We start from the raw sequence: 461,373 nt of genomic DNA, 5'->3' as shown, positions 1-461,373 counted from the left end.
ATGTATGGCGCGGATTCCATGCCTCAAACGGCTGAAAACGTCGCCCTGCGTTTTTCGGTTTCAAGGGAGGACCAAGATCAATTCGCGTATCAAAGCCAGCAAAGAGCGAAAAAAGCAGTGGAAAATGAGCGTTTCATTAATGAAATCGTACCTGTTCGATATACGGATCGTAAAGGGAATGAGGTCATTATCGAGAAGGATGAACACCCTCGTCCTGACACGACCATCGAAAAGTTGGAAAAACTCAAACCGATCTTTAAAGGCGGCACCGTAACGGCCGGTAATGCTTCAGGTGTAAATGATGGAGCCTCGGCATTACTTTTGATGAGTGCAGAAAAAGCACGGCAGCTTGGATTGAAGCCTCTGGCCAAATATGTTGTAGGGGCGGTAGCGGGCTTAGAACCGTCCATTATGGGCCTTGGTCCGATTCATGCCACTAAAAAGGCATTGGAGCGGGCAAGTTTGACGATTGAAGATATCGGGCTAGTGGAATTGAATGAAGCATTCGCTTCCCAATCCTTGGAGTGCATACGCCAGTTGAAATTGGATCAGGAGAAAGTGAATGTCAACGGCGGGGCAATAGCGTTTGGCCATCCCCTCGGTGCAAGCGGGGCGCGTATTTTAACAACACTTGTCCACGAAATGAAAAAGCGGAAAGTACGCTATGGTCTTGCGACGATGTGTGTAGGCGTTGGTCAAGGCATATCGGCCATTATAGAAAATATTGAAACAAATTAAGGGGAGGAGACTCATGTCCAAGGTTATTTATGAAGTGATAAATCAAATCGGCTATGTAACAGTGAATCGGCCTGACGTATTGAACTGCTTCGACTATGAGACACTTTGTGAACTTCAGGAAGTCATCGATGCAGTTTATTATGACGGCGATATCCGTGTCGTCATTTTCACCGGTGCTGGGGAAAAAGCATTCAGCGCGGGAGCGGATTTGAAAGAAAGAAAGTCTTTGAATGATGCGGAAGTAAGAAGGAACGTTAAAGCGATTCGCGATGTTTTTAATAGTATCGCAGGGCTTCCGCAGCCGACAATAGCTGCCGTCAATGGTTATGCATTGGGGGGAGGATTTGAATGGCTGCTTTCATGTGACTTTGCAATAGCTGCCGAAGGTGTTTCTTTGGGGCTCACTGAAACTAGCTGGGCCATTATTCCTGGGGCAGGCGGGACACAGCGGCTGCCGAGATTGATTGGAGAAATGAAAGCGAAGGAATTGATCTTCACCGCTAAAAAATTGACTGCAGAAGAGGCATATCAATTAGGGATCCTTTTGAAGGTCGTGCCAAGGGATCAACTAATGTCAGCTTGTGGAGAATTGGCAGCCAATATCATGAAAAACGGGCCGATTGCAGTCAAACAAGCCAAATATGCGATTGACCAAGGAATGAATACGGACTTGCAAACCGGAATGGCAATAGAAGGAAAAGCCTATGAATTGACCATCCCGACTCAAGACAGATTGGAAGCGCTCCTGGCATTTAGTGAACGGAGAAAAGCGCGATTTACTGGTGAATAATATTGCGCTTTCATTTAAAAAAGATATAATAATTATTATGTCTTCCGTGTGAAAATAGTAACAATGTTAGGACGAGGTGAGAAAGATAGGTACTAATACACAATCCATGATTTTTACGATATACGGCGATTATATCCGTAACTATGGAAGTAAAATTTGGATAGGCAGTTTAATTCGTTTGTTAAAGGAATTCGGCCATAATGAGCAGGGCGTTCGTGTAGCCGTTTCACGAATGGTCAAGCAAGGTTGGATTCAATCAGAGAAGCAGGGAAATAAAAGCTATTACTTTTTGACTGATCGCGGTGTGCAGAGAATGGATGAAGCGGCCAATCGCATATATAAGATGAAACCAAATGAATGGGACGGTAAATGGCGTATCTTAATGTACACGATCCCTGAAGATAAGCGGCAATTACGGGATGATCTCCGTAAAGAATTATTATGGAGCGGGTTTGGCAGTTTTTCAAGTGGTTGCTGGATTTCCCCTAATGATTTGGAGAAACAAATCAATCGTTTGATCGAGAAATATGACATAGATGAATATGTTGATTTTTTCATTTCGGAGTACAAAGGTCCAAAGGAAAACCAATCGATTGTCGAGAAGAGCTGGCATTTAGAAGAGATTGAAAAAAAATATGAAGAATTCATCGAGAAATACAGCAAACAATTCATCGTTCATCAAAGCATCATTAGCAGGGGCGAAATGTCCGATGCTGATTGTTTTGTGGAACGAACGAACTTGGTGCATGAATACCGTAAATTTTTATTTATCGATCCGGGCCTGCCAAAGGAACTTCTGCCTTTAAAGTGGAATGGCAATCATGCTGCTCTTTTATTTAGCCAGTATTATCAAGTCTTGGCTGAACCGGCAAGCCGTTTCTTTGAAAGCGTATTTCAGGAAAACAATGATTTATGCCGGAAAGACGAAACCTATGATGCCAAGGACCATCCACTGATCATTAAGTGAAAAAGGGCCTCGGCCAGTCGCTAATGTCGACTTGCCGAGGCTCTTTTCACATTATCATTTTCGACTCTTGCTTTTAATTAATCAAGTATCCCTTTGAAGTCTTTTCCTTTTTGAACATATGTATCGATTGAAAGTTGGATCAATTCAAGATCTTTATCATTCAATCTGCGAACCACTTTCCCAGGGGAACCAATAACCAGTGAACGTGGAGGTATGATTTTGCCAGAGGAAATCAATGTGTTCGCTCCGACGATGCATTCTTCGCCGATCTCTACATTATCCAATATCGTTGATCCCATACCGATAATGGAGCGTTTGCCTATTTTACAGCCATGCAGGATGACATTGTGACCAACCGTCACTTCGTCTTCAATGACAACTGGGCATCCTTCAAATAAATGAATGGTGGAATTATCTTGTATACTGCATTTTTCACCTATTGTAATTGAATCTTCATCACCGCGCAGTACGGAATTAAACCAAATGGTCGAGTCTTTCCCAATCGAAATATCACCGATTAAATGAGCGCCGGGTGCCACGAAAACAGTATCATCAATGGATGGTTTTTTATTATTGTAAGGAATAATCATAGTCTCGCTCCTTTTTGAAAAGTCAGAATTGTTTTTCTAATGAATATAGTATAACATTAAATTGACAGGGAGGGATGAAAGTGAAATATATTTGTGAACTTTTTGCGATAAAATATCCCATTATACAAGGCGGAATGGGGAATATAAGCAATGCAAGTCTTGCGGCTGCAGTTTCCAATGCAGGAGGACTGGGGACAATAGGGTGCGGTACCATGAATCCTGAACAGGTGGAAGCCATCATTCTCGAGACCAAAGATAAAACCAATAACAATCTCGCGTTGAACATTCCAATAAATGTTAGTCCATATACAGATGAGTTAGTGAGTCTTGTCCTGAAGCATGAAATACCTGTAGTTTCCTTATCAGCAGGAAATCCTGCCCCTTTCATTCCGCTTTTGCAAAAAAAGAATATAAAAGTGATTGCCATCGTTGCGTCGGTCAAGCACGCGCAAAAAGCGCAAGCGGCAGGGGCTGATGTGTTGGTCGCAGAAGGGTTTGAAGCTGCCGGCATCAATTCGAACCTGGAAATGACGACCTTTACACTCATTCCGCAAATCAGCAAGCATGTGACGCTTCCAGTTTTGGCAGCTGGCGGAATAGGCAATGGACAGGGTTTGGCAGCGGCATTGATGCTGGGGGCTTCAGGAGTCCAATTGGGAACCAGGCTGATCGCTACACAAGAGGCACCGTTCCATCCGTCATATAAACAGAAACTGATCGAAGCTATGGGCAATGATACAGTAATTTTGGGCAGAACGTTTGGCCAGGTCAGAAGGGTATTGAAGGACCCATATACCGAGAAAGTCCTGGATTTGGAAAAACAGGGTCTGTCTCCTGTGAATTATCGTGAAATGACCTCTGAAGTCCATCATATTAATGGGGCGATGAACGGGGATGTTAACAATGGTTTTATGAACAGCGGCCAGGTTGCCGGATTGATTGACGATATACCCACGGTAAAGGAATTACTTGATGGCATGATGAAAGATGCAAAAAAACATATGGAAGATGGATTGAGTAGACTCTCTGCCCCTTTTATGATTTGAGAACTAAGGGTACCGATCTTGTCATGTGTACATCTCTACCCATTTAGGGGCTATTCACTTGGTTAACTATATCGAATGCTTGAGGTCAATTCGTCCTCAAGTTTTTTTCGTTTCGGGACCATCTGATATTCTATTATCGTTCTTCTTACAAGCATAGTTCTATAGTAAATAGCCCGATAACAAAACATGGACTCCATAAGAACATTGTTTTAGGATAACATTATGGAAAAATGCGGATTAACTTGTGATACAATGGAATATGTCCTTTTTGACATCATGGGTGCCCGGATTCATCTTGGAGCACCCCTTTTTATATGTAATAAAAGTTAGAAAAGGGGAAACCTCATTGGAAACTTTAATAATGGATATGATTGAAGCGTTTAAATCTTTATCTTATTTCGGTGTTTTACTAGCTTTGACTTTTGAATTCATTCCTGCTGAAATAGTTTTGCCACTGGCAGGATACTGGGTTTATCAAGGTGATATGAATTTATACTTGACTATCCTTGCCGGTTCGCTTGGTGGGGTAACGGGACCATTGACGCTTTATGCCTTAGGCAAGTATGGCGGGAGACCGCTTGTATTAAAGTTCGGAAAATACTTTTTGATCAAAGATGAGCAGTTGAACAAAGCTGACCGCTTCTTTGAAATGTATGGTGGGGGAATTGCCTTCTTTGGACGGTTTGTACCAGGTATTCGTACCGCCGTGTCGCTGCCATGCGGAATATTGAAAATGAATATTTGGAAATTCATATTATATACCTATATGGCGATGCTTCCTGTTACAAGCGTTTATGTTTATTTAGGGTTTAAGTTAGGACCTAGATGGGAGCAGGCGGGAGCCATCTTTTCACAATATGCGAATTTCTTGCTTATCCCCATTGCACTTATAGTCATTTGGTTCATTATGAAGACTCGAAAACAAAAGCAAAGAGAAAAAATAAATTTCAATTCATAACAAAGAAGGCGCCATGATCAGGCGCCTTTTTGATTTATGTCATTATTAGCAGCATCCACCGAAGCCGCCGCCGAATCCCCAACTGCATCCAATGATGATCAACAAGATGAATAATACGATCAGCAATGCGAATCCGTTATCGAAACCGCCGTGGCTGCCACAACATTCGTTACCATTTCCACCCATTTGATTTCCTCCTCATACATATTATGAATTACATACCTAGCAAAACATCTTTACCGGGAATACTTCATACTATGTATTCTAGGCCGAAGTGTTTGCTTATTCATAAAAAATGGGCGTGGGCAAAATCAAGGAAATAAGCCCGAATATTTTTTTGATTTTGTTTTAAATGTTATAATATACCATGTGGATTGTGGGGGAAGGGAGCTGAACTAACTCATGAAAGTTGCCATTATAACGGATGTGCATGGTAATTCTTCAGCGTTGAAAGCCGTTCTTAGGGATGTTGATCAAAGGGAAGATATAGATCGACTCTATTGTTTGGGAGATATGGTCGGGATTGGCCCGGATACTAATGAAGTCCTTGAACTGTTATTTTCAAGAAATGATGTATCGATGATAACTGGAAATCATGATGAAGCTGTCCTGGCCATCGTTAACGGGGAGCCGCATCCGGACGGTCATATTCATGTTAAGGAGCATCATGAATGGATAGCCGAAAGGATGCATTGGAAATTCATAAATGAATTGGAAAAATTGCCTCGAACCATACATCATATCATTAATGATCACTCCGTTTACTTCACCCATTATCACATGGAATCGAAGAAATTGGATGAGCACATAAGCCAAAATCCATTTAGTAAAATCGTTGAACCGAGTTTAAATAACTTAGAAACGCTTTTCAAAGATCAGCATCACGATTTAATAGGATTTGGACATCATCATCCTATCCACCTTTTTAAAAATGACCGAACGATATTCCTGAATCCTGGTTCTCTTGGCTGTAATGGTGAACCAGTTGCTCCTTATGCGATTGTTGCAATTGAAAATACCGGTATTCAGGTAAAGCTTGAAAAAGTCGCCTATGATAATACATCGTTCCTGTCATCGTATCAAAGCTTACAAGTCCCAGAGCATGAATTCATTATACGTGCCTTCCATGGCGGCCAGCAGGTCTAGCATGTTTAAAAAAGATGAAGAATGGGGAAATGTTGAGCATAAAGGTACATGCCTGTGGATACGATAATAGGCAAACTCAACGAAGCTGGAGGTAGGTCATGAAGGAAAAGGAACAGGTAGTAAATCAAGAGCAGGAAGAGCTGGAACGGCACAGTCTTGTCTGTAATGATGAATTGTTTAATAAGGATCTGTACGCCATTGTCGATGATACGATGCAAGAGGAATGATAAACGGGAAAAACGCTGCAGGTAATGTCTGTAGCGTTTATTTTTACTTTGAAATGGCTGAAGCCAGAATTTTGGATTTTCGTAAAAGGTCACGTCCTGCCTGATTCCATCACTCTTTTTACAGCCAGTGAATCCCGGAAGTGAATCATTTGAAACCATTCTGGATTTATCCCATACTATATATAAGTTTCAAATCCGAGAGGAGGGATGGCATGGGACATCATCACGGTCACTCCCATGATCATGGGCACGGACACCATCACCATTCTAATAATAAAAAAGCCTTGTTGGCATCTTTCTTATTAATCTCCACATTCATGATCGTCGAGGTCATTGGCGGATTCTTGACAAATAGTCTGGCTTTACTGTCGGATGCAGGTCACATGCTGAGCGATGCGGCAGCTTTAGGGCTTAGTTATACAGCGATAAGGTTGGGGGAAAGGAAAGCGACATCGTCCAAATCGTTTGGATATAAACGGTTTGAAATCATTGCTGCTTGTTTGAATGGATTGACCTTGATCGTCATATCGGTATTCATTTTCGTAGAGGCAATTAAGAGGTTCCTGGATCCCCCTGAGGTGCAAAGCTTGGGAATGCTAATGATCTCAATCATCGGCTTACTTGTTAATATCATTGCGGCCTGGATTTTAATGAGCGGAGATAAGGAAGACAATCTGAATGTACGGAGTGCTTTTTTACATGTTATTGGTGATATGCTTGGATCTGTGGGTGCCATTGCGGCCGCACTTTTGATTTATTTTTTCGATTGGGGAATTGCAGATCCGATTGCGAGCGTCATAGTCGCGATTTTAATCATTATCAGCGGTTTTAGGGTAGTGAGGGATTCTTTCCATATCTTGATGGAGGGCACACCAGACCAAGTCGATATGGATGAAGTGAAAGCATCCTTGATGGAATTGGATGGTGTATCCGATGTCCATGATCTCCATATCTGGACGATCACCTCTGGTTTTTTGACAATGAGCTGCCATGTTGTCATAGATGAGAGCGGTAATCACGATTCAGTCTTAGCAGAAGCGCAAAAACTACTTCATGATCAGTTTGGAATTGAACATAGCACGATCCAAGTGGAAAGACAGGAAGCGGGCTGTCCGAATCCACACGAGACATGTAATTGAAAAGGGCTGGCTCAGTTTAGAGCCAGCCTCTTAAGAGTGTATGAGGAGATCATTGTTTTTTTCTGGATGATTATTACGACCATGCAGAAGCATTCCTGTTAAAATGAATCGAGATCACTTATACAAGGTTACTATGTGAAAACATCGGTTAATTTTACTGCGAACATAATCCTGACACATTAAAATGGTAAGATTGAGGGAAAATGCTTGGTCTTTTTAATAGTTAGCATATATAAAATAATTCCACTATAATTCAGGAAGGAGGAATCCGTCAATGAAGAAAATTCTTGTAGTAGAAGATGAAATCGCCATTTCGATGGTATTGAAAGCATATTTGGAGCGGGAAGGTTTTGATGTAGTCCAAGTTTACGATGGGCTAAAGGCCATTCCGGTGTTTGAAGAAACGAAGCCAGACCTTGTCCTGCTTGATGTCATGCTGCCTGGTAAGGAAGGCTGGGATATACTGAAGGAAATTCGGGAGGACGATACATGTCCGGTTATCATGTTGACTGCACTGACAGATGTCGATTACAGATTATCGGGATTTAAGTCAGGTGCGGATGATTACATCTCCAAACCCTTTGTTGCCGAAGAAGTCGTGGCCCGGGTGCATGCCGTTTTAAGAAGATCATCATCGGTTGTTACGGAAGATGGTCATGTACATCAATTTGGGAGTTTAACCATCGATGATCTGTCTTATATGGTGCATTTAAATGGGGAAGAGATAAACTTGACGCCGCGTGATTTGTCGCTGCTCGTTTTTTTCGCTAAGCACCCTAATCAAATTTTCACGAGAGAACAGCTGCTTGACCAAGTGTGGGGCATAGATTATGACGGCAGTGACCGTGCGGTGGACCTGGCGATCAAACGAATCAGGAAGGCGATAGATGCATGGCCTGTAACTGAGGGGGAAATAAAAACATTGCGTGGATTGGGGTATCAATTGAGTGTCTATGAAAACTAAAAAAAGAACCACTTTACAACGCTATTGGACAAAGAGGTACGTATTGACCTTGATTTCCGGTTTGATATTATTGTCTGTTTTTTCCTTATGGTGGATGGAAAAAACGGCTTTGGAATATAGGCTCAGCCTTCTTAAATACTTAGCTGATGAAACATCCGATCGCGCGATTAAGGAAAATGGCCAGATTGTCGTTGGCCCGATCCTTTCGGAAATTGTTGAGGAAAGGGAGAAAATACTCCATCTGAACCAACAGCCAATCATCTATATCGTCGATCCCGATGCCACCATCATATATACGATGCCACAGTTGTATATCGATCCGGATGAAAATAAACTCCCGGACGTCATCATGAAAAATACGGAGTTAGTCCAGAAGGTCAAGATTTCCGACAATAAAGTATATGTCGTCAAATCCCCCATTACGTTTAACGATGAGACGAGAGGCTGGGTGGTCATTGCCCAGGAAGAAGGGGCATTGAAGGAAATCAACCAAGATCATGGCTTGTTGGCGATCATGATTGGAGGCCTTCTGATTCTGGGAACGGGAGTCATTTATTTTCTTTCCAGGCAGATTTCGCGCCCCATCCAAGACGTAGCTAACGCCGCTGTCCAGGTTCGTGAAGGCAACTATGATATCCATTTCAAAGAGGAAGAGGAAATCAAGGAAGAAGAAATTTATGAACTGATAGAATCATTTAAGGAAATGACCAATCGATTGAAGGTCATGGAGAAGTTGCGGGCGGAATTGCTTGCAGGCGTAACCCATGATTTAAAAACGCCAGTCACTTCCATTAGCGGACTGATACAAGCGGTTAAGGATGATGTCGTTAAGGGAGAGCAAAGTAAGGAATTCCTCGATATTTCCTTAAAGGAAACTCAGCGTTTACAAGGTATGATAGAGGATTTACTCAATTATAATGCCATATCGGCAGGCGCTTTTAAAATCCGGGTGCAAAAAGAGAATATCAATATATTCATCAAGGAAATCGCTTATCGCTGGCAGGTGACCCAGGATGATGATCAAGCGTTCGCTTTTGAGATAAAAGTTCCTGATGAACCGGTCTTTGGTCAAATTGATTCATTGCGGATGCAGCAAATCGTCATTAACCTTTTGAATAATGCCAGACATGCACTTGACGGCAAAGGGAAAATAGCGATTCACCTTTATGAAAAGGATGATGAACGGATCTGCATTGATGTACTGGACAGCGGGCGGGGGATTCCGAAACATGAACAGCAATATGTGTTCGAACCATTTTATCGAGGTGAAAACAAAAAGCTGAAGGTACGTGGGTTAGGTTTGGGACTGCCATTCAGTAAGATGCTCGCAAAAGCGCAAAAGGGAGACCTTGTGCTTAAGGATAGCGATGAACAAGGCACCACCTTCACGATTGTCATAGAGAAAGCGGATAAGATATAAAAAAGGGTTGTCCGATGTAATGGACAACCCTCTTATTATGCAGAATGTTAACTGATTAAGCCAATTGGCTGATTGCACGCCATAATTGTACATGACGGACCTTCCTTGGAAGGAAGCGTCCCATTTCTTCTTCATTATATCCTGCATGCAAGTTCTTATGGTCGAAAATGATTGGCCGGCGAAGTAAATCCGGGTTATCTTGAATAAGCTTGCAAAGATCATTAAGTGGTGTATTATTTATATCGATATTCAGGCTTTTGAATTTTTTGGAACGTGTTGAGATGATTTCATCTGTCCCGCCTTCCGTTTTACGTAAAATCTCTTTTATTTCTTCTATAGAAAGTGGTTGGGAATATAGGTTACGTTCATTAAAGGAAATTTCGTTCTTCTTAAGCCAAGCTTTTGCTTTACGACAGGCTAAACTGCTTGGGGTTGTATAAATTGTTACCATTAAAATCGACTCCTTCAAAGTTTTCAAGTTTATTGGAATGAAATTATTTTTATATTTGTGATACTCTTACTTTAACGTTCCTTTGTGTCAGCAAGATGTCAAGAAAAATAAACTTAAATGTTATTTTAAAAAGAAAGGGAGAAAATGAAATGGAATCTGCCTTTAATGAAAAAGAAACGGTTTTGGTAATGATGCCGAAAAAGGACCTGCATAGGCCGTTATTTAACAGTGATGTGCGGATGGCATCATGACAGGGGATTTTTGGTCACCAGTCAGGCTATCGATACAAGTAGCGGGACTATCGGGTATCCTTGTTTTCATTTTAGGAATTATCCTAGCGCGAATGATGGCTAAAAAGAAATTCAGGGGAAGAGTCCTGTTGGAAACAGCGTTTTTATTGCCGCTTGTTTTGCCGCCTTCCGTCGTGGGGTTTTTATTGATTGTGATTTTTGGCAAGAGTGGAATGCCGGGACAATTCATTGAAAGGGTTTTTAATCAGCCCCTGATGTTCACGTGGTGGGCGGCGGTCATTGCATCTACCGTGGTAGCGTTTCCGCTTATGTACCAATCCGCTAAAACGGGCTTTGAAGGTATAGATGAAGAAATCGAAAATGCAGCAAGGGTTGACGGGGCCGGCGAGTGGAGATTATTCCTGAATGTATCCCTTCCATTGGCGGTCAAATCCATCGTCACAGGTGCCATCTTGAGTTCTGCTCGAGCATTGGGGGAATTCGGGGCCACACTCATGTTTGCCGGAAACATTCCCGGACAGACACAAACCATACCGACCGCGATTTATATCGCCATGGACTCCGGGAATATGACATTAGCCTGGCTATGGGTTGCCGTAATCATTGTCATTTCATTCATTATGCTTTTTATCGTGACATACATAAAATGAATGCTGTTTCTCGAATATGCTTATGAAAAAGAGAGGTGCGGCTTCTATGTCCTCTTTATGGGTGAATCCGTTTTTTTCGTAAAGGTTCCGTGCAGGCAGGCTCATTTTACCGGTCGAAACGGATATCTTTTCCCAGTTGCCGTGTAATTGAAGAGCATGCAGCAGTGCATCCGCGATACCCTACCGGAAATAATCAGGATGGACGAACATCCGGCAAATCAGTATTTGGCCATTTTCTTTTGTATAAGATATTGCACCCGCTAAGGCATCACCCTTTAAAAAGCTTAAGAACGTTTCATTACAATGAATGAATTGTTCATATGTTTCCAATAATGGAGGGATATCGGCAAAGCCAATCATATCCGCTTCCACCTTATAGGCATCTTTCTGAAGTTTAAAAAGCTGCCGGCCATAATCGGAGTCCAGGTCCCGAATTGTCATGATCAATCAAATCACTCCCTTTCATTACATTATAATGGAAGAGGAGATTATTGTTTCTAATCAGTCTATGTTATAATCGACAAACAATATGAACTAATGAAATGAGGAAGAAATTTGTTAACATTTGAAGAAAAATTGAGCATCATTGAAACTTTTCCGGAATTACAGCGAAAAGACGTTTCATTGGGACGTGTGAACTTCCATTATCCAGAAAGCGTCCAGGAGAAAAAAATCGTCGTTCAGCACTTGCACCCCAATGGAAATGGATTCGTTTACGCTGGGCATATGAGAAAAAAAGACACTGACCGTAAAGGGTTTATCAATATACGTGACTATAATGAAGCGGATTTGAAAGAATTGATCCAAAAAAGCGTGGATTACCTATCAAAACCTCCGGTTGAATTCGAAGAAGAGGAAAACGAGTTCGCTAGGTTGGAAGGGGCATGGATTGGCCCTGAAAAGCAAGAGCTTACACTTGAAAGGGAAGACCTGCTTTGGAATGTTTATTCAGGGTCGAATCTTGAGGAATGTTTCGAGAGTCCGGTAGAGGCGGAGCGCTACTTATTGGACGAAGGCTTCCGACAAAGCAAGAAGAGGAATATGTAGAATTTTAGGATAATTTGTCGGTTGATTTACTGCGATAATCTTGTTTTTTTAGGATTTCCCATGATATAATATGAGTAATTATTTTTGTTCGGAAAAGTTTGATAGAAGGATTTACTGTAATAGGATTCCTCTTGAAACATTATCCAGAACCAAAAATAGTAATAAAATGGATTTTTCCAAACACAGGAGGAACTATCATGGTACAAGGTAAAGTAAAATGGTTTAACGCAGAAAAAGGTTTCGGTTTCATCGAAGTTGAAGGCCAAGACGATGTATTCGTACATTTCTCAGCTATCCAAGGAGAAGGCTTCAAAACGCTTGAAGAAGGCCAAGAAGTTTCTTTCGAAATCGAGCAAGGCGCTCGTGGACCACAAGCAGCTAACGTTCAAAAATAATTGAACGCATATAAAAAAAAGACTCCGATTTTGGAGTCTTTTTATTTTTCTTTTTTTTGGCGATTTCCTTTAATGCTTTGTCCAATTTTTCTTCGATCCGTTTAGAACGATTAAAATGCCCTGACAGGAAAAACACGATAATATAATGAATACGACAAGCACTAGCATAAAAAGGATAGGCAGGAACTGGGTTACATTTCCGGTCATTGCATATTATCTCCCTTTTTATTCCATTATACTTCATGCTTACCGCTGCTATGATAGAGGGAGCCAAGTTTTTTAAAAAACTCTGAAAGGTGATATGCGTACATGCATATCACCTTTCAGTCAGTTCTGGAATCGCGAGGCGAACTTTTGAAGTCTGGGCAAGTCTGATTCTTGATACATCTGTTCTATCTTCAATGTCACCAATAACTGGCTCTTGGCAAATAACATGTCCCGGAAATGATCGACCGCCCCGCAAAAATGATTATAGTTGGTTTCACCAGTGCCGAAGACTCCCGTTTTCAGATGAGCAATAGGCAACTGTTCCAGATCTTTATAAAGGGCTGCTGATTTAGCGGGAAGCTCCCCATTGCCCCATGTATAGGTGCCGACGATCAATGCATCGTAATCCGGCAATGTACGTAAATCGAATTCATTCATTCGATATAGGAAAGCTTCAGGTAAAAGGGAAGCGAGGGCTTCAGCAAGCGCTTTTGTATTGCCGCCGGCAGAATGATAGACAATGGCAACTTTATAGCTCATCGAACCCATTGCTGGCATTTACTTGACTGTATGTCCTTGACTTCTGTTCGAAGAAATCGGTTTTGGTAAGTCCGATGGATTCATCATCGAACGTTTTGATCCATGGCATCGGGTTCTCGCCATATTCTTTATACAAATTTTCAAGGCCTAGCATACGTAACCGTTTGTTGGCGATATATTCGATGTACTCATTGAATTCTTCCAAATCAAGATCGGCTTTGGTTTGGATATCTTCGAGCATATATTCAGACCATTCCTTTTCGAGTTCGACTGCTTTTTCAATCGTTGTATAGATGAACTTCGTGTTTTCTTTATTATTTAACTCAGGATATTCATACATCAGTATTTGAATGAGCATTCCAATGAAATCGAAATGGACCATTTCATCGCGATGAATATAGGATATCATCGTAGCGGAACCGGTCATTAGATTTTGGCGTCCTAAATTATAATAAAAGGCGAAAGCCAGATAGAAGTAAATCCCTTCAAGGTTTGTTGAATGGATCAGTGCCTCAAATAAATGCTGTGGGCTGGGATCGTCCACGAACGTTTGATAAGCATCAACGATCGGTTGGTTACGCTTAATCACTTCAGGATGTTCTTTGATGCGGTCGAAAAGCTGTTTTTGCTTGCCTACCGGAATCAACGAAGCAAGGATATAGGAATAAGATTCATTATGGATCGATTCCTGCTGGGCCATGTTGGCCAGGATAGCTTTTGCCGCCGGATCTTTGATGTACCGAAGGATTTCTACTAAAGTGGGCGTTTGGAGACTGTCCATTCCAGCAATCATCGTAAGGATATCGAGAAAAGCGTCCTGGATATCTTCATCCAATTCGCCCCACTGCTTTTTATCCTGAATCATGTTCACGCTCGAAGGCTTCCAAAAGTTATTGATGAGCTGTGTATAGGTATCATAGAATTTTTCATACTGAATATCGTTCCAAAGGAGGAAGCCTGAAGCTTCTCCTTTGAAAACACCGGTTGCCTTGGTTGGATGCGTCGGTTCGAGCATCCGAATTTTTTTGATATGATTGGTCATTCGTTAAAACTCCTTTAAGAATAGATTACTGGGTCAAGATTGTCGTTAACTTGAACAGCTTTCGCAGGCATTGTCATATTCGGAAGAAGTCGAACGAACATAATACGTTGATTTCAATCCGCTTTCCCATGCCGTTAAATGGATATCCAACAGGACCTTCGCTTTGATTGTATTGTGTACATACAGATTAAAGCTGATTGCTTGGTCAATATGGCGTTGTCGGGCTGCATTTTGCCTGATGCTTTCCAGTTGGTCCAAATTGAATCGCGTCTTTTTATAATATTCATACGTATTTGGCGTCAAGCCTGGTGCGGTCACCTTGAATTTGAAGTTTTTCTTTTCTTCGTAAAATTCAATTTCATATAATGGGTCGATTCCATCCGTGGAATTACCGATCTTGGCTGTCGATGAATTGGGGGCAATCGCCATTAAATATCCATTACGGGTCCCATGCTCCTGCACGTCTGTTTTTAAATCCATCCACTTTTGATCTGTATAGTCACGCAGTTCGAAATAGTCCCCTGTATGCCAATCAGATCCTTCAAAATATGGGTATGATCCTTTTTCCTTGGCCAATTCGTTGGATGCCTTGATTGTTAAGTAAGCGATCTTTTCGTATAAAGCATCGGCATATTGAACAGCCTCATCGGATTCCCAATAAATATTCTGTGTGGCAAGTAAATGATGCCATCCAAACGTTCCTAAACCAATTGCCCGGTAACGTTTGTTCGAGATGGATGCTTGTTTGACAGGAAGATTATTCACATCAATGACATTGTCCAGCATACGGATCTGAATGGGAATCAATCTTTCCAAAACATCGCTGCCCACCGCTCGTGGCAAGTTAATGGATGAAAGGTTGCAGACAACGAAATCGCCGCTTTTACGAACCACAACAACATCTCCATCTTCTGTTTCATATTCATCCGTGATCGTCGAAGGGCTTAGGTTTTGGGCAATCTCCGTGCAAAGGTTAGAACAATAGATCATACCTTTATGTTTATTGGGATTCTTCCGATTCACTTCATCGCGGTAGAACATATACGGTACGCCTTCTTCTAATTGAGAAATCATGATGCTTTTCATGATGTCCATCGCATTGATTTTTTCAAAGCTATAGTTTGGAAGCGTGCCATTTTCTGCGGCCTCGACAGCAAGTGCATAATGATTCCTGAAGCTTCCTTCGCCTTTCTTCTCGTCATAAAGATCTTCAAGTGAAAATCCAAGGGTTTGCTTAACGGTATGCGGATCGAAAAGATACCATTCTTTTCTGTCGCGTACAGCTTCCATGAATAAATCCGGTATGCATACGCCTGTAAAAATATCATGGGCTTTTAATCTGTCATCCCCGTTTTGTGTCTTCAAATCAAGGAAGCTCATGATATCTTTATGCCAGGCATCCAAGTAAATCGCTATGGCACCTTTACGTTGCCCCAATTGATCGACACTTACAGCTGTCTGGTTGAATAGTCGAATCCAGGGCGTTGTGCCGGAACTGTTTCCAGAGAAACCCCGGATATCAGAACCAAGCGAGCGAACCTTACCAACGTAAAGGCCGACACCGCCGCCGAATTTAGATACTTTTGCTGCATCGTAGTTTGATAGATAGATGCCATCAATGGAATCTTCAATTGCGTCGATAAAGCAAGAGCTTAACTGTCCATGTGTTTTACCTGCATTGGAGAGTGTAGGAGTCGCAACGGTCATATAAAGGTTGGACATGGCCCAGTATGCTTCTTTTATAAGTTGCAGGCGGTGCTCCGTTTTTTCCATTCGCATGATTTCCATCGCGATGATCATGAAACGTTCTTGCGGCAGTTCGTAGACCTTGTCCTTTTTTGGGCGGGCCAGATAGCGGTCGTTCAATAAGTAGATGCCTATGTAAGAGAATAATTTATCTTTTTCCGGGTCGATCACCGAACCCAATTCCTCAATTTCCGCTTTTGTATATGAAGATAGCAGTTCTGGTTTATAAATTGGATAACGCTGACCTTCCGAAAGCTGGGAGAGTTCTGTGATCAGCTCATAGAATGGGCCATAACTCTTGCCTGCATAACCTCGATTGGCTTGTGCATCCCTATACATTGTATTCAACAGTTCTGCTGCAGCAACGAATGTCCAATCCGGAGCATCGATATCCACACCTTCAAGAGCGAGCTGAATCAGTTTTTTTGATGCCTGTTCTTCGGTTGAGTCACTTTTGCGATCAAGCCATTTTGTAAAACGCTTTTTGAACTTTTCCATATCGAGACGGCCTTCGAATTCCTTCGATAACATCTCAAGCTGGATGGATTTCGTTTCTGTGTCATTTTCACTTATGGTAGAGTTATATGTTTGAGTCATTAATAATCCTCCTTGTTAACTTCCGCTAAAATAAAAAAAACCGCCCAAAGAATTGAGCGGATCAAACGATAGAATAAAAGAGCCATGAAAAAATAGCCGTTATACTATCGTTTCATCATCTCAATCCCCGAAGAATAAGAAACGTGAAAAATTCAAGGCAGGTCTCCTGACTCATGATCATCCTACTTTGAGTCCTTCCCGTATAGAGAGCTATACAGTGGGTTTCTCATTTCGTCACATTTACAGTTGCGGGGACAGTTCCGGGTTTACACCGGATTCCCTTTTCAGCCATCACTGGCACCTTGGATTATAAAAAATTCTATATATAGTTATTGGTATTGTTTGTGTAATCAATATCTAGTATTTCTGCTTATATTATCGTAAGCCATATACGATGATAATTCAACTAATATATTTGAAAAAAACCAACCCTTATCTATTGACAAAGTGATGGCAGAGGGTGAAGGAATGAAAGATTTTATTGAGGAATGGATAATTCAAGCGCTGATTTTACGGGATTTTGTGTTAAAATAAAGTGTCTAGTAAAGGTGGCTCTCCCTTATTGCGGTGAGGGGATTCGCGGAAAAATATTTATGAAAAAGGGGATAAAATCTTGGAAAAAGTATTAGTTTTTGGACATAAAAACCCGGATACAGACACAATCTGTTCAGCAATCGCTTATGCAGATCTGAAAAAGCAGTTAGGTATCAACGCTGAACCAGTTCGTCTGGGTGAAGTGAATGGTGAAACTCAATATGCATTGGACCAATTCAAATTCGAAGCTCCCCGTCTTGTGGAAAAAGTTGCAGGGGAAGCTGATGGAGTAATCCTGGTCGATCATAACGAACGCCAGCAAAGTGCTGAAGATATTGACCAAGTCCGTGTGTTGGAAGTTATCGACCATCACCGTATCGCTAACTTCGAAACGAGCGATCCTTTATATTACCGTGCGGAACCAGTTGGCTGTACGGCAACCATTTTAAATAAAATTTATAAAGAAAACGGCATTGAAGTTCCTAAAGCAATCGCAGGTCTTATGCTGTCTGCCATCATTTCCGATTCTTTATTGTTCAAATCACCTACATGCACGGAGCAAGACGTTGCAGCAGCTATGGAATTGGCTGCCATTGCGGGAGTCGACGCTGAAACATATGGTTTGGAAATGTTGAAGGCGGGAGCTGACTTGAGCGACAAAACGATTGCCCAGCTTATCACTCTTGATGCAAAGGAATTCTCCATGGGAATGGCTAAAGTGGAGATAGCACAGGTCAATGCTGTTGATCCGAACGAAGTCCTTGCAAAGCAAGCTGAATTGGAAGCGGCGATTGAAGCGGTAATCGCTGTGAAGGAATTGGACTTATTCCTATTCGTCGTAACGGATATCTTGACTAATGATTCTGTTGCCTTGGCTCTTGGTAAAGCAGCTTATGCAGTGGAAAAAGCATACGACGTGTCATTAAACAACAACATCGCCGTCTTAGAAGGCGTTGTATCGCGTAAAAAACAAATCGTGCCGGTCTTAACGGACGTATTCAGCAAGTAATAAATGAAAAGGGATGCTCATTAAAAATTTGGGCATCCTTTTTCTTTACATGCAAAAAAAAGACTCAACCATCCATTAAGGGTGTTTGAGTCTTTTTTCTTAATTCAGGCTTCCTTTTCTTTTTCATAGGCGATGACAATCAATTCTTTATTGGCTTCCTCGCCTAGTTTGCTTTCAAAGCTTTTCAGTTCATTCAATAAATCCGGTGACAGATTTGCTGCTGTATAATCCTGCTCGGGTGTCATGCTTTTCGCTCCTTTCAAAAGGAAATGATTCATGTTATCTATTTTGTCGGTTTGAAAAGTTTCTATTCAGCAGAATGTTACTTCTTCAAGATATTTTACTTTCTGAGGTGGCGAGTTTTTCAAGCAATGAAGAACTTTCTTCATCGAGTCCTTGCACTTGGACAGGTATTCCCAGAAGCTGATATTTAAGGATAACCGTATCAACAGCACCGACTGCTGAATCATCCCAAATTTTGGAATGGGTGAAGTCGATGACGATTGCATCGGCTTTTTCCATGAAGTCGAACTTCGAAACAAAGTCCTGGACAGAAGCAAAAAATATTTGTCCGCTGATACGATAAGTGATTTTCTTAGCCTGGATGTCTCCCGTTTTCTCTACTGCCACTTTAGAAATTTTAGCCGAGAAGAAAATCATGCTCAAAAGCACTCCGGCAAATACCCCTTTTGATAAGTCATGTGTATAAAGAACAATGAGGACCGTTACGATCATCACGGCTGCATCCGACTTAGGAGCTTTAGTGAGCCTCTTTAGGGAAGACCAGTCAAAGGTCCCGATTGAAACCATGATCATGACTGCGACAAGTGCAGCCATCGGTATTTTAATTAGGACATCATTCAATACCACGATTAATACCATAAGGAATGCGCCCGCTACAAATGTCGAGAGCCGGCCCCTTCCACCTGATTTAATGTTGATACCGGATTGGCCGATCATCGCACATCCTGCCATGCCTCCAAAACATCCGGCGATGATATTCGAAATCCCCTGGCCTTTGGCTTCCTTATTTTTATTACTGTCCGTGTCAGTCATCTCATCGACAATTTGAGCTGTCAATAACGATTCAAGCAGCCCAACAAACGCAAGGGCAATGGAATAAGGGAAAATGATCGCCAAAGTTTCGAAGGTCAAAGGGATGTCTGGAAGCATGAACATCGGAAGAGCTTCGGTCAATTGCCCCATATCCCCAACCGTCCGCACCGTAGCCCCCGTGGTAACTGCAACGATCGTCATGAATATGATGGCGACAAGTGGTGAAGGTATGACTTTCGTGATCAGCGGAAAAAGATAAATGATAGCTAATGAAACGGCTGTCATGACATACATGATCCATGTTTCGCCCACGAAATGGGTGAGCTGTGCCGTGAAAATCAAGATGGCTAAAGAATTCACAAAGCCAGTCATGACCGGCTTCGGGATGAACTTCATTAATTTCCCGATTTTTAAGACCCCTAGTAAAATTTGCAGCAAACCAGTCAATATTGTTGCAGCAAGTAAATAGTTCAAGCCATGATCTTTAACAAGGTCGACCATGACGAGTGCCATTGCGCCAGTGGCAGCCGATATCATTCCCGGCCTCCCGCCGAGGAAAGAGATGACAATGGCAATGCAGAATGAGGCATATAGACCAACCATTGGGTCAACGCCAGCAATGATCGAAAAGGCAATCGCCTCCGGAATCAATGCCAAGGCAACGACAATTCCCGATAGAACATCACCTCTAACGTTGCCGAACCATTCCTTTTTGTATGCAGATGTATTCAAAGAAACACTCCTTCTTCCTTATATATATGTGTGTTAATTTCCTTTTTAGCGCACTAAATTATAGCATGAGTCCTTCTTTCTATCTATATGGATAATTTAAACGACAAATCGAGGGCTATTCATTTCTTATCGAATGAAGGTAAAATGCCTAAAGAGGGAAGAACTGATACAAAAGGTGCTTGAGCCATCATGGGAGGGAACCAAGGCTGAAGAAGCCTCGATTCATCTATACGATGAATCGGAAAACTGTTTATTGACCTTCGGTAGGGTCTCCAAACTGAAAAAAATCAATGACTAAAAGGAATGATATGAAGATTACCGGTTGAAAGGGAAAATAAACTCGTACCTTCGTATTGCGAGGAGAGATATCATAATCTTAGTAAACAGCCGATTATCATATGGAGGTAGGCGGTACCACTAGTAAGCTGATCATTTATTATGTCTGTATACAGGCCATGCATATAATAATGTCAGTCGAAATGGATTGCCGAAAAAGCTTTTGTAAAATTCACGCTAAAGTAGTGGAGTAAAACGGTAGGGATCTATTTCATAACTACTCGCTTTGAGCCACCGATTGGAACCGATTCATGACATTCCAGACATGGGTTTTAGAAGGTAGTGAACGCGATAGAATCTAATGATTACTTATAAACCACATGATGATTTATATCAATCGCGAAAATTTTAGGGCCGACCGTACATTTACTATTCATATAATTAAAAAAGATAGTGCTTTAACTGTGTCAGTATAAGTGGCCATGAGGTAAGAGAGTCTTTTACCAAAACTATATTTTCCTTTTTTCCATTCAAGGAAGTGGTGAGGGTGAAAAGGCCAGCTCTTTCAAAGTTTTGGGAGTAGGAACCCTCCGGAGTTAAGAGGCTATTCCTGATCAATGATACTGGATTTACATTTAGGACATGTCACTTCTTTATAATGCTTGAACCTGATCTTTCGAAGGTCGCTTCTGGACAACATTGCGAATACATTATATCTTGTGCCGCATGCACAAGTATTTTTATCTTTAACTATGTGTCTCTCATCCGTAGTAGCTGAATAAATGGTTGGAAAGAACATATATAACCCTCCTTGTTTTAATTTTAGGCAAATTAAAAAGGGGCAATAAATTGATAATAAAGTGATCCATTCAAGAAAAATCTTGGCAGCCCGGCTGCCATGACAACTAGTTGTTGGTTTAGGCCCGTGGCTTTGCGTCTTTTACTTTCATAAAATTTGCCTAAAATAATCTTAACATAAAATCTAATGTGTGATGAAGTGTAGAAAAAATACTTATCAGTTTATGGGTGGGACCTAAGTGTTGATGGGAATTTACGGATATGCATGAACGTGACCGTTTCAAATCTTTTTCTCGATTTCCCTTCAATAATCCCCCATTTACAATAACCCTGATTCTTGATTTAAATGTATAGGTAGACTATAAGCTTTCAATCCTGTATCGGAATACGACCGAAACGATGAGCATTAAACATGAGAAAGCCTGCTTCCAGATGGAAGCAGGCTTTCTTGCCAAAGTGTGTTTAATGTGATCTGGCCAACTCCGGATTGCGGTGCATCGCGAAATAGAGGACAAGGCCGGCAATGAGGAGTAACGTGCTGGTCGTTATGAAAACGGCGGAGAATCCGTAGAAACCAGCAACCATACCGCCCATTGCGGGTCCGATGATATTGCCTAAAAAGCGCAGGCTTGTATTGTACCCAAGAACTTCCCCCTGCATTGTGACGGGCGCTTCTTGGCGAATGTAGGCAATCCTTACAGGGATGATGCCGCCTATTGCCATGCCTAGTATGAAACGTACAAAAACAAGCTGCCAAAAATGATTGATGAAGGCACCGGGCAAGTAGACAAGAGCTGTCAGAAAAAGAAGCAGCACAAGAATCTTCACATGACCATGCCGATCACCTATCTTGCCCCAGTGACGCGCCATCAATAAATTCCCCAGGCCTGCTGCAGAAAAGGCGATTCCTGAATAAAATCCAAGATTGGAAGTTCCATGAAGCTCACCGACGTATAAAGAAAGGATGGGCTGGATGCTGAAGTGGGCAACTTGGACAAGTGTCGAAATGAGCATGACATTCACTAAGATGGGGTTCCTTAAGATATGTGAGAGAACCTCCCTGCTTGTATAGCTCGATTTCGTTCCCTTCTGCCGTTCCATTCGGTACTCCTTGGTTGCAAAAACAAGAAGTCCAGAGATGAAAATGGTGATGGAGGTGAATTTAAAGGCGGTTGAATAGCCGAGTGTGTCTGCAAGCACTCCGCCAAGCAATGGTCCGAAAAGGGAACCGGTTATATTTCCCGTTTGTAAGGTTCCGAGTACACGTCCGGCAATTTCTTTTGGTGTCTGCGTTGATATGAAGGCCTGTGACATGGAAATGAAGCCAGTGAATATTCCTGTGAACATCCTTAAGACGAATAGCTGCCAAACATTTTCGACGAATCCCATCAGGAAGATGGACAGACCCATCCCAAAGGCGCAGGCAATCAAGATTTTCTTTCTGCCATACCGGTCACCAATCCGTCCCCAAATGGGGGAAAATAAAAAGGCTGTCACGAAAGTGATTCCAAAAGTCCATCCGGACCAATGCTGGATATATTGAGTCGAATAATCTCCGAATGTACCAATGTATAAGGATATGAATGGAAGAACCATCGTCATGCTCCCGCCTATGAAGAAATTGGCGAACCACATGATGAAAAGATTCCGTTTAGCTATTTTATGAGCGTTCATTTTACATACAACACTTCTTTCCTTCGAAAAAAACTTCGGGTTCCTAAATAATAGTATACAGAATTTAACTAATTTATTAAACGAATTTGTTTTACTGGTTTTTTAATGAATGTGCAAATGGTATAATGTGAAAATATTGATTTTTCAGAAAATTAGAAATCGAAAGGTTTTCATTTTTTCAATTAAAGGAGTTTTTAACATGTTAACGATTTTAGGATTTTGCATGATTTTAACGTTTCTGGTCTTAGTCATCACAAAGCGCTTATCAGTGGTTGTCGCTTTTATCTTCACGGCGATTGCCTTTGGTCTGATTGGTGGGTTTGCTTCGGAAATGGGAGATATGATGGTTGCGGGTATTTTAAAAGTGACACCAACAGCAGTCATGATCGTTTTTGCTATTCTATACTTTGGTTTAATGATTGACGTTGGTTTATTCGAGCCCATGATCGCTAAAATACTGAGTTTTGTAAAAGGAGACCCGCTAAAGGTTGTCATGGCAACCGCCATAATAACCATTTTGGTAGGTTTGGACGGAGACGGATCTTCTACATTCATGATCACGGTTTCAGCCATGCTGCCGCTATATATCAAATTAGGGATGAACAGGCTTGTATTGGCCTGTGTCGTTGGTTTAGCCGCTGGCGTCATGAATATGATTCCTTGGGGAGGTCCTTTGGTCAGGGCGGCAGCGAGCCTTCAGGTTGAAGTATCGGAGTTATTCATTCCTCTTATTCCAGTCATGATCTGCGGTCTTTTATGGACGCTTTTTTCGGCATATGTACTTGGCAAAAAGGAAAGGGAGAGATTGGGAATCAGCTCCCAGGAGACGAACATGCAACCTGGTATGAGCGAACAGGCTGCAGCTGTTGAAACCGCAACTCAAGGAACAACCAAGCTTTTTTGGTTTAATTGGTTCTTGACGATTTTACTGATGGTTTTGCTGGTGATGGAAGTGCTGCCGATCCAAATCTTATTTGCTTCCGCTTTTGCGATTGCACTATTCGTTAACTTTCCGAACCCAAAAGAACAGCAGGAAAGGATTTTAAGTCATGCCAATAGTTTTGTGATGATCTGTACACTCATTTTCGCAGCAGGGATTTTTACGGGTGTATTCACAGAAACAAAGATGATGGACTCGATGGCTGCTTCAATCGTAACCGTCATCCCGGAGTGGCTCGGGGCACATTTGCCACTGGTGGTGGCGCTGACAAGCATTCCGATGGGGTTCATTTTTTCACCTGATGCCTATTACTTTGGCATTCTGCCAATAATAAGTGAAACGGCATCGAACTTCGGTATTGCTCCTGTAGAAATCGGAAGGGCGGCTTTATTAGGTCATTCGACCGCAGGGTTCCCCTTATCGCCATTGGTGCCTGCAACATTCATATTGATTGGCCTTGTAGGCGTGGATTTTGGGGATCATCAAAAATTCCTGTTTAAATGGGCGTTTGGGACAACCATCATCATGACGATTGCAGCCATTACTTTCGGGGTCATCACTTTGTAAAATGTGAGCCCATTAAGCTATATTGTAAAATCCTTGTCTGTGAATTTAGTAAGGTGTTCACTCTCACGGGTGTAATCTATTTTCCTATTTATCCCGCTTTCTGTTTATTCTTCCATAATAGTGGAAAGTAATAAGAGGAAATACATATAAGAGAGTGAGGGAATTTATCATGAACTATAAACAAAAACTTATACTGCCTATGTGTACTGCCTTTTTACTGTATGGATGTAATTCAGCGGATGATTCAAATCAGGCCGACAATAATGCAGAGGACATGACTACAGTGGGACAAGGAACAGATACAGAGGTTGATCCGCAGGTGAAAGCGGAAGTTAAAGATGTAGAAGGTAATACACTTGGGACGGTGAACTTTACCGCTGAAGAGAATTCTGTAGTGATCGAGACCGCTTTGGAAGGCCTTGAGCCAGGCTATCATGGATTCCATGTTCACGAAAACGCAGCATGTGAGGCGGATGCCAAGGATGGCCCTTTCACTACAGCGGGAGGACACTTCAATCCAACTGACGAAACGCATTCTAAGCACGCAGGTGATATGCCTCCTTTATATGTAAAAGAAGATGGGACAGCAAAATATACGGCAACATTGGATAACATGACAATAGACCAACTGAAGAAAGAAGAACTGGCTGTAATCGTTCATGCGAATCCAGACAACTTTGCCAATATTCCTGACCGCTATGAAGCCAATGGAGAAAAAGGACCGGATGCAGATACTTTGAAAACTGGTGATGCAGGCGATAGGCAAGCTTGCGGTATTGTTGTAAGTGCAGAGGCAAAATAACATTAATGAAGTAAGAGCGATTCCTCTAAAGAGGAATCGCTTTTTCATTGAAGGTAGGACTGCTGACAGCTAAAACCTTAAAGCTGAAACCATTCTTTTTACGATTTAAGAAGGTTTTTTCTATTGTGATATAGAAGTAAGAATGTAAGTAATATTGCAGTAGTATTAAAAAGATCATAATTAATTCTTGCAGTGGAATGAAGTCCAAGGCATAGGTTTAATATAGGAAAATAAGATTTGGTTTGAATCGATAAAAAAACCCGAATAGGGATCATGTCCGCTGATTCGGGTTTGCTAAAATCATTTTGCCGTAATGGAATCTTCGATTAGCTGTAATCTCTCAGCCACTTCTTCTTCAGAAAGGTTATGCTCGACTACATAGCGATTACGCGGATGCACCCGGCATTCATGAGTACAGCTGCGCATATGTTTGTGTTCGTTCTCTTCGCTGCAAAGGATTTTCTTGTTGCATTCAGGATTAGCGCAATTGACATAGCGTTCACAAGGTTCGCCGGAGTAAATATCGCGTCCGACAATGACATGTTCCTTTTGATTGATAGGTACGGCAATCCTTTCATCGAAAACATACATTTGGCCATCCCATAGCTCACCTTGGACTTCGGGATCCTTCCCGTATGTTGCGATGCCGCCATGCAGCTGGCTTACATCTTCAAAGCCTTCTTCGACAAGCCAGCCGGAGAATTTCTCACAGCGGATACCTCCGGTGCAATACGTTAGGATTTTTTTGCCTTCGAACATTTCTTTATTTTCCCGGACCCATTCGGGAAGTTCACGGAAATTCGTGATTTCTGGCTTGATTGCACCCCTGAAATGTCCTAAATCAAATTCATAGTCATTTCTGGCATCAAGGACGATGGTGTTTTCATCTTGCATTTGCTCGAAGAACTCCTTCGGGCTCAAGTATTTGCCTGTCGTCTGGTTCGGGTTGATGTCATCTTCCAAGCGAAGCGTTACAAGCTCATTGCGTGGGCGAACATGCATTTTTTTGAAAGCATGGCCTTCAGCTTCATCTATTTTAAACACGATATCGGCAAAGCGGGGATCGCTTTTCATCATGTCCATATATTTGCCGGTTTGTTCGATCGTACCTGAAACTGTTCCGTTGATACCTTCTGAAGCCACCAAGATACGGCCTTTCAATTCAAGGGCTTTACATGCAGCAAGATGCTCGGCTGCGAATTCTTCGTGATTCTCGATGGGTACATACAAATAATAAAGTAATACTCTATATGGTTTTGTTTCCATTTTTTATTTACCACCTATGTTTTATATTTGCAAGATATAAAGGGTGATCATTTAGACACTTTTCTCTTACAGATAATCATTATACCAAGAAAACGTAAAAATGATAAGGGCATGAAGAAAATCAAGAGGAGTTGTATGGAATGTTGAAAGAGTTATTGAGATATCCAATCATTCAGGCACCGATGGCAGGAGGAGCTTCCACTCCGAAGCTTGCGGCCTCAGTATCCAATGCAGGAGGATTAGGCTTTCTCGCAGCTGGCTATAAGACTGCGGAAGAGATGAAGGACGAGATAGAGCAGACCCGTCAGTTGACTGAGCACCCTTTTGGGGTGAATGTATTTGTGCCAGGCAACGAGGCGGTGGATGAAAATATATTATCTGGCTATCGTGAAAAGATCGAAAAAGAGGCCGAGAGCGTTGGGGCTGAGATTGGAAAAGCCGATAGTGATGACGATGATTGGGGAAATAAACTACTTGTATTGAAGGAGGCTGGGGTCGCTGCCATCAGTTTTACGTTTGGATGTCCCACGGAAGATGTAATAAGGGGGCTCCAAGATGTCGGTTCCCTTATAGCCGTGACAGTAACCAACCTTCAGGAAGCAAAAAAGGCGGCGGGAGCAGGCGCCGATGTTCTGTGTGTACAGGGGTTTGAAGCAGGGGGGCACCGGGCCAGCTTTGATAACCGCACAGAAGATGATTACGGTCTTTTAGTATTGATACGGATGATAAAAGATGAACTGGACTTACCGATCATTGCCGCGGGCGGACTGATGCATGGAAAGGATATCGCGGCCGTGCTCGAAGCGGGAGCAACAGCGGCGCAATTGGGAACCGCTTTCCTTCGCTGTCCCGAAAGCGGGGCAAGTCCGGTCCATAAGGCGGCGCTGGGAAATCCCCGATTTACCCAGACCTCTATTACCCGAGCCTTCAGCGGCCGGAGGGCACGTGGGTTGGTGAATCACTTTTTAACGGAATATGATAGCGTTGCACCAGTCGCCTATCCTTATGTCCATCACATGACAAAACAAATGCGAAAAGCGGCTGGACAAAAAAACAATCCTGAATTGATGGCTTTGTGGGCAGGACAGGGATATAAGTTGAGCAGGGAACTTCCTGCATCGGAATTGGTTGAACTTCTTGTAGAAGAATTAAACTGAGAAGGGTTTGGATGCTGATGGAGATAAGGGAATTATTCAAGGATGAGCCGCCCCCGATGCATTTATTGCTTTTGGCAGATCCTTCAAGGGAACTGGTCGAGGAATATTTGGGGAGCGGAACGTGCTTTGTTGCCGAGAGTGATAAGCGAATGATCGGTGTTTATGTTTTACTGCAAAAAGGCCCGGAACTGATAGAGATAATGAACATCGCAGTGGATGAACGGCACCATGGAAGGGGAATCGGCAGGCAATTGATTGAACACGCCAAAGGCCATGCAAGGGAACAGGGATATAAAATGATTGAAATCGGAACGGGGAATTCGGGGATAGGGCAGCTTGCCCTTTACCAAAAATGCGGTTTTAGAATAACTGGGGTCGATCGGGATTTTTTTAATAGAAACTATTCCGAGGCCATTTATGAAAATAGGATTCAGTGCCAGGATATGATTCGCTTGTCACAAAGCTTAGACTAAGCAATGATCATCCAAGTTTGACGGAAAAGCTATACAGACAAAAGTGCGCGTCGCATTGCTTAGGGGGTAATGAACTTGTTCTTTGGTGATATGATTTATCTTCTTTTTGCTTTACTAATGCCGTTTTTATTTGCGATTGGCGTTTTCATATTCATTCGATCAACGAAAAGGCAAAAGGATTCTTTATCGAAAATTCGTAAAGACTCACATGAAAAATAGCAGCAAGAGAAAAGAGTGCAAAACAACGGCACTCTTTTTCTCATTTTCACCTTTCCAAAAAGGCTTCCAAATTCCTTTTCACACTGGGCCATTCATGCTCGAGAATACTATAGACCACCGTGTTCCTGATCGTCCCATCTTGCAGTTTTTTCTCCATCCTCAAAATGCCTTCTTCAAGGGCGCCGAGCCTGGTTATTGCTGCACGCGATCTTTTGTTGCATTCGTCAGTCCTGAATTCAACCCGTTTCATTTGCCACTTTTCAAAAGCATGTTGCAATAGCAGGTACTTACATTCTGTGTTAATGGCTGTTCGCCATTTGTCGGGGTGATACCAAGTCGCGCCGATTTCCAGGGATTGATTATGAAATTGAATATTTCTTAAGCTCGTGCTGCCGACTATCGAATCATCAGTCCGATCGATAACGACAAATGGATGATGAAGTTCCTGTTCCCTTGCTCGAATGCCTTCCTTTACATAGGAAATCGCCTCTTCATATGACAAAATTTTTGTTGCACTCCATTCCCATATTTCAGATGGCAGGGAAGCGGCGTAAAGCGGTTCGATATGATGTTCCATCATCGGGGTGAGTATCACGTGTTTCCCGTATAATTCGATATGCTCCATAGTTTCCTCCTCTTGATTGATATCTTCATTATAAAAATATTCTGGTTCTGCAATAAGGACCAATGCTGATATAATTTATGGAACCAGTTTGAAGGAGGACCAAATGTTTGAAATCACTCTAACCTTAGATAAAACGAATAAAGAAGCTTTATATGTCCAATTGTATAAATACTTTATGAAGGAAATCCAGAATGGGCAAATAAAGTCCGGAATGAAACTGCCTTCTAAACGAAAACTGGCCTTGCATTTAGGGATAGGCCTGAATACAGTGGATACGGCTTATCAGCAGTTGATGGCAGAAGGATATGTGGAAAGTCAATTAAGGAAAGGTTATTACGTAGCCGATTTAGAACCGATCTCAGCTTTGAATGAGCCGTTGCCTGTAACAGAAGGGATGATGTGTCCTCCGAATGAAAGAAATGAGATAGATTACAATCATGGCCGTTTGGACGTGGATTCTTTCCCGCATGCCGTGTGGAAAAAATGCTTGAACAATACGTTGTATCTTCAGGAAAGGGAAATGTTCATGAGCGGTGATCCTCAAGGGGAATGGGGGCTCAGGGCTGAGATTTCATCCTATCTATTTCAATCGAGAGGAGTTCGCTGCGGGGCTGATCAAATCATCATTGGGGCAGGTACCCAGTATTTCATCCATCTGCTGCGGTTACTTCTTGGAAATGAACGGATATTCGGGTTGGAAGATCCTGGATTTCATCGGGTGAGGGAGGTACTGAGGCTGGAGGGAGCGGATATGGCATACATACCCTTGGATGAAAGTGGAATGAGTGTGGACTCCTTGAAAGAGAGTGCAGCGAATGTTGCCTATGTCACACCTTCCCATCAATTTCCTTCCGGTATGATCATGCCGATAACTAGACGGGTGGAATTGCTCAATTGGGCAATGGAAAAAAAGGGTTATATTATTGAAGATGATTATGACGGGGAATTCCGACATGCTGGTAAACCGATTCCGTCCTTGCAGGGGTTGGACACCAATGGAAGGGTCATCTACCTAGGCACGTTTTCAAAGTCGCTCATCCCATCAATCAGGGTGGGATTTATGGTGTTACCCATGGAGTTGGCTAGCCGCTATCAGCAGAAGTTAATAGGATACAAACAGACCGTTTCCAGACTGGTTCAGGAAACGCTCTGTCTTTTTATGAAAAATGGACATTGGGAACGCCATCTGAATAAAATGCGAACGATTTATCGTAAAAAGAATAAGGTGCTGCTGAATGCCATTGAAGAGAGCTTCCATGATCGTGTAGCCGTAATCGGTGAAAAGTCAGGCTTGCACGTTCTGTTAAAAGTAAAAAACGGCAGCAGTGAGGCAGAGCTCATCCAGAAGGCTGCCAGTGTGGGGGTTAAAGTCCACCCAACATCGGTTTATCATTCAAAGAATGTGAAAGATCCGACTATTTTGATTGGGTACGGTGGTTTAACCGAAAGGGAAATCGAAGCAGGAATCCGGCTTTTAAAAAAGGCATGGCTATAGCTTGGTGCGAAAGTAAGGAAAGGCCTTGCTTCCATTCAACAATGATATAAGATACCCATTTTAGTTTCTTATATTATTGAGGATTTTAAGGACCGTCTGGAAAAATACTTCCTGTTCTTCTTCAGTAATGCCTTCCAGGGCTTTCCCTTCGATTTTTTCGGCAATCTTAAGACATTTTGTATGTACCTCTTTGCCCCGGGGGGTCAGTTCGATTCGTTTTTCCTGTTCATCTTTTCCAGGAACTTGTTTAATCATATTATTCTGTTCCATACTGTTGACCGAACGTGTGATGATAACACTATCTACATCCAAGTAACTGCAAATATCGGGGATTGTGGAATAGCCACAGTTCTTTAAGTAATTCAGGATTGTCCATTGATTATGGTAAATTTCAAGTGCTGTAATTTGTTCATTCATTTTGCTTACTAATGATCTCGATACTTGTAAATATTGATGAAATAATTGAGTAGGGTTCGTCATATGATTCTCCTTTATAATGGTCGACCAGTCCATTATATTCTTTAATTCTTAAAAGTCTATTGTAAAGAATCATTTATTTCAGTCAATGTTTATTTTTGGAAGCAATGCGGGAAAGGGAAAAATACTGGCAATATGAATGAATTGATGGAAAGCTCAGTCTTCCCAAATCATCAAATAACAACGGGGAAGCATAAGCACAATCACAAGAAGAACCCTAATATATGATGGGAGATATTTCAGACTATAGAAAATTCGAGTTTGCCTACAGTTTTTTATGGGGTGTCCATTTGGGCGTTTATTTCCGCTCCAGGCACTCGCTTTCCGCGGGCGATCCGGGAGCCTCCTCGGCTTGCACCTGCGGGGTCTCCCTTGGACGCGCTTTTCCCGCAGGAGTCTCGTACACCCGCTCCAATCAACTTTGTTATAACATTTAGTTAGAAACCATACTTGAGGAGTTGAAGGTGTTGCTTTGGGGGCAGCTGGTGCCGGTACATCATTTAATGAAAAATACGTTTTCCGAACCCCTTTTGTCTACTAACTGTAATATTTGAAGGAAAAAAATATTTTTTTCCTTCAAATATTCTATTAGCAAGTACTAAAGTGCCGCAGAGAAAAATCAATACGACACCTCACCTTGAAACTGAATGCAGTCTATCCTGCAAACAAAAACCAGCCTTTAAAGTGGCTGGTTTTTGTTTAAAATTTCTCGCTGGTGGAGCGGTGCTTTGTTTCTTTTTTATTTCGTTCTTCTTGTTGTTCATATTTAATTTCATCAATTGGTAAATCATCAATGGGCATGACCACTTGATCACGTTCCAGCTGTTTTTCCTGATCTTTCTTGAAGGCCTTGGATTTATCATTACGCTCCTCAAGATACTTTTCTTTATCTTTATTATCCAATGTCAATCCCTCCATCTCTTTGTATCTCTTTTTCCCCTTATTGAGAAAATAAAACGTATAAGCGAAATATATGTAATCCCATTTCATAAATATAAGGAGAACAGGAAAGTGCAAGGAGGGTTTGTTCAGTGAATTTCGCCGTCTTTTTTCGCTGGTTTTGGAGGGGGATTCTCCTTTTAGTCATAGTAATCGTCATTCCCTATTCATGGGCTTTGATTTTAGCGTTGCTCACCGCCATTCTTTTGGATGGATTGGTCCGTATGATTGGTGAAACGGCAAAGCTGCATCGTTTTTGGGCAGTATTGATTTCATTTGTTTTATATGTAGGCGGGCTTATGAGCATCACTTATTTTTCCTTTTCGGTATTAATCAAGAAGGTCATTGTCTATTCGGAAGAATTTCCCGGTTTCATACGTGAAGTGTATTTGACGGCTATATTGCCAGTCATTAGGCAATGGGAAAGGTATTCCCAAACTTTACCGCCAAATCTCATTCAATCAATAGAACAAACGATGGAAAAGGGAGTCATGGCTCTGGAAGGGTTCACAGAGGGCTTTGTTCAGGATATGGTTCAATTCGTTACACTCATTCCGGGATTTTTCATTGACTTTTTAATTTACTTAATCGCTTTATTCTTATTTAGTCTTGAATTGCCAAAGTTAAGAAAAAAGGCAGTCCTTTATTTGAAGACATCCACCTATCAAAAGATTTCGCTAGTTTATCAAGATTTAAGTATGGCAGCCGTAGGCTTCATCAAGGCACAAATCACGTTGAGTTTAATAACGTTCATCATGGCATATGGAGGGCTATGGTTGTTAAAAGTGAAGTATACGATTCCATTGGCACTCTTAATAGTAGTTGTGGACATTCTTCCTATCTTGGGGACGGGATCTGTGCTGGTTCCTTGGGCAGTAATCGTTTGGGCTCAAGGAAACCATCATCTAGGTATTGGCCTCATCATCCTTTTCCTGGTCATTACCATCATAAGAAGGACAATCGAACCAAAAATCTATTCAGCAAATATGGGGTTGAGCCCATTGGCATCGTTGATCAGTCTTTACTTAGGGTTTAAGATGCTTGGCTTCATTGGGCTTTTCCTTGGACCTTCGATACTGATTGTTTATGATACGTTAAAGAGGGCAGGTGTCATCAAAACCAATTTCAAAATATGAAAGATTATTAGATGTTTTTTGCCTGATTTCTTAAATTTGACATATCTTTTACCGCTTTACCTTGACCGTTGCAATGATTGCAGTCCCGGGAAAAGAATTGCAGATAACGGGTTTTCCCTTTCCCTTTGCAGTGCTGGCAAATGGTTATGAGTTTCAAGATTCCTCACTCCTTCAAAAAGTATCGCTTTTTTAACAGTATGAAACAATTAAGGTAGAACTATACTTCATGTAATCATTCAATGTTAAAAGCAGCAGGTTTTATATAATATGTATTTCTTTTATTTCATGTACCAGTTGAAAAAAATAACCCCCGATCCTATTGTCTTTTAGGAACGGGGGTTATTATCATGAAACGATTTCGGTTTGTGATATGATCGGGAATTCTTTTACTTCACTTACGACTTTTACTTGTTTATATATTTCAATATAACGAATATGGTGATCTTCCATTTCCTTTATCCTAAAGTTATAAGGACCGTAAGTCAGGATATCACCTTGTTTGGCATCGTAATTCTCGGTAAGGATCCATCCGCCCATCGTATCAATATCTTCATCATTGATATCCAATCCAAGTAAGTCATTCACTTCACTGACTAATACCTTGGCATCGATGATGTAGTGATCTTCTTTTAATTTACGGACATCCGGCACTTCATCCAGGTCGAACTCATCGCGGATATCGCCAACGATTTCTTCAAGGATATCTTCAACGGTCACCAACCCTGACGTACCGCCGTATTCGTCCATGAGGATAGCCATGTGGATCCGTTCCTTTTGCATTTTTAAAAGTAAATCGTGAATGGGGATACTGTCAATGACACGGATGATCGGACGAACATATCGCTCGATCGTTGACGCTGCCTGATTGTTCTTGTCTATCATTTCAGTGAATAGCTCTTTGATATTGACCATTCCGATAACATGATCCTTATCACCGTCAATGACAGGATATCGTGTAAAGTTCTCTTCCGCCATAACGGTGAAAAACTGCTGGATCGTATCATCTTTGGATACCGTTGCAATTTCTGTACGTGGAACCATGATTTCTTTTGCGATCCGATCATCGAATTCAAAAATTTTATTCACATATTTAAACTCTGATTGGTTAATTTCGCCACTTTTGTAGCTTTCGGAAACAATGATACGCAGCTCTTCTTCTGTATGAGCCAGATCATGTTCGGAAACTGCTTTTAATCCTAGCATTCTTGTAAGCGATCTTGCAGAGCCATTCAGTACCCAAATGAAAGGATACATGACTTTGTTAAAGGCAATTAAAGGTTTCGAAACCAATAATGTTACTTGCTCCGCTTTTTGAATCGCCAATGTTTTCGGTGCCAATTCTCCAACAACGACATGTATGAACGTAATGAAAGAAAAGGCAATTGCAACTGAGAGTACATGTGAAGCTGACTCCGGAAGATTTAATTGATTTAAAAGTGGTCTCAAAATGTTTTCAACTGTCGGTTCTCCAAGGAATCCAAGCCCTAAAGCAGTAATGGTAATTCCTAGCTGACAAGTTGAGAGGTATTCATCCAGGTTGGAGATGACCTTCTTTGCTGAAATAGCATTCCTCGTTCCTTTTTCAATTAATTGATCGACCCTCGTGCTTCTCACTTTAACAATCGCAAACTCCGTAGCTACAAAAAATGCTGTTAAAGCAATTAAAATGGCAATAAGAACCAAGTTTATTATGTCCAAATAGTCTCCCTTAACTCGCCTTCGAGACGAATAAGGAGTACACCTCCTACATTTTTAAAATATACTAGTATATTTTTTTTGCCGTGCTGAATATTTTTGGGATTACTTCAAAATGGCTGTGGTAATAGATGTGCAGCCGCTTGAACTCCCATTTCTTTTAGTGATGAAGAGAATAATAGTATATGCCGATTAGCGATGCGTAGACGGGAAACAGAAGAATTTCTGTCTGAAGGAGTGCAGCCATTTTCCAAAAGGATGCACATATCCGTTACGCAAAGCAGCGTCCGTCCGTCAAAACGAACATTCTTTAATGCCCCATCAAATCACCTCAATCTAATTAATTTAAATACTTTCATTATAGAAAGAGTTAATCATTCAGTCAAACAGCTTACGGCACCTTAAATCCGGTAAATTGCTTGTAAAGGATCAGTTTGAGCTAATAATTAGCTGTTTTTGACTGTTTTCTCTACTTTATTGTAACATATTATAGAATATTCAGAAAACTAAGGACCGTTTCATAAAAAATTGATCAGTTTCATTATTTTTTGAATGGTCCAAACATATTCTATAGAAACCAAGACAAGTTTTAAATTGCAGATTAAAGGGGGTGGCAGCCATGAAAATCATGGAAAGGATGGCAGCGATCATTGCCGGCAGCATGCTAGTAGGTGTGGGAATCAATTTTTTTCTGATACCTTATCATTTATTGGATGGTGGCATGATAGGGATTGGGCTGATTTTTCATTACTATATAGGACTTCCGACTGGACTGGGTGTGATTTTGAGCAGCATTCCATTATATATATATGCTTGGCATTTTGAAAAAAAATTATTTCTGAACAGCTTGCATGGCTTGCTTTTTTCCTCTTTATGCATCGACATTTTTTCCGACGCTGTCACAGGATGGAATCTTCCCATTTATGTAAGTGCGATAATCGGGGGAGGGTTAATTGGGCTTGGAATCGGCTTGATGCTTCGGTATGGGACCTCTACAGGCGGAACGGATATGCTGGCACAGATCCTTTCCAGGAAAAGTGGACTCAATGTAGGTCTGTTGATTTTTTTCATTGATGGATGCGTATTGCTTTGCGGATTGAGCGTTGTGGGGACTTCAATCTTTTTATATTCATTTTTAACGATCATCGCGGTAGCCATGCTGACTTCAGTCACCGTGATGCGAACCATTTAGTGTTGAATTATGTATAAAAATCTGAAAAATGGAAAGGATGGGCAATATGAAAAGGACAGATTTATAGTCTAATAAATAGTAAAGGGACGTTCATATGAAAAAACTCTATATGTGTACTGCATTGTTAATTATGCTGGCTGGGTGTCAAGAGGCTGAATTGCCAGAGGATAAAGAAGTGAACAGTGCTGTTCCAGAATCGATGGATGCATCAATTGTCATTAAAGGGAAAGTGGAACCTGGAAAAGAAGTCATTCTTGAAACGACAGTGAAACAGGGAAGCCAATTGGTGAATGAAGCTGATGAGGTACTGTTTGAAGTGAGAAAGTCCGGACAGGATAAACGGGAAATGCTTGAAGCGAAGAATACTGGAAGTGGCATGTATCAAGTGATGCATACTTTTGAAGAACAAGGCAAATATATTGTAGTCTCCCATGTAACGGCCAAAGGCCTTCATGTAATGCCTGAAAAAGAAGTTGTCGTTCCTGAACATGAAAGTGAAGGTGCATCGGTTCATCCTAGTACGGATGTATCCATCGAGTTTCAAAGTAATCCTGTAAAGGCAGGAAACAGTTCGAACTTTGAAGCGACCGTTGAATTGAATGGGAAACCACTGACAAATGCAGATGTGAATTTCGAGGTCTGGAAGGAAGGCAGCGAAGAGAGTCATTTTACCAAAGCTGAAGAAGATGGAAATGGAACATATCTAAAAAAGGTATCTTTCGAAGAATCGGGAACCTATAAGGTGCAGGTACATGTTGAAAAAGACGAAGTGCACGAACACCAACTGCAAACGATTCAAGTCAATTGATTGTTTTTTGAATGAATCGTTTAAACAGGTTTCATCTCTTCGTTAAATGGGAAGTTAAAGGATAACGGTACAGCAGAAAGGGAGGGTAAGCATGAATAATCAAAAAATCAACAAGTATAAAAATCTCGGGATTCATATTGAAAAAACGAAATCACGCCAGGAGATTTTCACTAATGTTTCACAAAATGATTCATCCTTACTCACCACAGCTGTTTTTTCTCAATTTTCCCCAAAACGGGAGCTAAAAGAATATTGATGCAATGAGACCGGAGTACATATCAGCTGGTCTTTTTTTGTGCATTCTAAATGTGATGCATTGTGAAGCTGAATATGAAAAATCGAATAGAACCTCATGAGCTGAAATAGGATAGAAGGACAAACAATTTGAAATTAGCGGTAAGGGGAGTCCGATGGCATGATATCACAGCTTATTATGACGATATTGAATTGGTTTGCGGAAATGGGGTATATGGGGATTTTATTGGGGCTGATGGTTGAAATCATCCCGAGTGAGCTTGTTCTCGGATACGGTGGTTATGTGGTCGGCCTGGGGAAAATGAATTTTTGGGGAGCTGTTCTTGCAGGAGTGGCAGGCGGGACGATGGCACAGCTATTTCTCTATTGGGCTGGTTATTATGGAGGGCGGCCCTTTCTCTTGAAGTATGGAAAATATATTTTAATTAAAGAAAATCATATTGAACATGCTGATGAGTGGTTTCAAAGGTATGGTGTAGGCGTGATTTTTACGGCTCGATTCATTCCAGTGGTTCGCCATGCCATTTCCATCCCTGCCGGAATTGCGAGGATGTCCGTATGGAAGTTTATATTTTATACGGTTGCGGCTGTCATACCTTGGACCATCTTGTTCCTGACCTTAGGAAGGATCCTCGGTGAGAATTGGAAGCAAATCCGGGAAATAACGGAACCTTATCTCATTCCGGCTGTTGGTTTTTCCTTTATCATTATCATGCTGTATATTTTATGGAAAAAAAAGAGTACACCTCCAATCGTAACGGTCAAAAAAATGGGACGGTTTCCCGATAAATGAACAATCGAAAAAACAGCCACGTAAAATCACCTTTTACGTGGCTGTTTTTAATCATTATCCTTGGGTAAGGTCTTCTTCCAGAGGAAGCTGTACGACCTTTTTTGTCACCTCGATAGAACGAATGGCGTGATCTTCCATTTCAATCACTTTAAAGCAGAAGCCGTCTTTTTCCATGATGTCCCCTACCTTCACATCATAATTTTCAGTAAGGACCCATCCGCCTATCGTATCGACATCATCTTCTTCTAAGTGAATGCCAAGTAAATCATTCACTTCCTTTACAAGAAGTTTAGAATCTAATATATAATGTCCATCTTTAATTTTCCTGATCGAGGCAACTTCATCGATATCGAATTCATCACGAATTTCGCCAACGATTTCCTCGAGGATATCCTCGACTGTGACAAGTCCGGAAGTTCCGCCGTATTCATCCATCAAAATAGCCATATGAATGCGTTCTTTTTGCATTTTTAACAGCAAATCGTGAATCGGTATATTTTCCATTACCCGAATGATCGGACGAGCGTAATTTTCTATCGCTTTGATATGGATTTCCCGATTCTTAATAAGATCCGAGAAAACTTCCTTTAAGTTCACTAAGCCGATGACATGGTCTTTATCACCTTCGACAACAGGATATCGAGTGTATTTTTCCAATTTGGCGACATCGACGAATTCCTGTACCGTATCATCTTTGGATATGGTCATGATTTCCGTCCTTGGAACCATGATTTCTTTGGCAACACGATCATCGAATTCAAAGATGTTGTTTACATATTTAAATTCCGACTGGTTAATCTCTCCGCTTTTATAGCTATCTGATAGGATGAAGCGCAATTCTTCTTCCGTATGGGCTATTTCGCTTTCGGATGCTGGCTTGAAGCCAAATAAGCCGACAACCAATCGGGAAGAATGATTCAAGGCCCAGATGAAGGGAAAGGCTATCTTATGGAAAAATATCAGCGGACTGGCAATTGCCAAGGCCACTTGCTCAGCCTTTTGGATGGCAACCGTCTTTGGAGCCAATTCACCTACAACCACATTCAGGAACGTAATCAGTGAAAATGAAATGACGAATGTCAGAATGCTTGTGACTTCTTGAGGGATATTCAAGGCATTGAATAATGGCCCAACCAATTTGAGGACGGTCGGTTGTCCTAGCCACCCCAATCCAAGGGCAGTAACGGTAATACCAAGCTGTGTCGCGGATAAGTACTCATCAAGATCGGATGTAACCTTCTTAGCCGCAATGGCTTTTTTATTTCCCTCTTCAATCAATTGATCGATCCTGGAGCTGCGAACCCTTATGATCGAAAATTCAGAAGCTACAAAAAAGGCCGTTAAAGCGATTAAAATAATGACGAATAAAAAACTTAATATGTCCAATTAGTGTGGGACTTAATTGAATCGCAAAATGTGCCGAACGATTTAATTATCCCAGTCACCTCCCAAAACCAATAATGAATGAAATGATATTTAGTGTATAAAATGTTAGATGAAAAATAAGTCTTGTCTATCTTGTATGAAAATTATGCTGGTTTATATTTTCAATCTATAGGATCATTCACCTCGATTAGTAGTGGAACCTACCTATTAGTATAAGTAACTGGACGTCAATCAGTCAAAAATTTCACACTAAAAACCTAAGTAAAAAAGGTTATTTATCCATTATTTAGTTTTCAATTGTATGGAAAAGGTCGTTAGGAAATCGGTAGAGTGGCAGGTTAAGGTTCCTTGATGCTTTAAAACGATTTCTTTACAGACGAATAATCCCAATCCCGTTCCCCTTTTTTTGGTGGTGATGAATGGTTCAAAAATATTCGGCAAAACGTCGTCAGGTATCTTCGGCCCGTTGTTCGAAATATTTAAAGTAAGAATGCCGGGTGGTGATTCAGAGCCTGAAATGTAAATGGATGGGGAAGGCATCCCTGCAACCACATCAAGAGCATTTAAAATAATATTAAGTAAAACTTGACGGAATTCTTCTTTAGAACCGGAGATTACGGCATCCTCGGCAATATTACATGTAATGGAAGCATTTACTTCCAAGATGCTCGGATATAAAAATTCGATTACCTCATTTACAAGCTGAGCAATGGAAAATAGATCAGGTGGTGATGCTGAAGTTTCCTTTTTGGAAATATTAAGGAATTGTGTGATCCGGTAATTGAGCTGATCCAATTCCTTTGAAATGATATCAAGGTATTTTATCTCAGGCTGTTCTGCCTGTAACAATTGTATGAATCCCATGATGGAAGTCAGTGGATTTCTGAATTCATGGACAAAGCTTGAGGTCATTTGGCCAAGTAGCGTCAAACGGTCTTTATGGTTAGGGCTTATGAATTGATAGCGTTCTTCAAGTTCCATCGTTTTCAATTCGGTATAATGGGATAATGCAAAATGAATGAGTTTATCGAAGTAAACGTTTATTTGCTTAATTTGATCCGATATTTCTTCTTTGGATGCTTCGGAATTCAATACGTACTCAATGATGATGGATCTCCCGATGGTTGCAGTGGAAAAGAAATTTTCCATATCCAATTGCTTATTAACTCGATCAGACGCAATTTTTTCCCCTACGACCTTCAGTACATCGCCTATTTCAGTATCCGATTTTCCAAGCTGATCCATTAGCAGATTAAAAATATTTTCCACTTCTCCTTTAAAATACCCCAGATATCCGTCAGGTAAATGCAGCAACTCATCTTTCCATTTGGAAATGATGCTGGTTTTTTGAGAAGATAAAAAGTGAATGGTCATTTCTCGATTAGATACCATTTTGCCCTCCATACTGTAGGAAAATGAATTTACTTTTGACCCAGAAAGTGCTTTATTAGAATAAAATTACAAAATATCAAAATAATTACATACTGTTTTCATGATAACAGATTACTGTTCTTTTAACATGTGTCAATTGGATAAATATTCGGCAATCAATCAATAAATACCTTTTTTTGACACCGTTTTATTGCAGTAATTAAAGGAATAAATAGAAAAAAAAGGTATCCGCAAAGTTAATGACGGTTACCTTTTTTATGAAATGCATATGGTTCGATGTGAACGATCACATGCTGGATATTATATTCCTTCAAAAGATTCTCTTCAATTTTAACCGTAATATCATGACCTTGAATGACGGTCAAAAGAGGGTTAACATGAACGGTAGTTTCGAGCAGGATTTCACTTCCGTGCATCCGGGCTTTAATTTCACTCATTTCTTTAACACCTTCTGTCAATATAATGGTTTGTCCGATCTTTTGCAGGAGCTGCTCGTCGAAACCATCGGTTAAAGAGATGGAGGCATCACGAAAGATATCCCAGGCTGTTTTGCAGATGATGACCCCCACGACTGCTGCAGCTATCGCATCCAGCCAAGGGATCCCCATCTTGGTGCCGATGATTCCAATGAAAGCACCAACACTGACAAGGGCATCGGATCGATTATCCTGTGCTACGGCATAGATGGAAGAGCTGTTGATCTTTTTACTTAGAGATAAGTTATAACGGTAGATTCCGTACATGAAGATTGCAGAAAATAGAGCGACATAACCGGTCAGCATACTCGGAACGGTTGTTGAATCTTGGTGAATGAAGGATTCAATGGCACTGAATACAACCTGGAGGCCCACGGTGATCATGATGAAGGCAGCTACCAACGAGGCTACGGTTTCCGCCCGTAAATGACCATATGAATGATTATCATCAGGAGGTCTCTTTGAAATTTTTAAACCGATCAATACGGCTATGGAAGCGATGATGTCGGTCGTATTATTTAAACCATCAGCCCAAAGCCCTTTGGAATCACCGAAATAACCAATTGACAATTTAAGAGCAGACAAGAATATGTAAGCGGCGATGCTTATGTAAGCGCCTTTTTCAGCTGAAATCGAATGTTTATCCATGTCCACATTCCCTCCCCAATGTAAATTAGGCTTAATAAAGATACCAAATCAAACCTTAGTGAGTCTATAGAAAAATTGTCGTATTTAGCCATCTAACTTGGTTAATAGCAGGTGTATTGAAGGTCTGTAAAGAAGTTGGATAAATGAAAGATTATCGCCATAAAATGGGAATGGCAAGTGTTGATGACATGTGCATTTTCTTTAATTGTAATATTCTAACCGATGATCGAAAATTAAATACTTCCAAAGGGGAGCCAAAAAGGCTGAGAGTGAACAGTTCGAACTGTGCAGGGATGTGGTTTTGGATACAAGCAATGCTGGGCAGCAATGTATTACTGAAAAATCCCAACAAAAAGGCCGGACTCTAAAAGAATCCGGCCTCTTTCAACTAGTGTGAACCGGCTCAATTTTCATTTTGCAATGAATACTGAACAGGGTGCGTTTTTCGCAATGGAACTACTTGTACTGCCAAGGAAGAACTTTTCCAAACCGCTTTTAGCGCTATTGCCGACAACGATAAGATCAGCTGAAGTTCTTGCTGCAAAGTCACATACGCTATCTGGCGCATATCCCTCCAATAGTTCGAATTTTCCCTTGACTTGACATTCACTTAACAATCTCAACGTATTACTTTCTGCGTTCTGAATACTATTCTCGACGGCGGAAGGGGTGTCAATTACCTTTTGATTTCGTGGCTGATCAACTTCAACAACAGGATGTGTCTGGACTGGATCTACATAAAATCCGGCAGCAGGTACGAACCCTGGAGCAGAGGCGTCTCCCATGATACGTTGTTCAACCTTATCATTTAGGACATGAACTACGGTCAACTCGGCTTTTGGAAAGGCCTTTTTCAATGTGGCTCCATATTCGACGGCCCGTTTACTCTCTTCATTTCCATCAAAAGCGACGACAATATGTTTTAAGTCCCTCATTAATATCATCTCTCCCCTTTTTAAGACCTTAAAGGTGTTATACCCACTTTTAAATGGCTTCACGCCTTTATCTGTATATAGACTGCCATTTACGGGTAAAGGATAGATACGAGCATAATTAAAATGGTAGGATGAAATCTGGTCCTTCAATTAGTTGTCATGCTCAGACGATGAAGAAATATCATCAAGGGTGCCGATATCCGAGTAAGTACTACAAGAAAAGGGCGCCTAGCTTCGGCCTTTTATTCAATCGACGAGTTTTCTTTAATAAAAAGGGTAAAATATTTTTAATGAAACATGTCGCAGATGGGAAAATGGGGGTACAAATGAGAGGGTTAGTGAAATTAGGTCTAATTATAATATTGGCGATAGTGGTTTTAGGCGCCGGTTCACTATTTTATTTCAAGCAGGGTGCTGATATAAGTCATCTTGAAAATAAGCTTCAGCAACCGACAGGAATCTATGATCTGGATGGGAATCTTGCCAGTACGATTACGGCAAATAAATCCGAAGGTGTTGCTATAGATGAAATACCGGAACATATGAAACAAGCGGTGGTTTCCATTGAGGATCACCGTTTTTATGAACATCACGGAATAGATTATCAAGGGATTATGCGGGCTTTGGTTAAAAATGCGAAGGCTGGAAGTGTTGTTGAAGGCGGAAGCACACTTACCCAGCAGCTTGTGAAAATCACGATGCTGGAATCGGATCGAACACTGAAGAGGAAGATAGAAGAGTTTTTTCTCGCCCAGGAAGTTGAAAATCAATATACAAAAGATGAAATCCTGGAAATGTATTTGAATCAAGTCTATTTTGGCCATGGAGCATGGGGAATCAAAAAGGCAGCAAATATTTATTTTTCCAAAGAGGTCTCTGAATTGACCGTTGCCGAGGGAGCATTGCTGGCGGGAGTCATTAACTTGCCTTCCAAACTTGATCCATACAAGAATTTAGACGGGGCAGTGAAGCGGCGTGATTTGGTTCTTTCGAGAATGGCGGAACATGGTTATTTAACGAAAGATGAAGAAGCAGCTGCAAAAAAAGATTCGGTGACACTTATTATGGGGGAGAAGGAAACCGATCCATTAAGAGGTAAGTATCCTTATTATGTCGATCATGTTTTATCGGAAGCATCGAGTAAATATGGAATTGAGCTTGAGGAGCTGCTTTCAAAGGGCTATAAAATTTACACGACTCTGGACCAATCCATGCAGCAGGCTACAGAAACCGTGTATGAGAATGCAGCTAATTTTCCAGTTGGAACGAGTACAGAAGAACTGGTTCAAAGCGGGTCTGTCCTCCTTGATCCTGAAACCGGCGGCATAAAAGCACTTGTCGGCGGGAGAGGTGAACATCAATTCATGGGATATAATCGGGCAACCCAGCTGACAAGGTCTCCTGGTTCATCCATTAAACCGCTTGTCGTTTACACGCCAGCTGTTGAAGAGGGATATGATATCACTGACCCTTTAAAGGATGAAAAAATGAGCTTCGGTGAATATGAGCCAACAAACTTGAGTGGTGAATATAAAGGAGAAGTCCCCATGTATGAAGCGGTGATGAATTCCTTGAATGTACCAACGGTTTGGCTATTGAATGAGATTGGCATCGATAAGGGGCTTGATTCACTTAAGCGGTTTGGGATTCCATATGACAAGGATGATCGAAACCTGTCGATCGCTTTAGGAGGGATGGAAAAAGGTGTGTCCCCGCTGCAGATGGCAGGAGCCTTTTCAGCTTTCGCAAACAAAGGTGAACGGATGGAAACCCATGCCATTGTAAGAATAGAAAATGCCGATGGAAAAGAAGTTGCCGCCTGGAAAGAGAAGAGCACCAAAGTGACCTCTGTAGGCGTCGTCGATAAAATGAATGCCATGCTGCTTGGAACAGTGGAATATGGCACAGCGAAAAACGCCGCAGTTTCCGGTTATGAAATAGCAGGTAAAACAGGCTCCACACAAGTTCCCATCGAAGGAATATCAGGGGTTAAAGATCAATGGTTCATCGGTTATTCACCTTCGCTGGTCGGTGCTGTATGGGCTGGATATGATAAGACGGATGAAAATCATTATCTAACGACACACAGCAGTCAGGGAAGTGCACTCATCTTCCAAAAGATAATGGCGCAAGCTTTACAGAATCAAGCGGCTCAATCTTTTAAAGCTCAGGATATCGGACCGCTAATAGCTGAACAGCAGGCACTTATAGCTGAGCAACAGGCAAAGGAAGAAGAGGAGAAAAGGAGACAATATTGGATTGATAAAGGAAATGAGATTAGGGACGGTTTGAATAAATGGAGGGACTGGGAGGTTCCGTGGTGATTCTCAGGTAAGGGAAGCATGGCACACCTCTTTAAATAAAATTAACAAACTGAGACTGTCAATCATTTGACAGTCTCAGTTTGTCGGCGAAAGGGAGCGGATTTAATACGTGGACCTTAAAATAAATGCTCTGGAGTCTGAATAATGAGGTAAGGTCGAATAAAGAGCGGGTAAGGACGAAAAAATCCGTGAACGGCCGGATAAAGAGCGGGTAAGGACGAATAAATTCGTGAACGGCCGGATAAAGAGCGGGTAAGGTCGAATAAATCCGTGAACGGCCGGATAAAGAGCGGGTAAGGTCGAATAAATTTGTAAATCTCCAAAAAAGCTCAGGATGAAATCAAATGGAATTTTTTAAAAGAAAAAAACTGCAGGCAAACTCGCGTTTGGCTACAGTTTTTCATTTATTTTAAAAAATTAGATTTGCTATTATGCCAATCACGACGATTGCGCCTATCACCATTAAAATGGTTCTCATTTCTATACACCCTCTTCATAACGTAGTCGGAATCATTTAAATATGAACGGTTTGGTTCGATTGGAAAGCGAATGCACTTTCATCATTTTCTTTACAAATAGCCTGTACTTTTTCTAGCATGGCATGTACATTCTCGCCTTCAAGGATGACTTTCATTGTTGCACACTCTTGAAGAATGAGCACAAAGGATACGAAAGTCGAAAGTTTCTTGGCATCGACCAATTTATGGTTGCAGATAAAATATATATTCCCTTTAAATTCTTTTGTAACTTGATATAGGTTCATGATTTGTCGCATGGATAATCTTTTATTTGTTTTAATGTCAGAAGAAATCACTTTATTCATGTCGTTTGCTCCTTTTGTTTTTATACTTTTGGAAAAGCATAATCAAGATGTCAATTCGGCTACAACTTTAAAAAAATGAACAAGTATGTTTGGTACTTTTTATGTAATTGTTAGCGGGTCATGTTGTATATTTACCCGAGTGAAAGATTTTGAAACCTATTTGAAAATTTCTATTTTTGAAGGGAGAAGGAGAATGCTCACACTTATTAAAAATGGGGAGCTATATGGTCCCGAATATATGGGCCAAAAAGATATCCTCTTGGTTGGAAAGCAAATTGGCTTCATCGAGGACAAGATTGAGGTACCTGCCAATTTCGTTGAATTGGAGGTGATTGATGCGAGTGGCCAAATCGTGGCTCCGGGTTTTATAGATGGTCATGTACATATTATCGGCGGAGGCGGGGAAGGGGGCTTTAAAACGAGGACTCCTGAAATCCACTTAACAGATGCCACTTTAGCGGGTATAACGACATTGGTAGGGGTCATCGGAACAGATGGAACGACAAGGACGATGCCTGCACTGCTTGCTAAAGCGAGGGCGCTTGAAGAAGAAGGAATTAGCTGCTTCGTTCAGACTGGTTCCTATCAAGTTCCAGTCAAGACGTTAACCGGTAAGATCGAAGATGATTTGATTCTTGTGGATAAAATTATCGGTGTTGGCGAGATAGCCATTGCCGATCACCGTTCCTCGCAGCCGACTGCAGCTGAGCTGGCTAAACTGGCCTCTCAGGCGCGTAATGGAGGTCTGCTGTCCGGGAAAAGCGGTATCGTCAACATTCATGTCGGGGACAGTCTTGATCATTTGCATGTAATTGAAGAAGTTGTCGAGACAACGGAAATACCGATTACTCAGTTCTATCCTACACATATAAACCGAAATCCGCATTTATTCAATGCAGGGGTGGAATATGCAAAAAAAGGGGGGTATATCGATTTTACGACAAGTACGATCGAGAAGTTCCTTGAAGAAGGGGAGGTCAAAGCAAGTACAGCAATAAAAAGGGCACTGGAAGAAGGGGTTGAAATCGGGCACATCACCATAACTTCAGATGGACAAGCCAGCCTGCCTGACTTCGATGGAAGCGGCAACCTGCGGGGTTTGAACATTGGTACATGCATGTCCTTATATGATTGTGTTGTCGATGCGGTCCTTGAGGATGGAGTGACAATTGCCGATGCCATACGAGTTGCGACGGCCAACCCGGCAAACATTTTAAAACTTTCTGCAAAGGGACAGCTTGCGGCAGGTAAGGACGCCGATATCATCATAATGAAGAAACAAACTTTAGAAATAAATAGTGTTATAGCGATGGGGCAGATCATGGTCAAGGATGGTGAAGCAGTCGTGAAAGGAACATTTGAAAAATAGAGCTCTCATTTTTGTTTGTAGGGTATCCGTGAATGGAATGCTTTTATCGCATGAGATATTCCCGATGCGTGTAATACCCCCATCAATTAGAAATGCAAAAAGACCCATAATTATATAATGGGTCTTTTTTGTGCTGGATACTTTTTGGATGAGGTCGTGAATCGATCAAGCATATCAATAATTGTAGGCAATAAATGGAAATACCCCTATTAAAGGTTCTCATTTTCAAAATGAAGGTGAAGTCTCAGAAAACATATTCTAAATAAAGGTAATATACAAAAAATTCATTCTATTTAACATATTATTAAAAACTTGGATGTATTATCCTTTTATATAAGGAAATGTATTTTATGAAACAGCATTTAATCACAGACATAGAGACCAATAAAACATTTTGGGCTGTTATTTCATGACTGTTCAAAACCTTGGTAAGTTTGCGAATCAAATCTATCTTAAGGGGAGAAATGAAATGGAAAAGACGGGAAACCCAATAATGAAAGCGCATTCAGATGGAACTGAGCCGGAAATGTTTCGCGTATTGACTCCTGAAGGGGAAATCATTGAAACGATTGATGGAAAAATCGATAAATCACTTATGTTAAAGATGTATGAGAGCATGCTCCTGCTCAGAACATTTGACCGAAAATCAATTAATCTCCAGCGCCAAGGCAGGATTGGAACATATGCACCATTCGAAGGACAGGAAGCATCACAGGTAGGAAGCGCTTTAGCATTGTCGGCAGGGGATTGGATGTTTCCCACATACCGTGATCATGGAGCGGCAATCATTCATGGGCAGGAATTATACCGTGTCTTCCTATACTGGATGGCACATTTTGACGGCTCAATTTGTCCAGAAGGAAAAAGGATTATGCCTCCAAGTGTTCCCATTGCCACTCAAATGGTTCATGCGGTTGGCACGGCTTGGGCAAGTAAGCTTAAAGGCGAAAAGAATATTAGCATTGCTTATTTTGGTGATGGAGCCACTTCTGAAGGGGACTTTCATGAGGCACTGAATTTTGCTGGCGTTTATAAAACCCCGACAATCTTTTTCTGCCAAAATAATGGCTACGCAATCAGTGTGCCTTTTGAAAAGCAATCGGCTTCCAAAACGATATCCCAGCGGGCTGCTGCTTATGACATCCATGGAGTGAGGGTGGATGGAAATGATATTTTTGCAGTATGGCTGACTGTAAAGGAGGCTGTCGAAAGAGCGCTTAAAGGGGAAGGGCCTACATTGATCGAAGCCATTACCTTTCGCTATGGCGCCCATACTACTGCAGACAATCCGAACATATATCGCGATCAGGACGAAATTTCAACGTTCTGGAGGGAAAACCGCGATCCCATAACACGTCTTAGAAAGTATTTGAATAAAGAGGGTTACTGGAATGAAGAGCAGGAGGAATTGGTGATAAAACAATTCAACGAACTGATCGATGCTCACCTTCAAAGAGCCGAAGGGTATCCAAAGTCCGACCCGCTCGAAATGTTTAACCATGTATATGCAAAGGAGTCATGGCATCTAAAGGAACAGAAGCAGGAATTGAACCAAATCTTAAGGAAAGGCGGGAAGAAATAATGGGCAAAAATTTAACGATGCTCCAGGCTATTACGGAAGCGCTGGACCAAATGCTGGGTCATGATGATCGCGTAATGATCTTGGGTGAGGATATTGGAGTGAATGGCGGGGTTTTTCGATCGACGGAAGGGCTTTATGAGAAGTATGGAAAAGATCGAGTTGTCGATACGCCATTAGCTGAATCCGGAATCATCGGCTCTGCCATTGGTTTAGCCCTTAACGGAATGCTGCCCATAGTGGAGATCCAGTTTCTCGCCTTTATTTATCCGGGATTCGAGCAACTCGTTTCCCATGCTGCCCGTATGAGATATCGTACTCGTGGGCAATTTGGGGTGCCCCTCGTAATCCGTACTCCATATGGTGCCGGAATCAGGGGTCCTGAACTTCATTCCGAAAGTGTCGAAACCTTCTTTGCCCATACTCCGGGTTTAAAGGTGATTGCACCCAGTAATCCATATGACGCAAAAGGGCTGCTCATTTCAGCGCTCGAAGATCCAGATCCAGTGATTTTTTTGGAACCGACTAAATTGTATCGGGCCTTTAAGGAAGAAGTTCCCGACGAAATGTACCGAATACCCATCGGTCAAGCAAAAGTGGTCCAGGAGGGAAGCGACCTGACTATTTTTGCATGGGGGGCCATGCTAAGGGAGGCATTGAATGCCGCGAAAAAGATTGAAGCGGAAAAAGGTTGGAAGTGTGAAGTGGTCGATTTACGAACATTATACCCTCTGGATAGGGATACGATCGTGCAATCCATTAAAAAGACAGGTCGTGCATTAATCGTCCATGAAGCCCATAAGACTGCCGGATTAGGTGCGGAAATCATCTCCATCATTAATGATGAAGCTCTTATTTACCTGAAAGCGCCGATTAAGCGTGTAACAGGATTTGATGTTCCGGTTCCACCATTTACAATAGAAGACCATTATTTACCGACCGTTGACCGTGTAAAACAAGGAATAGTCGAAACGATATCTTTTTAATTGTGATTAAGGGAGAAGGAGGATGACGCATGATGGAATTTAAACTTCCTGATGTAGGGGAAGGGATGCATGAAGGGGAAATTATCCAATGGCTCATCAAAGAAGGGGATGCGGTAAAACAGGATCAACCCATTGTTGAGGTGCAAACGGATAAAGTCAATGCAGAATTGACTGCTCCTGCAGCGGGAGTGGTCAAGAAGATATTTTTTTCCGAAGGGGATATCGTGGAAGTGGGAACCACAATTTTCACAATTCAGGAAGAGAACGATATGTCAGTTCCGGATAGAGGCATTATTGAAGAAGAAAACCAAGTCGTGCAATCTGGCGATGTAAAAGTGAATGCAGAGCATATTACGACTAAACAGCATCATGAGGCAGTGCGTGCGCTGGCAACACCATTCGTGCGTCAATTGGCGAGGGAAATGAAGATTGATATCGAGAAGGTTAAAGGCTCAGGTCCAGCTGGGCGAATTACCGAAAGTGACCTGAAGCAGTTTAAAGAAAATAATTCGTTTACACGGGAAAATGCCAAACAGCTTGATGACAGGATTGTTCAAGATATGGCCCCGATGAAGGATGCCATCCAGGCAAAAGGTTTGGAAAATGAGCGGGAAGAGCGGATTCCGCTTAAAGGCATTCGTAAGAAAATCGCTGAGCATATGGTAAAGTCGGTTTCGACCATTCCTCATGTAACCCATGTAGATGAATTGGAAATGGACCAATTGAAGGAATTTAAAAATCAATTAAAGGAGTACTCCGATGATAAGGATATTAAATTGACTTTTTTGCCATTTTTCGTTAAAGCCATTGTCATCGCCTTAAAGGAGTTCAAAACATTAAACGCTTCAATTGATGAAAGAACCAATGAAATCATCCTGAAAAATTATTATCACATTGGGATTGCGACGAATACAAACGAGGGTCTCATTGTTCCAGTCATAAAAAATGCCGATCAAAAAACCATTTTCCAACTGGCTGATGAAATCAGGCGATTGGCAGCCCAAGCCCGTGAAGGGAAGTTGAACATAGATCAAATCACAGGCAGTACATTTACCATCAGCAATGTAGGACCGATCGGAGGGATGCACGCAACCCCGATCATTAACTATCCGGAAGCGGCCATATTGGCTTTGCATAAAATGGAACATCGCATGGTCGTTCGCGATTTGGAAGGTGTTATCCGTTTAATGATGAATATGTCACTTTCTTTCGACCATCGTTTGATTGATGGGGTAACAGCGGTGCATTTTACCAATAGAATCAAGGAATTGCTGGAAAATCCAATTCGTTTAGTTGTGGAGATGAGATAAATGGTAGTTGGGGAAGTTGCTGTAGAGACGGATGTTGTCATCATGGGGGGAGGTCCGGGAGGATATGCTGCGGCTATCCGTCTCGGCCAGTTAGGAAAATCGGTCGTGCTTGTTGAAAAGGATAAGCTGGGCGGGGTATGCCTTAATCGGGGCTGTATACCATCAAAGGCATTAATTCACGCAGCAGATCAATACCAAAGTCTTAACGATTTAGGGAAAATGGGAATCCGGCTGCCCCAGGAAAGAACGACTATGGACTTGGGAGTTTGGCAGGATTGGAAAGCGGGCATCACATCTCAATTGAGGCAAGGTATTGCCCATTTGTGTAAGGAAAATGGAGTAACGGTGGTAAAAGGTCAAGCAATCTTTTTATCTGATGACCGCATTGGAGTCGAAACCGATGGTGATTTTGAAACCTTTAAGTTTGAGCAGGCAATTATTGCGACGGGGTCCAGGCCTTTCATTCCATCCTTCATTAAAGTCGATGGAGAATATATATTGGATTCGACATCATCTTTGCAGCTGCAGGAAGTTCCTTCAAGCCTGTCAATCATTGGCGGAGGATATATCGGAATCGAATTGGGTATGGCATTTGCAAAGCTAGGTACTAAAGTGACCATCATTGAAATGGCCAATCGCATACTCCCCCAAGTTGCTGAAAACCTGGTAAAGGAAGTCACAAGGAATGCCAAGAAGCTTGGGATGAATCTCAAAACCTCCTCGAGGGTAGAAAAGGCGACTGTAGTGGATGGCCAAGTACATCTTCATGTGTCCTCGGAAGAACAGGGGACGGAAGTGGTCGTGAGCGAAAAGACCATGGTTACAATTGGCAGGATGCCTAACACTGAAGAAATTGGCCTGAATCGGGCTGGAGTTACGGTTGGCGAGAAAGGCCATATAGCAGTCGATATGGAATGCCGTACAAATGTGCCGCACATCTTTGCCATCGGTGACACTACACCTGGTCCGGCTCTTGCCCATCGAGCGTCCAAACAGGGAATCGTGGCAGCTGAAGTGATAGGGGGGCTGCCAAGTGCCGTTGACTCACCATATGTTCCCTATGTAATCTTTTCGGAACCACAAATAGCTGGTGTTGGTTTAAGCCGTGAAGAAGCTGAACAACAGGGATACAGCGTCAAGGTCGGCAAATTTCCGTTCAGTGCCAACGGAAGGGCGCTTGCAACGAATGAAACGGAGGGATTTGCTGAAGTGATCGTGGATGCTAATAGCCACATATTGCTCGGAATGCATATGGTAGGTGCTGATGCTTCCAACCTTATAGGTGAAGGGGTTCTTGCCCTTGAGCTGGCGGCTCGGGTCGAGGATATAGCCCTCAGCATGCATCCTCATCCTACTTTGACCGAGGGGTGGATGGAAGCGGCTGAGGCAGTTTTGGGACATGCGATTCACATCGTAAATAAATAACATAATTGGAATATGTATCATGGGGATTACCAATGTAGTCCCCGATTAGAATGTTTCATTTTAATAGAGTCAGAAACCCGGTCATTGGTCCCCGTAAGGCAAGGCTATCAGCAAGTCACTCCATTTCGAAAATCTGACCCGGCGTTTGACCAAACGGGAGCAGTATTAGCTTGCAATGATTCCTCTTGTAAAACTAACGGCTTATTGATATCATTTTTACTTTGGGGAAGTATGAGAAGAGTTTTCAAGAAGGCTTTGCATCCTTCCACTCCTAAACCATAAAGGTTGATGAGATAACTGATTTATTCGCCATTCAACGATTAAAATGGGTTTAATTTTTTATATGGGAAAATTATGGAATGAAGGAGGCATATGTAATGGAGTCAAATGGTGGGTCACTGCAAAAGAAATTATTGCCGCGGCATATTAGCATGATGGCAATGGGAGGGGCAATAGGTACTGGGATTTTTAAAGGAAGTGCCGAAACCATATCGTTAGCAGGGCCAGGAGTCATATTCACTTATATTTTTGCAGGATTATTACTGCTTGTAGTCATGGGTGCTATAGCAGAAATGGCAATTGTCTATCCAAATACGAATATGAAGGGTTTCGTTCAGAAAGCATTCGGCAAGCGCTTTTCCTTCATCGTAGGCTGGATGTATTGTTTCATGTGGCTGTCCGTATGTGTCATTGAGGTAGTGGTGGCAGGAAGCTTCTTGCAGTATTGGCTACCGGCAATCCCGCTATGGGTATTAAGTTTAGGGTGTGCGGCTTTCATCATTGGGATTAACATGATGAATGTCAAAAATTATGGTGAATTCGAATTTTGGTTTGCTGGCATCAAAATTACAATGATCATCTTATTCATCATATTGGGAGCCTGTATTTTATTTGGAGTCATCCCAAGCGGCGGAGATAATTATCTGCAAAACTTCACAGGGCATGGAGGGTTTTTCCCAAATGGGTGGATGTCCATCTTTTCGGCATTACTGATCGTCATGTTCTCGTATGGCGGTTCCGAGTTAATAGGGGTGACGGTAACGGAAGCAAAGGATGCGGAACGCATTTTACCGAAGGTCATTAAAAACTATATTTGGAGAGTCGTATTATTTTTCACCTTACCGATACTTGTAATCTGCGGTTTGATTCCGTGGAACGAAATTAGCGACCAGGCAAGTCCGTTTGTACAAGTTTTGTCAATGTCAGGTTTTCAGGGATCCGCACATATCATGAATTTCATTTTGATTACGGCCGTCTTATCAGCCGCTAACTCTGGAATATATGGGTGTACCCGAATGCTGCATTCTTTAGCTGCAGAAGGGGAAGCTCCCAAGTCGTTCTCTTATGTATCAAAAAATGGCGTTCCATTGTATAGTTTGATATTAAGTGCAGTTGTATTGGTCGTCGGCTCCATGATTACTTTCGTTGCACAGGACCAGGCATTTACTCTATTAATGGCGTTTCCGGGTTTTGTAGTATCACTTGTATGGATCAGCATCTGTTTAGCGCAGCTAAAACTTCGCAATTCATATCCCAAGGCTCCGAGTTTTAAATTGTGGGGCTTTCCATATGTAACCTTGTTTACCGTAATCACCTTAAGCATCATTTGTGTCACGTTCGTGTTCAGTGAACAGAATCGGATCAGTATCATTGCTTGCCTGATTGTGTTGGCTGTATTAATCTCGATTTCGATTTTTAAATTTAAAAGTGTGGATGCACAGGAAGCACCTATAATTGAAAAGGATATTGCTAAATAAATCCACGTAAAAGATACGGCATGGGCAAAGGCGTCCATGTCGTATCTTCCATTAATGATCATTGATATACAGCAACTTCATTTCAATCGGTCATGCACCAGACGTTTTATTGATTATATGTTGTAAGGATGCTATGAATCTCTCGTTTTCAAGCGGAGTGCCTATGGTCACGCGGATAGTATTTTCATAGCCCAGCAAATGACCTGAACGGATGATGACACCCTGAATTAATAACTTCTCAAAAATTTCCCTGCCAGGCTGGTTCAATTTGACCATCAAGAAGTTGGCATGTGAAGGGAAGAATGTTAATCCCATCTTGCTTAGTTCGTTTTCTAAATATCTTCTTCCTTCCTCATTCTTACGAACACATTTCTCAACGAATGGATGGTCGTCGAGGGAAGCGAATGCCGCAGCCTGTGCTAAACGGTTGGTATTGAAGGGTTCCTTCACTTTAACTAGCTCTTGTATGATGGATGCATCCATTAAACCGTATCCAATCCTTAATGCAGCCAGGCCATAAATCTTAGAAAAAGTGCGTAAGATAACCAGATTTGAATGCATATTTAGAAGTGGCAAGGTTTCTAAATATTCTCCATCTTCGACATATTCATAGTATGCTTCATCAACGATCAGCAAAATATGTTTTGGCACCTTCTCGATAAAAGAGCGCAACTTTTCTTGTTGAACGATCGTTCCTGTTGGATTATTGGGATTACAGACAAATATCATTCTTGTTTTTTCTGTTATGGCCTCATGCATACCCTGCAGGTCATGTACACCATTAATAAGAGGTATCTTTACAGGTGTGCCGCCGTCAATCAATACATTCGTTTCATACCGTGGAAATGTCACATCAGCCATGATGACTTCATCACTTTGTTGAATATAGGTTCTTGTTAACAAACGTATCACTTCATCAGAACCATTTCCCAAAATGATATGATCTTTATTGATATTCAATTTCCTTGCCAGCTTTTCAGCTAATGCCGGTGCCATACCTTCAGGATAAAAGGAGGTTTGCTCCATTTCGGTAAGCATGGCTTCTTTTGCTAGAGTTGAGCAACCGTATGGATTCTCATTGGATGCCAATTTAACGACCGTTTCAAGACCAAGTTCACGTTGCACTTCTTCAATTGGCTTGCCGGAAACATATGGGCTAATGCTTTCGATGTTTTGTCGAACCGGGATTTTCGTAAAGGTCAATGCAGGTTCCTCCCTTTGATAAATTCTGAATTTTCTTTTTCTATTTGATTATTTTAATGATAGAATATTAACTGGTAAAATTACATACAAAAAAGAATGTATTTATTGCTATCCATACAACATTTTAAAGAAATATATGCTTATATTCCTTCATTATGAAAGGCGGTTGCTTCATGGATGAAATAGATGTCAGGTTACTGGAACTTTTACAAAGAGATGGACGCATTACGATTAGTGAACTATCGAAGAAATTGGCTCTCAGTCGACCTAGCATCTCTGAACGTATGTATCGCCTGCAAGAAAAGGGGATCATTGAGGGGTTCAGCGCAAGAGTTTCACCTCTGGCAATAGGAAGGGGTGTACTTGTGTTCATTCAGGTGAGTGAACTTAAGGTCGCTGTTTCCGATTTTGAGACATTGGTGAAAAACGATTTAGACATTATCGAATGCCATCGTGTAACAGGAACAGTTGGATATTTTTTGAAAGCGGCTTTAGCTGATATGGACAGCATGAGATTACTGATAGATCGATTGATACCCTATGGACATCTGAATACATCCGTGGTTTTGACATCCCCGGTACCTTCCCGCTCCATTCTTCCAAGGCTCAATGAAATGGAGGATCATGGGGCGAAATCCTAGATAAATCGATTCGATCGATTCGTTCAATTTACTGAAGTGTTTTGAACTTGGTCTTTTTCAGAAAGGAACGAGCAAGATGCTCGTTCCTTTTTGGTGTTACTTTAAATCCATCAAAGCTCCGAAATATTGCTGGGCCGTTGTAAAACAAATGAATGCCAATAGTTCAGAAATCTCTTCATCACTGAATGCCTCCTTCAACACTTGGAAAAACTTTTCCTCCGTTTTTTCACGTTGCAAGAGGAATACTTCCGCAAAGGCGATTGCATAGCTTTCTTTCATATCTTCCGGCTTTAGTGGAGTCCCTTTTGCTTGACAGTACGTGCAGCCGTTACCGTAGGCCAGCACCCTTCTGACGTTTTCCTTTAACTTATTCGAAAGTTTCCCTTCTGCAGATATGCAATCTGAAAGCTCCGACCATTTATGCGAAATCTCTTCAGAATGAAATAATCTTTGAAATGGACTGGATCCCTGTGATGATTTTTTAATTCTTGTCATGAACATCTCTCCTTTGAGATAATCCTAATATAAAAATCCAGGAATTTTAATTCCGTTTGTAAAGTATTACGGTTGAATAATGAATGAATGTAAAGAGAAGAAGGGGAATAATTTTAAAATGAAAATAGATGAAAAAGACCAGGGCATCCTTGCCGAATTAACGTTGAATAGCCGAATTTCCATGAGGGAATTGGCAAAGAAAGTAAACCTCTCCGCCCCCACAGTTGGCGAACGGGTACGGCAAATGGAGTCGTTCGGGATCATTAAAGGGTATGTTGCCGAGATTGATCATAAAAAGATCGGCTTTCCGATTGAGTGTATCGTGGAAGCAACGATAAAAAATGGCGAATATGAGAAATTCAAAAAGTATATTGCCAAGGAGCCGAATGTTGACTTTTGTTATCGAATTGCCGGTCACGCTTGCTTTATGCTTAAAATACACAGTGAGAGCCTTGAAGAAGTGGAGGAATTCATCAATCGGACCATTCCTTTTGCGGCAACCGTTACCCATGTTATTCTTTCTGAGGTAAGGCTAAGTCAGGAATAAGAAATTTATTATTTCCCGTGAACGATTTCATCATCTGAAACGTCAAATAAGTATAAAGGTTACGGATATGAGAGTGGTGACGATAAATGGACGAAAAAGATCTGGTTAAAGCAGCAAAAAAGGGAGATGATCAAGCGTTAGCTGAATTGTTTCAAGGTTCTTATCCTTTTCTGCTTAAATATATACTGAAGTTGACCTTTGATCTCGAAAATGCTGAAGATTTAGCTCAGGAGACTTATTCGAAAGCAATTGAGAATCTCTCAAGGTTCAAGGGTGCGTCGAAGTTTTCCACATGGCTGATTTCCATTGCAACCCGTTTATTTTTGGATCAGAAACGGAAACAGAAGCGAGAATTCACCTGGTTAAAACAAGAGAAGACAGTACGAAAACTGAAATGGGAAACACAAAACAATAACCAGGCTTGGGATGATGTCATGGAAGCGTTGGGTCACCTACCGGATGAGTTACGTGTGCCAATCATTTTGAAGCATTACTATGGTTTTTCTTACGATGAAATAGCAAAGATAGTCAAAGTTCCAGAGGGTACCGTGAAATCACGTGTCCATAAAGGTATAAAAACAGTAAGAAAGGAGTTGAACCCGGTTGATGAAGAACCATCCAATATATCCAAACCACTCAGGCAAGGATGATCAAGAAACAATCAGCCAAATAAATAGGAGCCTAGAAAATTTTGATGAAGCTTTTACAATTGATATCCCTCAAGCAGCTTATTTTGAACAAAAAGTTAAGATACAGCGTGAAAAACTCGAAAAAAAATGGTGGAAAGAGCTGTTTATATTTACTCTAACCGCTGCAGTCATTCTAAGTTTTCTGGTTATTGCCCTATTCCATCAACCAGAAGTGTTTCTGACGCTCCAAGTGATGACCGTGATTTTCATTGGTCTATATACGTTTTACGTGAAAAGGAAGGTGAAGGTGAGTCATGAGCAGCCTTGAAATATATGCATTAATCGTGTGCGGGTTGATTTTATTGACTCAAAGCATTTATTTATTTATCGATGCCAGGAAGAATGGCTTCAACCAATGGATGTGGGGTATTTTAGGTTTGATTCAAGCTCCTGTTCCATTAATTTTTTATTTGATAATAAAAAGAATAAGAAAAAAGGAAGAGGATGAGCTGTATGATTATCGTGACTACTAATACCGTCCCTGGTAAAGAAATTAAAGAACTGAAGGGACTTGTTAAGGGAAACTGTGTTCAATCGAAGCATATTGGGAAAGATATTCTCGCAGGATTACGGACAATAGTCGGTGGTGAAATTACTGAGTATACAGAAATGATGATGGAAGCCAGACAAAAAGCAATTGGCAGGATGGTGGATGAAGCAAAAGGAAAAGGGGCGAACGCAATTGTCGCAATGCGTCTGGAAACCTCTGCGATCATGCAAAACGCTTGTGAAATCATTGCTTACGGCACGGCGGTTCATGTAGAGTGACTAAAGGTTTAATTCATATCCTTTTTTAGTCCTTATTTTATTGAATCAACTTCAAGCTATCCAGTAAAGTTGTTGAAATGGGCAGTAGCTCCCTGGAATTTTTAATAAACTTAAGCGGGACAATGCTACAGGCAATTTGAATGGGAGCATTCGGAATTTAATGGAGATTATTATTTACCATAAGATTATCGTCCATTGAACTTTTTTAAAACCGATTCGAAGCTATCGGACTTCGGTTTAATCGGGGGAATAATTAAAAAGGATAAAGCGCCTGGATTTTTCCAGGCGTTTTATCCTTTTTGTAAAAAGTTCAGTCATGAGAAATGTGATAGAGCATAAGGAAGTACATTAATGGGTAGAGGTAATAACAAGTGAAAATGATTTTTTGACATTGAAAAATGGGGTGTGTGTTATGGAGGAAAATGATAATTTGAAAACTGAACTAGCCAGGGAAGCAGTTAATGTGATTGAAGATGTAGCTGGAAAACATCCTGGTTATCGGCGTGCACATGCAAGGGGATATGTTTATGAGGGGGTTTTTACCCCAAACGGAAAAGCGTCCCCATTAACGGTGGCTTCGCATCTTCAGGATGAAGCCGTGCCGGCGATCATTCGGTTTTCAAATAGCTCGCCGATTCCAAGCCATCCTGATGCCATTTCCCCTGTAAAGGGCATGGCAGTCAAGTTTCAATTGCCGAATGGAGAGGTGTCAGATCTTATTACTGTGACCATTCCGTTATTCTTTGCGAAAACACCGGAAGCGTTTGTTGATATTGCTGGTTTTTTCAAATCTGCCAAAGAAGGTTTCCCCAATCTGAAAGAGCTTGCAAAAATCCTGTGGAAGTACCCTGAAAGCAAGGCAAGCCTGCAAATGCTTAAAGAAATGCGTTCTCCAGCCAGTTTCTCAACGTGTCAATATTACTCCATTCATGCATTCTATTTCATTAACGCGGAAGGAAGGCGGCAGGCCATCAAGTACGAGTGGGTACCTGATGCCGGCCTTAGTATGCTAGAAAAAAAAGATTTGGCCAAGCATTCGCCAGAGTATCTGAATGAAGAAATGGAAGAGAGGCTTAAAGAAGGTCCGGTGGGCTTTAAATTGAACATACAAATAGGAGGGGAAAGTGACCCGACTGACGATCCAACCACAGCTTGGCCGGAAGATAAACAGGTAATCACGATTGGGCATTTAATGATCTCCAAAAAATCGGAAGTGTGTAAAGATACTTTATTGTTTGATCCAACCAATATTTCTGAAGGAATCGAGTGCTCGGAAGACCGGATCTTGCATTTTCGCCATAGTGCGTATTCCGTTTCATATGAACGACGGATAAATAACCAATGAATGAAATCACAAAAGGGAACCCTGTATTAAAGGGGTTCCCTTCAGACTGCTGGAAAACCTGCTTTCAGAAATCCACTCCCTTTCCCACTGTAGACAAGCCTCATCGAAGCAAGCGTCTGTGGGGTTTCGGCTAGCCAGTTATTCGGCAGGAGTGTCGCAAATTTCTTCAATCCAGTGGGAATTGCAGTAAAAAAACTTAAAGCATAAGGACTTGTTTTAAATTCGGCTTACATTTTTCCGGATCTGAAAATGGTGTAGAGCATAAGTAAGAACATCAGGGTTGCAACGACAAATCCAATCTCGATAACCGGTATTTTCCATAGGATCAAGGTTTCCCCGCCTATTGCAGAGCCGATAATGAGACCGACCATGATTATGCTGAATGCAAGCAGGATAATACTGAACGACAGCCGGTTCGAGATTTGATCAAGCTTATGTAAAAATACTTGAAGTTCGGGAATGTTGATATCGAGCCGCAATTTCCCTTTTTTAATGATACCTGTCACTTCCTTGATATCCTTGGGCAGTTCAGCAATGGCTTCAGCAGACTCGATGAATTGATTCCAGGCGTTTTTCGCAATGTTTTTTGGATTGTAGCGTTCCTTAAAAAGCCTCTCCCCAAAAGGTTCAGCTGCCTTCATGATGCTGAAATTCGGATCTAACCCTTCAACAATGGCCTCCATGGTAAGCAGAGCCTTGCCGAGCATCGTGAATTCGGGAGGGATTTGGACTTGATGCCGATTGGCAACAGTGAACAGGTCATTGACTGCTCCGCCTAAACTGATTTGGCTCAATGGGATATCATAATATTTATTTCGCAGTTCATCAATATCCCCCCTTAATGGGACCATATCGATTTCGTCCGTCAGGAGACCCATATCTGAAAGCGTCTTGATCAATCCATTGGTACTTCCGCGTTTCAGGTTGATGACTAGCGAGGCAAATTGATACTTCGTTTCCTCCTCCAGACGTCCCACCATTCCGAAATCCATGAGTGCGACGACATTTCCCGGCAAAATGATGATATTGCCAGGATGGGGATCGCCGTGGTAAAAGCCATCGATCAATATTTGCTGAAGCATGGAGTTCGCTAATCTTTCCGCGATTTGCCGGCGATCATAACCTTCATCATCAAGCTGTTTATAATGATTGATCTTAATTCCTTGAATGAAATCCATCGTCAGGACCCTTTTTGTGGAATACTCCCAATGGATCCTTGGTACCTTAAACCCTTGATCATTGATGAACTGCTTGGCAATTCTTTCCCCGTTTCGACCCTCGGAGTTATAATCGAGTTCTGCGCGAAGTGATTTAGCGAATTCATCAATCATTTTTCTGATTTGGTAGCGTCTTGCCCAAGATATGCGAGCTTCCATAAGTCTTGCCAAATCATCGAGAATTTCCAAATCCGTTTCCACTGTCGGCAGAATATCGGGCCGCTGCACTTTGATTGCTACAACTTCCTGTGAAGGAAGCCGTGCCGTATGGACCTGTCCAATTGAAGCGGTTGCCAGAGGGGTTTCATTAAATTCAAGAAAAATGTTTTCCAAAGAATCACCCAATTCGGCTTCGACAATTTTGCGAACCCTATCAAATGGAAAGGGGGTCACTTGGTCCTGTAGCTTTTCAAGTTCGCGGACGATCTCGTCGGGAACGAAATCACGCCTCGTGCTTGCAATCTGACCAAGTTTAATGAATGTTGGTCCCAAGCTTTGTAATATCTTATGCAGCCGCTCTCCGATTGAGCGGAGGTTCAGGTTTTCATCGGGTTGGAGTTTCGATCCCGCTTTGCTCTCGGATAATCCCAGGCGATAGATGAAGTAACCGAAACCATTTTTCAAGAAGGCATTAATGATTTCCTGGTAACGATGCGCGTGTTTCAGTCGCTTGCGAAACATTCAAGTACCTCCTGTCACGATTGTAAGTTTTGGTTCTGTTTCTCCAAAATTACGATACGGCGCTCCAATTCCTGAACTTCTTCTTTAGTTGCCAAGTTTAGGCCATTGAGCGCTTGATTGACTTTGGCCTTGACGGAATCATCCAGCTGCTTTTGGGCTTGTTCCCCTTTTTCGACCCATTGCTTCAAAAGGACCTTGGAGTCTTCTTTGCTGATATCGCCTTTTTTGACAAGAGAGTCCACTGCTTTTTCAATTTGCTCTTTTGTAGCAGCGGCAGCACCTAATCCTAAAGAAAACACATTTTTTAATAAGTCCATTTTTACATTCCTCCAATATAAGTTTTTTACACCGTAAGAAAGATAATAGCGGATGAAGTTCACTCTGGTTCATTCTTGCTGTTACTATCTATCATACATCACTTTAGGGCAGCTAGAAAAATATAAGGGTCCTGCAGGTTATTGATGATAGGAAATTGTTTGAAGTGAAGCGAATTGGATATTATGATAGGGACAAATCTGTGAAAGTGAGGATGGAATAATGGGTTTCAAAAATAAAACGGTAATTGTAACAGGCGCTTCGAATGGGATAGGGAGAGGCGTGGCAAAGGGATATGCAGAAAGCGGCGCTTCAGTCGTTCTCGCAGATTTGGACGAGCGGGAAGGTCTTCGGTATGTGGAAGAGCTCAAAAGTAACGGTCATGAAGCCATGTTCGTCAAAACGGATGTACGCAAGGAAGCTGACATCCATCATTTGATGGATGTAACTCTAAAAACATATAAGACCATTGATATATTAATCAATAATGCAGGAAAGGCATTATTCAAATCGCTTTATGACCTGACGATTGAGGAATGGGACGATATGATGAATACGAATTTGCGCAGTGTTTTCCTTTGTTCCCGGGCTGCGGCAGAATCGATGCGGAAAAATGAAAAGGGAGGTGCAATCATCAATTTGGCATCAACCAGAGCGATGATGTCTGAGCCTGATTCGGAATCCTATGCAGCGACAAAAGGGGGGATCAAAGCACTGACACATGCACTTGCCGCTTCTTTAGGCAAACAGAACATTACGGTCAATTCGATTTCTCCGGGATGGATTGAAACGCGAGATTATGAATCGCTGAGGGATAAAGATCACCAGCAGCATTTTTCCAATCGGGTTGGCAAACCTGAAGATATTGCTAGGGCCTGTCTTTATTTGACGGCATCGGAAAATGATTTCGTTACGGGTGCGGATCTTATCGTCGATGGAGGCATGACAAGAAAAATGATGTACGAGGAGTAATGTCATTTTTTTCGATAAAGATATTGCAGTTCAGTCCCGAGTTCACGGTTGAGCAGCTGTTCCATTTCTTCAAGCTCTTTTATGCCGATAGGGCCATCGGCAGCTGTCCAGTGAATGGTATAAACAAAATAGTAATCTCTTATTTTTCGGAAAATAACAGGCGAATTCGGGAATTGATCAAAAATTGCCTTGATATTATAGCGTCTCATGTAGGACCACTTAACAAGCTGCATGTAGCTACCCGTCCTTTTCAAAAGAGATCAATGACTGCCATGATGGCAGCCATTGGTCCAGTTCTTATTTATCGTTGAATAAATTGAATAAGCCTCTAGCTACGCTGCCTTCTTCGGAGGATCCTCCATTTTGCGGCGCTGCAGCAAATACACGGCTTGCAAGCCGGCTGAATGGCAAAGATTGCACCCAGACGGTTCCGGGTCCTTTTAATGTTGCAAAGAATAAACCTTCGCCTCCGAATAAAGCGGTTTTCACGCCTTTTACAGTTTCAATATTATAATCTACCCCGCTAGTCATTGCTACTAAACATCCTGTATCGACGCGTAAGATCTCTCCTGCAGCCAATTCCTTTTTATGGATCGTGCCGCCAGCATGAACGAAGGTCATTCCATCTCCTTCAAGTTTTTGCATGATGAAGCCTTCACCGCCAAAGAAGCCTGCCCCTATCTTTCTTTGAAACTCGATTCCGACTGAAACGCCTTTTGCTGCCGCCAGGAATGCGTCTTTTTGACAAATGATTTTCCCGCCCAGCTCGCTTAAATCCATCGGAATGATTTTACCCGGATAAGGCGAGGCGAATGAAACATGTTTTTTATCTCGTCCTTCATTCGTAAAAGCCGTCATGAAAAGACTCTCACCAGTAAGGAGCCGTTTCCCGGCACCGAATAGCTTACCCATCATTCCGCTGTCACCATTCGAAGACCCATCGCCAAAGATGGTTTCCATCTTGATTTGATCTTCCATCATCATCAAACTTCCAGCTTCGGCAATCACCGTTTCCTGAGGATCCAATTCCACTTCAACAAACTGCATGTCATCTCCATATAATTTAAAATCTATTTCATGGTTATTCATTTTCCATTCCTCCTATCAATCTTATTTTCATTGTAAAAGATAAACTCTTAACCTGCCAATATTTTTCAATTTTTAGCCGTGATTTATATATTTTTTGTTTTCACGGGTATATCTAGTAAAATGTAGGAAGAAAAACAGCATGACACTTAAGCGGGAATGAACCTTTTCTTAAGTGCAGGAGGAGACAGCCATGGAGACTTACATATTATCATTGGACCAGGGAACGACAAGTTCCCGGGCCATTTTATTTAATAAAAGCGGGGAAGTTTTGCATATTGCCCAAAAGGAATTCACCCAATATTTCCCGAATCCTGGATGGGTGGAGCATAACGCCAATGAAATTTGGGGTTCCATCCTATCGGTAATCGCTTCCTGTCTATCGGAAATGAATGTAAAGCCAGAACAGATCGCTGGAATTGGCATAACGAATCAACGGGAGACGACCGTGGTATGGGATAAGGAAACAGGTCAGCCGATCCATCACGCCATCGTCTGGCAATCCCGGCAGACAAGCGAAATTTGCACGCAATTGAAGGATGGAGGTCTCGATGACTTATTTTTGCAAAAAACCGGTTTGTTGATTGATGCTTATTTTTCCGGTACAAAGGTGAAATGGATTCTCGACCATGTAGATGGGGCACGGGAAAAGGCTGAAAACGGAGACTTATTGTTTGGTACGATCGATACGTGGCTGATATGGAAACTTTCGGGTGGTAAAGCACATGTAACCGATTATTCGAATGCTTCAAGGACGCTGATGTATAACATTCATGACCTGAAGTGGGACGAAGAGCTGCTGGAAATCCTGCAAGTGCCTCGATCGATGCTCCCGGATGTTCGCTCATCATCGGAGATATACGGGAAAACAGCGCCACACCATTTCTTTGGGCACGAAATCCCGATTGCCGGAGCAGCGGGAGATCAACAGGCCGCTTTGTTCGGCCAAGAATGCTTTGAAAAAGGAATGGCTAAGAATACGTATGGCACTGGATGCTTCATGCTGATGAATACAGGAGAAAAGGCAGTGAAATCAGAGCATGGCCTGTTGACCACGATTGCATGGGGGCTGAATGGAAAAGTCCAATATGCCTTGGAAGGCAGTATTTTTGTCGCAGGTTCGGCCATACAATGGTTAAGGGATGGGCTGAAACTCTTGCATGATCCGAAAGACAGTGAAAAGTATGCTTTACGGGTCACTTCAGCCGATGGTGTCTATGTAGTTCCCGCATTTGTTGGATTAGGTACCCCTTATTGGGATAGTGATGTCAGGGGAGCTGTATTCGGACTGACAAGGGGGACATCGAAGGAGCATTTCGTCCGGGCAACATTGGAAGCGCTGGCCTACCAGACAAAAGATGTCCTTAAGGCCATGGAAGTCGATTCAGGGATTAACCTAAAGGCATTGAGGGTCGATGGCGGCGTTGTCAAAAACAATTTCTTGATGGAATTTCAAAGCTGCCTCTTGAATGTACCAGTTGAAAGGCCGGTCATTAGTGAAACGACAGCGTTAGGGGCAGCGTATTTAGCTGGGCTTGCTGTCGGGTATTGGGAAAGTCAGGAAGAGATTTCAAAGCTATGGGCAGTCGATAAGAAATTCGAACCCGAGATGGAAGAACAGGAACGGAAGGATTTATATAATGGCTGGAAAAAGGCAGTTCAGGCGGCAAGGGTTTTTAAATAGAGTAAGTAAGGGTATTAATAGAGGAGAGATGAATACAGAACGTACAAATTTAAAAAAGGGGTGGTAATATGTTAGTTAAGGATTTCATGATAAGGGAAGTCTACGTAGCCCGTCCTGATTTTACATTAAAGGAAATTCTGCGGATCTTAATCGAAAATAAAGTGGGCGGGGTACCCGTTGTGGATGAACATGATAAGCTATTGGGAATGGTGACGGACGGGGATATCCTCCGTTATTTGACACCTGCTGAGGAAGCCATCATGGGATATTTCACCTACATTACGGTTCTTCCCGGTGAAGAGTTGGATGAAAAGGTTACATCCAAAATGAATGATAAAGTCTCACAAATCATTAAAAATAAAAGGATTACAAAGCTATCCCCCGAAGATCCGTTAGATGAATTGATAAAGGTCCTTTCCAAGCATCATTTCAAGAAAATCCCCGTCGTGGACAAAAATGATAAAGTTGTCGGCATCATCAGCAGGGGAGATGCACTTAGGGCCCTTTATAAGGAATTCGTTCAAAAGCTGGAATAAATGGGCATCATAAAAAGGCCTGCTCGATTACGAGCAGGCCTTTTTTGTAATCATCATTGAGTGCTTTCTACTGCTTTATCTGCATCAGATTCACCTTTTGCTCTTTTTTCCTTCAATTTAAAGTAGGCGTCCATTACGTCCCGCCCGATCCGTTTGTTAATATCATCAGAGGGCTTGCCTTGATACACCCATGGCACGACGACAGAAAATGCCACTTCCGGTTTATTGTGAGGTGCATAACCTACAAGCGTCAGATTGATAGTCGGGACTGGCTCGCTATATTGATTTCTCCGCGGTCCGTCGTAAAAGGCCTCGGCAGTACCCGTTTTTGCTGCCGCACGGTAGGATTTACCGCCGAAATATTTATATGCCGTCCCGCCTGGCTCCTGTGCGACCTGTCTGAATCCTTCCTGGACACGTTGCACCCAAACGTCTTTCCCGCCTAAATCGTTTAATACTTTAGGACTCATTGTTTTAAAAACGCTGCCCAATTCTTGGTGTTCGTTGGAAGGATTCCTGATTTCCCTGACCATATGGGGCTCAAGCCTTTTTCCGCCATTTGCAATCGTCGAAACATACTGTGCCAATTGCATAGGGGTATATGTATCATACTGCCCAATCGATAAATCCAGCAGCAATCCGTCTGTTGACATATCGACTCCTTTAAACCCTACGGATTCATTTGGCAGGTCGATGCCTGTGCGGACACCCAATCCAAATTGGGCATAATGATTCCGCATGATTGAATAAGCTTCCCGGTTGATTCCTAACGGCTGGTGAGGGATATAATGACCGCCGGCAATTTTGATTGCCGTCATGAACATATAGACATTCGACGATTTCTTTAACGCAGAGACATCGGTTACATAACCCAAATCACTATAAGATCCTTTGGGCTTAGCCCCTGCTAAAAGGAGTTTTCTGTCAAAAAAAGCTGACCCTGGTGCGATGGCTCCTGTCTGAAAGCCCGTGTAGACAGTGGCTCCTTTAACAGATGACCCCATCGTATAGGATGTCGTAATGTTTCCAAGGGCGAAATCATTCATTTCGGTCAAACCGGTTTTACTGTTGCGGCCGTATTGCCTGCCGGCCATCGTGAGCACCTCGCCTGTATTCGGGTCCATTAAAACGACAAAGGCACGATCCAATAAGTAGGTATTTCCTTTAGCTTTCGATTTCCACAATTCTCTCTCGATGATTTTTTCAACCTGCTGCTGCAGCTCCATATCAATTGTAAGGACCAAGTCTTTTCCGCTTTGCCCTTCAGTGAGGGTATTCGTTTTGATTACTTCCCCTTTGCTCAGCACATTTTCAATCCGCGTCTTTTGACCGCGGAGGACATCTTCATATTGTTTTTCGATATAACTTTTTCCGACCCGGTCATTCCTGGTATAGTCTCGTGCCAGATAATAGTCGATATTTTCACTGGGAATTCCTTCTTCGGAAGAAGAGACCTTGCCAAGAACCGAGCGGAGGGTCTCGTCATACTTATAGGTCCTTTCCCAATCAGTCGTTACATCCACACCTGGCATTTCTTCCAAATGTTCGCTGACCCTGGCGAATTCCTTAGTGGTGACATCTTTATTCTTCACGATCGACGGTGCAAGGGCATAGCCGCTATTGAATTCCCGGAAGATGGCAATCACTTCCAATTCATCCTTGGTGAATTCCTTGATATCCTCATCGGTTACCCGTTCCATTTGAAGTTTGTATAAATCTTTTTGCTCCAGTTTCTTTTCGACTACTTTCTTCCTCTCGGCCTTGGTAATCAAGGCTTCTGCTTCTTTCGGATGTTTTAAAATCCAAAAATCCTTTTTATCCGGCAAGGTTACCTTTTTGGTATCCTTTTCTATCAAGGTGGCAAGGACCTCTGCCGTCTTCACCATATCGGCCGTTTTTGTATTCGGGTATTTCGTATAGGTAATGGCATTGCGTGGCTCATTATCAACGACCGGATTCAAGTTGCGGTCATACATCTTGCCACGGGGAACGGGGGTATTGGCCACATCGTTTTCCGTTCGGTCGACTTCGCGGAGGTAATCATCCCCATACACGATTTGGACGATGCCAAGCCGGATTATTAAGCTTGAAAATAAAATGAATATTAAAAAGAACATAAAGTTCAGTCGGAAAGGAATTGGGGTTTTTTTCTTTTTTTCTTTGGCCATCATTAACATTCCTTTCTAGTAAAAGTAAAAAATAAGAAAATTCCTATCTCCAATGATATATAAAATTAACTTATTTTTCTATGCTTTATCCGTAAATTTATCTATATTTCCAAAAGATTGTTCTGAAGTTATATAATCCCTAGTAATCTTATAATTGGGAAAATTGATATAAATATAAAGGTCAATGGTGGTTTTTAATAGATAAAGAGAGGGCGAAGCGGCAAAGCGACAATCATGAGCAGAGCTGCATATATGAGTCGCTCTTGTGGCCAAAGCGTTTGGAAGGAAATTTTGTAAATGAATGAAAAATGTCTTTAAACCTTAGAATCCATTCACAATGACTTAAGTACCATGATAAGCATTAATTTGCTTCATATTTCCTAACGGGAGTTTGAGTAGTGACACTGATAATCTCTTTGAAATATCCGCATAGCTCAAGCCATTTTTCAGGGTAAATATAGTTGAAGCGTTCGATCGTTTCTAGGGAGTGAAGCACAAGGGAATCGATTTGACCCGTTTTTTTACTTTGTAAATTGAATAGAAGCTCATGCGGGATTGTGTAATAAGGGTGTATTTGATACGGATTGAGTATGACCGGGGAAATATTCTTCTCTTCCATATACTTGTCCGTCACGATCTTTTGGATTGCAAAGCTTTCATCCGTATGTAAATCCCCGATTTTGTAATTTGGATTCAATAGTACAATGCCTCTCATTTGCTTCACCCATTCTTTTTGCTAACCATTCTTGCCAAATGGGGGAAGGGATATTCAAAGTAAGAGGCTTGATGCTAGAAAATGGCTTTCATTCCGTTAAGGGTTTTGAGATGCTTGACATTTTCGAGCACCTCGTTGGTCAGGTCCGCCTTTTTAATGATCGGTAAGCTTCGTAAATCTTCTATGAAGCTTTCATTCGTGAACCAATCAAAGGAATGGGGAGGAAAGAATAGTTGATCTTCCCATGCATCATGAAGAGTGGGGCTGTAGACTTTATCATCTTTTGACGTGGATGCATCAGAGGTATATATGCTTGCCCAGTAATCCTCTCTGGAACCCGTGTGGGGAATCTCTTTTGTAAATTGGCCAACACCGCGAAAAACCACCGGATGCTGAAAAAGAAGCTCATATAATGATTTCCCCGTTTCAATACGCTGTTTCGGGTCGGCAAAGCGTTCAATGGTAAGACCTGTCAAGGAATGAAGTCCTTTTTGCTTGTTTGCATAAGGAAAGATCACTTTCATGAAGCCTAAGTATTCCTGCAGCTGAAAATCAAGCCTGCGGAGGATTTCACCATGACGGGTGCGTTTTAATATCCTTTCCTGAAGCATTCTTTGCTCATTAATGATAAGGGCCGTTGTCAAAAGGGGTGAATGGGGCTCTTCAATGAAAGATTCCCAAATCGGGGCCATGAATCTTGAAATGCGGAATACCGGTAAATACCTTCTTAGGGGAAGTTCTTTTTGTTTAGAATGTTCATATAAAAGAAGCTGGGGGAAGGCATCAGCAAATATGGCTGAATTGGCGCGCTCAAGGAACAGGAAGAATTTCTGCCGTTCCGCTCGGTCAAAGAGGTGGGTCATGGCTGAACTTTTCAAGTCAGTCATATGGTATCCTCCATTCCTCGAAACCATATGTGCTAAAAAGGCCCAATGGACCTCTGGATTACGATTGTAAAAGGCAAGATATGCTTGTGTTCTTGTGATATTGTTCCGGTTCAAGGCAGCAGTCTCGGTTCGAATGCTTTTTATAAGAGCGGTTTCCTCAGGGAAAAAAGCTTTTGACTCATCAAAAGGCTGAAAGAGCTCTTTTTGTAAAAGGGATTTTAGCGTGCCATATCTTTCAGCATCGATGATTGGTTTTGTTTTGGCAGGGTGTTTACCCAACAGCTTTTGCAAATATTGGGAGAGCATACAATCACCACGAATGTTTTTCGATCATTATATGCAGGGCCGTCAAGAATGGGGCGTTGCATTTGCAACGCCCCCAAGGTGATGTCATCTTTTCTTCTTCTTTTCCCGGTACAATAATATATAATAGACTATCCAGAAAAGAAACACAGGAATGAAGGATAAAAATCTATATTGGACCGGTACGGCAAATAAGATGAAAATGGCTGATAATAAAAAGGGAACCGCCAGGAGTATATATTTTCTCCATTGCATATGCTGAACCTCCTTAGGTTACGTCATTCTTATAAGAATAAAGGAATATCCATCAATAATCTAGAAAAGTCGCAATTGACAAAAATATACAAACGTAGTAATCTTTAATCATAAGTTAAAAATTACCATTAATTAATGAAAAAGGAGGCGAACGTCATGACTAAATCAGTTAAGCACAGTGATGTCATAATCGAATATCATACGTCCGCCTGCCCTGAGACCTTGTCTTTCTAGCCAAGGGATCCGACGTGTTCATTGATTATTTTAAAGCGCAGGTTGTGGAATTTTCGCGGCCTGCGCTTTTATATGTGTTATTACGCATCTAAAAAAGCTTCCGCTAATTGGCGGGGGCTTTTTGGCATTTGGGATACAGGTGCATTAGCATCCTTTCCATATAAAAGATAGGAGGAATTTAAATGAGACAAAAGACATTGGAAATTTTATTGCAGCCGGGAGATCCAGAAAGCGGTTAGCGAGTGAAAGGTTTGACCAAAAGGGAGGGGAATTCATGTTTGCGATTTTTAAAAAGCTGTCCTGGTTCTTTAAAGAACAGTGGCAGCGTTACACCTTGGCGATTTTATTTCTATGTCTAGTGAATATCTTGGAGGTTATCCCGCCAAAACTTGTCGGGAATGCCATCGATGATATGAACAATGGCAGCATGACGCAGGAAGGGGTCATGAAATACGTTATTTTTTTGCTCGTGGTACTGATCGGCAGTTACCTATTTGGTTACTTATGGAGTTATCTGTTATTCGGGGGCGGGAACTTGGTCGAACGAAAACTAAGGTCCGGATTTATGGGCCATTTGCTGAAAATGACGCCGAGCTTTTATGAAAAAAACCGTACAGGGGATTTAATGGCAAGGGCAACCAATGATTTAAAGGCAATATCCCTCACAGCTGGTTTCGGGATATTGACCCTCGTTGACGCGGTCCTGTTCACCATTACGGTAGTGGTCATGATGGGAGCCACGATCAGCTGGCAGTTGACGATTGCGGCGGTGCTGCCGCTTCCGATCATGGCAGTCATGATGCAAATTTACGTGAAGAAAATTTACAAACGTTTTACGGATGCACAAGCAGCCTTTGGTACTTTAAATGACAAGGTCCTGGAATCCATTTCAGGTGTCCGTGTTATCCGGGCCTATGTCCAGGAACGGGAAGATGAAAAGCGGTTTGATGAAATGACCGAGGATGTATATCGCAAAAATCTAGCCGTGGCAAGAATCGACGCCCTCTTTGATCCGACGATCAGCATTATCATTGGCATCAGTTATTTAATCGGGTTGGGCTATGGGGCTTATCTTGTGTTTCAACAGGCCATAACGCTTGGCGGACTTGTCTCGTTCAATGTGTACCTAGGCATGTTAATCTGGCCGATGATTGCGGTGGGTGAACTGATCAATGTCATGCAAAGGGGAAATGCTTCGCTAGATCGTGTTCAGGATACCCTTTCCCATGAAGCGGATGTGAAGAATTCATTGGGGCTGGAGAGTATTGCGAATCCGGGAAATATCCAATTCAATTCAGTGTATTTTACATACCCTTCCTCAACGGTTGTGAATCTATCCAATATTTCCGTTCAGCTTGAGCGCGGTCAAACATTGGGGATAGTGGGGAAAACAGGTAGTGGAAAAACGACATTCGTGAAGCAATTGCTGCGGGAATACCCTTTAGGAAAAGGTGAAATCGCTTTTGCAGGCATGCCGCTGGAGCAACTGACCCTTGAAGATATTCGTAAATGGATCGGCTACGTTCCACAGGACCATTTTTTATTCTCGAAGTCTGTTAGGGAAAATATCTTATTCGGTAAAATGGATGCTACGGAAGATGAACTGGCTGAAGCTATCCGGCTTGCGGATTTTGAGAAGGACTTAATGATGCTGCCAAACCGTCTTGAGACACTCGTCGGTGAGAAGGGTGTCGCACTATCCGGAGGGCAAAAGCAGAGGATCTCGATTGCCAGGGCACTGATCAAAAATCCGGAAATCCTTATATTGGATGATTCCTTATCCGCTGTAGATGCAAAAACGGAAACGACGATCATCGAAAATATCCAAAATGAACGAGCAGGGAAAACGACCATCATCACAACCCATCGCTTATCAGCCGTTCAGCACGCGGACAGGATTATCGTGTTGGACAGCGGAGAGATCATCGAAGAGGGGACTCATGCGGATTTGCTGCTTAAAGATGGCTGGTATAAGGAGCAATATGAGCGACAGCAGGTTGACGAAGGGACGGAGGTGAAGGCATGAAGGTCGTAAAGAAACTTTTTAATTATGCTGCCCTTTATAAAAAATTGATCATTGGCGCCCTGATTATGCTGGCACTTTCGGTAGCCGCCGATTTAACGGGTCCTTTCGTTGCCAAGAAAATCATCGATTCACATATACTTGGCATTGAATCTTCCTGGTATGAAGCGGGTAAAGGAAAAGATGCTGTCAAGTATGATGGAAATTGGTATAAACGGGCTGATTACTTTGCAAAAGGTGAGAATAAAGGCAGGGAAGTCCATGTTCTGCAGGTTGGCAATCAATTTGTCTTCGTAAATGAAGCTGTCCCTATCGATGGGCGCAGAACCTTGGAGGACCAATCATTGATCATCAGGAAGGACGGGAAAGAGCAACGTGCGCAAGCAGTGAAATTGACTAGTCAGGAAGTGATGGGATTTTACCAACCGGAAATCCCCCGGATCATTAAGCTTGTGGCTTTTTATTTTAGCCTTGTCATCCTTTCCTCCATTTTTCAATATGGGCAGAGTTTTTATTTACAGAAAGCGGCGAACCGAATCATACAGAAGATGCGAAATGATATTTTTACGCATATTTCCCGTCTGCCGATACGTTATTTCGATAATATGCCAGCGGGTAAAGTTGTAGCCAGGGTCACTAATGATACGGAAGCGATCCGGGAATTATATGTAACCGTGCTCGCCAACTTCTTCTCGAGTACAATTAATATTTTCGGCGTTCTAATTGCTTTGTTTATTCTGGATCCACGAGTCGGCACCATTGGCACTTTACTTATTCCGATCATCGTTATCTGGACGATGGTATACCGTAAATTCGCCTCGAAATATAATCACATCATTCGGGAACGGGTCAGCGATATTAATGGGATGATCAATGAATCCATTTCTGGAATGAGTATCATTCAGGCATTTGGACGTGAAAAGGAGACGAAGCAATCTTTTGAAAATCTGAACCGGGAGCATTATTCCTATCAAAATAAAATGCTCCATTTGAATTCGTTGACGGGTGGAAACTTGATTGGCGTCATTAAGGTTTTGGCGCTAATGGCATTCGTCTGGTATTTCGGCGGGATTTCCCTTACAGCGAGTTCGGCCATTTCCTTAGGGATGATGTATGCAATTGTTGATTTGATCAGCCGCCTGCTTCATCCGCTTCATGGAATCGTCAATCAGTTCGCTAATCTTGAACAGGCGCTTGTTGCAGGGGAGCGGGCATTCAGTTTATTGGATGAGCAGGGATTGGCAGTCAGTGATGAAAACATATCCAGATACAAAGGAAACGTGCAATTCGAAAATGTTTCTTTTGGTTATAAGGATAATGAATATGTGCTAAGGGACATTTCCTTCTCCGCTAAACAAGGGGAAACGGTCGCTTTAGTTGGCCGTACTGGGTCAGGAAAAAGTTCCATAATGAATTTATTGTTCCGCTTTTATGACAGCAGTGAAGGCCAAATTAAAATCGATGGCACGAATATATTGGATATCCCTCATCAGACGCTTCGTGAGCATATGGGAATCGTCCTTCAGGATCCCTATTTATTTACTGGCACCATCGCCTCCAATATCAGTCTGAATCATAAAGGCATTACAAGGGAAATGGTTGAAAAATCATTAAGGGATGTCGGGGGGGACAAAGTGCTGAAGCATCTTCCTTTAGGGCTGGATGAACCCGTGATTGAAAAAGGCGGAACACTGTCTTCCGGGCAGCGGCAGCTAATCTCTTTTGCCCGAGCTCTTGCATTCAATCCGGCCATATTGATTTTGGATGAAGCGACAGCAAGCATCGACACCGAAACCGAGGCGATTATCCAGGAGGGAATGGAAGTGCTGAAAAAAGGGAGAACGACCTTCATCATTGCACATAGACTTTCCACGATAAAAAATGCCGACCAAATTCTTGTACTGGATAAAGGGCAGATTGCTGAGCAAGGTACACATGAGGAATTAATGGAACTAAAAGGGAAGTACTATCAAATGTATGAACTGCAGGCTGGTCCGCATAAAGGCATGGCTGGCTGACAATTGAATAAGGTTGGATCATCAAGATTAAACTATAATGAGGGTGCCGACTTTTGGTACCTTCAAGCATAATGATTGATAATAGTAATCATTACGTTTAAGATATACCTATACTGACGATGAGGTGATAATAGTGAAACAAGAAATTCATCCCGATTATCAACAAGTGGTATTCATGGATACCAACAGTGGGTATAAATTTTTGACAGGTTCCACAAAGACGTCCAATGAAACAATCGATTGGGAAGACGGCCAAACATATCCATTATTAAAAGTGGAAATCAGCTCGGATACGCACCCTTTTTATACCGGAAAGCAGAAGTTTGCTGAAAAAGGCGGACGGGTGGATCGCTTCCTGGATAAATATAATATGAAGAAATGAGAGTCAGGCCATCGGGAAATCGATGGCCTTTTTTTATGACTGGGTAGAAAAGATTTAATAATGATGCAAAGAAAAAGGGTGCCCATAATATATGAGGCACCCATTCTTTGATCATTTTGCAGCAATTGCTTCCCCTTTGGCAATATTGACGAGGGCAGCATCGAAGTCCTTGATTATATCGTCCGGATTTTCAAGTCCGACAGAGAGGCGGAGCAAGCTGTTCGTGATGCCGCGCTTTTCCCTTTCATCAGCAGGCATGGCAGCATGGGACATTTTGGCCGGATAGGATAATATAGATTCGACCGCTCCTAGGCTTACGGCAAAAACAGGGAGCTCGACAGTGTTCACGAAAGAACGGAAGATTTCCTCACTTTCCAATTCAAATGATAGGACCGCTCCTGCTCCAAGTGACTGGCCTTTCTGGATGGCGTGTTGTGGATGATCGGCTAGGCCGGGATAATACACTTTTTTCACCAAGGGCTGCTCCTTTAAGTAGGCTGCAATCTTTTCTGCCCCTTTTTGTGAATGTTCCATTCTAACTGACAAGGTTTTCAAACCTCTCATTACAAGCCAGGCATCTTGGACACCAAGGACCGCTCCAAAGGAGTTTTGGAGCGAACCGAGTCTTGCCGCCAATTCCGGATCTTTCACTACCGCAAGCCCAGCTACCACATCACTATGTCCGGATAAAAACTTCGTCGCGCTATGAAGTACAACATCAGCGCCCAGATTCAGCGGTTTTTGCAATGCCGGCGTCAAGAATGTATTATCAACAAAACTTAAGGCACCGGCTTTTTTTGCGATATCACATACAGCTTGAATATCGGTCACTTTAAGTAACGGATTTGAAGGGGTTTCGATGTATATGGCCCTGGTATTTGGCTGAACGGCCGCTTTGACGCTTTCAAGGTCCGTCATGTCAACGAAGGTATGCTCAATATTGAAACGGGTCAATACGCTTGTGACCATCCTGAACGTTCCGCCGTACACATCTTCGGAAATGACGATATGGTCCCCGGCAGACAATAGCAGGAAGGCTGTTGAAATGGCAGCCATACCTGATGAAAAGGCAAAGCCGTGAGTGCCTTCCTCAAGAACGGCAATGATATCTTCAAGTGCCTCGCGAGTTGGGTTCCCGCTTCTGCTGTAGTCATATTTGCCGAATTGATCGATATCGGATTGATGGAAAGTCGATGCATGCTGAATGGGGACGCTCACACCGCCCGTTGCCGGATCGAATTTATGTTGATTATGAAGTAATTTCGTTTCAAAGCTAAAATCATGATCTGTCATCGTAGTGCCTCCCTTTTTACATGTGCGAATGCTTGCTGCAGGTCACCAATCAAATCATCGCTATCCTCGATGCCAACGGAGAAGCGGAGCAGGCGATTACAAACCCCATTTGCCGTTCTGACTTCAAGCGGTATATCGGCATGTGTTTGTGTGGCAGGATAGGTGATAAAGCTTTCAACCCCTCCAAGACTTTCTGCAAAGGAAATTAATGAGAGCGATTGTAAAAATGGGTTGACCGCCGCTTCATCAATGATGCGGAAAGAAATCATGCCGCCTCTGCCGGGATACAATACATCAGTGACACAATCATGTTCCGATAAGTAATCTACAAGTATCTTGGCATTCTTTTCATGACGCTCCATCCGCAATGCCAGGGTTTTCATTCCGCGCATCAACAGCCAAGAATCAAATGGGCTCAAGACAGCTCCAGTACCATTATGATGGAAGGCAAGAGCATCACATAATTCAGCGCCGCTAGCAACGATCAGTCCGGCGAGCACATCATTATGACCACCGAGATACTTGGTTGCACTGTGAATCACAATATCCGCTCCAAGCAGGATGGGTTGTTGAATAAGAGGCGTGTAAAAAGTATTATCAACGATTAACAATAAATTATATTGTTTGGCCAATGCGGCAACGGCGCTAATATCCGTTTGCTGCATAAGAGGGTTAGTGGGAGTTTCGATGAAGATGGCTTTCGTGTGAGGAGTGATGGCTTTTTCGATATCCTCCAAACAACAAGTGTTTACATAGTCACACTGCAATCCCCATTTTTTAAAACCTTGTTCTAACAGACGATATGTACCGCCATAAAGATCTTCGCTGACAATCCATGCATCCCCGGATTTAAAAAGGGCGAGAATAGTGGAGATGGCGGCCATTCCTGAACTGCAGGCATAACCTTGGTCTCCTTTTTCCAGATCGGCGATGGATCGCTCCAATAGCTGGCGTGTAGGGTTACCTGTCCTTGTGTAGTCGAATCCCGTCGATTGGCCAATTCCTTCGTGACGAAAAGCTGTTGAAAAGTATACCGGCGGATTGACTGTTCCTGTCGCCGTTTCGCTGCGATTTCCTAATTGAGCAAGATATGTTTCAGTTTTGTACATGGTTTTCACTGCTCCTTTGAGTTATATAAAATAAAAAAAAGTCTTCTTTAAGAAGAAGACTTTGATTAAGTAGTGACGAGTCATTCTTCTTATCTTCCAAGTTCACAAACTTGTGGAATTAGCACCTTTTCATTGGTTTGAAACAAATGAAGGTTGCTGAGGTGTCATCGGGCCATTCCCTCTACCTCTCTCGATAAGAGTTTAGATTATTCAATTTCTTTTGAATTTACTATATATACAAAATACTGTCAAGGACATTTTTGTAGTGATAATGCTCTGATGTTCATGACCAGGTCAATTGGAGCCTAGTGGTGTCTACACTTTATGTGTCTATAAAGAATAATCGGATTTTCATATAAACATGAAGGAAACATGGATTTTTCAGAAAAAATGGAAAGGGCCAGCGGGATATTTTTGCTTTAAAATAATAAAGTTTGTACAATGTATGGAGAGAAAGAATAATCCGACATTATTCATTTCATATGCAAAACGTCTTCAATGAATAGTGCAAACATAGGAGGAGAACACATGGAATACAGAATCGAACGAGATACGATGGGTGAAGTGAAAGTTCCTGCTGATAAATATTGGGGGGCACAAACTGAGAGAAGCCGTAACAATTTCAAAATCGGTAACGAAAAAATGCCGATTGAATTAGTTCGTGCATTTGCATACGTTAAACAAGCTGCGGCAAAGGTGAACTATGATCTTGGTGATCTTTCCGAAGTTAAAAAGAATGCCATCGTCAAGATTTGCGGGGAAATCCTTGAAGGTACACTTGATGAACATTTCCCGCTTGTAGTTTGGCAAACTGGAAGCGGCACGCAAAGTAATATGAACGTGAATGAAGTGGTCGCTAACAAAGGGAATGAATGGTTAAAAGAAAATGGTGAATCCGAAACCCTTCACCCGAATGATGATGTTAACAAGGCACAAAGCTCAAATGATACTTTCCCGACCGCCATGCATATTGCAGCCTTTATGGAAGTCGCTGAAAAATTGGTTCCTGCCATCAAAGCCCTTCGTGATACATTCGATACAAAAGAAAAAGAATTTTGGGATGTCGTGAAAATTGGCCGGACACATCTTCAAGATGCTACACCATTAACATTAGGACAAGAAGTTTCCGGTTGGAAAGCGATGCTCGATAAAGATCTAGCGATGATTGAAGAAAGCAGCCAAAAATTATTGAACCTTGCTCTAGGCGGAACGGCTGTAGGAACCGGAATCAATACAAAAAAAGAATTCCCGGGACTTTCTGCCAAACAAATTGCAGCGGATACAGGATATCCTTTTGTCACATCTGACAATAAGTTCCATGCATTGACTAGCCATAACGAAATCGTTTACGCACACGGTGCTTTGAAAGCATTGGCGGCGGATTTAATGAAAATTGCGAACGATGTCAGATGGCTGGCAAGTGGTCCAAGAAGCGGAATCGGCGAAATAGCCATTCCGGAAAACGAGCCGGGCAGCTCCATCATGCCAGGTAAAGTCAATCCAACACAAAGTGAAGCGCTTACCATGATTGCAACACAAATCGTGGGTAACGATGCTACAATTGGCTTTGCAGCAAGCCAAGGTAACTTTGAATTGAATGTATTCAAACCAGTCATCATCTATAACTTCCTGCAAACGGTCAAATTATTGACGGAAGGCATTCATTCATTCAACGATAATTGTGCGGTGGGCATCACTGCAAATGAAGATAAAATCAAAGAAAATGTAGAACGTTCCCTTATGTTGGTAACAGCATTGAACCCTCATATCGGTTATGAAAAAGCAGCCAAGATTGCCAAAACGGCATTCAAGGACAACTCTACGTTAAAAGAAGCGGCGTTGAAATTGGAGTTCCTGACGGAAGATGAATTCAAAGCATGGGTTGATCCTGCTAACATGGTTAATAAATAATTAGTAGTGCCCTCCCTCTGGTATTAGGGAGGGTGTTTCCATGTGTTAAAATAATGGAATCGACAAATACTGAAATCATAAGTATCGGGAACAGGAGGAAAAACAATGTCTATATGCCCGCTTTGCAACGGTCTGAGAAAAATTCATGTGAAATGCCCTGAATGCGGCAGTGATCTCGAGGATAAAGGGAAATTCATGGACTACGCTGATGATTACAGTGCTTATATGGATATCGACATACTTAAAGAAAACGACGGATACCCTCAATCCCTTCAAAAAGGCCAATGCCCGCATCTCATGAAATGCCCTGAATGCGGACATGATGAAGTGGTATTGGTCCAGGAATGAATCTATACCTTTATTTGAATAAACGTAAAAAGACATGGGTCTCAGTTTGTATACAAAAGGGGTTCGATTTAAAAAAATTCCGACCCCTTTGAAATTCCATTTGAATTATAGCCTAAAGTTAAGTGATCAGACGGGTCTGTATCTTTAAAGCGACGTTCATAATTTTTCCCGAATGTTGAGAAATGATTGCACTTATCATGGATACCAAAGCCTAAGAATCAACGGTAAGCCATATTTTTTCAACTTCTTCAATTGAATGAATACCTAGGGTATATTGAATGAAAGTCAGTTTGACTAATATAACTGGATCAATACTTGGGCGTCCTATTTCTGAATTTTACGAACCAAATGGTTCGCAGGCACCAGTTGATCTAAAGTAGTCATTTCAAGTTGATCATAAAGGGTTCATCCAAAGTAAATTGGAATAGGTGTGCGAGACTCCTGCGGGAAAAGCGAGTGCTTACGTTCCAATTAACGTTTAAATTGCACAAACCCCCTAAAAAAACTGTAGACAAACTCGATTTTCATCGTCTGTCTACAGTCTGAGACCCACTATGAATGGGTCTTTTTTAATTGGCGGATAACTTCATGCTTTCCTGCATCTGTTCATCTTCTTCAACTAAAATTCGATGTTCAGTCCCTTTATCAAAAAAGTGTGCTTTATTCATGTCGAGGGCAAGATCGATCTTTTCCCCTGCCTGAATAATATTCTTGGCATCGACCCGTGCAACGAAATCCTGCCCCTCTAATGTGGAGTAGAGCATAATCTCCGCGCCCATGAGTTCGGCTACATCAATTTGGGTCGTGAATGTAGTTTTAGGGGACTTCGTGAAGTAAGCTCCTTCATTATGAAAATCCTCCGGACGGATGCCAAGGATTACATCTTTTCCGACATATCCTTGATCACGCAGCATTTTCATTTTAAATTCAGGTATTTCTAGCGTTTGTTCGCCTATTTTAATTGTGCCTTCTTTTAATGTTCCGGTAAAGAAGTTCATGGCAGGCGATCCGATAAAGCCGCCGACGAAAACATTTATTGGTTTCTCATAAACGTCCTTTGGGGCACCGACCTGTTGGATGATACCATCTTTCATTACAACAAGACGTGTCGCCATGGTCATTGCCTCTGTTTGGTCATGCGTGACATATATCGTTGTGGTGTCGAGCCGTTTATGCAGTTTAGCAATTTCGGCACGCATTTGAACCCGCAGCTTTGCGTCGAGATTGGATAATGGCTCATCCATCAAGAAAACTTTTGCGTCCCTTACAATTGCACGGCCGAGAGCCACACGCTGGCGCTGACCACCTGAAAGCGCTTTAGGTTTCCTGTTTAGCAGATCTTCAAGTCCGAGAATCCTTGCCGCTTCATTGACCCTTTGCTTGATTTCCGCTTTTGGCGTTTTCCTGAGCTTTAATCCGAATGCCATATTGTCAAATACGGTCATATGAGGATATAAGGCATAGTTCTGGAAAACCATCGCAATATCACGATCTTTAGGAGGGACATCATTGACTCGCTTGCCGTCTATGTATAAATCCCCTTGGGAAATGTCCTCCAGTCCGGCAATCATCCTTAATGTCGTTGATTTGCCGCAACCCGAAGGTCCCACAAAAACGATGAATTCCTTATCGGCAACACGAAGGTTGAAGTCTTTAACAGCCGTCACCTTTTTATCATAAATCTTGAATATATGATCTAACACTAACTCTGCCATGAGAAATCCCCCTTTTAAACTCCTGATTACTTGTAACAATTAGCTATAGTCTAAGCTATCGGTTTAGAAAAAAGTATGGGCACATTGCACAAAAAAGGTTGATATTACCTCTTTGTAATGGAAATTAATCAATCAGCAGAAATATCAAGTACGCAGTAAGGGCATGACGGAAGTTTCTAATATCGAGACCAGTTCTTTCAGAGAATTTATCGATTCGGTATTGTAAGCTGTTCCGATGTATATAAAGCTGTTTGGCGGCATAGGTGGCATTGGAATTACATTCGATATACGTTTTAACTGTTTTGATAAGCTCAGTATCCTGCTTGGTCTTGCCAAGAATTTCATTGATATACCACTTTGCATTCTTAAAGGATGGATCATTTATTAATGAATGAGGGATGATGTCTGCCAAATCAGTCACCTTTAGATCCGGCAGATGCACCTGTGCCAAATCAAAACACCTTTTCTCCTGGGCCCAGTGATGGTAAAGGTCTTGATTTACAGTGTGAAAGCGCCCCGTGAACATACGGGTCTTTACATAAAAATCACTTTCAAGCGTGGAAGAAATGGCGATTAGTTCTTTATTTGATAATGGTTCATCCTTGTCCGTTTCAATTAAGACTCCTGCCGTTTCATTTTCCCAGATTATAGCTGCGTCAGATGGAACGAAAGCGAGGAAGGCCTCTTCAAAATCGGAGTTGGAAAAATCAGCATGAGTCAGCTTGAAATGAAGGAATCGTACATTCTCCCAGCTCGTTAAAGGCAATGGTGCATCCGGTTCGGATAAAAAATTTTTCCATGATGAGTCTGGATGTGCATTGAGGCTATTGGGGTTTATGGAAGGAACAAAAAGCAGTTCCAATAAACGGATTTCCTCGGCTGTGATTTCTGAATGGGGAATGCCAAGTATACTTCTGGAGTCTTCGAACCAAACATATTCAGAAATATCATCAGTATCCTTTTTATTGGTAAGAGCGTTCGGGAATTTTTGTTTAAGATTTTCAAGCATCGGTTCCACCTTCTTTCTCCCTTTCCATATCATTATAGCGAAAAAGAATAAAGTTCAAAAGATTAGGATATTGCTAGTTTTTCCGAAAGGGAAAATAAAAGAAAAGTTGCAAGTATTATTAATGTTAGGAAAGGGTATTGCGTATGCTTTATGGAATATCGTTAAAGAGGAGGAGATCTTATGAACATTTTAATATTGGGCGGTACACGCTTTTTAGGCCGGTATTTAGCAAAAGCTGCGATAGGGAAAGGGCATGATGTCACACTTTTTAATCGTGGAAGCGATCCTTATGTCTTTCCCGAAATAGAACAGTTAAAAGGGGACCGCGACGGGGATCTGGAAATGTTGAAAGGAAGGCAGTGGGATGCAGTCATTGACACATCAGGATTTATCCCTCGAACTGTATCGAAATCCTGCAGATTGCTTAATCAAGTTAAACATTATACATATATTTCAAGCATCTCAGTTTACAGTGATCCGACCGAGCCAGGAATTGATGAAAATGGAGAAGTTCATACACTAAATGAAGATAAAGCAGAAGAGATCTCCCGCGGAACTGCTGGACCGATATACGGTGAATATTATGGACCGTTAAAATCATTAAGCGAAAAAGCAGCTGAAAAAGAACTGCCGGGGAAAGTCCTGTCAATTCGCGCCGGGCAAATAGTGGGTCCATATGATTACACTGACCGATTGCCGTACTGGCTTAAAAGGATAGCGGAAGGGGGAGAAATTTTATCTCCTGGACGCCCTGGACGTCCAATCCAAGTTATCGATGCAAGGGACTTGGCCCAATGGATCATCCAAATGATAGAAAAAAGCATGACAGGTACGTATAATGCCGTTGGCCCAGATTACACACTGACTATGGGGCAATTACTTGAAGGCTGCAAAAAGGTAACAAGAAGTAATGCTGATTTTACATGGGTATCTGAAGAATTTTTAAAAGACAATAAAGTAGAGCCGTGGGGAGAGATGCCTTTATGGATACCAGAAGAATTCCCTTTACCTGGAGGAAAGGAACCTTTGAATGGGTTTTTGGCTGTCGATAACGATAAAGCCATAAATAATGGACTAACATTCCGTCCCCTATCAGAAACTCTTGAAGATATATGGAATTGGGAAAAGTGCCGTCCGGAATCTGCCGATAGAAAAGCAGGCATTCACAGACAACATGAAAGTGATCTCCTTGGATTATGGAAACAGACAGTAGGTTGAAACCTTCTTTTATTATTTTTAAATAAACAATGTGAAGGAAATAAAAAAAACGATGGGGTAAAAACCCCATCGTTTTTTAGTCCATGGATCTGCTTGCATGTTTTGTGAGGATTTCAAGGTTTTCCATGGCGGCTGCCACTTTTTCCTTGTTGATATCAGGGAAAAGGAGATGGATGTCTTCACCTTTTTTGACAGAGTGGGCTGCAATCTGTTGAAGTTCCGCCTTATGTTCAATCGTCAGGCCAATATCAAGCAATGTCATCGGCAGTTTAAGCACCTGGTAGATTGGCAGCAATTGTTTGATTTCCGAGAATTTCCCTTCTAGCACAAGCTGGACTAAAATGCCATATGCCACTTTTTCCCCGTGAAGTAAATGATTCGCTTGCTTGATGGAAGTCATGCCATTATGAATGGAGTGGGCACCGGCAACGCGCAGGTACTGGTCGCCAAAGCCGCCAACTAGACCGCTGGTGATGATGTTCGTTTCAATGACACGCTGCAGCGCGTCTGACCATTTACCCTTTTCCAAATCAGCTAGGGCTTCCTCGCCATATGTCAATAAAACTTCCTGGCATTGCCTTGCGGCTATATGGGCCAATTCAATACAAACGGACTTCGTGGCAAGCTTTTCGGCGAGTGCATTGCCCTCGTACCATTTCGCCAATGTATCGCCGATTCCAGCACGTAAATAGTTAATGGGCGAATTAAGAAGAATTCCTGGTTCAATAAATAACATCCAAGCGCTTTTTTCATGAATATCATAGCGGACATATGAACCATTATCATCATAAATGACACTCAACGGTGTCCAGGCAGCGCAGGTGGAAGCCAGGGTCGGAATGAGGATGATTTCCTTTTGAAGCAAGTTTCCGGCCGATTTGGCGAGGTCGAGCAGCTTACCGCCGCCAATGCCGATCAATGCATCCGCACCGTGTTCAAGAGCGGAATTCTTGACGCGTTCAATTTCCGCATCACTGCATTCCCCGCCGTATGTGAAAAAGATCGTCTCAATATTTGCTAAGGAAGGAAAAAATGGTTCAGCAGCTTCCCATGATTTTCTCCCATGAATAACTAGCACTTTACGAATGTTTCCTTTACTCAGTTTTGCTTCCAGTGTTTCAAGGACATTAGCTTTACAGGCATAATAAGCGGGGCCGCTGCGGACCTCCAGGAAGGTATTCATATTCTTTTCTCCTTAATGAAAGGCCTGTACCCGGTAAAGGGGAAGCAGGCCTCGATTATTTGATCAATTCATCCAGTCTGGATTTCCGAATCCGGGAAATTTGTCATCGATCACTTTTTCAAACTGGTCGGATTCCACTACTGATATAATATCCATGCGAATTTGAGTGTCTACATCTTTTGTATTCACTGCATCAACGTTTAGATACATATACGGCACTTTTTCTGGAATAAGGGCATCCTTGTGGTCCATTTTCGCTGCAAGAGCGAAGTTGCCAAGGACCGCCCGTTAGGTCAACACTGTCTGTTGCCAGGTGGCAATTGAGCGTATTCCAATGGTTTGAGTTGGATGTAGGCCGGGATATTATACAATAATCCAGCATTTACATCCAGGTTAATTATTCCAATATTTCCTTGTCAAAAAGGTAAAGTGGTACTACATTTATTATAGTAAAGTTAAAAAAAGGAAGATAAAACTATTTTTGTACAATGATGGGGAGGCAATTGAATGATAGAAATTAAGACGATAAATGGTGTGGTTTGTGTGAACGGGACTCCTGGCGGGAACAAGTCGGGGATGAGCGTTAATGTTTTTTTAACGGATGGACTATTGATAGATACTGGCGCACAGATTTTATTGGAAGAGCTTATTCCGTTCTATGAGTCCGCAGACTTCGACTCAGTGGCCCTGACTCACTATCATGAAGACCATACGGGGGGCGCTGCCTGGATACAGGAACATAAAAAGGTGCCGCTTTTCATTCACCCGATGTCGGTTGAGGTTTGTGCAAAGGATGCTGTATATCCTGAATATCGCAAAATTTTCTGGGGGAAGAGAGACGCCTTTAAAGCTGAGCCGCTAGGGGAGGCCATTCATTCACGCACCCAAACGTGGGAGCCGATTTTTACCCCCGGCCATGCGAAGGACCATATGGTGTATTTGAATCACAGTAATGGCATGCTCTTTTCAGGAGACCTTTTCGTAACACCAAAGACAAAGCTTGTCTTACGGGAAGAGTCTGTCCCGGTCATCATCGATTCCATAAAAAGATTACTTCAATATGATTTCGGGGAAGTGTTTTGCTGCCATGCTGGGCATGTCCCTGATGGAAAGGAAATGTTTGGGAAAAAGCTGGATTATTTGGAAAACCTCCAAGGTGAAATTTTACGCCTGCATTCTCAAGGGCTGACCGTTCAAGAAATCCAGCAGGTCGTTTTACCGAATCGCTATCCCCTTATCGAGATATCTGGGCATGAATGGGATTCAGAGCATATCATTACATCGATATTAAACGAAAATATTTTGAGTGCCAGGGAGAATGGAACTATTTGAATGTTAACGGTCTGACTGATATAAAGGAGAGCTCTCCATAAGAGAGCCCACATAATTCATTTATTGATATTGGGATCTGTTTCATCATAAAAATCATGTGCTTCTTCGATGTTCTGAAGGTCAGCGACTTCATACACATTTCCGCCCGCCATTCCTTCATTGATGATACGGTCGATATCAAGGTAAACGGAGTCCTTGCCATCATATTCGGTATCCTTCAAAAATGTCATTTTTTCTCTATCCAAAATAAATCCCTCCTAGCCTTTTCTTTAGTTTAGGCAAAGGAGCTTTTTTTATTCTGTTTAGGGATTTCATGAATGTAAAGGCGGTTCATTCATATACATGGAAGATCATTAAATCATGTATCATGCTTTTGAGTTTGGCTTCATCTGTTTCGGAAGGCGGATTGGCTGTCCACTCGATGGATCCATCTTTATGATACAAGGCTTGGATTGCCTGCTTGTTGAAATAAAAGGAAATTTTCCATCCTGGCAAATTCTTATGCAGTGGTGCCCATTGAAAATGAGTAATCATATGTATTACCTCCATATATACAGCTTCTCATTTAATTATAATGGAAAACGGCAGCTGGAGGTGTTATTTAATTGTCAGGCTAGGAAAAGTTAATTCAATAAAAAGATTTTTTAAATGCAAAAGCCTGTTTGTTTCAATTTCCTCCTCATCGAATTGCATGGGCTTTGAGTTCACTTCGTATATGAAGAGCGAGCCTGATTCGTCTTCCCCTATATCCATGGAAAACTCTCCGAGAAATCCGATTTTTTTTGAAAGTATCTCTCCGCTTTTTTGGGCGATTTTCGCTAATTTTCGATTCAGGCTTCTTGATTGCAGGTCTTGATAAGGAAAGATCTTACCCCCTTGGGGAGTGTGGGTGGTGATTTCCTGAGTTTGTGACATCCTTACCGCTTTGCCGGTCACTTTATAAAAACCTTTTTCATAATGGACCAGAATCCGGTAATCATAACGATGTCCAAAAAGTTTCTTTGGTATGATCGCCTGTTGAGCAAGGTAGCTCCTTTTTAATAGCTCCCTTTTTTTTGTTTCCCAGAATGACGCGAAATCCGGGAAGGATTCACTATGCTTTAAGCTATTGAACAATAGTGTATCATCATCATTTTTGATTATGGTATAAATGCCTTTACCTTGGCTTCCTTTGCAGGGTTTAAGGTATATATGCCTGTAGGTCTCAAGGAAAGCATCAAGGCAGCCGCTGTTTCGCAAGACCATGGTGGGCGGAAGGTGATTGGTGAGGGATCCTTCTTCCATCAATGCTTCGAACATCACATATTTATCTATGAAGCAGGGGTTGAAAAGATTCATTCGGTATTCTTTTAAAAATTTGATGAGCTGTTGGAATTCCCCTGACGCCTCATAGCTCCTCGAGGGGATTCGGTTATAGACGATGTCAGGGAAGGGCACTTTACATTCGATCCACTTGTTTGAAATGGAGGAAAAAACATACCCTCTCATCGATTCGGAATGAAGGGCCTTTTCTGTGAATACATACGCTAATATTCCATGTTTCAATAAATATAGTGATAGGTCCCGAAAAAGGGTCAGGTTTCCACCCAAACCTGATTCCTTTTTGGGATTGGAAACAGTCAGTATGCCGACGGCAAGCATCCGGTTACCTGGAAATATGGTGATTGGAATTAGGGGTTGATTCGTATGCTCCTTATTATAGCTGATTACCTCTTCGGCAGAGCCGGCGAAAAGTTCCGCATTCTCTTGATTGTGGTACCAATTTTCAGTCGGGATATCGTAAAAAATGTTCATCGCGGCACACTGATTGATTTCGTAATCGTCTGTTCCGTAAGATAAATGGCGTAATCAAGGCTAAGCTTTCTGGTCAGCAATTCGAAATCCTTGAGTTTTGGATGGGAGAAGATGGAACGTCCCGGTTTGGAATTGGCTTCAAACATCCAAACCTGCCCTTTTTTATCCAATCCAAAATCAAATCCTATTTCTGCAACGATTCCGTCCAAGTTCTTTTCTATACTGTCACTTAAAATCAGTGCGGCTTCCGATAGCTTTCGTTCGACTTCTTTCGCCTCATCGTCATCTCCAAACAGTTCGGCAACCGTTTTGATCACACCCCCGCTTTTAATATGGGTGGTGACGCTGCCGGCACCGGCGATTTTTGCGGCAATCGCGGTTACCTGCCATTTTCCATTACTGTCCTTGTTCGTATGGACCCGGAAATCCACTGGACGTTTTTCAGATCGAATTAATGCGATGCCCTGCTGCACGATAAGATTCTCAAGCGGCCGGTCGTGAAAAATATGTTTAACGATGGATTCCAGTGTGGAAAACTTTTGCAGTTTATTTTCTTTTGCTTCATTTGTATAGCGGCAATAGTAAACATTCTCATGCTTATCATAAAGAATTTGGTGAATCCCTAGGCCGAGGCTGCCGTGAATGGGCTTTATATAAACTTGCCGGTAATGGGAAAGAAGGGTTTCCACCACGGACATGGATTGAAATGGATACGTTTCCGGCAAATATGGCAGTGCCCGCTCATCTGCGCATAACCTTTCATTTACATCCCATTTATTGAAAAAACCAGGATTATACCATGGAATGGTATATTCTTTTTGGAATTTCTGCTTCACTTCTTTAGGTCCATCGCGGTTTTCCGTCAACCGATTTGGGAGACGGTCATAGATGACATTAGGAAAAGGAAATTCATTAATGTGCCAGTCATCGTTATCAAACACATAACCTTTGATTGTCTCCTCATCCCAATTGATTACATTCTCCCCAAATACAAAGGGGATACAGCCTGTGGTCCTGCTAAGCGAAAGGAGCTTTGCGAAAAATTCCGATCTCTCCCCCAATGGTTTGTTTGAAATGCCGGTGAAGCCTGATGAAAAGATTCCGACCAGCGGTCCGATATGAATGCTCTTGCCATATATGAATAAATGAAGGGGAATATCGGTATGATCGAATATTAGAGATTCCGCAAGACTTTCCGAAAGGACGATTGATTGATTGACGGCCGGGTTTTGTTTGACGATGGCAGGACATGAATGTCGTCCGAAATAAATTAATTCAATCTCTGCCAAATCTCCAAGCTCTGAAGGGTAGTAGAGAACATTGCCGGGGATAGCGGCAATTTCGGCAGGATAAGTCTTTCTCACTTTCTATTCACCTGCTTTCTGAAGATGTTCGGCTAAATACTGGCTATATTGAAACGGTGCGCGATGAATATCTTTCATGGTCTCCGGCTGTAGTGCCTGAATGATTTTCCTTCCGGGCTTCGAGTTTATGTCCATTATCCATATTTGGCCTTTTTTATCGATGCCTATATCAATCCCCAACTCGAATAACCTTTCAAAGACAGCTTCGGCTTCTGCTGGCAGGGTGCGAAGGATATGCTGAATCTTTTGTTCGACGGCAATCGAAATCGTTTCAGGGTTTCTTTTGATGAAAGTATCCAATGGAATGGCTTCCCCGCCTGTGGCAAGATTTGAGGTGATTCCGTCCTTTTGTCCCGTACGAATTCCGCGGCCCCGTTCCATCCATTGATTCTTCTCGTTTTTTTGAAGTAAAATCCGTAAATCGAATGGCTCGTTATTTTGGCTGCAAAGTTCCAAATATGGCTGGCAGAGGTAACGGTATCGATTTAATAAATGCTGCAGCCATTTGTTAAGCTGAGATTTGGAGGAGAATTGGCGGTCATATTTGGTGCCCTTTTTCGTCATGGATACCAAGGTTCCGTCTTCGTTTTTTGAAAGAAGATAGATTCCTGTACCGCCTGCACCGAATTCAGGTTTGATGATGATTTTATCCAGGCGTTCCAAATGACCGGTAATATCTTCCGGTGTCGTCACTTGTACGGTCTCTGGAAAAAATGCCTGTAGGTGTGGATGGTTTTTTAGGATTTGATACACTTCCCACTTACCAGGAAGGCCCAGCCCCAAGAAATTCGAGTTATCTTTTAACCAATCGATTTTGTGCCGCGTTTCCGTTGACTCCCGGACTAATCCGTGAAAACAGCGATCATAAACAAAATCAGGTATATCAAAAGATGCGGCGATCCAAGTTTCGTTCTCGTCATCAAACCGCTCGCCGCGGACTTTTTTCAGATCCATATCAATATTTTCCGGTGAGAATTTACAAACTTTCATATTAAATGATTTTGCGGTTTTGGCTATTTCGGTGAAGTAGTTGTTTTCATGTGTATCCGACGCGGCCATTAATCCTATTAACACGTGCTAGCAACTCCTTTTATGGATGGTTTTCGCGGTTAAGGGCAAGCATGAAATCTATGATGGATTTTACTGATGGACGAAAGGTTTCATAGTTGCCTTGAAATTTTTTCGAAGGTTTTGAATTCACTTCGATGATCCATGGATGGGTATCGGTATCCAGTGCTAAATCGATCCCTAGCTCACCGAATGGATCGTCATGGTTTTCGACCAAGGACTGGGCAGTGTTTTTAGCCAGCCGTACGAGCTTTTGATATATGCGGCTGGCGTCCTGAAGGTCAAATGCTTCCTTTAGAAAATCCGGCCCATTTTTCATCAAGCCGCCTTGTGCAAGATTGGAAACGATAGTGCCAGGGTCCCCAATCCGGGCAACCATTGATGAAACTTTCCATTCAAGCAGATCGTTCCGGTGAAGAAGTATGCGGAAATCAACTTTTCTCTGATCGGTTTCGAATAGGGAAATCCCTTTTTGAAGAATGAAGGATTGTTTTCTGGAAAACCTTTTTAAGGTTTCGTACAACTTTTCATCCGTATCAGCAAAATGCACATCCTGGAGATTTCCGGATTGCTCGATTTTCCATTTTCCAGCTACTTGCGTTAATCTGCAAATATTCCTGCCTTGGCTGCCTGATGCGGGTTTAAAGTAGATTACCGAATGCTTTTCTATAAACCTCAAGAAAGATTCCTTTTCGTTAAAAAGTATCGTCTCCGGCAAATTTGGCAGCAGCTCATCTTCTAAGATTAGCAGCTCATGTACATCATGTTTGGAGAGGAACCTTCCATTGAACATCGGTATCGACCGTTCCTCCAGTTCAGTTTTAAACAGCTTGAAAGAATGCGACTCCTCAAGTTTGCGCGAATGTATCCGGTTATAAAATACATCAGGAATGGGGAGGCGCAAGGTTTGCCAGCCATCTTGCCCAGGCAGGTAGCCTTCCACAATTCCTTCTTGAAGAGACTGCAATTTTACTAAATAGAAGGGGATGCCCTGCTGATTACAATATGATTTCATTTCCTGATAAAATTTTTCCATCTCACCGAATGTCCCGTCTTGCAAGGGAGTCTGGTTCATGAGTGAAGCGAAGAACGGGCCTATTTTAATTGACCTTCCTTCCGCATTGTATGAGACGGAGATTGGATCGGAAAAAATGGGTAAGGATAAAGTTTGGTTCATATCATATGAAAGTTTCAATGTAGGCTGGGATGACGGGAATGGCTGGACAAGTACCGGGACCGAACGGCATCCAGCCATGATCGTTACGGGTTCTCCAAATTGAAGGCCCCATTCCTCAAATAGTTTTTCTTCGATAAACAGTAGCGCCTTCTTTCGCGTCTCTGCGGGATTTACCGTAATGAAAACTTTCTGATGGTTAAGGTTCATAATAATTCCCCGTTTGCAATAAGTTTAATATCCTTTAATAATTAAATGATGGGCAAATGTGGATAACACATTCTATGTTCTTTTAATTAGAAGGTGTCATCAAGCCTCTATTTAAAGCAATAAAAGGAGAAATTTCATGGAGTTTTGGTTAAGGATACTGTATGGTCGTCTTAGGTGCTGTAATAGGTGGCTACACTAAATTATTAGCTATCACAATGCTGTTCAGACTTTATAAACCAATCTATATTTTCGGGAAACAGATGCCGTTGACACCAGGGTTGATTCCGAAGCGGCAGGATGAGTTAGCCAAACAGTTAGGTAAATTGGTGTTGATCATTTAATCACGCCCGAGAGCATTCAAAGTAAAGTCATCAGATGCCTCTATACAGAATATGAATATTTTCGTGAAGGCAGAAGTAAAGAAAGCATTGTCCACGGAAAAAAGTACTGCTCAAATGCATGATCACTGGGAATGAAGAATTCTTCATTTACGTTAGAACAGAGATTACAAACATTCTTTCTTGGTAAATATGAAACATGATCGGAAGAGAAACGATATAACAATTGATTAACGAAAAAACGGCTGAAATGCTGCCTGTCGCTTCGATCATGAATAAGCCGGTTCGAGAATTGACTGCCAATTTCTCGGACACCATTTCCCGGCTTTGAGGAAATGTCGCTTCCATCACTAAGAAGGAATTGTCGATGATCACCTACCTTCGGGCTTTGCTTGGTGGAATCATCGGTTTATTTCAAGGTTTTGTAACTGTTTTAATAGGATGACGTGTAATTCGCAATCGGATTTGTTATAGTGGAAAAGGTGTAGGAATACAATGATTACCGGGAGGGGAAATAAATGAGTAACGTATATGATGCAGCGTATGAAATGGAAAAGGCAATTAGGGCAAGTAATGAATATGCCGATTTGCAACGCTTATATGATCTTGTCAATTCTGATGAAGCAACAAAAGGGATGTTTGAAAACTTCCGTAATCTGCAGATGTCATTGCAGCAAAAGCAAATGATGGGACAGGAGATTGCACCGGAAGAGGTTGAGCAAGCACAAAAGACGGTACAGCTTGTCCAACAAAACCCAACCATTTCTCAATTGATGGAAGCTGAACAACGGATGAGCATGGTCATCGCAGACCTCAATAAAATTATCATGAAGCCGCTTGAAGATTTATATGGCTTGCCTGAACAACAGCAATAAGCAGTTAAAGACTCCCTTCCATAATGGTTGGGGGTTTTTTTGTTTCCTGAAAGCACCGTTGCAAGGGGCGTGAACCACTATTTGTTCTATTCCCGAAATTTTAGTCATAAATTTGGAAAGAGGATACTACAGATGGGGGAGATCAGCATGGTATATCGACTACTTGCGGTCAATATCGACGGGACATTGCTCCAGTCGAATGGCCGTTTAAATAAATCGACTAAAGAAGCAATAGATTATGTTCACCAAAAAGGTGTCCATGTTGCACTTGTGACGTCAAGAAACTATCACTCAGCAAAAAAAGTGGCCAAAGCCCTAAAAATAAATCCGATGATCGTTGCTCAGCAAGGAGCCTTTGTCGGAGCTTCCATAGAAAAGCCGATAATGGTAAAAAGAATATCAGAAGAACTGACTGCAGAGCTCGTGCAAATGCTTGAAAAGACCACGTGCCAAATATTGCTCATTCATGAAAAATTCTCGCTGGGCAATCGGGTGAACCTTCCGGAGAATTTGCTTGGTAAATCGGTTATGTATTTGAATGATCAAAATATTTATGCTCAAAATTATGTGGATGATATCAGTGAAGAACTTATTGACCAGCCGATGGCCCCGACGAAGATGGACATTATATTTCCAGAAAAAAGTGCTCGAAATGATATGTTGAAATTGATAAAGGAAATGTTCCCGGAGGTGGATGCAATCTTACATCCAGGACATAAGCTGACAATCGTTCCGAAGGGTGTTTCTAAATGGAGCGGTGTATTGTATTTAGCTGACCATTTAGAGGTGAAAAGAACGGAAATCGTCTCGATTGGAGATGGATTGGATGATATTGAGATGATTGCCGGTTCTGGTCTGGGAGTTGCCATGGGCAATGCGGATGAGGAAGTAAGGAAGGTGGCAAAATGGGTGACGCGCTCCAATGATCAAGATGGTGTTGCCTATATGCTGAGGGAATTCTTCCGGAAACAGCATCCAATCGATTTTTTACAAAAGATGAATATGCTTAAGTGAATGGCGGGGCTCCTTCATATAGAAGGGGCCCCATTCAGATAATGCCGCTTTTTAGGCCTGTTATATTTCATAAATAATTATAAGCTTCTTTCCATAAGCTAAGGGAAAATCAGTAATGGAAAGGAAGAATTCAATGGGTGTAATCAATGCAAAAGAAGTGCAAGTCGGTGACGAGGTGTTTGTGATTTATAATAATCCCCACGTTCCTACCGTTTCGAATATAAGGGCGGCTGAAATCGTTCCGCATCCCAAAGATCCCAATGCAGTAGCCTTGTTCCTGAACGATACATTTCATACGATTGAGGACGATGATGCTTTGTTCACTTCGGAAGCCGCAGCGGAAAAAGCATACAGTGATTATATGGATAACCAAATGACTTAAAGAGACGTTCACTTTGCATGAACAGATGAAAGCCCTCGCTTATAGAGCGGGGGCTCCTTTTGATTATATTTACGAGTAAAAGTTCGAAATTCCCGAGTATTTGCTGCAAACTCACGAGTAAACGCTCAAAATTCACAAGTAAAAGCTCCGAATTCACGAGTAAACGCGTCAAACTCACGAGTAACGCTCCGAATTCACGAGTAAACGCGCCAAACTCACAAGTAAACGCTCCGAATCACGAGTGGATGCTCGAACTCACGATAAAAGTTCGAAACTCACGAGTATTTGCTGCAAACTCACGAGTAAACGCGCCAAACTCACGAGTATTTGCTCCGAACTCACGAGTAAACGCGTCAAACTCACGAGTAAAGCTCCGAATTCACGAGTAAACGCACCCATACTCACATGTCAGAGCCATTAGTGGTTAAAACAGCATATTTGACTGTGAAAAATAAAAAAATGCCACTCCTATTTCAAGAAATACAGAGTGACAGTTATGGTCTAATCTCAGTTATTGGATTGTATTAAGAGTTTCATTGCGTGAATTTGTCCAATATGATTGGCTTCATGGAGCACTACAAAATTAATGAATTCCCCCACTGTTTCCATTCCGTTGAAAGGCTGTGCTGTTTTTTCATTCAATCGTTCTTCCGGAATTTCAAGAAGTCGATCAAGTTGTTCATGCAGTTGTTGCTTTAATACTTCAACGGTAGGTACGTCCCCAGTCCAGTCCGCTGGTTTTGAACCATATCCGAATAGTTGGCCGTAATTCGCTGGCAATTCACTATTGGAGTCCAATAAAAATTTTTCGGCTGCAGTAAGGACATGTCCAAGGTGCCAATGGATTGTATTATTAAAACCTTCAGGCTGTACATCCATAAATTCTGGTTTGATTCCATCGATTTCTTTTAAAAGATTGCCGCGCATGACCGTTAGCTGATTTTTTACATAATTCATTTTACATTCCCCTTTCAATCTTGTTTTTTTCTAAACGCTATCCCATGAAATTATAGCAAGGATAATTCAATATTATCAAATTTTAGCTAAGCCATTTCAAAAGTGGGAGTCTTATCAATTTACAATTTATTTCATTTTAAAGGTTGTAATTGTCAGAAAATTTATTATAATTAAAATAATGTTAGGAAAACTCACATATTAATGTAAAGTTAAGGTGCATAAAGAGAAATAAGATGATGGTAATTGAAGTAAGTTTATGCATTTATTACAAGGGAAGAGTGCATCCGAATTTAATGGGATACTTGGAATAATTGGCGGTATAGTTTGGCAAAAGGAGAGAGGGTATGCGTTTAACAACAAGGGAACAGGAAAAGTTAATGGTTGTAGTGGCGGCAGATTTGGCAAAAAGGCGAAAAGATCGCGGCTTGAAGTTGAACTATCCGGAATCCATTGCCTTGATTACCTATGAAATAGTCGAAGGGGCCAGGGATGGGAAATCAGTATCGGAACTGATGCAATTTGGCAGGACGATTCTTTCAAGTGAAGATGTTATGGATGGGATTCCTGAGATTATTCATGATATTCAAGTTGAGGCAACATTTCCGGATGGTACAAAGCTTGTGACTGTTCATAATCCGATTCAGTAAGGAGGAGGAGGCCATGATACCAGGTGAATATATCTTGAAAAAAGAACCGGTCGTATGTAACGAGGGAAAGATTTCAACGGTCATAACAGTCATCAACAGGGGAGACCGTCCGATACAGATTGGCTCACACTTTCACTTTTATGAAGTGAATATTGGACTGGAGTTCATTCGTGAGAATGCTTTTGGGAAAAGGCTTAACATTCCTGCCGGTACAGCTGTCCGTTTTGAGCCGGGCGATGCGAAGGAAATCGAACTGGTCCCATTCAGCGGCAAAAGGGAAGTTTATGGATTAAGTAATAAAACGAATGGTCCGCTTGATAAGGAGTGAAAATATGAGTCATGAAATGTCACGTAAGCAATATGCCGACATGTTTGGTCCGACAACAGGGGATTTAATCAGATTGGCAGATACCGAGCTTTTCATAGAAGTGGAAAAGGATTTTACAAAGTACGGGGATGAAGTGAAATTTGGCGGGGGTAAAGTGATCCGTGATGGTATGGGGCAACATCCAACCGCTTCAAGAGATGAGGTGATGGATCTTGTTTTCACCAACGCGATCATCATCGATTATACAGGCATTTATAAAGCGGACGTTGGCGTGAAGGATGGAAATATTGCAGCTATAGGAAAAGCGGGAAATCCCCTATTGATGGATGGGGTGACAATGGTGATAGGAGCAGCTACAGAAATAATTGCAGCTGAAGGAAAGATCGTTACAGCTGGTGGTATTGATGCCCACATCCATTTCATTGCCCCGCAGCAAATAGAGACTGCACTGTCAAGCGGGATCACGACAATGATCGGTGGGGGAACCGGACCTGCAACGGGAACGAACGCCACGACGTGTACTCCGGGAGCTTGGAATATACATAAAATGCTCGAAGCAGCAGATCATTTCCCCATGAATCTCGGTTTTTTGGGTAAAGGCAATTCCTCTGCCAAAGAACCGCTTGCTGAGCAAATAGAGGCTGGTGCGATCGGGCTGAAGTTACATGAAGATTGGGGCACGACGGCTGCAGCCATCGATACAAGTTTAATGGTGGCTGACGAATACGATATTCAAGTGGCGATTCATTCCGATACGCTTAATGAAGGTGGTTTCGTCGAGGATACGATCAGAGCGATCGACGGCCGTGTCATTCATACATATCATACCGAAGGAGCGGGTGGGGGGCATGCCCCTGATATCATCAAGGCGGCAAGTTATCCGAATATTCTCCCGTCCTCGACGAACCCCACCCGTCCATACACCATCAATACGTTGGAAGAGCATTTGGATATGCTGATGGTATGCCATCATTTGGATCCATCCGTTCCGGAAGATATCGCTTTTGCCGATTCCCGGATAAGAAAAGAGACTATTGCAGCTGAAGACATTCTTCATGACCTGGGCGTCTTTAGCATGATCAGTTCCGATTCCCAAGCGATGGGGCGTGTAGGAGAAGTTATTCTGCGAACATGGCAGACGGCCGATAAGATGAAAAAGCAGCGTGGCAAAATGCTGGAGGATACAGGGGAAGGAGACAATTTCCGCGTTAAGCGTTATATTGCCAAATATACGATAAATCCTGCAATTACACATGGGATTTCTGATGTCGTCGGATCTGTGGAAGAAGGGAAATTCGCAGACTTGGTGCTATGGGATCCTGCCTTTTTCGGGGTTAAACCGGACATGATTCTAAAAGGAGGCATGATCGCGCACAGTATGATGGGCGATCCGAATGCTTCGATTCCAACTCCTCAACCGGTGTTATACCGCCCGATGTTTGCAAGTTTTGGACAGGCCGTTGAGAGTACGTCGATTACGTTCCTATCAAAAGCGTCATATGAAGCGGGAATTCATGATGACCTGGGTTTGAAAAAAATAGTGAAGACTGTCTCGAACATTCGCAATCTTACAAAAAAAGATATGAAGTTAAACGGGGAGACCCCCGTTATAGAAGTTGATCCGCAAACATATGAAGTGACGGTGGATGGTGATTTAATTACGTGTGAGCCAGCGGAAATCCTGCCGATGGCGCAACGATACTTTTTATTCTGAGGTGATGACATGATAGTTGAAGAAGTATTGGGAAATATAGAGTTTATTGAAAAAAAAGCGAAACATATGGAAAAGATTTATCTGGAAAGCGATGCATTAAGAAAACGGATACTAAGGGTTAAAACGGATCATGGAAATGAAATTGGGATACGCCTTAAAGAAAACAAGGATTTGATGGATGGCGACATCCTTTATATGGATGAAAATAATATGATTGTGATCCATACGATAGATGACGATATTTTGACGATCTTGCCTACAACTCTAGGGCAGATGGGCGATATTGCGCATCAATTGGGAAATCGCCACTTACCTGCCCAGTTTGATGGGGATGAAATGCTTGTTCAATATGATTACCTGGTGGAAGAGCTTTTAATGGAACTTGATATACCGTTTCGTCGTGAAAAGAGGAAGGTGAAGCAGGCATTCCGTCATATCGGACATTCACATGATTGAACGTTTGTTTCCGTTGATCCAGCTTTGTGATTCCAATTTTCCTTCTGGGTCGTTCTCCCATTCATTCGGGATGGAGACTTACATTCAAGAAGGGAAGGTCCATGATGCAACTTCTTTAAAGGCGTTTTTGAAGGTATACATTTCTAAATCTTTAACCTATACAGATGGACTGGGGTGCCGGCTTGCATATGAATTCGTAAGTAGTCAAAGGGCTGAAAAAATATGGGATCTGGATGAGTTGCTTTATGCCGCATGTTCCGCCCGGGAATCCAGGGAAGCCTCGAAAAGAATTGGACAGCAGATGGCTAAACTATGCTCGAACTTATACCCATCCGAAGAGTTATTGGCATACTTGAAGAAAATCCAAGGAAAACAATGCTATGGACATCCGGCCATTGTATTTGCGCTTGTGTGTACTGAATTGAACCTTACCGTAGAAATGGCCATTCATGCCTGTTTATATGCAGCTGTGTCCTCGCTTATCCAAAATGCAGTAAGAGGAATCCCTTTGGGTCAGACAGCTGGACAATCCTTGTTATTATGGTCACATGAGGTCATCCAGACAGCCGTTGCATTCATTAAAGGACTTCCGGAGGATGAACTCGGACGGACACTGCCGGGATTGGAAATAGCCCAAATGAGGCATGAGGATTTACATGTAAGACTATTTATGAGTTAACCAGAAAAGAGGTGACAGATTTGCCTTATAGAGGTAAATCGATAATAGATGAAACAAGTAGTCAAAATAGGTGTAGGTGGCCCGGTTGGTGCCGGAAAAACGATGCTTGTCGAGAAGTTGACACGGGTAATGGAAAGTGATTTCAGCATGGCAGTCGTAACGAATGATATATATACAAAAGAAGATGCGCTGTTTTTAATGAAAAATGGTGTACTTCCTGAAAATCGGATCATTGGTGTGGAAACCGGCGGCTGTCCACATACAGCGATACGTGAGGACGCCTCGATGAATTTTGCAGCCATTGATGAGTTGATGGAACTCCATCCGGAACTGGATTTGATTTTTGTGGAGAGCGGCGGTGATAATTTAGCGGCGACCTTCAGCCCTGAACTCGTTGATTTTTCAATCTATATCATTGATGTCGCACAAGGGGAGAAAATCCCCCGGAAAGGTGGCCAGGGAATGATTAAATCGGATTTATTCATCATTAATAAAACGGACTTGGCCCCGTATGTAGGAGCAAGCCTGGAAGTGATGGAGAGGGATACATTAACGACCCGAGGGGATAAACCTTTCTTTTTTACTAACTTAAAAGACGAAAAGGGTTTGACTGATGTCGTAAACTGGATAAAGTCAGAGGCGTTTCTAGTAGGTCTTGAGCAGTGAGTTGGACAGGCAGCATTCGCTTAAAGGCGGAACTGAAAAATGCTCGAACGATAGTGAGTGATACTTATTATGACGGGGCATTCAAATTGTCCCGTCCGGTGTTTTTTGATGAACTTTCACCTACCTATTTTCTCATTCATGTTGGAGGGGGCTATGTAGGTGGTGACAAGTACCATCAGCTTTTTTGTTTGGAAGAAGGGGCTACAATGACATTGACGACGCAGTCTGCGACAAAGATATATAAAACGATGGATGAGCCGGCAGTGCAGAAAACCGAGTTAGTTTTAAAAAAGGAAAGTTTCCTTACCTATGTGCAGGACCCTGTAATTGCCTATGAATCTGCTCGATATATTCAGGATACGACGATACATATGGAAAGCGGAGCGGGATTGTTGATGACTGATATATTTACACCAGGATGGTCAGAGAGTAGGGGGGCATTCACATATGATTGGATCCGCTCCAAAACGAACGTGTTTCAAGATGGTAAAAGGCTGTTAATGGACCACTTGTTTCTGAATCCTTCAGACGAGATGGACTCTGTACTATTATTGGAAGGATATAGTCATTTTGGCTCGCTATTATTGATATATCAAGAGGTGGATGGGGAATTCATTACCGAACTCGATGAAATGCTTTCCCTGTTAGGAAGCAAAGTTAGAATAGGTTTTTCCCGGCTGCCAATACGTGGTTTGATGCTGCGGGTATTGGCAAATCAAACTCAACAGATAGAAAAGGTATTTTCAGTTTGTGAGGATCTCTTCCGAAGGAGGATACTTCGGGAGGATCCAATTTTTTATCGTAAATATTAGTAAAGGGAAAGGCGGTGTATTATGGAAATGAGTTTATTGCTTGTTTTAGCGATTGGATTTGTATTAGGCATCAAGCATGCTCTGGAACCCGATCATATCATTGCCGTTTCCACGATTGCGAGCCAAAGCAAGAAAATATGGAAATCTTCACTTGCAGGCGTATTTTGGGGAATCGGGCATACACTTACTCTTTTGGTGTTCGGTGTCATCCTGATCCTTTTGAAAAACGAAATTCCGGAGGCTTGGGCAATGTCATTGGAATTTCTTGTGGGAATCATGCTGGTATATTTAGGTATCACGACGATTTTTTCTTGGAAGCAAACGAAGCGGCATGACCATACAGGCCGGACTACATATCTGAAATCGATGTTAGTGGGAATTGTCCACGGACTTGCAGGCAGTGCTGCAATGGTCCTTCTTACTTTAAGTACGATAGATGCAGCGTGGCAGGGGGCAATCTACATTATCATATTTGGTGTAGGTACTTGTATAGGCATGCTTCTGTTCACTACGATTTTAAGCATCCCCTTTGTCACAAGCTCTTCCTCCAAAAAAGTCAATCGCTTACTCATCCGATTGACAGGTGTGATAAGCACGCTTTTCGGAATCTATTATATGTACAATCTGGGCATCAACGAGGAACTATTTTCTGTATGGTTTGGTTGAATGCAGGACATATGCCCAAAGGATATAGGCAAGAACCCTCAAGTCATAAACTTGAGGGTTTTTTACTGTTAATAAATCGAAAAACAATCCTATTACTCTTTTGCGTGGACTAGTATAATGAAAAAAATTGGATAATTAATCCATTGGGGTGTTAGGAGATGACATGTAATGAAAAGGAAACCGATGCTTGTTGCACTTAGCCTATTATCAATAACGTTAGCTTCAGGCTGTACAACACAGCAAGAACATATTTCCGTTCAAAAATATGAAGGTAAACACTACAAATTCGAAGCATATAAAGAAAAGATAGAAATGGGGAAAACAGAAAAAACAAAAGAAATAGTACAGAATGCAGATTGGGAAGAATTCGCGTTGGAGAAGGATCATCCTAAGGCGGACTTCATCTTTTATTTTAATGATGAGAAAAACGAAGGTAGACTAACCGTATATTATGTTTGGGTAAATCCTGATGGAAAGATTGTAGAATTGACGAAGGATGAACATAGTCAGTATGTACAGTTAAATAGAAAGGATTCAAAAATCATATTAAGACTGCTGCATAAATGAAAAGGCCTCCAGACATGCATTAACATTAGAACTCTCATGTGCCTCAATATCAACAGAGTTATTTAAAAAGTGTAATGGTTGGAATCGAGGCATTAAAAAAGAACTAAACCCTTAATCTCTTCCTGTTTTATACAAATATCTATACATGTTTGACAAAAAGGCGAAAGAACCCGGATTTCCAAACAAGTCCGGGTTCTTTCATTCTGCTCAGGCTGAATCAGTCTTCTTATTCGTTGTCCTCAATATTGGCATGGTGCAGCAACGAAAAGAGCCGCCGGACTTAATGATTTCGCTTATATCAACTTCAATGACTTCGTATCCACGTTTACGAAGCTCACTATTTACCTGTTTATTACACGGAAGACTGAATAATTTTTTATTCCCAATCGAAAGCACATTGGTTCCTAATGTGAATTGTTCTTCTTTAGTCACTTCGATCATGTCATAACGTGAAGCTAATAAATCCATTTCTTTTTTTGTAAAGGACTCTGGAAAAATAAGCGCCTCTGTCGGTGATATGATATTGAAAACACAATCTAAATGAAGGAATGTTTCAATGAAAGGAATCGCGATGACATCGTAATCCGGTAATAGGGTTTGAAGATGCTTGACGGATGTTTCATCCGTTCTTTCACTGATTCCAATATAGATGGTCTTTCCGTCAATAAGGACATCCCCGCCCTCAATATGATTTTTGAGGAGGTTGAAATATGAGATGCGATTCGTTTCGAGCCAGGATTTCAATATTTGTTCTTCACCCTGCCTGATACCTGTTGCCAACTCAGCTACATAAACGGTATTGCCAAGAGTGAAACCGATGTCCCTCGTGAAAACTTGTTCTGGATATGTAAATTGTGGCGGAAGTTTTATGACTTCAATCCCTTCATGTTCAAGAGCCTTTATAAATTGGGCATGCTGCTTAAAGGCAAGTGCCTGATCGATATTTTCTTCTTGAAATTCTTTTTGTGTTTCGTTAATGATCTCCCGGATTTCCATATAACGTGGTTCACAGACAATCACACGTGATAGCTTTGAATATTCACTCGCGCAATAAGCTTCCAGTTCTTCGTTTATTTTGTTTACCATAAATGAGCTCCCTCTAAAAATAATTGTATCTTTACTATTTCCTCTTTTTTCTAGAAAGAAACATAAAAAATATGTCAGGGAACTGCACCGCTAAATTTGGATGGTTTAAAAATAACATTTCAGATTAAGCTCCTAATAAATGAATCCGATATATACCGGATTCATTTATCAATTCGAAGAAAACGAATTTGCCTGCAGTTATTTGTTTTTTATAAAAATTCCCGTTGATTCCAGAAATCCGCTCCCTTTCCGAATCCCGTTTTTGTCGTCAAACTCATAGAATCTGGTTTAGCCTTTTTTTGAAATATCATCAAGATAAACCCAAATTCAAAATAATCGTAAAAGGTAACTAGGGATAAAGGATTATTTTTTTTCTGGTCGAATATATAATGAGGATGCTTTTAATATAAGGGGGAGATTGTAATGATGGATACTCCATTGATCATGACTCAAATCGTTGAGAGAGCTGAAAAATATTTTCCGAAGAAAGAGGTAGTTTCGCGTACGGATGGTGGTATTCACACATTTACATATGCAGAGATTGCTGAGCGTACAAGAAGGCTGACCAGTAACCTTGAAAAATTCGGCATTCAAACAGGTGACCGTATTGGAACACTTGCCTGGAACCATCATCGGCATTTAGAAGCATATTTTGCGATTCCTTGTCATGGTGCTGTCCTTCATACAATCAATATGCGTCTGTCTCCTCAACATGTTTCTTATATCGTCAATAGTGCGGAGGATCGATTACTATTGATAGACCCTGATGTCATTCCCCTCTTGGAAGCAATTAAAGATGAGTTAACGACAGTGGAAGGGTATATCATTATGACGGATAAAGAGGAGCTGCCTGATACGACCCTTTCACCCATTTATCATTATGAAAGATTATTAGCCGAAGGGAATCCGAAACAGCCATTCATTCAAACCTTGGATGAAAATGCGCCTGCCGGCATATGTTATACTTCCGCCACGACCGGGAATCCGAAAGGTGTGGTTTATTCACATCGCGGAATTTTGCTGCATGCGATTGCACTGGGGCTTGCCGATTCCACAGCATTAAGCGAACGTGATGTCGCCCTTCCTGTCGTGCCCATGTTTCATGTAAATGCCTGGGGGATGCCTTTTGCCAGTGTTTGGTTTGGAACGAAGATGGTTTTGCCGGGACCCTATTTCACCCCAAAGATTTTGGCTGAGCTTATAGAAACGGAGAAGGTTACAATCGCAGCAGGGGTTCCGACGATATGGCTGGGCTTATTGAAGGAGCTGGAAGAAGGCGGCCATGATACGAGCAGCATTCGCACTGTTCTATGCGGCGGGTCGGCTGCTCCAAAAAGCATGATTAAAACCTTTGAACAAAAGTATGGGATACCATTCCTGCATGCCTATGGAATGACTGAAACGAGCCCGCTTGTTTTTGTTTCGAAACCAAAAAGCTATCAGGAAGACCTCCCTGAAGAAGAACTTTATGAGTTGAAGGCCAAGCAGGGCCTTGTTTCCCCAATGATAGAAATTAAAGTGATCGGTCAGGACGGCGAAGTGAAACCAGATGGAAAAGAAATGGGCGAATTGCTGATCAGGGGTCCTTGGATAGCGAATGAGTATTTTAAGGATGAGCGGTCAGAGGATACCTTTAAGGATGGCTGGCTGTATACGGGGGATGTTGTCACGATTGATGAAGAGGGGTTCGTCAAAATCGTTGACCGGACGAAAGATTTGATAAAAAGCGGCGGTGAGTGGATTTCTTCCGTAGATATAGAGAATGCATTAATGGCCCATGAAGGAATCTTTGAGGCGGCGGTAATTGCAGTGCCTCACGAAAAATGGCAGGAACGGCCGATCGCCTGTGTTGTCTTGAAGGAGGCATACAAGGGGAAAGTGTCCCAGGAAGACATCATCGAATTTTTAATGCCGCAGTTTGCAAAATGGTGGCTGCCGGATGAAGTGGTCTTTTTGGATGAAATCCCGAAAACGGGTGTTGGGAAGTTCTTGAAAAGGGCATTGCGTGATCAGCTTCAGGATAAATATATCAATAAATAATGATAGATTTGTATAAATGTAACTTTTCCCCCTATTCTGATAATAGGTAAGGAATATATAATAAAGTCATAGAACGAAAGAGGAGGAAATAAATTGAGTATTGAATCGACATCACCTGCAGGCACTGTTTTAGTCACATATTCGGACAGGACGGCCACTGTTGCAATGAACCGTCCAGAGGCCATGAATGCTTTAAATCCGAAAATGCTGCATGATTTTATTCATGCCCTGAAGGAAGTAAGTGAGAATGATGATGTGGATGTCGTCATTTTAAAAGGGAATGGGAAAGCATTTTCCGCAGGTGGTGACATTAAGATGATGCTCTCGCCTGGAAAAGAAAACGCTTTCGATGAACTGATGGATGGAATCAGTGAATTGGTGACCACTCTATACTTCATGCCTAAATTGACCATCAGTGCCATTCATGGTGCAGCTGCAGGGCTTGGGTTAAGTATAGCTCTTGCAACCGATCATCTTATTGCCGATTCGGAAAGTAAGGTTGCGATGAATTTTATCGGGATTGGATTAATCCCCGATGGCGGCGGACACTTCTTCCTTGAACGTCGTCTTGGTGAAGTGGGTGCAAAAGAACTAATCTGGGAAGGTAAAGTGCTTACTGCGCTTGAAGCAAAAGAAAAGGGCCTCATTCATGAAGTGGCTGACGGAACCCTGGAACATGCGGTAGAGAAGAAAGTTCAATCATGGCTGCAAAGCCCGGTTCAGGCCATGATTAAAACGAAAAAAATTCTTAGTGAAAAAAATCGCCCGCTATTGATTAAGATCCTTGAGATTGAAAAAGCTGCCCAGATGAAAATGCGGCAAACAGCGGACCACCAAGAGGGAATAAAAGCATTCGTGGAAAAAAGGAAACCGAACTTCATCGGAAAATGAATAAAAAAGGCCGTCACGTCATTGTGACGGCCTTTTTTATATAAGGAATGTGTCTAAAACTTAATCATATTTTTAGTGATTGCGCTTCCATTTTCAATCAGCGATGAAAAAGCAATAAAGCGCCTGAAGGTGATGTACAGCGATGTGTTTGATCTTGATAGTTTTTTTCCTTCAATAGATTTTGTCCCAATTCTTTAGCTTGTTCATCATTCTCGGCTGTAAATGATTCATCCAATAGTTTTTCCCCTGACGGTTCAAAAACGGTTAATTTGTATATTCTGCTCATTTCAAAAACTCCCTTATCAAAAATGTTATTGTCTTAGGAACTGTTATAAAAATTTTATCATTATCTATCAATTTTGACTATTATTATGTGAGGGAAATGTATTAAGACAGGGAATATTGATATGTAGCTGAATATCTTGAAAAACGATGGAAAATAACTATACCGAACTAACTTCAAAACAAAACCTATTTATACTAGAGGAATTCTCTCTTTAAAATGAAAAATCATAAATGATATAATAAACCTGAGTAAAAGTGCATCTAGGAAGTGTATGGATCGAAGGGGGATTTTTTGAATGACGGTAAAAATCGTTAATAATATCACTGAATTGATAGGAGATACACCTGTTGTAAGGATTAATCATTTAACAGCGGAGGGTGATGCTGAAGTATTTGTGAAACTTGAATATTTCAATCCGAGCCGCAGTGTAAAGGATCGGGCAGCCTTCAACTTAATTAGGCAGGCTGAACTGGACGGCATCATTCAATCCGGGGCTACGATCATAGAACCAACATCAGGGAATACAGGTATTGGGCTTGCTATGAATGCCGCTGCAAAGGGGTATCGGGCCATTATGGTCATGCCGGATAATATGTCGAAAGAAAGAATCAATATCTTAAAGGCATACGGAGCGGAAGTTGTCCTCACCCCTGCATCAGAGCGGATGCCGGGAGCCATTCGTAAAGCTGAGGAACTAGCCGCAGAAATTCCTAATAGCTTTATTCCGCAGCAATTCGAAAACCAAGCCAATCCTGATATTCACAGAGTGACGACAGCAGTCGAGATTCTAGATCAGATGGATGGCAACCTGGATGTGTTTGTCGCTACTGCTGGAACGGGAGGAACAATAACCGGTACAGGTGAAGCCTTAAAGGAACATCTGCCGAATTTAAGGGTTGTAGTTGTCGAGCCTAAGGGTTCCCCAGTTCTTTCCGGCGGAAAGCCTGGTCCTCATAAGTTAGTGGGTACGAGCCCTGGATTTATCCCCACCATCTTAAATACAAAGGTATTTGATGAAATCGTTCAAGCGGCTGATGAAGATGCGATATCCACCATGAAGGATCTGGCTTCGAAGGAAGGTATATTGATTGGACCTTCAGGAGGTGCCTCTGTCTGGACTGCCCTGCAGGAAGCCCGTCGTCTTGGAAGTGGAAAACGAGTATTATGCATTGCACCGGATAATGGTGAACGCTATTTAAGTATGGATATTTTTGAATGATGAAAAAGACCGAATGCCGTGCATGAAACAATGTTCACGCCATTCGGTCTTTTTCCTGTTGAATTTGCCCATACTGGATGATGACATATTAAAATAATAATGTATGGGAAAGTATGTTCTGTTCATGTTAAAATTAAATGTGAAATGTTGATAGAAATCGAGGTGACACTTTTGAGCGGTGTGAGGTTCATTCATGCGGCGGATCTCCATCTGGATAGTCCCTTTTCAGGGTTGAAGGATATGCCGTCATCTATATTAAAGGAATTAAGGGAAAGCCCGTTTAAAGCTTTTCAAACTATCATTAATGAAGCAATTTCCCTTCAGGTTGACTTTATCGTGTTATCGGGGGATCTATTTGACGGGGAGAATCGGAGTCTCCGGACACAGGTCCGCTTTCGGACCGAGATGGAAAAACTCCAGCAGCATCAGATCCCTGCCTATATCATTCATGGTAACCATGATCATCTCAGCGGCTCATGGATTACTGTGGAGCTGCCGGATAATGTCCACGTATTTTCAGGGCAAACCGAAGTGAAACGGTTTGAAAAAATCGATGGGACGACTGTCCATCTTTATGGGTTCAGTTATCCGCGCCGTCACGTAAGTGAGAGAATGATCGAAACCTACATAAAAGCTGAAGGGGCCGATTATCATATAGGTCTGCTTCATGGGAATTTGGAAGGCAATTCCGAACATAGCCCATACGCCCCTTTTTCATTGAAGGAACTAGCTGCCAAAGATTTCGATTACTGGGCATTAGGCCATATTCATAAGCATCAGGTGGTTTCAGAAGATCCGCTAGTGATATACCCAGGAAATATTCAAGGCAGGAACAGAAAGGAGTCTGGCGTTAAAGGGTGCCTGCTCGTCGAATTCGACGGGGACATGAAGCGTCATTCCTTTATTGAAACTTCTGAAGTGATATGGGAAAGCGAAACAATTGAAATAACCGCGGATGGTGGATTTGATGCCCTGTTCAAGCAATGCAGGGAAGTAATTGAACGGAAGGCCTTCGATGGGAGAAGCTTTCTTTTGGAATTGAAGCTGGATACAGGTGACGCAGCAGGGGCTTCCAGGGAATATCTTGAAGAATTGACCCGGATCTTGCAGGAAGAGGACCAAGGGGAATCGTTTGTCTGGGTGTATAAAATCAAGGTCATCCAGTCGATGCCGATGATTAGGTCAAATGAAACATTATTGCCATTTATGGCTGAGGTATCAATGCTTGCATCTGAATTTGATGATACGGATGCTGCTCTGGCCCCGCTTTATATTCATCCGGGTGCAAGAAGGTTTCTTGATACAATAGAGCCAAAAGAGCAGAGGGAACTTGTGGATGAAGCGGAAAGATGGCTTTTGCAGGTTTTTGATGTGAATAAATGAGTGTAGGGAGGAGGAACGGATTTGATTATTAAAGACCTCCATGTTTATGGTTACGGCAAACTGGAAAATCAGCGTTTTCCTGAATTGGGACAGCTGCAGATTTTCTTTGGGGAAAATGAATCGGGCAAGTCAACCATCATGTCCTTCATTCATAGTATGCTGTTTGGTTTTCCGACAAAGGTTCAAAACGAACCGCGTTACGAGCCCAAAATGCATGCCAAATATGGGGGAAGGCTCAGTCTCATAACAAAAAAAGATGGGGAAATCATTATTGAGCGTGTGAAGGGAAAAGCTACAGGCGATGTAAAATTGACCTTCGAGGATGGAAGGGTCGGCGGCGAGGAAGAATTGAATGAGATTCTCCATGGCGTTGATAAAAACTATTACCAAGCCATTTTTTCTTTCGACCTTCAAGGGCTGCAGGGATTACATACACTAAGTGAAGGGACCATGAGTAAATATCTGCTTTCAGCTGGGCTGATCGGGAATGATAAACTTCTTGAAGCCGAAACGAAATTGCAAAAAGAGCTCGATTCAAGGTTCAAGCCATCAGGCCAAAAACCTCTACTGAATGTGAGATTGAAAGAACTTAAGGAATTGCAGAAAAAGGTGAAAGCATCAGAAGAAGAACAGCAGTCGTATACGGCATTACTTCAGGAAGAAGCAAAACTTAAGGAGGAGCTCTACAAAGTCACGGAAGATATTCAAGAGATTGAAGAAAACCTTGTTAACGTGAGTACTTTTTTGAGAATTAAACCCTTGGTTGAAGAACAGGGGGAACTTGAGGCCGAAATGAGTAAAATTCCGGAAGTGAGTTTTCCTGTTGATGGCTTAAAAAGACTTGAACAGCTACAGGCAGTTGGAATGCCCATGAAAGCCCAACTTGCGGCATTGATTGAGAAAAAGGACAAACTTGAGGGAAAACTCACGGAAATCGAAATCAATCCGTTCATCAAGGAGCATAAAGAGCAAATTGAACATGCAATCGATCAAGGAACATTGCTGGAGAAGCTCGAGCTGGATATGAGAAAAGCGGAACACGAAAGGCTGTTGGAAGAAAAGAATATCGAAAAGGTGAAGCAGGAATTATTCTTGGATGTTTCTGATGATGAAATAAGAAAACTGGATATCAGTACATTCATGAAGGAAAAGGTGAAAAGGGCCGAGAGGGAAAAGCATCAACTCCAAAATGATAAAAAGCAGCTTGATGAGAAATATGAATTGCAAAAGGGAAGTCTGGAAACGACAGAAATCCGCTTGAAGGAGATAAAGGCCCAGTTAATGCCAGATGAAAAAAGAATCGAGCTGGAGTCCTTATACAACAAACAGAATAACATCGAATTTCAAGCAGCACAATCGCTTATTCTTGATGAACAAATACTTGAACTTGAAAAGCAATTGGCCTTACAGAGGAAGAAGGAAGCGGATAATCGCAAACGTTCACATATCATGAATGGCAGTTTAATAGTACTTCTTTGTTTAGGTGCTATCGGAAGTTATTTCAGTGAACAGATTTTGTTGGGGATGATACTTCTGGCAGTGGCTGTTCTGTTTGCGGTATCCAGGTATCTTTTTAAAGGTGATGATATATTGTCCGGGTATATCAGGCAATTGGATGAGATGAAAAGGAAAAGGGCAGCAATTGGGACTGAGACCAATAGGGGGAGTGAAGGAGAGTCGATGGGTCGGCTGCTTGAACTGGACCAACGTCTCCAAAGGCGTTTTGAAAGTGAATGTTTCAAATATGAAGAAAGGGAGGAAGCGTTTGAATCGACCATTCAGGAATATGCCGATTGGGAAGCTAGAAGGGACCGGTTGGATAAAGAATTGAGGAGCATCTTAAGCGGTTGGGGTCTGTCTTATTCCGGAATGGAAATCAATCTTGAATCAATATTTGAACTTCTTGAGAAATGGAAGGAAGCCGTTGATAGGAAATATGAAACAATCAAGAGGCATAATTTTCTGCAGGCAGAATTTGAGGGTATATCAAAGGCTTTATTTCATTTTGCACACAGCCTTGATTTTGAACCATGCACATGGCGGGAAGCGATTGGCCTATTGAAGCGGGAATTGAATAAAGCTGTTGAATTCTCCGTTCAACTAACGCAATGGATGCAGGAACGAAGTCGTTTGACGAACGAAATCGAGCAGCTGACGATGGAAAATGGCTATCTTGATGCAGAAATGGAAATGCTTTTTAAGTTAGCGAAGGTCAAGGACGAGGAAGAATTCAGGCATGACGCTGCATTGTCCGAAAAGAAAATCACTTTACAAAAACAGCTTGATTTGATTACCATTCAAATTGGGCAATCCAGAATGCTGCCTGATCAAATCCATACTTACTTAAAACAGGGGATCAATACTTATACATTAGAAAATATAGAACGGAAACGGAAGGATTCTGTAAAGGTGAAATCCCTTTTATTAGAGAAGCAGGCGGATGCGAAGCATAAGATAAAACAGCTTGAAGTTTCAGGAATTTATGATGATTTACTTCATCGTTTTTATGAAGAAAAAGCTGCTTTTAACGAAGAGGCGAAGGAATGGGCGAAATTGGCAATAGCCAAAAGCTTATTGAATAAAACATTGGACCGATATAAAAGGGAACGCCTACCTAAGGTCATCGCTGATGCCGAGCGGCACTTTTCCTTTTTAACGAATGGGAGTTATCGTAAAATCATCCTTGATCAGTCGGGAGAAGGAATTTGGGTACAGCGCAATGATGGTTTGAGTTTCAGGGTTGAGGAGGTCAGCCGCGGGACAGCAGAGCAAATTTATGTTTCCCTAAGGCTCGCACTTGCTGATCATACTTTTGAAAATGATTCATTCCCTCTCATCATTGATGATAGTTTCGTCAATTTTGATGCGGAAAGGACAAAACGGATGCTCGAGTTATTGAAAAAAGTTTCGGAAAAGCGGCAAATTTTATTTTTTACTTGTCACCGATATATAATGGAATACTTTAGCGAAAATCAAGTGATTCGTCTATCCAGCACCGTATTGCGCCAGGATATGAATGATTTGATCATCCCTGAAATATAATGGGTTTTAAACTATAGATAAAGAGAGTGAAGTCATTGAATATGGATGAGTTTGTAAGCCACCATGATTCTTCTTTGAAGTTAATCATCGAAAAGGAGTTTCCTGGTAAACGATGTGTTGGGGGGAAATATTCTGCCAAAGGACATAGCATCACTTTATATGAGAGAGATATCGAAATTCAGTGTGAACGCTCCCTAGGCTCGCTTGCAAGGCTTGAGGAATATACATGGGTGGTCCTCACGCATGAGATGGGCCACGCATCAGACCCCGATCTTGCTGTGCTTAGTGAGGAGCTACACAGTACAGGAAAATCAGAAATCCTTTATCAAATAGAGGTCAATGCATGGAATATTGCAGAAGGATTAATTCCTTTTATCGATCAGGATTTATTTACCTTCATTAGGGATGAATCCTTGGCACATTGTACAAATCGCCTGCTGGTCGGTTAAAAAGCTCTCCATATGGAGGGCTTTTTTTTTCCATAAATGGAGAAGAGGCTAGCCCGGCGGGGAAGCACGCACTGATGAATCGGGGAAAATGGTATTAATGTTTCCAAAGGAAGCTTCATATCTTTAAAGGAGCAAGAATCATTTAAGAGGGATGGTACATGGAGTTTTTGGTTTAAATTCTTTTTTAAGATTGACAGTGAGAATCATTTTCATTAAACTGGTATTATTAGACTAAAAGGGGAGTATTTTAATGCGACCAGCTATTAACACACAGTCTTTATCGCTCGGTTATGGTGATAAATTAATTATAAATGATATGAATATAGAAATACCCAAAGGGGAGATCACCGTATTCATCGGTGCTAATGGATGTGGAAAATCAACACTTCTAAGGTCCGTTGCCCGATTGTTAAAACCTCAATCCGGCTCTGTTTTGCTCGAAGGCAAAGCGATTTCAACCATGTCATCGAAGGATGTAGCAAGAAAGATGGCGATTCTTCCACAATCCCCGGTTGCCCCTGAAGGGCTTACAGTATATCAACTTGTTAAACAAGGAAGATATCCTTATCAAAGTTGGTTGAAACAGTGGAGTTCCGTGGATGAAGAAAAAGTTCAAAAGGCGATTGAAGCAACGAACCTGACCGATTTAAAGGATCAGGCAGTCGATGAATTATCGGGTGGCCAGAAACAAAGGGCATGGATAGCCATGACGCTGGCTCAGGATACAGACATCATTTTGTTGGATGAACCGACTACATATCTTGATATGACCCATCAAATCGAGATTTTGGACTTATTGTTCGACTTGAATGAGTTTGAGAACCGAACGATCGTGATGGTGCTTCATGATTTGAATTTAGCTTGCCGTTATGCGGATAATCTGGTGGCACTTAAAGATGGGGCGATACATGCTCAAGGCCGGCCAGAGGATATCATCACGCCTGAATTGGTACAGCATGTATTCAGCATGGAGTGTCAGGTTTCCTTTGATCCAATTTTCGGCAGTCCCATGTGCATCCCGTTTGGTAAAGGCCGCTATGCCCGAAGTCAGGTAAAAGCGCTGGCCAATGCATAACCTCACACCATCCATGGAAAAAGAGCTGAAAGGATATCGCATATCCTTTCGAGATGAAGCCAAAGTTTCCAAGTCCTTCAATCATGCTGATGAGCTTATTCAGTATGCACAAGCCCGGACTGGGGCAGAAACGTCAGGGATAGCAATTTCAATGTGGTTCAGACGCTATGCTTTTTTTGTCACGGCACAATTTTACATGTTCAGCAAACATCGGCTTATCTGGGAAGGCACGCTTCAGGACATTGGCGTTTTGGATGATCCGGAAGATGAACATTGGCTCCCGAATTTTTTGCTGAAAACTAACAGGTGGAGCAATGTCACGGAAAAGGAAAGCCCTTCTGCCCTCCATTCCATATTAAGCAGCTTTGGTGCTGATGCCATACGCTTCTTTTCCGGAACTGCTAAAATATCGAAACTAGTACTCTGGGAAAATATTTGGAGTTATACGGTATGGATGTATAGTGAGTTATTGAAGCAGACAGATATAAAGACGAGAGTTGAAAAGGACATTGAAATGCTGCTTGAAGATGAAGTATGGCTGAATATTGAAACGCATTCCCCCTTTAAACGATTCATTGGGGAAAAAAGTGTTCCGGCGTCCATGAATCCTTATAAACGGGTGACATGCTGTTTATATTACCGAATTGAGGGCCATGAAAAATGCGCGTATTGTCCGAACAAAAACTGTTGAAATAGATTTGATTGGAGTGCCAGGCTTGGGTCAAGCCTGGTTTTCTTATGGAGTGATAAGAGACGGTCAGCTTAGGCTTTTCTTGTCCATTGTCCATCACTTATTAACGAAAACTAAACGCACTAACGAGATTGGTATGTTATAATGTTGATATTTAATTGAACGGAGGCAGTCGCATGGGAAATGGGATCATACACTACGGAATTGGTGAAGTAGTAGATATATATATGTACATTAAAACGAGTACAAAAGCGGTGGCAAGTAATGGAAAGCCGTTTTTAACATTGATTTTGTGTGATAAAACCGGGGAGATCGAGGCAAAGCTATGGGATGTTTCCGAGGCTGATGAGAAAACATACTGTGCGGAAGCTACGGTGAAGGTTCAAGGGGAAGTCCAGAATTATCGAGGGCGCAGCCAATTGAAAATCCGTAATATAAGAATTACTTCAGATACTGATGGGGTCACGAAAGCCGATTTAATCCAAACGGCCCCTTTAAGTCAGGAAGAAATGATGGAAACCATCACTCAATTCATTTTTGAAATGAGGAATCCGAATATCCAAAGGGTGACTAGGCATCTCATTAAAAAATATCAGAATGAATTCCTGACGTTTCCTGCTGCCACCAAGAACCATCATGAGTATATGTCGGGTCTGGCCTATCACGTTGTATCCATGCTAGGGCTGGCTAAGGCCATTTCAACCCTATATCCTTCGCTTAATAAGGATCTTTTGTATGCAGGAGTCATTCTGCATGACCTTGGAAAGGTACATGAGCTATCTGGACCTGTTTCGACTGTTTATACAGTGGAAGGGAACTTGTTGGGGCATATCACCATCATGGTAAATGAAGTCGGAAAAGCTGCAGAGGAATTAGGCATTGAAGCGGAAGAAATCATGATTCTCAAGCACTTGATATTAAGCCACCATGGTAAAGCTGAGTGGGGCAGTCCCAAACCGCCAATGGTTAGGGAAGCGGAAGTGCTGCATTATATTGATAATATGGATGCCAAGATAAATATGATGGACCGGGCATTGGAAAAAGTGAAACCGGGTGAATTTACGGAAAGAGTCTTCGCGCTGGATAATCGTTCATTCTATAAACCAACATTTTAATGTAATATGCTTCTTTCTCGATGGAGAAAGAAGCATATTTTTTTTGTTCGCGCATATTCTCTAGTAAATGAATAGTAGATTTTTTGGGAGGGAATGGACATGCCAATTTGGATCTGGTTCGTGTTTATTGGGATAATTGTCAGTGCAGTCATGTCGATTTGGACAGCTAGGCAGGAACGCCTCATAGATGATGCTTGGATAGAGAAGGAAGGTCAGAAGTACATTGAACGCATGGAAGAAGAACGCGAGAGGCGTAAAAAGGATATAAACCAGGGAGCATAGCTCGAGTGATGAAAAAAAGCGACAGGAAACCCTGTCGCTTTTTACTATTCAATTATTTTTCAGCCTTGGCTGCGTCACCGGAAGTGATGGCATCTTTTAGATCTTTATCATTAATCTTCACGTCCGCTTTTTTGACTTCTGAATTCAAAATGTCCTGAACTTTAGTTTGGTCAATTTGAGCGACTTTCAAATCATATTCAAGATCTTTTTTCATATCTTTGTATGATTCTTTTTCTTTTGTATCAAGAAGTTGGATGATGTGGTAGCCATAATCGGATTTAATCGGCTTGCTGATTTCATCTTTCTTCATTTTGTAAGCTTGTTCTTCAAATGCAGGAACCATTTCACCTTGTCCAAACCAGCCAAGCTCTCCGCCTTTTTCAGCAGTGCCTGTGTCTGTTGAATATTCTTTTGCAAGTTTAGCGAAGTCTTCGCCTTTGTCCAATTTAGCTTTAACTTCGTTGGCTGTTTTTTGGTCTTCCACTAGAATATGTCTCGCTTTGATTTGTGGTTTATAGTCTTCATAAGCTTTTTTCACATCAGCTTCTTTAACTTTTATATCGGCAACGGCTGCTTTTTCTTGAAGCATGCCGATTTTAAGTGCACGTTTAAGATCATCTTCGCTCTTATATCCGGAAGAGGCAAGTGCCGTTTCGAAATTTTCACCCATTTGCGCTTTAAGTTCGTCCGTTTTAGCTTTAACTTCTTTATCCGTTACTGTATATTTTTCAGAAAGAACTTTTTCATAAACAAGTTCTTGAAGAACGGTTTCACCATAACGGTCTTTCATTACATTGTAAAATTCTTCTTTAGTTATATCTCCCGCTTTAGTTTCCACGACTGCTTCCTTGTCGCTGTTGCATGCTGTAAGTCCGATCAGCCCTGCAGTAACAGCAATCGATAATGCCCACTTCTTCATAAAAACAACTCCTAGTTATAAGTTTCTTGTTTGCTATTTTTTCGTATTTCCACAAAATTAACTATAACATATTCTGGTTACATTACAAAAAATAATATATTGGTGCATGAATAAGAATTTTTTAAAAAATGGGTGTACGCCTACCCGGATATTAATCCATTACATATGATAAATCGAGGACAACAAAAGGGGGTAGCATAATGGGTAATGGATTTAACGGAGGCTTCGCTTTGTTAGTGGTGTTATTCATTTTATTAATAATTGTAGGAGCAGCCTTTTGCTAATCGGCTGCAAAATTAATAATGGAAAGAGCCCACTCCTTTTGCCATGGAGTTGAATAGGATAGGGTAGCCGCTCAACAAAAAAGATTGAAGTGATTCTCAAGCTAAGAAAGGAATGGATTCCTTTTGGCGGATATAAGAGTGTGCATGAAGATACTATTACTTAAGAATGGAAAGGAGGAAGATCAATGTCTGGAGGAATAGGTGGAGGCTTTGCTCTAATTGTCGTTCTTTTCATCCTGTTAGTCATCATTGGAGCTTCTTGGTTATAAGCCCATAAACAAAAGGCGAAGCTGTTGCTTCGCCCTTTTTCTTTATGTGGATAATGCTCCGGGTATCACCAATGTATGTAACAAATGATGGCCATCATTTGTTGCTCATCTCTACGTATACAAAATTTCAATATAGGAGGATAATAACATAATAGTAATTAATACATTAATGGTCCTGAATACTTTTGGCTGCCGGTCTTCAGCAATTTCCTTTTGAATGCATAAAGAGTTTGTCATTCTATTAATATTATAAAGGATCAAAATAGCAAAAATAATAAACCAGAACGAGATCAAAACCTAAAATCCCTCCTTGCAAAACATCATGTATAAATACGATACCAAATTATAATGAAAAAAGATACCTAAAAATCTTATCAGGTATCTTTATGGATAAATAAGAAAATCACTTTTGAATAAGTATTTCGTATCCTTCGAGATGTTCCTCTATAAAAGAATGCCTTGGGGAACCAACCAGATTTTTTATATAAATAAAATCCGATACGCATAATCCAGTGTGCAGAGATAATAAAATAGTGAAATAATGGATGTAATGCGGAAAACTAAGGGCACAACCAATCAATATGACAGACATAATGAAGAAAGGCAACACAAGGGTCAAGAGATAAAGATGCTTTCGAATCGGATCATGCACATTGACTCTGCATGTAAGCACAACGTTCCACTTCAACGACCAAGAAGTTTTTACTTTTTTACATAATAATCGTAAAGGTAAATAGTGTAATAGTTTGTGAACAGGATATAATAAGAGCAATAGGCTAAAAAATACCATTGTTTGATCGCCATACAAAATAACATGGGTTGAAAAGACACTTAATAATGTATAGATCAGAACAAAAGACATCAATATAGTAAAAACTGAAAAAAAGAGCAGACGGCAATTCCCATATTGTTTTGCCACGTCAATTGTTTTCCACGAATTCATTTCGAAATCAGCCCTCCAAAGCTGTTGAATTTACTTACATTACGATGAATGGGTGGAAAAAGCAATGAAATTCTTGGATTAAATTTAAGGTAAAAATCACTATAGTGTGTAAGCATGGCTAAGGGCGATTAAGGCCAGATTTGAACCAGGGATAAGAAGGATTACTGAGTGTGAAAAATCAAAAATTGGTTATAAGCCTTTTATGTTAAATTGAATGATCGATTGGGGATTAGTGATGTATGAAAAATATAAATGAAGAAATAGAAATACTCCGTTTTCATCAACGGCTTTTATTAAACCTTATAAGCAATCCGGAGGCCAAGTTGGACTATCTATTTGTGGAAAAAAATTTCACGAAGAAGGAAGCGGAAGAATTATTGGAAACATGTGATATCTTGAGCAAACGCTATGAAATAGAAAAAGCGGAAGGGTATATGAACTTTCGACCGCTTTTTAATCAATTTGAAAGAAAGGTTAATCCAAAAATAACCACAAAGGAATGCATTGATGCATGCCTCGCACAGGGGTTATATGTATCATTCATGAAGGAAATGGATAGAGTATGAGATTAAACTGGCTCAGTTTCTTTCTCTATCTTTTTTTTTGTGATTTTACCCTCCACGTCAGTAAATTCCTGATCAATGTTATCGAAGGATCGTTCAAAGATTTGCATGAAGTCTTCACCGTATATATTTCGGATGATGGCCATCATTTCAATCATATCCGGAAACTTCCCATAAAGCTCACGCAGTGGAAGTGCACCCGAGAAAGCAGAGTTCTTACTTGGGTCATAGGTCTCCATTAAATCAAGTAGGATTTTTTCACCTTCCGCTGTGATCTCTATATAGGTATTCCTTTTGTCATTTTCTTTTTTTGAAAATGTTAAGTACCCGCGTTCCTCTAATTTTTTTGAAAAGTTAAATGCCGTAGAAACATGCATGACCCCAAATTTTGCAACATCTGAAATGGAAGAGCCATTAAGATGGTAGGCAATCCAAAGGATATGGTGTTCATTGATATTTAAATCATAGGGCTTAATCCATTGCTGCCAATCTTTTTCAATTGATTTCCATAATGCTTTGCTTAATTGTGCAATTCGTTGACTAAAAATCATTGCTTCTTTCATAGAATAATTTTTATTCTGCATATTATGGGCTCACCTACTTATAAGATTCTATATATTTATTATGACAATAAAATAAAAATTAATAAAGATAAATATTTGCAAAATTTTTAGAAAATTTTAGTTTTTTTAATGAATTCTCCATTCTTCTCCAATAAACCATGTAATTTATTGGGAAAAATGGAGAATCAAGCTTGTGTGACGATATCAGCTATTTTTAGAAGTAGGGGCGGCCGCTTCCAATTCTTTCAATGAATTTTCAATTTCCTGAACGTTCTTCAATAATTCATTCTTATTGGGCTCGATTTCCCGCTTCCAGTTCTCGATGACGACCTGAACATCCGAAATGAACGTTTTTACCGTTTCTTTGCTGATTTGTGAAGCTTCCATCGTGTCATCTTTAATATTTAGCATTTTTACCTTTAACTCATCAATTGTATTCCTAATTTCGTCGGTATTCGTTTTGATGCGGGTCCGTAGGTCTTTACCTGAACTTGGTGTTGAAAGTAAGGTTGCCGCACCTGCTACTACTGTTCCGGTCAAAAAGCCAATTAGTAATGATTTTGCTTTCATTAGGATCACCTCATTTTATAATATGTTTTCGCTTTCCATGGTCTGAATCCCTGCTGCATCAATTGGAAATTATGATAAATAGGGAGAGAAATACTATTGATATCAAAATACCATAATTTTCATCCTTATGGAAGAGAATCGACCATTTTATCTTTATATCACAAAAATATTTTTTTAAACTTAGAGAGTAAATATATAATATTTAAAAATAACTTGAAGCTTTATTAATAATGCTACATATAAAGGGAAGAGCAGCATATAGATAATAAAAACAAGCTGTCGGAACATGGATGGCACTGGTGGGTTAATAATGAAAATCATTTTTTTATTAGGCCTGGTAGGCCTGTGCGGAATGGGGTATTTTTTAAGGCAAGCAAAAACTCCTGGTATCTATCCGCCCAAGAGGGTGCTCCAGGCTAGAGCCTTCGCTATGGGGCTCCCTGGGGTTTTACTGCTTTTCATTTGGTTTATGTGGATATTGATTCATTGATCATTGGAGGATGATTGTGACTAGAATTCCAGATTCATAAGATTGGAAAAAAAGCACCGGACATTCCGGTGCTTTTTAAGGTATGATAATCCCGCTTTATGCATTAATGGGTATATTTGATTTTCTAACGATGCCGTTCACAATTGGATAAATGATGACCATCGCAACTGTATTTAACAGTACGGCAGGAAGTACAACAGCGCCGAAAAGTGCAACGAAAGGCCCTGGAAGGGAAACGATATAATAAGCCGAACCAAGAAAGACAGCGCCGGAAATCATTGTTCCTACGGCAGTCAAGATACTAACGGTGACAACGGATGTTGAAAACTTCTTAAGACTGATGAATAAAAGGTAAAACAGAAAGGCTGTTGCCAATTTGTCTATGATATTTGGAATCTGTCCTCCAGGAAAAGTAGTTGTCATGGCAGAGATGGCTCCAGCTGCCAGGGCGACAATGAATACATTCTTCTTCGCGGGAAACAGGGTAATCGCCAAAAACATCATCAACAGCATCATATCCGGTTTCATTCCAAGGAAGAATCCAGGTACGATAAAATGCAGGGCAGCCCCAATCCCGATTAATAGGGACAGTGACACAAGGGTTTTCGTTTTCATTTACTCATCTCTCCTATTCTCATCTCAACTAACATTTTTTCTTCAACAATGCACTATTGCCTGTTGCAAGAAGTTTAAAATAGTATATCATAAGACCTATTTTTTTAGAAGTCATATTTGTTTGAATTAAAGGGTTTGAGCTTCCTTCGCTTTATACGATTCCTGGAACTTCTTCATGAAATCAGCAAGGTCCTGGCAATGGGATAGAGGGACCGCATTATAGATGGAAGCTCTGCAGCCGCCGATGGAACGGTGACCGTTCAGTCCTACGAATCCGGCTTGCTTCACTTCTTTAAGGAATTGTACTTCAGCTTCTTCTGACGGAAGCGTAAACGTTACATTCATCAATGAACGGCTGTCCGGTAGGGCATGGCCTTTATAAAAACCATCACTGCCGTCAATGGCATCGTAAATGACTTTTGCTTTTTCTTCATTGATCTCAGCAATCTTTTCCACGCCGCCCTGTTCTTTTGCCCAATCCAACACAAGTGACAATAAGTAAATGGCCAATGTCGGAGGAGTGTTGTATAAAGAATTATTTTTTGAATGGATAGAATAGTTCATCATGGATGGGATTTTGTCATTATCCGTTATTAAATCTTTACGGATGATAACGACTGTGATTCCAGACGGACCTAGATTCTTTTGTGCACCTGCATAAATGATGCCGAATTTACTAATATCAATCTTTTTGCTGAGAATATCACTTGACATATCGGCTACTAAAGGAATGTTGCCTGTTTCCGGGAAATCCTTCCACTGTGTTCCGTAAATCGTATTATTGCTTGTGATATGAAGATATGCAGCATCATCATTCAATTTGATATCTTCGACTTTAGGGATGAACGTATATTTTTCATCTTTGGATGAAGCGACTACGGCCGTTTCACCAACCTTTTTGGCTTCTTTTAATGCTTTTTCCGACCAAGAACCAGTGAGGACATAATCTGCCCTTTTTCCATCATTCAAAATGTTCATGGGAATCATGGAGAATTGCAGACTTGCTCCTCCTTGCAGCAGGAGAACTTCATAATTCTCAGGAATTCCCATAAGGTCTTTTAATGATTGAATGGCATGGTTATGAATTTTTTCGAATTCCGAACTTCTATGGCTTAATTCCATGACGGACATACCGGAATCCTCAATATTCAACCATTCGTTTTGGGCTCTTTGTAAAACTTCTAAGGGAAGGGCGGCTGGCCCAGCGTTAAAATTACGTGCACGTTTCAATTTTTTTCCTCCTATGCGACTATGTGATAAAGTATTTGATACTATTCATATATCCTACCAGAAAACTAAATTCAATAGGAGGAAAATTTAGAATTTTAAGTGACAATCCATTTTAATGATAGGCCAAAGTAAAATGGTCCTGCACTTTAAAGTGAGGACCAAATTGGGATCATTGTTTTTTCATGCAACAAGCGTGCTTAAGTTCGATTCTTTTAAAAAGATATTAAGAAAAGAGAAAGAAACCTTCATGTGCCAGCAGTTCATTTTAAATGCTGTGCAATGGAGTCAGCGATTTGTTTCAGGTCATCTGGTGTATAGTCGCTGGTATTCGTTTTCCAAACTGCCCCAAAGCCGTCTCCTTCTCCATGCCGTGGAATTAAATGCATGTGAAAATGGAAAACGGACTGTCCTGCAGCTTCCCCGTTATTATTTAAAAGGTTCAGGCCTACAGGTTGGAATTCCTGTTTCATGGCGCGGGCAATTTCCGGTACAACTTCAAAAAGATTCTTGGCAATCTCAGGTGTCAACTCATAAAGATTTTCCTTATGTACTTTAGGTATTACCAGCGTATGGCCTTTTGTTACTTGACTGATATCGAGAAAGGCCAATACATGTTCATTTTCGAAAACTTTACTGCTTGGAATTTCCCCGTCGATTATTTTGCAAAAAATGCAATCACTCATTAAAAACGCTCCTTTAAAAGTTAATGTATTTGGTTAATCGTACCATAGCTTGAATCCTTGAGAAAAGGAAAAATCATAAAAACAGGATGCAACATTAAGTTGCACCCTGCCTGTCGAAAAAGGGGGTTTTGCTTCAAAATCGCATTAGCATAAATTCTCTGCGACAAACACCTCATCTACATTTTAGTAAAATACGGTTATTATCTGATTAGAGATTTTCCATTCAAAGCAACCATCTCCTATATCTTTAAAGTTTCATCAACTTTCAAAGCATAATTGATAATTATTGAATGATTTTTCTGCTTTTACGTGCAAGCGAACCATCTCCTTGCTCGAAACGATTTTTTTTATGAAGCTTCTGGTTTAATTCAGTAATACGTCTTTAACTGACACCTCATTTACAATATGATGTGAATCATTTGTAATAAATCTTATGGGTATTTCAGTGTAATACGTCTTTAACTGACACCTCATTTACAATATGATGTGAATCACACGTAATGACTAACCCCTTCTTCCTTAATTATGATGACCACCAAGGAGGGAAAATATAATTAGTTATTTATGGAAATTTAGTTCGAGGAACACTCGACTATATAAAAGCAGGAGAATTTGATAAAATGGAAATAAGAACCTCTATATAGAAAGGATCGTTTATATGTCCTTATTGGAAATAAAGCAATTAGTGGGCGGATACACGAAAACGCCCGTTTTAAAAGGAATAAGTTTTGACATTCAGCCAAATGAGTTAGTAGGGTTAATTGGGCTCAACGGGGCCGGGAAAAGTACGACAATTAAACATATCATCGGACTCATGGAGCCGAAAGGCGGAAGTGTCTCGATTCATGGTAAAACACTTGCCCAGGACCCGGATACATATCGTAAACAATTCACTTATGTTCCAGAAACTCCAATCTTGTATGATGAGCTTACACTTGAGGAGCATTTAAAGCTTACGGCCATGGCACATGGTTTGGCGGAAGCCACATATAAAGAAAGGATGGACGTTCTGTTAAAGGAATTCCATATGGAGAAAAGGCTTAAATGGTTCCCGGCACATTTTTCAAAGGGAATGAAGCAAAAGGTCATGATCATGTGCGCCTTTTTAGTGCAGCCGTCTTTATATATCGTCGACGAACCATTCGTGGGTCTTGATCCATTAGGCATTCAATCCCTGCTTGACTTGATGAGGAAGATGAAAGAGAGCGGTGCGGGAATTTTAATGTCTACACATATACTGGCGACAGCCGAGAGGTATTGTGATTCTTTCATCATATTGCATAATGGAGAAATTCGGGCAAAAGGCAATCTTGAGCAGCTTCGTGAACAATTTTCCATGCCAGGGGCAACTCTTGACGATTTATATATCCAATTGACGAAAGAAGAAATCGGTCATGAATAGTCAAAATCTCTGGAAGGAAAGATATTTAGGCTATATAAATGAAACGCAGAAATATCTTCGTTATATTTTTAATGGCCATCTTGTTTTTGTCATGGTATTGGTTCTTGGTGGTTTGGCTTATTATTACAGTGATTGGGTGAAGACGTTAAACAGTGATTTCCCTGCTGAATTGATCATGGCCTTAGTTTTATCGAGCATTGTGACCAGAAGCCCGATAAATACTTTCTTGAAAGAACCCGATACGGTATTCCTGCTTCCCCTTGAAACGAAGTTGAGAAGCTATTTCAAGAATTCACTGATATTAAGCTGGGTCATGCAAGGCTTTATTCTTCTGGTTGTCCTGATTGCATCAATACCGATGTATTCGAAAGTTACGGGTGCAGGAGGTAAGGACCTTGGAATCATCCTGGTCGTTTTGCTTATTTTGAAGTTTTTGAATTTAACCATGCGCTGGCTGGTATTGAAATATCAGGATACATCAGTGAGCCATTGGGACTCTCTCATCCGCTTTTTACTTAATGGAGTGATTCTTTATTTCATCTGTTCAAGGGCAAATATACTGTTTGCACTTATAACCTTCTTATTATTGTTAGGACTTTACATGTATTACCGAAGCGCAACTAAAGGTTTAGTGCTGAAGTGGGAACGGCTGGTGGAACTGGAAAACAAACGGATGAATTCTTTCTATCGAATAGCGAACATGTTTACTGATGTTCCTCATTTGAAAGGGAAGGTAGCGAGAAGGAAATGGATGGACTGGCTATTATCACTCATTCCGTATGGTGATAAATCAACTTATACCTATCTTTACGCCCGTACTCTGCTGCGATCCAATGATTATGTGGGCCTTTGTTTTCGTTTAACTATCATTGGATCCGTGATTTTAAGTGTATTCACTAACATATGGGCACATTTGATTGTAACGTTCTTGTTCCTATTCATGACAGCCCTGCAACTGCTGCCTGTTTGGAAGGCACATGAATGGAAAGTATGGGTCTCACTATATCCATTGCCAGCAAAAATGAGAGAATCTGCGGTCATAAAGCTAATTTCCTATTTCCTATTATTTGAGGACCTTGTCTTCAGTTTGGTCCTGCTAGTGAAAGGGGAATGGATGTCCGCTTTAGCCGCCCTGGCAATGGGGCTTGTTTTCATATTCGGTTTTAAAATCTATGCAGCAAAGAAAATTAAAAACTTTTAAGCAGAAGCTGATTTTCAAAAAATCAGCTTTTAGATTGAAGAAATTTGCGAGACTCCTGCCGGAAAACTGGCTAGCCGAGACCCCACAGGCGCTTGCGCCGAGGAGGCTTGGCAGACAGTCGGCGGAAAGGAAGCGGATTTTCTGAAATCAACTGAAACGTCTTTATTAAGAAAAAACTGTAAGCAGCTGGGTTCGGAAAGATTTCACATTAACCATGATTTTAAAACAAGACTAGATTATCCTTAAACTGATTTATAACTGTTTTATGAAACCCTTCAATGGATTGAAGAAATTTGCGAGACTCCTGCCGAAAAACTGGCTAGCCGAGACCCCACAGGCGCTTGCGCCGAGGAGGCTTGGCAGACAGTCGGCGGAAAGGGAGCGGATTTCTGAAATCAACTGAAACATTAATAAAGAAAAAGCTGATTTTTCATAAAATCAGCTTTTTCTGTTAAGAAATGAAAATTGAAAATAAAAGCCTCGTAGGGGGTATATACATATTTAACGGAGGTGTTAAATGATGGATGAATATGAACAAAAGGCATTTTCGGAACTAATATCATGGAAAAAGAAAGTAGCCAAGAAATCCGGCAGGCTTGAGCGGATGTCCAAAAAGGCGCAAATCAAATTGAATAGTTATATTCCAGACCGAGTGCACAAAATGATCACTGATAGTATTAAAGGGATGATAGAGGCCGTATTATCAGGTTCTAAATATATGTCTAAAGAAAAAAATGTAGTGCTACTATCCTTGCAGCAAAAAGAAGAGTGGGTTGCGGAGACTGTAACGGCATATCGGAAAACGGCCGTTATAGAAGGTGTGGGAACCGGAGCGGCAGGGCTTTTAATTGGATTGGCTGATTTCCCATTACTGCTTAGCATCAAGATGAAATTATTATTCGAACTATCCCGTATATACGGTTTGGATCCAAATAAATATGAGGAACGATTATTCATTCTCCATATCTTCCAGATGGCATTTTCAAGCGAGGAGAAGAAATTGGAAACATTACAGGTAATAGAGGAATGGGATTCAGGGAAATGGCCGGAAATAGACTGGCAAGAATTTCAGCAGGAATATCGCGATCACATCGATGTCATCAAAATGTTCCAGCTCGTTCCAGGTATTGGGGCAGCTGTCGGTGGATATGCCAATCATCATTTGTTGGAACATCTTGGGGAAACGGCTGTCAATTGTTACCGAATCAGACTTCTTAAAGAGTAATGGACGGGGATAACCCGTCCCTTTACCATTACCGCAATAAAGATTCATTCACCATTTGGGATGATTGTTTCTTATTGTGATAGGTTACCGCTGCAGTGCCTAATATTTTGGCTGCAATGAGCATCGCATTTTCATCAATATCAAACAAAGGATGATGATGCGGATATGTATGTTCATTTTTTGGCCTGGCTCCTGTAAAGAAGAATGTACCTTTTACATTTTGTAAATAATAAGAAAAATCTTCACCTGTCATATCCGGGTCAATTTCCTCTGTAATCAAAACTTCCTTGACTGACTCAGTGCTTTCGATGAGGAATTTAGTTTCCTCGACATGTGGAATAACAGCTGGATAACCTTGAAAGTATTGATATTCATAGGTGCAGTCCGCAGCTATGCAGGTTCCTTTAACAATCCGCTCTATTTCTTCGCTAATGAATGAACGGACATCTTCCTTGAATGTGCGGACGGTCCCGATTATTTTAGCCTTATCTGCAATGACGTTAAAGGCATTATCTGCTACAAAGGATCCGACGGTAATGACTGCAGAATCTATTGGGTTTAGGCGGCGGCTTACGATTTGCTGCAGTGCCATGACGAGCTGAGAGCCGACTACGATTGCATCACGGGTTTTATGCGGCTGGGCTCCATGCCCGCCCTGCCCTTGAATGGTGATTTCAAAACGGTCAGCAGCGGCCATAAGGGGTCCATAAGCGTATTGGACTGTTCCGGTTGGGGCCGTTGCCCATAAATGGGTGCCAAAAATTACATCCACTCCATCAAGGCAGCCAGCCTCAATCATCGGTTTGGCACCACCTGGAGCATATTCTTCAGCATGCTGGTGGATAAATATATATTCACCTTCGAGCTCATCCTTCAGTTCATTCAGATTTTTTGCAAGGACAAGGAGTGTCGCTGTATGGCCATCGTGTCCACACGCATGCATTACCCCGGGTACGGAAGATTTATAGGGAACTTCTTTTTCATCTTGAATGGGTAAGGCGTCGAAATCAGCGCGCAATGCTACGGTTTTTCCAGGCTTACTGCCTGTGACCTTGGCAATAACACCATTACCGCCTACATTTGTTCGGTGTTCGATTCCAAGTTTTTCATAATATCCAGCGATGAAGGCCGCCGTTTGGGTTTCTTGAAAAGAAAGCTCGGGGTGTTGATGAAGATAACGCCGGATGGAAACCATTTCTTCATATGAACCGTCTAGAAGATCGTGTAATCGCTGTATCATTTTGCACCTCCCAATGATTGGATTAATTGTAAATAGTATATCATATTCTGAATAATCCAAAGTGTATTAAATACCTCGAGGAGAGATATATAATGATTAAATATTTGGATTGCTTTGGTTTCACTTTGCATGTTGCTATTCTTTTTTTTGATGCATGAAGTCCAAAGTTGGGAGGCTTTAGCGTTCGATACATATATTGCGGAACTTTTTTCCGTAGGAGAGAAAACTTTTTCGTTCACTTTCTTCAAGTCCATTACCTATCTTGGGAAATCCAAGTTCATTGGTTTTGGAAGCTTATTATGTGTTCTATATTTGTGGATAATAAAGAAGGATTATTGGGACCATGGCCGTCTTCTCTATCGGAATTGCTGGGGGTGATGTGTTAAACGGGTGGATAAAAAATCATGTTAAAAGAGTGCGCCCTGAAAATCATTTGATGGAGACCGCTGGCTTCAGTTTTCCAAGTGGCCACGCAATGATGGGCCTTATTTTCTTCATTATGGTTGCTTATTTAATCATGAAAGAAATGAAAGGAAACTCATTGAAATGGGCAGTGGGAATCGGTTTCGTTTGTCTCATTCTGCTAATTGGTGTCAGCAGGATCGTTATGAAAGTTCATTTTCCAACTGATATCTTTGCAGGTTTTGCATTAGGAGCGGCATATAGTTTAACCTTGTTTAAATTGTATAAATTCCTGGGGCCTAGAGTACTTTGAAAAAAGGATTCAGATAAAATATATGTAAATATCCGTTGCATTTCCCCGGAAATAAAGAAGTAATTTGTCGGATTGTTATAGGTCTTTATGATTTTTTAGCGTCCAAATAACAATCTGCATTACTATGAAAAGGCCCATCCTTAAGGGGATGGGCCTTTTATTGAGCAAGAATGGATTATTCTTCGGAATCCTTCACCAATGTATATTGAGTTACATAGGCTTCACCCGAAAACATCTTCTGGCTGGAATTCGTAACGGGAGCTTTGGAGTCGCTGTTATGCGCCATCTTAAAGGAACCGGAATTCTTCCAGTTCAGGAAATCAGCTTGTTTCTCCCAAATCGTTAGAATTACATAAGTTTCAGAGTTGATTGGCCGCAGTACACGAAGTGCGACGAAACCTGGTTCATTTTCAATGAATCCGGCCCTGTTTTTAAAACGATGTTCGAATACCGGCCTTCCTTCTTCACTTACAGGGATATTGTTCATGACTACATACCCATGATCCTGAAGGTTTCCTTTCCCATCAACCACTTCATACTTACGTGGAGAGCTGAAGATCGTTTTACCTGTTGTTTCATGTAAAAGTACTGCAGTGTCAGGATTTTGCATAAGTAATATTTTTTCATTCGGGTGCTTATCTTTTTTGATTTTTAAAAAATCGTATGTGCCTGATGTGATGAATACATTCATAAATTCCCCTCCAATTTCTATATAGTACCTGTATACCCATTTTACCCAATGAATAGTGCTTTTACCATTTCCAAACTAACCATTAGGCCTGTAAACCGGTAAGGTACTTATAAAAACGTCGATTTTCTGACAAATATATAGGTTGGCTATACTTCTATTATAGAAAAAGCTATAGTTTAAGGAGATTCGATTTGAAATTCAACATCCTTCTGATATTCTATGTAGGTAATGAATAAAAATAGAAACGTGATTGCTTGAAAGGTGGATATTAATGTCTAAGGAAATTACGAATGATACATTCTTAAAAGCTGCGAGAGGAGAGAAAACGGATCATGTGCCTGTTTGGTATATGCGTCAGGCCGGCCGTTCACAGCCGGAATACCGTAAATTGAAAGAGAAGTACTCCCTTTTTGAAATTACTCATCAGCCGGAATTATGCGCTTATGTAACTAGATTGCCAGTCGAGCAATATGATGTAGACGCTGCGATTTTATATAAAGATATAATGACACCGCTACCAGCCATTGGTGTCGATGTTGAGATTAAGTCCGGAATCGGTCCGGTCATATCCAATCCGATCCAATCGGTGACAGATGTTGAAAAATTAGGTGAATTGAACCCAGAGAAAGACATCCCATATGTGTTGGACACGATTAAATTATTGACCACGGAGCAATTGTCCGTTCCTTTGATCGGTTTCTCCGGGGCACCGTTCACCATTGCTTCATACATGATTGAAGGCGGCCCCTCCAAAAACTACAATAAGACGAAAGCTTTCATGTATACAGAGCCAAAGGCATGGTTTGCATTAATGGATAAGCTGGCGGATATGATCATCATCTATGTCAAGTCGCAAATCAAAGCCGGCGTTAAAGCCATCCAGATCTTTGATTCCTGGGTGGGTGCTTTGAATGTTGAAGATTACCGCGTATTCATCAAGCCGATCATGACTCGTATCTTTTCATCATTGCGTGAAGAAAATGTACCGCTAATCATGTTCGGGGTCGGCGCAAGTCACTTGGCACTTGAGTGGAATGATCTTCCGATTGATGTAGTCGGGCTCGATTGGAGACTGCCAATTACAGAAGCGAGACAAATGGGAATCCAGAAAACGGTACAAGGTAATCTTGATCCTGCCCTGCTATTATCATCATGGGATGTTATAGAAGAACGGACGAAAAGGATCCTGGATCAGGGCATGGAACAGGACGGATACATCTTTAATCTTGGTCATGGGGTTTTCCCTTCCGTAAACCCGGAAACACTGAAGAGGCTTACCGCTTTCATTCATGAATATTCATCAAAAATGAAGTAAGGTGAGCGAACCATTTGCTAAAACTCCTTAATTGGATGCACAATAAAAGAACGAAATCTTTAAAAGAGGTGTAACTTCATGTCAAGAAAAAAAATGGGCCTTTTAGTCATGGCTTATGGTACTCCATACACTGAAGAGGATATTGAAAGGTATTATACACATATTCGTCATGGGAGACGGCCAAGCGATGAATTGATTGCCGACCTAAAAGGCAGATATGAAGCGATCGGTGGATTATCCCCGCTTGCAAAAATAACGGCAGGACAAGCTGAAGCGCTTGAAAAGAAATTGAATTCCGTTCAGGAGGAAGTTGAATTCAAGGCATATCTTGGACTGAAACATATTGAACCTTTTGTTGAAGACGCAGTGAAACAAATGCATGAAGATGGAATCAAAGAAGCGGTCAGTATAGTATTGGCACCGCATTTTTCCACATTCAGCGTGAAGTCTTATAATGGACGTGCCCAGGATGAAGCCGCTAAATTGGGGGACATGACCATCACTTCCGTTGAAAGCTGGTATGATGAGCCAAAATTCATCCAATATTGGGTAGACCAGGTAAAAGAAGTAATCGGGAAAATGACATCGGAAGAACGCGATAATTTCGCTTTGATTGTGTCGGCACATAGCCTCCCTGAAAAAATCCTGCAATCGGGAGATCCGTACCCAAATCAACTGAAAGAAACGGCAGACATGATAGCTGAAGGCGCAGGGGTTAGCAATTATGCAGTAGGCTGGCAAAGCGCTGGACAAACACCTGAACCATGGTTGGGACCTGATGTACAGGATTTAACTAGAGATCTTCATCAAGCAAAAGGTTATAAAGCTTTCATTTATATTCCTGTCGGCTTTGTTGCCGAGCACCTTGAAGTCCTTTATGATAACGATTATGAGTGTAAGGTTGTGACGGAAGAAATTGGTGCAGGCTACTATAGGCCGGATATGCCCAATGTTAAACCTGAATTCATCGATGCTTTGGCCACAATCATTTTAAACAGATTACAAGAAAAGTAATCAGTCAATAGGAGAAAGTAGTTTAACCATGCTTGCAATGTGCTCTACATATTTTCATGTGAAGTTGAAAGATGTTGTACACCTGGAAAAGCGACGCTTTCTTTTTACTTGACTTTGGTGATTTAAATGAATACTCGAAAAAGTGGCTGTCCAGTAATGAGGATGGCCATTGTTTCTATAAGAAATTGAAATATAATTGAAAAGACTGAAAATTTTTGGTATAATATCGTTGAACATAATGACTGTTTTGTCCGTTTGGTCAGGATTGAGGTGGGAAATGTCTGTTGATCGTAAAAAATTAATTTTAGAAGCTGCGACCAAGTCGTTTTCACTTTTTGGATATAAGGCAACGACGATGGATCAAGTCGCTAAAATTGCCAATGTGGGAAAAGGGACCATTTATACCTTTTATAAAAATAAAGAAGAGCTGTTTAAAGAAATCGTTCAGCGGTTGATAGAGGAAATGAAATATGAGGCGGAACAATCTTTGGATGACCAACTCTCCTTTTTTGAAAACCTGCATCGTGCAGTTTATCGAATTCTGGAGTTCAGGCAGCAACATCAATTATCTTTGAAACTTCTTCAGGAAGAGCGTGAAATTGGTACTCCGGCCGTTCAGGAAATGGTTAATGAAATGGAAGAGGCCATTGTCTCCTACATAAAGGAAAAACTAAAAATAGCGATTGATAAGGGCTATATACAGCCTTGCGATCCAGAGATAACAGCTTTCCTGATGCTAAAGATGTACCTTGCCCTGATTTTTGATTGGGAAAGGAACCATGCCCCATTAGATAAAGAGGAAATTGCTGAACTATTTAAAATATATTTATTCAAAGGATTATCCGTTACGTGATAATTCTATTTTTTTGCTCAAATGCAATGAATTCCAATAAAAAGAAGAGATACCGTTAGGTACCTCTTCTTTTTATTTGGGGTTTTCAGCTGCGAAACCGAACCATATATGAATTCATCCTGCTATTTGGGAAGCGGATGGTGAAACACAGGACAACTACTCTCCAGAAAGGCAATGATCACAGTGGTTTCCATAACATTCGTGCTGTTCTTCAATTTTTTTTCCGCATTCCGTGCATTGTTTCGGTGGCAGGTTTTTAAAGAACTCAACGCTACTTTGAAGCATGAACATCATCTCCTGAATTTTTTTATTATTCGCTTTTCTATGGTTTTATTGTATTATAACAGATTTCGAATGTCAACGAATGTTTTATAACATAAGTAAAAAAGGTGAAATAAGGGCAAGAATAGTTTATATTTATGGGGAAGTCATTGAGAGAAAAAAAGGAGTGCCTAAGCATGAAAATCACCGTAATTGGCTGCTGGGGCGGTTATCCAGCTAAAAATGAGGCAAGTTCCGGCTATTTGCTTGAATATGAAGATTTTCGCATTCTGCTTGATTGTGGCAGCGGTGTTCTATCACAGCTGCAAAACCATATGAAGCCGGAGGATCTTGGTGCAGTTGTATTATCCCACTATCATCCGGATCATGTAGCGGATATTGGTGTCCTGCAGCACGCTGCGTTCATACAGCAGATATTGGGCAGCGAAAAAAGGACCATTCCTATATATGGTCATGATTTAGACGAGGTCGAATTTGGTAAGTTAACTTATAAAGACGTGACAAAGGGGATAGCCTTCTCTGCTGATCAACCCTTAACCATTGGACCGTGTAAATTTACGTTCATGAAAACAAAACATCCAGTCCCTTGTTTTGCAATGAGGATTGAAGCTGAAAATCATTCGATAGTTTACACAGGTGACAGTTCATATATGGATGAGCTTGCAGATTTCGCTAAAGACGCAAATGTTTTATTATGTGAAAGTAACTTTTACAGTGATATGGATGGTTCAAAGGCGGGGCATATGACGGCAAGGGAAGCGGGCATGCTGGCAGAAAAGGCTGACGTCCAGCTTTTGCTGTTAACTCACCTCCCGCATTATGGGAATCTCGATCAACTGAAAAAAGAAGCATCCGAGGTATTCAAAAGGGAAATAGCTGTAGCCAAAACCAATCTCGAATTCCAACTATAAATGAAACAACAGGGATATGAAGTCTACAAGGAGGAACAACTGTGCTTTTTATTGATAATAAGGGAATTACAGATCCAAGAATTAACCTGGCCATCGAAGAATATGCGCTTAAACATTTAAATATAGATGAAACCTATCTTCTATTTTACATTAATCGTCCTTCAATCATCATAGGAAGGAATCAAAATACGATTGAAGAGATCAATTCCGATTATGTAGATGGAAATGGCATTACAGTTGTTCGCCGCCTTTCCGGGGGTGGAGCGGTTTATCATGACCTAGGGAATCTCAATTTCAGTTTCATTACGAGAGATGATGGGGATAGTTTCCATAACTTCAAGAAATTCACCCAGCCTGTCGTGGAAACGCTCGAGAAACTAGGAATACATGCTGAATTGAGCGGTCGTAACGATATTCTGGCTGAAGGAAAGAAGATTTCGGGAAACGCGATGTTCTCAACGAAGGGCAGGATGTTCAGTCATGGGACATTGCTGTTTCAATCAGAAATGGATCACATTGTATCCGCTTTAAAAGTGAAAAAAGATAAAATCGAGTCCAAAGGGATTAAATCGATAAGAAGCCGTGTCGGTAATATTGCCGATTTCCTAAAAGAACCGATGTCTGTTGAAGAATTCCGTTCATTCCTTCTGCAAAATATTTTCAAAGATAGCGGAAAGGTTACAGAGTATGTTTTAACCGAGACGGATTGGGAGAAAATTCACGAAATCTCGGAAGAAAGATATCAAAACTGGGAGTGGAATTACGGAAAATCACCTAAATTCAACTTGCAAAACTCACATAGATTCCCTGTGGGATCTGTTGATATCCGCCTTGAAGTGAACAGGGGAATCATTGAAAATTGTAAAATCTACGGCGATTTCTTCGGGGTCGGGGAGGTTGCGGATATTGAACAAAAGCTTACTGGAATACGCTATGAAAAGGAAGCAATCAGCAAGGTACTAGATGAGATTGATGTTCGTCATTATTTTGGCAATGTAACGAAAGAAGAAATATTGGCTTTAATATATTAAGCCTGAAAAGCCGTCCCGACTTAATAGGACGGCTTTTGTTCCTGATAATGACAGTAATTGCTTGAATATGGATAAAATTGTTGCTGTGATCGCATTCTTTTAATATAATAAAAATGTATTTAGTTCACCATAAAAATGAATGACTATTCATTCATGCTATTTGCAGGGGAGGGAGAAAGATGAATTTATCTGAACAGCTTCATCAAATGGCTTTAAAAAAGGCGGATAAGCCAGCATATTACTTTATGGATCAATCCACTTCATATGGGGAATTGGATAAAGCCGTTACGAAATTCGCAGACGAATTACATAGGCTTGGTGTTTCAAAAGGTGATAACATTGCGCTGCTATTAGGAAACTCTCCACATTTCATCATTTCGTTGTATGGAGCTATGCGGGCAGGGGCGACCGTAATTCCCGTCAATCCAATTTACACACCTGACGAGATTGGTTATATCCTGAATAATGGCGATGTAAAGGTTGTTGTGGCATTAGATAAGCTTTTACCCTTACTTGAGAAAATGAACCCGATCCTCTCAAGCGTTGAACAATATGTGATTTGTGAAACGGAGCCTGATAATGGGGATATTAGCAAATTTAACATCTACCCAAAAATGAAATCGTTTACAAAAATGATCGAATCGGGGGATGAAGGCTTTGAAGGTCCAGAACTGGATCCTGAAGATACGGCAATCATACTCTATACTTCGGGAACAACGGGGAAACCAAAGGGGGCCATGCTCACACATACCAATATCTACTCCAATGCACATGATATTGGTGAATATTTAAGAATCACGGAAAGTGACCGGGTCATTACGACATTGCCAATGTTCCATGTTTTCAGTTTAACGGTAGTTGTGAATGCCCCATTGATAAGCGGAGGTACGCTTTTAATTGTCCCGCAATTCAGTCCAAAGGAAATATTCAGGCAAATCAAAAAATATGATGCAACCGTTTTTGCTGGAGTGCCTACGATGTATAACTTTCTTTTCCAATATCCAGATGTGAAAGAAGATGCTTTAAAGTCGTTACGCATATGCATATCGGGCGGATCCGCCATGCCAGTGTCCTTGCTTGAATCATTCGAGCGGAAATTCAATGTCAGGGTTTCAGAAGGATATGGCCTATCCGAAGCTTCTCCTGTTACCTGCTTCAATCCTTTGGATCGTCCAAGGAAGGCGGGATCCATCGGAACCTCCATCCTTAGGGTGGAAAACAAAGTGGTCAATGAGCTTGGAGAAGAAGTGCCGATCAATGGGGTAGGGGAATTGATTGTCAGAGGTCCGAATGTAATGAAGGGGTATTATAAAATGCCTGAAGAATCAGCCGCTGTCTTGAAAAATGGCTGGTTATATACAGGCGATTTAGCCAGGATGGATGATGAAGGCTATTTTTTCATTGTAGATCGTAAAAAGGAGCTTATTATCGTCGGTGGCTATAATGTCTATCCACGTGAAGTGGAGGAGGTTCTGTATGCCCACCCTGAAGTAGTTGAGGCGGCAGCCATAGGCGTTCCCGATCCCAATCAGGGGGAAGTGGTTAAATGCTTTGTGGTAAAGAAAAACAATGCATTGACCGAGGAAGAACTGCATTCCTATTGCATGGAACACTTGGCCAAATATAAGGTACCGGCAAAAATTGAGTTTTTGGATGAACTTCCAAAAAACGCGACAGGTAAAATTTTACGCCGCTCCTTGAAAAACCATGTACTGCAAAACTGAATTTCATTGATCATAAGGAGATCATTGCCTATAACCGGCAATGGTCCTTTTTTGTACAACCAAAGTGTATCAGGCTGCATAAAATATATCGGAGAAACTTAAAACCTTGATTCTTGTTTCGAAAAGAGTTATGATAGTCATTAAAAATTTCCACATAATTGTAAGGAGGGGTTAGATGAGAGATGTAAAGCTTTTGGATATTTTTACACATCCCATTGCTCAAAAATACTTGAACCGTTCAGGTCTGGCACATGCGATTGCGGTAGCATACCATGCGTTTCACTTAGCAAACGAATATAATGTCGACCCTGATATTGCTGCTAAAGCTGGACTTTTGCATGATATGGGTCATTTCACCTGGTATCGCAATGGTAAATGGGATTATGATCTGTATAAACAAAATGATATTCACCCCATCAAAGGTGCAGAACGAGCACATAAACTGTTAATCCGCTTGGGAGAAAACCCGATAAAGGCAAAGACCATTTCCCTCGCCATTTTATTTCACACCGATTCGTTCTTACCTTCAAATGATATTATTCGTACACCGCTTCAGCAAGTCGTCAAATGGGCCGACGAAAAAGATGAAGAAGAAGGTGGAAAACACCATTATCGCAAAATTGATTTTCCACGGGCAAAGGAGAGCATCATGAAACTTGATACGCTCATAGATGAGGAACAAAGAAAAAGGCTATCATCCTGAAGGCAAACGGGGTGATAGCCTTTTTACTGTCAGGAGGAGCACATTTATTTAAAGTATTTTTACAGTTTAAATTTGTTATCAGGTGAATTAATGATGTAAAATATAGACCATTAGAACTATTTATCGGCGGGAAATTATAAAAACTATCGGATTAATAACAAATAATGAAAAAGAACAGGTGAAGTTATGAAGTCGATTAAGCTAATGATATATGGTGGTCAGGGAGGACTTGAGGGAATCATTGAAAAAGAAGCTGACATTAAGGTCATAGGGATAACTGGAAATGAAATGGACCTTCTTGATTCTGATTATAGACCATCAGTCATGCCGGATGCCATTCTTATTGATGCCCGGTCATCAGGGAGGTATGGACAGGAAGTCATGCCAATTCTAAAGGAAAAACACCCATTTACTCCTTTCGTCATTTTTACTGCCTATTCAGAAGATCATTATCTTATCGAAGCGATATGCCATGGTGCAGCAGGTTATGTGTTACAGGGTTGTGGAATGAAACAAGTGCTGTCGGCAATCCGTCAATGTGCCAATGGACAGATAGTCTATCCTGCCTCAATAAAATCAATATTAATGAAGAAGCTGCAGCAGGATGTTGAAAGATCACCAGTAACTTTGGATAAGGCAATCGAAAAATTGGGGGCCTTTTCCAAACGCGAGTATGAACTGCTTATCCTGCTAACCCAAGGGGAAACGAATCAGCAAATTTCAAAAAAAATTTTTCTATCCATCGGCACGGTAAAAAACTATATAAGCCGGATTTACAGAAAACTGAATGTTAATAATCGACCGGAGCTTATGGCACTATTGTATAGCTTTCAAAATAGCGGGATGAAGGGATGACTACTCATGCCCGTCCCCCCGTAAATCGCTACACGGATTCTTTATCGGATTCACATTCCAAAGCAATTAGGTAGCGGCAGAGAGACAAAATCGTTTAACCTCCCAGCCCTCCATTTATTAACGCCTCTGCGTTGCATCATTCCGCCTCCTCGTATGTCAATGATCCTGTCACCGGCGTAAAGGTGTATTCTGTGAAATTTCAAGGTGGATAAAAAAGAATAAAGAATCAAGAAAATGATGGAGATTGAAAGGAATAAATAATATAGAAGGGAAATGCGGTTCTAACCTGTCCATTTTGGATTAAACTATTAAGAGGGAGATTCGTTTAAGGAGGGGCATCATGGTCAGAAAATGGGCTGGCAGAGCGATTCTATTATATATCCTTTATGCAGCAGCGATGTATTGGTATATTTTTTATGGAGCTGATACCTCCATTCCCGAAGCTTTGCGTGGAACTGCAGCAGATCCTGCAACATTCCTGAATGCAAGGGAACTAAAGCTTAGCGAAGAATATTCAGGATTGCGGAATTTCATTTTTTTCGTATCCACGCCATATGAATGGCTGCTGTATTTCTTCATTTTACTATTTGGTTTATCAAAAGCATTTGAAAAGTCGTCAATGGCAGTCTCGAGGTGGAAAGCGATCAGAACGGGCATTTACTTATTCTGGCTTTCCGTTATTTCTTACCTGGCACTGTTTCCAATCAGTTTCATTGGATATCGAATGAGCAAAAGTTACCATATAAGTACACAAAGTTTCACCTCGTGGATGAAGGATGGAGTCATCGAATTCTGGGTGAATTTTGGGATGATGTTCATCATCGTTTCCGTTTTATATTGGTTAATGAAGAAAAGTGTGAAGAAGTGGTGGCTCTATGCCTGGATGTTGTCCATTCCATTTACCTTGTTCCTGATGTTTGTTCAGCCTGTAGTGATTGATCCGCTGTACAATGAATTCTATCCGCTCAAAAATAAAGAGCTGGAAACGGAAATATTGGCACTTGCCTCACAGGCTGAAATTCCGGCTGAACACGTGTATGAAGTAAATATGGCGGAAAAGACAAATGCTTTGAATGCATACGTGACCGGCATAGGTTCCAACTCAAGAATAGTTCTTTGGGATACGACCCTGAACAAACTGAAGGAAGATGAAATCCTTTTTATCATGGCACATGAAATGGCTCATTATGTGGAAAAGCACATTTATATAGGGATTGCAGGTTATTTAGGACTGACTTTAATCGGTTTGTGGCTGACATCGAAAATCATGCATTTTATCATTAGACGCTGGGGCCACCTGTTAAAGGTTCGTTCGGTTGACAGCATATCATCTCTTCCATTATTTCTCTTAATAACGTCTGTGCTGCTCTTTGCTTCGAGTCCGCTGTCCAATTATGTTTCCAGATATCAAGAAACAAGGGCTGACCGATATGCCATTGAAATGACCGGGGATAAAGAATCAGCAATCACGACTTTCCAGGAACTCACGAGGTCGGGTTTGAGTCAGGTCAACCCGCCATTCCTGGTTAAATGGCTGCGGTATTCCCATCCAACCATGCTCGAACGGATTTCAACGGTTGAAAATGCAGATACAAAGGGTGATTGAAAGCCAGCTGAAAACCAGCTGGCTTTTTTTCTTCGGAAAATGGAAGTTTGTAGTTGTTTTCAGAAAAAACTATTATTTTTAAAAATCTTAGGTTCTCTACTATAATAAATTAAATTCCCAGTTCGTTTTAAGGAGATCGGATATGTATAATGTACTTTTCATCACTATAGGCTCAGTGCTTGTGGCAGTGGCCTACAACTTATTTTTGATACCACATTTAATTTTAAGCAGCGGACTTAGTGGGCTTGCGATCATGTTCGGAATCATCACCCCAGTCAACACAGGGATATTGAATTTTCTGATGAACCTGCCATTGCTGATTCTTGGATACCTGAAATTAGGGAGACGCTTTATCACCTATACGATATTATCAGTTGTCTTGATTTCCGTCAGTTTATATCTCATTCCAGTTCACGGAATTTCCACTGAACCGATTTTGTCTTCTTTATTTGGCGGAATCATATCGGGAATCGGTATAGGCATCGTCTTTCGCGCTTCGGGGTCTTCGGGCGGCTTTGACATCATTGCCATGCTATTGGCTAAGAAGAGCGACTTTCCGCTTGGTACATTGCTTTCGGTGATGAATGCAGTTGTGGTGGTTATCTCAGGCTTCATCTTCGGTTGGGATGCCGCATTATATACGCTGATTTCCATTTATGCAGCAGGAAAGGTAATCGATACGATCCATTCCAATCACATTAAATTAACATTGATGATCGTGACCAAAAAGAGTGACGAAATGAAAACGAAGCTTCTGACCAACCTATATCGCGGTATTACAGTCATGGATGGTGAAGGTGCATATTCAGGCGAAAAGAGTAAAGTAATGATGACAGTCATTACACGTTATCAGTTAACCGATGTAAAAAGGATGATAAAAGAAGTTGATCCGAATGCTTTTGTCAATATAACCGAAACATCCGAGGTCATGGGGATGTTTCATAAAGAGTGATGATAATCAGAAAAGCCTCCCAACATTATGGGAGGCTTTTTTGATCATTAGGCTGTTTTTAAATCATGCATTTTAATTTCCAAACTGTTTTAGTAAAACGTTCATTTCAGAACTTAGTTTTAAGAATAAAGGTTTGTTTTTCTTATCCAAGGCTTCATCGATCTGTTTTGCAAGGATATTCTTTTTGGTAGTAAGGACGGCTTCCTGAATAATCATATCAATTAACATTTCCTGAACCACGGCATCGTTTTTCATTTCGCTCATTGATAAGGACTTCACTGACTCTGAATAAGATTTTTCATTTTTCAAAGTTACCACCCCTGACCCTTTTTATTATTATATGGATTTGAGCGGATAAAATCAACTGAAAATTTAAAAAATTTAAATATTAATAGAGAATGTGTCGTTTAGATGAAGAAAAAGCCAATAAATAAAAGAAGTTTTAATTTTTTGTGAACTTACTTTTTATGTTCAAGGGTTGTGCTATTATAGTGAGTAATTTAACAAACATTTACTATCTCCATTCACTTTTCTTCGGCAATGGGGAAAGGAAGGGTACAAGCAATCAAGGGAATAAGCTTTGGTAAAGTAAAAGCGGTGTTTAGCAATGAGGAAGAGGTGGATTAAAAATGAAGGAAAACAATCAGGGAATCATAGAGGAATATGAAATCACGCCACATACATTAATGGTTTCGCCAATCAATTACGGCAGTAAAATATATGCCCGTATCGTTGAAATGGAGGACGAGTTCATATCCCCGTTTAAACCTTTGGAAATAATAAAGAAAAGCTGTGAGTTCTTCGGATCAAGTTATGAAGGGCGCAAGCAAGGCACAAAACAGCTTATAAACATCACACATAAAGCGCCTATTGCGATCGATCCGACCAGTTCGATTTTCTTCTTTCCCACTACATCTCCGTTGCGTCCTCAATGCATCTGGTTATCACATGAGCATGTGGTATCCTATGATCGCCTGGATTCCAAACATACTACTATCACATTCAGGAATAGACAATCCATCGATATAGCAGTATCATGCAGTTCTTTCGAAAACCAGCTGCACCGAACTTCTTTTTTAAAAACGAAATTGATCCAGAGGATTGAGGAAACAAAGAGGAAATCATTCTATCTGTTCAGCGAAGCAAATGGGGTCAAGGCTTCAGAGGTAATGTCAAAGTATATACCGCGTTAGACATTCAAAATTAAAGCAAGCCCTTCTTTTTAAAGAAGGGCTCAGGAATCAATCTTCAAATAATTCATCCATTAGATCGTCAATTTCTTTTCTTAACTTCTCAGTGCCCTCTTTGGAAATGGTGATGGTATCACCATCGATAATCAGCATATCTCCTACTTTTGCTCCCTTGGGGAGAGCGCTTTTAGGAAAATCCTTCATGTCACCACCATCGATTTCAACGACAGCGATCTTTCCTTCGAAGCGGTCAATAATTCCTTGTACCATTTATTTCACCGTCTTTACAGTAATTTTCTGACCTGTAGAAGTAAAAATAATGTTACCTGATTTATCTGTGCGATAAGTTTTGGCCTTCACTGAATTCAACCGTTTTATAACAGTGGAAGTAGGATGCCCATAGCCATTTTTTCCTACACTGATTACAGCGTATTTCGGTTTTGTTTTGTTAATGAATGCTGAACTAGTTGATGTTTTTGCACCATGATGGCCGACTTTAAGTACATCAACACTTGGTAATAGTTTTTTAGCCAGCATATCTGTCTCTGATTTTTCTTCAGCATCACCTGTGAACAAGAATGTTTTTTTGTCGTGTTTAAGTAAAAGGACTGCACTCCAATTATTTAAGTCAGACTTGGCATATTCTTTAACAGGTGCAATGAATTTAAGGGAATTATCCTTAGCTTTAGTGTTGATTTCCACGCCAGTCTGCGCTTTTTTTATTGTAAGCTTCTTCTGCTTAACAGCCGTTAAAAAGTCTTTATATGCCTGGGTAGTATGAGAAACTTTAGGGGCATACACAGATTTTACATTAAGCGATTTAATCACATAAGCCAGACCGCCCACATGATCCGCATCTGGGTGAGTGGATACTAATGCATTAAGTGTTTTCACCTTTTGTTTTTTTAGGTAGGCTACAACTTCGTCGCCCTTTCCTTTACCGCCGCCATCAATTAAAACGTTTTCGTTACCGGTTTGAATAAGGATGGCATCCCCTTGTACAACATTGATGAAATGTACCTTCACATTTGAGGCTGCCTCAGTTGTTTTAAGTCCAGTGAATAAAGACAAAACAAGAACAGCAACCAGTAGAATATTTATTTTCTTCATTTTTCCCCTCCAAATAATAATTTACCATGTGTAATTCGAAAAATGGGGATTTGGACATGATTTTCTTTGTGATAAAAAAAGGAAGCGGGCGTCAGAATCCGTGGTTAGGTAAAATGATCCTGGGTATTTATGATGGATTGTCGCTGGTGAAGAAGGGGAATGTACCTGAGTTTTTAATATGGAGAAGATGATATTCTACAGGCGGATAATGGAATGATTCTTTCATACGATCATTCATATCAATGTTTGCTTTAGCAAAAGCCACAACCAAAAGCCCTTCTCATATGAGAAGGGCTTTTAGAATTAATCTTCAAATAACTCATCCATTAAAACTTAAATTTCTTTTTTTATGTTTCAGAGCCTTCTTTGAAAAACATCGATATACAAACATTTCCTCTTTTGCTTCCTTAGGATAGAGCATTTTTACAGTAATTTTCTAATTTGTAGAAGTTAGCTGCACACAGTTTAAGTATAGGTATCATAAAATGTATAGTTACTGGAAATGTGTGAAGCCTTCTTCTCTCAAATGGTTCAGAAATAGAGGGGAGAGAATGCTGAATTTCAAATCACTTCTAAAATGAAACTACCTATTAAAGTGATAAAAAAACATGCTCTCCCAATAAAAAGAGCCTTTTGGGGGACCTTTAATTGCTTCTCAAGGTAATATATATATCCAAAAATGAAAGACGTTCCTAATGTAATCTACTTCAAAACCTAGAATTGTATAGTTATATACCGGTATACTTCTAATATAACCAATAACGAATACTCCTATTGCAATATATCCAAGTATAGAATTTATTATAAGGCTACTCTTTTTCATAATTTCGTCCATATTTATTTGGACTGCACTTCATAGCACCCGTATATCATTATTTAAAGCGACATGCCGTAAATCAATATAAGGGTATAAAGATTTATATGTATTTTCTGTCTCTATGTAACCCTTATTATCTCTTTCCGCTAACTCTTCGGGAGTTATGTACTTTCCGTCTTCTTTTTTATGTGTTTCTTCTGGATAATTTATAAAAGTTTTCAAAATGAAAATTGGTGCAATATACTGTGTTTAGACAAAATACTTTCTGCTATTTCAATTAGACTAATAGATTGTACACCATATATTAGTAAAATGTTGCTATGACTGGATATAATTAAATACGTTTAGCAATTTATCAAGAAGCATTTACAGAGTGTAGTTCAATCAGAAAACAAATTCACTCGATGGAATATCATTTGCTGATAAAGTTTTAAATAAAAGACATTATAAGCTTATTCTTAACCGAAACATTCCGTTACGATAATTCCTATATTGACTGATTAAGCTTAACCTTCTCATATAAGATATTGGATGATCTAAGGCTCCAAACATCCACATTCACGGACACAAACATTTACGGAGGTTGCCTGTACCCGCTAATTCCTTGATCGGTGGTTTTTTTCAAAAAAATAATAACATAACAAGTCTTCGGTTTTGTTGCGAAGGCGGGGGTTGAAATAATTATGATGTTCCTCGTATCCTTTATATAAAAAACAATACATCGTGAAGGATTCATCGCGTTTGATTTCACTAACCTTAATATTCTCCTTGCGCAAATAGCGCCGTACCTCGGCAAGTTCGTCTTGAACCACTTTTAAAATATGTTCGACTAGCTCCGAATAGGGCCTTTTTAATTTAAACGGACTAATTTCGATGACCTTGAGATCCCGGTTTAAGACTGTAATAACCATAGGGAGGTAGATGGCTTTTTCAATCATATTTCGGTCACCTTCTGGAATGCGGGTCATCATGACCGCCCCTTTCTAAAATAGCGCGTTTTTAATAATAGTATGTATATTCTACAAAATAAGAACGTGTGTTCCGTTTTTTATCCTAATGTATTTTCAGTGTATATGCAAGCAGTTTTGATAAATCAAGAAATATTCGTTAACAAGATTATGTTTTCCGGAGATAGGGAAAGTATGAAGATATATGGATAATAATTCTTGCAATTTCAGGGGAAAGTGATATATCTAAAATAAACAGTTTTTAATAAGTTTATGCTGCAATGATGGCAGCATGTCGAGGGAGATAATTATGGATTTGGATACTATACGTGAGTGGTTTACACTTGATCATATATCGGCACTTATTCAGCAATATCGCTCATTCGGTCCAATTCCTGGGATCTTGCTGCCGATGCTGGAAGCTTTTTTGCCTTTTTTGCCCTTAGTGGTGTTCGTGCTTGCTAATGCAACGGCTTTTGGTCTCTGGTGGGGATTTTTATTTTCTTGGATTGGTGCGGTAGCGGGGTCTTTTTTGATCTTTTGGATTATTAGAAGATATGGTCAAATGAGGTTTTTCCGATTTTTGCAAAAACATAAGCAGGTGCAGAGGTTGATGGTTTGGGTTGAGAGCCATGGATTCGGTCCTTTGTTCATATTACTCTGCTTCCCTTTTACACCTTCGGCTATCGTTAATATCGTGGCAGGACTTTCAAAAGTCAGTACCCTGCAATATGGACTTGCAGTAGTGGGTGGGAAAGCGGTGATGATTTTTACGATCAGCTTCGTAGGTTACGATTTAGTATCCTTAATTCATAAACCTGTGCGAACGATCATTATCGGAATCGTCATCTTTATCCTATGGTATGTGGGGAAAAGACTGGAAGTCAGGTTAAATAAAAGCATGAAGAGAGAAGAAGGACAATAAATTAATATATAAATGCAGTAGGGGTTGAACTAGATGGAAAAAACAAATAAGAATTCTTTATCCGATTGGATAAAACCAGCGATGATAGCTTTTGTTATTTACATCTTAATCCGTACATTTCTCTTTTCAAGCTATGATGTTGAAGGGAAGTCGATGCAGCCGACCCTTGAAGATGGAAATAAACTTGTCGTGAATAAAATCAATTACCAGATTCATGATATCAACCGTTTTGACATTATTGTTTTTCATGCGAATTCACAAGAAGATTATGTTAAGCGGGTTATAGGGATTGCAGGTGACCGAATTCGTTATAAAGATGATCGGCTTTACGTAAATGGTGAGAAAGTGGATGAGCCTTATCTTGAGAAATTCAAGGAAGGTTTCCCGGAACAGGATTTTACGGGTGATTTTACATTAAAAGAATTGACGGACATGACCAAAGTTCCGGAGGGCAAGCTTTTTGTCATGGGTGATAACCGTCTTGAAAGTGCTGACAGCCGTCATTTTGGTTATATACCGGTTGAAAATGTTGTCGGTAAAGTGGATGTTCGATATTGGCCGGTCAATGATTTCAATTTTAAATTTACAGGTGAATGATTGTGGAAGCCCCAAAATTATGCGGGCTTTTTCTTTTGGGGGAAAACGCGAACGTACGATTGGTGTTTTTTTAAGGGAAACGGTAAAATAATAGAAAGTAAATCTAATTGGAAACAGAAACCTAGTCATAAAGACGAAAGTATTTCTGGTATGATGGGTCTAGATATTATGTTGTAAGGGGGAAAAAGAGATGTCACTCCGTTTTTTACTGGGAAGATCGGGTGCAGGGAAAACTTCGAATATATTGGACGAAATTCGCTCCAAATTGGCAGAAGATCCCGAAGGAAATCCAATTATCTACCTCGTTCCTGATCAGATGACGTTTCTATCTGAATATAAATTAATTAAAACACCAGGCCTTGCCGGAATGATCCGGACACAGGTTTTCAGTTTTAGCAGGCTTGCATGGCGCGTCCTTCAGGAAACCGGGGGGATGAGCCGGCTGCATTTGGACAGTGTCGGCGTCAATATGTTGATACGGAAGATCATGGATGATAAAAAGGAAGAGTTAAAGATGTTTCGTCGATCTGCTGATAAGCAGGGGTTCATTGCACAGATGGAGCTAATGCTGGCTGAGTTCAAGCAGTATTGCATCCAACCTGATGACATTCAAAACTATTTGGCAGAAACCTCACAGACCGGCAGCGGCATTCAGGATAAACTGCATGATCTTGAATTGGTCTATCAGGCTTTTGAGGATGAAATGGTTAACAAATATTTAGATTCCGAAGACTATTTCACTTTGCTGATCGAGAAAATGCCAGAGTCTTCATATATAAGGAATGCGGATATATACATCGATGGTTTTTATAGCTTGACTCCACAGGAATTATTGATTGTGGAAGAAATGATGAAGCTGTGCAGGAGTGTAACGGTCTCACTGACGTTAGATCAGCCCTACAGGCAATATGCCCCGGATGATTTGCAGCTGTTCAGGCAAACCGGAAATCTTTATCATCACATTTATCAAGCTGGATTGAGGAATGGCATACCGATTTCAGAAGATCGAATCTTAAAAGGGACGGAAAGGTTTGGAAAGAGTCCGGGTCTGAATCATCTGGAAACTTATTTTGCCATTCGTCCTGCACAAACGTTTGAGCAGTCACCTGATGTAACGATCGCACAGGCAGTTAACCGCAGAGCTGAGATTGAAGGAGTTGCCCGGGACATCTTGTCGCTGGTCAGACAAAAACAGCACCGTTTCCGTGATATTGCGATTTTAGTCCGTAATGGGGAAGCATACTCAGATATTTTACAAACCGTTTTTCGGGATTATCAAATTCCCTTGTTCGTCGATTCCAAACGGACGATGCTGAATCATCCTCTGATTGAACTGATTCGTTCCACTTTGGAGATCATCAATGGTTATTGGCGTTATGAGCCGGTATTTCGTGCAATCAAGACGGAGCTTCTATTTCCGCTGCAAAAAAACCACGATAGGATGCGCGAACAGGTAGATAAGCTGGAGAACTATGTGCTGGCCCGCGGCATTAAAGGAAGCAGGTGGACGTCCAAAGATCGTTGGACCTACAGGCGCTTCCGCGGCCTGGAACTCGAGGACCGGAACCAAACGGATAAGGAAATGAAGCTTGAGCAAGAGTTGAATGAGATGAAGCAATTATTTACCGAGCCCATCTTGAAGCTCTCAAAACGTGTTAAAAAGGCTGCTAATGGCAGGGAATTGTGTGAAGCACTTTATCTATATCTTGAAGAATTGCATGTACCGGAAAAATTGGAAAAGCTGAAACTAGAGGCAGAAGAAGCAGGTGATTTGGTATCGGCAAGAGAGCATGAGCAAACTTGGAATGCGGTCGTCGACCTATTGGACCAATTCGTTGAACTGCTGAGCGGGGAAGAGCTCTCCATGAAACAGTTTGCGGTAATCATTGAAGCTGGTCTGGAATCTCTTGAATTTTCTTTGGTACCGCCGGCAATTGACCAAGTATTAGTCGCTAATCTAGATTTATCCCGCCTGGATGATGTGAAGACAGCTTTTGTTATCGGCCTGAACGAAGGGGTTCTGCCAGGAAAAGCTGTATCTGACGGGATATTTTCAGATAGTGATCGTGATGTGCTGCTGGCTGGTGGACTTGATGTTGCCCCAAGTTCAAAAGTGCGCCTGCTGGATGAGGAGTTTACAGCGTACAAAGCATTCACTACGCCTGCTGAGGCCCTTTATCTATCATATCCGCTTGCCGATGAGGAAGGAAAGGCACTTTTACCCTCATCCTATTTAAAACGGGTAAGGGACGTATTGCCTAACGTTTCCGAAGTGTATTATATGAACGATCCGTCCGATCTGCCTGCTGAGGAACAGGTGAAATATGCTGCGAATCATGATGTGGCCCTATCGTACCTGGCTGCCCAATTGCAGCTGAAAAAAAGGAACTATCCAATCCATTCACTATGGTGGGATGTATATAATGCCATTATTGATGATGAAATGGCCGGTCCTTCAGCAACTAAGGTTTTATCGAGCCTTTTTTATCAAAATAGGACAAAGAAATTATCTGAGGAAACAAGTAAGCAATTATACGGTGAAAGCATTCTTACAAGTGTATCCAGGATGGAAATGTTCAATAGCTGCCCGTTTTCCCATTATGCCGCTCATGGCTTGAAATTGAGGGAACGGCAAATTTTCCGTTTGGATGCACCGGATATAGGCGAAATGTTCCATGGAGCGTTGAAAATGATTTCCGATTACTTGAAGGAACATGATATTCCTTGGTCTACATTGACTTCGGAACAATGCTTGGAGCTGGCCAGAATTGCCGTGGAGAGACTTGCTCCTAAACTCCAAAATCAAATTTTGTTAAGTACGAATCGCCATCACTATTTACGCAGGAAACTGGAACATGTGATTGGACGGGCCTCGATCGTATTAAGTGAACATGCAAAGGTGAGCGGTTTTGCTCCAATCGGATTAGAACTCGGATTCGGAAAAAATGGCGAGCTGCCGCCACTTACTTTCACATTGAAAAACGGTACGAAGATGGAATTGATCGGGCGGATCGACCGCGTGGATAAAGCGGAAGAAGATGAGGGTGTCTATTTGCGTGTGCTCGATTATAAGTCGAGTGAAAAGGAACTGAACATGAGTGAAGTATATTATGGACTCGCGCTGCAGATGTTGACATACCTTGATATCGTCGTCACCCATTCCAAGTCGCTTATTGGAAAAGAAGCGATCCCTGCCGGGGTTTTATATTTTCATGTGCATAATCCCGTTGTCAAATCAAAGGGAATGCTCAGCTTGGATAGAATTGAAGAAGAAATTTATAAAAGTTTTAAAATGAATGGACTTGTACTGGATCATTCAAATGTCATTCAAATGATGGATACCTCACTTGATATTGAAAATCCTGGTAAGTCGGATATCATTCCAGCTGGGTTTAAAAAGGACGGATCGCTCCTTGCGGCTTCCAAAGTTGCCAGCAGGGAAGAGTTTTCGCTTCTGAATCATCATGTGCGCCGTATTTATCAGGAGGCTGGTGATCGAATGGTCGATGGTGATGTGGATATAACGCCATACAAATTAAAGGAAAAAACGCCGTGTACCTTCTGTTCCTTTAAATCTGTTTGCCAATTCGACCAGTCACTGGAGGAGAACCAATTCAGGAATTTGGCACAGAAAAAACAAAATGACGTTCTTGAGCTATTAAGGGGGGAGGGGGAGAGCGATGAGTAAAACGAAAATTCCTGCTCTGCCAGGAGACGTGACTTGGACGGAAGATCAATGGAAGGCGATATGGGCTAAAGATCAGGACATTCTGGTTGCGGCCGCAGCAGGCTCAGGGAAAACAGCGGTGCTGGTCAACCGGATCATTCAAAAAGTCATTTCAGAAGAAGATCCAATCGATGTTGATGAACTGCTCGTCGTTACATTCACCAATGCCTCGGCTGCCGAGATGCGTCATCGGATAAGTGAGGCATTAGAAAAAGCGATCAATGATAATCCGCATTCACAGCATTTGCGTAAGCAGTTGAGCTTGATTAATCGTGCTTCAATTTCCACACTTCATTCCTTTTGTTTAGAGGTGATCAGGAAGTATTATTATCTGACGGATATCGACCCGGGCTTCCGGATTGCAGATTCTACGGAGATCCAGCTGCTTCGTGATGAAGTGATGGAAGAGCTTTTCGAGGAGCAGTATGGGCAAAGTGATAATGAAGAGTTCTTTAATTTGGTTGATGCTTTCACTAGCGATCGAAACGATGATGCACTTCAGAATATCGTTCGATCGCTGCATGATTTTTCGCAATCGAATCCAGACCCGGACCGATGGCTTGGTGGTGCCGCCAGCATGTATGAGCTGGCAGATGATGATGGGATTGATGATCTTTCGTTTATCGATTCATTGAAGTTCGATATTGGTTTACAATTGGACACCTCCAGAGATTTATTGGAACGCTCGCTTGCGTTGACAAAAATCCCTGGGGGGCCGGCACCAAGGGCTGAAAACTATATAGCCGATCTTGCCATGGTTGCTAAACTTTCGGAGGTGAAGGACCAATCCTGGAATGCTCTTTATGAAGAAATCCAAAACGTGAAATTTGGGACGGCAAAACGCCTTTCTGGTGCGGAGTTCATCAAAGAAATTACGGATGAGGCTACCAAGTACCGGGATAAGGCGAAGAAGATCATCAAATCGTTACAGGAAGAGTTATTTTCCCGTAAACCGGAAAGCTACTTGAGGGATATAAGGGAGCTCAAGGGATATGTCGATACACTTGTAATGCTTGTTAAACGGTTTGACGAAAGATTTTTTGCTGCAAAAGCAGAAAAGAACTTGGTGGATTTCGCCGATTTGGAACATTATTGTCTTCAAATTTTGACAGGGGAAACGGTGGATGGTGAACGAAAACCTTCAGCGGCAGCCATTGAATACAGGAACCAGTTCAAAGAGGTGCTAGTGGATGAGTATCAGGATACTAACCTGGTTCAGGAATCCATTTTAAAACTTGTGACGGCTGACGGCGAATATGACGGGAATCTTTTCATGGTAGGCGATGTCAAGCAGTCCATTTATCGGTTCAGGCTTGCGGAACCGAATCTCTTCCTTGGAAAATACACACGTTTTACCCATGATGGTGTTGATTCCGGACTGAAAATTGATTTAAACCGCAATTTCCGGAGCCGGAAGGAAGTTCTCGATGGGACCAATTTCTTGTTTCAACAGTTGATGGGCATTACTGTCGGTGAGATTGATTATGATGAAGATGCCCAATTGAAAAAAGGCGCCCCATATCCCGAAGACGATCCAAACCCGATCGAACTCCATTTAATTGACGGAACAGCCGATCCGGAAGCTCATTCGGAAATGGAAGGATCGGATGGCGGGTTTGAGGCCGAGGAGCTTGAAAAAGCGCAGCTCGAAGCAAGGCAGATGGCAAAGCTCATTAAAAAGGCTATAAGCGAAAAGCATCGGATATATGATACGAAAACCAAAAAGTACCGATCTGCCACCTATCGGGACATGGTCATTCTTCTTCGTTCGATGCCATGGGCACCGCAAATCATGGAGGAATTTAAAAAACAAGGGATTCCAGTCTATGCCAATTTATCGACAGGGTATTTTGAAGCGACCGAAGTGGCCATCATGATTTCCTTATTGAAGGTGATTGATAATCCGCAACAGGATATCCCATTGGCATCCGTTCTCCGTTCACCCATCGTCGGACTGGATGAAGAAGAGATGTCACAGGTGCGTTTATTCCATACAGGGAGCTACTACGAAGCGCTAGCTGATTTTTACAGAAAAAGTGACCCGGAAGAACATCCGGGGCTTTATGAAAAGGCTACTGCTTTTTATAAAAAACTAGTGAAGTGGAGGAAGCTTGCCAGGCAGGAGGCATTATCAGATTTGATCTGGCTGCTATACCGCGAAACACAGTTTTATGATTTTGCAGGTGGGATGCCGGGCGGCAAACAGCGTCAGGCCAATTTAAGAGCGCTGTATGACAGGGCAAGGCAATATGAAGCGAGTTCTTTCCGCGGTCTGTTCCGTTTCTTGCGTTTCATAGAAAGGATGCAAGAACGTGGAGATGATTTAGGGGCAGCTCGTGCTTTAGGGGAACAGGAAGATGTAGTCCGGCTGATGACGATTCACTCGTCAAAGGGGCTTGAGTTCCCGATCGTGTTCATTGCCGGTCTTTCCAAGCAATTCAATATGATGGATTTACGCAAGCCTTATTTACTGGATAAGGATTATGGCTTTGCGGCAAAGTATGTGAATTCCGAATTACGGATAACTTATCCATCCCTCCCTCAATTGGCTTTTAAGAAAAAAAAGCAGCTTGAATTAATTGCCGAGGAGATGCGTGTCCTCTACGTGGCTCTAACGAGGGCTAAGGAAAAGCTTTATTTGATTGCCAGTATCAATGATGCAGAAAAAACGCAGCAGAACTGGGAAAGTAATGCGGCACATGGAGATTGGCTATTGAAGGACTATGTACGGGCAGGTGCAAAAAGTTATCTTGATTGGATTGGTCCATCCCTTGTCCGGCATCGGGATTCTCTTGGGGCTGCAGGTCTTGGCTTGGAAATGGAGTCGCACCCATCGAATTGGTCCATTTCCGTCATTCCAAGTGAAGAGCTTGCTGTTCTGGATGAGGAAGAGGCACTGGTTCAAGAGCAAATGCTTGAACATGTCCAGAAATCGGAGAAGGTCGGTATCGTTTCCGAGTTTTATGGTGATATCAAGGAACAGCTCGAGTGGGAGTACCCCGAGCATGAGGCGACGGTGTATCGTTCCAAGCAATCCGTTTCTGAACTAAAACGTCAATATGAACTCAAGGACGAGCAAAGCTCCACAGAGCTGTTGCGTAAATTTAAGCGGCCTATTACGAAGCGGCCGACTTTCATGCAAGAAAAGTCACTGACTCCTGCTGAAAGGGGTACGATTACACATTTAGTCATGCAGCATATTGATCTATCTAAAGAGATTACCATTCAGTCGATTCAGGAACTGATGGTTGACTTGATTCAACGTGAGCTGTTGACGGAGGAACAGAAAGAAGCTGTGGACCCTGAGACGATCGTCGATTTCTTTGATAGTGAAATCGGGCAAAGAATGCAGAAGGCCGTGAATATTCGCCGTGAAGTGCCATTTACGATGTCGCTGCCTGCAAAGGAAGCTTACAGCGATTGGGCAGCTGGAGATGAAGAGATCCTAATCCAAGGTGTAATTGATTGTATCTTTGAGGATGAACAAGGCCTTGTGCTTCTCGATTATAAAACGGATACAATCACCGGCCGTTTTGCCAGCGGGTATGAAGGAGCTAAAGAGATTCTTGCCGATCGATACCGGATGCAGCTTCAGCTTTATACGCGGGCTGTTGAAGGGATAATGAATAAGAAGGTAACCGGCCGTTACTTGTTTTTCTTTGACGGCTCGCATTTATTGGAAGTATAAAAGAGAAGGAGTGTCCCATTGATGTGGGTCGCTTCTTTTTGGTTCAATAAACAGAATAGTTTGAAAAGATATAAATGCTTACTATATACTAGTGGAGAAAAATACCTTTTTAAAGGAGTAGAGAAGAGTATGACGAGTGAGATCAAGAGCAAGGGATACTTTGGTGAGTTCGGCGGAAGCTTTGTCCCGGGTGAACTTCAGGAAGTAATGGATATTTTAGAAACGGAATTCCTGAAATATAAGGATGACCCGGAATTCATTGAGGAGTTTCAATATTATCTGAAAGAATATGTCGGACGCGAAAACCCGTTAACACTTGCAAAGAATTTAACGAAAAAGGTTGGCGGGGCTAAAATATACTTGAAGCGTGAAGACCTGAATCATACAGGTGCTCACAAAATTAATAATGCGATCGGCCAAATCCTGCTCGCTAAACGGATGGGTTCTAAACGAATCATCGCAGAAACTGGCGCTGGACAGCATGGTGTGGCGACTGCGACTGCATGTGCGATGTTTGGCATGGAGTGTGTGATTTATATGGGCAAGCTGGATACGGAGAGGCAGGCATTGAATGTCTTTCGGATGGAATTGCTGGGGGCAAAAGTCGTAGCGGTCGAAAAGGGACAGGGTCGATTGAAGGATGCAGTTGATGAGGCTTTGAATGATTTGGTGCAAAACTATGAAAATACTTTTTACTTGCTTGGTTCAGCAGTGGGACCACACCCATATCCAACGATCGTTAAACATTTCCAATCAATCATAAGTGAAGAATCAAAGCGCCAGATCCTTGAAAAGGAAGGAAAACTGCCAACTGCCATCATTGCTTGTGCAGGAGGGGGAAGTAATGCGATCGGTGCTTTTGCTCATTATATTGATGAAGACAATGTCCGTTTAATTGGTGTAGAGCCAATTGAAGCCCCAAGTATTTCGCAAGGTGTCCCTGCAGTATTACACGGATTCAAAAGTTTGACGTTAGTGGACGAACAAGGAGAACCAAAACCGACATTCTCCATAGCCGCCGGTTTGGATTACCCGAGCGTGGGACCCGAGCATAGTTTTTTGAAAGAAAGCGGACGAGCGGAGTATGTGACGGTAAGAGGGGAAGAAGCACTTGAGGCTTTTCAGGTATTATCCAAAACAGAGGGGATCATTCCGGCTCTCGAAAGCTCGCATGCTCTGGCTCACGCCATGAAGCTCGCAAAAGAGTTAACAAGAGATGATATACTGATCGTTAATTTATCAGGCAGGGGAGGCAAAGATGTCGAGCAAGTATTTAACATGTTAGAAAAATAGGCCGAATTTAAAAGCCTCCCTGGAAATGGAGGCTTTTTCTTTGACTAATTATTCCCCGTAATGGGCTGGTCGACCCCATTGACATCAAGGACATTGCTACCGTTCAGGCCATTAGCCGTGAAGGTGATTGCAGCTGTGTTCCCTGATCCGGATCCGTAAACGGATTTGGAGGAAGACTTAGGGGAAATGACGGCGCAATCACCGAATAACAGGTTTCCTTGCGCAACATTAAATACTTGAACTGGGCCGATAATGGCGGGCATATGAACCCCTCCTTTAAAAGTTTAAGTGTTGTTGGTTGAATCCTCGATTGGCGTTTCTTCGGTTTTTTTAGGAACCTCCCGAATATGTTTAACTCTTGATTCCATACGCGCATGGCCTACGTTCCCCACACCCACCACAGATGAGGATGATATCCCGATTATATTGATATTGCCGACCCGTATGAAGGGATTCGGATTTGAAAAACTCGATATTACGGGTTCATTCAATCTCGGGATATAAAGTGGTTTCTTAAAAATGTCATAGTCATTGAAATGAATATCGACTGAAGCAAAAGTTTCACTTTTCTTCTGAACGGCTATAGCCAGGGCATTTCCATCTATATATGAAGTATCCCCGATTTGCAGGGCGGAGCTGAATGATACCGTGTCGGATACTATAGATTTTACTTTTGATATTCTAGAAAACATGTTATTTATCCTTCTGGAGAAAGCGGCACGAATGGCCCGATGATCAGGGATTCCGGCGGGGTATCGAATGCAGAAGAAAGTTGGACCGTTTGGACATCCCCAATTAGAAATAAAGCAGAGCTTGCTACACCGGTAATTTTAATATCACCTACACAAAGCTGGTGATTGATTACATTAAACTCCATTTGGATTTCCTCCTGTCTCGGCTTGTGAATGGGTAATGAATTGGAATAATGCAGTTTGAATATCGGATTTTACCTTCTCCCTGATCTTCTCCTTGACATTATCCCGTTGCTGCGGTGCACGTTCCGCATAAGAGAGATTATCGAAATACATATTGATACGTTGATGAAGCTGGCGTTCGACGTCCTGTTTAATGAAGTCATGATAAGAGGGTTCCAATGATATTTTCAGCTGGGTTTCCGCATCGTTGATCATATTTTCCAAGTCTGAAAGTATATCATTGTGAATTTCCTGGACGACGATTTCCCTGCCTGGAAATAGGTTTGGTGCAGGTTGAACGGGTTGGTTGTTGACGGCAAATTCATCAATGTTGTTAAGGTCATTGGGATTTAAACCGATATTCAATGTTCCATCTAAAGATTCGACCTTTAACTGATCGAATTTATATTCAATTTTATCTACATGGATTGGCGGTTTATTTTTCAGCTCAGCAAGTTCATCTGTCAGGCGTTTGAGTTCGTGTTCAAGTTTCATGATCCGCTTATCCTGGGCTTCAAGGAAACGCTGCATTTGTATGGAATACGAATATAAATCCTGATTCACGATTCAACACCTCACCTTCATAAAAAGATAAATTCATATATGACAGTATATGAAAAAGTTGGATATAGGTGAATGCCTAAGAAGGTGTAAATGGGACGGAACTGGTTAATGGGACTACTTCGATTTCAGGAGCAGGCTCAGTGAATCCACCGGTATTGGCTAATGTGGAATATGGTTTAATCACCCCGGCACTTCCTATTTGAAAAACGGATGAATTGGAGATGCTTTCAATTTTTATCATATTGATTTGTATGGTCTGGTGAATATTGAAGATCATACTGACTCCTTTCTTAAAAACATTAGAGATTTAAGACCAGTGGCTGATCAACACCATCTGTATCATTTGTATTTGTGGTGCTATAGGCATTATAAAGGGATATGGATTCACCCGTATTAAACGAGCCAGCACCTGCAAACGTTTTTGAAGTGGCATATGGACTAATTTTAAAGACGTCACCAATATGGACAATTCCACTGCTACCGACGTTGATGACTTGAACGATTCCTACGATGGCCGGCAAGAAAATCACCCTTTTTTTATTCTGGTTTTCCCCTTGAATTTCAGGCCATGAGCCTATCACTGAAGGGAAGTTTCAATGTATTGTATGTTGACTCATGATTGATGTGATTCATCTGCCTATCAATATATTGTTATATAACAATTGTAGATATTATTGAAAGTTTGATAACAGATATGGTAATATAATGCTAATTCAGAATTTTCAAATAAAATTTGAGGTGAGGAAATGAATGTACCATTAGTATTATCGCATTTCTTGGATCGAGCAGCCTTACTATATGGCGATAAGAAAGCCATCATTGGAGAAGACAAGGTTTTAACATACTTAGAGCTGAACGGCCGTGTAAACCAGCTTTCCAATGGTTTAAGAGATATTGGAGTCAAAAAGGGTGATAAGGTGGCATATTTGGCACCTAACTCAATCGAAATGCTTGAAGGCTTTTATGGAGTCTTTCAGCTTGGGGCAGTAATCGTTCCATTGAATATCCGCTTGAAGCCTGCCGATTATGTATTCATTTTAAACCATAGCGAGTCAAAGGTCCTTTTCGTGGATCGGGAATTGTATCATCTGATTTCCCCTGTCAAAGATGAACTTGAATCGGTGGAGCACATAATCGTTCACTATAAAGATGAAGAGATAAATGAAACCGATTACAACCATTGGCTGGAACGTTATGATGACAAATGCTTTAACCGGGAGTCCGTGGACGAAAATGATGTTTCTAGCCTCCTTTATACTAGCGGGACCACAGGGAATCCTAAAGGGGTGATGCTGACTCACCGTAACAACTATTTGCATGCCCTGGGTGCGATGCATCATTTCAGGGTCAATGACCGCGATACATATTTGCATGTACTGCCGATGTTCCACGTGAATGGGTGGGGTGCCCCATTTTATTATACGGCAAATGGTGCCACTCAAGTTTGTTTGAGGAAAACCAGCCCCGAAACGATATTTGAAGCACTGCAAAAGCATAAGGTTTCCATCATGCATATGGCACCAACGGTTCTGAATTCACTGTTTCAATATTATGAACGGACTGTTCCGAATATCGAGCAGGATATCCGAATCGTTGTTGCTGGTTCCGCTCCGCCTCCTGCATTCGTTACAAGGGTGGAAAAAGAGTTAGGCTGGGAATTCATTCAAATTTACGGAATGACTGAATCGACACCGGTTAGTCTGATATCGCTGATTCGTTCTGAATTCGATGATCTTTCGGAAAAAGAAAAATACAGAATGAAGGCGAAAGCCGGATATCCCATCATAGGCAGTGAGGTAAAGGTCATCCATGAAAATGGTGAGGAAGTGGCCCGTGATGGCGTGGATATTGGGGAGCTCATTGTCCGCAGTCATGGAGTGATGTTAGGTTATTGGAAAAATGAAGAAGCGACCAGCCAGACATTGAGAAATGGATGGCTGCATACAGGGGATATGGCCACGATTGATGAAAATGGCAATGTGGATATCGTTGACCGCAAAAAGGATATCATCATTAGTGGCGGAGAAAATATCTCTTCCATAGAAGTGGAAGGAGTGCTCTACGAACATCCGGACATTCTTGAAGCGGCAGTCATTGCCGTTCCCCATGAAAAGTGGGGGGAGACGCCGCATGCCTTCATTGTGCCAAAAAGGGGCGTGGAATTAACGGAGGATGATATAAGGACCTTCACACGGGAAAAACTAGCTCACTTCAAATCAGTTACCAGTGTGTCGTTCGTCGATGAGCTTCCGAAAACGGCATCGGGGAAAATACAAAAAATCCATCTCCGTAATGATTACTGGGAATCTAAGGGGAAAACAGGCAGATTCGTCAATTGAAGCTCGCTAACGCTGTTCAGAAATGATCAGCGTTTTTTTCTGTTTACCGGTTCGATGGATTTCATATTAAGCTATGAAGATATCGGACATGATGAAATGAAGATTGAGAGGGCGATATGTTTCCATTCGTAAATAAGCCGCAGTGACTCATGCCATTGTTGGAGAAGGATGCTCATTCAAGAGCATTGGAATTTGTTTCGATAAAAAGCTTCCTGTTTAACGAGAAAGTGTTACCATTATAAAATATTTCAAATTATTATAATTTTCATTTTTTCATCATGTTTATTGAAAGAGTCTTGGATTGTGGGGGGAGAGCATTGAAACGTATTCATTATAGCTGGGTTATTTTAATCATAACATTCTTCTCGATTATTGTAGCCGGAATCGTTAGGTCATCATCGGGAGTATTCATCGTACCATTTGAAAATGAGTTCGGGTGGGACCGGTCCGTCATTTCTTTAGCCTTCGCCATAAGTTTGTTTCTGTATGGATTATCGGGTCCATTCATGGCCGCTCTAATTGAAGTGCTTGGATTGAAGAAAATGATGGTATTGGCCATGTCGACTTTATTGGCAGGGATTTTCCTCACTTTTTTCATGGAGCATGAGTGGCAGCTCATTCTTATTTGGGGAATTATCATTGGATTGGGTTCTGGAGTGTTTTTAACGGTATTGAGCCCATATGTGGCAAATCGTTGGTTCGAGAAGAGGCGGGGACTGGCGGTCGGGATACTCACGGCAAGCACGGCCACAGGTCAGCTCATTTTACTTCCGGTTTTAGCCATCATCATTGAGAATTACTCGTGGAGATGGGCGATTGGATTAATTTTGGTCCTTAGCTTGATCATGCTGGCAATCATCCTTTTGTTCATGAAAAACAATCCGAAGGAAGTGGGCACTCTTCCATATGGATTAGAAGAGGAAAATCAGGAGGCTGTTACAGTCCAAAAGAAGAACCCCATCGCCATGGCCTTTCAGTCGTTGATTGAAGCAGTGAGAGTGAAGGAATTCTGGTTATTGGCAGGAAGCTTTTTTATATGCGGACTTTCAACGAGCGGGTTGATCGGCACACATTTCATTTCTTACTGCATTAGTTTTGGTTTACCGGTTGTGACGGCAGCATCACTGCTATCTTTCATGGGAATCTTTGATTTGATTGGTACGACTGTATCCGGGTGGTTATCAGATCGTTTTGATAACCGTTGGCTGTTGTTTTGGTATTACGCTCTAAGGGGCGCTTCCCTCGTATTACTTCCTTTTGCGCTAAATGAAGGCTCAATCGGCCTATTGATCATCTTTTCCGTTTTTTATGGCTTGGATTGGATTGCCACCGTTCCTCCGACCATAAGCATTTCAAGGCAAGTCTTTGGCATGGAGAAAAGCGGGATCGTATACGGGTGGATATTCGCGGCCCATCAGGTCGGTGCAGCAGTGGCGGCGTACGGTGGAGGGCTTATCTTCAAAATATTCAACTCCTATACATGGGCATTCTTCCTTGCAGGAATCTTTTGCTTATTGGGCAGCTTGTTTGTCATACTGATAAAAAAGCAAAAAGCGGTCACGAAAGTTAAAGATGGTGCAATGGAGTTATAGGAAAAAATCTGTATGGATGAAAGAGGGTGTACCTATGAAGGGCACGATGGTACCAATGCAGGAAAGTAAAAGGATCGTAAGCATCGATATTTTGCGTGGATTAGCCATTTTAGGGATTTTTTTAGTGAATATGCCTTCTTTCCACTCGCCGCTCTTGTACATAGATGGTGCCGAGCGGTGGGCCGGAGGATGGGACAGAATTTTGTATGTACTCAGTGATATTGTCGCACAGGCCAGCTTTTATCCGTTATTTGCCTTTCTGTTCGGTTTCGGGGCGATCATACTGGCTGTAAGGAGTGAAGAAAAGGGCACTTCATTTCCTTTGCTATATATGAAAAGGCTAAGTTTCCTGCTGACACTTGGATGCATTCATGCTTTTTTCATCTGGCATGGGGACATCCTCATTAATTATGCTGTATTTGGGTTTGCCTTTTTGTTTTTTTATAAGATGAAGGGCAGGAATTTAATTCTGCTAGGCTCGGTTTGTTATGTCCTGCCTTTTGCGATATTGGGTTCCCTATTTCTTATAATGGGCATTTTTGAAGGGGATGCGATGGCAATCCCGACTGATTCGGAGATGATGAAACAGTCTTTGGAAGTTTATCAATCTGGTACAATTACGGAAATAATGAGTCAAAGGGCTCTGGATTGGTATATGGTGAACAACCCCTTTAATGCCATTATCCTTTTTTTATCGATTTTTCCGTTTTTTTTAATGGGAGCAGGCGTTGCAAAACAAGGCTTTCTCCAAAATCCAACCCAATATAAACGACAATTGAAAACGATATCGATTGTAAGTTTGCTATTGGGCATGTCAATTAAGATTCTGCCATATGTGACGGTATACCATTTTGGTACGATATTCGTGCAGGATTATTTGGGAGGACCGTTACTTACGATTTTTTATATCACAGCAATCACGCTTTTGGCGGAGCGGGCAGGGGCTTCCCGCCTATTACAACCGTTTTCGTATATCGGAAGGATGTCTATGAGCAATTACCTGTTCCAATCGATGGTATGTACGGCCATTTTTTATTCATATGGGCTTGGTTTATATGGATCAGTCTCTTATACGACAGGATTCGTTTTCCTAATAGCCCTGTTTTGCCTGCAAATTCTGCTTTCCTTATTGTGGATGGGTTTGTTTAATTACGGACCGGTTGAATATATATGGCGTTCTTTTACATATGGTAAAAAGCCGGTTATGCGCAAGTAGGGACCAGTTAAGAAGAAATGTAAATGATGTTCATTAAATTGTTGGTTTTACGCATTCAGGTGGATCCTTAGTTTTGTTTTTTTGTAAAAGCCTATGATATGATGAAATGGAAACTGAACGAGGGGGCAAAAAAATGACACATATGCATATTACAGCTTGGGTTATCGGAATCATTCTTTTCTTTGTCACATATTCGATGCTTAAAGGTGAAAACCCGAAAGCGAAAATGCTACATATGATAACACGGTTGTTCTATCTATTGATTTTCCTTACTGGCGGCATGCTGATCACTGATTTTGGTGCTTACGCAGTTAAAATGATTGTCGGAATCATCGTGATTGCGGCGATGGAAATGGTGCTGGTCCGTACGAAAAAAGGAAAAAGCACAAGTGCCATGTGGACATTGTTCATCGTAGCGCTTGTATTCGTCCTTTATTTAGGACTTTCGCTGCCACAAGGAATGGACTTTTTTTAATACAGAATTAAAAACGGGTAAATGAGGAAATCTCATTTACCCGTTTTCTTTTACCCGTTATTGTGAATTCACTTTCTCAATGACGATCCTTTTTCCGGTGTTCAGGGTGAATTCAAAACGATCATGATCCTTTTTTCCGTAAGAAAAGTGGTGCTGAACGAGACAAATTTGGCTCTCGTTATCAAAGGTGAAGAAATTCACGCCGGACTGGTTTGGGACGGCCCTTAAAAAGGTGAGCTGGTTATAGCTATATATACAATCATAAATAGAAAAATCAAGTGAATTCAATGTCGTTACAAATTGGAAAAAAGAATCGTCGTTCAATTCTTCCAATAAACGTTCAAAAGAGTAGAGCAGTTTTTTGCGTATCCGAATGGGCTCATTTTCCCTTAAGAAGGTGATTTCCCGATGAAGCAGGATTTTTCCCTCTTCTTCAATTACTCCTTGCTGCCAGCGCCCACCCCTGTACACTTCGATGATGCTGTCAACGTGGTCTTCAATGGAGCAGGCCTCATCTGTTTCATCATCGAAAAAAATCCATTGTTGATTGATATTTTCCACTGTTCCTTCGGTAAAAGCTCTTGTTTGCCTGTTCATTAACTTAGTTCGTTGTTGCTGACTCATACATATACCTCCAATAGTGGAATCCTCACCTACTTTTTAGTCAAAATCCAATGAAAATATAACTGTATATTTTAAAATATTATGGACAAATAACCATCTTTCCGTCTTTGCATAGGCTATGTTTAAACACGGGATGCTTTGCTCAACAATTCATTAACGACGCCGGGCGTTGTGGGCAGGGGGTCCTTCGGAATGATGCTAAAGCGATACTTAGGGACTGTAAATCTTTTTAAGACAGGGAGCCAATATATTTTTGATAGTCCGGATAGAAAGGATGAAGTGTAAAATGTGTGGGATAACAGGCTGGGTGCATTTTCAAAAAGATTTACGGACAAAAACGAAAACGCTGGAAAACATGACGAAAACGTTGGCAAAGCGGGGGCCAGACGAAGAAAATGTTTGGTGCGAAGCCCATGTTGCCTTTGGTCATAAACGGTTAACGGTTGTCGATGCGGAAGGCGGAAAACAGCCGATGACGAAAAATCACGAAAACGGCAGATATACGCTTTGTTATAATGGTGAGCTATATAACACCGAGGATATTCGTAAACAGCTATTATTAAAAGGATATTCCTTTAACGGTCATTCTGATACAGAAGTTTTGCTAACTTCTTATATAGAATGGAAAGAAAAATGCATTGACTTGTTCAATGGGATTTTTGCGTTTGCGATTTGGGATGAAAAGGAACAGAAATTATTCGTTGGAAGAGATCGCATGGGGGTAAAACCATTCTTTTACGCGGAAAGGGACGGCGGGTTCATTTTCGGATCGGAGCTGAAGGCGATTCTGGCCCATCCGGATGTTAAAACGGAGATTGACCGCGAAGGGCTGTCTGAGGTTTTTGGTGTTGGTCCATCCCGAAAGCCAGGTTCAGGCGTATTTCATAATATCCAGGAATTAAGGCCTGCCCATGCGCTTACTGTATCAAGGAAAGGCCTCCGGATTTGGAGATACTGGAATGTGAAAAGCGAAGAACACCGGGATACTCTTGATGAGACGGCCGAGAAGGTTCGCTTCCTTGTCGAAGATGCAGTGACACGGCAACTTGTATCAGATGTTCCGCTTTGTACCTTCTTATCAGGAGGGCTTGACTCAAGCGCGATAACGGCCATTGCTGCAAACGCCTATCAAAAAGAAGGGAAAGGACCGCTTCATACGTATTCCATTGATTATGAGGATAATGAGCGCTATTTTAAAGCAAATGATTTTCAGCCTAACTCTGATGGGTATTGGATTAAAAAGATGTCGGATAGTTTTAACACGGTTCACCATTCATCGATCATCACTCAAGAGCAGTTGACAAATTATTTAACGGAAGCTGTCCTTGTAAGGGACCTCCCAGGCATGGCGGATGTCGATTCTTCTTTACTTTGGTTTTGTAAGGAAATCAAGCGGGATTTTGTTGTAGGCCTGTCCGGTGAATGTGCGGACGAAATTTTTGGCGGTTATCCTTGGTTTCATCGTGAGGATGATTTGAATCGTGCTGGTTTTCCATGGATGAGATCGACCGGGGAGCGGGTATCTTTATTGAAAAAGGGATGGCGCGAGAAATTGAAGCTCGAGGAATATGCTCAGGAAGCTTATTTGACCACCCTTGCCGAAACGCCTAAATTGGAAGGCGAAAGCGGTGTAGCAGCGAAGCGGAGAGAGCTTTTCTATGTGAATTTATTATGGTTCATGACGACTCTCCTTGACCGGAAGGACCGGATGAGTATGGGTGCAAGTCTAGAGGTGCGCGTGCCATTTGCGGATCATCGCCTTGTTGAATATGCATGGAACATTCCTTGGGAAATGAAAATGGAAGGCAACCGTGAAAAGGGTATTCTAAGGAAGGCTTTGGAGGGGCTGTTACCGGATGAAGTATTATATCGTAAAAAAAGCCCATATCCAAAAACCCATAACCCTATATATACAGACCGTGTGCAGGCGTGGTTGAAAGACTTACTGATGGATAAAAATTCGGTCCTGCATGAGTTTTTCGATAAGCAGAAGCTAACCGATATAGTAGATTCCAGGGGTGCCGCTTTTAAAGTGCCGTGGTTCGGGCAATTGATGTCAGGTCCACAGCTGCTCGCTCACTTGGCACAAACCCATGTATGGTTCAAAGAATATGATATCCAAATAATCGAATGAAAAAAAAACGGGGCGGATGATTTTCATTGCCCCGTTTTTTTCATTGCCTCAATGATTGATTGCGAGAATTTTATATTGATAACCGCTCATTTCAATTTTGCCAACTTGTGTGGTTACTTTTGTTCTTAAATCCGTTAGTGTACGTCCTTCCAAATCGAAAGGGAGGGTAAAGGATTGCTGAACATCCGTCGGATTGATGAGGATCACGACAGAACGTTTTTCATTATACTTTTGGTAGGCCACGATATTTTCGTTTCCGGCTGTATCAAGGAATTGGAACTTCCCGTCATTGGCAAGTAATCGTTCTTCTTTTCGCAAGGAGATCAATGCCTTAATTTCATTGAGTAGCTCGGTGTTTTGTTTTTCTTCTTCCCAGACCATGCATTTTCGGCACCCTGGATCCATGTCACCGGTTAAGCCGATTTCATCGCCATAGTATATACAAGGGCTGCCATTGAATGTCAGCAGGATTGCGTGGATGAGCTTGGCTCGAGCTAGATCTTCCCCGCAATCCGTGAAAATCCGCGGTGTATCATGACTTCCAAGAAGATTGAATGTCACGTCAAAAACATTGGTCGGATAACTGTGATAGATAGCTGTCATTTCTTCTGTGAACTCGCGTGCATTGATGGTTTGTGAGGCGACCAGGCGAAAAACTTGGTTGGTGAAAGGGTAATTCATGACGGCATCGAACTGATCGCCGCGAAGCCATGGCATTGAGTCATGCCAAATTTCCCCAAGAATATAAAGGTCAGGCTTTATTTTTTTCACCGTTGTTCGAAATTCACGCCAGAATGGCTGGTCGACTTCATTTGCCACATCGAGCCGCCAGGCGTCTATATCGAACTCCTTGATCCAATAAGCCGAGACTTCGAGCAGATATTCTTTCACCTCCGGATTTTTCGTATTCAATTTTGGCATCGATTCAAAAAAACCGAATGTTTCATAATTGGGCCTTTCCCCTCCCTTAAGTGGGAAGCTGTGTGGGTGGAACCAATCCTTATATTTCGATTTCTCTCCTTTTTCGAGTAAATCCTGAAAAGGGGGGAAATAGTAGCCGCTATGGTTAAATACGGCATCCAGCATGACCCGGATATTCCGTTTGTGGCATTCGGTTATGAGCGTTTTCAATGTTTCCTTCGTTCCGAATTGCGGATCGATACTCCGATAATCAATCGTATCGTATTTATGATTGGAGTGGGCATGGAAGATTGGCGTGAAATAGATTCCGTTGATGCCGAGATTCTCTAGGTAATCCAAATGTTCAATGATTCCTTCAAAGTCCCCGCCAAAAAAATTATCCACCGCCGGGTCTTCACTTCCCCACGGTTTCACACCTTCCGGATCGTTGTCGGGGTTTCCGTTCGCAAACCGTTCAGGGAAAATTTGGTACCAAATTGTATCCTTGACCCATTCAGGTGCCTTGAAAACTTCATTTTGATGTAGATAGGGAATCGCAAAATAGCATCCGGGATCTCGGGGGGCTTCTTTAAAGAAGCCCTTTTCCGTGTAAAATGCACTTTCTTCTTCTGAGGTTACCTTGAACCCATATCGAATTCTTCGGTAAGGAGGTTTCACATAAATATGCCAATAATCATAACGGTTATCACTGCCTGACAAACTCATGGGAAGTTCTTCGTACTGCCATTGACCATTATCTGATATGTATGGATCACCAAAAATCAATCCAACTGAGGAGATATCTTGTTTTTTCGTACGTAGGCGGATATGTAAGGTTTCAGTGTTGATGGGATAGCTGTAATTGTCATTAGGTCTATGGTGTATGGATGAATATTCCATTTTAAACCACTCCAATTCTATAAGTATTTGAGGATGTGAAAAAGGAAACTTCCAGCTGTTTATGAGGGGGATCTCTATGAAGCTGCACTAGCCAGGTTAAGTGCTTTTTCAATATGGTTATATACCCTATTTCAATTGAAAGAAGCACTCATTAACTAAAAAATAACAAAAAGTGTTCATCACTACAAGGAAATAAATACGTCAAGGAAAATGTTGTAAAAACCAAAGCCGTTCATATAATGATAACAATAGCTTTGGCACCGCTTTCATTAAGTGGCTTTATTTGAAGTACTGAACTGAAAAAACAGTATTATTCGGTGCTTTTGGACATGATAGAATAAACATTTTAAAAAGGAGAATCAAAGTGAAGAAGCTGATTTTTCATTTGTTCATGTCCATGTTTTTGATCGTTAGTGTAAGTGCTTGTGGTTCCAGTTCAGATTTGGAAAATGAAGCAGTGAAAGAAAATAAGGAAAAGGAAGACGAGGCCAGCAATGAAGCGAAGCCGGAAAAATTGATCATTTGGGAGGAAAAAGGTAGAGCGGAGGCCCTAAAGCCGGTGATTGAAGCTTTTGAAAAAGAATATGGAATCAACGTTGAGCATGAAGAGCTTGAAATAGCTACCGAGATGTATGAGCGGCTTCGTCGTGATGGGCCAATCGGAAACGGAAAGGCCCCGGATGTCGTAACTTTTTCTCATGAAAGAGTCGGGCAAATCGTGAAGGAAGGCTTAATTCAGGAAGTGAAGGTGAAAGATGAAGTATTGAATGCCTTCATTGAACCTTCAATTAGGGGGGAAATGTATCAAGATAAGGTATTTGGATTGCCGAAATCCGTAAACACATCCGTTTTCTTTTATAATAAAAAATTGATGGCTAAGGCTCCTGAGACGATGAATGGCCTTTATAAAATGGCGAAGGATTTAAGAAAGGGTAAAGTTCATGGTTACTACGCCAAATGGAATGATTTCCAAGATTCGTATGGAGTAATCGCTGGAATGGGAGGTTATATATTTAAAGATAAGAATGGAAAACTAGACCCTTCCGACATTGGTTTGAATAATAAGGGTGCCATAAAAGGGGCTGCATACATCCAAAAATGGTATAGGGCGGGTTTGATTCCCAAAGGCGACAAGGCAGCGATCGAAAAGTTGTTCATACAAGGGAATTTGGCTTCTATCATGAGTGACGGGAACTCATTTACCGAGCGGAAGGATATAGGAATTGCCCCCATGCCTGAATTGCCCAATGGCCAGCCAATGAAAACGTTCATGGAAATCAAAGGCTGGCATGTAACAGCATTCACAAAACATCCTTATTGGTCTACGAAGTTAGTTGAATATTTGACTAATGATGATAATGCAATGCAGCGTTATGATTTAATAGGGGAAATCCCTCCGAATAAATCAATCAAACACAATGCCGCAATCAATGAAAATGAAAGGGCACAAGCCTTAAGCATACAATTACAATACGCTGAACCAGTACCGAATATTCCGGAAATGAATAAGGTATGGGGACCGATGAATTCAGCCATGGATGAAATGACCACTCAAAAAGCAAAACCAAAAAGGGCCTTGGATAAAGCGGTCAAGACGATAAAAAAAGAACGTTAATCATGTTCTGCCTTTTTCCGATTCAGAAACCATAACCAGTATCCCCAATTTGTCCCTTTAGTGTAAAGTTTTTTATAAATTGGATTTGACGTTAAGGGGTCAAAAGGCTAATCTTAAAGGCGTAAAGAGATAGCTAGGAGGAGAGCGGATATGAGAAAAAGAGTGTTATCACTCGCTTTAATTCCGTTGCTTCTTTTTTACGCCATTCCAGTAGGAGCAGCTGAAAAAGAACAACGAACTTGGAAGGATGAAATCGTATATTCATTATTGGTCGACAGATTTTTCGATGGGAATACTCAAAATAATGGAGATGCGAACGTGAATGACCCTTCCGCGTTTAATGGTGGGGATTTCGAAGGTGTCACGAAGAAACTTAATTATTTAAAAGATATGGGTTATACCGCTATCATCCTTTCACCGATTTTCGCAAATGATGAAAATGGCTATCATGGCGATTGGGTGGCCGATTTTTATAAAACGGATAAACACTATGGGACAATGAAAGAGTTTAAAAAACTCGTGAATGAGGCACATAAACGCGATATGAAGGTGATCATTGATTTTCAAGCAAATAATGTGGGTCCTGACTCCACTTGGCTGACCGATCCCAAAAAACAAGGTTGGTTCCATGAAGAAAAAAAGATTTCCAAGGACGGTAGCCAAGCGGATTTGGAAACAGGCTGGGTCGATGGACTTCCTGATTTGAATCAAGATAATGTGGAAACAAGAAAATATTTACTGGATGCTGCCAAATGGTGGATAACGGAAACCGATATTGATGGATACCGTATAAATAAAGTCCAATACGTAGCGAAGGATTTTTGGAAGGAATTTGTGGATGCAGTTAAATCTGAAAAATCAAATTTCTATACAATCGGCGATGTACAAGGTGATGCCGAATTGATTTCAAGCTACAAGGAGACGGGTATTGATGCTTTTATGGCTTATCCGCAAAATTCAGAGCTACGGGAAGCATTTGCTGCACCCGATAAAGAATTGAAACCTGTTTTTGATGCGTTTGCGAAAAGCGAAGATGAATTAGGGGGCAATGCCCATCAGGCTTTGTTCATGGATACGCAGGGAATGCCCCGGTTTACAAAGGATGCAGCCGACCATAACGAAAATCCAGGTTCCAGATGGAGAATGGCGCTGTCGTATCTATATACGATGCCAGGGGTGCCAATCGTATTTTATGGATCGGAAATTGCCTTGAACGGCGATATTGCCCCGGATAATCATAAATTGATGAATTTTAAGACAGAACAGGAATTAGTGGAATATATAACAAAGCTTTCTGACCTCAGAGACATGTACCCAGCATTGAAAAAAGGGGATATGGAGCTTTTATATGAAAAAGGTGGAGCTTCGGTATTCAAGCGTGTATATGGTGAAGAAACGATTGTCGTCGCCATGAACAATACGACTGAAACTCAAACGATAAACCTTACTGATAAGGAACTTGAAAGCAATAAAGAGTTGAGAGGTATGCTGAATGGGGATCTGGTCCGCAGTAAGGACAACAGTTACTCTATCGTAATCGACAGGGAGACGACGGAAGTCTACACGCTGTCACCTAAGTCGATTATCAATATTCCTTACCTGTTAGTTATAGGATTGGTTCTTCTTATTTTTGGTATATTCATTGCTTTGGTTATTAAGCGTTCAAAACGGAACCAACCAAAATAATCATATGCCTCTCGATTGTCGGTAGCCGCCAAACATTGTCCCTAAGGCTTTGTGGAAAACAGGATCGGGAGGTTACAGCATGAATAAGACCTGGTGGAAAGAAGCGGTTTGCTATCAAATATACCCGCGCAGTTTCATGGATAGTAATGGTGATGGAATCGGGGATATAAAAGGATTGATATCAAAGCTTGACTACCTGCAGGATTTGGGTATAGATGTTATTTGGATTTGTCCATTTTATAAATCGCCCAATGCGGATAATGGCTATGATATTAGTGACTATCAGGCAGTTTCCGATGAATTCGGTTCAATCGAAGATATTGATCTGTTATTGAAAGATGTTCACGGCCGTGGGATGAAGGTAATACTCGATCTTGTTTTGAATCATACAAGTGATGAGCACCCTTGGTTCGTCGAGTCACGTTCTTCCCGCGATAATCCGAAACGGGATTGGTATATATGGAGGGATGGGCAGGACGGCCGTGAGCCTAATAATTGGGAAAGCATCTTTTCCGGAAGTGCCTGGAAATTCGATGAAAGGACCAATCAATACTATTTACATTTATTTGCCGAAAAGCAGCCAGACTTAAACTGGAAAAATCCTGATGTGCGAAAGGCATTATATGAAATGGTCAATTGGTGGCTCGATAAGGGAATCGATGGCTTCCGGATTGATGCGATCACGCATATTCATAAGCGTGAAGGCCTTCCGGATATGCCCAATCCTTATTGGCATCAGTATGTGCCTGCGTTTGAAATGCATACCAATCAGGACGGGATTCTGGATTACCTTCAGGAGTTGAAAGAAGAGACTTTCTCTAAGTATGATATCATGACGGTCGGTGAGGCCAATGGCGTCAGGATTGAGCAGGCGGAAGAATGGGTCGGGGAATCGAATGGGAAGTTCAATATGATTTTTCAATTTGAACATCTTGGACTTTGGAATAGGGGACAGAATCACGATGTTGATGTTCAAGGGTTAAAGCGCACAATGACCAAATGGCAAAAGGGGCTGAAAAACAAAGGATGGAATGCTTTGTTTTTTGAAAATCATGACCAGCCGAGAAGTGTATCCACCTGGGGAAATGATCATCAATATTGGTTGGAAAGCGCAAAAATGATAGGGGCCCTATACTTTTTCATGCAAGGGACACCTTTTATTTATCAAGGTCAGGAAATTGGCATGACGAATGTCCAATTTGATTCGATTGATGATTATGATGATGTCGGAATGAAAAACTTTTACCGGATAGAGACCTCGAAAGGTCGTCCTCATGATGAAATCATGAACATTATATGGCATAGCGGCCGTGATAATTCACGAACACCGATGCAATGGAACGATATTGAAAATGGCGGATTCACCCATGGAACACCTTGGATGAGGGTTAATCCAAATTATCGCGCCATTAATGTAGAACAGCAGAAAAATGACCCGTCATCCATTTATCATTTTTATAAAAAGATGATTGAACTTCGAAAAAAACATAAGGTCCTCGTTTATGGGGAATATGAATTGTTATGGGAAGATCACCCTGAACTTTATATTTATACAAGAAGTATGAATGATAATTCAGTCATGGTAGTATGTAACTTTAGTATGAATCACCATCAAATCGACCTTTCTTATTGGGGAAAAATGGAACTCTTACTAGCTAATTATGATGATTGCCCTGAGGTGTCCCTTATTGATTTACGTCCATATGAAACGAGGATTTATCGTTATTGATTGCTATGGACTTGATTGGAAATTAGCTTAAAACCTATGTAGTTAGTCGTCTGACTTCTTATTTTCCAATACACCTGTCGTTTTTTAAGAAGCTGATCATACATCAGCTTCTTTTTGAATTTTAAAACATAGATGAAAAAACGGAAAAGTGAGTATTTTCTGATAAATTGAACAAACATTAAAAAAAGTATGGATATAACTATTGAACTGAGTGTATTATGAATACATACAAAATGTATAAATATAAAACAAATATTAAAGAAGTGTTTATTGGTATTCACCTTTTTAAAAAATGAAATCAATAAAGGCTAAGAGGGGAGAGGGGAAATGCATGGCCATCACAATAAAAGATGTGGCACAGCTAGCGAATGTTGCTCCTTCAACAGTTTCTCGAGTGATTGCAAACAATCCTCGGATAAGTGAAAAAACAAAGGTACGGGTACGTAAGGCGATGAATAAATTAGGATACCATCCAAACTTCATTGCACGTAGTCTTGCCAATCAATCGACCAGGATCATTGGTTTGGTAATGCCAAGTTCGTCAAATGATTATTATCAAAATCCCTTTTTTCCGACGATCCTCCAGGGTCTAAGTGAGGGAGCCCAGGAAAACCACTATTCCCTGTTGCTAAGCACGGGAAAAACCGAAGATGAAATCTACGAAGGAGTAGTGAATATGGTGCAGGGGGGGATGGTGGATGGAATAATCCTGATGTATTCAAGGATGAACGATCACATTCTGACCTATTTGAGAGAAAGGGCTTTTCCATTTGTAATCATTGGGAAGCCCTATGATTACATCGAGGAGATAACATATGTTGATAATGATAATGTCTTGGCAGCCGAACAGGCAACGGATTACCTCATACAGCTAGGGCATGAAAGGGTTGGATTCATCGGAGGTGATGTAACCCTTGTGATGACCCTTGATCGCTTATCAGGATATGAACGGGCATTGGAGAGGGCTGGAATCGATCGAAGGATGGAATATACCCTGCATGAAGATTTTTTGCATGAAGGGGGACAAGCCGCTGCAAAAAGTTTACTATCCATCGATGAACCACCTACCGCTTTGGTGGTCAGTGATGATCTCATGGCACTTGGCATCGTGCATTCACTTCGCGAGATGGGCGTGCGCACTCCTGAAGAAATGTCAATCGTCAGCTTCAATAACGTTCTTTTCTCTGAACTGTCATTACCGGCCCTGACTTCCGTAGATATTAATATTTTTGATTTGGGATATCAGGCCGCTAAGGGCATCATTCACATGCTGCAGACTGGGGATGCTCCTGCCGCCGGGACCATCATTCCACATCATTTCGTGGAAAGGCATTCCTGCAGATCGATCAAGCAAGGTGCAATGGCCATGACTTATTGACGAAAAGGGCATTGCAAGAGCAATGCCTTTTTTTGCTAGAAATGTACGCTGAAACTTTTGAATGCATGTACACCCGTTCCGTGTCTGACTAATTTATTCTCTTTAAGATATTGAATGGCTGCAAGAACTTCCTCAAGAATCCTTGGTTCGAGGCCGAGTTGGTTGTGTCCGCCATAGATTTTGGAGACTGCCTTGATCTTTGCGATTTTTTCTAACGAATTAACAAGGTCTTCAGGGCTCGTCGAGGGATAAAATGCATAAACGGGAGTATCTGAATAAAGCAGGTCGCCAGTGAATAAATAACCTGTTTCATTATCCATAATTGAGATGTGGCCAGGTGAATGCCCAGGCGTGTGATAAATGATTAAACTACGGTTCCCAAGATCGATCGTGTCCCCATCCGATAAGAGCCTATCAGGGTACCCCTGGTATGGCTTGTATGTAAAAGGATCGAATGATTCCGGTACGGGTATAGTGATATCCCGGGCCATGTTCTTTCTTATTTGTTCCAAGGACAAACCTTCAATGCCGTTGATCAGCCAATTGGCATCATCACCATGAACATAAATGGTATCATAATCACCGTGACCGCCAATATGATCCGCATGAACATGTGTGGTCAGGACGATAATCGGAAGATCGGTAAGCTGGTCTGTAATCCCCTTAATCGAACCGATGCCTAACCCTGTGTCGATTAACGCAGCCAGGGTCTCCCCAAGTAATAAAAAGGAATGAACTTTCTCCCAATGACCATATTCACTGATTGCAAACGTTTTTGAGTCCAATTCCTGAACGGTGAACCATGAATCTACAATTTTTTTCATAAATGACTCCACTCCTTCCATTCATATATTCCGCGTTAACCGGTAATATCCTCTCTTGAAAGTGTAAAAGCAGTGGATTTGTGAAATCCACTGCTTTTGAAAAGGTAAGGCCTTATCCGTTTACTACGGTCCCGCCGTTTACATGGATGACTTGTCCGCTGACATAGGATGAATCATCACTTGCCAAATATACATAGGCTGGTGCCAATTCCTCTGGCTGCCCTGCACGGCCCATTGGAGTATCCTGTCCAAATTTGGCAACATCCTCTTCTCCGAATGAGGCAGGAATCAGCGGTGTCCAGATCGGGCCTGGAGCCACACCGTTCACTCTGATGCCATCTTTTGAGATGGAGTTCGACAGGGCTCTTGTAAATGCCAGTATTGCACCTTTTGTTGAAGAGTAATCGATTAGTTTTGGGTTGCCTTGATAGGCTGTGATAGAGGTTGTATTAATGATGCTGCTTCCTTTTTTCAGGTGCTTCAATGCAGCTTTAGTTAAGTGGAACATCGAGAAAATATTCGTGCGGAATGTTTTTTCCAATTGTTCAGCTGAAATGTCCAGGATACTTGTCTGCACATGCTGCTCTCCGGCATTGTTGACTAGAATGTCCAAACCGCCAAATTCATCAACCGTTTTTTTGACGACATCCTGGCAGAAGGATTCATCACCGATATCACCGGAAATGAGTAAACATTTCTGGCCTTCTTTTTCGATCAATTCTTTTGTCGCTTTGGCATCCTCGTGTTCATCCAAATATGCAACTGTCACATTCGCTCCTTCTTTAGCGTAGTAAATGGCAACTGATTTACCGATTCCGCTGTCTCCTCCTGTAATGATTGCCGTTTTACCTTTCAATTTGCCGCTTCCTTTGTAGGCAGCTTTAACTGAATCAGGGTTCGGTTCCATTTTTGTTTCCAATCCAGGTTGATGCTGCTGATGTTGAGGTGGAAATCCTTGTTTGTTCTGATTTTGGTTTTGAGTAGTCAAGATATAAACGCCTCCCATTTAATTATCTACGCTTTTTCTATTCCTTCTTTTAGGAAAAAGAAAACATGGAAAAAATACCCAAATCAATTCATGTTTAATGTTTTAACTGAAGGGAACATGACTAGTCTTTCCATGTTTCATGAAGGCGATTCATTTGAAGAAAAGGGGGGATGAACGATGATGGAGGCAGTTGCAACAAATAAAAAAAGACCCACCCAAAGCAGGTGAGGCCTTCATACTTAGCGGTAATTTAGGAATTGTACATCAATGGACAGATCAGCGCCCCGGATCGCGGAAATGATTCCTTGTAAATCATCCCGGTTCTTACCGGTAACCCGGATTTGATCATCCTGGATTTGGCTTTTCACTTTAAGACCGCTATTTTTAATGATGGTATTGATTTTTTTTGCTTGCTCCTTATCGATGCCTTGAATTAACTTGGCCCGTTGGCGAACGGTTCCGCCAGAAGCTCCTTCTAATTTGCCATAATCCAGGTTCTTGACGGGTACGTCACGTTTAATGAGCTTACTGATGAGAACATCCTTCAGCTGTTCAAGCTTATATTCATCGTCGGATACTAGAACCAGGTCTTCTTTTTCAATGGTGATGCTGCTAATGCTCCCTTTAAAATCATAGCGAGTCTGTATTTCCTTCATAGCCATGGTAACTGCATTCGTTACCTCTGAAAAGTCTACTTTCGAAACAATATCAAATGAATTTTCCTTTGCCATCACTTACCTCCAGCAGGGTTTATTTCCTTTATTATAGAGAAAGTGTGATAGGAAGACAACTATATAAACGATATTAAAAAAGCGAGGGGACAAGCCCCGCGCTTCATTTATGGTCCGTTTTCTTCGAATAGGAGTGCTTACCTGCAGTAAGGTTTTCCTGATAAGCGATATTTTTTTCAGCATTTCTCGCTTGGTTATCTTTTGGCCTTTTATTGTCATCGGTTGTTTTGGACATAGTGAAAACTCCCTTCCATTATCTGATCAATATATATTGTTCACAATTATGGAAGGGAGTATGTATGTTTATGATTTCTCAGGGGTATCGTTTAAGAAGAAGAGGGCAATTGTGCCAGGACCGGCATGTGCACCGATGACGGAGCCAATTGTATGGATCATGAAGTCGGTTGTCCCGAATTCATTTTGGATGGCTTCCTTCCATTCCAGGGCCGTTGCTTCATCATCACCATGACTGATGGCAATCGTTTGGGTTGTTAAGTTTTTGCCTCTTTCGTGCATTAATTCGATTACACGTTTAATCAATTTCTTTTTGCCGCGTATCTTTTCAAGCGGAACAAGCTTTCCATCTTCAACATGCAATAACGGTTTAATGTTTAATAAACCGCCAACAAGGGCAGATGTCTTGGAGATGCGGCCGCCACGGGCCAGGTATTCTAGGTTATCTACAGTGAATAGATGCTCCATATGCCGGGTTTGGAATTCGATGGCAGCCAGGATTTCTTCTTTAGTGGCACCGTTTGCTGCCAGATCGGCTGCTTTCTTTACAATTAAACCGACGCCCATCGAAGCGCATTTCGTATTGACGATCTCAATGTCAAGGTCAGGGTACTCTTCCTTCACTTGATTAAGGATCATCACTGCCGTTTGATATGTTCCTGATAACTCAGAGGAAAAGGCAATATATATCCCTTGTTTTTTCTCCTTGGCAAACTGTGTGAAAAGTTCTATAAAGCATTCTGGGGAAGCTTGCGATGTTTTCGGGGCTTTTCCTTCAAGCATCGCCTGATAGACTTCGTGAGAATTAATAGTAAGTAAATCTTCATAATTTTCCCCGTCAAGATGGACTTGTAAAGGGATTAATGAAACATTGTTTTCCTTATAGAAAGACAACGGCAAATCACATGCACTATCTGCAAGAATTGTGATAGCCATAATACACCTGCTTTCTTTTTACAATTTTTAGAAAATGAGTGGTCACTCTCCTTTTTAGTGTAGCACGTAACGGTGAAAATTCAATCTCTACGTAAATAGAATAAATAATTAAGGGTAAAAAGATAATAGAATAAGGGTGAAATGGAGGTTTTTAGGATGTACAGTGGTGAAATGAAGAAAATTATCATAGTTGTGGTCGGAGCATTGCTGAATGCCGTCGCAATGAACTTTTTTCTAATACCGGCAAACGTATATGCAAGCGGCTTTACGGGAGTGGCTCAGCTTCTATCGAGGATGGTTGGTTCTTTTGCTCCTTTTAATGTATCGACAGGTATTCTATTGCTTTTATTGAACATTCCAGTAACGATCATTGCTTGGCGTAAGGTTGGAAAGTCTTTCACGTTTTATAGTTTCCTGAGTGTTGCCTTGATGTCCTTCTTTATGGAAATCATTCCGATTACACGTTGGTCACCTGACATATTATTGAATGCGGTATTTGGCGGAGTCATTGCTGCAGTAGGTGTGGGGATCACCTTGAAATACGGTGCATCGACTGGAGGAATGGATATTATCGCCATGCTTCTGTCACGGAAGAAAGATAAACCTGTAGGTACTTATTTATTTCTGCTGAATGGCGTGATCATTGTAACGGCAGGTGCTGTTTATGGACCGGAAAAAGCTTTGTACACACTTGTTACCCTTTATACATCGACCCGTGTCGTGGACGCGATACATACGCGTCATGAAAAGCTTACGGCCATGATCATTACAAAGAAAAGCGAAGAGCTTAAACAGGCAATCCATGCTAAGTTAGTTCGCGGAATAACAAGGGTTCCCGCAAAAGGTGCATTCACTAACGAAACTAAGGAAATGTTATTGATTGTCATTACAAGGTATGAACTGTATGACCTTGAACGGATCATCAAGGAAGTGGATCCACACGCTTTCACAAACATCATAGAAACATCAGGCATTGTTGGGACTTTCCGCAGGGAATGATATTAAGGAAAAATCAAGGCCATTACACTTCTATTACAAAAGGAAGTATTTGGGCGTTTTAAGTTTATTGCCTGTACAAAACGGCTAATTCTTATATTGTAGCGCCAATTTAAAATCTTATGAAGGAGTGATGAAAATGGCTAACGACGAAAAAATGAGCAGACAGGAAGCAGGCCGTAAAGGCGGGGAAGCCACTTCTAAAAATCACGACAAGGATTTTTACCGGGAAATTGGGCAAAAGGGCGGAGAAGCCACATCGGATAATCATGATAAGGAATTCTATCAAGAAATTGGGCAAAAGGGCGGAGAAGCCACTGCTGATTCCCATGGTAAAGACTTTTATAAAGAAATCGGTGAAAAAGGCGGTAAGGCACGAAATAACAATTGATGAAAACAAAGCGAAAGCCTCCAGGAACCCTGGAGGCTTTCACGTTATTTAGAGTGGTTTTCCAGCTCTTCCTGGAGTTCCCGCAGTTGTTCTTTTTCGGCCTCGGACGTATTGGCAAAGGCTGATGAAAGAGCGTTTTTAGCGATTTCCTCTGTCTTTTGCTGGTCACCGTCATGCTCAGAGTGGAGAGCTTCTTCAACAAATTCCCTAGCCTTCTGGAATAATTTGTTTCCCATTAGAAGCCACCATAGCTTTGTTCAGACATAATTCTTAACCTGTCTTTTTCAGCCTCTTCAAACGTAGTGTGATAAGGGATTTTTTCGGCATGCCTGGCAACACTATCTTTGCCCTGCTGTACAAATCGTTTAGATTTACTGCTTTTACCCATTCTTATCTCCTCCGATTCTGAGCGTTGTCGACAACGGGATGATCTGTTGTCCATATTAGTTTGGCTTGAAAGATCGATATTATGAAGGTAAAAAATGACGTTTTAGGCTTTTATATTGAATTTTTCTTCGAGGAAGACGGCTATACCATCTTCTTCATTCGTCAATGTAGTCGTATTTGCTACCGTTTTTACTGGTGAGATTGCATTTCCCATGGCCACCCCGGTTCCAGCGTATTCGAGCATTTCCAAATCATTATCTTCATCACCGAAAGCGATTATCCTGTTTTGAGGAATTTCCAGATAGTTGGAAACACGTTTAAGCCCTACGGCTTTACTTAACCCGCTTTTTATTATTTCAATGATATGAAAAGGCTCTGCCCAGCGGCGATGATCGACCAATTCTGCATGAACATCGGATAGATGCTGGCGAATCTGTCCAACGAATTCACTATCTGTGTGAATTAGCATCGAAGTTGGGGAATCCTGAAGGTAATTGCGCAAGTCACCTGTCTTCATGATCGGATTTCCTACATTGAACATGTTCATTAACTTTTCATCATGATAATGGACATAAACTTCATCCCGGACTTCTGCGATGATGTTGTGATATTTAAACTGATCACAAGCTTCGACAATATCTTTCGCAACATTTATATCCAGTGGAGAGTGGTATACCCCCCAATTTGTATGTAATGGGTGATGGACGAAAGCGCCATTGAAATTAACAATTGGTGTAGTCAACCCCAATTCCCGGTAATAAAGTTCACTTGAGCGAAAGGGGCGCCCGGTGGCGATCATAACTTCGTGTCCATCTTCTTTTAGTTTCAGGAGTGTTTTTTTAGTCCTTGAAGAAATTGTTTTGTTATCTGTAAGTAAAGTACCATCAAGATCCAATACGATCAAATGTTTCTCAGCCATGTACACACCTTCTGTTCTTTTTGATTTCATTATATGCGAATATTGTTAAGCCTATTTTAAAGTAAATGTAAATCTTTTTCATTCTTTATGCATTCCTGTATGATATTACTATATCCAGGATTATGATAATTAAAGCGAAGCTCAGGTTTAAAGGAATGAAATGATGGATGCCAATGCCATTATCGTATTGGAAAGACCGGAACAAATTATTCGGAGGGGTTAACTTGATAATAATTGAAAAAGAACTAATTGGACATATTCCTGTATTGCACCTAGGTGAAGAAACCACATTCAAACAGGAATTGCCGCTTATTATTTTTATACATGGTTTTCAAAGTGCAAAAGAACACAATCTACACTATGCTTATTTATTGGCTGAAAAGGGGTTTCGTGTGCTTCTACCCGATGTGATTCATCATGGGGAAAGGGAAGCCGGTTTAAGTGATTCTCAAATGATGCCCCGTTTTTGGGAAATGGTTTTACAGACAATCCACGATTTATCTTTGCTGAAGGATGATTTATTATCCCGAAAATTAATTGATCCCGACAGAATTGGCGTAGCGGGCACTTCCATGGGGGGAATAGTAACTAATGGGGCCCTGGCTGCTTATGAATGGATTTCCGCCGGAGTCAGTTTAATGGGTAACCCATCATATGTCGCGTATGCAGAGCTCCAAATGGCGGAGATTAAGAAAAGGAAAGTTAATTTCCCAGCTACTGATGAGGAAGTTGCCAAGGCGATTGAACAGCTCAAGCCATTTGATTTGAGTCTTAATCAGGATAAGCTTTCCGACCGTCCGCTTCTTTTTTGGCATGGTGCCAAAGATCCGGTTGTGCCTTATCAACATGCATACCGTTTTTATGAAGGGGTCAAAGCAGGGTATGATGAGGCAGATGAAAAAATTGATTTTATCCTTGACCCTAAGGCTGGACATAAGGTCAGTAGAGAAGGAGTGCTTAAGACAGCAGACTGGTTCGCGAAACATTTACTGTCAGCTGTGCAAAATGCTTAAGTACTCACACAAAATCTGTTATGATGCTTATACGGACATAATGATGAAACCGATAATCTAAAACGAAGAGATTATCCATAAAAGGAGTGATCGAAGTGGATCAAGATACAAAAGACATTATTTTTGGAGCTTTGGAGCAGGTCATTGACCCTGAGCTTGGTATAGATATCGTTAATTTAGGCTTGGTATATGATGTGGATATGGATGAGGAAGGTCTGACAACGGTGACGATGACATTGACAGCAATGGGCTGTCCGATGGCTGGGACGATCGTAGATCAAGTTAAATTGGTTCTGGAAGATATCCCCGAGGTCAAGGAAACGGATGTGAAGATTGTCTGGAGTCCGCCATGGACGAAAGACAAAATGTCCAGATATGCTAAAATTGCATTAGGTATCAAATAATAACTCTGTAATAGAAATAAAAAGCCAGTCAAAAAAAGTGAATCCATTCAAGGAGCCACTTTTTATGGTCTGGTTTTTTCTAATACTTTCGGCTAGGAGTGGTTAATTGAACAGTCAAATTAAAGATTCATTGGACAGGCCACTAAGGGATTTAAGGATTTCAGTCATAGATCGCTGTAACTTTCGCTGCCAGTATTGCATGCCTGCTGAAATTTTTCACGAGAATTTTCAGTTCCTGCCTAAAAGTGAGCTATTATCTTATGAGGAAATTGTAAGGCTTTCTAAAATATTCGCAGGCTTAGGGGTAAAAAAACTAAGGTTGACTGGCGGGGAACCATTACTACGGAGAGATCTTACCACTCTGATTTCAAATCTCGTTAAAATTGAAGGTATTGAAGATATTGGATTGACCACGAATGGGGTCTTCTTGAAAAAACATGCCGTAAATTTGAGGGAAGCTGGCTTGCAAAGGGTGAATATCAGCTTGGACAGCCTCGATGACGACCTTTTCAAGAAGATGAACGGCAGGGATATCGGCATAAAGCCAGTTATTGAAGGCATAGCTGCTGCCAAGGAAGCAGGGCTTGGCGTTAAAGTGAATATGGTTGTGAAAAAAGAAACCAATGAATCTCAAATCCTGCCGATGGCCCGATTTTGTAAAGATGAGGGCATTCAATTACGCTATATAGAATTCATGGATGTCGGACATACAAATGGCTGGCAGTTGAAGAATGTCATTACGAAAAAAGAACTGCTTGCGATGCTCCAAACCGAATTCGATCTTGAACCGGTTGAAGAAGATTATTTTGGAGAGGTGGCAAAACGCTTCCGTTATAAGGGCACTAATGCAGAAGTGGGCTTCATAACCTCTGTATCCGAGTCTTTTTGTTCAAGTTGTACACGTGCACGTCTTTCTGCTAATGGAAGTTTATATACATGCCTGTTTAATGGAAAGGGACATGACTTGAAGTCATTACTCCGTTCCGACATGACAGATGAAGAATTAACCGGGTTCATCATTTCACTTTGGAACCGTAGGGACGACCGCTATTCGGATGAGCGGGCAGCGGGAACGGTGAAGAAACAGGGGAAAATCGAAATGTCATTCATTGGCGGGTAATCCGTCCGAATGAGTAAAAAATTAAGGGATGGCAGCTATGCCATCCCTTTTTTTGTTTAGTTGTCAGGAACTGATGTCAGTCATGGACGAAATCGATTTTTATACTTTTTTTATGCATTTTTATATAGGACACAAGGCAATGAAAATAATTCAATGGTCCTAGGGATGGATTTAGCCTGAAATAAACTCCAATCATTTTAAAATCAGTAAAGCATTATGTATTGCTGCTTTTTATGGGAGGGATTCAATCGATGGTACAGATTTCTATTGGACAGTTTTCACAGTCGATTTCCTGTTTCAAATAGTCAAAGTCAAGAATAGTAATGCGTCCCTTTTTAATGGAGATGACATTGTTTTTCCTTAATTGAGCAAGCATTCGATTGACCACCTCGCGGGATGTGCCGCAAAAATTGGCGAGTTCTTGGTTTGTAAAGGGAAGATTGATAACTTTACCATCTTCTGCTTCAGTGCCATAGCTATTTGATAAACGGATGAGGGTGGAGTAAAATGCACCTTTCTTACCGTGCAGGAGCATATCGCGGAATTTAGCCTGATTTTTACGGTTTTGAGCGGATAACCATGTCATCATCTCGACTGCAAGATGGCTATCGGAGGCGATTTTTTCTTCTAATGCTTCTTTGGAGATAACCGCAACAGTTCCATCTTCCATCATTTTTGCATTCATCATATATTTAGGATTTTGAGAAAACAAGACGGTTTCCCCAACCAAATCATTCTCTGAACTAATGCGTATAGTTAATTCCCGACCGTCGGGAACAACCTTGCTCACTTCCACTTTCCCTTTAATAATGTAATACAAATCACTTGCTGGGGTGCTCTCCTGAAAAAGGTAGCGCCCTTTTTCCATATGTTTAACTTGTTGTTTATTATCTAAAATTGCATGCATCCGATTAGATAACGATAATTCATTCATGCATATGACCACCTTTCAGATAGCGTCATTACTCAATTACTACCTTTGATTTAAACGGAAAAAACCCTAGTAGTCAACAAGTTTGGATAATTCTAGGATTTTTGGTGGATAATTTCTCATGTAAAATTTATGTTTTAAATTTTATAAAAATACATTTGATTTTATTTTTATTCAGTCATATAATAATAGAATCAAAGAATGACAGGGACCTGAAATTATAGGAGATGGTTTTATGAACGTATCAATAGTAGGTGCAACGGGTTATGGAGGAATGGAACTAATAAGATTTTTGAATAATCATCCGCAATTTAAAATAAAATCATTGCATACTTCATCCCAATTTGGTCGAAGTTTATATGAAGATAATGCACATTTAATGCATATGAAAGGTACATTAGAAAAAATTGATCCGGAAGCGATTGCAAAAAAATCCGATATTGTATTTCTTGCAACTCCTTCCGGTGTTTCTTCGCAATTGATTTCGGAATTTTCTAACCTTGACATTAAAGTGATCGACCTATCAGGAGACCTCAGGCTTCAAACTCCAGGTGAATACGAGCACTGGTATAAAAAGCCGGCCGCGCCTCAGCATATTATTGAAGAGGCCGTATACGGATTGGCTGAATGGAATGCCGAAGCAATAAAAAAAGCGACGATTATTGCAAATCCTGGGTGCTACCCAACCGCTTCACTATTAGGTCTTGCCCCTTTATTCACTGAAGGATTGGCGGGAGCAGCTGCCGATGTGATCATCGATGCAAAATCCGGGGTTTCAGGGGCGGGTAAATCACTTTCGGCAGTTACCCATTATAGTGAAATGAATGAGAACTTTAAGATATATAAGGTAAATCAACATCAACACATACCGGAAATCGAACAACAGCTTGGGCGATGGTCATCAGGTTTACAGCCTATTACCTTTAATACACATCTTGTTCCAATGACGAGAGGGATTATGGCTACGATGTATATTAAGGTAAATCGGGAAACCTCAAATGTTGAATTAAAGGATTTATACGAAACCGTATACGAGAACCACCCATTTGTCCGGGTACAGCCCCTTGATCGCTTTCCATCCACGAAACAGGTATATGGATCGAACTTTTGCGACATTGGCGTCGGTTATGATGAAAGGACAGGTAAGGTAACGGTGGTTTCGGTAATTGATAATTTAGTGAAGGGTGCTGCAGGGCAGGCCATTCAAAATGCAAATATATTAATGGGACTAGAAGAAACGGCAGGACTATGGAACAGTCCGCTATATCCGTAAACTTTGGAGGGAAACAATGAATACACTACAGCAAGTTGAAAAAATCAAACATATTCAAGAAGGAAACATTTTAATGCCCCAAGGGTTCAAAGCGTCAGGTGTCCATGCAGGATTACGCTATTCTAAAAAGGACGTTGGCATCATTTTTACCGATGTCCCAGCATCAGCCGCGGCCGTTTATACACAAAATATAGTTCAGGCAGCTCCAATCAATGTAACGAAAGATAGCATTGCCGTTACTGGGAAACTACACGGCATTGTAGTGAATAGTGCTTGTGCGAATGCTTGTACAGGTGAACAGGGTTTAATAGATGCAAAGGAAATGAGGAAGCTTGCTGCTCAAAAGTTCGGTTTGGAGGACCATTCATTTGCAGTGGCTTCAACGGGAGTCATAGGGGAATTCATGGAAATGGAAAAGGTAAGGAAAGGCATAGAGTCATTGCAGCCAGAAAATACACCTGAAGCTGCTGAAGCTTTTGGTACAGCCATTTTAACAACGGATATCGTAACGAAGAGCTGTGGTTATGAAACAATCATTGACGGTAAAACCGTGAAAATGGGCGGTGCTGCAAAGGGCTCGGGAATGATTCATCCAAACATGGCCACAATGCTCGGCTTCATTACGACGGATGCTGTAATTGAACCGGCTGATTTACAGCAAGCACTATCCTCGATTACAAATGATACATTCAATCAAATCACGGTTGATGGCGACTGTTCAACGAACGACATGGTGTTGGTGCTCGCGAATGGAGAAGCGAACAATGAACCTTTGACACCTGACCATCCGGAATGGTCCATCTTCCTGGAATTATTAAAGCAAACTTCGGAAAATCTCGCCAAACAAATTGCGAAAGACGGAGAAGGTGCCACAAAACTGATAGAAGTGAATGTTCATGGCATGAATACGAAGCAAGATTCACAGATGATGGCGAAGACGATCGTTGGGTCCAATCTAGTGAAAACGGCAGCTTTTGGAGCGGATGCAAACTGGGGACGAATCATTGCTGCGATGGGAAGAAGCGGAGTCGTATTCAATCCGGATCAAACAACGATCGTTTTTGGTGACATTGTCGTACTTAAAGATGGTGAGCCAATCATGTTTTCTGAGGAAGATGCCAAAGCATACTTGGAAAATGAAAGTATCATCATTCATGTTTATTTGAAAGATGGTAATGAATCAGGCACGGCATGGGGCTGCGATTTAACCTATGATTATGTGAAAATAAACGGAAGCTATCGTTCGTAAGAGGTGAAAAGTATGAACATATTAGTCATTAAGTGCGGCGGCAGCATCATTAACGAGTTATCGGAGTCGTTTTTCAATAGTGTTAAAGAGTTACAAAACCGCGGCTACCATATCGTATTTGTGCATGGAGGCGGCCCTGATATAAATTCAATGCTTGAAAAATTTAAAATTGAACCTGTATTTGAAGATGGGTTAAGAAAAACGACCACTGAAGTGTTGGAAATTGTGGAACTTATGCTGGCAGGCAAATCGAACCGCAGCCTTGTTCATAAATTGGAAGCACATGGCATCAAGGCAGTCGGTTTAAATGGCTCTGACGGCGGAATTCTCACAGGTGATTATATCGATGAACAGAAACTTGGAGCTGTTGGTGAAATACAACAAGTCAATACGGAATTATTCGGACTTTTATTCGAAAAAGGTTATTGTCCGGTATTGACGCCCATTTCAACTACCGAAGAAGGCACTAAATTAAATGTGAATGCCGATATGGCTGCAGGATCTGTAGCGAAGGCACTATCGGCCGATATGTGTTTATTTGTGACCGATGTTAAAGGGGTCTTGAAGAACGGGCAGATCATTGAGAAATTGAATGAAACGGAAACGAAGAATATGATCATGGATGGAAGTATCCATGGGGGAATGATTCCGAAGGTCAATACAGCGTTGTCGGTGCTGAATAAAGGGATTGAAGAAGTGATGATCGTTAGTGGGAAAGATCATTTTTATCAAGGCGGTCAATTCATCGGTACGAAATTTCTTCAGGAGGAAGGGGTATTACAATGAGTTCTTTATTTCCAACATATGCAAGGTGGAACATTGAGCCAAGAAAAGCGTCAGGATTGAAGATTACGAGTGTAACAGGTAAAGAGTATTTGGATTTCACATCCGGAATCGGGGTACTGAATCTTGGACATTGTCATGAGAAGGTAAAAATGGCCGTCACGGAACAGCTTGATAAATATTGGCATGTATCGAATATGTTTCAATGTTCCATACAGGAACGGACAGCAAAAATGCTGGCTGATGCCTCTGGTTTAAGTCAGGTGTTCTTTGCCAACAGCGGTGCCGAGGCAAATGAGGCAGCTATAAAATTAGCACGTAAAGCTACCGGGAAAAGCAAAATTGTCACATGTCAGCAGTCTTTCCATGGCCGTACGTTTGCAACGATGGCTGCAACGGGGCAGGAAAAAATCAAGATTGGTTTCGGATCGATGCTAGCTTCGTTCGAATATGTTCCATTTAATGATAATGAAGCCATGACAGCAGCCATTGATGAAAATACGGCAGCTGTAATGATTGAAATCGTTCAGGGAGAAGGCGGCATCCATGTTGTACAGCAATCATATCTGGACGCGATTCAAACTAAATGCCAAGAACACGGAGTTCTCCTTATCATAGATGAAATTCAAACTGGGATAGGGCGTACAGGGAAACCATTCGCATTCCAGCATTTCAATATCCAACCGGACATCATCACTTCTGCAAAAGGGCTGGGAAATGGCCTGCCAATCGGGGCGATGATTGGGAAGGAAACGCTGTCTGAGTTCTTTAACCCTGGTAGTCATGGATCCACTTTTGGAGGTAATCCCGTCAGTGTCTCAGCAGCCGAAGCCGTGTTAAAGGAAATTTTCCATTCAGGGTTTTTAAAAGAAACAGTTAAAAAGGCTGAATACCTTAAAAGCGAATTGACAAAAGCATTGAAGGGCATGGAAGAAGTGAAAGAGATTCGCGGTCTGGGAATGATGGTCGGAATTGAGTGTAAACAAGATGTTCAGGTGTTTTTAATGGAACTGCAAGAAGAGGGCTTACTTGTATTGAGTGCAGGTCCTAAAGTACTTCGTTTACTCCCATCCCTGACAGTTACCGAATCGGAGATCGATAAGGCGATAAATAAAATTAAAAAAGTATTGGCAATAAAACAAATTGTCTAAATTTAATGAATTTTTATAGAATAAAATGAATAATTATGCTATTGTATATATAAATATACATCATCTAAAGAGGTGAAGATCATGAAAAGCTATCTATATTTAGAGAATGGTTCCGTCTTTGAAGGGGAACTGCTGACTAAATCGACTGAAAAAACAATCACTGGAGAGATTGTATTTTTCACAGGAATGACCGGATATCAAGAAGTGTTGACAGATCCTTCATATAAGGACCAGATTGTCATCTTCACATACCCGCTAATCGGAAATTATGGAATCAATGAACATGATTTTGAAAGTAAGAAGCCGCATGTTGCCGGTGTTATTGTATATGAAGGAAATATGAGCCATTCCCATTATCAAGCTGAATATTCACTTGGTGAATATTTAGACAAGTGGAACATCCCTCTTTTAAGCCATGTTGACACAAGAGCGGTCGTTAAGAATATAAGACAGGAAGGTTCCATGCAGGCAGTCATCACAGCAGAAGAAAAATACACAGTCGTACCCGGCCTGAATGGTTTATCAGCCCATGTAGCTGAGGTATCCACAAAGGTTGTCGAGAGCTTTGGGGAAGGCGACAAGCACGTTGTGATGATGGATTTCGGCTATAAAAAATCCATATTGGATTCATTGGTCGAGCAAGGCTGCCGAGTCTCTGTCGTACCATTCGATACGGAATTCGAGCAAATCAAGGACTTGAAGCCAGATGGTATTTTGCTTTCAAATGGGCCTGGGGATCCAAAACAGCTTGAATACCTCTTAGGAAACATTAAAAAGATCATTACGAATTTTCCAACGATGGGCATCTGCCTCGGTCATCAATTAACGGCCCTTGCCTTCGGCGGAAATACAAAAAAAATGCTGTTTGGACATCGCGGTGCGAATCAGCCCGTGGTCGATTTGAAAACGAAAAAGGTGTATATGAGTTCGCAGAATCATAGTTATGAGGTTGATGAACCGAGCCTGCAAGGAACATCACTGCAAGTGAGATTCAGAAACGTGAATGATAACACGGTTGAGGGGCTCATGCATGAAGACTTGCCAATCTTCACTACCCAGTACCATCCAGAGGCAAATCCAGGACCTATCGAGAGTTCATTACTATTCAACGACTTTTTACAAATGATAAATGATTATAGCGGGAGAGAAAAAGCTTATGCCTAAGGACAACACGATACAGACCATTTTAGTGATTGGTTCGGGGCCGATTGTCATCGGGCAGGCCGCCGAATTCGATTATGCAGGTACACAGGCCTGCCTTGCTTTAAAGGAAGAAGGATATAAAGTCATACTGGTCAACAACAATCCAGCAACGATCATGACTGATGATATGAATGCGGATGCTGTCTATTTCGAACCTTTAACAGTTGATGTACTGGAAAAGATCATTTCCAAAGAAAAGCCGGATGGCCTGCTCGCTACATTAGGCGGTCAAACAGGATTGAATCTTGCTTATCAATTGGATGATGCTGGAGTACTTGAAAAATATAATGTCAAATTATTGGGAACTCCGATCGACTCCATCAAAAAAGGGGAGGATCGTGAACTGTTCCGTGAGTTGATGTTTGAAATAGGTGAACCCGTTCCCGACAGTACGATTGTCCATACACTTGAAGAAGCGCTGGCTTTTGCCGACAAAATCGGTTTCCCCATCATCGTTCGTCCCGCTTATACACTCGGGGGAACTGGCGGTGGTATTGCCGATTCACTGGACACCTTTAAGGAACTTGTACGGGGCGGACTTCAAGAAAGCCCGATTACACAATGCTTGATTGAAAGAAGCATAGCTGGTTATAAGGAAGTCGAATATGAGGTTATGCGAGATGGAAACAATACGTGCATTACCATCTGTAATATGGAAAATATCGATCCGGTAGGGATCCATACAGGTGATTCAATCGTCGTGGCACCATCACAGACTTTATCGGACGATGAGTTTCAGATGCTGCGTGCCGCATCCATTAAAATCATTTCTGCTTTAGGTATAATAGGCGGCTGTAACATTCAATTTGCCCTTGATCCGAATAGCAAGCAATATTATTTAATAGAAGTAAACCCGCGCGTCAGCCGTTCATCGGCACTGGCTTCCAAAGCAACAGGTTATCCTATAGCACGCATAGCCGCAAAGCTCGCTGTCGGCTACGATTTATCGGAGCTCATCAATCCAGTAACGAAAAGCACTTATTCAAGCTTCGAACCTGCTCTTGACTACGTAGCGGTGAAGTTCCCGAGGTGGCCATTCGATAAATTCACGACCGCCAACCGCAAATTGGGAACACAGATGAAGGCGACTGGTGAAGTGATGGCTTTACACCGCAGCTTTGAAGGGGGAGTCCAAAAGGCCGTCGATTCTTTGGAATTGAAAACGATTGGGCTGCAGCTATTATCGCTGAAAAATAAAACGGTTCCTGAACTTTGGGGAAAGCTTGCCGAAAAATCTGATGAACGAATATTTGTCATTTTTGAAATGCTTAGAAAAGGCGTGACGATTGAAGAAATCCATGAAGCGACAGCCATAGATTATTTCTTCCTTAAATCCTTTGCGTCATTGATCCAGTACGAATTGGAGATTGAATCTAAGGCAATCGATCAGGTAACAAAGGAAGAACTGCAGACATACAAGGAAAAGGGCTTTTCCGACCGCTACCTTGCTTCCGTATGGAAAGTAAGTGAGATGGAAGTGAGAGCACACCGCAAATCACTGGGTCTTACGGCTGTCTACAAAACGGTTGATACATGTGCAGCCGAGTTCGAATCACATACGAACTATCACTATTCAACATATTTTGGTGAGAACGAACAGAAAAAAACTGATAAAAAGAAAGTCTTGATGATTGGCAGCGGTCCGATCCGCATCGGACAGGGAATAGAATTTGATTACTGTTCGGTTCACGGTGTTTATGCACTCCAAGATGAAAATGTTGAAACGATCATGATCAATAATAATCCGGAAACGGTAAGCACGGATTTTGCGACGGCAGATCGCCTTTATTTCGAACCGTTGACTCTTGAATATGTTCTTAATGTAATAGAAGCGGAAGATATTAAAGATGTTATCGTCCAATTTGGTGGGCAGACTGCGATAAACCTGGCAAAAGGCCTGGAAGAATACGGTGTCAATTTGTTGGGGACTTCCTTCGATACACTTGATCAATTAGAAGATCGTGATCGTTTTTATCAGCTTCTTCAAAAACTGGATATCCCGCATGTACCGGGTTCTATGGCTAATGGTGAAGAACAATTAATTGCAAGTGCAGAGGCAATCGGCTTTCCGGTGCTCTTACGCCCATCCTATGTAATTGGCGGCCAGGGTATGGAAATCATCCGCTCCAAGGAAAGCTTGTTGAATAGAATGGCAAATGGAACGGCACTTGTCTATCCAGTGTTGATCGATTCCTATATTCCAGGGAAGGAAGCCGAAATCGATTTGATTGCAGATGGAAATGATGTATACATTCCCATCATTGCCGAACATATAGAGAAAGCAGGCGTCCATTCAGGGGATAGCATGGCATTATTGCCAGCTCAATCCTTAACGGACGATATCAAAGATAAAATGACCCTTTATGCTAAAAAACTAGTTAGTGAACTTGGTTATAAAGGACTTATGAACATCCAATTCGTGATTGAGGGAAATAGTGTGTATGTATTGGAAGTGAATCCTCGTGCAAGCCGGACAATTCCAATCATCAGTAAAGTGACCGATGTATCCTTGGTGCAAATAGCGACAAAAATATTGCTTGGGAAATATTCATTGTCGAATGCGTTCGAAAAAACGGGCTTAATGGATGAAATTCCATATGCAGTCGTCAAATATCCCGTATTCTCTACATTTGCACTAAGCGGACTTGATTCGAAGGTAGGTCCGGAAATGAAATCAACAGGTGAAGGAATCGCCATCGGGGAAACGGTAAATGAAGCGTTGACAAAAGTATTCCATGCTCAAAAAGCTAAACATACTACTGGTGTTTATCAATCAGAATCTGTCCAATTAAGTGAAGATTTGTTAGCCCAAATCAAAGAAGCAGGTTTGATATTGGGGAATTCGGATTTTGATAAATGGTTAAATGAAGGAAATGCGGCGGTCGTTTTGGCATATGGAACAACGGAGGAAGATAAGAAGCTAAGGTTACTTGCAGCGAAATACCGACTGCTTGCATTTACGGAAGAAGAGACGTTCAAGGCCTATCTACAATCGTTAGAAAAAGCTGATCCAGGGGTTAACTCGCTTCAGGAATGGCTTGTAACATATTCGAAAGGAGTGTCACACGTATGAGTTCAATGACGGCACCGACACAAGCGAAGATTTTAAATGGAAAAGATTTTTTGACCATGAAGGAGTCTACACCAACGGCAATTGCAAATTTGTTAAAACTGGCGCAGACCATTAAAGGCAAATTGCAAGCTGGTGAAGAATATACGCCTTTAAAAGGGAAAACGCTGGGGATGATCTTTGAAAAATCGTCTACCCGTACCCGTGTTTCTTTTGAAGTAGGCATGATGCAGCTTGGCGGACACGCTTTGTTCCTAAGTGGCAATGACTTGCAAATTGGACGTGGTGAAACTATTTCCGATACTGCAAAAGTCCTTTCTGAATATATTGATGGCATCATGATTCGTACCTTCGAGCATGAAAAAATCCTGGAATTGTCAGAAAATGCTTCTATCCCAGTCATCAATGGGTTAACAGATCTTGCTCATCCTTGTCAGGTGCTTGCTGACTTCTTGACGATCATCGAGATAAAAGGGCAGCTAAAAGGCTTGAAGATGAGTTATATCGGTGATGGCAATAATGTTGCCAATTCATTGATGGTAGGCTGTGCAAAAATGGGAATGGATTTTTCCATTGGATGTCCTGACGCCTACAAACCTGATGAAAAGGTCGTCGCCTATGCTAAAAAAGTGGCAGAAGAGACTGGCAGTGAAATTTTGGTGACAACCTCAGCTTCGGAAGCCATAAAAGATGCGGATATCGTCTATTCCGATGTTTGGACCTCCATGGGGCAGGAAATCGAGAATGGTATCCGCTTAGAAGCTTTTAAAGATTATCAAATCAATGGTGAGCTAGTAAAACTTGCTAAAGAAGATTATTTATTCATGCATTGCCTGCCTGCACATCGGGAGGAAGAGGTTACGGCTGAAGTCATCGATGGACCTAATTCCGTCGTTTTCCACCAAGCCGGAAATCGTCTGCATGCCCAAAAGGCGGTCCTTGTGGACTTAATGTCTTAACCAAAAAAGCGTCTCCTCAGAGAGCAGTCGCTCAGTTTGTAGAAAAAAAGGTTTCGGAATGGTCTCATTCCGAAACCTTTTTGATTTTATTTGTAGCAGTTAGAGGATTATAACTAAATCAATACTTGGGCTTCCTGCCACCAAGTCATAGATGAAAAAGACAATAATTGATGCCTTCATTTTACTAACCAAATGGTTCGATGGGACCAAGTGATCTAAAGTAAATCATTTCAAGATGATCTCGCTGAATAGAACCATGTTTAGAAAGCATCCTTATCACCTTAAGTTTTAATCCATCTATTTTAAACAAAAGTGACTGCAGGTAAAAAGGTCTATCCTTAATGTTAAAACAAAATTGATTGGAGCGGGTGTTCGAGACTCCTGCGGGAAAAACGCGTCCAAGGGAGACCCCGCAGGCGCAATGGCGCCGAGGAGGCTCCCGGACCGCCCGCGGAAAGCGAGTGCCTGAAGTGGAAATCAACGGTCAAGTCAATTCAGAGAACAACGCTTTTTTAATTCAGCGGCTTTCCTGTATGTTCTTAATTTTTCTGACATGAAAGGAAGGAACCTGGTAATAATAACAGGGAAAGCATGTAAAGGGGTGAAATCTATGGGGCAAAATCGTCAATTTAAGCCAGGTCAAAAGGCACCGAATAATGGGACCTACGTAGAAATCGGTGAAACGGGCAGCACGGTAGTGAATCCGAAAATGGTAAAGCTTGATGCAGGTGATTCTTTTCCTGAAACATCCAATCATAACCGGATATGGACATATAAGCGGAAGCCATGAAACATCTAAAAGCAGGAAAAAGGAATGATCGCCATCCTTCTTCCTGCTTTTTTTCTATTCAGCGGAATAACCGAATATATTCGATATTTCCAAACAGCACTTCCTTAAATAATGGCTTAAAGGATCTTCATGATGATCAGGAATGCTCTCGGTGAACCCAACGGCAGTGATCGCTCCCAATAATTCCGAATTATAATTAAAAACCGGAATGGACATGGAGGAAACGGATGGTACAAGAGGCTCTTTGGCAAAAGCTATTTTGTATTTCCGAATTTCATCATATTCATTTGTTTCTTTAAGGAACGAACCTGTAACATTACGATCTTTTTCAATCCATTCCGCCGTCAATGAAGGATCCTGAAATACAGTGAATACCTTTCCGGAAGAGGATGTTGGCGGAAGTCGAGTACCTAACTGTGCCCCGATGTTTAAGTTTTGGTTGGAATTCCATATTTTTGCAGTGATTGGTCCATCATATGTCCAAACGGAAAAAAGGACCGTGCAAGAAGTATGGTGACTGATTTCCTGTAAATAAGGAGTTATTCTGCTCGTTACATCCTCATTTCCTATCGCTGCCATTCCGTATTGAATCAATTTGCTCCCAAGGTGATACATACCGGTTGTCTTATCGCGATATAGTAGCTCCAGTTGAGTCAAAGTATTCAAATACTTATATAGGTTACTTTTCGTTATTTCCGTTAATTCCTGTATATCAGAGAATCTTAAAGGAGTTCTTTGGGAAGCAAGTAAATCTATGATGCTCATCCCTATTTGTAATGATTGAATCGTCGAACCGGATTTTACGATTTCCATAAATCAATCTCCCTAATCTGTTTTAATTTAGGTCTAGTATATCAGAATCTGTAAAATATAAATGAAATTTAGCAGAAAAACCGCCGGCTGCTTGAAGCTATCAATATCCTTTCCTATTAAAAAAATAACTTTAGCGCAGTTTTTATTGATTCCGAAGTGCTGATAATGGTGTAGATGATAACATTTGCACAAAAATTTGCAATACTTTCTTGACAATATTCCGAAAATTGAGTTATTATTTATATAAATAGTGAACAGTGTTAACTATAAGTGAAATAGATAAGATATACAGTCATTCAAATACTGGTATGCGAAGCGGATCCAGCAGAATCAGGATGGTGGCATCAAAAAGAGGTATTAAAAAAATCCAGATAAATAAAGGAGAATGAAATATGAAATTAGTAACTTTCAGCAGTCAAGGATTTAAACGTATTGGTGCAATTTACCCGAATAAAGTAGTAGTTGACTTGAACTATGCCTATCAAGCGCTTCTTGAAAGCGAAGGGAAACTTCGCAGTGAACAAATCGCTGACGCGTATGTCCCTGCAACAATGGAGGAGTTTTTACAGGGAGGCAATGAAAGCCTTTCCATCGCGCAAAAGGCTGCGGACTACGCTATTAACAATCGTGATTCCTTCAGACATAAATTGGTACATGAAATTGAAAATATAAAGCTAGAGGCCCCTGTCCAAAAGCCAAGCAAAATTATTTGTGTCGGACATAACTACCGTGAGCATATTGCTGAAATGGGTCGTGAACTGCCGCCATTCCCTGTGGTATTCGCAAAGTTCGCCAATACAGTAATCGGTCCCCAGGATGATATACCGTTTTTCCCAATCTCTGAACAACTGGATTATGAAGCGGAATTCGCTTTTGTAGTCGGACAAAGGGCACGTAATGTTTCAAAAGAAGATGCTCTTGATTATGTAGCTGGTTATACAATTGCGAATGATGTCACTTACCGTGATATCCAACGGCGTACACTTGAGTGGCTACAAGGGAAAACGGTTGAAGGAAGCGCTCCGATGGGGCCTTGGTTAGTCACTTCCGATGAACTTTCCGATCCATCTGGCTTAAATGTCCGATTAACGGTAAATGGTGAAGAACGCCAAAAAACGAATACATCCAACTTCGTATTCGATGTGAAGTATCTAGTTGAATTCTTATCGAACTTAATGACTCTTGAACCAGGTGACATCGTCCTCACAGGAACACCGGGTGGGGTAGGGGTAGCCCGTGATCCACAAGTGTTCTTAAAAGATGGTGACGTTGTCAAAATCGAAATCGACAAAATAGGTTATCTTGAAAACCGTGTGCGACGTGTCGGGGAGGGAAAATAAAATGGCTTATCATGAAATCGGGACATCAATCCAATCGGTTCAACAATCAATCGACCACATTCTTGAGACAGCGGCAAACCTACCGGAAGAAACGATCCGATTTAAACCAGCAGAGGATGAATGGTCAATCATGCAGATACTTTCCCATTTAGCTGAAGCCATTCCTTATTGGTTAGGTGAAGTGGAAACTGTAATAGCGGTGCCTGGAGCCGAATGGGGGCGTGGATTGCAAGATCCAGCCCGATTGGCTGCAGTTACCGATACAGACAAACTTGCTGTTGAAGATGTCATGAAGCAAGTGGAGGAGCTTAAATATAAAGTGGAGAGCAGTCTCGGGAATTTAGATGAAGAAACACTATCCAAAGAATCGCCACACCGGAATTTCGCAAAATTCGGAAACAAACCAGTTTCTTATATAGTCGATCACTTCATCGATGAGCATGTTTCAGGACACTATGATCAAATTAAGCGAAATCTTTCTAAAATCCAGTGAGGCAAGATAAAAAAGAAAGTAGGGATTAATATGGCTGAAAAATCGGAATACATGAATAGTACAATCGTAAAAGATTTTACAAAGGATATTCAGCAGTATAACCTTGGGCCGCTGTGGGAAGCCATTCCCGCTCTGATGGACCATGAACCTAAACCACATGCGCATGCTTATTTATGGAAAGAAGAGCTTTTGACAAAAAAATTGATGGAAGCAGCTGAAATATTCACACCTGACCGAGGCGGGGAGCGCAGGGCCATTTATTTTCAGAACCCTGGACTCACATATCGTCAGCCTTGGGGCTGGGCATCGACAACACAAACGCTATACGCAGCGGTCCAGCTATTGCTGCCAGGTGAAGTGGCCCCTTCCCACCGTCACTCCCAAAGTGCACTTCGTTTCATTACGAATGGTGAAGGTGCCTACTCCATCGTGCAGGGAGAAAGGATCTTCATGGAAGAAGGAGATTTCTTGATCACGCCTAAAAACCTATGGCATGGTCATGGACATGTTGGCGATAAACCGATGATTTGGATGGATGCCCTTGATATCCCAACCATCTATTCCATAGGCGGCACTTTCTTTGAACCATATCCTGATCGGATTGAAACGCCTAAACGGCCCGATAATTTTTCAGAGCTCCGTTATCAAGGCGGAATGGTTCGTCCAGTATCCGACCGATATTCACAAGTGGCACCGCTTGCCAACTACAAGTGGAAAGGCACCAAAGCAGCGATAGAAGGATTAATGAATTTCGAACCGGATCCATATGATGGTTTCGCCGTGGAATATATCAATCCATCAAATGGCCAAACGGCCAATCCGACGATGGGGGCATGGATGCAGAAACTCCCGAAAGGTTTCCATACGAAAGCACATCGCCATACCCATTCCACAATTTATCAAGTGCACCAAGGATCAGGCTATACGGTCATTAATGGCGTGCGTTTTGACTGGTCCAAGGGAGATTATTTCGTCGTTCCAAATTGGGCATGGCATGAGCACGTTGCAGAAGCGGATTCTTACTTATTCTCGGTAAACGACTTACCAATAATGGAGAGATTCGATTTGGAGCAGCAACAGGCATTAGACGCAAACAATGGTTACCAAAAGGTTGAAAGTGAATTCAAGCCTGTTTTGGTTTGAAAATAATCTGTTTGGAATCTTCAGCTTAGATCCTGAAATATATGGAATGCCAGTCGAATGAAAACGCTTACTATGGTAGTGGTCCGCAACATTGGCTAAAAGCAACTAATATAGGGGGAATTGATGATGAACACAGAAAATAAACCATTCATCGTTATCGGTGGGGGAATTGGCGGATTGGCAACTGCATTAGGAATCGCAGAAACAAAACAGTATGTAAAAGTACTTGAACAAGCTCCCGAATTTGGCGAAATCGGTGCAGGGATTCAGCTTGCAGCAAATGCCACCAACGTCTTGCAGCGTTTAGGCGTCATGGATAAAATCAATGAAATTGCAGTATTTCCAAAAAGATTGGTGCTGATGGATGCCTTTTCCGGAAAAGAGCTTTCCGCTTTGGATTTAGGTGATGTTTATAAAGAAAGATATGGAGCTCCATATGTTGTTTTGCATCGTTCCGATTTGCATAAAGTACTGGCTGAAGCCTGTGAAAAGAACCCGTATATCGAACTGGTTACGAATCAAACCATTATTGAGACAGTAGAAAATGAAGGTGAAGTGACGGTTACTTCTGCCAACGGGTCCCAACATTCAGGAACTGCTGTCATTGGAGCCGATGGATTATGGTCCAAGGCACGGAAACTTTTTGTGGAAGATCAGCCGGTCTGCTCTCAATATGTTGCATACAGGGGAGCGATCCCGATGGAAGAGGTTACGAGCCATGGAGATTTAGATGATGTATACATGTGGATTGGGCCAGACCTTCATCTTGTTCAATACCCGGTTAGAAGGGGAGAACTATACAACCAAGTAGTGGTCTTCAAAAGTTCTCAATATACGGAAGAAAACGAAAAAACAGATCAATGGGGAACCCCGGAAGAAATGGACCGTGTATTTGCCGGAACTTGTGAGCTTGTTCAGAATGCGATTTCATTCATTCAAAGGCAACGCCGCTGGCCAATGTATGACCGTTTACCAATTGATAATTGGACAAAAGGAAGAATTACGCTTATGGGAGATGCGGCACATCCGATGCTTCAATACTTGGCACAGGGCGCTTGCCAGGCTTTAGAAGATGCAGCTTATTTGTCGGATATGCTTCATAAGCATGGGAATGACATTGAACAGGCATTTTTGGAATATCAAGAGGAACGCATACCGCGCACGGCTAATGTTCAATCGAGCGCAAGAATGTGGGGGGAAATCATCCACAATACGACCGATGCAGGAATTCTGCTCCGAGATACGATCCTTGCAGGTCGTACGGATAGGGATTTCCAATTCGTCGATGAATTTCATGGTTATAATAAAACGGCCGTGAAAGCATAATCCGTTTTGTTTCATCCTTATGCAGTTTACAAATGAGTCTGCCTTTCTTCTATATGAAGAAAGGCTTTTGCCGTTTATCGTCCATACCTCCTGCATTTTTTATAACTTTTCTTTACATGGGGAAAATTAAAAGTATAATGAAAATATAAAGGTCAAATTTGGTCAAACCAAGTGGGATTCGTTCATGATATAGCTGAATGGGAGGTTTTAAGATGGATATTAATAAAATGACGGAGAGAACCCAACAGGCGTTCATCGGCGGGCAGGAACTAGCCAAAGATAGAGGGAATCCCGAGCTGACGGAGCTTCATTTATTAAAGGCCTTAACGGAACAGGATGAAAGTTTATTAATCAGGATTTTATCGGAATCTGGTAAACCGATGAATCTATTTAATATAGAGCTAAATAAGGAACTGGATCGATTACCGGAAGTGAGCGGTAGTGTTTCCCAGGTTTACATGTCATCCTCCCTGCAGCAAATTTTGAAGGCTGCCGAAAAAGAAATGCAGATGTGGGAGGATGAATACTTATCTGTCGAACATATACTCCTTGCGTCGCTGCAGGTCAATAAAACGAATGTAAACAGGCTTTTTTCATCATATGGAATTGATTATGATAAAGCAAAACAGGTTATAAACGATATAAGGGGGAATCAGCGAGTGACTAGTCAAAATCCTGAAAGCACTTATGAAGTACTGAAAAAATACGGCAGAGATCTCGTTGCTGAGGTTAAATCGGGGAAGGTCGACCCCGTAATCGGCCGTGATACGGAAATCCGTAACGTCATCCGGATCCTTTCACGTAAAACGAAAAATAATCCTGTATTAATAGGAGAACCCGGAGTAGGTAAAACAGCCATCGTCGAGGGGCTGGCACAAAGGATCGTCAGGAAGGATGTGCCTGAGGGATTAAAGGACAAGACCGTTTTTTCACTGGATATGAGTGCGCTTGTCGCTGGCGCCAAATTCCGCGGTGAATTTGAGGAACGCCTAAAAGCGGTCTTGAATGAGATCAAGAAGAGTGACGGTAAAATTCTATTATTCATTGATGAATTGCACACGATTGTCGGTGCAGGAAGAACGGATGGCGCACTTGATGCCGGAAATATGTTAAAGCCGATGCTTGCGCGCGGTGAGCTGCATTGTATCGGTGCAACGACCCTTGATGAATATCGGCAATATATTGAAAAGGATCCGGCTCTGGAACGCCGTTTCCAACAGGTTCTGGTTCCTGAACCGGATGTTGAAGATACGATTTCAATTTTGCGGGGATTAAAGGAACGGTTTGAAATTCACCATGGCGTCAGGATACACGATCGGGCGATCGTTGCGGCCTCTGTCCTTTCGAACCGATATATAACGGAGCGATTTTTACCGGATAAAGCGATAGATCTTGTGGATGAAGCATGTGCGATGATCCGAATGGAAATCGACTCAATGCCATCCGAGTTGGATGAAATCACGAGAAAAGTCATGCAACTTGAAATTGAAGAGGCGGCCTTGAAGAATGAGGAGGACCCTCAAAGCAGAGCAAGGCTGGAAGTGCTTCAAAAAGAACTATCAGAACTTCAGGATCAAGCGAATGGCATGAAATCGAAGTGGCAAATGGAAAAATCAGCGCTTCAAAAGGTGCAGGATCAACGTGAAGAGCTTGAGAAACTGCGTCATGAACTGGAACAGGCAGAGAATGACTATGACCTTAACCGGGCAGCTGAGCTTCGACATGGAAGGATTCCGCAGCTTCAAAAAGAATTGGACGCAATGGAAGACGAATTGGAAAAGGAAAAACAGGAATCACGATTGCTTCGCCAGGAAGTGACGGAGGAGGAAATTGCCTCGATTGTTGCAAGGTGGACGGGGATTCCGATTAGCAAGCTGGTGGAAAGTGAAAGGGAGAAGCTGCTTCGCCTATCTGATATCCTGCATGAACGCGTAATAGGTCAAGGAGAAGCGGTGGAACTCGTATCCGATGCTGTTTTAAGGGCAAGGGCTGGAATTAAGGATCCAAACAGACCAATCGGTTCATTCATTTTTCTAGGGCCAACGGGTGTAGGTAAAACCGAATTGGTAAAAGCTTTGGCAGAAACGTTATTCGATAGTGAGGAACATATGATTCGAATCGATATGTCGGAATATATGGAGAAACATTCCGTGTCCCGCCTTGTCGGTGCACCTCCTGGATATGTTGGATTTGAGGAAGGCGGCCAACTTACGGAGGCTGTTAGGAGAAACCCATATTCAGTCATATTATTCGATGAAATTGAAAAGGCGCATCCGGAAGTCTTCAATATTTTGCTGCAAATGCTGGATGATGGAAGGATAACGGACTCCCAAGGAAGAACAATCAACTGTAAAAATACGGTGATCATCATGACTTCCAATATCGGATCCCATTTCTTATTGCAGTCAAACCGGGTGGATGGCGGCATTGAAGAAGAAATAAAAGATCAGGTCTTTAAAGAGTTAAGAGGGCATTTCCGTCCGGAATTTTTGAATCGCGTTGATGACATTGTTTTATTCAAACCTCTGACAAAACAAGAAATCGTTGAAATCGTAGATAAAATGGTTCATCAATTACAAGTAAGGTTAACTGAACAAAATATAGTCCTGAATGTTACTGAAGCGGCTAAGGAATTCATTGCGGAACAAGGATATGATCCGGTATATGGGGCAAGACCCCTGAAGCGATTCATCCAAAAGCATCTGGAAACGAAAATCGCCCGTAAAATCATTGCCGGGACTGTTGAGATTAAAGAAGGAATAACGATTGATTATGATCATGATGAATTGGTTCTCATATAAAAACGTTGAAATGTAGTTTACCCGTAAGCAAAGTACGGTATAACAAAGAGGACATCCTATAAAGGATGTCCTCTTTTGCTTCTTAATGTTGATGAGAGTCTTTAGCTGGCCCAGCAGGCATGATAGCCGGGATGATACAAATCAGGATAGCAGCAGCTAATCCTAAAATCGTTCCCTGCGCAGCATCGTATGAAACTCCGATCATGGAAGAAACAACATATACAGTCATATGCACTAATAAGAATGTCCAAAAAATTGTCCAAGCATAACGCATCGAATTTCACCTCATTCCACTACATTCATTTTTATCTTACCATAATTAATATACAGTTAAAACGTGTTTTTAATAATAACCTTTAAATAATTCAATACATTAAATCATAAGAGAACTTTTTCAGGCAGACTTGTTGGTTTCAAACTTCAAAAGGGAAAACATACGGAAAAAATAAAAGCAAAAACTCCGTGCTTGGTTAATTTAAGATAAGAAGTTAGGCGTTTCCACTGACCCTTTCTATTTTTGGTCATAAATTAATATAGTAGTAGTAATATTCCTTAAAGGAGTTTGAACGATGGAACAACGAACTTTTCAAATTGATGACCAATGGAATATCATCTATTATCCAGAGCGGCCCAGTGGTTTTTCCGTAATGGTAATTGGAGACCGTAGTCATTTTGTCGAAAAAGAAAGCAGCTTTTGGCTGCAGCATCCTGGCAGGCTGCAGATATTGGAATATTTAAAGGAATACGGATACACCCTATTTTCATCCAATTTTTACGGAGCCAACTGGGGCAGTCCCAAAGCACTCGAGCTTTCCCTTAACCTATATATTCTGTTCATGAAAAAAGAAATAGTCAATCAAAGGGTTCATATATTGGCAGAGGGGACAGGCGCGCTCCTTGCCTTAAAGTTAATGAATGAACTTGGTAATAAAATAAGGTCTGTTGTGTTGATAGATCCGGTTTTTTCCTTGAAAGCACAACTGGAGAAAGAAAAGGAAAATAAGTTCTTCTATAAAAAGTGGCTGTCGGAGGTCGCTGCTGCTTATGAGCTCGATCCGGCAGAATGTGAACAGCATATACTGGACACTGAAGATTCAATGATCGCAGAGAATATCCCCATGAAAGTGATTCAGGTTTTTGGAAGCTTACGGAAAGAGCAAGCCTCCCTTTATCGGCAAATCCAGCTGGCTAGAAAAGCAGACTTGCAGCTGACGTATATATTGCCCGAAAAACGTTATAAAATCCCCTATCAAATACAGAAGTTTTTCAATGAGAATGAAGAGACTTTATGAGAAGAGATATATTTTTACAATAGTTTGCATACGATACAGCATCTAAAAAAACTAGACGTGCCGGGTGAAGTGGGCTTGATGGCATACGAGGAGGCTGTATTTATGCAAACAAACATTGTCATTGGCACTTATCGATTCGTGGGATTCTATGTGACTCAATTCTTTTTGAACCAAGGTGAAGAAGTAATCGGAATCGATTGGGATGATTCCAAAGCAAGTCAATATATTAAGGAAGAAAAGGAACTTGAAATAGGCAGGAATTCAAATTATATATACTTTCCGATAAATAAACTTAAATTATTGGATATTTCACAGCAGGACACGGTGTTCATATCTTGTTATGATATTCAAAGAGGAAAAATGGACAAAATCGATTTTGTAATAGGAGAAATCGTTTCCTTCATCGAGAAATGCAAAAAAAATGGCAAGAATGAAACGCCAAATTTCGTACTTTTCATGCCCATTGAAAAAGATGTCAGTATATTTCAGTCCATATTAAGCTCGATTCGTGGAATGGATTCTGCAAAAATCATATTTTTACCGACGATTTATGGACCTTGGCAATCGGAAGGCATGAGCTTTGAAGCTGGAATCAATCAGCTTGGACAGTCTGATATCAAAGCGGCAATTGCTGCGGAATATACCGGAGATGCTCTCTACATCACTGATTTTGTAAATGCTTTGGAAGCGGTGCTTACCACAAGTTCCGATAGAAAAATCCAATTGTGCAGCAGTATTGATGATCATTGGGATAAATGTGCCAAGTTGATATTTGGTGAAAGTATGGATTCATTCACTTCCCAATCAACAACTAAAATCAATAAAGGAACAATATTTGAAGTGCAATGCAAAATGGAACCGGAAGAAGGCATTGCATTACAGAGAAAACATAATAAACGATTAAACTTACTTAAAAAGTGGAGAAAGCGTGATTAACATTTTCGTTATTTGGGAAGGACAAAACTGTATATTTGCCTCTAATCTATATGTCTTGTACTATAATGTTCAAGGATAGGAATTAACATCAAAAGATATTCATGATTTTATATGTACGCCCTTTACGAAAGGGTTCAGTGGAATTATGATAATATTGAGCTTATTTTGGCATCAAAATGATCAATTGATGAATATTCAAAAGATAGGGGGAAATGCGAATGAGTTCAGATAAAACTCTTGAATTTATGGGAATCGCCATGAAATACTTCCCAGAGGCTAAAGCGAAGCTTGAAGCAAGCGGGATTCCATTCTCAATGGAAATGGCAGAGCCATTCATGGAGCTCTTTAAAAGCGTTATGCAAGAAGCTTATGAGCTTGGTAAACAAGATGCTCAGCGTTAATTAAAGGCAGGCTGTCCGGTAAAGGGCAGCCTTAAATTTTTTTATTCTTTTTTCAAGAACTTGGAGATCAGTGGGCTCAGATTGATTTTATCAATGGTTGGTTTGTATTGACTGTATAAGCCCATCAATGTTTCAACGCTTGCCATCAATTGCATGTAATCAACCTGCGCTTCCTCTTGCTCCGGTTCATTTTTCCTGCCAAACATCAAATTCGAAAAATGATCATCCGTGTTTCTCTCCCTGTTGCGATTGAAGATGTCCAAAATGAATTCCTCCTATTCTCCTTTTATTTATAATGTATGTCCCAAATTTCCCTTGGCATAGGCGCTTGTCCGACTTCCGAAAGAGATTTCTTAAGCTTTTCAAACTGTTAACTCTTGCAAGGAAGTCTTTTTTTATATAAAATTAGTACCAGGTAATAATAGATGATTATAATAACTCATTAAAATATAAGGGGATGGCAAGATGAATGCTGGAATACTAGGGCTTGGCCGCTACTTACCCGACAAAATCGTTACAAATGCGGACCTAGAGAAAATTATGGACACTTCCGATGAGTGGATTCGGACTAGGACGGGTATTGAGGAAAGAAGAATTGCCAAAGATGATATTGATACATCAGATATGGCTTATGAAGCCGCAAAAGCTGCATTGAAAAATGCGGAAATTTCGGCTGAAGAGATAGATTTAATTCTTGTTGCCACTGTTACACCGGATCAGTCGTTTCCTTCTGTCGCTTGCATGATTCAAGAGAAATTGGGAGCGATGAAGGCAGCTGCAATGGATGTAAGTGCTGCATGCGCCGGTTTTATGTATGCAATGATCACGGCACAGCAATTTATTAAGACAGGTGCATATAAGCATGTGCTGATTGTCGGTGTTGAAAAACTTTCGAAAGTAACCAATTGGGAAGACCGCAACACTGCTGTACTTTTTGGTGACGGAGCTGGTGCAGTTGTACTTGGACCTGTATCTGAAGGCAAAGGAGTCCTTTCCTTTGAATTAGGCGCAGATGGAACCGGTGGGAAGCACTTATTACAGGAAGGAGATTTCATTCATATGAATGGACGTGAAGTATTTAAATTTGCTGTCCGTCAGATGGGTGAATCCAGCCTGGGTGTCTTGGACAAAGCTGGTTTGACGAAAGAAGATGTGGATCTGCTTGTCCCGCATCAAGCTAACATACGAATTATGGAAGCCTCTAGGGAACGCTTGGATCTACCGCTTGAAAAAATGACAAAAACGATTCATAAATATGGAAATACTTCTTCAGCGTCCATTCCAATGGCCCTTGTGGAAGAAATGGAAGCAGGAAGAATCAAGGACAATGACTTAATCGTCATGGTCGGTTTTGGTGGTGGCCTTACATGGGGAGCGATCGCTCTTAGGTGGGGTAAATAAAAGAAGAAGCAAAACGTAAGAGCTTTAAAAATAGGAAGGAGCCATTTTTAAATGACTAATCGCCGTGTAGTTGTAACAGGTATTGGAGCAATCTCTCCAGTTGGTAATGATGCAGAAACTGGATGGAAAAATATAATCGAGGGGAAATCGGGGATAGGACCTTTAACTCGTTTGAATGCTGAAGAATTTCCCGTTAAAGTGGCTGCTGAAATCAAGGATTTTGATATAGAAACATATATAAATCGTAAAGAAGCACGGAAAATGGACCGTTTTACCCATTATGCAATTGCAGCTTCCGTTATGGCATATAATGATAGCAAGCTGGAAATAACCGATGAAAATGCTGCACGTGTCGGGGTCTGGATCGGTTCGGGTATCGGCGGGCTGGAGACACTTGAGACACAGCATGAAAACTTTTTAAACAGAGGTTATAAACGTGTAAGCCCATTTTTCGTACCAATGATGATTCCGGACATGGCAGCTGGCCAGGTTTCTATCTTACTGGGGGCAAAAGGAATCAATTCATGTACGGTAACAGCCTGTGCTACAGGAACTAATTCAATTGGTGATGCGTTTAAAGCCATTCAACGAGGCGATGCCGATGTGATGATTACAGGCGGGGCCGAAGCGCCAATCACAAAAATGTCGGTTGCAGGCTTCTGTGCAAATACGGCTTTATCGACAAACCCTGATCCACAAACGGCTAGCCGTCCTTTTGATCTTAACCGTGATGGTTTCGTAATAGGCGAAGGAGCTGGAATCATCGTTCTGGAAGATCTTGAACATGCATTGAATAGAGGAGCCAAGATTTATGCTGAAATAGCTGGTTATGGCTCAACTGGAGATGCCTTCCATATTACTGCTCCGGCACCAGGTGGAGAAGGCGGGGCAAGAGCGATGAAAATTGCAATCGAGGATGCAGGTTTGAATCCGGAAGACATCCAATATGTGAATGCCCACGGAACTAGTACGCCTTACAATGACAAATACGAAACGATGGCAGTCAAAGAAGTCTTTGGCGACCATGCTAATAAACTTGCAATAAGTTCCACTAAATCGATGACAGGCCATATGTTAGGGGCAGCAGGCGGTGTGGAAGCGATTTTCACGATTCAGGCAATCAGGGACAGCATTTTGCCTCCAACCATCAATATTGAAACACCAGACCCTGAGTGTGATTTGGACTATGTCCCGAATCAAGCGAGGAAGGGCGAAATCAATGCAGCCATCAGCAATTCACTTGGATTCGGTGGTCATAACGCAACTATTCTTTTCAAAAAATATCAATAAGTTTGAAGGAAGAGCAGATCTTTAGGGATCTGCTCTTTTTATGTTGAAGCGAAAATTGCAAATACAAGGGATATAAAATGTGTCAACCGCCTTCTTTAAATCATACGATAGTCAATAGAAGCGGAGGTGTATGGGAAATGGGAGTCATTTCAACCAATGAATGGATGAAGAAGGATTTCAACCGCCCGGTCCAGATGATGGAAAGAGTTAAAAGTACATTCAACAATACCCTTGATGCAGACATGATTTATCATCATTTATTGAAGCATGGCATGTATTCGCCGAATCAAAAAACAAAACAAACATGGGAAGACTTAAACGAAAATAATGTCTGGGAAAAAACACAAAGCTTGTTTACAGCTTATAAGAATCTATGGGGTGGGCCTGATGTTCCAATATATATTTTTCCGCTCATGTCTTCAGGGATATGGAATAAAAAAATTGAAACGAAGTCAGGGTTGGCATTTAAAGATAAACTATTCCTTTTTTACGGAAAGGGGATAGCCGAAAAGGAAATGGAGGCGCTGTTGATTCATGAATATCATCATGTTTGCCGTCTGCATCATTTGAAAAAGGACCAAAAAGATTTCACTCTCCTGGATACGATGATCATGGAAGGACTGGCGGAAAGAACGGTGGGGAAGTATTTAGGAACAAAATTTTTAGCTAATTGGACTAAGTTATATCAGGAAGATAAACTAAGAGAATTTTGGAGCAAGCATTTAGAGGAAAAGCACACGATAAAACGTACAGATCCTCTTCATGATGCACTTCTGCTCGGAACGAAAGGATATCCATATATGCTTGGATACTGTAGTGGCTATTACCTGGTGAAAAATTCTGAGAAACTCTCTGTGAAAAAATCGTTCATTATTCAATCTGAAGAATTCCTATCTAAAAAGCGTTAATATATACGTTCTTTTTTTCTTAATCTGTTTTCTAGAATAGGAATAAATTGTATGGTTCCTGCCTATACTGATTGACAAACAGAAATTTGTTTAAGTGAGGGATGAATGATGCTATATCTTCATGATGTATGGGTTAACTGGTTTGAAGGAGAAGAAAACGGCTATAATATTTGTCATTTTCATGAATGGAGGAAGGATGACGGGATCGAACTACTAGATCAAGTTCCTTTGTTGAAAGTGTCATCAACATTGTTCCACTACATAGAAAACGACTTGTCAGAATTACCTAAGCCACTGCTGAATGATGTATATCAAAAAGCATATGCAAGGAAAAATCATGAACGAATTCAGCTCGACTATTGTTTTATCGTGACTGACGGAAATGGAATCTTAGCTGTTGATACGATAGGGTATCATATTCCGATTAGGAAAAGCAGAATAATTCCCCGGCAGGAACAAATTGTTTATGACATGATAGAAAACCATGATGAGATGGATTACACCTTTACTGAAAAACCTACATCTGAGAAAGAATATCATATTTTGTCGCCGTCTCCCTTATTCATGAACGGTTTGACAAGAAAAGAAAGACAGCTTAAGCAATTGCTATTCATGGCCATGGACCAATTATTCACGGCGAAAAATACTGCTGAAATCCGCTATTGGTATACAGAATGGGCTCCTGAGAAATATGAAAGCATTCAAGAAATGGATTTTCAGATAGCTTGGCTTGAATTATATGAAGAAATGAAGGAAGGCTGGTCAGAGAAGCACCTTCAGCTTTGTGAAAACCTTGTGAAGGGGCAGCCTTTTTTTGAAAAGCTGTGGCAAGTGGAGGCTGGCGATAGCCCATCGATATTATGAAAAAAAGACGATCCGTTGAGGATCGTCTTTTTTTTATCTCTTTCTGCCAAGTCCCATGCCATTATACATTTTTCTGATCATTTTATTGGCTTCAATGTTCGCCTTTTCTGCACCGCGGTCCAGAATTTCATCCAATTCAGGCGAATCGATCAATTCATTATAGCGTTCTTGAATTGGCAGGATTTCTCCAAGTACCACCTCAGCTAAATCACTTTTAAAGTCACCATAACCTTTGCCTTCATACATCTCTTCAATTTCTGTATAGGTTTTTCCACTGAAGATGGAGTATATGGACATAAGGTTGGAAACACCCGCTTTGTTTTCCTTATCGTAACGTACAATTCCTTCCGAATCGGTAACTGCGCTCTTGATGTTTTTTTCGATTTGCTTCGGATCATCCAATAAGGCAATCGTTGCCTTTTTATTAGGATCGGATTTGCTCATTTTCTTGGTTGGTTCCTGAAGGGACATGATACGGGCCCCTTCTGTAGGGAGGCTGATTTCCGGGATTTTAAATATATCATTATGCTTTTTATTGAACCGTTCAGCCAAATCGCGTGTCAATTCAAGATGCTGTCTTTGATCTTCCCCGACAGGAACCACATCTGTACTATAAAGGAGAATATCGGCAGCCATCAACGGCGGGTAAGTAAGCAGTGATGCGGATACCCCTTCTTTGCCAGCGGATTTGTCTTTAAATTGCGTCATTCTCTCAAGTTCCCCAATATAGGATATACTCTGTAAAATCCAGCCTGCCTGGGCATGTGCCGGTACTTCTGATTGAATGAAGATGGTATTCTTGTCAGGATCCAAGCCAATGGCCAAATATAAAGCGGCCAATGTTTTAATGTTTTTCCTTAACTTAATACGATCCTGTGGAACTGTAATTGCATGCTGGTCAACAATACAAAAGAAACATTCATATTCATTTTGTAAGTTAACGAATTGTTTCATTGCTCCGATGTAATTTCCTAAAGTAACGGAACCGGATGGCTGAATGCCGGAGAAAATCCTTTTCAACTGCTAGTCACTCCTCTAAATGCGTTTATTGATAAATGGATATTCGCATTTCATTATTGTAAGGATAAATAGAAAATGAATCCACTTTCTTTGAAAGAAATGTGCATATTCCTGTGATGGGGAAATGCTCATTTAAATCTTGTGGAGGGCCGTTTTGTCCTGTATCGATGCCATTTTGAGAATACGAAATGTCCACTATACTGTATTTTAGCATTTATTCATATTAAATGTATAATCGAAACGGCAAACAAGCCAATAGAACGGATTTTCCGCTTCTTTTTTTGAATATGGAAGAAATGAAGGGTTCAAGGAAAATCAATCCGTTTAACATATTTCACAATGGGCGGACCATTTTAGGGAAGGATACTCACAAGGGAATACAGGGTTGTTGAACGTATTCTCATTTTGTAAGTCAGTTTTTTTAATTATTTATAATATATAGGAGTAAAGTTAATTGTTTGTGGTATTAAAGAAAGGGGTTTATTATATTTGTTGAATATTGATGACTGATGGCGAATGAGGTGGAGAAATGAAACCAATGTGTAAATGGTTGATGACAGGAATGTGCATATTCCTGATTCAACAGCCAGTTCATGCACAAGGCATGAACGAAACCAGGCAGGTAGCATTAGAAAATAAAGAATTGCCTGCGAGCGTACCGCGTTTTGTTTTTGATTCGGGGTTGAAATTCGACTATCCGGATGCTGTGCGCGGAATATATGTGACAGGGCCTGCAGCGGGCGGCAGTAAATTGAATGAACTTATTAAATATGTAGATGAAACCGATTTGAATGCGATGGTCATTGACATTAAGGATGACAAGGGGAACGTTACGTTTAAAACCGAAGATCCAGATTCTCCATATGCAGGGATTGGTAAAGACTACATAAAAAATCCAGGGGCAATGCTGAAAAAATTGGAGGATAAACAGATTTATCCGATTGCAAGGGTAGTCGTCTTTAAAGACTCACTTTTGGCTAAAGAGAAGCCTGAATTATCTTTTTTAGATGGCGAAAAGGTATGGAAGAATGGTCGAGGGGAAGCCTTCGTTAACCCATTCTTAAAAGAGGTGTGGGATTATAATGTAGGTATTGCCATTGAAGCGGCAAAGCTGGGTTTTAAAGAAATTCAATTTGACTATGTCCGTTTTCCCGAAGGATTCGAAAATAAAGAAGATGATTTGAAATATGATGTCGGTGAATATGATGAAGCGAAAGTGAGTCATACAGCCAAAAGGGTTCAGGCAGTGACAGATTTCGTAAGTTATGCGAGGAAACAACTGGAGCCATATGATGTGGAAGTATCAGTGGATATTTTTGGATATGCAGCTACATTGCCTGAAGCTCCCGGAATAGGGCAAAACTTCACAAAAATCTCTGAGAATGTCGATGTAATTTCCTCGATGATCTATCCGAGTCACTGGACGTCTTATTTTGGTATCGATAAGCCTGATTTGGAGCCATATAATCTCGTTAAGGAATATACGAAATTGGAGAGCGGGAAGCTGAAGGAATTAAAAACTCCACCTACTTCAAGACCTTGGCTACAAGATTTTACTGCCTCATATTTAGGTGAAGGGAATTACCAAAGGTATGGAAAGGAAGAAGTGGAAGCCCAAATAAAAGCATTGAATGATAATGGTATTGATGAATACTTATTATGGAATGCAGCAAATCGATATACAAAGGGAGTAGACTATACCCCATGAAAAAAAGGATGACCTTGGAAGATCCTTCCGGTCATCCAATTTCTCTCTGAATTACCGCTTTTTATTCCCGCCAACTTTACTCCACCCTGACTGAATTCGTTTCGATTGATCGAAAATATGAGAGTGACGTTTCCCGCCAAACCATTTTTCGCCGATGCCATTCGTCACAACGCCATTCACAGCTGTAATGCCAATAACGCAAGCAGCGACTAAAAAAAAGTCCAAAAAGTAACTGATCATCAAAACCCTCCTAATATTTTCAAGCTATTCAAGTTCCATTGTAGTGGATAAGAAAAAATCTGGAAAGTATATTCTAGCATATGAGGAGATTAAATTATGAATTGGTATGATAAGTTGAACCAGTATTTCCCTATTGAAGAAATGAAGTCCAAAGAACATATTGAAGTTCTTTTAGAAGATAAGCAGGAAATATATAAAAAGGATGAAGGTCCCGACCATGTTTTATTGTATGTGGAAGGAGAAGAGTTTATATTCGTTGATTACCTTTTTGTATCAAAGAATTCAAGGGGGCAGGGACTAGGAAGGAAATTAATTCAAAAATTGCAAAAAAAGCAGAAAACGATTTTGCTGGAAGTAGAACCAGTACAAGAAAATGATGACGATACATTGAAAAGGCTGAAATTTTATAAAAGGGAAGGATTCCACCATGCCTCTTCAATTTCCTACAGCAGAAAATCCCTTGCCACCAAGGAGAATACGCCTATGGAAATCTTATATTGGCCCGCAAATCCATCAGTTGATGAAGAAGACGTATTTGATTTCATGAAAGAGATTTACTCTGAAATCCATACTTACAAAGATGATGACCTATATGGGAAATCTTATCAAGATGTAGAGGATGTACTAAGCTTGAATGCAGGTCAGGAAACGGATATTTTTAAAGAGGTGCAAATTTGAGAAAAAAAGGGGCCGGGCGTTTAACCGGCCCTTTTTTGTTTGTCGGGAAAAGTACGGTGTAGAGGTCGAATAAAATCGTGAACGGTCGAATAAAGTGCGGGGAATGGTCACACCCCAACAACCATTTTAAAATAAGACTTGGTTATCGTTTATGGCTTTTTATTGTTCTATGATAAACCTCAATGGATTGAAGAAAATTGCGACACTCTTTCGATTACTGAAAACAACTGTAATGTTCTTTTCGACTGCAGGCAAACTGTCTTTTCTAATTGTGCATTTTTTGCCGGGCAAATGAATATCTATAACTTCTCGGATGGTAGATTACTCACTTATCGCTGATTTTTTCGAATTACTTTTTTCCTTTTAGAAATATATGTGCTAAAAGAATGGTTTTTCTTGTAAAAGGAGGAATTTGCTTTTTATTAAAGAAAATATATTAACATGTTCTTGTTTATTGACAAAGATAGGGGGTAAATAAAAGTAACGAGTTAATAAAAAAATCATGAGGGCCGAATTGAGAGTTAACTGAGAATGGTAGGTAGGTATTTTCAATTAGAAAAAGCGGTTTTAATGTATTACATAAAAAACAGAAAAAGCTATAGTACAGGCTAAACTAGAAGTTTATAAGGATTTTTCCAAATATCAAAAAGGGTATTCATTTTAAATAATTTAGTGTATAATAAAGAAAATGAAATACTTAATTAAAATTATTTCAAATTAGAGTGGTACTTATGAATACTAATAGTAGATTTCCCCTCATAGATCACCGATTCTATATTTAGGGAGTGTGAGTAAACATGGTAACATTATATACATCACCTAGTTGTACTTCATGCAGGAAAGCAAAAGCATGGTTAGAGGAACATGAGATTGGATATAAAGAAAGAAACATTTTTTCAGAACCGTTAACGATTGATGAGATTAAAGAAATTCTTCGAATGACTGAAGATGGAACCGATGAAATCATTTCAACACGGTCAAAAACTTTCCAAAAGTTAAACGTAAATTTAGAGAGCCTGCCTCTTCAAGAATTATATAAATTGATCAAGGAAAATCCAGGTCTGTTAAGACGTCCAATTATCCTTGACGAGAAACGGCTTCAAGTTGGTTATAACGAAGATGAGATAAGACGCTTTTTACCACGTAAAGTTCGTACCTTCCAGTTACGGGAAGCACAACGTATGGTCAACTAATAAGGTCTTTCAAGCTCTGCCAGGAAATGTGCAGGGCTTTTTCTTTATACATAACCGATTTTAGCTGATTTTTTTTACTTAATGACGGGTAACATAACATGATTCATAGGCGACAGCAGACGTTTTGGATTTGCAGCAGGTCCCTTGAGCCGGTCATCATTTAAAGAAAAAATAAGAATGCACCCCATCATGCCGTGTATATAATAAGGCATTAATGGCAGTAAGTTTAAAATTGAAGAAAGCATTATGATAGTTGCATGAGGATGAATTTTTTTATAGAATGAATGGAATATTAGGCAAACAATTGTTTTTTAGATATGTAATGTTTTTTATTTCCCTTCTTCAAGGTTTTGTCATAAAATGATGTAAAATAGTCTGTTTTAATGACTATCATGATTTACAGTATTCACTTACGGGTAAAGAGCTTTTAAGAGCAATTTTCGCTTGGGGGTTATTATCCCTTCAAAATGAGATAGGAAGGGAGAGGGGAATCATGGAAATCGAACGCATTAATGACGATACAGTTAAATTTTATATTTCCTATATAGATATTGAGGAAAGAGGCTTTGATCGCGAAGAAATTTGGTACAGCCGTGAGCGAAGTGAGGAACTTTTTTGGGAAATGATGGATGAAGTGCATCAAGAAGAAGAATTCATGATTGAAGGACCTTTATGGATTCAAGTTCAAGCCCTTGAAAAAGGCTTGGAAGTATTGGTCACAAAAGCCCAGCTTGCCAAAGATGGTCAGAAACTCGAGCTACCTCTTTCAGATGATAAGTTAAGGGATTTGAATGTATCAGACAAGATGGATACGCTTCTTGATCAACATTTTCATGGGAAAGATGAAGAAAGCGGTATGACATTCGAAGATGGTATGATTGAATTCATCACGACTTTCGAGGATTTTGAAGATGTCATTTCATTAAGCAAGCGTCATGGCTTGGATGACTGGACGACAAAACTTTATGTTTATCAGAATAAATATTATCTTTATATCGAATTTTCCGAGGCGGAGATTGATGAGGAAGAAATCGATAATGTTCTAAGTCTTTTATTGGAATATAGTCAGGAGTCACCTATAACGGTGCACATGCTTGAAGAGTACGGGAAGATAGTTATCGAAAATGATGTATTCACAACGGTCGATAAATATTTCGCATAGACTGTTGAGGCCGATTTCAGTAGAAATCGGCCTTTTCGTTCAAGAATGAGTGTTTTACCTTAGCAGGGAGGTTTTTATCATGTGCCTGTGTTTGTTAATTGGAGGTAGTCTAGGTGAAGAATATAGTTGGCATCGGTCTGCTTATTCTCTTGTTGGTCGGCTCTTGGTACTTTCTAATAAATGGCGTCGATGGCAGGGTGATTTTTTATTCCAGCCTTATATTGACCCTTTTCTTGGTGGTAATTGGATTCAACATTTTCCTGGAAAACAGAGATCCCATCGAGACCATAACATGGCTGGTTATTTTTGGCGCTTTCCCATTCATCGGTTTCATTTTTTACTTTTTGTTTGGCCGTAATTTTCGGAAAGAAAGGATATTTCGCAAGAAGTACTTTTTGGATAAACAGAGTTTCGTGAAAATAAGCGGCGAGGCGGAGTATAATGACCGAATTAAGGAAATGGGCGAGAACCCTCAGCAGTTAATCACTCTTGCAAATAGGCTGGGGAATAGCCCTATTTCATTTACGACCGAAACCCGGGTTTTAAGAAATGGTGATGAGACATTTTCCAATATCATCGAAGAATTAAAAAAAGCCACACATCATATTCATTTAGAATATTATATTGTTAGGGATGACCGCATTGGCGGTCTGTTAAAGGACATCTTGATACAAAAAGTAAAAGAAGGGGTAGTGGTCCGATTTCTCTATGATGCGGTTGGTTCCTGGAAGCTAGCTCGTTCATATATCGATGAACTGAGGAGTGCGGGAGCTGAAATGGTTGCTTTTGGTCCGTTGCATCTCCCTTTATTAAATAATACATTCAACTTTCGCAACCATCGTAAAATAATCGTGATAGATGGCTCTGTCGGTTTCATCGGCGGTCTCAATATTGGGGATGAATATTTGGGACAAGATCGGAAATTCGGTTCTTGGCGGGATACGCATCTTATCATAAAGGGGGAAGCGGTCAGGACTTTACAGCTCATATTTCTGCAGGATTGGTATTATTGCACCAATAATAGTTTTTTAAGTGATGAATATCTCATGACTGGCCTGCCGAACCACCATGGACATGGCGGAGTTCAATTGATTGGCGGCGGGCCGGATAGTGAGTGGACGATCATTAAAAGCATTTTTTTTAAAATGATCGCTTCGGCAGAAAAGTCCGTCTGGATTGCCTCTCCGTATTTCGTTCCTGATGACGATATCTTTCAAGCATTGAAGGTAGCTGCTTTAAGTGGTTTGGATGTCAGGCTGCTCGTACCGAAGAACCCCGATAAACGTATCGTATTTCATGCTTCGAGAACTTATTTTCCCGAATTGCTCGCTTCCGGAGTTCGTATATTCCAATATAATGAAGGCTTCATGCATAGTAAAATCATCATCGTTGATGACCAACTGGCGTCAATTGGGACAACCAATATGGACATGAGAAGCTTTCACCTGAATTTCGAGGTCAATGCTTTTCTCTACAGGACGGAAAGTACTCGGCAGCTGGTGAATGATTTTTTGGAAGATATAAAGGTATCCCAAGAAGTGGAGATTGATGCGTTTTCCAAACGGAATTTCGGTTTGAAAGTATTGGAGTCCACATGCCGATTGCTTTCACCCCTTCTTTAGATAGTAACTTTCCTTTATGCCGATCAGGCATTTTTTTTTGCGGATTAAAAGGAATTCTAAGCAAAGCAGGCGAATGTAGTGGATGAGGAGGAGATTTATGCTAACTGCGATAAAGAAAGATGGAACTTGGATTACCCTCCCTGAAAAGATACCGGCAAACGAGATTGATGGATGGAGAAAGTCAGCAGATTATTACTGTCCATGCTGCAAGATGGAAATGACCATCAAAGCGGGAAACGTCAGGATTCCTCATTTCGCACATAAAAATAGTACTTCATGCCGTGCTTCTTCAGAACCGGAATCCGCCTATCATTTAATGGGAAAAAGAAAATTGTTTCAGTGGTTATTATCACATGGTTACCAAGTGGATCTAGAAGCCTATCTTCCTGAAATTAAGAAAAGGGCTGATATTTTAGCTAGGATAGGAGGCAATCGCTATGCAATAGAATTTCAATGCTCAGTCATCCCCGAGGTGGAATTCATGGAAAGGACAAGAGCCTACCAAAGCATAGGCATCAAGCCAATTTGGATCCTCGCTGCAAAACGCTTAAAAAGGAAAAGCTTGTATGAATTCAGTTTAACCCGCTTCCAATGGCTCTTCGTCACCGGTAGCTTCCATCATCCGTTTCTTTGGATGTATTGCCCGGAAACTGATCATTTATCAGTATTAAAGAACCTCACTCCATTTACCCCTAGAACCGTCTTTGCCGAATTGACAACAGCCTCTTTAAAGCTCCTTCCCCCTAGTCGGGCATTGCCCCAAAATTGCTTTGGTTTCCCTTTTCTGCCTGCGTGGAGATATAAACGAAATGGCTGGTCCCTGCATCGAGTGAAAACAGCACGCAGATGCGATCCTTTTTTCGAAGAGCTTTATTCACATCATATTACACCTGCGACACTTCCCGTTGAAGTGGGTGTTCCCGTCAGAGGGATGCTGCTGATCGAAACTGCCTCGATCGAATGGCAGGCATGGTTATACATGGATGTGTTTCAAGAGAAAAGAACAGGGGAAAAGATTTCTATGGCTGATATTATCCGCATTTTTAGAAAGCGCTCAAAAAAAGGGGAAATAAAGTTAAGACCGTTGCCATTGTTTCATGAAAAACCAATCGAGTATCCTGTTGGTCAATATATCATGCTTTTGGAGCAATTGGGTTATCTATCAAAGCTGGAAGAAGGGGTTTTTAAAGTTGAAAGGCAATTTACCCTTCCCTTTACCAGTGATCAAGCTCAAATTTTGGAAAAAAATTTCTATTATAAGCATAAATTGATGATGGAAAAGGGGAATATCCAGTATAATCAGTGATATCATCTCTATTTATCTTGAATTCAGATGAAATGGCAGGATTATTTTTGTTAATGGAGAAATAGTAATAAGAACTGGGAATTAAAAGCTTTAAAAAGAATGAACGCCGAATGAAGCATTGCGGCGTCTATCCGGTTTACGAGTTAGCCCAATGGCAAGTTTCTATAGAATGAGGAGGAATTTTTTTATGGCACAGGAAACAAAAACGAATACATTACCCTCAAGAAGTGAAATAGCTCCTGAAGATACTTGGAGACTGGAAGATATCTTCGCAACCGAGGAAGATTGGGAAGCTGCCTTCAAAGCGGTAAAGGAAGACCTCAAGAAGGCGGAGGCACATAAAGGCACGTTGGGTGAAAGCGCAGAAAAATTATTCGCGGCGCTTCAGCTCCAGGATGAAGTATTCGAGAAGCTAGGGAAAGTTTATTCTTATTCACATATGCGCAATGATCAAGATACAACCAATTCTTTTTATCAAGGGATGGAGGATCGGGCAAAAGCTTTATATGCCCAGGCAGCGGCTGCGTTTTCATATATGGTTCCTGAACTATTGAGTATTGACGAAAGCAAAGTGGAAGGGTTTTTGGAAGAAAAAGAAGAATTGAAATTATATAAGCATTCTTTAGAGGAAATCAATCTTCAGAGACCACATATCTTATCTGCAGAGCAGGAAGAATTATTGGCGCAGGCATCAGAAGTACTCGATGCATCTGGCAATACTTTCGGTATGCTTAACAATGCCGATTTGAAATTCCCGACCATCAAGGATGAAAAGGGAAATGAAGTGGAAATAACTCACGGAAGATATATCAGTTTTCTTGAGAGTGAAGATCGCCGTGTGCGTGAGGAGGCATTTAAGGGGGTATACAGCAAGTATGGGGAGTTCCGCAATACATTTGCTTCAACCCTGTCAGGTGAGGTGAAAAACCATAACTTCAATGCCACGGTTCGAAAATATGATTCAGCACGCCAAGCGGCGTTAAGTAATAACAACATTCCGGAGACTGTATACGATAATCTCGTTAAAACGGTCAATGACAACTTGCCATTACTTCACCGTTATCTTGATTTACGTAAAAAAGTACTGCAATTAGATGAACTTCATATGTATGATCTATTTACTCCTCTTGTTAAAGAAGTGAAGATGGAAGTGACATATGACGAAGCCAAGGATTATGTCCTTAAAGGACTTGCTCCGCTTGGGGAGGATTATTTGAACGTTTTGAAAGAGGGATTTGAAAACCGTTGGGTCGATGTGCATGAAAACAAAGGGAAACGAAGCGGTGCCTATTCTTCTGGTACATATGGGACGAATCCTTATATTTTAATGAACTGGCAAAATAACGTCAATAACTTATTCACGCTCGTTCATGAGTTTGGACATTCGGTCCATAGCTACTATACACGTAAATATCAGCCATATCCATACGGGAATTATTCAATATTTGTAGCGGAAGTTGCATCGACTTGTAATGAAAACCTGTTGAATGATTATTTACTGAATTCAATCGAAGATGAAAAGAAACGCATCTATTTATTGAATCATTACCTGGAAGGTTTCCGCGGCACATTGTTCCGGCAAACGATGTTTGCAGAGTTTGAACATACCATACATTTAAAGGCCCAAAATGGGGAAGCGTTGACAGCGGATATGCTTACTAAGGAATATTATGAGCTGAACAAGAAATACTTTGGCGAGAACGTGACCATTGATGAAGAAATTGGTTTGGAATGGGCGCGTATTCCACACTTCTACTATAATTACTATGTTTATCAATATGCGACTGGAATCAGTGCAGCAACAGCATTGAGCAAGCAAATCCTTGAAGAAGGAGAGCCTGCTGTCAAAAGGTATCTGGAGTTCTTGAAGTCAGGAAGTTCCGATTATCCGATTGAAGTACTCAAAAAGGCTGGTGTCGATATGACAAAAGCCGAGCCTGTACAAGAAGCCATGAATGTATTCGAAGAAAAATTAAATGAGTTGGAAGAGCTTTTGAATAAATAGGATGTGAAAAGGACCCGAGCACTGCCGGGTCCTTTTCATCATATATGGATGTCCGTCATAATCCTTTAAAACGATTTCTCTGATTTAAGCTATGAAGGATTATAAAGAAAACAAAAAATAAAATAGGGGAGGTAAAATACAGAGGAATGAGGTTCATGATACCGAGTAGCTGGACAAATAGCGACCCTATCAAGAGTATGAGTAGAATAAAGACTTTCAATTTGGTCACCTCCAACCTGGCAGCAGAAAAAGCTCATCTGCTCTTTATTAGATAGTATGTTTTAGAATAAGCAGTATTCTAAGAATATGACAATAATGTGAAGTTGCGCACAAAGTTCTTGCAATTAAGGTATGTAATCTGCTATAGTACAGATATAGAAGTTATCACATCCCAAACATATACCCCTTTGTTTGTTCGTCGTGAAATTTCTCCCATCCCCTTATTCGTATAAATAGATGAAAACCCCAGCAAATTTAGCGGTTTGCCGGGGTTTTTCATTTGCATGAAAAGTAAAAAGAATTAAATGATCGGCTTTAACAAAGTGAAAAAAGGCGTAGGCAATAAATAGAGATAATGTGATGCGTTTCACAAATAGACTTATTCCCAATCTAGATCAGATATTAAGCGGATATCGAAAACACATATAGCTTTAAATAAAAAGGGCTCGTATTTAGCTATATATCAGAAGGGATAATAAAAAAAATGAAAAATATATATTGTGAACAATTTGTGAAAAGTTACACATATAGTTGAAACACAAATAGGTTATCTGTTATATTATTTATTGTGAAGTAAATCACAAACAAACTTATACCCCTTTGTTTGATCGTGAAAAATTTCTCCCATCCCCTTATTTTCTTATAAAAAGCCATGCAATCTTTTGATTGCATGGTTTTTCCTTTAATATAACAAAGAAGCAGTCAAATTCATGACTGCTTCTTTGTATATCTCCAAAACGTTCCGTATTTTGCAGGTATCTTCTCTGCCACCTGTTTTAAAACAAGCTTTTTCATTTCCAACTCGACGTTATTCTTATTCATATTATAAACGGTTTCAATTTCCTTCGTGGCCACTAGTTTGAAACAGCTTAAAAACTCTTCGAGAGAGGGGGGGGGTGCAGGGGCTGGAAGACCATTCAGCATATCTTCTAAAATTTGAACATATACCTCGTAAGAATAGACACCTGAAACTTTTATTCCCTCTTCTTCAATATTTTGATTGAAAAAGACAAGGGAGGGTATTTCAGTCACTTCCATTTCGTTCGTGATTTTCATGTCACATTGAAAGCCTTTGGCTGCACTGGAAGAATTGATGTCATAAAGGAATTCCTCTACATCCAATCCAACTATCTTGGCACATTCGGTCAAGACTTCGATATTGGATATATCCTTTTTTCCTATGAATACATATTCTTGAAGCTGCCTTAAAAAGCGAATGGCCAATTTACGGCCCTGCAATTCCGCTGCTTTTATTGCGATGGAAGCTGTATATGGAGAAGAGATTGGGTTTTCAGACCAAAGGCTTCCGTCGCAGGACATTCCCGAGCGGCTGGCTGTCTTTTCCCAAACTTGAGCAATGTTTTCATAATTTTTATTTTTCCCCATATTAAGAGAATCGATTTTACCGCTTAAAACATGGCGTAAACTGAACAATTGGCCATATTCTATCTGTAATTTCCTAATAATTGGTTCTAAGCCCCAGCATTCGGGACAAAGCGGATCAACAAAAACATAAATTTCAATTGGCTTTTTTCCTATATCATAGCAATGCTGCGTCTTGATCCAATCGGAAATATTGAAAACTGGTTTTTGTGCGCTCAACTGCCTTCTCCTTTCCCGTCAGTTCCGGATGTATTGATCATATGCTGTGCCGTCAAATAGAGGCGGTGATAGAAAAACTCCCTAATCTCACCCTCAAGGCCAACTTCGTCCATAGCTTGATACATGCATGAGAGCCATGCTTTCGCACGTTCTGGTGTAATTTCAAAAGGTATATGTCGAGCCCGCAACATAGGATGGCCATGCTCTTCTGTATATAAAGAGGGACCGCCTAAATATTGAGTCATGAATTGTTTTTGTTTACGGACCGTTTCTGTTAAATCATCAGGGAATATTGGCTGCAGATCCGGGTGTTGACTAACGTTGGAGTAAAACACATCAATTAACTTGTGTAATTGCCCTTCTCCAATTAATTCATATGGTGTAGGGTTCCCTTGCATCATGTTGATTACTCCTTTTAAAGAAAGATGGTTGATATTTATTCATATTTTATCAATGACGTCCTGATATAACAAATATATAGCTTAAAGAAAATTTTACATCTGTAGTATGACACAGGGGAATGATCCGGAAATGACAGGTTTTGGGGAGCTTTACGATTTGTTAACAATTCGTGGAAAAAGAATATATAGACATGAAAAAACTGACCCTTCACAAATAAACAGGGTCAGCTTGCTTTAGCTTGAAAATGTGCCATAAACTTTCTGAACATAGTTCTGAGTTTCTTTGAAGGGGGGGATGCCGTTATATTTATCTACGTTTCCGGGCCCTGCATTATAAGCAGCAAGGGCAATCTGGATGTCCCCGTCATAACGTGCCATCATTTGACTTAAATATTTACTCCCGCCCATGATGTTTTGTTCCGGATCGGTTGCATCATCCACCCCAAGGCTTTTTGCAGTTGCTGGCATTAACTGCATAAGGCCAGTTGCACCCGCATAACTGGTGGCTTCAGGATTAAAGTTCGATTCTTGTTTAATGACGGACTTAATCAGTTTTTCCGGGAGATTATATAAGCTGGCCGCCTGGCTGATGATATGATCATAGTTTGTTGCGGTTTCACTGCTCTGATTGTCAGCAGGGGCAGTGGATACCGGGTTGATGTTCATGGATGTCAGGCCGCCGGGTTGAAGGAAGGAATTCGTTTCCGCTTCCATGCGTGATATAAGGGAACCCAATGTCTGTGAAGCGCCTTCAAGAGCATCACCCGAAACCAGTTCCGAGAGCATGTCCTGGAAAATGGACCGAGATGAATTTGCATTTGTGTTGTTGCCATTTGTGAATTGCTGGATTGCCTGCAATTCCATGAACGTTTTAAAATCTTGGATTTTCAAACTCTCCACCTCCGAATGGGTTCAAACAGGATTATTTTTGGAATTTGGCGCGATAAAACCTCTTCACTTTATTTTCGGTTTCCCTTACCGGAATTTGAAGGGTTTCAAGGAGGGTCAGGAAATTTTTTTTCCCGGCGTTTGCATCCGTCACTTCATATTCAAGCTCAAAGTCTTCCTGATTACAATACGAACTATGATCTAAAACAAGTAAACCCTCTTTGTAAGGAAATTCAAAACGGTCCGTCTTTAATGTGCCAAAGCAGGTAAAGTCTTTTGGATCAATTCCGCATTCGAGGATAAGAAGTTGGATCTCGCCATCAGGGAATGTGTTATGATTCAGAAACGCATATGCGGTTTCTTCAGAGATATCTTGATTCGTTTCCAATAATCCTTCTGTAGCGGGCTGTTTTAAAGTCAGCTCGTAACGCCCGTTTTTCTCGCGGATCCTAAGGGCAGAGTCTTGATTTTTCAAAGTGAATCCGAGTGTATCGAAGTAATGATTTTTCTGTGTTTTAAAGTTCGATGCCCCGACATGAAAGTATTCGATCAGTTGATGAAATTCTTTTTCGCTCAAGAGGTTTTTAAATTCAATTTCAATATGCTGGTTCATGTGTTCCATCCTTCCTGGCTGATTCTTAGGTTAATCATATAAGAACCATTCCAGCTGTCAAATTGAATTCAATAATTTTTTGCTATTGTACTTGAATATTTAGGAATCAATTGCAGGATATGATAAAATATAAACGTTGAGCATGAGAAATGGTATATCGTATATATAGAAATTCAATACATACTTTTTGTTAGAAAGATTTAATAGGATCCAGTGGTGACTTGGCATAAAGTCATGTGACTGCTGGATTTAGGAGAGCGTTCTGCCCATACCAGAGTTGAACAGGCGCTTTTTAGATAGATATAGGTGGTGTGGCAATGGAGAGTTGGGACGATTTCTTGGCGCCTTATACTCAGGCTGTCGAAGAGTTAAAGGTTAAGCTAAAAGGATTAAGGAAACAGTTTGAGAGAGAGAATATTCACTCACCGATCGAATTTGTAACAGGCAGGGTAAAGCCGATTGTCAGCATTTTGGATAAGGCGAGCCTGAAGGATATTCCCATTGATAAATTGGGAACGGAAATTCAGGATATTGCAGGGCTTCGGATGATGTGCCAGTTCGTGGATGATATCGAACAGGTAGTTGAACTATTACGAGGCCGCAATGACTTCGAGATAGTCGAGGAGAGGAATTATATTTCCCATAAAAAAGCAAGCGGCTACCGTTCTTATCATGTTGTAATCCGCTATCCGGTCCAGACGATCCATGGCGAAAAAAATATCCTTGCCGAAATTCAAATCAGGACTCTTGCAATGAATTTTTGGGCGACGATCGAACATTCTTTAAATTATAAATATAAAGGCATTTTCCCGGAAGATATTCAACTGCGACTCAAACGTGCAGCTGAAGCTGCCTTCCTGCTTGATGCAGAGATGTCGCAAATCCGTACGGAAATCCAGGAAGCACAGCGTCTTTTTTCCAGGAAGAAAGATTCTTGAACACATAAATGGGTAAACGAGAAGAAATCTAAATTGAAGGTGGGATTACATGAAATTTGCGATAACGTCAAAAGGAGATGCGAAATCGAATACTTTAATGCAAAGGATGCGAACGTATCTTCAGGACTTTCATTTGGAATATGACGAAGATCAGCCGGATATTGTCATTTCTGTCGGTGGTGATGGCACTTTATTATATGCTTTTCACCGTTATAAGAATCGATTGGATAAAACCGCCTTTGTTGGTGTACATACAGGACATCTTGGTTTTTATGCAGATTGGACGCCTGATGAAATTGAAAAATTGGTGATTGCTTTAGCAAAAACACCATTTCAAATAGTGGAATATCCACTGCTCGAAACGATCGTCCGTTATCAGCATGGTGGACGGGAAGCCAGATTTTTGGCTTTGAATGAATCGACAGTCAAAAGTGTTGAAGGGACGCTCGTCATGGACGTTGAAATTCGCGGCCAGCATTTCGAGACGTTCCGTGGAGATGGTCTATGCATTGCAACGCCATCTGGAAGCACGGCGTATAATAAGGCGCTTGGCGGGGCCATCGTCCATCCATCAATCGATGCCATCCAGATTACCGAATTGGCATCCATTAATAACCGGGTGTTTAGGACGGTAGGATCGCCACTTCTGCTGCCGGCACATCATACTTGTATGTTCAGGCCGGTCAATGCGGTCAATTTTCAAATTACCGTCGACCATTTGTCCTTGCTTCAGGAAAATGTAAAGTCGATACAGTGCAGAGTGGCAGATGAGAAGATCCGATTTGCCAGATTCCGCCCTTTTCCTTTCTGGAAAAGAGTGCATGATTCATTTATTGCTAATTAAGGAGATAGACTCACCTCATGTCAAATCAAAACTTTTCTTTGACCTGGTCGGTTTTTGAAGAGGATTCTGGCTCTTTATTGCGAGAGTTTCTCGACAAATGCGATATTTCAAAACGAGCATTAACGGATATTAAGTTTAAAGGTGGATATATCCAGTTGAACGGCGAAGAAGTAACCGTAAGGGAACGGATAGAAACAGGCGACATCGTCACTGTCATATTTCCGCCGGAGCAGGCAAGCGAAGGCCTTTTACCGGAACCCATCCCCCTGAATATCAGGTATGAAGATGAGTTTGTATTGGTGGTGGCCAAGCCCCCTTCCATGAATACCATTCCTTCCCGCGAGCATCCCAACGGCAGTCTGGCGAATGGCTTGGCGGGTTATTATAGGAAGACGGGAATACAGGCAACGATCCATATAGTTACACGTCTTGATCGGGACACATCCGGTCTGGTTTTAATTGCCAAGCACCGGCATATCCATCACCTTTTAAGTGAACAGCAAAAATCAGGACAGGTTAAACGGAGATACCAAGCCATAGCTGAAGGAATCGTTGAAGGTCCTGTAGGAGAGATAGTGGCGCCAATCGGACGAAAATCGACCAGCATCATTGAACGGGAAGTCAGGGAGGACGGCCGGTATGCCTGTACCCTATTTAAGGTATTGGCACACACAGAGTCCCATACATTCCTTAATTTGGAACTCCAAACAGGGCGTACACATCAAATCAGGGTCCATATGGCGCATATAGGTCACCCGCTGGCTGGTGATGATTTATATGGAGGGAACAGGAAAGGTATCCCTCGCCAAGCCCTTCATTGTTTTGAATTGAAATTTTTACATCCTTTCACCAAGAAGATGATGTTGTTTCAAGAAGAGTTACCAGAAGATATGACCCGTTTGATCGAGGGAAGTTGACTTTATAACCGGTGCATTAAAAGGAATTCAAGCTTATGAAAAAATCCATAGACGCAAAAAAACTCACCAAGATGGCGAGTTTTTTTGGTTAATCAAAAGATGTCCTGAATTTTTCCGCAATATATGGCATGGTTGAAGGCACCTCTTGAAGCTCCATTTCGGGATAACGGACAGCGGTCAGTTTTCCACCGAAGACGCAGCCTGTATCAATATTGTATGTTTGATTGACTCGTCTAGCTTCAGGAACTGGTGTATGTCCATATACGATCCATGTTTCCCCTTTGTATGTTTGGGCCCAGTCCTTCCTGACCGGTGACCCATCGGGATGTTTGGAGCCATTGATATCACCATAGAGGACAAAGGTTTTTACTTTACTGCTATATTGACCAATATAGTCACTGCGAATTCCTGCATGGGCAATGATCAATCTCCCTTCATCAATCAGGTGATAAAGTGGGGATCGTTCATACAGATCCATGAATTTTTTTCGGATCTTCTTCTGCTCCCGGATGTTCAGTGATTCATATTCAGCTACAGTAGTCTCTAAACCGTGTGATATTTGAACTTTATTGCCTGAAAAATAACGATATAATTTATTGCAGTGGTTACCTGGGGCATACCTTGCTATATTTTGGTTAATGACTAATTCATGGACAATCTCGATTACTTGAAGGGAATTTGGGCCGCGATCGGTTAAATCCCCTACAAAGCCGAGAATCCTTCCAGAGGGATGTACAGGAAACCCAGTCTCCCAAGTATAGCCCATTTTTTCGGTCAGCTGCCTGAATTCAGCGAAACATCCATGAATGTCCCCTATGATATCGATGTTCATTTGACACATCCTTTGTTTGTTTTGTCTATGTTTATGGTATTAGTATAGTATTATTTAAAAAAATAAAATATAAACGAGGAAATGAAAAAATATGTTTTAGGAGGTGTATGGTTATGGAGGAGATGAAGGACCGGGAGCGGGAGAGCAGTCAAATGAATAACGAGCTTTTGCTTGAAGCACTTAAAACGGAAAATTTGGATCAGTTTCGTACGGAGTTCCTTGAAATGCATCCATATGATCAGGCTCAATTTTATACAAGCTTGTCAGATGAATTCAGATCCGTCGTTTACACATATTTGTCACCGGAAGAAATGGCGGACCTTTTTGAAAATATAGAAATAGATGAAGAGGATTACGAAAGCCTGCTGGCTGAAATGACCCCTTCTTATGCAGCCGATATGCTTTCCAATATGTATGCGGATGATGCGGCTGACGTCCTGAATGAAATCAATGATGAGCAGGCCGTCAGCTATTTGACCATCATGGATGATGAAGCGGCAAGTGAAATCCAGGAGCTTCTGAACTATGAGGAATCTACGGCAGGAAGCATCATGACGACAGAGTTCATTGCCATTGAAGCAAACGAAACGGCTCGATCAGCCATGCAGATCTTAAAAAGGGAAGCTCCGGAAGCGGAAACGATATATTATGTGTTCGTTACCGATCAGGATAAGAAGCTGCTTGGTGTTTTATCGCTCAGGACATTGATCATAGCTGATGAAGATGCTTTAATCGGTGATTTAATGGATGACAGGGTGGTTTCCGTACCTGTATCTGAAGACCAGGAAGAGGTGGCACGAAAAATAAGGGACTATAACTTCCTTGCCGTGCCTGTCGTCGATTTCCAAAACCATTTGTTAGGGATCATTACGGTTGATGATATCATTGATGTCATGGATGAAGAGGCATCTGATGATTATTCCAAATTGGCGGGTGTATCCAATTTGGACAATGTGGATAAGAGTCCCTTTTCTGCTGCTAAGAAACGGCTGCCATGGTTGATCATCCTTTTGTTTTTAGGTTTATTGACCGCCAGCCTGATTGGCCGTTTTGAGGAGACACTTAGTCAAAAAGCGATTCTTGCTGTATTTATTCCATTGATAGGCGGAATGGCTGGCAACACAGGAACTCAAGCATTGGCTGTTGCAGTACGGGGAATTGCAACTGGGGACTTGGAGCAGGATAGCAAGTGGAAGCTAGTTTTGCGGGAGGCTGGGACAGGCCTCATCACCGGCCTGACATGTGGAATAGCCATCATTTTAATCGTATATATTTGGCAAGGGGATTTAATGCTCGGTTTATTGGTCGGCATATCTATTTTCATTACATTGATAGTCGCCACACTCGCGGGATCGCTTGTACCGCTCCTCATGCATAAAATGAAAATCGACCCGGCAGTAGCCTCCGGACCATTCATCACAACCATCAATGACATTATCAGTATCCTGATTTACTTCGGATTAGCTACATTATTCATGGGTTATTTACTATAAGCTAAAGAAGGCTTTTTTGAAGTGTTATTCCCAGGTGGCTTCAGAAAACGGTGTTTTTATCAGAGGAAATTTGATATACTGTCATTAGTAGCAGGTACTAATAACTTGTATTAAAAATAGGAGGTCACATACGATGACTTTTTCATTAGAAGGAAAAACGTTTGTCTTAATGGGTGTTGCGAATAAAAGAAGTATTGCATGGGGAGTTGCCCGTTCCTTACATAAAGCAGGTGCAAAGCTGATCTTCACTTACGGAAAAGACCGTACGGAAAAAAGCGTTAGGGAACTATCTTCTACATTGGAAGGAGAGCCCTCCATCATTTTACAATGTGATGTAACGAAGGATGAAAGCATTGAAAAATGTTTTGCGGCGATTAAGGAAGAAACAAGTATCATTCATGGCGTGGTACACAGTGTCGCATTCGCTAACAAGGAAGAGCTGGACGGTGAGTTCGTCAACACGAGCCGTGAAGGGTTTTTGCTTGCCCATAATATCAGTTCATTTTCTTTAACGGCTGTAGCTAAAGCGGCGAAGGAAATCATGCCGGAAGGTGGCAGCATTGTCACAATGACGTATCTTGGCGGTGAACGGGTCATGCCTAATTATAATGTAATGGGAGTGGCCAAGGCCTCACTTGAAGCCAATGTCCGTTACCTGTCAAGTGATCTTGGCAAAGATAACATTCGAGTGAATGCAATTTCAGCCGGACCTATCCGTACCTTATCCGCTAAAGGTGTTCGTGACTTCAATACAATTTTAAAGAAGATTGAGGAAGAAGCACCGCTTCGTCGTACAACGACTCCTGAAGAAGTAGGGGATACGGCAGTATTTTTATTAAGTGACATGTCCCGCGGGATTACCGGGGAAAATATCCATGTGGATTCTGGTTATCATATAATTGGATGACAATAAAGGAGGGGGCCGACATCGGCCCCCTCCTTTATTGATTTTCCAATCCTTTGTCTCCTTGCTCTTCAAAGATGGGAGATAATTTTTGTTTACCGGTATCTTGAAGTTCTACCTCAACCCAAATTGATCTGAGCGTATCATCTTCCAAGGGGATCATTCCTTCTCTCTCAATTCTTTTCCACGTTTCAATATCCTTCCGATAGAGTAGTTTAGAGAATTTGAAGAGGTCGATATCTCTTTTTTGCGTATATTGATATGTCTTTTTTATCTCTTTCTTGATGGAGCGTTTTATTTCAGCTTCATATTGTTCACGTGTTATATCATTTTTCATCATTTCCACACTTGCTTTAATTTTCAAATTGACATCAAATCGGACTTTCCCGTTTCTCTCGGTGATAGGAGTGATTTCTGTCTTTTTATCGTAAAGGACGACAGATGCGTCCTTTTTTGTTCCGGGGAAAAGGGTTACGCTATCACGAACGAAATCTTTATTGACTAATCTCCCTCCATTCATGACATTCTTAGGCAGAAATTCTTTTATTTTATTATTGGAAATGATAGTTACACTTTCCATTAATAATTACTTCTTCTTTTTATCCTGACCGGTCCATTGCTCTGTTATTTTTAGTTCTGGTATGGAAACTTGATAAGCTGGTTCATCCAGTTGAATGATAATTTCTCTTAGATTAATGGGCGGGATGAAGGAACTTTGATGATAGTTATCATCTGGATCACTCAATTTTGAAAATGCCATGGATATATTTTCAATGGGAGAAATGAGCATGGCATCTTTTATTGAATCCTTAGTCATGAAAAAGTAAATCCGATAGCGTGTTTCACGATAACGGTCCAAAAAATCAACCGTATATTTGAGTCCGCCGACATTAAGCGCTTCTTCAGAAAAAATCACAAATGAGAGGTGTCCCCAATAAATACGCCGATCGGCTGTATGATATAAATTAAATAATGCTTCTTCCAAAGTGTTTCCAGTAGCTGTTCCAACATCAGCTGCGCTAAGTGAACTTGGGTCACCGCCGGATTCCGATTTGGCTAATCCCTTCATATTTATTATTTGAAGGTGAACGATGACTTTGCCGTTTTTATAATCGATGCCTAAACCATTTGCATACACAAGGCGTTCAGGTTCATTGGAATCCCAGCATCCGGTGAGAACGAAAACACATAATAAAAGAATTAGAGCGCTTTTCGTTTTCATTTATGTCCTTCCTCACCTTTCTTCGTAGGATCTTTTGAAGAAAAGATGGATGGGCGTCTTTTATCCAATGAGGGAGGAATGCGAAAAAGTGTTTTGACTATGTTGGACATACTCAAATTAGCGGAAACTTCCATATAAGGAACTCCTAATATCCGGATATTACTTACATATGCACATAAAAATAGAGCTAGTAGCATAAATGCGAAAAGTCCCAAGAATGAAGCGGATATAATGGCAACGAGTCTTATTAAGCTGATGACACCAATGATCGCTTGATTGACGAGAGTAAAAGTGGCGACAGCCGAACCGGCAATGACTACAAGCATGGCCGGACTGGTTAAACCGGAACGGATGGCGGCATCCCCTATGATCAATGCTCCTAATACACTTAATGTAGGTCCAATCGATGTGGGGAGACGCATCCCTGCTTCTTTGAAGATTTCAAAGACGATTACCATGGTAATTGCCTCCAGTGCGGTTGGGAGTGGCAGTCCCCTTCTTGACTCCACTACTGTTGCCAGCAATATCAGCGGGAGCTGGTCTTGATGAAAGGTTGTTAATGCGACCCAAAAACCTGGTAATAGAGCCGCAATAAAAATACCGAATAATCGAAGGGACCTTTCAAATGAAGCGTAAATGGACGTGTATTCATTATCTTCAGATGTTTTTAGGACAATGAAGAGGTTGATTGGTGTAATCATTGTGTAGGCAACACCATCAATTAAAATTAAAAGTCTTCCTTTTAACAGGCATTGTACGGCAAAATCCGGTTTTCCTGAATAGTCATGCCTAGGGAAAAGTATCGAAGGCTTTTCTTCAATCAATTCCATAAATTGATTACCACCATATATCCCATCCACATCGATTGCTTCAATTTTTCGAGATATTTCCTGGACCATATCAGGATTAGTTATGTCATCCATATATAAAACTGCGACTTTAGTCAAAGTTCGCCTGCCCACCTCGAAATATTTAACACTCAAGGAGTTTGTTCGCATTCGCTTACGGATTAAAGCGACGTTAATGGATAAATCTTCTATGAAATTATCTCTAGGGCCTTTTATCGTGACTTCGGCAGATGTTTCCTCAGGGGTGCGTTGGGGACGCTTAGAAATATTAGCGGATAATAAATATTCGAAACCCTCAATGAGAAGGATTAACTTCCCAGAGTAGATGTCTGCAAATAACTCTTCCTTTGTGTTAACTTCGGCGAGTTGAGGAAGGTAAAGGGAGTCCTTTAACTCCTCGAGTGTCAATTTTCCCTTTGGGTACTTTTGGAAAAATAATGTCAATCTTTCAAAAACAAGATTATTTAACAGTTCGGTATCGATAAGTCCTTCACATCCTAATAATGTGACTTTAAGGGGAAACTCATTGCGATATAGACTGCTTTGGAAAAAAACATCTCCTGAATTTTGAAATATTTTTCTTAAATCGGATTCTTCTTTTATTTCAAGCTTTTCTATGTAATCCTTTTTACTTTTCGGATTGGACAGTTGCTTTTTTGTTTTTTTGAACATCGGATGTTGGCCTCCTTTTTCTACGATTGCTGAAGAAAACAAAAATACTTAAAAGGATGGAAACCGCTAAAAAGAACCAGAATGTAATCGGCATGACATATACTCCGATAATGTGATATAAAATTACATCACTGAAGCTGTATGCGTTGGAGACGATAAGGATAATAGAATAGGCAATGAGCAATATCATTTTGCTGCGCTTTTTTTTTATGGATAGCACTTCCAGTGATAAGAATAAGAAAAACGATACTCTTATGAAGGCTCCGGTTAACCATTGGTAAATCGAGAGGAAATCAAGATGCTCAATGAATCTACCTAAAGTCACCAATCCCCATTGTTCAAAAGCCGGATACTTTTGTCTGGAAGCCTCCATTGGACCGAACTCCGTAATGGAACCAATTAGGGGGCCAAGGATTAGCCAGGTAAGGATAGTGGCATTTAAGGCAAAAACCTTGAATTTTATTTTCCCATGAACTTTTTGCTGCATGAATAGTATGACAATCAACTCAATAAGCCCGGACAAAGGATAGATCATTCCAGAAAAAACGGGGGACCATCCATTTTCCATGATTGGCTTTAATAGTGAAAAATCCTTAAATTGGATATTTGTGATAGCTACAAAAAACCCAAAAATGATTACCGCAGTCAGTACGAATGTGTTAGTGATAACAATCGTTTGGATGTTAGTGGAAGCAAGAAAAAAACATAATCCCGTAAAAAGGATTATTTCAAGGATTGGTGGCGTTATGGGTAAATAGGATACCTTTGTCCACACAATCATCTCTTTTAAGGACACCGCAGCTAATGATGCGAAAAAGATACTTATGACAATGGATAAAGTTTTGCCTGGTACCTTTCCGATATTCGTTTCCATCCATACAAATATGTTGGTCTGACCGGTGGCTTTGTGAATGTAAAACAAAAGTAAACACCAAATCATTATCAAACCAAAAGCAAGCAGTACGGAAATCCAGCCATCCCGTTTTGCACTTGGCAGTAAATGAGGAAGGATCGTTACATGATTTTTTAAACCGACAGCCGTCATCACGATTAAAGATAGTTGTACGGTTGAAATCTTTCCACTTTTTTTCATCTTCGGAGCTCCTTTAACAACCATTATTTTTTAGTTTTCTCCACTAATGCCCAGCATATCCAAGATTGGTTTATGTCCTTTTTTGGGGGAGTGGCACATCTCCAGCATAAAGAAGGGTGAATTTCATATAAATGATACATAGAGCGGATATTCATTGTTTGCGAGAATCGGCATAAACCTGCTTTCAACCCTATTCGTGAAAAAGAAGGAGGGGCATCATGGACGTGAAGAAAGTTGGTCTGCCTTGTGCTGATGGAAAACAAACCATACAAAATACGCTGAAGAGACATATCAATTTGCATGAAAAAAATATCAGCACTTCATATACCCCCGAGGAATTGGTGGAGCTATTGTCCCGACTTCCAGCCTTTGCACCTAAGCCTGTTTGTAAGTTCATCATCAATGACCGTACACTATTCGGGAAATTGGAACAAAAAAAAGAATCCAGTTTGTTCATAAGGCATAAATTCGGGAAAAAAGTTGTCCAATACCAAATGGAACAGCTGCAGTCCGTGGATATTCTGAAATATTAAGGAGGGTTTTCATGTCAGAGAAAAATGGCGATAAGGAATCCAAACCACTTTTATATGTCGATCAAGCAAAAATATCAGATCTGCGTGGAAATATGCAAAGTGATTTTCGAACGAAAAAGGCTAAACCTCAAGACAGTGTTGAGCCGGAGCTTCAGGATGAAACCGAAAATAAAGAAGAAAAAATCGAACAAATCAAACGCGAATTTGGTGTTTATGATGCCATGAAGGAAATTGAAAAGGAGATTACGGGATTAAGGAAAATCACCGAACAATATGTCCCTAAGCAAACTCCGGTTGAAGAATTGGAACATCCTGAACAAATAGAACAGGAAAACGAAAAGCCAGTTAAGAGAAAAAGGAAAAAGGTGGAGAAGAAAGAATCTTCCCGGGACATCATTTCCCGCTTATCCAATCATCAAGGTTTTCCAAAGCCACTATGTGAGGCTGTTATTAACGGGGAAACGCTTCAGTTTCATGTGTTGGGTATGAAGGGGGAATCTGTGAAGATTAAAAGAGGGAACCATATCCGTTTCGTGGGTCTGCCGGATATTATCGATGCCAAAATAATTGAAGAATCCAAGTGAAGGAGCAATATTAAATGTTTCCCCCACAAAATGAATTTACTTTATTTATCATATTAGGCTTGGCCTCCTTCAGGCTGACACGTTTGATCGTCTTCGATAAAATCATGGAGCCGTTGCGCCGCCCCTTTTTTAAAGAGATAGAGGAAAAAAATGAAGAAGGAGAAGTGGAAATATTTTTAATTCCCAAGGAAAAGGGCTTGCTTGGCTGGTTTGGCCAATTGCTAAGCTGTTTTTGGTGCGTGGGTGTCTGGGTCAGCCTTTTTCTGGTTTTTATTTATATCCAACATTGGTTTATAGGTGACGTACTGATATTAATCCTTGCCGTAGCAGCAGTAGGAGCGATTATTGAAGTCATAATCAGCAAAATTATGGACATTTGATTGGAAACAACTTGTCTCTTCGTTCATATAGTATGGTATAGATGTTAAAGGAGGAGTCATAAATTGAATCAGAAACAGAATCCATGGGCTTATGCCAAACCGATGAAAAAAGAACAACCGGTCAAAATCAAGAAAGACTGTGGCTGTAATAATAACAATAAAAATAAAGGCTATTGAGAAAAAAAACCTTTCCATTCGGAAAGGTTTTTTTATTTCCTAATCCTACCATTCATAAAAAAACAGTTAAACAAGAAAATAACAATAGAACGATAAATTAGGATGTGATTCTATGTTCAGACAAGGAAGGTATTTGAAGGCCAGCTTTCTGGTTTTTATAGTTGTTTTGTGTGTGCTTACTGCATGCAGCAATAAGAATGATGGAAAAACAGAGAATTTAGCAATGATTAAACGTACGGATCCTGAACCGATGGATATCATTAATGGAATGGATGAGAAGGATGAAAAGGGACTGATCTCAAAGGTCAAGGAAACAGTTGCCAATGAAGACACCATCTATGACGTGATCGTCGTGAAAAACGACAAAAAGATTATCGTCGCTTATAAAGTTAAGCACTTACAACGTTTTCATATGAAGAAAATTGAAAAGACTGTGACTGAACATCTGGAAGAGAAGTTTCCCAAAAATGATTTTATCGTATCTAGCGATTATAAAATCTTTTTGGAATCGGTAAGATTGAACGAGTTACTTAAGGAAAAAGATGTACCCGAGAAAAAGGCAAGGAAGAAGTTCAAGGAAATTGAAGAACTTCAAAAAGAATTAATTTAGAAGAGAGGTTCAGCACTATGAGCGGCAAGGAGAAAACGACCCCAATACAGGATGCGTATCAAGAGCTTCAAGGGAAGCATGAAATTAAAAGACCATTAGTGAAGAATTGTTTGAAAGCCTTTTTGGTAGGTGGCATACTCTGTACAGTCGGACAAGCCATTTCCTACTTCTATATTTATTTTTTCAACTTTACGGAGCAGACAGCCGGAGGCCCGACCACTGCTACCATGGTGTTCCTGGCTCTTTTGATGACCGGTTTCGGGTTTTACGACCGCATTGGCCAGTTTGGGGGGGCAGGGAGTGCCGTCCCTGTTACGGGGTTCGGTAACGCAGTCATTTCTGCAGCCATCGAACATCGGACGGAAGGTTTTGTACTTGGAGTTGGATCCAATATGTTTAAATTGGCCGGATCGGTCATTTTATTTGGAGTATTTTCAGCCTTTGTCGTGGCGTTGATAAAAACGATTTACCTAATGATTGGGGGCTAAGCGGTGTTAAAGGGAAAACAAACATGGATGTTCACCAATAAACCGGTCATCTTGGAAACAGGGGTAACAGGCGGGCCATTTGAGGCTAATGGAGAAATCGCGGGTGATTTCGATATTCTATACGACGATTTGTGGATGGAGCAGGATTCATATGAGAAAGCTCATCGGCATTTGATGGAGAAAGCGGTTGAGCTTGCCTTGGAAAAAGGTAAGATCGGCAAGGAGCAGGTGCAATTTTTCTTGGCGGGTGATTTAATCAATCAGGTTACACCTACAAGCTTTGCAGCGAGAACCAATGGAATTCCATATTTCGGCTTGTTTGGAGCCTGTTCCACATCGATGGAAGGACTTGCTCTAGCTGCCTTCATCACTAATTATGGCGGGGCTAACTATGTGTTGACAGGTGCCTCGAGCCACAATGCAGCTGTTGAAAAACAATTTCGCTATCCAACTGAATATGGCGGGCAAAAACCACCTACAGCTCAATGGACGATAACGGGAGCGGGGGTGGCGCTTGTTGCTCCTGATGGAAGCAAGCAAGGGGAATTTCCCCATATTGTCTCCGCCACTATCGGTAAGGTCATTGACATGGGATTGAAAGATCCTTTCAATATGGGGGGAGCGATGGCCCCAGCGGCAGTCGATACGATACTTGCCCATTTCAAAGATACTGGTTTGACCCCGGATGATTATGATTTCATCATTACTGGTGATTTAGGTCAAATAGGGAGTGAGACAGCTCTTGACTTATTAAAGCAAAAGGGCTGTGATATCAATCAGGAAAAATTCAAGGATTGCGGATTGATGATTTTCAAAAAGGACCAGCCTGTTTTGGCTGGCGGGAGCGGTGCGGGATGTTCGGCAGTGGTATTATACGGTCATATACTGAATGAAATGATTTCCGGCAAATATAAAAAAATCCTGCTGGTCGCAACAGGAGCATTATTGTCACCACTTTCCGTCCAGCAAAAAGATACGATTCCGTGCATTGCCCATGCTGTAGCCATTGAATATGGGATGAATTCATGAAAAAGGAGAGATTTCGATGTTAGCAATGTTTTTTTGGGCCTTTGTCATCGGTGGCTTGATCTGTGTAGTCGGCCAGCTTCTTTTCGATGTTGCTAAGCTGACACCGGCACATACGTTAAGCTTGTTCGTTGTAATAGGAGCTGTTCTTGGCGGATTTGATTTATATGAGCCGCTTGTTGACTTTGCCGGTGCCGGAGCAACCATACCGATCGTTTCGTTCGGGAACTCGCTGGTGAACGGGGCGATGATGGAATCGGAAAAACATGGTCTCGTCGGCGTACTGACAGGCATGTTTGAAATTACAAGTTCCGGTATCTCTGCAGCAATCGTCTTTGGATTCATCGGAGCTTTGGTTTTCAGACCAAAAGGATGAAACAAGCGGAAATAGGCAGCCTGGACTAGGACATGGCCTATACATATTTGTCCAGACCTACATATGTTATCAGTAAGCTTTAGCGAGAGCGAGGTGATATGTATGTTTGGTTTTGGTGGCTACGGTTGTTGTGGCGGCAGCGGTTATGGATATGGCTGCGGTTATGGCGGAGGATACGGTGGCGGCGGTTCCACTTTCGCGATAATCGTTGTATTGTTTATCCTATTGATCATTGTAGGGGCTTCTTTCTGCTAAGGTAAATGGAATAGGCAGAAGAAGCCTATTCCATTTTTTTTATTTGTATGGGCCTAGCACCATTTTTCTGATAATGCCATAGGATAGGTACAGAAAAGGGAGGGGCTTAGGTATGGATAATAACTTTTTTAAAAACATAGAAGGTAAAACCGGCGTAAATATGAAAGATGTATTAGAATTGGCAAACTCGCTCCAAGGAGCCAATTTCAAAGATGAAACGACTGTTAGAAATGTCATTAAGCGCGTTTCAAAAATCGCGAATAAACCGGTCAATAAAGAAACGGAAGATAAAATCGTTCATTCCATCGTAGCTGAAGGGAATAAACTCGATTTCGGGACGATATCCAATATGATAAATAAAAAGTGAAAAAAGGCCTGCTATCATGCAGGCCTTCAGACTGCAGACAAACTCGAAGAAAGCGGGTTTGCCTGCAGTTTTTTTATTAAAAAAAAGTTGCATCTTGATTTCGTTCCTTAAAATTGTAAGTGATTCGGGATGAGACCATTCCAAACCCTTTTTTGTTTTAACTATCTATTTCCATATATGGTTAGCATCAGCTTTTGGTCAAAGCTTCAAGAAACGTGATGGATGGGCGGTCCGTCCACGTCTAGTTTGCGGGATGGAAAGATAAAGATCCTTTTTGGCCCTGGTTGCCGCTACATAGAGCAATCGTCTTTCCTCTTCAAGAGGGGATAGTTCCCCTTTTCGGTAAGATTCAAGTGCGAAATCATGAGGGATGCTGCCATCGACAGCAGCAAGGACATAGACGGTTTGGTATTCAAGCCCTTTGGAACGGTGTATGGTGGTAAGCTGTATGGCATCCTTAAAATGTTTCGATAGCTGTTTAATCTCTTGAACCATCGCAGTCATATGATCGACATGTTCAAGGAAAGCGGCGACGGTGGGAAAACGATTTGCCGCAACCTTTAAGTCACGGATGTCATCGGACCCTTTTTCCAGGTTCGCATCATTTCCGCGTTTTTTTACATATTCCTGGTATCCTAAATCTTTTTCGATGATTTCTAAAGCTACGAGTGGCGACATTATTTTTAAAGAGCGTATCTGTCCTGGAATCGTTTTTAATCTTCGTTCCTGAAAAGCATGTCCTGTCTTAACAAAAGCAAATGCATCGATAAAATCACAATCCTGCAATATTGTCATTGCTTTTAATTCTTGTAATATACTTTGCTTTAAGAATAAGGAGGAAAGGACATCAGCTGCTGCCTTGCTGTCATGCGGAAACAAACTCAAACGCATAAAGGCAAGCATGCCGCGAATGACCTTGCGCTGATAAAACGAATCCGCATCCTTTTCAATGACGAATGGCAGGTTGGAAGCGGCTAGGCGTTCAAAAATGGCCCTGGACATCGTGTGTGTCCTGTACAATACCGCAAAATCCCCAGGGTTTGCTCCCTTGGATATTTTCTCTTGGATATCGGATACGATCATCGTTGCTTCCAATTCCTCATCATAAGGATAAAATAAAACAGGGGGATTTCCTGAATCATGCTGTGCCCTCATCTTTTTCTCCATCCGGTTCTGGTTGCGCTTGATCAATCGGTTCGCTGTAGCGACAATTTCATGGGAAGAGCGGTAATTCTCCGTCAGCTTCACAACTTGGGAACGAGGGAAATCATTATTGAAATTCAAAATATACTTCGGATCGCTTCCCCGGAATGAATAAATCGATTGATCATCATCTCCAACTGCACATACATTTTTTGATTCAGCAGAGAGGAGTTTTATCAATTCATATTGAACTTTATTGATATCCTGAAACTCATCTACCAAAAAATAATTAAACCTTTGCTGATATTTCTTTAAAAAATCGGGGTGGTTTTTTAAAAATACATAACAGCCTACAAGCATATCATCAAAATCATACTTCCCTGTTTGCTGTTTATATTCTTCATATTTCTTATATAAAAATAAACACGATTTCTCCCAATCGTCCTTAGGTTGGATATCTTCTGGAAAAGCCAATGAGTTTTTCCAAAGCCCAATTTGTTGAAGGGCTTGATCATATGCAAATTCCTTATCATCAAGTTCCAATTCCCTTCCAGCCTGTTTCAATACCTTTTCTTTTTCCCACTCCCACTTCAATAGGAAATCACGCTGCCATTTAGCTGGTTCATGGAAAATCAGGATTTTATAAAAGATGCTATGAAAGGTCCCGCTAACGATTTGAGAAACAAGGGAAGGAGTCATATAAGGGTAACCGAGCAGACGCTGCTGCATTTCCTTTGCGGATTTTGCCGTAAATGTTACAAGCATGATACTTTTAGGATCAATCTTTTTCACTGTAAGCATGTAGGCTGTGCGTACCGTCAATACTCGGGTTTTCCCGCTGCCTGCTCCTGATAGGACAAGAATTGGTCCATCAATCGTCGTTACCGCCTTTAGTTGCTCTGCATCGAGAACAACCCCTGATGAGGATAATTCTTGAAAGTATGGTTCCTCTGATTGTGCCAGGCAGGATGGTTTATCTGAATATTTCGGATTGCCGGTTATGGGCCGGCTTTTAAGGAAAGGTTCTGTAATGGTTTTCGTTTCCGTAATGGTTCGTGATGTAGGAATCCTAAATCCATTCTGTTCCATATATTCTAATGGCTTTTCCTCTTTTATTGGTTCTGAAATTGGCATGTCACAGGGTACCTGCGAGGGATCACTATGATAAAAATAAGGCGTTTCATGGATTCCAATAAATAATTTCACTGGTTTATGACAAATGATACAAGAAAGCTGATCACGTTTTCCTTTTTCAAAAAGTGTCTGCAGCTCACCAGCTGAAACGGTATGTAAATGTACGATTTCATTGCCAGATTTTGCTTGATTCATATAAATGGATACCTCTAATCTATTAAAAATATCGGCAATACTCATCATACCAGAAGATTAGGAAAAAAGAATGCGGAAATCATGTTTAAAGTTTCGGACAGGTAATTAAATGACAACACAATTATGTAAATATAAGGAGGGAAAACTATGGGGTACATAGCACCTGTCACACAATTTGATTATATTCAATATGCCAACCGGACGATCGAAGCTGCAGAGAATGTAAGAATTGTTAAAGGGACGGCAACCATTCAACCTGTCCGTTTTGATCAGGTGCTGGAAAGGGAAAGGGAAAGCTTTGAAGGACTACATCAAATGAAAGATAATAATCGGGAAAGTACATATGGGGCAGGCACATATAAATATCAAATGGGCATGAGGGTCAGTAAAGAAATAACGGCGGAAATGACAGGAAAAGGCAGGTTTTTCAACGAAGTTGTCTAGATATGCCACCAAAAACAAAAGAGGACACGCGAAGTGTCCTTTTTGTGTTGATTCCTTAGAGAATGTCAATTTCTACGATTAGAGCTAACAATAGTTGCAGTAATAATTGGATGTTTAGAGCGATTTGTGCATCAGTTGTTGTAATGTCGATATCACGGCTGTTTTCAACAATTGTTTTTTGGCGCGTGATTTGTTTAACATTAGAAGATTGGATTAATTCTTGAGTGATCTTTTCAGCATTATCAGAATCTGCGATGGAAATGCTTACGATGACCGCAATTGCAGCTTGTAGAGCAGCTTGAAGAGAAAGGGCCGCTTTAACATCCGTAGAAGTGACATTTACATTACAAGAATCTTTAATGTAAATAAGTTCTTCAGAAAGCTGAAATTGATTATTATCCTGTATTGCCTCTTGGCTAATGCGTGTGTCATCGTCGTTACAGAACCCTGACAGGGGATGTCTGGAAGCGGAATCTAAAGCCGACCATGATCTTTCAGAGTCTTCATGTGTGTTACAGTTGCTACGATATACATTTTGGTTCATGTTGTTTTTTCCTCCTTAGGTTTTATTCCCTATTAAAATATGCTTTGATGGGTAATCGGGTTGGACGAATAAATCAGTTAATTCGTCTATTTTTTAATACTTAGAGAAAGTATTAGTGTGTGGGGATGAATATTAAAGAAGCTGGAGCTTTAGGAATGAAATGTAAGTGCTGCTATGTCTCGGTTTACTTATTTCTCGCCAGCAAGTAAGGTTTGATTAGGTGATATGGTGTGTCATTTATCTTTGGAATCCGTGAATTTGTTGTGAATGGAATTTGTAACTGGATTAACATCATGTTCCGTGATGTTCTTTTCTTGGTTTATGATTTTTAGTGATTGCTCTTGTAAATGGCGAATAGTTTCTTTAAGGTTGTTTTTCTCTCTTTCGGTTAGATCGACCTTTTCCTTTTTGAAACCATGTTTTCTCATAGTCCTCGAAACCAGCAGTTCCATCAGTCTTTTTTGAGACTCCTCCAGGTTAAATTCATTGTTACCCATAAAATTTTCCCTCCTTCTTGCTTTCTATATATAGACTATGTATTTTTGCGGAGATTGCCATTGAACGGAAATGATTTTTTTATAAAACGATAATTTAAGTTCATGAACGAACAAAAAAAGCTGTCCAATCAGAGAACTGAAAGGACAGCTTTTTTATATCATAAAATGGTTTTCTTCATCGTTTTATGAGGGATGCCGGCATCCATGAATTCGTCGGAAACGATCTCATACCCTAATTTCGAATAAAAAGGGATGGCATGCACCTGGGAATCAAGCTTCAATTGAGGTACTTCCTGCTGGATGGCGTATTCCTCAATGGCATTCATGATCATGGCACCGGCACCATTCTTACGGCCCGATGATAGTACACAAATGCGCTGGACTTTACCGATGTTGTCGATGACCCTGAAACGGCCGGCACCGATTGGCTGATGCTGCTCATCATATAAAACGAAATGTGTAGACTCTTCTTCATATTCATCGATCTCTTCTTCAAGAGGGACGTTTTGTTCTTGGACGAACACTTTTTTTCGAATCATATAAGCATTTTCAAGCTCTTGGCTGTTCTCTGCGATTTTTACAAACACGAAATCATTCAGCTCCTAATCTAAATGTTTCATAAACGGTCCATGCCCCATCTTCAAGTTGATACAGCAAGTGAACTCGTTTAACCTCTTCTTCATGGCTGATGTCAAGCATGCTTAATTGGCCTAAAACATCAGAATGCTCATTATCGGATAAATCTTGAGCGATGGTAATATGCGGGACAAAAGCATGCTCACTTTCACTTTTCATGAAGTCCTCATTGTTAAGTGCATCATGCAGCTCTTGAAGCCCTTCGGATAATTCCACTTTGAAATAAATAGTATTGCTTACGGGTTGGAAAGACTTCGTTTTCGTAACGTTCATCGTAAATGGCCTGCATTTACGAGCAATGTCTTTTAATTGATCCGCGATTGTTGAAATTTCCATATCCGTCGCTTCGAACGTTGGTTTAAGCGTCAGGTGCGGTGGTATGAAAGCATATTTCGTATCATACCGTTTGCGATAGGAGTTAGCTAAATCTTGAAGTTTTTTTGAAGGGAAAATTGCAACACCATATTTCATAAATAAAACCTCCTGATATTTTTTTATTGTTGTATTATAGTTGGACATGTTTTTTCTTGAAACCATCTCAAAAAGAGATGGTTAGAACATTTCCAATAGTGCTCGTTTTAAATCTGCCTGCCAGTATTTCCAGGTATGATTACCTTCAAATTCTTCATAGAAGTAAGGAAATCCTTTTTGGTTAATTAATTTATGCAATTCCCTGTTGGGTTCTATGAAGTTTGCCTTGTTGCCATCCGTCGTCGGAACATCTGTTTCGCCAGTCCCGATTACATGATAGAGTTCGAGGAGATGCGGATCCTCAAAATTACGTACAGCATCCATTACTGCTTCATTGGCAAGTGGCGACTGCATGATGCATTTACCGAATGTATGCGGATACTTTAGTGCGGCCAATAAGGAAACTGTACCGCCAAGAGAGTCACCGATCAAAGTTCGACCATGTCCCATTTGATAGGTTGGGAATTCATCATCTAAAAACGGGACAAGTTCATGGGCAAGAAAACGTATGTATGCATTGTGCTGTTCCCCGTCCGGATGATATTTGCGCCTGCGGTCAAAGCGGTCTTTATAAGGAATGCCGACAATGATGATATTCTCAATCTCATCGTTCCCTAACAGTTCATCTGCTACCCGGCCAATTCGACCCATTTGAAAATAATCACGGCCATCCTGAGCAATCACAAGCGAATATTTATACAATGGCGAAAAATTAGCAGGCAAGTAAACAAGCAGTTCCAATTCTTCTGCTAAAGCCTCGCTTTTAAACATGTACTCTTTAATTGTGCCTTTGCGTAAACTCATTCTCCCGCACCTCAATGATAATTAATAATGAAAAACAACTTACTTGATTATTTTAGCATAGCCTTGCGACTTTTTCCCGTGACAAGATTTTAGAATAGAAAATTTTCATTGTATTTTCTAAAAATTTGAATAATAAGGTGCTATAATAAAAGGATATAGAAAAATAATACAATAAAAAAGGTGGCGAATAAAATGGCAGATGTACAGGTACACAGCAGGGAAGTAACGAAGGCGGCTAAACGAACATTATTAGAGCGTGGTGTCAGTGTGGAGGCAATTGCAAAAATCGTTTATGAATTGCAGTTCCCGTACAAAGCTGATCTTAAGCTGGAGGAATGCATCCACAGCGTTGAGCGTGTCCTGTTGAAAAGGGAAATTCAACATGCCATTTTAGTCGGTGTGGAGCTGGATAAACTGGCCGAGCAAAAAAAGCTATCAGAACCCCTGCAATCGATTGTTGAGTCTGATGAAGGGCTATTCGGAGTGGATGAAACGATTGCCTTTGGTGCAGTACTCGGTTACGGAAGCATTGCTGTAACGACCTTTGGCCATTTGGATAAAAATAAAATAGGCGTCATACACGAACTTGATAAGAAGCAAGAAGGAATCGTGCATACCTTCCTGGATGATATCGTTGCAAGCATTGCCGCGAGTGCCGCCTCAAGGTTAGCTCACCGTCTGAGAGATGAAGAAGAATCGTTAACCGAACAGGAAAAGGACATCCAGGAAGAAGAAGAGTTAATCGGTTGAACCTTGATTAACAATCTTTTAGCCAGACCTATCAAACCTGGCCTTAATGAGGCGGGCAGAAAGGATATTGGCCACTTTAAATGTCCGTTTTGTCTGCCTTAGAAAACAGAATGCGTGAATATGGCCTGGATAAATTTCAAGCACCTGAATTTTCCGCTGCGTGATCTTACCTTGTTCGGAGAGATAAATTATCTCCAATGGAGCATTTTCTTCCATATGTTTACGAAGTATATATTTCATTCCCTGTCACTCCTTTGCTGACTTGCTTGCTATCATTATATGCGAACATACGTTTTATATGCAAGTGAAAAGGGAATGTTCGTTCGTGTTTTGCGGAGCGGGGAAATAAAATAAGAAAAAAATAAAACTTTTTTAATATAATGCGTTGACTTTTTAACAAAAAAACTTATAATAAATTATGTACTTAAGTAACCAGTCAGTCATTACATACGACTTGTTAGCTCAGTGGGAGAGCACTTCCTTGACAGGGAAGGGGTCGTGGGTTCGAATCCCTCACAGGTCATCAACTAACAAAGGCTTAAATCCTTGATATCACAAGGATTTGGGCCTTTTTTTTATTTTTAAAAAATATAGTTCATTTTGTATTATTTACTCAATTGGTGGCGGATAGAGAAGGATTAAAACGCATTACAGGACAATTATTTATAATAATTAATTTTTCAAGGAACTGTAGGTCAAGCCTTTTGCTTATTCAGCTCACGATGGATTTTAAAAATAAGACCGTATTTTTTGCTTTTCTTTAAAAAGTACATAATTATATTCTTAGGTAAAACCCACTTTACTATAATGTGTTGGATTACCTTACTACCAAATACCATGCACGGGAATACTTCTTGGAAGCTCTGAACATGACGCATGAAGACTATGCAAAATATCGGCAAACGATGAAAGACTTCAGAGATAAATTTTCAGCTCACAGAGAGTGTGGTTACAACGAACCTGTCCCCTACTTTGATATTGCGCATAATGTAGCACTTCATTACGTTCCTTGGCTTGAAAAGTATAATGCAATGCCTTCACTTGAAATGATGGTAGAACAATATCAAGAAGAATTACAACCAATGATAGAAAGTTTTAAAGTGAAATAAATAGAAGGAGGAAAGTATGGAAGACTAATTAAAAGTAAAATTCCTTTCCAATTAGGGTTCTATTAAGGGATTAATTACACTTCTCGTATGATTTATCCTCAACATAGTAAATATTTCCTTAATTTTTAACTGTGTGATTTTAAGATCGCAACAGTTTATGATATTGATAAAGGAAGAATAACTTAATCTACTACTATAATGAAGTCAGTCTTTAAAAGGAAGTGATAGTTAAATGCTTTATATAAGCGATATCGAAAAGATAATTAAAAACACATTAAATGAGCACAATTTGGATATTATTTATGAATTTGACAATAATCTAAGTGCACCTATGAGTTATAACGTATCGACCAATACTATAAAATTCAATTACCTTCAAGTTAACGGTTATAAAGGGAAAATTAGAATTAAAGAGACAGAGGAAGACTTTGTTAAAATTATTCTTTATCGTATGATTGGTTATTATTTGGATTTTAAGAAAAACAAACATGATCTAAGGATTTTAATGTATGGTCATGAAGAAGAAAAAGAAAAGCTAAAATCTGAAATAGAAACTAATGCTTGGGATTATGGGAGAACATTAATACCTGAACAACTATTGGAGTCATATGATAAAGTTCGTGAATTAGATAAAATGCTTATAAATTAATGTACTCTAGGAAAATGGTGACCCGACTTTAAACTAAAACAAGAAAAGAAAAAGAAACCTCCTTGGAGAATCTCTCTGGAGCTGAATTTTGAGTGAGAAATTAAACTGATATCCAATAAGACAAGACCCAGAGAAAGAGGAGTTGTCTTAGAAAGCTTAGGTTTAAACCTGATTTCTAACTTTGATCACGCACCTTCTTTAGAGTAATAGTATCGCCATGTCCAAAAATTCGAAATTAATTGCAAGTCTCTAGAAATTTTTGCAACAGAACCAATTCATTTAATATCTTTATTTATATTTGCCAGCTAAAATTTAGTAAACTAATATTTAAAGAGGAGAAATATAGGAGGATTTACTAATGAGCACTCATGAATTTGAAATGAACATAGATGGTGAAATAATCAGATGGGCAGAAAAATCACACGCACAAATCTTCCGCAACTTCTGGCAGTTCTTCATGGAAAAGGATTTACAAAAAACAATTGAAACAATAGAGTTCACAGGAATCCGAACTTCAGATTCAGAATACTTCGTAGCCAAAAATGGAAGTAAAAAGAAAAATATCTTTGTAAAAGACAATTACTACGTGTACACCCACTTAACACCATCCGCAATGCAAAAAGCATATGAGAAATTCAAAAAAGGCTGGGAGGATATATATAAACAACCGAAGGGCGAAATGCTTAACATGGAACAGGAGGAAATGCCTGAGGAACTGCAAACGGAAGAAAAGCAAAATTTGAAAAATATTTATGAAAAAAGCCATGCAATTGCTCCGGTTACGGCGAATCATGACTCACATAATAGTTCTCTAGTTATAGAACCTTCCGTTACAAAATTGCCTGACGAAACTGAACCATTAAGAATTCTTTTTGGTCAATCACCCAACAGCAATGAACCATTGTATTGGTATCCAACTACGACTAGTAAAATCATGCATACGAATACAGGTATTATTGGTACGATGGGGACGGGTAAAACTCAGTTTACTAAATCGCTCATTAAACAGATACATGATGGTTCTCTATCTAATGTAAATGGAACACCTATTGATGTTCTCATCTTTGACTATAAAGGTGACTATATTAAAGATGACTTTACAGGGGCGACAAACGCTACAGTGTATCATCCATATCACCTTCCGTATAATCCGTTATCTTTATATAGGGGAAAACAACTAAAGCCATTATTGCCTTTGCATACAGCTAGTACCATTAAAGAAACAATTGCTAATGCTTTTAATTTAGGTATAAAGCAACAGCAGTTATTGAATGATTTAATCATTGAAGCTTATTCACAAGCTGGTATTTATAAGGCTGTTATGGCTACATGGGGCCTGGTACCACCTACATTAAATAATGTATTTGAACGATTAATGGAAAGGGAGGATGTAAAAGAAGATAGTCTTTATGCAGCACTAAAACAAATCTATGATTTTGAGATCTTTTCTCCAAATAGTGAGAATACAAAGTCCTTATACGACATGATACAAGGCGTAACGGTTGTAAATCTGGCTGGTTATGATCCAAGTGTTCAGAACTTGATAGTAGGAATCACTTTGGACACCTTCTATTCCCAGATGTCTACAAAAGGGCACAGTACAATTCAAGGAGATTATCGTGAATTAACGAAAATGATACTTGTTGATGAGGCAGATAATTTCTTGAGTCAAAACTTCTCTTCTTTAAAGAAAATTATGAAAGAAGGAAGAGAATATGGCGTTGGTGTAATCCTATCAACCCAATTTTTAGACCACTTTGCAACTACAAATAATGACTATGCTCAGTATATATTGACTTGGATTATACATAGAGTACCTACCATTAAAAAGAAGGAAGTACAAGCTATCTTCAGTCCAGAAAATCAGGCTGAGGGTGAGCAGATAGTTAAAAAGATAGCGCAACTTCAAAAACACTATAGTTTAGTCACGTCCGTTACCAATAATAGATACGAAATTATGGAGGATATGGCGTTCTGGAAGCTTCTAAATTAAACATAGATTTCTGATAAAAAACCCTTTGAATTTAATCATAATTAAATTCAAAGGGTTTCTCAAGTCATCTAAAATTATTGCATCAGAACAACGTGGTGGGTTGCATAACCGAGATTTCTGCAAAACTAAAAATCCACCCTATGATAACGTTAATAGAATGATACAATATTTTACAGGCATTATTAGTTAGTTGCAGGAGGTTTAAACATGAATGGTTATATTGGGGTTACTTCTAGGGAATGGTTTACGAATTTATCTTCGCATAATGAAGCAGATGAATTTAACTTCTGGCGTAAGGACACTAAAAACTTTAAATCGATAACCATGGGAGAACCGTTCTTTTTTCTTGTTAAAAATGATAAGAGAGTTAAAGGAGAAAGAGCGGTATTGGGTATGGCTACGTACATACGTTTCGAGGTATTAACGGCAGGTGAAGCATGGGACAGATACCGTAATGCTAACGGTGATGAAGATAAGGAAAGTTTTATAGGTAGAATGAAAACCATGTTTGGAACTGATGCATATACGGGTCAAATAGGATGTATAATTCTTACCGACTTCAAATTGTTTGATAACCCCGTATATCTAAGCAATATTAATATTAAATTTGCAAATACCACTATGTCTGGACAGGGTATTACTGATACAGAAGGAAACGAAATTTTAGAGTACGGTTTTAGTTCCGTAGGTAATGTACTACGTAAACTTAACGAAATTGATCGTATAGGGTTTACGGAAGATGACGAAGGTTTTCCAGAAGGAAAGGTTAAATTAAAACAGCATCTAGTACGTGAAAGAAACCCCCTTGTTATTAAACTTGCAAAGGAACGATTCTTACAACAGCACGGTAAGTTATTTTGCGAAGTATGCGAGTTTGATTTCGAACAATATTACGGTGAACTAGGACATGGTTATATAGAAGGTCATCATACGAAACCTGTATCGGAAATGGACGATAACCAAGAAACAAAGGTAGAGGATATCGCCCTAGTATGTGCTAACTGCCACCGTATGCTACACCGTAAACGACCGTGGTTATCAAAAAGTGAACTAAAGCAACTACTACATATGCAACGGTAAACAAAAGGCCATGGATTTCATAGGGTCCATGGCTTTTCCTATATAATAATAAGTAAATTTATATACTAATCTAGCTACAAGGGATATCAACCTTGACCTGAGTATTCAGAGAGCAAATGAGGCATCTATTAATCAACTATTATTATCCAACAAGATTCTTCCAGCTTAAGGAGGTGCATTATTTGGTAAACGTTAAGAAAGAAAATAACGCCATTCAGATAAAAGGGTCAAAGTTCATGTACGGGTGGATGTTTCTTGCGACTGCAGGTTTTTTAATTGCTTGTTTTTTCTTAATCATATACGGTTTGAAATTTGAATCCAAGTATTCTTTATTTTACCTTGGTGGTGGTCTCATCTTTACTCCTTTTTACCTTTACCTAACGCTTTGGTCACTTCCGGGTTTTATTCCAGGAAAGGTCCTGTTAACGATTGTCCAAGGTGAAAATGGTACGATTAAGTCGAAGAAAGGTACAGTTTATATTAAGAATATCCGGAATATCGATTTAGTAAGAAATCCACTGAATTTAATCAATGATATAGTCATTGACACCCTTGATAACAAAACCATAAAAATTCGTACGTATAATTTACTTGATGACCTGGATTATCAGGTGGTCGTTGATCAATATCTTTATCCCTATATTACAGAAAATGCAAAAAAAGTATGGGATCGTAAGGTGGATTTAGATAAATTGCAAAGAGTAGCCAAATACGAGCGGCAAGAGCAGAAAATTGATTAACGATCATTCAAATAAAAAGATCTCAGTCCAAAGCTGGTGATTCGCGTCCAATTGTCTTTTTCATTATCGATGATACATAATGTAAAAAGGATTGTTCATATGCTAGTACTTTTATGTCAAAGAGTTTAAACAAAAATTGAGCGGTAAAAACAACTTCTACATCCATTTGTTTGCGGTCTCTACAAGTCATGTAGAGTGTGTAATCATTTGTAAGTATTTCCATATCGAAGATAGCTTTTTATGATGTTCCCAAAAAAACAATGTTAGAAAAAGAAGGGGAAATATTCAGTTATTCGAGTGAAATTAGAATATTTAAAGGCATTGGAAGGTACCGAAATCCATCAATATGGCGTGTGTTTTACTTCAACAAAAGATATGGGCTACGATACTGTGAACAATAAATATTATTACATAAACGAAATGGGGATAGAACTTCCATTAATGAACAATGTACACACGTTGTAGGGAATGGCAGAATTATTTTGATTAGTAATCCTAAACTATGATAAATGGGACAAACAAAAGGGACCTTCATAAATTGAGGTCCCTTTTTCATAATGTATTACGGTAATAAAGTTTTGTATTGCTCCATTAAATCACCTGCATACAAGCTTGTTATCATTAAGAAAATGGCAAGCCCAATGTATAATGAGAACCAGATGACTTTTGTTTTGAGACTCGATGTGTAATAGGATTTCTCTTTATCCCTAATTTCAGTTTGTTCTTGCACTTCTTTAAAGAACGTTGCTTCTATTCGTTCATACGTGCCTATATTTTCAAAATCGGTCGGTCCGTACTGGTATTCATTCGAATTAGCAGCATCCATTAAGGATCTATAAATATTAAATTTTACCTCGGTCAGCTGTTTTTCTTTTAGCTTATTATCATCAAATAGCGGGATATGCCAACTCTTCATGTTGTTTAACTTTTCATGTAACTGGCTTAATTCCATATTCCAAATATTAACCAGGCGAATTCTTTCTTCATCTGTTGCACCTGCATATTGTTCCAGTTGCCTTAAACCAAGTTGATTCAATTCAATGATGATGTCTCTTTGATTTCTGGTAGTCTCGCTACGGAATTCTTTCCACCACTTAGAAATACCCAATAATAAGAAAAGAATTAAAAATGGATTTGGATGGAGAAACAAATATACAACCATTCCGATAATCCCTAATACCCAAAGCTTTGTGGAGATGACTCCCACTATACGTCCTCCATCAAGAGGATGTACAGGCATTAGGTTAAATAGGTTAATCATGGCTCCAAGTGTAATAACTAAAAGCCAAAATGGATTTTCCGTCATCATAAATAGGGGGATGGCTGGTAGAAATGCTAATGTACCTAATAATGGCCCTCCGAAGGCAAGATAAGCTTCTTGGTTAGCATTCTTGGGCTCTTCTTTAAGGGCAATTAACGCTCCTACAAAAGGGATGAAAATGGCATTGGATGTTTTGATGCCTTTTCTCTTAGCAGCAAGTAAATGCCCCATTTCATGGATGTAAATTAGATAGACTAGGGCTACGGCAAATTTCCAACCGTAAACCAAGGCATACGCTCCTAATGAAACGAAAATAGAAATCAGGGAACCTACTTTTGCTATTTTCAATAGCGCAAACAACCATTTCATTTTTCCTAGGAAAAATAACCCGATTGCCCCCAAACTTAACCATCCTTTATTCAATTTAGATTCTTTCAAAATGTACCTCCTAGAGTAAATGGGAAAAAAGATGACCCCAGTGACACTATGTCTATCTGAGCTTCTTCTTGATTTATCATCTTGCTAATATCCTTATTATATCCTTTTAGGAATATTTTTCTAGATTATTAACTTTCAAGTATTAGATTTTTTTATAATTAAGATAGAGTGCACCTATCACAGAATACTAGATGGAGGTAATGAACATGATTTTTGATAAAGAAGCTGTAGAGAAAGTATATTAGAAGAAAAAAGTAAGTTTTTCCAACCAAATTATAAGGACGGAGAGTAAAAAAGGCTGGAAAAAATGAGGTTTGCGATGTTCCAACTAACAAAGCACCTATTACAATGAATGATGCTATAATTGGGTATTGAATCACTATTAATATCGAGAAAATAATTGCTACTGTTATATACTCACCTTTTGTATAAATAACGCTTCTTTTACTCATTGGAAGTCCCTTTTAATGCTTTTTCGTTAAATTTTATAAGTTGGACAATGATTATTCCAATTACTTGAAAAAGGACTTAAGCAAAAGAGTGCTGTCATGTGAAAAAATAAATTGGTTGTTATTGCTCTTATGGATAATTTGTTATCTGATGAAGATAAGTGTGAAATAGTTTTGACAGTGAAGGGGTCGTGGGTTCGAATCCCTCACAGGTCATCAACTGCCAAAGGCACGAATCCTTGATATCACAGGGGTTTGGGTCTTTTTTTTTTTGATTTCCATTTATTATTTCTGTGTGATTCTGCATTGCACAAAGTTGCACGGAAACTGGATATGTGACGCCGGCTCGTTCGTTGCATGACGTTAGCCACTTTGGTACACTATGCAGAAGTGCTTTTTTAGTTTGATTGCTGGGATTTACTATCGAATCGCATGAGCTGCAGGATCTTTACATAAATCAGGGTCCATGAGGCTGTGGGGGTGTATCCTGAACGAACCCTTAAAATGGAACTCCTTTTACTGTAGACTTGTGGAGCAGTTACAAAACCCATTAACAACTTAACAATTTAAATGTGTTTCTAAGAAAGGACGATCTGTTCCCTCATACAGCAGGAGTTGTATGGGGGCTTGTATTTTTCAAGAATTTTCTGTTTAGATGACTTTACAGGAATAAAATAAGGAGGGCGCAATGAACAATTATAAATTGACCATTCAATATGATGGCGGGCGCTATAAAGGCTGGCAGCGACTAGGTAATAGTGATGATACGATTCAAGGGAAAATAGAAAATGTATTAACGGAAATGGCAGGGGAAAAAATTGAAATCATCGGATGCAGCAGAACGGATGCCGGTGTACATGCCCTTGCTCAAATCGCCAATTTTAAGCTCGGTGAAAATCTGACTGAAGCTGAGATCATGAATTATTTGAATAGATATTTACCCCGAGATATCAGCGTTGTCGAGGTTAGGCTAGTTCCTGAACGTTTTCATGCCCGTTATAATGCTAAGGATAAAACCTATTTGTATAAGATCTGGAACGAGCAATATACAAATCCTTTCATGCGAAAGTACAGTATGCATGTAGAGAAAAAGCTGGATCTCACAAGAATGAAAAAAGCATGTCAATTTTTTATAGGTGAACATGATTTCACTGCTTTTTCAAATGCAAAGTCTAAGAAAAAATCCATGGTGCGTGAGATATATTCCATTGATATAGAAGAAAATGCCGGCTTCATCCAAATTACGGTGCGAGGCGATGGATTTCTTTATAATATGGTTAGGAAGATTGTCGGAACGTTGATAGAAGTAGGGTTAAATGAAATAGATGCTGAAAATATACCAAGTATTTTAGAGTCAAAAGAAAGAATCCAAACGGGCCGTATGGCGGAGGCAGCTGGGTTGTACTTGGTAAAGGTTGATTTTTAGGGGATATTGATGATCGGTTAATGAATGTTTAGTGTACAGGCAGTAGAAAAAGGGAAGTAATAGGGAAGTATGGTAAAGGGCAATAGAACGAAAGAAGGAGAGGTTTTTCATGAGATTAGCAGGAAAGAAAATAATCAGTCTTGTGCATCATGATTTTGAAGATTTAGAGCTCTGGTATCCGATTTTGCGATTAAAAGAAGAAGGAGCGATTGTTCACCTCGCTGGAGAAAATGCGAATGAAACATACATTGGAAAATATGGTGTACCAGCCATATCCGATTATGAGTATGGCAGTATTAAAGCTGAAGAATATGATGCCATTCTTGTACCGGGCGGTTGGGCACCTGACAAAATTCGCCGGTTTCCTGAAGTGATATCACTTATCCAAAGCATGGAAGATAGTAAAAAACCAATTGGGCAAATTTGTCACGCTGGTTGGGTATTGATCTCCGCTAAAATTTTACAAGGGAAGAATGTAACGAGTACACCGGGCATTAAAGATGATATGGAAAATGCGGGGGCAACTTGGATAGATAAGCCCGTCGTAGTAGATGGAAACCTTGTATCAAGCAGGCGTCCGCCTGATCTACCGGATTATTTAAGGGAATTGATAAACGTGATTGAAAAGAGTTAAATATAATAGGCTGAAAAAGTGGTTTTTCCTTCTGGAAAAACCACTTTTATTATTCCAGCTATCCAATTATGAAATATTAAAACTCATTTAATCCAGTTTAATTTTATGAAACATGGTCAAATCATGATATGGGTCGAATTATTGTTAAGATATCTGATACTTACTGAAAACCAAAGGATTATTCCTTTGATTGATCCTTAATCAAGTCAATATACAAATTTCCTTTTGTTCCTACGACAGCATACGAGATATCAAAAACAGTAAGGTTCCTTTTTTTGAGTTCAGCCACTAGCGATTCGTAATCGTAGGTGTGTTTGGATAAGTTTTCATAAAGAATCTTTCCATCATGGACCAGTTCTATCGGTACAGATCCTGCAGAGGGCAGTAAAGGTAAATCCTGCTTGGCGGCATTTTGGTATTGTTCTTTTTTTAATACAGAGAGGGAGCCATTTGTCTCTAAAAGGGCAAATTCCACTTCTTCAATGTTGAAGATATCTTTTCCTCGCAAAGCCTGTTTAAGAGATTCTAGTGAATACCCCATCCGTTCCATTGATTCTTCGAGAATTTGTCCTTTTTGAATTAAGGTAGCAGGTTCTCCAGCGATCCATTTCCCGAAGCGCGGATTTCTAATCGATAGAAGATTCAGCATATAAACGACGGTACCCATAATAATAATTGCAATGATAAAATACAGGAATTTAATTTTAATATTGAATGCTAGATTCCCTGCAATTGTCCCCATCGTAATTGAAGCGATATAAAGGTGATAGGTCCTCTGGGCAATCGTCTGTTTACCAAGGAGATGGACAAATACCCATAATAAAATAAAAGAGGTCAAGGTTCGAAAGATGATTTCAACAGATTCTGACATGACTATTTCTCCCTTGCAAAACTCCCGACATTTCGTTTGTGATAGTATGTTCTTACACCTTGCCGTTTATTCTGTAACTAAAAAAGGAAAAAGACAAGAAACCGTCATTGAATCGGGAACCCATCTTACATAAACTGATAGCTTTATTTTTTAAACCAGGCATTCAAGATTCGTGAAATCTAAGGAGGCAAGTAGTTCGTTACTTGCTTCTTTTTATTTGGTCTGAAAAATTGATGGATATGTTTACTTGTATCGTTAAAGTAATTTCTTCGAATAATAGTATCAAAATACTTTTGCACGGGGGTATGTTTTGAGAAATATTCAGGAAATTTTCATTGACGATTTAAAAAGCATTTATAAAAATTTCTTTGTTTGTATCGTAGTTGTTTTTCTCATGTTCATCCCTTCCATTTATGCGTGGTTTAATATTGTCGCATCTTGGGACCCGTATGCAAATACGGAAGGAATCCTTGTCGGTGTTGCCAATAATGATAAAGGTGCGGAGTTAAATGGCGAAGCCGTGAACATAGGCAAGGAAGTAATGGAAGGGTTAAAGGAAAATAAGGATCTGGGCTGGAGATTCACATCGGAAAAAGAAGCGATAGAAAAGGTGGAAAAGGGTGATTATTATGCATCCATCATCATTCCGGAGAACTTTTCCGAACATATTGCGACGATCATGACCGATGAACCTAAGAAGGCGGAAATTGATTACTATGTTAATGAAAAGATCAATTCCATTGCTCCTAAAATAACGGCAGCGGGTGCCAACAGCATTGTGGACAATGTGAGCAAAGCCTTTATCAAATCAGCCAGTGGCAGTATCCTTGCAATCTTTAATGAACTGGGAATCACCTTGCAAAACGAGTTGCCGACGATTCAAAAAATGAAGAATATGGTGTATTTATTAGAGGGTGAACTGCCTGAGCTTGAGCAAAATATCAAAACCGTTCAAACACATGTTAAAAAGGCTGAAGATATCATTAAGAAGGTTAATGATGGCCTGGATTCAATAGAAGGAATAACATCGCAAAAGGATAAAATGGTATCGGACGTTTCTAGTTATGTAGATTCAACAAGGCAGGCATTCACAGAAATCAATCCCCTTTTGAAAAATGATATTGCGAACATCAGGAGCGATAATGAATCCGTTATAGTGCTGGCGAACCGGTTAACGGGTCAGGGTTTGCCTGGCAATGAGTATGATCATCTAGTGGAACAAGGGATAACGAGGATAAATAAAGAGCTGTACCTTTTGGACAGTATGTATAATTTATTGGTGAGGGTCAATCAATTTAATGAGAAAAACTTGATTCAGCCAGAAATACAGCTGGTTGATGAACTAAGGGATAATGCTTCGAAACAACTTCAAGCGCTGAATAACCGAGCTTTCGGCAATCTTATCGAACTTGCTGGGAACAATGATCAAGTCTTGGCAAGATTCCAGGAGAGCTATTCAAAGGAAACGGGGCCAAAATTCACTGAAGTCTGGAATGAAACGGAAGCAATATTGAATAATGTCCAGCTTACGATGGAGGAGGGCGCCAAGGTTCTTCCTGAGGTGAGGACGCTGTTGAATGAGACCAATCGAACATTGGAAACACGTACAGGGGATATCGATAAGTTACAGAATAAGTTTCCGGAAATCGAAACGAAAATAAAGGCTCTAGCTTCTAAAATGAGGGAATTCGATAAGTCTTATAATATGGAAGAAGTGATCGATTTCCTAAGGAATGATATTGAACAAGAAAGTGAATTTTTTTCAGAACCAGTGCTGCTCAATAAACACAGTCTCTTTCCGATTCCGAACTATGGATCCGCCATGTCTCCTTTCTTTACGGCACTTTCCCTTTGGGTCGGCGGTACAATATTGATTTCCATGCTTAGCGTGGGTGTTTCTCAAAAGGTCTACAGCCCGTATCAAATTTATATCGGTCGGTATCTTATATTTTTCATCATTGGGGTGATGCAGGCCCTTAGTGTTTCCATTGGGAATATCATCCTGATCGGTGTGTATGTAGCGGATAAATTTGAGTACATCCTGTTTTCCGTTCTGATAAGTACAGTATTTACACTCATTGTCTACACCTTCGTTTCCGTTCTTGGAAATGTTGGAAAAGGGATAAGCGTCGTCTTGATGGTCCTTCAAATATCAAGTTCAGGAGGCACCTTCCCGATTCAGGTCACACCGCCCTTTTTTCAGCATATTAACCCGTTCTTGCCGTTCACCTATGCTGTGGGTTTACTTCGTGAATCTGTTGGGGGAATAACTTGGAGCGTAGCTGGCAAGGACATTTTTATCCTGATTCTCTTTTTAATATTCACACTCACCTTAGGTGTCATTTTGAAAAAGCCTCTGCATGCAAGGACACAAAAGATGAAGGATAAATTGTATGGAAGCAGGATTTTTTAACGTTATCGGAAGATGTTAAAATTAGCCTGAACCCTTACAAAGGGCTCGGGTTTTTTTATTTGCTGATTGGAATTTGTTCATATGTATTTTTGTGTAAGTCTGGAATATTTATCAATACATTGACAGTTGAATAGAAAGATACCGATAAATTAGAATTTTTGCATTTTTATAGTTGACAAAAACCATTGGATTAATCATTATTAAGAAATAATGTTTAGTAAATCGATGCGATATAAAAGTGGGGTGACTTTATGTATTTAACAATAGATGGCATTGAAAAAAGTTTTAAGAATGAAAAGAAAGATAGCATAAAGGTGCTCGATAAGATAAACATAGAGGTCGAGAAAGGAAGCTTCGTTTCGATCGTCGGTCCTTCTGGATGTGGTAAATCCACGCTCCTTTATCTGATTGCCGGCCTTGATAAGGCAGATGCAGGTGAAATACGTGTAGCTGGGAAAAAAGTGGTGAAGCCAGGTCCGGAACGGGTTGTAGTGTTTCAAGAGGCGGGATTATTTCCTTGGTTGACGGTACTTGAAAATGTTACATACGGATTGAAGTTAAAGAAAATGCCCAATGAAGAGGCTAAAGCCAAGGCATTGGACATTTTAAAGATGGTTCACCTCAGCCGGTATGTTGACTCCTATCCACATCAACTCTCAGGGGGCATGAAACAGAGGGTAGCCATCGCAAGAGCATTGGTGATGGAACCGGATATCCTGTTGATGGATGAGCCATTCTCCGCGCTTGATGAGCAAACGAGGATGGTCTTGCATAAAGAGCTGCTCGAAATCTGGAGAAAAACTAAAGTGACGATCTTTTTCGTTACCCATAATATTCGTGAGGCTGTTCAGCTTTCCGAAAAAATTATCGTCTTTGCTACCCGTCCCGGGAAAATCAAAGAGACGATTTCCGTCCCTTCCATGAAAGATGGAGTTATGCCGGATAGTGTAACTTTGCATACAGAACAAAGGGTTCTATCGATTTTGCAGGAGGAAATTGAAAAAGTGCTGAAGGAGGAAATGGGGAATGATTACAGCTTTAAGACGAATCATATTCATCGCGATGATAGCGGGGATATGGGAAGTCACATCTAGACTTTCCAGTCTTCCGGATTTCATGTTCCCAAGCCTGACTCAGGTTTTGGAAACTCTGTTTAATGGACTGATGAGCGGACAAATAACCGAAGCCATCGGAAAAAGCCTTGGCCGTATCTTTATCGGCTTTATGATTGCCATTATAGTAGGTCTGATATTAGGATATTTCATTTGGCGCTTTAAATTGGTCGAAGACACTTTAGGATTCGTCGTGACGGCATTACAGTCCATCCCGAGTATCGTGTGGTTCCCTTTAGCGATCATTTGGTTTGGATTGAATGATTTTTCGATCCTCTTCATCGTCACCATCGGCGCAACTTGGACGATGACGGTTAATGCAACGAGTGGATTCCGGAATGTACCCCAGTTGTATCAGCGGGTTGCAAAAACATATGGATCGACCGGGTTTCATTTTCTTCGCACCGTAATTTTACCAGCATCCGTCCCGCAAATAATATCCGGTCTCCGAATCGCATGGGCCTTTTCCTGGCGTGCATTGATGGCCGGTGAATTACTTGGCGGGGGAGGCGGTCTTGGACAATTGCTGGAAATGGGCAGATCACTGGGACAAATGGATTTGGTCATCTCCGTGATGATCATCATCGCAATCATCGGAACAATCGTGGATAATGTCGTCTTCTCCCGTCTTGAACGTAATGTTCAATTGAAATGGGGAGTGAATCAACGGTAGTTTAATAAAATAATAGTTTAAAAGGAGAGAAAAATATGCTGAAAAAATCTTTTTTTGCCCTTATACTGTCTGTATTGTTAATCGGAATAGTAAGCGGATGCACTCAATCCAGCAGTAATGATGAAGAAGGAGAAGGTTCCGGGGGGAAATCCGTGAAAATTGGGTATTTTCCTAACTTAACCCACAGTGCAACGATCATTGCGCTTGAAAAAGGCTTTTTCGAAGAAGAGTTTGGTAAAGATGTTAAGATTGAAACCAAAACAGTGGCCAATGGCGGATTATTCATGGAAGCAATGGCTACAAACGCCATTGATGTCGGAACGGTCGGCCCTGGTCCATTGCTTAACTTTTACGTAAAAAACCCTGAATACCACTTGATCTCCGGGGCTGTTAATGGAGGCGCCGTACTTGTTGCTAGTGAGGGCAGCAAGGTTACGGATTTAAAAGATTTGGGCGGTAAAAAGGTAGCGATTCCCGTCATTGGAAGCACACAGGATGTCATGCTTAGGAAGGCCCTTCAAGATGTTGACTTAAAACCGACCACAAATGGGGGCACAGTTGAACTGTATGCGGCAGCACCTGCTGACACAACCGCCCTTTTTGTCCAAAAATCAGTCGATGCAGCAGCAACCCAGGAACCATGGGGTTATGTATTGGAAAACCAGGCAAAAGGAAAGTTACTGCTTGACTGGGATCAATTTGCATGGGGGAAAGATTCACCTAACACGGTAGTGGCTGCAAGCCAGAAGTTCTTGGATAAAAAGGGGCTCGCTGCTTCTTATTTGAAAGCGCATGAAAAAGCGGTGAAGTTTATACAAGACAACCCTGAAGAAAGCCAAGAACTGGTTATTAAGCATTTGAAGGAACTGACTGGAAAAGAATTAAGTAAAGAAGAAGTGGCTTCAGCATTTTCACGCCTCGAAGTGACAACCGAAGTTAATGAGCAAGTCATTCAGGAAATGGCCGACATAAGCAAAGAAGCTGGTTATATCCCTAGCAATGATATAAAAGGCATGATCGATTTATCAATTCTTCAAGAAGTGTCCAAATAAATTGAAACAAGCAAGCGCCTCAGCCATCCTGGCTTTGGCGCTTTTTTTGAAATCAGGTGAAGGTTGGATTTAATCCCAGTAATGGTCGAATAAATCCTGCATAGGTCGAATTAATTCCAGTATAGGTTGAATTAATCGAAATTAGGTCGAATTATTACGTGGTAGGTCGAATTAATGACAGTACAGGTCGAATAAATCAAAATTAGATCAAATTATTACGTTGTGGGTTGAATTATTTTCCGGTGAAGGCCGAATTAATCCGTTTTAATTAAATTGGGGAAATAATCCTGCATATAACCACCGCAGGTCATGGATTCCCTGTTATGGACAGACTTGATTCAATGCTTGGATAACATGATCAACCTCTTCCCAGGAATGGATGGTAGCTCCTGAAGCCAGTGAATGTCCTCCTCCATTGAATTGACGTGCGACTGAAGCGATGGGAATATTCCGTGAACGTATCCTGACACGGATTTCAGAAGGATATTCGATGAAGAAAGCCCAGATTTTATTGCCCCTGACACTTGATAGTGTATTGACTAAATTCGAAGCTTCGAGTCGATCCACACCATACATATTTAAAAGTTTCTCCGTAATAATGAAGTAAGCTACACCTTTATCGGTTACCTTGAAGCTCATGAGGATGTCTTTTTGAAGTCTTGAAGCGTTTTTTTCCTTTACATTAAGACTGTTATGGATTCTTTCTGGCTGAATATTATAAGTTCTTAAGTGCGAAACCATCTTTAATGTCCTCGGAGTGGTATTCCCATTCATGAAATTCCCTGTATCACTAAGTATTCCTGCATAAAATGATTTAGCCGCTTCTTTATTCATGATAAAGCCCACTGGGAATTCCAAGAATAAATCAACAAGCATTTCACTTGCAGAGCTATAAGAAGGGTCGACCCAAGAAAGATCACCGAATTGTTCATATTCAGGGTGGTGGTCAATTTTGATCAGCATGTCCCCTTGATCATAGCGGGAATCACTGATCCGTGAAATGTTGGCCGTATCACAAACAATCACTAAGGCACCTTTGTATTTATTATCGGAAATGACATCCATATCACCAATGAATAGAAGCTTATCCACTTCTTCGCCTACCGCATAGACTTCTTTAGAAGGGTAGGAATGCTTCAATAGCTTCTTTAAACCGATTTGTGATCCCAATGCATCCGGATCCGGATTAACATGGCGATGAATGATGATTGTGTGGTATTTCTTGATCGCTTCGATTATTTCCGTTTTTCTATTGTCCATATCGCCATCTCCCTTTTAATTTTTCCTTGTCTGTCGAGCGATAATTGATAGTATGTATAATTCATATATTGACAGTTATGCATATTCAATCATCACATGCCTCACGAATAAAGGCAATTCCGATTACTACTGGAAGTATTTTTATATTAACGGGAGGTATACTACAGAGTATTTCAGTGGAAGTAATAAAAACGTCCAAACAAAATTATTGCAAAATTCAAAAAATGGAACTATACTTAATTTACCAAACCGATGACAACAAATTACCTTGTTGCATGGCCGGCTTGTTATAAAACTGGAATCCATAAAAATTGACTTGGTTCACTTGATCTTCCTTTGCAGGAAGACAGTTCGTGGATAAGGGTCAGTGAAACATTCAATGTAATGACATTGTTGGTTTTACTGGCTCTTTTTTGTGTATCCCGACAGTTTGAAAGGGGTGATGATATGAATGGAGCTTTGGAGGGAGTCAGGATTATCGATGTATCCCGTGTTTTGGCGGGGCCGTTTTGTTCAATGATTCTCGGTGATTTGGGTGCCGATGTTATTAAAATCGAGCATCATGAATCAGGTGATGAAACGAGAGGATGGGGTCCGCCATTCGCCCAAGGAGAAAGCGCTTACTATTTATGTGCCAATCGAAATAAGCAAAGCATGACCTTGAATCTAAAGTCCGAAGAAGGGAAAGAGATTTTCCGGAAGTTAGTGGCTTCAGGGGATATAGTCATTCAAAATTTCAAGACGGGTACATTGGAAAAAATGGGGTTAGGTTATGAGGATTTAAAGGAAATGAACCCCAAACTGATCTTGGCATCGATTACGGGATTTGGTTTAACAGGACCTTATAAGGATTTGCCTGGCTATGACTATATCATTCAAGCGATGAGTGGTTTGATGAGCATCACAGGAGCAAAAGATGGGAGTCCCGTGAAGGTCGGGGTGGCCATAGCTGACATATTGACTGGCTTGTATACATGCATTGGCATTTTATCCGCTTTACATCATAGGGAGAAAGCGGGGGAAGGTCAGGAAATTGATATTTCGTTAATGGATTGTCAGGTTTCTTCATTGGTGAATGTCGCCAGCAACTATTTATTCAGTGGCTTGACCCCTGAAAGAATGGGAAACCAGCATCCTAATATCGTTCCATACCAGACATTCCGGACAAGAGATGGAGAGCTTGTCGTGGCAGTAGGAAATGATGATCAGTTCCGGAGATTTTCAACCGTTATAGGCAGACCTGATTTAGCCCAGCAGGAACAGTTTAAGCATAATGAAAAACGTTTGCAAAACAAGGAAGTATTAATACCGATAATAGAGGATTTGTTGAAAGGAAAGACAAAGAAGGAATGGAAAAGTCTGTTTGATGATGCAGGGATACCCAATGGTCCGATCAATGATATAGCAGAGATGTTCGAGGATCCGCAAATCATCGCAAGAGGCATGTTGGTGAGCATGGAGCATCCCACAATCGAAGATCTTAGAGTGACGGGATCGCCCCTGAACCTTTCAAAAACGCCGGTTACGATGAGAAAGCATCCGCCGCTCTATGGTGAGCACACCGATTCCATTTTGGCTGATATTGGATATAGTCCAAATCAAATAAGCAAATTCAAGGAAAATAAAATTATTTAGGAGGAATTTTAATGATGAATTTCGAATTAACAGAAGAGCAGCAAAGCGTGAAGAAAGTGGTAAGGAAATTTGTCGATAAGGAAATTATCCCTTACATTCAAGAGTGGGATAGGCAAGGTCAATTCCAGCCACATATTTTAAAAAGGTTAGCGGAATTGCAGTTGATGGGCGTTTGTATACCAGAAGAGTATGGCGGAGTCGGAATGGATTATAATACCCTGGCCATCGTTTGTGAAGAGCTGGAGCGAGGCGATACGGCTTATCGTACTGCAGTTTCTGTACATACAGGGTTGAATAGCATGACCCTGCTGCAATGGGGGACGGAAGAACAAAAACAGAAATATTTAGTACCGCAGGCAAAAGGGATCAAGATAGGTGCTTTCGGTCTGACTGAACCGAATGCAGGGTCTGATGTTGCTGCAATGAAATCAACGGCAAAACGTGTTGGGGACCATTATATCTTGAACGGGTCTAAAACATGGATTTCGCTCTGTGATTATGCAGATCATTTCCTTATCTTCGCCAAGACGGATCATGATGCCGGTTCTAGGGGTATCACTGCTTTTATTGTGGAACGGACTTTCGAGGGAGTGGAGTCGAAAGCCATTAAAGGGAAATTGGGGATTCGTGCCGGGAATACAGGCGAAATCTTTTTAACGGATGTAAAAGTTCCAGTGGGGAATAGGCTTGGTGAAGAAGGTGAGGGCTTTAAAATTTCCATGTCGGCATTGGACAGCGGCCGGTTTACAGTGGCCGCAGGTGCTGTAGGGTTAATAGAAGCAAGCCTGGAAGCAAGCTTGAAGTATTGCCATGAAAGAAGCACATTCGGAAAAGAGATTGGCAGGCATCAGCTCGTTCAACAGATGATTGCCAAGATGACCGCAAATTTAGAGATTTCCAGATTGCTCGTCTTTAAAGCGGGTACCTTGAAAAATCAAGGAAAAAGGAATACGAAGGAAACATCGCTTGCCAAGTGGGTATCATGTAATGCAGCAAACGAAGCTGCCAATGATGCTGTTCAAATTCATGGTGCCTATGGCTACTCGAATGAATATCCAGTGGAACGTTTTCTGCGGAATTCAAAAGCTCCGGTCATTTATGAAGGAACCCGTGAGATTCATACTGTAATGCAGGGTGAATACGCACTTGGCTACAGACAAGATAAAGAGCTTCGTAAGCAATTGCCTGCATGGCCCTTCGAGCAGGTTTCCGTACATTAACTATAGATAGAGGAGATCAGATGATGAACACATACTTTATTGCAGGGCATGCAAAGCTTCCACAAGGGATGGCAGCGAGAAATATATATGATTCGATCACGATCACGGTGGAGCTTGACTTTAAATATGGAGTAATAGTCGAGGCTTCCTGTACGCTTGCTACAGAACATGGAAGGGAATTCATTCGTCAGCTGCTGCGCGGTTATTGCCTGAAAGATGGTATCGAAGAATTGATTGATCGGGTGCAAATGCATTATCGTGGGAAGGCTGGTCAAGCCATTCAAGCAGGGCTGAAGGATGTGTATGCACAGTTCGAATTGGTCTCCGTTAAATAAGCGATACTGGGAGGATTCTACCGTATGTATGAGGGTAGGATCCTTTTTAATATGTTCAGGTAGATGATGGAGCTGCGGATTTTATGAAAATAATAGTGGAACTATTTTAACCGGCTGCCTTGATTTTTGGGTTTTGGATTGGTTAGGCTTATCAGGCTAAAAAAATACGCCTAGCCTAAGAGAAGAAGTCTTGCATAATTAGATAAACCAAGCTATAAACCAAAGTATCTGGGGACTTTTTAAATTACAAAGGAGAGATTTCATAAAAACACTGGGGATTTGCCTAGTATTTAAAAACCACATAATATCAATTTCTCCTTATTCCCTTAATCAACTTCATAGCCTTTTTATCAAGAACGGTGAGATATTTTTGTTTTGTTAAATGTGTTTATAACGTTCTCCTTCTTCGTATACGTTATGAAGCTCTTCATGCTGTTTTTCAACCCGATATAACAGCATATTAACTGTTGGATGGATATAACCGATAAAAACACAAAAACTCGTCAAATAGTGGCGAGTTTTGTGTTTTTATATAGGAATTGGCTTTACATTAAAGCTTAATAAACAGTAAAAATTAAAACGGAACCATGAAACTAGAAGCACCATTTCCGTTTATTGCGAAAGTTATTGCAGCAAAGCCACCTGCAGTGGTTAGAGGAACACCGGTTTCTGCTGGCGCGCCTTTGTCTGCTGCATATAGAACACCGGTTTCTGCAGGTGCGCCTTTGTGTGCTGCATGTCGATCTCCATTTCCAGCAAGAGCCCCTTTGAGTGCCGGAAGTGGATCGTTTCCAGCAAGAGGCCCTTTGAGTGCCGCAGGTGGATCGTTTCCTGCTGGTGCGCCTTTGCGTGCTGCAGGTGGACCTACTCGTGCCCCTTTGAGTGCCGGAAGTGGATCGTTTCCAGCAAGAGGCCCTTTGAGTGCCGCAGGTGGATCGTTTCCTGCTGGTGCGCCTTTGCGTGCTGCAGGTGGACCTACTCGTGCCCCTTTGAGTACCACAAGTGGACCGATTCCTATTCCTGCTCGTGCAACGTTTAGTGCTGCAAGCGGAGCATTTGTTGCTTGTACGTGAAGATCGGCCTTTTGAATGTGGGTCCTTAAACATGAAATCGCTTAATCCCATGGAATTGGCTCTATCCACCGCATTCTGTATGTCACGAATGATGTCTGACATATATAATCCCCCTTTCTATACATTAAACTATGTTGCTTGTACGTGATGTGCTAAAGAAAACCCCCATCTTTTTAAAATAGTGTTTTTTTTGGTGACATCCTTCGCTTTTTTCCATAATTTAATAGGAAAGTGAAGGGAAGGGTTATATGGATTCTGACAAGAAGCTGCCTGTGTACCAGCTTTTTATTTCACCAGTTAATTTAATGGAACTTCGCAGAGATATATGGTGCAATGATCCTTTACCGGCAAAGTTAACACTTAACAGAAAAAAACTTGATATTGATATTGTTTACCGTGGCTCACATATCCGTGGTTTTCGCAAAAAATCCTATAATGTAGTCTTTTATAAACCTAATACTTTTAAGAATGCCAAGGAAGTTCATTTAAATGCCGAATATAAAGATAAATCTTTACTAAGAAATAAATTATCTTTAGACTTTTTTGCGGATATAGGAACCTTATCACCGAACTCCCGGTTCGTTTTCCTGAATCTGAACGGAAAAGACGAAGGGATATACCTGGAATTGGAATCGGTGGATGAATATTATTTGAAGAAAAGGGGTCTGCCAAAGGGGGCCATTTTCTATGCAGTGGATGGTGATGCCAATTTCTCATTGATGAGCGATTTGGATAAAGGAATTAAAAAATCATTGGAGATGGGCTATCAAAAAAAATGCGGAACAGCAAAGGATGAATTATATTTACAAGAGCTGATTCTTCAAATCAATACAATTTCAAGAGTGGATTTTGAAAAGGAAATCGCAAAATATGTCGATGTCGAAAAATACCTGCGCTGGCTGGCCGGTGTCATATTCACACAAAACTATGATGGGTTCGTTCATAACTATGCCTTGTATCGAAATGGAGAAACTGGACTCTTTGAAATGATTCCATGGGATTATGATGCGACATGGGGCAGGGATGTTAACGGGAAAGTGATGGAAGAGGATTATGTGGGAATCGAGGGGTTCAATACATTGACTGCTAGAATCCTTGATGTAAGGGGATTTCGTGTCCGATACCAAGAACTTCTTAAGGAGATTTTGAACAATCATTTTAACGTGAACTATATGAAACCTATCATTCAGGAAATGCATGATCAAATAAGACCTTATGTTTCAAAAGATCCATATATCAAGGGGAATATTGTGAAATTTGATAATGAGCCCGAATTCATCCTGAAATTCATTGAGGCCCGTGCAAAGTATATAAATAGCCGGCTGCATAAATTGGAATAATAATTCCTATCCTTTAGTGATGGAACAATGAAAAATATAACAGCAGGAGTGTTGAATGATAAGCATTCCTGCTTTTTTCTGCACGATTCCATTTGCTTTTCTCTACTATTACAGCTATGTTTGATAGAAAGATATAATCTAAAGTAATGAAGGATGGGAATGGATTGACTAATCATAGCCGCAAACCGGCATATATATATACGTTTACATGCACCCCTGACGAACGCTCATTATCTAAAATGGAGATGCGCTCGTTCTTTGGCTTTGAGACTTCAGGGGATATTTTAAAAAGTGATATAGCAATTGAACCGAGCAGGAGCCCTTTCATAAAAGGGCGGGTCGACGTCATGTTTGAAGGGGAAAACATATCCGAAATCGTTGAGCAAGTGAAGGATATTCATTTGCCTGATTCGACGTTCAAAGTATTATTCGTGAAAATTAACGATTTGAATAAAGACGCAAAAATAGATTATGATGGACAGCGTGAAATTGAACGGGAGATTGGCTGGCACATTCAGGGAAATGCCGATGTACGAAATCCTGATCAGGTCTTTGGAATCGTGACCCTTGGCGGACGTTGGTATTTTGGGAAGTATGTCAAACCTGAAGCGGTTTGGTTAAAACATATGAAGAAGCCCCGTGAATATTCAACAGCGCTTAGCACAAGAGTGGCGAGGGCCATTGCCAACATAGCCGTTCCGCATCCGGATGGAGTGAAGGCAATTGATCCATGCTGCGGAATTGGAACGGTATTGGTAGAAGCATTGTCGATGGGGATCAATATTGTCGGCCGGGATATCAATCCGCTTGTTACCGACGGTTCCAGGGAGAACATTGCTTATTTCGGGCTCGAAGGTGATGTAACTACAGGTCCGATTTCGGAGGTCACCAGTAAATATGATGTAGCGATTATCGATATGCCCTACAATTTATATACACATGCGACGCCGGAAGATCAGCTATCGATCCTTAAACATGCCAGGGGCTTTGCTGACAAGGTCGTCGTCGTAACGATCGACACGATGGATCATATGATTGAAGAAGCAGGATTTGAGATCGCCGATCGCTGTGTAGCCAGGAAAGGCATTTTTTCCAGAGAGATTGTAGTGTGTGTGTGAGTTTCATCAGCAAAAAAAGGCTGAAATCTTAAATTGGATATGGACTTACCCCTGTCAATAGACAAATAAAAAAGGCTGTGCTGCCATCTGGCTTCGATATTCAACCGGTGCCAGATGGCGGACAAGCCCCTTTTACAATTAAGTTTCAAAATTGACTAGATTCCGGGTGTAGATGAACTTTCAGGAATTTTTTCATAGTCTGATGGATTAAGATTATGAACCGATCCATCTGTTACCCCATTGATAATACCCATTAGCCCCGTTTCAACCGTTTTTACGAGCTGGCCATTCTCTTTTTGCCCAAAGTTTTGTGTTTGACCACTAACTTCAAATAGAACCGTCCCACTTCCGTTTAAAGCAAACGTCCCTAAAGCAGTTCCTGGCAAGTCAATAGATTGATCGTATAATGAAATATTTGTAAAAACTGAATTCCCTTTTGCTTGCAGTGCATTATACGCAGTAAGTGTCAACTGACGGGAGAAATCATATTTAAAATTATCTGCATACTCTGCATATTTAGCACCTTCTGGAGTGCTTGGGTTAGGAACGAATTTTCCTGATATTGACATAGTTGCACGCTCATCAGTTCCTTCGATATATGGGAACCCCTGGTGATGAAGATCGATAAAAACATCCACTTTCCCGAATTCGGATTTTAACCCTTTATATGTGTCACGTACCGTTTGCGCTTCGGGTGTAATAAACCAGCCCGGCTTTTCAGATGCCCCCGGGAAGTCTTGAGGCTTTGGTACATAATTTAGGTCAGGATTGAAGTCACGATTAACATCAAATCCCGGTTTGCTAGCATAGTCGTCTCCTGATCTGGGAGTAGTGTAATAGTTCCAAGTAGGTTTTACATTAGAAAGTTGGGGGAATTTACCTACAACCTCAGACCATGTCATCTCATTTCCACGACGATCAAGCTCTGAGCCGTCTACGTTCATCATTGGAATAGCAACAATGGTTAGTTCATCAAGCACTTTCTTTACCTCAGGTGAGTTACTTTGACCAAGGTTTTTAAGAATGTTCAATAACGCGACAGTTCCTGTTTTTTCATTTCCATGAATTTCACTTTGAATAAGAACGACTTTGTCACCATGACCGACAGTCACTTTTTGAATGGAACGACCCTGATTCGTTTTTCCGGCCACTTCTACATTGACTTTCCCTGCACTCGCTTGCTCAAGTTGATTTAATTCTTTTACAAGTTCGTCATAATTAAGGAATGCTTCGGTAGAAAGATTAATTCCGCCTGTCGTATTTGGTCCTCTTTCAGCTAAGCTGACATTTGGGCCAAGTAATGCTGCCGCTACTACTGTTGAACTTAAAACCTTTAAAAATTTTCTTTTCACTTTCAATCCCCTATTCTAAAAATATTTAATATTCAGATAATATATTCTTCATTTTCTAATCGTTTTCCTGTTAGATTAATTAAGACACCCAAAAAGGCCTATGTATTTCAGATTCGAGTGATTTGTATATTTTTCCAAAAAAGCAAAATCCCCACTAAGTGGGGACGATTTCAATAAATTTCAGCCTTTTTTGATGTCATTTAGCTTGATAATGAACTACATTTTCAACGAGTTGTTTCGTGACCTTCCCCTGATATTCTAAATAATCCAAATGGCCGATGATTTCTGACATGACGAGCGGGAATTCTGTTATATACTTTTGTTTGTAAAACTCCTTTGCCAGTTCGTTGCCGGTAGAAATTCCGGATTCTATCAGGGCCAGGATCTTTTGTGATTTTCTCTCTATGCTGTTGAGTCTTTTTTCAATCGTATGACCAGGTTGTTCAATGATGTTACCATGACCAGGAAAGAGGAGATTCACCTGTAATGCTAAACATCGTTTTAATGAATTGATATGATCTACAAGAGTCAGCATCCTATTACCGTTTTCATCTGGTTCGATCAAGGCATTGCTTGATATATGTTCAATCAATAAATCACCGGCAAGAAGCCGTTTTCCTTCTTGGTCAAGGAATGCAATTTGATCCGGGGCATGCCCCGGAAATTCGATCACTTCAAAGTTCAGCCATTGTTTTTCCGTGATTGCGATGATGTCACCATTCAGTTTTTGATCTTTATTATTATCGACCGCGTTGAATAGGTAAGCCACTTGTTTATCTCCAAGTTCACCACAGCCCATCTCATGGTAAAGCTGCTTATAAAATTCAATTCTCATACTTAAGAAGTCAGGGTCCCTTTTTAAACGGGGAATCGATTTAGAATGGGCATAAACGGGAATCGGATGGAGTTCGGTAATCCGGTTGACCAAACCAACATGGTCTCCATGGTGATGGGTTAATAAAATTTCCGTGATATCTCCAACGGTAAATCCATTTTCGTTTAATGTTTGCTGCAGTGCATTCCAGCAGACGTCATCATTCATACCTGCATCGACTAATGTTAAAGATTCATCCTGTTTAACTAAATAAAAGTTTATACTTTTTAAAGATAAAGCGCTTGGGGCTATAATTGGATAAATTTTAAATGTTGTATTCGTTTTCATGAACGTCCCATATCCTCCTAAATCGAGATAAACTTCATCTGGAAAATTGCGAAATTACTAATGAACGACTAGATTTAAAGGGTTATTATTCTATGATTAGTTGAATGAACTGAAACTGTCAAGCGGAAGTTTCCAGGCAATCGAGAAATTTATTAGTAAGATTGATTGGAAATGAATGGTCTATTTATCTAGTTTATTTTAAAATTGAATAAACAAGCCAGTAATTTAGCCAATATTCTTTTAATTTTTTATGTAATGAAAACTGAAGGCGATAAAAGGTGCAAAAATGCGTTTCATGGAACGAAGCGGTATAGGAGGTTTATGGTTTGAAGCAAAAAATTTATATTACAAGGAAATTGCCAGAACAAATCATCGAAGGTCTTAGTCAAAGTTATGATGTCAGGATGTGGGATCAAGAGGATATACCGGTCCCTAGAGAAGTCCTTGAAGAAGAAATGAAAGAAGTCGAGGGGCTGCTTTGTTTATTGACGGAACAAATCGATGAGTCACTGATTGAACAGGCGCCTAATCTGAAAATCATCGCCAATATGGCAGTGGGCCATAATAATATTGATGTTCAAAGTGCAACAAAACGGGGCATCATGGTAACGAACACACCAGGGGTTTTAACGGAAACGACAGCTGATTTAACCTTCGGCTTACTGCTTGCAACGGCGAGAAGGATGATGGAGGCTGAAGATTATTTAAGGAGTGGAAAGTGGGAAACCTGGTCGCCGATGCAGCTGACCGGACAAGATGTACACGGTGCGACGCTGGGTATCATCGGGTTAGGCAGGATTGGGGAAGCCCTTGCCAAAAGAGCTAAGGGATTCGATATGAACATAGTTTATTTTAATCGAAGCCGTAAATATGGACAGGAAAAGGAATTAGGAATCGAATATCAGCCTCTTGAAAGATTGCTCCAAATCTCGGATTTCGTTTGTGTCATGCTGCCGCTCACACCGGAAACCACTTACATGATTGGCAAGGAGCAGCTTGAATTAATGAAAGGGACGGCTGTGCTCATAAATACCGCAAGAGGCGGGATTATCGATGAAAAAGCGTTGTACCAGGCGCTGGAAAGTCGAGAGATTTGGGCGGCTGGATTGGATGTATTCGAAGAAGAGCCCGTCCCTGTGGACCACCCGCTGCTAACATTGCCCAATGTGGTTACATTGCCGCATATCGGCAGTGCTAGCATTGCCACAAGATTGAAAATGGCAGCTCTTGCTGTACAAAACTTGATGGAGGGGTTATCTGGTGATACTCCCCGTAATTTAGTAGTGTTGAATAAATCAAAATGACCCTAAAATGGGTTTGGAATGGTCACATCCCGAATCCCTTTCACGATTTTTGGTTATACTCCATGAGTTTTTATTGTTTATATAGGATAAAACCTCACTAGATTGATGAACTTGGCAGACGGTCGGCGGAATGGGAGCAGATTTAATCTGTGGAACTTAAAATAAATGCTTCGGAGTGAGGTAAAGGTCGAAAAAAATCGTGAACGGCCGAAAAGTGCGGTGTAGGTCGGAAAAATATGAGAACGGTCGAATAAAGTGTGGTGTAGGTCGAAAAATATGAGAACGGTCGAATAAAGTGCGGTGTAGGTCGGAAAAATACGTGAACGGCCGAGAAAAAGCTCCGGATAACAAAAAACGTCCGATATAGGTGGTAAAAAGTGCTCCGGCTGAAATCAACTCCAACGTTTTTCAAATAAAAAACGGCAGGCAAACTGACTTTACTTCGAGTTTGCCTACAGTATATTGTGACTCCAAAATGGGGTCATTTTTTATTGAATTTTTTTTAGCTGAAGCTGAAAATAATGCTCAAATGGAGTTGCATCCGAAGGTGGGAATTGTTTTGACCTTCAAAAGTTTTCCTTTATCCTCACATAAATGCTTAATTGAGTGTGAAAGGAAGAAACGAATTCAAGTGAAGCATACTTATCGTAAATTGTGCCGATCTTTTGTAAAATAAAGAAAGTCGAGTTTTATTTAGGAAGTACAATTAGTTGAAAGGTATAGGGGTAATAATGATTGAAATGAAGGAAACGATATCATCAGGCAACGAAATGACTAAATCCAAAAGACTGTTGATGGCTCTTATGCTGGGATCTTTTGCAGCGATTGGACCACTGTCACTTGATATGTATTTACCGGGTCTCCCTACACTGGCAGAGGATCTGAATAGCAGTACGTCTTTAGCGCAGCTGAGCTTGACGGCCTGCTTATTAGGATTGGCTTTGGGCCAAATTTATTTAGGGCCTCTAAGTGATGCGAAAGGAAGGCGGACACCGTTAATCATATCTTTAGCCATCTATTGCATTTCATCTCTGTTATGCGCTTTTGCTCCAACCATTGAATTCCTTTTATTATTACGTTTTATCCAAGGTATTGCGGGAGCGGGAGGCATAGTCATTTCAAGGGCCATAGTTCGTGACCTTTTTTCAGGAACGGATTTGACCAAGTTCTTCTCCATGTTAATGCTGGTGAATGGGGCGGCACCGATATTGGCACCGGTTTTTGGCGGACAACTTTTGCAGTTTACTTCTTGGCGGGGAGTTTTCATTGTCATTTCAGTATTAGGTATCATTATGGTTGCGGCTGCATTTTTTGGGATAAAGGAAACTTTATCGTCTAATCTCAGGAGTGCCGGTGGGTTAAATGATACAATCAGGACTTTTGGGAACTTATTGAAGGATCGTGTGTTTATGGGCTATGCTTTTTCACAAGGATTCATAAGTGCCGCTATGTTCGCTTATATTTCCGGATCGCCTTTTGTTCTCCAGAACATTTATGGGGTTTCCCCACAGACCTTCAGCCTGATATTTGCAATTAACGGGATTGGGATCATCATCGCTTCACAAGTTGCCGGGAAGCTTGCAGGGAAGGTTAAAGAAGAAAAGCTGCTTCAAATGGGATTATGTCTAGCTTTGTTTGGGGGAATATTGCTTCTTGCCTCAGTCCTTCTTGAAATGGGGTTGGCAGGAATTTTGGTCGCTTTATTCCTCTCCGTCTCCAGCGTAGGTATTGTCGGTACAACGAGTTTTTCTTTAGCGATGCAAAATCAGAAAAAAACAGCAGGCAGTGCTTCGGCTTTAATAGGCCTGCTTCCCTTCATATTGGGATCACTAATGGCTCCCCTGGTGGGATTAGGTTCAGGTGAGTCACCCTTGCCGATGGGAATTGTGATGGTAAGCTGTCATGTCATCGCCATGTTCGCTTATTTACTCCTTGCCCGTCGCGGTTTAAGGCGAGTTGCTTAAAAAGGAAAAAAGCTGAAATCCTGATGTGGATTTCAGCTTTTTCCTTTAAGGGAGTAAGTATGAATCATAATAGTGATTCTGCTCCATCGATATAAACTTCCGTGCCCGTAACATGGGAGGACATGTCTGATGCTAGAAACAATACGAGATCACCAGCTTGTTCGGTAGTCCCCGCTTTCCTCGCCAGGGGCTGGGAGCCTTGGGGATATTCAATGGGAATCGTGATTTTTTTTAGGTTTTCATCTTCCGGGAATGTGTTATCGTGAATGTTCGTATCAATCGAGCCGGGACAAATGGTATTTACCCTGATTTTATATCTTGCCAATTCGAGTGCAGCCATTTTTCCGAAAGCGACTTGACCAGCTTTGGATGAACTATAAGCGGAAAAACCAAAATTCTTGAAATATCGGTTTCCATTGATGGAGCTGTTGATTACGATGCTGCCACCCGTTTCCTTCATGTAGGGAATGGCATATTTGATGGTTAGAAAGGTGCCTTTGAGGTTGATGGTATGGGTCTGATCCCAATCTTCTGGCTTTATGTCTTCTATAGGGGCAATCACTCCGTTGATGCCTGCGTTTGCAAATACAAAATCAATTTTCCCAAAATGTTCATAGGCCGTCTTGTAGGCATGTTCAACTTGCTCGGCCTTGGATACATCCGTTTTAATGATTAAAGCCTCTCGACCAAGGTTCTCCACTTCTTCCTTCACTTTTTCGGCATTTTCGACTGTACGGTCAAAAAAGATGATGTTCGCGCCGTTTTCAGCTAGTTTCAGTGCAGCGCCCCGGCCAATTCCCGATCCTCCACCGGTAATGATGGCAACTTTGTTTTTCATTAATTCTGTCATAAACTTCACACGCTCCTTTTTTAAGTCTTCTTTTCCCAATTTGGGAGTATGTAGAAACATCATGGCAGTGGTAATATAGAAAAATTATAAACGAATATTGCCTGAAAAATCCAATTTAAACATTTGCGAGTGTTCATTATACTTTGTTTTTCAATGAAATGTCTGTATATTGAGGACATAATTAAGTTGGCTTGAAAGGGGATAGGACGTTGATAAGATTAGGGGTAATAGGTACAAATTGGATCACGGAACGATTTTTGGAGGCTGCGAAGCATGTAGAGGATTTATCATTAACCGCCGTGTATTCACGTACAGAAGAGAAAGCAAAGGAATTTGCCAATAAATACGAAGTACATACGATTTTTACGAATTTAGAAGCGATGGCTGCCAGCGATGAAATCGACGCTGTATATATAGCAAGCCCTAACTCTCATCATTGCAGGCAAGCCGTGTTGTTTTTACAAAATAAAAAACATGTATTATGTGAAAAACCAATGGCCTCGAATGCGGCAGAAGTAAGGGAAATGATTGAGGCAGCAAAACAAAATGATGTGCTATTGATGGAAGCGATGAAATCGACCATCATGCCGAATTTTGAAAGTATAAAAGGGAATCTGGATAAAATCGGGAAGATAAGGCGTTTCTCGGGAAGCTTTTGCCAATATTCATCACGCTATGATTCATATAAACAAGGGACTGTGCTGAATGCATTCAATCCTGAATTCTCCAGCGGCTCTTTAATGGATCTAGGCATTTACGTCCTCTATCCACTTGTTGTACTGTTCGGTAAACCGAATAAGGTGCAGGCATCAGGAACGATGCTTGAATCAGGAGTTGATGGGCAGGGAACGATTCTGCTTTCCTATGATGAAATGGAGGCAGTCGTCATGTTTTCCAAGATTACTGAATCCAATTTGCCATCGGAAATTCAAGGTGAACTTGGAAGCATCATCATTCAGAAAATTTCAGGACCGCAAGCGGTGAATATTCAGTATCGGGATGGAATCACTGAAAATATTTCTGTTAAACAGGATATGCCTACCATGTATTATGAAGCAAAAGAATTTGTTGATTTGATACAGCAGGGGAAAATGGAATCCGATATAAATTCATATTCGAATTCACTGTTGACTATGGAAATCATGGATGAAGCAAGAAAGCAAATCGGTATCGTCTTTCCTTCAGACCGAGGACATGGCCAATCATGAAGGGGAAAAATGGATGTTACTGATAACCCTTAATTGGGTAGAATTCAGTACAGGGATAATTTTATTGTTGGAGGAATGGACATGAATTGCAAAATAAATCGCAATGCAGCAAAGGTCTTACAAAAAATGCTGAGCACTGAAGAAGCCGAAGGGAAAATGATTCGTGTATATATCACCCATATGCATGGCGATCATGCCCATTATGACATGAAGCTGGATACACCGGCAGAGCATGATGAAATTGTCAAAACAGATAAAGATATCGATATTTTGCTTGATTCACGTGAAGAATTTCTGGATGGTGTCTGGATTAAATATTTTTATGTGCCTGAAGAAGGCTTTGAAATCACGAATCCTTCTAAAGAACCGCACGGACATCATCACCACTAAGAGTTAAGGGGGAGGATTGGCATGAATCAAAAATACGAAAAGATTTTTCAACCATATATATTTCCATCAGGGGTAGAAGTGAAAAATCGTATCATGATGGCTCCTATGACCACTTATTCTTCGGATGATCAAGGCGTTGTAACCGATGATGAACTGGCCTATTACGCTGAAAGAGCGGCTGGTGTAGGTGCGGTGGTCACGGCATGTGCCTATGTATCTGCTGGAGGCAAGGGATTCCCAGGCCAACTTAGTGCAGATGACGATTTCTTTATCCCATCCTTGAGAAAACTAGCCGAAACGATTCAGTCCAACGGCTCAAAAGCGATTCTGCAAATATATCATGGAGGCCGGCAAAGTCCGCCGGAATTATTGCCTGATAACCAACCTGTTTCTGCAAGTGCCATTGCTTCCAGTGAGGAAGCACCTGTACCGCGGGAAATGAGTGAAGTTGAAATACAAGACGTTATTAAGGCATTTGGAGAAGCAACAAGAAGGGCCATCGAAGCAGGATTCGATGGTGTGGAAATCCATGGTGCCAATACGTACTTGCTGCAGCAATTCTTCTCGCCACACTCGAACCGTCGTACGGATAACTGGGGTGGAACACTGGGAAAACGATTGATTTTCCCGCTTACCATTGTGAATGAAGTCGAGAAAACGGTTGCTGAGCATGCGCAAAAGCCGTTTATCATCGGCTACCGCCTTTCTCCTGAAGAAGGCAGCAATCCTGGAATCACATTAGATGATACGATTCAATTCGTCGATAGATTAGCGAATCAAAACCTGGATTATCTACATATATCGGTAGGCCACTTCTGGAATGGCTCATTCCGCGAGAGTGATAGGACAAAGTCGCGCATCGTTAATATTTACGATAAAGTAGGTAATCGTATCCCTGTTGTCGGTGTAGGCTCACTGCAGACACCCGATGAAGTTGCAGAAGCTATGGAAACGGGTGTCCCATTTATCGCCCTTGGCCGTGAACTTCTTATGGAACCGCATTGGATTGAAAAAATCAGGTCTGGAAAAGAAGCGGAAATACGGACTACCCTTTCAAAAAAAGATCAGCATGAACTGGTCATTCCAGATCCGCTTTGGGAAAAGTTGATCGGGATAAAAGGCTGGCTCCCGGTTGTGGAGTGATTGCTAACGCCTTGAATATATGTGTAACCCGTCCTCCAAAGGTGGACGGGTTTTTGCATGTTTTCATATGAAACTATAAATCAATCATCTTCAGCTAGAAAAAGAGAGGTTGATTCAGCAGAATTCTGGATTTAATCATTCCCTGATAGTAAATACTATCTTTAAGGCTTATGTTTTACGTGAATTAAAAATTAATATTTGTGCCAATGAATAAAATGTATTATCATAAATTTAATAAGAGGGTATGAAATGGAGGGTAATAATTGAAGTTTCCACACGATTTTTTATTCGGAGCAGCTTCCGCTTCTTTTCAAATAGAAGGAGCATGGGATGAAGATGGTAAAGGTATAACAAATTGGGATGTCTTCTCAAAGATACCGGGGAAAACATATGAAGGTACAAACGGGGATGTAGCGATAGACCATTATCATCGTTACAAAGAAGATATTAAATTAATGGCAGAGATGGGACTTGAATCATATCGGTTTTCCATTTCATGGGCACGTATTTTGCCAACCGGTGACGGGGAAATCAATGAAAAAGGTTTGGGATTTTATAATAATGTTATTAATGAATGCTTAAAATATGGGATTGTTCCATTTGTTACGCTGTATCATTGGGATTTGCCTTTGACGCTTGAACAAGGTGGGGGATGGACGAATAAGCGAACAGCTGAAGCATTCGTCAAGTATGCGGAGATTTGTTATCGCGCATTCGGAGACCGCGTCAAACATTGGATCACATTTAATGAAACGGTTATGTTTTGCGGTTTAGGGTATCTAAAAGGAGCGCACCCGCCTGGAATCCAAAACGATGAAAATAAATACTTTCAAGCGACACATTACGTTTTTTATGCACATGCCAAAGCGGTAGAGGTATACAAGGCACTGAATCATTACGGTGAAATTGGGATTACCCATGTATTCCTGCCAGCTTATAGTATTGATGACAAACATGAGAATGTATTAGCTGCTAGGCATGCCAATGAATATGAAACTTTTTGGTACTATGACCCAATTTTAAAAGGTGAATATCCAGCTTATGTGGTTGAGCAATTGAAGGAGAAAGGCTGGACACCAAGTTGGACCGAAGAAGAACTTGATACGCTAAAAAGAAATGCGGGGAAAAATGATTTTATTGGACTCAATTATTACCAGCCCATTCGTGTGGAAAAAAATCGGGAAGCCGTTTCAAATATGGAGCATTCAAGAGAAACATCTACTCTAGCTCCAGGAAACCCGTCTTTTGATGGCTTTTATCGGACCGTAAAAATGGAAGATAAAACATATACAAAATGGGGCTGGGAAATCTCACCTCAAGGATTTTTAGATGGGCTTCATATGTTAAAAGAGCGTTATGGTGATATTAAAATGTATGTTACAGAAAACGGACTTGGTGATGAGGATCCGATTATCGATGGTGAAATAGTGGATGTTCCCCGTATTAAATATATTGAGGAACACTTAAAAGTGATTAAGCGGGCAATCAAAGAAGGCATCCATTTAAAAGGATATTACGCATGGTCTGTCATTGATCTATTAAGTTGGTTAAACGGGTATAAGAAGCAATACGGATTTATTTACGTGGATCATCATGATCAGTTAAACCGGAAAAAGAAGCTGTCGTTTCATTGGTATAAGCATATTATCGAGACGAGAGGAAAAGAGCTGTAAACTGAAAGAAAACATATATAGAGCCTTGAGTTTTTATAGAGCATGTTTTGAGCAATCTTTCTCAAAACATGCTTTTTCTATTGGTCATTAAGCAAGTTTTCCGGTATGGGGAATTAGTCCAAAGTTCAAATCTCCTGATTCGTAGTCTGAATCTCCGGCTTCAAATTAACTAGACTGGAAATATGGTCCCGGATTGTAATGTAAATGTAAAAAGATTCAAAAAAATGTAAACAAATGTTAACGTTACTAACAATGTACAGTTTTACGTTTTACTGTATAATGTTGAAGCGTGGTCGAGGCCATGTCAAATAACTTAACATAAGGAGATTACATATGACGATTATTTCTTAGCTTTGAAAAGTCCCCCCGCATGGTTTGTCCCGTTGAAAAAACCTACAATAGTTAGATTAATTTCGATCAAGCAACTCCCTCTAAAATGAAAGAATGTCATTTTTCCTGATGATGGTAGATCCCAACTAAAAAAACGACTAAGGATGTGAGTTTTAAAAAGATGATAAAAGATTCTAGATTTCAAGGATATAATATGAAGGGCTTTCAAAAGGACGTAACGGCAGGATTGGTCGTAGGTGTTGTAGCCATCCCTTTAGGATTGGCTTTTGCAATTGCTTCAGGCGTCGAACCGATATACGGGTTATATACGACCATCATCGCTGGAATCCTCATATCGATTTTGGGTGGCTCCAAGTATCAAATTGGAGGGCCAACCGGGGCGTTTGTTCCTTTATTATTTGGAATCGTTATGCAATATGGGTATGAAAGCCTGCTTATTGCCGGGTTTTTAGCCGGAATGATGTTAGTCGTGATGGGTCTTCTTAAGTTAGGCAATTTGATGAAGTTCATTCCCCGTCCCGTCATCATTGGATTTACAACAGGAATTGCGATAATAATCTTTTCAGGGCAAATTGCCAACTTCTTTGGTATGAAAGTGGAAAAACATGAAGCGTTCATGGATAACATGAAGGAACTGGTGATTAAAGCAGACACGATCAATCTATATAGTGTGATTGTTGCGATTATATGTTTTGTCGTCATACTGCTGGCACCTAGACTTTTGCCACGAGTACCAGGACCGCTTCTGGGTCTGCTGATTTCCACAATTGCAGCTTACTTTTTATTTCCCGATAAGGTGGCTACGATTGGTTCGACGTATGGAGCGATTCCGAAAGGTTTTCCGGAATTCCAAGTGCCGGAGCTATCAGTGGAAGTCATTATCACACTCCTTCCCGTTGCTTTTACGATTGCCTTGTTAGGCGGTGTCGAGTCATTGTTATCCGCTACCGTGGCCGATAACATGGGGGGAACCAAGCATGATAGTAATAAGGAATTGGTTGGGCAAGGAATCGCGAACATCGCGACCCCATTCTTCGGCGGGATACCTGCAACAGGTGCCATTGCCAGGACAGCTACCAATATAAAAAGCGGGGCAGTCTCCCCGATGTCCGGAGTCATTCACGGAATTGTCGTTTTACTGGTTTTGCTGGTGCTTTCTCCATATGCAGCGCATATACCTTTGGCTAGCATGGCGCCCATATTGATGTTTGTTGCCTGGAATATGAGCGAAAGAAAGGAATTCGCTCATGTATTGAAAACGAAGACGGCGGATTCTGCGGTTTTGCTAGTCACCTTCCTCGTCACAGTCTTCACTGATTTAATCATGGGAGTGGGAATCGGCTTATTGATTGCATTCATCACCTTCATTGCAAAAATGAGCCACACGTTAAAAGTCAGGGAAAGAAGTCATGAGATTACCGAGATTGTTCCAATTGATAATTCGGATTCAAAGATCAATGTGTATAACTTGGAAGGTCCCCTCTTCTTTGGATCGATAGACGTCTTGGAGTCATCGATATTGGAGAACTTGGATAATAAGACGAAAGTGTTGGTATTAAGCATGCGCCGGGTAACATATATGGACACTTCAGCAGAGGCTGCACTATTGGCGATTGTTAATCGCATCGGAAAATATAAGGGGAAATTAATCATTTCCGGAATTCAGCAGCAACCCAAGGAATTGTTACTCAGCACTGGGTTGTATCATAAAATAGATAAACAGCACTTTTTTAAATCGAAGGAAGATGCCCTGTATTTTGCCAAGAAGCAGTTGAAGGGCAATTCGGATAAAGTAGTCTAATAGTTTCATCCTCGAAGTCACCTTTTTGGATAGTTATGTTATAGTATCGTTAACAGTAGATTTTTAAAAGAAGGTGACTATCTGGATGAATATATATCGGATTGGCCAGCTTGCTGAACTAGCGAATGTTTCGAGAAGAACCATTGACTATTACACACAATTAGGAATGCTGAACTATGAAAAAACTGGGTCAAGATATCGGTATTACACAGAAGATGCTTTAAATCGTCTTCAAATGATTAATCGGTATAAAGAACAGAATATGCCTTTGACCGAAATCAAGGAACGGTTACAAGTCTGGTCGGAAACCACTGTTGATTCTGAGCAAGTGCTCTTGATGGTGGACAAGCTATCTACAGACCTAAAAGGACTGGAGAATGAATTGCTAGAATTAAAGCCTTTATTGGAACAGCTCGATGAACAGCAATTAACTTATGCTGCACAACAGCTTTCCGTTCGGGGCAGCTCTTTATTGAGTATCCTTGCCATGCTCGCCTAAGCTTTTTGCCAAGTTCAACAAAAAAAAGGACCTGATTGGGTCTTTTTTTGTTAACTGGCCATTTAATGAAAACTTCAAACTCATGAGGATAACCTGACTTTATATACGATGCGGTATTTTGGAAGAACGAGTCTATAGATCTTTTTTCAATAAAGATGAAGGATATAAGGGAATGGAAAAAGAAGAACTTAAGTATCTACCACTATATGAAGAGGTGAAAGGGAATGATTGGATCGATAGTTACGACGGTAAAAGGACATCTTCAAGGTACTATGGAAAACGATATATGCGTTTGGCGTGGAGTCAGGTATGCGAAAGCGCCGATTGAGGGTCTGCGTTTCCTCTCGCCGGAGCCAGTTGATAAATGGAACGGTGTCCTGGATGCAGTGGATTTTGGTCCGATTCCCCCGCAGCCGATGGATGATCGGGCGGTAAGGACAGGAATGACCGGAAATGAAAAAATGGATGAGGATTGCTTGTTCCTGAATATTTGGTCGCCTAGGGCTGATGATAAAAAACGCCCGGTCATGGTGTGGATTCCTGGAGGAGCATACATAACGGGAGCTGGATCCCTTGATATGTACAATGGACATTTACTGGCTAAGAATGGAGATGTAGTCGTAGTAAGCATCAACTATAGGCTGGGGGCACTGGGATATCTGGATTTTTCCGAGTTGGCAGGTGAGGGAGAAATATTTGAAACCAATTTAGGTTTACGTGATCAAGTTGCGTCTCTGAAATGGGTTAAAGAAAATATAGAGGCGTTTGGCGGCGACCCTGATAATGTTACGATATTTGGTGAATCAGCTGGTGGCAATGCGGTGACGACTTTACTTACTGTTCCTTCAGCGAGAGGTCTTTTTAAACAGGCCATTGCGGAAAGTCCCGCTCCGACATCTGTTTACGGAAAAGGATTTGCGCGCCAGTTCAGTGAAAGGTTCCTTGAAATATTGGGCATTGGAAAGGATGAAATCCACCGCTTAAAGACACTTCCAGTTCAAGAGATTGTCACGGCCTCCTACCAACTCTTACAGGAAAATTCACAGGCCATGCCGGGCTCACTATCATTTGGACCTGTCGTAGATGGTGACTTCCTGCCCGATTATCCACTAGATTCGATTCGATCCGGAAAAGCAAAGGGAATACCATTGCTTATAGGAACAAATAGGGACGAAGCAACGTTATTCGACCAGATGAATCCCCCGTTAATCCCAACTAATGCGGCGATGATTCAGAAAATGTTCGAAAACACTGATCCAGAGGCGAAAGAGCGAATTACGAATGCTTATATAAACTACCCAGAAAAGGAAGCTGTGCTTGGCATTGGCCGTGATGCCACTTTCCATATTCCCTCGGTTTGGTATGCGGAGGCATACAGCCGCTTTGAAAAAACATGGATGTACCGTTTTGATTATAAAACGGCGGCAATGCGCATAAGTAAATTAGGGGCGACACATGGTATGGAAATTCCTTTTGCCTTCCAGACTTTCGACTCGGCATTTGGGAAACGGATTACTTCATATGGTTCAAGGTCAGCTGCCCTAAAGGTTTCCCATAGAATGCAGGGCCATTGGGTCAACTTTGCGAAATATGGAAACCCCAATCCCCCGGAAGGAGAAATCTGGCCGAAATATGATGAAAGAAATCACTACACAATGATTTTTGATAAAAAGGATTATATTGAAAAAGATCCTGACAGAATGATAAGGTTGGCATGGGAAGGGGTTGGGATTTACAAGTGAAAAATAGCGGCTTGGAAGAAAGCGGGGAGAACATGGATATCAATAATTTCATGTCAACGAAAGAGTATGCGGAAACTTTGGATCAGGAAGATCCATTAGTTTCTTACAGAGAGGAGTTCTACTTGAACCCCGGAATGATTTATATGGATGGCAACTCATTGGGACTTTTATCAAAGCGGGCTGAGAAAAGTTTAATGAAGTCATTGGATGATTGGAAAAGGTATGGAATCGATGGGTGGACGGAAGGCACCGAGCCCTGGTTTTACTTTTCTGAGAGATTGGGTGAATTGAGTGCCCCGCTAGTAGGTGCTTTAGAGGATGAAGTGATAATGGGAGGGTCGACTACAGCTAATCTGCATCAGCTTGCGGCCACTTTTTTTGAACCGAGAGCTGGCAGGAATAAGATTTTGGCGGATGAACTAACCTTCCCGAGTGATATCTATGCACTTCAAAGCCAGCTCCGATTGCATGGGCTTGATCCTTCGGCACACTTGGTTCAGGTGAAAAGCCGAGATGGTAAATTCCTTGAAGAAGCTGACATCATTGCAGAGATGAACGAGGAAATAGCGTTGATTGTACTTCCGACGGTTTTATATCGAAGCGGACAGATCCTTGAAATGGAGAGGTTAACAAAGGAAGCGCATGCGCGTGGAATCATGATAGGATTCGATGCCTGTCATTCCGTGGGAGCCATCCCGCATTTGTTTGACGACTGGGAAGTGGATTTCGCGTTTTGGTGTAATTATAAGCATTTGAATGGCGGACCAGGATGTGTAGCGGGGTTATATGTGAACCGTAAGCATTTTGCAAGGCTGCCCGGTTTGGCTGGATGGTTTGGCTCGCGGAAAGATAAGCAGTTCGATATGGAACATACCTTCACCCAGGCAAATTCGGCAGGTGCCTTTCAAATTGGAACTCCCCATATATTAAGCATGGCTCCCCTTTTAGGCTCGCTTGAAATGTTTGCGGAAGCGGGGATAGAACAAGTCCGGAAGAAATCCTTGAAGCTGACTCAATATCTTATGGATTTAATACATTCGGAATTGACGGGATATGGATTTGGGATTGGGAGCCCAAGGCATGAAGCAAAAAGGGGCGGTCATATCATCCTTGAACATCCAGAAGCTGCAAGAATTTGTAAAGCATTGAAACAAGAGGCCATCATTCCCGATTATCGTGAACCGAATATGATTCGTTTAGCACCTGTTGCACTTTATACCTCTTTTCAGGAAGTCTATGAAACTGTACAGGTGCTTAAGAAGATCATGGACGGCAGATTATATGAAAACTATGAAAATAAAAGGGGAATCATTGCCTAGAATGGGAGCAACATATGGAGAAAAATAAACTGCATCGTGAATTATCATCGAATCAAATCACCATGATAGCCATGGGATGTGCAATTGGCACCGGGTTATTCTTGGGCAGCGGCCTTGCGATTTCAACGGCAGGTCCAAGTGTACTTATCAGCTATGCAATAGGTGCATTCATTGTCCTTCTGCTGATGGGCTGTTTGGCGGAAATGACTGTAGCCTATCCAACATCGGGATCCTTTGGAACCATTGCTGAAAAATATATAAGTCCATTTGCGGGTTTTGTTGTGAGGTATTCATATTGGATAGCGAATGTTCTTGCCATTGGTGTCGAAGTGAGTGCCATCGCTGTTTATATGAAATATTGGTTCCCTGCTGTACCTGGAAGTGTTTGGATTTTCCTTTTTGCTGCACTGCTAATCTATGTAAATGCGACGAGTGTCAATACATTCGGGAATTTTGAGTATGTATTTTCAATGATCAAGATAAGCGCCATTGTCATATTCATTCTACTGGGCGCCTATGTGGTGTTTGGCGCCGGACCTTCAAGCGGGATCGGTGTAGAGAACTATGGCAATGATGGAGGTTTTATGCCTTTCGGATTTTGGGGCCTCTGGGTCGCCATATTCATTTCGCTCTTCAGCTTTTTAGGAACTGAATTGATTGCGGTGACCGCTGGAGAAGCAAAGGACCCGGATATAGCCGTCCCTAAAGCTTTAAAGGCAACTGTCTTCAGGCTTGCCACTTTTTATGTACTGACTATCGGGATCATGTTAATGATTGTTCCCTGGCAATCTGCAGGTATTGATAAAAGCCCATTTGTTAAGGTAATGGAAATCCTGAATGTTCCCGGGGCATCGGGGATAATGAATTTCATTATTTTAACCGCTGCTTTATCCGCTATGAATAGTCAATTATATGCCTCCACCAGAATGATATTTTCGTTATCCGAGCAAAAGCAGGCTCCAGCCTTATTTCAAAAAGTGAGCAGGAAAGGTGTCCCGGTAAGGGCCCTTCTCATATCCACTTTAGGAATATTTCTTGCTGCAGGAGTAAAGGTCCTGCTTCCGGATACTTCATATGCATTCATGATGGGGATATCGATGTTCGGAGCCATTTTAACCTGGTTCATGGTGTTCATTTCCCATTTATATTTCAGAAAGAGGTGGGAGAAATCAGGGGGCCGCAAATTACCGGTTAAAATGTATGGGTTTCCATATCTAACGATTCTTGGTGCATTTCTTTTGTTTGCTTTGACGGTATCTACCTGGTTCACTGGCCCATTTAAAATCGTGCTCCAGTTCGGGGTTCCTTGGCTGATCTTTCTTTGCATCGTTTATTTATTGATGTCGAAATTCAAAAGAAAGTAAAGGGAAAGAGGGATAGTATGGATAAGGGGCAAAGAGATGAACATCGTTTGGAAGAATGTATGGTAACAGATTTTGAAAAAGATATGTCCTATGGGGACTATCTGCATTTAAATCAAATTTTATCAAGTCAGCATCGACTTTCCGGCCATCACGATGAAATGCTGTTCATCATCATTCACCAAACAAGTGAATTGTGGATGAAATTGATTATCCATGAATTGACTGCGGCAACTGATCATATTGAGGCAGGACATTTGGAGCCTTCCTTTAAGATGCTATCCAGAGTGGCCAGGATCCAACAGCAACTTGTTCAATCTTGGAATGTGCTTTCGACCTTGACGCCATCCGATTATATGGAATTCCGGGAGAAACTAGGAAACTCTTCAGGGTTTCAATCATTTCAGAACAGGTTGATAGAATTTGCGATGGGTCAAAAGAATTCGCAAATATTGGCCGTTTTCCGTCATCAGCCCGAGCTTTATGAGTCGATGATGGCAGCCTTGAATAAACCAAGTATTTATGATGCGGCTATAGGGGCTTTGGCTGCAAGAGGGCTTCCCATCGATCAATCCGTCCTGAAGAGGGATTGGTCTTTAATTTATCAGGAAAATGCAAGTGTTGAAAAAGCATGGCTGACCGTTTACCGTGATGTGCATAACTACTGGGATTTATATGAGTTGGCCGAAAAACTCGTTGATATTGGAAGTCAACAACAATTCTGGAGATTCAATCATATGAGCACCGTAGAAAGGATCATCGGTAATAAAAAGGGAACTGGCGGATCGTCCGGTGTAAGTTATCTGAAGAAAGTGGTCGAACAGCCATTTTTTCCTGAGCTTTGGACATTAAGGACCAAACTGTAAGCTTTGACTGGGGGGGATATCATGAATCAATGGTTAGATATTTCCCAAGGCCTTAATGAAAATACGCCATATTGGCTAGGAGATAGCAATATTATATCGGCTGAATTCATCAATGGCTGAAGGGTCATCTGTCAATGTAGGGGGAATCCGGATGACCCTTAAAGAATTCAATTGATTCTCCCTATCATTTTGATGGAAATGGAAAAAATCATCGAACTTGATCTCGATTTATGAAGCCGGGCACGGGAGCCCGATCAGGGCCGTGGTGAAAAAGAAAGGCTGATGAGGGGGATATAAGGATGGGCAAAATTGGAGTTTATGGATCTTCCTTCGATCCGGTCACGAATGTGCATTTATGGACAGCGTCCACCATTGCGCATCGTGCTAAGCTGGACAGGGTGATTTTTTTACCTTGCTCAAATGGCCGTATCGATAAACAGATGAAAACGAGCAATGAACACCGTTGGGAAATGCTCAAGCTGGCAATAGGGGGCAACCTGTTATTCGAAGTCAGTGATTATGAAATTAATGAACGTGCCGGAACGAGTAAACAATATACTTGGTATACGATGGAATATTTTAAATCACGATTTCCAAAGGACGAAGTTTACTTCATAATGGGTGCAGATTTACTTGAAGATATTGATAATCAGGAGTTGCCGGTACACTTACGATGGAAATTCAGGGAAAAACTGATTGCAAATCATAAATTCATCGTCATGGCACGGGATGGGATCGATATGCTGAAAATCATATCCAAAAGTCCATTGCTAAGGAATTATGATGATGGCAATACATTTCACCTTATTGATAAAGGCCTTTCCATGGAAATCAGTTCTACATATATAAGGGATGAATTCGCGATGGGCGGGGAACCAAGATATTTACTTCCTGATCAGTGTTATCAGTATATCGTGGACAATAAGCTGTATCAAAAAGCATCAAATTCATAAATAGGTATTAAAAAGGGCTCGATCTCCCCGTTGGATCGAGCCCTTTTCGTTGGGGGAATTCTTCAATTTGCAAAACGTGAATGAATTTAAATAAAAGGACATGCAATACCTAGTTGACAACTGGGTTAACTTTACTTTATGGTAATGATATACAAAAAATAAAATACTTGCTGATCAGAGAACTGAAGGCATACTATCTCCTGAATAATTGAAAGGGAAATAGCATGCCTTTTTTGTTTGTTGTAAAAAAAGGGGGAAGCTCATGAAAAAGGTAATGTTATTGATAAGTTTGATTTTAGCATTCGGTGTACTTGCGGGATGCAACTCGGAAAAAACGGAAGGCGACGGGACATCAAAGTCAGTCGAGCTTTTGAATGTGTCATATGATCCGACAAGGGAATTGTACCAGGAATTCAATGAAGCGTTCGTGAAGCACTGGAAAGAAGAATCCGGTCAGGATGTAACGATTCAGCAATCACATGGCGGATCTGGTAAACAGGGCAGGGCAGTCATTGATGGATTGGAGGCGGATGTCGTTACTTTGGCATTGGCTTATGATATTGATGCCATTTATGAAGCTAGTAATTTGCTGGCGAAGGATTGGCAAAAACGTTTACCGGAGAACTCGACACCATACACATCAACCATTGTGTTTCTGGTAAAAAAAGATAACCCTAAAGGCATTAAAGATTGGGATGATCTGATTAAAAAGGATGTATCCGTCATTACCCCAAATCCAAAGACAAGCGGAGGGGCAAGGTGGAATTACCTGGCTGCCTGGGCTTATGCGGAGAAAAATTTCGATAATGACGAAACAAAAGTGAAGGATTTCATGAAAAAACTTTATCAGAATGTTGAAGTCCTGGATTCAGGGGCCCGCGGTGCAACGACCACTTTTGTGGAACGGGGAATTGGTGACGTACTAATCGCTTGGGAGAATGAAGCCTATTTAACACTGGAAGAATTCGGTGATGACAAATATGAAATCGTCAATCCTTCAATCAGTATATTAGCAGAGCCGCCGGTAGCTGTTGTCGATGAAGTGGTCGAGAAAAAAGGAACAAAGGAAGTGGCTGAAGCTTACCTGGAATACCTCTATACGGATGCCGGTCAGGAAATTGCCGCGAAAAACTTCTATCGTCCAAGGGATGAGAAGGTTCTTGCTGAATATGAAGACCAATTCGCAAAAATCGATATGGTGACGGTTGATGATACGTTTGGCGGTTGGAAAAAAGCCCAGGAAACACATTTTAATGATGGTGGTACATTTGACGAGATTTATCAACCGCAATAAGCATGAAGGAGAAGATGGCTTTTACATCTTCTCCTTCATAAATCAGAAAAAGAGCTGAGGCGAAGCGATGAATATAGTGACAGAAGGTAAACAGAAGAAAAAGAGGACCATACCCGGTTTTGGATTGACGATGGGTTTTACGCTGCTGTATCTCTCCATCATCGTTTTGATCCCGTTATCGATGGTTTTTCTAAACACATTTTCAATGGGGTTCCAGGATTTTTGGGCGACCATAACTGAACCAAGGGTTCTCGCTTCTTATAAATTGAGTTTCATGACAGCGTTAACTGCGGCCTTTGTGAACGCAGTTTTTGGTGTGTTAATTGCCTGGGTGCTTACTCGTTATGAGTTTCCCGGTAAACGGATCATCGATGGACTGGTTGATTTGCCTTTTGCCCTCCCGACTGCCGTGGCAGGGATTACGTTGACCACCTTGTATTCACCGAACGGATGGATCGGGCAATTCTTCAGCTTTAAAGTCGCTTTCACTCCCGCAGGGATCATCATCGCCCTTATATTTATCGGTCTGCCATTCGTGGTGCGGATGGTTCAACCGGTGCTTGAAAATATCGAAAAAGGGATGGAAGAAGCATCTGCCTCTTTAGGGGCGAATCGAATGCAGACATTCATTAAAATCATCTTCCCGGAATTGATTCCAGCGATATTGACGGGTTTTGCACTTTCTTTTGCGAGGGCACTTGGAGAGTATGGATCAGTTGTCTTCATTGCCGGAAATATGCCGTTTAAAACGGAGATTTCCCCGCTGATCATCATGACAAAGCTTGAACAGTATGATTATGAAGGTGCAACAGCAGTTGCAGCTGTCATGCTCATTATTACATTTATAATCTTATTCACCATCAATATCTTACAATGGTGGACCGGCAAAAGATATTCAGGGAAGTAGGAGGGATATGATGGAACATGATAATTCAGTTGTTGCAAATGCGAATCACCCAGTCATGATTACGAGAAACGCAACTAAAGAGCCTAGATCCATTCAGTGGATCCTTATTTCCATTGTATTGCTATTTCTCACTTTGTTTTTAGTAGTCCCATTAATCGCGATTTTTGTAAAAGCCTTTGAAAAAGGTGCCGAAGCTTATTTTGCGGCCATTGTCCACCCTGATGCCGTGGCTGCGATTAAGTTAACATTGATCGTTGTCCTCATCACCTTGCCGCTCAATGCCATATTCGGAGTGGTTGCCGCGTGGACCATAACAAAATATGATTTCAAGGGAAAAAACTTCTTAATAACATTGATAGATTTGCCTTTTTCCGTTTCACCCGTCATTGCAGGGTTGATTTTTGTCCTTCTGTTCGGCTTGCATGGAACACTTGGTCCACTGCTGCAATCTCTTGACATTAAAGTGATCTTTTCAATACCAGGGATTGTCATCGCCTCCATTTTCATCACCTTCCCATTCATTGCGCGCGAATTGATCCCGCTCATGCAAAGTCAGGGGACGTCTGAAGAAGAGGCCTCACTCACGCTGGGTGCGGGAGGGTTTAAGACATTTTGGTATGTGACGCTTCCCAATATAAAATGGGGGCTTCTATATGGAGTCATCCTTTGCAATGCAAGAATAATTGGGGAGTTTGGAGCTGTATCGGTCGTATCTGGCCATATACGGGGCATGACCAATACGATGCCGCTTCATATTGAAATCTTATACAATGAATATCAATTTTCAGCCGCTTTTGCCGTTGCATCCCTGATGTCCATTTTTGCAATCATAACCTTGATCATTAAAAGCTTCATAGAGTGGAAAACTGACTTTAAATCAACCAAAGCGAGGTAGGAGGAATGAAATGAGTATCATCATTGAAAATGTTACAAAATATTACGGGTCCTATCAAGCACTCCGGAACATCGATTTGGAAATAAAGAGCGGTGAACTTGTTGCCCTTCTTGGCCCTTCAGGATCGGGAAAAACGTCATTACTGCGTATCATCGCGGGTCTTGAACAGGCTGAGAACGGAAAGATCTTTTTTAATGAAGAGAATTACACGCATAAACATGTAAAAGATCGAAATGTGGGTTTCGTCTTTCAGCATTATGCCCTTTTTCGTAATATGACCATTTTTGATAATATTGCCTATGGATTAAAGGTCCGACCTAGAAAAATGAGGCCCAGTAAAGAAGTTATTGCACAAAAGGTTACCGAATTGCTTCAACTCGTCAAGCTGGAAGGATATAAAGATCGTTATCCATCGCAATTATCAGGCGGCCAGCGCCAGCGTGTCGCATTGGCAAGGGCACTTGCCGTTGAACCGAATATCCTCTTGCTTGATGAACCATTCGGGGCATTGGATGCCAAGGTTCGCAAAGAACTTCGGCGTTGGCTAAGAAGACTTCACGATGAATTCAATGTTACGAGTGTATTCGTGACGCATGATCAGGAAGAGGCAATGGATGTTGCTGATCGGGTCGTAATCATGAATGAAGGGAAAATTGAACAGGTTGGAACTCCGGAAGAAGTATATGATCACCCGGAAAATCCATTCGTTTATGATTTTCTCGGCAGTGTCAATCTTTTCAAGGGCAACGTTCACCAAGGGAAATTGGTAACTGGGAATGTGGAAATGAATGCCCCGGGCAGTGAAGATGGAGCGGGCACTGGTTATGTAAGGGCTCATAACTTTATCATAGAAAGAGAACCAACAGAAAAGGATTCGATCGCATCCATAATTGAGCACATTCATACAATTGGCCCCATCGTCCGGATAGAAGTCATTCGTCAGGATACAAACGAACCGCTGGAAATCGAACTGACGAAAGAACAATATTTGAATCTGGAAATAAGCAAAGGAGAAAGGGTATTCGTCCGACCGAAAGAATTGAAAGTTTTTGTCGACTTTATGGCTGGAATTTAAGGATGGGTCGAATATTGACGGAAAAACCGCTGATGAGCGGTTTTTTTTATGGGGCTGTAAGTCAACCTTCTCGTATGATAGGTAAATGAGCTGCAATCTGTTCCAAAAGGGCTACCGTGCATTCACAGGTAGTGAGTTTTTGCCTGCCAATAGTCTATGGTCCCTTGGTGCTAAACACTAGATAGAAAGTCTTGCATCAAAATACGAAGGTGATTATGTAAGATATTGGATGTTTTATCACGTGGAAAAGTCGAATTTTTATGTTTAATGTTAAAATTGAAATATAATTGTAATATTGTTATTACGCATTTGACAAAATCTGATGATATACTACGACTTAGATGAAAACATAGTAGAATTTAAGAAATGTATTTAATATTATTTCAACCTTAGAAGATTACATAAAGAGTAAAAAAAATAGAGAAGAGTTCCCAGCAATTTATTTTGACTAATCATTTTTCATAGAGAAAAAGAAGTGGGTCGATGGAAATGCAAGGGGAGGAAAGCAGGGGAAATGAGTTTGAAGAAAAAACTTATCGTATTGAACACGACAATTATGCTTGGATTAGGAAGTGCTTTTGCCATACCGTCTGTAAAAGCTGAATCTATCACGGATATTCAATCGCAACGCACAGGAATACAATCAGATATTTCAGAGGCAGCACAAGTTATTGAGCAATTGAAAAAAGAACAATCGAAAATGAATGCCCAAATTGCCCAGATCGAATCGGCAATGAAAGAAAATGACCAAAAAATCAAAGATACTAAACAAGAAATTAAAGACACCGAAAAAGACATAGATTCTTTAAAGAAAGAAATTAAAGCGTTGGAAGAAAGAATCGCAAAACGCGAGGAAGTCTTGAAAGAGCGCGCGCTTTCATTCCAAGAGAGCGGCGGGGACGTTGAGTACCTAGAAGTTGTTTTAGGTTCTAAAAGCTTTGGTGAATTCGTTAATCGTGTTGGAGCGGTAGCCACTATCGTGGAAGCTGACCAACAGATTCTTAGCGAGCAGGAAGCGGATAAAGCTGACTTAGAGAAAAAACAAGCGACCGTTGAGAAAAAATTGCAAAGTCTTAAGGATATGGAAGTAGAGCTAAAAGGCATGCAATCTCAAATTAAAGATCAAAAAGCTGAAACTGTCAACATGAAGGCTAAGATTGAAAAGAAAGAATCGGAAACAGAAGCTCTAAAACAATCTTTAGAGAATAAAGATGCCGGTTTAGAAGCACAAATAGCATCCATCCGTGAAAATATCAAAAAAGAGGAAGAACGTAAAGCAGCAGAGAAAGCAGATCTTGACCGTGCTGCTGAAGAAGTGAATTCTTCAAATTCTTCCAGTGAAGGATCATCAAGCTCTTCTAACGAAGAATCATCAAGTTCTTCTAAAGGCGAAGCTACGGCAAAAAGTTCATCTAAAGGTGAATCATCTTCAAATTCATCTAAAAACAGTTCTGCTGCTAAACCTACAGCCAGTAAAACTGAAACATCAAGCAAGCCAAGCAGTGCAAATACAGGGTCTGCCATTACAGCAGGTTATAAATATATCGGTAACTCCACATATAAATTTGGTGGCGGAAGAACGGCATCCGATATTGCTAACGGTCTTTTCGATTGTTCAGCATTCGTTGCATGGGCTTATAAACAAGCTGGTGTGAACCTTCCAGCAAGTACGGATGCATTGAAAAATGCAGGACGTCAAGTATCTGATAGTCAAAAACAACCTGGAGATTTAGTATTTTTCAATACCTATAAAACTGATGGGCATGTCGGAATTTATGTCGGCGGCGGCAAGTTTATCGGTTCCCAAAGTTCAACAGGTGTTGCAATTGCCAATATGGAAAGTGGATATTGGGCAGGTGTATACAACGGCCGTGTCGTTCGTGTAAACTAATCGATCTTTAATAAGCAGGGGAGAAAATGCCCCTGCTTATTTTTTTTGAAAAAAAGTCGAAAAAAATGAAACTTATTTTGAAATTCAACGTAAATACTATAAGATTAAATAAGGATAGGTGATGTGGACTTCAGTAACTTTGGGAAAACATATAAAGAAACATCATTCCATACTATAAACGGAGGCAAAAAAACATGATGAAAAAATTTATGGCTGCATTACTTACAATTACACTAGCATTCTCGCCAGTCGGCACTTACGTATTCCAGGATCATACGGAATCAGTCGATGCAAGGGGTTACAAGTCAGGAAAAAGAAGCTTTAACAACAACACCAATAATAATTCGAATTTCCAAAATAAAGAAACGAAGAAATCCGATGCTACTACTGCCAATAAAGCTAAGAGTGGAAACACATTCACAAAAGGCGGCTTAATGAAAGGAATTATGCTAGGTGGATTGGCAGGTTTACTTTTTGGAAGCCTATTCGCCAATATGGGAATGCTTGGTTCTATACTTGGTCTATTAATCAACGTGTTGGCGGTTGTGGTATTAATCGTTGTAATCCGTAAAATATTCACATATTTCAAAGATAAGAAGAAGAAAGAGGATACAAACCCATGGAGAGGTTAAAGATATCCGAACAAGATATCATCAATGCGGTTTGTGTTTACATTGCCCGTAAAAAGCAGGTACAACCCAATGAGGTGGAAGTCGAGTTAATGTATGATGATGATTATGGCTTTTCGGCGGAAGCGTTTGTCGATGGCCGGAAACAAGTGTTAATTACCATCAACTTGATAGAAGCGCTTCGCTTATGGCTGGATGAATATATGAATAAAGATCCATACTCGGGTATTGAACTTGTTTTGGATGATGAAGAAGGCATAGTGGCTTTAGTAAGTGAAAGTAATAGATAAGTAAAAAGGATGCCGTTACGGCATCCTTTTTTTATTTAATAAGGTACAACTCGATCGGTGTGAAGGAAAAAGATAAAAGAGAAATAGAAAAATAGTAAAGCAAACAAAGCAAAATGCTAGATTACCAACACATATTTTAAACACAGATAGATTATAATGAATTATATTTTCCATTTGTTGCAAAAAATGGTCTGCGGAAGTAGGATGGATATATGTTCAAGTCAAAGGAGGAGAATAAGTGGCAGGTTACATAGAAGATATCACTTTTTTAAATGAAAAGGCCATAAAGTTCGGCAATGAAAAAGTGGAAGCGATACTTGCGCCATCTTTAGGAAGCAATCTGCTTTCGTTTAAGTACAAGCATAAGGATATTGAGGTGCTGCGAACTCCGGTTAGTCTGGAAGAGTATAAAAAAGCTCCCATTTTATACGGAATGCCTATCCTGTTTCCTCCTAATCGAATTGAAGATGGTCAATTTACATATAAGGGGACTGAGTATAGGTTTCCGGTCAATGAAAGGGGAAAATTCAATCATATACATGGTTTTTTACATGACAAGCCTTGGCAAGTCTGCCAAAAGGAGGTGAACGGGAAAGAAATCGTCATTAATACTGAATTTTCAAGCAGTGAATTTGATCTAAAAGATAGCTTTCCACAAGATATCACTGTGAATATGTCTTTATCTTTAAGGGCTGAAACATTGGATATAAAATTGGAAATCACCAACAAGGGCATTGAACCCTTTCCGTGGGGGACAGGTTATCATACTGTATTCAATTTTCCATTTGGACCAGGGGGGAAATTGGAGGATTGCAGAATATCTCTTCCCGTCAATAAACATTGGGAGTTGAATGAAAGGTCATTGCCCACTGGTGCAATTCATGAAACGGCCGATACACTGGAAATCCAAAACGGCTTTAGCTTGGAGGGCCGGCTGTTTGATGACCTATTTGGCTATGATGAGGAAAGAGCCCTCGAAAACGAGTGCATACTTACTGACCAAGAGGCTGGCATACAGGTCATCTATCATGCTGATCAACATTTTAAGTTTTGGGTATTATTCAACCAGGAGGGGTTCGTCTGTCCTGAACCATATACATGGGTAACGAATGCTCCTAATTTGGATTTGTCAGCAAAATTGACTGGATTGAGGGAGTTAAGATCTGGTGAAACGGTTCAGCTGAGAACTAGATTGGCAATAAAGGATATATAAAAAAACACCTTGGCACTTATTTGTGCCAAGGCGTTTAAGGTTATGCTTTTTTTCTCATCCAGAGTGGGTATAGGACGATTCCGAATACATATAAGGCAATGCCAAGTATGAATGTATTCATATCGGCTGTACCTGTCTTGATGACCCAGATCGAGTAGATTAACGCCAGGATGGTGATAATTCCATCACGTACCCTTGAGCCTTTCATGATGTCATAGGTTTCCCCAGTCATGACCAGTTTCAATTGATACAAAACGGATGCAAGATAAGGGATCAAGTAAGCGAGTGTAGCGACGATCATGGAAAATTTATAAGCCTCCAAAATCGTACCCGAAATAGTGGAGAATAAGAATATCTGTGTCATGATATTTGTTATTGTCATAGAACGGACGGGTGTGCCATTTTTGTTCGCTTTCGCAAAATAGGCAGGAAACAAATCCGATTTCGCTGCCTGGTAAGGAACTTCTGAGGCAACGACAATCCATCCGATTGTCGATCCCAATAAGGAAATGACGGCAAGAGCAGCCATTAAATACGTGCCGCTTGAACCAACTACTGCTTGTAGTGCGTCAACAAGCGGTTTTTGTGATATTTTCAACTCGTCTTGTGATATGGCACCCATCGTCAATAAAGTAATGCCGATATAAATGGCAACAGCGATGAGTAAACCAAAAATCGTCGCTTTCTTTACATCATTTTGTGACTTGGCACGGTTTGAAAGCATGACGGCAGCTTCGATACCGATGAAGGCCCATAATGTTGAAATTGCAGCTGCATTCACTTGATCACCTAAAGAGACGGCTGACCCCGCCTTATCATAAAATTCAGCTCCGTTTCCTAGATTGGAAGTATCGAAGATGAATATCGTGATTATGATGAAAAATAAGAATCCAAGCACTTTGGTAACTGTAGCAAAAAGATTCATTTTCCCAGCACTATTAAAACTTCTTACCAAGATTGCCTGAATCCCCCAAAGGGCAATGGAACATACCGCAAACGTTAATGCTTTACCTAGTTCAAGTTGAAACGAACCCGCTGTATAAATCACTTTCGTACTATGCATCACAGGGAAAAACGTTGATAGGTAACCAGCAAATGAGATGATGACAGAAGCTGTCGCAGCCCAATTCGCAGCCCAATAGCCCCATGCCATGCTATACCCTGAAACCCTTCCTTTAGCAGGAGATTTAAATAATGATTGAGCATAACTTTGCGGTCCAGCCTTCAATTCCGGTTTCCGGACTGCCAGGTTACCAAACACTAAAGCTATTAGAAAAACTCCCAGTCCAGTAACAATCCATGCCAATGTGGCCCCTAATGGACTGGATACCTGTGCTAATTGAGCAGGGAGCATGAAAATTCCGCCGCCGACCATATTTCCAATTACGAAAGTGGTCAAAATCAATAAACCCCATTTTTTATTTACCATTTATATCGAACCTTTCTTATATACAAAGTGAGTGTTTATACCGACAACTTATACTAAAATAGTATATCTCAAATAGTTTAGTTTGGTAAAGTGGTAAATAAGTAAAATGTAAAACGCAGACTAATCAGAAAATTTAAGCGCATTATTGACAATAGGAGAAAATTGGATTATATTAGTAAATACCAAGTTAGTTGGTAAGAATAATGTGGTTTGTTGCTTGAATCGTATTTTTCTATAACATAAGCAACTCCCGAATATTGCCGATTAGTCAACTAAAGGCACCCTTACATCTAATCTGTTAGATGGCGGGTGCCTTTTATTTTTTATAGTGAAGGGAGGGGAATATGGAGTTCCTATTAACTGGTTATTCTTATTCGGAAAGTAAAGTGATGAGGATATGATAGGTAAACCAAGTTCCTCAAGAAAACATTGAAAGTGGGAAGCACCTGCGCATTTCATGCGATCACTTTTAACATTAGGCATGAAACGAAGCTTTATTACCAGTAGTGAAGGGGAGAGATATTATGGAAAAGAAAGAAGAATTGAAAATCAGGCATATCATTTCAAGCTTGGAAGATCTGCAATATGGATCGGTTTTAATAACCGTACACGATGGTAAAATCACACAGGTGGATACAACCGAGAAGAAACGATTCCCATTAGCGAAGAGCCGGGCAGTTAATGCCAGATGAATGATAGTTATTAAGGGAGCTTTCGATATGAAGGCTCTCAGACTGTAGACAAACTCGATGAAAATCGAGTTTGTCTATTTTTATGGCTTGTACAATTTGGACGTTGATTGGAACGTAGGGCACTCGCTTTCCGGGGGCGGTCGGGGAGCCTCCTCGGCTTTCGCCTGCGGGGTCTCCCCTAGACGCGCTTTTCCCGCAGGAGTCTCGTACCTTCCGTTCCAATCAACTATGTTTAAAATTTTTCTTTGCGTACGATTTTCTTTTCAAATTTGCGCTTATTCGCACACGAGCATATCAAGGACGTCTTCAAGATGAAATCAATCAAAACCATGGAAAGAAGCCTTTTCCACCAGATAAATTTGATAAGGAAGAAACCAGAGGAATTAAAGAAAGTACTACGGATCCTGAGAGGGGCAACTATGTGAAAGATGAACCAACAAAACAGTTTGCCTATTCATTCCACGCGGCCGCAGACCGGAACGGTTTTGTATTGGGAACGATTGTAACACCTGGTAATACACATGACAGTCATATTTTGGAGCCACTTGTTGAGCAAGTGATAGAGAAAGGTGGAAAACCAGAAGCAGTTGCCGTAGATGCAGCTTACAAAACACCAGCGATTACAAGCTACCTATTTTAACAAAGAAATCACACCTGCTTTACCCTATACACGTCCTCGAAAAAAAGAAGGATTCTTTTGCTACCATGAATATGTTTAAGATGAACACTTTGATTGTTATCTTTGCCCTTCGGGAGAAACTTTAAAGTACTCAACAACAAATAAAGAGGGCTATCGCGAGTACAAATCGCCAAAACAAATTTGTGCAACATGCTCATATTTATCACGGCGTACAGAAAGCAAAGACCATCAAAAAGTAGTGACACGGCATATCTGGCAAGGATATGTGGGAGAAGCAGATCATCTGCGTCATCATCAAGATGTAATACCTATATATGCGAAACGCAAAGAAACGATTGAGCGTGTATTGCAGATGCAAAAGAAAAGCATGTTATGAGTTGGATTACTTTAAGGGGACTTAAAAAATTGTCGATCAAGCGATGCTTACTTTCGCTGTCATTAATTTAAAGAAGATGGCCACGTGGACATGGCAACTCCTAACCTACAAACTGGGTACCCTTCAATATGAAGGCTTTTTTTTATACAAAAAATTATTCAATTTGGAATTTATAAGAAGATTGTACTGGTTTTAACATGGTAGAATAAGTTAGGGTATAAGGGCTTTTTTTTATAGGGATTAAATGATATATAAGGGAGGAACAGGGGATAGATGACCTTACAGACTATAGAACATGATATCTTGGCATTAGTTGAAACATTTAATGGGAGAATCGCATATAAAATTGAAAATGGTCTTGGGGACACGATTGGATATCACGAGAATGAATCCTTTCAATCAGCGAGTTTGATCAAAATACCAATGATCATCGAAGGTTATCGTCAAAGTGAACAAAAGAAAATCTATTTGAACCAACCAGTGACCATCCCGCCTAATGAAGTGACTGGGGGATCCGGGGTCCTGCATGTCTTATCGAACAAGGTATTTTTAACAGTAGAGGATTTATTGACATTGATGATAACCGTTTCCGACAATACATCCACGAATATGATGATGAACCTGCTCGGCTTTGAGGAAATCAATCAATGCATCAAGGAACTTGGTTTGAAAAATACTGTCCTTGAACGAAAAATGCAGGATTTTAAGGCATTAAAAGAAGGGCGCGACAATACCATATCGGCGGAAGATACGATTACCTGCTTAAAAGCCATACATACAGGCAACTTTTTAACGAAAGAAAGCCAGGAAAGAATCTTGCGTGTATTTGACAATCAGCAATTAAGGGATAAACTTCCATCACGGATGGGCAGAGGGGTCAAGGTCGCAAGCAAAATGGGCGGAATTCGAGGAGTTGCCCATGATTGCGCAATCATTCGGTCAGAAACACAAACTGTTTATGCTGCAGTTCTTACTGAAGATATGAAATCAGAGGAAGAAAGCCGTCAAGTAATCAGTAAAATTGGAAAATTGATATATGATGATATGGTTACAGAATAAGCTGTTTAATTCAATATTTTTGGAAGAGCGGGAAGTCTTTCATGATTTCCCGCTCTTCGATCTTAGTTATGAGGGAGTTAGTGGGAAAGCATGTTATTTAAGGAAAGGAAAAAGAAACGGGGAAAAACTTTAAATAAATTTTGTGTAATTAACGTTATTGCAGTACTGGGGTATTTTGGTTTTTTGCACATGAAAATTCAAGAAACCATTCACCAGCAAATTCCGGAAAATGCCGATTATCTCATTATTCTTGGAGCAAGGGTCAAAGGTTCGGTGCCATCATTATCCTTACAATACAGGATTGATAAAGCTGCAGAATATTTATCGGCTAATAAACATACAGTGGCCATTGTATCTGGCGGCAAAGGACCGGGAGAAGAAATATCGGAAGCAAAAGCAATGCAACAGGGACTAATCGCCCAGGGAATTGAAGAAGCACGCATCATGATGGAAGACAAATCTACAACAACTCAGGAAAATATTGTTTTCTCAAAAGAACTCATTCCTGATACAGCAGCTTCAGGATTGATCGTTAGTAATGACTTTCATATCTACCGGGCAGTCGACATAGCAAAAAGAGAAGGCTTGGACATTAAAGGAATGCCGGCAAAGACACCAAAAGTGTCACTATTGAAATCATATACCCGTGAATATCTGGCAATTACCAAATACTATTTGACCGAGTTGATTCGGAGGTAAATTGGAATTGTCCTAAAGATGTGGGGTGCTTTCATTATTCGACTTCCACGACAACATTAGGAACTTCCCAAAAATCTTTCTCTTGATATAGCTCCTTAAGTGTTTTATAAACGGGATACCCGGTATAGGAAATCTCGACTCGTTCATCAGCATCCACTTCTTCCACATCTATATCATCAACAAAACCAAGTTGATCATCGATTTCCATTAAATAATATCCGAGTGCCTCATACCCGCTATAGGCTACAATAACCTTACTGTCAAAACCGCTATTAGAAACTTTGTAATATTTCATTGAGTGACCTCCTTGTTGATAATTCTTTAAGTGAAAATCGTACGGTTTCTTATTACTTTGATATACCCATTAATTACTATCTGAATCATTAAATTGGATAAATAAAGAAAATAGGAAGGCAAAAGGAATGTGAAGCCAACTTAAAATATCACTGGAAAATTTGCTATCTGCATCAATTCATGTTAATCTAATAAAGAATTGTTTTTGGTTGTGGAAGAGGATACTCGTTATTTTCCAAATGATTAAAAATAGTAATACAATGTGTGTTATGCACTAGGAGGCAACAACAATGGAACAAGGTACAGTTAAATGGTTTAATGCAGAAAAAGGTTTTGGATTTATCGAACGCGAAAACGGAGACGATGTATTCGTACATTTCTCAGCTATCCAAAGCGAAGGCTTCAAATCTTTAGACGAAGGTCAAAAAGTAACTTTCGAAGTTGAGCAAGGTGCACGTGGAGCTCAAGCTGCTAACGTTCAAAAAGCTTAATTTTAAAATTAAATCGTAACCTATATGAACAGACTTCCTCGATGGGAGTCTGTTTTTTATTGTGCTAAAAAAAATGAAAGCAAAAAAAAATCCCACTCTGACTGAGTAGGTTTTTAGTGACTTGTCATTAAGCTTTTTTTAATTCCTCTTCAAAGAAAAAAGTAGTCGGATGTTCTTTAACGGTATAAGAATATCTTTTCATGTTTTTTACATATGCCCATTTATTAATGGTTACTGATTCATTAGTATCCTGAATAGTTACTGTTTCACCAGTATTATACTTATTGCTTTTCAATTTAGCCACCCTCTTTAATAATAGTATAACATATTTGGCAATGAAAGATGTGTTCAAGATATTCCAATGATATAAAGGGGCATGCCATGTCATTCAGTTTGCTGGACAAAAGCTAAAAGCCTAATGGTGATTTTTTAATTGTGAATGAAAAAAACAGCCACATGTTCCCTGGTTTTACAGGAATCACGTGGCTATGATTAGAAGGTTTTCAAGTGATCACGCTTAATGCCGGTTAATTAAAACGCCCAATCCCCATTACGGAAGACAGGTTCCGATGTGCCGTCCTGTTTGATGCCGTCGATGTTCATTTTCTCCGACCCAATCATGAAATCGACATGTGTAAGGCTTTCATTCAGTCCATTTTCGGCAAGCTCTTCTGGACTCATGTTTTTTCCGCCTTCAATACAGAAAGCATAGGAGCTGCCGATAGCGAGATGGTTTGATGCATTTTCATCGAATAATGTGTTGAAGAATAAAACATTCGATTGGGAAATCGGTGAGTTGAATGGAACAAGTGCCACTTCCCCAAGATAGTGTGACCCTTCATCCGTTTCAACCAATTGCTTTAGGATTTCTTCCCCTTCTTCAGCTTTTACTTCAATGATCCGTCCTTCCTTAAAGGTCACGGAAAAATTATTGATGATGTTTCCGCCGTAACTAAGTGGTTTCGTACTGGTAACCGTACCGTTAACGCCTGTTTTCAATGGAACTGTAAACACTTCTTCGGTTGGCATGTTAGCCATGAATTCATGACCCTGTACGTTAACGCTTCCTGCCCCGACCCAAAGATGTTTGTCTGGTAACTCGATTGTCAAGTCGGTTCCAGGAGCCGTGTAATGCAATTTTTGGTAATGCTTATCATTTAAATAATCAACCTTTTCATGCAGGGTATCATCGTGTTTTTTCCAGGCCTCCACAGGATCCTTCACATCAACACGAACTGCTTTGAAAATGGCTTCCCATAGCAGATCAACGCGTTTACCTTCTGCTTCTTCAGGGAATACTTTATCAGCCCAAGCCTTTGAAGGGACGGCAACTATGGACCAGCTCACTTTATCGGATTGCATATACTGACGCCACTTCTTCAGAGCAGTCCCGGATGCTTTTTGGAAGTTAGCAATCCTTTCAGGCTTTACACCTTTTAATAAGTCAGGGCTGGAGGAGATGACGGATAGATAGGCAGCTCCGTTTTCTGCAAGTTCGATCGTTTCTTCTGCGCGCCACTTTGGATATTCGTGGAACACCTCGTCCGGAGCCAGTTCATATTTGGTACGTGAAACGATATCGTCATTCCAATTAACGATGACATTGCGCGCACCGTTTTCATATGCCTTTTTTACAATGAGACGCACAAGGTCAGCGCCCTCTAATGTTGTGTTTACGACCAAGGTTTGGTCTTGCTGGATATTTACGCCGACTTTTACGGCAAGTTCTGCATATTTTTCTAAATTCATTTGAAAATCACTCATCATTTAAAACTCCTTTTCCATTTTCTACATTTTCAATTGTACTTTTTGTCATATAAAAAAGAAACTTTTTACTTCGTTTGTGAAAACTACTCGTATATGAAGGAGTTCATTATAACTGGCAAGGAGCTGCTCCAGCAGCTATTTTGTCTATCTTGCATTTTACCAAAACTAAAGAAGGAAAGACTATTGAAAAGGTTTGAATAGTTGAATAATTTGATGATTTGGTGCAGCGAATCAATGGACTGAAAGAAAGAGGGCCTCTTTGAGACCCTCTTTCTTAATAGTCAATAAATCATCTACCCAAATTAATCCAGACGCTTTTCACTTCAGAATAGTTGTCCAGTGCATAAGATCCCATTTCACGTCCGATTCCGGATTGTTTGTAGCCGCCGAACGGGGAAGCTGCGTCGAACGCGTTATAACAGTTCACCCATACTGTACCGGCACGGAGTTTCCCTGCAACATAATGGGCATTGGCTATATCGCTTGTCCATAAGCCGGCAGCCAAACCATATTCACTGGCATTTGCACGGTTAATGACATCATCTAAATCTTCGAATGGCATTGCCGCTATGACCGGTCCGAAAATCTCTTCTTTAGCAATCGTCATATCCTCTTCAACACCAGCGAATATAGTAGGTGAAACAAAGTAGCCTTGTTCACCCGGTTTGTTTCCGCCGACAAGAACTTCCGCACCCTCGTTTTTCCCTTTTTCAATATAGCCCATTACCCGATTTTGCTGCTCCTCGGAAACAAGCGGTCCAATTTGTGTACTTGGATCCAGGCCTATCCCTTGTTTGATGTTTTTTGCATGGCTGGCCATATCGGCAACCACATTATCATAATGTTTCTTTTGAATATAAACCCTTGAACCTGCACAGCATACCTGACCTTGGTTAAACATGACCCCATTCAAAGCTCCAGGGATGGCTTTTGAGAAATCAGCATCAGGCAGGATGATGTTTGGCGATTTCCCACCAAGTTCCAATGTGACCCGTTTCAAGGAATATGAAGCGGAGCGCATGATCAATTTTCCAACTTCGGTCGAACCGGTAAATGCAATTTTATTTACTTGCGGATGATCGACAAGCGCTTGTCCAGCGGTTTCACCAAAACCGGGAACGATATTTACGACCCCATCAGGGAAACCGGCTTCAGCTAATAATTCAGCCAGGTAAAGAGCGGAAAGCGGTGTTTGCTCAGCAGGCTTTAATATGACCGTACAACCTGTAGCAAGTGCCGCTCCCAGTTTCCACATCGCCATAAGAAGCGGAAAGTTCCATGGGATGATTTGGCCAACAACACCAACTGCCTCGTGTTTTGTGTAGTTAAAGTAATTTCCGCTTACCGGGATGGTCTGTCCAACAATCTTGGTGGACCAGCCAGCAAAATATCTCATATGTTCTATTGCTAAAGGAATGTCGGCATTGGTCGTTTCATTGATTGGTTTCCCATTATCCAACGTTTCCAATTGAGCAAGTTCAGTTTTATTTTCTTCCATTAAATCGGCTAGTTTATACATAAGTCTACTGCGTGCAGCTGCGCTCATTCTTGACCAAGGACCTTCATCGAATGCTTTGCGTGCAGCTTTGACGGCTAAGTCGATATCTTCTTTATCAGCTTCATAAACATCGGCAAGTTTTTGTCCTGTGGCAGGATTGGGAGTGGAGAAGGTTTTTTTTGAAGCACTTTCTACAAACTGACCATTAATATAGAGCTTTTTTGGTCCTGTTAAAAATTTTTGCAGCTTTCCACTTACTTCTAACGTTAGATTTGTCATTAATTACCCTCCTGAATAAAATAATTATCTTGGGCTAAACATGATGACTTATTGTTAACGCTATGATTGCCAATTTTTATGATAAATGAAAAAAAGGGAATATTCAATCTATAACATTCGACAGAATATCCAAGATTTCTTCATCATTTTAAAAATGAAGTATTTTTTTGTCATGACATCTGTAATTACTATAGCAAAAATGAAAGTTAATAGTTAAAATGAATAAGGATAAAATAACAAGAAGGTCTAAAGTTCTTCAGGAGGAATATATGGGAAATGATGCGAAAATGATATCGCAGCGTAAGTTACTTGGTGTTGCGGGTCTTGGATGGATGTTCGATGCACTTGATGTCGGTATGCTTTCTTTCATCATTGTTGCATTAAAACAGGATTGGAACTTAACCAGTGAGCAGGTTGGCTGGATTGGGAGCATAAACTCCATAGGAATGGCTGTCGGCGCCGTATTTTTTGGTGCGATGGCCGACAGGGTTGGACGAAAGAATGTCTTTATCATTACATTATTATTGTTTTCGATCGCAAGTGGCCTGTCTGCAGCAGTCAGTACACTAAGCCTGTTCTTGATATTGCGGTTTTTGATTGGAATGGGACTTGGGGGAGAACTCCCGGTTGCCTCGACATTGGTCTCTGAAAGTGTTGAAGCAAGTAAAAGGGGAAGGGTCGTCGTCCTTCTTGAAAGCTTTTGGGCGGTTGGCTGGATTTTGGCAGCACTCATATCCTTTTTCATCATACCGGCTTATGGTTGGCGCGTTGCCTTATTATTGAGCGCAGTTCCAGCTTTATATGCGCTGTATCTGCGCTTGAAACTGCCGGATTCACCGAAGTATTCGGAACTTGAAAAAAAGCAAAGACCATCTGTATTAAGCAATATGAAAAGTGTCTGGAAAAAGGAATACTCCCGTCAGACCCTTGTATTGTGGATTCTATGGTTTTGCGTGGTCTTTTCCTATTATGGGATGTTTTTATGGCTGCCAAGTGTGATGGTCCTAAAAGGCTTCAACATGATTCAAAGCTTTGAATATGTTTTGATCATGACGCTTGCACAGCTTCCGGGCTATTTTTCAGCTGCATGGCTGATAGAGAAGATGGGCCGTAAATTCGTTTTGATCACATACTTAATTGGAACGGCCGTCAGTGCCTTTTTCTTTGGATCGGCAGAGGGGCTGGCACTGCTGATAGTGTCCGGGATGTTCCTATCTTTCTTTAACCTAGGGGCATGGGGGGCACTTTATGCGTATACACCTGAGCAGTATCCAACATCAGTTCGCGGTACAGGGGCTGGATTAGCTGCAGGGATCGGGAGGATTGGCGGTGTCCTGGGACCTTTGCTCGTAGGGTATTTAGTTGCCGCAGACACCCCGATTTCATCGATTTTCACCATTTTCACAATTGCTATTTTAGTGGGGGCAGTTGCCGTAGCATTTGGGAAGGAAACAAAGAATACCGTTTTGACATAAACAAAGGATGGGGACTGTATGGAGTCCCCATCCTTTGTTATTTAAAGTCTTTTATTATTTTTAAAAGGGATTCGGAGGCAGTCTTCGGATTATCTGCATTCATGATGGCCGATACGACTGCGGTACCTGATAGTCCGCTATCAGAAAGAGCGGAAATGTTATCGGCAGTGATACCCCCGATGGCTACTGCGGGAATGGATACGCTGCGGCAAATTTCCCCCAGATCCTCAATTGCCATTAGGGTGGCATCTCGTTTGGTCTTGGTAGGGAAAACGGAACCGACTCCGATATAGTCCGCTCCATTTCGTTCGGCTTCGAGAGCTTCTTCAAGAGTGGAGACAGATACACCGACAATCATATCTTCAGGAACCATTTTTTTGACGACAGGCAGTGGAAGGTCATCTTGCCCAATATGAATTCCATCCGCTGCAACAGCAAGTGCTATATCCACCCGGTCATTGATGATAAGGGGAATGGACAGCTCGTTCAATAACTGTTTTAATGCAGAAGCTTTATTATAAAAGGAGAGGGAGGAATTGTTTTTCTCTCTAAGCTGTACGATCGAGACTCCTCCTGAAACCGATTCTGCAATGATTTTGGTCAATTCTTCTATTGCCAGGGACTCTTCCGTAACTAAATACAGGCTTAAATCAATTTGGGACTTCTTCATTTATTTTCACCTCATGCATCCAGATTTCCTTATCCATTCTTGATATTGCATCGATTAAACACACACGAAACGTTCCTGTTCCTTCATCCTTTTGAAGGTTTTTGGCAGCTAGTTCACCTGAAATGCTCATGGTTGAGATACCGGCAATCGCCGCAGAATAGAAATCATCGGTGACTCCGGAAAAAGTGCCGATAAGAGCAGTGGACATGCAACCGGTTCCTGTAACATTAGTTAATAGGAGGTTCCCGTTATCGATGATGGACGTATGTTTTCCATCGCTGACCGCATCCTTCGCTCCGCTGACCACGACGATGCAATTCAATTTATTTGCCGCTCGAACAGCCAGCTCTGCATTGCTAACCGCAAGCTCCTCCGAATCCACCCCGCGAGTAACGGTATCCCCACCAATCAATGAAAGGATCTCACTTGCATTTCCGCGAATGATTTGGAAAGTAACCTTACTTAGGAGCTCTTTCACTTGCTCTGTTCGATAGGCGGTGGCACCAACTCCCACCGGGTCCAAAATGACCGGGATATCCAGGTCATTTGCCGTCTTACCGGCAATCTCCATTGCTTCCAAGGCTTTATCATCGATCGTACCGAAATTCAGGACCAATGCATCCGCTAATTTGACCATATCCGCCACTTCTCTTGGGCTCGATGTCATCACTGGTGAACCACCGATGGCAAGGGTGGCATTTGCACAGTCGTTGACCGTAACAAAGTTGGTGATTTGGTGAACGAGTGGTTTTCTTTCTTTTACCTTCATGAATAAATCGGCTGCGGAAACCTTCATATTAAGTCACTCCGTTCTTTTTTTGAATATGAATGAAAATGATGGACAGGTCCATGACCTTTACCGATTGAAAAACTATTGCGTATCGCTTCGGAAATATAAGTCTTGGCCTGTTCGATCGACTCTTGCAATGGCAGTCCATTTGCCAGGTTTGATGTAATGGCGGATGATAGGGTACAGCCCGTACCATGAGTGTTTTTTGTATGTATGCGCTCTCCCTCGATCCAGTGGAAGTCAGTCCCATCATAAAAAAGGTCATTTGGATTTCCTGCTGCATGGCCCCCTTTAAGTAAAACGGCTTTGGGGCCCATTTCTTGTATTGAAATGCATGCCCTGTAGAAATCTTGTTTCGTCCGAATCGACAAGCCAGTAAGTACTTCCGCTTCCGGTACATTTGGTGTTACAAGTGTTGCAAGCGGAAGTAAATCCATTTTTAAGGCGGAGACAGCCTTTTCGTCGAGCAAATGGTGGCCGCTTTTGGAAATCATGACAGGGTCAAGGATAACGATGGCAGGCATGAAGGTTTTAAGGGACGCAGCGACTGTTTCCACGATTTCTTTTGATCCAAGCATGCCTATTTTTACTGCATCGACAGGAATATCTTCAAATATAGCTGCAATTTGGTCCGATATGATAGCTGTTTCAATTGGCTGTACTGAACGGACTTCCATTGTATTTTGTGCGGTTACGGCTGTTATGGCAGACATTCCAAAGACCCCATGTGCAGAAAATGTTTTTAAATCCGCTTGGATTCCAGCACCGCCCCCTGAATCAGAGCCGGCGATGGTTAATGCTGTTTTCATAAAAAAACCCCTTCATATAATTATTTTTTAGAAGTATTTTAAGTAATATGAAAGCTAAAATCGCACCTGCGAATGAACTGAGCATAAAAGCCGGTAAAAAACCAAAAAGAGCAGCTTTTTCCCCCAATAGGAGGATGGCAAGTGGATAACAGGCCAGGGAACCGAGAATGCCGGTCCCGATCACTTCACCTAAACAGGCGAATTTTAAGCTTTGTGTTTTTCGATAAAGGATGGCAGCCAAAAGTGCACCGATCATGCTGCCGGGAAAGGCGAATATTGAACCGGTACCAGACATGTTTCTAATGATGGAAACTAAAAAAGCTTGTGTCACAGCATAAGCAGGCCCCAATAGAACGGCCGTGAGGACATTCGCCAGATGCTGAATAGGGAAGACCTTTGCAAATCCTGCAGGGATGAAAATAAATGAACTGGTCAGCGTCGTTATAGCCGTGATCATGGCAGTCAACGTCAGTTTCTTGATAGGATTCATCATCATGTCTGCGACCTACAGCGGCCAATCCTGCTCATTTTGAACCATATCCCAGAATAAATATTCATATCGGGAAGTAACCAAAAAGTGCTTTTCTAATCTAAGAAGTTCCTTTTCTGGCATGCCTTCCGTCAATTCTTCCAACAATGCGATCAGCCACTTGTGTGCTTCCCCGAATTCAGGTGATGAATAGGACCTTATCCAATCTGCGTAGCGATTGTTTTCCAATGCTGCTCCATTTTGTTCTTTTAATAGCAAACCGATTTCATAATAATCCCAAGCGCAGGGCAGGAGACAGGCGATCAAGTCTGCCAAAGTCCCATGCTGAGCTGCATTTAGCATGTAACCTGTATAGGCTAGAGTGGTGGGAGTAGGTTCTGTATCTTCCAATTCCTTGGAACTGATCCCGAATTCGGAAGCATACTGCCGATGGATATCCATTTCCACTTGAAGGGTTTCATTTAAAATACTCGCAAACTTTGCCATGGTTTCGATGTTATGAGCTTTGATGACACCTAAAGCAAAGAGCTTGGAATAATCCATGAGATAGATATAGTCCTGCTTCAGGTAATAGGCAAATTTCTTTTCAGAAAGCGTACCGTTTCCAATTGCCTGGACAAAGGGATGTGAATGGTTCCTTTTCCAAATCTCTTTTGCCCGTGCATGAAGTCTATCACTGAATGTTTCTGTTTTAATATTCTCCATTGTTCATCCTCCTTTAGAATGGTTCCCCTTAATAATGAAAAACCCCGCTCCTGAATACGGAACGGGGTAGATGGATATAGTCTGTAAATGGACGATATCATCCACTTCCCTCCGCCGGTATGAGCCGGTTCAGGTTCAAAGGGTCCGGAACTATTTCCATCTCAGTCTTAAAAAAAAGACTCCCCTAGTGGTGTGAATTGTATGTAATTACTGACATCATATCAGAAAGACAAGAAAATGCAACCCGTATTTGAAGAGGGAGCACTTTATGTCCAGGAAAAAAGGGAGAACCAGGTAATTGACTTTTGATGATTATTAGGATAGAATCATTTCTACAACATTTATATATCGAATTCTTATCCAGAGAGGTGGAGGGACTTGGCCCAAAGAAACCTCGGCAGCGGACCCGTTTTGGGAACTGTGCTAAATCCAACAAGCATATGCTTGGAAGATAAGAAGAGCCGCACGGATACTGTCAGCCTCTTCTTGAATTAGAAGGGGCTTTTATTTTTGGGAAATAACGTTTAGTGACATAATAGAAAAGGTATATATAATTTGGTGAAAATCAAATAAGTTGATAAAGTTAGCTAACTAGAAGCAGGCTCTAGGATGACTAGGAAAGGAGCCATTTACATGGCAGAATTATTTAAGAGGATTGAACAGAGGAAGGCAAAGCTCATTGAAGAGCTATTGGCCAATGGAGTATACAAAACCTCTGATGAAAGGCACCTTTATGATGCCCCATTAAAAGTGCTTGAAGATGAATATAAGATTGTTATAAATAGACCTAATAACGAGTCACCTTCTGAATGGATGACATAGTAAGCGATGGACTATATTTTGGGTTCTTGGATAAGGGATATGATGTAAGCATTCACAGTCTACACTAGTGGATGCTTTTTTGCGTTTAATAGGAAATGACATAAAATATACATAATTAAAGAATGAAGTAGGTGTTTTGTCACATTTAACCTATAAAATAACACATTTTATTTCTGAAAAATAGTTGATTTTAACTAGTAGTTTCATTATGATGAAAGTGTAAAAAAATTGAATAAATGGGAGGTGACATATATGCCTTGCCGTAAGGTAACTATAGAAAGGGTAGAAGAAAAGAGACAGGAAATGATCAAATTGGCAGCAAGTTATGGCTTAACAAGTCTGCTAACTGTTCAAGCCAGTCAAGAATTGGATACACTATTAAATGCGTTAGCAAGAAAAAGAGAGTCTGAATATTATTCCCTCCAAAAAGCATATAGGTATTTTTAAATTAGCCAAATCGACCTGTATTAATTTGAAAAAGCTACTGCTCAAGGCAATAGCTCTAAAGAATAAAATTAAATATCGACACGTTTACCAAGAATGATCAAATCCCGCTCAATGCCATCCAGCTCGGCAACTTGAGGTAAATGTGCCCATTCTTCAAACCCGAATTTGGAAAAAAGCTTAAGGCTTGGTATATTGTGGGCGAAAATGAAGCCCAATAAAGTTTTAATACCTATTTTTGGACTCAATTCAATTGCCTTTTGGATCGAAATTTGTCCAATTCCTTTTCCCCGGAAATAATCATCAATATAAATGCTGATTTCGGCAGTGGAATTATATGCCGGTCGGCCATAGAAGGATTGAAAGCTCATCCATCCAGCAGTCTTCCCTTCTATAGTAATGATATATAGCGGTCTACTTTCTGAATGATGTTCCTCAAACCATTTAACCCTCGATTGGACGGATACAGGTTCCGTATCCGCCGTGACCATTCTTGAAGCAATTGTCGAATTATATATTTCTACAATTCTGGGTAGATCAGATAGTTCTGCCTCTATAAACTCTATGTGCTCTTCCATGATTTAAACTCCTAACTATCATTTATTCAATCTCCAGAATGAAGGGTAATCCCGTTTTTTGTTTAAGGGACGGTGAATGACACCCAATCCATTGAAAGTTTTTTATTATCATACACTCTTTACTCTTTATCTGACAATTCTTTTTTTATGTTAAGTCTGCAGGTTTTTGGGGTATGTAAAGGATTAAATACTTCTAGTAAAAAGACAGAGGAGAACCAAATGAAAAAATTGTCAGTTTTTTTGATTATAGTACTGGTTATATGTTTTGCTGCATATGAATTTCAGGCCTCGGAGTCGGAAGATGTGCAAAGGGTGATGGCTTTTGGAGATTCGTTAACCTATGGAAAAGGGGATAAGGACGGGGAAGGATATATAGAAGGCCTGGAGGATGAATTGAATAATCCGGAATCGGAACAAAAAGTGAGTTTTTGGAATTACGGTATAAAAGGCCAGGAAACGGATGGGGTGATGAAACAGCTTGATGATTACCGCATTAAAACGAAACTTGATGAAGCCGATACTTTCATCGTTTATATCGGAACGAATGACTTGATCAATAGTAACGGCGGGGACTTGGAGAAAATCAGTGATCGAAAAATCAATGAGGGTAAACGGGAGTATATCAGCCATCTGAAAAAGATTACGTCAACACTGATAAAGGCAAACGATAAAGCGGATATTCTGGTAGTGGGACTATATAACCCAATTAAAGGAAATCAAAAACTTGAAAAGCACATTCGCGATTATAACCAGTCAATAAAGGGAATAGCGGATAAAGACAAAAGGATGTTATTCATTCCTACGAATGATCTTTTTGAAGGTAAAAAGAAAACAGAGTATTTCAGTGATAAGTTACATCCGAATGAAAAAGGGTATCAGCTCATTGCGAATCGGGTTTTGGAAAGTTATGATTTCAAATGAAAGCAAAAATGCACAGAAAGGCATTCTGTGCATTTTTGCTTGCTAGGAATTTAATATGGCTTTTAGCTGAGGGAACTGCAAGTCATGGAGTTGCTTGTATCTGCCGTTGTTTTGCAATAACTGTTCATGTGTTCCTTTTTCATGAACCTACCCTTTTTCCAGGACGATTATTTGATCGGCATCATGAATGGTCGATAAACGATGAGCAATGACTATTGAAGTCCGGTTTATCAATAAACGTGACAAAGCTTCCTGTATCAAATGTTCGGATTCTGTATCCAATGCCGCCGTTGCTTCATCGAGAATGATGATTTGCGGATTTTTCAAAAGTGCCCTGGCAATGGCAATCCGCTGTTTTTGTCCGCCTGAAAGCTTGACTCCGCGCTCTCCAATTTGAGAATCATAACCATCAGGAAAGGCACTGATAAAGTCATGCGCATTTGCCGCTTTGGCGGATTCAATGATTTCATCATCTGTAGCATCAAGTTTTCCATACACGATGTTATCACGGATGGAACCGTTGAATAAAATGATATCCTGGGAGACAACTCCCATTTGTCCCCTTAATGATTTCAGTGATACATTTTTGATATCATGGCCATCCATTTTAATTGTCCCATCTTGCGGATCATAAAATCGGATCAAAAGGCTCGTGATGGTCGATTTTCCTGCACCAGAGGAGCCGACCAGAGCGGTTACTTGACCAGCTTTCATGGTCAGGTTTAAATTGCTGAGTACAGGAACACTCTCATCATAAGAAAAATCAACACATTGAAATTCAATTTGCTTTTTTATGGAAGGGAGTTCAATGGCATTTCCCTTGTCACTTATTTCAGGTTGTGTTTCCAATATTTCAGTTATCCGCTCAAAGGCGGCGGCTGATTGCTGGACAATGCTGATGACCCGGCTAAAATTGCGAACGGGACTCTGCAGCAACCTCAAATAGGCGAGGAAGGCCACGATTAATCCTATTGTGAATTCACCTTCCATCACTTGCCAGGCACCGAACACAATGACTGCTACAAGACCGATATTGTTCAGTAAATCAATAATCGGACCGAACATGGAACGTAGCCGAACGGATCTAACGTTCGCAGCCATGTTTTCCTGATTACGCTCGGCAAACCGCCTTGATTCGAATTCTTCATTTGTAAAAGATTGAATGAGCCGCATTCCTGAAATGGAATCCTGTAACTGGTTGCTGACATCTCCTGCGGAACTTTGCACAGACCTAAATGACATCCTGATGCGTTTCCCGAATACCCTTGTGATATAGAACATGAAAGAATGTAAAAAGAAGGACAATGGTCAGCTTCCAGTTAATGAAAAGCATATATACCGCCACGGCAATGAAAGTCACCGTGTCTGTCAAGACTTGAAGCATGCTCGAAGAGATGAGCTGCTGCAGTAAGTTGACATCATTGGTCAACCGGGACATTAAGTCACCAGTACGGTTTTTGTCAAAGAATTTCATATCCAGTGTTTGAATGTGGTCATACATGTTATTCCGTATATCCATAATAGCCTTTTGACCGACCTTGGAAACGATATAGCTGTTAAAGTAGTTCAGTAAAGCCAATAAGATGCTAGCACAAAGAATTCCTGTGCCAATCCAGATTAACAAATCATATCTTTTTTCGGGAATGACTTTATCAATCGTAAACTGCGTCAACTGGGGGATGGAGAATTCAAGCAATGAAATGAAAAGCATGATACATAAAGTCAAAGTGCAGAACTTCCATTTGGATGGTACCCGATTGAACATTTGTTTGAGCATCAACCATATGCTTCCTTTTGAGGGTATTGCATGCATGGCACTGCGGCCTTTGTGGCTGAATGGAATATGTCCTCCACTCATAGCGATCACTCCTATTAGACTATCCATGATGAATTTTGAAAGTCATTTGAAATTTACCTTAATGACTATCATAGAGCTTTTCAAAAAATAGACAACTTTTAATCGGTTCGTTTCTGTCAAAAAGTATTATTATTTTACACTTTCCTATAGGACATGGAATAATTAAAGGAGATTAGCGAGGCTTATAAGAGGAGATGCTAAAAATGAATGAAAATGAAAAAATCAGGGAAGAGCTTTTAAATGCGGTCAACGGACTATCGGATGAACAGCTGAACGCCCATCCTGAAACTGGACGATGGAGCATCATCCAGGTATTGGAGCATTTATATTTAATGGAGAGGGCCATAACAAAGAGCATATCCGATAAATTGAAAAGCGACGATAGCATTCCTGCTGTGGATAAACCGATCGAGCTTACTTTAAATCGTGAAGTGAAGGTCCAGGCCCCGCCATTTGTCATTCCGTCAGAATCATACCAAACTTTGAGTGAGGTTAAGGAAAAGTTGTCCGAATCCCGAAAGGCTTTTATACAGATCGTTGACCATGCAAAGGAAATTGATCTCGAACAAAAGTCTTTTCCACATCCTTTGTTTAAAGATTTAAGCTTAAAGCAATGGATCCCGTTCGTGGGACTACATGAAAAACGGCATTTATTGCAAATTGAAGAATTGAAAGCAAAGTTATAATAGAAGAAACTCATCCGTCTTTGGTTGAGTTTTTCACTTTCATACAGTTATTCGTAAAGGAAGGATTTTTCAGTGAAAGCCACTTGGGTAAGGACATGTTTGGTATTGGGCTTTTTTGGATTGTTACTGGGGCTTTTGTTCAAGTATATGCTTCCTCCTGATCTGGATGAAATCGAACTGACTGACGAGCTGAATCCGATCGTCGCCGAAAAAAAAGACGAGCTCATTCAATTGGCTAATGACAAAGGCATCCCGGTTATCATTACGGCGGGGTTCCGGTCTTTAGCCGAGCAAAATGAGCTCTATGAAAAGGGCAGATCAGACTCGGGCAACATCGTAACGAATGCAAGAGGTGCCGAGTCGCTGCATAATTTCGGGTTGGCGATAGATTTTGCCCTCCTTAACAAACAAGGCGAGGCCATTTGGGACATGAGTTATGACGGCAACGATAATGGAAAGTCAGATTGGATGGAAGTCGTGACCATCGCTAAAGGGTTAGGTTTCGATTGGGGAGGGGATTGGGCAGGGTTCAAGGATTATCCGCATTTACAAATGACATTTGGCTTAAGCCTGCGTGAGCTGCAGCAAGGCAAGCAGCCAAAAGGGCAGTGAAAGCGGTTGGCTTCATTATTAGCCGCATAATTTTGACTAATAGCAGGAAAATAAGCATGTGAATTGCTTTACAGGTAAGAATTCGATAAAGTGGACTAGTGAGAAATCAGACATAAAGGAGTGCAGTCACCATGGAAGAAACAAAAAATTGCCGGGACTCTTTGGTCATAAAAACAAGCCTTGTCCTCCCGCCGGATACAAATAATATTGGTACGATGTTCGGAGGCAAATTAATGGCATACATTGATGATGTAGCGGCTATATCAGCCATGCGTCATGCGCGAAGCAACGTCGTTACTGCATCAACTGATTCTGTCGATTTCCTGCATCCTATTCACGAAGGAAATGCAGTTTGCCTTGAAAGCTTCGTGACGTATACAGGGAGAACATCAATGGAAATCATCGTAAAGGTGATTGCAGAGGATTTAGTTACAGGAGCCCGGAATTTATGCGTCATTTCATTCTTGACATTTGTTGCCATTAATGAAGAAGGTAAACCAATTCCGGTTCCGCGTTTGGTTCCTGAAACAGAGATGGAAATGAATTTAAATGAATCAGCAAAACAACGGGCCCAAATAAGGAAAAAACGAAGGGAAGATACACAGTTCATTGCAAGTACTTTCGGAGTGAAACTGCCATGGACCGATCAATCAAATCCAGGATTATATAAATAAGATACCCCATCCCTTCTGCTGTTCTTATTAATGATTGAGACCAAATTCATTGTGATTTGGTCTTTAATTCATTGCCAGGAGTTTTGGGGAAATCAGTACTCACATCTTACCTTAACTGTATGGGAAAGAAATGTGAAAAGACGCTTGGATAAGTCCAAGCGTCTTTCTTATGTTATCTTGCTGGGTTTGATACGATTAGCACTTTAGTCATCGCTTGCTAAAATACCAAAGAAGCGCAAGATGTTAATGAATAGGTTAATGAAATCAAGATATAGATTCAAGGCCATGAGCGGTACTTCTTCGGCTGTTACCCCGTAATGCTTCATTCGATTGAAATCATATAAAATATAACCACTGAAAACTAAAATCCCGATAAAGGAAAAGACCAGCATGGCTGTAGAGCTTAATGGAGAGAAAATGTTGAAAATGCTAATGACCACTAAAGCTAGCAAGGCCGCAAATAACATTCCTCCCAAGAAAGAAAGGTCCCTTTTGGTGGTTGTGGCATAAACCGCCAGTCCTCCAAATACGACTGTCGTCGTAACACCTGCCAGGATCACCACATTTGCCCCTGCAGCAGCTAGGTAGTGTGCGATGATCGGATAGGTCGTAATTCCAGAAATCAACGTGAAACTATACAAAAATGTGTAGCCGATGGCTTTTTTCCTCCGCAATATGAATGCTCCAATCAACATGGCGATCTCAAGTATCGCCAAGGGAAGAAACAACGATGGCGGTACAAGAGTGCCGAGAGCCATCCCTAAAACGGAAACGGCAAGTGATAAAGCGAACGTCCGCATGACGGACGGCATATATGTTTGTACAGTTTGTGAATACATTCAATCACCTCATCATTTATTTTCTACCGTTTTCTACGAATCTGTTTTAAAAAGGTTTCATTGCATTACATGAAAATTTGGTGTTTTTTTAAAAGTATTGAAATATATATGAAGTAATTACCTTTTCTATGATATTCTTACAAATATACTAATTTTTCTGAAATATCAAAATACTTCAATCAGAACCATTCCGCGTTACGTAAAACGACAAGTTCAATAAATGGGCATAAACTTTAAAAAAGCTATCTTGAAATAATAAATTCAAAATTATTGATTCTATATATTTAATCGGACTTCAAAACTTTACTGTATAACAGTTATAAAGGAAACGATTTTTTATTGCAGAAAATTATTCCTAAAGTTATAAAATCTGAAAAAAATGTGATTATTTTCTATAAAAACTATTGTATAAATGTAAAAAATTGATTAAAATTTTAACTAATTATCAGAAGATTAATTATTTTCCCGATAAAATAGTTTAGGGGGAGCAAGGATGAAGAATGCTATTTTACAAATAGAGAACCTAACTACCTCATTCCGAATCGGTAACAAATATCATGCAGCGGTGGATGATGTTTCGTTTACGGTGAATGAAAATGAAATTGTAGCAGTTGTTGGAGAATCAGGTTGTGGAAAGAGTGCCTTGGCCTTAACTATCATGCAATTACATAATAAGCAGAGAACGAAATCCGAAGGAAATATCAATTATAAAGGTCAAAATCTACTAAAGTTGAATGATGTGCAAATGAATAAAGTCCGTGGTAAGGAATTAGGTATGATATTCCAGGAACCATTAACGGCTTTGAACCCGCTCATGACCATAGGAAAACAGATCGAGGAGAATCTTGATTACCATACTGAACTCTCCAGTGCTGAAAAAAAGAACAGGACGATCGAACTCTTGACACAAGTGGGAATTCCATATCCTGAACGGACGTACAAGCAATATCCGCATGAGCTCTCGGGCGGAATGCGGCAAAGGGCAATGATATCGATTGCCATTGCTTGCAACCCTGCACTGGTCATTGCCGATGAACCCACGACGGCACTGGATGTTACGATTCAAGCACAAATACTTGATCTGCTGAAGGAGATCCAAAGCAGGACAAAAATGGGGATCATCTTAATTACACATGATCTTAGCGTCGTAGCAGAGGTCGCTGACAGGATCGTTGTCATGTATGCAGGTCAGGTAGTGGAAACGGGAAGTGTTAAAGAGATATTCAACAATCCGCTGCATCCATATACGAGGTCGTTATTAAATTCGATACCTTCGGCTGCAAACGAGAAAAACCGTTTGCACGTTATCGAAGGAATCGTTCCATCGATAGCGAAAATGGATCGGATAGGATGTCGCTTCCAAGCTAGGATACCTTGGATACCTAAGCATGCGCATGAAGAGACACCCCGGCTTCACGAAGTGGGCAACGATCATTTTGTACGCTGTACGTGCTATAAAGAATTTTATTTTCAAGCTGAAGGAGATGCATCGGCCCATGACATTACTCAAATTAGATAATCTGAAAGTGCATTTTCCAATAAGGGGCGGTTTTTTCAGAAGGGTGGTTGATCACGTAAAGGCCGTGGACGGTGTTTCCTTTGAGTTGCAGCAAGGGGAAACATATGGTTTGGTCGGGGAATCCGGAAGCGGCAAGTCCACGACAGGCAAGGCAGTGGTCAAGCTGAATGATGTCACATCCGGACAAATCCTGTTTGAAGGCAGGGATTTAGCATCTTTAAGTAGAAAAGAAATTAAACCATTTAGAAAAGATATCCAAATGATTTTCCAAGACCCGTATTCATCATTGAATCCCAAGAAGAGGGTACTTGACATCATTGCCGAACCGCTGAGGAACTTCGAACGGTTATCACCTTCAGAGGAAAAGAAAATCGTCCAGGACTTCTTGGACAAAGTCGGACTCAGTCCGGAGTCGATTCACAAGTATCCTCATGAATTTTCAGGGGGGCAGCGCCAGCGGATTGGGATTGCCAGGTCTTTGACATTGAAACCTAAACTGATCATTGCGGATGAACCGGTGTCAGCACTGGATGTTTCCGTTCAGGCACAGGTATTGAATTTCCTTCAGGATCTCCAACAGGAGTTCAATTTGACTTATTTATTTGTCGGGCATGACTTAGGTGTAATCCGGCATATGTGTGACCGGATGGGCGTTATGTATCGCGGTAGATTGGTAGAGGAAGGCAAAAGCGAGGAAATCTATGAAAATCCGCAACATATATACACGAAGCGCCTGATTGCCGCCATTCCGGATTTAGAGCCGGAAGTTCGCGAAGAAAAAGTGCAGCTTAGAAAAAAACTCACCTCGGAATATGAGTCAACATACTCAAAATATTTCGATGAGAATGGACGTGCCTACGATTTGAAGCCAATCTCATCGACACATAGAGTCGCATTACAATAAGGAGGTGGAAGGAATATGTGGAAGTTTATCCTAAGGCGTTTATTAGTTATGATCCCGCAGCTCTTTTTATTGAGCATCATCGTTTTCATGATGGCAAAAGCAATGCCGGGAGATGCACTGTCAGGTCAGGAAATCAATCCTAGGGCCAACCCGGCCGAGCTTGATAGGATCAGGGAAGAACTGGGTTTGAATGACCCTTGGTACCAACAATATATAAGGTGGGCATCCAATGCAGTACAGGGGGATTTCGGTATTTCCTATACACATAAGACGCCCGTCATGGATGTTATCGAAGACAGGCTTTGGAACACGGTGTTCCTGGCGTTGGTCACGCTGATCTTTACATATATGCTTGCGATTCCATTAGGCATACTTAGCGGAAGGTATAACGATACCTGGGTGGATAAAACCGTTACGGGTTATAGCTATGTAGGATTTGGCACGCCGATTTTCATTTTTGCTTTAATCATGCTATTCGTTTTCGGATTTGCCCTGGATTGGTTCCCGTCTGGTGGCAGTGTCGATTCAAAGGTGGATGAAGGAACATTCGCCTATGTTGTAAGCAAGATCAATCATTTGATTTTACCAGCTTTAAGTACAGCTTTAATTGCAACAACAAGTACGATCCAATATTTGCGAAATGAAATCATCGATAATAAAATCAAGGATTTCGTAAGGACAGCGCGTTCGAAGGGAGTGCCTGAATCAAAAGTATATTCACGGCATATCCTGAGAAATTCCTTTTTACCGATAGCGGCATTCTTAGGTTATGAAATTACTGGATTGATCGGCGGCGCGGTCATAATCGAGACCATTTTCAGTTATCCGGGTCTGGGGCAGCTTTTCCTTAGTTCAGTCAGTCTGCGGGATTTCAGCGTTGTCACGGCCATCGTCATGATGACGGGATTTGCCACTCTGCTTGGCACTCTTCTTTCGGACATCATACTTAGTGCGGTCGATCCGCGTATACGGATAGAATAGGAGCGGGGTGAGTCGTATGGAAATGAAAGTAGAAACCGGAAAGAACATACAAGTGAAAGATGTGAGCCCTTCAGGAATCAAAATCATCTGGCAGGAAATCAAAAAGGATAAGCTTGCCATGGGCTCATTGATTATATTAGCAGCCATATTGATTTTTGTTTACGGTGCGTCGCTCTTCATGGACGCCAAGGAAATAGCCAAGGTCGATTTTCTCTCCATTTATATGGAACCATCTTCAGACTATTGGCTTGGAACCGATTATGGCGGCCGGGATGTATTTGCACAATTGATAGTGGGTACCAGAAATTCATTCACGATCAGTTTATTCATAACATTATTCACCGCTATCATCGGTTTATCATTAGGGCTTCTGGCTGGCTACTTCGGCGGGGCAACCGATAATGTGATCATGCGCGTCATCGATTTCGTGATTGCCCTGCCGCAATTGATGTTCATCATCGTTGTAGTCACGATTGTACCGATCTTCAATGTATATGTTTTCATTTTAATCATGACGATGTTTTTATGGACAGGTAAGGCCCGGTTGATTCGTTCAAAGGCTTTGTCAGAGCGTGAGCTGGATTATATCCACGCCTCACAGACACTCGGGACGCCACATTGGAAAATCATCCTGTTTCAGCTTCTGCCCAATGTCAGTTCACTGATCATCGTTAACTTCATTTTGAACCTTGCTGGCAATATTGGCCTAGAATCCAGTTTGACTTTCTTAGGGTTCGGTCTTCCGGAGAGCACACCGAGTTTAGGTACGCTCATCAGTTATGCTCGTAATCCAGATGTTCTGGAAAACAAGTGGTGGATATGGGTACCCGCATCACTCATGATTTTAGTGTTGATGCTGAGTATAAATTTCGTTGGTCAAGCGTTAAAACGCGCAGCCGATGCAAGACAAAGAAGAGCATAAAAAAGGGGAGTGTATGATATGAAAATCAAAAGCTACAGTAAGGTATTAAGTGCATTGGCCATTTCGTCTCTACTGCTTGCTGCATGTTCGAATGATACGGAGAAATCGTCAACGAAAGAGAAAAAAGGGAAAGATGTCGAACAGGTCGATACCTCTAAATTCCCGACAAAGACGACAAATCAAGGAGAGCCGATTAAAGGCGGCCATTTGACATATGGTTTGGTTTCCGATACCCCGTTTGAAGGGATATTAAACAAAGTTTTCTATCAAGGCGAACCCGATAACCAAGTTATCACATTCTTTGATGAAGATTTATTGGATACAGACGAAAACTATGTATATACGAATGAAGGTGCCGCTTCCTATGAGATTTCGGATGATCATAAAACGGTTACGCTGACGATTAAGGATAATGTGAAATGGCATGATGGAAAACCTGTGACAGGTGCTGATTTAGAATATGCATACCTTGTCATGGGAAGCAAAGATTATAAAGGTGTACGCTATGATGAACAAATGGCTTTAATCGAGGGTATGGAGGAGTATCATGAAGGGAAAGCGGACAAGATTTCAGGCATAAAAGTCGACGACAAGAAAATTACTTTCACTTTCAAAAAAGCGAATCCTTCCGTCACGACTGGATTATGGACATACCCGCTTCATAAAGAATACTTAAAAGATGTTCCGATTGCAGAGTTGGAATCTTCGGATAAAATCCGTAAAAATCCGATTGGTTTTGGACCATTCAAAGTGAAGAAAATCGTTCAAGGGGAAGCGGTCGAATTCGAAGCGAATAAAGATTATTACCGCGGTGAACCTAAATTGGACAGTGTCACATTAAAAGTCGTGAATCCGTCTGTTGTCGTCAAGTCACTTGAAAATGGCGACCTCGATGTAGCGGAGGTCCTGGCTGAGCAATATGATCAGGCCAAGGAATTGGTTAATGTCGAATTATTGGGGAAAGTTGAATTGGCTTATTCCTATATTGGCTTTAACTTCGGCCATTATGATAAGGAAAAAGAAGAAAATGTTATGGATGAGAATCCGAAATTCGGTGACAAACGCCTTCGTCAGGCAATGGCATATGCCATCAATAATGAAGAAGTTGGCGAAAAGATGTTCAAGGGCCTTCGCTTCCCTGCCAACTCTGTCATTACACCGAACTTTAAATATAACAATAAAGATGTAAAACCATATGAATATAATCCTGAAAAAGCTAAAAAACTTTTGGATGAAGCAGGATTTGTAGATACGAATAACGATGGCATTCGTGAAGATGCGGATGGAAAAGAGTTCAAGATCAATTTTGCTTCCATGAGCGGTTCCGATGTTTCTGAGCCACTAGCGAAATATTATATCCAGCAATGGGAACAAGTAGGTTTGGACGTCGAATTGCAGGATGGAAGGCTGCATGAATTCAATTCATTCTATGACCTGCTGAAAAAGGATAATGACGAAGTTGATGTATATTCAGCTGCATGGGGTGTCGCTTCCGATCCGGATCCATCAGGAATATGGTCCAGATCCGCAGAATTTAACTATACCCGTTGGGTGAATGAAAAAAATGATGAGCTTCTTGCTAAAGGGATTTCAGAGGAAGCCTTCGATGATCAATATCGAATCGATACGTATAATGAGTGGCAGGAATTGATCCATGAAGAGGTTCCGGTCATTCCGACATTATTCCGTTATCAATTGGCTGGAGTGAATGAACGCGTTACAGGTTATGATTATCTCGCAGGCCGCCAATATCAGTGGCATAATGTCGGTGTAACGAAATAATTTAATTGATGACTATCGGCTGCCTATATAGGCAGCCGATTTTTTTGCGTTTCAATGAAGTGGATAAAGGTTATATAGATAATAGTAAGTAATTGGAAGGGTGATATTGATGGAAGTGAGAAATCCTAATGAAACAAAGAGAGAGTTAGAAATATTGTTTACTGAATCGGTTGGCCGTTTACTGAAACCTCTTGAAGAGGAAATCATTGCAGACATTACAGCCTATCCAGACGAAAAGAGAATTGCCTTCTTGGAATATATGAAGGAAATGTCCAACAAACAAAGACAGTTGAAGTAAGTTGAACTTTCATCATGAAGGAGGTTTTTTTATGAGAAACGAGGATATGGACAGATACAAAGTATGGCGCGATAAGTGGAAAAGAAAAGTGACTATGGAGAATTTAGCGTTATATGGAATTGCAACATTAGCTATGGCCATGTTGCCTGTCTTGGCCTTTATGGGTTAAATCGATGAAAGGACCGCCTTTTGGCGGTCTTAAATATGTTAAAATTTGCCATGAAAAGATATAATGAACAAAGTGGAAAGGAGAGATGATACGCATGAGTGTGATCGAAGAAAAAGAAATTGTATCTTACATAAAAGAATTGGTGTCCATACCCAGCCCCTCCGGCTATACAGAGCAAGCCATAAAATACGCGGCCGATTTCATGGAGCAGAGGAAGGTTCCTTACAAGATCACGAATAAAGGGGCATTGCTTGCTTCATTAAAAGGCGAAAATGATGGCAAACATCGTTTGCTGACTGCCCATGTCGATACTCTGGGGGCCATGGTAAAGGAAATCAAGGCGAATGGCCGCCTTAAATTGACGATGATCGGCGGTTTCCGCTGGAACTCAGTGGAAGGGGAGTATTGTAAAATCCATACAGCTGACGGAGCCATTATCACCGGGACCATTTTAATCAATCAGACCTCTGTCCACGTATATAAAAATGCCGGTGATGCCAAGCGGGATGATGAGACAATAGAGGTCAGGATAGATGCTGTCGTGAAAACCAAAGCGGAAACCGAGGCCATTGGCATTTCTGTTGGAGATTTTGTCTCCTTTGAACCGAGAGTGGAAGTGACGGATACAGGCTTTTTGAAATCAAGGCATTTGGATGATAAAGCTAGCGTTGGCATCCTCCTTCATATCATTGATCTCATTTCCGCAGGAAAAATAAAATTGGCATATACGACCCATTTCCTGATTTCCAACAATGAAGAAATCGGCTATGGCGGAAATTCCAATATCCCTGAGGAAACAGTCGAATATCTAGCAGTCGATATGGGCGCGATCGGTGATGGACAATCGACGGATGAATTCAGCGTATCCATTTGCGCAAAAGACTCCTCAGGTCCATATCATTATAAACTCCGTCAGCATTTAGTCTCACTTGCCCAAGCAAATGCCGTCGACTACCGCGTCGATATTTATCCATATTATGGATCGGACGCTTCCGCTGCAATCCGGGCAGGGTATGATGTCGTACATGGCCTGATCGGACCGGGGATCGATGCTTCACATGCCTTCGAGCGGACACATGTCTCTTCATTAAAGCATACAGCCAATCTGATTTTGCACTATATCCAATCAGAGTTGGTATAATCGTGAAAAAAGCCCGCACTCATGTGCGGGCTTTTAACTGTTTTTTAGCGATATTTTTATTATAGTACTGTGTTTTTAGTGAAATGTACGTGAATTTCGGTCATTTACTCGTGATTTGGCGTATTACTCGTGAATTTCGATCAAATACTCGTGAGTTTTGGTGTTTTACTCGTAAGTTTGGGCCATTTACTCGTGAGTTTGAGCGTAATACTCGTGAATTGGCGAAAGTACAAAAAATAAAGATTTACAATGATAATTCTTGTGGAGGTTCACCGTTGTTGTTCATCAACCGGACGCTTTCCGGCTTAATTTGCAGGATTAAATAATTCGGATCTTTCGGACCTTCGAACCAATCTTCAAATGATTCATTCCATAATTTATCCTTCAGTTCCTGCGAATCGTTTATTTTCGAGGTACCTGATATTTCCAGGTAAGAATCGCCCAATCCTTTATTATCATAGCCGATCAGGATATGAACATTAGGATTCTTTTCAATTTCATCAATTTTTTCCGTCTTTCCACTCGTTGGTGTGTATAAAGTTAAATCATCGTTAAAGAATGTCATATAGCGTGAATGTGGTTTGTTGTTTTCAACTGAAGATAAAACTCCTATTTTATGATCACGGATGATGTTCAATACTTTTTCTTTTATTTGGTTTTGGCTCATTTTTGCACACTCCTTTTATTTTTTTACTCTATTACTTTTCCTCTCTTTTCATTAAGTTAAACAAAATTCTGCAGTTTGCCATTTTTATGAATGAAGATTGATAGAAGTTGCCATACTAGTCATTATGTGTTCTATTTTGAGCAATTTCATGATGTTAATCCATTTGTAAAGGTGAGTATGATGAATGAATTGTGGTGAATTACTTATCATTGGCGGGGCAGAGGATAAGTGCCTTGAAGGTGAAGTATTAAATAAATTTGTCGAGCTTGCAACCCGTAATGGGGATGGCGGAATAGGAATATTGCCTACAGCGAGTGAAATTCCTGAGGAAGTGAGTACAGAGTATATCAAGATTTTCAGGGATTTAGGCGTGGGCAGGGTGGAGGTGATCAAGCTGGATTCAAGGCAGGATGCAGATGACCTGGCAATTTGTGAACAGCTGACATCTTTTTCCGCCATCTTCATTTCAGGGGGAAACCAAAGCCGATTGTTTGAGCTGATTGGAAAAACCAAATTCCACGATGCCCTTTCTAAAGCCTGGCATAAAGGAATGGTGATAGCAGGGACAAGTGCTGGCGCTTCCATTTTAGGTAAGCATATGATCATTGCTGCTGACACGATGCTGAATGACAATAAGTTAAAGGTTGAGATTGGGGTAGGGTTCGGCTTTCTTGACGGTTTGATAATCGATCAACATTTTTCCCAGCGTGGACGCTTTGACCGCCTGTTAAGTGCGATAGCAGGGAAAAAGGAAATTATGGGTATTGGCATTGATGAAAATACAGCAATTTTAGTTAAAGACGGTCTTTTTGAAGTAGTTGGCCAACATCAAGTATTGGTTCTTGATGGCAGCACCAGTGATTATATCAATATCACATCTTCGGAAAATGGCAGTGAAGAGTTGACTCTTTCGGGATTTAACCTTCATGCACTAACCAGGGGATACCGTTTTGACCTGCTTAAAAGGAAATTGTTGATGAAAAAGGGGATCCAACAATGATAATCAATCGAGTCCGTTATTTAAAAGGACCTAATTATTTTGCTTATTCACCGACGATTTGCATTGAATTGGATATAGGGGAACTGGAACAGAAACCATCTGATTCAATACCCGGATTCAATGAAAAATTGTTAAAGGCGCTCCCGAACTTGGGAAGCCATACATGTTCAAAAGGGTATCGAGGCGGTTTCGCCGAAAGGCTGAGAAAAGGAACATGGATGGGACATATATTGGAGCATATGACGATTGAGCTTCAAAACTTGGCCGGAATCGAAGCCATTCGTGGAAAAACGATAATGATGGAAAAGAAGGGTTTTTATTATGTGACCTTTGACTATCAGGAGCCTCACTCAGGTCTTCAAGCTTTTTTAGCAGCAAAAGATATAGCGGAAGCCATCCTGAATGGTGAAAAGCATATAAATGTACAATTTTATGTAAAACAAATAGAGCAGTTATATTATAAAAATAAACTGGGGCCAAGTACCGAAGCCATTTTTAAGGCAGCACAAGCAAAAGGTATCCCTGTCGAGCGAATGGGTGATGAAAGCTTACTGCGTTTAGGAACCGGTACAAGGCAGAAGTATGTCCAGGCGACAATTTCCAGCCAGACTTCGAATATTGCCGTTGAGAATTCTTGTGACAAATCATTGACCAAATCAATTTTAAGAGGGTGTGGCCTCCCTGTACCTGAAGGGGAAGTTGCCCATTCCATCGAAGATATCTTTGCCTCGGCGGACAGGCTGGGTTTTCCGCTGGTCATTAAACCGTATAATGGAAGGCAGGGGCAGGGTGTCATCACCCATATCAAAAATAAGGATGAACTATTCAATGTAATCAATTGTTTGGAGTCGCATGTGGAGAAGTACATAGTCGAACGGCATATTGAAGGACATGATTATCGGTTACTGATAGTCAACGGTGAACTTATAGCCGCTAGTTTGAGGCTTCCTCCCTATGTTATTGGCAACGGTAAGGAATCGATACGTAAATTGATAGAAAAGGAAAATTGTAATGATTTGCGGGGAGAAGGACATGAGAAGCCGATGTCAAAAATCCCACTTACACATACCGTGACCTGTTACTTGGAAAAATCTAATCGGACGCTCGATACCATTCCGAATCAAGGGGAATTGGTTCAAGTTGTCGGCAATGCAAATCTTTCAACTGGTGGAAAGGCAATCGATGTAACGGATCAGGTTCATCCCACCATTAAGAATATGTCGGTTGCTGCCGCGAAAGCGATCGGTTTGGATATAGCCGGAATCGATTTTATCTGTGAGGATATATCAAAACCAATGGAACATACACGGACCGCGATTATTGAAGTGAATGCTGCACCGGGAATTCGAATGCATCATTATCCGAGCGAAGGGAAAAAAAGGGATGTAGGCAAGGCCATTGTCGATTATTTATTTCCGACTCGGGAAGAGGCAGCTATACCGATCATCGCAGTGACCGGAACAAATGGAAAGACGACAACGACCCGATTGGTTCATTATTTTCTTTCTAATGAAAATACAAAGGTGGGTATGACGAATTCTGATGGAGTATATATCGGCGATGAGGTTTTGGATCAAGGTGACTGCAGTGGTCCGGTCAGTGCAAGAATGGTATTGGCCCATCCTGAAGTTGATGTAGCCGTATTGGAAACGGCCAGAGGAGGGATTTTGCGTGAAGGTCTTGCTTTTCGTAAATGTGATGTGGGGATCATTACCAATGTAAGTGAGGATCACCTCGGCCGTGATGGAATCGATACTTTGGATGATCTCATTAAATTAAAGAGGCTGGTAGCCGAAGTCGTAATGAAAACAGGCTATTGTGTGCTGAATGCAGATGATCCGAATGTAGCTGCCATGAACGCTTATACAGATGGAGAGGTCATTTACACCTCCACTGATGCCACCCAGCCTCACGTTAAGGCTGCAATAAATGGTAGATGTAAAGTTTGGTACGTCAATGAACAAGGTGTAATCTGTCATTCATCTGATGGTGTCATCCATCAATTTATGGATTGCACCAAGATTCCAATAACGATTTCCGGCATGGCACGTCATAATATCGCCAATTTACTTCAGGCGTTAGCCGCAGCTGAAACTCAAGGAATTTCCATGGAAGAACTACGAAGGAAGGCTGCCACATTTATGCCTGATACGAATTTGTCCAAAGGACGTTTTAATTTAAAAAAGTTGAAGGAGCGCACGATCATCATCGACTATGCCCATAATGAAGCAGGATTGAAGGCAATATTCGAAACGGTCAGTGCTTATAACAAAAATCGTCTTATCACTGTTTTGGCAGGACCTGGGGACCGCATTGATGAAGAGCTTATCAGGCTCTCCAAGGCGGCGGCCATGAATTCTGATCTGTTCATCATTAAAGAAGACGATGATTTGCGGGGCAGGGAGCCTTTCGAAGTAGCCAGGCTGCTTCAGGAAGCTGCCGTAGAAGCAGGGTTACAAAAAGATCGGACCTTAATCGAACCTAATGAATTGGACGCATTCGTAAAAGCCTGGGAAACATCACAACCGGGTGACCTATTATTGTTCTTTTACACGGATTTCGAATATGTAGAGAAGTTTTTCGAAAAGGTTTCAACAAATCCATTGCCGAAGAAATAAAATAGTGAATTTCGCCCTGAAAATCCACTTTCCATCAAGGCTAGCAATTACTCGCGAAAATTTCACTGAATGAAAAAAAAGCTAATCCAATTGGATTAGCTTTTTTTCATAACCGTTTCATTTGCAGCCGGAACAACGGCATGGTCTTTTTTATATATTCGCTGAAGCACAATGGACTGAACAATCATGAATATACCTCCGATTGACCAATATAACGGCAAAGCAGCAGGAGCGGAGAAAGAAATGAATAAAATCATTGCTGGTGAGAGCAGGCTCATCATCTTCATTTGTTTCTGCTGTTCCTCCGGCATTTGCCTCATGGAAATGACCGATTGGAAGTAATAAATGACACCAGCAATAATCGCCATGGCAATATTCGGCTGACCAAGGCTGTACCAAAGGAAACTATGGGTGGCAATTTCATGGGAGCCTTGGATCGCATAATAAAAGCCCATTAGAATCGGCATTTGAATTAAGAGCGGCAAACAGCCCATGTTTAAAGGATTGACTCCATGCTTTTGGTAAAGCTGCATCATTTCCTGTTGAAGGGCCTTTTGTTTAGCTGGATCTTTCGTCTCTTTGATTTTCTGCTGGATTGCAGTCATTTCCGGTTTCAGCCCATTCATCTTCGTTTTCATGCTAAGCTGTGTTTTATATTGCTTGGCAGTCAGTGGAAGCAAGACAAGGCGAATCAAAAATGTCATCATGATGATGCTTAAACCATAGTTGCCATTAAATAAATCAGCATTAAACTCTAGCATTTTTGTCATCGGGTTAACCAAAGCGGTATGAAATGGACCGCTCGTTGCTGCTGAACAACCTGTCAAAAGGGTAGTTGCCAAAAATAGGACGGCAATTAGTAACATGTTTTTCTTCTTCAATATAATTTCCTCCTCGAATTGTTAATGTTTAAACAACGAGAAGGAGGCTTGGCTCATCGGAATCATCTGGTGAATCCTTTTGCCGGATAAATGTGAAAAAGCGCTGTGCACCGCGCCAGTCAAAAGTGCTGCCTTTCTGAACAGGGGATTTACTTTTATCTGAATGAACGGAAGCTTGATATTTGTCGTTCAAGAGTGATTGCTTTTTATTTAAGAAGTAAAACGCAGCCAGTGGAAAGACAAAGGTAAATAAGTAACCTGCCCATACCGCATGGCGAACGGTCTGATAATCGAATTCTAATAATAATTCCCACATAGGAATCCCTCGTTTTTTCTAAGATAAGAAAATTTAGTTCGGTTGGGCCCCAAAAAACGATTTAGGGATTGGAATAAGTTTAAATCATTAAGAACACTATATCAAATTCTAGTACAAGAAAGCCAAAAAATATAGGGATTTTTTCAAAAAATAAACAGGGAATATTTTCTGGTCATTAATTTCCGATTAAAGATTCTGTAGAACACCAGAGTCGAGACAAGTAATTCGGAATGAAGATGCACATATGGTCGATCGTCTACATACGGATAAAGGAAGTTCAATTATGAGGTGAAAAAGTATGAAACCATACAATTCATTCGTTCAACAGAATCACAATAACGGTACTGAAAATATATATCAAAATGCACATCTCCGAAACATGGATAATGATTTCTTGGCAGCTCCATATCCATTTGAAAATCAGATAATGGATGTAAGGACTCCTCCTGGCCCTCCTGGCCCTTCCTATGGGGACCAGCCGCCGCGGCCGCCGCACGGAGGAGGCCCGCCTCATATAGCTCCGCCATTATTCACTCCACAACTTCACGATGGAATGTCTAAGGCAATGGACACTGGTTCAATGAAAGGGTGTTTATACAAACATACGTATGTTTGGCTTAAAACTGGCCGCTCATTTTGGTTTTACCCCACATATGTCGGCTATAATGCCGTGGCAGGTTATCGATGGAGACGAAGTCAACAGCGATGGGCCTATTATGGAACGGACGCGCATGAGATACAATTCTTTCATTGTTATTAAAATAACAATCCGCATTAGCGGATTGTTCAGTTGTGGACAAAAGGGGGGGCGAAAAAAGTACGGTGTAGTCGAGCTAATTGGTGAACGGTCGAATAAAGTGCGGTGTGGGTCGAATAAAATGGTGAACGGCCGAATAAAGTGCGGTGTAGGTCGAATAAAATGGTGAACGGTCGAATAAAGTGCGGTGTGGGTCGAATAAATGCGTGTACGGCCGAAAAAAGTGCTCCGGCTGAAAACAACGGGGATGTTTTTTTAAGAAGGAGGTTCGGAATGTTCTCACCCCGAACCATGATTATAAAACGAGACTAGATTATCCTTAATGTTTTTTTACTGTAACCCTTATTAGATTGAAGAAATTTGCGAGACTCCTGCCGAATAACTGGCAAGTTGAGACCCCCTGGATGCTTGCTTTGCTGAGGCTTGGCAGACAGCGGGCGGAAAGGGAGCGGATTTCTGAAATCAATTGTAAGGTTATTAAAGAAGGCGGATTCATTCAAAGATTCAATCAAAAAAATAATCAGGAAAATCAGAAATGATCCCATCTAACTGCATCTTTTTGAACATGCGGATTTGTTTTTTATTGTTGACGGTCCATGTATATACTTTCATCCCGTGCTTTTGGATGCGCATTTGCAGTTTCGTACTCAAAATCGTTTGCTTTGGATTCAAAAATGATGCAAACTCGGCAATCTCCTTTAACTTTTGGTCATTAATTCGCCGTTTTATCAAAACGCCCACTTGTATGTCCGGCATTAATTGATGAAACCTTTTCATGGATTCCATATCGAACGAATGAACCATTATCCTATTTTCACTTGTTGAATGTTCCTGGAATTTTCCTAATTCCTCTGCAAGTTTCTGTTCTATGCCGGGATAAGCAGATGGATGTTTTAATTCGATTAAGATTCCGGCTTCAGACCCGAAATTCTCCAATACCTCACTTAGTAAAGGAATCCTTTCGTTTTTATAACGGGAATGATACCAGCTTCCTGCATCCAGTTCCTTTAATTCGGCAGCCGTGTAATCACGGATGTTCCCTTTGCCGTTCGTGGTTCGATCCAGAGTTGGGTCATGATGAACCACAAGTACATCATCTTTACTAAGATGGATATCCACTTCCAGGAAATCAGCTCCCAATTCAATAGCTTTATTATAAGATGCCATTGTATTCTCGGGGCAATATCCAGATGCACCGCGATGTCCAATTTTAAGGGGGGAATGCTGCATTATGAAGTCCTCAGGGAAAACACTCTTTGTTCGATTAGAATAGATGGCGAACAGGACAAGTATGGTTACCAACATAATAAGAAAAAATGCAATCATCTTTCACACTCCTTTTAGGCACATTAATTAAAATTCTTAAATATTCTTTAAAAAGAATATATAGAAGTTCTCAGGACAGCCTCATTTCACAATTTTACATGTTAGCCAGGGAAAAATCATGTTTTACACAATGTTATAATCCCGACTTAAAGGATTTATTGGAAAGGTATGGAATACATATAATTTAAGTATCAATAAGGGGGGAAAGCAGATGGAATTGCAGGTGAAACCGAAGTCTAAAAAATGGAAGGGGAATTTTGGTTTATATTTTTCCCTTCCCATTCTTTCTTGGGCGTTTTACGATTTTGCCAATACGATTTTTTCTTCTAATATCAATACGATTTTCTTTCCATTCTTCCTCCAGGAACAGATTGGGGAAAATGCCGTTCTTGATCAGATTGCGAGTACCTTCATCTCCTACGCTAATGCAATTGCCAGTTTGTTTCTTGTTTTGTTTTCCCCGCTTTTCGGTGTCATGATCGATCGAACGGGAAAGATGAAAAAATACATTATGATTTTCACACTCATTTCTGTTGTATGTACATTTTTAATGGGGGTATTTGGAGGGGCGCCGTTCGATGGGAAGCTTCTTGGCATTCCCATTTCCTTAGGGATCGTCATTCTTTTATTTGTAATAGCAAAGTTCTTTTATCATTCGAGTCTTGTTTTCTATGATACGATGATGAGCGATTTAGGCACGAAACAGCAATTGCCGCTTATATCAGGATTTGGCGTGGCGGTAGGCTACCTTGGAACGTTAGTGGGCCTGTCAATCTATCCATTCATAAGTAAAGGGAGTTCACATGAAGCCTTTATTCCCACAGCCATTTTATTTCTGGTTTTTTCCCTTCCATTGTTCTTTTTTTTAAAAGAGTCTCCAAAACAGCAAAAAGCGAAACAACCTTTTTTATCCGGTTATAAGGAAATTAAATCAACATTTAAAGAAATGCGATCCTATCGATTGGTTTTTACATTCATGATTGCTTATTTCTTTTTAAATGATGCAATTGCGACTACTATCGGCATGATGGCCATATATGCCAAGACTGTTGTTGGATTTTCCTCAAGCGGATTCATTTTGCTTTACTTGGTATCGACAATATCGAGTATAGCCGGATCGTTTCTGTTTGGGTACATCACGCAGTGGAAGGGACCGCGGCTAGCTGTGACATATGTGGGAGTTCTGCTCTTGGTCGCTTTATTTATAGCGGTCTTTGCACAAACGGCTCTTTGGTTCTGGGTTGCAGGGAGTATGTTCGGCATTTCGCTAGGTTCGATGTGGGTGACATCACGGACATATATCATTGAATTGACCCCGGATGAGAAGAGGGGGCAATTTTTTGGACTATTTGCATTCTCTGGAAAAGTCTCTTCAATAATCGGTCCGCTATTATATGGAACGATAACGTTGGTATTCCATGACCTCGGTACATTGGCGAGCCGGATGGCATTAGGGTCATTGATCATCATGGCGGTAATAGGTCTGGGCTTTCTTTTGAAAATGAAGGGATTGGAAGAAGTGAAATAAGAAAAAGGGAATGGAGCCGGCCTTAATGCCGTATCCATTCCCTTGCATAAACTTTATACCAAAATCAAGGTGACATCGACGTTCCCGCGAGTTGCTTTTGAATAGGGGCAGGTCATGTGTGCTTTTTTGGCGAATTCTTGGGCTTCTTCCCTGCTTAGGTCGGGAATAGAAACATCCAATCTTACAGCCAATTTAAAGCCGCCGTCTTCCTCATCTTTACCGATCGTGACATTTGCCGTCACGGAAGTATCGACTTTTTTCTTTTCTTTTTGCAGAACAAGATTCAAGGCACTGTCAAAGCAAGCCGCATAACCGGCTGCAAATAACTGTTCAGGGTTTGTGGCGCGCTCACCGGAACCTCCTAATTCCTTCGGTGATCTCACATCGAAGTCCAGAATCCCGTCCTCTGATTTAACATGTCCCTCACGACCGCCTTGTACGGTAACTGTAGCTGTATATAATGGTTTCAATGAAAACAACTCCTTTGTTTATTCTTACTATCATTAGTTCCCTCCTGTAAGTCTTGTTAAACAAAATGAAAGCGAGTTTATGGAGAGTATTGTGTGAAAATGGTTTTAAATTGGTTCTAAATTGGAAGATATTGTTTTATAATGTACTGTATTAGGAGATGTAATACACCCATTTGCAAGGAGGGTTTATGATGTTTGAGTTGGATGTTCAAAATGGAAAGCCGATATATGAGCAATTGATGGATAAGTTAAAGGAACTAATGATCAATGAAGTTTTACAGGAACATAATCAGCTCCCATCTATACGAATATTGGCTCAGGAATTGACCATCAATCCAAATACGATCCAGAAAGCGTACAAGCAGCTTGAATCTGACGGGTTTATATATACATTACCAGGCAAAGGGAATTTCGTGGCACCTCCTAAATCCTTAAAAAATTCATTGAAAGAAGAAAAGATCAGAAACGAGCTTTCAAGGGTACTAGCTGAAGCTCTTTATATCGGAATCGATAAACATGAAATTTATAGATTGATAAAGGAAATCAGTCCATTGGCAAAGGGGGGAGATTCATGATTGAAATAAAACAGGTGAGTAAATTATATGAAGGAAAAGAAGCGATCAAAAACGTAACCTTGGTCATACAAAAAGGCTCAATATTCGGGTTATTAGGTTCAAATGGGGCGGGGAAAACGACTTTATTAAAAATGCTTTCAGGCAATCTGATACAGGATGCAGGTGAAGTTTTAATTGATCGATCATATGTGTTTGAAAACCGTGAAGTGAAAAATCGCTGTTTCTTCCTTCCTGATACGCCTTATTTCCTGGCTAACTATACGATCATGCAAATGGCAGGTTTTTATAGCCATATTTATAGTGAATGGAATCAAGAACGTTTCTATCAATTACAGGAAGTATTTCCGATACCCGTCAAAAATAAAATACATAAACTATCGAAGGGTATGCAAAGACAGGTTGCTTTTTGGCTCGCACTTTCGACGATGCCGGAAGTTCTCATCCTGGATGAACCGTTTGATGGGTTGGATCCGGTCATGCGTAAAAATGTGAGGCAGTTGTTGATTCAGGATGTATCGGAAAGGGATATGACGATTTTACTATCGTCACATAATCTCCGGGAAATTGAAGATTTAGCCGATCATGTAGGGATTTTGCATGGAGGTGAGCTTGTGATCCAAAAAGATTTGAATGACTTAAAAGCGGATGTACACAAAGTGCAAATCGCCTTTAAACATAAAATTCCCCACGGTTTATACCGCGGAATTCAAATTCTAAACAAGGAAAGACGCGGCAGCGTGATCGTGTGCATCGTTAAAGGTAAAGAATCCATGATTAAATCGCACTTTAATCAGTTTCAGCCAGAAATATTAGATATTCTCCCCCTTACTCTAGAGGAGATATTCATTTATGAAATGGGGGATATCGGTTATGTCATCCAGAATAACCTGGTTTAATAGAGAATTGATTATCTATATTTTCAGAAGCACTGGCTGGATTGGTTTCCTGTATCTCGTCGGCCTCATATTTGCGCTGCCTTTGGAAATGTTAGCGATTATCTTGAATGAGAACAATGAATATGTGGAATTCGAAAACCTTTTTTCCTGTCAGCAGATGATACAGTTTGTCTTGGTCATCGTTATTCCAGTATTACTTGCCATCTTCCTTTTTCGGTTTTTACAAATGAAACAAGCCTCTGACTTTATTCATAGTTTACCGATTACTAGACGCAGCATCTACATTCATATGATTGGGACGGGAATTGGCTTCTTGGGTTTGCCGATATTGCTTACAGGTTTAATTTTGATATTATTCCACTCGGCAATTGATATAGAAACGCTATATACCATGCCTGATATATGGTCTTGGATGGCGACTACATTTATTATGGAAGCTTTGATCTTTTCTGTTGCCGTTTTAATTGGAATGGTGACGGGATTATCAGCCTTTCAAGGATTGCTGACCTATATTTTTCTTGCTTTGCCGGTGGGGCTGTTTGTATTGTTTGCAGCCAATGTGAAGTTTTTGATAGCAGGATTTTCTGCAGATTATTATCTAAGCTCCAATATGAATGGCATCTCCCCCTTATTAGCAGCAATGGAGATGAAAAAAATATACTTTTTCTCTGTTAATACTTTAATTTATAGTATATTAACCTTACTTTTTCTGATTAGTTCTCTTTTTCTCTATGAGAGGAGAAAGCTGGAGCATGTATCGCAGGCATTTGTTTATCCGAAGATTAAGCCATTATTTAAATTCGGCCTGACATTATGCATGATGCTGTTTACAGGGCTGTATTTTAGCGAAACGACAGGCCAACCTGGGTGGATTTTCTTCGGATATACCGTCGGTTCTTTGCTTGGATATTATTTAGGGGAAATGGTCCTGCAAAAGACTTGGCGAATACGGGTCAACCTTAAAGGTTATGCAGCATTTATAGTGGCTATCATTGTGCTGGCACTCATTATAAAAATAGATCCCTTTCAGTATAAGGCCAAGATTCCTGATGAAAAGATGATTAGCCAAATTTATATTGGCAATTCTCCTTTATTTAATGAAGATGGTGACACATCGGATAACGCTTTCAATTATTTAAAAGAGAAGGAAAATATAGAAGCAATCAGGTTATTGCATCAGGAAATTATCGATAAGGGTAAAAAGGTTTCCATAGGTGAATTGAATGATGGACAATCCGTATTCCTGATGTATGAACTCAAGAACGGAAAACGGTTAGCAAGGGAGTATCATTTGCAAAACTACGACTCATACAAGCCGCTATTGGCGAAAATTTATGAGTCGAATGAATATAAAAAAATGGTTAATGAGTTATTGAATGTTTCTGCTGAAGACGTAACTAAAATCAAGATAACGGCGAGCGGACAAGTGGACAAATCAATAATAATCACGGACGGTCAACAGCTGGAAGCAGCCGTAAAGGCATTGTCGGAGGATCTGAATAATCAATCGTTCGACCGAATGACATCTTCTTTTGGTGAGTATGCCTCCATCGATGTTCTCTTGCATAATGACAAACCCATTTATATGAATTGGGACTCTTCATATACTCAGTTTTCAAAATGGATGGAAAGTACCGGACAATCGGAAAAAGCAAGGTTAATGGCTGATGATGTCTCTTATATACTGGTTGCGAAGACCGATTCGAAAGTTTATCATTCGTATTCTGAAAGTGAAATCGCACAGCAGATTGAACAACAGCCAAACCGCTTGAAAATTAAGACCGCTTCGGAAATCGAGACGGCCATTGATAATGCCCAAATCGATTGGGGCGGGGAGTACTCAGCTGCCTTTTATTATAAAGAAAGCAGAGATGTGGACATCAAGAGTTTTTCTGGCGAACATGTTCCCGGCTTCATTTTGGATCATTTTAATGAAAGATAACGTGAATATGCCGCTTGTACATATAAAGGAAAAGGATGCCGCCCAATCCGGGCGGCATCCTTTTGCAAGCCTATCGATATGTTTGTGTATCTATGCTTTAGAGTTTTACGACGTTTTTAGCTTGAGGTCCGCGGTTTCCTTCTTCGATTTCAAATTCAACCTCTTGACCTTCATCAAGGCTCTTGAAACCTTCTCCTTGAATGGCGGAAAAATGTACAAAGACATCGTCTTCGTTTGGTACTTCGATAAATCCAAATCCTTTGTCACTATTGAACCATTTCACTTTACCTGTTACTGTCATTCGATGAATCCTCCTAAAAAGTTTAAAAATATTAATGGTGATGATTTTACCGTGATGGAAAAATCAATTTCACACATTATCCAGCACCCTCATTCAAGTTAAAATTATCATACGAAGATGCTTGATAATATGTGAAAGCCTACAGGAAAAATTAACACGTTAACCTTTGGGGCAATTTCCAGTTTTTTAGTATATACCCACCTTTATAAAGGATAAAACAAATGGAATTAATTTATACATTCCCATTTGGGAAAAAAATATTAGACAGGTTTTATACGGGGAAGCATAACGGTATTGTCGCACAGGAGTTTCCTGGATTGAAAATGACAGTGCCGATAGGAAAAGCCTTTAGAGTTGAGATTAGGAAAACAATTTGGCATTAAAGTTTTTCACGAAAATAATCGGGTATATGATAAGAAAGAAAGGACTGATGAAAAATGAAGAGATTATTAAAAAGGGCCCTAATTTTTGCTGCTCCCATCATATTCAAGGAAGTAAAAAAACGTTGGAAGAACAAGCGGAATCAAAAAGCGATTAAAACTGCAAGGTAAATAAGCTAAACCAATGAATAAATGAACGATATCCATATGGATGAAGATAAGGGGCGCTGATTAAGCGTCTTTTGTTTTGCCATCTGAACAAATCCTTATGGTGTTTCATTCACCTCTACATCTTTCCTTCATATCGTGTTAAAATAGAAAGGTTGATTGACATGAATGCAGAGTGGCCAAGGCTTATGCCTTATGATATATTTCTTCTTACATATATTGTGTAGGATCAGGATTTTTCCATACAAAGAAAGGTTGCCATTCCAATGTAAAAAATACAGTAAATCTCCTATAAATTTTTTTTGCTGACTCCAATAATGAAAGGAACATTTTATGACTACATTACAAGACGAGGTTCAATCCCGACGGACCTTCGCAATCATCTCTCACCCGGATGCCGGGAAAACGACTTTGACAGAAAAATTATTGCTGTTTGGCGGCGCGATCCGTGATGCCGGAACAGTTAAAGCTAGAAAAACAGGGAAGTATGCAACTAGTGACTGGATGGAGATTGAAAAGCAACGGGGAATTTCCGTTACATCTTCAGTCATGCAATTCGATTATGATGATTTCCGTGTCAATATTCTCGATACACCAGGCCACCAAGATTTCAGTGAAGACACATATCGTACACTGATGGCTGTTGATAGCGCCGTGATGATCATCGACTCGGCAAAAGGTATCGAGGATCAGACGGTTAAATTATTCAAAGTTTGCCGGATGAGGGGTATCCCGATTTTCACTTTTATCAATAAAATGGACCGACAAGGTAAAACGCCGCTAGAATTGCTTGCCGAACTCGAAGAGGTATTAGGTATAGAAACATATCCAATGAACTGGCCGATTGGGATGGGAAAAGACTTCGTGGGTATTTACGACAGGTTCAATAATCGGATTGAACAGTTCAAAACTGAAGGGGAAGAGCGTTTCCTTCCGTTGAATGACGAAGGTGAACTCGAAGTGGATCATAAACTTAAGGATTCCCAGTTATATGAGCAAACTTTGGAAGAAATCATGCTGTTGACGGAAGCGGGTAACCAATTCTCTGAAGAAAACATTGCGAATGGAAAACTAAGTCCTGTATTTTTCGGAAGTGCTTTAACGACATTCGGTGTTCAGACATTTTTGGATGCTTATTTGAAATTTGCACCAGCTCCACAAGCACGGATGACAACGTCTGGTGAAATGGACCCTGTCAGTAATGATTTTTCTGGCTTCATTTTTAAGATCCAAGCGAATATGAACCCAAAACACCGTGACCGAATTGCTTTCCTTCGTATCTGCTCCGGTAAATTCGAGCGTGGAATGAGCGTAAACTTGAGCAGGACAGGGAAACCGATTAACCTGTCTTCTTCTACCCAATTCATGGCTGATGATAGGAACACCGTAAATGAAGCGGTAAGCGGAGATATCATCGGTTTATATGATACCGGTAACTACCAGATTGGCGATACGATCACAACAAGCAAAGACATGTTCCAGTTTGAAAGGCTGCCTCAGTTTACACCGGAACTATTCATGAGGGTAACAGCTAAAAACGTCATGAAACAGAAACACTTCCATAAAGGAATTAACCAACTTGTACAAGAAGGGGCAATTCAGCTCTTCAAAACGGTTCGGATGGAAGAATATCTGCTTGGTGCGGTTGGGCAACTTCAATTCGAAGTATTCGAGCATCGAATGAGGAACGAGTACAATGTTGAAGTCGTGATGGAGCGCATGGGCAGCAAGATTACACGCTGGGCTGAAGATGAAAAGCTTGATGAAAATCTTCATAGCTCAAGAAGCATCCTTGTTAAAGACCGGTTTGATAAATATGCATTCTTATTTGAAAATGAGTTTGCACTTCGTTGGTTCCAAGATAAAAATCCTGACGTGGAATTATATAATCCAATGGATTTGAAATAATGGAGAAGCCCGTGTAATATACACGGGCTTTTTTCATTATCATCTGGAGCATTGTTTAAATATCGAAAGGTTTTTTGATAGTACCTTAAACATGTGTCCGCGGCTATATTTACCTGTTATAATGTGGGAAAATTACCTATAGGGCAAATTTATGGAGGAACTTCATAATCAATCAGGCTCCGACTTAACTGTTAAAACAAAATCACTTAGGCGGAGTATTAGCTTGGTACATTGTTTCAGAAACCCCTGACATTTGGGGTGTATATCATTTTAATCAATAGTTTAACTGGAAAACTTCGAATAATGGAGGTTGTTCAGCTTGGAGAATAAGGTCCCTTTTAGGGTCTAAATCTGCAAGCTTTTTTTGTGTAATCCAAAAAAACAGATTCCAGTAATATAAACAATAAAGACTGATGTTATAAATACATAAGTAGGATTCGCACTATTTTCGATTTATAGGTTTCTATTGCCCCGTCTACATCCGCACAGATGACTACAATTACTAATCTTTTTTCATAATCATTAACATATCTCTAGTAATTAGTTGATCTTTTCTATGAATTGATGACTAATTCTAAACCTTGAGTACGATCTTATTACATTGTTGATTTGAAATCTGTTGAAAATGCGGGTATTTTAATCATTACCCCCTGTTTTAAACATGTCGACTTTAGATAAGCGGAAACAGGGAGATAGAAGATGTTAGTAAGCTGTATTTTTGAAAATTAAATAGTAACTAATTGGAAAGGTTAAATAAGAAAATCGTAGTAACTTTTAGTCATGGTAAGAATTGCTGGGATATTCGCGAAACTTCTTAATGAACTGCATAATACTAATAGAAAATTTGTGGCTTTAACCCTGGAGGAGTAAAGCAAAAATAACTTATATTGAACTACCGGGTATGTATTTATAACCAAGCCTACGAAGGTATAGTCGGTTTTATTATTGGAAAATATTGCAGATGAATCAGTATTTTTAAGGATACCATTGGCAAATGGTTAGGTTATAACTTATCACAATTGATTTGGAACTTGATAAAGTACCGAATAATTGTGTGATGTAAGCAAAATGAACATACTTAACATAAAAAGTATCTTCCTTAAAGTTAATAGAGTTTTTAGAACAAAGAGGTGTGTAGCAGTGAAAAAAGGGAAATGGAGTCTACAGTTTACTATTATGATACTGGTGTGTGGGGTAGTAGCCCTATCATTATTTATTACAGATATTCTTATTAGCCAAACAGTTGCGGATACAATAGAGAAGAGCCAGACTGAAAAAGCAGTAAACGTAGCACGCATGGCAGCACAAACGCCGCTTGTAATCGAAGCGTTAAGTGGAAGTGAGAACAATCAGGAAGTTCAGCAATTTACCAATAGGATAAAAAAATCGACAGATGTAGAATTTGTAGTAATAATCGATAATAATGGAATCCGGAAAACTCACCCCGATCCAAGTAAAATAGGAAAAAAATTTGTTGGAGGGGATGAGAAAGATGTATTACGAGGTAGAGAGCACATATCTATTTCCAAAGGGACTTTAGGCAGATCTTTGCGTTCTTTCACCCCTGTTTATGATTCAGAGGATAATCAAATTGGGGCCGTGGTGGTCGGTATTTCTCTTCAAAAAGTTAATGATGCTGTTTTAAAAAGCCGTTTTAATATTTATGTAGGAACGGTTTTTGGAATATTAACCGGAATTGCCGGCGCAATACTTTTGGCAAGGTATATTAAGAAAATATTATTTGGGCTGGAACCTTTTGCTATTGCAAAGGTTTTACAAGAGCGAAATGCCATTTTACAATCAGTTCGGGAGGGAATTATAGCGGTTGATCAGAGTTCAACCATTACTCTTGTAAATAAAGCAGCTTTAAAGATATTTAAAAAAGCGGGTATTAATGAAAATCCAACGGGTAATAAGGTAACTAGTTACATGCCTGGCTCAAACCTGGATAGAATCCTAGAGACCGGAAAGGTCGAATTAGATAAAGAGCAGGATTTAAAAGATAGTGTCTTACTAGTGAATAAGGTGCCAGTATTTGTGAAGGATGAAATCGTAGGTGCCGTGGCTACATTTCGTGATAAAACAGAAATACATCTGCTGGCGGAGCAGCTGACTGGGGTCCGTTTATATGCTGAATCGTTAAGGGCCCAGTCGCACGAATTCATGAACAAGCTTCATGTAATACTTGGTATGGTGCATATGCATTATTATGATCAGCTTGCAGCATATATTAGTGATCTTGTTGACCACAGAGAAAACGAGATTGGCTTTATTACCAAAACCGTTAAAGATCCAGTACTAGCCGGTTTTTTAATTGGAAAACTAAGCTATGCCAGGGAAGCAGGTGCTAAGCTGGCATTATCCTCTGACTTTCAATTGCCAGAACCAGAAAATGCATCTATTACTCATGAGCTAATTACGATAATAGGAAATTTGATTGACAATGCTATAGAAGCAGTGGAAAAAAGGCCCGTTAAACGAATTGAATTAAAGTTTGATTATGCAGATGATATTTTAACTATTGAAGTTCATGATACTGGACAGGGAATATCTGATGCCAATCTTAATCATATCCTTCTAAAAGGATTTACAACAAAAGGAGAGGACAGGGGGATTGGTTTATATTTGGTTAAGGCAAGCCTGGATAAGCTAGGTGGAGATCTCGAAATTAGTTCAAAAGAGGGTCAAGAAACAACGTTTGTGGTTTATATACCATACAAAGCAAGGGTGATGTAGGATGATTAAGGTAATGATCGTAGAAGATGACCCGATGGTTGCAGAGTTCAATAAGCGCTATTTGAATCAAGTCGATGGCTACGAATTAGCTGCTGTCTGTTCCTCAGTGGATCAAGCTCTGACTGTATTGGAGAATCAAAGGATAGGGTTAGTTCTATTAGACATTTTCATGCCTGGGAAAAATGGACTCGATTTACTCTCACAAATTCGAGAAAGTGAAAAAGAAATAGATGTTATTGTCATTTCTGCTGCGTCGGACATTGAGAGGATTCAGAAAGCATTAAGACTAGGTGCTGTTGATTATTTAATTAAGCCGTTTGAATTTGAACGTTTTAACGCGGCCTTATCAGCATATCGGAACAAATCGGATTTTATTCAAGATAAAAATATGTTAAATCAAGAAGAATTAGATTATCGAATATTGCATCAAGAAGAAATTCATTTACCAGAGGAATTACCGAAAGGATTGTCTCAAGATACCTTAAAGATTATATGGAATGTGATACTGGTATTTAAAAATGCTCCCTTTTCAACAGAGGAAGTCGTAAATGTGGCGGGTATATCCAGGGTATCAGTAAGGAAATATTTAAAATTCATGAAGGATATCGGTGTCCTTGATGTTAAGGTAATCTATGGAACGGTAGGCCGACCAGTCTCCCAACACAAATTTAATGATGACAAGAGCCATATTATTCAACGTTATCTGTAAGTAGCCAATGGCTGCTTACTTTTTTTAATTACATAATACTAAAATTAGTTAAATAAGCTAGTGTCCCCCGTAAATGACTACTAAGATATAGACTGGCGATTGAGTTATTTATAGAGTTTTTCACAAGATTGAACAAATAAGCAGTAATGAGGAAATATTTAAGTTTTTAAGTGCTGTATATATATTTTCCTTTTTACAGTTTTCTTTTAGTAATTACCCTTCCCCAGGGAAGAATATACTCTATTGCCTGGTAATGATCATTTTTAAATATACATTTTTAGGAAGAGGGAACGTCTATGACAGCTTATGAAAAGACAAACAAGGGCTTGGAAACAACTTTAAGAGGAAAAGGTATTCTGTCAAACCCTTTTATTAATAAAGGGGTTGCTTTCACTAAGGAAGAAAGAAATGAATTAGGATTGGTAGGCTTACTGCCATCCCAGGTGCTTACTCTTGATGAGCAAGTAAAAAGAGCTTATGAACAATTCTCCACTCAACCTAGCAATATTCGGAAGAATGGAATGTTATATGATTTATTTAATAGGAATGTGGTACTGTTTTACCGCCTTCTTAAAGACCATTTAAGCGAAATACTTCCGATCATTTACACACCTACTGTAGGAGAGGCCATTCAACAGTACTCCCAAGAATATCACCGTCCAGGAGGTCTATACCTATCCATTGATAATATGGAGGGAATGGAAGATGCATTTAAAAACCTGGACCTTTCACCTGATGATATCGATTTAATAGTTGTTACAGATTCTGAAAGTATTCTTGGAATCGGAGATCAGGGAGTTGGTGGAATTAACATTGCCATTGGCAAATTGGCAGTCTACACTGCAGCTGCGGGAATTGATCCAAGCAGGGTGCTGCCTATTGTCCTGGATGTTGGGACTGACAATGAAAGCCTGATTAGTGATCCACTGTATATTGGTAACAGGTTTGGGCGTGTTCGCGGTGATGAATACACCGAATTCATTGATTTATTTGTTGAACATTCTCAAGCTTTCTTCCCAAGGGCATTACTTCACTGGGAAGACTTTGGAAATATAAATGCACGAAATATAATCGATAATTATGGCGAAAAGATTCTCACTTTCAATGATGATATACAAGGTACAGGTGCAGTAACACTAGCCGCCGTAAAGTCTGCATTACAAGTAACTGGTATTCCTTTAAAGGAACAAAGAGTTGTTGTTTTTGGTCCAGGTGCAGCAGGAATCGGTAATGCTGATCAAATGGTTGAAGCCATGATCCTTGATGGTATTTCCAGAGAAGAGGCATATGGTAAATTTTGGGCCGTTGATTATCGTGGATTGTTGATAGATGACATTCCTGATGTTTTGAAATTCCAAAAGTCGTATTGCCGGAAAGCTGAAGAAGTCGAGGAATGGGATCGGAATGAAGTCGGGATTATCCCATTATTAGAGGTAATAAAAAAGGTTAAACCAACCATCTTAATCGGCACCTCTGGTCAAGCAGGGGCTTTCTCAGAAGAAGTTGTAAAAGAAATGGCAAAGCACGTGGAACATCCTATTATTATGCCGATGTCAAATCCGACTCCCTTAGCGGAAGCTGTTCCTGAAGACCTTATAAAGTGGACTCAAGGTAAAGCCTTAATAGCGACAGGAAGCCCGTTTGATGATGTTGACTATAATGGTGTGATTTATACAATCGGACAATCTAATAATGCATATATTTTCCCAGGACTTGGACTTGGTGCAATTGTCGCAGAAGCAACAAAAATCTCTAAAGGCATGCTTGCAGCAGCCTCATCTGCTGTTTCAAGATTATCGGATAGCAGTAAGCCTGGTGCTTCTTTACTCCCTTCAATCAAACAATTGCAAGAGGTTTCTAAATCTGTAGCCATTGAAGTGGCAAAGACAGCCATTGAAGAAGGAGTTGCGAAAGCGGATATAACAGATATTGAAAAAGCAATTACAGAATCCATGTGGAAGCCGGAGTACAAAACTATTCGTGGGAAATAAATCCAGATTATTTTGTTGTTTCATAAGAAAGGGGATCCGTTTTAGGGGAATCTCCGTATAAGTCAGTCATAGTAGAATCTTTTAAATAGGACAATTTTTTGGAAAGAGAAGTGCATCTCGAGTGAATATTGGGAATATATTTTTAACATTAATACCAATCTTTTTTACAATTATTATTGGTTATTTGGGTGGCTATTTTAAAGTTTTTAATTCAGAATCATCCAAAGGGCTTAATACGTTAGTTACAAAATTTGCATTACCTGCACACTTATTCATTGGGATCACAACAACCTCAAAACAAACCTTAATTAATCAATGGTCATTTTTCTTAACTATGACCATAGGTGTTATTGGCTTTTACATTATCCTTTTGATAGTGGCTCGTTTGGTGTTTAAATACGATTTAACTAAAGCATCTATGTTTTCATTAAACGCAACTCAGCCAGCCTTTGCTTTTATGGGGATATCTGTATTAGGCAGTTTGTTTGGGGCGCAAGAGATAGCTATACCTATTGCGATTACCGGTATTGTGGTGAATGCCCTTCTGGATCCATTAGCAACAATAGTTGGTACGGTCGGACAATCCAGATTGGGTAAATCTAAAGATGAAAAAACAAACATTCTGGGTATCGTTTTGCATGGTCTTAGCGAACCGCTTGCATGTATTCCCTTACTTGCTGTTGTATTAACACTATTAGGGTTCCAGGCACCGGATATCATAAAAAATGCTCTCGATCAAATTGGGTCAGTGACATCTGGGGTTGCATTATTTGCTGTTGGTGTAACCGTGGGTATCCGTAAGATTAGCTTACGACCAATTGCTTTTGGTATTTCCATTTTAAAAGTTGTGGCTATTCCATTATATATGATTCTGGTTGCTCATCTAATTGGTCTTGATCATGCAGATACGATTAAAGCTATTTTGCTAGTATCATTTCCGGGCTCTGCTGTAGCGGCAATGATTTCAACTAGATTTGATTCGTTATCAACTGAAACAGCATCTTCATTTGTAATTAGTACCATTTTATCTTTAATTACATTACCTATCTATATATCCTTGTTAATGTAGCCTTCTAAGTATCCATCCTTCTTGGATGGATACTTTTTAACGGAAGTTTGTGAAATACTTAACAAACTTATTGTATAACATTAACCATTTTTTTAAAAGAGTAGATGTTGGCTATTTTTATTTAAGGGGATGGCGTTTGATTAAAGGAGTAAGCCTAGGAAAATGTGTCGCAAATAGTATCGATTGTAAAAATACGCTATTAATCAAAATGAGATTATAATAAAAGAATTTGTGTAATTACATATTCGAATGCAGCAGTTGATGGAATCTAAAAATCTAAATTTTCGGTGGTGTACAGGAATCATTTTTTTACTTACAAAACGTATTTTGTACACAATAATAATATTTATTAATTGGTAAGTTAAAAACCACATTATCTGATGATCAGGAACGGTTTGCAGTTCATTTAGGTGGGACTACGACATAACTGAAAGAATTGTAGGGACATCGGTATTGGATTAAGATAGGGCCTTATTTGGGGGCTAAGCAAAGAAAGGGACTTATATCTTATGGTATATTAGGCTGAACCTATACGAAGTGAAGTATGGGTTTTTGTTTTGTGGTAAAAAGAAATGAAGAATCGAATTCTACTAAAATAGATTATTATTCCTTTGACATTCTCCCGAAACTCCTTTATATTTAGCTAGTACTTTAGTGCTTAAAAGCGTTTCAGTAATCGTGAGGGGTGAAGGTCCGATCCTTACCTCAGAGAATATACAACATGAAAGCGGGGAAATACATCATGCGTCTTGAAGATGCAAAGCTAAAACTCTCCTTACTTGAAGCAATTGGGGTTTTGGCCATTCTATTCTTAATCATTGCAACTGGAATCATACATTATGGACTTGCCCCCCATATTCCAATAATAGCGGCAATCCTTTTCTTATTTGTTTATGGGAAGATCAAAAAGCTGCCATTTTCAATTATGGAGGCGGCTATAGTCAAAGGTGCAGGTACTGGTATGGGAGCCATTTATATATTCTTTTTCATTGGAATGCTGATTTCCATCTGGATGGCAAGCGGGACGATCCCTACCATCATGTACTATGGGTTTGACTGGATTTCTGGTGAATATTTTTATGCGATCACATTTCTGGTGTGTTCGCTAATTGGGCTCTGTATCGGGAGTTCACTTACAACATCAGCCACTATCGGCGTTGCTTTAATAGGTATGGCGGCGGCGATGGATTTATCGTTGGCGATTACAGCCGGTGCAATCATTTCGGGTGCATTTCTTGGGGATAAAATGTCTCCATTATCCGACTCTACCAACCTTGCATCGGGAACGGTTGGAGCACCATTATTTGAACATATTAATAATATGCTTTGGACTACCATTCCAGGTTTTTTAATATCGCTTATCATCTTTTACTTCCTTTCACCGAATGTCAAAGTTGCTCGTGTTGAGGAAATCGAAGCCATGACCAAAGCCCTGGAAATGGAAACGAATATAAGCATATGGAGTTTGATTCCGTTTGTCATCGTTCTAATCATGGCTTTGAAAAAGGTGTCAGCCATTCCGACATTGTCGGCAGGAATCATTTCGGCAGCCATCATCGCTTTCATTCAAACGCCTAATTTGACGGTTGCAAAACTGGCAGATATTTTATACGGCGGATTTGTACTCAAGAGTGGAATGGATCAACTTGACTCAATCTTAACGCGGGGCGGCATTGAAAGTATGATGTTCTCCGTTTCGATGGTGTTGTTGGCATTGGCCATGGGCGGACTATTGTTCGAATTGGGAGTCATCCCTTCTATTTTAAAAGCGATCCAGGATTCATTGACGAGTGTAGCGAAAGTGATTTCCGCTACTGTATTTGCAGGAATCAGTGTGAATTTCCTGGTGGGTGAACAGTATTTGTCAGTCATACTGCCTGGGAAAGCCTTTCAGCAGAAATATGAAGATTTAGGCTTGCAGCCCAAAACGCTTGCGAGGGTACTTGAAGATGCGGGAACAGTTGTGAATCCTCTGGTTCCTTGGGGTGTCTGCGGTGTATTCCTGACACAGGTATTGGGTGTTTCAACCCTTGAATATGCCCCATTTGCATTCTTCTGCCTGCTTTGTCCTTTGCTCAGTCTGATTTCTGGCTTTACGAAAATCGGTATCCATTATAAATGAAAAAAACAGGCGGTCAGTTTTGACTGCCTGTTTTTTTATGGGAACTTTCATAACCTTACAGAGAAGGGAACCCCCTGACATGAACAGAAATATCAGGGGGTAATTGATCGATTATTTTGAAGACGCAATCTCATCTTTTGGGATGGACACGACCTTTTCTTTCTGTTCAAGCAAGTTCATTCGCATAACGACATTTTGGAATATACCCATTGAAAGCATGAGCAGCAGTAAGGAAGATCCTCCATAACTGATGAATGGAAGGGTGATCCCTGTAATAGGGATAAGTCCTGTCACTCCGCCAACATTGATGCCGACTTGAATGCCGATCATGGATGAGATGCCGATCAATAAAAGGCTTCCAAAAGGATCCTTGCATTTTGCTGAAAGTACAAATCCCCTCAGGACGATAAAACCTAGTGTCAATAGAACGAATCCCACTCCGAATATCCCCAGCTCTTCTGCAATGACGGCCATAATGAAATCAGTATGTGATTCAGGCAGGTACCCGTATTTTTGTACACTGTCACCAAGTCCCACTCCAGTAAGGCCGCCGGATCCTATTGCGAATAAGGAATTCACGAGTTGATACCCGCTTTCTCCTGCCTTTCCGAAAGGGTCTGCAAACCCCGTAAAACGAGAAATCTTATTTTCAGAAAGAACGGCTGAGAAATTTCCTGTCACGAGTACCCCTAATGCAAAAATGGCAACGAATATCGCAGTAATCAAAGAGAGTTTGAATATACTCTTAAAAGACATCCCGGATGAAATGATCATGGTACTTGAAATCAGGAAAATGACCGCTGCCGTTCCATAGTCAGGTTGTATTCCGATTAAAAAGCAGATGAATACCAGAAAGAAAATCGGCGGGATGACGGCTTTATCAATACTATTGATTCGATCCTGCCTTTTTCCGTAAATGGCTGCCAGATAAATGATTATGGCTAACTTGGAAAATTCAGCGGGTTGGATCGATTTTGTCCCTAATTTGAACCAGCTTGTGGCATTTCCTGCTGTATGGCCGAAGATAAAGAGCAGCAAAAGGATACCGGCCATTCCAAACATCATAGACATCAAGAACATTTTGTTTTTGTACATCTTATAAGGAAGAATCATCGTGACGATCATTGCCACGAATGAAATGAGAAAGGCCGTTTTTTGTTTCTCAAAGAAGAAATCCATGGGCATGCCGTATCGAGCAACAGCAGTAATCATGCTCGAACTGTAAATCATGACTAAACCAAACAAACAGAGTAATACGACAGCGATGAAAATAGGGAAGTCGTATGCTTTAATTATTCTTTTCACTTGTGCGCTCACCTCAAATATGTATGCGCGAAAAAATCGCCTTCTTATATAGTAACGGAAAATTGTTTATATAGATAATAATTTTTATTCGATAATATGAATTTATCCTCCATAAACCAATATTAAACACTAAAACCTAGAAACTTGTCTGCCGGATTTCCTTTTTGCTTATAGCCTAATTCGGATTCCTATACATTACCTTCGATAGCAAACGTGAATACTCCTTTTAATAACGGAAATTTTTTTACTATATATTCCATTTATCGGTGCTGTATTGTCTGGAAGATTACTATTTAAGGTTATTTGTGGCAAAACTTTATGTGAGCAGTGGATACTGTAAACGAATTTGTTAGAGTAACTCATCTTAAGAGGTATACTTATTTTAACACCGGTTATGTGGCACGGAATCGGGTAGGGATTTAATGAAGAGAGGGAACCGGTTGTGAACTTGGTTCCAATCGATTATATTATACAGGCTGCTGTGTCTCAGGCATGATATAAAGAGGGGTGGGAAAACCTCGTACGTTACGTTTTGTGAATTAGGGAAGGTGTGCCTCCTTGGTCGATCTTAATTAAAAGCATAAAAATGATAGGAAGTACCAATAAAAATAAGGTAAAGCAAGGGGAGTAGTTATGGAAGAAATACATGACAAGCTGGAAGTGTTTTCTCCGGCAACAGGTGAGAAGATTGCGGAAATCATCCCAACACCATTGAAGTCGATTCCTCATATATATAAGAAATCAAGACATGCGTTCCAAGCATGGTCGAATCTTCCCATCAAGGAACGGCTGCACTATTTAAAACGGCTTCGTTTATTGATGGTTGAAAAAATGGATGAAATAGCTGAAGTCATTTCAAAAGATACGGGAAAAGTGAAAATTGAAGCGCTGGTTGCTGACATCATGCCAACGATTGATGCAATCAAGCATATCGAGAAACATGCAGTGAAATCTCTGTCCGGACGGAAGGTCACCACTCCGCTCATGTTAATTGGAAAAAAATCTTATATCCATTATATGCCCCGTGGAACGATTCTCGTCATTTCACCATGGAATTATCCGCTGCAGCTTTCCATGGTACCCATTCTTAATGCTCTAGCAGCGGGAAATACAGTCATCGCCAAGCCCTCAGAGGTAACTCCTTTAGTTGGGATATGCATCGAAAAGCTGTTTCTTGAAGCTGGTTTCCCGGACGGAACTATACAGTTTGCCCATGGAGGGAAAGAATTGGGTTCGGCATTAACTGAGCAAAAGCCAGATTATATATTTTTTACCGGATCTGTAAGGACTGGGAAAATGATTGGTGAGGTCGCAGCAAGACAACTGATCCCAACGACTCTGGAGCTTGGCGGGAAGGATCCGATGATCGTTCTGCGTGATGCTAACCTGGAACGGGCTGTGAACGGGGCTCTTTGGGGGGCTTTCACAAACAGCGGGCAGGTGTGCATGAGTGTTGAAAGGGTTTATGTGGAACGTCCTGTTTATAAGGACTTCCTCATGCTTCTTAAAGAAAAAACGAAGTCCATGAGGCAGGGGGTGCAATCGCAGGATGATATCGGTTCAATGACTTTCCCGGCACAAGTTGAAATTGTGGCTGGACAGCTGGAGGATGCACTGAATAAGGGGGCCGTACTTGAATCCGGAATACCACCGAAAGAGTGGAAAACGGGAGAGACCCATTTCATTCCGCCCACGATTCTGTCCAATGTCGATCATTCCATGAAAATCATGAAAGAAGAAACGTTCGGACCAGTGTTGCCTGTTGTGCCTTTTGATACGGAGGAAGAAGTGATCGCCCTGGCAAATGAAAGTGAATATGGACTCAATTCCAGCGTTTGGACGATGGATAGGGAAAAAGCAAGCAAAATTGCGTCTCGGTTAGTAACGGGAGCGGTGACGATCAATGATGTGCTGATAACGGTTGCGAATCATCATTTACCATTTGGCGGTGCCAAACAAAGCGGGGTTGGCCGCTATCATGGCGAGCATGGGTTAAAGATTTTCTGCCATGAAAAAGCGATCATGATCGATAAAGGTAAAAACAATACAGAAATACAATGGTATCCATATGAAGGAAAATACACGAGTTTCTTATCGCTGTTTCAGAACTACTTTTCTGCCAAACCGAACTGGATTCGTTTCGGCAAAGAATATTTGCGATTGATTAAATTATCCAAAAGGAACAAAAAATGAGATCCATTTATAAAAAAGATTGTTATTTTCATAACGAGCGCGTATACTATTAATATACTTAATAACTGATTTTCCTTTTCAAAGGGGAGTAGCGTTAGGGTTCGCCCTAAAACAAAGTCGTCATTACGTGAATGTTAGACATTCATCGGCTTTGTTGACATGATTTCATGTTCAGCAAGACCTTTGCCTATATGGCAGAGGTCTTTTTATTTTGCCAATGCCAGTAGGAAGGAAATACTAACTATTGGAGGTTGAATGGATGGAAGCATCAATATTATTGGAATATGGCTGGGTCCTTCTTATCTTGGTTGGATTAGAAGGGATACTTGCTGCGGATAATGCAGTCGTCATGGCTGTCATGGTTAAGCATTTGCCAAAAGAACAACAGCGAAAAGCCTTGTTTTATGGTTTGATGGGAGCTTTTGTTTTCCGCTTTGCAAGTTTATTCCTTATTTCCTTTCTTGTCGAGGTGTGGCAAGTTCAAGCAATCGGTGCGATTTACTTACTTTTCATTGCTTTTCAGCACATTTACAAAAAATACGCAGGTAAAGGTGAGAAGGAAATCACGAAACCTAAAAAGCAATCCGGCTTCTGGATGACCGTGGTAAAGGTTGAAGCGGCTGATATAGCTTTCGCAATCGATTCGATGTTGGCTGCCGTCGCACTAGCTGTTACACTTCCTGAAACAGGCTGGATGAAAGTCGGCGGTATTGACGGAGGGCAATTCGCTGTCATGTTCCTCGGCGGCATGATTGGGTTGATCATTATGCGATTTGCAGCAAATGCGTTCGTGAAGTTGCTTCATCAGCGTCCTTCCCTAGAAATGGCTGCATTTTTGATAGTGGGATGGGTAGGAGTGAAGTTGGCGGTACACACACTCGCACACCCTTCACTGGCTGTCATCGATCAACATTTCCCTGAATCAACTCTTTGGAAATCGATTTTCTGGGTCGTATTGATTGGAATTGCAGCAGGTGCATGGATCATTTCAAGCAAAAAAGAAAAAAAAGAAAAAAAAGAAAAAGAAGAGAAAAAAATACAGGAAGCTTAAAAAAACAGGCGTGCTGGTCACGCCTATTTTTTTTGCTTTTTCATGTATTTATGGAGATGACCCTCAAAAGCGCAGGGATGTTTACGAATGATATGTTAAAAGATGTGAATATTAAATTCCGGTTATAAAAATGACAATTGTCCCATTGAATTGGACGGAAATCAGAAAAAAGATAACTTACTGTAATTGCACTGTAATAAACGAGAAAAAACTAAGTATTTTATCATGTTGATATATTATGTGATTTCATTTTTAATGCAAAAATAGTTCTTTTGGTACTGTCTTTTAGACTCCCTCCGCTTAAGATAAGTATGTTGATGCGTATTTTATGTTCAACAGGAGCGAGGTGAGCAAATGCTTGGATTGTTGTTAACAGCATTCAAAAAAAAGCGTTCTTTAGAAGAAACCGTATTGAAAATTCAACAAGGCGATATTAGCCTTCGTAATGATACCATAGAGTCATTTAAACCTTTTATTGCGAAAACAGTGTCATCGGTTTGCAAACGTTACATATATGAATCAGATGATGAATTCAGTATTGGACTGATTGCTTTTAACGAGGCAATCGATAAATATTCCCCGGAAAAAGGCCGTTCTTTATTGGCATTTGCCGAAACCCTCGTTAAACGAAGGGTTATAGATTATATAAGAAGCCAGTCCAAACAAAGAGAACTCCTATTGGATTTATCACTGAATGATGATAATGAGCAAAGCCATATATATTTCGATAATGAAAATTCCATCAATGAATACGAGAAGCAGAAGGAATCGGAAAAAAGAAAAGAAGAAATTCTGCTTTATATAAGCCATCTAGAGGATTTTGGTCTGTCATTTGAGGATTTAGTTGAAAACTCCCCCAAACATGCAGATGCCAGGAAGGGAGCTATTATGATCGCTAAATTGTTAATGGAAGATGACGAACTGAAAGAAATCCTGTTTGCAAAAAAGCGGCTGCCCGTAAAACAGCTTGAGGGAAAAGTGGAAGTAAGCAGAAAAACGATTGAACGGAACAGAAAGTACATCATTGCTGTGGCAATCATAATAAACGGAGATTTTTTGTATTTGAATGATTATATAAAAGGGGCTATCGATGGATGAAAAAAGGAGTTATTCTTTCAGTTAATAAGCGATTTGTAACCCTATTGACCCCCGAGGGTGAATTTCTGAAAACCAAAAGGCAGGAACGGGTATATGAAGTGGGTGAGGAAATCACTTTTTCACCTGCTAAACAAAAGTTCACTTTAGCCTTTTCCAAGTTTCATTCATCTTTCAAAAAAACGGCCGTGCTAAGCATTGCCTCCACCTTCTTGATTCTGTTTTTGATTCTTCCTTCTTATTTCTCCGGTCCTGTGTCGGCATATATGACGATAGATGTGAATCCAAGCATTGAATTGGAGCTTGACGATGATTTAGAAGTTCTCAAACTTACCGGTTTAAATGAAGACGGCAAGCTTGTGATTGGTCAGCTGAAGGACTGGAAAGGCAAGGATATAAAGACTATTACAAACCGGATCATTGAAACGACGAAGCAACTTGGTTATTTGAAAGGAAATAAACAAATTGTCGTTTCCACAACGTTATTGGAAAAAGATAAAGAACTGGATAAGAATTTAAAAGAAGAGATAAAAGAAATTTCTGAGCAGGATAATGTTTCTAACACAAAAATGAAAGTGATCCAGGCAACAAAAAGCGATCGGAAGCAAGCAAGGGAACAAGGCATATCCACGGGTAAGTATCTCGAAAAGAAGTTGAATGAAGATAAAGATAAGGTAAAAGTCAATAAGAGGGAGCCTGCTCCAGCACCAGATAAAAAAGTTGAGGAAAAGGTTGTTATTCCGAAAGAGAAGAGCGTGACGCTGAGTACGGAAAACAAATCGGATGGAGAAAAGAAAAAAGAGAATAATGATATTGAAATAAAGCAAAAGCCGGCCAATGAAGCCAAACCGACTGAACGGAAAAACGCGGGTATGGAAGTTACCAAAGTTAAGGAACAAACTGAACGGGAAGATACAATTGGAAAACGGAATGCAATAAATGGATATAAGGAAAAAAGCAACGAGTCAAAAGGAAAATCCGATAGCGACCACAGCAACCAATCAAAGAACAAGCAGAAAAATGCAAAGAATGATAAAAAGTTCGATGTAAAAAAGGTTTCATCAGCCAAAGAAAATAATAATAATGATCATATAGAGCACGAAAATAAAAATAAACAAGTTAACCAAGTGAAGCAGGTTAAACGGGATAAGCAAGCAAAACAGGATAATAAGCAAAATAAACAAAATAAGCAAGATTGGGAGAAGTCGAAAAGGGGTAAAGGCAATAATGGAAACGGAAATGGACATAATGATTAAAAAGAGTCCAGCATGCTGCTGGACTCTTAGCCATGGATATTTAATTGTGTTAGGAATTATTGACCTTTAAGTTGAGATTGTGCTTGTTGTACAAGACGTTTAGTGATTTCTCCGCCAACTGAACCATTGGCACGTGCTGAAGTATCGGAACCTAATTGTACACCGAATTCAGATGCAATTTCATATTTGATTTGTTCTAGTGCTTGTTCGATTCCAGGAACAAGAAGATTGTTGCTGCTGTTAGCCATTTTTGAATCTCCCCTTTACTTTTTCAACGGCTTTTGCCGCTGTAATGATAGTATAAGTAGAATGTCGAGTTTTACTTATATGAGCAGCATCAAACTTATTGGTAAACCTGCCTTTTTGTTGTAAGTAAGTCAGTTTTAAAAGAGAATGGAAAAAAGAATGAAAAAAGGGTAAACTAGATTTTTAATGGTTATGTGATTCACATAACTATATAGGAGTAAGAAAGGAAACTCTCTATGTTTGCTATCAAAAAAATATTATCAAAGTTAACACCAGCTCAGCTTATTGTCGGTTATTATTTTTTGGCCGTAACTATCTCGACCGTACTGTTGAGTTTGCCGGTTGCTCTGAAGCCAGGCGTGGAATTTAAATTCATGGATGCTTTATTCACAGCCGTAAGTGCAGTTAGTGTGACAGGTCTGACAGTTGTTAGTTTGCCCGAAGTGTATAATGAGGTAGGCTATTTCATTCTAATGTTCGTTCTCCAATTTGGCGGTATTGGCATCATGACACTTGGAACTTTTTTCTGGCTTATAGTGGGCAAGAAAATCGGTTTGAAGGAAAGGCAATTGATCATGACTGATCAAAACCAATCGAACCTCTCGGGCCTTGTTAAATTATTGATCCAAATCATACAGATATTTGTCGTAATTGAAATGATTGGAGCTCTCGTTTTAGGCATTTACTTTCTGAATTATTTTCCAGACTGGAAAGAGGCCTTTTTAAATGGCTTATTTTTAGCCGTAAGTGCCACCACGAATGCTGGTTTTGATATTACCGGTATATCGATGATTCCATTTAAAGACGATTATTTTGTACAGTTCATTACGATTATCCTGCTTACCCTTGGCGCCATTGGGTTTCCTGTCTTGATTGAGCTGAAAGAGTTTTTGTCCAATAGGGCCCGTACTTATAAGTTTCATTTTTCTTTGTTCACGAAGCTGACCTCAGTCACTTTCTTTTCCCTTATCATTGGGGGAACGATCTTGGTTTATCTTTTGGAAATAAATGGGTTCTTTAAAAATAAGAGCTGGCATGAATCGTTCTTCTACTCTTTATTTATGTCCTCCAATACGCGAAGCGGCGGGTTAACAACCATGAATGTGAGTGACTTTTCGGAACCGACCCTTTTATTGATGAGCATCTTGATGTTCATTGGAGCATCCCCAAGTTCAGTCGGGGGAGGAATCCGGACAACTACACTGGCCATCATGATTTTATTTTTATGGAATTTCATGAGAGGAAGGCGTTCCATTAAAGTGTTCAAACGGGAGATTCATCCCGATGATATCCGAAAAGCGACAGCAGTTATGATCATGGGGTCCCTCCTTTGCATAATGGCGGTCTTCATTTTATCAATTACTGAAAATTTTACTTTGATGCAAATCATTTTTGAGGTATGTTCGGCTTTCGGTTCAGTCGGCCTTTCGATGGGAATCACGCCTGACCTCAGCAATACCGGTAAAATTGTCATAATGATCATTATGTTCATTGGCCGTGTCGGGATAACCTCCCTCCTGTATATCATAGGCCATAAAGAAGTTACGGAAAATTTCCATTATCCAAAAGAACGCGTCATCATTGGGTAAATGATTTAAGTTTAACAGTGACCTTTCCATCGGTGGAAAGGTTTTTTGTGTTGTTTGCAGGAATCTTGGATAAAATGTTGAAATTTACCTATTAAGTGAGTTTTCCACCATTTCTATTTAAAAGATATGCTAATTTGACCCCTTACTTGGAATTAGATCGGATGAAATATAAATCATTTTGGTAAGGAGGTGGAAGAAATGAAGAAATATACAGGAAGAATCTTTGTCCCTGCCCTTTTCTTCATATTGATACTGCCCTATATAGGGTGGCTGGGTCATGAAGAACGCAGGTTTTCCGCCTTTGCAGGAATATATTTAATCGTAATTTTAACCATAGCCTGGTGTTTGGGTGCCATCTTTGATCATAAATGTAAAACGATTGCTTTATTGCAGGATAGCGAAGGGCGTTATCGCATTATCTCCAATTACTCCAAAGAACTGGTCAATAGCTTCAATGAGGTTATTTTCCAAACGGATGATAAAGGAAATTGGCTGTACTTAAACCCGGCATGGAAATCGATGAGTGGTGCAACCGTGAATGAATCCCTAGGGCTTCACTTTTCTAAACATATGGATAACAATTCTTATCAAGACGTATTAAAGGCCTTTGCGGACACCTTTCATCGAGGGAATAAATATTTTCGTGCGGACATCAAACTAAATGCGAAAAAGGGAACAAGTTGGGTTGAAGCATTCGTTAAACTAATTTATGATGACGCTGGGAAATTCATCGGGACGGCGGGCATATTATCGGAAATCAATGAACGTAAACATGCGGAGGAAAAGCTTGTGAGCCTAAACGAACATTTGGCAATCACATCAAGCAAATTATCAACGGCTGCCCAACTTGCGGCAGGGATTGCACATGAGGTCAGGAACCCGATGACAGCGATAATGGGATTCGTGAAGTTGATTAAAGATGGCGGTGCCGAAAAGCAGGAGTACTATGATATTATTTTTTCGGAAATAAATCGAATTGAGGAAGTGCTGAATGAACTTTTGCTGCTATCGAAACCTGCTGAGGCGGTTTTTCTTGAGAAGGATCTAAAGGAAAGCTGCAACCATGTCGTGACGCTATTGGAGACAAACGCCGTACTGAACAATATTCAGATTCATAAAAATTATGATTCGGAACCTATTTTTATGTACTTTGATGAAAACCAAATCAAGCAAGTACTAATAAACATGATAAAAAATTCCATAGAATCGATGCCGAATGGCGGAAATATTTTTGTGAGCATAAATGGGGAAAATGGGGAAGTTGTTTTGGGCATTTTGGACGAAGGGGAGGGTATTCCGGAAAACTCCCTGCAAAAAGTAGGAGAACCATTTTTTACTACAAAAACATCAGGAACGGGATTGGGTCTTTCCGTTTGTTTTAGAATCATCGAAAATCATGGCGGAAAAGTTTACATCACAAGTGAACTGAAAAAAGGTACGAAAATCGTTTGTATATTTCCCACCGTCCAACAAAAGGAATATAGTGGGAACAAAAAGGTCCAGGTACAGGGCTTTGAATGATAAGAAAATAAATGATTTAATTATTGAAAAAATCTGAATGTTGTGTATATACTTTAAAAGTAATAACATACTAACCGGTTAGTAAGTTTAAAAGGAGGAATCAATTTGAACTTTGAACATACTCAAAAGGTGAAAAACTTGGAAAAGAAGTTAACGGAATTCATGGAAAAGCATGTATACCCAAATGAATCAATATACAAAAAGCAGCTCGAAGCACAGAAGAGCCGCTGGAGTGAAATACCCCCGGTATTATCTGAATTGACGGCAAAAGCAAAGGAAGAAGGATTATGGAATTTATTTTTACCTGATAGCGATTATGGTGCGGGTTTAACAAATCTAGAATATGCCCCGCTTTGTGAAATCATGGGTAGGTCGACGATAGGACCTGAAATCTTCAACTGTAATGCGCCGGACACTGGTAATATGGAAGTGTTGGTGAGATACGGCTCAGATGAACATAAAGAACGCTGGCTGAAGCCCTTGCTTGCTGGGGAAATCCGCTCATGCTTCTCGATGACGGAACCGGAAGTGGCGTCTTCCGATGCGACCAATATCGAATGCAGGATAGAAAAGACGGGTAATGAGTATGTCATAAACGGCCGAAAATGGTGGTCTTCAGGAGCAGGCGATCCTCGATGCAAGATTGCCATCGTCATGGGTAAGACAGATCCTGAGGCGTCCAAGCATGAACAACAGTCAATGATTCTTGTACCGCTGGATACACCGGGTGTCAAAATCGAGAGAATGCTCCCTGTTTTTGGCTATGATCATGCCCCGCATGGCCATGCTGAAATCACTTTTGAAAATGTGAGGGTTCCGGCAACGAATATTCTATGGGGGGAAGGTAAAGGATTTGCAATTGCCCAAGGACGACTCGGACCCGGAAGGATACATCATTGCATGAGGCTGATCGGCGCTGCTGAAAGAGCACTTGAAGAATTATGTAAGCGCATTCAAAACCGTGTCGCTTTTGGTAAAACATTGGCGAGACAAGGTGTGATCATGGAGTGGGTTGCCGATTCACGGATTGAAATCGAACAAGCAAGACTTCTGACCTTAAAAGCTGCTTATATGATGGATACTGTCGGGAACAAGGAAGCGAAGGCCGAGATTGCCATGATAAAAGTGGTGGCGCCAAATATGGCATTGAAAGTGCTGGACAGGGCCATCCAAGGCTTTGGAGCTGCAGGGATTTCCGATGATTTCCCTTTTGCTGCACATTGGGCAAATGCACGGACGTTAAGGCTTGCTGATGGTCCCGATGAAGTTCACCGCTCACAAGTTGCTAAAATAGAACTTCGAAAATACCAACAAAAGCATGAGGTGAAAATATGAAAGTTACCGACTTATTCGATCTGACTGGAAAGACGGCGATCATAACCGGCGGAGGGAGAGGATTGGGAGCACAAATAGCGACCGGCTTTGCCGAAGCCGGGGCAAATGTCGTTCTTTGTTCAAGGAAGAAGGAGGCATGCGACGAAGTTGCTTCGCAAATCGAAAAGCTTGGAGTCAAGGCGCTTTCCTTCAAGTGTGATATCACCAATCCGTCAGATGTACAGGAGGTTGTTAACGAAACTTACCGTGAATTCGGTGCCATCGACATTTTAGTAAACAATAGCGGGGCATCCTGGGGGGCACCGGCCGTCGACATGCCCCTTGAAGCGTGGCAGAAGGTGATGAATGTCAATGTAACCGGAACCTTTATCATGAGCCAGACAGCAGGAAGGGTCATGATTGAGCAGGGACATGGGAAAATCATAAACATCGCTTCCGTCGCCGGATTAGGGGGGACCGACCCTAGGGTGCTCGATACGGTCGGCTATAATACGAGTAAAGGGGCGGTCATTACTTTAACAAAGGATTTAGCTGTTAAATGGGGTCAGCATAATATCAATGTAAATGCAATCGCACCTGGATTCTTTCCGACAAAAATGACGAAAGGGGTTCTTGAGCAAGGGAAGAATCCTATCTTGGATTCCACGCCGCTAAAAAGATTAGGGAGTGATGATGATTTAAAAGGGGCAGCGGTTTTCCTGGCCTCGAAGGCATCTGATTTTGTTACTGGAAATATCTTGATTGTCGATGGGGGTTCACATGCAAAGTAATGAAAGGTAAGTAAATATGGCTGGAGGGTATGAAATGATGAAAAAATGGCTGTCCGTTTATCCTGATTCAATTTCAAAGGAAATAAATGTCCCTGAGTTTCCGATGCAGAGAATCCTTCAAAATGCATGTCAGTCCTATCCAAACAATACAGCTATTACTTTTTATGACCGAAAGATATCTTATCAGGAACTTTTTCATGCATCGCAAGCCTTTGCTTCAGCCCTGCAAAAAAAAGGTGTTCAAAAAGGCGACCGTGTCGCCATCATGCTGCCTAACTGTCCGCAATACGTCATTGCGTATTATGGTTCGTTGACAACAGGAGCGATTATCACTCAAATCAACCCAATGCTGGTTGAAAGGGAGCTGCAGCACATTTTACAGGACTCCGGTGCAGAAACGATCGTGGTATTGGACGGATTATACCCGAAAGTGAAAAGTGTTCAGCAACATGCAAATCTGAAAAATATTATCGCCGTAAGCCTTCAGCCTTCGGATGCAGATTTCCAGCCTGATGCTTCTTTTGACCAATTCATGAAGACAGGAGACGGGAAAATCAATCCAGTATCAATCGATCCGGAAAATGATATAGCCGTTCTTCAGTACACAGGTGGTACGACTGGCCGTTCAAAAGGGGCGATGCTGTCTCACAGCAATATTCTGGCCAATGTCGTTCAATCGTATGAATTCTTCAAGCATGAATTAAAAATGGGATCTGAAAGAACGCTGTCGGTCATCCCGCTTTTTCATGTTTTTGGAATGACGTCCGCAATGAATTTATCCGTGTATATCGCGGGTGACTCGATCATGCTGCCACGATTTGAAATAGAAGAAGTGCTGGAAACGATAAAGCGTGAACAGCCGACCACTTTTCCTGGTGTACCTACCATGTATGTAGCGTTGACGAATCACCCGAAGGCAGAAGAATATGGAATGGGCTCAATTCAGGTCTGTAACAGCGGAAGTGCACCGATGCCCGTGGAACTGCTGCGTGAGTTCGAACGAAAATCAGGTGCAAAGATATTGGAAGGCTACGGTCTTACGGAAGCTTCGCCAACAACTCATTGTAATCCCGTATTTGCAAAAAGGAAGCCGGGGAGCGTCGGGATCGGAATCCCTTCGACTGAATATAAAGTGATGGACCTGGGAGACGGGACAAAAGAAGTGGCCACTGGCGAAATGGGGGAATTGGTCGTCAAAGGACCACAAGTGATGAAAGGGTACTGGAATATGCCGGAGGAAACGGCGGTAACCCTTAGGGATGGTTGGCTTTATACGGGTGATATCGCCAAAGTTGATGAAGACGGGTATCTCTATATTGTCGACAGGAAAAAAGATTTGATCATCGCAAGTGGTTATAATATATATCCGCGAGATGTGGAGGAAGTGCTTTATGAACATCCTGCTGTCCAGGAAGCGGTTGTCATCGGCGTTCCGGATGCGTACCGAGGGGAGTCGGTAAAAGCGGTGCTTGTACTTAAAAATAATAAAACGGCAAATGAACGGGAAATCATCGATTACTGCCGTGCCAATCTATCGGCCTATAAAGTTCCGCATTTCGTTGAATTTCGTGAAGAGTTACCGAAAACAAATGTCGGAAAGATTTTAAGGCGGGCTTTAAGAGAAGAACTTTCCAGGAAATAAGTGGGCTTTGATAGTACGAAAGCGTATGATATCAATTCAGCTGAAATTTTAACAGATTGCGAGGGTGCTTACATGAAAGAAAAAATGACAGAACATAGCATACGCTTATTTGAAAAGAAGGGCTTTAGTGAAACTTCGATTTCTGATATCGTCGAATCGGTCGGGGTGACGAAGGGAACGTTTTATTATTACTTTACGAGCAAAGAGCAATTGCTTATGGATATTCATCTCGCTTATATAGACGAGTTGCTTAGTGAGCAGGAAATGATCATATCGGAACCTGGGAAAAGCTGTAAGGATAAGCTTTACGATATGGTATATATGCTTTTAAAAAGCATCAAAACCAAAAAATCCAGCGCAACGGTCTTTTTCCGTGAAATGAAAAATCTAAGTGACGAAAAACTTGCACAAATCCTTCCTAAGCGGGATGAGTTCCGTAATAAAATCGAGCAAGTGCTGATTAGCGGCATCGAGAGCGGAGAACTACGTTCCAATCTCGATGCATCCATCATCTCTTTTGCTATTTTGGGTGTAGCCAATTGGAGCTATCATTGGTTCGACCCAGAAGGTGAAAAAACCGAACAGGAAGTTGCATCCATTTTTATGGGGATGATTCTGCACGGAATTGAAGCGTGACCAGGTCACATACTAACCAGTTAGTAGAAGGGAGATAGAAGGCATGGCCAACAAGCAAATTCAATCGATAACCGTAATTGGGGCCGGGCAGATGGGACATCAAATTGCGATGCTTGCTGCACTTGGAGGTTACGAAACGATTCTTCAGGATGTTCAGGAAAAAGCGTTGAATACAGCCAAAGAAAAATTGGACGTCATTTTGACTAAATGGGTTCAAAAAGGAAAATTGTCTGAAGATCGTAAATTGGCTGCTTTTAGCCGTCTTCAATATACTACCGATCTTGAGAAAGCGGCGAGTGGAGCTGATCTGATCATTGAAGCGGTAGTTGAAAAACTTGATGTGAAACAGGAGGTCTTCGCTAAACTTGAAGAATTCGCCCCCGCGGAAACCATTTTTGCAACGAATAGTTCAACGATCGTCAATAGCCTGCTTGCGAGTGTGACGAATCGTCCGGATAAGTTTATTAATATGCATTTCTTTTTTCCGCCTCTAGTAATGGATTGCGTTGAGGTTGTCATGAGTGATCAAACATCGGAGGAAACAGCCAAGCTTGCGATGGAAGTGACAGAGAAAATGAATAGGACAGGAGTTTTGTTGAGGAAAGAGATATCGGGTTTCGTAGCCAATCGAATTTTGGGAGCGTTGCAGCGTGAGGCCTTATATTTGTATGAAGAAGGAATTGTGGATTATAAGGATATCGATTTAATTTGCAGGAAAGCCTTAGGCCATCCCATCGGCCCTTTTGAACTGATGGATCTATCAGGCATTGATGTAGGATATTTTGTCATGCAGCAGCGATACAATGAAACTGGAAATCCAGAAGACAAGCCAAATGCTTGTATAGCAGAAAAGGTGAATAAGGGACATTTAGGAAGGAAAACAGGAAAAGGCTGGTATGATTATCCAAATCAAGGAGTGAAGAATCGATGACAAAATTAATTAGAGTGGTTAAGGAAAATAAGCTTGCGGTCATCACCATCGACAATCCTCCATTAAACGTAATCAGTAAACAAGTATTCAGAGACTTGGGAGAAACATTCGATGAACTTTCAAAAGATAATGAAACTGTTGCGGTACTCATAACAGGTGCAGGCAATATCGCATTTGCGGCTGGTGCTGATATAAAAGAATTCCCTAGCATGATGGGGAACCCGAATATGAAGGAAATGGTAAAGGAAGGTCATGCCGTCCTAACCAAAATCGACCAGTTTCCTAAACCTACAATAGCTGTATTGAACGGCCTGACTTTGGGCGGCGGATGTGAACTGGCTCTGGCCTGTGATTTGCGAGTGGCTGAAGCACAGATTCAAATTGGTCTGCCGGAAGTGAAATTAGGCTTATTTCCTGGAGCTGGCGGTACACAGCGTTTGTCCAGACTTGTCGGAAACGCAAAGGCAAAAGAGATTATATTTACCGGTGACCCGCTAGGTGCCATAGAAGCGGAAAAGATCGGGCTTGTCAATAAAGTCGTCGAGCAAGGCTGCGGCTTATCGGAAGCGAAAATCTTGGCCTCACGAATGACAAGGCACTCACTTCAGGCACTTTCGAGAATCAAGAAGGCGATTAATGAAGGAAGTGAAGCCACGCTTGAACAGGGTCTGGAGATTGAAACGAATCTTTTTGAAGAAATCTTCCAAACTGAAGATGTTAAAGAAGGGGTTTCCGCTTTCTTGGATAAACGTAAACCTGCTTTTGTACATCGTTAATTTCAAGGAGGGGTCTTATGCATGAATTGGAAGTCGACGTCCGTTTTTCCGAAACGGATGCTTTGGGCCACATCAATAACACAAGTTATTTCATTTACCTCGAAGAAGCGCGCATGAAATTTTTTGAAGCTTTGGGCCTAGCGACGAATGTCGAGTCATGGAACTTTTTGTTAGCCTCCACTAACTGCGACTTTATTGCTCAGGGATATTTCAATCAACTCTTGACCATTCGTTCATCTATAAAAAAGGTAGGGACGAAAAGTTGTGAAATGGCCCATGATATCCTCTGCGCACAAACTGGGGAAATCATTGCTAAGGGAAGTGCAGTTTTAGTCTGTTTTAATTTTTTGAATCAAAAAAGTGAACCTATTCCTGAAATGATTAAAGAAAAACTCATTTCACATCTTGTTCATAATTAGAATGAAGGAGTGGAAGAACATGGTTGACGATACGATTCCTGTTCGACCAGGCGAGGAACTGAATATTGATGCATTAGAAGGTTTCCTAAGAAAAAATATATTGGACCTTCCAAATGAGCCATTAGAATTGCAACAATTTTCAACGGGTTATTCCAATTTGACCTATCAGCTGAAAATGGGCGAGTGGGAGGCTGTTCTCAGAAGGCCTCCGCTTGGTCCTGTTGCGCCAAAGGCACATGATATGAAGCGTGAACATCATATCCTTTCTTCAATCAACCCATATTTCCAAGCGGCTCCCGAGCCTATTCTGTTCTCGGATGACGAATCGATTGCCGGGGCCCCTTTTTTCCTAATGGAAAGGAAACATGGAATTGTAATAGATACCGAATTTCCTAAGGAAATCGAGCCAACTGTCGAAAAGTGCCGACAGCTTTCTCATGTCATGGTCAATCGGCTTGCTGACCTTCACTCGATTCCCTATGAGAAAACTGCGTTGGTGGAAATCTCCAAACCTGAAGGGTTCATTGAAAGACAGGTGCGCGGATGGATTTCCCGCTATGAGAGAGCAAAAACTGATGAAATCAAGGAAATTCGACCGCTTATCGATTATTTTCAACAGTATATCCCGAAACATAGCCAGACTTCTATTATCCATTATGACTATAAGATCAATAATGCCATGTTTAACCGGGACCTTACAGAGATGGTTGGTTTATTTGATTGGGAAATGTCCACCGTTGGTGATCCGTTAGCCGATTTAGGAGTGGCTTTAAGCTACTGGACGGAAAGCGGTGATCCGGAACTTATCAAAATCGGTGTGGGTAAAGCGTCCGTCACGACTTTACCTGGTTTCCCGACACGAAGGGAATTTATCGAAATGTATGCAGCAAGAAGCGGCAGGGATGTTTCCAACGTCGATTTTTATTTAACATTCGGTTACTTTAAGTTGGCTGTCATTCTTCAGCAAATCTATTATCGATATAAAAAAGGCCAGACTAATGATCCCCGTTTCTCCAATCTCGGAAAAACGGTTAAAAGCTTACTCACTCATGCAGCAAATGTAGCTGCGAAGGAAGTTTAATATATGGAATATATACAAAACATTCATTTGTTGCTAAAAAAAGAAGAGATAGATGGGGAAAAGCTTCGAGAAGGGGAGAAAGTTGCGGTCGTACTTGATGTATTATTAGCGACCACTACGATTATTTCAGCACTTCATGAGGGAGCACGCCAGGTGATACCTGTCATGGATCCAGTGGATGCCTTGGTGAAAAGCCAGGAATTGGACCATGGGGATGTTGTAGTTGCAGGGGAACTGAAAGCTAAGCCGGTTGATGATTTAATGTATCCGAGTCCGACGCTATTGAGTAAGTTGGTACGCGGCAAAACATTAATACTTTCCACGACTAATGGAACGGTTGCGTTGAGAAATTCAGCCTCTGCCCAAAAGGTTTATATCGCTTCTTTATTGAATAATCCGTCTGTTGCGGAAAAAATAAAAAAACATCATAAAACAGAAACGATCATCATCGTTTGCTCGGGAAACTCAGGTGAATTCAGTCTGGAAGATTTTTACGGTGCAGGCCATTTGATAGATTGCCTGATTGCTGGATCGCAAGGCTCGTTCATACTCAACGATGCAGCAAAGGCTGCCAATGCGCTTTATCGCACGAATAGCGAAAATGCCTTTGATATCCTGAAATCATCGTATGTCGGCCAGCTGTTTGACAAACATAGTTTGATCGCCGATTTGGAATTGGCGGCGCAAAAAGGTTCGTTGGATCTTGTCCCGGAGTTGGTGGATGGAAGGATCGAAGCTGAGTTGAAGAGGCAGGAAACGTAGTTCAAAATCCAGATAAGGAGTGAAGGGGATGAGGTTTTCACAATCAATAGCGGTGGTGACAGGTGCAGGCTCCGGAATTGGAAAAGCTACAGCGATGCGCCTATCGGACGAAGGGGCAAAAGTGTTGTTGGTAGGGCGGACGAAAGGAAAGCTGGAGAAAGCGGCTGCAGAAATCAATGCCAGGCATACGATTCCCGTGGCTGACATTTTCCCTGCAGATGTTACCGTCGAGGAGGATGTAATAGAGCTGGCCATGTATGTAAAGGAACAATATCGTGACCTTCACATTTTAATCAATAACGCAGGTGGATCGAAGTCCTCGAAGCTTTTGGATACATCTGCAGCTGATTGGGATATGATTCAGCATGTCAATTTGAAAAGTGTCTTTCTTGTTTCCAAGTACTTGGGGAAAGTGATGGAAGAAGGAGCGGGCAGTGGTAATGAAGGCTCCGCCAATCGGGCAATCGTGAATGTGGCTTCACTGTCAGGGCATCAGGCAGGGGCATTCATCCCGCATTACAGCTCTGCTAAAGCAGGTGTCATCAGTTTAACTAAATCATTGGCACTGGAACTCGCTGCAGTCGGCATTCGGGTCAATTCCGTATCACCTGGATTCATTGAAACTCCATTAACGGAGGATGGATTGCAAAATGAAAAATTCGTAAAGTCCATTCAACGGAACACGGCACTGGAACGAGTGGGGAAAGCGGAGGAAATAAGTAATGTCATTACCTTTGCTGCTTCCCCGGAGGCTTCCTATATGACTGGGACGGATTTATTGGTGGATGGCGGCTGGTTGATCAAATAGAAAAAGGGGATGGGTAAATGTTAAAAGAACACTTATTGACAGAAGTAATCGATAATGTAATGATCCTGACTTTGAATCGTCCTGAAAGCTTGAATGCGTTTAGTCCGAATATGATTGCAAGCTTAACGAAAGCGATTAAGGATGTAAAACATACACCACATATAAGGGCCGTCATCATCAAAGGGGCGGGAAGGTCGTTCACTGCAGGAGGAGACGTAAAGTCGATGGGGAAGGCCTCTGCAGGTCAATTGTATGATCATGTCGGCAGAATGAACGAATGCATAATGGCTCTGGATGCTTCTGAGGTTCCCGTAATCGCTGCCGTCCATGGATTTGCGGCAGGGGCAGGATTCAATTTGGCACTCGCTTGTGATTTGATCGTGGCTTCCGATGATAGTCAATTTGCCATGAGTTTTTCACAGGTAGGCCTGATTTCTGATGGAGGGGGTTCTTATTTTTTACCTAAATTAGTAGGGCCCCACCTTGCAAAGCAGCTCTTCTTTTCTGCCGAACCGATTTCTGCGGAGCGCTTATACCAGTTAGGTGTCATTAATTATATATACCCACTCAATCAACTTGAAGAAGAATCATTGAAACTTGCGGAAAAGCTGGCAAATGGACCGACAAAAGCTTATGGAATGATGAAAAAGCTCGTTAGTCATTCATTTACGGCTACACTTGATGAAATACTCGAACAGGAGCGCATCACGCAAACCTTGATGGCTTCAACAGAAGATCATCTGGAGGGAGTTGCAGCATTCAAAGAAAAGAGAAAACCGGAATTCACAGGGAATTAATAAGGGAGGGATAAAGATGAGAGCCATTCATTTTGAAGAATACGGCGGACCGGAAGTACTGAAATTGACTGAAATGGAAAGACCCGTGCCAACTGGGCATGAAGTTCTGATTGAAATCGATTGTGTCGGCGTCAATTATGCAGATACAGCCAGAAGGGAAGGGCAATATGTAGTACCTACGCCGCTTCCGTTCATTCCAGGTGCGGAAGTGGCTGGCGTTGTGGTGGAAGTTGGTGGAAAGGTGACTAAAATCAAACCTGGTACAAGGGTCGTGAGTTTAATTGAGTCAGGTGGATATTCAGAATACGCCCTATCGGATGAATTCTCGGCCATTCCGCTTCCTGATGCCATACAGTTCCATGAAGCTGTTGCCCTGCCCCTTCAAGGTCTAAGCGCCTATCATATTTTAAAGACAATGGGACGCATGCAACAGGGGGATACGGTATTGGTCCATGCTGCTGCAGGTGGAGTAGGAACGATTGCTGTCCAGCTAGCCAAAATCTTCGGGGCTGGAAAAGTGATTGCCACAGCCAGCACAGTGGAAAAGTTGGAACTGGCTAAAGAGATGGGGGCAGATGAACTCATCGATTACACGAAAGAAGGATGGGAAATGGAAGTCCGTGAGGTCACGGGAGGAAAGGGAGTCGACGTGGCGCTGGAAATGGCTGGAGGGGATATTTTCAATAAAACATTGAAATGTTTGGCACCATTTGGACGTCTAGTTGTTTTTGGTAATGCCAGCCGTAAGCCTTATACGATGAACCCGCAGCAATTAATGAGGCGCAATCAATCCGTCGTAGGTTTTTTCCTGCCACAGATCATGAAACACCCAGATTTACTGTTGCCCAGCATTCAAGAACTTTTTGCATACGTCGCGTCTGGGGAACTTAAGCTAACCATCGGCGGCATCTATCCAATTGAAAAGGCAGCAGCCGTCCATGAGGAAATGAACGCCCGTCAAACAAAAGGGAAGTTGATTTTGCAGGTTAAATGAGAAGAAGGGGTGTGATGCACCCCTTGTATGATAATGGGATTTTTGCCCTTCTAGAACGACTCAATCCGTATCTGTGCTGACATCTTTATCGGGATGCATGAAAGGCGGCTGCGGTGCTCTTTTAGCCTCTAACAATTCACGGTTTTCAGTGGAATTCCAGCCTATATCATTGGTGGGGTGTATCCATTCGTCTCCAGCCATGATTTCCGGATCTGTATCTTCACTCCAATTTTCAAGTGGTGAGTTTTCGGATGCATATTTACTGTCGCCGATGACGACTCCATAATCATTAACGAATGGAGCCAGTGGTTTTATGCCTGTTCCTTTAAAGCTTGGTGCGTTAATTTGGTGTGGTTGTGTATCGTCGATAATTGGTGAATCCAATTTTTTTTTCATATAGCGTCTCCCTTTCCGTTTTACGGTTATTTTTCTCGTCTGTCCCTATATTATCCCTGAATAATTTCCGGCATTTTTACCCCATTCTAAAGATGTAAACTATATTAAAAAGGGTGGATGAAATGAAACGGAAAGCCAATGTGGATGGTGCTGTCAAAGCAAGTAAAACACCAAAAAGAAACCAAGCTGAAAATGAATTTTCCAATGAGTTCGCAATGGAGGAAAACGCAATGAAAGGTGCCAACCGCAATTCAAAGCAAGGCAGAAAAGGAAGAAGTTAATGGATAAAGAAAAACGGGACAGCGGGGAAAAGATGGGGGAACATGTACGAACGGAATTTGGAATTGAATTCAGCGGCGATATGAACGCAACAAAAATTTATGAAATTTTGGCAAAAGAAAATAAAAAACGTGAAAGTGATAAGTAAATAAGGACGGACCCAATTCTTGGGTCCGTCCTTATTCTTAAAGAATGATGCTGCCAGATTTTGAGAGAGGGAAAATCGTTGATCCCTTACCACTCGGATCAAAATAGGCAAGCATGAACGATGGTTTATCGACGATTGTTCCCTCAGCTAAATACGTTTCCAAATCAAAGGGAAGTGCCTCGAGCAATGTGTGTTTGTGTATTTCCTTTTCATTAAGGGCCAAAGCTGTGAAAGAGGAACCAAGCTGTTCAGGGTTATTCAGAATATCTTCATAAATCTCTTTCCGGCCATTTTTATCTAATGAAGCTTCCCACCAAGGTTTACGTGGTTTGTATTTTTGATTCATGAAATAATCCAATTTCATGAGTCCGATAATGTTTTTCAGTTCGGCAGATTCCCGGGAAGCCAAAAACTGCTGTAAACGTCTGAACAAGTCTTCAAGCTGATGTCCGATTCGTGACCACCCTTGTTCATCCCAATAGGTACCGAAATCTTGAAAGAAGTCGAACGGTGATTGAAATACCGTTTGGACAAGATATTCCGTGGTATGGTCCATTCTATGATCGTTCCAGTATTTTTCAAGGACATCTTCAACTTGTTTGATGCGGACAATGTCATCGAAGGATAAAACATTATTCCCCAGGATTTCATAGGGAGCATGTTCGCTGTATATATATTGGTGTTCATCGGCACGTATCCGTAAGCCAGTGCCACGAAGCATCTTTAAGAAACCAAGCTGCATCTCTTCGGGTCTGAGCTCGAATACATCATTGAAGGTCTTTCTGAAAGAATGATAATCTTCTTCTGGTAAACCGGCAATAAGGTCTAAATGCTGATCAATTTTCTGACCTTCTTTTACCATGGTTACGGTCCTTGTCAGTTTTTCGAAATTCTGCCTTCTCATAACTAGATCATTCGTATGATCATTCGTCGATTGTACCCCTATTTCAAAGCGGAACAAACCTGCTGGGGCATTATCGTTCAAGAACTGGATAACTTCCGGACGCATGATGTCCGCCGTGATCTCGAATTGGAAAACCACACCGGGAAGATGTTCATCGATTAAGAATTGAAACATTTCCATGGCATAGCTTCGGCTGATATTGAAGGTTCGGTCAACGAACTTAATAGTCTTTGCACCATTAGACATTAGGTACCTGATATCTTCTTTAATCTTTTCACGATCAAAATACCTGACACCCACTTCAATCGAAGAAAGGCAAAATTGGCAGCTAAAAGGGCAACCTCGGCTAGTTTCGATATAGGTGACACGTTTAGATAGGTCGCCACGGTCTTCCTCCAAACGATATGGAGTAGGGAGGGATTTCAAATCTACCTTGCCGTTCTGAGGCTGGATGATTTTTTTCCCATCCTGCCGATACGCAATGCCGCCGACCTTCTTATAGTCATTCGAACCATCGATTTCAGATAAAAGGGCCTTAAAGGTGACTTCACCTTCGCCAATTACGATGAAATCAGCCCCGGGAATCTGATCAAGCCATTCCCCAACATCATAGGTGACTTCAGGTCCGCCCAGGATGATAACCAATCCTGGATTGATCTTCTTCAGCATGGCTACGACCTTCATTGTTTCCTCGATGTTCCAAATATAGCAGCTGAACCCGATTACATCAGGTTTTTTGGAATGAAGGTCACCAACTATGTTCATAATCGGATCTTTTATTGTATATTCTGCCAGCTGTACATCATAATCTGGCTGGGCATAAGCTTTTAAATATCGGATGGATAGCGATGTATGGATATATTTTGCATTAAGAGTACTGATTATTATATTCATGTTAAAGGGCGTAAAATAAACGCCTGACTCCTTTCGTGTACATGTCTTTTTAAGCCAACAAGAACTAACGAGTAATTTTACCATAGCGTGCTTCATTTGAAAAATGAGTTATTGCATTGAAGGGTAATCTTTTCACCTTGAAGGCCAATATGAAATGAAAACGGATAAAGCAGAAAATGCTTCATCCGTTTTATTTAAAAAGCTTGTTTAATATATTCTTTTGTTTTAGTCATGAAACGTTTTGTTTTGGTCGCCTTCAATTCGATGATCGGCTGAGCCATCGTAGCGATCATTTCACTTGATAATAACACCGTAATCAAGAAAGAGAGGCCGGCGAGCATGATGAAGCTCTCTGTATTGCTGAAGTATTCCTGTATGGTGCTTTCACGGAAGAACCGAATGAAGAAACCATGCAGCAGATAGACATAAAGGGTTTGTTTACCCCAATTCGTAAAGAAATATTGTCCGCGTGGGATGAATGAAAGGAAGCTGAACACTGAAATTATGCTCAATCCATAAAATCCTAGGCGTTTGAACATGGACACGGTTGTCGCATCTTCGAGTTCGGCATATGGTTTTGAACCGAGCAGCCATTTATAATTGATATCGGTATTTAAATAAAAACCGATAAAAATCACTAACATGACACTAAGTGAAGCCAAACGAACTTTGGGAGTGAATAGTTTTTTTAAATGGTCCTTGCTTAAATGGTATCCAATCAAGAACATCGGGAAAAAAACGAATGTCCTGGAGAGACTAAGGTAATTGGAAATATTGTCAATATATCCAATCAATAATGCGATCAAAATAGATAAACCTATGCCTAATGATGGCTTTAGCTTTGAAAAACCAAGCAGCATGATGTTCCAGCAGAATAAACTGATCAAGAACCATAGCGACCATTGGGGATCAAGCAGGTCTACGGTGATGGCAGAGCGTTCATATAAGAAATAATAGTAAACGGTATAGATCAATTGGAAAATGATGTAGGGTAAAATCAGTTTTTTAGTAATTTTACCTAAATACCCTTTTTGATAAAAACCTTTCGCAAAGAAGCCTGAAACCAGGATAAAAGCAGGCATATGAAAGGAGTAAATGGTTTTATATAAAGCATAAATCGTTTCACTGTCATGTATATACGTATTCAGCAAATGTCCAAAGACGACAAAAGCCATGAGAATGAACTTGGCGTTATCGAAGAAAAAATCACGTTGTTTCATTGTTGCCTCCATTTAATAAATTTTTAAAGGTAGCTAGAAAAGAAAGCATTGTTATTTCTTATACCCTAAATACCTTGTACGAAATCAATATTTATTAAATTTATTATAAAAATCTTAAATTAAGCTTAACGCTAAGTTTTATAGTATTCAATATACTATAATTTGATATATAGGATAATTTTGGTATTTTATGATTTTCGAAAATACCGAGGAAAATCAAGATGGATGTCGAATAAAGTTGGTAAGTAGAGGTTTTGATGAGGGGGGTTAATATGAATATCGGTTATGAGAATGAAACGGGATATAAACAGAAAATTATAAAATTGAATAAACAAATCGAAGGGTTTTTGAATATTTTCAATTCAATGTCAGAGCCTTATATTAGAGTTGATGAGGAACTGCGTATCACTTTTGCCAATGATGCTTCATGTGCCCTGCTGGAATCATCGAAAGATCAGCTGGAGTCCATGAAGATAACTGATTTTCTCGATGTCATCCCTTTAAATAATCATGAAGTGTCAAGATCCCTAATAACCTCGAATGAATCTGAAAGGCAAATTATCCAGCTTCATACCGGAGCCCTTAAGCAAATAGAGTTTATACGTATAGGCGATCTTTCCGAAGGACAGCAGTTCTATCGTTTGGGGGATGTGACATTGGATGTTTCTTCGTCAAGGGAAACAAGGATGTCAAGGCAGATGTTTTTGGACATTTTTGATACAGCCATAGAAAGTATCGTTCTATTCGACAGTTCAGGAATAATCATGGAAGTGAACCATGCTTTTATCCATGTCATGGGCATCCCGAAAAAAGAGATTGTCGGCAAGAATATGAGGGACCTCATATCCCCTGATTATCGGGGATATTGGGATGAGAGCATACAAAGAGCCTTTTATGAGTCGAACTTCAAAGGAGAGGTAGAGATTAAGGTTGGGGATGAACTGCATCACTTTACTTTTTCCATAAGTTCAACGGTAGGAAATGAATTATATATGTCGGTGCTTCGAAGAATTACAGAATCAAATATAATAGAAAAAAAGTTAGAGACGAGCGAACGGATTTTTGCGGAATTATTCGACCAGTCCATGGATGCGATCATATTCTGGAATGATGATGGAATCATTTTTCGGGTCAATCATTCAGCATGTAAAATATTCGAATCCAGCAGAGAGGATTTGATAGGCAGTTATATCTGGAAATACGTGTACAGCAATAATCACCATTTCGGTCAGATGATGGAAACGTTTGAAAGAGACACCCAAGTTCGGGGTGAGCTGATTTATAAAATGCCTAATAATCAAATTAAATTGCTTGAATTGACTGCCAAAAAACATGAAGGTGACGGGTATAACGTAACGATATTTCGAAATGTCAGTGAGCGCTGGCTGATTGAGAAGGAATTAAGGGATAGTGAGAAGAAGTTCAGGAAGATTTTTGAGGGAACATTGGACGGCTTGATTCTCTGGAATCATGAAGGGTTCACCGATATTAATGAAGCGGGTCAAAAAATATTGGAGATTTCAAAGCGTAAACTGCTTTCTTTATCTGTTAAGGGATTCATCAAAAAAATTCCTGAAAATGCTCCAGTCTTGAACGCTCACATTGAAAATGTTTATAAGCATGAGGTCTACTCATCCATCATTCCAATAACGTTCGAAGATGGAAGAGTAAAGCATATTGAATTTTTGACAAGGAAAAATTTATATTCGAACCTGAATTTAAGCATTTTCCGAGATGTGAGTAAAAATCTCGAAATGCAGGAACAGATCAGGAAATCGGATACTTTGAATGTCGTTGGTGAACTGGCGGCCGGAATTGCTCACGAAATCAGGAATCCAATGACAGCCTTAAAAGGTTTTATCCAGTTGCTAGAGGATGGTGTCAAGGGGGAGTTTTCCACATATTTTCATGTGATTACATCCGAAATTAAGCGAATCGAATCCATTATCACGGAATTTTTGGTACTGGCAAAGCCGCAGGCGCTAAAAATTTTCAAACAGGATGTTCATACAATATTGAGAGAGACACTAGAGTTACTGGCCGCTCAGGCACTGTTGGAAAATATTCAATTCGAGACAGACTTTGAAGAAGAGGAATTTAAGGTTTTATGTGAAGCGAACCAGTTAAAGCAAGTGTTTATTAACATCATCAAAAATGCATTGGAAGTCATGCCGGATGGCGGATCTGTTCAAATTAAAACAAGCCGGTTTTCAGAGAAATACGGTTGCATTTCAATTACCGATAAAGGCATGGGGATTTCAACGGAAATGCTAAAAAAATTGGGTGAACCTTTTTATACGACGAAGGATAGGGGAACGGGACTCGGGCTCATGGTCAGCTATAAAATCATTGAAGAGCACAATGGCTATATAGAAGTGGAAAGCGAAGTGGGAAAAGGGACGAGCTTTCATATTTATTTGCCTTTCGAGTAGAAGATAGTTGCGACATTACTGCCGAATAACTGGCTAGCCGAGACAACGCTAGATCCTGCTTTGATGCGGCTTGGCAGGCAGTCGGCGGAAAGGGGGCGGATTTCTGAAAAAAACTGAAACGCTTTTCGTAAAAATAGGTTCTATCTAATTTATTAAACAAAGGGATTGGAACGGAAAGCGAGTGCCTGGAGTGGACATATAGTTCTTATCCTAAAATACTGCAGGCAAACTGGCTTTTCTTCGAATTTTCTACAGTCTGGGGAATCCTTTATTGGATTCCTTTTTTTGTTCCATCATCATTATTTTGGAACCACAATTAAGCTCATTAAAATGTTGTGCTTTCATTAAAGGGAAGCTGCCGAATTAATTAAGCGGAAACTAATAACCCCCTCAAATTGGGGAACTTTCGAATCATTTTTCGGAGCTGGCTTCATAGGATTTCTTCCTGATAATTAAGAGTTTTATGGTTAGAAATTTCCGTCATATTCTGTCTGCTGGTGGGTGAAGCTTTATCGCAATTTAAGAAGTTTTGTCTTTTTTTGCGAATCTATTTACATATAAGGCATATTTTGTAATACTTCTTTATTATAATGTAACTTTAAAAGGGCAGGAGTAGTGAATGTAGTTATGAATTCTAGGTGTGCAATGGAAATTTGTTCTGAGATTCGAATGAAGCGTTGGGAAATGATGGAGTTGGCCAAAATGTATGGACTAGGTCATGAGTATACCCTTCGCCAAAGTGAGCAGCTTGATAAACTAATAAATGAGTATTTGATACTTCAACATCATTCATCGGAAGTGAGAAATAAGCGGGAAGAAATGGTTGTTATAGTGCAGCAGCCCTTTAATGATGACATAACCTTTTAGAGGGAACTGAATGCATGCATGACTTTTTAATTTGGCAGGCAGGGAGACAATCCCCTTTTTGCGATTTCTATGAAGGAACCTTTACGAACATATCATTTAAAACAATTAAAGAAAGAACCATATACACAAGAAATATCTTTGAAATTTTCATAGGCTTGGGGTATATATCGAGGGAGGTCACCAGAGGGTGTCCTTCATGCATCGGGATTGGTTTAGAGACCTACTTTTTCTGAATGGATTACACTGATAAATAAAAAGTAAGGGCTGACTCACTTGATGGAGCCAGCCATGGCAGGTGGGGGAATTACAAAACTTCCAATAATATTACCATGAACAAAAGGCCGACAATGAAGGAATAGGTAGATGTGCGTTCATTACCATCCCCATGGCTTTCAGGAATCAATTCCTTATAAACGATGAAAAGCATGGCCCCGGCGGCGAAAGCTAGGCCGTATGGAACCAGGAACCCAATGTAAGAGGTTAAATAATAACCCAATAACCCTGTAACTATTTCGATGGTACCGGTTAAGGTTGCTATCAGGAACGCTGTGAGTTTACCAATTTTTTGATTAATTAAAAACAAAGCCACCAGTAATCCTTCCGGAGCATTTTGCAGGCCGATGGCAAAAGCGATCAAGTTACCTGTATCAGCTGTATCAGAAGCATAACTGACCCCGACAGAAAGACCCTCAGGAATATTATGAAGTGTAATGGCAGTGATGATGAGCAAAGCCTTTTCATCGAATTTAATGCCACTTTTCGTATGGCTGAGATCGATATGAGGAATGTTTTTTTCCATGATCGTTAATGTCAATACCCCGAGAAAAACTCCAATGACTAGCTGAATATACCCTCCGGTGGCCAGAGACTCCGGGATCAGGCTCAATAACGAAGCAGCCATCATGATTCCAGCGGTGAATGCCAGAAGCGTGTCTCTGAATCGATGTGTGATTGAACCTTGAATGAACAAGATCGGTAACGCACCAAACCCTGTAGACATAGCAGATAGGATGCTGCCTAATAAAACTCCACTCATAAATTTCTCCTTTGTATGGTACTTATCGTTACTTATTTGTAAAATTTAGGGTGAAACAATAATTTATTGTATTTAGACTAAAAGAATATGTTCCAGGAAATAACAATTTTTCAGTTATTCTTCTGCATACCATTTTTTCAATGTTTGATCAGTCGGCAGCGACATGCTGATGATCCCCAGCAATGGCAGGAATCCCACTAGCTTAATCATGGATTCGATTCCAATTATATCGGCAATGGCTCCCAATGTAACGGATCCAATGGCACCCATTCCAAAGGCCAACCCAACAGTCAAGCCAGCCATCGTCCCGACTTTTCCCGGGACCAATTCCTGTGCGTATATAACAGTGACGGAAAAACTGCTCATTATAATGAATCCCGCCATCAATAATAAGATAAAAGCGGCTGTAGGGGGTACGAATGGTAAAAGTGCGGTTAGTGGCATGCTGGCAGCGAATGAAAAGAAAATGACATTTTTGCGCCCGAATCTATCAGCAAGCGGACCTCCGAAAAACGTACCTACAGCACCAGCGGCTAAAAAGGCAAATAGGAAAAATTGTGCGGATTTTATCGTGAATGAATACTGCTCGATCAAATAAAAACTATAAAAGTTCGTCATGCAAGATACATACCAGGAACGGGCAAAAATAATGAATAATATCAATACCAAGGCTTTTGCCACTTTATGGGACCGTTCTTTATTGATGACTTTTGCAGCAAGCTTTTTAGGCTGGAAGTGAACTAATTTTTGGGAATACCACTTGGCAATATACAGCAATAGGATAACGGCCATTAAGGCAACCAGGGCAAACCAGAGTGCGCCTTTTTGCCCAAAAGGAACAAGTACGATGGCTGTGATGAGCGGGGCAAGTGCCTGCCCGCTATTCCCTCCGACTTGATAAATTGATTGTGCCAGGCCTCTCTTTGATCCGCCTGCCATGTAGGCAACCCTGGAGCCTTCCGGATGGAATATGGCTGACCCTAAGCCCATCAAGATGACTGCACCAAGGATAATGGTATAGTTTGGGGCAAGTGCAAGAATGATGACCCCGATTAAAGTACTGGTCAACCCAATGGGCAATGCATATGGAAAGGGCTTTTTATCAGTATAGAACCCAACTGCCGGCTGCAGAAGCGATGAGACGATATTCAGGCAGAATGCTATCATCCCCAGCTGTGTATACGTTAACGACATTGATTTTTCGAGGATTGGGAACATGGCCGGTACGACGGCCTGTAGAGAATCATTCATTAAATGGCATATGCCTATGATGATCATGATTTTAAGAGTCATATCCTGTTTTTGCGGCTTTGTTTTAATGGCAGCGATACTTCCCATCTGTTTATTTCCTTCTTCCTGATTGAGATTTTTACCTATTCAATAAATAAATTCAAGAGGCATGCACCGTATGCATGACATCTTAAAATAAATCGGAATCGTAACTGGTCTTCATAAAAAAATGAAAGCTTTCAAAAGTATTGCTAGGAATGTTTTATCAGCGGTAAGCTGATTGTAACGGTTGTACCGTTTTGAGGTTTACTTGAAAACTCGATTGTACCGTTAAAAGATTCAATAATTCGTTTACACACAAATAACCCTAATCCGGTTCCTTCCTTTTTCGATGTATAGAAGGGATCGAACACTTTATCTATATCTTTTTCATTCAGTCCTTGCCCGGTGTCGATGATCATGATTTTAGCCCATTCATTTTCATGGTGAATTTGAATCCTTAACTTTTTCCCAACTTCCATGGCCTCGAAACCGTTTTTGGCAATGTTGAGAATGACTTGTTTGAGTTGGTCCTTTGTACAATGAACCCGGATCGGCTCCTTTATGATATTCCATTCCACTTCAATATTGAAGTGACGTGCTTCTGATTCTATTATTGGTCTCAATTCAGCAATGATACTGCGAATGTCATATAAGGATAAAGTCTGGGCCATTGGCTTCCCTAAAATCAAAAATTCGCTGACGATGCTATTGATCCGTTCAATTTCCTTCATGATGACAGAGTAATAGAACTGATCTTGTTCTTCAGGGTGTTTTTCAACCAATAATTGCACTAGCCCCTTTATGCCGGTAAGTGGGTTTTTTATTTCATGTGCAGTACTGGCAGCTAATGTACCGACAAAATCTATTTTTTGGCTTTCGTTTAGTAACTTTTGTTTTTTGGTATTCCTGCGAACGATCAGTTCCTCCACGATGATATAGATCATGTGAGTAAAAAAGAAGGTGAAAAAGACAAGCATTAAAAAAACATTCATGTTATTTGTGTTAATCTTGTCGGGCACTTTGACCGACAGTGTCCAATCGACTTCTGTCAAAGGGACATCCAGCCATGTTGAATGTCCAGTGAATCCTTCGGCATTTATCTCTAAAATTCGGGTTTTGTCCTTTGTTTCCAATTTTAAGGTATGACCGGGGTTAAGGTTCTTTAATCTTTTTTCCATATGATCCAGCCTGATATGTGCCAGTAAAAACCCTTGCACTTTTCTATCTTGATCCAGAATGGGAGCAAAAATGGAAAAATAATTAAAATCATGGTTATGTAGCACTTTTGTTCCTGCAACAACCGCTTTTTGTGTTTTTAGGGCACGCTCAATATCATTCTGTTCAATTAAATAGTAATGATGGAAATTCTTATTCGTCCCTGAAATGGACACACCGTCACGATTTAGCCAATACACTCCTGCATACCTGGAATCTGTATCTTTGATCCATTTCAAAAGAAGTTCTGTTTGTTTGTCATCCATATAAAGCATGGAACTGCTAAGGCTAAGCAGCTCAAGGCTTTCCTTCGTTTCACTGATAACTTGATCTATGTATTCTTGATAAACCGTTCCCGCCCATTTAGCTTGTTCCTGTCTTTCTTTTTGAATGGAACGTTCTAAATGCATCCAATAAATGATAGAGAGAAAAATTAATGGTAAAATAACAATAAGTAGATATGTGGTGAATTTATGCCTTGTTTTCATGTTTGTCACTACTTTAGCTTTTTTTTCAAGTATATCAAAATGATTGATTAAACAATAGTGCATACTAACAGGGCAGATTGACAAAAAAGTCTTTATGTCATATAATAACTTTTAATTCAAGATATTTTAATTAAAAATTTTAAGGTTGTGAAGTTATGGAGAATAATAACATCCAACAGTCTTTGAAACTGTTCATCGTGATGTCTAGAGCTCATCGATCCATTAATGATGTGGTAAATAAACATATAGCTGAAGAGGGTTTGAATCCCACTGAGTTTGCCGTACTGGAATTACTTTATCATAAAGGGGATCAGCCTCTTCAGCAAATAGGCGGAAAGATCCTGCTGGCGAGCGGCAGCATTACCTATGTTGTGGATAAACTTGAACAGAAGGAATATCTACAGCGAATAGCATGTAAAGAGGATCGCCGTGTAACCTTTGCAAAAATAACGGATAAAGGAAAGGCCTTCATTGAAGGAGTATTTCCTGAGCATGAAAAAAGAATCGATGATATCATGAGTGTACTTACGCAAGATGAAAAGGCCACCGTGATCGAATTGCTTAAAAAGATTGGGTATTCCGCTCAAAATTAGCTAAAGAACCAGCACCCGGATTGACTGCAGGTGCTGGTTTTTTATGTCTGATAAAACCTGAATTTGTTTCGGGGACATAGAGGTTTTTAATAACGCTGTGGCGAATTAAATTATATTACGATAACCGCGATAATGATGAATGTGACCTGGATTGGAAAATGTTACTCTGGCTTATACAGGAAAAAATGTTTTTATATCGTGAAAAGGAGCGTACATATGAAATTTAATGAGTATGAATATAAACGTCCTGAAATGGATGAAATTAAAACACGGTTCATGAAAGCTTTGGAAAAATTTACTGACGCTGCTAATGCCGATGCACAAATAAAAGCCATGGAAGAAATAAATGAAATTCGAAATTATGTAGGTACGATGTTTAATTTGGTGTATATACGGCATTCCATTGATACCAATGATGATTTTTATAAAGCGGAGAATGATTATTTAGATGACTTCTCCCCTGAAATGGAAGAGTTAACCTCCAAATTTTACAATGAACTCGTTCGCTCGAAATATCGCAAGGAGCTTGAGTTGAAATGGGGAGCTCAACTATTTGACCTGGCAGAGGCCCAACTCAAAACTTTTTCGCCCGAAATCATACCACAGCTGCAAAAAGAAAATAAATTATCAAGTGAATATTCACAATTGATTGCCTCTGCAAAAATCCCCTTTGATGGAAAAGAATTAACACTAGCGCAGCTTCAGCCTTTTATGGAGTCCTCGGACCGTGAATTAAGGAAAAATGCAAGTGGGGCATATTACGGTTTCTTTGAAGAAAAGCAGGAGGAATTGGATCGTATATTCGACGAACTTGTCAAGGTGAGGCATGGAATTTCGACAGCGCTCGGTTATGGGAATTTCGTGGAACTTGGGTATTATCGAATGACAAGGACTGATTATGATGCTGAAATGGTTGCTGCATTCCGCAAGCAGGTGAAAGAGGAAGTGGTACCGCTTGTCACCCGGCTGAAGGGACGTCAGCGCGAACGTCTTGGATTGGAGAACCTGAACTATTATGATGAGAATTTTCATTTCAGAACGGGTAATGCCATCCCAAAAGGCGATGCCGGGTGGATCATCGAAAATGGGAAAAAGATGTACCAGGAGCTTTCGCCTGAAACGGATCAGTTTTTCAACTATATGATAGATAATGACCTGATGGACCTTGTGGCGAAGAAAGGAAAAGAGAGCGGAGGCTATTGTACTTTTATAGAAGACTATAAAGCTCCATTCATCTTTTCCAATTTCAACGGTACTTCCGGGGATATAGATGTTTTGACACATGAGGCAGGTCATGCATTTCAAGTGTATCGCAGCCGTGACCTTGACATTCCTGAGTATTATTGGCCCACATATGAAGCATGTGAAATCCATTCGATGAGCATGGAATTTTTAACTTGGCCATGGATGGAGCTATTTTTCCAGGAAGATACGGAAAAGTATAAGTTTTCACATTTAAGCGGTGCCCTCATATTCCTTCCGTATGGGGTGGCTGTTGATGAATTTCAGCATTTTGTCTATGAAAATCCTGATGCCTCCCCACTTGAAAGAAAGCGGGCTTGGCGTAAGATCGAGATGGAATATTTGCCGCATCGCGATTATGAAGAAAATGAATTCTTGGAGAATGGCGGGTATTGGCAGCGGCAAAGCCACATTTATCAATCACCTTTTTATTATATCGACTATACATTGGCCCAGATTTGTGCTTTCCAATTCTGGAAAAGGTCGACTGAAAAAGATGAAACGGCTTGGGAGGATTATTTGAATCTGTGCCAACTTGGAGGCAGCAAGTCTTTCCTTGATCTCGTTGAATCTGCGAATCTGAAATCCCCATTTGTTGACGGGACTGTAGAGTCCGTTGTGAAGGTGATAGACGAATGGCTCTCCACTGTAGATGATAAGGCATTATGAAATATTAGGCTGTATGATACGAAACGCATACTTGAAAAAACGCTTGGAGATAATTCCAAGCGTTTTTTTAAATCTTTCATACGTTTGAAATGTTGGGCATGAAAAGTGCTTTTTGAAGCCTCACGGAGAAATGCATAGGGGGGTTCAGTTTACATTAATGAGAGAATGTTAGCACAGTAAAAAAACAGCCGACGAAAGGAATATTGCTCGGCTTGTCTTAAATGTCTCTTCCTTACATATAAATGTAGGGAGGAGGGGAGAGTATGCTGTCAAGGTGGTCAGGAAGTTTTCAGATTGCAGCGGTTTATGTAGGCACGGTCGTCGGTGCAGGTTTTGCAACTGGAAAAGAGATTGTCGAGTTTTTTACCCGTTATGGCTTTTATGGCTTTATCGGGATTTTAATAGCAGGTTATATTTTCATTTTCACTGGAACGAAAATCATGCTCATTTCCGCAAGGATCAGAGCATCTTCTTATGAGGAGTTCAATCAATTTCTTTTTGGCAGGAAAATAGCAGGAATCATCAACATCTTCTTCCTTATCATGCTATTAGGGGTGACGGCTGTCATGATTTCGGGTTCAGGAGCCGTTTTCGAAGAACAACTTGGCGTGTCTAAAAGTATAGGAAGTTGGTCTACGATCATACTGGCATCCTTGGTCCTGATGATGGGCATGCGCGGTGTTTTCACTGTGAACTCGTTTGTTGTACCAATCATGATCTGTTTTAGTTTGATCCTTTTTTTCTCGACCTTGGGTAACGGGGATTTCTTTAAGACCCTTACAAAAGTTCCAGATGAAGTGATCACCGTGAAAATGCTTTTGTCACCATTTGCCTATACAGCCTTTAACCTTGCTTTGGCACAGGCTGTGCTGGTTCCTGTTGCGTATGAAGTTCGAGATGAGAAGGTCATTAAACATGGTGCAATCCTTGGAGGGATATTCCTTACGATCATTTTATTGACGGGGCATTTTTCACTTATGACACTTCCTGACGTGAATGGTTATGAAATTCCTTCAGCAGTTATTATGAGAACGGCAGCCAGTCAGTTATATTGGATGTTCATTTTGGTGATTTACGGGGAGATATTCACTTCGGTCATCGGAAACATATATGGATTACAGAGGCAAATCAGCAGTTATATTAAATTGCCAAGCATGCTGATCATAGCGGTGATTTTTTTAATAGCTTTGATCATTAGCGAATTCGGCTATGGAAGGTTACTAGGATATATTTATCCGGTTTTTGGATACATAAGTCTCCTTTTTTTAATTCTGGTCTGGAAAAGCAAGGCGGGGAAGGAGTGATGAAGAACGGGGGGCCTGAACTTAGCCCTCCGTATCAGGGGGGAATCAATGTTCATCCTTTCATCAGCGTCTTAGCCATCTCTAGAAAAGCATCCCGGTAATCTCGATCTTTTTTTGTGAACATAGTTAAGCGGACGGGTGCTTTTTCATCCTTGAGCAATATGGAAGTGATCACATCATCCCCACTTTCCACTTCAAATCCCGTGCCGCTCTCGATATCAAGTGAAGGATCCCTAATCGTTTCTGTAATGCTTTCCAGCTGGGATTGAACATTTTTTTCCACCTCATCCCAATTGACATCCGTCTTCAATAATTCTATTCTCATATAAATGGAGTCATCTTCAGTCAGGAACACAATATCCTTTCCAGGTTCTTCGGCACTTAAACTGAATTGTTGCAAAACATAAAGGCTGAACGGTTGATTATTACTTTTTTTTAAGAAAGCTGTTTTTTCCTTTGCTTCCCCGTTAATTGAATATTGCAGGTTTTGCTCCATCAGTCTTACTTTGTTATTGCGATTATCTCCTTGAGAAGCATTGCCTTCGTTCCCCTCTTTTACTGAACCTTCTTGTGGCTCATCTGCATTTTCGTCTGTGGTCGTACCGCAGCCAGTCAGCAGAAAAGCGGCGAATGTGACACAGCCTATATAACGTGTCCAACGAGTCATTTGTTTCCCTCATCTTTCTGATAGAAATTCCAATCTGAATTTGGATATTTTGCTTCACATACAAGTGTTTTGCCCTTTAATGAATTAGACGGAGTAAAATGGAAATGGTTACAAAAAAACTGGAGAATCAATTCATACGCTTGCTAAAAAGTGAAAAACGGAATGGTATTGAGAAACCATCCCGTTTTGAATTAACCTATGATTTTATAATTTTTATGGTTCACGACGGTTTTCTGTTCAAGTTCCAAATCACGATAATTTTCCATATACGTGACGTCCACGATTACTGAGTTCTCGTTCACTTTCTCGACGATTCCTTTTAAGCCTTCTCTAAATTCAATGATATTTCCAACTTCCGCTTTCTTCATGGTAATCATCCTTTCCCATTTTGTTTCTAATGATCAAAAAGTAACTATGGAGTAATTGGATTATTCGAACATCTTGCCGTTTAGATTTTGACGTGGGAAGTGCCAGTAAGAGAATTAGTTATCTCTTATGTCGGTACAGTAAGCTAAACTTTTAAAGGGAGGTGCGATTCTTGAAATGGAGCAGCTGTAATGATGTGGCATAATTTGGTATATCTTGCAAACGCAGTTATACGTACCAGTATGTAATTCTATGTACAAAATATGCCAATCATTATACATTATGATATTTTAATATACAGTTTGCACTATTTTAAAGCATACGTAAAGAATAATGTAGCAAGAGGGCCTCAAAAAATTCTGATTTATATTTAGTGGCATGCTTATGTTAAAATGAAAACGGAATTTCTCCTGTCTGAATATGATGGAACATTTGATAATTAAGGAGGATAATATGATGAATGCAGATGAAGCAAAAGATGTACTCGATAAACTGGCAAATCGGGAAATGGATGAATTCAGGATAACAAAAGAAGAATTTTTAGCTTTTCGTGAGGTTCTTGTTAAAAGGGAAGACTTTAAACATTTTCGGGGGAATGCCCAACATAACGGTGTGATAATTTATACGTATTTAGAAGAAGCGAGAAGTTAATCGATGTAAATAATTGGGGGTGGCTCATGATTGAGTCACCCCTAATTATTTACAATGGAAAAGTCACTTGTTTCCTTAATTTATTTAAAGCGGACTTTCTCCATGATTTGACGGCTGCTGCAGTGACTTGATAGACCTCAGCGATTTCAGACACCGTTTTATTTTCGAGGTATGTCTGTAAAAGCCAGCGTTGCTGATTCAGTGTCAATCCTTCCGTGTAGGTTAAGATATTATCGATGGCAAAGGCCTCATCATGCATCGAAAAAGGATCCTTGATCTCTAATATGAAGGAATCAAAGGGTTCGGTACGGATCTCATATTTATGATGATGCTTTAATTCGTTCAGAATTTTGCCTTTGATTACAGTATAGGCATAGTTGGAGAATTTTCCGTATTCCTCATTGAAATTCCCAAATGACTCCCATAAAGCAATCAAGCCTACTTGAAAATATTCTTCCTTATTTTTATAGATGGAAAGTGAGCGGATAATATGATGGATCATCGGGGTGAATTCCTTCGTTAGTGCTGAGAAATCTTCCATTAAGCAAGTCACCTTTAGAAAGTGCACTTTCCTGTAATCCCGGGTGCTTCTACCATAAATAAATCGATCATATATAGCCAAAATGCGTAACGGAAAAATGGAGGGGGGAAAAGTGGGTTTTAAAGGAGCTAAAAAGTACCTTATTGAAGGGAAAAACGGAGATTCAGATAATCTTGAAAAAGGTGACCAAATGAAAAAAACACATCCTGATATTGGATGTGCCGAAACAATTCACTACTTCTTCTTTTGGTTTTTCCTCTTCATTCAATGTAAAGCCATACATATGAATGTTCCGTTTGTCGACAAAAGGGAGTTTGGAAAGGTATCATTCCGAATTATGAATTTAAAATTAGAAAAACTGTTTTTGGATGGTATGTAAAATTTGAACGTTGATTGAAACGTAGGGCACTCGCTTTCCGCGGGCGGTCCGGGAGCCTCCACGGCGCTCTTTGCGCCTGTGGGGTCTCTGACTCGCTTTTCCCGCAGGAGTCTCGAACACCCGCTCCAATCAAATATGTTTTAAAAGATAGAACTCCTTTTGTCTACAAACTAGATAATAAAGGAGGGTCGAAATGCTCTCACTCCGACCATGATTTTAAAGAAAAACAGGTTTTTACATGTTTTTTACTTTTTGTACATGTGATGGAAACTCTATGGATTGAGGCAGACAGACGGCGGAAAGGGAGCGGATTTCTGATACCCGCTTGATCTTTTTTAAAATAAAAAACTGCAGGCAAACTGATCTTCTTTTAATTTGCCTGCAGTTTGTACATATAAAGATGGGTAATTTTCCAAATCATCATTTAGTTTTTAAAATACGGAAGCGGGGGAGAAAAGCAGTAACGAAATACTTCATTTTGGGTGTATTTCATTATGTAGCACCCCTGAAAATTTCCAAAGGCGAGTTCGGAAGCGGGCATATTGATAAACTGTTGAATTTGTTAACTTTGCGATTTTCGGAAACCGGCATCCTGTGCGTCCTGTTCGGTACAAAACATTTCTTCTGGTTTAGTTATTTCGTAATATTGGCCCGAAGGAATGTGATATATTTTATTGCCTTTAGAGTTTATATTCCCTTTAATTTGCGGGTTACTGCAAGATCCAGTCGGCTTTTCCGCTGATACTTCTTTTGACTGGGAATCATCAAACCCATTTGAAGTTGCATAGTTTTCAATTGACCAAATACCGATTTCGTCTCTTTGGGCTTGTTTTTGAATATCTTCCATTTCATCAAGATATTTCGTGTTCGGTGCATAAACATAAGCTACCCTTGCCAGTCCTTTTTCCAGCAGGAGTTTATTCACCATTTTACCATCAACATAAAAATAGGCCAGCAGCCGGCCGTATTTATCCCTTTCACCTATGCCGGTTTCTACTTCCACTTCAGAGCCCGCAGGCATGAGTTCCTTGGCGAAATTGCTTGCTTCAGGTCCAAAAGGCTGAACGGGCTTGGATGGGTGCACGGTTTCTGGAGTATCTACCAAAAGGAGCCTGACCGTTTCTTCATTTCCATTAGCCATTTTGATTTTTACTGTATCTCCGTCAACAACTTTGATGATCTCGGCTGTGAATGTCTTGCCTTTTTCTTCATTTGAAATTGAATCTTCCTGTTTGGATTGATTAATCTGGTTATCTGATGCTGCCTGGCAGCCAGACAACGTAATCAGGCAAAGTGCAGTCAGGAGAAAAACATTCAGATAAGAATGTAACAAGGAATTTCCGTACATGATAAGTCCCTCCATTTATTAAGGTGTTTTCCACGTCCGTCATGGATATATTCGGCAGGACTAATACTAACCCATAAAAAAGCGAAAGAAAATGAAAATTTTTACATGCATCGCTACCCCATATCATGATAGTTTCTTATAATGATATGGTGGAGTAAGGGAGGCAGGCGTGCAAAATGATATTTAGGCTTGAAAATATTAGGTATAAAGGGATTTTGAAAATTGATGATTTGAAAATACCCGCTTATATGGTTACTTGCTTGACTGGCGAAAGCGGTGCAGGAAAAACCTCACTGCTACGATTATTGAACAGGATGGATGACCCGGATAGCGGTTCGATCTATTATCAGGATCAGCTGCTGGATAAATTCAACCCGATAGAGCTCCGGCGTAAAGTCACAATGCTTTCTCAGGCACCGTTCACTTTACCGGGTACGATTGAAGAAAATCTTCAGATTGGCCTGGAATTGACAGAACGGGAAAAAAAGGATAAAGCCGAATTGGTTAAAGCACTTGAAACCGTCCAGTTGCAGAAGTCTTTAGACGAGGGGGCGGAGAATCTTTCTGGCGGGGAGAAACAGAGGCTGGCACTGGCAAGGCTACTTTTATTGAAACCCGAGGTGTATTTACTGGATGAGCCGACCTCGGCTCTTGATGAGGAAGCCGAGCTGACGGTCATGAGCCGTTTTTTAGAAGAAGTAAAGCGGGAAAAAGGAACGGTCATCATGATAACCCATTCAAAACAGCTTGCGGACATCTGTGCTGAAAAAAGGATCGTTCTGAAAAAGGCGAAGGAGGGTGACTATTAATGGAGGCGAATGGGATAATAGATATTGAGTTCTGGCGTCTTTGTGCGGCCTACGTGTTTGTAGTAATCCTGCTCATAATCGTGAAATGGCGCGGGATTTCACGGGAAAAGCAAATCATGCTCGCTACGGTACGGATGACGGTCCAACTCGTTCTCGCCGGATATGTTTTGACATATATCTTTGAAAATCCCCACCCTTTACTTTCTTTGGGGTTTTTATGTGCGATGTCCCTGTTTTCCATCCATAATATTTTTAAGCAAGTGTCCCATACACTTAATAAGAAAATCAAAAGGATGGTTATCCTAAGTATGTTGTCAGGTCCCATGGCTGCCTTGTTTTATTTTAATGTGGTCGTGATCCATTTCACTCCATGGTATGAGCCGAGGTATTTCATTCCAATTGCAGGGATGATCGTGGGAAATGCGATGACAGGAGTGACATTGGCGCTTAAAAACCTCCATGATGGAATTAGCAGTAATCGTGAAAAGGTAGAAGCGATGTTGATGCTTGGAGCGACTCCAGCGAGGGCTGTGAAGAAATATGTGGATGCTGCATTCGACTCGGCAGTGCTCCCGACTTTGAACAATATGCTCGGGATGGGGATTATCTTCCTTCCAGGAATGATGACAGGGCAAATCCTGTCGGGGATAAGCCCGCTAATCGCTATTGAGTACCAGATTGCGATACTAATCGGGATTCTCGGAAGTGTTTCATTAACGGTGGTCCTTTTCATTATGCTGAGTTTTAGGGCTTTTTTTACCAAAAATGCACAGCTGTCCATTTAATCATTGAAGAATCTGAAAAGTAATAGTTGCAGTTCCTTCTATATTTTTGTACTATTTTGTAGGTACCAATAGTTTTGGTTTGTTTGTTGGGAATGATAATGCTATTCTGATAAGGAAAAGGGCATTTCTTTTTTTCGTTTCTTTCCTGATTGGATGGAGAAACCCCCTTACATAACCTATTTTTGTTAATTTATCTTAAAGGAGATTGATTTATATGGTAGAAAAAACATTTACAGTAACTGCAGAAACAGGAATTCACGCTCGTCCGGCTACATTGCTTGTACAAGCTGCAGGAAAATTTGATTCAGAAATAAACCTTGCTTATAAAGAGAAAAAAGTGAACCTTAAGTCCATTATGGGCGTAATGTCTCTAGGTATTGGCAAAGGGGCGGAAATTACGATTTCTGCTGAAGGAAGCGATGAAAATGATGCACTAAACACACTTGCTGAAACGTTGAACAGAGAAGGATTAGCAGAATAATGTCCACTTTGATTAGTGGAATAGCAGCTTCAAACGGAATAGCCATCGCTAAAGCCTATCGACTGACTGAGCCAGATTTATCGATTGAAAAAAGAAGCATAGAAGATGTCGGGGCTGAAATATCCCGTTTTAAGGAAGCTATTCAAAAGTCAACAAACGAACTGGAGATAATCAGGGATAAAGCCGAAAAGGATTTAGGTGCCGATAAAGCCGCTATCTTTGACGCACACCTGCTTGTTTTGGCTGATCCGGAACTTATCACTCCAATTCAGGATAAAATACAATCAGAAGGCGTCAACGCTGAGTTTTCCTTAAATGAAACCGCAAGCATGTTCATTACGATGTTTGAACAAATGGATAATGAATACATGAAGGAACGTGCGGCGGATATCCGTGACGTCACGAAACGGGTGCTGTCACATCTTTTAGGTGTTCATATTCCAAATCCGAGCATGATTGCTGAAGAAGTGATCATCATTGCGGAGGATTTGACTCCATCCGATACAGCACAGTTGAATCCGGCATATGTTAAAGGATTTACGACCGATATCGGTGGACGTACATCCCATTCAGCCATAATGGCACGTTCATTGGAAATTCCAGCAGTCGTTGGAGCGAAGTCAGTGACCTCGTCCATTGAAAATGGTGACTTGGTCATTATTGACGGCTTAAAGGGTGAAGTTCACATCAATCCTACTCCTGAGCTCGTGAAACGCTACGAAGAGGAGCAGGAAGCCTATGCCATGCAAAAGGCTGAGTGGGCGAAACTGGTTCATGAACAAACCGTTACAAATGATGGCCATCATGTGGAATTGGCAGCCAATATCGGTACGCCGAAAGATCTTGAGGGTGTACATCAAAACGGCGGTGAAGGCATCGGGTTATATCGTACGGAATTTCTTTATATGGGCAGAAATGACTTTCCAAGTGAAGAAGAACAGTTCGAGGCATACAAAGCGGTGCTGGAAGGAATGTCAGGTAAGCCTGTAGTCGTCAGAACGCTTGATATAGGCGGGGACAAGGAGTTGCCTTATTTAGAGCTTCCTAAGGAAATGAATCCTTTCCTTGGATACCGTGCGATTCGCCTTTGCCTAAATGAGCAGGAGATTTTCCGGACTCAGCTCCGTGCCCTGCTTCGTGCAAGCATTTACGGAGATTTGAAAATCATGTTCCCGATGATTGCCACGCTTGCTGAATTCCGCGAAGCTAAAGCCGTATTGGCTGAAGTTAGGCAGGAATTGCTTGATAATGGTGTTCAAGTTGCCGAAAAAATTGAAGTCGGAATCATGGTTGAAATCCCTTCAACTGCAGTGATGGCGGATATTTTTGCTAAGGAAGTCGATTTCTTCAGCATAGGCACTAATGACTTGATTCAGTATACGATGGCCGCTGACCGAATGAATGAGAGAGTATCCTATTTATATCAACCATACAATCCAGCGATATTACGCCTGGTGAAAATGGTCATAGATGCAGCTCATAAAGAAGGGAAATGGGCCGGAATGTGCGGGGAAATGGCTGGAGATGAAGTGGCCATACCGATATTGATCGGATTGGGCCTTGATGAATTTTCAATGAGTGCCACTTCGATTTTAAAAGCACGTTCTTTAATTAGCCAACTTTCACTTGAAGAGATGAAAAAACTATCTCAAGAAGTTTTAGGGCTGGATACGAATGATAATGTGAAAGAAGCGGTAGTTAACGCTTTGAAGAAATAAATAAATCAGGAAAAACGCACCCCATCCACAGAACCTTCGGATGGGGTGCTGTCCTGTCCTGTAATTCTTGCTTGATACTTTGAGAAAAAGTGTTTATTGCTTCAAAATGGGGGTAAATAAAAAGCAAGCACAGTTGTTTAGCTCTATTAGGGCAGCTGACATTCTCATTTCCCCCTTTGACGCCGGTTGGGTTATCCAACCGGCTATTTTTTTTGTAAATAAAAATCACAATAATGATTATTCAGATTTTTCACTTTACGGTTATGGCGATATAATGGAATTATGATTTTAAGAAAATGGAGGTTAAATATTATATGGAATTACATCTGGAAAAGAAAAATGCCTTGATTTTAGCTTCAAGTCAAGGTTTGGGGAAGGCAATGGCAGCTGAATTGGTTAAGGAAGGAGCAAATGTCATGCTGGCAAGCCGTGATGGGGAAAAGCTTGCCGCCGTACAAAGGGAATTATCGCAGCTTGGGACGGGTAAAGTTTCTTATAAGGTAACGGATATAACAAAAGCTGAAGATATTAAAAGCCTGGTTGGGCAAACTGCTGAGGAATTCGGCGGTATCGACATTCTTATTAATAACGCCGGAGGTCCTCCAGGGGGTTCATTTACAGATTTCAATGATGAAGAATGGCAACAATCCTTCGAACTTAATTTACTAAGTTTCATAAGGACGATCCGTGAAAGCTTGCCACATTTAAAAAAACAGGGCGGGAAAATCGTTAATATTGCTTCTTCATCCATTAAGGAACCGATTCCAGAATTGATATTATCGAATACATTCCGGACGGCAATCGTTGGATTGTCAAAGACGTTAGCTTCAGAATTAGCACCGGACCGGATTTTGATCAATACAGTCGGTCCAGGAAGAATCGCAACAGACCGAGTTCAGCACCTAGATGAAATGAATGCGGGGAAACAAGGCGTCACTCCTGAGGAGGTGACTGAACAATCGATTAACAAAATCCCTCTTGGCCGTTATGGGGAACCCGAGGAATTTGCAAAGTTCGTTACTTTCCTTGTTTCAGGCGCTAATACATATTTAACGGGCCAGTCGTATTTAGTTGACGGAGGAATGATAAAGTCCATTTAAAACTTTTTGAAACAAAATGATTGGGAGGAATCTGCCATATGCAATCGAACAAAGTGATCGGCTTCATAGGTTTAGGAGTTATGGGAAAAAGCATGGCCGCAAATCTTCTTAAGGCGGGATTTGAGGTGATTGTTTATACAAGGACGAAAGATAAGGCAAGTGAACTGCTCTCACAGGGTGCGAAATGGGCATCTGCACCAAAGGAAATTGCGCAGAGAGCTAATGTGATCATTTCCATGGTGGGATACCCTAGTGATGTGGAAGAAATCTATCTTGGGGAAAATGGGCTTATCGAGAACGGGAAACAAGGAACCCATTTAATCGATATGACGACATCCACTCCATCTTTGGCAGTGAAAATTGCAGAAGAAGCCAAGAAAAGGGGCATGGAATCATTGGATGCACCGGTTTCCGGAGGAGATATCGGTGCTCGTGATGCGAAGCTTACGATCATGGTCGGTGGGTCTAGTGAGGCATTTGAAGCTGTCCGGCCCATTTTTGATATCATTGGCAGCAATGTTGTCCATCAAGGCCCGGCTGGCTCGGGACAGCATACGAAAATGTGCAATCAAATCGCCATTGCATCCAATATGATCGGAGTGACTGAAGCGATTTCCTATGCCAAAAAGGCTGGGTTGGACCCGGACCGGGTTTTAAGGAGCATATCATCGGGTTCTGCCGGAAGCTGGTCACTCTCCAATCTTGTCCCGCGAATGGTTGAAGGGGATTTTGAACCTGGTTTTTATATCAAGCATTTTATCAAGGATATGAAGATTGCACTTGATGAAGCGGAAAGAATGGGAATGGACGCTCCTGGATTAAGCCTGAGCAAATCCCTATATGAGGGGCTGGCAGAAGCTGGCGAGGAAAATAGCGGTACACAAGCATTATATAAACATTATAATTAGTGCTAGCATTTCTATATCATGAATAAGCTGATAGCGACAGCCTTTACAAAAAGGAGTGAAAGCTATGGGCGAATTCGATGATATCAATATGAAATTCCAGGAATTAGAAGATGGTCGATATATTGTAAGGATTGAAGGTTTTAAGCGAGAAAAAACCATTCATCAAACAAAGCCCATTCGTTGGGATCTGAAATTAATGAATGAAAGTCCGCTGATACTGCCGGTGAAATTCAGTCATATCGAAACGAATGCCGGTTTTCAGATCCTGATGCGCGAATTGAAGAGTTTAGGTTTTTCAAAGCCCCGCTCCGCAAAGGAATTTGAAGAAGTGATGGCTGATTTACTTGGGTCAATCGTTGAAGTGAGCCTTACCACGACAAATAAGGAAGAGGGATATCGGGAAATTCGTTTCTTACGGAGGCTGTATTAGTTGACTGACTTGGTGAAAAACCTTCGGTAGTATGACAACTTTGAAAATAGGAAAATGGCCTTCAATTGTTCATTCAATTGAAGGCCACTTTTTTTTCGGTTACTTTATGGCTAAAAAAGCCTCAATACGATCCAAAGCCTTTTCCAGGGTTTCCATGGAATATGCATAAGATATCCTGAAGTACCCTTCACCAAGGGGTGAGAATGCATCTCCAGGGACCACTGCCACTTTTTCCTGTTGAACAAGCTTAAGGCAAAAATCAAGCGAAGAGGCATAGCCTTCAGGCAGCTTTATAAAGAAGTAAAAGGCACCATTTGGTTTGACTACTTCCAGATTCATCGCTTGTAAGCGGCTGAATACGTATTCCCGTCTCCGTGCATACTCAGTCTTCATGGGGATTGCATCATCTCTGCCTGCCGTCAATGCTGCCAAGGCAGCTCTCTGCGATATGGAGGCGGCACAGGTCACATTGTATTGGTGAACCTTCAGGAGATGCTGAGAGATGGCTGCAGGCGCAAACAGAAGGCCGATTCTCCACCCGGTCATGGAATGGGACTTGGACAGTCCGTTCAGGACGATGGTTTGTTCTTTTAAGAAAGTGGCAATCGAAACATGCTCCTGATCGAATACCAGTTCACTGTATATCTCATCAGCCAATATGAAGATGTCCCTGCCCCTAACAAGTTCGGCAATGTCCAATAATTCTTCGGCAGATAATGTAACTCCGGTCGGATTCGATGGATAAGGCAGAACGATGCACCGAGTATGCTCAGTTATGTATTTTTCAAGTATATCTGCAGTCAAACGAAATCCATTTTTTGTTGTATCGGCATAAACAGGTGTTGCCCCGCACATCTTAATGATGGGTTCGTATCCTGGATATACCGGACCCGGTAATATTACTTCGTTCCCTGGGATGAGGATCGTCCGGAAGGTAATGTCTATGCCTTCGCTGGCACCAGAGGTCACTATCACTTCATTCTCCGGGTCATAGTTAAGCTTGTATTTATCCTGTACATAATTTGAAGCGGCTTCCCGTAATTCCAAATAGCCCGCATTGTGAGTATAAACGGTATAGTCATTATCGATGGCTTGTTTTGCAGCTTGTTTAATATGCATCGGAGTTGGAAAGTCAGGCTGTCCTATCGTTAAGGAAATAGTGCCTTCGATATCAGCTACCATATTGTAGAATTTACGGATTCCTGATATTTTAACGTCTTTTACTAGAGGGTTTATTAAATGTTCCATCTATGAATATCCTCCCTTTTCTAAATACATGAATTATGTACTATGTTTGACTCATTCATCCTATTTTATCATTTAGTTTGGAGGGGGGAGAAAACTTTTTGAGATTAATGAATTAAAGGTATAATGTATGATAAGAAAATTTTGAGGGTTGATACATATGATAAGGACTTGCGCAATAACTTCTAATCATGAAGTCAGTTTTGGTTTACCGCTAACCGAAATGAATAATCCGGATATCGAGTGGTACTGGGTGGATTTTTCCAACCCCACAAACAAGGAAATCGAACTTTTAACCAATCATTTTCACTTTCATCCGCTGGCAATCGAAGACTGCCTGGATGATTTTAACCAACGTCCCAAAATGGACTTTTATGAGGGCTACCAATTTCTTGTGATACATGCTCTAAGGGAGAAGGTATCTAAAGCAGTGGAATTGGATATGTTTGTTGGTGAAAAATGGATAGTCAGTTTTCATAAGGAAGATATGCTTGAACTGGAAAAAGTATGGGAAGAAATTGCTGGTAATAAAATGTTGAAGCAAAGTCCATTTTTCTTGATGCATAGGATAATTGACAGGATCGTCGATGAATTTTTCCCGCCTGTTTATAAAATTGAAAGCGAATTGGGGAGCATTGAGGAAAATACTGAAAATGACACGATTAACGAATTGATGGATCAGCTTTTCGATTTACGTACAGATATGTCCAGGCTCCGTCGGACCATATTGCCGATGCGTGATTTATTGTACAGAATGATTTCATCAGAGCGTCTGAATTACTTGAAAGATCAGCACCTTTATTTTAATGATGTGTACGATCATCTTCTTAAATTGACTGAAATGCTTGAATCGTATCGAGATTTTTCGTCCGATATCCGTGATAGCTATTTGTCTGTGAACTCTAATAATATGAATTCAACGATGATGACATTGACTGTCATAACTACCATTTTCATGCCGCTGACCTTCATAGTGGGTGTATATGGGATGAATTTTGAATATATGCCGGAATTAAATTGGCATTATGGCTATTTCCTCATTCTTGGAATGATGGGCGGAATTGCCTTGATGATGTTTTTATTCTTTGTTAAAAAAGGTTGGCTCAATCCAAAAAAAAGGTCGCGAAGGAGATGAAAAGACTCAACTGACCTGCAATTTTAAGTGGGTTTGGAAGGGCTGCAAGGCGTTATTTGGCTGATAATCCAATCATGGAGGGGTTTTATCGAAGAGACAGCCTTACGATCGATAGGATGGCCGGAATGGCGGTGGTGAAAAATGAGCTTGGAAAAAGGGGACTCTGATGGGTCCCTTTTTAGTTTGGTATTAATAAATAATCACTTCTTGATTCTTTTTTTAGCTGTTCTCTAAACAAAAGAAATATTTAACCGAATTATTAGGTATGAGTTCATTGATGAAACCATGATATTTTTCCTAGCGGTTAAATGATTTATGGAATTTTGAAATGAAAAAGTAGAAGGGCGAGATGAAACAATGGAAGCAAATAAAGGAATATTACTTGAAAGTGGAACGAATGAGCTTGAGATAGTGGAATTCGGTCTCGGAAAGAATAAATTCGGCATTAACGTAATTAAGGTGAAGGAAATCATCAATCCTGTCCCCATCACGCTTGTCCCGCATTCGCATCCAAATGTGGAGGGGATCATTGAGCTTCGCGGAGAAGTCCTGCCAGTTGTGAATGTGGCGGATGCTTTAGGATTTCCGCCATCTGAAATTCCTGAGCAGGATAAATTCATAGTGGCTGAATTCAATCAGCAAAAAGTGGTTTTCCATGTCCATACCGTAACACAGATCCACCGTATTTCCTGGTCACAAATCGAAAAGCCTTCGGATATGTATCAAGGCCTTGAAAGTCAGGTTATCGGAGTAATAAAATTAAATAGTGAAATGTTACTGTTACTCGATTTTGAAAAAATAGTGGTCGAAATCAATCCAGAGTCAGGAATAAACATCCAACAGGTTAAAAAGCTTGGTATCCGGCAAAATTCTGACAAGAGAATCCTGATTGCAGAAGATTCTCCATTACTGAGAAAGCTGCTGTTTGATACATTATCAGAAGCTGGATTCAAGTACTTGGAGTTTTATGAAAATGGACTTGATGCATTTAATTATCTGGAGAATTTAATTGAATCAGGAAAAGTGGTTGAAGAAGAAGTGCAACTGGTGATTACCGATATTGAGATGCCTCAAATGGATGGGCATCATTTGACTAGAAGAATAAAGGAAAACGGGGAACTCGCTGGATTGCCGGTGATTATTTTCTCTTCTTTGATTACGGACAGCCTGCGTCATAAAGGTCAGGTCGTAGGGGCTGACGCACAAATCAGCAAGCCAGAAATTGCAGAGCTAATAATGTTGATAGACAGATTGGTATTATGAATGTGAAACGGGCCTGTGAGGCATTACCTCACGGCCCGTTTGGTTTATCAATGATTAATACTTGGAACCTTTTCCTAAAAAGGAGGATGGGAATGGATTGTGGAAAGGTTGCTTGACCGACCCACGCCCGTGAGCCCTTTTCTCGGTTTTGGTAGGGTTCGGTTGTTTTTCACCTGCTTGTCCAACGTAAGATTGCAGGATTTGTTTTGCCTTGGATAATGACAATGCGGCTTTAGGGTTCCGCATGGAGGCTGCCCGGCTGCCGAGGTGGGGTAGTTTTTTCAAATCTTCCTTAGTGGGAGGTAAATGAAAAACATATGATCCGCATTCGACAATGACGTCGGATTGTTGTGCTGCAAAGCGAGGGTTATCAGAGAAATGAAGTCCAATCTTCTTCGCTTTTCCTTCTTGCATAAGCTTGCTTAATGCGAGCCGTTTTAAATTATATAAATTTTTGGGCTCCAATGCAGTCTTTGCATGTTTATTGACAATAAACACGGCTTGGGCAATGGAGTTAATCGAAAACTCATCCCTTTCAGAATGTCCTTTCGTTTGGTTCATCATGGAAACTCCTTTTCTTAATAAGGTTAGAAGGACGTTACAAACAGACGTCCTTCAATCAAAACCTGTTCTTATATATTGGTTGAAATAGAGACGTGCGTGCAACCAGGCAGAAACAGTGAAAAAACAATGCATGTACATCTCTAGGGTATGACCATCATTTCCTAACACTTTACCATCTATTCATTTTCATATTATACCACTTCAAAATATATAGGGAAGTAAAATTCAATCGGACGGCTTTTGGTCCAAGAAAAAGAAGGCGTTCAATGTCGCCTTCTGTGCAATCCTTATCGAGTGTATATATTGATGTTTTCGGATACCCCAGCCTGTGCGCCGAATTGTTGTTGCTGGTAACCCTGAAATCCTTGATAAGCAGGGTAAGCTGGATAAGCAGGGTAAGGAGGGTAAGCGGGCGGGTATGGAGGAGGATATGGAGGATAGACAGGTGGACGGTTATTGAATAGCAACGGTCCAATTGCCAATCCTGCAACAAAAGCTACAGGCGCCAATAGAGGAAAGAAAGGAAAGAAGCGCTCGTCATTCCAATATTCAGGTCCATATTCATTCCCATATGCATTTCTGTATTCGTTCTGTAGCATCATGGTCTGTGGATAGTGGTAGTAAGGAAAATACTGTGTTTGCATAATTAGCCTCCTTTTCTCAAATTCTTTACATAGTATGGTTTTTTTAAAGAAAAGAGCCTGTTTCATCTTAATCTGTTATAATGAGTCTACTTATGAGAAAAATTCGGGGGGACCTTAATGGATCGATTTAAAAGCATTTTTGCAGTCGGTTTTGGAGGAGCGGCAGGAGCGATATTGCGTTATTGCGTAATCTTGACTGCTGGCCATTCCATCTTCCCGTTTGGAACCCTATTGATAAATATAGTAGGCAGCTTTTTGCTTGGAATGATCAATGGTTATTTCGCCTCGAAAAAGAAGTCCCTGGTTTTTTTAGCGCTGGGCAGCGGGTTTTGCGGCGGCTTCACCACGATGTCCACATTTTCCCAAGAAGTGGTGAATCTACTGCAGACTTCTCTGCCATTGGCGGGACTGTATCTTGGAGCTACGCTTTTATTTGGTTTGGTCGCTGGTTTCCTCGGACTGGGCCTTTTTAATAGACAAAGAGGTGACTCCCTTTGATTGAGGTTCTTTCAGTTTTTATAGGCGGCTTTTTTGGTGCGGCCTCTAGATATGTCTTGCAGATTATTTTTAATAGGCTATTGCCAGCGGTCTCTATACCCATTAGCATTTTACTGATTAACCTTATAGGTTCCTTTGGGCTGGGAATGGTGTTTCCGCAAAATGAGAGCTGGGCTTTATCTTTACAGGTTTTTCTGACGATAGGTTTTCTGGGGGCTTTTACGACCTTTTCGACATTCAGTATGGAAACGCTTGAACTTATTAGAAAACACCGTTATATAGATAGCCTTATCTATATAACGGTGTCTGTTTTAGGGTGTATCGGCACTTTCCTGTGTGGCTATTTAAGTATGGTATAACCTTTATGGCATTACCGTTGATACTGGTAAAAAAAACCTGGTTTTCTCGGATATACTTCTAATGCTATAATTCATAGGAGTCCATTACAAATGATACATGGCAACAAGTTGTTTTATCCGCACAGGTTTTGTTAATAAGTCTGGCGGTTTTCCCCTGTGTTCTTTTTCTATCATTTTTCGGCTTGTAATTCGTAAACAGTCAACTCCGGACGTGAAAGAAAACGATAGGGTAGACGGGTAGTGCCAAGCCCTCTATTAACATGTAACGTTAATGAATCGATTTCATATGTGCCTTCCCGGTACTTTTCAGCGTATGGAGGAGTTACAAGGGCACCGGCAAACGGAATTTGTACTTGGCCTCCATGACTGTGACCGCTTATTTGATACTGGATGTCGTAAGTCCTTGATATGTCGGCAAGGTCAGGGGCATGTGACAGCATAATGGTGAACACTTCTTCCGGGATGCCGGAAAGGGCTTTTTCAAAATCCGGCTTTCCTAGCATGGCATCATCAACCCCGGCAATGATTATTTCTTCAGCCGTTAATAAGGTTATCTTAGCTGAGGTATTCTGCAACATGGTAAAATGGGATTTTTCCATGATATCGCTATAGATTTCTGAGCCATATCCCCCATGATCATGGTTACCGTAGATGCTGAACTTTCCAAGCGGCGCTTGGAGCTGATTCAAAACGAGAGGGATTTTCTGGTGAGCCTTGTATTTATTAGGCTGGTCCATTAAATCTCCGGTAAATAAAATAACATCAGGGTCCAGTTGGTTTATCTTATTGACAATTGCTTGTAAATCTTTAAGCTGAAATTGAAAGCCTAAATGCGTATCACTGAATTGGACCATTTTCATGCCATGAAAACCTTTTGGGATAAGCGGGTGGCTGATAATTTTATGCTTGGTTTCTAACCATTTCGGCTCCAAATTATGGGCATAATAGTTTCCGCCAATACCTAAACCGGTTAAGGTAGCCAATGTACCAAGACTTTTCTTTAAGAATGTTCTTCTTGATATGGGTTTATTCAAATTAATCAACCTATCTAATATAAAAATGTTACTTCCTCATACTAACAAACAATATACATAAATTGAAGAAAATATCTTCTATAAGTCTATGAAAAACATGTAAACTGGGGTTTGATGAAACCGTATCCGGTTTGAAATTGAACATCTATACGGAGGTAACATGATGACCGAACCAATGTTTATTACACTGATTATACTTCTATGCGCGATTGCGCTTTTTATACAAGGAAAATTTCGAGCTGATTTAATTGCACTTAGTGCACTATCCATACTGGGTTTATTGGGGATTCTTACCTTGGATGAACTGGTGGCCGGGTTTGCGAATCAAGCGGTCATCATGCTGGCTGGGCTATTCATCGTCGGTGCCGGCCTGTTAAATACAGGAATCGTGGAAAAGGCAGGAAATAAGTTGTTAGGTTTATGTGGGGGCAGTGAATGGAAATCGCTGCTTATCGTTATGCTGACTGCAGGAATATTAAGTGCTTTTTTAAGCGGAACAGGAATTGTTTCCATACTGCTTCCGCTCGTTATGAGCATGGCCTTACAACAAAAAACAAGTCCGACAAGGTATTTATTGCCTCTTGCCTATGCAAGCAGTATTGGGGGGCTATTAACACTTACCGGTACTCCCTCAAATATGATCGTTGCCGATGTATTACGGCAAAACGGAATCGGGACTTTAGAATTTTTTGACTTTACACCTGTTGGCTTAATCGCCTTTGCAGCAGGGTTATTCTTCATGTTGACACTCGGGCGCCTGTTGCTTCCCGAGAAAACGATTGCCGCGAACAACAGTGTCAAGGGACTGTCGGCAGGGGAGCTTGCCGGTATGTACAAAGTATATGACCGATTGCATTATCTGCATATACCCGCTACTTCCGATATTGTTGGAGAAAGGCTGTCAGACCTCCAGCTTCCTATTCAGTATGAATTGACTTTGATTGAAATCCAGCGGAAGCCAAAGGACAAGCAATTACCGCTGCTGCAAAGACAGCTGACGATTTCAGCCAGGGCGGATGAAGTTCTTCATCCTGAAGATGTCATTTTGGTGTTTGGAGAAGAAGAAGCAGTTGAGAGATTGGCACTTAACTATGAACTGGAGTTTAAACATTTCAATACCGAACAAATAAAGAAACATTTTCTTAGCAGTAGATTTGGATTGACAGAAATATTGATCGTCCCGAACTCGGATTATGAAAATCAAACCTTGATAGATGTGCATTTTCGTGAAAAATACCAATGTAATGTCCTGGCAATCAATCGGAATGGCGAATATATTCAAGCGGATGTCGGAACGGAACGCTTGAAACCGGGGGATGCAATCCTGATACATGGGGAATGGGGGAACATTGAGAGGATTTCCTCGGATTTACAGGATGTCATCGTTATTGGAAGTACCTCGGAAGATGGCTCTCCGGTCAACTCCAGGGGCAAAGCATGGATCGCCTTGGGGATCACTGCATTGATGGTCATTCTTTTATCGATGGAGTCCGTCCCTGCTGTATTATCGGTATTGACGGCAGCATTGTTGATGGTGATCACTGGCTGTGTCCGTTCGATGGAGGATGCATACCAAAAGATTAACTGGGAACCTGTTCTCTTGATTGCTGCCATGTTCGGAATAACGGCTGCTTTGGATAATACGGGTGGAGTGAGAATGATAAGTGATTGGCTGGCCGTTTTATTCAGTAATATCGGGGCACACGGCATATTGGCGGTCTTTTACCTCCTGACACTGATACTGAGCCAATTCATCCCGTATGGGGCCGCGACGGTAATCATGACGCCCATTGCCCTGACATCTGCGGTGAATCAAGGAATCGATCCGATTCCTGTGTTTCTATGCCTTGCCGTTGCTGGCAGTTTGGCGTTATCCACTCCAAGGGTTGCCACTACCAACGCGCTTGTCATGACGGCGGGTGATTACAAGCATAAAGATTTTATCATGATTGGGATATCCATACAGATCTTCATTGGTGTTATCATGGTGATCACGATTCCGTGGTTCTTCCCTTTTTGATCAGTCTTAAGGCATTGTTCCATTTATGGACAATGCCTTTTCAATGTATTTTTTTCAAATCGATAGGGTGAACGGGTATTTTAATGTTCTGAAAAAAGAGTTGTTCAGTAGGAATTAAAATTATTTATTATCAATGCCAGAAACTAATGGTATAATTTTGGCATATTGGTGTTTTCGTAATTAGGGGGAAGATGCATCATGGATACAGAAAAGATATTAAAGAATTTAGACAAGGTGACACCATTCTTTCAACCGATTTTCAGTGCAGATCAACATCAGGTAATCGGGTATGAAATTCTAGGGCGCTATGAGGAACAAGCGGAATATAAAAGCCTTGGCCCTTTTTTTCACGATTCTGCAGTGCCGGAAGAGTATAGGGTGGAAGTGGATAATTACGTACTTGAAATTGCTTTGGAGAGAATAAAAGACTATGGTGAAGATTTTCTTATCTTTATCAACAGAGATCCTAATTTGCTTATGCTGGATCATGGCGAAGAATTCATGGAGATTTTACATCGTCATTTTCAACCGGAGGAAATGCACCGGATCGTGCTGGAATTATCAGACACGATCAGTCCGGAAAACTTAGATCCTTTGCAGCATGTGCTTGCTTACTTTAAAACATATGGGATTAAGATAGCTTTAGATCATTTAGGGGAAGATACGCAATTGGACCGAATCGCACAGATTTCTCCGAATATTTTAAAAGTTAACCTGGACCAGCTTCGCATTTCAGGTGGAGATGCCTATCAGGTCATCCTGTTTTCTCTAAGCATGCTTGCACGAAAAATCGGCGCCAATTTACTATTTGAAAACATTGAGTCCGAATACCAGCTTCGCTTTGCATGGAAGAATGGGGGACGATATTATCAAGGGTATTTTTTGGCGAAACCGGAAGGCGAGTTCATTAATAAAGATTTACTTCGTGAAAAATTCCATCAAGAATGTCAGTCTTTCATTTCTTTAGAGACCAAGAAGCTTGAAGCCGTTTATCAAAAGACTTTGCAATTCAATGAGAATATGCAAAACTTCTTAAAACAGCATAAGCGGGCCGGCTCCCATGAAGAGTTTCTCGGAGTTTTGGCGAAAAAGTTGGATTCCGTATGTTTCCGGCTTTATATTTGTGATGAAGAGGGGTATCAAAAATCTCCCAATATCCTCCATAAGGACGGGCAATGGTTAGTCCAACCGAGCTATATGAATAAAAATTGGAGCTGGAGACCTTATTTTCTCGAAAATATCGTAAAGATGCGTAATCGGAAAACAGGAATACTATCCGATTTATACAGTGATATCGAAACGGGAGAAACCATTCGGACCTTTTCATATCCCCTGAATAATAAGGAATACATTTTCTGTGATCTTTCTTATAGTTATTTATATGAAAATGAAGCACTATTATAAAAAACGATTCATGAATATAATCGCTTTAAATGTGTAACGATAAGCAGAAATGATGCGCTTGGAGGAGACATATTTTGAGCACGTACATCTGGATTCTAATCATAATCGTTACAGTCATGGCGTTATATCTGCTATTTTATACTTATTCTGTGGCAAGGGCACAGAAAGTGAAAGCCAGATATGATTCGACTATCGATGATTCAGTTAAAGAACATCCTTATTTAAAGAACCCGATATTCGTTTCTCTTTTAGTTGGGACGATTTTGGTTGCCGGTTTTATTTTTTACTATGCTTTTCGATAATTGTGAAAAGGAGATTTCAATATCATGAAATCTTCTTTTTTATTGTGAAGAATGGGCAATGGTTTCAAGGTCTAACGGAGAATGTGATTTTGTAGTTTGGCTTTGATCTGGACGGGTATTGAAAGACATGGGCAAAAATCCGAATCATTAGGAGAAATTCTATAACTAGGAGATGATTGTAATGAGTAAATATTTAGTTGCATGTCTTGCCAGTATCCTTCTATTTTTAAGTGGAGGGTTCACTGCTTCAGCGGAGGGCTTACATAGAGAGGAAGTATTATCCTTAGTACAGGATGCCATGGAAAATCAAGGCTCGATCAGTGAGGAAGTACGTACTAAGGAAGCGATTGAAGGGAAGTTGGATAAACATTTCACAGATGATTTCATCAAGAAGTTCGTCCAAGCGAATGTAGTGAAAGTTGATGGCGGTTATACCGCATTTGGATCAGATTTCGCTCCATATTATATCACATTTTTCAGCTACGACAAAAATACGGAAATTATATATGGGAAAAACGGTGATTTCATTTATGTTCAGGAGGAATTCCAGGACACAGGGGACGGACCTGTATCGATGGAAAAACATGTTGAATCAGTTACTTTGAAAAAGGAAAATGGAGTTTGGAAGATAATGGACGTAAAGTATGGAAGTGAAAAAATAAAATAAGGGATTTAGAGGAAAGTCCTTCAAAGCTGAAAAGTATGGAGGCTGAAATGAAAAAGTCCAAGGAAGGTTACAGCCTTCCCTGGACTTTTTGTTATATATTCAGTTCTTTTTTAATTTCGTCCAATTCAAAACCAATAATGGCTTTCCCATCGATGACGACCGTCGGTGTGGAATAGGCGCCATATTTATTCGTTAGTTCTTTTCGTGCATGTCCATCCGCTTTAATATCTTTTTCTTTGTATACGACATTATTATCATCAAAGAACATTTTCATGATTTTGCAGGGAGGGCAATCAGGTTGGGTATAGAGCGTAACGTCTTTCATTTCATTCCTCCATGTATGCTTTAGGTAAGGTTTACTTTTTCATTATAGAGAATGCCGAGACATTTGAATAGGAAAAAAACTTAAGGACCATTCTACCGATCTTTTTCCCGTTTTATCAGGTAGTCTATCAATCCCATGGAACAAACGTTCAGGTCCATGGCAATGATATCAAAAACAGGATGATCAGCGGTGATTCCTTTTTCGCCTAAATGAACAGCGACCTCCGTGTAAATATTTTTACTGGTTGCTGCCACTTGTTCCTCGAAGCTAGCATATTCCCTATATGCCGATTTGGCAGTCTCCACGAATTTAGGCAGCCAGTAATGAAGTTGTTTATACACTTCCTTAGGATTTTCCGATACCCCGTAATGACCAAAATATATACGTTCGACGCCGATGCTTTCATACAATTCCGCTGCAGCAAGCATCGCATCGGGATTAAATTGGTTTGGCGATGTGGACGGTAAGTAAAATTCCAAACCTTCTTCATCGAGTTCACGATAATAGATGCCTACGGTGTCACCTGAAAACATCCCTTTTGAAACTGAATCGAAAATGCTTAAATGATGGTTTGCATGTCCTGGCGTGTCATAAAAGGTCAACTTGGAATTTTCACTTGTTTTTAGCGATTCCCTATCATGTTTAGTCAGGATTCTATCTAATGGAATAGGTAATATCGGATCGAAAAGCTTGTTGAATTCTTCACCATAGACTGCTTTAGCCCCAGCGATCAAACGTGTTGGATCTTCTAGATGCCGTGCACCTTTCGGGTGGACGATCACTTTCGCATTCGGACAATGCTGTAAAAAAAGTCCAGCTCCGCCTGCATGGTCCAAATGAATATGGGTAAGAATGATATATGTAATATCTTCGAGGGCGATTCCCAAATGTTCGAGCCCCTTCATTAAGTGGGGGATGGAAGGGCTGGCAGAAGTTTCGACTAAGGTGATGTCTTCATCGGCAATTACATATGTTCCTGTACGATTTCTTCTATCCAAATCAAAACCATCAATCAATGAAATGCGATATCCAAGCTCACTAATGTTTTGCAACAGAATCTACCCCCAGAAAATTTTTCATGTACAAAATCCATTCCTTATTTTATTCTGTTAATAGTGCCATGTAAAGAATGAAGTTTTAAATTATTCTGAATTTATTTCAGCGTGGCTACTGGATAGAAAAGTATGGTATAGTGAAACCTAGCGAAAAGGTTTTATTCAGAAAGGAGAGGGAGTATGTCTCAATTACAGGGCATCCTTACCAGATTGAAAAGTCTTCAAGAGCAAGCGAAGGAATCTGAATCTGCTCAACGTTTTTTTGAAATAGATGGTGTGAAAAAGTGCCAGGTTACATATTTCAGCAAAACAGAAATGTTCGAGCTTGAAGTATACAGTGATAAAGGGAAATCATCTAAATATCAATTTGATAATATTGATATGATTACCATTGAAATCTTTGATCTTCTTCAATCTTAAAAAAATCACAAAAAGCCGCCTTCCATTGGAAGCGGCTTTTTTATTGTGAACCAGTCAATTTTTACTTGAATGAAGTAGTGATTTTTACCACATCTTATTAATTGGAGGGATGTAAATGAAAAATCCAATGGTAATATGCCCGGAATGCGGTGAGGAAAGGGAAATGGAAAATGTATTAACGGCACAATCCAACCAAAATGTGATTTATCAATGCCCGGAATGCGGTTTTAAACAGGTTAACATCAAAACAAGTAAGGGCTAAGGATCTCTTGCGGAAATCCCGCCGTTTGGGATTTTATTGGTCTAGGAATGAGCCTTTTCTGCTTACATATGTTAAACTATAGAAAGAGCTGTATATAAAAACATATGGTAAGGGGTTTTAACATGATCGGTACTCATGATGGGGATTTATTGGAATCCAGCGTTAAAGACTTAATGATTTCTTCTGAACGCGTGGCCCACGTGCAGGTAACCAATAATTTAGAACATGCACTATTGGTATTAACAAAGAGCGGTTATACGGCCATTCCTGTGTTAGATCCGATGTATAAATTGCATGGTTTAATTAGCACACCAGTCATTCTTGATTCAATCTTGGGACTGGAACGAATTGAATTTGATAATCTTGAGAATAAAAAAGTTTCCGAAATAATGAATATAGAGATACCTCGCCTGCATATTGAAGATACATTGACCAAGGGTGTGGAATTGTTGATTGATCATCCGTTTGTCTGTGTAGAGAATGACGAACATGTATTTGAAGGTATCTTAACGAGAAGGGCAATCTTAAAAAAGGTATTTAAACAAAATACACCTGATAAATAAGCAAGGCATAAAATGATGGTTAACCTCAAGACTCGCCAGTTGGCGAGTTTTCTTGTTTTTTTACATATTCGACCCAGCTAGGGGTAAAGTCTATAAAAACAATTAAGGTCTAAGGGGAGGATGCGGGAATTGGGCCAAGCAATGGATAGTGCAAAAGTGCAGAATAAAAAATTGAAACGTCCCTTCATATTAGCTGCCATCATGTTGGCTATGTTTATGAATGCTATTGAAGGAACGATCGTTTCGACGGCAATGCCAGCCATTGTAAGTGATTTAGGTGGTTTTTCACTTTACAGCTGGGTGTTTTCAAGTTATTTGCTAATGAACGCCGTAACAGTCTTGATTTATGGAAAGCTATCGGATATTCTCGGGAGAAAACCAGTCTTATTATTTGGAATCGTTGTCTTTTTAATTGGCTCCCTTCTTTGCGGCTTTGCCGAATCTATGACGGAACTCATCATTTACCGCTTTGTACAAGGTTTCGGGGCGGGGGCTGTAGCTCCTGTAGCTTCGACGATTATTGGTGATATCTATAAAAATGAAGAGAGGGCCCGCGTTCAAGGGTATCTATCGAGCGTTTGGGGCATTTCAGCGGTCATGGGACCCGCTTTGGGCGGCTTGCTCGTTGAATCCCTGACTTGGAAGCTTGTCTTCTGGGTTAATGTTCCTTTGGGCTTATTATCTTTTATTGGGATTTGGTTTTTCCTTCATGAAAAAATCGAAAAGAAAAAACGTGATATCGATTACCTGGGTGCAGCGCTATTGACGTTATCCATATCCACTCTTATGGTGATACTCGTAGAAGGAGGAGTGAAATGGTCATGGGCTTCAGCTCCGGTCATATCCTTGGCATTAGTGGCGATCATCACCTTTATCTTATTCATCCTTCAGGAAAAGAAAGCGGCCGAACCGATGATGCCATTTGAAATTTGGCAGGAGCGTTCGATTCTGATTGCGAACCTTGTATCCCTGACGACAGGGGTGATGATGATTGGATTATCAAGTTTCCTCCCGACATTCGTTCAGGGCGTGATGGAGCGCTCGCCCACGGTAGCTGGTTTTACACTGACAGCCATGTCGATTGGCTGGCCGATCGCATCAATGGTTTCAGGCAGGTTATTGATGAAAATAGGATTCAAATCAACCTCCCTCCTTGGAGGGTGCTCATTGGTCCTTGGGAGTTTGATCCTAGTATGGATGAAGCCGGAGGCTGGGCCCCTGATTGCTGCCATGGGATCATTCTTTGTCGGTGTAGGCATGGGGTTGACTTCTACCTCATTCATTGTCGTCATTCAAAAAACAGTCAGCTGGGAACGCAGGGGCATTGCGACAGCTTCCAATATGTTCATGCGTAATTTAGGTAATACGGTAGGAGCCGCATTACTTGGAGGAATCATGAATATGAGACTTCAAGCCTATTTGAACGAGCATGCGCCTGCCGGCTCGGGAGTGACGATAAATACGGCTAACAAACTGTTGAACAGTGAAGAACGCATTTCGCTTCCTGAAAATGTGGTGAAGGTTCTACAGGAAGGACTTACATTGTCACTGCAGACGATTTATCTCATCGTTCTAGTCTTCTCTATAATCAGCTTCCTGTTACTTACGAGACTAAGAAAGAATAAGAAGGCATAGGAAAAAAAGGCAGTCTCTATAAATGGAGTTTGCCTTTTTTTAAGGAAATGCGACTCTGATGATCAATTGAATCAATAATGCGATCGTGACCGAATGTAAAATGAATTTCAATTGTCGAGTGGAGATTTTTTGAGCCACCCGCAGGGCCAGCTGTGATCCGATCAGGGAACCGATCGTGTAATAAATGGCGATCTCCCAGGCAATGTTACCGGCAAGGAAATAGGTGATGAATGCAGCTGTACAGCTAATGAAAGTTTGGAATCTAGTAAAAGCCAGAGATTGAAGGTAGGTGGCACCATTTCTTAAAAAGGTATACATGAGCATGGTTGCCTGTCCCGGTCCGAACATTCCGTCATAGACACTGATTCCGAATAGGGATGGATAAACTTTTTTCGGGAGATGCCAATCCGTTTCATCGGAAGGTTTCGGTTTTTTTATGAAATTCATGATCAAAGCGACAGTCAAAAGACAGATGGCCAATATATTCATCGCCTTTTCAGAGAATGAATTAGCAAGCAGCCCGCCACAAAAGCCACCGAAAAGGGCAAATGGGATTAACTGGAGGGCATCCTTCAATTTTAACTGTTTCTTCTTGAGTAAAATATAAAAACTGGAAAAAGAAGAAAACATATTGGAAAACTTGACTGAACCAATAACCTGGTGGATGGGTAAACCTATCAACAGAAGGGATGGCATGCCGATAAGACCGCCGCTTCCGGCCAATGTGCCGACAAAGGATGCTGCAAAACTGATGACAAGCAATAAAATGATCGTCAAAGAATATCCACTCCGTTTCTTTTCTCTTGTATTATAAGCCGACTTTGTTGATAATAAAATTTAAATAAATTAATTCATCATGATAAGATTTGATTATCAAGAGGTTGGTGTGTATGTCATTTTCAGAATTTCATTTATTATCCGTGCTTGCTCAGGAAATGAATATGAGAAAAGCGGCTGAGCGGCTGTTCGTTTCCCAGCCAGCTTTATCTCAGCGTTTACAATCAATAGAAAAGGATTGGGGCTCGAAACTGTTTTTGCGTTCACAAAAAGGGCTGTCACTGACGCCAGCAGGTGAAGCGGTAATTCGTTTGGCCAATGAAGTTATAGAAAAAGAAGAAAAGGTCAGGGAAAGTATCCAAGCTATGGACCATGAAGTATATGGCACTTTGAAAATAGCCTGCGCCTCGATTGTCGGTCAAAATTGGCTGCCGCAAGTATTGAAAAAGTTCGTCCAAAAATACCCGTATGCCAAAATTTCCTTGATCACTGGCTGGAGCAGTGAGATTTTAAAGTCTTTGTATGAAGGGCAAGTGCATATTGGCATCATAAGGGGAGCCCCGGATTGGAAAGGGGTAAAACAGCATTTATTCACGGATATGCTTTATTTGGTGGATACTGAAATGAAGGAACTGAATCAAGTGTTCGAAACGGACCGGCCATTCATTCAGTTTAAAAGCGATTCGAATTATTACCAGGAAATCCAGGACTGGTGGCATCGGCAATTCAAAACGACCCCAAAAAACACCATAGTCGTGGACCAAATCGAAACATGCAAACAAATGGTGTTTAATGGTATAGGATATGCGATCCTGCCAGCCATCACTTTACATGATAAAGATACGAATGTTTTTAAAATCCCTCTATTGGATGGGCATAACCACTCAATCGAACGTGATACATGGCTTTGCGGCTATGAATCTGCCTTCCAGTTAAAGCAAGTCCAGGCATTCACGGAAGTGGTGAAAGAGCATATTCGCGACCAAGGAATGTTATAGATCCGCCTACGAAAATGTCAATAGGGCAGAATAATATATAAGAGTGACATTCAACTTGTCTTGCAGGCTGTTGTCTGGTAAATTTAAAACGAGTAATGATACATATTTAGGAGGTTTACCCGGAATGAATAAAATGGATGCAAACGAAATTATTTCTTTTATCTCAAATAGTAAAAAATCTACACCTGTAAAGGTATATGTGAAAGGCGATTTAGAAGGCATGGATTTTGGTCCAGCTTCTAAAACTTTCATTACAGGAAATACTGGGGTTGTATTCGGTGAGTGGTCTGAAGTCGAAGAAGCAATCAAGGCAGCAGGAACAAAAATCGAGGATTATGTAGTTGAAAATGATCGTCGTAACTCTGCCATTCCTTTATTGGACCTAAAAGGCATCAAAGCCCGTATCGAGCCTGGCGCAATAATCCGTGACCAAGTATCCATTGGAGACAACGCAGTCATCATGATGGGTGCATCAATCAATATTGGTTCTGTTATCGGTGAAGGTACAATGATCGACATGAACGCAATACTTGGCGGACGTGCAACAGTGGGCAAAAACTGTCACGTAGGTGCAGGTGCCGTTTTAGCAGGTGTCATCGAGCCGCCTTCCGCACAACCGGTCATTTTGGAAGATGATGTGTTAATCGGAGCCAATGCGGTCGTACTGGAAGGTGTCAAAATCGGTGAAGGTTCCGTTGTGGCGGCTGGTGCAGTTGTAACGAAAGACGTTCCTCCATACTCCGTGGCTGCTGGTATCCCGGCGAGGGTAATTAAACAAATTGACGAAAAAACAAAATCAAAAACAGAAATCATGCAAGAACTTCGTCAACTTTAATTTCTTTAGTGAATATTGCCTGAAGCGTGGATAAATATATCCACGCTTTCTGTATAGGGAGGGAATAATGTGAAAATAAATCCTTTTGCCGAGATCCGGCGTGATTTGCATCAAATACCGGAGATAGGATTCAAGGAATTCAAGACGCAGCAATACCTACTGAATTACATAACGAATCTTGCCCAGGAGCGAATGGAAATCGAAACTTGGCGGACTGGGATATTCGTGAAAGTGAAGGGAAGGAATCCGCGAAAAACTATTGGCTATCGGGCTGATATTGATGGTCTGCCGATAAAAGAGGAAACCGGATTGCCGTTCGCATCCAACCACGAGGAATATATGCATGCCTGCGGTCATGATTTTCATATGAGCATAGGTTTGGGGCTATTGACATATTTCACTGAAAATCCGATTGATGATGACTTGCTATTCATCTTCCAGCCTGCAGAAGAGGGGCCTGGAGGAGCTGAACCAATGCTTAAATCGGAAACCATGAAAAAATGGAAGCCGGATATGATCCTTGCTTTACATATTGCTCCAGAGTATCCAGTTGGTACGATTGCCGTTAAAGAAGGGCTTCTATTTGCCAATACATCTGAATTATTCATCGATTTGAGGGGGAAAGGAGGGCATGCAGCCTATCCGCATGAAACAAATGACATGGTCATTGCGGCCTGCTCGCTTGTAGGTCAGCTGCAAACAATCGTTTCAAGGAATGTCAATCCACTTGATTCAGCTGTCATTACAGTTGGGAAGATTACTGGTGGCACCGTTCAAAACATTATTGCGGAGACAGCGCGGTTAGAAGGCACAATACGCACCCTTAACCCCGAATCGATGGTAAAGGTCAAGTCAAGAATAAAAGCGCTTGTGGATGGTATACAAGTGGGATATGAGTGCTTGGCTGATATCGACTATGGAGCGATGTATCACCAGGTATATAATGAAGAACGGTTGACCCGGGAATTCATGGAATTTACAGAGAAGTCAAATGCTGTTCATTTACATTGTTGTACTGAAGCGATGACTGGTGAAGATTTTGGATATATGTTAAAGGAGATTCCAGGATTCATGTTCTGGCTGGGGGTTTCATCGGAATACGGATTGCACCACGCCAAGTTAAGTCCTGATGAAAAAGCGATTGAACTCGCAATCAATCACTTAACGGAATATATAACGTTTAAAGGAAGCGAAGCGTAAAAAAATGCTTTTCAGTACAGAACATGCTCTAAAGAGAGAACGAATCACGTTGGAGGGCTTATTGTGAAAAAAGAATTTGCGGTGATTGGACTTGGCCGTTTTGGCGGCAGCATAGTCAGGACATTAGCTGAAGAAGGATTAGGGGTTCTGGCCATCGATGCTGACGAAGATCGAGTGAATGAATTTGCCAGGATAGCTTCACATGCCGTTGTAGGGGATACGACGGATGAAAATGTGCTGAGAAACATAGGTATTCGTAATTTTGATCACGTCATTGTAGCGATTGGCGAGAATATTCAAGCTAGTATATTGACGACCCTCATGCTGAAGGAATTGGGTGTCGGAAATGTAACGGTTAAAGCGCAAAATGATTATCATGAGAAGGTTCTCCGGAAAATCGGGGCCGACTTTGTCGTGCACCCCGAACGAGATATGGGAAGAAGGATAGCCCATAATATCGTCTCCAATAATATTCTCGATTATTTGGAGCTTTCTGATGAACACTCCATCGTCGAAATTGTTGCCAGCCAAAAGATGAATGGAAACTCGATATTTGACCTTGATATCCGTGCTCACTATGGGCTGAATATCGTCGCGATCAAAAGAGGGAACGAAATAAATGTCTCCCCACAAGCGAGCGATTTAATTCATAAGGGTGATATATTGATCGTCATCGGCGCGGATTCGGACATCAATCGCTTTGAAAAAAAAATTGTGGAATAAGTAAGCGTCCTGCTAAAATCGAGCAGCGGCTTTTATCAAAGGAAAACAAAAAGGTTTCGGAATGGTCTCATTCCGAAACCTTTTTGTTTTTTGATTGGATTTGAAGTAGTTATAGAGAATAGCCTGCATCGACAATTTTTTAATTCCCTTAAGTAGTAGTACTGCGAAAACCATTCTTTATCTTTTGCATCTCGAGTACACGCAATATTGTTTCTTTGCGTTTCGCATATATAGGTTTTACATCTACATAATGACACAGATGATCTTGTACACTGTGAAAAAAGTGACCAAGTCGCACAAATTGGTTTGGATGATTTGTACTGTATATTTTGATTTTTTTCTGCGTACTTGATAGGTTCGTGTTTCCGGCACTGGCTTTCCAATGTGTGGAATCAACAAATACATGCTACTTATCAGTTTACTTTCGGAAGCTTTCCATTTTTAAAACAAAAAAGACTGTAGGCAAAAGGAGTTCTATCTAACTGTTAAAACAAAGTTGATTGGAATAGACTCCTGGAGGGAGTACGCGTCCAAGGGAGACCCCACAGGCGCTAAGGTGCCGAGGAGGCTCCCGGACCGCCCGCGGAAAGCGAGTGCCTGGAGTGGAATTCAACGTTCGAGATTTACAAACCTAAACAAAAAAAGCCCAGCCATCAATGGCTGGGCTTCTATTATTTATTGCACTTCCATGATGATCGGCAGGATCATCGGACGGCGTTTAGTTTTTTCATATAGGAATGGAGATAGAGTGTCTGTAATTTCATTTTTGATTTCAGACCATTGTGTAGTTTTGCGATCCATCACCTTATTTAAATGCTTGGTGATCAAGGATTGAGCATCACTGATCAGGTCTCCTGATTCTCTCATATAAACAAATCCGCGTGAAATGATGTCAGGACCTGATGCAATTTTGAATTCCTTCATATTGATGCTGACAACGACTACGACAAGACCTTCCTCGGAAAGAATCCGACGATCTCGAAGAACGATATTACCGATATCCCCGATGCCGCTTCCATCGATATAAACCGAACCTGAAGGGATTTTACCAGCGATTTGTGCTGTGTTTTCACTTAAGGAAAGAACTTCACCATTATCCATGATAAAGCAATTTTCTTCAGGAACTCCGCAATCGACTGCATGGCGGGCATGAAGTTTTTGCATACGGTATTCACCATGGATCGGCATGAAGAATTTTGGTTTTATCAAACGAAGCATTAGCTTTTGTTCCTGCTGTCCGCCATGCCCTGATGTATGAATGTCATTCAAAGGACCTGAAATGACGTCTGCTCCTGCACGATATAATTGATTGATCGTTCTGGAAACACTGATTGTGTTACCTGGGATAGGTGAAGAAGAAAATACGACAGTATCACCAGGGATAATTTGAATTTGGCGGTGAGTGCCATTCGCTATGCGCGACAGGGCTGCCATTGGTTCCCCTTGGCTGCCTGTACAAAGGATGGTTACTTTATTCGCAGGCATGCGATTCAATTGCTGTACATCAATAAATGTATCTTTAGGCGCTACGATATAACCAAGATCTTGTCCAATTGATATGGCTGAATCCATGCTCCGGCCAAAAACGGCTATTTTGCGTCCGTTAGCCACGGCTGCTTCCACAACTTGCTGAAGGCGATGAATGTTTGATGCAAACGTTGCAAAAATGATCCGGCCGTCAACCTTACGGAAAATATCTTGAATGGTATCGCCGACACGGCTTTCGGACATAGTAAAGTTCTGCACTTCACTATTTGTGCTATCCGAGAGTAAGCACAATACGCCTTCTTTACCGATTTCCGCCATCTTGGTCAGGTTAGCAGGCTCGCCCACTGGTGTGAAGTCGAATTTAAAATCACCAGTATGGACAATTTGTCCAGGTGGCGTTTTAACGACGATCCCATAAGAATCAGGGATACTGTGAGTTGTGCGGAAGAAAGAAACGGACGTCTTCCGGAACTTGATCACTTCATCTTCACTGATTTCAATCATGGTTGTCTGACGTAAAAGGCCGTGTTCTTCCAATTTATTACGAAGCAGTCCAAGTGCCAGCTTCCCGCCGTATACAGGGACATTCACTTTTCTAAGTAAATAAGGAATCCCGCCAATATGGTCCTCATGGCCATGGGTAATGAAAACGCCTTTGATTTTATCTACATTTTTCTCTAAATAGCTGTAATCTGGAATCACATAGTCAATACCGAGAAGTTCATCTTCAGGAAATTTAATTCCAGCATCAATGATGATGATTTCATCTTGAAACTGAACAGCATATGTGTTCTTACCGATTTCGCCTAAACCGCCCAGGGCGAATACAGCTGTTTGATCGTTTTTTACAAATTTCATAAATTATAGCTCCAATACTTTGTAATCTTCATTTTGTTTTTCATATTCTAAATATGCTCCGGTTACGGGTAGTACGATTTCTACGTTATAAGGTTCATTTTTTAATTTTAAACGAACGTCACGAACGGATTCACCTTCGACAAACATTGTTTTAGTATTCTCCCTGATGGGAACCTCTGATATGGTTACTTGATAGTATACCTTAAAAACCATTTTAATCTCTCCTCACTTGTTTGCATTGCTTTTTTCATTATATATAAAAACAACAATTTTTTCATGTTTTTCAACATCATGTAAAAATAAACCCAGCTCCGCCATAAAAACGGAAGGGGTTTGATGAATTAAATATACCAATGTCTAAAAGTATATAAAAAATAGATGGAAGATTCTGGTATCAATCCGATTGTAGCTTCCTCTATCTTATATCCTATCCGTTTTTGCCATGTGTAAAACTTAAATCATGGGATCTTTTTTTCGTAAACGATTTCTTTCTAAATTAATTAGCATCAATGTGCACAGCGTTTCATGAAAAGACAATGACTCATATTTTGATTGAAATATGTATTCACCTGACCATATAAAAGCCAAGATAGAAAGAATGCTTAACAAGAACTTTACAACAAGGAAGAAGCCCTCCGCAAGTTTTTGAAGGGCTGTCCGAAAAAAATTCGCATATGGATGACGGCCAAGGCAGGAATGAGTGGCAAATCATGCGATAGTTTTTTTTCTTAAAAGATCATTCCACTGTTTAACAAGCTTTTTACGAAGCTTTTTTAACATGGCGATCACGCTCCCTTAATTATTATTGTATAGGATTATTCAATAATGTAAATACGTCTTTACAGGTACTTGGCCCATTTTTGAAAAAAAAGGCTCATTCAAACTAGCAACTGGGATTTTAGAGGCAGGAAGTGTGGGAGAAGTAGCCTTAGCTGGTTTCTGATTAACAATAGTATATGCCCATTCCCGAATAAAAAACGTAACTTTGAGTTGGATCCGGTAGAGTTACTTGACTTATCTTGATGACAATTATTAAATGGGTACATATTAAAAAAGGAAAAAATGAATGAATTGGAAGTGAATCGTTAGTGAAAATCGTATTCTTTGATATTGACGGAACATTGCTTGATCATGAAAAAAAGTTACCTGCTTCAACAAAAAAAGCCATTAAGCAACTGCAGGATAGCGGGGTTTTTGTAGCGATTGCCACAGGAAGGGCTCCGTTCATGTTCGAGTCCTTAAGGGAAGAGCTTGGCATCGATACATTCGTAAGTTTCAATGGACAATACGTTGTTTTTGAAGGGAAAGTCGTTTATAAAAACCCTTTGAGCATACCTGAGATAAAACGGCTCCACGAACATGCTGAAAATAATGAAATCCCGATCGTTTTCATGAATGAGGAGACAATGAAATCGAGTGTTCCTCATCATAGCCGAATTGAAGAGGCATTAAGCAGCCTGAAGTTTCCCCATCCTGAACATGTGGCAGATTTTTATGAGGACCATGATATATACCAAGCCTTGTTATTCTGCTCGGAAGATGAAGAAGGGAACTTTGTTGGGAATTATGATGACTTTCACTTCATTAGATGGCATGAGTATTCGACGGATGTACTTCCATTCGGGGGTTCAAAAGCTGAAGGCATTAAAATATTAATGGAAAAAGTCGGGTTTGCTCTGGAGGATGTTTACGCCTTTGGAGATGGCTTGAATGATATAGAGATGTTAAAAGTAGCGGGATATGGCGTGGCAATGGGGAATGCCGGTCAACTTGTGAAGCAAGAGGCCGACTTTGTAACGAAGGATGTCGATGATGATGGCATACTTTTTGGTTTGAAGGAACTTGAATTGATATAAAAAAAACAAAACCCCCGTCAACCAACAGGCGGGGGTTTTGCTTATTACGTTACCTTTCCACCGCAATAGAATTTTCCGGAATGGCATAAGGGTCTTCCGGGTTGATATGATCATAGAACATGATTCCATTAAGGTGGTCGATTTCATGTTGAAAGCAAATGGCTGCGATGCCTTTCAGGCGGAGTTGAACCGATTTTCCTTCCAGGTCCGTACCCACAACCGTTATTCGAGCATAACGGGGCACATAGCCTGAAACGGGACGATTTACGGAAAGGCAGCCTTCTCCGGATGTCAAGTATGCTTTTTCCACTGAATGGCTAATGAGTTTAGGGTTGAAAAGAGCATAGCTATACAGTTGATCATCTTTTTCTTTCAAATGAACCGCAATCATCCTTTTTGAAACATTCACTTGAGGTGCAGCCAAACCAATTCCTGCCCTTAACCCATATATAGCAGCAATATCGGGCTTCTGGCTGTTTTGGACATATTCCATCAGGCTGGCTAAAAGTTGTTTATCTTCATATGATGCCGGAAGCGGAACCTCTACCGCGACTTGCCTTAAGATTGGATCGTCTTCATTAACAAAATCATCCATGGTTAGCATAATCTTTCACCCCATAAAAATTCTAATAATATGTATAGGGTTATTTTAACAAAAAAAATGCTGAAAGTTAATGGATGGTCTAATGAAAGAAAAATGGAAGGGATGGAATCAAATCGATTAATTCCTATCCCAACCATTATTTTATTTGCCTGTTGAGGTCTATTTAAAAAAATAAATCATTTTTTGTGAATCAGGGTAAATAGTTAACATTTTCGGGTAAAGGTAATAGTAATTACCTGCTTAGCATAAGCACGCGCCGACAATGATTAGCAAAATGAACAGGACAATGATTATGGCGAAGCCGCTTCCAAAGCCGCAGCCTCCACCATCACCATAACCATAGCTGGGTGAAACGGAAACCGGATAACAACATTCCTGGTTGGAACCTCCATACATAATTTCATACCTCCGTTTTTGTATTATTAAAATGCTGACCACTCTGATTTGAAACGGTCCCTACAGCCTATGCAGTATGGTTTAAAGGGTGTAGGCTAGCGCCCAGTAATGAAAAAAACCTGTTCGGAATATTATTGTAACAAGTGTCAGCGGCTTATAAGGGAATTTAGAGAAATATGAAACTTCGAAGAATTATCAGAAGGAGCTGTCTATTTTGAATCGTTTTGGCCCATATGTTATTTTACTTCTTTCTTTAGTGGTCTTGACTGGTTGTTTCAATGGTTCACCGGAAGAAAGAATCCACAAAATCCTAGAGAAAACTGCAGAAAAGGAAAGTGATTTCACCGAGAATCAAGTGCCTCTTAATGATTTGGAGAAAAAAGAAAAAGAAAAATATGAGAAAATCATTAAACTTGGATTGGATGATTATGAACAGATCGTCGAGCTCTCAGATGAAGCAACCAAGAATATCGACCAAAGGGAAGAAATAATTGAAAAGGAACAAAGCAGTATGCAATCCTCAAAAGAACAATTCAATCAGATTGACGAACAAATCGGGAAAATAGAGGATGAAAAGATAAAAAAAGAAGCGACTGAAATGAAAAAGGTCATGAGTGAGCGCTATAGCACCTACGATAATTTATATGATGCCTATCAACAAAGTCTGGCTTATGATCGTGAATTATATGAACTATTTAAAAAAGAGGATTTGAAAATGGATGAATTACAAGTGCAAATCGAGAAAATCAATACTTCTTATACAAAAGTTTTAAAAGCGAATGAGGAATTTAATGCATTAACGGAAAAATCAAATCAAAAAAAAGAAAGTTTTTATGATAGTTCCGGCATAGAAATGGCTGATTCAACAAAGTAATATAAATAATGATGGGCTGTGATCCTCAATCACAGCCCATATTTTATTCCATCCAATCCGTTTATGGACTGAAAATTTCTAGAATGATCTTTTTTTGTGTAACCAGATTGATGTGAGATTTTATACCTGTACTAAAAAAAATCGATAATTAAAAATCTAACAGCAGCGTTATATGAAAGCGTTTGAACATTTTTTTGGAATATTATTCCGAAGCCTCAAACGCCTTTAGTTAAAGCGGTTTTGGAATTGATGGGATATGCGGGGGAATTGAAATGTTATCCTTCGCCAACCTTAAATCGATAAAGACGTGAATTTTAATAGTACAGTTGCAAAGTGAAAACTAATACAGAGAAGAAGTTTGAGTGCTGGAAATTCTATTAAATCAAAATTATAAGGAACTCCAAGTGATTGACTTGATGTTAATTCATCTTGTAAACTTAATCTATAAAAATTCTTGTATCATTTTCCTTGATTTTTTTTATGGTACAGAATAAGATTGAGACATATTAAGCATATCCACGTTTGAGGGATTGGTCTTAAGGGAAAAATAAAAGAATGAATTGTTGAAGAAACTAAAAAGCAAACTTTTTTTGCTTTATAGAATAATAATAGCAAACCTTTTTAATGAAAGGATGAGGTGCCAAATGGCTCAAAAAACTAAACAAGCTAAAATTAATGTTCAAGATCAGCTTAAGAAAGTAGAAGAACAATTTGAAACTTTTCAAATTTTAAATGAAGAGGGAGAAGTCGTTAATGAAGCGGCTATGCCTGATTTAAGTGATGAACAATTGCAAGAATTAATGCGTCGTATGGTTTATACACGTATCTTGGATCAACGTTCCATATCACTGAACCGCCAAGGCAGATTAGGTTTCTATGCACCGACTGCCGGTCAAGAAGCTTCTCAAATCGCTTCCCAGTATGCTTTGGAAAAAGAAGATTTCATTCTGCCTGGTTACCGTGATGTTCCGCAAATCGTTTGGCATGGTCTGCCGCTTTGGCAAGCATTCTTATTCTCCCGGGGACATTTTAAAGGAAATCAAATTCCTGAAGACGTCAATGTCATTTCCCCTCAAATCATTATCGGCGCTCAATATATCCAAGCTGCCGGAGTGGCTCTTGGGTTGAAGAAACGCGGGAAAAAAGCTGTTGCCATTACATATACGGGTGACGGTGGAACCTCACAAGGTGACTTCTATGAGGGAATTAACTTTGCAGGTGCATTTAAAGCGCCAGCTATCTTCATCGTGCAAAATAACCGTTTCGCAATCTCGACACCGGTCGATTTGCAATCAGCCTCTAAAACATTGGCCCAAAAGGGTGTGGCTGCAGGTATTCCTGGAATCCAGGTTGATGGTATGGATGCGTTGGCCGTTTATACAGCCGTTAAAGAAGCACGTGAGCGTGCAATCAATGGTGAAGGCCCTACATTGATTGAAACATTAACTTACCGTTATGGTCCGCATACGATGGCTGGGGATGACCCGACACGTTACCGTACTTCCGAAATGGATAACGAGTGGGAACTGAAAGATCCATTGGTTCGTTTCCGCAAGTTCTTGGAAAACAAAAAACTTTGGAATGAAGAATTAGAAAACGAAACGATAGAAAAAGCTAAAGACGATATTAAAGAAGCAATCAAATTGGCTGATGCAGAACCAAAACAAAAGGTTACAGACCTAATTGAAATCATGTATGAAGAAATGCCTTATAACTTAAAAGAACAATATGAAATTTATAAAGAGAAGGAGTCGAAGTAAGCCATGGCTCAATTGACGATGATTCAAGCAATTACAGAAGCATTACGCACAGAACTTAAAAATGACGAGAATGTACTCGTTTTTGGGGAAGATGTTGGTCTTAATGGAGGAGTTTTCCGTGCAACGGAAAATCTTCAAAAAGAATTCGGTGAAGATCGTGTATTCGATACACCTCTTGCTGAATCTGGAATCGGTGGATTAGCGGTCGGTCTTTCTTTACAAGGTTTCCGTCCTGTTCCTGAAATTCAATTCTTCGGATTCGTATATGAAGTAATGGATTCCGTAAGCGGTCAGCTTGCTCGTATGCGCTACCGTTCAGGCGGACGTTACAGTGCACCGGTTACAATTCGTTCACCTTTTGGAGGCGGAGTGCATACACCGGAAATGCATGCTGATAGCTTAGAAGGTTTAATGGCTCAGCAACCAGGGTTAAAAGTAGTTATCCCTTCCACTCCTTACGATGCAAAAGGCTTATTGATTTCTGCGATTCGTGATAATGACCCTGTCATTTTCCTTGAGCACATGAAATTGTACCGCTCTTTCCGTCAGGAAGTTCCTGAAGAAGAATATACAATTCCATTAGGAAAAGCGGATGTGAAAAGAGAAGGAACGGATTTATCCATTATTACGTATGGTGCGATGGTGCAGGAATCCATCAAGGCAGCTGAGGAATTGGCTAAGGATGGTCATTCCGTCGAAGTGGTCGACTTGCGGACTGTATCTCCATTGGATATCGATACAATCATTGCTTCTGTAGAAAAAACAGGACGCGCTATCGTTGTTCAAGAAGCACAAAAGCAAGCTGGTATAGCAGCGAATGTTGTAGCGGAAATTAACGAACGTGCCATTTTAAGCTTGGATGCTCCAGTACTGCGAGTGGCTGCTGCTGATACGGTATTCCCGTTTTCACAAGCTGAAACAGTATGGCTCCCTAATTATAAAGACATTATTGAAACGGCGACGAAAGTCTTGAAGTTTTAACAATCTTAAGTAATGGAATGAATGTCCTGCTTGGGAAAGTAGTTTTGCATTAACGGTAATGCAAGATAAAGGACTTTATTCAAAGCACTAAGTATGATTTAATATAGGAGGTTGAACTCAGTGGCATTCCAATTTAGACTCCCTGATATCGGAGAAGGTATACACGAAGGTGAAATAGTGAAATGGTTTGTAAAACCAGGAGATAAGATTCAAGAGGATGACGTGCTTTGCGAGGTTCAAAACGATAAGGCCGTTGTTGAAATCCCATCACCGGTGGAAGGTACCGTTGAAGAAATCCTTGTTCAAGAAGGAACGGTTGCCGTTGTTGGCGATGTGCTTGTAACATTCGATGCTCCAGGTTATGAAAATCTTCAGTTTAAAGGGGATCATGGAGAAGAAGCGAAGGCAGAAGGCGAGAAGAATACGGAGGCCCAGGTTCAAGCAACTGCTGAAGCTGGACAGGAAGTCAAGAAAGAGGCTGCTCCGGTTCAAGAAAATAGCGGAGTAACGGGCGCGGGAGCACAACCACAGGTTGAGGCAGATCCTTCACGACGTATTATCGCTATGCCTTCTGTCAGGAAATATGCACGCGAACAAGGGGTAAACATTCGTGAGATCTCTGGTTCTGGGGATAACGGCCGCATCATGAAAGAAGACATTGATGCTTTCAAAAACGGCAAAACAGCTCCACAGCAACCAGCAGCTCAAAGTGAAGCTTCACAACAAAATGATACGGAAACAACCGAAAAACAAAAAGTTTCAATTCCAGAAGGGCAATATCCTGAAACTCGCGAGAAAATGAGCGGTATGAGAAAAGCGATCGCAAAAGCAATGGTTAAATCCAAGCAGACAGCTCCGCATGTAACATTAATGGATGAAGTCGATGTGACGCTATTGGTTGCTCACCGTAAGAAATTCAAGGAAATTGCTGCAGAAAAAGGAATCAAGCTTACATTCCTACCTTATGTTGTTAAAGCGTTAACAAGTGCATTACGTGAATTCCCTATGCTTAACACATCATTTGATGATGAGGCTAGTGAGATTATCCATAAACACTATTACAATATCGGAATTGCGGCAGACACAGATAAAGGACTGCTCGTTCCAGTTGTAAAAGATGCAGATCGTAAATCAACTTTTGCTATTTCACAAGAAATTAACGAATTAGCGACGAAAGCCCGTGACGGCAAATTGGCTCCTAACGAAATGAAAGGTGCTTCTTGCTCCATTACGAATATCGGTTCCGCAGGCGGTCAATGGTTCACACCTGTAATCAATCATCCAGAAGTTGCCATTCTAGGGATTGGACGCATTGCCGAAAAAGCAATTGTACGCGACGGGGAAATTATCGCCGCTCCAGTTCTGGCATTATCACTGAGCTTTGATCACCGCATGATTGATGGAGCAACAGCTCAACATGCATTGAATCATATCAAAAAGTTATTGAACGACCCAGAATTATTGTTAATGGAGGCGTAAACAATGGTAGTAGGAGATTTTCCAATCGAAACAGATACTTTAGTAATCGGTTCAGGCCCAGGGGGATATGTTGCCGCAATTCGCGCAGCACAGCTTGGACAGAAAGTAACGGTCGTTGAAAAAGGAACAATCGGCGGAGTTTGTTTGAATGTAGGCTGTATCCCATCGAAAGCTTTAATTTCGGCTGGACACCGTTTCCATGAAGCTCAGCATTCAGAAGATATGGGTATCTTTGCAGAAAAAGTTACTGTTGATTTTTCTAAAGTACAAGCTTGGAAAGGTTCTGTTGTAAAAAAACTAACAGGCGGTGTTAGCAGTCTGTTAAAAGGCAATAATGTTGAAGTTGTAACTGGCGAAGCTTATTTCGTTGATGAAAACAGCATCCGTGTTATGAATGATGACTCAGCCCAAACATATACATTTAAAAACGCAATCATCGCAACTGGTTCAACGCCAATCGAGATTCCGTCATTTAAATATACGAAACGTGTACTTAATTCCACTGGCGCTCTTGCATTGGAAGAAGTTCCAAGTTCGATCGTTGTAATCGGCGGAGGTTACATCGGAACTGAGCTTGGCGGAGCATTCGCAAGCTTTGGCACTAAAGTGACGATCCTTGAAGGTACGGAAGAAATCCTTTCTGCGGGCTTTGAAAAACAAATGGCAGCACTTGTTAAGCGTAACCTTAAAAACAAAGGTGCTGAAATTGTTACTAAAGCTAATGCTAAAGGCGTGGAAGAAACTGAAACAGGCGTAACCGTTACTTATGAAGTAAAAGGCGAAGAGAAAAAAGTTGAAGCCGATTACGTTTTAGTAACAGTTGGACGTCGTCCAAATACAGCAGAAATCGGCTTGGAACAAGTCGGAATCAAAATGACTGACCGCGGTTTGATCGAAACGGATAAACAATGCCGTACTAGCGTGAAAAACATTTACGCAATCGGTGATATCGTTTCTGGACCTCAGTTGGCTCATAAAGCTTCTTACGAAGGTAAAATTGCAGCTGAAGCCATTGCAGGACATTCATCTGAAATCGACTATCTTGCTATTCCGGCTGTTGTATTCTCTGAACCGGAACTTGCTTCTGTCGGTTATAATGAAAAAGAAGCGAAGGAAGCTGGAATCGAAGCGCTTGCTTCTAAATTCCCATTCGCTGCAAATGGACGTGCTCTTTCCTTAAATAATACGGACGGATTTGTGAAGCTTATCACTCGCAAAGAAGACGGATTGGTTATTGGAGCACAAATTGCAGGACCAAACGCTTCTGATATGATTGCAGAACTTGGTTTGGCTATCGAAGCAGGAATGACTGCCGAAGATATTGCGATGACAATCCATGCACATCCAACTTTAGGGGAAATCACAATGGAAGCTGCTGAAGTTGCCCTTGGAACTCCTATTCACATCATTAAATAATTGAGTTTTATTAAAGCGTACTGCTAATGCAGTACGCTTTTTTTGTATTGACTTGATATACAAAAACTGCCCATTCATGATTTTCTTCACACTAGTTAAATGAAAAGGACAAAAAGGGCATAAGCTATAAAAAGGACTTCTTACTTTTTTCCTTGAAAGGGTTTGAAAAAGTTAATAGAGGATAAAAAATAAGATGAGCGATGTGCAATAGGAATATTTTTTGCCAATAAAAAGATCATGGCTGATATATTCATATTAAAATGAGGTGGATCACTTGAAAAACTATCTGGTAATCCTCTTTCAACTAATCGTTTGGAGCGGGTATACATTAGTTGAATGGCTGTCTGTTAACGATCGATTCGTTTTCAAAGTATTCATGTTTCTGGTCTTTTCTTATTTAGCCATCTACATTGGTAAGACGATTTTAAAATCCAATAGACGAACCATGCTTGTTACCGTGATAAGTCTATTATGTTACGGGATTTTGCAAATCCTTTTGGAAACGCTGGTACCCGTTTATTGAATTTTTAAGTAAAGCAGCAATGACAGAAGCAACCACGGAGGAATCATGATTAACAAAGTAGTAGCATTATTTACATTTGTATCATTTTCATTGATTGCTTGTAATGATCCGAGTTCCGGTCAAACTGAAAATGAGAATCAAAAAAGTGTTGAAACGACAACAACGATCCAAGATGAAAGCCATAAAGAGAAAGATTTGAAAAAAGAAACGCCAAAAACAATTGGCGAAACGAATGCAAAGGCAGAATATCGGGTGGATAAAGAGAATTGGTCATTTAAACCCATTGGGGATGCAAATCCGAAAGTTGTGTTGTTAACATTTGATGATGCACCTGATAAATATTCCCTGGCAATCGCCCAAACCCTGAAGCGACTTGAAGTACCTGCAATATTTTTCGTGAACGGTCACTTTCTTGAAAATGATGAAATAAAGCGATGCTAAAAGAAATTCATGAAATGGGTTTTTCTATCGGCAATCATACTTATTCCCATGTGAATTTAAAAGAGTTGACCGAAAAGGAACAGGCGCGGGAAATCGTAAAATTGAACAATTTGGTTGAGGGCATTACAGGGGTACGCCCTAAGTACTTCAGGGCGCCATTTGGATCGAATACCGAGCATTCAAAAAAAGTCGCTGAGAAAGAAAAAATGTTGGTCATGAACTGGACATACGGATATGACTGGGAAAAAGAGTATCAGGATCAAAAAGCTTTAACGGAAATCATGTTGAACAGCCCTTATTTAGGAAATGGCGCGAACTTACTTATGCATGACCGGAAATGGACGAGTGAAGCGATAGAGGATATCGTGAAAGGTTTTCAAAAGAAAGGTTATGAGATCCTTGATCCAAAATTAATTGAAACGCCTGCATGAGCCAATTTCGGCATCTGCAGGTTTTTTTATTTCCTTGGATAATAATACATCACCCGTTTATTGAAGAGGTGAAGCTGTGCCCGTAATTTCTTTGCTAGGAACTTGCACAATTCATTTGCTTTTCCCTTATCACCGAAAGTGGCTGTTTCAGGGAGGGTGAATTGGATATAGGATTGAATCCGCTCAGATCCATCTTCATCCTTAACGACCTCTTGGTCGACGCCTATCAATATCATGTGATATCGATCTTCTTTGGATTGGAGGTATATGGCCTTATCTTTCATTCTTTCCGGTTCTTTTATTTCATAAGGAAATGCCTTCTTATCATAGTCCCAATCCAGCTGCTTTCCGGTTTTCGCTGTGATCATTCGATAATAGTTCAGCAATTCTTTCACGTCTTCGATGGTTACAGTCCCTTTCGCGGACTCAGGAACAAGTTTGATATAGGCATTTTCAGTCATGTGGATCCCCCTTAAATAGATAGAATGTAAGAATATATTAACATTTTATGGATGTATTATATACATATCTATATGTAAATGAAAAGGCGAAATTCCTTTTTCACCTTGCTATGCTGAAGCAAGGTGTGTGATGAAATATGTAAAAGCAGCTCCAGGGGCCCTTCGTCTATAAAAAAATCTCGTGTATTAATAAAAAGAATATGTCTAACGAACGATTGAAATCAATTTAATCCAACATGAGGTTTCATTAAATGGAAAAAAGTATATATGTTATACTTTTTAGCTTGAAATAATAAATGTGTTATATTATAATTCATGTAAAGCGGTTACATTACGTCATTGATGCATACAATATAGAGGAAGGGGTTGTAAAAATGGGAACTATCGTATGTCAAACTTGCAATAGCACGATTGAACATTTTGAAGATGAAAAAGTAAGTGTACTATATACACACAATCACAACTGCCAAAGCTGTGATACAGCTGCCTCTGAAAAATAAATCGAAAAAGGATTTCAAGATTAATAGAATTTAAGGGTGTTTCAGGATTGTAACCTGGAGCACCCTTTTTATAGAAGCCAGTGCTTAATAATAAAAGGTTCAAAAAAACCAGAGCAGTACTCTGCTCTGGTTTGATTGGTATCGATCAATTCTTAATAATGCGTAAATATTTTATTTCTGGGTCCTCAGGGCCTTGAACAGGAAGGCCGGCCTCGATGTTTTTCCGGATGTAATTGATATTATCTTCAGTAATCAATTCACCTGGAATGAAAATCGGGATTCCAGGCGGGTAAACCATGATGAATTCAGCGCTGATTTTGCCGACCGATTCCTCAATGGGAACCACTTCGGTTTCTGCATAAAATGCCTCCCTGGGTGATAAAGCCAGTGGTGGTGTATCAGGAAGCAGGACTTCGATTTTTTCATGTTCGGCAGCCATTTCCTTAAACTCATCCGATAAGTCTCTAAGGGCAGCGATCAGCAGATCCGCTTCTGTTTTTGAGTCTCCAGGTGTTATCAGGCAAAGGATATTGTACAAGTCAGAAAGTTCCACTTCGATATTATGCTTTTCACGAAGCCATTTCTCAACGTCGTATCCGGTAATATTCAATTCCTTAATGGATATGATCAATTTAGTCGGATCATAACTATATGCTGCCTTACTCTCGAGAATTTCGCTGCCGACACAGTATAGATAAGGAATCTCATTAACGGCCTCACGGATATACCCTGCGAGATTGATCGCTTCATCGACCATTTCCCTGCCTACCGTCGCAAGTTGTCTTCTAGCCGTATCCAGGGAAGCCAGAAGGATATAGGAGGTTGAGGTGGTTGTGAGCATGCTCAGTATGGCTTGAACACGATTTGCGGAAACCAATCCAGTCTTAACATTTAATATGGAACTTCCCGTCAGTGAACCTCCCAGTTTATGAACACTCGTTGCAGCCATATCTGCTCCAGCTTGCATGGCTGACATCGGCAAGTCTTCGTGGAAGTGAATATGGACACCATGCGCTTCATCTACGAGTACTGGGATTTGGTGGGAATGAGCCACTTCCACTATTTTCTGCAGATCAGCCGAAATGCCGAAATAAGTGGGATTGATGACAAGCAATCCTTTTGCATCGCTATGTTCGCTTAAAGTTTTTTCAACGGCCTCGACGGTGATACCGTGTGAGATGCCCAAATCTTTGTCTATTTCAGGATTGATGAAAATGGGAACGGCTCCAGAAAATACAATGGCAGACATTACGGATTTATGTACATTCCTTGGAACGATGATTTTGTCCCCAGGTCCGCATACTGTCATGACCATCGTCATGATTGCTCCGCTTGTTCCTTGAACGGAAAAGAATGTGTGATCTGCCCCAAAAGCTTCAGCGGCAAGATCCTGAGCTTGTTTAATGATCCCTTTTGGCTGATGGAGATCATCGAGTGGAGCGATATTGATTAAATCTATGGATAATGCATTTTCTCCAATGAAATTACGGAAATCAGCGTCCATTCCTTTTCCTTTTTTATGACCTGGAATATGAAATTGAACGGGATTTCTATTTGCATGCTGCAATAAGGCAGTGTATAAGGGTGTTTCATTCTGTGACAATTCTTTGTGGCCCCTTTTCAATAAAATAGGTACGAAATATTTGGGAGCATATACTCCCTTTCTATTAACGATCGTATGTTTCTCCGATTCCATTCAAATGGTTTGTAAGCTTGTGGATAGACATAAAACATATGAATTATAGCACGTCTTATAATAAATGCCTAGAGTGACTTTAATGTCCTGACTTAAACAATTTATATATGTCTTTGTTGTTAAGGGGCTCAATAAAATTATCTGCAGTTTATAAATGTCCATTTTCCTAGTATTTACTGGATTTACTCAAGAATTCTTCTTTTATTAATATTGTATGTGTGAGTTTAAAAATTGAACGGGTAAACAATATTTGCCATAATGAAGCTAATGATTTGGATTCAGCTAAATATACAAACGACCAAATGAAAAGGGAGATGAGGAGTTTGAAGTGGAAAACGCGTGTGACCGATTTATTAGGCATTCAATACCCAATCGTACAAGGGGGATTGGCCCATTTAGCATATGCAGACCTGGCTGCAGCGGTTTCGAATGCAGGGGGGCTAGGGCAGGTAACGGCCATGTCCTTGGACAACCCGGAGCAACTGGTAGATGAAATTAGAAAAACGAAATCATTGACGGATAAACCGTTTGGTGTGAACTTTGCAATCGGTCAGCATGGAAGGCCTTATGAACACATGCTGGAAGCAGCCTTGAAAGAGGATATTGCAGCTGTTTCCGTAACCGGCGGCAACCCTGGCCCATTTCTTGATTATGTCAATGGCACCCAGGTGAAAAAACTCGTGCTTGTTGCTGCAAGAAGGCAGGCAATGAAGGCTGAACAGCTTGGGGCAGATGCAGTGATGGTGGTTGGTCAGGAGGGAGGAGGACATTTAGGCCGTGATGATATTGGAACTTCTGTGTTAATTCCTCAAGTTGTGGACTCCGTTAAAATTCCAGTCATCGCCTCGGGTGGATTTGGCGATGGACGCGGTTTGATGGCAGCAATGGCACTTGGTGCCGAAGGAATCGAGATGGGGACAAGATTCATAGCAGTCAAGGAGTGTGTTCATGCACATGAATTATATAAAAATGCCTTGGTTTCCGGCACGGAAAATGATACCGTTATCATCAAGCGGTCCATTGGTGCACCAGCCAGGGTAATTGCTAATAGCTGGACCGATAAGATCCTTGATATAGAAAAAGAAAACGGAGGATATGAACAATTGAAGGATTACATAAGTGGAAAAGCGAACCAGCGTTATATCCATGACGGCATTGAAGCTGAAGGCTTTGCCTGGGCTGGACAAGTGATGGGGCTGATTCATGATGTACCATCGACTGCTGAACTATTCAGTCGGATTATCAATCAGGCGGAAGCAATTCGTTCAAAATGGGCAGACTGATATAAATGGTCTGCCGGACAACATGAAAAACTATCTAGAAGGAGCGTGTTTAGGGTATGGATTATCAATATCCAATGGATCTTGATTGGTCTACCGACGAAATCGTAGATGTGATTAAATTCTTTGAAGCGGTAGAGAAGGCTTATGAAAATAAAATACAAAAGGAAGAATTCATGAAGGCTTACCGAAGATTCAAGGAAATAGTCCCCGGTAAGGCGGATGAAAAAAAGTATACGGATGAGTTCGAGTCAGTCAGCACCTATTCAGCCTATCTTGTTATAAAGAAGGCAAAAGGAATCGATGACGGAGAATGGATAAAAATGAAAAATTAAAAATATAATTTTTAGAAAACTCCATTGACTTACTGAAAAGATTGTTTTAACATAATAAACAAGAAAAAGATAAAGGCAGTGACGAAGAAGAGTACCTTAATGATGTTCTGCAGAGAGCCAGTGGTTGCTGAAAACTGGTGAACGAATTTAAGCGAATGGACTTCCGAGCCCCAAACCGAAACGGATAACGGAGTAGGCTTTGGCGATTATCTCATCGTTAATGGAGATAGGCATGTTAATGCCGTAAAGTGAGCTAATTTAGCTAATTAAGGTGGTACCACGGGTTCCTCGTCCTTTGGATGAGGGCCCTTTTTGCGTTTTTATGGAAATGATAATTAAATCTATGAATGAGAGTAGTAATCTTTTTAGATGCGTCACAGAGAGCCGGAAAAGGTGGAAACCGGTACGATATAAGAAGATGAATGGACTTATGAGTGGTTTCTTGAAATAAGTAGGGAAACTCGGCTGCCACCGTTAAAGGGTAATCGCAAGAATTTTTCATTCTTGCTTGAGAGGGAAAAATGATGCGTTTTTCCAACTTGAGGTGGCACCGCGGTATACCGTCCTCTGCAGACACATATTTGTGTTTGCGGGGGATTTTTTTATTGGAATTTCAATATATATACCTTTTAGAGAAGCATCAAAAACTATCCAGAGGAATTGAAAACTCCGGCACTTGGCCAAAAGGGTTTTCCCTTCGGAGGTTTATAAAAAACGTATAAGAATCGGGAGGGAAATGAGATGAATAATTTGGATGAAAAAAAAATACTCCGTTTTAAAATGGACACAATTGAAGGGGATATCCACACACCCATTGCCATATTTCAGAAATTGGATGGTGACCAGAAGTTTTTATTGGAAAGTTCAAATTCGCATCATGACAACGGCCGCTACTCTTATCTAGGTTCAAAACCGTACCTGGAGGTGACATCACTTGCTGACCAAGTAAATGTGAAAGACACTGAAACAGGTGACCAAATCGTAAAGAACATCAATATCATCGAGTTTCTAAAAAACGAATTATTAGTGGAAATAGGAGAGGCTCCCATACATCTTCCTCCTTTTAACGGTGGCGCAATCGGATATATGGGCTATGATATCATTCGTCTATATGAAAATATAGGTCCGGTTCCTCCTGATTCCCTGCAAATGCCTGATGCTCATTTTCTTTTTTATAAAGAATTGTATATATTCGATCATGTTCTGCAGAAGATCCATCTTTTGACTGCGGAAGAAGATAGTGAAAAAAGTTTATTGGAGATGAAGGGAAAAATCAATCAGGCAAGCAAGCCGTCAAAGGAAATATCGTCGGAATATTTGGAATTCGATTCGAATTTCAGTCAGGATGAATTCGAGAAAATGGTCCTTGAAGTCAAAGCGGCGATTGTAGCCGGTGAAGTGTTCCAAGTCGTTTTATCACAAAGGTTTAAAGCGGATTTCGATGGGGAGCCTTTCGATGCTTACCGACGTTTGCGATTAGCCAACCCTTCTCCTTATATGTTTTATATAGAATTTGGCGACTATACAATCATTGGGTCGTCTCCAGAAAGTTTAATCAGTGTTTCATCAGGAATGGTTCATGTTAATCCCATCGCCGGCACACGGCCGAGAGGGAAAACGGATGAAGAAGATAAGGGCTTCGAAAAAAGCCTGCTGATGGATGAAAAGGAACTTGCCGAGCATAAGATGCTTGTTGATTTAGGTAGAAATGATCTTGGCAGGGTTTGCGAAATCGGTTCAATCCACCTCACTGAGGAAATGGAAATTCAAAGATATCAACATGTCATGCATATTGCTTCGAAGGTTAGCGGAAAGCTTAGGGAAGGGTACACGAGTTTAGATGCCCTTACGGTCTGCCTCCCTGCCGGAACAGTTTCAGGTGCTCCTAAAATCAGGGCAATGGAGCTGATCAATGAACTGGAAAATTGTAAACGGGGGATGTATTCGGGCTCGATAGGCTACATAGGTTTTGGAGGGGATCTTGATATGGCTTTAGCCATTCGGACGATGATCATTAAAGATGGCAAGGCCTATGTACAGGCAGGGGCTGGAATTGTCTATGATTCAGATCCAAAAACGGAATATGAAGAAACACAAAATAAAGCACGCGCTTTAATGGAGGTTCACACTAAATGATTTTATTAATTGATAACTATGACTCGTTCACTTACAACCTTTATCAATATTTAGGGGAAGTGGAAAAAGATATCGTAGTAAAAAGGAATGACGAAATCACCCTTGCGGAAATTGAGGAACTGAATCCAATGGCAATCGTCATTTCCCCGGGACCCGGCAGGCCGGAAGATGCAGGTATCAGTATGGAGATCATCCGCAATTTTTATGAGAAGGTTCCGCTTTTAGGCATTTGTCTGGGACATCAGGCCATTGGTGCGGTTTTTGGTGCGAATGTGGTTGGAGCGAAACAGATCATGCATGGGAAAACATCGGTAATCGAACATGATGGAACAGGTGTATTTGCAAAACAGGACTTACAATTCCCGGTAATGCGTTACCATTCCCTTGTAGTTGAAAGGGCGAGTTTGCCAGAAGAACTGACTGTGACGGCAGTAGCACTGGATGATGGGGAAATCATGGCCCTGAAACATCAGGAATTCCCGCTCTACGGTTTACAGTTCCACCCTGAATCAATAGGGACGAAAATCGGCAAGGAATTATTACATCAATTTTATGAGATTGCTGGAACCTTTCAATCAGAGAAGGAACAATCCATTTTATAAAACAAAAAACGACTGGGGGAGTTAGCGGTGAAGGAATATTTAGCGAAGTTAGCAGAGCGTCAAACATTGACGGAAGAAGAGATGAGCAGAGCAGCCCAATCGTTATTTTCTAAAGATATCACCGAAAGCGAAATGGCAGCATTCATCATTGCCCTAAAATCCAAAGGGGAAACGGCAGGTGAAATAGCGAGCCTTGTCAGGGTCATGAGAAAAGAAGCAAGAAGTGTACAAACAAGCTCCCTTAATGTAATGGATAATTGCGGAACGGGAGGAGATGGGTCACAAAGCTTCAATATAAGTACAGCATCGGCCTTCGTGCTGGCTGGTGCCGGTGTCAAGGTTGCCAAACATGGAAACCGTAGCATTTCAAGCAAAACGGGCAGTGCGGATGTATTGGAAGAGCTAGGTGTTAATTTGTACTTGGAGCCTGCCATGTTAAAAGAACTGTTGGAGGTAAATGGGATCGCATTCTTATTTGCCCCATCGGTCCACCCTAATATTGCACGGATAATGAAAGTGAGAAAAGAACTGAAAATCCCGACGATATTTAATCTCATCGGACCTTTGACAAATCCAGTCCAACTCGATACGCAATTGATGGGAATCAATCGACGCGATATGCTCGAGCTTTTTGCGGAAGTCCTGCATAAATTAGGCAGGAAACGCGCGGTCGTGATAAATGGTGCCGGATTCATGGATGAAGCGAGCCTACAGGGGGAAAATTCACTCGTGCTCTTGGAGCAGGGGGATATTAACCCATTTACGCTGCATCCTGAAGAAGTGGATCTGCCGGTTTACGGAAATGATGCCATCCGCGGCGGTGATGCCAAACAAAATGCCGATATCATGCTTAGGATTCTCAAGGGGGAAAAAGGGGCCTATCGTGATACCGTTTTATTGAATGCTGGATTGGGATTATACGCACATGGAACGGCAGCAACGATCAAAAAAGGAATCTCCATGGCCAAGGAAAGCCTTGATAGCGGATCGGCTCTTGCAAAGTTAGAAAATCTGATTGCTTATGGCAATAGAAATAAGGTGGTCATGTAATGGAAAATATTTTAACGAAAATCATCGAACAGAAAAAGGTGGAAGTCGCAAAATTAAAAGAAAGGGGCTTAGGTGATTCGGTCATGGTCAACATAGTCAGACCATCTTTGGTGGATAATTTGAAAACGGCGAAATCGATGTCTGTTATCGCGGAAATAAAACGGGCTTCCCCTTCAAAAGGGGACATTAAAATCAATGTTAATCCGATCGAGCAGGCCCTTTCATATGAAAGCGGCGGAGCGGCAGCGATATCCGTATTGACGGATGAGGTTTTCTTTAAAGGATCAATTGCAGATTTGAGAAACGTAAGCGAGGCTATACGGATTCCCAGGCTTTGCAAAGATTTCATCATCGATGAAATCCAAATCGATCGTGCCCATCAAGCTGGTGCAACTATCATTCTATTGATTGTGGCAGCACTTTCTAAAGAACGACTTCATGAATTATATCAATATGCAAAAAAGAAAGGGCTTGAAGTATTGACGGAAGTCCATGATGAAGCCGAACTAAAACAGGCTCTCGAGCTGAATGCAGAGCTCATAGGGATTAACAATCGGAATTTAAAGACCTTCAAAGTGGATTTGGCTGTAACGGAACGACTGGCGAAGTTACTTGATCCAACACGCCATATCATTATCAGTGAAAGTGGCATCAAGACAAAAGAAGACGTGATGCGTGTGAAGGAAGCTGGTGCAAAAGCGATTTTAGTCGGGGAGACACTGATGACTGCATCAAATCTTCCGCACACGATGGCCGAACTGCAAATGAGTATATAAGGAGATTAATATGTTAGTGAAAATCTGTGGGATAAAGACATTGGCAGCCGCTCAGACTGCTGTTGAATCAGGGGCAGACTTCATTGGTTTCATCTTTGCCGAGAGCAGCAGGAAGGTTGAGCCAGAGATAGTGGGAGAATTCGGAGCCAATCTAGCTGGACATGTTAAAAAAGTCGGAGTGTTTGCCAATCAAACTGAACAAGAAGTGGTAAAAAGTGCTGAAATTGCAGGATTGGATTATATTCAGCTTCATGGTAACGAGTCTGCCAGCTTCGCCCGCAGAATGCCCTTACCGGTGATCAAGGCCTTTGCGGTCAATTCAGAGAAAGACCTTGAAAACCTTCATGAATACCCAGCAGATTATCTATTAGTTGATCTTCCTAAGAGTTCATCTGGAATGGGATTGACTTTGGATTGGGATATGATTCGAAAAGCGGAACTGCCACTGGGGAAGGTGATTCTAGCGGGTGGGCTGACTCCGGAAAATGTCGGAAAAGCGATTGATGCCGTTTCACCGTTCGCAGTTGACGTAGCCAGTGGTGTTGAAACAAACGGATTAAAAGATGCAGCAAAAATAAAAGCATTTATTAATGAGGCAAAATATACAGCCGGAAAAGAGGAATGAATAGATGAACACTTATATACAGCCTGATAAAACTGGACATTTTGGAGCATATGGAGGCCGTTTCGTTCCGGAAACTTTAATGGCGGCGATTACGGAGCTTGAAGAAGTATATGAACAATCTAAAAATGATCCTGAATTCCAAAGTCAGCTAAGCTATTACCTGAAACAATATATCGGTCGGGAAACACCACTTTATTTTGCGGAGAACTTAACGAGACTGGCTGGTGGTGCAAATATTTACCTGAAGCGCGAAGATTTGAATCATACCGGGGCCCACAAAATAAATAATACGATCGGTCAGGCTTTGCTGACTCAGAAAATGGGCAAGAAAAAGGTGATCGCCGAAACGGGTGCAGGGCAGCATGGGGTAGCAACGGCTACTGTGTGTGCATTGCTGAAGTTGGAATGCATCATATTTATGGGAGAAGAAGATATCAGGAGACAGAAATTAAATGTATTCAGGATGGAGCTTTTGGGAGCCAAGGTCATATCTGTATCACAAGGAAGCGGGACACTGAAGGATGCAGTGAATGAGGCGTTACGATATTGGGTGGCGAATGTGGATGACACCCATTATATAATGGGATCGGTTCTTGGACCGCATCCATTCCCCGTTATAGTTCGTGATTTTCAAAGCGTGATAGGGAATGAGACAAAGCGTCAATATTCGGAGGCGGTTCATTCCCTACCGGATGCAGTAGTCGCTTGCATAGGCGGAGGAAGTAATGCAATGGGAATGTTTTATCCCTTCATTGAGGATGAAACGGTAAAATTATACGGAGTGGAAGCGGCAGGGCATGGACTTGAAACACCATTGCATGCTTCAAGTTTGACGAAGGGGAAACCTGGGGTGCTCCACGGGGCATTCATGTATGTGTTGCAGAACGAGGACGGTCAGATCCAGGAGGCACATTCAATTTCAGCAGGGCTGGATTATCCAGGGGTAGGGCCTGAACATAGTTACTTAAAAGATACAAATCGGGTGGAATATACTTCGGTAACCGATACTGAAGCCTTGGAAGCTCTAGCATTGCTTTCAAGGGAGGAAGGGATCATCCCTGCTTTAGAAAGTTCACATGCGATTTCCTACGGTTTAAAGCTTGCTAAAGAAATGGAGAAAGGAACAGGACTGGTGATTTGCCTGTCCGGCCGTGGTGATAAGGATGTTGAAACGGTCCAATCGTTGATAGGGGGTAGTAAACATGAATAAATTAACAAACGCGCTTCAAGAATGTCAAACAAAACAGGAAAAAGCATTCATCCCATATATCATGGCAGGCGATGGAGGTCTTGAACGGTTAAAGAGCCAGCTTCTTTTCCTTGAAAACAGCGGGGCGACTGCCGTTGAACTAGGTATCCCATTCTCTGACCCTGTCGCAGATGGACCGGTTATCCAACAAGCTGGCATCCGTTCTTTGGAAAATGGAACAACTTTAAAAGATGTCCTGAAAAAAGTAATCGAAATCAAAAATGATGTGACCATTCCAATTATTTTAATGGGATATACGAATTCAATCCTGGCATATGGACTTAAAGAGTTTACGAATGATTGTCTGCAAGCAGGGATTTCCGGGTGCATCATCCCCGATTTACCGATTGAAGAAGAAGCCATCTTTTCATCAATCAAAACTGCAGGAATCGTTCTTATCCGACTTGTGACACTCACGTCATCGAAAGAGCGTATCACTGAGATTACCGCAGGGGCTGAGGGCTTTATCTACGCAGTTACAGTCAAAGGCATTACAGGTGCCCGTGACGCCTTTGGAGAAGAACTTGGAGGCTATTTAAAGAAGGTAAAAGAGATAAGTCCGGTTCCCGTTCTTGCCGGGTTCGGCATATCGACGCCAGATCATGTCCGTGATGCAATACAATACTGCGATGGTGTCATAGTCGGCAGCAAGATCATCGATTGCTTCGAGACAGGTAAGGAAGATCAAATTAGTGAATTGATACAAGCAAGTAAAGGGGTAGTGCAAAAATAGGAATGGAGAGACTCCCAGGCTGCCCAGATTGGGGCGGGTGTTCGAGACTCCTGCGGGAAAAGCGTGTCCAGGGGCGCAAGAGCGCCGAGGGCGGACCGCCCGCGGAAAGCGAGTGTCTGGAGGCAAGGTCAAATTTTAAAAACCTAAAAAAACTGTAGACAGACTCTATAATGACCGAGTTTGTCTACAGTCTGAGGAGAGCCTTAAGGCTCTCCTTTTATCTTAACCAGTTTTTTGTTGGTTCCGAATACAAATCAAATGTGTTTAATTTAATTGATATAAGGGTAAAAGATGTTCAAACGCATCTTGTATGGTTTGAATGAAATCATCATCTTTTAACTTAATGGCGTCATCACGGGAAATTTTTATCCCGCATAGAAGTTCGGCTTTCTTTACCGTTTGCAAACGAGTGAACATTGAATTCAAATCATCTACTCCAAGACCTTCATGAGGGATGACATCAGGTTTAGTATGGTCCATTGACCAAACATAATGGGAGGGAATGCTATTCACCAATCGGTCTGCCTGCTGCTCCAGATGCTTTCCGATTTCCGTTTTATTAGGGGCTTCATAAATGACGGCATACCAGATGAACATATGCGTTTCCCATAACCCGATTTGGAAATGCGGCATCATTTTATAACCTCTGCTGTTGGCAGCGAAAGCAACCCATGTATCATTAGGAGGATTCACTGTCCGTCTAGCATGCTTTGCAACGTGAGGGTACATTTCATCGCCGGTCATAACTGACAGTTTTTGAGAAAAGTGCTCTCCTAGGGCTTGTAATTTGGGCTGGATCCGTTCTTTTAAAGCATCCATGCGGGATTCCAATCCATCAATTTTAAAAACATCAAAATCACTTGCTGTAAAACTTGCTATATTCATTTTCATCTCTCCTACCGTAATATCTGCACATATTGTAGCATAAGTAAAAGTAAAATTTAAAAAATACGATTTGGGTTGGCGATGTAAAATTACTTATAAGTTAAAGCACAAATTAGTTGCTATTTGTTGTAGGAAATCATATGATAATATAAATTCAGAAAATTACGTTAATTGATGAAGGGAGAATGTTAATTATGAAACAAGTCATGAACCAAGCATTAAAAGCTAAAGAAGTTGAAAGACATAGAGCTGCAGTGTTGAGAATGGAAATGGACTATGAATTAGCAACCCTTTTTGAAGCAATTGGTGAAGAGAATGACCAAAAGAGGTCACAATGCAAGCAAAGGCTTGAACGCATCCGCTTGGAATTGTTAAAACTGAAAGCCTTGTAAATGATTGGCTGCAGAGATCTTGAAGGAGAATGAATAAAGGAAATGAATCAATTTCAATACAAGGAATTTTATTATAGATGAACGGACACTTTATTTTATTGAAAAATAATGTGTCCGTTTTTCATTAAATGTCCAAAATATATAAGGTGGTATTTTATTTTGGTTCGGTTCCATTTAATAAGGAAGGGAGACGTTAAGGTAAAGTGGTTTGAAAAGTATTCATGCGGGCTAACTCATGATTGCGAAACCGATTAATGGATGGATGGTCAAGGAACCTTCTTTCCTCATATGTTTTAAAAAATGGAAAATTTAAGATGTTAAAAACTTGAAGGCAAGCTATATTTGCTTTAATCTTTAGAAGTGGATCATTTTAATGTAGTTTCTGATCATAAAGGACGGGGATATTATGATGGCATCGGTCAAGGAAATGGATACATATGCGAAGTTATGGATGAAAGAAGCGGGTACTAGGCTAAGGGCGTCCTTTAAAACCAAGTTGAATATTGAAATGAAAACGAATCCGAATGATTTGGTCACTAATATGGATAAGGGGATAGAAAAGTTTTTTTGCGAAAAAATCGGCGAAGTCTTTCCTGAACACCGCATTTTTGGCGAAGAGGGAATGGGCCATGATATTAAAGACCTAAAAGGTACGGTGTGGATCATCGATCCAATTGATGGAACTTTGAATTTCATTCATCAACAGAGGAATTTTGCAATTTCTCTTGGGGTTTATGTGGATGGCATTGGAAAGATTGGCATGGTTTATGATGTCTTCAGTGATGAATTATATCATGCGGTCAAGGGGCAGGGAGCATTTCTGAATGATCAAAGGCTCCCGTCACTTGAAGAGGCATCAGTAAGCAAAGCGATCATTTCCATTAATGCTAGCTGGGTAACGGAAAACCGGAGGATTGACCCGAGTCTTTTGGCACCGCTGGTTCGGGATGCAAGAGGGACACGTTCTTATGGCTCGGCAGCATTGGAGCTGGCATTCGTGGCAGCTGGAAGGATTGATGCATACATAACCATGAGACTCATGCCTTGGGACTTTGCCGGGGGAGTTTTGCTGGTTGAGGAAGTGGGCGGGGAAGTTAGTAATATTAAAGGTGACAAATTGAATTATTTAGAAGGCGACTCACTTTTCGTATCTAAACCCGGGCTTCACAAAGAAGTATTCGATAAATACTTGTCAGGAAACTCCAGCCGTTAGCATCAAGGGCATTATTGGGTGCAGGATAAATATCTTGCACGGATGGAATCAAATACTCCATTTTGAAATAATTAACAAAAAAACTCGCTGTCTGTCAGCGAGTTTTTTATATTATAACTTCCCGGCTTCGCGTAATTTCTTCTTCTGAGTGAAACCGAACCCCATTATTCCGCAAAGAATAACGATTGCAGCCAATATTCCAATCAAGCTTTTTTCAGCAATGAAGATGCCAATGGAGCCAATGCTGGATGTTGCCAATACCGCTAATATTAAGAAATTCCATTTAATGTTCATTAATATCACCCCTAATATATCTATTGTACATAATTTCTGTATTTGTTTCTAGTATGTTTGTGATATAATATGTAAGTTAATACTAGTGATACGTTATACACAAACTTTTTTAGGAGTGAATTTTTTGAAATTAAGAGAAAATATTCGTAATATAGCCATCATTGCCCACGTTGACCATGGTAAAACAACGTTAGTGGATCAGTTGCTTAAGCAATCTGGTACTTTCCGTGAAAATGAACATGTGGAAGAACGTGCGATGGATTCTAATGCGATTGAAAAAGAACGCGGAATTACGATTCTTGCGAAAAATACAGCAGTTCAATACCAAGATACAAGGATCAATATTTTGGATACACCTGGTCATGCCGACTTTGGTGGTGAAGTGGAACGGATCATGAAAATGGTTGATGGCGTTCTTCTTGTTGTTGATGCATATGAAGGCTGTATGCCGCAAACTCGCTTCGTGTTGAAAAAAGCATTGGAACAAAAGATCACGCCAATCGTTGTCGTGAACAAAATCGATAAAGATTCTGCACGTCCAAATGAAGTGGTCGATGAAGTAATTGACTTATTCATCGAACTAGGAGCTGAAGAAGAACAATTAGACTTCCCAGTTGTCTTCACTTCAGGTATTGCTGGTACTGCAAGCTTGGATTCAGATCCTGCTAAACAAGAAGAAGACATGACCCCACTTTTCGAAACAATCGTTGAAACGATCCCTGCACCAATTGATAACTCAGATGAACCGCTTCAATTCCAAGTGGCTTTACTTGACTATAATGATTATGTAGGACGTATTGGGGTTGGCCGTGTATTCCGCGGTAAAATGCATGTAGGTCAACAGGTTTCATTAATGAAACTTGATGGGAAGGTTAAACAATTCCGTGTAACGAAAATCTTTGGTTATATTGGCTTGAAGAAAGTTGAAATCCAAGAAGCCGTTGCCGGTGATTTAATTGCCGTTTCTGGTATGGAGGATATTAACGTAGGGGAAACAGTTTGTCCGACTGAACACCCTGAAGCTCTACCTATCCTGCGTATTGACGAGCCAACATTACAAATGACTTTCCTTGTAAATAACAGCCCATTCGCAGGCCGTGAAGGTAAATTCGTTACAGCTCGTAAAATTGAAGAGCGTTTGAGAAACCAATTGCAGACTGATGTCAGCTTAAGAGTCGAAAATACTGATTCTCCGGATGTCTGGATTGTTTCAGGACGTGGGGAGCTTCACCTTTCCATCCTGATCGAAAACATGAGACGTGAAGGTTATGAACTGCAAGTTTCTAAACCGGAAGTTATCGTTCGTTTGATTGATGGTGTCCGTTGTGAGCCGGTTGAACGTGTACAAATCGACGTACCTGAGGAGCACACTGGTTCGATCATGGAATCAATGGGAGCCCGTAAAGGTGAATTATTGGATATGATCAACAGCGGAAGCGGTCAAGTTCGTTTACTGTTCACGATCCCAGCTCGCGGACTTATTGGCTATTCAACTGAGTTCTTAACGATTACACGCGGATATGGTATCATGAACCATTCATTTGACAGCTACCAACCAATGGCACAAGGTCAAGTCGGCGGAAGACGTCAAGGTGTACTTGTATCCATGGAATCAGGAAAAACTACACAATATGGTATTATGCAAGTAGAAGACCGCGGTGTTATTTTCGTTGAGCCAGGTACGGATATTTACGAAGGCATGATCGTCGGGGAACATAACCGTGATAGCGATTTGACTGTTAATATCGTTAAAGCGAAACAAATGACAAATATGCGTTCAGCAAATAAAGACCAAACTTCTTCCATGAAAAAACCAAGAATCATGTCCCTTGAAGAAGCTCTGGAATATTTGAACGATGACGAGTACTGTGAAGTAACTCCGGATTCAATCCGTCTTCGTAAAAAAATTCTAGATAAAAACGAGCGTGAAAGAGCAGCTAAAAGAAAAAAAGTTGCTGTTGAAGAAAAATAAATAGCAAGAGGAGGAGAAAAGATTGGATATCCAAGAGCGATTATCATTTTTTGCAGCATTGTACAGAGTGGATGAAAATCCTGAAGCAGGAATGTGGTATTTATATTTGACGGTCTTTGGATTATGCATCCTTGTCTATCAGTTAGGTTTTGCCAAAAAGTTACCATTGCTAAAAAATGTGGTCATTTATGTGGTAATGGCACTTGGATGTACCCTTCTTTCTTTCTTTGCGGTGTTTCTTCCTATGGGGGAAGCATTAGTCATCGCTTCGCTTGTTCTGGGGATCTATAGGATCCGTCTTCATAATTCGAGAAAAGAAGAACAGGCTTAAGATGATGAAATCATTACAGGATGCTTTATACAATTGGTTGACGATCAAAGTTGTCTGTGATGCAAGGCCTGATGATACAGCTGCACGCGATACAGAAATGTTTTTCATGCAGATGCTGAAAGACGATCATCAGGTGATAATCGATTCTGTTTCAAAAACAGAACCTTTTTATTTCGTCGAGTACCTTTTGGGAAACGAAATGAAAAAGCAACGTTATCCGATTGAATTGATTGATATCATGTTAGACCAGATTCAGTTAGAGCCAGAAAAGTATAAAAATATCGAGTAATGATAAAAAGAACCGTGCGATTTACGCACGGTTCTTTTTTTATATTGCTTTAGGGAGGAAAAGTCCGTAAAAAAGATGTAAGATTGCCCACAAAAAGAAAGCTGTCAAATCAGAAGGAAGGACAACCTCTGTTTTCGACAGCGCCGATAGTGGGAAGTAAAGCATGATGGCTGGAAGTATCGTGATAAAAGCAAGTGCGTATTTGTTCCATTTCATGAAAATTTTCAAAGGATGAAGAATATAAGCGTAACTAAACGTAATGGCAAGTGAAAAAAGGAGATGGAAAAAGAACAATGATGCCTCACTCCAGGAAACAGCTCCAATTAGAGGAAGGAAATCCACATTCAATAAAAGCTTATACACTTGCTTGCCTGAAAACATTTCGACCCACTTCATTATCAATCCAAGCATAACTCCATTGATGAGACCAATCAGGCAAACTTTATAAAATATTCTACCATTCATCTTCATTTTTGATCGTCCGGTACAGACGGAAGTTTCCGGTTGCAATCCGTTCGTTCGTACGCTCTTCTATGCGTTGGTTACATGTATTGCACATATAGGTATGTATAGGACGGTTTCGAAGTTTCTTTGCTTCTGGGCTATCGTCAGGTATAGATTCAATTTGATCGCATATTACACATTTAACCTTCATATTAGTTGAACCTCACTTCAATTCGAATATGCTTTTAAGTATACCAATATTTTTATGGTAAAACGAGGATAAAGTGAAACTGACATTTGAAAGTTAATGTTACTTGGTGCATGGCGGGTATAGACAAAAAACCCGAAGATTCACTTCGGGTCAGGAAAATTCATTCTTTAAAGTGATTGGATTGATCATTTTGCTCTTTATCGAGTTCTTTTCTTTCCGTTTCATCATCAAGTTTATTTTTTTCCTTTTCAATGTTCTTGGACGGCGTTGGGGTTAAAATATCACCAGGAACCTCAGGAATGACTCGACTTGTGATGTCAGCCAGTTCATTTAGTATCCCGGTTACCGGTTTACCGTCTTTAATGTCTCTGGCCACCTCCCTGATCCGCTCATTTATATCAGGGTCAGCGACGATGAGTGCATTTGCACCTTCAGGATCATGTTTTAAAGTTTCTCCAACAGAGTACTTTATCGTTCCAACCTGTGAACGCTCAATATCTTGGTCAATATCTATTCCGACGATGGCATATTTGCCAAGTACGACTGCGGTGGCATCGTTCACCTCCGGAATGGATTTAGCCAAACCGGTGAGTCTTTCCGCTGTTTGCTGGCCGGTATTTCTGTCTGCTTCCTTAATGGTCGTATTATTGACTTTCGTTATATTGTTTTTCGAGTTATCTTCAGACACTTCGTTATTATTATCCATTGTGCAACCTGACATCAACAGAACCGCAGCGAGCGACAATATGATTTTTTGCAATGTAAAACCTCCTTAATGCTCTTTTTTTTGTTCCAGCCTGTCCATCACTACCAAGTCTGATGCATATAAGTATAAAACGCAGTGAAACATGGTGTAATCAATGTTGGGGATTGCATTCTTTGCTGGAAGTTTTCTTTATAGTCTGTAAATGTTCTTCTATCTTTATGCAAAGGAACATATATTTTATATCAACAGTCTCGTCCGCTACATAAATGCTGAGTGTAGTAAATGGTAAGGCATATCCTTTAGAGCAGGCAGGAGGCGTCATATTGGGGAAAAAAATCTATGTTTTAGATACGAATGTCCTGTTGCAGGATCCGTATTCGATTTATTCATTCGAAGATAATGAAGTTGTCATTCCCGCAGTCGTATTAGAAGAGTTGGATTCGAAAAAAAGGTACATGGATGAAATCGGAAGGAATGCCAGGCAAGTATCGAAATTGATCGATGGCTTTCGGGAAAAAGGGAAGCTTCATCAGAGCATTCCGCTTCATAATGGAGGCAGCATAAGGATTGAACTCAACCACCGTTCATTTCATAAGCTTCAGGAAATTTTTGTGGAGAAAACGAATGATAACAGGATATTGGCAGTCGCGAAAAATTTATCTTTGGAAGAAGAGACGAAGGAAGCTGGAAAAACGGTCATTTTGGTTAGTAAAGATACTCTCGTCAGGGTTAAGGCTGATGCGATCGGTCTTGAGGCAGAGGACTTTTTAAATGACCGTGTCGTAGAACTGGACCATATTTACGCTGGGCACAAAGAAGTGTTTGTATCGATTGATAATCTGAATAAGTTTTATGAAAAAAGTTTTCTGGCACTGGAAGAACTGACAAAAGATTCATATTATCCAAATCAATTCCTGTTGATGAAGGACACGCTGGGCAGTTCAGCTTCTGCGATAGGGATTGTGGATGAGAATTGCAGGTTCGTTAAGAAATTGATGTATGAAGGGGAACATATTTGGGGAATTAAACCGAGAAATGTCCAGCAGACGATGGCCCTAGATTTGTTGCTTCGTTCGGATATCAAGCTTGTGACGCTCATTGGTAAGGCTGGGACAGGTAAGACTTTATTGGCATTGGCAACAGGATTGATGCAAACTGAAGATTTGGCACATTATAAGAAACTTTTGGTTGCCAGGCCCATTGTTCCGGTTGGTAAAGATATTGGTTATCTGCCAGGGGAAAAAGAAGAAAAATTAAGACCATGGATGCAGCCTATTTTTGATAATCTCGAATTTTTGTTCAATACGAAAAAACCTGGGGAATTGGATGCCATTTTAGCAGGAATGAGTTCGATCGAAGTGGAAGCCCTCACCTATATCAGGGGAAGGAGCATCCCGGATCAGTTCATCATCATCGATGAAGCGCAGAACTTAACGAAACATGAGGTCAAGACCATTTTGACGAGGGTCGGGGAGCGAAGCAAAATTGTATTAATGGGAGATCCGGAGCAAATAGATCATCCGTATTTAGATGAATATAATAATGGTTTGACATATGTGGTGGAAAAATTCAAGACCGAGCGTATTGCAGGCCATGTTAAATTGATAAAAGGGGAAAGATCTGGATTGGCCCAGCTGGCAGCTACGCTTTTATAATGCAATCGGCAAGGGATATCCCTTGCCGATTGCTCTAAAGTTTTTGGTGAGAATGGATTAATTCTTATTTAACAGTGAAAGACCGTACATTTTTTATCGGATCATTGATGTTGGAAGCGTCTCCGAAATAAATTTCCAAAGGACCGCCCTCGGATATTTTAAGCGGCTTTCCTTCCTTGGAAAAGCCCAGGAAAAATTCAAGTGCCGTTTCCAACGGGAATGTAAGCTCCTCATCATCGGTTGTAACGATGACTTCAGTTACCCCATTTTCAGGTTCGGCATTTTTTAAAAAAGGTTCAAAAGGGATGCCGAAAGTCCCTTCAAGCAATCTTTGCTTCTCGAACTTTCGTTCCGTTTTTAATGTGGGTGGCATTATTGCGCCTTCCTGTATTTCTTTTTGCCAATGTTTGGAGGCGGCAATCGTATATTCTTCTAATTCATTGACTTGGACTCTTTCTGCGTGGAAATATGTATTTATTTCAACTTTACGGTCATCAAAAATCCATACTCCAGGATCTAGTGTAATTGGATATTTCACTTTTCCATTTATAAATACGATGGGTTCCAAATATCTCATTCCTTTCTGTTGCTCTTTAATGATTATAATCAATTATAATTGAAATGTCACATCTTCACGATGGTGAACAATTTCCATGGCCCGGTATATTCATTTGAGAGGTGATCGTGATATCTCAATGGCAAATTGTTTGTCAATGTCCTTGCTTTTTCACAAAACTAAAGGTAGAATTTAAAGATAAGATTTAATCGCTCTGAGCGGGGGGATTTAACATGGCATCTGATATGCTTGTCAATCATCGAGAAAAAGCTTATGCTTTATTAAAAGCAGATGCTGACAAGATTCTAAAACTGATAAAAGTTCAAATGGAAAATCTCACTATGCCTCAATGTCCTTTATATGAAGAGGTCCTTGATACACAAATGTTCGGTTTATCAAGAGAAATTGATTTTGCCGTACGTTTAGGTTTGGTAGAGGAAACCGAGGGTAAATCCCTTTTGGAAACCCTTGAACAGGAATTGTCAGTTTTGCATGAAGCATCATTAAAAAAATAATAGATAAAACATACTAACTCAAACAAATCTCGATGATTGTTTGAGTTTTTTATTTATGTACATAATTAATTAATAGTGTTATACTATATCCAAAAGTGACATACTGATTGATCCGCGGAAGCTTAATTTAAGTTTTTTAATTATTTTGAATTTTCATTCGAACATTGGGGATCTAGGGCCTTATTCCTGTGCTGAGGCATTGGAGTCTTGGTGGGAAAGCAGAGTAATTCCTTGTTTTTATATACGAATATATGTAATATTTTATTTTTTTATTGTATTCAGTTAATTTTAGTATTATGGTTATATTAATAGAAAGTTAAATCAATTTGATAATATATTATTATAGCTAAATTTTCATTAGCTAATGGTTTAGGGCTCATTTAATCTTTATCGGATGTAAAAAACGAAAATATAAAATATATCGAAATAATTACCTCAGCGATAAAATGAGCTTAATCAGATTGGACTCCTTATTTGGGAAATCAATTCATGAATAAAAAGTGGTGGAAATCTTTCACGCTTTTTTTCTATATATTCAATAAAAATACATATTGATTAGGGTGGTAGCAATGGCGAAACGTATAGAAAAAGTACTTGCGGCAAATCGTGGGGAAATAGCGATAAGGATTTTTCGTGCATGTACGGAATTAGACATTCACACAGTTGCAATCTATTCAAAGGAAGATTATGGTTCTTATCACAGATATAAAGCGGATGAGGCATATTTGGTCGGGGAAGGCAAAAAGCCGATTGATGCATACCTGGATATTGAAGGCATAATTGCGATTGCCAAAATGAGCGGAGTCGATGCGATTCATCCCGGTTATGGTTTCCTTTCAGAAAATATTGAATTTGCGAAACGTTGTGAGGAAGAGGGCATAATCTTCATCGGACCAGAATCAAGACACCTAGATATGTTTGGTGACAAAGTAAAAGCCAGAACACAAGCTGAACTGGCTAATATTCCGGTTATCCCTGGTAGCGATGGACCGGTGACCAGTGTTGAAGAAGTCAAGGAATTTGGTGAACAATATGGTTTTCCGATTATTATAAAAGCCTCTTTAGGCGGCGGCGGACGCGGAATGCGGATTGTCGAAAAAATCGAAGAAGTTGAAGAGGCTTATGATCGCGCAAAATCAGAAGCTAAAGCAGCTTTTGGTAATGATGAAGTCTATGTAGAGAGATTCATACAAAATCCGAAGCATATCGAAGTTCAGATTTTGGCCGATACTCATGGGAATATCGTCCATTTATATGAACGTGACTGTTCCGTTCAGAGACGGCATCAAAAAGTTGTGGAAGTGGCACCTTCCGTTTCCCTTTCCGAAGATTTAAGGGAAAGGATTTGTGAGGCAGCCGTCAAGTTGGCGAAAAATATTGATTATGTGAACGCTGGTACGGTCGAGTTCCTTGTCGCAAATGGCGAATTTTACTTTATTGAAGTCAATCCACGGGTACAGGTTGAGCATACCATTACCGAGATGATTACCGGCATTGATATCGTTCAATCTCAAATCATGGTAGCTGAAGGGCATGAACTCCATGGCAAAAAGATCGGGATTCCAGAACAAGCAGGAATTAAAACTCATGGATATGCGATTCAATCAAGGGTGACGACTGAGGACCCATTGAATAATTTCATGCCCGATACAGGGAAAATGATGGTTTACCGTTCCGGTGGGGGATTCGGTGTTCGTCTGGACGCAGGGAATGGATTCCAAGGTGCGGTCATCACACCATATTATGATTCCCTTCTCGTTAAACTTTCGACTCATGCGCTTTCATTTGAGCAGGCAGCTTCCAAAATGGTTCGTAACCTTAAGGAATTCAGGATTCGTGGAATTAAAACTAATATCCCCTTCCTTGAAAATGTTGTTAAACATGAAAAATTCATAAATGGGGAATATGATACATCATTCATTGATACAACACCGGAATTATTTAGTTTCCCAATCAGAAAAGACCGTGGGACAAAAATGCTTTCATATATCGGAAATGTGACCGTGAATGGATTCCCGGGAGTCGAGAAAAAGAAAAAGCCGGTTTTTGATCCAGTTCCAATTCCGAATGTTGATGGTCTGCCGCTTATCTCGGGTACAAAAAATATACTTGAAGAGCATGGTGCAGAGGGTCTGGTCAAATGGATCAAAGAACAGAAAGAGGTATTGATCACCGATACGACTTTCCGTGATGCACATCAATCTTTACTGGCGACGAGAATCAGGTCGAAAGATATCCTTGATATCGCTGAGCCTACAGCAAAACTCCTTCCTGATTTATTTTCAATGGAAATGTGGGGCGGGGCAACTTTCGATGTCGCATATCGCTTCTTGAAAGAAGATCCATGGGACAGGCTGTTAAGTTTCAGGAAAAAAGCTCCGAATGTCCTTTTGCAAATGCTATTAAGGGCTTCAAATGCAGTTGGTTATAAAAATTACCCTGATAATGTCATTCGTGAATTCGTAGAGAAATCAGCGGATGCAGGCATTGATGTTTTCCGTATCTTCGATAGTTTAAACTGGGTTAAAGGAATGGAATTGGCTATTGATGCAGTCCGTCAATCCGGCAAAATTGCGGAAGCTGCCATTTGTTATACAGGGGATTTGAATGATCCATCACGCAGCAAGTATAATATCGAATACTATAAAAATATGGCGGTGGAATTAGAAAAAGCCGGTGCCCATATTTTAGCGATCAAGGATATGGCCGGCCTCTTGAAACCTGATGCTGCTTACCGCCTTGTTTCGGAACTGAAAGAATCGACATCCCTTCCGATCCATCTGCATACTCATGATACAAGCGGAAATGGAATTTACATGTATTCTAAAGCGATCGAAGCTGGTGTGGATATCGTTGATACGGCGATTGGTTCTTTAGCTGGACTGACTTCGCAGCCAAGTGTACAAACACTTCATTATGCATTGGAGGGGTCAAGCAGACAGCCTAAATTGGAAGTCGATTCACTAGAGCGTTTAGGAGAATACTGGGGAGAGGTCAGGAAATTCTATCATGACTTCGAAAGCGGCATGAATGCACCTCATACCGAGGTTTACAAACACGAGATGCCGGGCGGTCAATATAGTAATCTGCAGCAGCAAGCCAAAGCAGTGGGGCTGGGAGACCGCTGGCATGAAGTGAAAGAGATGTACCAGCGCGTCAATGTAATGTTCGGCGATATCGTTAAAGTAACTCCTTCATCCAAAGTTGTTGGGGATATGGCTTTATTCATGGTACAAAATAACCTGTCTGAAGAAGATGTACTGACAAAAGGAAAATCCATCGATTTCCCTGATTCAGTCATAGAGTTATTCGAAGGCTATCTAGGTCAGCCAGTTGGGGGATTCCCTAAAGAACTTCAGGAAGTTATCCTGAAAGGGAAGAAACCTATAACAGTAAGACCGGGTGAATTATTGGAAGAAGTGGACTTTGCAGCACTTAAAGAAGAATTATTCAAGGAATTGGGACGGGCAGTCACTGATTTCGATGTGCTTGCATATGCCCTCTATCCAAAAGTATACCTGGACTACAATAAAACGATTGAACTGTTTGGAGATGTTTCCAACCTCGATACCGCAACTTTCTTATATGGGATGAGGCTAGGGGAAGAAATCGAAGTTGAAATTGAAAAGGGTAAAACGCTCATCGTAAAATTGGTTTCAATCGGCCAGCCATTGGCTGATGGAACAAGGGTCGTTTATTTTGAGTTGAATGGTCAATCGCGTGAAGTGATCATCAAGGATGAAAACATTAAATCTTCCGTTGTATCAAAAATGAAGGCAGACCCAAAAAATAAAGAACAACTCGGTGCGACAATGCCAGGTACGGTTATTCGTGTAGTGGTCGAGAAAGGCGATCAGGTCAAGCAGGGTGATCACCTAATCATTACGGAAGCGATGAAAATGGAAACTACCGTGCAAGCACCATTCTCCGGGACCATTAAAGATATTTATGTAAAAGATGGAGAAGCGATCAGTACTGGAGACTTATTGATTGAAATAACTAAGTAATCTAGCTGACTGTGACCTTGTGAAGGATTTGGGGTATATGGGGTATGCTTGAGGTTTCAAGCTGCTCTGTACCCTCTTTTTAGGCAATGTACGGTCATCTTGAGACAAAACAAAAACCACCATTCTTGGGAATGGTGGTTTTTGTTTTATCCTTTTATATTATTGATTGAACAATCAGACATTAACGGGCGGGTACAGTTGGTGTTATATCCTGTTCATCCTGTCCTTTGACTGTGTGCGTGGGGCTCCCTTTTTGCTTGGCTAGGGCATTTTTTTTACTTCTAGATGTCAATAGCATTAAATAGCTCATTACACCAAAAAAGCAGGCAATGAATAATGCGTGTGTCAATGCGATATATAAGTTTTGCCTTGAGAAAATGATAAAGGCTCCAGCTGTAACCTGTAAAAATACGAGAATGAATGCAGCAATCCAACCGCCATATAAAACTTTTTGATTTTTGTAATGTTTTTGGGCGATATAAGCCACATATGATACCCAAATGAAAATAGCGCCTGCCATTGCACGGTGCCCCATCTGAATCCATTCATAAAGGTTTGAGGGGAGTGCAGCGCTATCATTTACACATAAAGGCCAATCCTTACAGATAAGACTGGATTCTGTATGCCTTACAAGAGCACCCGTATATACGACTGCCAGACAAAAAATCAATACGCCAATAATATGGAATTTCATTCGTTTGTCAACTATAAGTTTTTCGGCTTCGAACTTCTTGTCTACTTCAAAAATCAACAGTGTCAGTAAAAAGACGGAAGCAAAGGAAATGAGCGATATGCCAAAATGAAGGGCAAGGACGAAATCGGATTGTGACCAAATGACGGCAGCGGCTCCAATCAACCCTTGCAGTAACAGAAAACCAAAAGAAAGGACGGATAAGAAACGCGCTTCACGGATATGGCCGATTTTTTTCCAAGACATATACGATAAAATTAAAACCAAGAATCCCCCAGCACCTGAAACGAGCCGATGGGAAAGCTCAATGACCAATTCAATCGTGATTTTGTCCGGGATCAATTGGCCATTGCACAATGGCCATGACCTGCCGCAACCCATGCCGGAATCCGTCTTCGTGACTAGGGCTCCACCAAGTAAGATGAAAAGCATTACAATCGTTGTTAAAACAGCAAACCATTTAAGAGACGATTTCACTAGTAGTCCCACCTTTTTCTCTGTAGCAAATAGGATTGTTCTTAAAATTAATAATAGCATAAGGTTTTTCATAATATTTGTCGAACTTCCTCGATATTACACAAATTAGAATGATTTTACAAGTTCAGTTTATATTATAGCTATTAATTAAAATGCCTGAAATAGTTGAAAGTTACAAAAGACTTTGATAGAAATAAAGGGAGTGTAAACCTTCAAGTAGGAGCAAAATAGGGAATAAGCCTAGGGGATGATGATAACAGCATACTATTCATGTTCTTGATGAACATCTTTTAACAGCAGTAAATTATTGAGACACAAATTGGTCAAAAATTATCCGAAAAATTTTCACAAAAGCTTCCAAAAATGTGTTTTAATATATTGAAGAAATGATTTTACTAAATTTTACTGTTATTAAGCATGATATTAAGAATGATAGCTCTCGATGGATTCCATTGACAACGGTCATTGGTAAATAATTTACTTTTTGTTTACGCTTCCTTGGTTACAAATATCAAAAAGTATGAAATAATGTTCTATAGCATATGTAAGTATTTTTTTGCATTTGCGTCTGTGCTGAATGATTTAAAGGAGGAAAACAAATGTCAGAAACAAGGGGTTTGTCAGAAGCTGTCATGGAGGACAGTAAAGCCGCCCTTCAATCGGATATACCTGAAACAACAGCTTGGAAGGATTTTCTCGCACTTATAAAAGTGGGGATTGTCAATTCAAATATAATTACAGCTTTTACCGGCGTGTGGTTAGCTCTTCATTTTTCGGGGCTTAGCTTCTTAAGCAATCTAGATGTAGTGTTTTATACACTTGCAGGTTCGGCGCTCATTATGGCGGGATCTTGCAGTTTCAATAATTATTATGACCGTGATATCGATCATTTAATGGAAAGAACGAAAAACCGTCCAACGGTAACTGGGAAAGTACAGCCTTCAAAGGTATTGGCGTTAAGTTTCGGCTTAATTGCTGCAGGGCTGATTTTACTTGCATTGACTAATATGACAACTGCCATACTAGGTGCATTCGGCGTCTTCGCCTATGTTGTTTTATATACCATGGTTTTCAAACGTAGATTTGTCTCGAATACGATTATAGGCAGTATATCCGGAGCCGTGCCTCCACTTATCGGGTGGGCTGCAGTCGACCCGGGCCTTGATAAGATCGCCTGGGTCCTGTTCGCGATCATGTTCTTGTGGCAGCCGCCTCATTTTTATGCACTGGCAATGAGGCGTGTCGAAGAATATCGTGCAGCCGGAGTACCTATGCTTCCGGTCGTAAAAGGCTTCAAGGCCGCAAAAAGGTCGATTATGCTTTGGATCATCTGTTTAATGTTTGTGCCTTTCTTTTTAACTCCATTAGGAACTCCGCTAGTTATTCTTGCTGCATTATTGAGCACGGGGTGGCTTATTTTGGGAATTAAGGGGTATAAAAAGAAAGATGATGTTAAATGGGCAACATCCATGTTTGTATATTCTTTAAATTATATGACCATTTTATTTGTAGCGATGGTTATTGTCACTCTCATCTAGTTTTGGTTAAAATAAGCTGGTTGCCTGTTTCTTTTACAGGCTCCAGCTTACTGATATATATTGCACTGACCGCCACTCATACATATTAACGGAACCAACGGGGTCATACATAAGAGCGGTTACATGGATTCATCTTAATAATTCCTTAGTTTAGGGATTCTTTCTTTTTAGAAATTGACATAGAGAGAATATTCGCAATTGCGCCCATTTTTATTTTTGTGAGAAAATTTTGACGAAAGAGGGGTTTCTGAAGCTATGAAAAAAAGGCTGCACAAATGGCGCCTAATTGCTCTGCTGGGTATTGTAGGACTTGTCCTTTCGGGCTGCGGCGAACCATTTCTATCCGCGCTGAAGCCAGCTGGCGATGTTGCGCAATCTCAGTATGACTTACTGATATTGAGTACACTAATCATGGTACTGGTTATTATTGTTGTGATTATTTTGTTCGTTGTAGTTTTACTACGCTTCCGTCGGAAGGAAGGCGACGAAACAATACCGAAACAAATTGAAGGAAGTCATAAACTCGAAATTATCTGGACTGTTATTCCTATCCTTCTTTTAATTGTTCTGGCTGTTCCAACCGTCGTCACCACTTTCGACTTAGCCGACACAAAGGCAATGGATAAGAAAGATAAGGATGGAAAAACGAGGGATGCACTTGTCGTGAATGTCAGGGCAAACCTTTATTGGTGGGAGTTTGAATATCCGGACCTTGGCGTTGTAACAAGTCAGGATTTGGTTGTGCCAACCGATCAAAAAGTGTACTTCAATCTAACTGCTTCAGATGTTAAGCATTCATTCTGGGTACCGTCTGTCGGAGGAAAGATGGATACAAATACTGAAGGGGTCAATCAGTTTTTCTTAGAATTCGACAGTGAAAAGGCAGAAGATTCGAACAACTTGTTTTACGGAAAATGTGCTGAACTTTGCGGTCCTTCACATGCTTTGATGGATTTTAAGGTCATAACGAAGTCCAAAAGCGATTTTGAAGCATGGACTAAAGATATGAAAGCCGCGAAGGAACCTGTCGTTGAAGGTGATCTGGCCAAACAGGGTGAAGATGTCTTTAATCAAAGTTGTATAGGCTGCCATGCGGTGACACCAAATGACAGCAGGCCTGAAGCTGCTCGTCAGGCTCCGAATCTCGCTACATTCGGTGAACGTCAAAAAGTGGCTGGCGTATTGGATCATACGGAAGAGAATGTAAAAAAATGGATCAAGGATCCTGAGAAGTATAAACCGGGCAACACGATGACCGGTACTTACGGCGAACTTTCGGATTCAGATATTAATGCACTGGCAGCTTATCTATTAGAGCTTAAGGTGGAAGACAAATAGAACATTGATTAAGGAGGTTAAATCGTGAGTACGTACGCTAATAAAAAAGGATTTGGCGCTACGCTTTGGGATTATCTGACGACGGTGGACCATAAGAAAATCGCCATTTTATATCTTATCTCTGGCGGATTATTCTTTGTAATCGGCGGTTTGGAAGCGATGTTTATCCGTATCCAGCTTGCAATCCCAAATAATGACTTCGTAAGTGCCGGATTTTATAATGAAATATTGACCATGCACGGTACAACTATGATATTTCTGGCAGCCATGCCATTGGTGTTTGCTGTAATGAATGCGGTTGTACCCTTACAGATAGGGGCACGTGATGTCGCGTTCCCATTTTTGAACTCGTTAGGTTTTTGGTTGTTTTTCTTTGGAGGAATCTTTCTGAATCTTTCATGGTTTTTAGGGGGGGCTCCTGATGCAGGCTGGACATCATATGCATCACTTTCCCTGCATTCCGAAGGCCATGGTATTGATTTTTACGTCCTGGGATTACAGATATCAGGATTGGGAACATTAATTGCGGGGATCAATTTCCTAGTAACCATTATTAATATGCGTACGCCTGGTATGACATATATGCGTATGCCGCTGTTCACATGGTCAACTTTCGTTGTTTCCGCATTGATATTATTCGCTTTTCCTCCGCTTACCGTAGGATTGGTGTTAATGATGTTCGACAGGATGTTCGGCTCGAATTTCTTTGATGTAGCAGCGGGCGGGAATACGATCATTTGGGAGCATTTATTCTGGATATTCGGTCACCCGGAAGTATATATCCTGATTCTTCCAGCTTTCGGTATTTTTTCCGAAATTTTCGCTACATTCTCCAGAAAAAGATTGTTTGGTTATTCATCAATGGTATTTGCAACTGTTTTAATCGGTTTCTTAGGTTTCATGGTTTGGGCGCATCATATGTTTACGACTGGTTTAGGACCTATCGCGAATGCGATTTTTGCTGTTGCCACCATGGCTATTGCGGTGCCGACAGGTATTAAGATATTCAACTGGATTTTTACGATGTGGGGCGGAAGCGTCAAGTTCACGGTACCGATGCTTTATGCAGTTGCCTTTATCCCTACATTTACCATGGGCGGCGTGACAGGTATCATGCTCGCATCAGCACCAGCTGATTATCAATACCATGATAGTTATTTCGTTGTTGCCCATTTCCACTATGTAATCGTTGGTGGGGTTGTATTGGGCTTACTGGCTGGAATCAATTTTTATTGGCCGAAAATGTTTGGAACGATGTTAAGTGAAAAATTGGGACAAATCACATTTTGGACGTTCTTGATCGGTTTCCATTTAACATTCTTCATTCAACATTTCTTAGGTTTGATGGGGATGCCTCGTCGCGTATTTACATTCTTGGACGATCAAGGTCTCAATACAGGTAATATGATCAGTACAGTTGGAGCCTTCTTAATGGCATTTGGGGTCTTGGTTATGGTCATCAATATAATCATTACATCTGTGAAGAATGAGAAAGTCGGCAATGATCCATGGGGAGACGGCCGTACGCTTGAATGGGCCATTCCATCACCACCGCCGTTTTATAATTTCAAACAATTGCCGCTTGTCCGCGGATTAGATCCTTACTGGGTTGAAAAAATGGAAGGGAAAAAGGAAATGACTCCTGCAGAACCACTGGGGGATATCCATATGCCGAATTCATCTATACTTCCTTTAACGATTGCCTTGGGTTTATTTGTTGCCGCATTCGGTGCTTTATATAATATGGATGATAAGACATGGACCCTGCCTATAATGATTATTGGACTTTTGATCACATTCGGTTCAATGTTTATCCGTTCCGTTAAAGACGATCATGGATACCACATCCATAAAGAAGACCTTATGGACAATAAAGACAAGGGAGGTAAGGCATAATGCAAGCAGATGAAAGATTCACGGATGCCACTTGGCCTACTTCTCCCGAGAAAGCGACTTTAGAAGGTAAAAATAAGTATTTGGGATTCTGGTTGTTTCTTGGTGGAGAGACGGTACTATTCGCCTCACTTTTTGCAACTTACCTTGCATTGAAGGATAAAGTTCCAAATGGTGATGCAGCCCTAGCTAAAGACTTATTCGAATTACCGCTGACTTTTGTAGCAACCATGCTTTTATTGACCAGTTCATTAACCAGTGTATATGCGATGTACCATATGAAAAATAACCATTTTAAACAAATGCAAGCATGGCTTGTAATTACAGTTGCACTTGGTTTTGCTTTTCTAGGTCTCGAGATTTATGAATTTAATCACTATGTTCATGAATTCCATCATACATTTACAAGCAGTGCCTTCGGCTCAGCGTTTTATACGTTAGTTGGTTTTCATGGAGGACACGTTGCTTTCGGTCTGGTTTGGATCATATCTCTTATGGTTCGTAATGCAAGAAGGGGCTTGAATTTATATAACGCTCCTAAATTTTATGTTGCGAGTCTTTATTGGCATTTCATTGACGTAGTCTGGGTGTTTATCTTTACTGTCGTATACTTAATGGGAATGGTGGGATAACTGATGGCGAATGAACAATCAAATTCAGCGAACCCGAATGTCGATTTAAAATATCGCCGTAAGAAAAATGCTGAAGAGATGAAACACCAAGTGATATCATTTACACTTATGATTTTCTTTACATTACTTGCTTTTGCTGCTGTAGGAATCGAGGGTTTTTCACATTGGTTCATTAAACCAGTCATTTTGCTGCTGGCAGTTGTACAAGTGATTTTCCAATTGTATTATTTCATGCATATGAAGCATAAAGGGCATGGCACCATTGCATTGTTCTTATTTTCCGGCCTTGCTGTCGGCTTGATAACTGTCCTTGTGTTCACAACGATTGTTTGGTTATAAACCATAAAGGAAATCGGCTATTGAATGATAGCCGGTTTTCTTTATGTGTAGCTAGAAAAAGAATCCAAGTTTATCTATATTTGTTACCATGTTTCATTTTAGGTATAATGAAAGTAAGAAAAAGTTTATGAACGAGGTGATTTTTTTGTCTATTGATATTTTCGGATTTCGCGCTTTGTGGAGTCCTTATTATTTTGCCGTCCTCGTACTTATAACCGTTGGCTATTTTTGGCTGGTGACAAAAAAAAGGGAGAAGTTTTCGGGCAGTTCAGCGCTTTCCGTTAAACA

The 461,373-nt window shown here is 40.9% G+C and carries 462 protein-coding genes, 1 tRNA gene, 8 pseudogenes, 5 riboswitches and 2 other annotated features (2 of these 478 cut by a window edge); of the genes and pseudogenes, 310 read left to right on the top strand and 161 right to left on the bottom strand.

The features are described 5' to 3' along the window. From ACIQZD_RS10320 to paaX, 3 genes are all read left to right on the top strand, one after another. Positions 1–738, top strand: the 3' portion of a protein-coding gene (locus ACIQZD_RS10320; RefSeq protein WP_402901529.1) for an acetyl-CoA C-acyltransferase. Its footprint begins 471 nt before the window's first position; 738 of the gene's 1,209 nt are visible here — the last part of the coding sequence; its start codon lies beyond the left edge, outside the window; the stop codon is at positions 736–738. Positions 739–751: 13 nt separating this feature from the next. Beyond that, positions 752–1,528, top strand: coding sequence for an enoyl-CoA hydratase-related protein (locus ACIQZD_RS10315; protein ID WP_402901526.1), 777 nt, complete (start codon positions 752–754; stop codon positions 1,526–1,528). Between the two features lie 85 nt (positions 1,529–1,613). Then, positions 1,614–2,495 carry a phenylacetic acid degradation operon negative regulatory protein PaaX gene (paaX, locus tag ACIQZD_RS10310; protein ID WP_402902079.1) on the top strand — a complete coding sequence of 294 codons (882 nt, stop codon included), beginning with the start codon at positions 1,614–1,616 and terminating at the stop codon, positions 2,493–2,495. Between the two features lie 77 nt (positions 2,496–2,572). Here paaX and ACIQZD_RS10305 read toward each other — a convergent pair whose 3' ends face one another. Further along, the gene (locus ACIQZD_RS10305) at positions 2,573–3,085 is read right to left on the bottom strand and encodes a gamma carbonic anhydrase family protein (protein ID WP_241593642.1); all 513 of its coding nucleotides are present in this window, start codon (positions 3,083–3,085) and stop codon (positions 2,573–2,575) included. Positions 3,086–3,165: 80 nt separating this feature from the next. On the opposite strand from ACIQZD_RS10305, the gene ACIQZD_RS10300 reads away from it, so the two are divergent. Beyond that, positions 3,166–4,131: an NAD(P)H-dependent flavin oxidoreductase gene (locus ACIQZD_RS10300; protein ID WP_402901522.1), complete on the top strand. Its 966-nt coding sequence runs from the start codon at positions 3,166–3,168 to the stop codon at positions 4,129–4,131. A 346-nt stretch (positions 4,132–4,477) separates the two neighbouring features. Next, positions 4,478–5,089, top strand: coding sequence for a DedA family protein (locus tag ACIQZD_RS10295; protein WP_402901519.1), 612 nt, complete (start codon positions 4,478–4,480; stop codon positions 5,087–5,089). Between the two features lie 45 nt (positions 5,090–5,134). Here ACIQZD_RS10295 and ACIQZD_RS10290 read toward each other — a convergent pair whose 3' ends face one another. Beyond that, positions 5,135–5,275, bottom strand: coding sequence for a YjcZ family sporulation protein (locus tag ACIQZD_RS10290; protein ID WP_402901516.1), 141 nt, complete (start codon positions 5,273–5,275; stop codon positions 5,135–5,137). 216 nt (positions 5,276–5,491) lie between these two features. Between ACIQZD_RS10290 and ACIQZD_RS10285 the strand changes: the two genes are divergently transcribed. The 5 genes from ACIQZD_RS10285 (at position 5,492) to ACIQZD_RS10265 (ending at position 9,985) form a co-directional block, all read left to right on the top strand. Continuing rightward, positions 5,492–6,235, top strand: coding sequence for a metallophosphoesterase family protein (locus ACIQZD_RS10285; RefSeq protein ID WP_402901513.1), 744 nt, complete (start codon positions 5,492–5,494; stop codon positions 6,233–6,235). A gap of 98 nt (positions 6,236–6,333) precedes the next feature. Next, a complete protein-coding gene (locus ACIQZD_RS10280; protein WP_402901510.1) occupies positions 6,334–6,462 on the top strand; it encodes a hypothetical protein in 129 nt (42 codons plus the stop codon). A gap of 212 nt (positions 6,463–6,674) precedes the next feature. Further along, the gene (locus ACIQZD_RS10275; RefSeq protein ID WP_402901507.1) at positions 6,675–7,601 is read left to right on the top strand and encodes a cation diffusion facilitator family transporter; all 927 of its coding nucleotides are present in this window, start codon (positions 6,675–6,677) and stop codon (positions 7,599–7,601) included. Between the two features lie 274 nt (positions 7,602–7,875). Next, the gene (locus ACIQZD_RS10270) at positions 7,876–8,565 is read left to right on the top strand and encodes a response regulator transcription factor (protein ID WP_350301606.1); all 690 of its coding nucleotides are present in this window, start codon (positions 7,876–7,878) and stop codon (positions 8,563–8,565) included. Beyond that, a complete protein-coding gene (locus ACIQZD_RS10265; protein ID WP_402902076.1) occupies positions 8,555–9,985 on the top strand; it encodes a HAMP domain-containing sensor histidine kinase in 1,431 nt (476 codons plus the stop codon). The genes ACIQZD_RS10270 and ACIQZD_RS10265 overlap by 11 nt, the downstream gene beginning before the upstream one ends. A 55-nt stretch (positions 9,986–10,040) precedes the next feature. Here ACIQZD_RS10265 and spx read toward each other — a convergent pair whose 3' ends face one another. After that, the gene (spx, locus tag ACIQZD_RS10260; RefSeq protein WP_034314875.1) at positions 10,041–10,436 is read right to left on the bottom strand and encodes a transcriptional regulator Spx; all 396 of its coding nucleotides are present in this window, start codon (positions 10,434–10,436) and stop codon (positions 10,041–10,043) included. Positions 10,437–10,683: 247 nt separating this feature from the next. Here spx and modB point away from each other — a divergent pair, with 247 nt between their 5' ends. Beyond that, complete coding sequence (gene modB, locus ACIQZD_RS10255) at positions 10,684–11,337, top strand: molybdate ABC transporter permease subunit (protein ID WP_402901502.1); 654 nt, start codon at positions 10,684–10,686, stop codon at positions 11,335–11,337. Positions 11,338–11,517: 180 nt separating this feature from the next. Here modB and ACIQZD_RS10250 read toward each other — a convergent pair whose 3' ends face one another. Next, positions 11,518–11,784 (bottom strand): hypothetical protein, encoded by a 267-nt coding sequence (locus tag ACIQZD_RS10250; RefSeq protein WP_402901499.1) that lies wholly within the window; start codon positions 11,782–11,784, stop codon positions 11,518–11,520. A 108-nt stretch (positions 11,785–11,892) separates the two neighbouring features. Here ACIQZD_RS10250 and ACIQZD_RS10245 point away from each other — a divergent pair, with 108 nt between their 5' ends. Then, positions 11,893–12,384, top strand: a complete 492-nt coding sequence (locus ACIQZD_RS10245) for a hypothetical protein (RefSeq protein ID WP_402901496.1) — start codon at positions 11,893–11,895, stop codon at positions 12,382–12,384. Positions 12,385–12,581: 197 nt separating this feature from the next. Beyond that, complete coding sequence (locus ACIQZD_RS10240) at positions 12,582–12,779, top strand: cold-shock protein (RefSeq protein WP_028393295.1); 198 nt, start codon at positions 12,582–12,584, stop codon at positions 12,777–12,779. Here ACIQZD_RS10240 and ACIQZD_RS10235 read toward each other — a convergent pair. The 4 genes from ACIQZD_RS10235 to ACIQZD_RS10220 all read right to left on the bottom strand — a co-directional run bounded on the left by ACIQZD_RS10235 (position 12,763) and on the right by ACIQZD_RS10220 (position 16,911). Then, positions 12,763–13,023 carry a hypothetical protein gene (locus ACIQZD_RS10235; RefSeq protein ID WP_402901493.1) on the bottom strand — a complete coding sequence of 87 codons (261 nt, stop codon included), beginning with the start codon at positions 13,021–13,023 and terminating at the stop codon, positions 12,763–12,765. The two genes, ACIQZD_RS10240 and ACIQZD_RS10235, sit on opposite strands and share 17 nt — an antisense overlap. 83 nt (positions 13,024–13,106) lie before the next feature. Next, positions 13,107–13,544 (bottom strand): flavodoxin domain-containing protein, encoded by a 438-nt coding sequence (locus tag ACIQZD_RS10230; protein WP_402901490.1) that lies wholly within the window; start codon positions 13,542–13,544, stop codon positions 13,107–13,109. After that, entirely contained in the window at positions 13,516–14,568 is a 1,053-nt protein-coding gene (locus tag ACIQZD_RS10225) for a ribonucleotide-diphosphate reductase subunit beta (RefSeq protein ID WP_402901485.1), read from the bottom strand. The genes ACIQZD_RS10230 and ACIQZD_RS10225 overlap by 29 nt, the downstream gene beginning before the upstream one ends. 45 nt (positions 14,569–14,613) lie before the next feature. Continuing rightward, a complete protein-coding gene (locus tag ACIQZD_RS10220; protein WP_402901483.1) occupies positions 14,614–16,911 on the bottom strand; it encodes a ribonucleoside-diphosphate reductase subunit alpha in 2,298 nt (765 codons plus the stop codon). A gap of 139 nt (positions 16,912–17,050) precedes the next feature. Further along, positions 17,051–17,231, bottom strand: a riboswitch (cobalamin riboswitch). A gap of 293 nt (positions 17,232–17,524) precedes the next feature. Here ACIQZD_RS10220 and ACIQZD_RS10215 point away from each other — a divergent pair. Beyond that, positions 17,525–18,454, top strand: a complete 930-nt coding sequence (locus ACIQZD_RS10215; protein WP_214743462.1) for a manganese-dependent inorganic pyrophosphatase — start codon at positions 17,525–17,527, stop codon at positions 18,452–18,454. A 104-nt stretch (positions 18,455–18,558) separates the two neighbouring features. Here ACIQZD_RS10215 and ACIQZD_RS10210 read toward each other — a convergent pair whose 3' ends face one another. The 3 genes from ACIQZD_RS10210 to ACIQZD_RS10200 all read right to left on the bottom strand — a co-directional run bounded on the left by ACIQZD_RS10210 (position 18,559) and on the right by ACIQZD_RS10200 (position 22,990). Beyond that, entirely contained in the window at positions 18,559–18,699 is a 141-nt protein-coding gene (locus ACIQZD_RS10210) for a hypothetical protein (protein ID WP_402901479.1), read from the bottom strand. A gap of 85 nt (positions 18,700–18,784) precedes the next feature. Further along, positions 18,785–20,242, bottom strand: coding sequence for a SulP family inorganic anion transporter (locus ACIQZD_RS10205; RefSeq protein ID WP_402901476.1), 1,458 nt, complete (start codon positions 20,240–20,242; stop codon positions 18,785–18,787). A 1,156-nt stretch (positions 20,243–21,398) separates the two neighbouring features. Then, positions 21,399–21,488: riboswitch (cyclic di-GMP riboswitch) on the bottom strand. Between the two features lie 290 nt (positions 21,489–21,778). Then, complete coding sequence (locus ACIQZD_RS10200) at positions 21,779–22,990, bottom strand: MFS transporter (protein ID WP_402901473.1); 1,212 nt, start codon at positions 22,988–22,990, stop codon at positions 21,779–21,781. 199 nt (positions 22,991–23,189) lie between these two features. Here ACIQZD_RS10200 and ACIQZD_RS10195 point away from each other — a divergent pair, with 199 nt between their 5' ends. Both ACIQZD_RS10195 and ACIQZD_RS10190 read left to right on the top strand, forming a co-directional pair. Continuing rightward, a complete protein-coding gene (locus tag ACIQZD_RS10195; RefSeq protein ID WP_402901470.1) occupies positions 23,190–24,497 on the top strand; it encodes a CitMHS family transporter in 1,308 nt (435 codons plus the stop codon). A gap of 169 nt (positions 24,498–24,666) precedes the next feature. Beyond that, positions 24,667–25,299, top strand: a complete 633-nt coding sequence (locus ACIQZD_RS10190; RefSeq protein WP_137019408.1) for a superoxide dismutase family protein — start codon at positions 24,667–24,669, stop codon at positions 25,297–25,299. Positions 25,300–25,599: 300 nt separating this feature from the next. On the opposite strand, the gene trhO is transcribed toward ACIQZD_RS10190, so the two are convergent. After that, the gene (gene trhO, locus ACIQZD_RS10185; protein WP_402901467.1) at positions 25,600–26,565 is read right to left on the bottom strand and encodes an oxygen-dependent tRNA uridine(34) hydroxylase TrhO; all 966 of its coding nucleotides are present in this window, start codon (positions 26,563–26,565) and stop codon (positions 25,600–25,602) included. 143 nt (positions 26,566–26,708) lie between these two features. Here trhO and ACIQZD_RS10180 point away from each other — a divergent pair, with 143 nt between their 5' ends. The 3 genes from ACIQZD_RS10180 (at position 26,709) to ACIQZD_RS10170 (ending at position 28,414) form a co-directional block, all read left to right on the top strand. Then, a complete protein-coding gene (locus ACIQZD_RS10180; protein WP_402902073.1) occupies positions 26,709–27,722 on the top strand; it encodes a nitronate monooxygenase in 1,014 nt (337 codons plus the stop codon). A gap of 17 nt (positions 27,723–27,739) precedes the next feature. Beyond that, positions 27,740–28,195 carry a GNAT family N-acetyltransferase gene (locus ACIQZD_RS10175; protein WP_402902070.1) on the top strand — a complete coding sequence of 152 codons (456 nt, stop codon included), beginning with the start codon at positions 27,740–27,742 and terminating at the stop codon, positions 28,193–28,195. A 75-nt stretch (positions 28,196–28,270) separates the two neighbouring features. Then, positions 28,271–28,414, top strand: a complete 144-nt coding sequence (locus tag ACIQZD_RS10170) for a hypothetical protein (RefSeq protein WP_161922753.1) — start codon at positions 28,271–28,273, stop codon at positions 28,412–28,414. Between the two features lie 46 nt (positions 28,415–28,460). Here the strand turns inward: ACIQZD_RS10170 and ACIQZD_RS10165 are convergent, their stop codons facing one another. Further along, on the bottom strand, positions 28,461–29,039 hold the full coding sequence (locus ACIQZD_RS10165; protein WP_402901462.1) for a GNAT family N-acetyltransferase: 579 nt from the start codon (positions 29,037–29,039) through the stop codon (positions 28,461–28,463). A 103-nt stretch (positions 29,040–29,142) separates the two neighbouring features. On the opposite strand from ACIQZD_RS10165, the gene pdxR reads away from it, so the two are divergent. After that, entirely contained in the window at positions 29,143–30,534 is a 1,392-nt protein-coding gene (gene pdxR / locus ACIQZD_RS10160) for a MocR-like pyridoxine biosynthesis transcription factor PdxR (protein ID WP_402901459.1), read from the top strand. 60 nt (positions 30,535–30,594) lie between these two features. Here the strand turns inward: pdxR and ACIQZD_RS10155 are convergent, their stop codons facing one another. Together ACIQZD_RS10155 and ACIQZD_RS10150 are read right to left on the bottom strand one after the other, a co-directional pair. After that, positions 30,595–31,014 (bottom strand): MarR family winged helix-turn-helix transcriptional regulator, encoded by a 420-nt coding sequence (locus ACIQZD_RS10155; protein WP_034314851.1) that lies wholly within the window; start codon positions 31,012–31,014, stop codon positions 30,595–30,597. Positions 31,015–31,710: 696 nt separating this feature from the next. Continuing rightward, complete coding sequence (locus ACIQZD_RS10150) at positions 31,711–31,914, bottom strand: hypothetical protein (protein ID WP_352922219.1); 204 nt, start codon at positions 31,912–31,914, stop codon at positions 31,711–31,713. A gap of 128 nt (positions 31,915–32,042) precedes the next feature. Here ACIQZD_RS10150 and ytvI point away from each other — a divergent pair, with 128 nt between their 5' ends. Further along, complete coding sequence (gene ytvI, locus ACIQZD_RS10145; protein WP_402901454.1) at positions 32,043–33,086, top strand: sporulation integral membrane protein YtvI; 1,044 nt, start codon at positions 32,043–32,045, stop codon at positions 33,084–33,086. A gap of 345 nt (positions 33,087–33,431) precedes the next feature. Here ytvI and ACIQZD_RS10140 read toward each other — a convergent pair whose 3' ends face one another. Then, entirely contained in the window at positions 33,432–34,784 is a 1,353-nt protein-coding gene (locus ACIQZD_RS10140) for a hemolysin family protein (RefSeq protein ID WP_402901451.1), read from the bottom strand. 616 nt (positions 34,785–35,400) lie between these two features. Here ACIQZD_RS10140 and ACIQZD_RS10135 point away from each other — a divergent pair. The 4 genes from ACIQZD_RS10135 to uptA all read left to right on the top strand — a co-directional run bounded on the left by ACIQZD_RS10135 (position 35,401) and on the right by uptA (position 37,829). Then, a complete protein-coding gene (locus tag ACIQZD_RS10135) occupies positions 35,401–35,973 on the top strand; it encodes a YitT family protein (protein WP_402901448.1) in 573 nt (190 codons plus the stop codon). Positions 35,974–36,067: 94 nt separating this feature from the next. Further along, positions 36,068–36,781 carry a FixH family protein gene (locus tag ACIQZD_RS10130; protein WP_402901445.1) on the top strand — a complete coding sequence of 238 codons (714 nt, stop codon included), beginning with the start codon at positions 36,068–36,070 and terminating at the stop codon, positions 36,779–36,781. Between the two features lie 91 nt (positions 36,782–36,872). Further along, positions 36,873–37,037, top strand: a complete 165-nt coding sequence (locus ACIQZD_RS10125) for a hypothetical protein (protein WP_402901442.1) — start codon at positions 36,873–36,875, stop codon at positions 37,035–37,037. A gap of 162 nt (positions 37,038–37,199) precedes the next feature. Beyond that, positions 37,200–37,829: an undecaprenyl phosphate transporter UptA gene (gene uptA / locus ACIQZD_RS10120; RefSeq protein WP_402902068.1), complete on the top strand. Its 630-nt coding sequence runs from the start codon at positions 37,200–37,202 to the stop codon at positions 37,827–37,829. 54 nt (positions 37,830–37,883) lie between these two features. Here uptA and ACIQZD_RS10115 read toward each other — a convergent pair whose 3' ends face one another. The 3 genes from ACIQZD_RS10115 to ACIQZD_RS10105 form a co-directional block, all read right to left on the bottom strand. After that, on the bottom strand, positions 37,884–39,215 hold the full coding sequence (locus ACIQZD_RS10115) for a hemolysin family protein (RefSeq protein ID WP_137019416.1): 1,332 nt from the start codon (positions 39,213–39,215) through the stop codon (positions 37,884–37,886). A 282-nt stretch (positions 39,216–39,497) separates the two neighbouring features. Then, entirely contained in the window at positions 39,498–40,607 is a 1,110-nt protein-coding gene (locus tag ACIQZD_RS10110; protein WP_402901438.1) for a histidine kinase N-terminal domain-containing protein, read from the bottom strand. A 236-nt stretch (positions 40,608–40,843) separates the two neighbouring features. After that, positions 40,844–41,731 carry a cation diffusion facilitator family transporter gene (locus tag ACIQZD_RS10105; RefSeq protein WP_402901435.1) on the bottom strand — a complete coding sequence of 296 codons (888 nt, stop codon included), beginning with the start codon at positions 41,729–41,731 and terminating at the stop codon, positions 40,844–40,846. Between the two features lie 143 nt (positions 41,732–41,874). On the opposite strand from ACIQZD_RS10105, the gene ACIQZD_RS10100 reads away from it, so the two are divergent. Then, positions 41,875–42,099 (top strand): hypothetical protein, encoded by a 225-nt coding sequence (locus ACIQZD_RS10100; protein ID WP_402901432.1) that lies wholly within the window; start codon positions 41,875–41,877, stop codon positions 42,097–42,099. Between the two features lie 42 nt (positions 42,100–42,141). Here ACIQZD_RS10100 and ACIQZD_RS10095 read toward each other — a convergent pair whose 3' ends face one another. Then, on the bottom strand, positions 42,142–42,666 hold the full coding sequence (locus ACIQZD_RS10095; RefSeq protein ID WP_402901429.1) for a universal stress protein: 525 nt from the start codon (positions 42,664–42,666) through the stop codon (positions 42,142–42,144). Positions 42,667–42,956: 290 nt separating this feature from the next. Between ACIQZD_RS10095 and ACIQZD_RS10090 the strand changes: the two genes are divergently transcribed. Next, positions 42,957–44,990: a transglycosylase domain-containing protein gene (locus ACIQZD_RS10090; protein ID WP_402901426.1), complete on the top strand. Its 2,034-nt coding sequence runs from the start codon at positions 42,957–42,959 to the stop codon at positions 44,988–44,990. Between the two features lie 514 nt (positions 44,991–45,504). Here ACIQZD_RS10090 and ACIQZD_RS10085 read toward each other — a convergent pair. Then, positions 45,505–45,813, bottom strand: coding sequence for a hypothetical protein (locus tag ACIQZD_RS10085; RefSeq protein ID WP_402901423.1), 309 nt, complete (start codon positions 45,811–45,813; stop codon positions 45,505–45,507). Between the two features lie 193 nt (positions 45,814–46,006). Between ACIQZD_RS10085 and iadA the strand changes: the two genes are divergently transcribed. The 6 genes from iadA to ACIQZD_RS10055 all read left to right on the top strand — a co-directional run bounded on the left by iadA (position 46,007) and on the right by ACIQZD_RS10055 (position 54,239). After that, the gene (iadA, locus tag ACIQZD_RS10080; protein ID WP_402901420.1) at positions 46,007–47,182 is read left to right on the top strand and encodes a beta-aspartyl-peptidase; all 1,176 of its coding nucleotides are present in this window, start codon (positions 46,007–46,009) and stop codon (positions 47,180–47,182) included. Positions 47,183–47,651: 469 nt separating this feature from the next. Continuing rightward, entirely contained in the window at positions 47,652–48,764 is a 1,113-nt protein-coding gene (gene pdhA / locus ACIQZD_RS10075) for a pyruvate dehydrogenase (acetyl-transferring) E1 component subunit alpha (protein ID WP_402901417.1), read from the top strand. Next, on the top strand, positions 48,764–49,747 hold the full coding sequence (locus ACIQZD_RS10070) for an alpha-ketoacid dehydrogenase subunit beta (protein ID WP_402901414.1): 984 nt from the start codon (positions 48,764–48,766) through the stop codon (positions 49,745–49,747). Before pdhA (ACIQZD_RS10075) ends, ACIQZD_RS10070 begins: the two co-directional genes overlap by 1 nt. Positions 49,748–49,776: 29 nt before the next feature. After that, positions 49,777–51,057, top strand: coding sequence for a dihydrolipoamide acetyltransferase family protein (locus ACIQZD_RS10065; protein WP_402901411.1), 1,281 nt, complete (start codon positions 49,777–49,779; stop codon positions 51,055–51,057). Continuing rightward, entirely contained in the window at positions 51,058–52,482 is a 1,425-nt protein-coding gene (gene lpdA / locus ACIQZD_RS10060; RefSeq protein WP_402901408.1) for a dihydrolipoyl dehydrogenase, read from the top strand. Between the two features lie 377 nt (positions 52,483–52,859). Beyond that, on the top strand, positions 52,860–54,239 hold the full coding sequence (locus tag ACIQZD_RS10055) for an amino acid permease (RefSeq protein WP_402901403.1): 1,380 nt from the start codon (positions 52,860–52,862) through the stop codon (positions 54,237–54,239). Positions 54,240–54,329: 90 nt separating this feature from the next. Here the strand turns inward: ACIQZD_RS10055 and hisC are convergent, their stop codons facing one another. After that, positions 54,330–55,442 (bottom strand): histidinol-phosphate transaminase, encoded by a 1,113-nt coding sequence (gene hisC, locus ACIQZD_RS10050; protein WP_402901400.1) that lies wholly within the window; start codon positions 55,440–55,442, stop codon positions 54,330–54,332. A 173-nt stretch (positions 55,443–55,615) separates the two neighbouring features. Here hisC and ACIQZD_RS10045 point away from each other — a divergent pair, with 173 nt between their 5' ends. Beyond that, the gene (locus ACIQZD_RS10045; protein WP_402901397.1) at positions 55,616–56,083 is read left to right on the top strand and encodes an Lrp/AsnC family transcriptional regulator; all 468 of its coding nucleotides are present in this window, start codon (positions 55,616–55,618) and stop codon (positions 56,081–56,083) included. 96 nt (positions 56,084–56,179) lie between these two features. Here ACIQZD_RS10045 and ACIQZD_RS10040 read toward each other — a convergent pair whose 3' ends face one another. Next, the gene (locus ACIQZD_RS10040; protein ID WP_402901394.1) at positions 56,180–56,578 is read right to left on the bottom strand and encodes a carboxymuconolactone decarboxylase family protein; all 399 of its coding nucleotides are present in this window, start codon (positions 56,576–56,578) and stop codon (positions 56,180–56,182) included. 118 nt (positions 56,579–56,696) lie between these two features. Between ACIQZD_RS10040 and ACIQZD_RS10035 the strand changes: the two genes are divergently transcribed. The 6 genes from ACIQZD_RS10035 to ACIQZD_RS10010 all read left to right on the top strand — a co-directional run bounded on the left by ACIQZD_RS10035 (position 56,697) and on the right by ACIQZD_RS10010 (position 59,927). Beyond that, positions 56,697–57,125, top strand: coding sequence for an Lrp/AsnC family transcriptional regulator (locus tag ACIQZD_RS10035; RefSeq protein WP_402901391.1), 429 nt, complete (start codon positions 56,697–56,699; stop codon positions 57,123–57,125). An 86-nt stretch (positions 57,126–57,211) separates the two neighbouring features. Then, positions 57,212–57,775 (top strand): RNA polymerase sigma factor SigY, encoded by a 564-nt coding sequence (gene sigY / locus ACIQZD_RS10030; protein ID WP_402901388.1) that lies wholly within the window; start codon positions 57,212–57,214, stop codon positions 57,773–57,775. Then, the gene (locus tag ACIQZD_RS10025) at positions 57,732–58,082 is read left to right on the top strand and encodes a YxlC family protein (protein ID WP_402901385.1); all 351 of its coding nucleotides are present in this window, start codon (positions 57,732–57,734) and stop codon (positions 58,080–58,082) included. The genes sigY and ACIQZD_RS10025 overlap by 44 nt, the downstream gene beginning before the upstream one ends. Next, positions 58,069–58,287 carry a sigma-Y antisigma factor component gene (locus ACIQZD_RS10020; RefSeq protein ID WP_137017007.1) on the top strand — a complete coding sequence of 73 codons (219 nt, stop codon included), beginning with the start codon at positions 58,069–58,071 and terminating at the stop codon, positions 58,285–58,287. Before ACIQZD_RS10025 ends, ACIQZD_RS10020 begins: the two co-directional genes overlap by 14 nt. Continuing rightward, positions 58,268–58,582 carry a YbjQ family protein gene (locus ACIQZD_RS10015; RefSeq protein ID WP_350301643.1) on the top strand — a complete coding sequence of 105 codons (315 nt, stop codon included), beginning with the start codon at positions 58,268–58,270 and terminating at the stop codon, positions 58,580–58,582. The genes ACIQZD_RS10020 and ACIQZD_RS10015 overlap by 20 nt, the downstream gene beginning before the upstream one ends. 412 nt (positions 58,583–58,994) lie before the next feature. After that, positions 58,995–59,927, top strand: coding sequence for a catalase family peroxidase (locus ACIQZD_RS10010; protein WP_402901376.1), 933 nt, complete (start codon positions 58,995–58,997; stop codon positions 59,925–59,927). 227 nt (positions 59,928–60,154) lie between these two features. Here the strand turns inward: ACIQZD_RS10010 and ACIQZD_RS10005 are convergent, their stop codons facing one another. Both ACIQZD_RS10005 and ACIQZD_RS10000 read right to left on the bottom strand, forming a co-directional pair. Further along, positions 60,155–61,825 (bottom strand): ABC1 kinase family protein, encoded by a 1,671-nt coding sequence (locus ACIQZD_RS10005; RefSeq protein ID WP_402901373.1) that lies wholly within the window; start codon positions 61,823–61,825, stop codon positions 60,155–60,157. Between the two features lie 14 nt (positions 61,826–61,839). Beyond that, on the bottom strand, positions 61,840–62,142 hold the full coding sequence (locus tag ACIQZD_RS10000; RefSeq protein ID WP_063232312.1) for a phasin family protein: 303 nt from the start codon (positions 62,140–62,142) through the stop codon (positions 61,840–61,842). Positions 62,143–62,362: 220 nt separating this feature from the next. On the opposite strand from ACIQZD_RS10000, the gene ACIQZD_RS09995 reads away from it, so the two are divergent. Next, positions 62,363–63,112, top strand: a complete 750-nt coding sequence (locus tag ACIQZD_RS09995; RefSeq protein WP_402901369.1) for an SDR family NAD(P)-dependent oxidoreductase — start codon at positions 62,363–62,365, stop codon at positions 63,110–63,112. Positions 63,113–63,114: 2 nt separating this feature from the next. On the opposite strand, the gene ACIQZD_RS09990 is transcribed toward ACIQZD_RS09995, so the two are convergent. Continuing rightward, positions 63,115–63,321 carry a hypothetical protein gene (locus ACIQZD_RS09990; RefSeq protein WP_241663311.1) on the bottom strand — a complete coding sequence of 69 codons (207 nt, stop codon included), beginning with the start codon at positions 63,319–63,321 and terminating at the stop codon, positions 63,115–63,117. Positions 63,322–63,409: 88 nt separating this feature from the next. Further along, positions 63,410–64,201 carry a TIGR00266 family protein gene (locus tag ACIQZD_RS09985; protein ID WP_048687434.1) on the bottom strand — a complete coding sequence of 264 codons (792 nt, stop codon included), beginning with the start codon at positions 64,199–64,201 and terminating at the stop codon, positions 63,410–63,412. 190 nt (positions 64,202–64,391) lie between these two features. On the opposite strand from ACIQZD_RS09985, the gene glpK reads away from it, so the two are divergent. Both glpK and ACIQZD_RS09975 read left to right on the top strand, forming a co-directional pair. Beyond that, positions 64,392–65,882, top strand: coding sequence for a glycerol kinase GlpK (glpK, locus tag ACIQZD_RS09980; RefSeq protein ID WP_402901366.1), 1,491 nt, complete (start codon positions 64,392–64,394; stop codon positions 65,880–65,882). 68 nt (positions 65,883–65,950) lie between these two features. Then, entirely contained in the window at positions 65,951–66,418 is a 468-nt protein-coding gene (locus ACIQZD_RS09975; RefSeq protein ID WP_101224222.1) for a CBS domain-containing protein, read from the top strand. Between the two features lie 53 nt (positions 66,419–66,471). Here the strand turns inward: ACIQZD_RS09975 and ACIQZD_RS09970 are convergent, their stop codons facing one another. From ACIQZD_RS09970 to ACIQZD_RS09955, 4 genes are all read right to left on the bottom strand, one after another. Next, positions 66,472–68,586 carry a peptidoglycan D,D-transpeptidase FtsI family protein gene (locus ACIQZD_RS09970; protein WP_402902066.1) on the bottom strand — a complete coding sequence of 705 codons (2,115 nt, stop codon included), beginning with the start codon at positions 68,584–68,586 and terminating at the stop codon, positions 66,472–66,474. Between the two features lie 361 nt (positions 68,587–68,947). Next, a complete protein-coding gene (locus tag ACIQZD_RS09965; RefSeq protein ID WP_137017019.1) occupies positions 68,948–69,301 on the bottom strand; it encodes a hypothetical protein in 354 nt (117 codons plus the stop codon). Positions 69,302–69,375: 74 nt separating this feature from the next. Beyond that, complete coding sequence (locus ACIQZD_RS09960; RefSeq protein ID WP_402901361.1) at positions 69,376–70,494, bottom strand: DUF2515 family protein; 1,119 nt, start codon at positions 70,492–70,494, stop codon at positions 69,376–69,378. Between the two features lie 84 nt (positions 70,495–70,578). Beyond that, the gene (locus tag ACIQZD_RS09955; protein ID WP_153246154.1) at positions 70,579–70,746 is read right to left on the bottom strand and encodes a hypothetical protein; all 168 of its coding nucleotides are present in this window, start codon (positions 70,744–70,746) and stop codon (positions 70,579–70,581) included. A gap of 508 nt (positions 70,747–71,254) precedes the next feature. Here ACIQZD_RS09955 and ACIQZD_RS09950 point away from each other — a divergent pair. The 3 genes from ACIQZD_RS09950 (at position 71,255) to ACIQZD_RS09940 (ending at position 75,403) form a co-directional block, all read left to right on the top strand. Continuing rightward, positions 71,255–73,006, top strand: coding sequence for an ABC transporter ATP-binding protein (locus ACIQZD_RS09950; RefSeq protein WP_402901359.1), 1,752 nt, complete (start codon positions 71,255–71,257; stop codon positions 73,004–73,006). Next, complete coding sequence (locus tag ACIQZD_RS09945; RefSeq protein WP_402901356.1) at positions 73,003–75,021, top strand: ABC transporter ATP-binding protein; 2,019 nt, start codon at positions 73,003–73,005, stop codon at positions 75,019–75,021. Before ACIQZD_RS09950 ends, ACIQZD_RS09945 begins: the two co-directional genes overlap by 4 nt. Before the next feature lie 133 nt (positions 75,022–75,154). Next, a complete protein-coding gene (locus ACIQZD_RS09940) occupies positions 75,155–75,403 on the top strand; it encodes a type B 50S ribosomal protein L31 (RefSeq protein WP_402901354.1) in 249 nt (82 codons plus the stop codon). Between the two features lie 111 nt (positions 75,404–75,514). Here ACIQZD_RS09940 and metC read toward each other — a convergent pair whose 3' ends face one another. Together metC and ACIQZD_RS09930 are read right to left on the bottom strand one after the other, a co-directional pair. Beyond that, positions 75,515–76,696, bottom strand: coding sequence for a cystathionine beta-lyase (gene metC / locus ACIQZD_RS09935; RefSeq protein ID WP_402901351.1), 1,182 nt, complete (start codon positions 76,694–76,696; stop codon positions 75,515–75,517). Continuing rightward, positions 76,693–77,805 carry a methionine biosynthesis PLP-dependent protein gene (locus ACIQZD_RS09930; protein ID WP_137017027.1) on the bottom strand — a complete coding sequence of 371 codons (1,113 nt, stop codon included), beginning with the start codon at positions 77,803–77,805 and terminating at the stop codon, positions 76,693–76,695. Before ACIQZD_RS09930 ends, metC begins: the two co-directional genes overlap by 4 nt. An 86-nt stretch (positions 77,806–77,891) precedes the next feature. Then, a riboswitch (SAM riboswitch) is annotated at positions 77,892–78,005 on the bottom strand. Positions 78,006–78,333: 328 nt separating this feature from the next. Here ACIQZD_RS09930 and fumC point away from each other — a divergent pair. Together fumC and ACIQZD_RS09920 are read left to right on the top strand one after the other, a co-directional pair. Further along, positions 78,334–79,716: a class II fumarate hydratase gene (gene fumC, locus ACIQZD_RS09925; protein WP_402901347.1), complete on the top strand. Its 1,383-nt coding sequence runs from the start codon at positions 78,334–78,336 to the stop codon at positions 79,714–79,716. A 105-nt stretch (positions 79,717–79,821) separates the two neighbouring features. Continuing rightward, positions 79,822–80,064 (top strand): hypothetical protein, encoded by a 243-nt coding sequence (locus ACIQZD_RS09920; protein ID WP_076367341.1) that lies wholly within the window; start codon positions 79,822–79,824, stop codon positions 80,062–80,064. A 134-nt stretch (positions 80,065–80,198) separates the two neighbouring features. Here ACIQZD_RS09920 and ACIQZD_RS09915 read toward each other — a convergent pair. The 3 genes and pseudogenes from ACIQZD_RS09915 to ACIQZD_RS09905 all read right to left on the bottom strand — a co-directional run. Further along, positions 80,199–80,448 (bottom strand): annotated as a pseudogene (locus ACIQZD_RS09915) (transposase); the annotation flags it as partial. Between the two features lie 185 nt (positions 80,449–80,633). Then, positions 80,634–81,779, bottom strand: a complete 1,146-nt coding sequence (locus tag ACIQZD_RS09910; protein WP_402901344.1) for an ABC transporter ATP-binding protein — start codon at positions 81,777–81,779, stop codon at positions 80,634–80,636. Between the two features lie 124 nt (positions 81,780–81,903). Next, complete coding sequence (locus tag ACIQZD_RS09905; protein WP_402901341.1) at positions 81,904–82,788, bottom strand: PucR family transcriptional regulator; 885 nt, start codon at positions 82,786–82,788, stop codon at positions 81,904–81,906. A 180-nt stretch (positions 82,789–82,968) separates the two neighbouring features. On the opposite strand from ACIQZD_RS09905, the gene ACIQZD_RS09900 reads away from it, so the two are divergent. Then, the gene (locus ACIQZD_RS09900; protein ID WP_402901338.1) at positions 82,969–84,006 is read left to right on the top strand and encodes an NAD-dependent epimerase/dehydratase family protein; all 1,038 of its coding nucleotides are present in this window, start codon (positions 82,969–82,971) and stop codon (positions 84,004–84,006) included. 76 nt (positions 84,007–84,082) lie between these two features. Here ACIQZD_RS09900 and ACIQZD_RS09895 read toward each other — a convergent pair whose 3' ends face one another. Then, positions 84,083–85,189 (bottom strand): iron-containing alcohol dehydrogenase family protein, encoded by a 1,107-nt coding sequence (locus tag ACIQZD_RS09895; RefSeq protein WP_402901335.1) that lies wholly within the window; start codon positions 85,187–85,189, stop codon positions 84,083–84,085. A gap of 63 nt (positions 85,190–85,252) precedes the next feature. Further along, positions 85,253–85,441, bottom strand: coding sequence for a hypothetical protein (locus tag ACIQZD_RS09890; protein ID WP_402901332.1), 189 nt, complete (start codon positions 85,439–85,441; stop codon positions 85,253–85,255). Between the two features lie 255 nt (positions 85,442–85,696). Between ACIQZD_RS09890 and ACIQZD_RS09885 the strand changes: the two genes are divergently transcribed. Continuing rightward, positions 85,697–86,521: an MBL fold metallo-hydrolase gene (locus tag ACIQZD_RS09885; protein ID WP_402901329.1), complete on the top strand. Its 825-nt coding sequence runs from the start codon at positions 85,697–85,699 to the stop codon at positions 86,519–86,521. Positions 86,522–86,577: 56 nt separating this feature from the next. On the opposite strand, the gene ACIQZD_RS09880 is transcribed toward ACIQZD_RS09885, so the two are convergent. From ACIQZD_RS09880 to ACIQZD_RS09855, 6 genes are all read right to left on the bottom strand, one after another. After that, positions 86,578–86,766, bottom strand: a complete 189-nt coding sequence (locus ACIQZD_RS09880; RefSeq protein ID WP_402901326.1) for a hypothetical protein — start codon at positions 86,764–86,766, stop codon at positions 86,578–86,580. Between the two features lie 85 nt (positions 86,767–86,851). Beyond that, on the bottom strand, positions 86,852–87,055 hold the full coding sequence (locus ACIQZD_RS09875; protein ID WP_350301666.1) for a YheE family protein: 204 nt from the start codon (positions 87,053–87,055) through the stop codon (positions 86,852–86,854). Between the two features lie 63 nt (positions 87,056–87,118). Next, positions 87,119–88,315 (bottom strand): YheC/YheD family endospore coat-associated protein, encoded by a 1,197-nt coding sequence (locus ACIQZD_RS09870; protein ID WP_402901321.1) that lies wholly within the window; start codon positions 88,313–88,315, stop codon positions 87,119–87,121. Next, entirely contained in the window at positions 88,312–89,679 is a 1,368-nt protein-coding gene (locus ACIQZD_RS09865) for a YheC/YheD family endospore coat-associated protein (protein WP_402901318.1), read from the bottom strand. Before ACIQZD_RS09865 ends, ACIQZD_RS09870 begins: the two co-directional genes overlap by 4 nt. A gap of 3 nt (positions 89,680–89,682) precedes the next feature. Next, positions 89,683–90,753, bottom strand: a complete 1,071-nt coding sequence (locus ACIQZD_RS09860) for a YheC/YheD family endospore coat-associated protein (protein ID WP_402901315.1) — start codon at positions 90,751–90,753, stop codon at positions 89,683–89,685. Positions 90,754–90,769: 16 nt separating this feature from the next. Next, positions 90,770–92,131, bottom strand: a complete 1,362-nt coding sequence (locus ACIQZD_RS09855) for a YheC/YheD family endospore coat-associated protein (protein WP_402901313.1) — start codon at positions 92,129–92,131, stop codon at positions 90,770–90,772. Positions 92,132–92,292: 161 nt separating this feature from the next. Between ACIQZD_RS09855 and ACIQZD_RS09850 the strand changes: the two are divergent. Next, positions 92,293–92,492, top strand: a pseudogene (locus ACIQZD_RS09850) (DUF445 domain-containing protein); the annotation flags it as partial. A 127-nt stretch (positions 92,493–92,619) separates the two neighbouring features. On the opposite strand, the gene ACIQZD_RS09845 reads toward ACIQZD_RS09850, so the two are convergent. Continuing rightward, on the bottom strand, positions 92,620–92,844 hold the full coding sequence (locus ACIQZD_RS09845; protein ID WP_402901310.1) for a hypothetical protein: 225 nt from the start codon (positions 92,842–92,844) through the stop codon (positions 92,620–92,622). Between the two features lie 143 nt (positions 92,845–92,987). Here ACIQZD_RS09845 and ACIQZD_RS09840 point away from each other — a divergent pair, with 143 nt between their 5' ends. From ACIQZD_RS09840 to ACIQZD_RS09830, 3 genes are all read left to right on the top strand, one after another. Further along, entirely contained in the window at positions 92,988–93,344 is a 357-nt protein-coding gene (locus ACIQZD_RS09840; RefSeq protein WP_034314741.1) for a YlbF/YmcA family competence regulator, read from the top strand. Positions 93,345–93,491: 147 nt separating this feature from the next. Beyond that, positions 93,492–94,358 (top strand): Cof-type HAD-IIB family hydrolase, encoded by an 867-nt coding sequence (locus ACIQZD_RS09835; RefSeq protein ID WP_402901307.1) that lies wholly within the window; start codon positions 93,492–93,494, stop codon positions 94,356–94,358. 115 nt (positions 94,359–94,473) lie between these two features. Further along, positions 94,474–94,740 carry a transcriptional regulator SplA domain-containing protein gene (locus ACIQZD_RS09830; protein WP_241590686.1) on the top strand — a complete coding sequence of 89 codons (267 nt, stop codon included), beginning with the start codon at positions 94,474–94,476 and terminating at the stop codon, positions 94,738–94,740. A 507-nt stretch (positions 94,741–95,247) separates the two neighbouring features. Here ACIQZD_RS09830 and ACIQZD_RS09825 read toward each other — a convergent pair. Continuing rightward, entirely contained in the window at positions 95,248–95,697 is a 450-nt protein-coding gene (locus ACIQZD_RS09825; protein WP_402901302.1) for a DinB family protein, read from the bottom strand. 344 nt (positions 95,698–96,041) lie between these two features. Here ACIQZD_RS09825 and ACIQZD_RS09820 point away from each other — a divergent pair, with 344 nt between their 5' ends. The 9 genes from ACIQZD_RS09820 (at position 96,042) to ACIQZD_RS09780 (ending at position 102,232) form a co-directional block, all read left to right on the top strand. Then, positions 96,042–96,344: an urease subunit gamma gene (locus tag ACIQZD_RS09820; protein WP_402901300.1), complete on the top strand. Its 303-nt coding sequence runs from the start codon at positions 96,042–96,044 to the stop codon at positions 96,342–96,344. A gap of 13 nt (positions 96,345–96,357) precedes the next feature. Next, positions 96,358–96,672, top strand: coding sequence for an urease subunit beta (locus ACIQZD_RS09815; RefSeq protein ID WP_402901297.1), 315 nt, complete (start codon positions 96,358–96,360; stop codon positions 96,670–96,672). Positions 96,673–96,676: 4 nt separating this feature from the next. Beyond that, positions 96,677–98,386, top strand: coding sequence for an urease subunit alpha (gene ureC / locus ACIQZD_RS09810; RefSeq protein ID WP_402901295.1), 1,710 nt, complete (start codon positions 96,677–96,679; stop codon positions 98,384–98,386). Positions 98,387–98,395: 9 nt separating this feature from the next. Next, positions 98,396–98,842: an urease accessory protein UreE gene (ureE, locus tag ACIQZD_RS09805; protein ID WP_098185191.1), complete on the top strand. Its 447-nt coding sequence runs from the start codon at positions 98,396–98,398 to the stop codon at positions 98,840–98,842. Continuing rightward, positions 98,835–99,521, top strand: a complete 687-nt coding sequence (locus tag ACIQZD_RS09800; RefSeq protein WP_402901292.1) for an urease accessory protein UreF — start codon at positions 98,835–98,837, stop codon at positions 99,519–99,521. The genes ureE and ACIQZD_RS09800 overlap by 8 nt, the downstream gene beginning before the upstream one ends. A 48-nt stretch (positions 99,522–99,569) precedes the next feature. Then, positions 99,570–100,187: an urease accessory protein UreG gene (gene ureG / locus ACIQZD_RS09795; RefSeq protein ID WP_402901289.1), complete on the top strand. Its 618-nt coding sequence runs from the start codon at positions 99,570–99,572 to the stop codon at positions 100,185–100,187. Beyond that, positions 100,184–100,999 (top strand): urease accessory protein UreD, encoded by an 816-nt coding sequence (locus tag ACIQZD_RS09790; protein ID WP_402901286.1) that lies wholly within the window; start codon positions 100,184–100,186, stop codon positions 100,997–100,999. The genes ureG and ACIQZD_RS09790 overlap by 4 nt, the downstream gene beginning before the upstream one ends. 21 nt (positions 101,000–101,020) lie before the next feature. After that, complete coding sequence (locus tag ACIQZD_RS09785; RefSeq protein ID WP_402901283.1) at positions 101,021–101,665, top strand: HoxN/HupN/NixA family nickel/cobalt transporter; 645 nt, start codon at positions 101,021–101,023, stop codon at positions 101,663–101,665. A gap of 168 nt (positions 101,666–101,833) precedes the next feature. Beyond that, a complete protein-coding gene (locus tag ACIQZD_RS09780) occupies positions 101,834–102,232 on the top strand; it encodes a hypothetical protein (RefSeq protein ID WP_402901280.1) in 399 nt (132 codons plus the stop codon). Between the two features lie 207 nt (positions 102,233–102,439). Here the strand turns inward: ACIQZD_RS09780 and ACIQZD_RS09775 are convergent, their stop codons facing one another. Then, positions 102,440–103,318 (bottom strand): dimethylarginine dimethylaminohydrolase family protein, encoded by an 879-nt coding sequence (locus ACIQZD_RS09775; RefSeq protein WP_402901278.1) that lies wholly within the window; start codon positions 103,316–103,318, stop codon positions 102,440–102,442. Between the two features lie 423 nt (positions 103,319–103,741). Here ACIQZD_RS09775 and ACIQZD_RS09770 point away from each other — a divergent pair, with 423 nt between their 5' ends. Both ACIQZD_RS09770 and ACIQZD_RS09765 read left to right on the top strand, forming a co-directional pair. After that, entirely contained in the window at positions 103,742–105,358 is a 1,617-nt protein-coding gene (locus ACIQZD_RS09770) for a long-chain fatty acid--CoA ligase (RefSeq protein WP_402901275.1), read from the top strand. 93 nt (positions 105,359–105,451) lie between these two features. Continuing rightward, the gene (locus ACIQZD_RS09765) at positions 105,452–106,249 is read left to right on the top strand and encodes an enoyl-CoA hydratase (protein ID WP_101224194.1); all 798 of its coding nucleotides are present in this window, start codon (positions 105,452–105,454) and stop codon (positions 106,247–106,249) included. Between the two features lie 97 nt (positions 106,250–106,346). Here the strand turns inward: ACIQZD_RS09765 and ACIQZD_RS09760 are convergent, their stop codons facing one another. Further along, the gene (locus ACIQZD_RS09760) at positions 106,347–106,535 is read right to left on the bottom strand and encodes a YhzD family protein (RefSeq protein WP_048677954.1); all 189 of its coding nucleotides are present in this window, start codon (positions 106,533–106,535) and stop codon (positions 106,347–106,349) included. 295 nt (positions 106,536–106,830) lie between these two features. On the opposite strand from ACIQZD_RS09760, the gene cysK reads away from it, so the two are divergent. The 8 genes from cysK (at position 106,831) to ACIQZD_RS09720 (ending at position 115,791) form a co-directional block, all read left to right on the top strand. Further along, positions 106,831–107,754 (top strand): cysteine synthase A, encoded by a 924-nt coding sequence (cysK, locus tag ACIQZD_RS09755; RefSeq protein ID WP_402901272.1) that lies wholly within the window; start codon positions 106,831–106,833, stop codon positions 107,752–107,754. Between the two features lie 180 nt (positions 107,755–107,934). Further along, on the top strand, positions 107,935–109,137 hold the full coding sequence (locus tag ACIQZD_RS09750) for a metallophosphoesterase family protein (protein WP_402902064.1): 1,203 nt from the start codon (positions 107,935–107,937) through the stop codon (positions 109,135–109,137). Positions 109,138–109,158: 21 nt separating this feature from the next. Further along, on the top strand, positions 109,159–112,179 hold the full coding sequence (locus tag ACIQZD_RS09745; RefSeq protein ID WP_402901270.1) for an ATP-binding protein: 3,021 nt from the start codon (positions 109,159–109,161) through the stop codon (positions 112,177–112,179). A 41-nt stretch (positions 112,180–112,220) separates the two neighbouring features. Further along, the gene (locus tag ACIQZD_RS09740; RefSeq protein ID WP_402902062.1) at positions 112,221–112,628 is read left to right on the top strand and encodes a hypothetical protein; all 408 of its coding nucleotides are present in this window, start codon (positions 112,221–112,223) and stop codon (positions 112,626–112,628) included. A 250-nt stretch (positions 112,629–112,878) separates the two neighbouring features. After that, positions 112,879–113,703, top strand: coding sequence for an ABC transporter ATP-binding protein (locus ACIQZD_RS09735; protein WP_402901267.1), 825 nt, complete (start codon positions 112,879–112,881; stop codon positions 113,701–113,703). Next, the gene (locus ACIQZD_RS09730) at positions 113,696–114,394 is read left to right on the top strand and encodes a (2Fe-2S)-binding protein (RefSeq protein ID WP_402901264.1); all 699 of its coding nucleotides are present in this window, start codon (positions 113,696–113,698) and stop codon (positions 114,392–114,394) included. Before ACIQZD_RS09735 ends, ACIQZD_RS09730 begins: the two co-directional genes overlap by 8 nt. A 176-nt stretch (positions 114,395–114,570) precedes the next feature. After that, the gene (gene yhaM / locus ACIQZD_RS09725; protein ID WP_034314712.1) at positions 114,571–115,509 is read left to right on the top strand and encodes a 3'-5' exoribonuclease YhaM; all 939 of its coding nucleotides are present in this window, start codon (positions 114,571–114,573) and stop codon (positions 115,507–115,509) included. Between the two features lie 99 nt (positions 115,510–115,608). Next, positions 115,609–115,791, top strand: coding sequence for a sporulation YhaL family protein (locus ACIQZD_RS09720; protein WP_053344914.1), 183 nt, complete (start codon positions 115,609–115,611; stop codon positions 115,789–115,791). Between the two features lie 52 nt (positions 115,792–115,843). Here ACIQZD_RS09720 and ACIQZD_RS09715 read toward each other — a convergent pair whose 3' ends face one another. Continuing rightward, positions 115,844–116,710: a peptidylprolyl isomerase gene (locus ACIQZD_RS09715; protein ID WP_402901261.1), complete on the bottom strand. Its 867-nt coding sequence runs from the start codon at positions 116,708–116,710 to the stop codon at positions 115,844–115,846. A gap of 200 nt (positions 116,711–116,910) precedes the next feature. On the opposite strand from ACIQZD_RS09715, the gene ACIQZD_RS09710 reads away from it, so the two are divergent. Then, entirely contained in the window at positions 116,911–116,994 is an 84-nt protein-coding gene (locus ACIQZD_RS09710; RefSeq protein WP_083450669.1) for a YjcZ family sporulation protein, read from the top strand. A 185-nt stretch (positions 116,995–117,179) separates the two neighbouring features. Further along, positions 117,180–117,263 carry a YjcZ family sporulation protein gene (locus tag ACIQZD_RS09705; protein ID WP_034314699.1) on the top strand — a complete coding sequence of 28 codons (84 nt, stop codon included), beginning with the start codon at positions 117,180–117,182 and terminating at the stop codon, positions 117,261–117,263. Positions 117,264–117,374: 111 nt separating this feature from the next. On the opposite strand, the gene ACIQZD_RS09700 is transcribed toward ACIQZD_RS09705, so the two are convergent. Then, positions 117,375–117,557 carry a hypothetical protein gene (locus tag ACIQZD_RS09700; protein WP_034314696.1) on the bottom strand — a complete coding sequence of 61 codons (183 nt, stop codon included), beginning with the start codon at positions 117,555–117,557 and terminating at the stop codon, positions 117,375–117,377. A 109-nt stretch (positions 117,558–117,666) separates the two neighbouring features. Continuing rightward, complete coding sequence (locus tag ACIQZD_RS09695; RefSeq protein ID WP_402902059.1) at positions 117,667–118,053, bottom strand: DUF3267 domain-containing protein; 387 nt, start codon at positions 118,051–118,053, stop codon at positions 117,667–117,669. A gap of 392 nt (positions 118,054–118,445) precedes the next feature. Here ACIQZD_RS09695 and ACIQZD_RS09690 point away from each other — a divergent pair, with 392 nt between their 5' ends. After that, on the top strand, positions 118,446–118,772 hold the full coding sequence (locus tag ACIQZD_RS09690) for a DUF1878 family protein (RefSeq protein ID WP_402901258.1): 327 nt from the start codon (positions 118,446–118,448) through the stop codon (positions 118,770–118,772). Between the two features lie 2 nt (positions 118,773–118,774). Here ACIQZD_RS09690 and ACIQZD_RS09685 read toward each other — a convergent pair whose 3' ends face one another. Both ACIQZD_RS09685 and ACIQZD_RS09680 read right to left on the bottom strand, forming a co-directional pair. After that, positions 118,775–119,353, bottom strand: a complete 579-nt coding sequence (locus ACIQZD_RS09685; RefSeq protein ID WP_034314691.1) for an HTH-type transcriptional regulator Hpr — start codon at positions 119,351–119,353, stop codon at positions 118,775–118,777. Between the two features lie 183 nt (positions 119,354–119,536). Then, on the bottom strand, positions 119,537–119,902 hold the full coding sequence (locus ACIQZD_RS09680; protein WP_402901253.1) for a YtxH domain-containing protein: 366 nt from the start codon (positions 119,900–119,902) through the stop codon (positions 119,537–119,539). A 286-nt stretch (positions 119,903–120,188) separates the two neighbouring features. Here ACIQZD_RS09680 and yhzF point away from each other — a divergent pair, with 286 nt between their 5' ends. After that, positions 120,189–120,392, top strand: coding sequence for a membrane protein YhzF (gene yhzF / locus ACIQZD_RS26210; protein WP_483878404.1), 204 nt, complete (start codon positions 120,189–120,191; stop codon positions 120,390–120,392). 96 nt (positions 120,393–120,488) lie between these two features. Here the strand turns inward: yhzF and ACIQZD_RS09675 are convergent, their stop codons facing one another. From ACIQZD_RS09675 to ACIQZD_RS09665, 3 genes are all read right to left on the bottom strand, one after another. Continuing rightward, entirely contained in the window at positions 120,489–121,007 is a 519-nt protein-coding gene (locus ACIQZD_RS09675) for a tryptophan transporter (RefSeq protein ID WP_076367276.1), read from the bottom strand. A gap of 126 nt (positions 121,008–121,133) precedes the next feature. Then, the gene (gene serC, locus ACIQZD_RS09670) at positions 121,134–122,237 is read right to left on the bottom strand and encodes a 3-phosphoserine/phosphohydroxythreonine transaminase (protein ID WP_402901248.1); all 1,104 of its coding nucleotides are present in this window, start codon (positions 122,235–122,237) and stop codon (positions 121,134–121,136) included. A 260-nt stretch (positions 122,238–122,497) separates the two neighbouring features. Beyond that, a complete protein-coding gene (locus ACIQZD_RS09665; protein ID WP_053534082.1) occupies positions 122,498–122,920 on the bottom strand; it encodes an HIT family protein in 423 nt (140 codons plus the stop codon). A gap of 658 nt (positions 122,921–123,578) precedes the next feature. Between ACIQZD_RS09665 and ACIQZD_RS09660 the strand changes: the two genes are divergently transcribed. The 3 genes from ACIQZD_RS09660 to ACIQZD_RS09650 all read left to right on the top strand — a co-directional run bounded on the left by ACIQZD_RS09660 (position 123,579) and on the right by ACIQZD_RS09650 (position 126,748). Beyond that, positions 123,579–124,322, top strand: a complete 744-nt coding sequence (locus ACIQZD_RS09660) for an ABC transporter ATP-binding protein (RefSeq protein WP_137017091.1) — start codon at positions 123,579–123,581, stop codon at positions 124,320–124,322. Further along, positions 124,315–125,523 (top strand): ABC transporter permease, encoded by a 1,209-nt coding sequence (locus ACIQZD_RS09655; protein WP_402901244.1) that lies wholly within the window; start codon positions 124,315–124,317, stop codon positions 125,521–125,523. The genes ACIQZD_RS09660 and ACIQZD_RS09655 overlap by 8 nt, the downstream gene beginning before the upstream one ends. Positions 125,524–126,040: 517 nt before the next feature. Continuing rightward, positions 126,041–126,748: an EcsC family protein gene (locus ACIQZD_RS09650; protein WP_402901241.1), complete on the top strand. Its 708-nt coding sequence runs from the start codon at positions 126,041–126,043 to the stop codon at positions 126,746–126,748. 28 nt (positions 126,749–126,776) lie between these two features. Here the strand turns inward: ACIQZD_RS09650 and ACIQZD_RS09645 are convergent, their stop codons facing one another. Beyond that, positions 126,777–127,988 carry a M20 family metallopeptidase gene (locus ACIQZD_RS09645; RefSeq protein ID WP_402901238.1) on the bottom strand — a complete coding sequence of 404 codons (1,212 nt, stop codon included), beginning with the start codon at positions 127,986–127,988 and terminating at the stop codon, positions 126,777–126,779. A gap of 343 nt (positions 127,989–128,331) precedes the next feature. Here ACIQZD_RS09645 and ACIQZD_RS09640 point away from each other — a divergent pair, with 343 nt between their 5' ends. After that, a complete protein-coding gene (locus tag ACIQZD_RS09640) occupies positions 128,332–128,703 on the top strand; it encodes a phosphatase PAP2 family protein (RefSeq protein ID WP_402901235.1) in 372 nt (123 codons plus the stop codon). A gap of 175 nt (positions 128,704–128,878) precedes the next feature. Here the strand turns inward: ACIQZD_RS09640 and ACIQZD_RS09635 are convergent, their stop codons facing one another. Then, positions 128,879–129,394 carry an antibiotic biosynthesis monooxygenase family protein gene (locus tag ACIQZD_RS09635; protein WP_101224173.1) on the bottom strand — a complete coding sequence of 172 codons (516 nt, stop codon included), beginning with the start codon at positions 129,392–129,394 and terminating at the stop codon, positions 128,879–128,881. Between the two features lie 271 nt (positions 129,395–129,665). On the opposite strand from ACIQZD_RS09635, the gene hemE reads away from it, so the two are divergent. The 3 genes from hemE to ACIQZD_RS09620 all read left to right on the top strand — a co-directional run bounded on the left by hemE (position 129,666) and on the right by ACIQZD_RS09620 (position 132,576). Further along, positions 129,666–130,709: a uroporphyrinogen decarboxylase gene (gene hemE / locus ACIQZD_RS09630; RefSeq protein ID WP_402901232.1), complete on the top strand. Its 1,044-nt coding sequence runs from the start codon at positions 129,666–129,668 to the stop codon at positions 130,707–130,709. A gap of 78 nt (positions 130,710–130,787) precedes the next feature. Beyond that, positions 130,788–131,723 carry a ferrochelatase gene (gene hemH / locus ACIQZD_RS09625; RefSeq protein ID WP_402901229.1) on the top strand — a complete coding sequence of 312 codons (936 nt, stop codon included), beginning with the start codon at positions 130,788–130,790 and terminating at the stop codon, positions 131,721–131,723. Between the two features lie 277 nt (positions 131,724–132,000). Further along, a complete protein-coding gene (locus tag ACIQZD_RS09620) occupies positions 132,001–132,576 on the top strand; it encodes a TetR/AcrR family transcriptional regulator (protein WP_137017105.1) in 576 nt (191 codons plus the stop codon). Positions 132,577–132,732: 156 nt separating this feature from the next. Here the strand turns inward: ACIQZD_RS09620 and yhfH are convergent, their stop codons facing one another. Beyond that, positions 132,733–132,861 (bottom strand): protein YhfH, encoded by a 129-nt coding sequence (gene yhfH, locus ACIQZD_RS09615; RefSeq protein ID WP_101224169.1) that lies wholly within the window; start codon positions 132,859–132,861, stop codon positions 132,733–132,735. 173 nt (positions 132,862–133,034) lie between these two features. Between yhfH and ACIQZD_RS09610 the strand changes: the two genes are divergently transcribed. The 7 genes from ACIQZD_RS09610 (at position 133,035) to ACIQZD_RS09580 (ending at position 140,640) form a co-directional block, all read left to right on the top strand. After that, positions 133,035–133,769, top strand: coding sequence for an MBL fold metallo-hydrolase (locus tag ACIQZD_RS09610; protein WP_101224168.1), 735 nt, complete (start codon positions 133,035–133,037; stop codon positions 133,767–133,769). 41 nt (positions 133,770–133,810) lie between these two features. Continuing rightward, positions 133,811–134,800: a lipoate--protein ligase gene (gene lplA, locus ACIQZD_RS09605; RefSeq protein WP_402901223.1), complete on the top strand. Its 990-nt coding sequence runs from the start codon at positions 133,811–133,813 to the stop codon at positions 134,798–134,800. Positions 134,801–134,979: 179 nt separating this feature from the next. Next, entirely contained in the window at positions 134,980–136,524 is a 1,545-nt protein-coding gene (locus tag ACIQZD_RS09600) for a fatty acid--CoA ligase family protein (RefSeq protein ID WP_402901219.1), read from the top strand. A gap of 175 nt (positions 136,525–136,699) precedes the next feature. After that, complete coding sequence (locus ACIQZD_RS09595) at positions 136,700–137,227, top strand: HD domain-containing protein (protein WP_034314654.1); 528 nt, start codon at positions 136,700–136,702, stop codon at positions 137,225–137,227. A 186-nt stretch (positions 137,228–137,413) separates the two neighbouring features. Further along, the gene (locus ACIQZD_RS09590; protein WP_402901214.1) at positions 137,414–138,082 is read left to right on the top strand and encodes a LuxR C-terminal-related transcriptional regulator; all 669 of its coding nucleotides are present in this window, start codon (positions 137,414–137,416) and stop codon (positions 138,080–138,082) included. Positions 138,083–138,422: 340 nt separating this feature from the next. Next, on the top strand, positions 138,423–139,688 hold the full coding sequence (locus ACIQZD_RS09585; RefSeq protein ID WP_402901211.1) for a M48 family metallopeptidase: 1,266 nt from the start codon (positions 138,423–138,425) through the stop codon (positions 139,686–139,688). 142 nt (positions 139,689–139,830) lie between these two features. After that, on the top strand, positions 139,831–140,640 hold the full coding sequence (locus ACIQZD_RS09580; RefSeq protein WP_402901208.1) for a YitT family protein: 810 nt from the start codon (positions 139,831–139,833) through the stop codon (positions 140,638–140,640). A 72-nt stretch (positions 140,641–140,712) separates the two neighbouring features. Here the strand turns inward: ACIQZD_RS09580 and ACIQZD_RS09575 are convergent, their stop codons facing one another. Then, positions 140,713–140,949 carry an IDEAL domain-containing protein gene (locus ACIQZD_RS09575; protein WP_137017118.1) on the bottom strand — a complete coding sequence of 79 codons (237 nt, stop codon included), beginning with the start codon at positions 140,947–140,949 and terminating at the stop codon, positions 140,713–140,715. 320 nt (positions 140,950–141,269) lie between these two features. On the opposite strand from ACIQZD_RS09575, the gene ACIQZD_RS09570 reads away from it, so the two are divergent. Further along, positions 141,270–141,833 carry a competence protein ComK gene (locus ACIQZD_RS09570; protein ID WP_402901204.1) on the top strand — a complete coding sequence of 188 codons (564 nt, stop codon included), beginning with the start codon at positions 141,270–141,272 and terminating at the stop codon, positions 141,831–141,833. 48 nt (positions 141,834–141,881) lie between these two features. Here the strand turns inward: ACIQZD_RS09570 and ACIQZD_RS09565 are convergent, their stop codons facing one another. The 3 genes from ACIQZD_RS09565 to ACIQZD_RS09555 all read right to left on the bottom strand — a co-directional run bounded on the left by ACIQZD_RS09565 (position 141,882) and on the right by ACIQZD_RS09555 (position 144,725). Further along, positions 141,882–142,100: a DUF3006 domain-containing protein gene (locus ACIQZD_RS09565; RefSeq protein WP_057275817.1), complete on the bottom strand. Its 219-nt coding sequence runs from the start codon at positions 142,098–142,100 to the stop codon at positions 141,882–141,884. Then, positions 142,101–142,940, bottom strand: a complete 840-nt coding sequence (locus ACIQZD_RS09560; protein WP_402901201.1) for a ComEC/Rec2 family competence protein — start codon at positions 142,938–142,940, stop codon at positions 142,101–142,103. A gap of 1,413 nt (positions 142,941–144,353) precedes the next feature. After that, positions 144,354–144,725 carry a YhjD family protein gene (locus ACIQZD_RS09555; RefSeq protein ID WP_137017127.1) on the bottom strand — a complete coding sequence of 124 codons (372 nt, stop codon included), beginning with the start codon at positions 144,723–144,725 and terminating at the stop codon, positions 144,354–144,356. A 289-nt stretch (positions 144,726–145,014) separates the two neighbouring features. On the opposite strand from ACIQZD_RS09555, the gene ACIQZD_RS09550 reads away from it, so the two are divergent. From ACIQZD_RS09550 to trpB (ACIQZD_RS09530), 5 genes are all read left to right on the top strand, one after another. After that, positions 145,015–145,629, top strand: coding sequence for a TVP38/TMEM64 family protein (locus ACIQZD_RS09550; protein ID WP_048680052.1), 615 nt, complete (start codon positions 145,015–145,017; stop codon positions 145,627–145,629). 33 nt (positions 145,630–145,662) lie between these two features. Continuing rightward, a complete protein-coding gene (gene lepB, locus ACIQZD_RS09545; RefSeq protein WP_402901197.1) occupies positions 145,663–146,226 on the top strand; it encodes a signal peptidase I in 564 nt (187 codons plus the stop codon). Positions 146,227–146,416: 190 nt separating this feature from the next. Then, the gene (gene addB, locus ACIQZD_RS09540; protein ID WP_402901194.1) at positions 146,417–149,914 is read left to right on the top strand and encodes a helicase-exonuclease AddAB subunit AddB; all 3,498 of its coding nucleotides are present in this window, start codon (positions 146,417–146,419) and stop codon (positions 149,912–149,914) included. Then, on the top strand, positions 149,907–153,641 hold the full coding sequence (addA, locus tag ACIQZD_RS09535; protein WP_402901191.1) for a helicase-exonuclease AddAB subunit AddA: 3,735 nt from the start codon (positions 149,907–149,909) through the stop codon (positions 153,639–153,641). Before addB ends, addA begins: the two co-directional genes overlap by 8 nt. 129 nt (positions 153,642–153,770) lie before the next feature. Next, a complete protein-coding gene (trpB, locus tag ACIQZD_RS09530; protein ID WP_402901188.1) occupies positions 153,771–154,934 on the top strand; it encodes a tryptophan synthase subunit beta in 1,164 nt (387 codons plus the stop codon). A gap of 44 nt (positions 154,935–154,978) precedes the next feature. On the opposite strand, the gene ACIQZD_RS09525 is transcribed toward trpB (ACIQZD_RS09530), so the two are convergent. The 6 genes from ACIQZD_RS09525 to ACIQZD_RS09500 form a co-directional block, all read right to left on the bottom strand. After that, the gene (locus ACIQZD_RS09525) at positions 154,979–155,197 is read right to left on the bottom strand and encodes a spore germination protein (RefSeq protein WP_095392665.1); all 219 of its coding nucleotides are present in this window, start codon (positions 155,195–155,197) and stop codon (positions 154,979–154,981) included. Between the two features lie 21 nt (positions 155,198–155,218). Continuing rightward, positions 155,219–155,626, bottom strand: coding sequence for a spore germination protein GerPE (locus ACIQZD_RS09520; protein WP_402901185.1), 408 nt, complete (start codon positions 155,624–155,626; stop codon positions 155,219–155,221). Positions 155,627–155,631: 5 nt separating this feature from the next. Then, on the bottom strand, positions 155,632–155,811 hold the full coding sequence (locus tag ACIQZD_RS09515; RefSeq protein ID WP_268564337.1) for a spore gernimation protein GerPD: 180 nt from the start codon (positions 155,809–155,811) through the stop codon (positions 155,632–155,634). Further along, positions 155,801–156,412 (bottom strand): spore germination protein GerPC, encoded by a 612-nt coding sequence (gene gerPC, locus ACIQZD_RS09510; RefSeq protein WP_268564338.1) that lies wholly within the window; start codon positions 156,410–156,412, stop codon positions 155,801–155,803. The genes ACIQZD_RS09515 and gerPC overlap by 11 nt, the downstream gene beginning before the upstream one ends. Before the next feature lie 76 nt (positions 156,413–156,488). Continuing rightward, complete coding sequence (locus tag ACIQZD_RS09505) at positions 156,489–156,689, bottom strand: spore germination protein GerPB (RefSeq protein WP_402901180.1); 201 nt, start codon at positions 156,687–156,689, stop codon at positions 156,489–156,491. Between the two features lie 22 nt (positions 156,690–156,711). Next, positions 156,712–156,933 carry a spore germination protein gene (locus ACIQZD_RS09500; protein WP_268564340.1) on the bottom strand — a complete coding sequence of 74 codons (222 nt, stop codon included), beginning with the start codon at positions 156,931–156,933 and terminating at the stop codon, positions 156,712–156,714. 225 nt (positions 156,934–157,158) lie between these two features. On the opposite strand from ACIQZD_RS09500, the gene ACIQZD_RS09495 reads away from it, so the two are divergent. The 4 genes from ACIQZD_RS09495 (at position 157,159) to ACIQZD_RS09480 (ending at position 162,034) form a co-directional block, all read left to right on the top strand. After that, positions 157,159–158,751, top strand: a complete 1,593-nt coding sequence (locus ACIQZD_RS09495) for a long-chain-fatty-acid--CoA ligase (RefSeq protein WP_402901175.1) — start codon at positions 157,159–157,161, stop codon at positions 158,749–158,751. Between the two features lie 317 nt (positions 158,752–159,068). After that, positions 159,069–160,343 (top strand): MFS transporter, encoded by a 1,275-nt coding sequence (locus ACIQZD_RS09490; RefSeq protein ID WP_402901172.1) that lies wholly within the window; start codon positions 159,069–159,071, stop codon positions 160,341–160,343. 34 nt (positions 160,344–160,377) lie between these two features. Then, a complete protein-coding gene (locus ACIQZD_RS09485) occupies positions 160,378–161,559 on the top strand; it encodes a DUF418 domain-containing protein (RefSeq protein WP_402901169.1) in 1,182 nt (393 codons plus the stop codon). Positions 161,560–161,692: 133 nt separating this feature from the next. Continuing rightward, on the top strand, positions 161,693–162,034 hold the full coding sequence (locus ACIQZD_RS09480) for a YisL family protein (RefSeq protein WP_101224146.1): 342 nt from the start codon (positions 161,693–161,695) through the stop codon (positions 162,032–162,034). Between the two features lie 57 nt (positions 162,035–162,091). On the opposite strand, the gene ACIQZD_RS09475 is transcribed toward ACIQZD_RS09480, so the two are convergent. Continuing rightward, positions 162,092–162,658, bottom strand: coding sequence for a DUF2777 domain-containing protein (locus tag ACIQZD_RS09475; RefSeq protein WP_020018810.1), 567 nt, complete (start codon positions 162,656–162,658; stop codon positions 162,092–162,094). A gap of 286 nt (positions 162,659–162,944) precedes the next feature. Between ACIQZD_RS09475 and asnB the strand changes: the two genes are divergently transcribed. Next, positions 162,945–164,792 carry an asparagine synthase (glutamine-hydrolyzing) gene (gene asnB, locus ACIQZD_RS09470; protein WP_402901165.1) on the top strand — a complete coding sequence of 616 codons (1,848 nt, stop codon included), beginning with the start codon at positions 162,945–162,947 and terminating at the stop codon, positions 164,790–164,792. 48 nt (positions 164,793–164,840) lie between these two features. Here the strand turns inward: asnB and ACIQZD_RS09465 are convergent, their stop codons facing one another. Beyond that, positions 164,841–166,592 (bottom strand): glycoside hydrolase family 13 protein, encoded by a 1,752-nt coding sequence (locus ACIQZD_RS09465; RefSeq protein ID WP_402901162.1) that lies wholly within the window; start codon positions 166,590–166,592, stop codon positions 164,841–164,843. Positions 166,593–166,956: 364 nt separating this feature from the next. Between ACIQZD_RS09465 and ACIQZD_RS09460 the strand changes: the two genes are divergently transcribed. The 4 genes from ACIQZD_RS09460 (at position 166,957) to ACIQZD_RS09445 (ending at position 173,000) form a co-directional block, all read left to right on the top strand. Next, complete coding sequence (locus tag ACIQZD_RS09460; RefSeq protein ID WP_402901159.1) at positions 166,957–168,207, top strand: sugar ABC transporter substrate-binding protein; 1,251 nt, start codon at positions 166,957–166,959, stop codon at positions 168,205–168,207. 150 nt (positions 168,208–168,357) lie between these two features. Continuing rightward, entirely contained in the window at positions 168,358–169,893 is a 1,536-nt protein-coding gene (locus tag ACIQZD_RS09455) for an alpha-amylase family glycosyl hydrolase (RefSeq protein ID WP_402901156.1), read from the top strand. A gap of 79 nt (positions 169,894–169,972) precedes the next feature. Beyond that, complete coding sequence (locus ACIQZD_RS09450) at positions 169,973–171,622, top strand: glycoside hydrolase family 13 protein (protein ID WP_402901153.1); 1,650 nt, start codon at positions 169,973–169,975, stop codon at positions 171,620–171,622. 331 nt (positions 171,623–171,953) lie between these two features. After that, positions 171,954–173,000 (top strand): LacI family DNA-binding transcriptional regulator, encoded by a 1,047-nt coding sequence (locus ACIQZD_RS09445; RefSeq protein WP_402901150.1) that lies wholly within the window; start codon positions 171,954–171,956, stop codon positions 172,998–173,000. Positions 173,001–173,035: 35 nt separating this feature from the next. On the opposite strand, the gene ACIQZD_RS09440 is transcribed toward ACIQZD_RS09445, so the two are convergent. From ACIQZD_RS09440 to ACIQZD_RS09420, 5 genes are all read right to left on the bottom strand, one after another. Then, complete coding sequence (locus ACIQZD_RS09440; RefSeq protein ID WP_402901143.1) at positions 173,036–173,824, bottom strand: MBL fold metallo-hydrolase; 789 nt, start codon at positions 173,822–173,824, stop codon at positions 173,036–173,038. Positions 173,825–173,936: 112 nt separating this feature from the next. Further along, positions 173,937–174,812 (bottom strand): SDR family oxidoreductase, encoded by an 876-nt coding sequence (locus ACIQZD_RS09435; RefSeq protein ID WP_402901137.1) that lies wholly within the window; start codon positions 174,810–174,812, stop codon positions 173,937–173,939. Positions 174,813–175,051: 239 nt separating this feature from the next. Beyond that, positions 175,052–175,543, bottom strand: a complete 492-nt coding sequence (locus ACIQZD_RS09430) for a YajQ family cyclic di-GMP-binding protein (RefSeq protein ID WP_063232211.1) — start codon at positions 175,541–175,543, stop codon at positions 175,052–175,054. A gap of 103 nt (positions 175,544–175,646) precedes the next feature. Next, positions 175,647–175,778 carry a DUF3941 domain-containing protein gene (locus ACIQZD_RS09425; protein ID WP_082196697.1) on the bottom strand — a complete coding sequence of 44 codons (132 nt, stop codon included), beginning with the start codon at positions 175,776–175,778 and terminating at the stop codon, positions 175,647–175,649. A gap of 68 nt (positions 175,779–175,846) precedes the next feature. Next, the gene (locus ACIQZD_RS09420; protein ID WP_241590636.1) at positions 175,847–176,713 is read right to left on the bottom strand and encodes a DegV family protein; all 867 of its coding nucleotides are present in this window, start codon (positions 176,711–176,713) and stop codon (positions 175,847–175,849) included. Positions 176,714–176,869: 156 nt separating this feature from the next. On the opposite strand from ACIQZD_RS09420, the gene ACIQZD_RS09415 reads away from it, so the two are divergent. Together ACIQZD_RS09415 and ACIQZD_RS09410 are read left to right on the top strand one after the other, a co-directional pair. Further along, the gene (locus tag ACIQZD_RS09415) at positions 176,870–177,712 is read left to right on the top strand and encodes a YitT family protein (RefSeq protein ID WP_402901132.1); all 843 of its coding nucleotides are present in this window, start codon (positions 176,870–176,872) and stop codon (positions 177,710–177,712) included. Between the two features lie 136 nt (positions 177,713–177,848). Next, a pseudogene (locus ACIQZD_RS09410) lies at positions 177,849–178,097 on the top strand (KGG domain-containing protein); the annotation flags it as partial. Positions 178,098–178,144: 47 nt separating this feature from the next. Here the strand turns inward: ACIQZD_RS09410 and ACIQZD_RS09405 are convergent. The 3 genes from ACIQZD_RS09405 to ACIQZD_RS09395 all read right to left on the bottom strand — a co-directional run bounded on the left by ACIQZD_RS09405 (position 178,145) and on the right by ACIQZD_RS09395 (position 179,406). Beyond that, positions 178,145–178,336 (bottom strand): DUF3813 domain-containing protein, encoded by a 192-nt coding sequence (locus ACIQZD_RS09405; protein WP_402901129.1) that lies wholly within the window; start codon positions 178,334–178,336, stop codon positions 178,145–178,147. Continuing rightward, positions 178,336–178,488 (bottom strand): hypothetical protein, encoded by a 153-nt coding sequence (locus tag ACIQZD_RS09400; RefSeq protein ID WP_202315534.1) that lies wholly within the window; start codon positions 178,486–178,488, stop codon positions 178,336–178,338. Before ACIQZD_RS09400 ends, ACIQZD_RS09405 begins: the two co-directional genes overlap by 1 nt. 102 nt (positions 178,489–178,590) lie before the next feature. Further along, on the bottom strand, positions 178,591–179,406 hold the full coding sequence (locus tag ACIQZD_RS09395) for a Cof-type HAD-IIB family hydrolase (RefSeq protein ID WP_402901126.1): 816 nt from the start codon (positions 179,404–179,406) through the stop codon (positions 178,591–178,593). A 224-nt stretch (positions 179,407–179,630) separates the two neighbouring features. Here ACIQZD_RS09395 and ACIQZD_RS09390 point away from each other — a divergent pair, with 224 nt between their 5' ends. The 3 genes from ACIQZD_RS09390 to moaA all read left to right on the top strand — a co-directional run bounded on the left by ACIQZD_RS09390 (position 179,631) and on the right by moaA (position 181,943). Further along, entirely contained in the window at positions 179,631–180,419 is a 789-nt protein-coding gene (locus ACIQZD_RS09390) for an alpha/beta fold hydrolase (RefSeq protein WP_402901123.1), read from the top strand. A 95-nt stretch (positions 180,420–180,514) separates the two neighbouring features. Continuing rightward, the gene (locus tag ACIQZD_RS09385; RefSeq protein ID WP_133348747.1) at positions 180,515–180,823 is read left to right on the top strand and encodes a metal-sulfur cluster assembly factor; all 309 of its coding nucleotides are present in this window, start codon (positions 180,515–180,517) and stop codon (positions 180,821–180,823) included. A gap of 106 nt (positions 180,824–180,929) precedes the next feature. Next, entirely contained in the window at positions 180,930–181,943 is a 1,014-nt protein-coding gene (gene moaA, locus ACIQZD_RS09380; protein ID WP_402901118.1) for a GTP 3',8-cyclase MoaA, read from the top strand. A gap of 244 nt (positions 181,944–182,187) precedes the next feature. Here the strand turns inward: moaA and ACIQZD_RS09375 are convergent, their stop codons facing one another. Then, positions 182,188–182,877: a Crp/Fnr family transcriptional regulator gene (locus tag ACIQZD_RS09375; RefSeq protein WP_137017178.1), complete on the bottom strand. Its 690-nt coding sequence runs from the start codon at positions 182,875–182,877 to the stop codon at positions 182,188–182,190. A 232-nt stretch (positions 182,878–183,109) separates the two neighbouring features. Between ACIQZD_RS09375 and argC the strand changes: the two genes are divergently transcribed. From argC to ACIQZD_RS09335, 8 genes are all read left to right on the top strand, one after another. Further along, positions 183,110–184,147 (top strand): N-acetyl-gamma-glutamyl-phosphate reductase, encoded by a 1,038-nt coding sequence (gene argC / locus ACIQZD_RS09370; RefSeq protein ID WP_402901113.1) that lies wholly within the window; start codon positions 183,110–183,112, stop codon positions 184,145–184,147. A 16-nt stretch (positions 184,148–184,163) separates the two neighbouring features. Further along, complete coding sequence (argJ, locus tag ACIQZD_RS09365) at positions 184,164–185,396, top strand: bifunctional ornithine acetyltransferase/N-acetylglutamate synthase (RefSeq protein ID WP_402901110.1); 1,233 nt, start codon at positions 184,164–184,166, stop codon at positions 185,394–185,396. 12 nt (positions 185,397–185,408) lie between these two features. After that, entirely contained in the window at positions 185,409–186,182 is a 774-nt protein-coding gene (argB, locus tag ACIQZD_RS09360; RefSeq protein ID WP_402901105.1) for an acetylglutamate kinase, read from the top strand. Next, positions 186,179–187,330, top strand: a complete 1,152-nt coding sequence (locus ACIQZD_RS09355) for an acetylornithine transaminase (protein ID WP_402901100.1) — start codon at positions 186,179–186,181, stop codon at positions 187,328–187,330. Before argB ends, ACIQZD_RS09355 begins: the two co-directional genes overlap by 4 nt. Positions 187,331–187,411: 81 nt before the next feature. After that, positions 187,412–188,494: a carbamoyl phosphate synthase small subunit gene (locus tag ACIQZD_RS09350; RefSeq protein WP_402901097.1), complete on the top strand. Its 1,083-nt coding sequence runs from the start codon at positions 187,412–187,414 to the stop codon at positions 188,492–188,494. Further along, positions 188,487–191,606 carry a carbamoyl-phosphate synthase (glutamine-hydrolyzing) large subunit gene (locus tag ACIQZD_RS09345; protein ID WP_402901094.1) on the top strand — a complete coding sequence of 1,040 codons (3,120 nt, stop codon included), beginning with the start codon at positions 188,487–188,489 and terminating at the stop codon, positions 191,604–191,606. Before ACIQZD_RS09350 ends, ACIQZD_RS09345 begins: the two co-directional genes overlap by 8 nt. Then, positions 191,603–192,562 (top strand): ornithine carbamoyltransferase, encoded by a 960-nt coding sequence (gene argF / locus ACIQZD_RS09340; RefSeq protein WP_402901091.1) that lies wholly within the window; start codon positions 191,603–191,605, stop codon positions 192,560–192,562. The genes ACIQZD_RS09345 and argF overlap by 4 nt, the downstream gene beginning before the upstream one ends. A 610-nt stretch (positions 192,563–193,172) precedes the next feature. Continuing rightward, positions 193,173–193,352, top strand: a complete 180-nt coding sequence (locus ACIQZD_RS09335) for a YjzC family protein (protein ID WP_034314546.1) — start codon at positions 193,173–193,175, stop codon at positions 193,350–193,352. 54 nt (positions 193,353–193,406) lie between these two features. Here the strand turns inward: ACIQZD_RS09335 and ACIQZD_RS09330 are convergent, their stop codons facing one another. Beyond that, positions 193,407–194,165: an IclR family transcriptional regulator gene (locus tag ACIQZD_RS09330; protein WP_402901088.1), complete on the bottom strand. Its 759-nt coding sequence runs from the start codon at positions 194,163–194,165 to the stop codon at positions 193,407–193,409. A gap of 392 nt (positions 194,166–194,557) precedes the next feature. On the opposite strand from ACIQZD_RS09330, the gene ACIQZD_RS09325 reads away from it, so the two are divergent. The 5 genes from ACIQZD_RS09325 to clpB all read left to right on the top strand — a co-directional run bounded on the left by ACIQZD_RS09325 (position 194,558) and on the right by clpB (position 201,268). Beyond that, positions 194,558–195,505, top strand: coding sequence for a fumarylacetoacetate hydrolase family protein (locus tag ACIQZD_RS09325; RefSeq protein WP_402901085.1), 948 nt, complete (start codon positions 194,558–194,560; stop codon positions 195,503–195,505). 1 nt (position 195,506) lies between these two features. Next, positions 195,507–195,998: a DinB family protein gene (locus ACIQZD_RS09320; RefSeq protein WP_402901082.1), complete on the top strand. Its 492-nt coding sequence runs from the start codon at positions 195,507–195,509 to the stop codon at positions 195,996–195,998. A gap of 30 nt (positions 195,999–196,028) precedes the next feature. After that, the gene (locus tag ACIQZD_RS09315) at positions 196,029–197,141 is read left to right on the top strand and encodes a cupin domain-containing protein (RefSeq protein ID WP_101224122.1); all 1,113 of its coding nucleotides are present in this window, start codon (positions 196,029–196,031) and stop codon (positions 197,139–197,141) included. A gap of 123 nt (positions 197,142–197,264) precedes the next feature. After that, on the top strand, positions 197,265–198,467 hold the full coding sequence (locus tag ACIQZD_RS09310) for an FAD-dependent monooxygenase (RefSeq protein WP_402901078.1): 1,203 nt from the start codon (positions 197,265–197,267) through the stop codon (positions 198,465–198,467). Positions 198,468–198,679: 212 nt separating this feature from the next. Next, positions 198,680–201,268: an ATP-dependent chaperone ClpB gene (clpB, locus tag ACIQZD_RS09305; RefSeq protein WP_402901074.1), complete on the top strand. Its 2,589-nt coding sequence runs from the start codon at positions 198,680–198,682 to the stop codon at positions 201,266–201,268. An 82-nt stretch (positions 201,269–201,350) separates the two neighbouring features. Here the strand turns inward: clpB and ACIQZD_RS09300 are convergent, their stop codons facing one another. After that, a complete protein-coding gene (locus tag ACIQZD_RS09300; RefSeq protein ID WP_048686917.1) occupies positions 201,351–201,542 on the bottom strand; it encodes a YjzD family protein in 192 nt (63 codons plus the stop codon). Positions 201,543–201,837: 295 nt separating this feature from the next. Between ACIQZD_RS09300 and ACIQZD_RS09295 the strand changes: the two genes are divergently transcribed. The 3 genes from ACIQZD_RS09295 (at position 201,838) to ACIQZD_RS09285 (ending at position 203,897) form a co-directional block, all read left to right on the top strand. Next, entirely contained in the window at positions 201,838–202,560 is a 723-nt protein-coding gene (locus tag ACIQZD_RS09295; protein WP_402901071.1) for a hydrolase, read from the top strand. A 102-nt stretch (positions 202,561–202,662) separates the two neighbouring features. Continuing rightward, positions 202,663–203,496 (top strand): Rossmann-fold NAD(P)-binding domain-containing protein, encoded by an 834-nt coding sequence (locus tag ACIQZD_RS09290; RefSeq protein WP_402901068.1) that lies wholly within the window; start codon positions 202,663–202,665, stop codon positions 203,494–203,496. A gap of 218 nt (positions 203,497–203,714) precedes the next feature. After that, positions 203,715–203,897: a ComZ family protein gene (locus ACIQZD_RS09285; protein ID WP_034314525.1), complete on the top strand. Its 183-nt coding sequence runs from the start codon at positions 203,715–203,717 to the stop codon at positions 203,895–203,897. Between the two features lie 41 nt (positions 203,898–203,938). Here the strand turns inward: ACIQZD_RS09285 and ACIQZD_RS09280 are convergent, their stop codons facing one another. Then, entirely contained in the window at positions 203,939–204,160 is a 222-nt protein-coding gene (locus ACIQZD_RS09280) for a hypothetical protein (RefSeq protein WP_402901065.1), read from the bottom strand. Between the two features lie 202 nt (positions 204,161–204,362). Between ACIQZD_RS09280 and ACIQZD_RS09275 the strand changes: the two genes are divergently transcribed. The 4 genes from ACIQZD_RS09275 (at position 204,363) to ACIQZD_RS09260 (ending at position 208,360) form a co-directional block, all read left to right on the top strand. After that, on the top strand, positions 204,363–205,298 hold the full coding sequence (locus ACIQZD_RS09275; RefSeq protein WP_402901062.1) for a beta-ketoacyl-ACP synthase III: 936 nt from the start codon (positions 204,363–204,365) through the stop codon (positions 205,296–205,298). 51 nt (positions 205,299–205,349) lie between these two features. Next, positions 205,350–206,588 (top strand): beta-ketoacyl-ACP synthase II, encoded by a 1,239-nt coding sequence (gene fabF, locus ACIQZD_RS09270; RefSeq protein WP_063232185.1) that lies wholly within the window; start codon positions 205,350–205,352, stop codon positions 206,586–206,588. A 137-nt stretch (positions 206,589–206,725) separates the two neighbouring features. Beyond that, the gene (locus ACIQZD_RS09265) at positions 206,726–207,496 is read left to right on the top strand and encodes a DUF2268 domain-containing putative Zn-dependent protease (protein ID WP_402901058.1); all 771 of its coding nucleotides are present in this window, start codon (positions 206,726–206,728) and stop codon (positions 207,494–207,496) included. A 108-nt stretch (positions 207,497–207,604) separates the two neighbouring features. Beyond that, positions 207,605–208,360, top strand: a complete 756-nt coding sequence (locus ACIQZD_RS09260) for a YjbA family protein (RefSeq protein WP_034314514.1) — start codon at positions 207,605–207,607, stop codon at positions 208,358–208,360. A 33-nt stretch (positions 208,361–208,393) separates the two neighbouring features. Here ACIQZD_RS09260 and trpS read toward each other — a convergent pair whose 3' ends face one another. Further along, positions 208,394–209,380, bottom strand: coding sequence for a tryptophan--tRNA ligase (gene trpS / locus ACIQZD_RS09255; RefSeq protein WP_402901054.1), 987 nt, complete (start codon positions 209,378–209,380; stop codon positions 208,394–208,396). A 562-nt stretch (positions 209,381–209,942) separates the two neighbouring features. Between trpS and ACIQZD_RS09250 the strand changes: the two genes are divergently transcribed. After that, complete coding sequence (locus tag ACIQZD_RS09250) at positions 209,943–211,088, top strand: putative glycoside hydrolase (RefSeq protein WP_402902054.1); 1,146 nt, start codon at positions 209,943–209,945, stop codon at positions 211,086–211,088. Between the two features lie 51 nt (positions 211,089–211,139). Here the strand turns inward: ACIQZD_RS09250 and ACIQZD_RS09245 are convergent, their stop codons facing one another. Next, entirely contained in the window at positions 211,140–211,328 is a 189-nt protein-coding gene (locus tag ACIQZD_RS09245; RefSeq protein WP_101224111.1) for a hypothetical protein, read from the bottom strand. Between the two features lie 96 nt (positions 211,329–211,424). Between ACIQZD_RS09245 and ACIQZD_RS09240 the strand changes: the two genes are divergently transcribed. From ACIQZD_RS09240 to pepF, 6 genes are all read left to right on the top strand, one after another. Continuing rightward, positions 211,425–212,006, top strand: coding sequence for a GNAT family N-acetyltransferase (locus ACIQZD_RS09240; protein ID WP_402901049.1), 582 nt, complete (start codon positions 211,425–211,427; stop codon positions 212,004–212,006). A 797-nt stretch (positions 212,007–212,803) separates the two neighbouring features. After that, positions 212,804–213,199, top strand: a complete 396-nt coding sequence (gene spxA / locus ACIQZD_RS09235) for a transcriptional regulator SpxA (RefSeq protein WP_034314502.1) — start codon at positions 212,804–212,806, stop codon at positions 213,197–213,199. A gap of 493 nt (positions 213,200–213,692) precedes the next feature. Further along, the gene (mecA, locus tag ACIQZD_RS09230) at positions 213,693–214,361 is read left to right on the top strand and encodes an adaptor protein MecA (RefSeq protein ID WP_034314498.1); all 669 of its coding nucleotides are present in this window, start codon (positions 213,693–213,695) and stop codon (positions 214,359–214,361) included. Between the two features lie 113 nt (positions 214,362–214,474). Then, the gene (gene cls / locus ACIQZD_RS09225) at positions 214,475–215,983 is read left to right on the top strand and encodes a cardiolipin synthase (protein WP_402901046.1); all 1,509 of its coding nucleotides are present in this window, start codon (positions 214,475–214,477) and stop codon (positions 215,981–215,983) included. A 97-nt stretch (positions 215,984–216,080) separates the two neighbouring features. After that, positions 216,081–217,289, top strand: a complete 1,209-nt coding sequence (locus ACIQZD_RS09220; protein ID WP_402901043.1) for a competence protein CoiA — start codon at positions 216,081–216,083, stop codon at positions 217,287–217,289. Positions 217,290–217,476: 187 nt separating this feature from the next. Next, entirely contained in the window at positions 217,477–219,294 is a 1,818-nt protein-coding gene (gene pepF, locus ACIQZD_RS09215; protein WP_402901041.1) for an oligoendopeptidase F, read from the top strand. A gap of 927 nt (positions 219,295–220,221) precedes the next feature. Here pepF and ACIQZD_RS09210 read toward each other — a convergent pair. The 4 genes from ACIQZD_RS09210 to ACIQZD_RS09195 all read right to left on the bottom strand — a co-directional run bounded on the left by ACIQZD_RS09210 (position 220,222) and on the right by ACIQZD_RS09195 (position 223,017). Further along, positions 220,222–221,115, bottom strand: coding sequence for a ClpXP adapter SpxH family protein (locus tag ACIQZD_RS09210; RefSeq protein ID WP_402901038.1), 894 nt, complete (start codon positions 221,113–221,115; stop codon positions 220,222–220,224). Continuing rightward, on the bottom strand, positions 221,112–221,516 hold the full coding sequence (locus tag ACIQZD_RS09205; protein WP_048686552.1) for a globin domain-containing protein: 405 nt from the start codon (positions 221,514–221,516) through the stop codon (positions 221,112–221,114). Before ACIQZD_RS09205 ends, ACIQZD_RS09210 begins: the two co-directional genes overlap by 4 nt. A 234-nt stretch (positions 221,517–221,750) precedes the next feature. Beyond that, complete coding sequence (locus ACIQZD_RS09200) at positions 221,751–222,416, bottom strand: lytic transglycosylase domain-containing protein (RefSeq protein ID WP_483878403.1); 666 nt, start codon at positions 222,414–222,416, stop codon at positions 221,751–221,753. 22 nt (positions 222,417–222,438) lie between these two features. Beyond that, entirely contained in the window at positions 222,439–223,017 is a 579-nt protein-coding gene (locus ACIQZD_RS09195; RefSeq protein WP_402901032.1) for a CYTH domain-containing protein, read from the bottom strand. 317 nt (positions 223,018–223,334) lie between these two features. Here ACIQZD_RS09195 and yjbM point away from each other — a divergent pair, with 317 nt between their 5' ends. The 3 genes from yjbM to ACIQZD_RS09180 are packed head-to-tail and all read left to right on the top strand — an operon-like array spanning position 223,335 to position 225,716. After that, a complete protein-coding gene (yjbM, locus tag ACIQZD_RS09190; RefSeq protein WP_034314484.1) occupies positions 223,335–223,955 on the top strand; it encodes a GTP diphosphokinase in 621 nt (206 codons plus the stop codon). Between the two features lie 49 nt (positions 223,956–224,004). Beyond that, positions 224,005–224,799: an NAD kinase gene (locus ACIQZD_RS09185; protein WP_053534153.1), complete on the top strand. Its 795-nt coding sequence runs from the start codon at positions 224,005–224,007 to the stop codon at positions 224,797–224,799. A gap of 17 nt (positions 224,800–224,816) precedes the next feature. After that, positions 224,817–225,716 carry an RluA family pseudouridine synthase gene (locus tag ACIQZD_RS09180; protein WP_402901029.1) on the top strand — a complete coding sequence of 300 codons (900 nt, stop codon included), beginning with the start codon at positions 224,817–224,819 and terminating at the stop codon, positions 225,714–225,716. Between the two features lie 88 nt (positions 225,717–225,804). Here the strand turns inward: ACIQZD_RS09180 and prpE are convergent, their stop codons facing one another. After that, positions 225,805–226,548, bottom strand: a complete 744-nt coding sequence (gene prpE, locus ACIQZD_RS09175) for a bis(5'-nucleosyl)-tetraphosphatase PrpE (RefSeq protein ID WP_402901027.1) — start codon at positions 226,546–226,548, stop codon at positions 225,805–225,807. A gap of 122 nt (positions 226,549–226,670) precedes the next feature. Between prpE and mgtE the strand changes: the two genes are divergently transcribed. Both mgtE and fabI read left to right on the top strand, forming a co-directional pair. Further along, complete coding sequence (gene mgtE, locus ACIQZD_RS09170) at positions 226,671–228,041, top strand: magnesium transporter (protein ID WP_350302812.1); 1,371 nt, start codon at positions 226,671–226,673, stop codon at positions 228,039–228,041. Between the two features lie 133 nt (positions 228,042–228,174). Continuing rightward, the gene (gene fabI / locus ACIQZD_RS09165) at positions 228,175–228,948 is read left to right on the top strand and encodes an enoyl-ACP reductase FabI (RefSeq protein WP_352921951.1); all 774 of its coding nucleotides are present in this window, start codon (positions 228,175–228,177) and stop codon (positions 228,946–228,948) included. Positions 228,949–228,982: 34 nt separating this feature from the next. Here the strand turns inward: fabI and ACIQZD_RS09160 are convergent, their stop codons facing one another. From ACIQZD_RS09160 to ACIQZD_RS09145, 4 genes are read right to left on the bottom strand one after another with little or no spacing between them, the layout of a single operon-like run. Beyond that, positions 228,983–229,525, bottom strand: a complete 543-nt coding sequence (locus tag ACIQZD_RS09160; RefSeq protein ID WP_402901022.1) for a Ger(x)C family spore germination C-terminal domain-containing protein — start codon at positions 229,523–229,525, stop codon at positions 228,983–228,985. Positions 229,526–229,531: 6 nt separating this feature from the next. Beyond that, positions 229,532–230,167, bottom strand: a complete 636-nt coding sequence (locus tag ACIQZD_RS09155; RefSeq protein ID WP_402901019.1) for a Ger(x)C family spore germination protein — start codon at positions 230,165–230,167, stop codon at positions 229,532–229,534. Then, positions 230,164–231,687: a spore germination protein gene (locus ACIQZD_RS09150; RefSeq protein ID WP_402901016.1), complete on the bottom strand. Its 1,524-nt coding sequence runs from the start codon at positions 231,685–231,687 to the stop codon at positions 230,164–230,166. Before ACIQZD_RS09150 ends, ACIQZD_RS09155 begins: the two co-directional genes overlap by 4 nt. Continuing rightward, positions 231,644–232,780 (bottom strand): GerAB/ArcD/ProY family transporter, encoded by a 1,137-nt coding sequence (locus ACIQZD_RS09145; protein ID WP_402901013.1) that lies wholly within the window; start codon positions 232,778–232,780, stop codon positions 231,644–231,646. The genes ACIQZD_RS09150 and ACIQZD_RS09145 overlap by 44 nt, the downstream gene beginning before the upstream one ends. Positions 232,781–232,998: 218 nt before the next feature. Here ACIQZD_RS09145 and ACIQZD_RS09140 point away from each other — a divergent pair, with 218 nt between their 5' ends. The 9 genes from ACIQZD_RS09140 to spoVIF all read left to right on the top strand — a co-directional run bounded on the left by ACIQZD_RS09140 (position 232,999) and on the right by spoVIF (position 237,576). Next, the gene (locus ACIQZD_RS09140) at positions 232,999–233,313 is read left to right on the top strand and encodes a hypothetical protein (protein ID WP_402901010.1); all 315 of its coding nucleotides are present in this window, start codon (positions 232,999–233,001) and stop codon (positions 233,311–233,313) included. Positions 233,314–233,324: 11 nt separating this feature from the next. After that, on the top strand, positions 233,325–233,897 hold the full coding sequence (locus ACIQZD_RS09135; protein ID WP_402901007.1) for a hypothetical protein: 573 nt from the start codon (positions 233,325–233,327) through the stop codon (positions 233,895–233,897). A 14-nt stretch (positions 233,898–233,911) separates the two neighbouring features. Further along, positions 233,912–234,277, top strand: coding sequence for a DUF1360 domain-containing protein (locus ACIQZD_RS09130; protein ID WP_402901004.1), 366 nt, complete (start codon positions 233,912–233,914; stop codon positions 234,275–234,277). Positions 234,278–234,566: 289 nt separating this feature from the next. Then, positions 234,567–235,064 carry a YhcN/YlaJ family sporulation lipoprotein gene (locus ACIQZD_RS09125; protein ID WP_402901001.1) on the top strand — a complete coding sequence of 166 codons (498 nt, stop codon included), beginning with the start codon at positions 234,567–234,569 and terminating at the stop codon, positions 235,062–235,064. Between the two features lie 17 nt (positions 235,065–235,081). Further along, positions 235,082–235,552, top strand: coding sequence for a stage V sporulation protein AC (gene spoVAC / locus ACIQZD_RS09120; RefSeq protein WP_402900998.1), 471 nt, complete (start codon positions 235,082–235,084; stop codon positions 235,550–235,552). 3 nt (positions 235,553–235,555) lie between these two features. Beyond that, positions 235,556–236,581: a stage V sporulation protein AD gene (gene spoVAD, locus ACIQZD_RS09115; protein ID WP_241590594.1), complete on the top strand. Its 1,026-nt coding sequence runs from the start codon at positions 235,556–235,558 to the stop codon at positions 236,579–236,581. A 16-nt stretch (positions 236,582–236,597) separates the two neighbouring features. After that, a complete protein-coding gene (gene spoVAE, locus ACIQZD_RS09110) occupies positions 236,598–236,954 on the top strand; it encodes a stage V sporulation protein AE (protein ID WP_063577046.1) in 357 nt (118 codons plus the stop codon). Between the two features lie 102 nt (positions 236,955–237,056). Then, positions 237,057–237,209, top strand: coding sequence for a YjcZ family sporulation protein (locus ACIQZD_RS09105; protein ID WP_402900993.1), 153 nt, complete (start codon positions 237,057–237,059; stop codon positions 237,207–237,209). 112 nt (positions 237,210–237,321) lie between these two features. After that, entirely contained in the window at positions 237,322–237,576 is a 255-nt protein-coding gene (gene spoVIF, locus ACIQZD_RS09100; protein WP_034314458.1) for a sporulation-specific transcription regulator SpoVIF, read from the top strand. A 198-nt stretch (positions 237,577–237,774) separates the two neighbouring features. On the opposite strand, the gene ACIQZD_RS09095 is transcribed toward spoVIF, so the two are convergent. Then, entirely contained in the window at positions 237,775–240,048 is a 2,274-nt protein-coding gene (locus ACIQZD_RS09095; RefSeq protein WP_402900990.1) for an ATP-dependent helicase, read from the bottom strand. Between the two features lie 147 nt (positions 240,049–240,195). Here ACIQZD_RS09095 and ACIQZD_RS09090 point away from each other — a divergent pair, with 147 nt between their 5' ends. Beyond that, complete coding sequence (locus ACIQZD_RS09090) at positions 240,196–240,492, top strand: hypothetical protein (protein ID WP_402900987.1); 297 nt, start codon at positions 240,196–240,198, stop codon at positions 240,490–240,492. Positions 240,493–240,547: 55 nt separating this feature from the next. On the opposite strand, the gene ACIQZD_RS09085 is transcribed toward ACIQZD_RS09090, so the two are convergent. From ACIQZD_RS09085 to ACIQZD_RS09065, 5 genes are all read right to left on the bottom strand, one after another. Next, on the bottom strand, positions 240,548–241,036 hold the full coding sequence (locus ACIQZD_RS09085; RefSeq protein ID WP_402900984.1) for a spore coat protein: 489 nt from the start codon (positions 241,034–241,036) through the stop codon (positions 240,548–240,550). Between the two features lie 233 nt (positions 241,037–241,269). Then, complete coding sequence (locus tag ACIQZD_RS09080) at positions 241,270–241,533, bottom strand: hypothetical protein (protein WP_402900981.1); 264 nt, start codon at positions 241,531–241,533, stop codon at positions 241,270–241,272. A 158-nt stretch (positions 241,534–241,691) separates the two neighbouring features. Then, positions 241,692–242,120, bottom strand: a complete 429-nt coding sequence (locus tag ACIQZD_RS09075; RefSeq protein ID WP_402900978.1) for a GNAT family N-acetyltransferase — start codon at positions 242,118–242,120, stop codon at positions 241,692–241,694. A 4-nt stretch (positions 242,121–242,124) separates the two neighbouring features. Continuing rightward, entirely contained in the window at positions 242,125–242,640 is a 516-nt protein-coding gene (locus tag ACIQZD_RS09070; protein WP_402900975.1) for a YjcG family protein, read from the bottom strand. An 81-nt stretch (positions 242,641–242,721) separates the two neighbouring features. After that, positions 242,722–243,444, bottom strand: coding sequence for an alpha/beta hydrolase (locus ACIQZD_RS09065; RefSeq protein WP_402900972.1), 723 nt, complete (start codon positions 243,442–243,444; stop codon positions 242,722–242,724). Between the two features lie 192 nt (positions 243,445–243,636). Between ACIQZD_RS09065 and ACIQZD_RS09060 the strand changes: the two genes are divergently transcribed. Next, on the top strand, positions 243,637–244,194 hold the full coding sequence (locus tag ACIQZD_RS09060; RefSeq protein ID WP_101224089.1) for a phosphatidylglycerophosphatase A family protein: 558 nt from the start codon (positions 243,637–243,639) through the stop codon (positions 244,192–244,194). A gap of 18 nt (positions 244,195–244,212) precedes the next feature. Here ACIQZD_RS09060 and ACIQZD_RS09055 read toward each other — a convergent pair whose 3' ends face one another. Further along, on the bottom strand, positions 244,213–244,434 hold the full coding sequence (locus ACIQZD_RS09055; RefSeq protein ID WP_076367067.1) for a hypothetical protein: 222 nt from the start codon (positions 244,432–244,434) through the stop codon (positions 244,213–244,215). 211 nt (positions 244,435–244,645) lie between these two features. On the opposite strand from ACIQZD_RS09055, the gene ACIQZD_RS09050 reads away from it, so the two are divergent. From ACIQZD_RS09050 to ACIQZD_RS09020, 7 genes and pseudogenes are all read left to right on the top strand, one after another. After that, positions 244,646–244,717: transfer RNA gene (locus ACIQZD_RS09050), tRNA-Val, on the top strand. Positions 244,718–245,063: 346 nt separating this feature from the next. Further along, the gene (locus ACIQZD_RS09045; protein WP_402900968.1) at positions 245,064–245,303 is read left to right on the top strand and encodes a hypothetical protein; all 240 of its coding nucleotides are present in this window, start codon (positions 245,064–245,066) and stop codon (positions 245,301–245,303) included. Between the two features lie 232 nt (positions 245,304–245,535). Then, positions 245,536–245,952 carry a hypothetical protein gene (locus ACIQZD_RS09040; protein ID WP_034314390.1) on the top strand — a complete coding sequence of 139 codons (417 nt, stop codon included), beginning with the start codon at positions 245,536–245,538 and terminating at the stop codon, positions 245,950–245,952. A gap of 358 nt (positions 245,953–246,310) precedes the next feature. Then, complete coding sequence (locus ACIQZD_RS09035; protein WP_402900965.1) at positions 246,311–247,945, top strand: ATP-binding protein; 1,635 nt, start codon at positions 246,311–246,313, stop codon at positions 247,943–247,945. A gap of 207 nt (positions 247,946–248,152) precedes the next feature. Then, positions 248,153–249,025, top strand: coding sequence for an HNH endonuclease (locus tag ACIQZD_RS09030; RefSeq protein WP_402900962.1), 873 nt, complete (start codon positions 248,153–248,155; stop codon positions 249,023–249,025). Positions 249,026–249,207: 182 nt separating this feature from the next. Then, the gene (locus ACIQZD_RS09025) at positions 249,208–249,765 is read left to right on the top strand and encodes a DUF5381 family protein (protein WP_402900959.1); all 558 of its coding nucleotides are present in this window, start codon (positions 249,208–249,210) and stop codon (positions 249,763–249,765) included. Between the two features lie 282 nt (positions 249,766–250,047). After that, positions 250,048–250,230: pseudogene (locus ACIQZD_RS09020) on the top strand (hypothetical protein); the annotation flags it as partial. Between the two features lie 97 nt (positions 250,231–250,327). Here ACIQZD_RS09020 and ACIQZD_RS26205 read toward each other — a convergent pair. Then, positions 250,328–250,801 (bottom strand): hypothetical protein, encoded by a 474-nt coding sequence (locus tag ACIQZD_RS26205; protein WP_483878402.1) that lies wholly within the window; start codon positions 250,799–250,801, stop codon positions 250,328–250,330. A 70-nt stretch (positions 250,802–250,871) separates the two neighbouring features. Continuing rightward, positions 250,872–251,449 (bottom strand): annotated as a pseudogene (locus ACIQZD_RS26200) (site-2 protease family protein); the annotation flags it as partial. Between the two features lie 1,152 nt (positions 251,450–252,601). Here ACIQZD_RS26200 and truA point away from each other — a divergent pair. Next, positions 252,602–253,339: a tRNA pseudouridine(38-40) synthase TruA gene (truA, locus tag ACIQZD_RS09010; RefSeq protein WP_402900953.1), complete on the top strand. Its 738-nt coding sequence runs from the start codon at positions 252,602–252,604 to the stop codon at positions 253,337–253,339. A gap of 109 nt (positions 253,340–253,448) precedes the next feature. Beyond that, positions 253,449–253,973, top strand: coding sequence for a type 1 glutamine amidotransferase domain-containing protein (locus ACIQZD_RS09005; RefSeq protein WP_402900950.1), 525 nt, complete (start codon positions 253,449–253,451; stop codon positions 253,971–253,973). Between the two features lie 178 nt (positions 253,974–254,151). Here the strand turns inward: ACIQZD_RS09005 and ACIQZD_RS09000 are convergent, their stop codons facing one another. Then, positions 254,152–254,844, bottom strand: coding sequence for a DUF421 domain-containing protein (locus ACIQZD_RS09000; protein ID WP_402900947.1), 693 nt, complete (start codon positions 254,842–254,844; stop codon positions 254,152–254,154). A 310-nt stretch (positions 254,845–255,154) separates the two neighbouring features. Here ACIQZD_RS09000 and ACIQZD_RS08995 point away from each other — a divergent pair, with 310 nt between their 5' ends. From ACIQZD_RS08995 to ACIQZD_RS08980, 4 genes are all read left to right on the top strand, one after another. Beyond that, on the top strand, positions 255,155–257,257 hold the full coding sequence (locus tag ACIQZD_RS08995) for a YhgE/Pip family protein (RefSeq protein WP_402900943.1): 2,103 nt from the start codon (positions 255,155–255,157) through the stop codon (positions 257,255–257,257). 251 nt (positions 257,258–257,508) lie between these two features. Further along, on the top strand, positions 257,509–258,351 hold the full coding sequence (locus ACIQZD_RS08990) for an ABC transporter ATP-binding protein (protein ID WP_402900941.1): 843 nt from the start codon (positions 257,509–257,511) through the stop codon (positions 258,349–258,351). Then, on the top strand, positions 258,284–259,042 hold the full coding sequence (locus ACIQZD_RS08985) for an ABC transporter permease (protein ID WP_402900938.1): 759 nt from the start codon (positions 258,284–258,286) through the stop codon (positions 259,040–259,042). The genes ACIQZD_RS08990 and ACIQZD_RS08985 overlap by 68 nt, the downstream gene beginning before the upstream one ends. Before the next feature lie 35 nt (positions 259,043–259,077). After that, positions 259,078–260,094 carry an aliphatic sulfonate ABC transporter substrate-binding protein gene (locus tag ACIQZD_RS08980; RefSeq protein ID WP_350301792.1) on the top strand — a complete coding sequence of 339 codons (1,017 nt, stop codon included), beginning with the start codon at positions 259,078–259,080 and terminating at the stop codon, positions 260,092–260,094. A 321-nt stretch (positions 260,095–260,415) separates the two neighbouring features. Here the strand turns inward: ACIQZD_RS08980 and ACIQZD_RS08975 are convergent, their stop codons facing one another. After that, positions 260,416–261,354 carry a DHH family phosphoesterase gene (locus tag ACIQZD_RS08975; RefSeq protein ID WP_402900933.1) on the bottom strand — a complete coding sequence of 313 codons (939 nt, stop codon included), beginning with the start codon at positions 261,352–261,354 and terminating at the stop codon, positions 260,416–260,418. Positions 261,355–261,801: 447 nt separating this feature from the next. Here ACIQZD_RS08975 and ACIQZD_RS08970 point away from each other — a divergent pair, with 447 nt between their 5' ends. The 4 genes from ACIQZD_RS08970 (at position 261,802) to ACIQZD_RS08955 (ending at position 265,617) form a co-directional block, all read left to right on the top strand. After that, positions 261,802–262,989, top strand: coding sequence for a CaiB/BaiF CoA transferase family protein (locus ACIQZD_RS08970; protein WP_402900930.1), 1,188 nt, complete (start codon positions 261,802–261,804; stop codon positions 262,987–262,989). 14 nt (positions 262,990–263,003) lie between these two features. Beyond that, positions 263,004–264,209 (top strand): acyl-CoA dehydrogenase family protein, encoded by a 1,206-nt coding sequence (locus tag ACIQZD_RS08965; RefSeq protein WP_402902049.1) that lies wholly within the window; start codon positions 263,004–263,006, stop codon positions 264,207–264,209. Between the two features lie 23 nt (positions 264,210–264,232). Continuing rightward, positions 264,233–264,544: a DUF3870 domain-containing protein gene (locus ACIQZD_RS08960; protein ID WP_048682993.1), complete on the top strand. Its 312-nt coding sequence runs from the start codon at positions 264,233–264,235 to the stop codon at positions 264,542–264,544. Positions 264,545–265,131: 587 nt separating this feature from the next. Beyond that, positions 265,132–265,617, top strand: coding sequence for a hypothetical protein (locus ACIQZD_RS08955; protein ID WP_402902097.1), 486 nt, complete (start codon positions 265,132–265,134; stop codon positions 265,615–265,617). A gap of 24 nt (positions 265,618–265,641) precedes the next feature. Here the strand turns inward: ACIQZD_RS08955 and ACIQZD_RS08950 are convergent. Then, positions 265,642–265,719: pseudogene (locus ACIQZD_RS08950) on the bottom strand (CotG/ExsB N-terminal domain-containing protein); the annotation flags it as partial. A 146-nt stretch (positions 265,720–265,865) separates the two neighbouring features. On the opposite strand from ACIQZD_RS08950, the gene ACIQZD_RS08945 reads away from it, so the two are divergent. Continuing rightward, entirely contained in the window at positions 265,866–266,957 is a 1,092-nt protein-coding gene (locus ACIQZD_RS08945; RefSeq protein WP_402900927.1) for a CotH kinase family protein, read from the top strand. 146 nt (positions 266,958–267,103) lie between these two features. Then, positions 267,104–268,075, top strand: a complete 972-nt coding sequence (locus ACIQZD_RS08940) for a TRM11 family SAM-dependent methyltransferase (protein WP_402900925.1) — start codon at positions 267,104–267,106, stop codon at positions 268,073–268,075. A 155-nt stretch (positions 268,076–268,230) separates the two neighbouring features. Here ACIQZD_RS08940 and ACIQZD_RS08935 read toward each other — a convergent pair whose 3' ends face one another. Together ACIQZD_RS08935 and ACIQZD_RS08930 are read right to left on the bottom strand one after the other, a co-directional pair. Then, positions 268,231–269,427 (bottom strand): M14 family zinc carboxypeptidase, encoded by a 1,197-nt coding sequence (locus ACIQZD_RS08935; RefSeq protein WP_402900923.1) that lies wholly within the window; start codon positions 269,425–269,427, stop codon positions 268,231–268,233. Positions 269,428–269,623: 196 nt separating this feature from the next. Further along, positions 269,624–270,589, bottom strand: coding sequence for an MBL fold metallo-hydrolase (locus tag ACIQZD_RS08930; protein WP_402900921.1), 966 nt, complete (start codon positions 270,587–270,589; stop codon positions 269,624–269,626). Positions 270,590–270,915: 326 nt separating this feature from the next. Between ACIQZD_RS08930 and ACIQZD_RS08925 the strand changes: the two genes are divergently transcribed. After that, positions 270,916–271,893: a 2-hydroxyacid dehydrogenase gene (locus tag ACIQZD_RS08925; protein ID WP_402900919.1), complete on the top strand. Its 978-nt coding sequence runs from the start codon at positions 270,916–270,918 to the stop codon at positions 271,891–271,893. Positions 271,894–272,624: 731 nt separating this feature from the next. Then, on the top strand, positions 272,625–273,857 hold the full coding sequence (locus ACIQZD_RS08920) for a multidrug effflux MFS transporter (RefSeq protein ID WP_402900916.1): 1,233 nt from the start codon (positions 272,625–272,627) through the stop codon (positions 273,855–273,857). Positions 273,858–273,921: 64 nt separating this feature from the next. On the opposite strand, the gene ACIQZD_RS08915 is transcribed toward ACIQZD_RS08920, so the two are convergent. Then, positions 273,922–274,707: an SDR family oxidoreductase gene (locus ACIQZD_RS08915; RefSeq protein WP_350301801.1), complete on the bottom strand. Its 786-nt coding sequence runs from the start codon at positions 274,705–274,707 to the stop codon at positions 273,922–273,924. Positions 274,708–274,916: 209 nt separating this feature from the next. Between ACIQZD_RS08915 and ACIQZD_RS08910 the strand changes: the two genes are divergently transcribed. The 19 genes from ACIQZD_RS08910 (at position 274,917) to ACIQZD_RS08820 (ending at position 296,207) form a co-directional block, all read left to right on the top strand. Further along, on the top strand, positions 274,917–275,915 hold the full coding sequence (locus ACIQZD_RS08910) for a Gfo/Idh/MocA family protein (protein WP_402900911.1): 999 nt from the start codon (positions 274,917–274,919) through the stop codon (positions 275,913–275,915). 81 nt (positions 275,916–275,996) lie between these two features. After that, positions 275,997–276,305 (top strand): iron-sulfur cluster assembly accessory protein, encoded by a 309-nt coding sequence (locus tag ACIQZD_RS08905; protein WP_137020368.1) that lies wholly within the window; start codon positions 275,997–275,999, stop codon positions 276,303–276,305. 21 nt (positions 276,306–276,326) lie between these two features. Further along, a complete protein-coding gene (locus ACIQZD_RS08900; RefSeq protein ID WP_402900906.1) occupies positions 276,327–277,448 on the top strand; it encodes an NADH-dependent flavin oxidoreductase in 1,122 nt (373 codons plus the stop codon). Positions 277,449–277,711: 263 nt separating this feature from the next. Beyond that, positions 277,712–279,121: a GH1 family beta-glucosidase gene (locus ACIQZD_RS08895; RefSeq protein WP_402900903.1), complete on the top strand. Its 1,410-nt coding sequence runs from the start codon at positions 277,712–277,714 to the stop codon at positions 279,119–279,121. Positions 279,122–279,632: 511 nt separating this feature from the next. Then, positions 279,633–281,273, top strand: a complete 1,641-nt coding sequence (locus ACIQZD_RS08890; RefSeq protein ID WP_402900900.1) for a SulP family inorganic anion transporter — start codon at positions 279,633–279,635, stop codon at positions 281,271–281,273. Between the two features lie 85 nt (positions 281,274–281,358). Continuing rightward, positions 281,359–281,772 (top strand): MerR family transcriptional regulator, encoded by a 414-nt coding sequence (locus ACIQZD_RS08885; RefSeq protein WP_157831082.1) that lies wholly within the window; start codon positions 281,359–281,361, stop codon positions 281,770–281,772. Between the two features lie 224 nt (positions 281,773–281,996). Beyond that, positions 281,997–283,514 carry a carboxylesterase/lipase family protein gene (locus ACIQZD_RS08880; RefSeq protein ID WP_402900896.1) on the top strand — a complete coding sequence of 506 codons (1,518 nt, stop codon included), beginning with the start codon at positions 281,997–281,999 and terminating at the stop codon, positions 283,512–283,514. A 32-nt stretch (positions 283,515–283,546) separates the two neighbouring features. Beyond that, on the top strand, positions 283,547–284,833 hold the full coding sequence (gene kynU / locus ACIQZD_RS08875) for a kynureninase (RefSeq protein ID WP_402902046.1): 1,287 nt from the start codon (positions 283,547–283,549) through the stop codon (positions 284,831–284,833). A gap of 14 nt (positions 284,834–284,847) precedes the next feature. Then, a complete protein-coding gene (locus tag ACIQZD_RS08870) occupies positions 284,848–286,197 on the top strand; it encodes an amino acid permease (protein WP_402900893.1) in 1,350 nt (449 codons plus the stop codon). A 17-nt stretch (positions 286,198–286,214) separates the two neighbouring features. After that, a complete protein-coding gene (kynA, locus tag ACIQZD_RS08865; RefSeq protein ID WP_402900888.1) occupies positions 286,215–287,060 on the top strand; it encodes a tryptophan 2,3-dioxygenase in 846 nt (281 codons plus the stop codon). Positions 287,061–287,359: 299 nt separating this feature from the next. Beyond that, a complete protein-coding gene (gene nadD, locus ACIQZD_RS08860; RefSeq protein WP_402900883.1) occupies positions 287,360–288,013 on the top strand; it encodes a nicotinate (nicotinamide) nucleotide adenylyltransferase in 654 nt (217 codons plus the stop codon). A gap of 262 nt (positions 288,014–288,275) precedes the next feature. Beyond that, positions 288,276–289,307: a sulfate ABC transporter substrate-binding protein gene (locus ACIQZD_RS08855; protein ID WP_402900880.1), complete on the top strand. Its 1,032-nt coding sequence runs from the start codon at positions 288,276–288,278 to the stop codon at positions 289,305–289,307. Between the two features lie 67 nt (positions 289,308–289,374). After that, the gene (gene cysT, locus ACIQZD_RS08850; RefSeq protein WP_387549378.1) at positions 289,375–290,214 is read left to right on the top strand and encodes a sulfate ABC transporter permease subunit CysT; all 840 of its coding nucleotides are present in this window, start codon (positions 289,375–289,377) and stop codon (positions 290,212–290,214) included. Positions 290,215–290,269: 55 nt separating this feature from the next. Beyond that, positions 290,270–291,109 (top strand): sulfate ABC transporter permease subunit CysW, encoded by an 840-nt coding sequence (gene cysW / locus ACIQZD_RS08845; protein ID WP_241590580.1) that lies wholly within the window; start codon positions 290,270–290,272, stop codon positions 291,107–291,109. A gap of 10 nt (positions 291,110–291,119) precedes the next feature. Next, on the top strand, positions 291,120–292,184 hold the full coding sequence (locus ACIQZD_RS08840) for a sulfate/molybdate ABC transporter ATP-binding protein (RefSeq protein WP_402900877.1): 1,065 nt from the start codon (positions 291,120–291,122) through the stop codon (positions 292,182–292,184). A 514-nt stretch (positions 292,185–292,698) separates the two neighbouring features. Continuing rightward, positions 292,699–294,075 carry a C40 family peptidase gene (locus ACIQZD_RS08835; RefSeq protein ID WP_402900874.1) on the top strand — a complete coding sequence of 459 codons (1,377 nt, stop codon included), beginning with the start codon at positions 292,699–292,701 and terminating at the stop codon, positions 294,073–294,075. Positions 294,076–294,272: 197 nt separating this feature from the next. Then, entirely contained in the window at positions 294,273–294,707 is a 435-nt protein-coding gene (locus ACIQZD_RS08830) for a hypothetical protein (RefSeq protein ID WP_402902042.1), read from the top strand. Continuing rightward, positions 294,695–294,994 (top strand): YxcD family protein, encoded by a 300-nt coding sequence (locus ACIQZD_RS08825; RefSeq protein WP_076366987.1) that lies wholly within the window; start codon positions 294,695–294,697, stop codon positions 294,992–294,994. Before ACIQZD_RS08830 ends, ACIQZD_RS08825 begins: the two co-directional genes overlap by 13 nt. A 238-nt stretch (positions 294,995–295,232) precedes the next feature. Further along, on the top strand, positions 295,233–296,207 hold the full coding sequence (locus ACIQZD_RS08820; protein WP_402900870.1) for an aldose 1-epimerase: 975 nt from the start codon (positions 295,233–295,235) through the stop codon (positions 296,205–296,207). Between the two features lie 40 nt (positions 296,208–296,247). Here ACIQZD_RS08820 and ACIQZD_RS08815 read toward each other — a convergent pair whose 3' ends face one another. Then, positions 296,248–297,636, bottom strand: coding sequence for an amino acid permease (locus ACIQZD_RS08815; protein ID WP_402900866.1), 1,389 nt, complete (start codon positions 297,634–297,636; stop codon positions 296,248–296,250). A gap of 524 nt (positions 297,637–298,160) precedes the next feature. Here ACIQZD_RS08815 and ACIQZD_RS08810 point away from each other — a divergent pair. From ACIQZD_RS08810 to ACIQZD_RS08795, 4 genes and pseudogenes are all read left to right on the top strand, one after another. Then, entirely contained in the window at positions 298,161–298,328 is a 168-nt protein-coding gene (locus tag ACIQZD_RS08810) for a YezD family protein (RefSeq protein ID WP_137020354.1), read from the top strand. A gap of 283 nt (positions 298,329–298,611) precedes the next feature. Next, positions 298,612–299,444 (top strand): annotated as a pseudogene (locus ACIQZD_RS08805) (transposase); the annotation flags it as partial. Between the two features lie 173 nt (positions 299,445–299,617). Further along, positions 299,618–300,403 carry a serine hydrolase gene (locus ACIQZD_RS08800; RefSeq protein WP_402900862.1) on the top strand — a complete coding sequence of 262 codons (786 nt, stop codon included), beginning with the start codon at positions 299,618–299,620 and terminating at the stop codon, positions 300,401–300,403. Between the two features lie 90 nt (positions 300,404–300,493). Next, positions 300,494–301,102 carry a YdcF family protein gene (locus tag ACIQZD_RS08795; protein WP_402900859.1) on the top strand — a complete coding sequence of 203 codons (609 nt, stop codon included), beginning with the start codon at positions 300,494–300,496 and terminating at the stop codon, positions 301,100–301,102. A gap of 34 nt (positions 301,103–301,136) precedes the next feature. Here ACIQZD_RS08795 and ACIQZD_RS08790 read toward each other — a convergent pair whose 3' ends face one another. After that, entirely contained in the window at positions 301,137–301,397 is a 261-nt protein-coding gene (locus ACIQZD_RS08790; protein WP_101224047.1) for a hypothetical protein, read from the bottom strand. Positions 301,398–301,686: 289 nt separating this feature from the next. Here ACIQZD_RS08790 and cspC point away from each other — a divergent pair, with 289 nt between their 5' ends. Further along, entirely contained in the window at positions 301,687–301,887 is a 201-nt protein-coding gene (gene cspC / locus ACIQZD_RS08785) for a cold shock protein CspC (RefSeq protein WP_034314312.1), read from the top strand. 127 nt (positions 301,888–302,014) lie between these two features. On the opposite strand, the gene ACIQZD_RS08780 is transcribed toward cspC, so the two are convergent. From ACIQZD_RS08780 to ACIQZD_RS08770, 3 genes are all read right to left on the bottom strand, one after another. Beyond that, a complete protein-coding gene (locus ACIQZD_RS08780) occupies positions 302,015–302,182 on the bottom strand; it encodes a hypothetical protein (protein ID WP_164855016.1) in 168 nt (55 codons plus the stop codon). 236 nt (positions 302,183–302,418) lie between these two features. Further along, a complete protein-coding gene (locus ACIQZD_RS08775; protein ID WP_402900854.1) occupies positions 302,419–303,651 on the bottom strand; it encodes an aminopeptidase in 1,233 nt (410 codons plus the stop codon). Positions 303,652–303,943: 292 nt separating this feature from the next. Further along, positions 303,944–305,431 (bottom strand): aldehyde dehydrogenase family protein, encoded by a 1,488-nt coding sequence (locus tag ACIQZD_RS08770; RefSeq protein ID WP_402900851.1) that lies wholly within the window; start codon positions 305,429–305,431, stop codon positions 303,944–303,946. 269 nt (positions 305,432–305,700) lie between these two features. On the opposite strand from ACIQZD_RS08770, the gene ACIQZD_RS08765 reads away from it, so the two are divergent. After that, complete coding sequence (locus ACIQZD_RS08765; RefSeq protein ID WP_402900848.1) at positions 305,701–306,906, top strand: MFS transporter; 1,206 nt, start codon at positions 305,701–305,703, stop codon at positions 306,904–306,906. A gap of 37 nt (positions 306,907–306,943) precedes the next feature. On the opposite strand, the gene thiE is transcribed toward ACIQZD_RS08765, so the two are convergent. The 5 genes from thiE to tenA are packed head-to-tail and all read right to left on the bottom strand — an operon-like array spanning position 306,944 to position 310,370. Next, on the bottom strand, positions 306,944–307,576 hold the full coding sequence (gene thiE, locus ACIQZD_RS08760; protein ID WP_402900845.1) for a thiamine phosphate synthase: 633 nt from the start codon (positions 307,574–307,576) through the stop codon (positions 306,944–306,946). Then, positions 307,557–308,372, bottom strand: coding sequence for a hydroxyethylthiazole kinase (gene thiM / locus ACIQZD_RS08755; protein ID WP_402900842.1), 816 nt, complete (start codon positions 308,370–308,372; stop codon positions 307,557–307,559). Before thiM ends, thiE begins: the two co-directional genes overlap by 20 nt. Then, complete coding sequence (gene thiD / locus ACIQZD_RS08750; RefSeq protein WP_402900839.1) at positions 308,369–309,175, bottom strand: bifunctional hydroxymethylpyrimidine kinase/phosphomethylpyrimidine kinase; 807 nt, start codon at positions 309,173–309,175, stop codon at positions 308,369–308,371. The genes thiM and thiD overlap by 4 nt, the downstream gene beginning before the upstream one ends. Then, the gene (gene thiW, locus ACIQZD_RS08745) at positions 309,144–309,665 is read right to left on the bottom strand and encodes an energy coupling factor transporter S component ThiW (protein ID WP_063232144.1); all 522 of its coding nucleotides are present in this window, start codon (positions 309,663–309,665) and stop codon (positions 309,144–309,146) included. Before thiW ends, thiD begins: the two co-directional genes overlap by 32 nt. A 15-nt stretch (positions 309,666–309,680) precedes the next feature. Beyond that, the gene (tenA, locus tag ACIQZD_RS08740) at positions 309,681–310,370 is read right to left on the bottom strand and encodes a thiaminase II (protein WP_402900836.1); all 690 of its coding nucleotides are present in this window, start codon (positions 310,368–310,370) and stop codon (positions 309,681–309,683) included. An 89-nt stretch (positions 310,371–310,459) separates the two neighbouring features. Then, positions 310,460–310,566, bottom strand: a riboswitch (TPP riboswitch). 157 nt (positions 310,567–310,723) lie between these two features. Beyond that, a riboswitch (SAM riboswitch) is annotated at positions 310,724–310,828 on the top strand. A 175-nt stretch (positions 310,829–311,003) separates the two neighbouring features. Between tenA and ACIQZD_RS08735 the strand changes: the two genes are divergently transcribed. Together ACIQZD_RS08735 and ACIQZD_RS08730 are read left to right on the top strand one after the other, a co-directional pair. Then, positions 311,004–311,192 carry a Fur-regulated basic protein FbpA gene (locus ACIQZD_RS08735; protein WP_034314291.1) on the top strand — a complete coding sequence of 63 codons (189 nt, stop codon included), beginning with the start codon at positions 311,004–311,006 and terminating at the stop codon, positions 311,190–311,192. A gap of 252 nt (positions 311,193–311,444) precedes the next feature. Continuing rightward, a complete protein-coding gene (locus ACIQZD_RS08730; RefSeq protein WP_402900833.1) occupies positions 311,445–311,639 on the top strand; it encodes a Spo0E family sporulation regulatory protein-aspartic acid phosphatase in 195 nt (64 codons plus the stop codon). 68 nt (positions 311,640–311,707) lie between these two features. On the opposite strand, the gene ACIQZD_RS08725 is transcribed toward ACIQZD_RS08730, so the two are convergent. Continuing rightward, complete coding sequence (locus tag ACIQZD_RS08725) at positions 311,708–312,214, bottom strand: GNAT family N-acetyltransferase (protein WP_402900830.1); 507 nt, start codon at positions 312,212–312,214, stop codon at positions 311,708–311,710. A gap of 219 nt (positions 312,215–312,433) precedes the next feature. On the opposite strand from ACIQZD_RS08725, the gene ACIQZD_RS08720 reads away from it, so the two are divergent. Beyond that, positions 312,434–313,135: a GDSL-type esterase/lipase family protein gene (locus ACIQZD_RS08720; RefSeq protein ID WP_402900828.1), complete on the top strand. Its 702-nt coding sequence runs from the start codon at positions 312,434–312,436 to the stop codon at positions 313,133–313,135. 147 nt (positions 313,136–313,282) lie between these two features. Here ACIQZD_RS08720 and ACIQZD_RS08715 read toward each other — a convergent pair whose 3' ends face one another. Together ACIQZD_RS08715 and ACIQZD_RS08710 are read right to left on the bottom strand one after the other, a co-directional pair. Beyond that, a complete protein-coding gene (locus tag ACIQZD_RS08715) occupies positions 313,283–313,849 on the bottom strand; it encodes an ABC transporter ATP-binding protein (protein WP_402902035.1) in 567 nt (188 codons plus the stop codon). A gap of 264 nt (positions 313,850–314,113) precedes the next feature. Further along, positions 314,114–314,846, bottom strand: a pseudogene (locus ACIQZD_RS08710) (ABC transporter transmembrane domain-containing protein); the annotation flags it as partial. A gap of 350 nt (positions 314,847–315,196) precedes the next feature. Between ACIQZD_RS08710 and ACIQZD_RS08705 the strand changes: the two are divergent. The 3 genes from ACIQZD_RS08705 to ACIQZD_RS08695 all read left to right on the top strand — a co-directional run bounded on the left by ACIQZD_RS08705 (position 315,197) and on the right by ACIQZD_RS08695 (position 316,965). Next, positions 315,197–315,679 (top strand): DinB family protein, encoded by a 483-nt coding sequence (locus ACIQZD_RS08705; protein WP_402900826.1) that lies wholly within the window; start codon positions 315,197–315,199, stop codon positions 315,677–315,679. A gap of 72 nt (positions 315,680–315,751) precedes the next feature. After that, positions 315,752–316,291, top strand: a complete 540-nt coding sequence (locus tag ACIQZD_RS08700; protein ID WP_402900823.1) for a M15 family metallopeptidase — start codon at positions 315,752–315,754, stop codon at positions 316,289–316,291. A 131-nt stretch (positions 316,292–316,422) separates the two neighbouring features. Next, complete coding sequence (locus tag ACIQZD_RS08695; RefSeq protein ID WP_034314279.1) at positions 316,423–316,965, top strand: acyl-CoA thioesterase; 543 nt, start codon at positions 316,423–316,425, stop codon at positions 316,963–316,965. Positions 316,966–317,168: 203 nt separating this feature from the next. Here the strand turns inward: ACIQZD_RS08695 and ACIQZD_RS08690 are convergent, their stop codons facing one another. Continuing rightward, complete coding sequence (locus ACIQZD_RS08690) at positions 317,169–317,804, bottom strand: Bax inhibitor-1/YccA family protein (protein ID WP_214743607.1); 636 nt, start codon at positions 317,802–317,804, stop codon at positions 317,169–317,171. Positions 317,805–318,297: 493 nt separating this feature from the next. On the opposite strand from ACIQZD_RS08690, the gene ACIQZD_RS08685 reads away from it, so the two are divergent. From ACIQZD_RS08685 to ACIQZD_RS08650, 8 genes are all read left to right on the top strand, one after another. Then, positions 318,298–319,323 carry an ABC transporter ATP-binding protein gene (locus ACIQZD_RS08685; RefSeq protein WP_402900816.1) on the top strand — a complete coding sequence of 342 codons (1,026 nt, stop codon included), beginning with the start codon at positions 318,298–318,300 and terminating at the stop codon, positions 319,321–319,323. After that, a complete protein-coding gene (locus ACIQZD_RS08680) occupies positions 319,301–320,227 on the top strand; it encodes an ABC transporter ATP-binding protein (protein WP_402900813.1) in 927 nt (308 codons plus the stop codon). The genes ACIQZD_RS08685 and ACIQZD_RS08680 overlap by 23 nt, the downstream gene beginning before the upstream one ends. A gap of 15 nt (positions 320,228–320,242) precedes the next feature. Further along, on the top strand, positions 320,243–321,208 hold the full coding sequence (gene opp4B, locus ACIQZD_RS08675) for an oligopeptide ABC transporter permease (RefSeq protein ID WP_137018948.1): 966 nt from the start codon (positions 320,243–320,245) through the stop codon (positions 321,206–321,208). A 22-nt stretch (positions 321,209–321,230) separates the two neighbouring features. Beyond that, complete coding sequence (locus tag ACIQZD_RS08670) at positions 321,231–322,130, top strand: ABC transporter permease (protein WP_402902032.1); 900 nt, start codon at positions 321,231–321,233, stop codon at positions 322,128–322,130. An 18-nt stretch (positions 322,131–322,148) separates the two neighbouring features. Then, positions 322,149–323,912 (top strand): oligopeptide ABC transporter substrate-binding protein, encoded by a 1,764-nt coding sequence (gene opp4A / locus ACIQZD_RS08665; RefSeq protein WP_402900808.1) that lies wholly within the window; start codon positions 322,149–322,151, stop codon positions 323,910–323,912. 109 nt (positions 323,913–324,021) lie between these two features. Beyond that, entirely contained in the window at positions 324,022–324,210 is a 189-nt protein-coding gene (locus tag ACIQZD_RS08660) for a hypothetical protein (RefSeq protein WP_350301844.1), read from the top strand. A 31-nt stretch (positions 324,211–324,241) separates the two neighbouring features. Further along, positions 324,242–324,379, top strand: coding sequence for a hypothetical protein (locus tag ACIQZD_RS08655; protein ID WP_402900803.1), 138 nt, complete (start codon positions 324,242–324,244; stop codon positions 324,377–324,379). Positions 324,380–324,473: 94 nt separating this feature from the next. Beyond that, complete coding sequence (locus tag ACIQZD_RS08650) at positions 324,474–325,520, top strand: M42 family metallopeptidase (RefSeq protein ID WP_402900798.1); 1,047 nt, start codon at positions 324,474–324,476, stop codon at positions 325,518–325,520. Positions 325,521–325,764: 244 nt separating this feature from the next. Here the strand turns inward: ACIQZD_RS08650 and ACIQZD_RS08645 are convergent, their stop codons facing one another. After that, complete coding sequence (locus tag ACIQZD_RS08645) at positions 325,765–326,187, bottom strand: pyridoxamine 5'-phosphate oxidase family protein (protein ID WP_402900793.1); 423 nt, start codon at positions 326,185–326,187, stop codon at positions 325,765–325,767. A gap of 184 nt (positions 326,188–326,371) precedes the next feature. Between ACIQZD_RS08645 and ACIQZD_RS08640 the strand changes: the two genes are divergently transcribed. Both ACIQZD_RS08640 and cphA read left to right on the top strand, forming a co-directional pair. Next, on the top strand, positions 326,372–327,187 hold the full coding sequence (locus ACIQZD_RS08640) for a cyanophycinase (protein ID WP_402900790.1): 816 nt from the start codon (positions 326,372–326,374) through the stop codon (positions 327,185–327,187). Next, the gene (gene cphA, locus ACIQZD_RS08635; RefSeq protein WP_402900787.1) at positions 327,184–329,805 is read left to right on the top strand and encodes a cyanophycin synthetase; all 2,622 of its coding nucleotides are present in this window, start codon (positions 327,184–327,186) and stop codon (positions 329,803–329,805) included. Before ACIQZD_RS08640 ends, cphA begins: the two co-directional genes overlap by 4 nt. A gap of 95 nt (positions 329,806–329,900) precedes the next feature. Here cphA and yidC read toward each other — a convergent pair whose 3' ends face one another. Together yidC and ACIQZD_RS08625 are read right to left on the bottom strand one after the other, a co-directional pair. Continuing rightward, on the bottom strand, positions 329,901–330,686 hold the full coding sequence (yidC, locus tag ACIQZD_RS08630) for a membrane protein insertase YidC (protein ID WP_402900785.1): 786 nt from the start codon (positions 330,684–330,686) through the stop codon (positions 329,901–329,903). Positions 330,687–330,714: 28 nt separating this feature from the next. Next, positions 330,715–331,002, bottom strand: a complete 288-nt coding sequence (locus tag ACIQZD_RS08625) for a hypothetical protein (RefSeq protein WP_283901675.1) — start codon at positions 331,000–331,002, stop codon at positions 330,715–330,717. 298 nt (positions 331,003–331,300) lie between these two features. On the opposite strand from ACIQZD_RS08625, the gene ACIQZD_RS08620 reads away from it, so the two are divergent. Further along, positions 331,301–331,762 carry a hypothetical protein gene (locus ACIQZD_RS08620; RefSeq protein ID WP_402900780.1) on the top strand — a complete coding sequence of 154 codons (462 nt, stop codon included), beginning with the start codon at positions 331,301–331,303 and terminating at the stop codon, positions 331,760–331,762. Between the two features lie 501 nt (positions 331,763–332,263). Here ACIQZD_RS08620 and ACIQZD_RS08615 read toward each other — a convergent pair. Continuing rightward, complete coding sequence (locus tag ACIQZD_RS08615) at positions 332,264–333,085, bottom strand: glycerophosphodiester phosphodiesterase (RefSeq protein ID WP_402900777.1); 822 nt, start codon at positions 333,083–333,085, stop codon at positions 332,264–332,266. Positions 333,086–333,296: 211 nt separating this feature from the next. On the opposite strand from ACIQZD_RS08615, the gene ACIQZD_RS08610 reads away from it, so the two are divergent. Then, positions 333,297–334,613, top strand: a complete 1,317-nt coding sequence (locus ACIQZD_RS08610) for an MFS transporter (protein ID WP_402900774.1) — start codon at positions 333,297–333,299, stop codon at positions 334,611–334,613. Positions 334,614–334,666: 53 nt separating this feature from the next. Here ACIQZD_RS08610 and ACIQZD_RS08605 read toward each other — a convergent pair whose 3' ends face one another. Continuing rightward, entirely contained in the window at positions 334,667–335,083 is a 417-nt protein-coding gene (locus ACIQZD_RS08605) for an organic hydroperoxide resistance protein (RefSeq protein WP_402900771.1), read from the bottom strand. 191 nt (positions 335,084–335,274) lie between these two features. Between ACIQZD_RS08605 and ACIQZD_RS08600 the strand changes: the two genes are divergently transcribed. Genes ACIQZD_RS08600 through ACIQZD_RS08590 form a run of 3 tightly spaced genes read left to right on the top strand, consistent with a single transcriptional unit; the run spans position 335,275 to position 338,496 of the window. Next, positions 335,275–335,658 (top strand): GntR family transcriptional regulator, encoded by a 384-nt coding sequence (locus tag ACIQZD_RS08600; protein WP_101224476.1) that lies wholly within the window; start codon positions 335,275–335,277, stop codon positions 335,656–335,658. Beyond that, complete coding sequence (locus tag ACIQZD_RS08595; protein ID WP_402900768.1) at positions 335,655–336,554, top strand: ABC transporter ATP-binding protein; 900 nt, start codon at positions 335,655–335,657, stop codon at positions 336,552–336,554. The genes ACIQZD_RS08600 and ACIQZD_RS08595 overlap by 4 nt, the downstream gene beginning before the upstream one ends. Then, positions 336,529–338,496, top strand: coding sequence for a DUF6449 domain-containing protein (locus ACIQZD_RS08590; RefSeq protein WP_402900765.1), 1,968 nt, complete (start codon positions 336,529–336,531; stop codon positions 338,494–338,496). The genes ACIQZD_RS08595 and ACIQZD_RS08590 overlap by 26 nt, the downstream gene beginning before the upstream one ends. A 97-nt stretch (positions 338,497–338,593) precedes the next feature. Here ACIQZD_RS08590 and ACIQZD_RS08585 read toward each other — a convergent pair whose 3' ends face one another. Beyond that, positions 338,594–338,797: a cold-shock protein gene (locus ACIQZD_RS08585; protein WP_061462203.1), complete on the bottom strand. Its 204-nt coding sequence runs from the start codon at positions 338,795–338,797 to the stop codon at positions 338,594–338,596. 881 nt (positions 338,798–339,678) lie between these two features. On the opposite strand from ACIQZD_RS08585, the gene ACIQZD_RS08580 reads away from it, so the two are divergent. From ACIQZD_RS08580 to nhaC, 6 genes are all read left to right on the top strand, one after another. After that, entirely contained in the window at positions 339,679–341,253 is a 1,575-nt protein-coding gene (locus ACIQZD_RS08580; RefSeq protein ID WP_402900762.1) for a peptide chain release factor 3, read from the top strand. Positions 341,254–342,393: 1,140 nt separating this feature from the next. Then, a complete protein-coding gene (gene dcuS, locus ACIQZD_RS08575; RefSeq protein ID WP_402900759.1) occupies positions 342,394–343,989 on the top strand; it encodes a DcuS/MalK family sensor histidine kinase in 1,596 nt (531 codons plus the stop codon). A gap of 1 nt (position 343,990) precedes the next feature. Beyond that, positions 343,991–344,698, top strand: coding sequence for a response regulator (locus tag ACIQZD_RS08570; RefSeq protein WP_402900756.1), 708 nt, complete (start codon positions 343,991–343,993; stop codon positions 344,696–344,698). 296 nt (positions 344,699–344,994) lie between these two features. Further along, a complete protein-coding gene (locus ACIQZD_RS08565) occupies positions 344,995–346,689 on the top strand; it encodes an NAD-dependent malic enzyme (protein WP_402900753.1) in 1,695 nt (564 codons plus the stop codon). Between the two features lie 121 nt (positions 346,690–346,810). Next, on the top strand, positions 346,811–347,758 hold the full coding sequence (locus ACIQZD_RS08560) for an AEC family transporter (protein WP_402900750.1): 948 nt from the start codon (positions 346,811–346,813) through the stop codon (positions 347,756–347,758). 742 nt (positions 347,759–348,500) lie between these two features. Then, entirely contained in the window at positions 348,501–349,880 is a 1,380-nt protein-coding gene (gene nhaC / locus ACIQZD_RS08555) for a Na+/H+ antiporter NhaC (protein ID WP_402900747.1), read from the top strand. 111 nt (positions 349,881–349,991) lie between these two features. Here the strand turns inward: nhaC and ACIQZD_RS08550 are convergent, their stop codons facing one another. Beyond that, positions 349,992–351,185 (bottom strand): FtsW/RodA/SpoVE family cell cycle protein, encoded by a 1,194-nt coding sequence (locus tag ACIQZD_RS08550; RefSeq protein ID WP_402900744.1) that lies wholly within the window; start codon positions 351,183–351,185, stop codon positions 349,992–349,994. Between the two features lie 633 nt (positions 351,186–351,818). Between ACIQZD_RS08550 and ACIQZD_RS08545 the strand changes: the two genes are divergently transcribed. The 4 genes from ACIQZD_RS08545 (at position 351,819) to ACIQZD_RS08530 (ending at position 356,780) form a co-directional block, all read left to right on the top strand. After that, a complete protein-coding gene (locus tag ACIQZD_RS08545; protein WP_402900741.1) occupies positions 351,819–353,378 on the top strand; it encodes an aldehyde dehydrogenase family protein in 1,560 nt (519 codons plus the stop codon). Positions 353,379–353,637: 259 nt separating this feature from the next. Further along, positions 353,638–354,429: a TerC family protein gene (locus ACIQZD_RS08540; RefSeq protein ID WP_402900738.1), complete on the top strand. Its 792-nt coding sequence runs from the start codon at positions 353,638–353,640 to the stop codon at positions 354,427–354,429. 354 nt (positions 354,430–354,783) lie between these two features. Then, positions 354,784–355,527 (top strand): RNA polymerase sigma factor SigI, encoded by a 744-nt coding sequence (sigI, locus tag ACIQZD_RS08535; RefSeq protein WP_402900735.1) that lies wholly within the window; start codon positions 354,784–354,786, stop codon positions 355,525–355,527. Continuing rightward, the gene (locus tag ACIQZD_RS08530; RefSeq protein WP_402900732.1) at positions 355,524–356,780 is read left to right on the top strand and encodes an anti-sigma-I factor RsgI family protein; all 1,257 of its coding nucleotides are present in this window, start codon (positions 355,524–355,526) and stop codon (positions 356,778–356,780) included. The genes sigI and ACIQZD_RS08530 overlap by 4 nt, the downstream gene beginning before the upstream one ends. Positions 356,781–356,836: 56 nt before the next feature. Here the strand turns inward: ACIQZD_RS08530 and ACIQZD_RS08525 are convergent, their stop codons facing one another. Further along, positions 356,837–357,028, bottom strand: a complete 192-nt coding sequence (locus tag ACIQZD_RS08525) for an alpha/beta-type small acid-soluble spore protein (protein WP_034314196.1) — start codon at positions 357,026–357,028, stop codon at positions 356,837–356,839. Positions 357,029–357,262: 234 nt separating this feature from the next. Between ACIQZD_RS08525 and ACIQZD_RS08520 the strand changes: the two genes are divergently transcribed. The 14 genes from ACIQZD_RS08520 (at position 357,263) to ACIQZD_RS08455 (ending at position 371,087) form a co-directional block, all read left to right on the top strand. After that, on the top strand, positions 357,263–358,615 hold the full coding sequence (locus ACIQZD_RS08520; RefSeq protein WP_402900729.1) for a TrkH family potassium uptake protein: 1,353 nt from the start codon (positions 357,263–357,265) through the stop codon (positions 358,613–358,615). 198 nt (positions 358,616–358,813) lie between these two features. After that, the gene (locus ACIQZD_RS08515) at positions 358,814–360,136 is read left to right on the top strand and encodes an ATP-binding protein (protein WP_402900726.1); all 1,323 of its coding nucleotides are present in this window, start codon (positions 358,814–358,816) and stop codon (positions 360,134–360,136) included. A gap of 105 nt (positions 360,137–360,241) precedes the next feature. Next, complete coding sequence (locus ACIQZD_RS08510; RefSeq protein ID WP_402900721.1) at positions 360,242–361,471, top strand: acyl-CoA dehydrogenase; 1,230 nt, start codon at positions 360,242–360,244, stop codon at positions 361,469–361,471. Further along, entirely contained in the window at positions 361,468–362,241 is a 774-nt protein-coding gene (locus ACIQZD_RS08505) for an SDR family oxidoreductase (protein ID WP_402900717.1), read from the top strand. Before ACIQZD_RS08510 ends, ACIQZD_RS08505 begins: the two co-directional genes overlap by 4 nt. A gap of 34 nt (positions 362,242–362,275) precedes the next feature. Next, the gene (locus ACIQZD_RS08500; protein WP_402900714.1) at positions 362,276–363,883 is read left to right on the top strand and encodes a long-chain-fatty-acid--CoA ligase; all 1,608 of its coding nucleotides are present in this window, start codon (positions 362,276–362,278) and stop codon (positions 363,881–363,883) included. A 72-nt stretch (positions 363,884–363,955) separates the two neighbouring features. After that, positions 363,956–364,519, top strand: a complete 564-nt coding sequence (locus tag ACIQZD_RS08495) for a TetR/AcrR family transcriptional regulator (RefSeq protein ID WP_402900711.1) — start codon at positions 363,956–363,958, stop codon at positions 364,517–364,519. Between the two features lie 43 nt (positions 364,520–364,562). Beyond that, positions 364,563–365,450 carry a 3-hydroxyacyl-CoA dehydrogenase family protein gene (locus ACIQZD_RS08490; protein ID WP_402900708.1) on the top strand — a complete coding sequence of 296 codons (888 nt, stop codon included), beginning with the start codon at positions 364,563–364,565 and terminating at the stop codon, positions 365,448–365,450. Next, a complete protein-coding gene (locus tag ACIQZD_RS08485; RefSeq protein ID WP_402900705.1) occupies positions 365,447–366,226 on the top strand; it encodes an enoyl-CoA hydratase in 780 nt (259 codons plus the stop codon). Before ACIQZD_RS08490 ends, ACIQZD_RS08485 begins: the two co-directional genes overlap by 4 nt. Positions 366,227–366,243: 17 nt before the next feature. Further along, positions 366,244–366,645 (top strand): acyl-CoA thioesterase, encoded by a 402-nt coding sequence (locus tag ACIQZD_RS08480; protein WP_402900702.1) that lies wholly within the window; start codon positions 366,244–366,246, stop codon positions 366,643–366,645. 19 nt (positions 366,646–366,664) lie between these two features. Next, positions 366,665–367,726 (top strand): phosphotransferase family protein, encoded by a 1,062-nt coding sequence (locus tag ACIQZD_RS08475; RefSeq protein ID WP_402900699.1) that lies wholly within the window; start codon positions 366,665–366,667, stop codon positions 367,724–367,726. A 3-nt stretch (positions 367,727–367,729) separates the two neighbouring features. Continuing rightward, positions 367,730–368,488 (top strand): 2-phosphosulfolactate phosphatase, encoded by a 759-nt coding sequence (locus tag ACIQZD_RS08470; RefSeq protein WP_402900697.1) that lies wholly within the window; start codon positions 367,730–367,732, stop codon positions 368,486–368,488. Between the two features lie 28 nt (positions 368,489–368,516). Beyond that, positions 368,517–369,296, top strand: a complete 780-nt coding sequence (locus ACIQZD_RS08465) for an SDR family NAD(P)-dependent oxidoreductase (RefSeq protein ID WP_402900694.1) — start codon at positions 368,517–368,519, stop codon at positions 369,294–369,296. Between the two features lie 17 nt (positions 369,297–369,313). Next, a complete protein-coding gene (locus ACIQZD_RS08460; protein ID WP_402900691.1) occupies positions 369,314–370,093 on the top strand; it encodes an enoyl-CoA hydratase/isomerase family protein in 780 nt (259 codons plus the stop codon). A 16-nt stretch (positions 370,094–370,109) separates the two neighbouring features. After that, a complete protein-coding gene (locus ACIQZD_RS08455) occupies positions 370,110–371,087 on the top strand; it encodes a quinone oxidoreductase family protein (RefSeq protein ID WP_350301874.1) in 978 nt (325 codons plus the stop codon). Between the two features lie 60 nt (positions 371,088–371,147). Here ACIQZD_RS08455 and ACIQZD_RS08450 read toward each other — a convergent pair whose 3' ends face one another. Next, entirely contained in the window at positions 371,148–371,483 is a 336-nt protein-coding gene (locus tag ACIQZD_RS08450) for a DUF3905 domain-containing protein (protein WP_402900686.1), read from the bottom strand. 122 nt (positions 371,484–371,605) lie between these two features. On the opposite strand from ACIQZD_RS08450, the gene ACIQZD_RS08445 reads away from it, so the two are divergent. After that, positions 371,606–371,764, top strand: a complete 159-nt coding sequence (locus ACIQZD_RS08445) for a hypothetical protein (RefSeq protein WP_094246584.1) — start codon at positions 371,606–371,608, stop codon at positions 371,762–371,764. Then, entirely contained in the window at positions 371,764–371,910 is a 147-nt protein-coding gene (locus tag ACIQZD_RS08440) for a hypothetical protein (protein ID WP_157831111.1), read from the top strand. Before ACIQZD_RS08445 ends, ACIQZD_RS08440 begins: the two co-directional genes overlap by 1 nt. A gap of 37 nt (positions 371,911–371,947) precedes the next feature. Here the strand turns inward: ACIQZD_RS08440 and ACIQZD_RS08435 are convergent, their stop codons facing one another. Both ACIQZD_RS08435 and ACIQZD_RS08430 read right to left on the bottom strand, forming a co-directional pair. Beyond that, the gene (locus ACIQZD_RS08435) at positions 371,948–373,708 is read right to left on the bottom strand and encodes a B12-binding domain-containing radical SAM protein (RefSeq protein WP_402902029.1); all 1,761 of its coding nucleotides are present in this window, start codon (positions 373,706–373,708) and stop codon (positions 371,948–371,950) included. Positions 373,709–373,902: 194 nt separating this feature from the next. After that, positions 373,903–374,928 (bottom strand): acyltransferase family protein, encoded by a 1,026-nt coding sequence (locus ACIQZD_RS08430; RefSeq protein WP_402900682.1) that lies wholly within the window; start codon positions 374,926–374,928, stop codon positions 373,903–373,905. Positions 374,929–375,200: 272 nt separating this feature from the next. Between ACIQZD_RS08430 and ACIQZD_RS08425 the strand changes: the two genes are divergently transcribed. Further along, positions 375,201–377,360 (top strand): PAS domain S-box protein, encoded by a 2,160-nt coding sequence (locus tag ACIQZD_RS08425; protein WP_402900679.1) that lies wholly within the window; start codon positions 375,201–375,203, stop codon positions 377,358–377,360. A 627-nt stretch (positions 377,361–377,987) separates the two neighbouring features. After that, entirely contained in the window at positions 377,988–378,227 is a 240-nt protein-coding gene (locus ACIQZD_RS08420; protein WP_101224501.1) for an aspartyl-phosphate phosphatase Spo0E family protein, read from the top strand. 304 nt (positions 378,228–378,531) lie between these two features. On the opposite strand, the gene ACIQZD_RS08415 is transcribed toward ACIQZD_RS08420, so the two are convergent. From ACIQZD_RS08415 to ACIQZD_RS08405, 3 genes are all read right to left on the bottom strand, one after another. Next, positions 378,532–379,263, bottom strand: a complete 732-nt coding sequence (locus ACIQZD_RS08415) for a ZIP family metal transporter (protein ID WP_402900677.1) — start codon at positions 379,261–379,263, stop codon at positions 378,532–378,534. Positions 379,264–379,377: 114 nt separating this feature from the next. Beyond that, a complete protein-coding gene (locus ACIQZD_RS08410; protein ID WP_402900675.1) occupies positions 379,378–380,601 on the bottom strand; it encodes an MFS transporter in 1,224 nt (407 codons plus the stop codon). Between the two features lie 143 nt (positions 380,602–380,744). Beyond that, complete coding sequence (locus ACIQZD_RS08405) at positions 380,745–382,238, bottom strand: ATP-binding protein (protein ID WP_402900672.1); 1,494 nt, start codon at positions 382,236–382,238, stop codon at positions 380,745–380,747. Positions 382,239–382,393: 155 nt separating this feature from the next. On the opposite strand from ACIQZD_RS08405, the gene ACIQZD_RS08400 reads away from it, so the two are divergent. From ACIQZD_RS08400 to ACIQZD_RS08390, 3 genes are all read left to right on the top strand, one after another. Further along, positions 382,394–382,831, top strand: coding sequence for a MarR family winged helix-turn-helix transcriptional regulator (locus ACIQZD_RS08400; protein ID WP_034314147.1), 438 nt, complete (start codon positions 382,394–382,396; stop codon positions 382,829–382,831). 216 nt (positions 382,832–383,047) lie between these two features. Continuing rightward, positions 383,048–384,742, top strand: coding sequence for a M3 family oligoendopeptidase (locus ACIQZD_RS08395; RefSeq protein ID WP_402900669.1), 1,695 nt, complete (start codon positions 383,048–383,050; stop codon positions 384,740–384,742). Positions 384,743–385,005: 263 nt separating this feature from the next. Then, positions 385,006–386,046 carry a YkvI family membrane protein gene (locus ACIQZD_RS08390; protein ID WP_101224506.1) on the top strand — a complete coding sequence of 347 codons (1,041 nt, stop codon included), beginning with the start codon at positions 385,006–385,008 and terminating at the stop codon, positions 386,044–386,046. A 52-nt stretch (positions 386,047–386,098) separates the two neighbouring features. On the opposite strand, the gene ACIQZD_RS08385 is transcribed toward ACIQZD_RS08390, so the two are convergent. Both ACIQZD_RS08385 and ACIQZD_RS08380 read right to left on the bottom strand, forming a co-directional pair. After that, a complete protein-coding gene (locus ACIQZD_RS08385) occupies positions 386,099–386,713 on the bottom strand; it encodes a hypothetical protein (RefSeq protein WP_402900666.1) in 615 nt (204 codons plus the stop codon). A 191-nt stretch (positions 386,714–386,904) separates the two neighbouring features. After that, on the bottom strand, positions 386,905–387,081 hold the full coding sequence (locus ACIQZD_RS08380; protein WP_064505160.1) for a YkvS family protein: 177 nt from the start codon (positions 387,079–387,081) through the stop codon (positions 386,905–386,907). Positions 387,082–387,535: 454 nt separating this feature from the next. Here ACIQZD_RS08380 and ACIQZD_RS08375 point away from each other — a divergent pair, with 454 nt between their 5' ends. After that, a complete protein-coding gene (locus ACIQZD_RS08375) occupies positions 387,536–387,730 on the top strand; it encodes a hypothetical protein (protein ID WP_352921687.1) in 195 nt (64 codons plus the stop codon). 49 nt (positions 387,731–387,779) lie between these two features. Here ACIQZD_RS08375 and ACIQZD_RS08370 read toward each other — a convergent pair whose 3' ends face one another. Beyond that, positions 387,780–388,271 carry a sigma-70 family RNA polymerase sigma factor gene (locus tag ACIQZD_RS08370; RefSeq protein ID WP_402900663.1) on the bottom strand — a complete coding sequence of 164 codons (492 nt, stop codon included), beginning with the start codon at positions 388,269–388,271 and terminating at the stop codon, positions 387,780–387,782. 112 nt (positions 388,272–388,383) lie between these two features. Here ACIQZD_RS08370 and ACIQZD_RS08365 point away from each other — a divergent pair, with 112 nt between their 5' ends. Further along, entirely contained in the window at positions 388,384–388,650 is a 267-nt protein-coding gene (locus tag ACIQZD_RS08365) for a hypothetical protein (RefSeq protein WP_402900660.1), read from the top strand. 562 nt (positions 388,651–389,212) lie between these two features. Here ACIQZD_RS08365 and ACIQZD_RS08360 read toward each other — a convergent pair. Then, positions 389,213–389,998, bottom strand: a complete 786-nt coding sequence (locus tag ACIQZD_RS08360) for a thermonuclease family protein (protein WP_402900657.1) — start codon at positions 389,996–389,998, stop codon at positions 389,213–389,215. Positions 389,999–390,177: 179 nt separating this feature from the next. On the opposite strand from ACIQZD_RS08360, the gene ACIQZD_RS08355 reads away from it, so the two are divergent. The 7 genes from ACIQZD_RS08355 (at position 390,178) to ACIQZD_RS08325 (ending at position 396,229) form a co-directional block, all read left to right on the top strand. After that, entirely contained in the window at positions 390,178–390,807 is a 630-nt protein-coding gene (locus tag ACIQZD_RS08355; RefSeq protein WP_402902025.1) for an ABC transporter ATP-binding protein, read from the top strand. Continuing rightward, positions 390,807–391,592 carry an ABC transporter permease gene (locus ACIQZD_RS08350; protein WP_137018872.1) on the top strand — a complete coding sequence of 262 codons (786 nt, stop codon included), beginning with the start codon at positions 390,807–390,809 and terminating at the stop codon, positions 391,590–391,592. The genes ACIQZD_RS08355 and ACIQZD_RS08350 overlap by 1 nt, the downstream gene beginning before the upstream one ends. A gap of 214 nt (positions 391,593–391,806) precedes the next feature. Beyond that, the gene (locus ACIQZD_RS08345) at positions 391,807–392,073 is read left to right on the top strand and encodes a phosphocarrier protein HPr (RefSeq protein ID WP_034314127.1); all 267 of its coding nucleotides are present in this window, start codon (positions 391,807–391,809) and stop codon (positions 392,071–392,073) included. Further along, complete coding sequence (gene ptsP, locus ACIQZD_RS08340; protein WP_402900651.1) at positions 392,073–393,791, top strand: phosphoenolpyruvate--protein phosphotransferase; 1,719 nt, start codon at positions 392,073–392,075, stop codon at positions 393,789–393,791. Before ACIQZD_RS08345 ends, ptsP begins: the two co-directional genes overlap by 1 nt. A 314-nt stretch (positions 393,792–394,105) precedes the next feature. Then, positions 394,106–394,891 (top strand): SDR family oxidoreductase, encoded by a 786-nt coding sequence (locus tag ACIQZD_RS08335; RefSeq protein ID WP_402900646.1) that lies wholly within the window; start codon positions 394,106–394,108, stop codon positions 394,889–394,891. Between the two features lie 38 nt (positions 394,892–394,929). Continuing rightward, positions 394,930–395,799 carry an NAD(P)-dependent oxidoreductase gene (locus ACIQZD_RS08330; RefSeq protein WP_402900643.1) on the top strand — a complete coding sequence of 290 codons (870 nt, stop codon included), beginning with the start codon at positions 394,930–394,932 and terminating at the stop codon, positions 395,797–395,799. A gap of 64 nt (positions 395,800–395,863) precedes the next feature. Beyond that, positions 395,864–396,229 carry a hypothetical protein gene (locus tag ACIQZD_RS08325; protein WP_034314117.1) on the top strand — a complete coding sequence of 122 codons (366 nt, stop codon included), beginning with the start codon at positions 395,864–395,866 and terminating at the stop codon, positions 396,227–396,229. 99 nt (positions 396,230–396,328) lie between these two features. On the opposite strand, the gene ACIQZD_RS08320 is transcribed toward ACIQZD_RS08325, so the two are convergent. After that, complete coding sequence (locus ACIQZD_RS08320; RefSeq protein WP_402900640.1) at positions 396,329–397,477, bottom strand: aminotransferase A; 1,149 nt, start codon at positions 397,475–397,477, stop codon at positions 396,329–396,331. Between the two features lie 157 nt (positions 397,478–397,634). Between ACIQZD_RS08320 and corA the strand changes: the two genes are divergently transcribed. Together corA and ACIQZD_RS08310 are read left to right on the top strand one after the other, a co-directional pair. Continuing rightward, positions 397,635–398,609 carry a magnesium/cobalt transporter CorA gene (corA, locus tag ACIQZD_RS08315; protein WP_402900637.1) on the top strand — a complete coding sequence of 325 codons (975 nt, stop codon included), beginning with the start codon at positions 397,635–397,637 and terminating at the stop codon, positions 398,607–398,609. Positions 398,610–398,966: 357 nt separating this feature from the next. Beyond that, positions 398,967–399,872 carry a chemotaxis protein gene (locus ACIQZD_RS08310; RefSeq protein ID WP_402900634.1) on the top strand — a complete coding sequence of 302 codons (906 nt, stop codon included), beginning with the start codon at positions 398,967–398,969 and terminating at the stop codon, positions 399,870–399,872. Positions 399,873–399,926: 54 nt separating this feature from the next. Here the strand turns inward: ACIQZD_RS08310 and ACIQZD_RS08305 are convergent, their stop codons facing one another. Then, a complete protein-coding gene (locus ACIQZD_RS08305) occupies positions 399,927–400,433 on the bottom strand; it encodes a YkyB family protein (protein ID WP_402900631.1) in 507 nt (168 codons plus the stop codon). Between the two features lie 290 nt (positions 400,434–400,723). Next, on the bottom strand, positions 400,724–401,035 hold the full coding sequence (locus ACIQZD_RS08300) for a hypothetical protein (RefSeq protein ID WP_402902022.1): 312 nt from the start codon (positions 401,033–401,035) through the stop codon (positions 400,724–400,726). Positions 401,036–401,197: 162 nt separating this feature from the next. On the opposite strand from ACIQZD_RS08300, the gene ACIQZD_RS08295 reads away from it, so the two are divergent. Further along, entirely contained in the window at positions 401,198–401,578 is a 381-nt protein-coding gene (locus tag ACIQZD_RS08295; RefSeq protein ID WP_402900628.1) for a fluoride efflux transporter FluC, read from the top strand. Further along, complete coding sequence (crcB, locus tag ACIQZD_RS08290; protein ID WP_402900625.1) at positions 401,575–401,937, top strand: fluoride efflux transporter CrcB; 363 nt, start codon at positions 401,575–401,577, stop codon at positions 401,935–401,937. Before ACIQZD_RS08295 ends, crcB begins: the two co-directional genes overlap by 4 nt. Positions 401,938–402,107: 170 nt before the next feature. Here the strand turns inward: crcB and ACIQZD_RS08285 are convergent, their stop codons facing one another. Continuing rightward, entirely contained in the window at positions 402,108–402,971 is an 864-nt protein-coding gene (locus ACIQZD_RS08285; protein WP_402900622.1) for a metallophosphoesterase, read from the bottom strand. Between the two features lie 163 nt (positions 402,972–403,134). On the opposite strand from ACIQZD_RS08285, the gene ACIQZD_RS08280 reads away from it, so the two are divergent. The 4 genes from ACIQZD_RS08280 (at position 403,135) to ACIQZD_RS08265 (ending at position 407,364) form a co-directional block, all read left to right on the top strand. Further along, the gene (locus ACIQZD_RS08280) at positions 403,135–404,991 is read left to right on the top strand and encodes an SLC13 family permease (protein ID WP_402900619.1); all 1,857 of its coding nucleotides are present in this window, start codon (positions 403,135–403,137) and stop codon (positions 404,989–404,991) included. A 198-nt stretch (positions 404,992–405,189) separates the two neighbouring features. Next, positions 405,190–406,395: an EAL domain-containing protein gene (locus tag ACIQZD_RS08275; protein ID WP_241590442.1), complete on the top strand. Its 1,206-nt coding sequence runs from the start codon at positions 405,190–405,192 to the stop codon at positions 406,393–406,395. A 74-nt stretch (positions 406,396–406,469) separates the two neighbouring features. Next, complete coding sequence (locus ACIQZD_RS08270; RefSeq protein WP_137018849.1) at positions 406,470–406,697, top strand: hypothetical protein; 228 nt, start codon at positions 406,470–406,472, stop codon at positions 406,695–406,697. Positions 406,698–406,878: 181 nt separating this feature from the next. After that, positions 406,879–407,364, top strand: coding sequence for a DUF3993 domain-containing protein (locus ACIQZD_RS08265; protein ID WP_402900615.1), 486 nt, complete (start codon positions 406,879–406,881; stop codon positions 407,362–407,364). Positions 407,365–407,455: 91 nt separating this feature from the next. On the opposite strand, the gene ACIQZD_RS08260 is transcribed toward ACIQZD_RS08265, so the two are convergent. Both ACIQZD_RS08260 and ACIQZD_RS08255 read right to left on the bottom strand, forming a co-directional pair. Next, positions 407,456–407,689 carry a glutaredoxin family protein gene (locus ACIQZD_RS08260; protein ID WP_061462251.1) on the bottom strand — a complete coding sequence of 78 codons (234 nt, stop codon included), beginning with the start codon at positions 407,687–407,689 and terminating at the stop codon, positions 407,456–407,458. Between the two features lie 92 nt (positions 407,690–407,781). Further along, positions 407,782–408,741 (bottom strand): MBL fold metallo-hydrolase, encoded by a 960-nt coding sequence (locus ACIQZD_RS08255; protein ID WP_402900612.1) that lies wholly within the window; start codon positions 408,739–408,741, stop codon positions 407,782–407,784. 183 nt (positions 408,742–408,924) lie between these two features. On the opposite strand from ACIQZD_RS08255, the gene ACIQZD_RS08250 reads away from it, so the two are divergent. The 4 genes from ACIQZD_RS08250 (at position 408,925) to ACIQZD_RS08235 (ending at position 411,624) form a co-directional block, all read left to right on the top strand. Continuing rightward, entirely contained in the window at positions 408,925–409,164 is a 240-nt protein-coding gene (locus ACIQZD_RS08250) for a YkuJ family protein (RefSeq protein WP_034314086.1), read from the top strand. Positions 409,165–409,279: 115 nt separating this feature from the next. Continuing rightward, entirely contained in the window at positions 409,280–409,426 is a 147-nt protein-coding gene (locus tag ACIQZD_RS08245; RefSeq protein WP_094246583.1) for a hypothetical protein, read from the top strand. 122 nt (positions 409,427–409,548) lie between these two features. Next, positions 409,549–409,989 carry a cyclic-di-AMP-binding protein CbpB gene (gene cbpB / locus ACIQZD_RS08240; protein WP_063232001.1) on the top strand — a complete coding sequence of 147 codons (441 nt, stop codon included), beginning with the start codon at positions 409,549–409,551 and terminating at the stop codon, positions 409,987–409,989. A 141-nt stretch (positions 409,990–410,130) separates the two neighbouring features. Next, the gene (locus ACIQZD_RS08235) at positions 410,131–411,624 is read left to right on the top strand and encodes an MDR family MFS transporter (RefSeq protein ID WP_402902019.1); all 1,494 of its coding nucleotides are present in this window, start codon (positions 410,131–410,133) and stop codon (positions 411,622–411,624) included. Between the two features lie 39 nt (positions 411,625–411,663). Here the strand turns inward: ACIQZD_RS08235 and ACIQZD_RS08230 are convergent, their stop codons facing one another. Beyond that, a complete protein-coding gene (locus ACIQZD_RS08230; RefSeq protein ID WP_402900607.1) occupies positions 411,664–412,401 on the bottom strand; it encodes a sulfite exporter TauE/SafE family protein in 738 nt (245 codons plus the stop codon). Between the two features lie 113 nt (positions 412,402–412,514). On the opposite strand from ACIQZD_RS08230, the gene ACIQZD_RS08225 reads away from it, so the two are divergent. From ACIQZD_RS08225 to ACIQZD_RS08210, 4 genes are all read left to right on the top strand, one after another. Beyond that, positions 412,515–413,399 (top strand): transcriptional regulator CcpC, encoded by an 885-nt coding sequence (locus tag ACIQZD_RS08225; RefSeq protein WP_063231999.1) that lies wholly within the window; start codon positions 412,515–412,517, stop codon positions 413,397–413,399. Positions 413,400–413,523: 124 nt separating this feature from the next. Next, a complete protein-coding gene (dapD, locus tag ACIQZD_RS08220) occupies positions 413,524–414,234 on the top strand; it encodes a 2,3,4,5-tetrahydropyridine-2,6-dicarboxylate N-acetyltransferase (protein WP_402900603.1) in 711 nt (236 codons plus the stop codon). A gap of 75 nt (positions 414,235–414,309) precedes the next feature. Further along, entirely contained in the window at positions 414,310–415,434 is a 1,125-nt protein-coding gene (locus ACIQZD_RS08215; RefSeq protein WP_137018995.1) for an N-acetyldiaminopimelate deacetylase, read from the top strand. A 60-nt stretch (positions 415,435–415,494) separates the two neighbouring features. Beyond that, the gene (locus ACIQZD_RS08210; protein ID WP_284702805.1) at positions 415,495–416,157 is read left to right on the top strand and encodes a potassium channel family protein; all 663 of its coding nucleotides are present in this window, start codon (positions 415,495–415,497) and stop codon (positions 416,155–416,157) included. Between the two features lie 675 nt (positions 416,158–416,832). Here ACIQZD_RS08210 and rnjA read toward each other — a convergent pair. Both rnjA and ACIQZD_RS08200 read right to left on the bottom strand, forming a co-directional pair. Continuing rightward, entirely contained in the window at positions 416,833–418,503 is a 1,671-nt protein-coding gene (gene rnjA, locus ACIQZD_RS08205; RefSeq protein WP_034314071.1) for a ribonuclease J1, read from the bottom strand. A gap of 3 nt (positions 418,504–418,506) precedes the next feature. Next, complete coding sequence (locus ACIQZD_RS08200; protein ID WP_402900600.1) at positions 418,507–418,716, bottom strand: DNA-dependent RNA polymerase subunit epsilon; 210 nt, start codon at positions 418,714–418,716, stop codon at positions 418,507–418,509. Positions 418,717–419,591: 875 nt separating this feature from the next. Between ACIQZD_RS08200 and ACIQZD_RS08195 the strand changes: the two genes are divergently transcribed. After that, positions 419,592–420,359, top strand: coding sequence for a Cof-type HAD-IIB family hydrolase (locus ACIQZD_RS08195; protein WP_241590435.1), 768 nt, complete (start codon positions 419,592–419,594; stop codon positions 420,357–420,359). A gap of 49 nt (positions 420,360–420,408) precedes the next feature. Here the strand turns inward: ACIQZD_RS08195 and def are convergent, their stop codons facing one another. Together def and ACIQZD_RS08185 are read right to left on the bottom strand one after the other, a co-directional pair. Further along, entirely contained in the window at positions 420,409–420,963 is a 555-nt protein-coding gene (gene def, locus ACIQZD_RS08190; RefSeq protein WP_289349394.1) for a peptide deformylase, read from the bottom strand. A 240-nt stretch (positions 420,964–421,203) separates the two neighbouring features. Then, positions 421,204–421,359, bottom strand: a complete 156-nt coding sequence (locus tag ACIQZD_RS08185; protein ID WP_289349395.1) for a YjcZ family sporulation protein — start codon at positions 421,357–421,359, stop codon at positions 421,204–421,206. Between the two features lie 214 nt (positions 421,360–421,573). Between ACIQZD_RS08185 and ACIQZD_RS08180 the strand changes: the two genes are divergently transcribed. The 8 genes from ACIQZD_RS08180 (at position 421,574) to ACIQZD_RS08145 (ending at position 429,264) form a co-directional block, all read left to right on the top strand. Beyond that, positions 421,574–422,233 carry a YkyA family protein gene (locus tag ACIQZD_RS08180; protein ID WP_402900591.1) on the top strand — a complete coding sequence of 220 codons (660 nt, stop codon included), beginning with the start codon at positions 421,574–421,576 and terminating at the stop codon, positions 422,231–422,233. A gap of 644 nt (positions 422,234–422,877) precedes the next feature. Next, on the top strand, positions 422,878–423,993 hold the full coding sequence (gene pdhA / locus ACIQZD_RS08175; protein ID WP_251538854.1) for a pyruvate dehydrogenase (acetyl-transferring) E1 component subunit alpha: 1,116 nt from the start codon (positions 422,878–422,880) through the stop codon (positions 423,991–423,993). A 3-nt stretch (positions 423,994–423,996) separates the two neighbouring features. Further along, positions 423,997–424,974: an alpha-ketoacid dehydrogenase subunit beta gene (locus ACIQZD_RS08170; RefSeq protein ID WP_034314063.1), complete on the top strand. Its 978-nt coding sequence runs from the start codon at positions 423,997–423,999 to the stop codon at positions 424,972–424,974. A 120-nt stretch (positions 424,975–425,094) separates the two neighbouring features. Next, positions 425,095–426,453, top strand: coding sequence for a dihydrolipoamide acetyltransferase family protein (locus ACIQZD_RS08165; RefSeq protein ID WP_101224535.1), 1,359 nt, complete (start codon positions 425,095–425,097; stop codon positions 426,451–426,453). Between the two features lie 3 nt (positions 426,454–426,456). Continuing rightward, a complete protein-coding gene (lpdA, locus tag ACIQZD_RS08160; RefSeq protein WP_402900585.1) occupies positions 426,457–427,869 on the top strand; it encodes a dihydrolipoyl dehydrogenase in 1,413 nt (470 codons plus the stop codon). 265 nt (positions 427,870–428,134) lie between these two features. Then, positions 428,135–428,392 (top strand): hypothetical protein, encoded by a 258-nt coding sequence (locus tag ACIQZD_RS08155; protein ID WP_402900582.1) that lies wholly within the window; start codon positions 428,135–428,137, stop codon positions 428,390–428,392. 45 nt (positions 428,393–428,437) lie between these two features. Beyond that, positions 428,438–428,833, top strand: a complete 396-nt coding sequence (locus ACIQZD_RS08150; RefSeq protein WP_402900579.1) for a polysaccharide deacetylase family protein — start codon at positions 428,438–428,440, stop codon at positions 428,831–428,833. Then, the gene (locus tag ACIQZD_RS08145) at positions 428,827–429,264 is read left to right on the top strand and encodes a polysaccharide deacetylase family protein (protein ID WP_402900576.1); all 438 of its coding nucleotides are present in this window, start codon (positions 428,827–428,829) and stop codon (positions 429,262–429,264) included. The genes ACIQZD_RS08150 and ACIQZD_RS08145 overlap by 7 nt, the downstream gene beginning before the upstream one ends. A gap of 26 nt (positions 429,265–429,290) precedes the next feature. Here the strand turns inward: ACIQZD_RS08145 and ACIQZD_RS08140 are convergent, their stop codons facing one another. Beyond that, complete coding sequence (locus tag ACIQZD_RS08140; protein ID WP_402900573.1) at positions 429,291–429,725, bottom strand: DUF1885 family protein; 435 nt, start codon at positions 429,723–429,725, stop codon at positions 429,291–429,293. Between the two features lie 374 nt (positions 429,726–430,099). On the opposite strand from ACIQZD_RS08140, the gene ACIQZD_RS08135 reads away from it, so the two are divergent. Continuing rightward, entirely contained in the window at positions 430,100–430,225 is a 126-nt protein-coding gene (locus ACIQZD_RS08135) for a GapA-binding peptide SR1P (RefSeq protein ID WP_072272684.1), read from the top strand. A gap of 145 nt (positions 430,226–430,370) precedes the next feature. Here ACIQZD_RS08135 and ACIQZD_RS08130 read toward each other — a convergent pair whose 3' ends face one another. Next, positions 430,371–431,828 carry an aminotransferase class I/II-fold pyridoxal phosphate-dependent enzyme gene (locus ACIQZD_RS08130; protein WP_402900566.1) on the bottom strand — a complete coding sequence of 486 codons (1,458 nt, stop codon included), beginning with the start codon at positions 431,826–431,828 and terminating at the stop codon, positions 430,371–430,373. A 416-nt stretch (positions 431,829–432,244) separates the two neighbouring features. Between ACIQZD_RS08130 and ACIQZD_RS08125 the strand changes: the two genes are divergently transcribed. The 9 genes from ACIQZD_RS08125 to trpA all read left to right on the top strand — a co-directional run bounded on the left by ACIQZD_RS08125 (position 432,245) and on the right by trpA (position 440,707). Further along, positions 432,245–433,204, top strand: a complete 960-nt coding sequence (locus tag ACIQZD_RS08125) for an NAD(P)H-dependent flavin oxidoreductase (RefSeq protein ID WP_402900563.1) — start codon at positions 432,245–432,247, stop codon at positions 433,202–433,204. Between the two features lie 56 nt (positions 433,205–433,260). Next, a complete protein-coding gene (locus ACIQZD_RS08120; protein ID WP_063596342.1) occupies positions 433,261–433,536 on the top strand; it encodes a UPF0223 family protein in 276 nt (91 codons plus the stop codon). A gap of 69 nt (positions 433,537–433,605) precedes the next feature. Next, positions 433,606–433,835 (top strand) — a binding site (T-box leader). A gap of 35 nt (positions 433,836–433,870) precedes the next feature. After that, positions 433,871–434,107: a binding site (T-box leader), on the top strand. 170 nt (positions 434,108–434,277) lie between these two features. Continuing rightward, the gene (gene trpE, locus ACIQZD_RS08115; RefSeq protein ID WP_402900560.1) at positions 434,278–435,672 is read left to right on the top strand and encodes an anthranilate synthase component I; all 1,395 of its coding nucleotides are present in this window, start codon (positions 434,278–434,280) and stop codon (positions 435,670–435,672) included. Next, positions 435,669–436,274, top strand: a complete 606-nt coding sequence (locus ACIQZD_RS08110) for an anthranilate synthase component II (protein ID WP_402900557.1) — start codon at positions 435,669–435,671, stop codon at positions 436,272–436,274. The genes trpE and ACIQZD_RS08110 overlap by 4 nt, the downstream gene beginning before the upstream one ends. Positions 436,275–436,301: 27 nt before the next feature. Then, positions 436,302–437,324, top strand: coding sequence for an anthranilate phosphoribosyltransferase (gene trpD, locus ACIQZD_RS08105; RefSeq protein ID WP_402900554.1), 1,023 nt, complete (start codon positions 436,302–436,304; stop codon positions 437,322–437,324). Next, positions 437,324–438,100, top strand: coding sequence for an indole-3-glycerol phosphate synthase TrpC (gene trpC, locus ACIQZD_RS08100; protein ID WP_402900551.1), 777 nt, complete (start codon positions 437,324–437,326; stop codon positions 438,098–438,100). The genes trpD and trpC overlap by 1 nt, the downstream gene beginning before the upstream one ends. Positions 438,101–438,110: 10 nt before the next feature. Further along, positions 438,111–438,725, top strand: a complete 615-nt coding sequence (locus tag ACIQZD_RS08095; protein ID WP_402900548.1) for a phosphoribosylanthranilate isomerase — start codon at positions 438,111–438,113, stop codon at positions 438,723–438,725. A 4-nt stretch (positions 438,726–438,729) separates the two neighbouring features. Next, on the top strand, positions 438,730–439,935 hold the full coding sequence (gene trpB, locus ACIQZD_RS08090) for a tryptophan synthase subunit beta (protein WP_402900545.1): 1,206 nt from the start codon (positions 438,730–438,732) through the stop codon (positions 439,933–439,935). Then, entirely contained in the window at positions 439,928–440,707 is a 780-nt protein-coding gene (gene trpA, locus ACIQZD_RS08085) for a tryptophan synthase subunit alpha (protein WP_402900542.1), read from the top strand. Before trpB (ACIQZD_RS08090) ends, trpA begins: the two co-directional genes overlap by 8 nt. Before the next feature lie 264 nt (positions 440,708–440,971). Here trpA and ACIQZD_RS08080 read toward each other — a convergent pair whose 3' ends face one another. Continuing rightward, a complete protein-coding gene (locus ACIQZD_RS08080) occupies positions 440,972–441,592 on the bottom strand; it encodes a YktB family protein (RefSeq protein WP_402900540.1) in 621 nt (206 codons plus the stop codon). A gap of 194 nt (positions 441,593–441,786) precedes the next feature. On the opposite strand from ACIQZD_RS08080, the gene ACIQZD_RS08075 reads away from it, so the two are divergent. Both ACIQZD_RS08075 and ACIQZD_RS08070 read left to right on the top strand, forming a co-directional pair. After that, complete coding sequence (locus tag ACIQZD_RS08075; RefSeq protein ID WP_034314018.1) at positions 441,787–441,984, top strand: hypothetical protein; 198 nt, start codon at positions 441,787–441,789, stop codon at positions 441,982–441,984. Positions 441,985–442,390: 406 nt separating this feature from the next. After that, positions 442,391–443,197: an inositol monophosphatase family protein gene (locus ACIQZD_RS08070; RefSeq protein WP_402900537.1), complete on the top strand. Its 807-nt coding sequence runs from the start codon at positions 442,391–442,393 to the stop codon at positions 443,195–443,197. Positions 443,198–443,308: 111 nt separating this feature from the next. Here ACIQZD_RS08070 and ACIQZD_RS08065 read toward each other — a convergent pair whose 3' ends face one another. Continuing rightward, positions 443,309–443,491, bottom strand: coding sequence for a YlaF family protein (locus tag ACIQZD_RS08065; RefSeq protein WP_034314013.1), 183 nt, complete (start codon positions 443,489–443,491; stop codon positions 443,309–443,311). Between the two features lie 124 nt (positions 443,492–443,615). Here ACIQZD_RS08065 and typA point away from each other — a divergent pair, with 124 nt between their 5' ends. Genes typA through ACIQZD_RS08050 form a run of 3 tightly spaced genes read left to right on the top strand, consistent with a single transcriptional unit; the run spans position 443,616 to position 446,083 of the window. Next, on the top strand, positions 443,616–445,463 hold the full coding sequence (gene typA / locus ACIQZD_RS08060) for a translational GTPase TypA (protein ID WP_048684521.1): 1,848 nt from the start codon (positions 443,616–443,618) through the stop codon (positions 445,461–445,463). A gap of 22 nt (positions 445,464–445,485) precedes the next feature. After that, positions 445,486–445,794, top strand: coding sequence for a YlaH-like family protein (locus ACIQZD_RS08055; RefSeq protein ID WP_034314008.1), 309 nt, complete (start codon positions 445,486–445,488; stop codon positions 445,792–445,794). A 4-nt stretch (positions 445,795–445,798) separates the two neighbouring features. Continuing rightward, positions 445,799–446,083, top strand: coding sequence for a hypothetical protein (locus ACIQZD_RS08050; RefSeq protein ID WP_402902015.1), 285 nt, complete (start codon positions 445,799–445,801; stop codon positions 446,081–446,083). 39 nt (positions 446,084–446,122) lie between these two features. Here ACIQZD_RS08050 and ACIQZD_RS08045 read toward each other — a convergent pair whose 3' ends face one another. The 3 genes from ACIQZD_RS08045 to ACIQZD_RS08035 form a co-directional block, all read right to left on the bottom strand. Then, positions 446,123–446,554 (bottom strand): hypothetical protein, encoded by a 432-nt coding sequence (locus ACIQZD_RS08045; RefSeq protein WP_402900533.1) that lies wholly within the window; start codon positions 446,552–446,554, stop codon positions 446,123–446,125. Further along, positions 446,538–446,738 carry a YlaI family protein gene (locus ACIQZD_RS08040; RefSeq protein ID WP_072272690.1) on the bottom strand — a complete coding sequence of 67 codons (201 nt, stop codon included), beginning with the start codon at positions 446,736–446,738 and terminating at the stop codon, positions 446,538–446,540. Before ACIQZD_RS08040 ends, ACIQZD_RS08045 begins: the two co-directional genes overlap by 17 nt. Before the next feature lie 160 nt (positions 446,739–446,898). Then, positions 446,899–447,498: a YhcN/YlaJ family sporulation lipoprotein gene (locus ACIQZD_RS08035; RefSeq protein ID WP_402900530.1), complete on the bottom strand. Its 600-nt coding sequence runs from the start codon at positions 447,496–447,498 to the stop codon at positions 446,899–446,901. A gap of 269 nt (positions 447,499–447,767) precedes the next feature. Between ACIQZD_RS08035 and ACIQZD_RS08030 the strand changes: the two genes are divergently transcribed. Continuing rightward, positions 447,768–449,099 (top strand): PhoH family protein, encoded by a 1,332-nt coding sequence (locus ACIQZD_RS08030; protein ID WP_402900527.1) that lies wholly within the window; start codon positions 447,768–447,770, stop codon positions 449,097–449,099. Between the two features lie 64 nt (positions 449,100–449,163). Here the strand turns inward: ACIQZD_RS08030 and ACIQZD_RS08025 are convergent, their stop codons facing one another. After that, the gene (locus ACIQZD_RS08025; protein ID WP_101224551.1) at positions 449,164–449,667 is read right to left on the bottom strand and encodes a hypothetical protein; all 504 of its coding nucleotides are present in this window, start codon (positions 449,665–449,667) and stop codon (positions 449,164–449,166) included. A 221-nt stretch (positions 449,668–449,888) separates the two neighbouring features. On the opposite strand from ACIQZD_RS08025, the gene ACIQZD_RS08020 reads away from it, so the two are divergent. Next, positions 449,889–450,170, top strand: a complete 282-nt coding sequence (locus tag ACIQZD_RS08020; RefSeq protein ID WP_034313996.1) for an Fpa/YlaN family protein — start codon at positions 449,889–449,891, stop codon at positions 450,168–450,170. Positions 450,171–450,739: 569 nt separating this feature from the next. Further along, on the top strand, positions 450,740–454,177 hold the full coding sequence (pyc, locus tag ACIQZD_RS08015; protein WP_402900522.1) for a pyruvate carboxylase: 3,438 nt from the start codon (positions 450,740–450,742) through the stop codon (positions 454,175–454,177). 181 nt (positions 454,178–454,358) lie between these two features. On the opposite strand, the gene ACIQZD_RS08010 is transcribed toward pyc, so the two are convergent. Then, positions 454,359–455,345 carry a COX15/CtaA family protein gene (locus tag ACIQZD_RS08010; protein WP_402900519.1) on the bottom strand — a complete coding sequence of 329 codons (987 nt, stop codon included), beginning with the start codon at positions 455,343–455,345 and terminating at the stop codon, positions 454,359–454,361. A 599-nt stretch (positions 455,346–455,944) separates the two neighbouring features. On the opposite strand from ACIQZD_RS08010, the gene cyoE reads away from it, so the two are divergent. The 6 genes from cyoE to ctaG all read left to right on the top strand — a co-directional run. Then, positions 455,945–456,883 (top strand): heme o synthase, encoded by a 939-nt coding sequence (gene cyoE / locus ACIQZD_RS08005; protein WP_350301928.1) that lies wholly within the window; start codon positions 455,945–455,947, stop codon positions 456,881–456,883. A 255-nt stretch (positions 456,884–457,138) separates the two neighbouring features. After that, positions 457,139–458,221 carry a cytochrome c oxidase subunit II gene (gene coxB, locus ACIQZD_RS08000; protein ID WP_402900514.1) on the top strand — a complete coding sequence of 361 codons (1,083 nt, stop codon included), beginning with the start codon at positions 457,139–457,141 and terminating at the stop codon, positions 458,219–458,221. Positions 458,222–458,245: 24 nt separating this feature from the next. Next, on the top strand, positions 458,246–460,117 hold the full coding sequence (gene ctaD, locus ACIQZD_RS07995; protein ID WP_402900511.1) for a cytochrome c oxidase subunit I: 1,872 nt from the start codon (positions 458,246–458,248) through the stop codon (positions 460,115–460,117). Next, entirely contained in the window at positions 460,117–460,746 is a 630-nt protein-coding gene (locus ACIQZD_RS07990) for a cytochrome (ubi)quinol oxidase subunit III (RefSeq protein WP_402900508.1), read from the top strand. Before ctaD ends, ACIQZD_RS07990 begins: the two co-directional genes overlap by 1 nt. A 3-nt stretch (positions 460,747–460,749) precedes the next feature. Next, positions 460,750–461,085 carry a cytochrome c oxidase subunit IVB gene (gene ctaF / locus ACIQZD_RS07985; RefSeq protein ID WP_048684534.1) on the top strand — a complete coding sequence of 112 codons (336 nt, stop codon included), beginning with the start codon at positions 460,750–460,752 and terminating at the stop codon, positions 461,083–461,085. Positions 461,086–461,230: 145 nt separating this feature from the next. Beyond that, positions 461,231–461,373: the 5' portion of a cytochrome c oxidase assembly factor CtaG gene (gene ctaG, locus ACIQZD_RS07980; RefSeq protein ID WP_402900501.1), read on the top strand. 760 nt of this gene lie beyond the right edge of the window; only the first 143 of its 903 coding nucleotides appear in the window; it begins with the start codon at positions 461,231–461,233; its stop codon lies off the right edge, out of view.

The organism is Peribacillus sp. NPDC096447, from assembly GCF_044762725.1.
Taxonomy (GTDB): domain Bacteria; phylum Bacillota; class Bacilli; order Bacillales; family DSM-1321; genus Peribacillus.
The sequence above is the reverse complement of the archived record's forward strand: the minus strand, read 5'-3'. Positions and strand labels throughout refer to the sequence as shown.

Bases quoted from the DNA above. Each gene is read 5' to 3' on its own strand.
- ACIQZD_RS10315 (WP_402901526.1), top strand. From the start codon at position 752: ATGTCCAAGGTTATTTATGAAGTGATAAATCAAATCGGCTATGTAACA.
- ACIQZD_RS10305 (WP_241593642.1), bottom strand. From the start codon at position 3,085: ATGATTATTCCTTACAATAATAAAAAACCATCCATTGATGATACTGTT.
- ACIQZD_RS10290 (WP_402901516.1), bottom strand. From the start codon at position 5,275: ATGGGTGGAAATGGTAACGAATGTTGTGGCAGCCACGGCGGTTTCGAT.
- ACIQZD_RS10285 (WP_402901513.1), top strand. From the start codon at position 5,492: ATGAAAGTTGCCATTATAACGGATGTGCATGGTAATTCTTCAGCGTTG.
- ACIQZD_RS10280 (WP_402901510.1), top strand. From the start codon at position 6,334: ATGAAGGAAAAGGAACAGGTAGTAAATCAAGAGCAGGAAGAGCTGGAA.
- ACIQZD_RS10275 (WP_402901507.1), top strand. From the start codon at position 6,675: ATGGGACATCATCACGGTCACTCCCATGATCATGGGCACGGACACCAT.
- ACIQZD_RS10270 (WP_350301606.1), top strand. From the start codon at position 7,876: ATGAAGAAAATTCTTGTAGTAGAAGATGAAATCGCCATTTCGATGGTA.
- ACIQZD_RS10265 (WP_402902076.1), top strand. From the start codon at position 8,555: ATGAAAACTAAAAAAAGAACCACTTTACAACGCTATTGGACAAAGAGG.
- spx (WP_034314875.1), bottom strand. From the start codon at position 10,436: ATGGTAACAATTTATACAACCCCAAGCAGTTTAGCCTGTCGTAAAGCA.
- modB (WP_402901502.1), top strand. From the start codon at position 10,684: ATGACAGGGGATTTTTGGTCACCAGTCAGGCTATCGATACAAGTAGCG.
- ACIQZD_RS10240 (WP_028393295.1), top strand. From the start codon at position 12,582: ATGGTACAAGGTAAAGTAAAATGGTTTAACGCAGAAAAAGGTTTCGGT.
- ACIQZD_RS10235 (WP_402901493.1), bottom strand. From the start codon at position 13,023: ATGAAGTATAATGGAATAAAAAGGGAGATAATATGCAATGACCGGAAA.
- ACIQZD_RS10230 (WP_402901490.1), bottom strand. From the start codon at position 13,544: ATGCCAGCAATGGGTTCGATGAGCTATAAAGTTGCCATTGTCTATCAT.
- ACIQZD_RS10225 (WP_402901485.1), bottom strand. From the start codon at position 14,568: ATGACCAATCATATCAAAAAAATTCGGATGCTCGAACCGACGCATCCA.
- ACIQZD_RS10220 (WP_402901483.1), bottom strand. From the start codon at position 16,911: ATGACTCAAACATATAACTCTACCATAAGTGAAAATGACACAGAAACG.
- ACIQZD_RS10210 (WP_402901479.1), bottom strand. From the start codon at position 18,699: ATGACACCCGAGCAGGATTATACAGCAGCAAATCTGTCACCGGATTTA.
- ACIQZD_RS10200 (WP_402901473.1), bottom strand. From the start codon at position 22,990: ATGAACGCTCATAAAATAGCTAAACGGAATCTTTTCATCATGTGGTTC.
- ACIQZD_RS10195 (WP_402901470.1), top strand. From the start codon at position 23,190: ATGTTAACGATTTTAGGATTTTGCATGATTTTAACGTTTCTGGTCTTA.
- ACIQZD_RS10190 (WP_137019408.1), top strand. From the start codon at position 24,667: ATGAACTATAAACAAAAACTTATACTGCCTATGTGTACTGCCTTTTTA.
- trhO (WP_402901467.1), bottom strand. From the start codon at position 26,565: ATGGAAACAAAACCATATAGAGTATTACTTTATTATTTGTATGTACCC.
- ACIQZD_RS10175 (WP_402902070.1), top strand. From the start codon at position 27,740: ATGGAGATAAGGGAATTATTCAAGGATGAGCCGCCCCCGATGCATTTA.
- ACIQZD_RS10165 (WP_402901462.1), bottom strand. From the start codon at position 29,039: ATGGAGCATATCGAATTATACGGGAAACACGTGATACTCACCCCGATG.
- pdxR (WP_402901459.1), top strand. From the start codon at position 29,143: ATGTTTGAAATCACTCTAACCTTAGATAAAACGAATAAAGAAGCTTTA.
- ACIQZD_RS10155 (WP_034314851.1), bottom strand. From the start codon at position 31,014: ATGACGAACCCTACTCAATTATTTCATCAATATTTACAAGTATCGAGA.
- ACIQZD_RS10135 (WP_402901448.1), top strand. From the start codon at position 35,401: ATGAAAATCATGGAAAGGATGGCAGCGATCATTGCCGGCAGCATGCTA.
- ACIQZD_RS10130 (WP_402901445.1), top strand. From the start codon at position 36,068: ATGAAAAAACTCTATATGTGTACTGCATTGTTAATTATGCTGGCTGGG.
- ACIQZD_RS10125 (WP_402901442.1), top strand. From the start codon at position 36,873: ATGAATAATCAAAAAATCAACAAGTATAAAAATCTCGGGATTCATATT.
- ACIQZD_RS10110 (WP_402901438.1), bottom strand. From the start codon at position 40,607: ATGGTATCTAATCGAGAAATGACCATTCACTTTTTATCTTCTCAAAAA.
- ACIQZD_RS10105 (WP_402901435.1), bottom strand. From the start codon at position 41,731: ATGGATAAACATTCGATTTCAGCTGAAAAAGGCGCTTACATAAGCATC.
- ACIQZD_RS10100 (WP_402901432.1), top strand. From the start codon at position 41,875: ATGAAAGATTATCGCCATAAAATGGGAATGGCAAGTGTTGATGACATG.
- ACIQZD_RS10095 (WP_402901429.1), bottom strand. From the start codon at position 42,666: ATGAGGGACTTAAAACATATTGTCGTCGCTTTTGATGGAAATGAAGAG.
- ACIQZD_RS10090 (WP_402901426.1), top strand. From the start codon at position 42,957: ATGAAACATGTCGCAGATGGGAAAATGGGGGTACAAATGAGAGGGTTA.
- ACIQZD_RS10085 (WP_402901423.1), bottom strand. From the start codon at position 45,813: ATGAATAAAGTGATTTCTTCTGACATTAAAACAAATAAAAGATTATCC.
- iadA (WP_402901420.1), top strand. From the start codon at position 46,007: ATGCTCACACTTATTAAAAATGGGGAGCTATATGGTCCCGAATATATG.
- pdhA (WP_402901417.1), top strand. From the start codon at position 47,652: ATGGAAAAGACGGGAAACCCAATAATGAAAGCGCATTCAGATGGAACT.
- ACIQZD_RS10070 (WP_402901414.1), top strand. From the start codon at position 48,764: ATGGGCAAAAATTTAACGATGCTCCAGGCTATTACGGAAGCGCTGGAC.
- ACIQZD_RS10065 (WP_402901411.1), top strand. From the start codon at position 49,777: ATGATGGAATTTAAACTTCCTGATGTAGGGGAAGGGATGCATGAAGGG.
- lpdA (WP_402901408.1), top strand. From the start codon at position 51,058: ATGGTAGTTGGGGAAGTTGCTGTAGAGACGGATGTTGTCATCATGGGG.
- ACIQZD_RS10055 (WP_402901403.1), top strand. From the start codon at position 52,860: ATGGAGTCAAATGGTGGGTCACTGCAAAAGAAATTATTGCCGCGGCAT.
- ACIQZD_RS10045 (WP_402901397.1), top strand. From the start codon at position 55,616: ATGGATGAAATAGATGTCAGGTTACTGGAACTTTTACAAAGAGATGGA.
- ACIQZD_RS10040 (WP_402901394.1), bottom strand. From the start codon at position 56,578: ATGACAAGAATTAAAAAATCATCACAGGGATCCAGTCCATTTCAAAGA.
- ACIQZD_RS10035 (WP_402901391.1), top strand. From the start codon at position 56,697: ATGAAAATAGATGAAAAAGACCAGGGCATCCTTGCCGAATTAACGTTG.
- sigY (WP_402901388.1), top strand. From the start codon at position 57,212: ATGGACGAAAAAGATCTGGTTAAAGCAGCAAAAAAGGGAGATGATCAA.
- ACIQZD_RS10025 (WP_402901385.1), top strand. From the start codon at position 57,732: ATGAAGAACCATCCAATATATCCAAACCACTCAGGCAAGGATGATCAA.
- ACIQZD_RS10020 (WP_137017007.1), top strand. From the start codon at position 58,069: ATGAGCAGCCTTGAAATATATGCATTAATCGTGTGCGGGTTGATTTTA.
- ACIQZD_RS10015 (WP_350301643.1), top strand. From the start codon at position 58,268: ATGATTATCGTGACTACTAATACCGTCCCTGGTAAAGAAATTAAAGAA.
- ACIQZD_RS10010 (WP_402901376.1), top strand. From the start codon at position 58,995: ATGGAGGAAAATGATAATTTGAAAACTGAACTAGCCAGGGAAGCAGTT.
- ACIQZD_RS10005 (WP_402901373.1), bottom strand. From the start codon at position 61,825: ATGTTTCGCAAGCGACTGAAACACGCGCATCGTTACCAGGAAATCATT.
- ACIQZD_RS10000 (WP_063232312.1), bottom strand. From the start codon at position 62,142: ATGGACTTATTAAAAAATGTGTTTTCTTTAGGATTAGGTGCTGCCGCT.
- ACIQZD_RS09995 (WP_402901369.1), top strand. From the start codon at position 62,363: ATGGGTTTCAAAAATAAAACGGTAATTGTAACAGGCGCTTCGAATGGG.
- ACIQZD_RS09990 (WP_241663311.1), bottom strand. From the start codon at position 63,321: ATGAGACGCTATAATATCAAGGCAATTTTTGATCAATTCCCGAATTCG.
- ACIQZD_RS09985 (WP_048687434.1), bottom strand. From the start codon at position 64,201: ATGAATAACCATGAAATAGATTTTAAATTATATGGAGATGACATGCAG.
- glpK (WP_402901366.1), top strand. From the start codon at position 64,392: ATGGAGACTTACATATTATCATTGGACCAGGGAACGACAAGTTCCCGG.
- ACIQZD_RS09975 (WP_101224222.1), top strand. From the start codon at position 65,951: ATGTTAGTTAAGGATTTCATGATAAGGGAAGTCTACGTAGCCCGTCCT.
- ACIQZD_RS09970 (WP_402902066.1), bottom strand. From the start codon at position 68,586: ATGGCCAAAGAAAAAAAGAAAAAAACCCCAATTCCTTTCCGACTGAAC.
- ACIQZD_RS09965 (WP_137017019.1), bottom strand. From the start codon at position 69,301: ATGAGAGGCATTGTACTATTGAATCCAAATTACAAAATCGGGGATTTA.
- ACIQZD_RS09960 (WP_402901361.1), bottom strand. From the start codon at position 70,494: ATGCTCTCCCAATATTTGCAAAAGCTGTTGGGTAAACACCCTGCCAAA.
- ACIQZD_RS09955 (WP_153246154.1), bottom strand. From the start codon at position 70,746: ATGCAATGGAGAAAATATATACTCCTGGCGGTTCCCTTTTTATTATCA.
- ACIQZD_RS09950 (WP_402901359.1), top strand. From the start codon at position 71,255: ATGTTTGCGATTTTTAAAAAGCTGTCCTGGTTCTTTAAAGAACAGTGG.
- ACIQZD_RS09945 (WP_402901356.1), top strand. From the start codon at position 73,003: ATGAAGGTCGTAAAGAAACTTTTTAATTATGCTGCCCTTTATAAAAAA.
- metC (WP_402901351.1), bottom strand. From the start codon at position 76,696: ATGACAGATCATGATTTTAGCTTTGAAACGAAATTACTTCATAATCAA.
- ACIQZD_RS09930 (WP_137017027.1), bottom strand. From the start codon at position 77,805: ATGTACAAAACTGAAACATATCTTGCTCAATTAGGAAATCGCAGCGAA.
- fumC (WP_402901347.1), top strand. From the start codon at position 78,334: ATGGAATACAGAATCGAACGAGATACGATGGGTGAAGTGAAAGTTCCT.
- ACIQZD_RS09920 (WP_076367341.1), top strand. From the start codon at position 79,822: ATGTCTATATGCCCGCTTTGCAACGGTCTGAGAAAAATTCATGTGAAA.
- ACIQZD_RS09910 (WP_402901344.1), bottom strand. From the start codon at position 81,779: ATGGCAGAGTTAGTGTTAGATCATATATTCAAGATTTATGATAAAAAG.
- ACIQZD_RS09905 (WP_402901341.1), bottom strand. From the start codon at position 82,788: ATGCTTGAAAATCTTAAACAAAAATTCCCGAACGCTCTTACCAATAAA.
- ACIQZD_RS09900 (WP_402901338.1), top strand. From the start codon at position 82,969: ATGAACATTTTAATATTGGGCGGTACACGCTTTTTAGGCCGGTATTTA.
- ACIQZD_RS09895 (WP_402901335.1), bottom strand. From the start codon at position 85,189: ATGAATACCTTCCTGGAGGTCCGCAGCGGCCCCGCTTATTATGCCTGT.
- ACIQZD_RS09890 (WP_402901332.1), bottom strand. From the start codon at position 85,441: ATGGACCACAAGGATGCCCTTATTCCAGAAAAAGTGCCGTATATGTAT.
- ACIQZD_RS09885 (WP_402901329.1), top strand. From the start codon at position 85,697: ATGATAGAAATTAAGACGATAAATGGTGTGGTTTGTGTGAACGGGACT.
- ACIQZD_RS09875 (WP_350301666.1), bottom strand. From the start codon at position 87,055: ATGATTACTCATTTTCAATGGGCACCACTGCATAAGAATTTGCCAGGA.
- ACIQZD_RS09870 (WP_402901321.1), bottom strand. From the start codon at position 88,315: ATGAACATTTTTTACGATATCCCGACTGAAAATTGGTACCACAATCAA.
- ACIQZD_RS09855 (WP_402901313.1), bottom strand. From the start codon at position 92,131: ATGAACCTTAACCATCAGAAAGTTTTCATTACGGTAAATCCCGCAGAG.
- ACIQZD_RS09840 (WP_034314741.1), top strand. From the start codon at position 92,988: ATGAGTAACGTATATGATGCAGCGTATGAAATGGAAAAGGCAATTAGG.
- ACIQZD_RS09835 (WP_402901307.1), top strand. From the start codon at position 93,492: ATGGTATATCGACTACTTGCGGTCAATATCGACGGGACATTGCTCCAG.
- ACIQZD_RS09830 (WP_241590686.1), top strand. From the start codon at position 94,474: ATGGAAAGGAAGAATTCAATGGGTGTAATCAATGCAAAAGAAGTGCAA.
- ACIQZD_RS09825 (WP_402901302.1), bottom strand. From the start codon at position 95,697: ATGAATTATGTAAAAAATCAGCTAACGGTCATGCGCGGCAATCTTTTA.
- ACIQZD_RS09820 (WP_402901300.1), top strand. From the start codon at position 96,042: ATGCGTTTAACAACAAGGGAACAGGAAAAGTTAATGGTTGTAGTGGCG.
- ACIQZD_RS09815 (WP_402901297.1), top strand. From the start codon at position 96,358: ATGATACCAGGTGAATATATCTTGAAAAAAGAACCGGTCGTATGTAAC.
- ureC (WP_402901295.1), top strand. From the start codon at position 96,677: ATGAGTCATGAAATGTCACGTAAGCAATATGCCGACATGTTTGGTCCG.
- ureE (WP_098185191.1), top strand. From the start codon at position 98,396: ATGATAGTTGAAGAAGTATTGGGAAATATAGAGTTTATTGAAAAAAAA.
- ACIQZD_RS09800 (WP_402901292.1), top strand. From the start codon at position 98,835: ATGATTGAACGTTTGTTTCCGTTGATCCAGCTTTGTGATTCCAATTTT.
- ureG (WP_402901289.1), top strand. From the start codon at position 99,570: ATGAAACAAGTAGTCAAAATAGGTGTAGGTGGCCCGGTTGGTGCCGGA.
- ACIQZD_RS09785 (WP_402901283.1), top strand. From the start codon at position 101,021: ATGGAAATGAGTTTATTGCTTGTTTTAGCGATTGGATTTGTATTAGGC.
- ACIQZD_RS09780 (WP_402901280.1), top strand. From the start codon at position 101,834: ATGAAAAGGAAACCGATGCTTGTTGCACTTAGCCTATTATCAATAACG.
- ACIQZD_RS09775 (WP_402901278.1), bottom strand. From the start codon at position 103,318: ATGGTAAACAAAATAAACGAAGAACTGGAAGCTTATTGCGCGAGTGAA.
- ACIQZD_RS09770 (WP_402901275.1), top strand. From the start codon at position 103,742: ATGATGGATACTCCATTGATCATGACTCAAATCGTTGAGAGAGCTGAA.
- ACIQZD_RS09760 (WP_048677954.1), bottom strand. From the start codon at position 106,535: ATGAGCAGAATATACAAATTAACCGTTTTTGAACCGTCAGGGGAAAAA.
- cysK (WP_402901272.1), top strand. From the start codon at position 106,831: ATGACGGTAAAAATCGTTAATAATATCACTGAATTGATAGGAGATACA.
- ACIQZD_RS09740 (WP_402902062.1), top strand. From the start codon at position 112,221: ATGGATGAGTTTGTAAGCCACCATGATTCTTCTTTGAAGTTAATCATC.
- ACIQZD_RS09735 (WP_402901267.1), top strand. From the start codon at position 112,879: ATGCGACCAGCTATTAACACACAGTCTTTATCGCTCGGTTATGGTGAT.
- ACIQZD_RS09730 (WP_402901264.1), top strand. From the start codon at position 113,696: ATGCATAACCTCACACCATCCATGGAAAAAGAGCTGAAAGGATATCGC.
- yhaM (WP_034314712.1), top strand. From the start codon at position 114,571: ATGGGAAATGGGATCATACACTACGGAATTGGTGAAGTAGTAGATATA.
- ACIQZD_RS09720 (WP_053344914.1), top strand. From the start codon at position 115,609: ATGCCAATTTGGATCTGGTTCGTGTTTATTGGGATAATTGTCAGTGCA.
- ACIQZD_RS09715 (WP_402901261.1), bottom strand. From the start codon at position 116,710: ATGAAGAAGTGGGCATTATCGATTGCTGTTACTGCAGGGCTGATCGGA.
- ACIQZD_RS09710 (WP_083450669.1), top strand. From the start codon at position 116,911: ATGGGTAATGGATTTAACGGAGGCTTCGCTTTGTTAGTGGTGTTATTC.
- ACIQZD_RS09705 (WP_034314699.1), top strand. From the start codon at position 117,180: ATGTCTGGAGGAATAGGTGGAGGCTTTGCTCTAATTGTCGTTCTTTTC.
- ACIQZD_RS09695 (WP_402902059.1), bottom strand. From the start codon at position 118,053: ATGGTATTTTTTAGCCTATTGCTCTTATTATATCCTGTTCACAAACTA.
- ACIQZD_RS09690 (WP_402901258.1), top strand. From the start codon at position 118,446: ATGAAAAATATAAATGAAGAAATAGAAATACTCCGTTTTCATCAACGG.
- ACIQZD_RS09685 (WP_034314691.1), bottom strand. From the start codon at position 119,353: ATGCAGAATAAAAATTATTCTATGAAAGAAGCAATGATTTTTAGTCAA.
- ACIQZD_RS09680 (WP_402901253.1), bottom strand. From the start codon at position 119,902: ATGAAAGCAAAATCATTACTAATTGGCTTTTTGACCGGAACAGTAGTA.
- yhzF (WP_483878404.1), top strand. From the start codon at position 120,189: ATGGATGGCACTGGTGGGTTAATAATGAAAATCATTTTTTTATTAGGC.
- ACIQZD_RS09675 (WP_076367276.1), bottom strand. From the start codon at position 121,007: ATGAAAACGAAAACCCTTGTGTCACTGTCCCTATTAATCGGGATTGGG.
- ACIQZD_RS09665 (WP_053534082.1), bottom strand. From the start codon at position 122,920: ATGAGTGATTGCATTTTTTGCAAAATAATCGACGGGGAAATTCCAAGC.
- ACIQZD_RS09660 (WP_137017091.1), top strand. From the start codon at position 123,579: ATGTCCTTATTGGAAATAAAGCAATTAGTGGGCGGATACACGAAAACG.
- ACIQZD_RS09655 (WP_402901244.1), top strand. From the start codon at position 124,315: ATGAATAGTCAAAATCTCTGGAAGGAAAGATATTTAGGCTATATAAAT.
- ACIQZD_RS09650 (WP_402901241.1), top strand. From the start codon at position 126,041: ATGATGGATGAATATGAACAAAAGGCATTTTCGGAACTAATATCATGG.
- ACIQZD_RS09645 (WP_402901238.1), bottom strand. From the start codon at position 127,988: ATGATACAGCGATTACACGATCTTCTAGACGGTTCATATGAAGAAATG.
- ACIQZD_RS09640 (WP_402901235.1), top strand. From the start codon at position 128,332: ATGGCCGTCTTCTCTATCGGAATTGCTGGGGGTGATGTGTTAAACGGG.
- ACIQZD_RS09635 (WP_101224173.1), bottom strand. From the start codon at position 129,394: ATGAATGTATTCATCACATCAGGCACATACGATTTTTTAAAAATCAAA.
- hemE (WP_402901232.1), top strand. From the start codon at position 129,666: ATGTCTAAGGAAATTACGAATGATACATTCTTAAAAGCTGCGAGAGGA.
- hemH (WP_402901229.1), top strand. From the start codon at position 130,788: ATGTCAAGAAAAAAAATGGGCCTTTTAGTCATGGCTTATGGTACTCCA.
- ACIQZD_RS09620 (WP_137017105.1), top strand. From the start codon at position 132,001: ATGTCTGTTGATCGTAAAAAATTAATTTTAGAAGCTGCGACCAAGTCG.
- yhfH (WP_101224169.1), bottom strand. From the start codon at position 132,861: ATGCTTCAAAGTAGCGTTGAGTTCTTTAAAAACCTGCCACCGAAACAA.
- ACIQZD_RS09610 (WP_101224168.1), top strand. From the start codon at position 133,035: ATGAAAATCACCGTAATTGGCTGCTGGGGCGGTTATCCAGCTAAAAAT.
- ACIQZD_RS09600 (WP_402901219.1), top strand. From the start codon at position 134,980: ATGAATTTATCTGAACAGCTTCATCAAATGGCTTTAAAAAAGGCGGAT.
- ACIQZD_RS09595 (WP_034314654.1), top strand. From the start codon at position 136,700: ATGAGAGATGTAAAGCTTTTGGATATTTTTACACATCCCATTGCTCAA.
- ACIQZD_RS09590 (WP_402901214.1), top strand. From the start codon at position 137,414: ATGAAGTCGATTAAGCTAATGATATATGGTGGTCAGGGAGGACTTGAG.
- ACIQZD_RS09585 (WP_402901211.1), top strand. From the start codon at position 138,423: ATGGTCAGAAAATGGGCTGGCAGAGCGATTCTATTATATATCCTTTAT.
- ACIQZD_RS09580 (WP_402901208.1), top strand. From the start codon at position 139,831: ATGTATAATGTACTTTTCATCACTATAGGCTCAGTGCTTGTGGCAGTG.
- ACIQZD_RS09570 (WP_402901204.1), top strand. From the start codon at position 141,270: ATGAAGGAAAACAATCAGGGAATCATAGAGGAATATGAAATCACGCCA.
- ACIQZD_RS09565 (WP_057275817.1), bottom strand. From the start codon at position 142,100: ATGGTACAAGGAATTATTGACCGCTTCGAAGGAAAGATCGCTGTCGTT.
- ACIQZD_RS09560 (WP_402901201.1), bottom strand. From the start codon at position 142,940: ATGAAGAAAATAAATATTCTACTGGTTGCTGTTCTTGTTTTGTCTTTA.
- ACIQZD_RS09555 (WP_137017127.1), bottom strand. From the start codon at position 144,725: ATGACCCGCATTCCAGAAGGTGACCGAAATATGATTGAAAAAGCCATC.
- ACIQZD_RS09550 (WP_048680052.1), top strand. From the start codon at position 145,015: ATGGATTTGGATACTATACGTGAGTGGTTTACACTTGATCATATATCG.
- lepB (WP_402901197.1), top strand. From the start codon at position 145,663: ATGGAAAAAACAAATAAGAATTCTTTATCCGATTGGATAAAACCAGCG.
- addB (WP_402901194.1), top strand. From the start codon at position 146,417: ATGTCACTCCGTTTTTTACTGGGAAGATCGGGTGCAGGGAAAACTTCG.
- addA (WP_402901191.1), top strand. From the start codon at position 149,907: ATGAGTAAAACGAAAATTCCTGCTCTGCCAGGAGACGTGACTTGGACG.
- trpB (WP_402901188.1), top strand. From the start codon at position 153,771: ATGACGAGTGAGATCAAGAGCAAGGGATACTTTGGTGAGTTCGGCGGA.
- ACIQZD_RS09525 (WP_095392665.1), bottom strand. From the start codon at position 155,197: ATGCCCGCCATTATCGGCCCAGTTCAAGTATTTAATGTTGCGCAAGGA.
- ACIQZD_RS09520 (WP_402901185.1), bottom strand. From the start codon at position 155,626: ATGTTTTCTAGAATATCAAAAGTAAAATCTATAGTATCCGACACGGTA.
- ACIQZD_RS09515 (WP_268564337.1), bottom strand. From the start codon at position 155,811: ATGGAGTTTAATGTAATCAATCACCAGCTTTGTGTAGGTGATATTAAA.
- ACIQZD_RS09505 (WP_402901180.1), bottom strand. From the start codon at position 156,689: ATGATCTTCAATATTCACCAGACCATACAAATCAATATGATAAAAATT.
- ACIQZD_RS09495 (WP_402901175.1), top strand. From the start codon at position 157,159: ATGAATGTACCATTAGTATTATCGCATTTCTTGGATCGAGCAGCCTTA.
- ACIQZD_RS09485 (WP_402901169.1), top strand. From the start codon at position 160,378: ATGAAGGGCACGATGGTACCAATGCAGGAAAGTAAAAGGATCGTAAGC.
- ACIQZD_RS09480 (WP_101224146.1), top strand. From the start codon at position 161,693: ATGACACATATGCATATTACAGCTTGGGTTATCGGAATCATTCTTTTC.
- ACIQZD_RS09475 (WP_020018810.1), bottom strand. From the start codon at position 162,658: ATGAGTCAGCAACAACGAACTAAGTTAATGAACAGGCAAACAAGAGCT.
- asnB (WP_402901165.1), top strand. From the start codon at position 162,945: ATGTGTGGGATAACAGGCTGGGTGCATTTTCAAAAAGATTTACGGACA.
- ACIQZD_RS09465 (WP_402901162.1), bottom strand. From the start codon at position 166,592: ATGGAATATTCATCCATACACCATAGACCTAATGACAATTACAGCTAT.
- ACIQZD_RS09455 (WP_402901156.1), top strand. From the start codon at position 168,358: ATGAGAAAAAGAGTGTTATCACTCGCTTTAATTCCGTTGCTTCTTTTT.
- ACIQZD_RS09450 (WP_402901153.1), top strand. From the start codon at position 169,973: ATGAATAAGACCTGGTGGAAAGAAGCGGTTTGCTATCAAATATACCCG.
- ACIQZD_RS09445 (WP_402901150.1), top strand. From the start codon at position 171,954: ATGGCCATCACAATAAAAGATGTGGCACAGCTAGCGAATGTTGCTCCT.
- ACIQZD_RS09440 (WP_402901143.1), bottom strand. From the start codon at position 173,824: ATGAAAAAAATTGTAGATTCATGGTTCACCGTTCAGGAATTGGACTCA.
- ACIQZD_RS09430 (WP_063232211.1), bottom strand. From the start codon at position 175,543: ATGGCAAAGGAAAATTCATTTGATATTGTTTCGAAAGTAGACTTTTCA.
- ACIQZD_RS09425 (WP_082196697.1), bottom strand. From the start codon at position 175,778: ATGTCCAAAACAACCGATGACAATAAAAGGCCAAAAGATAACCAAGCG.
- ACIQZD_RS09420 (WP_241590636.1), bottom strand. From the start codon at position 176,713: ATGGCTATCACAATTCTTGCAGATAGTGCATGTGATTTGCCGTTGTCT.
- ACIQZD_RS09415 (WP_402901132.1), top strand. From the start codon at position 176,870: ATGTACAGTGGTGAAATGAAGAAAATTATCATAGTTGTGGTCGGAGCA.
- ACIQZD_RS09405 (WP_402901129.1), bottom strand. From the start codon at position 178,336: ATGGGAAACAAATTATTCCAGAAGGCTAGGGAATTTGTTGAAGAAGCT.
- ACIQZD_RS09400 (WP_202315534.1), bottom strand. From the start codon at position 178,488: ATGGGTAAAAGCAGTAAATCTAAACGATTTGTACAGCAGGGCAAAGAT.
- ACIQZD_RS09395 (WP_402901126.1), bottom strand. From the start codon at position 179,406: ATGGCTGAGAAACATTTGATCGTATTGGATCTTGATGGTACTTTACTT.
- ACIQZD_RS09375 (WP_137017178.1), bottom strand. From the start codon at position 182,877: ATGAATGAATTATCGTTATCTAATCGGATGCATGCAATTTTAGATAAT.
- argC (WP_402901113.1), top strand. From the start codon at position 183,110: ATGAACGTATCAATAGTAGGTGCAACGGGTTATGGAGGAATGGAACTA.
- argJ (WP_402901110.1), top strand. From the start codon at position 184,164: ATGAATACACTACAGCAAGTTGAAAAAATCAAACATATTCAAGAAGGA.
- argB (WP_402901105.1), top strand. From the start codon at position 185,409: ATGAACATATTAGTCATTAAGTGCGGCGGCAGCATCATTAACGAGTTA.
- ACIQZD_RS09355 (WP_402901100.1), top strand. From the start codon at position 186,179: ATGAGTTCTTTATTTCCAACATATGCAAGGTGGAACATTGAGCCAAGA.
- ACIQZD_RS09350 (WP_402901097.1), top strand. From the start codon at position 187,412: ATGAAAAGCTATCTATATTTAGAGAATGGTTCCGTCTTTGAAGGGGAA.
- ACIQZD_RS09345 (WP_402901094.1), top strand. From the start codon at position 188,487: ATGCCTAAGGACAACACGATACAGACCATTTTAGTGATTGGTTCGGGG.
- argF (WP_402901091.1), top strand. From the start codon at position 191,603: ATGAGTTCAATGACGGCACCGACACAAGCGAAGATTTTAAATGGAAAA.
- ACIQZD_RS09335 (WP_034314546.1), top strand. From the start codon at position 193,173: ATGGGGCAAAATCGTCAATTTAAGCCAGGTCAAAAGGCACCGAATAAT.
- ACIQZD_RS09330 (WP_402901088.1), bottom strand. From the start codon at position 194,165: ATGGAAATCGTAAAATCCGGTTCGACGATTCAATCATTACAAATAGGG.
- ACIQZD_RS09325 (WP_402901085.1), top strand. From the start codon at position 194,558: ATGAAATTAGTAACTTTCAGCAGTCAAGGATTTAAACGTATTGGTGCA.
- ACIQZD_RS09320 (WP_402901082.1), top strand. From the start codon at position 195,507: ATGGCTTATCATGAAATCGGGACATCAATCCAATCGGTTCAACAATCA.
- ACIQZD_RS09315 (WP_101224122.1), top strand. From the start codon at position 196,029: ATGGCTGAAAAATCGGAATACATGAATAGTACAATCGTAAAAGATTTT.
- ACIQZD_RS09310 (WP_402901078.1), top strand. From the start codon at position 197,265: ATGATGAACACAGAAAATAAACCATTCATCGTTATCGGTGGGGGAATT.
- clpB (WP_402901074.1), top strand. From the start codon at position 198,680: ATGGATATTAATAAAATGACGGAGAGAACCCAACAGGCGTTCATCGGC.
- ACIQZD_RS09300 (WP_048686917.1), bottom strand. From the start codon at position 201,542: ATGCGTTATGCTTGGACAATTTTTTGGACATTCTTATTAGTGCATATG.
- ACIQZD_RS09295 (WP_402901071.1), top strand. From the start codon at position 201,838: ATGGAACAACGAACTTTTCAAATTGATGACCAATGGAATATCATCTAT.
- ACIQZD_RS09290 (WP_402901068.1), top strand. From the start codon at position 202,663: ATGCAAACAAACATTGTCATTGGCACTTATCGATTCGTGGGATTCTAT.
- ACIQZD_RS09285 (WP_034314525.1), top strand. From the start codon at position 203,715: ATGAGTTCAGATAAAACTCTTGAATTTATGGGAATCGCCATGAAATAC.
- ACIQZD_RS09275 (WP_402901062.1), top strand. From the start codon at position 204,363: ATGAATGCTGGAATACTAGGGCTTGGCCGCTACTTACCCGACAAAATC.
- fabF (WP_063232185.1), top strand. From the start codon at position 205,350: ATGACTAATCGCCGTGTAGTTGTAACAGGTATTGGAGCAATCTCTCCA.
- ACIQZD_RS09265 (WP_402901058.1), top strand. From the start codon at position 206,726: ATGGGAGTCATTTCAACCAATGAATGGATGAAGAAGGATTTCAACCGC.
- ACIQZD_RS09260 (WP_034314514.1), top strand. From the start codon at position 207,605: ATGCTATATCTTCATGATGTATGGGTTAACTGGTTTGAAGGAGAAGAA.
- ACIQZD_RS09250 (WP_402902054.1), top strand. From the start codon at position 209,943: ATGTGCATATTCCTGATTCAACAGCCAGTTCATGCACAAGGCATGAAC.
- ACIQZD_RS09245 (WP_101224111.1), bottom strand. From the start codon at position 211,328: ATGATCAGTTACTTTTTGGACTTTTTTTTAGTCGCTGCTTGCGTTATT.
- ACIQZD_RS09240 (WP_402901049.1), top strand. From the start codon at position 211,425: ATGAATTGGTATGATAAGTTGAACCAGTATTTCCCTATTGAAGAAATG.
- spxA (WP_034314502.1), top strand. From the start codon at position 212,804: ATGGTAACATTATATACATCACCTAGTTGTACTTCATGCAGGAAAGCA.
- mecA (WP_034314498.1), top strand. From the start codon at position 213,693: ATGGAAATCGAACGCATTAATGACGATACAGTTAAATTTTATATTTCC.
- ACIQZD_RS09220 (WP_402901043.1), top strand. From the start codon at position 216,081: ATGCTAACTGCGATAAAGAAAGATGGAACTTGGATTACCCTCCCTGAA.
- pepF (WP_402901041.1), top strand. From the start codon at position 217,477: ATGGCACAGGAAACAAAAACGAATACATTACCCTCAAGAAGTGAAATA.
- ACIQZD_RS09205 (WP_048686552.1), bottom strand. From the start codon at position 221,516: ATGATGCAAGGGAACCCTACACCATATGAATTAATTGGAGAAGGGCAA.
- ACIQZD_RS09195 (WP_402901032.1), bottom strand. From the start codon at position 223,017: ATGAACCAGCATATTGAAATTGAATTTAAAAACCTCTTGAGCGAAAAA.
- yjbM (WP_034314484.1), top strand. From the start codon at position 223,335: ATGGAGAGTTGGGACGATTTCTTGGCGCCTTATACTCAGGCTGTCGAA.
- ACIQZD_RS09185 (WP_053534153.1), top strand. From the start codon at position 224,005: ATGAAATTTGCGATAACGTCAAAAGGAGATGCGAAATCGAATACTTTA.
- ACIQZD_RS09180 (WP_402901029.1), top strand. From the start codon at position 224,817: ATGTCAAATCAAAACTTTTCTTTGACCTGGTCGGTTTTTGAAGAGGAT.
- prpE (WP_402901027.1), bottom strand. From the start codon at position 226,548: ATGAACATCGATATCATAGGGGACATTCATGGATGTTTCGCTGAATTC.
- mgtE (WP_350302812.1), top strand. From the start codon at position 226,671: ATGAAGGACCGGGAGCGGGAGAGCAGTCAAATGAATAACGAGCTTTTG.
- fabI (WP_352921951.1), top strand. From the start codon at position 228,175: ATGACTTTTTCATTAGAAGGAAAAACGTTTGTCTTAATGGGTGTTGCG.
- ACIQZD_RS09160 (WP_402901022.1), bottom strand. From the start codon at position 229,525: ATGGAAAGTGTAACTATCATTTCCAATAATAAAATAAAAGAATTTCTG.
- ACIQZD_RS09155 (WP_402901019.1), bottom strand. From the start codon at position 230,167: ATGAAAACGAAAAGCGCTCTAATTCTTTTATTATGTGTTTTCGTTCTC.
- ACIQZD_RS09150 (WP_402901016.1), bottom strand. From the start codon at position 231,687: ATGTTCAAAAAAACAAAAAAGCAACTGTCCAATCCGAAAAGTAAAAAG.
- ACIQZD_RS09145 (WP_402901013.1), bottom strand. From the start codon at position 232,780: ATGAAAAAAAGTGGAAAGATTTCAACCGTACAACTATCTTTAATCGTG.
- ACIQZD_RS09140 (WP_402901010.1), top strand. From the start codon at position 232,999: ATGGACGTGAAGAAAGTTGGTCTGCCTTGTGCTGATGGAAAACAAACC.
- ACIQZD_RS09135 (WP_402901007.1), top strand. From the start codon at position 233,325: ATGTCAGAGAAAAATGGCGATAAGGAATCCAAACCACTTTTATATGTC.
- ACIQZD_RS09130 (WP_402901004.1), top strand. From the start codon at position 233,912: ATGTTTCCCCCACAAAATGAATTTACTTTATTTATCATATTAGGCTTG.
- ACIQZD_RS09125 (WP_402901001.1), top strand. From the start codon at position 234,567: ATGTTCAGACAAGGAAGGTATTTGAAGGCCAGCTTTCTGGTTTTTATA.
- spoVAC (WP_402900998.1), top strand. From the start codon at position 235,082: ATGAGCGGCAAGGAGAAAACGACCCCAATACAGGATGCGTATCAAGAG.
- spoVAE (WP_063577046.1), top strand. From the start codon at position 236,598: ATGTTAGCAATGTTTTTTTGGGCCTTTGTCATCGGTGGCTTGATCTGT.
- ACIQZD_RS09105 (WP_402900993.1), top strand. From the start codon at position 237,057: ATGTTTGGTTTTGGTGGCTACGGTTGTTGTGGCGGCAGCGGTTATGGA.
- spoVIF (WP_034314458.1), top strand. From the start codon at position 237,322: ATGGATAATAACTTTTTTAAAAACATAGAAGGTAAAACCGGCGTAAAT.
- ACIQZD_RS09095 (WP_402900990.1), bottom strand. From the start codon at position 240,048: ATGAATCAAGCAAAATCTGGCAATGAAATCGTACATTTACATACCGTT.
- ACIQZD_RS09090 (WP_402900987.1), top strand. From the start codon at position 240,196: ATGGGGTACATAGCACCTGTCACACAATTTGATTATATTCAATATGCC.
- ACIQZD_RS09085 (WP_402900984.1), bottom strand. From the start codon at position 241,036: ATGAACCAAAATGTATATCGTAGCAACTGTAACACACATGAAGACTCT.
- ACIQZD_RS09080 (WP_402900981.1), bottom strand. From the start codon at position 241,533: ATGGGTAACAATGAATTTAACCTGGAGGAGTCTCAAAAAAGACTGATG.
- ACIQZD_RS09070 (WP_402900975.1), bottom strand. From the start codon at position 242,640: ATGAAATATGGTGTTGCAATTTTCCCTTCAAAAAAACTTCAAGATTTA.
- ACIQZD_RS09065 (WP_402900972.1), bottom strand. From the start codon at position 243,444: ATGAGTTTACGCAAAGGCACAATTAAAGAGTACATGTTTAAAAGCGAG.
- ACIQZD_RS09060 (WP_101224089.1), top strand. From the start codon at position 243,637: ATGGCAGATGTACAGGTACACAGCAGGGAAGTAACGAAGGCGGCTAAA.
- ACIQZD_RS09055 (WP_076367067.1), bottom strand. From the start codon at position 244,434: ATGAAATATATACTTCGTAAACATATGGAAGAAAATGCTCCATTGGAG.
- ACIQZD_RS09045 (WP_402900968.1), top strand. From the start codon at position 245,064: ATGACGCATGAAGACTATGCAAAATATCGGCAAACGATGAAAGACTTC.
- ACIQZD_RS09040 (WP_034314390.1), top strand. From the start codon at position 245,536: ATGCTTTATATAAGCGATATCGAAAAGATAATTAAAAACACATTAAAT.
- ACIQZD_RS09035 (WP_402900965.1), top strand. From the start codon at position 246,311: ATGAGCACTCATGAATTTGAAATGAACATAGATGGTGAAATAATCAGA.
- ACIQZD_RS09030 (WP_402900962.1), top strand. From the start codon at position 248,153: ATGAATGGTTATATTGGGGTTACTTCTAGGGAATGGTTTACGAATTTA.
- truA (WP_402900953.1), top strand. From the start codon at position 252,602: ATGAACAATTATAAATTGACCATTCAATATGATGGCGGGCGCTATAAA.
- ACIQZD_RS09005 (WP_402900950.1), top strand. From the start codon at position 253,449: ATGAGATTAGCAGGAAAGAAAATAATCAGTCTTGTGCATCATGATTTT.
- ACIQZD_RS09000 (WP_402900947.1), bottom strand. From the start codon at position 254,844: ATGTCAGAATCTGTTGAAATCATCTTTCGAACCTTGACCTCTTTTATT.
- ACIQZD_RS08990 (WP_402900941.1), top strand. From the start codon at position 257,509: ATGTATTTAACAATAGATGGCATTGAAAAAAGTTTTAAGAATGAAAAG.
- ACIQZD_RS08985 (WP_402900938.1), top strand. From the start codon at position 258,284: ATGATTACAGCTTTAAGACGAATCATATTCATCGCGATGATAGCGGGG.
- ACIQZD_RS08980 (WP_350301792.1), top strand. From the start codon at position 259,078: ATGCTGAAAAAATCTTTTTTTGCCCTTATACTGTCTGTATTGTTAATC.
- ACIQZD_RS08975 (WP_402900933.1), bottom strand. From the start codon at position 261,354: ATGGACAATAGAAAAACGGAAATAATCGAAGCGATCAAGAAATACCAC.
- ACIQZD_RS08970 (WP_402900930.1), top strand. From the start codon at position 261,802: ATGAATGGAGCTTTGGAGGGAGTCAGGATTATCGATGTATCCCGTGTT.
- ACIQZD_RS08965 (WP_402902049.1), top strand. From the start codon at position 263,004: ATGAATTTCGAATTAACAGAAGAGCAGCAAAGCGTGAAGAAAGTGGTA.
- ACIQZD_RS08960 (WP_048682993.1), top strand. From the start codon at position 264,233: ATGAACACATACTTTATTGCAGGGCATGCAAAGCTTCCACAAGGGATG.
- ACIQZD_RS08955 (WP_402902097.1), top strand. From the start codon at position 265,132: ATGAAACTAGAAGCACCATTTCCGTTTATTGCGAAAGTTATTGCAGCA.
- ACIQZD_RS08945 (WP_402900927.1), top strand. From the start codon at position 265,866: ATGGATTCTGACAAGAAGCTGCCTGTGTACCAGCTTTTTATTTCACCA.
- ACIQZD_RS08940 (WP_402900925.1), top strand. From the start codon at position 267,104: ATGAAGGATGGGAATGGATTGACTAATCATAGCCGCAAACCGGCATAT.
- ACIQZD_RS08930 (WP_402900921.1), bottom strand. From the start codon at position 270,589: ATGAAAACGAATACAACATTTAAAATTTATCCAATTATAGCCCCAAGC.
- ACIQZD_RS08920 (WP_402900916.1), top strand. From the start codon at position 272,625: ATGATTGAAATGAAGGAAACGATATCATCAGGCAACGAAATGACTAAA.
- ACIQZD_RS08915 (WP_350301801.1), bottom strand. From the start codon at position 274,707: ATGACAGAATTAATGAAAAACAAAGTTGCCATCATTACCGGTGGAGGA.
- ACIQZD_RS08905 (WP_137020368.1), top strand. From the start codon at position 275,997: ATGAATTGCAAAATAAATCGCAATGCAGCAAAGGTCTTACAAAAAATG.
- ACIQZD_RS08900 (WP_402900906.1), top strand. From the start codon at position 276,327: ATGAATCAAAAATACGAAAAGATTTTTCAACCATATATATTTCCATCA.
- ACIQZD_RS08890 (WP_402900900.1), top strand. From the start codon at position 279,633: ATGATAAAAGATTCTAGATTTCAAGGATATAATATGAAGGGCTTTCAA.
- ACIQZD_RS08885 (WP_157831082.1), top strand. From the start codon at position 281,359: ATGAATATATATCGGATTGGCCAGCTTGCTGAACTAGCGAATGTTTCG.
- ACIQZD_RS08880 (WP_402900896.1), top strand. From the start codon at position 281,997: ATGATTGGATCGATAGTTACGACGGTAAAAGGACATCTTCAAGGTACT.
- kynU (WP_402902046.1), top strand. From the start codon at position 283,547: ATGGATATCAATAATTTCATGTCAACGAAAGAGTATGCGGAAACTTTG.
- ACIQZD_RS08870 (WP_402900893.1), top strand. From the start codon at position 284,848: ATGGAGAAAAATAAACTGCATCGTGAATTATCATCGAATCAAATCACC.
- kynA (WP_402900888.1), top strand. From the start codon at position 286,215: ATGGATAAGGGGCAAAGAGATGAACATCGTTTGGAAGAATGTATGGTA.
- nadD (WP_402900883.1), top strand. From the start codon at position 287,360: ATGGGCAAAATTGGAGTTTATGGATCTTCCTTCGATCCGGTCACGAAT.
- ACIQZD_RS08855 (WP_402900880.1), top strand. From the start codon at position 288,276: ATGAAAAAGGTAATGTTATTGATAAGTTTGATTTTAGCATTCGGTGTA.
- cysT (WP_387549378.1), top strand. From the start codon at position 289,375: ATGAATATAGTGACAGAAGGTAAACAGAAGAAAAAGAGGACCATACCC.
- cysW (WP_241590580.1), top strand. From the start codon at position 290,270: ATGATTACGAGAAACGCAACTAAAGAGCCTAGATCCATTCAGTGGATC.
- ACIQZD_RS08840 (WP_402900877.1), top strand. From the start codon at position 291,120: ATGAGTATCATCATTGAAAATGTTACAAAATATTACGGGTCCTATCAA.
- ACIQZD_RS08835 (WP_402900874.1), top strand. From the start codon at position 292,699: ATGAGTTTGAAGAAAAAACTTATCGTATTGAACACGACAATTATGCTT.
- ACIQZD_RS08830 (WP_402902042.1), top strand. From the start codon at position 294,273: ATGAAAAAATTTATGGCTGCATTACTTACAATTACACTAGCATTCTCG.
- ACIQZD_RS08825 (WP_076366987.1), top strand. From the start codon at position 294,695: ATGGAGAGGTTAAAGATATCCGAACAAGATATCATCAATGCGGTTTGT.
- ACIQZD_RS08815 (WP_402900866.1), bottom strand. From the start codon at position 297,636: ATGGTAAATAAAAAATGGGGTTTATTGATTTTGACCACTTTCGTAATT.
- ACIQZD_RS08810 (WP_137020354.1), top strand. From the start codon at position 298,161: ATGGAAAAGAAAGAAGAATTGAAAATCAGGCATATCATTTCAAGCTTG.
- ACIQZD_RS08800 (WP_402900862.1), top strand. From the start codon at position 299,618: ATGACCTTACAGACTATAGAACATGATATCTTGGCATTAGTTGAAACA.
- ACIQZD_RS08795 (WP_402900859.1), top strand. From the start codon at position 300,494: ATGTTATTTAAGGAAAGGAAAAAGAAACGGGGAAAAACTTTAAATAAA.
- ACIQZD_RS08790 (WP_101224047.1), bottom strand. From the start codon at position 301,397: ATGAAATATTACAAAGTTTCTAATAGCGGTTTTGACAGTAAGGTTATT.
- cspC (WP_034314312.1), top strand. From the start codon at position 301,687: ATGGAACAAGGTACAGTTAAATGGTTTAATGCAGAAAAAGGTTTTGGA.
- ACIQZD_RS08775 (WP_402900854.1), bottom strand. From the start codon at position 303,651: ATGAGTGATTTTCAAATGAATTTAGAAAAATATGCAGAACTTGCCGTA.
- ACIQZD_RS08770 (WP_402900851.1), bottom strand. From the start codon at position 305,431: ATGACAAATCTAACGTTAGAAGTAAGTGGAAAGCTGCAAAAATTTTTA.
- ACIQZD_RS08765 (WP_402900848.1), top strand. From the start codon at position 305,701: ATGGGAAATGATGCGAAAATGATATCGCAGCGTAAGTTACTTGGTGTT.
- thiE (WP_402900845.1), bottom strand. From the start codon at position 307,576: ATGAAGAAGTCCCAAATTGATTTAAGCCTGTATTTAGTTACGGAAGAG.
- thiM (WP_402900842.1), bottom strand. From the start codon at position 308,372: ATGAAGGTTTCCGCAGCCGATTTATTCATGAAGGTAAAAGAAAGAAAA.
- thiD (WP_402900839.1), bottom strand. From the start codon at position 309,175: ATGAAAACAGCATTAACCATCGCCGGCTCTGATTCAGGGGGCGGTGCT.
- thiW (WP_063232144.1), bottom strand. From the start codon at position 309,665: ATGAATCCTATCAAGAAACTGACGTTGACTGCCATGATCACGGCTATA.
- tenA (WP_402900836.1), bottom strand. From the start codon at position 310,370: ATGGAGAATATTAAAACAGAAACATTCAGTGATAGACTTCATGCACGG.
- ACIQZD_RS08735 (WP_034314291.1), top strand. From the start codon at position 311,004: ATGGCAGAATTATTTAAGAGGATTGAACAGAGGAAGGCAAAGCTCATT.
- ACIQZD_RS08730 (WP_402900833.1), top strand. From the start codon at position 311,445: ATGCCTTGCCGTAAGGTAACTATAGAAAGGGTAGAAGAAAAGAGACAG.
- ACIQZD_RS08725 (WP_402900830.1), bottom strand. From the start codon at position 312,214: ATGGAAGAGCACATAGAGTTTATAGAGGCAGAACTATCTGATCTACCC.
- ACIQZD_RS08720 (WP_402900828.1), top strand. From the start codon at position 312,434: ATGAAAAAATTGTCAGTTTTTTTGATTATAGTACTGGTTATATGTTTT.
- ACIQZD_RS08715 (WP_402902035.1), bottom strand. From the start codon at position 313,849: ATGAAAGCTGGTCAAGTAACCGCTCTGGTCGGCTCCTCTGGTGCAGGA.
- ACIQZD_RS08705 (WP_402900826.1), top strand. From the start codon at position 315,197: ATGAATGAAAATGAAAAAATCAGGGAAGAGCTTTTAAATGCGGTCAAC.
- ACIQZD_RS08695 (WP_034314279.1), top strand. From the start codon at position 316,423: ATGGAAGAAACAAAAAATTGCCGGGACTCTTTGGTCATAAAAACAAGC.
- ACIQZD_RS08690 (WP_214743607.1), bottom strand. From the start codon at position 317,804: ATGTATTCACAAACTGTACAAACATATATGCCGTCCGTCATGCGGACG.
- ACIQZD_RS08685 (WP_402900816.1), top strand. From the start codon at position 318,298: ATGAAGAATGCTATTTTACAAATAGAGAACCTAACTACCTCATTCCGA.
- ACIQZD_RS08680 (WP_402900813.1), top strand. From the start codon at position 319,301: ATGACATTACTCAAATTAGATAATCTGAAAGTGCATTTTCCAATAAGG.
- opp4B (WP_137018948.1), top strand. From the start codon at position 320,243: ATGTGGAAGTTTATCCTAAGGCGTTTATTAGTTATGATCCCGCAGCTC.
- ACIQZD_RS08670 (WP_402902032.1), top strand. From the start codon at position 321,231: ATGAAAGTAGAAACCGGAAAGAACATACAAGTGAAAGATGTGAGCCCT.
- opp4A (WP_402900808.1), top strand. From the start codon at position 322,149: ATGAAAATCAAAAGCTACAGTAAGGTATTAAGTGCATTGGCCATTTCG.
- ACIQZD_RS08660 (WP_350301844.1), top strand. From the start codon at position 324,022: ATGGAAGTGAGAAATCCTAATGAAACAAAGAGAGAGTTAGAAATATTG.
- ACIQZD_RS08655 (WP_402900803.1), top strand. From the start codon at position 324,242: ATGAGAAACGAGGATATGGACAGATACAAAGTATGGCGCGATAAGTGG.
- ACIQZD_RS08650 (WP_402900798.1), top strand. From the start codon at position 324,474: ATGAGTGTGATCGAAGAAAAAGAAATTGTATCTTACATAAAAGAATTG.
- ACIQZD_RS08645 (WP_402900793.1), bottom strand. From the start codon at position 326,187: ATGAGCCAAAACCAAATAAAAGAAAAAGTATTGAACATCATCCGTGAT.
- ACIQZD_RS08640 (WP_402900790.1), top strand. From the start codon at position 326,372: ATGAATTGTGGTGAATTACTTATCATTGGCGGGGCAGAGGATAAGTGC.
- cphA (WP_402900787.1), top strand. From the start codon at position 327,184: ATGATAATCAATCGAGTCCGTTATTTAAAAGGACCTAATTATTTTGCT.
- ACIQZD_RS08625 (WP_283901675.1), bottom strand. From the start codon at position 331,002: ATGTGGGAATTATTATTAGAATTCGATTATCAGACCGTTCGCCATGCG.
- ACIQZD_RS08620 (WP_402900780.1), top strand. From the start codon at position 331,301: ATGAAACCATACAATTCATTCGTTCAACAGAATCACAATAACGGTACT.
- ACIQZD_RS08615 (WP_402900777.1), bottom strand. From the start codon at position 333,085: ATGATTGCATTTTTTCTTATTATGTTGGTAACCATACTTGTCCTGTTC.
- ACIQZD_RS08610 (WP_402900774.1), top strand. From the start codon at position 333,297: ATGGAATTGCAGGTGAAACCGAAGTCTAAAAAATGGAAGGGGAATTTT.
- ACIQZD_RS08600 (WP_101224476.1), top strand. From the start codon at position 335,275: ATGTTTGAGTTGGATGTTCAAAATGGAAAGCCGATATATGAGCAATTG.
- ACIQZD_RS08595 (WP_402900768.1), top strand. From the start codon at position 335,655: ATGATTGAAATAAAACAGGTGAGTAAATTATATGAAGGAAAAGAAGCG.
- ACIQZD_RS08590 (WP_402900765.1), top strand. From the start codon at position 336,529: ATGTCATCCAGAATAACCTGGTTTAATAGAGAATTGATTATCTATATT.
- ACIQZD_RS08585 (WP_061462203.1), bottom strand. From the start codon at position 338,797: ATGACAGTAACAGGTAAAGTGAAATGGTTCAATAGTGACAAAGGATTT.
- ACIQZD_RS08580 (WP_402900762.1), top strand. From the start codon at position 339,679: ATGACTACATTACAAGACGAGGTTCAATCCCGACGGACCTTCGCAATC.
- ACIQZD_RS08570 (WP_402900756.1), top strand. From the start codon at position 343,991: ATGATTAAGGTAATGATCGTAGAAGATGACCCGATGGTTGCAGAGTTC.
- ACIQZD_RS08565 (WP_402900753.1), top strand. From the start codon at position 344,995: ATGACAGCTTATGAAAAGACAAACAAGGGCTTGGAAACAACTTTAAGA.
- nhaC (WP_402900747.1), top strand. From the start codon at position 348,501: ATGCGTCTTGAAGATGCAAAGCTAAAACTCTCCTTACTTGAAGCAATT.
- ACIQZD_RS08545 (WP_402900741.1), top strand. From the start codon at position 351,819: ATGGAAGAAATACATGACAAGCTGGAAGTGTTTTCTCCGGCAACAGGT.
- ACIQZD_RS08540 (WP_402900738.1), top strand. From the start codon at position 353,638: ATGGAAGCATCAATATTATTGGAATATGGCTGGGTCCTTCTTATCTTG.
- sigI (WP_402900735.1), top strand. From the start codon at position 354,784: ATGCTTGGATTGTTGTTAACAGCATTCAAAAAAAAGCGTTCTTTAGAA.
- ACIQZD_RS08530 (WP_402900732.1), top strand. From the start codon at position 355,524: ATGAAAAAAGGAGTTATTCTTTCAGTTAATAAGCGATTTGTAACCCTA.
- ACIQZD_RS08525 (WP_034314196.1), bottom strand. From the start codon at position 357,028: ATGGCTAACAGCAGCAACAATCTTCTTGTTCCTGGAATCGAACAAGCA.
- ACIQZD_RS08520 (WP_402900729.1), top strand. From the start codon at position 357,263: ATGTTTGCTATCAAAAAAATATTATCAAAGTTAACACCAGCTCAGCTT.
- ACIQZD_RS08515 (WP_402900726.1), top strand. From the start codon at position 358,814: ATGAAGAAATATACAGGAAGAATCTTTGTCCCTGCCCTTTTCTTCATA.
- ACIQZD_RS08505 (WP_402900717.1), top strand. From the start codon at position 361,468: ATGAAAGTTACCGACTTATTCGATCTGACTGGAAAGACGGCGATCATA.
- ACIQZD_RS08500 (WP_402900714.1), top strand. From the start codon at position 362,276: ATGATGAAAAAATGGCTGTCCGTTTATCCTGATTCAATTTCAAAGGAA.
- ACIQZD_RS08495 (WP_402900711.1), top strand. From the start codon at position 363,956: ATGAAAGAAAAAATGACAGAACATAGCATACGCTTATTTGAAAAGAAG.
- ACIQZD_RS08490 (WP_402900708.1), top strand. From the start codon at position 364,563: ATGGCCAACAAGCAAATTCAATCGATAACCGTAATTGGGGCCGGGCAG.
- ACIQZD_RS08485 (WP_402900705.1), top strand. From the start codon at position 365,447: ATGACAAAATTAATTAGAGTGGTTAAGGAAAATAAGCTTGCGGTCATC.
- ACIQZD_RS08480 (WP_402900702.1), top strand. From the start codon at position 366,244: ATGCATGAATTGGAAGTCGACGTCCGTTTTTCCGAAACGGATGCTTTG.
- ACIQZD_RS08475 (WP_402900699.1), top strand. From the start codon at position 366,665: ATGGTTGACGATACGATTCCTGTTCGACCAGGCGAGGAACTGAATATT.
- ACIQZD_RS08470 (WP_402900697.1), top strand. From the start codon at position 367,730: ATGGAATATATACAAAACATTCATTTGTTGCTAAAAAAAGAAGAGATA.
- ACIQZD_RS08465 (WP_402900694.1), top strand. From the start codon at position 368,517: ATGAGGTTTTCACAATCAATAGCGGTGGTGACAGGTGCAGGCTCCGGA.
- ACIQZD_RS08460 (WP_402900691.1), top strand. From the start codon at position 369,314: ATGTTAAAAGAACACTTATTGACAGAAGTAATCGATAATGTAATGATC.
- ACIQZD_RS08455 (WP_350301874.1), top strand. From the start codon at position 370,110: ATGAGAGCCATTCATTTTGAAGAATACGGCGGACCGGAAGTACTGAAA.
- ACIQZD_RS08450 (WP_402900686.1), bottom strand. From the start codon at position 371,483: ATGAAAAAAAAATTGGATTCACCAATTATCGACGATACACAACCACAC.
- ACIQZD_RS08445 (WP_094246584.1), top strand. From the start codon at position 371,606: ATGAAACGGAAAGCCAATGTGGATGGTGCTGTCAAAGCAAGTAAAACA.
- ACIQZD_RS08440 (WP_157831111.1), top strand. From the start codon at position 371,764: ATGGATAAAGAAAAACGGGACAGCGGGGAAAAGATGGGGGAACATGTA.
- ACIQZD_RS08435 (WP_402902029.1), bottom strand. From the start codon at position 373,708: ATGAATATAATAATCAGTACTCTTAATGCAAAATATATCCATACATCG.
- ACIQZD_RS08430 (WP_402900682.1), bottom strand. From the start codon at position 374,928: ATGAAACAACGTGATTTTTTCTTCGATAACGCCAAGTTCATTCTCATG.
- ACIQZD_RS08425 (WP_402900679.1), top strand. From the start codon at position 375,201: ATGAATATCGGTTATGAGAATGAAACGGGATATAAACAGAAAATTATA.
- ACIQZD_RS08420 (WP_101224501.1), top strand. From the start codon at position 377,988: ATGAATTCTAGGTGTGCAATGGAAATTTGTTCTGAGATTCGAATGAAG.
- ACIQZD_RS08415 (WP_402900677.1), bottom strand. From the start codon at position 379,263: ATGAGTGGAGTTTTATTAGGCAGCATCCTATCTGCTATGTCTACAGGG.
- ACIQZD_RS08410 (WP_402900675.1), bottom strand. From the start codon at position 380,601: ATGGGAAGTATCGCTGCCATTAAAACAAAGCCGCAAAAACAGGATATG.
- ACIQZD_RS08405 (WP_402900672.1), bottom strand. From the start codon at position 382,238: ATGAAAACAAGGCATAAATTCACCACATATCTACTTATTGTTATTTTA.
- ACIQZD_RS08400 (WP_034314147.1), top strand. From the start codon at position 382,394: ATGGAGAATAATAACATCCAACAGTCTTTGAAACTGTTCATCGTGATG.
- ACIQZD_RS08395 (WP_402900669.1), top strand. From the start codon at position 383,048: ATGAAATTTAATGAGTATGAATATAAACGTCCTGAAATGGATGAAATT.
- ACIQZD_RS08390 (WP_101224506.1), top strand. From the start codon at position 385,006: ATGCTGTCAAGGTGGTCAGGAAGTTTTCAGATTGCAGCGGTTTATGTA.
- ACIQZD_RS08385 (WP_402900666.1), bottom strand. From the start codon at position 386,713: ATGACTCGTTGGACACGTTATATAGGCTGTGTCACATTCGCCGCTTTT.
- ACIQZD_RS08380 (WP_064505160.1), bottom strand. From the start codon at position 387,081: ATGAAGAAAGCGGAAGTTGGAAATATCATTGAATTTAGAGAAGGCTTA.
- ACIQZD_RS08375 (WP_352921687.1), top strand. From the start codon at position 387,536: ATGAATGCAGATGAAGCAAAAGATGTACTCGATAAACTGGCAAATCGG.
- ACIQZD_RS08370 (WP_402900663.1), bottom strand. From the start codon at position 388,271: ATGGAAGATTTCTCAGCACTAACGAAGGAATTCACCCCGATGATCCAT.
- ACIQZD_RS08360 (WP_402900657.1), bottom strand. From the start codon at position 389,998: ATGTACGGAAATTCCTTGTTACATTCTTATCTGAATGTTTTTCTCCTG.
- ACIQZD_RS08350 (WP_137018872.1), top strand. From the start codon at position 390,807: ATGGAGGCGAATGGGATAATAGATATTGAGTTCTGGCGTCTTTGTGCG.
- ACIQZD_RS08345 (WP_034314127.1), top strand. From the start codon at position 391,807: ATGGTAGAAAAAACATTTACAGTAACTGCAGAAACAGGAATTCACGCT.
- ptsP (WP_402900651.1), top strand. From the start codon at position 392,073: ATGTCCACTTTGATTAGTGGAATAGCAGCTTCAAACGGAATAGCCATC.
- ACIQZD_RS08335 (WP_402900646.1), top strand. From the start codon at position 394,106: ATGGAATTACATCTGGAAAAGAAAAATGCCTTGATTTTAGCTTCAAGT.
- ACIQZD_RS08330 (WP_402900643.1), top strand. From the start codon at position 394,930: ATGCAATCGAACAAAGTGATCGGCTTCATAGGTTTAGGAGTTATGGGA.
- ACIQZD_RS08325 (WP_034314117.1), top strand. From the start codon at position 395,864: ATGGGCGAATTCGATGATATCAATATGAAATTCCAGGAATTAGAAGAT.
- ACIQZD_RS08320 (WP_402900640.1), bottom strand. From the start codon at position 397,477: ATGGAACATTTAATAAACCCTCTAGTAAAAGACGTTAAAATATCAGGA.
- corA (WP_402900637.1), top strand. From the start codon at position 397,635: ATGATAAGGACTTGCGCAATAACTTCTAATCATGAAGTCAGTTTTGGT.
- ACIQZD_RS08310 (WP_402900634.1), top strand. From the start codon at position 398,967: ATGGAAGCAAATAAAGGAATATTACTTGAAAGTGGAACGAATGAGCTT.
- ACIQZD_RS08305 (WP_402900631.1), bottom strand. From the start codon at position 400,433: ATGAACCAAACGAAAGGACATTCTGAAAGGGATGAGTTTTCGATTAAC.
- ACIQZD_RS08300 (WP_402902022.1), bottom strand. From the start codon at position 401,035: ATGCTACAGAACGAATACAGAAATGCATATGGGAATGAATATGGACCT.
- ACIQZD_RS08295 (WP_402900628.1), top strand. From the start codon at position 401,198: ATGGATCGATTTAAAAGCATTTTTGCAGTCGGTTTTGGAGGAGCGGCA.
- ACIQZD_RS08280 (WP_402900619.1), top strand. From the start codon at position 403,135: ATGACCGAACCAATGTTTATTACACTGATTATACTTCTATGCGCGATT.
- ACIQZD_RS08275 (WP_241590442.1), top strand. From the start codon at position 405,190: ATGGATACAGAAAAGATATTAAAGAATTTAGACAAGGTGACACCATTC.
- ACIQZD_RS08265 (WP_402900615.1), top strand. From the start codon at position 406,879: ATGAGTAAATATTTAGTTGCATGTCTTGCCAGTATCCTTCTATTTTTA.
- ACIQZD_RS08260 (WP_061462251.1), bottom strand. From the start codon at position 407,689: ATGAAAGACGTTACGCTCTATACCCAACCTGATTGCCCTCCCTGCAAA.
- ACIQZD_RS08250 (WP_034314086.1), top strand. From the start codon at position 408,925: ATGTCTCAATTACAGGGCATCCTTACCAGATTGAAAAGTCTTCAAGAG.
- ACIQZD_RS08245 (WP_094246583.1), top strand. From the start codon at position 409,280: ATGAAAAATCCAATGGTAATATGCCCGGAATGCGGTGAGGAAAGGGAA.
- cbpB (WP_063232001.1), top strand. From the start codon at position 409,549: ATGATCGGTACTCATGATGGGGATTTATTGGAATCCAGCGTTAAAGAC.
- ACIQZD_RS08235 (WP_402902019.1), top strand. From the start codon at position 410,131: ATGGATAGTGCAAAAGTGCAGAATAAAAAATTGAAACGTCCCTTCATA.
- ACIQZD_RS08225 (WP_063231999.1), top strand. From the start codon at position 412,515: ATGTCATTTTCAGAATTTCATTTATTATCCGTGCTTGCTCAGGAAATG.
- dapD (WP_402900603.1), top strand. From the start codon at position 413,524: ATGAATAAAATGGATGCAAACGAAATTATTTCTTTTATCTCAAATAGT.
- rnjA (WP_034314071.1), bottom strand. From the start codon at position 418,503: ATGAAATTTGTAAAAAACGATCAAACAGCTGTATTCGCCCTGGGCGGT.
- ACIQZD_RS08200 (WP_402900600.1), bottom strand. From the start codon at position 418,716: ATGGTTTTTAAGGTATACTATCAAGTAACCATATCAGAGGTTCCCATC.
- def (WP_289349394.1), bottom strand. From the start codon at position 420,963: ATGCTAACCATGGATGATTTTGTTAATGAAGACGATCCAATCTTAAGG.
- ACIQZD_RS08185 (WP_289349395.1), bottom strand. From the start codon at position 421,359: ATGTATGGAGGTTCCAACCAGGAATGTTGTTATCCGGTTTCCGTTTCA.
- pdhA (WP_251538854.1), top strand. From the start codon at position 422,878: ATGGCTCAAAAAACTAAACAAGCTAAAATTAATGTTCAAGATCAGCTT.
- ACIQZD_RS08170 (WP_034314063.1), top strand. From the start codon at position 423,997: ATGGCTCAATTGACGATGATTCAAGCAATTACAGAAGCATTACGCACA.
- lpdA (WP_402900585.1), top strand. From the start codon at position 426,457: ATGGTAGTAGGAGATTTTCCAATCGAAACAGATACTTTAGTAATCGGT.
- ACIQZD_RS08150 (WP_402900579.1), top strand. From the start codon at position 428,438: ATGATTAACAAAGTAGTAGCATTATTTACATTTGTATCATTTTCATTG.
- ACIQZD_RS08145 (WP_402900576.1), top strand. From the start codon at position 428,827: ATGCTAAAAGAAATTCATGAAATGGGTTTTTCTATCGGCAATCATACT.
- ACIQZD_RS08140 (WP_402900573.1), bottom strand. From the start codon at position 429,725: ATGACTGAAAATGCCTATATCAAACTTGTTCCTGAGTCCGCGAAAGGG.
- ACIQZD_RS08135 (WP_072272684.1), top strand. From the start codon at position 430,100: ATGGGAACTATCGTATGTCAAACTTGCAATAGCACGATTGAACATTTT.
- ACIQZD_RS08120 (WP_063596342.1), top strand. From the start codon at position 433,261: ATGGATTATCAATATCCAATGGATCTTGATTGGTCTACCGACGAAATC.
- trpE (WP_402900560.1), top strand. From the start codon at position 434,278: ATGAATAATTTGGATGAAAAAAAAATACTCCGTTTTAAAATGGACACA.
- ACIQZD_RS08110 (WP_402900557.1), top strand. From the start codon at position 435,669: ATGATTTTATTAATTGATAACTATGACTCGTTCACTTACAACCTTTAT.
- trpC (WP_402900551.1), top strand. From the start codon at position 437,324: ATGGAAAATATTTTAACGAAAATCATCGAACAGAAAAAGGTGGAAGTC.
- ACIQZD_RS08095 (WP_402900548.1), top strand. From the start codon at position 438,111: ATGTTAGTGAAAATCTGTGGGATAAAGACATTGGCAGCCGCTCAGACT.
- trpB (WP_402900545.1), top strand. From the start codon at position 438,730: ATGAACACTTATATACAGCCTGATAAAACTGGACATTTTGGAGCATAT.
- trpA (WP_402900542.1), top strand. From the start codon at position 439,928: ATGAATAAATTAACAAACGCGCTTCAAGAATGTCAAACAAAACAGGAA.
- ACIQZD_RS08080 (WP_402900540.1), bottom strand. From the start codon at position 441,592: ATGAATATAGCAAGTTTTACAGCAAGTGATTTTGATGTTTTTAAAATT.
- ACIQZD_RS08075 (WP_034314018.1), top strand. From the start codon at position 441,787: ATGAAACAAGTCATGAACCAAGCATTAAAAGCTAAAGAAGTTGAAAGA.
- ACIQZD_RS08070 (WP_402900537.1), top strand. From the start codon at position 442,391: ATGATGGCATCGGTCAAGGAAATGGATACATATGCGAAGTTATGGATG.
- ACIQZD_RS08065 (WP_034314013.1), bottom strand. From the start codon at position 443,491: ATGAACATTAAATGGAATTTCTTAATATTAGCGGTATTGGCAACATCC.
- ACIQZD_RS08050 (WP_402902015.1), top strand. From the start codon at position 445,799: ATGAAATCATTACAGGATGCTTTATACAATTGGTTGACGATCAAAGTT.
- ACIQZD_RS08045 (WP_402900533.1), bottom strand. From the start codon at position 446,554: ATGAAGATGAATGGTAGAATATTTTATAAAGTTTGCCTGATTGGTCTC.
- ACIQZD_RS08040 (WP_072272690.1), bottom strand. From the start codon at position 446,738: ATGAAGGTTAAATGTGTAATATGCGATCAAATTGAATCTATACCTGAC.
- ACIQZD_RS08020 (WP_034313996.1), top strand. From the start codon at position 449,889: ATGGCATCTGATATGCTTGTCAATCATCGAGAAAAAGCTTATGCTTTA.
- pyc (WP_402900522.1), top strand. From the start codon at position 450,740: ATGGCGAAACGTATAGAAAAAGTACTTGCGGCAAATCGTGGGGAAATA.
- cyoE (WP_350301928.1), top strand. From the start codon at position 455,945: ATGTCAGAAACAAGGGGTTTGTCAGAAGCTGTCATGGAGGACAGTAAA.
- coxB (WP_402900514.1), top strand. From the start codon at position 457,139: ATGAAAAAAAGGCTGCACAAATGGCGCCTAATTGCTCTGCTGGGTATT.
- ACIQZD_RS07990 (WP_402900508.1), top strand. From the start codon at position 460,117: ATGCAAGCAGATGAAAGATTCACGGATGCCACTTGGCCTACTTCTCCC.
- ctaF (WP_048684534.1), top strand. From the start codon at position 460,750: ATGGCGAATGAACAATCAAATTCAGCGAACCCGAATGTCGATTTAAAA.